General features: G+C 66.5%; 427 protein-coding genes, 3 tRNA genes and 4 pseudogenes (2 of these 434 cut by a window edge). 235 read left to right on the top strand and 199 right to left on the bottom strand.

Annotated features, from left to right (window positions below):
- Positions 1–74: the 3' portion of a phage major capsid protein gene (locus tag ACSQ24_RS17570; protein ID WP_436095920.1), read on the top strand. Its footprint begins 1,168 nt before the window's first position; 74 of the gene's 1,242 nt are visible here — the last part of the coding sequence; the start codon falls outside the window, past its left edge; its stop codon occupies positions 72–74.
- A gap of 18 nt (positions 75–92) precedes the next feature.
- On the opposite strand, the gene ACSQ24_RS17565 is transcribed toward ACSQ24_RS17570, so the two are convergent.
- Positions 93–968: a S1 family peptidase gene (locus tag ACSQ24_RS17565; RefSeq protein WP_436095919.1), complete on the bottom strand. Its 876-nt coding sequence runs from the start codon at positions 966–968 to the stop codon at positions 93–95.
- 57 nt (positions 969–1,025) lie between these two features.
- Entirely contained in the window at positions 1,026–1,799 is a 774-nt protein-coding gene (locus ACSQ24_RS17560) for a S1 family peptidase (protein ID WP_436095918.1), read from the bottom strand.
- Positions 1,800–1,873: 74 nt separating this feature from the next.
- Here ACSQ24_RS17560 and ACSQ24_RS17555 point away from each other — a divergent pair, with 74 nt between their 5' ends.
- The 18 genes from ACSQ24_RS17555 to ACSQ24_RS17470 all read left to right on the top strand — a co-directional run bounded on the left by ACSQ24_RS17555 (position 1,874) and on the right by ACSQ24_RS17470 (position 17,796).
- Positions 1,874–2,443, top strand: coding sequence for a head-tail connector protein (locus ACSQ24_RS17555; protein WP_436095917.1), 570 nt, complete (start codon positions 1,874–1,876; stop codon positions 2,441–2,443).
- Positions 2,443–2,790 (top strand): phage head closure protein, encoded by a 348-nt coding sequence (locus ACSQ24_RS17550; RefSeq protein ID WP_436095916.1) that lies wholly within the window; start codon positions 2,443–2,445, stop codon positions 2,788–2,790. The genes ACSQ24_RS17555 and ACSQ24_RS17550 overlap by 1 nt, the downstream gene beginning before the upstream one ends.
- On the top strand, positions 2,787–3,197 hold the full coding sequence (locus tag ACSQ24_RS17545) for a DUF3168 domain-containing protein (protein ID WP_436095915.1): 411 nt from the start codon (positions 2,787–2,789) through the stop codon (positions 3,195–3,197). The genes ACSQ24_RS17550 and ACSQ24_RS17545 overlap by 4 nt, the downstream gene beginning before the upstream one ends.
- Before the next feature lie 20 nt (positions 3,198–3,217).
- Entirely contained in the window at positions 3,218–3,628 is a 411-nt protein-coding gene (locus ACSQ24_RS17540; protein WP_436095914.1) for a phage major tail protein, TP901-1 family, read from the top strand.
- A 10-nt stretch (positions 3,629–3,638) separates the two neighbouring features.
- Positions 3,639–3,992: a gene transfer agent family protein gene (locus ACSQ24_RS17535; protein ID WP_436095913.1), complete on the top strand. Its 354-nt coding sequence runs from the start codon at positions 3,639–3,641 to the stop codon at positions 3,990–3,992.
- A gap of 14 nt (positions 3,993–4,006) precedes the next feature.
- Entirely contained in the window at positions 4,007–4,237 is a 231-nt protein-coding gene (locus tag ACSQ24_RS17530) for a phage tail assembly chaperone (RefSeq protein ID WP_436097915.1), read from the top strand.
- On the top strand, positions 4,230–4,820 hold the full coding sequence (locus ACSQ24_RS17525) for a phage tail tape measure protein (protein ID WP_436095912.1): 591 nt from the start codon (positions 4,230–4,232) through the stop codon (positions 4,818–4,820). Before ACSQ24_RS17530 ends, ACSQ24_RS17525 begins: the two co-directional genes overlap by 8 nt.
- Before the next feature lie 40 nt (positions 4,821–4,860).
- On the top strand, positions 4,861–5,502 hold the full coding sequence (locus tag ACSQ24_RS17520; protein ID WP_436095911.1) for a phage distal tail protein, Rcc01695 family: 642 nt from the start codon (positions 4,861–4,863) through the stop codon (positions 5,500–5,502).
- 8 nt (positions 5,503–5,510) lie between these two features.
- On the top strand, positions 5,511–6,401 hold the full coding sequence (locus tag ACSQ24_RS17515) for a DUF2163 domain-containing protein (RefSeq protein ID WP_436095910.1): 891 nt from the start codon (positions 5,511–5,513) through the stop codon (positions 6,399–6,401).
- On the top strand, positions 6,398–6,844 hold the full coding sequence (locus ACSQ24_RS17510; protein ID WP_436095909.1) for an NlpC/P60 family protein: 447 nt from the start codon (positions 6,398–6,400) through the stop codon (positions 6,842–6,844). The genes ACSQ24_RS17515 and ACSQ24_RS17510 overlap by 4 nt, the downstream gene beginning before the upstream one ends.
- Positions 6,844–10,776 carry a baseplate multidomain protein megatron gene (locus ACSQ24_RS17505; protein ID WP_436095908.1) on the top strand — a complete coding sequence of 1,311 codons (3,933 nt, stop codon included), beginning with the start codon at positions 6,844–6,846 and terminating at the stop codon, positions 10,774–10,776. The genes ACSQ24_RS17510 and ACSQ24_RS17505 overlap by 1 nt, the downstream gene beginning before the upstream one ends.
- Before the next feature lie 320 nt (positions 10,777–11,096).
- Complete coding sequence (locus tag ACSQ24_RS17500) at positions 11,097–11,423, top strand: PepSY domain-containing protein (RefSeq protein WP_436095907.1); 327 nt, start codon at positions 11,097–11,099, stop codon at positions 11,421–11,423.
- A gap of 46 nt (positions 11,424–11,469) precedes the next feature.
- A complete protein-coding gene (locus ACSQ24_RS17495) occupies positions 11,470–12,135 on the top strand; it encodes a response regulator transcription factor (RefSeq protein WP_284168982.1) in 666 nt (221 codons plus the stop codon).
- A gap of 129 nt (positions 12,136–12,264) precedes the next feature.
- The gene (locus tag ACSQ24_RS17490; RefSeq protein WP_436095906.1) at positions 12,265–13,641 is read left to right on the top strand and encodes a sensor histidine kinase; all 1,377 of its coding nucleotides are present in this window, start codon (positions 12,265–12,267) and stop codon (positions 13,639–13,641) included.
- Between the two features lie 76 nt (positions 13,642–13,717).
- Positions 13,718–14,821 carry a c-type cytochrome biogenesis protein CcmI gene (gene ccmI / locus ACSQ24_RS17485; protein ID WP_436095905.1) on the top strand — a complete coding sequence of 368 codons (1,104 nt, stop codon included), beginning with the start codon at positions 13,718–13,720 and terminating at the stop codon, positions 14,819–14,821.
- Positions 14,822–14,862: 41 nt separating this feature from the next.
- Entirely contained in the window at positions 14,863–15,336 is a 474-nt protein-coding gene (ccmE, locus tag ACSQ24_RS17480; protein WP_436097914.1) for a cytochrome c maturation protein CcmE, read from the top strand.
- Between the two features lie 10 nt (positions 15,337–15,346).
- A complete protein-coding gene (locus tag ACSQ24_RS17475; RefSeq protein ID WP_436095904.1) occupies positions 15,347–17,329 on the top strand; it encodes a heme lyase CcmF/NrfE family subunit in 1,983 nt (660 codons plus the stop codon).
- A 5-nt stretch (positions 17,330–17,334) separates the two neighbouring features.
- Complete coding sequence (locus ACSQ24_RS17470; RefSeq protein WP_436095903.1) at positions 17,335–17,796, top strand: cytochrome c-type biogenesis protein; 462 nt, start codon at positions 17,335–17,337, stop codon at positions 17,794–17,796.
- Between the two features lie 6 nt (positions 17,797–17,802).
- On the opposite strand, the gene ACSQ24_RS17465 is transcribed toward ACSQ24_RS17470, so the two are convergent.
- Complete coding sequence (locus ACSQ24_RS17465) at positions 17,803–18,309, bottom strand: hypothetical protein (protein ID WP_436095902.1); 507 nt, start codon at positions 18,307–18,309, stop codon at positions 17,803–17,805.
- 194 nt (positions 18,310–18,503) lie between these two features.
- On the opposite strand from ACSQ24_RS17465, the gene ACSQ24_RS17460 reads away from it, so the two are divergent.
- The 4 genes from ACSQ24_RS17460 to ACSQ24_RS17445 all read left to right on the top strand — a co-directional run bounded on the left by ACSQ24_RS17460 (position 18,504) and on the right by ACSQ24_RS17445 (position 25,110).
- Positions 18,504–19,736 (top strand): trypsin-like peptidase domain-containing protein, encoded by a 1,233-nt coding sequence (locus tag ACSQ24_RS17460; RefSeq protein ID WP_436095901.1) that lies wholly within the window; start codon positions 18,504–18,506, stop codon positions 19,734–19,736.
- Between the two features lie 189 nt (positions 19,737–19,925).
- Positions 19,926–20,609 (top strand): winged helix-turn-helix domain-containing protein, encoded by a 684-nt coding sequence (locus ACSQ24_RS17455; protein WP_436095900.1) that lies wholly within the window; start codon positions 19,926–19,928, stop codon positions 20,607–20,609.
- Positions 20,593–22,110 (top strand): ATP-binding protein, encoded by a 1,518-nt coding sequence (locus ACSQ24_RS17450; protein ID WP_436095899.1) that lies wholly within the window; start codon positions 20,593–20,595, stop codon positions 22,108–22,110. Before ACSQ24_RS17455 ends, ACSQ24_RS17450 begins: the two co-directional genes overlap by 17 nt.
- Positions 22,111–22,155: 45 nt before the next feature.
- Positions 22,156–25,110: a bifunctional [glutamine synthetase] adenylyltransferase/[glutamine synthetase]-adenylyl-L-tyrosine phosphorylase gene (locus tag ACSQ24_RS17445; RefSeq protein ID WP_436095898.1), complete on the top strand. Its 2,955-nt coding sequence runs from the start codon at positions 22,156–22,158 to the stop codon at positions 25,108–25,110.
- Positions 25,111–25,119: 9 nt separating this feature from the next.
- Here the strand turns inward: ACSQ24_RS17445 and ACSQ24_RS17440 are convergent, their stop codons facing one another.
- The 3 genes from ACSQ24_RS17440 to ACSQ24_RS17430 all read right to left on the bottom strand — a co-directional run bounded on the left by ACSQ24_RS17440 (position 25,120) and on the right by ACSQ24_RS17430 (position 31,823).
- Positions 25,120–27,420, bottom strand: coding sequence for a PAS domain-containing sensor histidine kinase (locus ACSQ24_RS17440; protein WP_436095897.1), 2,301 nt, complete (start codon positions 27,418–27,420; stop codon positions 25,120–25,122).
- 229 nt (positions 27,421–27,649) lie between these two features.
- Positions 27,650–30,286, bottom strand: coding sequence for an aminopeptidase N (pepN, locus tag ACSQ24_RS17435; RefSeq protein ID WP_436095896.1), 2,637 nt, complete (start codon positions 30,284–30,286; stop codon positions 27,650–27,652).
- Positions 30,287–30,350: 64 nt separating this feature from the next.
- The gene (locus ACSQ24_RS17430; RefSeq protein ID WP_436095895.1) at positions 30,351–31,823 is read right to left on the bottom strand and encodes a cation diffusion facilitator family transporter; all 1,473 of its coding nucleotides are present in this window, start codon (positions 31,821–31,823) and stop codon (positions 30,351–30,353) included.
- A 78-nt stretch (positions 31,824–31,901) separates the two neighbouring features.
- Here ACSQ24_RS17430 and ACSQ24_RS17425 point away from each other — a divergent pair, with 78 nt between their 5' ends.
- The 16 genes from ACSQ24_RS17425 to ACSQ24_RS17350 all read left to right on the top strand — a co-directional run bounded on the left by ACSQ24_RS17425 (position 31,902) and on the right by ACSQ24_RS17350 (position 44,009).
- Positions 31,902–32,351, top strand: coding sequence for a VOC family protein (locus ACSQ24_RS17425; RefSeq protein ID WP_436095894.1), 450 nt, complete (start codon positions 31,902–31,904; stop codon positions 32,349–32,351).
- A 60-nt stretch (positions 32,352–32,411) separates the two neighbouring features.
- Positions 32,412–32,657 carry a type II toxin-antitoxin system VapB family antitoxin gene (locus tag ACSQ24_RS17420; RefSeq protein ID WP_436095893.1) on the top strand — a complete coding sequence of 82 codons (246 nt, stop codon included), beginning with the start codon at positions 32,412–32,414 and terminating at the stop codon, positions 32,655–32,657.
- Positions 32,657–33,067: a type II toxin-antitoxin system VapC family toxin gene (locus ACSQ24_RS17415; protein WP_436095892.1), complete on the top strand. Its 411-nt coding sequence runs from the start codon at positions 32,657–32,659 to the stop codon at positions 33,065–33,067. Before ACSQ24_RS17420 ends, ACSQ24_RS17415 begins: the two co-directional genes overlap by 1 nt.
- Before the next feature lie 23 nt (positions 33,068–33,090).
- Positions 33,091–34,137 (top strand): aldose epimerase family protein, encoded by a 1,047-nt coding sequence (locus ACSQ24_RS17410; protein ID WP_436095891.1) that lies wholly within the window; start codon positions 33,091–33,093, stop codon positions 34,135–34,137.
- A 5-nt stretch (positions 34,138–34,142) separates the two neighbouring features.
- On the top strand, positions 34,143–35,036 hold the full coding sequence (locus ACSQ24_RS17405; protein WP_436095890.1) for a PfkB family carbohydrate kinase: 894 nt from the start codon (positions 34,143–34,145) through the stop codon (positions 35,034–35,036).
- Between the two features lie 236 nt (positions 35,037–35,272).
- Positions 35,273–36,130: an urease accessory protein UreD gene (locus ACSQ24_RS17400; protein ID WP_436095889.1), complete on the top strand. Its 858-nt coding sequence runs from the start codon at positions 35,273–35,275 to the stop codon at positions 36,128–36,130.
- A 10-nt stretch (positions 36,131–36,140) separates the two neighbouring features.
- Positions 36,141–36,485: a hypothetical protein gene (locus ACSQ24_RS17395; RefSeq protein WP_436095888.1), complete on the top strand. Its 345-nt coding sequence runs from the start codon at positions 36,141–36,143 to the stop codon at positions 36,483–36,485.
- On the top strand, positions 36,482–37,102 hold the full coding sequence (locus ACSQ24_RS17390; protein WP_436095887.1) for an urease subunit gamma: 621 nt from the start codon (positions 36,482–36,484) through the stop codon (positions 37,100–37,102). The genes ACSQ24_RS17395 and ACSQ24_RS17390 overlap by 4 nt, the downstream gene beginning before the upstream one ends.
- Before the next feature lie 135 nt (positions 37,103–37,237).
- A complete protein-coding gene (locus ACSQ24_RS17385; protein WP_436095886.1) occupies positions 37,238–38,065 on the top strand; it encodes a DUF1003 domain-containing protein in 828 nt (275 codons plus the stop codon).
- A 104-nt stretch (positions 38,066–38,169) separates the two neighbouring features.
- Entirely contained in the window at positions 38,170–38,751 is a 582-nt protein-coding gene (locus tag ACSQ24_RS17380) for an HD domain-containing protein (protein WP_436095885.1), read from the top strand.
- A 64-nt stretch (positions 38,752–38,815) separates the two neighbouring features.
- Complete coding sequence (locus ACSQ24_RS17375) at positions 38,816–39,097, top strand: AbrB/MazE/SpoVT family DNA-binding domain-containing protein (RefSeq protein ID WP_436095884.1); 282 nt, start codon at positions 38,816–38,818, stop codon at positions 39,095–39,097.
- The gene (locus tag ACSQ24_RS17370) at positions 39,097–39,495 is read left to right on the top strand and encodes a PIN domain-containing protein (protein WP_436095883.1); all 399 of its coding nucleotides are present in this window, start codon (positions 39,097–39,099) and stop codon (positions 39,493–39,495) included. Before ACSQ24_RS17375 ends, ACSQ24_RS17370 begins: the two co-directional genes overlap by 1 nt.
- A 9-nt stretch (positions 39,496–39,504) precedes the next feature.
- Positions 39,505–41,241, top strand: a complete 1,737-nt coding sequence (ureC, locus tag ACSQ24_RS17365; protein ID WP_436095882.1) for an urease subunit alpha — start codon at positions 39,505–39,507, stop codon at positions 41,239–41,241.
- 86 nt (positions 41,242–41,327) lie between these two features.
- Complete coding sequence (locus ACSQ24_RS17360; protein ID WP_436095881.1) at positions 41,328–41,801, top strand: VOC family protein; 474 nt, start codon at positions 41,328–41,330, stop codon at positions 41,799–41,801.
- A 151-nt stretch (positions 41,802–41,952) separates the two neighbouring features.
- The gene (locus ACSQ24_RS17355) at positions 41,953–42,981 is read left to right on the top strand and encodes an ABC transporter substrate-binding protein (protein ID WP_436095880.1); all 1,029 of its coding nucleotides are present in this window, start codon (positions 41,953–41,955) and stop codon (positions 42,979–42,981) included.
- Positions 42,982–43,031: 50 nt separating this feature from the next.
- Complete coding sequence (locus ACSQ24_RS17350; protein ID WP_436095879.1) at positions 43,032–44,009, top strand: GSU2403 family nucleotidyltransferase fold protein; 978 nt, start codon at positions 43,032–43,034, stop codon at positions 44,007–44,009.
- Position 44,010: 1 nt separating this feature from the next.
- On the opposite strand, the gene ACSQ24_RS17345 is transcribed toward ACSQ24_RS17350, so the two are convergent.
- Positions 44,011–45,054: an amino acid ABC transporter substrate-binding protein gene (locus tag ACSQ24_RS17345; protein WP_436095878.1), complete on the bottom strand. Its 1,044-nt coding sequence runs from the start codon at positions 45,052–45,054 to the stop codon at positions 44,011–44,013.
- Positions 45,055–45,205: 151 nt separating this feature from the next.
- Here ACSQ24_RS17345 and ACSQ24_RS17340 point away from each other — a divergent pair, with 151 nt between their 5' ends.
- The 10 genes from ACSQ24_RS17340 (at position 45,206) to ACSQ24_RS17295 (ending at position 51,435) form a co-directional block, all read left to right on the top strand.
- Positions 45,206–45,514 carry a putative quinol monooxygenase gene (locus ACSQ24_RS17340; protein ID WP_436095877.1) on the top strand — a complete coding sequence of 103 codons (309 nt, stop codon included), beginning with the start codon at positions 45,206–45,208 and terminating at the stop codon, positions 45,512–45,514.
- Positions 45,515–45,537: 23 nt separating this feature from the next.
- On the top strand, positions 45,538–46,218 hold the full coding sequence (locus ACSQ24_RS17335) for an urease accessory protein UreE (protein WP_436095876.1): 681 nt from the start codon (positions 45,538–45,540) through the stop codon (positions 46,216–46,218).
- Positions 46,219–46,221: 3 nt separating this feature from the next.
- Positions 46,222–46,899 carry an urease accessory protein UreF gene (locus tag ACSQ24_RS17330; RefSeq protein ID WP_436095875.1) on the top strand — a complete coding sequence of 226 codons (678 nt, stop codon included), beginning with the start codon at positions 46,222–46,224 and terminating at the stop codon, positions 46,897–46,899.
- Positions 46,896–47,333 (top strand): DUF3995 domain-containing protein, encoded by a 438-nt coding sequence (locus ACSQ24_RS17325; protein ID WP_436095874.1) that lies wholly within the window; start codon positions 46,896–46,898, stop codon positions 47,331–47,333. The genes ACSQ24_RS17330 and ACSQ24_RS17325 overlap by 4 nt, the downstream gene beginning before the upstream one ends.
- Positions 47,334–47,336: 3 nt before the next feature.
- Positions 47,337–47,969, top strand: a complete 633-nt coding sequence (ureG, locus tag ACSQ24_RS17320) for an urease accessory protein UreG (protein ID WP_436095873.1) — start codon at positions 47,337–47,339, stop codon at positions 47,967–47,969.
- A gap of 40 nt (positions 47,970–48,009) precedes the next feature.
- Positions 48,010–48,558, top strand: coding sequence for a HupE/UreJ family protein (locus tag ACSQ24_RS17315; RefSeq protein WP_436095872.1), 549 nt, complete (start codon positions 48,010–48,012; stop codon positions 48,556–48,558).
- A 68-nt stretch (positions 48,559–48,626) separates the two neighbouring features.
- On the top strand, positions 48,627–49,769 hold the full coding sequence (locus ACSQ24_RS17310) for an alpha-D-ribose 1-methylphosphonate 5-triphosphate diphosphatase (protein ID WP_436095871.1): 1,143 nt from the start codon (positions 48,627–48,629) through the stop codon (positions 49,767–49,769).
- 71 nt (positions 49,770–49,840) lie between these two features.
- Positions 49,841–50,233, top strand: coding sequence for a hypothetical protein (locus ACSQ24_RS17305; RefSeq protein WP_436095870.1), 393 nt, complete (start codon positions 49,841–49,843; stop codon positions 50,231–50,233).
- Between the two features lie 180 nt (positions 50,234–50,413).
- Positions 50,414–51,019: a hypothetical protein gene (locus ACSQ24_RS17300; RefSeq protein ID WP_436095869.1), complete on the top strand. Its 606-nt coding sequence runs from the start codon at positions 50,414–50,416 to the stop codon at positions 51,017–51,019.
- A 2-nt stretch (positions 51,020–51,021) separates the two neighbouring features.
- Positions 51,022–51,435: a hypothetical protein gene (locus ACSQ24_RS17295; protein WP_236846737.1), complete on the top strand. Its 414-nt coding sequence runs from the start codon at positions 51,022–51,024 to the stop codon at positions 51,433–51,435.
- A 16-nt stretch (positions 51,436–51,451) separates the two neighbouring features.
- Here the strand turns inward: ACSQ24_RS17295 and uxuA are convergent, their stop codons facing one another.
- Positions 51,452–52,648, bottom strand: a complete 1,197-nt coding sequence (uxuA, locus tag ACSQ24_RS17290; protein ID WP_436095868.1) for a mannonate dehydratase — start codon at positions 52,646–52,648, stop codon at positions 51,452–51,454.
- A 43-nt stretch (positions 52,649–52,691) separates the two neighbouring features.
- Positions 52,692–53,387, bottom strand: coding sequence for a GntR family transcriptional regulator (locus tag ACSQ24_RS17285; protein ID WP_436095867.1), 696 nt, complete (start codon positions 53,385–53,387; stop codon positions 52,692–52,694).
- A gap of 163 nt (positions 53,388–53,550) precedes the next feature.
- Here ACSQ24_RS17285 and ACSQ24_RS17280 point away from each other — a divergent pair, with 163 nt between their 5' ends.
- From ACSQ24_RS17280 to ACSQ24_RS17245, 8 genes are all read left to right on the top strand, one after another.
- Positions 53,551–54,741 (top strand): extracellular solute-binding protein, encoded by a 1,191-nt coding sequence (locus ACSQ24_RS17280; RefSeq protein ID WP_436095866.1) that lies wholly within the window; start codon positions 53,551–53,553, stop codon positions 54,739–54,741.
- An 89-nt stretch (positions 54,742–54,830) separates the two neighbouring features.
- The gene (locus tag ACSQ24_RS17275) at positions 54,831–55,904 is read left to right on the top strand and encodes an ABC transporter ATP-binding protein (RefSeq protein WP_436095865.1); all 1,074 of its coding nucleotides are present in this window, start codon (positions 54,831–54,833) and stop codon (positions 55,902–55,904) included.
- On the top strand, positions 55,901–56,809 hold the full coding sequence (locus ACSQ24_RS17270) for an ABC transporter permease (RefSeq protein ID WP_436095864.1): 909 nt from the start codon (positions 55,901–55,903) through the stop codon (positions 56,807–56,809). The genes ACSQ24_RS17275 and ACSQ24_RS17270 overlap by 4 nt, the downstream gene beginning before the upstream one ends.
- Positions 56,810–56,813: 4 nt before the next feature.
- Entirely contained in the window at positions 56,814–57,644 is an 831-nt protein-coding gene (locus ACSQ24_RS17265) for an ABC transporter permease (protein ID WP_436095863.1), read from the top strand.
- Between the two features lie 61 nt (positions 57,645–57,705).
- On the top strand, positions 57,706–58,728 hold the full coding sequence (locus ACSQ24_RS17260; RefSeq protein WP_436095862.1) for a DNA topoisomerase IB: 1,023 nt from the start codon (positions 57,706–57,708) through the stop codon (positions 58,726–58,728).
- Positions 58,729–58,830: 102 nt separating this feature from the next.
- Positions 58,831–59,976 carry an amidohydrolase gene (locus ACSQ24_RS17255; protein ID WP_436095861.1) on the top strand — a complete coding sequence of 382 codons (1,146 nt, stop codon included), beginning with the start codon at positions 58,831–58,833 and terminating at the stop codon, positions 59,974–59,976.
- A 276-nt stretch (positions 59,977–60,252) separates the two neighbouring features.
- Positions 60,253–61,014 (top strand): precorrin-6A synthase (deacetylating), encoded by a 762-nt coding sequence (gene cobF, locus ACSQ24_RS17250; RefSeq protein WP_436095860.1) that lies wholly within the window; start codon positions 60,253–60,255, stop codon positions 61,012–61,014.
- A 68-nt stretch (positions 61,015–61,082) separates the two neighbouring features.
- Positions 61,083–61,799 (top strand): GntR family transcriptional regulator, encoded by a 717-nt coding sequence (locus tag ACSQ24_RS17245; RefSeq protein ID WP_436095859.1) that lies wholly within the window; start codon positions 61,083–61,085, stop codon positions 61,797–61,799.
- Between the two features lie 234 nt (positions 61,800–62,033).
- Here ACSQ24_RS17245 and ACSQ24_RS17240 read toward each other — a convergent pair whose 3' ends face one another.
- Positions 62,034–63,374: a PLP-dependent aminotransferase family protein gene (locus tag ACSQ24_RS17240; protein ID WP_436095858.1), complete on the bottom strand. Its 1,341-nt coding sequence runs from the start codon at positions 63,372–63,374 to the stop codon at positions 62,034–62,036.
- A 111-nt stretch (positions 63,375–63,485) separates the two neighbouring features.
- Here ACSQ24_RS17240 and ACSQ24_RS17235 point away from each other — a divergent pair, with 111 nt between their 5' ends.
- From ACSQ24_RS17235 to ACSQ24_RS17215, 5 genes are all read left to right on the top strand, one after another.
- Positions 63,486–64,448 (top strand): nitrate ABC transporter substrate-binding protein, encoded by a 963-nt coding sequence (locus ACSQ24_RS17235; RefSeq protein ID WP_436097913.1) that lies wholly within the window; start codon positions 63,486–63,488, stop codon positions 64,446–64,448.
- Positions 64,448–65,239, top strand: coding sequence for a deaminated glutathione amidase (locus ACSQ24_RS17230; RefSeq protein WP_436095857.1), 792 nt, complete (start codon positions 64,448–64,450; stop codon positions 65,237–65,239). The genes ACSQ24_RS17235 and ACSQ24_RS17230 overlap by 1 nt, the downstream gene beginning before the upstream one ends.
- Positions 65,240–65,290: 51 nt before the next feature.
- Positions 65,291–66,181, top strand: a complete 891-nt coding sequence (locus ACSQ24_RS17225) for an ABC transporter substrate-binding protein (RefSeq protein WP_436097912.1) — start codon at positions 65,291–65,293, stop codon at positions 66,179–66,181.
- A gap of 207 nt (positions 66,182–66,388) precedes the next feature.
- Positions 66,389–67,300 (top strand): amino acid ABC transporter permease, encoded by a 912-nt coding sequence (locus tag ACSQ24_RS17220; RefSeq protein ID WP_436095856.1) that lies wholly within the window; start codon positions 66,389–66,391, stop codon positions 67,298–67,300.
- Complete coding sequence (locus tag ACSQ24_RS17215; RefSeq protein ID WP_436095855.1) at positions 67,297–68,091, top strand: amino acid ABC transporter ATP-binding protein; 795 nt, start codon at positions 67,297–67,299, stop codon at positions 68,089–68,091. The genes ACSQ24_RS17220 and ACSQ24_RS17215 overlap by 4 nt, the downstream gene beginning before the upstream one ends.
- 152 nt (positions 68,092–68,243) lie before the next feature.
- Here the strand turns inward: ACSQ24_RS17215 and ACSQ24_RS17210 are convergent, their stop codons facing one another.
- From ACSQ24_RS17210 to ACSQ24_RS17200, 3 genes are all read right to left on the bottom strand, one after another.
- Positions 68,244–68,375 (bottom strand): hypothetical protein, encoded by a 132-nt coding sequence (locus tag ACSQ24_RS17210; protein WP_436095854.1) that lies wholly within the window; start codon positions 68,373–68,375, stop codon positions 68,244–68,246.
- Positions 68,376–68,535: 160 nt separating this feature from the next.
- A complete protein-coding gene (locus ACSQ24_RS17205) occupies positions 68,536–68,745 on the bottom strand; it encodes a hypothetical protein (RefSeq protein WP_436095853.1) in 210 nt (69 codons plus the stop codon).
- 223 nt (positions 68,746–68,968) lie between these two features.
- Entirely contained in the window at positions 68,969–70,177 is a 1,209-nt protein-coding gene (locus ACSQ24_RS17200; protein WP_436095852.1) for a flavin-dependent oxidoreductase, read from the bottom strand.
- Between the two features lie 629 nt (positions 70,178–70,806).
- On the opposite strand from ACSQ24_RS17200, the gene sucC (ACSQ24_RS17195) reads away from it, so the two are divergent.
- Both sucC (ACSQ24_RS17195) and sucD (ACSQ24_RS17190) read left to right on the top strand, forming a co-directional pair.
- A complete protein-coding gene (gene sucC, locus ACSQ24_RS17195) occupies positions 70,807–71,976 on the top strand; it encodes an ADP-forming succinate--CoA ligase subunit beta (protein ID WP_436095851.1) in 1,170 nt (389 codons plus the stop codon).
- A gap of 3 nt (positions 71,977–71,979) precedes the next feature.
- A complete protein-coding gene (sucD, locus tag ACSQ24_RS17190) occupies positions 71,980–72,861 on the top strand; it encodes a succinate--CoA ligase subunit alpha (protein ID WP_436095850.1) in 882 nt (293 codons plus the stop codon).
- A gap of 37 nt (positions 72,862–72,898) precedes the next feature.
- Here the strand turns inward: sucD (ACSQ24_RS17190) and bhcR are convergent, their stop codons facing one another.
- Positions 72,899–73,729 (bottom strand): HTH-type transcriptional regulator BhcR, encoded by an 831-nt coding sequence (bhcR, locus tag ACSQ24_RS17185; protein ID WP_436095849.1) that lies wholly within the window; start codon positions 73,727–73,729, stop codon positions 72,899–72,901.
- 245 nt (positions 73,730–73,974) lie between these two features.
- Between bhcR and gcl the strand changes: the two genes are divergently transcribed.
- From gcl to ACSQ24_RS17160, 5 genes are all read left to right on the top strand, one after another.
- Positions 73,975–75,753: a glyoxylate carboligase gene (gene gcl / locus ACSQ24_RS17180; RefSeq protein ID WP_436095848.1), complete on the top strand. Its 1,779-nt coding sequence runs from the start codon at positions 73,975–73,977 to the stop codon at positions 75,751–75,753.
- Between the two features lie 73 nt (positions 75,754–75,826).
- Positions 75,827–76,612: a hydroxypyruvate isomerase gene (gene hyi / locus ACSQ24_RS17175; RefSeq protein WP_436095847.1), complete on the top strand. Its 786-nt coding sequence runs from the start codon at positions 75,827–75,829 to the stop codon at positions 76,610–76,612.
- Between the two features lie 44 nt (positions 76,613–76,656).
- Positions 76,657–77,547, top strand: coding sequence for a 2-hydroxy-3-oxopropionate reductase (locus tag ACSQ24_RS17170; RefSeq protein ID WP_436095846.1), 891 nt, complete (start codon positions 76,657–76,659; stop codon positions 77,545–77,547).
- A 20-nt stretch (positions 77,548–77,567) separates the two neighbouring features.
- Positions 77,568–78,626 (top strand): 2-dehydropantoate 2-reductase, encoded by a 1,059-nt coding sequence (locus ACSQ24_RS17165; RefSeq protein ID WP_436095845.1) that lies wholly within the window; start codon positions 77,568–77,570, stop codon positions 78,624–78,626.
- 16 nt (positions 78,627–78,642) lie between these two features.
- On the top strand, positions 78,643–79,473 hold the full coding sequence (locus tag ACSQ24_RS17160) for a fumarylacetoacetate hydrolase family protein (RefSeq protein WP_436095844.1): 831 nt from the start codon (positions 78,643–78,645) through the stop codon (positions 79,471–79,473).
- 65 nt (positions 79,474–79,538) lie between these two features.
- Here ACSQ24_RS17160 and ACSQ24_RS17155 read toward each other — a convergent pair whose 3' ends face one another.
- From ACSQ24_RS17155 to ACSQ24_RS17135, 5 genes are all read right to left on the bottom strand, one after another.
- A complete protein-coding gene (locus ACSQ24_RS17155) occupies positions 79,539–80,099 on the bottom strand; it encodes a GNAT family N-acetyltransferase (RefSeq protein ID WP_436095843.1) in 561 nt (186 codons plus the stop codon).
- 42 nt (positions 80,100–80,141) lie between these two features.
- Positions 80,142–80,885 carry a GntR family transcriptional regulator gene (locus ACSQ24_RS17150; RefSeq protein ID WP_436095842.1) on the bottom strand — a complete coding sequence of 248 codons (744 nt, stop codon included), beginning with the start codon at positions 80,883–80,885 and terminating at the stop codon, positions 80,142–80,144.
- 132 nt (positions 80,886–81,017) lie between these two features.
- The gene (gene sucD, locus ACSQ24_RS17145; RefSeq protein WP_436095841.1) at positions 81,018–81,947 is read right to left on the bottom strand and encodes a succinate--CoA ligase subunit alpha; all 930 of its coding nucleotides are present in this window, start codon (positions 81,945–81,947) and stop codon (positions 81,018–81,020) included.
- 12 nt (positions 81,948–81,959) lie between these two features.
- Positions 81,960–83,156, bottom strand: a complete 1,197-nt coding sequence (sucC, locus tag ACSQ24_RS17140; protein WP_436095840.1) for an ADP-forming succinate--CoA ligase subunit beta — start codon at positions 83,154–83,156, stop codon at positions 81,960–81,962.
- 322 nt (positions 83,157–83,478) lie between these two features.
- Complete coding sequence (locus tag ACSQ24_RS17135) at positions 83,479–85,653, bottom strand: acetate--CoA ligase family protein (RefSeq protein ID WP_436095839.1); 2,175 nt, start codon at positions 85,651–85,653, stop codon at positions 83,479–83,481.
- Positions 85,654–85,976: 323 nt separating this feature from the next.
- On the opposite strand from ACSQ24_RS17135, the gene ACSQ24_RS17130 reads away from it, so the two are divergent.
- Complete coding sequence (locus ACSQ24_RS17130; protein ID WP_436095838.1) at positions 85,977–87,698, top strand: NAD(P)H-dependent oxidoreductase subunit E; 1,722 nt, start codon at positions 85,977–85,979, stop codon at positions 87,696–87,698.
- Positions 87,695–90,469, top strand: coding sequence for a formate dehydrogenase subunit alpha (fdhF, locus tag ACSQ24_RS17125; protein ID WP_436095837.1), 2,775 nt, complete (start codon positions 87,695–87,697; stop codon positions 90,467–90,469). Before ACSQ24_RS17130 ends, fdhF begins: the two co-directional genes overlap by 4 nt.
- A gap of 240 nt (positions 90,470–90,709) precedes the next feature.
- Here fdhF and ACSQ24_RS17120 read toward each other — a convergent pair whose 3' ends face one another.
- From ACSQ24_RS17120 to ACSQ24_RS17110, 3 genes are all read right to left on the bottom strand, one after another.
- The gene (locus tag ACSQ24_RS17120) at positions 90,710–91,222 is read right to left on the bottom strand and encodes a tripartite tricarboxylate transporter TctB family protein (protein ID WP_436095836.1); all 513 of its coding nucleotides are present in this window, start codon (positions 91,220–91,222) and stop codon (positions 90,710–90,712) included.
- A 100-nt stretch (positions 91,223–91,322) separates the two neighbouring features.
- A complete protein-coding gene (locus tag ACSQ24_RS17115; RefSeq protein ID WP_436095835.1) occupies positions 91,323–92,309 on the bottom strand; it encodes a Bug family tripartite tricarboxylate transporter substrate binding protein in 987 nt (328 codons plus the stop codon).
- A 120-nt stretch (positions 92,310–92,429) separates the two neighbouring features.
- The gene (locus tag ACSQ24_RS17110; protein ID WP_436095834.1) at positions 92,430–93,944 is read right to left on the bottom strand and encodes a tripartite tricarboxylate transporter permease; all 1,515 of its coding nucleotides are present in this window, start codon (positions 93,942–93,944) and stop codon (positions 92,430–92,432) included.
- A gap of 268 nt (positions 93,945–94,212) precedes the next feature.
- Here ACSQ24_RS17110 and ACSQ24_RS17105 point away from each other — a divergent pair, with 268 nt between their 5' ends.
- The 3 genes from ACSQ24_RS17105 (at position 94,213) to frc (ending at position 97,985) form a co-directional block, all read left to right on the top strand.
- Positions 94,213–94,899, top strand: a complete 687-nt coding sequence (locus ACSQ24_RS17105; protein WP_436095833.1) for a GntR family transcriptional regulator — start codon at positions 94,213–94,215, stop codon at positions 94,897–94,899.
- A gap of 61 nt (positions 94,900–94,960) precedes the next feature.
- A complete protein-coding gene (oxc, locus tag ACSQ24_RS17100; RefSeq protein ID WP_436095832.1) occupies positions 94,961–96,697 on the top strand; it encodes an oxalyl-CoA decarboxylase in 1,737 nt (578 codons plus the stop codon).
- Between the two features lie 13 nt (positions 96,698–96,710).
- Positions 96,711–97,985: a formyl-CoA transferase gene (gene frc / locus ACSQ24_RS17095; RefSeq protein WP_436095831.1), complete on the top strand. Its 1,275-nt coding sequence runs from the start codon at positions 96,711–96,713 to the stop codon at positions 97,983–97,985.
- Between the two features lie 156 nt (positions 97,986–98,141).
- Here frc and ACSQ24_RS17090 read toward each other — a convergent pair whose 3' ends face one another.
- Positions 98,142–98,615: a MarR family winged helix-turn-helix transcriptional regulator gene (locus tag ACSQ24_RS17090; protein ID WP_436097911.1), complete on the bottom strand. Its 474-nt coding sequence runs from the start codon at positions 98,613–98,615 to the stop codon at positions 98,142–98,144.
- A 288-nt stretch (positions 98,616–98,903) separates the two neighbouring features.
- Between ACSQ24_RS17090 and chvE the strand changes: the two genes are divergently transcribed.
- The 5 genes from chvE (at position 98,904) to ACSQ24_RS17065 (ending at position 104,478) form a co-directional block, all read left to right on the top strand.
- Complete coding sequence (chvE, locus tag ACSQ24_RS17085) at positions 98,904–99,965, top strand: multiple monosaccharide ABC transporter substrate-binding protein (protein ID WP_436095830.1); 1,062 nt, start codon at positions 98,904–98,906, stop codon at positions 99,963–99,965.
- A 92-nt stretch (positions 99,966–100,057) separates the two neighbouring features.
- Positions 100,058–101,587 carry a multiple monosaccharide ABC transporter ATP-binding protein gene (gene mmsA / locus ACSQ24_RS17080; protein ID WP_436095829.1) on the top strand — a complete coding sequence of 510 codons (1,530 nt, stop codon included), beginning with the start codon at positions 100,058–100,060 and terminating at the stop codon, positions 101,585–101,587.
- Between the two features lie 11 nt (positions 101,588–101,598).
- Positions 101,599–102,783 carry a multiple monosaccharide ABC transporter permease gene (mmsB, locus tag ACSQ24_RS17075; RefSeq protein ID WP_436097910.1) on the top strand — a complete coding sequence of 395 codons (1,185 nt, stop codon included), beginning with the start codon at positions 101,599–101,601 and terminating at the stop codon, positions 102,781–102,783.
- Positions 102,784–102,885: 102 nt separating this feature from the next.
- The gene (locus tag ACSQ24_RS17070; RefSeq protein ID WP_436095828.1) at positions 102,886–103,626 is read left to right on the top strand and encodes a FadR/GntR family transcriptional regulator; all 741 of its coding nucleotides are present in this window, start codon (positions 102,886–102,888) and stop codon (positions 103,624–103,626) included.
- Positions 103,627–103,719: 93 nt separating this feature from the next.
- Positions 103,720–104,478 carry an SDR family NAD(P)-dependent oxidoreductase gene (locus tag ACSQ24_RS17065; protein WP_436095827.1) on the top strand — a complete coding sequence of 253 codons (759 nt, stop codon included), beginning with the start codon at positions 103,720–103,722 and terminating at the stop codon, positions 104,476–104,478.
- A gap of 15 nt (positions 104,479–104,493) precedes the next feature.
- On the opposite strand, the gene ACSQ24_RS17060 is transcribed toward ACSQ24_RS17065, so the two are convergent.
- The 13 genes from ACSQ24_RS17060 to ACSQ24_RS17000 all read right to left on the bottom strand — a co-directional run bounded on the left by ACSQ24_RS17060 (position 104,494) and on the right by ACSQ24_RS17000 (position 119,435).
- On the bottom strand, positions 104,494–106,764 hold the full coding sequence (locus ACSQ24_RS17060) for a xanthine dehydrogenase family protein molybdopterin-binding subunit (RefSeq protein ID WP_436095826.1): 2,271 nt from the start codon (positions 106,762–106,764) through the stop codon (positions 104,494–104,496).
- A gap of 11 nt (positions 106,765–106,775) precedes the next feature.
- Positions 106,776–107,762 carry an FAD binding domain-containing protein gene (locus ACSQ24_RS17055; protein ID WP_436095825.1) on the bottom strand — a complete coding sequence of 329 codons (987 nt, stop codon included), beginning with the start codon at positions 107,760–107,762 and terminating at the stop codon, positions 106,776–106,778.
- Positions 107,763–107,766: 4 nt separating this feature from the next.
- Positions 107,767–108,417 carry a 2Fe-2S iron-sulfur cluster-binding protein gene (locus ACSQ24_RS17050; RefSeq protein WP_436095824.1) on the bottom strand — a complete coding sequence of 217 codons (651 nt, stop codon included), beginning with the start codon at positions 108,415–108,417 and terminating at the stop codon, positions 107,767–107,769.
- 117 nt (positions 108,418–108,534) lie between these two features.
- A complete protein-coding gene (locus ACSQ24_RS17045; RefSeq protein WP_436095823.1) occupies positions 108,535–109,437 on the bottom strand; it encodes a helix-turn-helix transcriptional regulator in 903 nt (300 codons plus the stop codon).
- A 153-nt stretch (positions 109,438–109,590) separates the two neighbouring features.
- Positions 109,591–111,075: a mannitol dehydrogenase family protein gene (locus tag ACSQ24_RS17040; protein WP_436095822.1), complete on the bottom strand. Its 1,485-nt coding sequence runs from the start codon at positions 111,073–111,075 to the stop codon at positions 109,591–109,593.
- 5 nt (positions 111,076–111,080) lie between these two features.
- Positions 111,081–111,821, bottom strand: a complete 741-nt coding sequence (locus tag ACSQ24_RS17035) for a glycerophosphodiester phosphodiesterase family protein (protein WP_436095821.1) — start codon at positions 111,819–111,821, stop codon at positions 111,081–111,083.
- A 27-nt stretch (positions 111,822–111,848) separates the two neighbouring features.
- Positions 111,849–112,739, bottom strand: coding sequence for an ABC transporter permease subunit (locus ACSQ24_RS17030; protein WP_436095820.1), 891 nt, complete (start codon positions 112,737–112,739; stop codon positions 111,849–111,851).
- Positions 112,740–112,746: 7 nt separating this feature from the next.
- On the bottom strand, positions 112,747–113,748 hold the full coding sequence (locus ACSQ24_RS17025; protein ID WP_436095819.1) for an ABC transporter permease subunit: 1,002 nt from the start codon (positions 113,746–113,748) through the stop codon (positions 112,747–112,749).
- Positions 113,732–115,045, bottom strand: a complete 1,314-nt coding sequence (locus ACSQ24_RS17020) for an extracellular solute-binding protein (protein WP_436095818.1) — start codon at positions 115,043–115,045, stop codon at positions 113,732–113,734. Before ACSQ24_RS17020 ends, ACSQ24_RS17025 begins: the two co-directional genes overlap by 17 nt.
- Before the next feature lie 161 nt (positions 115,046–115,206).
- Positions 115,207–116,154: a sugar-binding transcriptional regulator gene (locus ACSQ24_RS17015; RefSeq protein WP_126112953.1), complete on the bottom strand. Its 948-nt coding sequence runs from the start codon at positions 116,152–116,154 to the stop codon at positions 115,207–115,209.
- A gap of 7 nt (positions 116,155–116,161) precedes the next feature.
- Entirely contained in the window at positions 116,162–116,839 is a 678-nt protein-coding gene (locus tag ACSQ24_RS17010; protein ID WP_436095817.1) for an HAD family hydrolase, read from the bottom strand.
- 73 nt (positions 116,840–116,912) lie between these two features.
- Complete coding sequence (xylB, locus tag ACSQ24_RS17005) at positions 116,913–118,373, bottom strand: xylulokinase (RefSeq protein WP_436095816.1); 1,461 nt, start codon at positions 118,371–118,373, stop codon at positions 116,913–116,915.
- A gap of 30 nt (positions 118,374–118,403) precedes the next feature.
- The gene (locus ACSQ24_RS17000) at positions 118,404–119,435 is read right to left on the bottom strand and encodes a zinc-dependent alcohol dehydrogenase (RefSeq protein WP_436095815.1); all 1,032 of its coding nucleotides are present in this window, start codon (positions 119,433–119,435) and stop codon (positions 118,404–118,406) included.
- A 134-nt stretch (positions 119,436–119,569) separates the two neighbouring features.
- On the opposite strand from ACSQ24_RS17000, the gene ACSQ24_RS16995 reads away from it, so the two are divergent.
- The gene (locus ACSQ24_RS16995; protein ID WP_436095814.1) at positions 119,570–120,517 is read left to right on the top strand and encodes a sugar-binding transcriptional regulator; all 948 of its coding nucleotides are present in this window, start codon (positions 119,570–119,572) and stop codon (positions 120,515–120,517) included.
- Here ACSQ24_RS16995 and ACSQ24_RS16990 read toward each other — a convergent pair.
- The 14 genes from ACSQ24_RS16990 to ACSQ24_RS16925 form a co-directional block, all read right to left on the bottom strand.
- Positions 120,514–121,242, bottom strand: a complete 729-nt coding sequence (locus ACSQ24_RS16990; RefSeq protein ID WP_436095813.1) for an SDR family oxidoreductase — start codon at positions 121,240–121,242, stop codon at positions 120,514–120,516. The two genes, ACSQ24_RS16995 and ACSQ24_RS16990, sit on opposite strands and share 4 nt — an antisense overlap.
- Positions 121,239–122,894: an FGGY-family carbohydrate kinase gene (locus ACSQ24_RS16985; RefSeq protein WP_436095812.1), complete on the bottom strand. Its 1,656-nt coding sequence runs from the start codon at positions 122,892–122,894 to the stop codon at positions 121,239–121,241. The genes ACSQ24_RS16990 and ACSQ24_RS16985 overlap by 4 nt, the downstream gene beginning before the upstream one ends.
- Position 122,895: 1 nt before the next feature.
- Complete coding sequence (locus tag ACSQ24_RS16980) at positions 122,896–124,335, bottom strand: FAD-dependent oxidoreductase (protein ID WP_436095811.1); 1,440 nt, start codon at positions 124,333–124,335, stop codon at positions 122,896–122,898.
- Between the two features lie 74 nt (positions 124,336–124,409).
- Entirely contained in the window at positions 124,410–125,705 is a 1,296-nt protein-coding gene (locus tag ACSQ24_RS16975; RefSeq protein ID WP_436095810.1) for an ABC transporter substrate-binding protein, read from the bottom strand.
- A gap of 24 nt (positions 125,706–125,729) precedes the next feature.
- Positions 125,730–126,563, bottom strand: coding sequence for a carbohydrate ABC transporter permease (locus ACSQ24_RS16970; protein WP_436095809.1), 834 nt, complete (start codon positions 126,561–126,563; stop codon positions 125,730–125,732).
- Positions 126,553–127,428: a carbohydrate ABC transporter permease gene (locus ACSQ24_RS16965; protein ID WP_436095808.1), complete on the bottom strand. Its 876-nt coding sequence runs from the start codon at positions 127,426–127,428 to the stop codon at positions 126,553–126,555. Before ACSQ24_RS16965 ends, ACSQ24_RS16970 begins: the two co-directional genes overlap by 11 nt.
- Before the next feature lie 79 nt (positions 127,429–127,507).
- Entirely contained in the window at positions 127,508–128,602 is a 1,095-nt protein-coding gene (locus ACSQ24_RS16960; RefSeq protein ID WP_436095807.1) for a LacI family DNA-binding transcriptional regulator, read from the bottom strand.
- A gap of 328 nt (positions 128,603–128,930) precedes the next feature.
- Positions 128,931–130,595: a Na/Pi cotransporter family protein gene (locus tag ACSQ24_RS16955; protein ID WP_436095806.1), complete on the bottom strand. Its 1,665-nt coding sequence runs from the start codon at positions 130,593–130,595 to the stop codon at positions 128,931–128,933.
- A 22-nt stretch (positions 130,596–130,617) separates the two neighbouring features.
- The gene (locus ACSQ24_RS16950) at positions 130,618–132,333 is read right to left on the bottom strand and encodes a putative 2-aminoethylphosphonate ABC transporter permease subunit (protein ID WP_436095805.1); all 1,716 of its coding nucleotides are present in this window, start codon (positions 132,331–132,333) and stop codon (positions 130,618–130,620) included.
- Positions 132,330–133,421: a putative 2-aminoethylphosphonate ABC transporter ATP-binding protein gene (locus tag ACSQ24_RS16945; protein ID WP_436095804.1), complete on the bottom strand. Its 1,092-nt coding sequence runs from the start codon at positions 133,419–133,421 to the stop codon at positions 132,330–132,332. Before ACSQ24_RS16945 ends, ACSQ24_RS16950 begins: the two co-directional genes overlap by 4 nt.
- A 125-nt stretch (positions 133,422–133,546) precedes the next feature.
- Positions 133,547–134,566, bottom strand: coding sequence for a putative 2-aminoethylphosphonate ABC transporter substrate-binding protein (locus ACSQ24_RS16940; protein WP_436095803.1), 1,020 nt, complete (start codon positions 134,564–134,566; stop codon positions 133,547–133,549).
- A gap of 107 nt (positions 134,567–134,673) precedes the next feature.
- Entirely contained in the window at positions 134,674–136,125 is a 1,452-nt protein-coding gene (phnY, locus tag ACSQ24_RS16935) for a phosphonoacetaldehyde dehydrogenase (RefSeq protein WP_436094717.1), read from the bottom strand.
- Position 136,126: 1 nt separating this feature from the next.
- Complete coding sequence (gene phnA / locus ACSQ24_RS16930) at positions 136,127–137,380, bottom strand: phosphonoacetate hydrolase (RefSeq protein ID WP_436095802.1); 1,254 nt, start codon at positions 137,378–137,380, stop codon at positions 136,127–136,129.
- Between the two features lie 10 nt (positions 137,381–137,390).
- Positions 137,391–138,536, bottom strand: coding sequence for a 2-aminoethylphosphonate--pyruvate transaminase (locus ACSQ24_RS16925; RefSeq protein ID WP_436095801.1), 1,146 nt, complete (start codon positions 138,534–138,536; stop codon positions 137,391–137,393).
- Between the two features lie 105 nt (positions 138,537–138,641).
- On the opposite strand from ACSQ24_RS16925, the gene ACSQ24_RS16920 reads away from it, so the two are divergent.
- Positions 138,642–139,535, top strand: a complete 894-nt coding sequence (locus ACSQ24_RS16920; RefSeq protein ID WP_436095800.1) for a LysR substrate-binding domain-containing protein — start codon at positions 138,642–138,644, stop codon at positions 139,533–139,535.
- Between the two features lie 2 nt (positions 139,536–139,537).
- Here ACSQ24_RS16920 and ACSQ24_RS16915 read toward each other — a convergent pair whose 3' ends face one another.
- The 6 genes from ACSQ24_RS16915 to ACSQ24_RS16890 all read right to left on the bottom strand — a co-directional run bounded on the left by ACSQ24_RS16915 (position 139,538) and on the right by ACSQ24_RS16890 (position 146,807).
- Positions 139,538–140,383 carry an EamA family transporter gene (locus tag ACSQ24_RS16915; protein ID WP_436095799.1) on the bottom strand — a complete coding sequence of 282 codons (846 nt, stop codon included), beginning with the start codon at positions 140,381–140,383 and terminating at the stop codon, positions 139,538–139,540.
- 356 nt (positions 140,384–140,739) lie between these two features.
- Positions 140,740–141,648 (bottom strand): PHP domain-containing protein, encoded by a 909-nt coding sequence (locus ACSQ24_RS16910; RefSeq protein ID WP_436095798.1) that lies wholly within the window; start codon positions 141,646–141,648, stop codon positions 140,740–140,742.
- Positions 141,638–143,308, bottom strand: a complete 1,671-nt coding sequence (locus ACSQ24_RS16905; RefSeq protein ID WP_436095797.1) for a dipeptide ABC transporter ATP-binding protein — start codon at positions 143,306–143,308, stop codon at positions 141,638–141,640. The genes ACSQ24_RS16910 and ACSQ24_RS16905 overlap by 11 nt, the downstream gene beginning before the upstream one ends.
- A 1-nt stretch (position 143,309) precedes the next feature.
- On the bottom strand, positions 143,310–144,185 hold the full coding sequence (locus ACSQ24_RS16900) for an ABC transporter permease (protein ID WP_436095796.1): 876 nt from the start codon (positions 144,183–144,185) through the stop codon (positions 143,310–143,312).
- A complete protein-coding gene (locus ACSQ24_RS16895) occupies positions 144,178–145,233 on the bottom strand; it encodes an ABC transporter permease (RefSeq protein WP_436095795.1) in 1,056 nt (351 codons plus the stop codon). The genes ACSQ24_RS16900 and ACSQ24_RS16895 overlap by 8 nt, the downstream gene beginning before the upstream one ends.
- Positions 145,218–146,807, bottom strand: a complete 1,590-nt coding sequence (locus tag ACSQ24_RS16890; protein ID WP_436095794.1) for an ABC transporter substrate-binding protein — start codon at positions 146,805–146,807, stop codon at positions 145,218–145,220. The genes ACSQ24_RS16895 and ACSQ24_RS16890 overlap by 16 nt, the downstream gene beginning before the upstream one ends.
- A 385-nt stretch (positions 146,808–147,192) precedes the next feature.
- Here ACSQ24_RS16890 and ACSQ24_RS16885 point away from each other — a divergent pair.
- Both ACSQ24_RS16885 and ACSQ24_RS16880 read left to right on the top strand, forming a co-directional pair.
- Positions 147,193–147,252 (top strand): annotated as a pseudogene (locus tag ACSQ24_RS16885) (hypothetical protein); the annotation flags it as partial.
- Positions 147,253–147,292: 40 nt separating this feature from the next.
- Positions 147,293–147,614, top strand: a pseudogene (locus tag ACSQ24_RS16880) (DDE-type integrase/transposase/recombinase); the annotation flags it as partial.
- 154 nt (positions 147,615–147,768) lie between these two features.
- Here ACSQ24_RS16880 and ACSQ24_RS16875 read toward each other — a convergent pair.
- The 8 genes from ACSQ24_RS16875 to dapA (ACSQ24_RS16840) form a co-directional block, all read right to left on the bottom strand.
- Complete coding sequence (locus tag ACSQ24_RS16875) at positions 147,769–148,929, bottom strand: alpha-hydroxy acid oxidase (RefSeq protein ID WP_436095793.1); 1,161 nt, start codon at positions 148,927–148,929, stop codon at positions 147,769–147,771.
- Positions 148,926–149,894 (bottom strand): ornithine cyclodeaminase family protein, encoded by a 969-nt coding sequence (locus ACSQ24_RS16870; protein WP_436095792.1) that lies wholly within the window; start codon positions 149,892–149,894, stop codon positions 148,926–148,928. Before ACSQ24_RS16870 ends, ACSQ24_RS16875 begins: the two co-directional genes overlap by 4 nt.
- Positions 149,891–151,168: an NAD(P)/FAD-dependent oxidoreductase gene (locus tag ACSQ24_RS16865; protein ID WP_436095791.1), complete on the bottom strand. Its 1,278-nt coding sequence runs from the start codon at positions 151,166–151,168 to the stop codon at positions 149,891–149,893. The genes ACSQ24_RS16870 and ACSQ24_RS16865 overlap by 4 nt, the downstream gene beginning before the upstream one ends.
- 9 nt (positions 151,169–151,177) lie before the next feature.
- Positions 151,178–151,945: an amino acid ABC transporter ATP-binding protein gene (locus ACSQ24_RS16860; RefSeq protein ID WP_436095790.1), complete on the bottom strand. Its 768-nt coding sequence runs from the start codon at positions 151,943–151,945 to the stop codon at positions 151,178–151,180.
- Positions 151,946–151,949: 4 nt separating this feature from the next.
- On the bottom strand, positions 151,950–152,615 hold the full coding sequence (locus ACSQ24_RS16855) for an amino acid ABC transporter permease (protein ID WP_436095789.1): 666 nt from the start codon (positions 152,613–152,615) through the stop codon (positions 151,950–151,952).
- A gap of 103 nt (positions 152,616–152,718) precedes the next feature.
- Positions 152,719–153,567 (bottom strand): transporter substrate-binding domain-containing protein, encoded by an 849-nt coding sequence (locus ACSQ24_RS16850; protein ID WP_436095788.1) that lies wholly within the window; start codon positions 153,565–153,567, stop codon positions 152,719–152,721.
- A 121-nt stretch (positions 153,568–153,688) separates the two neighbouring features.
- A complete protein-coding gene (locus tag ACSQ24_RS16845) occupies positions 153,689–155,116 on the bottom strand; it encodes an FAD-binding oxidoreductase (RefSeq protein ID WP_436095787.1) in 1,428 nt (475 codons plus the stop codon).
- 13 nt (positions 155,117–155,129) lie between these two features.
- On the bottom strand, positions 155,130–156,029 hold the full coding sequence (gene dapA / locus ACSQ24_RS16840) for a 4-hydroxy-tetrahydrodipicolinate synthase (protein WP_436095786.1): 900 nt from the start codon (positions 156,027–156,029) through the stop codon (positions 155,130–155,132).
- Positions 156,030–156,272: 243 nt separating this feature from the next.
- On the opposite strand from dapA (ACSQ24_RS16840), the gene ACSQ24_RS16835 reads away from it, so the two are divergent.
- Positions 156,273–156,914, top strand: coding sequence for a helix-turn-helix domain-containing protein (locus ACSQ24_RS16835; protein ID WP_436095785.1), 642 nt, complete (start codon positions 156,273–156,275; stop codon positions 156,912–156,914).
- 200 nt (positions 156,915–157,114) lie between these two features.
- Here the strand turns inward: ACSQ24_RS16835 and ACSQ24_RS16830 are convergent, their stop codons facing one another.
- Genes ACSQ24_RS16830 through ACSQ24_RS16820 form a run of 3 tightly spaced genes read right to left on the bottom strand, consistent with a single transcriptional unit; the run spans position 157,115 to position 160,045 of the window.
- Positions 157,115–158,266, bottom strand: coding sequence for a serine hydrolase domain-containing protein (locus ACSQ24_RS16830; RefSeq protein ID WP_436095784.1), 1,152 nt, complete (start codon positions 158,264–158,266; stop codon positions 157,115–157,117).
- Positions 158,267–158,304: 38 nt separating this feature from the next.
- Positions 158,305–159,645, bottom strand: coding sequence for an NAD(P)/FAD-dependent oxidoreductase (locus ACSQ24_RS16825; RefSeq protein WP_436095783.1), 1,341 nt, complete (start codon positions 159,643–159,645; stop codon positions 158,305–158,307).
- On the bottom strand, positions 159,632–160,045 hold the full coding sequence (locus ACSQ24_RS16820) for a Rid family hydrolase (protein ID WP_436095782.1): 414 nt from the start codon (positions 160,043–160,045) through the stop codon (positions 159,632–159,634). The genes ACSQ24_RS16825 and ACSQ24_RS16820 overlap by 14 nt, the downstream gene beginning before the upstream one ends.
- Positions 160,046–160,275: 230 nt before the next feature.
- Between ACSQ24_RS16820 and ACSQ24_RS16815 the strand changes: the two genes are divergently transcribed.
- The 6 genes and pseudogenes from ACSQ24_RS16815 to ACSQ24_RS16790 all read left to right on the top strand — a co-directional run bounded on the left by ACSQ24_RS16815 (position 160,276) and on the right by ACSQ24_RS16790 (position 165,926).
- A complete protein-coding gene (locus ACSQ24_RS16815) occupies positions 160,276–161,412 on the top strand; it encodes an NAD(P)/FAD-dependent oxidoreductase (protein WP_436095781.1) in 1,137 nt (378 codons plus the stop codon).
- A gap of 65 nt (positions 161,413–161,477) precedes the next feature.
- A complete protein-coding gene (locus ACSQ24_RS16810) occupies positions 161,478–163,124 on the top strand; it encodes a peptide ABC transporter substrate-binding protein (protein ID WP_436095780.1) in 1,647 nt (548 codons plus the stop codon).
- A gap of 10 nt (positions 163,125–163,134) precedes the next feature.
- Positions 163,135–164,085: an ABC transporter permease gene (locus ACSQ24_RS16805; RefSeq protein ID WP_436095779.1), complete on the top strand. Its 951-nt coding sequence runs from the start codon at positions 163,135–163,137 to the stop codon at positions 164,083–164,085.
- 2 nt (positions 164,086–164,087) lie between these two features.
- Positions 164,088–164,972, top strand: coding sequence for an ABC transporter permease (locus ACSQ24_RS16800; RefSeq protein ID WP_436095778.1), 885 nt, complete (start codon positions 164,088–164,090; stop codon positions 164,970–164,972).
- Positions 164,973–165,062: 90 nt separating this feature from the next.
- Positions 165,063–165,215, top strand: a pseudogene (locus ACSQ24_RS16795) (helix-turn-helix domain-containing protein); the annotation flags it as partial.
- A 90-nt stretch (positions 165,216–165,305) separates the two neighbouring features.
- Positions 165,306–165,926: a LysR substrate-binding domain-containing protein gene (locus ACSQ24_RS16790; protein ID WP_436095777.1), complete on the top strand. Its 621-nt coding sequence runs from the start codon at positions 165,306–165,308 to the stop codon at positions 165,924–165,926.
- A gap of 34 nt (positions 165,927–165,960) precedes the next feature.
- On the opposite strand, the gene ACSQ24_RS16785 is transcribed toward ACSQ24_RS16790, so the two are convergent.
- Positions 165,961–166,239: a hypothetical protein gene (locus ACSQ24_RS16785; RefSeq protein WP_436095776.1), complete on the bottom strand. Its 279-nt coding sequence runs from the start codon at positions 166,237–166,239 to the stop codon at positions 165,961–165,963.
- Between ACSQ24_RS16785 and ACSQ24_RS16780 the strand changes: the two genes are divergently transcribed.
- From ACSQ24_RS16780 to ACSQ24_RS16735, 10 genes are all read left to right on the top strand, one after another.
- Complete coding sequence (locus tag ACSQ24_RS16780) at positions 166,238–168,430, top strand: TonB-dependent receptor (RefSeq protein WP_436095775.1); 2,193 nt, start codon at positions 166,238–166,240, stop codon at positions 168,428–168,430. The two genes, ACSQ24_RS16785 and ACSQ24_RS16780, sit on opposite strands and share 2 nt — an antisense overlap.
- A gap of 2 nt (positions 168,431–168,432) precedes the next feature.
- The gene (locus tag ACSQ24_RS16775; RefSeq protein WP_436095774.1) at positions 168,433–169,587 is read left to right on the top strand and encodes an ABC transporter substrate-binding protein; all 1,155 of its coding nucleotides are present in this window, start codon (positions 168,433–168,435) and stop codon (positions 169,585–169,587) included.
- A gap of 576 nt (positions 169,588–170,163) precedes the next feature.
- Entirely contained in the window at positions 170,164–171,159 is a 996-nt protein-coding gene (gene dusA / locus ACSQ24_RS16770; RefSeq protein WP_436095773.1) for a tRNA dihydrouridine(20/20a) synthase DusA, read from the top strand.
- 4 nt (positions 171,160–171,163) lie between these two features.
- A complete protein-coding gene (locus ACSQ24_RS16765; protein WP_436095772.1) occupies positions 171,164–171,619 on the top strand; it encodes a PaaI family thioesterase in 456 nt (151 codons plus the stop codon).
- Between the two features lie 236 nt (positions 171,620–171,855).
- The gene (locus ACSQ24_RS16760) at positions 171,856–173,793 is read left to right on the top strand and encodes a hypothetical protein (RefSeq protein WP_436095771.1); all 1,938 of its coding nucleotides are present in this window, start codon (positions 171,856–171,858) and stop codon (positions 173,791–173,793) included.
- 32 nt (positions 173,794–173,825) lie between these two features.
- Positions 173,826–174,860 (top strand): TAXI family TRAP transporter solute-binding subunit, encoded by a 1,035-nt coding sequence (locus tag ACSQ24_RS16755; RefSeq protein ID WP_436097909.1) that lies wholly within the window; start codon positions 173,826–173,828, stop codon positions 174,858–174,860.
- 8 nt (positions 174,861–174,868) lie between these two features.
- Positions 174,869–175,486 carry a hypothetical protein gene (locus tag ACSQ24_RS16750; protein WP_436095770.1) on the top strand — a complete coding sequence of 206 codons (618 nt, stop codon included), beginning with the start codon at positions 174,869–174,871 and terminating at the stop codon, positions 175,484–175,486.
- A gap of 24 nt (positions 175,487–175,510) precedes the next feature.
- Positions 175,511–176,017, top strand: a complete 507-nt coding sequence (locus tag ACSQ24_RS16745; RefSeq protein WP_436095769.1) for a DsrE family protein — start codon at positions 175,511–175,513, stop codon at positions 176,015–176,017.
- Positions 176,018–176,148: 131 nt separating this feature from the next.
- The gene (locus tag ACSQ24_RS16740; RefSeq protein ID WP_436095768.1) at positions 176,149–176,982 is read left to right on the top strand and encodes a sulfite exporter TauE/SafE family protein; all 834 of its coding nucleotides are present in this window, start codon (positions 176,149–176,151) and stop codon (positions 176,980–176,982) included.
- Between the two features lie 11 nt (positions 176,983–176,993).
- A complete protein-coding gene (locus tag ACSQ24_RS16735) occupies positions 176,994–177,461 on the top strand; it encodes an N-acetyltransferase family protein (protein ID WP_436095767.1) in 468 nt (155 codons plus the stop codon).
- 83 nt (positions 177,462–177,544) lie between these two features.
- Here the strand turns inward: ACSQ24_RS16735 and ACSQ24_RS16730 are convergent, their stop codons facing one another.
- Entirely contained in the window at positions 177,545–177,745 is a 201-nt protein-coding gene (locus tag ACSQ24_RS16730) for a DUF1289 domain-containing protein (protein WP_436095766.1), read from the bottom strand.
- The gene (locus ACSQ24_RS16725) at positions 177,742–178,590 is read right to left on the bottom strand and encodes an adenosylcobinamide-GDP ribazoletransferase (RefSeq protein ID WP_436095765.1); all 849 of its coding nucleotides are present in this window, start codon (positions 178,588–178,590) and stop codon (positions 177,742–177,744) included. Before ACSQ24_RS16725 ends, ACSQ24_RS16730 begins: the two co-directional genes overlap by 4 nt.
- Positions 178,591–178,695: 105 nt before the next feature.
- On the opposite strand from ACSQ24_RS16725, the gene cobT reads away from it, so the two are divergent.
- Positions 178,696–179,727 carry a nicotinate-nucleotide--dimethylbenzimidazole phosphoribosyltransferase gene (gene cobT, locus ACSQ24_RS16720; RefSeq protein WP_436095764.1) on the top strand — a complete coding sequence of 344 codons (1,032 nt, stop codon included), beginning with the start codon at positions 178,696–178,698 and terminating at the stop codon, positions 179,725–179,727.
- A gap of 138 nt (positions 179,728–179,865) precedes the next feature.
- Here cobT and ACSQ24_RS16715 read toward each other — a convergent pair whose 3' ends face one another.
- From ACSQ24_RS16715 to ACSQ24_RS16705, 3 genes are all read right to left on the bottom strand, one after another.
- On the bottom strand, positions 179,866–180,270 hold the full coding sequence (locus tag ACSQ24_RS16715) for a PIN domain-containing protein (protein WP_436095763.1): 405 nt from the start codon (positions 180,268–180,270) through the stop codon (positions 179,866–179,868).
- Positions 180,267–180,503 carry an AbrB/MazE/SpoVT family DNA-binding domain-containing protein gene (locus ACSQ24_RS16710; protein ID WP_436095762.1) on the bottom strand — a complete coding sequence of 79 codons (237 nt, stop codon included), beginning with the start codon at positions 180,501–180,503 and terminating at the stop codon, positions 180,267–180,269. Before ACSQ24_RS16710 ends, ACSQ24_RS16715 begins: the two co-directional genes overlap by 4 nt.
- A 110-nt stretch (positions 180,504–180,613) precedes the next feature.
- Positions 180,614–181,318, bottom strand: coding sequence for a glutathione S-transferase family protein (locus tag ACSQ24_RS16705; RefSeq protein WP_436095761.1), 705 nt, complete (start codon positions 181,316–181,318; stop codon positions 180,614–180,616).
- A gap of 107 nt (positions 181,319–181,425) precedes the next feature.
- Here ACSQ24_RS16705 and ACSQ24_RS16700 point away from each other — a divergent pair, with 107 nt between their 5' ends.
- On the top strand, positions 181,426–181,767 hold the full coding sequence (locus ACSQ24_RS16700; RefSeq protein ID WP_436095760.1) for a winged helix-turn-helix transcriptional regulator: 342 nt from the start codon (positions 181,426–181,428) through the stop codon (positions 181,765–181,767).
- A gap of 21 nt (positions 181,768–181,788) precedes the next feature.
- Here the strand turns inward: ACSQ24_RS16700 and ACSQ24_RS16695 are convergent, their stop codons facing one another.
- Complete coding sequence (locus tag ACSQ24_RS16695) at positions 181,789–183,309, bottom strand: sensor histidine kinase (RefSeq protein ID WP_436095759.1); 1,521 nt, start codon at positions 183,307–183,309, stop codon at positions 181,789–181,791.
- An 86-nt stretch (positions 183,310–183,395) separates the two neighbouring features.
- Here ACSQ24_RS16695 and ACSQ24_RS16690 point away from each other — a divergent pair, with 86 nt between their 5' ends.
- Positions 183,396–183,947, top strand: a complete 552-nt coding sequence (locus tag ACSQ24_RS16690) for a thermonuclease family protein (protein WP_436095758.1) — start codon at positions 183,396–183,398, stop codon at positions 183,945–183,947.
- Positions 183,948–184,104: 157 nt separating this feature from the next.
- Positions 184,105–185,025 (top strand): AEC family transporter, encoded by a 921-nt coding sequence (locus tag ACSQ24_RS16685; protein WP_436095757.1) that lies wholly within the window; start codon positions 184,105–184,107, stop codon positions 185,023–185,025.
- 4 nt (positions 185,026–185,029) lie between these two features.
- Here the strand turns inward: ACSQ24_RS16685 and ACSQ24_RS16680 are convergent, their stop codons facing one another.
- Positions 185,030–185,197, bottom strand: a complete 168-nt coding sequence (locus ACSQ24_RS16680) for a hypothetical protein (RefSeq protein ID WP_436095756.1) — start codon at positions 185,195–185,197, stop codon at positions 185,030–185,032.
- A gap of 164 nt (positions 185,198–185,361) precedes the next feature.
- Here ACSQ24_RS16680 and ACSQ24_RS16675 point away from each other — a divergent pair, with 164 nt between their 5' ends.
- The 5 genes from ACSQ24_RS16675 to ACSQ24_RS16655 are packed head-to-tail and all read left to right on the top strand — an operon-like array spanning position 185,362 to position 188,004.
- Entirely contained in the window at positions 185,362–185,973 is a 612-nt protein-coding gene (locus ACSQ24_RS16675) for a glutathione S-transferase family protein (protein ID WP_436095755.1), read from the top strand.
- 3 nt (positions 185,974–185,976) lie between these two features.
- Entirely contained in the window at positions 185,977–186,438 is a 462-nt protein-coding gene (locus ACSQ24_RS16670; RefSeq protein ID WP_436095754.1) for a hypothetical protein, read from the top strand.
- A complete protein-coding gene (locus ACSQ24_RS16665) occupies positions 186,435–186,908 on the top strand; it encodes a hypothetical protein (protein WP_436095753.1) in 474 nt (157 codons plus the stop codon). The genes ACSQ24_RS16670 and ACSQ24_RS16665 overlap by 4 nt, the downstream gene beginning before the upstream one ends.
- Positions 186,905–187,366 (top strand): hypothetical protein, encoded by a 462-nt coding sequence (locus tag ACSQ24_RS16660; RefSeq protein WP_436095752.1) that lies wholly within the window; start codon positions 186,905–186,907, stop codon positions 187,364–187,366. The genes ACSQ24_RS16665 and ACSQ24_RS16660 overlap by 4 nt, the downstream gene beginning before the upstream one ends.
- Positions 187,363–188,004, top strand: a complete 642-nt coding sequence (locus tag ACSQ24_RS16655) for a uracil-DNA glycosylase family protein (protein ID WP_436095751.1) — start codon at positions 187,363–187,365, stop codon at positions 188,002–188,004. The genes ACSQ24_RS16660 and ACSQ24_RS16655 overlap by 4 nt, the downstream gene beginning before the upstream one ends.
- 107 nt (positions 188,005–188,111) lie before the next feature.
- Here ACSQ24_RS16655 and ACSQ24_RS16650 read toward each other — a convergent pair whose 3' ends face one another.
- Positions 188,112–188,978, bottom strand: coding sequence for an NAD(P)-dependent oxidoreductase (locus ACSQ24_RS16650; RefSeq protein WP_436095750.1), 867 nt, complete (start codon positions 188,976–188,978; stop codon positions 188,112–188,114).
- 172 nt (positions 188,979–189,150) lie between these two features.
- On the opposite strand from ACSQ24_RS16650, the gene map reads away from it, so the two are divergent.
- Positions 189,151–189,903: a type I methionyl aminopeptidase gene (gene map, locus ACSQ24_RS16645; protein WP_436095749.1), complete on the top strand. Its 753-nt coding sequence runs from the start codon at positions 189,151–189,153 to the stop codon at positions 189,901–189,903.
- A gap of 7 nt (positions 189,904–189,910) precedes the next feature.
- Here map and ACSQ24_RS16640 read toward each other — a convergent pair whose 3' ends face one another.
- The 5 genes from ACSQ24_RS16640 to ACSQ24_RS16620 form a co-directional block, all read right to left on the bottom strand.
- The gene (locus ACSQ24_RS16640; RefSeq protein WP_436095748.1) at positions 189,911–190,627 is read right to left on the bottom strand and encodes an ABC transporter permease; all 717 of its coding nucleotides are present in this window, start codon (positions 190,625–190,627) and stop codon (positions 189,911–189,913) included.
- On the bottom strand, positions 190,624–191,334 hold the full coding sequence (locus ACSQ24_RS16635) for an ABC transporter permease (RefSeq protein WP_436095747.1): 711 nt from the start codon (positions 191,332–191,334) through the stop codon (positions 190,624–190,626). Before ACSQ24_RS16635 ends, ACSQ24_RS16640 begins: the two co-directional genes overlap by 4 nt.
- A 177-nt stretch (positions 191,335–191,511) precedes the next feature.
- Positions 191,512–192,285: a transporter substrate-binding domain-containing protein gene (locus ACSQ24_RS16630; protein WP_436095746.1), complete on the bottom strand. Its 774-nt coding sequence runs from the start codon at positions 192,283–192,285 to the stop codon at positions 191,512–191,514.
- A 235-nt stretch (positions 192,286–192,520) separates the two neighbouring features.
- On the bottom strand, positions 192,521–193,720 hold the full coding sequence (rocD, locus tag ACSQ24_RS16625) for an ornithine--oxo-acid transaminase (RefSeq protein WP_436095745.1): 1,200 nt from the start codon (positions 193,718–193,720) through the stop codon (positions 192,521–192,523).
- Between the two features lie 124 nt (positions 193,721–193,844).
- Entirely contained in the window at positions 193,845–194,051 is a 207-nt protein-coding gene (locus ACSQ24_RS16620) for a hypothetical protein (protein WP_436095744.1), read from the bottom strand.
- 143 nt (positions 194,052–194,194) lie between these two features.
- On the opposite strand from ACSQ24_RS16620, the gene ACSQ24_RS16615 reads away from it, so the two are divergent.
- Positions 194,195–194,797 (top strand): TetR/AcrR family transcriptional regulator, encoded by a 603-nt coding sequence (locus tag ACSQ24_RS16615; protein WP_436095743.1) that lies wholly within the window; start codon positions 194,195–194,197, stop codon positions 194,795–194,797.
- Positions 194,798–194,947: 150 nt separating this feature from the next.
- Here ACSQ24_RS16615 and ACSQ24_RS16610 read toward each other — a convergent pair whose 3' ends face one another.
- Together ACSQ24_RS16610 and ACSQ24_RS16605 are read right to left on the bottom strand one after the other, a co-directional pair.
- The gene (locus ACSQ24_RS16610) at positions 194,948–196,171 is read right to left on the bottom strand and encodes an MFS transporter (RefSeq protein ID WP_436095742.1); all 1,224 of its coding nucleotides are present in this window, start codon (positions 196,169–196,171) and stop codon (positions 194,948–194,950) included.
- 147 nt (positions 196,172–196,318) lie between these two features.
- Positions 196,319–196,912 carry an isochorismatase family protein gene (locus ACSQ24_RS16605; protein ID WP_436095741.1) on the bottom strand — a complete coding sequence of 198 codons (594 nt, stop codon included), beginning with the start codon at positions 196,910–196,912 and terminating at the stop codon, positions 196,319–196,321.
- Positions 196,913–196,978: 66 nt separating this feature from the next.
- On the opposite strand from ACSQ24_RS16605, the gene ACSQ24_RS16600 reads away from it, so the two are divergent.
- Positions 196,979–197,608 carry a TetR/AcrR family transcriptional regulator gene (locus ACSQ24_RS16600; protein WP_436095740.1) on the top strand — a complete coding sequence of 210 codons (630 nt, stop codon included), beginning with the start codon at positions 196,979–196,981 and terminating at the stop codon, positions 197,606–197,608.
- A gap of 13 nt (positions 197,609–197,621) precedes the next feature.
- Here the strand turns inward: ACSQ24_RS16600 and ACSQ24_RS16595 are convergent, their stop codons facing one another.
- Genes ACSQ24_RS16595 through ACSQ24_RS16580 form a run of 4 tightly spaced genes read right to left on the bottom strand, consistent with a single transcriptional unit; the run spans position 197,622 to position 201,241 of the window.
- Positions 197,622–198,107, bottom strand: coding sequence for an Lrp/AsnC family transcriptional regulator (locus ACSQ24_RS16595; protein WP_436095739.1), 486 nt, complete (start codon positions 198,105–198,107; stop codon positions 197,622–197,624).
- Positions 198,104–199,156, bottom strand: coding sequence for an agmatinase (gene speB / locus ACSQ24_RS16590; RefSeq protein ID WP_436095738.1), 1,053 nt, complete (start codon positions 199,154–199,156; stop codon positions 198,104–198,106). Before speB ends, ACSQ24_RS16595 begins: the two co-directional genes overlap by 4 nt.
- On the bottom strand, positions 199,143–200,825 hold the full coding sequence (locus ACSQ24_RS16585) for a DUF4166 domain-containing protein (protein WP_436095737.1): 1,683 nt from the start codon (positions 200,823–200,825) through the stop codon (positions 199,143–199,145). Before ACSQ24_RS16585 ends, speB begins: the two co-directional genes overlap by 14 nt.
- The gene (locus ACSQ24_RS16580) at positions 200,822–201,241 is read right to left on the bottom strand and encodes a thiol-disulfide oxidoreductase DCC family protein (protein ID WP_436095736.1); all 420 of its coding nucleotides are present in this window, start codon (positions 201,239–201,241) and stop codon (positions 200,822–200,824) included. The genes ACSQ24_RS16585 and ACSQ24_RS16580 overlap by 4 nt, the downstream gene beginning before the upstream one ends.
- A gap of 312 nt (positions 201,242–201,553) precedes the next feature.
- Between ACSQ24_RS16580 and ACSQ24_RS16575 the strand changes: the two genes are divergently transcribed.
- Positions 201,554–202,642: a TRAP transporter substrate-binding protein gene (locus tag ACSQ24_RS16575; protein WP_436095735.1), complete on the top strand. Its 1,089-nt coding sequence runs from the start codon at positions 201,554–201,556 to the stop codon at positions 202,640–202,642.
- 243 nt (positions 202,643–202,885) lie between these two features.
- Positions 202,886–203,980, top strand: a complete 1,095-nt coding sequence (locus tag ACSQ24_RS16570; RefSeq protein ID WP_436095734.1) for a TRAP transporter substrate-binding protein — start codon at positions 202,886–202,888, stop codon at positions 203,978–203,980.
- A gap of 72 nt (positions 203,981–204,052) precedes the next feature.
- Here ACSQ24_RS16570 and ACSQ24_RS16565 read toward each other — a convergent pair whose 3' ends face one another.
- The gene (locus ACSQ24_RS16565) at positions 204,053–204,364 is read right to left on the bottom strand and encodes a cupin domain-containing protein (protein ID WP_436095733.1); all 312 of its coding nucleotides are present in this window, start codon (positions 204,362–204,364) and stop codon (positions 204,053–204,055) included.
- A gap of 112 nt (positions 204,365–204,476) precedes the next feature.
- Here ACSQ24_RS16565 and ACSQ24_RS16560 point away from each other — a divergent pair, with 112 nt between their 5' ends.
- Positions 204,477–204,923, top strand: coding sequence for an Lrp/AsnC family transcriptional regulator (locus tag ACSQ24_RS16560; RefSeq protein ID WP_436095732.1), 447 nt, complete (start codon positions 204,477–204,479; stop codon positions 204,921–204,923).
- A 70-nt stretch (positions 204,924–204,993) separates the two neighbouring features.
- Positions 204,994–205,383, top strand: coding sequence for a porin (locus ACSQ24_RS16555; protein ID WP_436095731.1), 390 nt, complete (start codon positions 204,994–204,996; stop codon positions 205,381–205,383).
- 174 nt (positions 205,384–205,557) lie between these two features.
- On the opposite strand, the gene ACSQ24_RS16550 is transcribed toward ACSQ24_RS16555, so the two are convergent.
- The 5 genes from ACSQ24_RS16550 to solA form a co-directional block, all read right to left on the bottom strand.
- Positions 205,558–207,222 (bottom strand): TRAP transporter large permease, encoded by a 1,665-nt coding sequence (locus ACSQ24_RS16550; RefSeq protein ID WP_436097908.1) that lies wholly within the window; start codon positions 207,220–207,222, stop codon positions 205,558–205,560.
- A 152-nt stretch (positions 207,223–207,374) separates the two neighbouring features.
- The gene (locus ACSQ24_RS16545) at positions 207,375–207,974 is read right to left on the bottom strand and encodes a TRAP transporter small permease subunit (protein ID WP_436095730.1); all 600 of its coding nucleotides are present in this window, start codon (positions 207,972–207,974) and stop codon (positions 207,375–207,377) included.
- A gap of 109 nt (positions 207,975–208,083) precedes the next feature.
- Complete coding sequence (locus ACSQ24_RS16540) at positions 208,084–209,259, bottom strand: multidrug effflux MFS transporter (RefSeq protein ID WP_436095729.1); 1,176 nt, start codon at positions 209,257–209,259, stop codon at positions 208,084–208,086.
- Entirely contained in the window at positions 209,256–210,158 is a 903-nt protein-coding gene (locus ACSQ24_RS16535) for a DMT family transporter (RefSeq protein ID WP_436095728.1), read from the bottom strand. The genes ACSQ24_RS16540 and ACSQ24_RS16535 overlap by 4 nt, the downstream gene beginning before the upstream one ends.
- Before the next feature lie 27 nt (positions 210,159–210,185).
- Entirely contained in the window at positions 210,186–211,325 is a 1,140-nt protein-coding gene (gene solA, locus ACSQ24_RS16530) for an N-methyl-L-tryptophan oxidase (protein WP_436095727.1), read from the bottom strand.
- Between the two features lie 226 nt (positions 211,326–211,551).
- On the opposite strand from solA, the gene ACSQ24_RS16525 reads away from it, so the two are divergent.
- Positions 211,552–213,315 carry a methyl-accepting chemotaxis protein gene (locus ACSQ24_RS16525; RefSeq protein ID WP_436095726.1) on the top strand — a complete coding sequence of 588 codons (1,764 nt, stop codon included), beginning with the start codon at positions 211,552–211,554 and terminating at the stop codon, positions 213,313–213,315.
- Between the two features lie 62 nt (positions 213,316–213,377).
- Here the strand turns inward: ACSQ24_RS16525 and ACSQ24_RS16520 are convergent, their stop codons facing one another.
- From ACSQ24_RS16520 to ACSQ24_RS16510, 3 genes are read right to left on the bottom strand one after another with little or no spacing between them, the layout of a single operon-like run.
- Positions 213,378–214,379, bottom strand: coding sequence for a Gfo/Idh/MocA family protein (locus ACSQ24_RS16520; RefSeq protein WP_436095725.1), 1,002 nt, complete (start codon positions 214,377–214,379; stop codon positions 213,378–213,380).
- Entirely contained in the window at positions 214,376–215,398 is a 1,023-nt protein-coding gene (locus ACSQ24_RS16515; RefSeq protein WP_436095724.1) for a Gfo/Idh/MocA family protein, read from the bottom strand. The genes ACSQ24_RS16520 and ACSQ24_RS16515 overlap by 4 nt, the downstream gene beginning before the upstream one ends.
- Position 215,399: 1 nt before the next feature.
- The gene (locus ACSQ24_RS16510; protein ID WP_436095723.1) at positions 215,400–216,584 is read right to left on the bottom strand and encodes an extracellular solute-binding protein; all 1,185 of its coding nucleotides are present in this window, start codon (positions 216,582–216,584) and stop codon (positions 215,400–215,402) included.
- Between the two features lie 232 nt (positions 216,585–216,816).
- Here ACSQ24_RS16510 and ACSQ24_RS16505 point away from each other — a divergent pair, with 232 nt between their 5' ends.
- Genes ACSQ24_RS16505 through ACSQ24_RS16490 form a run of 4 tightly spaced genes read left to right on the top strand, consistent with a single transcriptional unit; the run spans position 216,817 to position 219,434 of the window.
- The gene (locus tag ACSQ24_RS16505) at positions 216,817–217,455 is read left to right on the top strand and encodes a lysophospholipid acyltransferase family protein (protein ID WP_436095722.1); all 639 of its coding nucleotides are present in this window, start codon (positions 216,817–216,819) and stop codon (positions 217,453–217,455) included.
- Positions 217,452–218,402, top strand: coding sequence for a phosphatidate cytidylyltransferase (locus ACSQ24_RS16500; RefSeq protein WP_436095721.1), 951 nt, complete (start codon positions 217,452–217,454; stop codon positions 218,400–218,402). Before ACSQ24_RS16505 ends, ACSQ24_RS16500 begins: the two co-directional genes overlap by 4 nt.
- Positions 218,399–218,806, top strand: a complete 408-nt coding sequence (locus ACSQ24_RS16495; protein ID WP_436095720.1) for a hypothetical protein — start codon at positions 218,399–218,401, stop codon at positions 218,804–218,806. Before ACSQ24_RS16500 ends, ACSQ24_RS16495 begins: the two co-directional genes overlap by 4 nt.
- A complete protein-coding gene (locus tag ACSQ24_RS16490) occupies positions 218,793–219,434 on the top strand; it encodes a CDP-alcohol phosphatidyltransferase family protein (RefSeq protein ID WP_436095719.1) in 642 nt (213 codons plus the stop codon). Before ACSQ24_RS16495 ends, ACSQ24_RS16490 begins: the two co-directional genes overlap by 14 nt.
- 48 nt (positions 219,435–219,482) lie before the next feature.
- On the opposite strand, the gene moaA is transcribed toward ACSQ24_RS16490, so the two are convergent.
- A complete protein-coding gene (gene moaA, locus ACSQ24_RS16485) occupies positions 219,483–220,484 on the bottom strand; it encodes a GTP 3',8-cyclase MoaA (RefSeq protein WP_436095718.1) in 1,002 nt (333 codons plus the stop codon).
- Positions 220,485–220,653: 169 nt separating this feature from the next.
- Here moaA and ACSQ24_RS16480 point away from each other — a divergent pair, with 169 nt between their 5' ends.
- Complete coding sequence (locus ACSQ24_RS16480) at positions 220,654–221,022, top strand: gamma-butyrobetaine hydroxylase-like domain-containing protein (protein ID WP_436095717.1); 369 nt, start codon at positions 220,654–220,656, stop codon at positions 221,020–221,022.
- Between the two features lie 153 nt (positions 221,023–221,175).
- On the opposite strand, the gene ACSQ24_RS16475 is transcribed toward ACSQ24_RS16480, so the two are convergent.
- The 3 genes from ACSQ24_RS16475 to ACSQ24_RS16465 all read right to left on the bottom strand — a co-directional run bounded on the left by ACSQ24_RS16475 (position 221,176) and on the right by ACSQ24_RS16465 (position 224,592).
- Positions 221,176–221,943 carry a hypothetical protein gene (locus ACSQ24_RS16475; protein WP_436095716.1) on the bottom strand — a complete coding sequence of 256 codons (768 nt, stop codon included), beginning with the start codon at positions 221,941–221,943 and terminating at the stop codon, positions 221,176–221,178.
- Between the two features lie 120 nt (positions 221,944–222,063).
- A complete protein-coding gene (locus ACSQ24_RS16470; protein ID WP_436095715.1) occupies positions 222,064–223,911 on the bottom strand; it encodes an ABC transporter ATP-binding protein in 1,848 nt (615 codons plus the stop codon).
- A gap of 102 nt (positions 223,912–224,013) precedes the next feature.
- Positions 224,014–224,592: a L,D-transpeptidase gene (locus ACSQ24_RS16465; RefSeq protein WP_284169105.1), complete on the bottom strand. Its 579-nt coding sequence runs from the start codon at positions 224,590–224,592 to the stop codon at positions 224,014–224,016.
- Between the two features lie 533 nt (positions 224,593–225,125).
- On the opposite strand from ACSQ24_RS16465, the gene ACSQ24_RS16460 reads away from it, so the two are divergent.
- From ACSQ24_RS16460 to ACSQ24_RS16450, 3 genes are all read left to right on the top strand, one after another.
- The gene (locus tag ACSQ24_RS16460; protein ID WP_436095714.1) at positions 225,126–225,404 is read left to right on the top strand and encodes a hypothetical protein; all 279 of its coding nucleotides are present in this window, start codon (positions 225,126–225,128) and stop codon (positions 225,402–225,404) included.
- 167 nt (positions 225,405–225,571) lie between these two features.
- The gene (locus ACSQ24_RS16455) at positions 225,572–226,213 is read left to right on the top strand and encodes an outer membrane protein (RefSeq protein ID WP_436095713.1); all 642 of its coding nucleotides are present in this window, start codon (positions 225,572–225,574) and stop codon (positions 226,211–226,213) included.
- Positions 226,214–226,358: 145 nt separating this feature from the next.
- Positions 226,359–227,042: a response regulator transcription factor gene (locus tag ACSQ24_RS16450; RefSeq protein ID WP_436095712.1), complete on the top strand. Its 684-nt coding sequence runs from the start codon at positions 226,359–226,361 to the stop codon at positions 227,040–227,042.
- A 183-nt stretch (positions 227,043–227,225) separates the two neighbouring features.
- Here ACSQ24_RS16450 and ACSQ24_RS16445 read toward each other — a convergent pair whose 3' ends face one another.
- Complete coding sequence (locus ACSQ24_RS16445) at positions 227,226–228,566, bottom strand: sensor histidine kinase (RefSeq protein ID WP_436095711.1); 1,341 nt, start codon at positions 228,564–228,566, stop codon at positions 227,226–227,228.
- A 213-nt stretch (positions 228,567–228,779) separates the two neighbouring features.
- On the opposite strand from ACSQ24_RS16445, the gene ACSQ24_RS16440 reads away from it, so the two are divergent.
- Positions 228,780–229,448: an EipA family protein gene (locus ACSQ24_RS16440; RefSeq protein WP_436095710.1), complete on the top strand. Its 669-nt coding sequence runs from the start codon at positions 228,780–228,782 to the stop codon at positions 229,446–229,448.
- A 153-nt stretch (positions 229,449–229,601) separates the two neighbouring features.
- Here ACSQ24_RS16440 and ACSQ24_RS16435 read toward each other — a convergent pair whose 3' ends face one another.
- On the bottom strand, positions 229,602–230,285 hold the full coding sequence (locus tag ACSQ24_RS16435) for a lysophospholipid acyltransferase family protein (RefSeq protein ID WP_436095709.1): 684 nt from the start codon (positions 230,283–230,285) through the stop codon (positions 229,602–229,604).
- Between the two features lie 280 nt (positions 230,286–230,565).
- Here ACSQ24_RS16435 and ACSQ24_RS16430 point away from each other — a divergent pair, with 280 nt between their 5' ends.
- Positions 230,566–231,999: an aldehyde dehydrogenase family protein gene (locus ACSQ24_RS16430; RefSeq protein ID WP_436095708.1), complete on the top strand. Its 1,434-nt coding sequence runs from the start codon at positions 230,566–230,568 to the stop codon at positions 231,997–231,999.
- Positions 232,000–232,210: 211 nt separating this feature from the next.
- Here ACSQ24_RS16430 and ACSQ24_RS16425 read toward each other — a convergent pair.
- Together ACSQ24_RS16425 and ACSQ24_RS16420 are read right to left on the bottom strand one after the other, a co-directional pair.
- Positions 232,211–232,285 (bottom strand) — tRNA-Val (locus tag ACSQ24_RS16425).
- A gap of 36 nt (positions 232,286–232,321) precedes the next feature.
- Positions 232,322–233,020, bottom strand: a complete 699-nt coding sequence (locus tag ACSQ24_RS16420) for an HAD family hydrolase (RefSeq protein WP_436095707.1) — start codon at positions 233,018–233,020, stop codon at positions 232,322–232,324.
- Between the two features lie 164 nt (positions 233,021–233,184).
- Here ACSQ24_RS16420 and ACSQ24_RS16415 point away from each other — a divergent pair, with 164 nt between their 5' ends.
- From ACSQ24_RS16415 to ACSQ24_RS16400, 4 genes are all read left to right on the top strand, one after another.
- Positions 233,185–233,586: a hypothetical protein gene (locus ACSQ24_RS16415; RefSeq protein ID WP_436095706.1), complete on the top strand. Its 402-nt coding sequence runs from the start codon at positions 233,185–233,187 to the stop codon at positions 233,584–233,586.
- 133 nt (positions 233,587–233,719) lie between these two features.
- Positions 233,720–235,171, top strand: coding sequence for an NAD-dependent succinate-semialdehyde dehydrogenase (locus ACSQ24_RS16410; RefSeq protein ID WP_436095705.1), 1,452 nt, complete (start codon positions 233,720–233,722; stop codon positions 235,169–235,171).
- The gene (rpiA, locus tag ACSQ24_RS16405; RefSeq protein WP_436095704.1) at positions 235,168–235,878 is read left to right on the top strand and encodes a ribose-5-phosphate isomerase RpiA; all 711 of its coding nucleotides are present in this window, start codon (positions 235,168–235,170) and stop codon (positions 235,876–235,878) included. The genes ACSQ24_RS16410 and rpiA overlap by 4 nt, the downstream gene beginning before the upstream one ends.
- Before the next feature lie 143 nt (positions 235,879–236,021).
- The gene (locus ACSQ24_RS16400; RefSeq protein WP_436095703.1) at positions 236,022–236,516 is read left to right on the top strand and encodes a DUF2059 domain-containing protein; all 495 of its coding nucleotides are present in this window, start codon (positions 236,022–236,024) and stop codon (positions 236,514–236,516) included.
- A gap of 190 nt (positions 236,517–236,706) precedes the next feature.
- Here the strand turns inward: ACSQ24_RS16400 and ACSQ24_RS16395 are convergent, their stop codons facing one another.
- Positions 236,707–238,134 (bottom strand): APC family permease, encoded by a 1,428-nt coding sequence (locus ACSQ24_RS16395; RefSeq protein WP_436095702.1) that lies wholly within the window; start codon positions 238,132–238,134, stop codon positions 236,707–236,709.
- Between the two features lie 316 nt (positions 238,135–238,450).
- Here ACSQ24_RS16395 and ACSQ24_RS16390 point away from each other — a divergent pair, with 316 nt between their 5' ends.
- On the top strand, positions 238,451–238,951 hold the full coding sequence (locus ACSQ24_RS16390; RefSeq protein WP_436095701.1) for an N-acetyltransferase family protein: 501 nt from the start codon (positions 238,451–238,453) through the stop codon (positions 238,949–238,951).
- Positions 238,952–239,074: 123 nt separating this feature from the next.
- Here the strand turns inward: ACSQ24_RS16390 and ACSQ24_RS16385 are convergent, their stop codons facing one another.
- The 3 genes from ACSQ24_RS16385 to ACSQ24_RS16375 form a co-directional block, all read right to left on the bottom strand.
- Positions 239,075–240,574 (bottom strand): tripartite tricarboxylate transporter permease, encoded by a 1,500-nt coding sequence (locus ACSQ24_RS16385; protein WP_436095700.1) that lies wholly within the window; start codon positions 240,572–240,574, stop codon positions 239,075–239,077.
- Between the two features lie 13 nt (positions 240,575–240,587).
- The gene (locus tag ACSQ24_RS16380; protein ID WP_436095699.1) at positions 240,588–241,052 is read right to left on the bottom strand and encodes a tripartite tricarboxylate transporter TctB family protein; all 465 of its coding nucleotides are present in this window, start codon (positions 241,050–241,052) and stop codon (positions 240,588–240,590) included.
- A gap of 87 nt (positions 241,053–241,139) precedes the next feature.
- Entirely contained in the window at positions 241,140–242,102 is a 963-nt protein-coding gene (locus ACSQ24_RS16375) for a Bug family tripartite tricarboxylate transporter substrate binding protein (protein WP_436095698.1), read from the bottom strand.
- A gap of 419 nt (positions 242,103–242,521) precedes the next feature.
- Here ACSQ24_RS16375 and ACSQ24_RS16370 point away from each other — a divergent pair, with 419 nt between their 5' ends.
- Positions 242,522–243,691, top strand: a complete 1,170-nt coding sequence (locus tag ACSQ24_RS16370) for an O-antigen ligase family protein (protein WP_436097907.1) — start codon at positions 242,522–242,524, stop codon at positions 243,689–243,691.
- Positions 243,684–245,057: a glutathione-disulfide reductase gene (gor, locus tag ACSQ24_RS16365; protein ID WP_436095697.1), complete on the top strand. Its 1,374-nt coding sequence runs from the start codon at positions 243,684–243,686 to the stop codon at positions 245,055–245,057. The genes ACSQ24_RS16370 and gor overlap by 8 nt, the downstream gene beginning before the upstream one ends.
- Before the next feature lie 13 nt (positions 245,058–245,070).
- Here gor and ACSQ24_RS16360 read toward each other — a convergent pair whose 3' ends face one another.
- From ACSQ24_RS16360 to ACSQ24_RS16350, 3 genes are all read right to left on the bottom strand, one after another.
- Positions 245,071–246,564, bottom strand: coding sequence for a S1 family peptidase (locus ACSQ24_RS16360; protein ID WP_436095696.1), 1,494 nt, complete (start codon positions 246,562–246,564; stop codon positions 245,071–245,073).
- A 65-nt stretch (positions 246,565–246,629) separates the two neighbouring features.
- Positions 246,630–247,253: a hypothetical protein gene (locus ACSQ24_RS16355; protein WP_436095695.1), complete on the bottom strand. Its 624-nt coding sequence runs from the start codon at positions 247,251–247,253 to the stop codon at positions 246,630–246,632.
- Positions 247,254–247,435: 182 nt separating this feature from the next.
- On the bottom strand, positions 247,436–247,651 hold the full coding sequence (locus ACSQ24_RS16350) for a hypothetical protein (RefSeq protein ID WP_436095694.1): 216 nt from the start codon (positions 247,649–247,651) through the stop codon (positions 247,436–247,438).
- A gap of 96 nt (positions 247,652–247,747) precedes the next feature.
- Here ACSQ24_RS16350 and ACSQ24_RS16345 point away from each other — a divergent pair, with 96 nt between their 5' ends.
- The gene (locus ACSQ24_RS16345) at positions 247,748–248,719 is read left to right on the top strand and encodes a LysR family transcriptional regulator (protein WP_436095693.1); all 972 of its coding nucleotides are present in this window, start codon (positions 247,748–247,750) and stop codon (positions 248,717–248,719) included.
- On the opposite strand, the gene ACSQ24_RS16340 is transcribed toward ACSQ24_RS16345, so the two are convergent.
- Positions 248,643–249,680, bottom strand: a complete 1,038-nt coding sequence (locus ACSQ24_RS16340; RefSeq protein ID WP_436095692.1) for an esterase — start codon at positions 249,678–249,680, stop codon at positions 248,643–248,645. The two genes, ACSQ24_RS16345 and ACSQ24_RS16340, sit on opposite strands and share 77 nt — an antisense overlap.
- 239 nt (positions 249,681–249,919) lie before the next feature.
- Between ACSQ24_RS16340 and ACSQ24_RS16335 the strand changes: the two genes are divergently transcribed.
- The 4 genes from ACSQ24_RS16335 (at position 249,920) to ACSQ24_RS16320 (ending at position 253,144) form a co-directional block, all read left to right on the top strand.
- Complete coding sequence (locus ACSQ24_RS16335; RefSeq protein WP_436095691.1) at positions 249,920–250,162, top strand: type II toxin-antitoxin system VapB family antitoxin; 243 nt, start codon at positions 249,920–249,922, stop codon at positions 250,160–250,162.
- Positions 250,159–250,563 (top strand): type II toxin-antitoxin system VapC family toxin, encoded by a 405-nt coding sequence (locus tag ACSQ24_RS16330; RefSeq protein WP_436095690.1) that lies wholly within the window; start codon positions 250,159–250,161, stop codon positions 250,561–250,563. Before ACSQ24_RS16335 ends, ACSQ24_RS16330 begins: the two co-directional genes overlap by 4 nt.
- A gap of 262 nt (positions 250,564–250,825) precedes the next feature.
- A complete protein-coding gene (locus tag ACSQ24_RS16325; RefSeq protein WP_436095689.1) occupies positions 250,826–252,211 on the top strand; it encodes a class II 3-deoxy-7-phosphoheptulonate synthase in 1,386 nt (461 codons plus the stop codon).
- A 96-nt stretch (positions 252,212–252,307) separates the two neighbouring features.
- The gene (locus ACSQ24_RS16320; protein ID WP_436095688.1) at positions 252,308–253,144 is read left to right on the top strand and encodes a cycloisomerase; all 837 of its coding nucleotides are present in this window, start codon (positions 252,308–252,310) and stop codon (positions 253,142–253,144) included.
- Positions 253,145–253,157: 13 nt separating this feature from the next.
- On the opposite strand, the gene ACSQ24_RS16315 is transcribed toward ACSQ24_RS16320, so the two are convergent.
- On the bottom strand, positions 253,158–254,042 hold the full coding sequence (locus ACSQ24_RS16315; protein ID WP_436095687.1) for an outer membrane beta-barrel protein: 885 nt from the start codon (positions 254,040–254,042) through the stop codon (positions 253,158–253,160).
- A 167-nt stretch (positions 254,043–254,209) separates the two neighbouring features.
- Here ACSQ24_RS16315 and ACSQ24_RS16310 point away from each other — a divergent pair, with 167 nt between their 5' ends.
- Both ACSQ24_RS16310 and ACSQ24_RS16305 read left to right on the top strand, forming a co-directional pair.
- Positions 254,210–254,503 carry a Dabb family protein gene (locus ACSQ24_RS16310; RefSeq protein ID WP_436095686.1) on the top strand — a complete coding sequence of 98 codons (294 nt, stop codon included), beginning with the start codon at positions 254,210–254,212 and terminating at the stop codon, positions 254,501–254,503.
- 247 nt (positions 254,504–254,750) lie between these two features.
- Positions 254,751–256,490, top strand: coding sequence for an NAD+ synthase (locus tag ACSQ24_RS16305; protein WP_436095685.1), 1,740 nt, complete (start codon positions 254,751–254,753; stop codon positions 256,488–256,490).
- Between the two features lie 241 nt (positions 256,491–256,731).
- On the opposite strand, the gene ACSQ24_RS16300 is transcribed toward ACSQ24_RS16305, so the two are convergent.
- Positions 256,732–257,511, bottom strand: coding sequence for a hypothetical protein (locus ACSQ24_RS16300; protein ID WP_436095684.1), 780 nt, complete (start codon positions 257,509–257,511; stop codon positions 256,732–256,734).
- A 138-nt stretch (positions 257,512–257,649) separates the two neighbouring features.
- Between ACSQ24_RS16300 and gltX the strand changes: the two genes are divergently transcribed.
- Positions 257,650–258,990, top strand: a complete 1,341-nt coding sequence (gene gltX, locus ACSQ24_RS16295; RefSeq protein WP_436095683.1) for a glutamate--tRNA ligase — start codon at positions 257,650–257,652, stop codon at positions 258,988–258,990.
- A gap of 129 nt (positions 258,991–259,119) precedes the next feature.
- Here the strand turns inward: gltX and ACSQ24_RS16290 are convergent, their stop codons facing one another.
- The 3 genes from ACSQ24_RS16290 to ACSQ24_RS16280 all read right to left on the bottom strand — a co-directional run bounded on the left by ACSQ24_RS16290 (position 259,120) and on the right by ACSQ24_RS16280 (position 262,785).
- Entirely contained in the window at positions 259,120–260,448 is a 1,329-nt protein-coding gene (locus ACSQ24_RS16290) for an MFS transporter (RefSeq protein WP_436095682.1), read from the bottom strand.
- 436 nt (positions 260,449–260,884) lie between these two features.
- Positions 260,885–262,084, bottom strand: coding sequence for a DUF2865 domain-containing protein (locus ACSQ24_RS16285; RefSeq protein ID WP_436095681.1), 1,200 nt, complete (start codon positions 262,082–262,084; stop codon positions 260,885–260,887).
- A 206-nt stretch (positions 262,085–262,290) separates the two neighbouring features.
- A complete protein-coding gene (locus ACSQ24_RS16280) occupies positions 262,291–262,785 on the bottom strand; it encodes a MarR family winged helix-turn-helix transcriptional regulator (protein ID WP_436095680.1) in 495 nt (164 codons plus the stop codon).
- 169 nt (positions 262,786–262,954) lie between these two features.
- On the opposite strand from ACSQ24_RS16280, the gene hmgA reads away from it, so the two are divergent.
- The gene (gene hmgA, locus ACSQ24_RS16275) at positions 262,955–264,313 is read left to right on the top strand and encodes a homogentisate 1,2-dioxygenase (protein ID WP_436095679.1); all 1,359 of its coding nucleotides are present in this window, start codon (positions 262,955–262,957) and stop codon (positions 264,311–264,313) included.
- Positions 264,314–264,501: 188 nt separating this feature from the next.
- Here the strand turns inward: hmgA and ACSQ24_RS16270 are convergent, their stop codons facing one another.
- Entirely contained in the window at positions 264,502–265,587 is a 1,086-nt protein-coding gene (locus ACSQ24_RS16270) for a TRAP transporter substrate-binding protein (protein WP_436095678.1), read from the bottom strand.
- Between the two features lie 62 nt (positions 265,588–265,649).
- Between ACSQ24_RS16270 and ACSQ24_RS16265 the strand changes: the two genes are divergently transcribed.
- Positions 265,650–266,663 carry a fumarylacetoacetate hydrolase family protein gene (locus ACSQ24_RS16265; RefSeq protein ID WP_436095677.1) on the top strand — a complete coding sequence of 338 codons (1,014 nt, stop codon included), beginning with the start codon at positions 265,650–265,652 and terminating at the stop codon, positions 266,661–266,663.
- A 229-nt stretch (positions 266,664–266,892) separates the two neighbouring features.
- Complete coding sequence (locus ACSQ24_RS16260; protein WP_436095676.1) at positions 266,893–267,849, top strand: MBL fold metallo-hydrolase; 957 nt, start codon at positions 266,893–266,895, stop codon at positions 267,847–267,849.
- A 6-nt stretch (positions 267,850–267,855) separates the two neighbouring features.
- Here the strand turns inward: ACSQ24_RS16260 and ACSQ24_RS16255 are convergent, their stop codons facing one another.
- Positions 267,856–268,137 (bottom strand): HigA family addiction module antitoxin, encoded by a 282-nt coding sequence (locus ACSQ24_RS16255; protein WP_436095675.1) that lies wholly within the window; start codon positions 268,135–268,137, stop codon positions 267,856–267,858.
- A 12-nt stretch (positions 268,138–268,149) separates the two neighbouring features.
- Positions 268,150–268,431: a type II toxin-antitoxin system RelE/ParE family toxin gene (locus tag ACSQ24_RS16250; protein ID WP_436095674.1), complete on the bottom strand. Its 282-nt coding sequence runs from the start codon at positions 268,429–268,431 to the stop codon at positions 268,150–268,152.
- Positions 268,432–268,478: 47 nt separating this feature from the next.
- On the opposite strand from ACSQ24_RS16250, the gene ACSQ24_RS16245 reads away from it, so the two are divergent.
- The 4 genes from ACSQ24_RS16245 to ACSQ24_RS16230 are packed head-to-tail and all read left to right on the top strand — an operon-like array spanning position 268,479 to position 271,228.
- Positions 268,479–270,047, top strand: coding sequence for an FAD-dependent oxidoreductase (locus ACSQ24_RS16245; RefSeq protein ID WP_436095673.1), 1,569 nt, complete (start codon positions 268,479–268,481; stop codon positions 270,045–270,047).
- Positions 270,044–270,265 (top strand): DUF2783 domain-containing protein, encoded by a 222-nt coding sequence (locus tag ACSQ24_RS16240; protein WP_436095672.1) that lies wholly within the window; start codon positions 270,044–270,046, stop codon positions 270,263–270,265. Before ACSQ24_RS16245 ends, ACSQ24_RS16240 begins: the two co-directional genes overlap by 4 nt.
- Before the next feature lie 34 nt (positions 270,266–270,299).
- Complete coding sequence (locus tag ACSQ24_RS16235) at positions 270,300–270,833, top strand: hypothetical protein (RefSeq protein ID WP_436095671.1); 534 nt, start codon at positions 270,300–270,302, stop codon at positions 270,831–270,833.
- Between the two features lie 2 nt (positions 270,834–270,835).
- Positions 270,836–271,228 (top strand): lysozyme inhibitor LprI family protein, encoded by a 393-nt coding sequence (locus ACSQ24_RS16230; protein ID WP_436095670.1) that lies wholly within the window; start codon positions 270,836–270,838, stop codon positions 271,226–271,228.
- A 171-nt stretch (positions 271,229–271,399) separates the two neighbouring features.
- On the opposite strand, the gene ACSQ24_RS16225 is transcribed toward ACSQ24_RS16230, so the two are convergent.
- Positions 271,400–271,933: a GNAT family N-acetyltransferase gene (locus ACSQ24_RS16225; RefSeq protein ID WP_436095669.1), complete on the bottom strand. Its 534-nt coding sequence runs from the start codon at positions 271,931–271,933 to the stop codon at positions 271,400–271,402.
- A gap of 113 nt (positions 271,934–272,046) precedes the next feature.
- Here ACSQ24_RS16225 and ACSQ24_RS16220 point away from each other — a divergent pair, with 113 nt between their 5' ends.
- From ACSQ24_RS16220 to ACSQ24_RS16210, 3 genes are all read left to right on the top strand, one after another.
- Positions 272,047–272,562, top strand: a complete 516-nt coding sequence (locus ACSQ24_RS16220) for a CreA family protein (protein ID WP_436095668.1) — start codon at positions 272,047–272,049, stop codon at positions 272,560–272,562.
- 74 nt (positions 272,563–272,636) lie between these two features.
- The gene (locus ACSQ24_RS16215; protein WP_436095667.1) at positions 272,637–272,912 is read left to right on the top strand and encodes a BrnT family toxin; all 276 of its coding nucleotides are present in this window, start codon (positions 272,637–272,639) and stop codon (positions 272,910–272,912) included.
- Positions 272,875–273,165, top strand: coding sequence for a BrnA antitoxin family protein (locus ACSQ24_RS16210; RefSeq protein WP_436095666.1), 291 nt, complete (start codon positions 272,875–272,877; stop codon positions 273,163–273,165). The genes ACSQ24_RS16215 and ACSQ24_RS16210 overlap by 38 nt, the downstream gene beginning before the upstream one ends.
- An 11-nt stretch (positions 273,166–273,176) precedes the next feature.
- Here ACSQ24_RS16210 and ACSQ24_RS16205 read toward each other — a convergent pair whose 3' ends face one another.
- A complete protein-coding gene (locus ACSQ24_RS16205) occupies positions 273,177–273,506 on the bottom strand; it encodes a hypothetical protein (RefSeq protein WP_436095665.1) in 330 nt (109 codons plus the stop codon).
- Positions 273,507–273,887: 381 nt separating this feature from the next.
- On the opposite strand from ACSQ24_RS16205, the gene cysS reads away from it, so the two are divergent.
- The 4 genes from cysS (at position 273,888) to cimA (ending at position 278,014) form a co-directional block, all read left to right on the top strand.
- Complete coding sequence (cysS, locus tag ACSQ24_RS16200; protein WP_436095664.1) at positions 273,888–275,387, top strand: cysteine--tRNA ligase; 1,500 nt, start codon at positions 273,888–273,890, stop codon at positions 275,385–275,387.
- Positions 275,384–275,767: a nucleotidyltransferase domain-containing protein gene (locus ACSQ24_RS16195; protein WP_436095663.1), complete on the top strand. Its 384-nt coding sequence runs from the start codon at positions 275,384–275,386 to the stop codon at positions 275,765–275,767. Before cysS ends, ACSQ24_RS16195 begins: the two co-directional genes overlap by 4 nt.
- On the top strand, positions 275,764–276,156 hold the full coding sequence (locus ACSQ24_RS16190) for a HEPN domain-containing protein (RefSeq protein ID WP_436095662.1): 393 nt from the start codon (positions 275,764–275,766) through the stop codon (positions 276,154–276,156). The genes ACSQ24_RS16195 and ACSQ24_RS16190 overlap by 4 nt, the downstream gene beginning before the upstream one ends.
- A 274-nt stretch (positions 276,157–276,430) precedes the next feature.
- Positions 276,431–278,014 carry a citramalate synthase gene (gene cimA / locus ACSQ24_RS16185; RefSeq protein ID WP_436097906.1) on the top strand — a complete coding sequence of 528 codons (1,584 nt, stop codon included), beginning with the start codon at positions 276,431–276,433 and terminating at the stop codon, positions 278,012–278,014.
- 136 nt (positions 278,015–278,150) lie between these two features.
- Here cimA and ACSQ24_RS16180 read toward each other — a convergent pair whose 3' ends face one another.
- On the bottom strand, positions 278,151–278,483 hold the full coding sequence (locus ACSQ24_RS16180; protein WP_436095661.1) for a hypothetical protein: 333 nt from the start codon (positions 278,481–278,483) through the stop codon (positions 278,151–278,153).
- Positions 278,484–278,652: 169 nt separating this feature from the next.
- Here ACSQ24_RS16180 and ACSQ24_RS16175 point away from each other — a divergent pair, with 169 nt between their 5' ends.
- From ACSQ24_RS16175 to ACSQ24_RS16155, 5 genes are all read left to right on the top strand, one after another.
- A complete protein-coding gene (locus ACSQ24_RS16175; RefSeq protein ID WP_436097905.1) occupies positions 278,653–279,282 on the top strand; it encodes a nucleoside triphosphate hydrolase in 630 nt (209 codons plus the stop codon).
- Between the two features lie 265 nt (positions 279,283–279,547).
- The gene (locus ACSQ24_RS16170) at positions 279,548–281,458 is read left to right on the top strand and encodes an ABCB family ABC transporter ATP-binding protein/permease (protein WP_436095660.1); all 1,911 of its coding nucleotides are present in this window, start codon (positions 279,548–279,550) and stop codon (positions 281,456–281,458) included.
- 93 nt (positions 281,459–281,551) lie between these two features.
- On the top strand, positions 281,552–282,406 hold the full coding sequence (locus tag ACSQ24_RS16165; protein WP_436095659.1) for an AraC family transcriptional regulator: 855 nt from the start codon (positions 281,552–281,554) through the stop codon (positions 282,404–282,406).
- On the top strand, positions 282,403–283,062 hold the full coding sequence (locus tag ACSQ24_RS16160; RefSeq protein ID WP_436095658.1) for a class I SAM-dependent methyltransferase: 660 nt from the start codon (positions 282,403–282,405) through the stop codon (positions 283,060–283,062). The genes ACSQ24_RS16165 and ACSQ24_RS16160 overlap by 4 nt, the downstream gene beginning before the upstream one ends.
- A gap of 116 nt (positions 283,063–283,178) precedes the next feature.
- Complete coding sequence (locus ACSQ24_RS16155) at positions 283,179–283,682, top strand: hypothetical protein (RefSeq protein WP_436095657.1); 504 nt, start codon at positions 283,179–283,181, stop codon at positions 283,680–283,682.
- Positions 283,683–283,738: 56 nt separating this feature from the next.
- On the opposite strand, the gene ACSQ24_RS16150 is transcribed toward ACSQ24_RS16155, so the two are convergent.
- Positions 283,739–284,116 (bottom strand): hypothetical protein, encoded by a 378-nt coding sequence (locus tag ACSQ24_RS16150; protein WP_436095656.1) that lies wholly within the window; start codon positions 284,114–284,116, stop codon positions 283,739–283,741.
- Positions 284,117–284,397: 281 nt separating this feature from the next.
- Positions 284,398–285,399 carry an SDR family oxidoreductase gene (locus ACSQ24_RS16145; protein WP_436095655.1) on the bottom strand — a complete coding sequence of 334 codons (1,002 nt, stop codon included), beginning with the start codon at positions 285,397–285,399 and terminating at the stop codon, positions 284,398–284,400.
- A 349-nt stretch (positions 285,400–285,748) separates the two neighbouring features.
- On the opposite strand from ACSQ24_RS16145, the gene ACSQ24_RS16140 reads away from it, so the two are divergent.
- The 5 genes from ACSQ24_RS16140 (at position 285,749) to ACSQ24_RS16120 (ending at position 290,454) form a co-directional block, all read left to right on the top strand.
- On the top strand, positions 285,749–287,404 hold the full coding sequence (locus tag ACSQ24_RS16140) for an FAD-binding dehydrogenase (protein ID WP_436095654.1): 1,656 nt from the start codon (positions 285,749–285,751) through the stop codon (positions 287,402–287,404).
- A 609-nt stretch (positions 287,405–288,013) separates the two neighbouring features.
- The gene (locus tag ACSQ24_RS16135; protein WP_436097904.1) at positions 288,014–288,760 is read left to right on the top strand and encodes a phosphatidylserine decarboxylase; all 747 of its coding nucleotides are present in this window, start codon (positions 288,014–288,016) and stop codon (positions 288,758–288,760) included.
- Between the two features lie 216 nt (positions 288,761–288,976).
- On the top strand, positions 288,977–289,837 hold the full coding sequence (locus tag ACSQ24_RS16130) for a CDP-alcohol phosphatidyltransferase family protein (protein ID WP_436095653.1): 861 nt from the start codon (positions 288,977–288,979) through the stop codon (positions 289,835–289,837).
- A gap of 69 nt (positions 289,838–289,906) precedes the next feature.
- On the top strand, positions 289,907–290,164 hold the full coding sequence (locus ACSQ24_RS16125; RefSeq protein ID WP_436095652.1) for a type II toxin-antitoxin system ParD family antitoxin: 258 nt from the start codon (positions 289,907–289,909) through the stop codon (positions 290,162–290,164).
- A complete protein-coding gene (locus ACSQ24_RS16120; protein WP_436095651.1) occupies positions 290,161–290,454 on the top strand; it encodes a type II toxin-antitoxin system RelE/ParE family toxin in 294 nt (97 codons plus the stop codon). The genes ACSQ24_RS16125 and ACSQ24_RS16120 overlap by 4 nt, the downstream gene beginning before the upstream one ends.
- Positions 290,455–290,470: 16 nt before the next feature.
- Here ACSQ24_RS16120 and ACSQ24_RS16115 read toward each other — a convergent pair whose 3' ends face one another.
- Positions 290,471–290,851, bottom strand: coding sequence for a hypothetical protein (locus ACSQ24_RS16115; RefSeq protein WP_436095650.1), 381 nt, complete (start codon positions 290,849–290,851; stop codon positions 290,471–290,473).
- A gap of 282 nt (positions 290,852–291,133) precedes the next feature.
- On the opposite strand from ACSQ24_RS16115, the gene ACSQ24_RS16110 reads away from it, so the two are divergent.
- The 5 genes from ACSQ24_RS16110 to ACSQ24_RS16090 all read left to right on the top strand — a co-directional run bounded on the left by ACSQ24_RS16110 (position 291,134) and on the right by ACSQ24_RS16090 (position 294,875).
- A complete protein-coding gene (locus tag ACSQ24_RS16110; protein WP_436095649.1) occupies positions 291,134–291,784 on the top strand; it encodes a Maf-like protein in 651 nt (216 codons plus the stop codon).
- 22 nt (positions 291,785–291,806) lie between these two features.
- The gene (locus ACSQ24_RS16105; RefSeq protein WP_436095648.1) at positions 291,807–293,234 is read left to right on the top strand and encodes a hypothetical protein; all 1,428 of its coding nucleotides are present in this window, start codon (positions 291,807–291,809) and stop codon (positions 293,232–293,234) included.
- A gap of 128 nt (positions 293,235–293,362) precedes the next feature.
- A complete protein-coding gene (locus ACSQ24_RS16100) occupies positions 293,363–294,187 on the top strand; it encodes an SDR family NAD(P)-dependent oxidoreductase (protein WP_436095647.1) in 825 nt (274 codons plus the stop codon).
- Positions 294,177–294,386 (top strand): DNA gyrase inhibitor YacG, encoded by a 210-nt coding sequence (yacG, locus tag ACSQ24_RS16095; protein WP_436095646.1) that lies wholly within the window; start codon positions 294,177–294,179, stop codon positions 294,384–294,386. Before ACSQ24_RS16100 ends, yacG begins: the two co-directional genes overlap by 11 nt.
- A gap of 413 nt (positions 294,387–294,799) precedes the next feature.
- Positions 294,800–294,875 (top strand) — tRNA-Phe (locus ACSQ24_RS16090).
- Between the two features lie 550 nt (positions 294,876–295,425).
- Here the strand turns inward: ACSQ24_RS16090 and ACSQ24_RS16085 are convergent.
- The 4 genes from ACSQ24_RS16085 to ACSQ24_RS16070 form a co-directional block, all read right to left on the bottom strand.
- The gene (locus tag ACSQ24_RS16085; protein ID WP_436095645.1) at positions 295,426–295,827 is read right to left on the bottom strand and encodes a hypothetical protein; all 402 of its coding nucleotides are present in this window, start codon (positions 295,825–295,827) and stop codon (positions 295,426–295,428) included.
- A complete protein-coding gene (locus ACSQ24_RS16080) occupies positions 295,808–296,125 on the bottom strand; it encodes a hypothetical protein (protein ID WP_436095644.1) in 318 nt (105 codons plus the stop codon). Before ACSQ24_RS16080 ends, ACSQ24_RS16085 begins: the two co-directional genes overlap by 20 nt.
- Before the next feature lie 93 nt (positions 296,126–296,218).
- The gene (locus ACSQ24_RS16075; protein WP_436095643.1) at positions 296,219–296,830 is read right to left on the bottom strand and encodes a hypothetical protein; all 612 of its coding nucleotides are present in this window, start codon (positions 296,828–296,830) and stop codon (positions 296,219–296,221) included.
- A 237-nt stretch (positions 296,831–297,067) separates the two neighbouring features.
- Complete coding sequence (locus ACSQ24_RS16070; protein ID WP_436095642.1) at positions 297,068–297,352, bottom strand: hypothetical protein; 285 nt, start codon at positions 297,350–297,352, stop codon at positions 297,068–297,070.
- Between the two features lie 107 nt (positions 297,353–297,459).
- Between ACSQ24_RS16070 and ACSQ24_RS16065 the strand changes: the two genes are divergently transcribed.
- The 4 genes from ACSQ24_RS16065 to ACSQ24_RS16050 all read left to right on the top strand — a co-directional run bounded on the left by ACSQ24_RS16065 (position 297,460) and on the right by ACSQ24_RS16050 (position 301,755).
- Positions 297,460–297,945: an MgtC/SapB family protein gene (locus ACSQ24_RS16065; RefSeq protein WP_436095641.1), complete on the top strand. Its 486-nt coding sequence runs from the start codon at positions 297,460–297,462 to the stop codon at positions 297,943–297,945.
- Positions 297,946–298,263: 318 nt separating this feature from the next.
- Complete coding sequence (locus tag ACSQ24_RS16060; protein WP_436095640.1) at positions 298,264–298,887, top strand: transglutaminase-like cysteine peptidase; 624 nt, start codon at positions 298,264–298,266, stop codon at positions 298,885–298,887.
- Positions 298,888–299,064: 177 nt separating this feature from the next.
- Positions 299,065–301,140: a hypothetical protein gene (locus tag ACSQ24_RS16055; RefSeq protein ID WP_436095639.1), complete on the top strand. Its 2,076-nt coding sequence runs from the start codon at positions 299,065–299,067 to the stop codon at positions 301,138–301,140.
- Positions 301,141–301,329: 189 nt separating this feature from the next.
- Positions 301,330–301,755: a hypothetical protein gene (locus ACSQ24_RS16050; RefSeq protein WP_436095638.1), complete on the top strand. Its 426-nt coding sequence runs from the start codon at positions 301,330–301,332 to the stop codon at positions 301,753–301,755.
- 19 nt (positions 301,756–301,774) lie between these two features.
- On the opposite strand, the gene ACSQ24_RS16045 is transcribed toward ACSQ24_RS16050, so the two are convergent.
- Entirely contained in the window at positions 301,775–302,401 is a 627-nt protein-coding gene (locus ACSQ24_RS16045) for a Vgb family protein (protein WP_436095637.1), read from the bottom strand.
- Between the two features lie 38 nt (positions 302,402–302,439).
- On the bottom strand, positions 302,440–303,660 hold the full coding sequence (locus tag ACSQ24_RS16040) for a helix-turn-helix domain-containing protein (RefSeq protein WP_436095636.1): 1,221 nt from the start codon (positions 303,658–303,660) through the stop codon (positions 302,440–302,442).
- Positions 303,661–303,778: 118 nt separating this feature from the next.
- Between ACSQ24_RS16040 and ACSQ24_RS16035 the strand changes: the two genes are divergently transcribed.
- The 4 genes from ACSQ24_RS16035 (at position 303,779) to ACSQ24_RS16020 (ending at position 306,200) form a co-directional block, all read left to right on the top strand.
- Positions 303,779–304,222, top strand: coding sequence for an SRPBCC family protein (locus ACSQ24_RS16035; RefSeq protein WP_436095635.1), 444 nt, complete (start codon positions 303,779–303,781; stop codon positions 304,220–304,222).
- Positions 304,223–304,468: 246 nt separating this feature from the next.
- On the top strand, positions 304,469–305,581 hold the full coding sequence (locus tag ACSQ24_RS16030) for a branched-chain amino acid ABC transporter substrate-binding protein (protein ID WP_436095634.1): 1,113 nt from the start codon (positions 304,469–304,471) through the stop codon (positions 305,579–305,581).
- A gap of 238 nt (positions 305,582–305,819) precedes the next feature.
- Positions 305,820–306,014 (top strand): hypothetical protein, encoded by a 195-nt coding sequence (locus ACSQ24_RS16025; protein ID WP_436095633.1) that lies wholly within the window; start codon positions 305,820–305,822, stop codon positions 306,012–306,014.
- 95 nt (positions 306,015–306,109) lie between these two features.
- A tRNA-Ser gene (locus ACSQ24_RS16020) sits at positions 306,110–306,200 on the top strand.
- Positions 306,201–306,354: 154 nt separating this feature from the next.
- Here the strand turns inward: ACSQ24_RS16020 and ACSQ24_RS16015 are convergent.
- Entirely contained in the window at positions 306,355–306,981 is a 627-nt protein-coding gene (locus ACSQ24_RS16015) for a DNA polymerase III subunit epsilon (protein WP_436095632.1), read from the bottom strand.
- A 225-nt stretch (positions 306,982–307,206) separates the two neighbouring features.
- Here ACSQ24_RS16015 and hemE point away from each other — a divergent pair, with 225 nt between their 5' ends.
- Positions 307,207–308,268: a uroporphyrinogen decarboxylase gene (hemE, locus tag ACSQ24_RS16010; RefSeq protein ID WP_436095631.1), complete on the top strand. Its 1,062-nt coding sequence runs from the start codon at positions 307,207–307,209 to the stop codon at positions 308,266–308,268.
- 142 nt (positions 308,269–308,410) lie between these two features.
- Here the strand turns inward: hemE and ACSQ24_RS16005 are convergent, their stop codons facing one another.
- Positions 308,411–314,113 carry an autotransporter domain-containing protein gene (locus tag ACSQ24_RS16005; protein ID WP_436095630.1) on the bottom strand — a complete coding sequence of 1,901 codons (5,703 nt, stop codon included), beginning with the start codon at positions 314,111–314,113 and terminating at the stop codon, positions 308,411–308,413.
- A 282-nt stretch (positions 314,114–314,395) separates the two neighbouring features.
- Between ACSQ24_RS16005 and ACSQ24_RS16000 the strand changes: the two genes are divergently transcribed.
- The gene (locus ACSQ24_RS16000; protein ID WP_436097903.1) at positions 314,396–316,087 is read left to right on the top strand and encodes a winged helix-turn-helix domain-containing protein; all 1,692 of its coding nucleotides are present in this window, start codon (positions 314,396–314,398) and stop codon (positions 316,085–316,087) included.
- A 416-nt stretch (positions 316,088–316,503) separates the two neighbouring features.
- Here ACSQ24_RS16000 and ACSQ24_RS15995 read toward each other — a convergent pair whose 3' ends face one another.
- The 6 genes from ACSQ24_RS15995 to ACSQ24_RS15970 all read right to left on the bottom strand — a co-directional run bounded on the left by ACSQ24_RS15995 (position 316,504) and on the right by ACSQ24_RS15970 (position 322,962).
- Positions 316,504–317,787: an MGH1-like glycoside hydrolase domain-containing protein gene (locus ACSQ24_RS15995; protein ID WP_436095629.1), complete on the bottom strand. Its 1,284-nt coding sequence runs from the start codon at positions 317,785–317,787 to the stop codon at positions 316,504–316,506.
- Positions 317,788–317,802: 15 nt separating this feature from the next.
- A complete protein-coding gene (locus ACSQ24_RS15990; RefSeq protein ID WP_436095628.1) occupies positions 317,803–318,852 on the bottom strand; it encodes an ABC transporter ATP-binding protein in 1,050 nt (349 codons plus the stop codon).
- A gap of 10 nt (positions 318,853–318,862) precedes the next feature.
- Positions 318,863–319,669: a carbohydrate ABC transporter permease gene (locus ACSQ24_RS15985; protein WP_436095627.1), complete on the bottom strand. Its 807-nt coding sequence runs from the start codon at positions 319,667–319,669 to the stop codon at positions 318,863–318,865.
- Complete coding sequence (locus ACSQ24_RS15980; protein WP_436095626.1) at positions 319,666–320,520, bottom strand: carbohydrate ABC transporter permease; 855 nt, start codon at positions 320,518–320,520, stop codon at positions 319,666–319,668. The genes ACSQ24_RS15985 and ACSQ24_RS15980 overlap by 4 nt, the downstream gene beginning before the upstream one ends.
- Before the next feature lie 82 nt (positions 320,521–320,602).
- Positions 320,603–321,880: an extracellular solute-binding protein gene (locus ACSQ24_RS15975; protein WP_436095625.1), complete on the bottom strand. Its 1,278-nt coding sequence runs from the start codon at positions 321,878–321,880 to the stop codon at positions 320,603–320,605.
- Between the two features lie 68 nt (positions 321,881–321,948).
- Positions 321,949–322,962, bottom strand: a complete 1,014-nt coding sequence (locus ACSQ24_RS15970; RefSeq protein WP_436095624.1) for a substrate-binding domain-containing protein — start codon at positions 322,960–322,962, stop codon at positions 321,949–321,951.
- Between the two features lie 170 nt (positions 322,963–323,132).
- Between ACSQ24_RS15970 and ACSQ24_RS15965 the strand changes: the two genes are divergently transcribed.
- Positions 323,133–324,062: a lipid kinase gene (locus tag ACSQ24_RS15965; RefSeq protein WP_436095623.1), complete on the top strand. Its 930-nt coding sequence runs from the start codon at positions 323,133–323,135 to the stop codon at positions 324,060–324,062.
- Between the two features lie 335 nt (positions 324,063–324,397).
- Positions 324,398–325,087, top strand: coding sequence for a DUF2161 domain-containing phosphodiesterase (locus tag ACSQ24_RS15960; RefSeq protein WP_436095622.1), 690 nt, complete (start codon positions 324,398–324,400; stop codon positions 325,085–325,087).
- On the opposite strand, the gene ACSQ24_RS15955 is transcribed toward ACSQ24_RS15960, so the two are convergent.
- The 9 genes from ACSQ24_RS15955 to ACSQ24_RS15915 form a co-directional block, all read right to left on the bottom strand.
- Positions 325,073–326,131 carry an NAD(P)H-dependent flavin oxidoreductase gene (locus ACSQ24_RS15955; RefSeq protein ID WP_436095621.1) on the bottom strand — a complete coding sequence of 353 codons (1,059 nt, stop codon included), beginning with the start codon at positions 326,129–326,131 and terminating at the stop codon, positions 325,073–325,075. The two genes, ACSQ24_RS15960 and ACSQ24_RS15955, sit on opposite strands and share 15 nt — an antisense overlap.
- A gap of 126 nt (positions 326,132–326,257) precedes the next feature.
- On the bottom strand, positions 326,258–327,976 hold the full coding sequence (locus ACSQ24_RS15950; RefSeq protein ID WP_436095620.1) for a Na/Pi cotransporter family protein: 1,719 nt from the start codon (positions 327,974–327,976) through the stop codon (positions 326,258–326,260).
- Positions 327,977–328,232: 256 nt separating this feature from the next.
- Complete coding sequence (locus tag ACSQ24_RS15945) at positions 328,233–328,916, bottom strand: transglutaminase-like domain-containing protein (RefSeq protein ID WP_436095619.1); 684 nt, start codon at positions 328,914–328,916, stop codon at positions 328,233–328,235.
- Between the two features lie 259 nt (positions 328,917–329,175).
- Positions 329,176–329,790: a 2-hydroxychromene-2-carboxylate isomerase gene (locus ACSQ24_RS15940; protein WP_436095618.1), complete on the bottom strand. Its 615-nt coding sequence runs from the start codon at positions 329,788–329,790 to the stop codon at positions 329,176–329,178.
- Entirely contained in the window at positions 329,790–331,397 is a 1,608-nt protein-coding gene (locus ACSQ24_RS15935) for an acyl-CoA carboxylase subunit beta (protein WP_436095617.1), read from the bottom strand. The genes ACSQ24_RS15940 and ACSQ24_RS15935 overlap by 1 nt, the downstream gene beginning before the upstream one ends.
- A 4-nt stretch (positions 331,398–331,401) precedes the next feature.
- Complete coding sequence (locus ACSQ24_RS15930; RefSeq protein ID WP_436095616.1) at positions 331,402–331,899, bottom strand: biotin/lipoyl-containing protein; 498 nt, start codon at positions 331,897–331,899, stop codon at positions 331,402–331,404.
- A 2-nt stretch (positions 331,900–331,901) separates the two neighbouring features.
- The gene (locus ACSQ24_RS15925) at positions 331,902–333,398 is read right to left on the bottom strand and encodes an acetyl-CoA carboxylase biotin carboxylase subunit (RefSeq protein WP_436095615.1); all 1,497 of its coding nucleotides are present in this window, start codon (positions 333,396–333,398) and stop codon (positions 331,902–331,904) included.
- Entirely contained in the window at positions 333,398–335,671 is a 2,274-nt protein-coding gene (locus tag ACSQ24_RS15920; protein WP_436095614.1) for an acyclic terpene utilization AtuA family protein, read from the bottom strand. The genes ACSQ24_RS15925 and ACSQ24_RS15920 overlap by 1 nt, the downstream gene beginning before the upstream one ends.
- Positions 335,668–336,450 (bottom strand): enoyl-CoA hydratase-related protein, encoded by a 783-nt coding sequence (locus tag ACSQ24_RS15915; protein ID WP_436095613.1) that lies wholly within the window; start codon positions 336,448–336,450, stop codon positions 335,668–335,670. The genes ACSQ24_RS15920 and ACSQ24_RS15915 overlap by 4 nt, the downstream gene beginning before the upstream one ends.
- Before the next feature lie 247 nt (positions 336,451–336,697).
- Here ACSQ24_RS15915 and ACSQ24_RS15910 point away from each other — a divergent pair, with 247 nt between their 5' ends.
- Together ACSQ24_RS15910 and ACSQ24_RS15905 are read left to right on the top strand one after the other, a co-directional pair.
- Positions 336,698–337,909 carry an acyl-CoA dehydrogenase family protein gene (locus ACSQ24_RS15910; protein WP_436095612.1) on the top strand — a complete coding sequence of 404 codons (1,212 nt, stop codon included), beginning with the start codon at positions 336,698–336,700 and terminating at the stop codon, positions 337,907–337,909.
- On the top strand, positions 337,902–338,786 hold the full coding sequence (locus ACSQ24_RS15905; protein WP_436095611.1) for an SDR family oxidoreductase: 885 nt from the start codon (positions 337,902–337,904) through the stop codon (positions 338,784–338,786). The genes ACSQ24_RS15910 and ACSQ24_RS15905 overlap by 8 nt, the downstream gene beginning before the upstream one ends.
- 147 nt (positions 338,787–338,933) lie before the next feature.
- Here ACSQ24_RS15905 and ACSQ24_RS15900 read toward each other — a convergent pair whose 3' ends face one another.
- Entirely contained in the window at positions 338,934–339,662 is a 729-nt protein-coding gene (locus ACSQ24_RS15900) for a TetR/AcrR family transcriptional regulator (protein WP_436095610.1), read from the bottom strand.
- Between the two features lie 192 nt (positions 339,663–339,854).
- Between ACSQ24_RS15900 and ACSQ24_RS15895 the strand changes: the two genes are divergently transcribed.
- The 9 genes from ACSQ24_RS15895 (at position 339,855) to ACSQ24_RS15855 (ending at position 350,304) form a co-directional block, all read left to right on the top strand.
- A complete protein-coding gene (locus ACSQ24_RS15895) occupies positions 339,855–340,817 on the top strand; it encodes an NAD(P)H-dependent flavin oxidoreductase (protein WP_436095609.1) in 963 nt (320 codons plus the stop codon).
- A gap of 330 nt (positions 340,818–341,147) precedes the next feature.
- Positions 341,148–341,954 carry an ABC transporter ATP-binding protein gene (locus tag ACSQ24_RS15890; RefSeq protein WP_436095608.1) on the top strand — a complete coding sequence of 269 codons (807 nt, stop codon included), beginning with the start codon at positions 341,148–341,150 and terminating at the stop codon, positions 341,952–341,954.
- The gene (locus tag ACSQ24_RS15885) at positions 341,951–343,903 is read left to right on the top strand and encodes an AMP-dependent synthetase/ligase (protein ID WP_436095607.1); all 1,953 of its coding nucleotides are present in this window, start codon (positions 341,951–341,953) and stop codon (positions 343,901–343,903) included. The genes ACSQ24_RS15890 and ACSQ24_RS15885 overlap by 4 nt, the downstream gene beginning before the upstream one ends.
- 226 nt (positions 343,904–344,129) lie before the next feature.
- Positions 344,130–345,017 carry a branched-chain amino acid ABC transporter permease gene (locus tag ACSQ24_RS15880; protein WP_436095606.1) on the top strand — a complete coding sequence of 296 codons (888 nt, stop codon included), beginning with the start codon at positions 344,130–344,132 and terminating at the stop codon, positions 345,015–345,017.
- Positions 345,018–345,021: 4 nt separating this feature from the next.
- On the top strand, positions 345,022–346,095 hold the full coding sequence (locus ACSQ24_RS15875; RefSeq protein WP_436095605.1) for a branched-chain amino acid ABC transporter permease: 1,074 nt from the start codon (positions 345,022–345,024) through the stop codon (positions 346,093–346,095).
- A gap of 37 nt (positions 346,096–346,132) precedes the next feature.
- A complete protein-coding gene (locus ACSQ24_RS15870; RefSeq protein WP_436095604.1) occupies positions 346,133–347,395 on the top strand; it encodes an ABC transporter substrate-binding protein in 1,263 nt (420 codons plus the stop codon).
- A gap of 53 nt (positions 347,396–347,448) precedes the next feature.
- A complete protein-coding gene (locus ACSQ24_RS15865; protein WP_436095603.1) occupies positions 347,449–348,240 on the top strand; it encodes an ABC transporter ATP-binding protein in 792 nt (263 codons plus the stop codon).
- A gap of 9 nt (positions 348,241–348,249) precedes the next feature.
- Positions 348,250–349,482, top strand: coding sequence for a phenylacetate--CoA ligase family protein (locus ACSQ24_RS15860; protein WP_436095602.1), 1,233 nt, complete (start codon positions 348,250–348,252; stop codon positions 349,480–349,482).
- A gap of 33 nt (positions 349,483–349,515) precedes the next feature.
- Positions 349,516–350,304, top strand: a complete 789-nt coding sequence (locus ACSQ24_RS15855; protein WP_436095601.1) for an enoyl-CoA hydratase/isomerase family protein — start codon at positions 349,516–349,518, stop codon at positions 350,302–350,304.
- A 6-nt stretch (positions 350,305–350,310) separates the two neighbouring features.
- Here ACSQ24_RS15855 and ACSQ24_RS15850 read toward each other — a convergent pair whose 3' ends face one another.
- The gene (locus ACSQ24_RS15850; protein WP_436095600.1) at positions 350,311–350,673 is read right to left on the bottom strand and encodes a hypothetical protein; all 363 of its coding nucleotides are present in this window, start codon (positions 350,671–350,673) and stop codon (positions 350,311–350,313) included.
- Positions 350,674–350,775: 102 nt separating this feature from the next.
- Between ACSQ24_RS15850 and ACSQ24_RS15845 the strand changes: the two genes are divergently transcribed.
- Positions 350,776–351,213: a MarR family winged helix-turn-helix transcriptional regulator gene (locus ACSQ24_RS15845; RefSeq protein ID WP_436095599.1), complete on the top strand. Its 438-nt coding sequence runs from the start codon at positions 350,776–350,778 to the stop codon at positions 351,211–351,213.
- A gap of 73 nt (positions 351,214–351,286) precedes the next feature.
- The gene (locus tag ACSQ24_RS15840; protein WP_436095598.1) at positions 351,287–351,661 is read left to right on the top strand and encodes a hypothetical protein; all 375 of its coding nucleotides are present in this window, start codon (positions 351,287–351,289) and stop codon (positions 351,659–351,661) included.
- 29 nt (positions 351,662–351,690) lie between these two features.
- On the opposite strand, the gene ACSQ24_RS15835 is transcribed toward ACSQ24_RS15840, so the two are convergent.
- Positions 351,691–352,401, bottom strand: a complete 711-nt coding sequence (locus ACSQ24_RS15835; RefSeq protein ID WP_129157979.1) for an orotate phosphoribosyltransferase — start codon at positions 352,399–352,401, stop codon at positions 351,691–351,693.
- A 238-nt stretch (positions 352,402–352,639) separates the two neighbouring features.
- Between ACSQ24_RS15835 and pyrC the strand changes: the two genes are divergently transcribed.
- Positions 352,640–353,734: a dihydroorotase gene (pyrC, locus tag ACSQ24_RS15830; RefSeq protein WP_436095597.1), complete on the top strand. Its 1,095-nt coding sequence runs from the start codon at positions 352,640–352,642 to the stop codon at positions 353,732–353,734.
- 218 nt (positions 353,735–353,952) lie between these two features.
- On the opposite strand, the gene purU is transcribed toward pyrC, so the two are convergent.
- The 3 genes from purU to ACSQ24_RS15815 all read right to left on the bottom strand — a co-directional run bounded on the left by purU (position 353,953) and on the right by ACSQ24_RS15815 (position 357,618).
- A complete protein-coding gene (gene purU, locus ACSQ24_RS15825; protein ID WP_436095596.1) occupies positions 353,953–354,816 on the bottom strand; it encodes a formyltetrahydrofolate deformylase in 864 nt (287 codons plus the stop codon).
- 360 nt (positions 354,817–355,176) lie between these two features.
- Positions 355,177–356,466 (bottom strand): amidase, encoded by a 1,290-nt coding sequence (locus ACSQ24_RS15820; protein ID WP_436095595.1) that lies wholly within the window; start codon positions 356,464–356,466, stop codon positions 355,177–355,179.
- Between the two features lie 204 nt (positions 356,467–356,670).
- The gene (locus tag ACSQ24_RS15815; protein WP_436095594.1) at positions 356,671–357,618 is read right to left on the bottom strand and encodes a LysR substrate-binding domain-containing protein; all 948 of its coding nucleotides are present in this window, start codon (positions 357,616–357,618) and stop codon (positions 356,671–356,673) included.
- 127 nt (positions 357,619–357,745) lie between these two features.
- Between ACSQ24_RS15815 and ACSQ24_RS15810 the strand changes: the two genes are divergently transcribed.
- The 3 genes from ACSQ24_RS15810 to ACSQ24_RS15800 all read left to right on the top strand — a co-directional run bounded on the left by ACSQ24_RS15810 (position 357,746) and on the right by ACSQ24_RS15800 (position 363,117).
- On the top strand, positions 357,746–358,582 hold the full coding sequence (locus ACSQ24_RS15810) for an alpha/beta hydrolase fold domain-containing protein (RefSeq protein WP_436095593.1): 837 nt from the start codon (positions 357,746–357,748) through the stop codon (positions 358,580–358,582).
- A gap of 53 nt (positions 358,583–358,635) precedes the next feature.
- Positions 358,636–359,853, top strand: coding sequence for an efflux RND transporter periplasmic adaptor subunit (locus tag ACSQ24_RS15805; RefSeq protein ID WP_436095592.1), 1,218 nt, complete (start codon positions 358,636–358,638; stop codon positions 359,851–359,853).
- A gap of 81 nt (positions 359,854–359,934) precedes the next feature.
- Complete coding sequence (locus tag ACSQ24_RS15800) at positions 359,935–363,117, top strand: efflux RND transporter permease subunit (RefSeq protein ID WP_436095591.1); 3,183 nt, start codon at positions 359,935–359,937, stop codon at positions 363,115–363,117.
- A gap of 94 nt (positions 363,118–363,211) precedes the next feature.
- Here ACSQ24_RS15800 and ACSQ24_RS15795 read toward each other — a convergent pair whose 3' ends face one another.
- Positions 363,212–364,762 (bottom strand): DNA polymerase, encoded by a 1,551-nt coding sequence (locus ACSQ24_RS15795; RefSeq protein WP_436095590.1) that lies wholly within the window; start codon positions 364,760–364,762, stop codon positions 363,212–363,214.
- Complete coding sequence (locus tag ACSQ24_RS15790) at positions 364,755–366,458, bottom strand: RNA-directed DNA polymerase (protein ID WP_436095589.1); 1,704 nt, start codon at positions 366,456–366,458, stop codon at positions 364,755–364,757. The genes ACSQ24_RS15795 and ACSQ24_RS15790 overlap by 8 nt, the downstream gene beginning before the upstream one ends.
- Positions 366,459–367,063: 605 nt before the next feature.
- Between ACSQ24_RS15790 and ACSQ24_RS15785 the strand changes: the two genes are divergently transcribed.
- Positions 367,064–367,882, top strand: coding sequence for a DUF3108 domain-containing protein (locus ACSQ24_RS15785; protein WP_436095588.1), 819 nt, complete (start codon positions 367,064–367,066; stop codon positions 367,880–367,882).
- Positions 367,883–367,950: 68 nt separating this feature from the next.
- On the opposite strand, the gene ACSQ24_RS15780 is transcribed toward ACSQ24_RS15785, so the two are convergent.
- Positions 367,951–369,051 carry an AraC family transcriptional regulator ligand-binding domain-containing protein gene (locus ACSQ24_RS15780; protein ID WP_436095587.1) on the bottom strand — a complete coding sequence of 367 codons (1,101 nt, stop codon included), beginning with the start codon at positions 369,049–369,051 and terminating at the stop codon, positions 367,951–367,953.
- Positions 369,052–369,281: 230 nt separating this feature from the next.
- Between ACSQ24_RS15780 and ACSQ24_RS15775 the strand changes: the two genes are divergently transcribed.
- From ACSQ24_RS15775 to ACSQ24_RS15760, 4 genes are all read left to right on the top strand, one after another.
- On the top strand, positions 369,282–370,736 hold the full coding sequence (locus ACSQ24_RS15775; RefSeq protein ID WP_436095586.1) for a DUF1254 domain-containing protein: 1,455 nt from the start codon (positions 369,282–369,284) through the stop codon (positions 370,734–370,736).
- A gap of 191 nt (positions 370,737–370,927) precedes the next feature.
- Positions 370,928–371,284: an HdeA/HdeB family chaperone gene (locus ACSQ24_RS15770; protein ID WP_436095585.1), complete on the top strand. Its 357-nt coding sequence runs from the start codon at positions 370,928–370,930 to the stop codon at positions 371,282–371,284.
- A 56-nt stretch (positions 371,285–371,340) separates the two neighbouring features.
- Positions 371,341–372,066: an outer membrane protein gene (locus ACSQ24_RS15765; RefSeq protein WP_436095584.1), complete on the top strand. Its 726-nt coding sequence runs from the start codon at positions 371,341–371,343 to the stop codon at positions 372,064–372,066.
- 71 nt (positions 372,067–372,137) lie between these two features.
- Positions 372,138–372,359: a hypothetical protein gene (locus ACSQ24_RS15760; protein ID WP_436095583.1), complete on the top strand. Its 222-nt coding sequence runs from the start codon at positions 372,138–372,140 to the stop codon at positions 372,357–372,359.
- Between the two features lie 30 nt (positions 372,360–372,389).
- Here the strand turns inward: ACSQ24_RS15760 and ACSQ24_RS15755 are convergent, their stop codons facing one another.
- The 6 genes from ACSQ24_RS15755 to ACSQ24_RS15730 all read right to left on the bottom strand — a co-directional run bounded on the left by ACSQ24_RS15755 (position 372,390) and on the right by ACSQ24_RS15730 (position 377,748).
- Complete coding sequence (locus ACSQ24_RS15755; protein WP_436097902.1) at positions 372,390–373,661, bottom strand: acyl-CoA dehydrogenase family protein; 1,272 nt, start codon at positions 373,659–373,661, stop codon at positions 372,390–372,392.
- Positions 373,662–373,971: 310 nt separating this feature from the next.
- Positions 373,972–375,012 (bottom strand): phosphotransferase family protein, encoded by a 1,041-nt coding sequence (locus ACSQ24_RS15750; RefSeq protein WP_436095582.1) that lies wholly within the window; start codon positions 375,010–375,012, stop codon positions 373,972–373,974.
- 242 nt (positions 375,013–375,254) lie between these two features.
- Positions 375,255–375,482, bottom strand: coding sequence for a type II toxin-antitoxin system ParD family antitoxin (locus ACSQ24_RS15745; RefSeq protein ID WP_436095581.1), 228 nt, complete (start codon positions 375,480–375,482; stop codon positions 375,255–375,257).
- A complete protein-coding gene (locus ACSQ24_RS15740) occupies positions 375,479–375,736 on the bottom strand; it encodes a universal stress protein (protein WP_436095580.1) in 258 nt (85 codons plus the stop codon). Before ACSQ24_RS15740 ends, ACSQ24_RS15745 begins: the two co-directional genes overlap by 4 nt.
- On the bottom strand, positions 375,727–376,881 hold the full coding sequence (locus ACSQ24_RS15735; RefSeq protein ID WP_436095579.1) for a serine/threonine-protein kinase: 1,155 nt from the start codon (positions 376,879–376,881) through the stop codon (positions 375,727–375,729). The genes ACSQ24_RS15740 and ACSQ24_RS15735 overlap by 10 nt, the downstream gene beginning before the upstream one ends.
- Positions 376,882–377,007: 126 nt before the next feature.
- The gene (locus ACSQ24_RS15730; protein WP_436095578.1) at positions 377,008–377,748 is read right to left on the bottom strand and encodes a metallophosphoesterase family protein; all 741 of its coding nucleotides are present in this window, start codon (positions 377,746–377,748) and stop codon (positions 377,008–377,010) included.
- 144 nt (positions 377,749–377,892) lie between these two features.
- On the opposite strand from ACSQ24_RS15730, the pseudogene ACSQ24_RS15725 reads away from it, so the two are divergent.
- Together ACSQ24_RS15725 and ACSQ24_RS15720 are read left to right on the top strand one after the other, a co-directional pair.
- Positions 377,893–378,036: pseudogene (locus ACSQ24_RS15725) on the top strand (phytanoyl-CoA dioxygenase); the annotation flags it as partial.
- 115 nt (positions 378,037–378,151) lie between these two features.
- Entirely contained in the window at positions 378,152–379,741 is a 1,590-nt protein-coding gene (locus ACSQ24_RS15720; protein WP_436095577.1) for a CHAD domain-containing protein, read from the top strand.
- Between the two features lie 179 nt (positions 379,742–379,920).
- Here ACSQ24_RS15720 and ACSQ24_RS15715 read toward each other — a convergent pair whose 3' ends face one another.
- The 4 genes from ACSQ24_RS15715 to ACSQ24_RS15700 form a co-directional block, all read right to left on the bottom strand.
- On the bottom strand, positions 379,921–380,295 hold the full coding sequence (locus ACSQ24_RS15715; protein ID WP_436095576.1) for a hypothetical protein: 375 nt from the start codon (positions 380,293–380,295) through the stop codon (positions 379,921–379,923).
- 138 nt (positions 380,296–380,433) lie between these two features.
- Positions 380,434–381,672 (bottom strand): aspartate kinase, encoded by a 1,239-nt coding sequence (locus ACSQ24_RS15710; protein ID WP_436095575.1) that lies wholly within the window; start codon positions 381,670–381,672, stop codon positions 380,434–380,436.
- A gap of 120 nt (positions 381,673–381,792) precedes the next feature.
- Positions 381,793–382,101, bottom strand: coding sequence for a BrnA antitoxin family protein (locus ACSQ24_RS15705; RefSeq protein ID WP_436095574.1), 309 nt, complete (start codon positions 382,099–382,101; stop codon positions 381,793–381,795).
- Positions 382,094–382,348 (bottom strand): BrnT family toxin, encoded by a 255-nt coding sequence (locus ACSQ24_RS15700; RefSeq protein ID WP_436095573.1) that lies wholly within the window; start codon positions 382,346–382,348, stop codon positions 382,094–382,096. Before ACSQ24_RS15700 ends, ACSQ24_RS15705 begins: the two co-directional genes overlap by 8 nt.
- A gap of 132 nt (positions 382,349–382,480) precedes the next feature.
- On the opposite strand from ACSQ24_RS15700, the gene ubiG reads away from it, so the two are divergent.
- Positions 382,481–383,230: a bifunctional 2-polyprenyl-6-hydroxyphenol methylase/3-demethylubiquinol 3-O-methyltransferase UbiG gene (gene ubiG, locus ACSQ24_RS15695; protein WP_436095572.1), complete on the top strand. Its 750-nt coding sequence runs from the start codon at positions 382,481–382,483 to the stop codon at positions 383,228–383,230.
- A 6-nt stretch (positions 383,231–383,236) separates the two neighbouring features.
- Here the strand turns inward: ubiG and ACSQ24_RS15690 are convergent, their stop codons facing one another.
- Positions 383,237–383,599, bottom strand: a complete 363-nt coding sequence (locus ACSQ24_RS15690) for a DUF4180 domain-containing protein (RefSeq protein WP_436095571.1) — start codon at positions 383,597–383,599, stop codon at positions 383,237–383,239.
- 177 nt (positions 383,600–383,776) lie between these two features.
- Here ACSQ24_RS15690 and ccrA point away from each other — a divergent pair, with 177 nt between their 5' ends.
- Positions 383,777–385,051 carry a crotonyl-CoA carboxylase/reductase gene (gene ccrA / locus ACSQ24_RS15685; protein WP_436095570.1) on the top strand — a complete coding sequence of 425 codons (1,275 nt, stop codon included), beginning with the start codon at positions 383,777–383,779 and terminating at the stop codon, positions 385,049–385,051.
- Between the two features lie 10 nt (positions 385,052–385,061).
- On the opposite strand, the gene ACSQ24_RS15680 is transcribed toward ccrA, so the two are convergent.
- The 3 genes from ACSQ24_RS15680 to ACSQ24_RS15670 all read right to left on the bottom strand — a co-directional run bounded on the left by ACSQ24_RS15680 (position 385,062) and on the right by ACSQ24_RS15670 (position 387,419).
- Positions 385,062–385,982 carry a DMT family transporter gene (locus ACSQ24_RS15680; RefSeq protein ID WP_436095569.1) on the bottom strand — a complete coding sequence of 307 codons (921 nt, stop codon included), beginning with the start codon at positions 385,980–385,982 and terminating at the stop codon, positions 385,062–385,064.
- A gap of 159 nt (positions 385,983–386,141) precedes the next feature.
- Positions 386,142–386,408 (bottom strand): hypothetical protein, encoded by a 267-nt coding sequence (locus ACSQ24_RS15675; RefSeq protein WP_436095568.1) that lies wholly within the window; start codon positions 386,406–386,408, stop codon positions 386,142–386,144.
- Positions 386,409–386,561: 153 nt separating this feature from the next.
- Positions 386,562–387,419: a YihY/virulence factor BrkB family protein gene (locus ACSQ24_RS15670; protein ID WP_436095567.1), complete on the bottom strand. Its 858-nt coding sequence runs from the start codon at positions 387,417–387,419 to the stop codon at positions 386,562–386,564.
- Between the two features lie 413 nt (positions 387,420–387,832).
- On the opposite strand from ACSQ24_RS15670, the gene ACSQ24_RS15665 reads away from it, so the two are divergent.
- The 7 genes from ACSQ24_RS15665 to ACSQ24_RS15635 all read left to right on the top strand — a co-directional run bounded on the left by ACSQ24_RS15665 (position 387,833) and on the right by ACSQ24_RS15635 (position 401,434).
- Complete coding sequence (locus tag ACSQ24_RS15665) at positions 387,833–388,717, top strand: DMT family transporter (RefSeq protein ID WP_436095566.1); 885 nt, start codon at positions 387,833–387,835, stop codon at positions 388,715–388,717.
- A gap of 333 nt (positions 388,718–389,050) precedes the next feature.
- On the top strand, positions 389,051–389,818 hold the full coding sequence (locus ACSQ24_RS15660; protein ID WP_436095565.1) for a fumarylacetoacetate hydrolase family protein: 768 nt from the start codon (positions 389,051–389,053) through the stop codon (positions 389,816–389,818).
- A 174-nt stretch (positions 389,819–389,992) separates the two neighbouring features.
- The gene (locus ACSQ24_RS15655; RefSeq protein ID WP_436095564.1) at positions 389,993–392,008 is read left to right on the top strand and encodes an autotransporter assembly complex protein TamA; all 2,016 of its coding nucleotides are present in this window, start codon (positions 389,993–389,995) and stop codon (positions 392,006–392,008) included.
- Between the two features lie 308 nt (positions 392,009–392,316).
- Positions 392,317–396,525 (top strand): translocation/assembly module TamB domain-containing protein, encoded by a 4,209-nt coding sequence (locus ACSQ24_RS15650; RefSeq protein ID WP_436095563.1) that lies wholly within the window; start codon positions 392,317–392,319, stop codon positions 396,523–396,525.
- A 387-nt stretch (positions 396,526–396,912) separates the two neighbouring features.
- Positions 396,913–398,292: a porin gene (locus tag ACSQ24_RS15645; protein ID WP_436095562.1), complete on the top strand. Its 1,380-nt coding sequence runs from the start codon at positions 396,913–396,915 to the stop codon at positions 398,290–398,292.
- Between the two features lie 201 nt (positions 398,293–398,493).
- Positions 398,494–400,437 carry an OmpA family protein gene (locus ACSQ24_RS15640; RefSeq protein WP_436095561.1) on the top strand — a complete coding sequence of 648 codons (1,944 nt, stop codon included), beginning with the start codon at positions 398,494–398,496 and terminating at the stop codon, positions 400,435–400,437.
- 10 nt (positions 400,438–400,447) lie between these two features.
- Complete coding sequence (locus ACSQ24_RS15635) at positions 400,448–401,434, top strand: hypothetical protein (RefSeq protein ID WP_436095560.1); 987 nt, start codon at positions 400,448–400,450, stop codon at positions 401,432–401,434.
- 141 nt (positions 401,435–401,575) lie between these two features.
- Here ACSQ24_RS15635 and ACSQ24_RS15630 read toward each other — a convergent pair whose 3' ends face one another.
- From ACSQ24_RS15630 to ACSQ24_RS15620, 3 genes are all read right to left on the bottom strand, one after another.
- Positions 401,576–402,709 carry an iron-containing alcohol dehydrogenase gene (locus ACSQ24_RS15630; protein ID WP_436095559.1) on the bottom strand — a complete coding sequence of 378 codons (1,134 nt, stop codon included), beginning with the start codon at positions 402,707–402,709 and terminating at the stop codon, positions 401,576–401,578.
- A 118-nt stretch (positions 402,710–402,827) separates the two neighbouring features.
- The gene (locus ACSQ24_RS15625; protein ID WP_436095558.1) at positions 402,828–403,379 is read right to left on the bottom strand and encodes a hypothetical protein; all 552 of its coding nucleotides are present in this window, start codon (positions 403,377–403,379) and stop codon (positions 402,828–402,830) included.
- A 118-nt stretch (positions 403,380–403,497) separates the two neighbouring features.
- Positions 403,498–404,406, bottom strand: a complete 909-nt coding sequence (locus tag ACSQ24_RS15620) for a DMT family transporter (RefSeq protein ID WP_436095557.1) — start codon at positions 404,404–404,406, stop codon at positions 403,498–403,500.
- 144 nt (positions 404,407–404,550) lie between these two features.
- On the opposite strand from ACSQ24_RS15620, the gene ACSQ24_RS15615 reads away from it, so the two are divergent.
- From ACSQ24_RS15615 to ACSQ24_RS15600, 4 genes are all read left to right on the top strand, one after another.
- Positions 404,551–404,859, top strand: a complete 309-nt coding sequence (locus ACSQ24_RS15615) for an ArsR/SmtB family transcription factor (protein WP_436095556.1) — start codon at positions 404,551–404,553, stop codon at positions 404,857–404,859.
- A gap of 11 nt (positions 404,860–404,870) precedes the next feature.
- On the top strand, positions 404,871–405,413 hold the full coding sequence (locus ACSQ24_RS15610; RefSeq protein WP_436095555.1) for an SRPBCC family protein: 543 nt from the start codon (positions 404,871–404,873) through the stop codon (positions 405,411–405,413).
- Positions 405,414–405,530: 117 nt separating this feature from the next.
- Positions 405,531–406,487 (top strand): protein-methionine-sulfoxide reductase catalytic subunit MsrP, encoded by a 957-nt coding sequence (gene msrP, locus ACSQ24_RS15605; protein WP_436095554.1) that lies wholly within the window; start codon positions 405,531–405,533, stop codon positions 406,485–406,487.
- Positions 406,488–406,545: 58 nt separating this feature from the next.
- Positions 406,546–407,109 (top strand): methylated-DNA--[protein]-cysteine S-methyltransferase, encoded by a 564-nt coding sequence (locus ACSQ24_RS15600; RefSeq protein ID WP_436095553.1) that lies wholly within the window; start codon positions 406,546–406,548, stop codon positions 407,107–407,109.
- A gap of 178 nt (positions 407,110–407,287) precedes the next feature.
- On the opposite strand, the gene ACSQ24_RS15595 is transcribed toward ACSQ24_RS15600, so the two are convergent.
- Positions 407,288–408,175 (bottom strand): alpha/beta fold hydrolase, encoded by an 888-nt coding sequence (locus tag ACSQ24_RS15595; protein ID WP_436095552.1) that lies wholly within the window; start codon positions 408,173–408,175, stop codon positions 407,288–407,290.
- Positions 408,176–408,294: 119 nt separating this feature from the next.
- Entirely contained in the window at positions 408,295–410,334 is a 2,040-nt protein-coding gene (locus ACSQ24_RS15590; protein WP_436095551.1) for a transglycosylase SLT domain-containing protein, read from the bottom strand.
- A 545-nt stretch (positions 410,335–410,879) separates the two neighbouring features.
- Here ACSQ24_RS15590 and dapA (ACSQ24_RS15585) point away from each other — a divergent pair.
- Positions 410,880–411,773 (top strand): 4-hydroxy-tetrahydrodipicolinate synthase, encoded by an 894-nt coding sequence (gene dapA / locus ACSQ24_RS15585; RefSeq protein ID WP_436095550.1) that lies wholly within the window; start codon positions 410,880–410,882, stop codon positions 411,771–411,773.
- Between the two features lie 38 nt (positions 411,774–411,811).
- Entirely contained in the window at positions 411,812–412,285 is a 474-nt protein-coding gene (smpB, locus tag ACSQ24_RS15580) for an SsrA-binding protein SmpB (RefSeq protein WP_110492638.1), read from the top strand.
- 5 nt (positions 412,286–412,290) lie between these two features.
- On the opposite strand, the gene ACSQ24_RS15575 is transcribed toward smpB, so the two are convergent.
- From ACSQ24_RS15575 to ACSQ24_RS15545, 7 genes are all read right to left on the bottom strand, one after another.
- Positions 412,291–412,677, bottom strand: coding sequence for a nuclear transport factor 2 family protein (locus tag ACSQ24_RS15575; RefSeq protein WP_436095549.1), 387 nt, complete (start codon positions 412,675–412,677; stop codon positions 412,291–412,293).
- 59 nt (positions 412,678–412,736) lie between these two features.
- Positions 412,737–413,462, bottom strand: coding sequence for a superoxide dismutase (locus ACSQ24_RS15570; protein ID WP_436095548.1), 726 nt, complete (start codon positions 413,460–413,462; stop codon positions 412,737–412,739).
- A 120-nt stretch (positions 413,463–413,582) separates the two neighbouring features.
- Positions 413,583–414,197 carry an NYN domain-containing protein gene (locus tag ACSQ24_RS15565; protein WP_436095547.1) on the bottom strand — a complete coding sequence of 205 codons (615 nt, stop codon included), beginning with the start codon at positions 414,195–414,197 and terminating at the stop codon, positions 413,583–413,585.
- Between the two features lie 192 nt (positions 414,198–414,389).
- The gene (gene era, locus ACSQ24_RS15560; protein ID WP_436095546.1) at positions 414,390–415,301 is read right to left on the bottom strand and encodes a GTPase Era; all 912 of its coding nucleotides are present in this window, start codon (positions 415,299–415,301) and stop codon (positions 414,390–414,392) included.
- Complete coding sequence (gene rnc / locus ACSQ24_RS15555) at positions 415,294–416,025, bottom strand: ribonuclease III (protein ID WP_436095545.1); 732 nt, start codon at positions 416,023–416,025, stop codon at positions 415,294–415,296. The genes era and rnc overlap by 8 nt, the downstream gene beginning before the upstream one ends.
- Positions 416,022–416,786, bottom strand: a complete 765-nt coding sequence (gene lepB, locus ACSQ24_RS15550) for a signal peptidase I (RefSeq protein WP_436095544.1) — start codon at positions 416,784–416,786, stop codon at positions 416,022–416,024. Before lepB ends, rnc begins: the two co-directional genes overlap by 4 nt.
- Before the next feature lie 126 nt (positions 416,787–416,912).
- Entirely contained in the window at positions 416,913–418,025 is a 1,113-nt protein-coding gene (locus ACSQ24_RS15545) for a mechanosensitive ion channel family protein (protein ID WP_436095543.1), read from the bottom strand.
- 187 nt (positions 418,026–418,212) lie between these two features.
- Here ACSQ24_RS15545 and aqpZ point away from each other — a divergent pair, with 187 nt between their 5' ends.
- On the top strand, positions 418,213–418,944 hold the full coding sequence (gene aqpZ / locus ACSQ24_RS15540) for an aquaporin Z (RefSeq protein WP_436095542.1): 732 nt from the start codon (positions 418,213–418,215) through the stop codon (positions 418,942–418,944).
- Positions 418,945–418,960: 16 nt separating this feature from the next.
- Here the strand turns inward: aqpZ and acpS are convergent, their stop codons facing one another.
- Complete coding sequence (gene acpS / locus ACSQ24_RS15535; RefSeq protein ID WP_436095541.1) at positions 418,961–419,365, bottom strand: holo-ACP synthase; 405 nt, start codon at positions 419,363–419,365, stop codon at positions 418,961–418,963.
- Positions 419,366–419,418: 53 nt separating this feature from the next.
- Between acpS and ACSQ24_RS15530 the strand changes: the two genes are divergently transcribed.
- Positions 419,419–419,874, top strand: coding sequence for a GFA family protein (locus ACSQ24_RS15530; protein ID WP_436095540.1), 456 nt, complete (start codon positions 419,419–419,421; stop codon positions 419,872–419,874).
- A 25-nt stretch (positions 419,875–419,899) separates the two neighbouring features.
- Here ACSQ24_RS15530 and ACSQ24_RS15525 read toward each other — a convergent pair whose 3' ends face one another.
- Positions 419,900–420,652, bottom strand: coding sequence for a pyridoxine 5'-phosphate synthase (locus tag ACSQ24_RS15525; RefSeq protein ID WP_436095539.1), 753 nt, complete (start codon positions 420,650–420,652; stop codon positions 419,900–419,902).
- 203 nt (positions 420,653–420,855) lie between these two features.
- Here ACSQ24_RS15525 and ACSQ24_RS15520 point away from each other — a divergent pair, with 203 nt between their 5' ends.
- The gene (locus ACSQ24_RS15520; protein ID WP_436095538.1) at positions 420,856–422,559 is read left to right on the top strand and encodes an ATP-binding protein; all 1,704 of its coding nucleotides are present in this window, start codon (positions 420,856–420,858) and stop codon (positions 422,557–422,559) included.
- On the opposite strand, the gene ACSQ24_RS15515 is transcribed toward ACSQ24_RS15520, so the two are convergent.
- On the bottom strand, positions 422,534–422,776 hold the full coding sequence (locus ACSQ24_RS15515) for a hypothetical protein (RefSeq protein ID WP_436095537.1): 243 nt from the start codon (positions 422,774–422,776) through the stop codon (positions 422,534–422,536). The genes ACSQ24_RS15520 and ACSQ24_RS15515 overlap by 26 nt on opposite strands.
- A 78-nt stretch (positions 422,777–422,854) precedes the next feature.
- Positions 422,855–423,118: a DUF1488 domain-containing protein gene (locus ACSQ24_RS15510; protein ID WP_436095536.1), complete on the bottom strand. Its 264-nt coding sequence runs from the start codon at positions 423,116–423,118 to the stop codon at positions 422,855–422,857.
- 426 nt (positions 423,119–423,544) lie between these two features.
- Between ACSQ24_RS15510 and ACSQ24_RS15505 the strand changes: the two genes are divergently transcribed.
- Positions 423,545–423,670, top strand: a complete 126-nt coding sequence (locus ACSQ24_RS15505) for a hypothetical protein (RefSeq protein ID WP_436095535.1) — start codon at positions 423,545–423,547, stop codon at positions 423,668–423,670.
- 54 nt (positions 423,671–423,724) lie between these two features.
- Here ACSQ24_RS15505 and ACSQ24_RS15500 read toward each other — a convergent pair whose 3' ends face one another.
- On the bottom strand, positions 423,725–424,435 hold the full coding sequence (locus tag ACSQ24_RS15500; protein WP_436095534.1) for an FMN-dependent NADH-azoreductase: 711 nt from the start codon (positions 424,433–424,435) through the stop codon (positions 423,725–423,727).
- Positions 424,436–424,462: 27 nt separating this feature from the next.
- Between ACSQ24_RS15500 and ACSQ24_RS15495 the strand changes: the two genes are divergently transcribed.
- The 3 genes from ACSQ24_RS15495 (at position 424,463) to ACSQ24_RS15485 (ending at position 428,380) form a co-directional block, all read left to right on the top strand.
- On the top strand, positions 424,463–425,440 hold the full coding sequence (locus tag ACSQ24_RS15495; protein WP_436095533.1) for a LysR substrate-binding domain-containing protein: 978 nt from the start codon (positions 424,463–424,465) through the stop codon (positions 425,438–425,440).
- Positions 425,441–425,562: 122 nt separating this feature from the next.
- Positions 425,563–425,952: a DNA-directed RNA polymerase subunit omega gene (gene rpoZ, locus ACSQ24_RS15490; RefSeq protein WP_057192190.1), complete on the top strand. Its 390-nt coding sequence runs from the start codon at positions 425,563–425,565 to the stop codon at positions 425,950–425,952.
- Positions 425,953–426,172: 220 nt separating this feature from the next.
- Positions 426,173–428,380, top strand: a complete 2,208-nt coding sequence (locus ACSQ24_RS15485) for a RelA/SpoT family protein (RefSeq protein ID WP_436097901.1) — start codon at positions 426,173–426,175, stop codon at positions 428,378–428,380.
- Positions 428,381–428,652: 272 nt separating this feature from the next.
- Here ACSQ24_RS15485 and ACSQ24_RS15480 read toward each other — a convergent pair whose 3' ends face one another.
- Positions 428,653–429,495 carry a LysR family transcriptional regulator gene (locus ACSQ24_RS15480; RefSeq protein ID WP_436095532.1) on the bottom strand — a complete coding sequence of 281 codons (843 nt, stop codon included), beginning with the start codon at positions 429,493–429,495 and terminating at the stop codon, positions 428,653–428,655.
- 117 nt (positions 429,496–429,612) lie between these two features.
- On the opposite strand from ACSQ24_RS15480, the gene ACSQ24_RS15475 reads away from it, so the two are divergent.
- From ACSQ24_RS15475 to parC, 3 genes are all read left to right on the top strand, one after another.
- Positions 429,613–429,996: a tautomerase family protein gene (locus tag ACSQ24_RS15475; protein ID WP_436095531.1), complete on the top strand. Its 384-nt coding sequence runs from the start codon at positions 429,613–429,615 to the stop codon at positions 429,994–429,996.
- 240 nt (positions 429,997–430,236) lie between these two features.
- Entirely contained in the window at positions 430,237–430,965 is a 729-nt protein-coding gene (recO, locus tag ACSQ24_RS15470) for a DNA repair protein RecO (protein WP_436097900.1), read from the top strand.
- Positions 430,966–431,121: 156 nt separating this feature from the next.
- Positions 431,122–433,368 carry a DNA topoisomerase IV subunit A gene (gene parC / locus ACSQ24_RS15465; protein WP_436095530.1) on the top strand — a complete coding sequence of 749 codons (2,247 nt, stop codon included), beginning with the start codon at positions 431,122–431,124 and terminating at the stop codon, positions 433,366–433,368.
- Between the two features lie 194 nt (positions 433,369–433,562).
- On the opposite strand, the gene ACSQ24_RS15460 is transcribed toward parC, so the two are convergent.
- Positions 433,563–433,970, bottom strand: a complete 408-nt coding sequence (locus ACSQ24_RS15460) for a DoxX family protein (protein WP_436095529.1) — start codon at positions 433,968–433,970, stop codon at positions 433,563–433,565.
- A 221-nt stretch (positions 433,971–434,191) separates the two neighbouring features.
- Between ACSQ24_RS15460 and ACSQ24_RS15455 the strand changes: the two genes are divergently transcribed.
- Complete coding sequence (locus ACSQ24_RS15455) at positions 434,192–434,482, top strand: winged helix-turn-helix transcriptional regulator (protein ID WP_436095528.1); 291 nt, start codon at positions 434,192–434,194, stop codon at positions 434,480–434,482.
- Positions 434,483–434,591: 109 nt separating this feature from the next.
- Here the strand turns inward: ACSQ24_RS15455 and ACSQ24_RS15450 are convergent, their stop codons facing one another.
- Both ACSQ24_RS15450 and ACSQ24_RS15445 read right to left on the bottom strand, forming a co-directional pair.
- On the bottom strand, positions 434,592–435,197 hold the full coding sequence (locus ACSQ24_RS15450) for an outer membrane protein (RefSeq protein ID WP_436095527.1): 606 nt from the start codon (positions 435,195–435,197) through the stop codon (positions 434,592–434,594).
- An 89-nt stretch (positions 435,198–435,286) separates the two neighbouring features.
- On the bottom strand, positions 435,287–436,273 hold the full coding sequence (locus ACSQ24_RS15445) for a DUF2336 domain-containing protein (protein WP_436095526.1): 987 nt from the start codon (positions 436,271–436,273) through the stop codon (positions 435,287–435,289).
- Positions 436,274–436,561: 288 nt separating this feature from the next.
- Here ACSQ24_RS15445 and ACSQ24_RS15440 point away from each other — a divergent pair, with 288 nt between their 5' ends.
- The gene (locus ACSQ24_RS15440) at positions 436,562–438,208 is read left to right on the top strand and encodes a glucan biosynthesis protein (RefSeq protein ID WP_436095525.1); all 1,647 of its coding nucleotides are present in this window, start codon (positions 436,562–436,564) and stop codon (positions 438,206–438,208) included.
- Positions 438,209–438,376: 168 nt separating this feature from the next.
- On the opposite strand, the gene ACSQ24_RS15435 is transcribed toward ACSQ24_RS15440, so the two are convergent.
- The 6 genes from ACSQ24_RS15435 to ACSQ24_RS15410 all read right to left on the bottom strand — a co-directional run bounded on the left by ACSQ24_RS15435 (position 438,377) and on the right by ACSQ24_RS15410 (position 443,324).
- Complete coding sequence (locus ACSQ24_RS15435) at positions 438,377–439,303, bottom strand: hypothetical protein (RefSeq protein ID WP_436095524.1); 927 nt, start codon at positions 439,301–439,303, stop codon at positions 438,377–438,379.
- A 64-nt stretch (positions 439,304–439,367) separates the two neighbouring features.
- Positions 439,368–439,730 (bottom strand): peptidoglycan-binding domain-containing protein, encoded by a 363-nt coding sequence (locus tag ACSQ24_RS15430; protein ID WP_436095523.1) that lies wholly within the window; start codon positions 439,728–439,730, stop codon positions 439,368–439,370.
- 206 nt (positions 439,731–439,936) lie between these two features.
- Complete coding sequence (locus tag ACSQ24_RS15425) at positions 439,937–441,136, bottom strand: UxaA family hydrolase (RefSeq protein ID WP_436095522.1); 1,200 nt, start codon at positions 441,134–441,136, stop codon at positions 439,937–439,939.
- A 235-nt stretch (positions 441,137–441,371) separates the two neighbouring features.
- Complete coding sequence (locus tag ACSQ24_RS15420; protein WP_436095521.1) at positions 441,372–441,689, bottom strand: UxaA family hydrolase; 318 nt, start codon at positions 441,687–441,689, stop codon at positions 441,372–441,374.
- A complete protein-coding gene (locus ACSQ24_RS15415; protein WP_436095520.1) occupies positions 441,689–442,336 on the bottom strand; it encodes an RraA family protein in 648 nt (215 codons plus the stop codon). The genes ACSQ24_RS15420 and ACSQ24_RS15415 overlap by 1 nt, the downstream gene beginning before the upstream one ends.
- A gap of 241 nt (positions 442,337–442,577) precedes the next feature.
- A complete protein-coding gene (locus tag ACSQ24_RS15410) occupies positions 442,578–443,324 on the bottom strand; it encodes an arginyltransferase (RefSeq protein ID WP_436095519.1) in 747 nt (248 codons plus the stop codon).
- Between the two features lie 165 nt (positions 443,325–443,489).
- On the opposite strand from ACSQ24_RS15410, the gene ACSQ24_RS15405 reads away from it, so the two are divergent.
- Positions 443,490–444,172 carry the 5' portion of a class I SAM-dependent methyltransferase gene (locus ACSQ24_RS15405; RefSeq protein WP_436095518.1) on the top strand. Its footprint extends 148 nt past the window's final position, so 683 of the gene's 831 nt are visible here — the first part of the coding sequence; it begins with the start codon at positions 443,490–443,492; the stop codon falls past the right edge of the window.

Below are 444,172 nucleotides of genomic sequence, written 5' to 3'. Positions count from 1 at the left end.
TCTACACGACCAAGCGCGTCGGCGGCGGCGTCCAGGACTTCGCCGCGATCAAGGGGCTGAAGTTCTCGGCTTGATCGCTCGCTTCGGCTGCGTCAGCGACCAAACCACCAGCTGTAGCTCGCGTTCGGGCGCGCATCCTCGCGCGCCTGGCGCGGCTCGTCGCCATAGTTGAGCAGACGCTCGCTCGCTTCGGCGATCCAGGCGCGGTGGTCGCTGACCGGGGTGATCGCGGTGAAACCGCCGCAGATCAGCTTAACACGCGAGCTCAAGGGTCCGCTCGACCAGGAGACGATGCCGACGAGATCACGTGAACCGGACGGGCCACGCAACACGGGCCCGCCTGAATCGCCGCGACAGGCGCCGGCGCCGAGAACCTCCCCACGGTTCTCGGTGTCGACCGCGACCTTGACCGTGTTGGCGGTGGTGTAGTTGCCGGCATTGACCAGCGTGACCTCGCGAAGGGTGCGCGCGGTCTTCTTGTTGTTTTCGGAGGCGAGGCCGAAGCCCGCCATGGTCACGGTCTCGCCCTGCCACAACCCGCTACCGAGCGTCAGAGGCTGGATATCGGCAGGTAGCGGCGTGGCGAGGCGCAGCAGCGCCAGATCGGCGCCAGGCTGCGTACGTGGCGTCGTGCCGGGCACGAATGTCGGGTGCGGCAGGACCGCTGCGACCATATGCGTCCGGTTGCGGAAGCGCTTGTCGAGGCTGATCACGCGCACCGAACCGCCGGTCATCAGGCAATGGGCCGCCGTCAGTACCAGTTCGGAGGAGATTGCGGCGCCGGAGCAGAGCTCGCCGCGGCTGGTCTCGACCCGCAAGGTCGAGGCGCGTGCGCCATCGACCGTGCGCGAGGTCACGCCGCCGATCACAGCCTGTGCCGGCGCGGTCATCTGCAGACCGCTGCAAAAAGCTATCGCGACGATCGCGGCGCGCTTCGAATAGGTCACGGTCGAGGTCATCGCTGCCATGGCTTCAGTCTATGGTTTGCTGCGGCGCAGTCCAGTGCTGTTCGCGCCGGGCAGCCGTCACGGTGCGGTGGTCCAGTCGGCGCTCTCGCCCCAACCCGACAATGTGCGGTCGATCCAGCCGCGTTGGGGCGCGACCAGCACGCCTTGGCTGAGCAGGCCGCATTGCCTGCCGGATGGGCCGGTCGACCAGTTGGAAACGGCGACGACGCTGCCCGAGCCCGTGACGATCGGTCCGCCGGAATCGCCCTGGCATGCGCCGGCGCCCGGCCGCTTGCCGCCGGTCGCCGGATCGGCAGCCCAGATCAGGATACGGCCGGGACCGTAAGGCTCGACGGCGGTCAGTGCGGCTGAACGGTAAGTACCGGTCGTCTTCGCCTCGCCTTCGCGCGCGACACCGTAGCCTGCGAGCGTAACCGCTGACCCGGCTCTCGGCAGAGCGCCGTCGACCAGGGTCGCGGTCGCGAAACGCGCCGGCAGCGGCGCCGCCAGTCTGATCAGCGCGAGATCAATCGAGCGCCGCCGGTTCGCGACGGACTTGGCGTTGAATTCCGGATGCAGAGCGATCGCGTTCGGTTCGACCAACACCGGCTGGCCGCCGTCCTGCCAGTGAATGCGCAGGTCGACGCGGGCATCGGCGCAATGAGCGGCGGTGAGGATGGCGTGGCGCGACAGCACGATGCCGGTGCAGACGCCGCCGCGCGCGTTGAGGACCATCAGGGTCGAGCCGGCGATGGGGCCGCCCTCGCGCCCGCCGACCACAGCCGAGGCGGACCAGGGCGCAGCGAGAGCCGCTGCCAGGGCCGCAAGTCCAATCGCCGTTCTGCCGTGCATCGAGCTGTCTCCGCTGTCGGGCCGGGCTCGATAGCGCATCGCCGGCGCCATTCAAACCCGGAAGAGGAGAGACCATGACGCCGCTCGCCCTGACGCCGCCGGCCATCGAGCCGGTCTCGCTGTCGGAAGCCAAGGATTTCCTGCGGATTCTCGCCGATGACGAGGACGAATTGCTCGGGACCTTGCTTACCGCGGCCCGCCTGATGATCGAGGCCGCTTCCGGTCGCCTGCTGATCGAGCAGAGCTGGCGAGTCGTGCTCGACGCTTGGCCGCAAGGCGGCGAAATTCGCCTGCCGCTTTCGCCGGTGCGCAGCCTCACGGCTGCACGCGTCCATCCTCCCGCCGGCGCCGCTGAACTGGTTGCGCCGTCGTCGCTGACACTGGTCGAGGGCCCCGACCCGCCGCTGATCGGCGTTTCAGGTCCGGTCCCGGCGCCCGGCCGTGCCCGCTCCGCGATCGAGATCGACCTCGTCGCCGGCTTCGGCGCGACGCGCGACACGGTGCCAGCCCCGCTGCGGCAGGCCGTGCTTCGGCTCGCCTGCCGCTGGTTCGAGCATCGCGGCGACGTGGTCAGCCGCGATGCGATGCGGCTGCCGGCCGAGATCGCCGCGCTCGTCGCCCCGTTTCGCCGTGTGAGGCTGTAATGCTTCGCGAAACATCGAAAAGCCGCCGTCCTGTCGGCGCGCTGCGGCGACGCTTGCTGCTGGAGGCGCTCGTTGAAACGCCGGATAGCGCCGGCGGCCAGCTTCGCAATTTCGAGATCGTTGCTGCGGTCTGGGCCCAGGTCGAATGGCTCTCGGGCGACGAACGCTGGCGCGGCGAGCGGCCCGAGCAGGCGGCGAGCCACCGGATCACCATGCGCTGGCGTGGCGGCGTCGATGCAGGCCAGCGCCTGCGCGACGGCGATCAGATCTTCGACATTCGCGCGGTTGGCGATCCCGATGGCGGCCGCCGGCGCCTCATCTGCCTGGTCGAGGAGGTGAGCCGATGAGCGATGCCATCCTGCCGCTCCGGCGTGCCATCCACGCGCACCTGTTTGCCGATGCCGGCCTGACAGCGCTGATCGGAACGGGCCGCATCCATGACGAGCCGCCGCGCGCCCTGAACGGGCTTTATGTGGTCCATGGCGAGGTCACGGCCGAGGATTGGTCGACCGGCAACGACCGCGGTTGCGAACAGAGGATCTCGCTCGTCGTCTGGGCGGGTGAGAGCGCCTCCTCGCGCAAGGCGCTCGAGGCGGCTGCCCGGGTCGTTGCGAGCCTGGAAAGCGCCGCGCTCGCGCCGGAAGGCCACCGACTGGTCAATCTCGCCTGGCTCTCCTCGAAACTCGCTCGCGATCCAAAGACCCATCTGCCAACCGTGACGTTGACCTTCAGGGTCGTCACCGAGGCGCTCTGACCCACACGAAAGGACCGCCCATGCCTGCCCAGAAAGGCAAGGACCTGCTGCTGAAGGCCACCGATGCCGGCGGCAGCTTCGTCACCGTGGCCGGCCTGCGCGCCCGCCAGATCGCCTTCAACGCCGAGGCAGTCGACATCACCCATGCCGAGTCGGCCGGGCGCTGGCGCGAGCTGTTGGCTGGGGCTGGCATGCGCCGCGCCAGCATCAGCGGTGCCGGCATCTTCAAGGACGAGGCGTCCGACGCATTGGTCCGCCAGATCTTCTTCGATGGCGCGATCCGCGACTGGCAGGTGATCGTGCCTGATTTCTGCACGATCACCGGGCCCTTCCAGCTCTCGACGCTCGAATATCGCGGCGACCATACCGCCGAGGTCACCTTCGAGCTCTCGCTGGAATCAGCCGGCCAGCTCGCCTTCACGCTCGCTTGAGGGAAGCCACATGGTCAATCGCTACAGGGGCGAGGTCGCCCTGATGGTCGAGGGGCGGGCGTTGCCGATGCGGCTCACTCTCGGCGCGCTCGCCGAGCTCGAGGATGCTTTCTCGGTCGAAAACCTGCCGGCGCTGGGCGAACGCTTCGCCGCCGGGCGGCTTTCGGCCCGCGACATCACACGCATCCTGGCGGCGGGGCTGCGCGGGGCCGGCAGCGCGCTGGCCGCGGACGAGGTTGCCGCGCTGCCTTTCGACGGCGGGCTCAACGGCGCCATCGCAGCCGCGATCGCCTTGCTCGACGCGACTTTCGCTCCGGTCGGGGAGGTGGCGGAAGCCCGCCCTCCAATGCCGCCGGCAGCCTAGGCGCGCCGGCGGCGATCCCCTTTCCCTGGCGCGAGGTGATGGCCTTCGGGCTCGGGCGATTGTGCTGGCCGCCGGATGTTTTCTGGGCCGCGAGCCCGCGCGAAATCTTCGCCGCGATCGAGGCCCACTGGCCGCCTCAAGCGGTCGAAGCGCCCTCGCGTTCGACGTTGGGCACGCTGATGCAGGCCCATCCGGATCTCGTTTCTTGTGACCATGACGATTGGAAAGGCCGCATCGATGGCTGACGAAAACTCTTCCCCTTCCTTCGATTTCGGCGGTCTTCGCACGCTGAACACGCTGACCCAGAGCCTGACCAAGGCATCTCAAGCCTTCGGCAAGTCGATCACCACGGCCTTCGCCAACGGTATCGTCGAGGGCAAGCGTTTCGAGGACGTGCTGCGCGGCATCGGCACCTCGCTGAGCCAGAGCCTGCTGAAATCGGCGCTGAAGCCGCTGCAAAGCATGATCTCGAGCTGGCTCGGCTCCGGCATCAACAGCCTGGCCGGCCTCTTCACCGGCGGCAAGAGCGGCGGCGGTGGTCTGCCAATCTCGCCCTTCGCCGATGGTGGGATCGTTGCAGCGCCTTCGTATTTCGCCATGGGGCGCGGTCTCGGGCTGATGGGCGAGCGCGGAGCCGAAGCGATCATGCCCCTGTCGCGTGGTCCCGACGGCAAGCTCGGCGTGCGGGCCGCTGGCGGTGGCGAGCGGCGCCCGTTCAGCGTCACCGTCCAGGTCTCGACGCCCGACGCCGACAGTTTCCGCCGCTCCGAGGCTCAGGTCTCGGCCGCGGTTGCCCGCGCCGTGGCGCGCGGTAGCCGGGCGCTCTGACGAGAGGCCGCAGCACCATGAGATCGAAGGGAGTGCCGGCATGAGCGGCTTCCATGAGGTACGCTTCCCGACCGGGATCGCACGCGGTGCCCGTGGCGGGCCGGAACGGCTGACGCAAGTGGTGACGTTGGCCTCGGGCCGGGAGGTGCGCAACAGCCGCTGGGCGCATTCGCGCCGGCGCTACGACGCCGGTTTCGGGATCCGCACCCTTGATGGGCTCGCGGAGGTCGTCACCTTTTTCGAGGAGCGGCGCGGCCGGCTCTACGGCTTCCGCTGGCGCGATCAGCTCGACTGGAAGAGCTGTGCCTCATCGGCGGCGCCTGCAGCGAGTGACCAGCAGATCGGTGTCGGCGATGGCGCCACGCGGGTCTTCCAGCTCTGCAAACTCTACGGCGGCCTGCACGCTCCTTACGTCCGCCGCATCACCAAGCCGGTGGCAGGGACAGTGCTGATCGCGGTCGATGGTGTCGTGCGGGCTCAGCCGCCAGCCGTCTCCTGCGATCATGCCACCGGCGTGGTCACCTTCGCCGTCGGCCAGGCCCCGCCGGCTGGAGCCGTCATCAGCGCAGGGTTCGCCTTCGACGTTCCCGTCCGCTTCGACACCGACGCGATCGAGGTCGACCTGTCGGCCTTCGAGGCCGGTGACATCCCCAAGATCCCGATCGTCGAGGTCGCCGACTGAGGCTCGCCATGCGGATATTATCGCCAGAACTTGCCGCGCATGTCACCGGTGAGGCGACCACGCTTTGCCGCTGCTGGAGCCTGACACGCCGCGACGGCGCGGTGCTCGGCTTTACCGACCATGACCGCGATCTTGCGTTCGACGGTATTCTGTTCCGCGCGAATGCGGGCCTCGAAGCCGCCGAGACCAGCGCCGAGCTCGGCTTCGCGACCGGCGGCGGCGAGGTGCTCGGAGCCTTGGCGGCGAACGGGCTCAACGAGCCGGATTTGTCGCGCGGCCTCTACGATGATGCCCGTGTCGCGCTCTGGCTGGTCAACTGGGCCGATTCCAGCCAGCGCACCTTGCTGGAGACGGGCTTCGTCGGCGAGGTGAAGCGCAGCGACACCAATTTCACGGCCGAGGTCCGCGGCCTCGGCAAGGCCTTCGACGAGGAACGCGGCCGGCTTTACATGGCGAGCTGTTCCGCCGATCTCGGTGACGCCCGTTGTGGTGTCTCGCCGAGTTCGGCCGCTGCGACAGTCACGGCAACCGACGGTCGGTTCTCGATCACCGCGCCTGCGCTCTCAGGTTATGGCGACGGTTACCTCAGCGGCGGCCGGCTGGTCTTTACCGCTGGGGGCAACACCGGCTTCGCCACCGAGATCCGCAGCCATCGCGAGGACGGCGGCGCGGTCGTCTTGCAACTCTGGCAGGTTGCGCCGCAGCCGATCGTGGTCGGCGACGTCTTCACGGCCCAGGCCGGCTGCGACAAGCTTTTCACCACCTGCCGCAACAAGTTTGGCAACGGCGTCAACTTCCGCGGCTTTCCGCATTTGCCCGGCAAAGACTTCATCATTGGCAGCGCCGGAGCGGGCGATCCCGGCGCGGGTCCGTTCGACGGTGGGAGCCTGTTCCGATGACGGGCGCCGATACGACGCGCGAACGCATCGTCGCGGCGGCACGCGGCTGGCTTGGCACGCCCTATCACCATCAGGCGTCGCTGCTCGGTGTCGGCTGCGACTGCCTTGGTCTGGTACGCGGGATTTGGCGCGACCTTTATCGCGACGAACCCGAGCCGACGCCGCCCTATTCGCCCTACTGGGCCCAGCAAGGTGTGGGCGAGACACTGGCGCTGGCGGCGGAGCGTCACTTGCGGCCTCTTGATCTCGAAGCTGCGCAGCCAGGTGACGTCCTGCTCTTCCGCTGGCGTCAGCATCTGCCGGCAGCGCATTGCGCCATCCTGACCGAGCGGGACCGAATCCTCCACGCCCATGACGGCGCAGCGGTCAGTGAGGTCGCCTTCACCGGCTGGTGGCGCCGCCATCTCAGTCACGTCTTCGCCTTTCCGGAGCTCGACCCCTGATGGCCACACTCGTCCTGCAAGTTGCCGGTTCGGTGCTCAGAGCGGCCGTTGGTGGACCGATCAGTGCCATGATTGGCCGCTCGCTCGGCGCCATCGCCGGTGCGAGCCTCGACCAGGGCCTGTTCGGCGGCGGCGGTGGCACACGCATCGTCGAGGGGCCGCGTCTGAAGGAAATCGACGGCCTCGCCTCGACCGAGGGCACGCCGATCCCACGGGTCTACGGACGGGCCAGGCTCGGCGGCCAACTGATATGGGCGACGCGTTTCGAGGAGGAGGTGACGACCACGGTCACCCGTAGCAAGAGCGGCGGCAAGGGCGGCCAGAAGGCGCAGAAGACCTATGAGGCCACCTACAGCTACTACGCCAATCTCGCGATCGCGATCTGCGAGGGGCCGATCGCCTTCGTGCGCCGGATTTGGGCCGACGGGCGCGAAGTCGACTTCACCACAATGTCGCTGCGTATTCATCGCGGCTTCGAGAACCAGGAGCCCGACCCGCTGATCGCCGCCAAGGAGGTGGGCGCCACGCCGGCCTATCGTGGTACGGCCTATGTCGTGTTCGAGCGGTTTCCGCTTGCCAATTATGGCAATCGGGTGCCGCAATTCTCCTTCGAGGTGGTGCGCGAGGTGCCCGGCCTCGGCGAGATGATCCGCGCCGTGACGCTGGTTCCCGGCGCGAGCGAGTTCATCTACCAGCCGACGCTGGTCAATCAGGAGCCGGAGGCTGGTATCACCATTGCCGAGAACCGGCATCAACTGCACAGCGCCACCGATATCGACGGCGCGCTCATGCACTTGCTGGCTCTCTGCCCGAACCTACGGCGCATTTCCCTGGTGGTCAGCTGGTTCGGCGACGATCTGCGGGCGGATGCCTGCACCATCGCGCCGCGTGTCGAGATCATCGACAAGAACACGCCCGGCGCACCGTGGTCGGTAGCGGGCCTTGATCGGCTGACGGCCCGCGTCGTCAGCCAGTCGAACGGCAGGCCCGCCTATGGTGGCACGCCTTCGGACGAGAGCGTGATCGCGTTGATCCGGCGGCTGCGCCATGTGTTCGGGCTCGAAGTGGTGCTTTATCCGTTCGTGATGATGGACGTGCCGGCAGGCAACGTGCTGCCCGATCCACATACCGGCAACGCCTATCAGCCGCCTTATCCCTGGCGCGGTCGCATCACCTGCTCGCCGGCTCCGGCCCAGCCCGGGTCGCCCGACGGAACGTCGGCAGCGACGAGCCAGATCGCGAACTTCCTCGGTTCTGCGACGGCGGCCGATTTCTCGCTCGACGGTAACACGGTCGTCTGTGCTGTGGCCGGCGAATGGAGCTTCCGGCGTGCAGTGCTGCATGCTGCGATGCTCGCCAAGGCGGCCGGCGGCGTCGAAGGGTTCATCATCGGTTCCGAGCTGGTCGGCTTGACGCGAGTGCGCGGAGCTCCGGGCTATTATCCGATGGTCGACGGGCTGGTCTCTCTCGCGGCCGAGGTTCGCGCCATCCTGCCACCATCGACCAAGCTGACTTACGCCGCCGACTGGACCGAATACGGTGCCCATGCTCGCGATGGTGGGCAGGAGGTTCGCTTTCCGCTCGATCCGCTCTGGTCGAGCCCGCATGTCGACGCGATCGGGATCGATTATTATGCGCCGCTGTCGGACTGGCGCGATACGCCTGGTCATGCCGACCTTGCCGTTGCGCGCGGCCCCGCCGATGTCGACCACCTGCGCAATCGTCTGACCTCCGGCGAGGGCTACGACTGGTATTACGCCGACCTCTCTGGTCGCTATGCCCAGATGCGTCTGCCGATCGCGGATGGTGCCTTAGGCAAACCCTGGGTCTTCCGACAGAAGGACCTGCCGAATTGGTGGCTGAATCCACATGTCGAACGTTTCGCCGGTGCGGAGATCGGCGCCACTGGCTGGCTGCCTGGCGCAAAGCCAATCTGGCTGACCGAGATCGGCCTGCCTGCCGTCGACAAGGGCGGCAACTCGCCCAACGTCTTTCCCGATCCGAAATCGATCGATGGCGGCTATCCGCATTTCTCGACAAAAGCGCGCGACGACCTCGTCCAGGCGCGTGGGCTGGAGGCGATCCTTTCGGGTTTCGATCCCGCGCTCCCGGGATTCGAGCCGCAGCGCAACCCGATCGCACCTTCGCTCGGCCTGCGCATGGTCGATCCGGCCAATGTCTTCGTCTGGACTTGGGACGCAAGGCCGTTCCCTGCCTTTCCCGACTTGGCTTCGGTCTGGGCGGACGGGGCGAACTACGACACCGGCCACTGGATCAATGGCCGCCTCGAAGGTGTGACGCTCGACCGGCTGGTCCGCGCGATCCTGGCTGATTATGGTCTGCCGGTGCCGGACGAACTCGCCATCGACGGCTTCGTCGACGGCTATGTCCTCGACCGTCCAATCTCCGCGCGGCAGGCTCTCGAGCCACTCGCTCAGGCCTTTGGCTTCGATGCCAGCATGTCCTCCGGCAAGCTCGCCTTCCGCGGCCGCGCCGCGACCATCGCCCGCGCCTTGTCGGCGGATGACCTCGTGCTCGATCGCGATGGCCAGCCCTTTGAGCTGCGCCGGGCGCAGGAGAGCGAGCTGCCGCGCGAATTGCGTCTGGCCCATATCGACGGCAACGACGACTATCGTCAGGCGACGGCCCGCTCGCGGCGTCTTGCCGGCGCGGCGCGCCGGGAGAACGCTGTCGAACTTCCGGTGATTACGCGCCGTGCCGAAGGGCAGCGTCTCGCCGACCAGCGGTTGCAGGAGATCTGGGCGGGCCGCGAGACGCTCGAACTGGAGCTTTCGCCGCGCTGCGTCGATCTCGAGGCGGGCGATGTGGTCTCACTCGATGTTACCGGCCAAGCGCGCCTGTTCCGGTTGACGCGGATCAGTGATGGCCCGACCCGGCGCGCCAGTGCGCGCGCGGTCGAGCCTGCCATCTATCGCGGTGCGGCGGCAGGCGCGGTGGAGGGCGTGCGGCCTCCGAAGGTCAGGCCGCGGATCGCAGGGCGGCCGGACGCCCTGATCCTCGACCTCCCGATCGTGCGGGAAACGCCGCCTCCGCTACAATCGCTGGCGGCCTTCGCCGACCCTTGGCCCGGAGGGCTGGCGATCTGGCGCGCCGCCGAGGGCATGCCGTTCGCGCTAGCCGGCGTCGTCGAGGCACCGTCAATCATGGGTGAGACCTTGACCGAGCTCGTGCCCGGGCCGCTCTGGCGGACCGATCGGCTGGCCTCGGTCGATGTTCGTTTGCGCGGTGGCAGCCTTGCCTCGGTCGCGCCGGAAGCTGCGCTCGCCGGAGGCAATGCGCTCGCCTTCATCGATGCCGCGGGGGAGGTCGAGATCGTCACAGCGGCGCGGGTCGAACTAATCGGGGCGCGGACATTCCGGCTGTCGCAGATGGTGCGTGGGCTCGGTGGTTCGGAGTCAGCTGCGTCACGAATGTTGGCGCCCGGTGCACGCGTGGTCGTGCTGGATGGCGCGGCGGTCCCGTTGACGACGAGCCTCGACGATATCGGCCGGCATGTCCGCTACCGGATCGGCCCGCCCAATGCCGATGTCGCCGCCGCTTCGATGCGCGAGCTCTCCGCGACTGTCGGAACCGCTCCGTTGCGGCCGTTGGCGCCCGTGCGTGTCAGCGCTCGGCGCTTGTCAACGGGCATCGCCTTGAACTGGATCCGGCGCAGTCGCTTCGGTGGCGACTCCTGGGAGACGGCCGAAGTGCCGCTCGGGGAGGACACCGAGCGCTATCGGGTGACAATTCGAGCGGGTGGCGCGCCCGTCAGGATCGTCGAGGTCGATGTGCCGGCCATGCTTTATGAAGAGGTGCAGGAATTCGCTGACTTCGGTAGCCCTCAGGCCGCACTCGACGTCGAGCTGGCGCAGCTCAGCGTCGTCGCGGGATCGGGCGCTCCCTGGCGTGGACTCGTCGCGGTCCGCTGAGCGAGAGGCTGTTGGTGGCCTTGGATAGGGCTTGGGTGAGGTCAAACCGTCCGAATGCCAGGAGCGTTGCGCAGCCGATACCGCTGGTATCGGCAAGCGATGCGACGCCGCAGGCGGCCGGTTTCACCTCACCGCGTAGCGGCGTGGCGCTTTTGCCCCGATCGCGGCGTCGCTCGTCACGGCCAAGCCGAAAGGCTTGGCCGCACCAAGCTCCTGGCACTCGGACAAAATCGCCGACGCCCAAGTCCTATCCAAGGTCATCAACAGCCTCTAGCCTCACGCTGATGTTCATGGCGCATTCACGCATACCGCGCTAGCCCATGGCGATGATGCTGCTCGACCCCAACGTCGCGATTCTCGCGTTCGTCATCGCCACCGCTTCGCCGGTGGAGACGGTCGATTCGCCGCCGCCCATCTCCTGTCTGTCGGCTCAGGAAACGCGCGAGGCGGTGTCAGATGGCAAGGTTATGCAGCCTGCCACGGCATCCCGCCATGCCCGCGAGGCTGCCCCCGGCGAGGTCCTGCGGATCAGGCTCTGCCGCCAGGGCGACGAGTTCGTCTATGTGGTGACGACGATGAAGCGCGACGGCCGCGTCGCCCGGGTCACGCTCGACGGCGCTTCGGGCAAGGTGGCGGATATCCGCTAGTTCCGCTATGCCGCGTTCCTGATCCGCCAATCGGAGAAAAGCCGCCGTGCGACTGCTCGTCGTCGAGGACGACAAGGACCTCAACCGCCAGATCGTCAATGCGCTGGAGAACGCCGGCTATGCCGTCGACAAGGCTTTTGACGGCGAAGAAGGACTCTATCTCGGCGAGACCGAGCCCTATGACGCGGTGATCCTCGATCTCGGCCTGCCCAAGGTCGACGGCGTTGCCGTGCTGCAGGGCTGGCGCCGGGCTGGCAAGACCATGCCGGTGCTGATCCTGACGGCGCGCGATCGCTGGAGCGACAAGGTCTCGGGCTTCGATGCCGGCGCCGACGATTATGTCGTCAAGCCTTTTCATATCGAGGAATTGCTCGCCCGGGTTCGCGCCCTGCTGCGCCGTGCCGCCGGCCACGCGACTGCCGAGCTGATCTGCGGTCCGGTCCGTCTCGATACGCGCGCCAGCCGCGTCGTCGTCGACGGCAATCCGGTCAAGCTCACATCGCACGAGTATCGCCTGCTCGCCTATCTGATGCATCATCAGGGCCGCGTGGTCTCGCGCACCGAGCTGGTCGAACATCTCTATGATCAGGACTTCGACCGCGATTCCAATACGATCGAGGTCTTCGTCGGCCGCCTGCGCAAGAAGCTCGGCGTCGACGTCATCGAGACCGTGCGCGGCCTCGGCTACATCGCTGCCGCGAGAGCCGGATGATTTCAGTTGGAAACCGAAGATGTTTCCAACTGAAATCTGAATCCGTCTCTCATCAAAGAGTTAGAGCAGGATCCATGCGAAAAACCGGTTCCCACTTTTTCGCATCCTGCTCTAGAGCCTGAGGGCGTCATGCCGGTCACGCGGCAGCGTTTCTCGCTCGGCGCCCGGCTCTTCATCTCGGCCGCGATCTGCTGCGCTTTGGTGCTGATCCTCGCCGGCTTCGGCCTCACCACCTTCTATCGCCGCTCGGCCGAGCGCGGCTTCGACGAGCGTCTCAGTGTCTACATCAAGGAATTGGTTGCCGACCTTGCGGCGCCGCCCGAGGCCGAGCGTCAGGCGATCGGCGACCTCGGCGAGCCGCGCTTCGACCTGCCGCTCTCCGGCTGGTACTGGCAGATCATCCGGCTCGACGGCGAGCGCCCGACGATACGCACCTCGCGCTCCCTGGTCGGCGGACAATTGCCGAAACTGCTCGACCAGAACTTGCAGCCGAATACGCGCGGCCTGCGCGAGAGCTATGTCTCGGGACCGGATGAACGGCGCCTGCGGGTGCTCGAGCGCGAGATCGATGTCGGTGAGGATGGACGCTTCACCGTCGGCGTTGCGGCCCCGGCTGACGAGATCGAGGGCGACATCCGCGATTTCCGCTTCGCCCTGACGCTGACCTTCCTGTTCCTCGGCCTCGCCTTGGTCGCCTCGACCATTGTCCAGGTCCGCTTCGGCCTGCGCCCGCTCGCACGCTTGCGCGCCGCCGTCGGGACGGTACGAACCGGCGAGAGCACGCGCATCGCCGGGCGCTATCCGCCCGATCTGGCGCCGCTGGCAGGCGAGCTCAACCAGCTCATCGACGCCAACCGCGAAATCCTGGAGCGCGCCCGAACCCAGGTCGGCAATCTCGCCCATGCGCTCAAGACGCCGCTCAGCGTGATGCAGAACGAGGCAGAGGCCGGGCAGGGCGCTCTGTCCCAGACGGTTCGTCATCAGGCGGCGATCATGCGCGATCAGGTCCAATATTATCTTGACCGGGCCCGGGCCGCCGCCTTGTCCGGCGCGCTTGGTGGCGTCTCCGAGATCGCGCCTTCGCTCGACGCGCTGATCCGGACCTTCGAGAAGATCGCGCAGGGCAGGGCGATCGAGGGCAGTCACACCGTTCCTGCCGGCGCCCGCTTTCGCGGCGAAAAGCAGGATCTCGAGGAAATGCTCGGCAACCTGCTCGACAACGCTTTCAAATGGGCGCGTACGGAAGTGCAGATCAGCCTCGCGCCGGAAACGCAGGCACCCGAGGGGCGCATCGTCCTGTTGATCGACGATGACGGAGCTGGTCTTCCCGACGAGGCGATGGCCGAGGTCCTCAAGCGCGGCCGCAGACTCGACGAGACGACGCCTGGATCTGGCTTAGGCCTTTCGATCGTCGTCGACCTCGCCAAGCTTCATGGCGGCGGCCTCTCGCTGGAGCGTTCGCCGCTCGGCGGCCTTCGGGCGCGCCTCGTCCTCCCGGCGGTCTGACGCCGCATTGCCCGCGTGACCCTTTGTCGCCATCTTCGGACATGAACCGGCACCTTCGAACGGTTATGAACGGCGAATGCTGATCTGGATCATCTTCGCGGCCATGACGGGGGCAGCGGTCATGGCGGTGCTCTGGCCGCTTGGCCGCCGGGCACCGGCGCTCACCGCTGACACGGCTGGAGCGACCGCGCTCTACCGTGCTCAGCTCGCCGAGATCGATCGCGATCTTGGCCGCAAGCTGATCGGCGGTGCCGAGGCCGAGGCGGCCAAGACCGAGGCGGCGCGCCGGCTTCTGCGCGAGACGGCGACGGAAGCGATGCCGGCCGGCGAGAGCGAGCCGGCGCTGCGTCGGCGCCGCGCGGCGTCTGCGATCGCGTTGTCTTGCGTGCCTCTGCTAGCTTTGCTGATCTACGGCGCCTATGGCTCGCCAGCCGTCCCGGATCAGCCGCTGGCGGCGCGGATGAAGGCCAGCCCCGCGCAGGATTTCGAGCTGGCTCTCGCACGGATCGAGTCCCATCTCGCCGTCAACCCCACCGATGGCAAAGGCTGGAGCGTGCTCGCCCCGGTCTATCTGCGTCAGGGACGTTTCGACGATGCTGCAAAGGCTTTTGCCAACGCGATCCGCCATGACGGCGCGACGACCGAGCGATACGGCGGCCAGGCCGAGGCGCAGATCCTCGCCGCTGGCGGCGTGGTCACGGCCATGGCGCGTGCAAGCCTGGCCGAGGCGCTGAAGCTCGATCCGATCAATCCGCGTGCCCGCTTCTTCATGGCGATCGCGCAGGAGCAGGACGGGCAGGTGCCGGCCGCGATTGCGGCGCTCAAGGCCCTGCTCGGCGATGCACCGGCCGATGCGCCCTGGATCGCGACGGTCCGCGAGCGCCTCGACGGACTGGAACGCTCTTCCCCGCCGGCCGATGCGATCGCCAGCCTGCCCGAGGCCGAGCGTATGACGGCGATCCGCGGCATGGTCGATGGCCTTGCTGCACGGCTCGCCGAGAGCGGCGGCAGTCTCGCCGACTGGTCGCGACTGATCCGCTCGCAAGCGGTTCTGGGCGAGCGCGATGCGGCGCAGAAGTCGCTCTCCATCGCCCGCGAGCGCCTGGCCTCTGATCAGGCCGCAGCCTCCGCCCTTGATGGCCTGCGCACCGAGCTCGGCCTGCAGGAGGCGGCACGGTGACCGTCCAGGCCGGCATCCCCGCCACGCCGCCGCGCAGGCGCTTGACCCGCAAGCAACGCCGCCTCGTCGTGATCGCCTCGGTCGGTGTCGTGCTCGGCCTCGCAGCCGGGCTGGTCGCCTACGCACTGCGGGATTCGATCGTCTTCTTCTACGGGCCGACCGAGATCGTCGAGAAGGGCCTCACGCCCGGCACGCGCCTGCGTCTGGGTGGTTTGGTCGAGACAGGGTCGGTCGAGCGCGGCCCTAATCAGCGGGTCAACTTCTCAGTCACGGACGGGAAGACCAGGACCATGGTCAGCTACACCGGCCTGCTGCCGGATCTCTTCCGCGAAGGGCAGGGCGTGGTGACCGAAGGCGTGCTCGAAGCGCCCGGACGTTTCCGCGCCGATTCCGTCCTCGCCAAGCATGACGAGACCTATATGCCGCGCGAAGTTGCCGACGCGCTGAAGAAGCAGGGCCATTGGCAGCCCGGCGAAGCCAAGGCCGGCGCGCCCGCAGCGCCGGCGATGAAGTAGGGCCGCTCCGATGTTCGTCGAAATCGGCCATTTCGCTTTGGCGCTGGCGCTCGGTGTCGCGGTTGTCCAGACGATCGTGCCGCTTTGGGGCGTGGCCAGGAACGACCCCGCTCTGGCCTCGGTTGGGCCAGCGGCGGCGATCGCCTGCTTCCTTCTGGTCGCGCTCTCCTTCGGCTGCCTGATGATGTCCTATGCGACATCCGACTTCTCGGTCGAGAACGTCGTCGCCAATTCCCATTCGACGCAGCCGCTGATCTACAAGCTGACCGCGGTCTGGGGGAATCATGAGGGCTCGATGCTGCTCTGGGTCCTCATCCTGGTCCTGTTCGGCGCGCTGGTCGCGCTGTCGCGCCGCTCGCTGCCGGCGAAGCTGCGGGCCGGCACGCTTGCGGCGCAAGGCAGCGTCAGCGTCGCCTTCCTCGCCTTCACGCTGCTGACCTCGAACCCGTTCCGGCGCCTCGTTCCGGCCCCGGGGGAGGGGCAGGACCTCAACCCGATCCTGCAGGACCTTGGCCTCGCGATCCATCCGCCGCTGCTCTATGTCGGCTATGTCGGCTTCTCGATCACCTATGCCTTCGCCGTGGCGGCATTGATCGAAGGCAAGATCGACGCGGTCTGGGCCCGCGCCGTCCGCCCCTGGACCTTGCTGGCCTGGACCTTCCTGACGCTCGGCATCGCGATGGGCTCCTACTGGGCCTATTACGAGCTCGGCTGGGGCGGCTGGTGGTTCTGGGACCCGGTCGAGAATGCTTCGCTGATGCCTTGGCTCGCAGGCACGGCGCTGATCCACTCGACCGTGGTGATGGAGAAGCGCGACGCCCTCAAGGTCTGGACGATCCTGCTCGCGATCCTGACCTTCTCGCTCTCGCTGCTCGGCACCTTCATCGTCCGCTCCGGCGTGCTGACCTCGGTGCATTCCTTCGCCAGCGACCCGCAGCGCGGCCTCTTCATCCTCGGCATCCTCATCGCCTTCATCGGCGGCTCGCTGGCGCTGTTCGCCTGGCGTGCGCCGCTCCTGAAGCAAGGCGGCCTGTTCGCGCCGGTCTCGCGGGAGAGCGCCCTCGTCGTCAACAACCTCTTCCTGGCGACGGCCTGCGCCACTGTCTTCATCGGCACGCTCTATCCGCTCGTGCTCGAGATGGTGACCGGCGACAAGATCTCGGTCGGCCCGCCCTTCTTCAACGCCACCTTCGTGCCGCTGCTGGTGCCGCTCTTGCTGCTGCTGCCGATCGGCCAGACGCTGGCCTGGAAACGCGGTGACCTGCTCGGCGCTGCCCAGCGCGCCCAGATCGCCTTCGGCGTTGGCGTGATCACGACGCTGGCGATCTTCGCCTTCGTCCGCGGTGGCCCGGTGCTGGCGCCGCTCGGCATCGGCCTTGGCGTCTTCCTCGTCATAGGGGCGTTCTGGGAGGTCGGCGAGCGCATTATCGGTCGTGCCAGCGGTGCCTCGGCTATGCTGTCGCGAGCGAAGGGCCTGCCCCGCTCGGCCTGGGGCAGCGCGCTCGGCCATGCCGGCGTCGGCATCAGCGTGATCGGCATTGCGGCTACAGCCTGGGGCACCGAGGCGATCGGCATGCTCAAGGTCGGCGAGAGCCTGACCAGCGGCCGTTACACCGTGACGCTGGAGGCGGTCACGCCGCGTACCGGCCCGAACTATCGCGAGGACGCTGCCCGCTTCCGTATCCTCGCCGATGGCCGCGAGCTTGAGCCGGTCGAGGCGATGAAGCGCATCTATACGGCGCGCGCCATGCCGACCACCGAGGCGGGCATCCGCACTGTCGGATTGGGGCAGGCCTATATCAGCCTGGGCGAGCTCGACGACAGCGGCGCCATTGCGGTCAAGCTGCACGACAAGCCGCTGATCCTCCTGATCTGGATCGGCGCGCTGGTGATGGCGGCGGGCGGTGGGCTCTCACTCACCGACCGGCGCTTCCGATTGGCCGCGCCGCGGCGCGTGCCGGCACCGGCTGCACTTCCGCAGCCGGCCGAGTGAACACGATGCGTGCTGTCCTGCTCTTTCTGGTCGGGCTATTGGCGTTCTCGGCTCCGGCTGCTGCCGTGCAACCCGACGAGGTGCTGAAGAACCCGGCGCTGGAGCAGCGCGCGCGGGGAATCTCCTCCGGCCTGCGCTGCCTGGTCTGCCAGAACCAGTCGATCGACGATTCCGATGCGCCGCTCGCCAAGGACCTGCGCATCCTGGTGCGAGAGCGGCTCACTGCCGGTGACAGCGACGGCGCCGTGATCGATTTCGTCGTCGCCCGTTATGGCGACTTCGTCCTGCTGCGTCCGCCGATGAATGTGCGCACGATCGCGCTCTGGGCCGCGCCCTTCCTGATCGTGCTGTTCGGGGCCGCCTTCCTCTGGCGCCAGCGCAATCGCAGCTCAGCTCCGGCCAGCGTCGCGCTGACAGCCGAAGAGCAGGCGAGGCTCGACGAGTTGGTAAAGCGCAGCGACGGCTAGATCGGCCTAGCGGCTGATACCGCAGCTCCGGAAAAGCTCTGCCCGGTATGCATTGTCGCTACGCCCGGCGATTGCGTAGCCGCGAGGGCTGCCGGGAACGGGCGTTTCGTATGCGAAGAGCGCGTAGGTTCGGGCGAAGCAGGCGGCTTGCTCTCCGGAATGTCCGCGCTGGGCCGCCACCCTCAGGCCGGCACGATGTGCAGACCCGGCCCTGCCGGACGATGAGCCCGCCGCGCGCTGCCTGAGGTCGCCCAGCCGGTCGACGCCGCAGCGTCGTTGCTGCTCGGCGTTGTAGGCCGGTGTCGAGGCGGCGAACCAGCTTTTCCTCCCGTTTGGCTTTTCGACGACCACCGCGTGCTTGGCGAAGACCCGCCCATAGCATTCAGGGTTGTCGTAGCCGCGGCGCTGCGCAAGGCGCACTCCGGTTTCATAGGCAGGCATGTCCTGTGCCAGGGCTCTTTCCCCGACGACCAGCAATGCGGCGAGGGCCATATATCCAATCGCGTGTTTCATTTCGGCTTGCTCTTATCGCGCGCATCGACTGTAGGGAGCATTGTGACCGATCCGGCGTCAAGCCAACTCCTGCCCGATGCCGCGCCAACCTTACGAAACTGTCATCATCGGGCGAAATCCGGGTAAGGCGCCGCCCGCCATGGTCCACGTCACGAAGCAGGGAAGGCCCTGCCTCCCGCATCGAGGTGAGAACCATGACCACCCAAGAGAACAACGCCCCCGAGACCACTGTCCGCTCGCCAGCCACCGCCCGCTCGATCCTGAAGCGCAGCGCGATCGTCGCCGGCGCGGCGACGCTCAGCATCGGCCTGATGGCCGGTCTCGCCGACAATTTCCTGAACACTCACGGCGCCGCCAACGCACAGCCGATCCAGCTCTCCGGCCTGCAGCAGACGCAGCTGCCGTCCTTCGCGGATGTGGTCGACCGGGTTAAGCCGGCCGTCGTCTCAGTCCGCGTCAAGGCCAAAGTCGTCGCCAGCGCCGATGAGAACGGTCCTGCCGGCATCGAGGGCCTGCCCCCCGGCCACCCGCTCGAGCGCTTCCTCCGCCGCTTCGGCGAGGAGGGCATGGGCCCCCGCGGTCCGCAGCAGCCACCCCGCGCGCAGCTCTCGCAGGGGTCGGGCTTCTTCGTCAGCCAGGACGGCTATGTCGTCACCAACAACCATGTCGTCGCCAACGCGGCCGAGGTCCAGCTCGTCACCGATGGTGGCAAGACGCTGTCGGCCAAGGTGATTGGCACCGATCCGCGTACCGACCTCGCACTGCTCAAGGTCAACGAGTCCGGCAACTATCCCTTCGTCCAGCTCGCCGCGGGCAAGCCGCGCACCGGTGAATGGGTGCTGGCGGTCGGCAATCCGTTCGGCCTCGGCGGCACCGTGACTGCTGGCATCGTCTCGGCCCAGGGACGCGATATCGGCTCCGGCCCCTATGACGACTTCCTGCAGATCGACGCGGCGGTGAACCGCGGCAACTCCGGTGGTCCGACCTTCAACCAGAGGGGCGAGGTCGTCGGCGTCAACACCGCGATCTACTCGCCCTCGGGTGGCAATGTCGGCATCGCCTTCGCGATCCCGGCCGCCACCGTCCAGAGCGTCGTCGAGCAGCTCAAGGAGCATGGCTCGGTCGCCCGCGGCTTCATTGGCGTGCAGATCCAGCCGGTCACGGCCGAGGTCGCCGACGCGATCGGCCTGAAGGACGCCAAGGGCGCGCTGATCGCCGAGGCGCAGTCGAACGGCCCTGCCGCCAAGGCTGGCCTGAAGCGCGGCGACACCATCCTTGCCGTCAACGGCGAGAAGATCGCCGATGCGCGCGAGTTGTCGAAGAAGATCGCGACCTTCGCGCCGGGCACCAAGACCAGCCTGACGATCTGGCGCGACGGCAAGGAGCGCGAGGTCTCGTTCGAGGTCGGCCGCCAGCCGGCGGCCTGACCCGGGTCGATCCAAGTTGGGGCATGCTCTCGCGCGTAGCGTCAGTTGATCTGCGAGAGCATGTCCCGGGCGGATGGTGTCTCCCGGCTGTCACGTCGCCCCCTGCCGGGGATACCAGCCGTCACGGCGGCAGGTCGGATCGTCACCTCCGGCCTGCCGCTTTTCCTTTTGTTGAGTTAGGTTGCCGCCATGCGACTCCTGATCGTTGAAGACGATGCCGAGGCGGCAGCCTATCTGGTCAAGGCCTTTCGCGAGGCCGGTCATGTCGCCGACCATGCCCCCGATGGGCTCGAGGGCTACGCCATGGCCCAGGGCGGCGGCTATGACGTGCTCGTCGTCGACCGCATGCTGCCGCGCATGGACGGGCTTTCGGTGATCCGCTCATTGCGCGAGCAAGGCGAGACGGTGCCGGCGCTGATCCTGTCCGCGCTCGCCCAGGTCGACGACCGGGTGAAGGGCTTGCGCGCCGGCGGCGACGACTACTTGCCGAAGCCCTATGCCTTCTCCGAATTGCTCGCTCGGGTCGAGGTGCTCTCGCGCCGTCGCGGCTCGCCGGCCTCCGAGCCGACGAGCTATCGCACCGGTGATCTCCTGCTCGACCGACTGGCGCATCGCGTCACCCGCGCCGGTGAAGAGATCATGCTGCAGCCGCGCGAATTCCGCCTGCTCGAATATCTGATGAAGCATGCGGGCCAGGTCGTGACCCGCACCATGCTGCTGGAGAACGTCTGGGACTATCACTTCGATCCGCAGACCAACGTCATCGACGTCCATGTCTCGCGGCTGCGCTCCAAGGTCGACAAGGGCTTCGAGCATCCGATGATCCACACCATCCGCGGCGCGGGATACATGGTCCGTGACTCAACTCGCTGACCGCCGGGCCCCGGAAGCCGCAGCGTCGTCCGGCCGCCTGCGCTTCCTGCCGCAACTCGTCCGCACCACCGCATTCAAGCTGACGGCGCTGTATCTCGTCGTCTTCGCGCTCTTTGCCGTCTTCGTGCTGGGCTATGTCGCCTGGAATGCCAAGAACCTGCTCGACGACCAGATCCGCTCGACCATCGACGCCGAGATCCAAGGCCTCGCCGAGCAGCAGCGTCTCGGCGGCATCAGGCGCCTCGTGCAGATCATCGAGCGGCGCTCGCGCGGACCGGGCGCCTCGCTCTACCTCGTCACCACCCCGCTGGGCGAGCGCATCGCCGGCAATATCGAGGCGCTGCCGCCGGGCACGCTCGACCGGCAGGGCGAGAGCGAGATCGAGTATGCCCGCTCCTCCGAGGCGCTCGACCAGACCAACCACGCCATCGTCCGCGTCTTCATGCTGCCGGCGGGCTTTCGACTGCTGGTCGGCCGTGATGTCGAGGAGCGCGAGCGCCTGCGCGTCGTCATAAAACGTGCGGCCGCCTGGTCGTTCCTGCTCGTCGTCGTGCTCGGCTGCTTCGCCGGCTGGTTCGTGGCGCGTCGGGTGCTGAAGCGCATCGACGGCATGAACGACACGGCCCGCTCGATCATGGCTGGCGACCTCAAGGGCCGGCTCGCCATCGCCGGCACCGGCGATGAACTCGACCGGCTCGCCGAGAACCTCAACGCCATGCTCGACCGGATCGGCGAGCTGATGAGCGGCATGCAGCAGGTCTCGGACAACATCGCCCATGACCTCAAGACGCCGCTGACCCGCCTGCGCAACCGTGCCGAGGAAGCCTTGCGCACCGCAACGTCGCCCGAGCAATTGCGTGCGGCGCTCGACGGCGCGATCGACGAGGCCGACGGGCTGATCCGCGTCTTCAACGCGCTCCTGATGATCGCGCGGCTGGAGACCCGCCAGATCACCGACAGCATGGCGCCGCTCGACCTTGCGGAGATCGTCGACGGGCTCTCCGAGCTCTACGAGCCTCTGGCCGAGGAGGCGGGGCTCACTTTGTCCGCCTCGGTCGAGCCTGGCCTCTCGCTCACCGGCAATCGCGAGCTGATCGGCCAGGCACTGGCCAATCTGATCGACAACGCGCTGAAATACGGCAAGCCGGAAGGCGATGCGCCGGCGACTGTCGCGGTCACGGCAAGGCGTATCGGCGAAACGATCGAGCTCGGCGTGGCCGATCATGGCGCCGGCATTCCCGAAGCAGATCGCGGCCGTGTGCTGGAGCGTTTCGTCCGGCTCGACCAGAGCCGTACGAAGCCGGGCTTCGGGCTCGGGCTCGCGCTCGCTTCGGCGGTCGCGCATTTGCACGGCGGTGCGATCCGCCTGTCGGGCAATGCGCCGGGGCTCGATGTCGTGATGTTGCTGCCGGTTGCGCCGCCTTCTGTGGACAGGCCTCTCCCGGAGGCACCTGCGGGCTCGACATCGCAGCCGAACGGGGCAGGGTTCCAGTCGGCTTGACGAAGAGCTGGAAGGCTCCCTGAGCCGGTTGTCGCGGAGGTCGGTGTGGGCGAGCCGTTATGCGAACGCCTGAAGGCGGCCCCGATCCTGCCGGCGCGCGGCAAGGTCGAGGCGCTCTGGCGTGGGGATCTGATCGAGCGTCTGTTCGATGCGGATGCCGGCGAGCGGCTCGTCGCCCATCTTGTGGGCAATGAAGCGTCGGCTGCGCTGGCGGCCGGCATCCTCGCCCATTCTCCCTTCCTGACGCAGATCATGCGGCGCGATCCGGACGGTCTGCTCGCCTCGCTGACCACCGATCCGGATGAGCGCCGCGACGCGCTGCTCGCCGGCATCGCCGCCTTCGCTACATCAGAGACGGCGACCGCTGATCTGATGCGCGAACTGCGCCGCTTTCGGCAGGCAATGGCGCTGCTGCTGGCGCTCGCCGATATCGGCGGCGTCTGGCCGGTGGAGACGGTCACCGCGGCGCTCAGCGCCACCGCCGACATGGCGGTGAAGCTTGCGACCGAGCATGCGCTGCATCAGGCTGCCGGCCTCGGCCGGATCGAGCTTCCGGACCCGGCCGAACCCGGCAAGGGCTCGGGCCTCGTCGTGCTGGCGCTCGGCAAGCATGGCGCTGGCGAGCTGAACTATTCCTCCGACATCGACATCGTCGTCTTCTTCGATCCGGAGATGGCCGAGGCCGCCGGCGTCGGCGAGCCGACGAGCTTCTTCGTCAAGCTCACCCAGCAGATCGCCCGCATCATCCAGGAGCGCACGCCGGACGGCTATGTCTTTCGCGTCGACCTACGCCTGCGGCCCGATCCGGGCTCGACCCATGTCGCGGTCGCCTTGCCGACGGCCTATGCCTATTACGAGACGGTCGGCCAGAACTGGGAACGCGCCGCGATGATCAAGGCGCGGCCCGTCGCCGGCGACCTCGATCTCGGCCGCCGCTTCATCGCCGATCTCGCCCCCTTCATCTGGCGCAAATACTTCGACTTCGCCGCCATCGCCGACATCCATGCGATGAAGCGCCAGATCCAGTCGGTGAAGGGCTTCGAGACGCTCAGCCTGCCCGGCCACAACGTCAAGCTCGGCCGCGGCGGCATTCGCGAGATCGAGTTCTTCGTCCAGACTCAGCAGCTCGTCTTCGGCGGAAGGCGCCCGGCGCTGCGCGGACCGCGCACGCTCGACATGCTGGGCGAGCTCACCAGGGAAAACTGGATCAGTCCGCAGGCGCGTGACGAGCTGACGGAATCCTATTGCTGGCTGCGCACCATCGAGCACCGGCTGCAGATGCGCCATGACGAGCAGACGCAGACGCTGCCGACGGACGGCGCCGATCTCGACGCCTTCGCCCGCTTCTGCGGCTACCCCACGGCCAAGGCCTTCGGCAAGGATCTGGAAGCACACGCCAGGCGCGTCGAGGGCCACTACGCCTTGTTGTTCGAGGATGCCCCGAGCCTTGCCAGTGAGGCCGGCTCGCTCTCCTTCACCGGCACCGAGAACGATCCGGAGACCTTGGCGACGCTGAGCAAGCTCGGCTTCCGCCAGCCGGCGGCTGCGGCCGAGACGGTGCGCGGCTGGCATTTCGGCCGCCGCGCCGCCGTCACCAGCGCCCGCGCTCGCGAGGTTCTGACCGAGCTGACACCAGCGCTGCTGGTCGCGCTCGGCCGCACCACCGATCCGGACGGTGCGCTCGCCCATCTCGACAACGCCTTCGTGCGCATGCCGGCGGCGGTCGAATTGCTGACCCTGCTGCGCTCGCACGAGGCCCTGCTGCAGCTCTTCGCCGAGATCCTCGGCAGCGCACCGCGCCTCGCCAAGGTCGCCGCGCTTTACCCGCATGTGCTCGACGCGGTGATCGATCCCGCCTTCAGCGCCCCGCGGCACGATGCCGAGCGGGTGGCGCAGCGCGTGCGCGCCATGGTCGGTGCGCCGCCGCCCAGCGTCGAGGACGGGCTCGACCGCATGCGCGATGCTGCCCGGCAGGAGAATTTCCTTGTCGGTGCCCGCCTGCTCTCCGGCGTGGTCAATGCCGAGCAGGCGGCGCACGGCTATGCCGCGGTCGCCGAGGCCTGCATCCGCACCGCCTTCGACGACACCCGCGCCGCCTTTGCCGCCGACCATGGCCTTGTTGCGGGTGCCGAGGCCGTAGTTCTCGGCATGGGCCGTCTCGGCGCCGGTGAACTCACGCCCTCATCCGATCTCGACGTCATGCTGCTTTATGGGCGGCCGGACGACGCCGAGGCCAGCGCTGGCGGGCGTCCGCTCGATCCCGTGACCTGGCATGTCCGTTTCACCCAGCGGCTGATCGCGGCGCTGACGGTGCCGACCCGGCGCGGCACGCTCTATCAGGTCGACATGCGCTTGCGGCCCTCAGGCAACAAGAGCCCGGCTGCGACGCAGTTCGAAGGCTTCAGGGCCTATCATCAGGGCGAGGCCGAAATCTGGGAGGAGATGGCGCTGACCCGTGCCCGCGTCGTCGCCGGAGATGCCGGCCTGCGGGCGAAGGTCGAGGCCGCGATCCGGGACATCCTGCTGCGCAAGCGCGAGCCGGGCAGGGTCGCGGCGGCCGTCGCCGAGATGCGGGCGCTGATCGCCAAGGAGAAGGGCGAGAATGATCCCTGGGACCTCAAGCTCGCCGCCGGCGGGCTGACCGATCTCGACTTCCTCGCGCAGTTCCTGGTGCTCGCCCATGGGCATGATCATCCGCAGCTTCTCGCCCGCACCACGGCTGGCGTCTTCACTGCCGCACGCGATACCGGCGTCATCGCGGCGCAGGATGCCGAGCGGCTCGCGGGCGCGGCGCGTTTCATCGGTGACGTCCAGCTCTGGCAGCGTTTCGCGGTGGAGGAAGGCTTCGATCCCAAGTCCGTGCCGGGCCGCGTTCTGCGCCGGATCGCGACGGCCGTCGGACTGCCTGATGCCAAGATGTTGAAGGCCGAGCTCGACGAGACGCGTGCCGCGGTGCGCGGTCTGTTCAAGCAGATCCTGGGTGCCGCGCAGAAGAGATGAGCTCTTCGCTCAGGCCGCCCGCTCCAGCTCGGATCCGGCCGAGCTCTTCAGCGGCAGGTGAACCATCACGATCGTGCCCGAGCCCATGATCGAGCGGATCCGGAGCGAGCCGCCATGCAGTTCGGCGAGAGAGCGGGCGATGGCGAGGCCGAGGCCGGAGCCGCCATGGCTGCGTGCCAGCTCGCCCTCGACCTGCTCGAACGGGCGGCCGATCCGGCCGAGCTTCTCGCGCGGAATGCCGATGCCGGAATCCTCGACATAGAGGTTGAGCGCGTCGGGCGCCGGCTTGACGCGCACCGCGATCTGACCGCCCTCGGGCGTGAACTTGATGGCATTGTCGACGAGGTTGCCGACGATCTGGAAGAGGGCGTGGGAATCCGCCTCGAGGCGCAGATCGCTGCCGATATCGCTGGTGAGGGAGAGCCGCTTGTGGGCGATCGCCTCGCGATGACAGTTGATCGCTTCGCCGACCACGAGGTCGAGCGCGACGTCGGTCTTCTCAAGCTCGATCTTGCCGGACTCGATCCGCGCCATATTGAGGATGTCGTTGATCACCGCGAGCAGGTAGCTGCCGCTGCTGCGGATGTCGCGGACATATTCGACATAACGCTCGGAGCCGAGCGGGCCGAACAAGCCGTCATCCATGATCTCGGAGAAGCCGAGGATGGCGTTGAGCGGCGTGCGCAGCTCGTGGCTCATATTGGCGAGGAATTCCGATTTGGCGCGGTTGGCGGTTTCGGCCGAGGCCTTCTGCTCGAGATAGAGTTCGGCGAGCTCGGCGAGCTGCTGGGCTTGCGCTTCGAGCTTCTGGCGCGAGGCCTTGAGGTCGGTGACCGTCTTGAGCAACTCGTGCTCGGAGCGGGTCAGGCGCTCCTCCTGCTGCTTCAGCAGGGTGATGTCGGTGCCGACCGAGACCGAACCGCCATCCTTGGTGCGGCGGCCGTTGATCTGCAGCCAGCGCCCGTCCGAGAGCTTCGCCTCGTATGAATGGCTGCCCGAGCCCGGGCGCGAGCTGCGGACCGGCTCGCGGTCGATGCTCGGCTGAGCGCTATGGCTCATGATCTGCTCGTAAGCCGTGCCGGTGCGCATCAGTTCCGGCGACAGCATGTGCAGCTGCTGGTACTTGGCATTGCAGAGCACGAGCTTCTGCTCGGCATCCCAGAGCACGAAGGCCTCCGAGATCGCCTCGACCGCGTCGCGCAGCCGGGCGTCGGACGTGGCGGTGCGGGCCGCCATGCGGCGCTGCTCGGAGATGTCGACGACGATGCCGACGAGGTGTTGCGCGCCGGTGCGCCGGTCAGTGACCAGCTCGGCCCTCGCCTTGAGCCAGACCCATTCGCCCGAGGCGTTGCGGACCCGGAACTCCTGGTCGAGATGGTTGGTCTCGCCGCGGCTGACCGCATCGGCCAGGCCGTAGAGGTCGGCGTCGTCGGGATGGATGAAGGCGTTGACCTCGCCGAAGGACATGTACTCGCCGGAGCGGTCGTAGCCGAGCATCGCATACATCGAATCCGACCAGTACATCCGGCCCCTGGCCAGATCCCAGTCCCACAGGCCGCAATGGCCACGGCTGAGCGCGGTGTCGATACGATCTCGCACGCAGTCGCAATCCTCGTCGGCGGCGCGGGCGCGCCGGGACTGCAGCACGAAGGCGGCGGTGATGCCGGCGAGCACGATTGCCGCCGAGCCGAACAGGACCAGGATCGAGCGCCGGCGTTCATCCCAGGTCGACAGCGCGCGCTTGACCGGATGGAGCACCGCGACCTGGCCGAGCGGCGCGGCGAGATTGCGGACGGTGGCGAGCACCTCGATCCCACCGGGCAACGTGATCGGCATGACGCCAGCCCGGTCGGCGAAGACCGTCAGCGCCTGCCCAGGGCCAAGCAGATCGACGAGGTTGCGCTCGCTCACGCCGATCGCCGGCTCGCCGGCGACAACACGCCCGCTCGGGTCGCTGACATAGACGATGCGGCCGCGGCCAGCGATGTGCCTGGTCGTCAGTGCCGTGAGTGCGCTCTCGGGGCGCTTGTCTTCCTTCGAGGCTAGATCGAGCTCGCGCACAAGCAACGCGGCGAGTGCATCGAGATCCATTGCTGCGTCGTCGAGTGCATCATCACGCAATGCGCTGGTCTGGACGTAGGCTCCGAGCGCCAGCAGCAGGACGAAGCCGGCGACCAGTGCCGGAATGACTTTCCGGAAGGTCGGCTCCAGCTGCTCGAAGCGCTGATAAAGCGGATGGGTCAGGGATCGTGCTACACCGAGCACCGAATTTGCGCGCACGTGTGCGCAAGCCGCGTCTGCACGCGTCATGCCCGTCCCCCTTCGGAAGCGATGTACCGTCAGTAAGATCGGGAGACGTGCCGCATCCCCGAATCACCGTCAGTTGAATCCGCAGGAGTCGCTTTGTCTAGCGGAAATTTCGTTCTTTCCGTGACTTTACGCGCGATGGTTGTAGTGTTGAATCGGTTGAATCTTGCGCGCGCAAGGCTTCGTTAACCTTTAAGGCGAAGCCGCCATCGGCCCCCTGTCATTGGCCCTTTCAGGCCAGTGACCGGGTGGCGATATCGGCGATGTCGCGCGACAGGTTCGGGATCGTCTGGACCATGCGCAAAGCTGCTTCCGCCTTGGCCCGGCGCCCCGGCTCCAGCATGCGCCAGCTCTTGAACGAGCCGAGCAGGCGGGAGGCGACCTGCGGGTTGGTCCGGTCGAGCGCGATGACGATGTCGGCGATGAAGCCGTAGCCCTCGCCGTCGGCGCGGTTGAACTGCGTCAGGTTAGCGGCAAAGCCGCCGATCAGGCCGCGCACCCGGTTCGGATTGCCGAGCGAGAAGGCGGGGTGATTCATCAGTCCCTTGACCCGGGCGAGTGTGCCGTCTTCCGCGATCAGCGCCTGCGCCATCAGCCATTTGTCGAGCACCAGCGGTTCGCGGGCATAGAGTTCGCCGAAGCGCGCGATCAGATCCTCGCGTTCGGCTCCCGGAACCAGCGTCATCGCGGCCAGTGCCGCGAGCCGGTCGGTCAGGTTGTCGGCCTCGGCGAATTGCGCCAGCGTCAGACGCGCGCCCTCGGCCGGAGCCCCGAGCGCGATCAGCCCCAGAGCCTCGTTGCGGAGCGCGCGCCGCCCGGCCGGCGCCGCAGCCGGCGAATAGGGGCCGCGTTCGGTGAGGCTGTCGCGCAAGGTAGCGAGCTGGCCGGCGAGCGCGCTGCCGATCGTAGCCGAGAGCCGGCGATGGGCGCCATGCACGACATCCGGATCGACAGCGATCCCGATTTCGCGGGCGATGTCGGCGGGAGCCGGCAGGCGCAACACTTGCGCGGCGAAGGCCGGATCCAGGGCGGAGCCGGCAAGGAAACCGGAGAGCGCCTTGGCCAACGCCGCGGCGGTCGCATCCACCGTGGACATGTCGCCCTTGCCGGCTCGCACCAGCGTCCGCATCGCCACTGTCTGCAGCGCTTGCCAGCGGTTGAAGGAATCGCTGTCGGCGGTGAACAGCGTCAGGAGCTCACTGTCGCCGAGGTCGAGCTCGAGCCGCACCGGCGCCGAGAAGCCGCGCAGCAGCGACGGTGTCGGTGCTTCACCCAGATCGGTGAAGGTCAGGGACAGCGAAGGCTGGTCGAGCACGACCACGCCGCCGGCTTTCAGCGCTGGCGAGATGCTGGTGAGCGGCAGGTCGCCACCCTTGCCCACCAGGCCGAGCGCGACGGGGATGACGACTGGCTGCTTGTCCGATTGGCCTGGCGTCGCCGGTGTCGATTGGGCGAGCTGTAGCGTGTAGCTCTTCGCCTGCGCGTCATATCTGCCGGAGGCGACCAAGGTCGGCGTGCCGGCCTGCTCGTACCACCTGGCGAAATGGGCTAGATCCTGGCCCGAGGCCTCGACGAAACAGTCGAGGAACTCCTCGATCGTCGCCGCGGTGCCGTCGCAGCGCTCAAAATAGAGGTCCATGCCGCGCGAGAAGGCGTCCTCGCCGATCAGGACCTTGAGCATGCGGATCACCTCCGCGCCCTTCTCGTAGACGGTCGGCGTGTAGAAGTTGTTGATCTCCTTGTAGGCGCGCGGCCTGACCGGATGAGCGAGGGGGCCGGCATCCTCGGAGAACTGCGTCGAACGCAGGGTGCGGACATCGGCGATGCGCTTCACTGGGCGCGAGCGCTCGTCGGAGGAGAATTCCTGGTCGCGGAAGACGGTGAGGCCTTCCTTCAGGCAGAGCTGGAACCAGTCGCGGCAGGTGATGCGGTTGCCGGTCCAGTTGTGGAAGTACTCATGCGCGATGATCGCCTCGATCGAGGCGTAGTCGCCATCGCTCGCCGTCAGCGGGTCGGCCAGCACATACTTGTCATTGAAGATGTTGAGGCCCTTGTTCTCCATCGCCCCCATGTTGAAGTCGGACACGGCGACGACGTTGAACACGTCGAGATCGTAGTTGCGCCCGAAGACCCGCTCATCCCAGCGCATGCAGCGAACCAGCGAATCCAGCGCCCAGCCGGCGCGTCCGGCCTTGCCCGGCTCGACATAGACTGCAAGCTCGACCTTGCGGCCGTCCGCCGTGAGATAATCCTGCCGGATATGGTCGAGCTTGCCGCCGACCAGCGCGAAGAGATAGGCCGGCTTCGGGTGAGGATCGTGCCAGACGGCGAAATGCCGCTCGCCGCCGGGCAGTTCAGCGGCCGCGACGAGGTTGCCGTTGGAGAGCAGGACCGGCGCCTGCGTCTTCTCCGCTTCCAGCCGGACCGTGTAGATACTCATCACGTCCGGCCGGTCGAGGAAATAGGTGATGCGGCGGAAGCCGTCGGCCTCGCATTGCGTGCAGTAGACGCCGCTCGAACGGTAGAGACCCATCAGCTTGGTGTTGGCGCTGGGGTCGAGCGTCGTCTCGATCCTGAGCGAGAACGCCCGCGCCGGCGGCGCGTGGATCGTCAGCCCCTGCGGCGAGAGGGCATAGGCGGCAGGGTCGAGCGGGACCTCGTCGAGCGCGATCGAATCCGGCGTCAGCTCGTCGCCGTCGAGAACGAGCGGCGCACCGGCATGGCCGGCCGGATTCGGCCGAAGCTGCAGCAAAGCGCGCACCCTGGTCCGTGTCGGATCGAGGACGATATCGAGATCGACGGTGTCGATCAGCCAGTCGGAGGGGCGATAATCCTCGAGGCGGATCAGCGGGGCGTCTTCGGCGCGCATGGGCTTCGCTCGCTTCCTTCAGTCGCACTTGTCTTAGTGAATCTCGAGGCGGCGGCGGAAGCCGTCAGGGCAGGGCATAAGGCTTGTCGATGGACGTAGTAACCGCCGGCTCGGCATGGCTGACCAGGCGGCAGACATCGGGCCTGGCTTCGCGAACCTCGCGCTCGATCTTGTCGACGGCGTGATGCACGGCGGCGACGTCGAGCGCCGCGTCGGCGCGGCAGTGATAGTTGACCACCAGGCCGTTGCGGGTCTCGCGGACCCGGACGCTGTGGATGTCGCGGATCGGGCCGCCGGCCTCCGCCACGCGCGCCGCTTCCTGCGCGATCGCCTTGCCGATGGCCTCGACGACCTCCCAGGGCGCATTGTGGCCGGAGGGCTGGCCGGTTTCCATCGGCTCGATATGGGTATCGACCTCGGTCTCGCCGCCGAATTCAGCACGGATGGCCGCCTCCAGCCGCGTGGCGATCTCATGCGCTTCGCCGAGCGGCAGCACCGCGTCCACCTCCATGTCGAGCGAGACGGCAAGCCGCTCGCCGATCGTGTGGACGCTGACATGGTGCACCGGCACCTTCATTTTCAGCGCGATCAGCAGCACGCGTTCCAGCGCCGTCTCGTCGTCGACCTGGACCGGGTTGGCGGTGACGGTCAGCGCCGAATCCGGCTCGACGACGGCCAATGCCCGCAGCAGATCGTCCTTGATCGCGCTGACGCGATCGAGCGGCAGGGTGCGCGAGACCTGGATGCCGATCTCTCCCTGCACGACGCCGCCAGCGGGCCGCAGCCGCAGCCATTCGACATTGACGACGCCGGCCACGCCCTGCGCGGCGTCGCGCAAGCGCTCGGCGAGCCCCTTCGGCGCCGCGTCGATCAGCGTGTCGATCGTGCGCCGCCCGAGCTTGAGGGCGGTGGCGATCATGAACACGGCGAGCGCCAGTGCTGTCGCGCTGTCGGCCATCGGCACGCCCATCCGCGTCAGGATCAGGCCGAGCAGGACCAGCGCCGTGCCGACGAAGTCGGTGGCGAAGTGCAGGGCTTCGGCCGAGAGCGCCTCGCTGCGCGTCTCCTTGGCGACCATCGTCAGCGTGCGCCAGCGTGTCGCGTCGACCATCAGCGAGAACAGCAGCACGCCGATGACGAGCGGCGTCACCGCGACGTGGGGCTCCGCTCCGCTCCACAGGCGGTTGGCCGCTTCCCACAGGATCGCGCCGGAGAGACCGAACAGGATCGCGGTCTCGAGCAGCGCCGCCAGCGCCTCGAACTTGCCGTGGCCATAATGATGCTCGTCATCGGCCGGCTTGTCGGCGGCGCGCACGGCGAACCAGGTGAACATGGTCGAGCCGACGTCGATCAGCCCCTGCAGGGCGTCAGTCATCAGGGCGAGCGACCCGGAGACGAGCGCCGCGGCGAACTTGGCCAGCGTCAGCACGATGCTGGCGACGACCGAGAGCGTCGCTGCCTTCTGCTTGACCCGCGCCACCTCGGCGGGCGACACCGTGCTCGTTGGGTTCGGCGTGCGATCCTGCGTTCCGCTCATGACAGCTCCGCGCCAGCCCCTTTGATGAGGCCGGGTTTGGCCCGATCCATCAGCCAGATCAACCCCGGGAGACGAATAGTGCGTTATCTCCACACCATGGTCCGCGTCACTGACCTCGATGCGGCGCTCGATTTCTACGTGAACAAGTTCGGCCTGGTCGAAACCCGCCGGATCGAGAACGAGAAGGGCCGCTTCACACTCGTCTTCCTCGCCGCCCCGGATGATGCCGCCGCGGTGAAGGAGCAGGGCAGCCGCGGCCGCCCGACGCTGGAGCTGACCTATAACTGGGATCCGGAGGTCTATACTGGCGGGCGCAATTTCGGCCATCTCGCCTATGAGGTCGATGACATCTATGCCACCTGCGACAAGCTGATGAAGGCCGGCGTCACCATCAACCGGCCGCCGCGCGACGGCAACATGGCCTTCGTCCGCTCGCCCGACAACATCTCGATCGAAATCCTGCAGAAGGGCGAGCCGAAGGCCCCAGCCGAGCCGTGGACGAGCATGCCGAACACTGGGGCGTGGTGAGAGCGCGATTGCGGCTTTATGCTCTCCCTGATATCATCATTTGATATCAGGGAGGCTATCATGGGCATTCTGGTTCGCGACGAGAAAATCGACCGCCAGGTGCGGGAACTTGCAGTTCGGTGTGGTGAGACCCTGCAGGGCGCGATCGGCCTCGCCGTCGAGAACGAGCTGAAGCGTCTCGACGAGCGCAAGGAGCGGATAGAGCGCGCGTTTCGGGAAGCGCGCGAGCGGTTGGCCGCTTTCCCCATCGTCGATGACGGCATGACCCATAAGGAGTTCTTCGATCGCGAATACGGCGACGCCTGATGTTTTTAGATGCCTCGGTTTTGATTGCGGCTCTGGAGGACGAGCCGGAGGCCGCGGACATTCAGGCCGCTTTCATCGGCGCCCCGACGATGGCGACATCGCCCGTCGCAATGTTCGAGGCCTCCTGTCGCATCGCCAAGGTGCGTCGGATATCGATCGTTCAGGCTCAGGGCGTCGTCGAGAGCTTCATCGCGACCATAGGCGCCCATCTGGTCGCCATAGATGCTGTAGTCGGGAAAGAGGCGCATGCCTGCGCCTCCCGCTATCATCATCTGACGGGCCATGCCGCGCGCCTTAACATGGGCGATTGCTTCGCCTATGCCGCTGCGCTGACCTCCGGCCTCAAGCTCGCCTACAAGGGCAACGACTTCGGCCATACCGACATCGACGGCATCCGCTTCGGAGCCTGACACCAGCTTCGGAGCTTTGAGCCTTGACCAAAACCCTCTTCGGCCATCTCGACGACGGCACGCCGATCCACGAGGCCGTGCTGCGCTCAGCCTCTGGTGCCGAGGCGCGGGTGATGGAGTGGGGCGCGGTGCTGCGCGATCTCGTCGTGCCGCTGCCCGGTGGTGGCCAACAGCGCGTCGTGCTCGGCTTCCCCGACTTCGCCGACTATCCCCGGCATTCGCCGCATATGGGCGCGATCGCCGGCCGCTTCGCCAACCGCATCGGCGGCGGCCGCTTCGTGCTCGACGGCGTCGAATACCGCACGCCACTGAACGAGCACGGCCGGAACTCGTTGCATGGTGGCGGGCAGGGCTTCAGCAAGCGACCCTGGACGCTGGTGCACCACGACGAGGCTAGCGCGACGCTGGCGCTGGTCTCCTCCGCTGGCGATGCCGGCTATCCCGGCACGCTCGATGTCTTCTGCCGCTACAGCCTCGCCAGTGCAGCGACCCTGCGGATCGAGCTCACCGCCACCACGGACGCGCCGACGATCGTCAACCTGGCGCACCATTCCTATTTCCGTCTCGACGATGCCCCGGACATTCTCGATCACGAGTTCGAAGTCCGTGCCAACCTGGTCACGCCGGTCGATGCCGATCTGATCCCGGACGGCTCGGTCGCCTCGGTGGCTGGAACACCCTTCGATTTCCGCAAAAGCCGGCCGGTCCGCTTCACGAACCCGGACGGCTCGCGCTTCTGGTACGATCACAACTACCTGCTCCGGCGCGATCGCCGCGAGCCCACCGCTGCGACAGGCCTCGAACTCGGCCATGCCGCGACCTTGCGCTCGCGCCGCTCGGGTCTCGCCATGGAGGTCTGGACGACCGAGCCTGCCTTGCAGGTCTATGACGGCGCCAAGCTGGATACGCCGGTCTCCGGGCTTGACGGTTCGCCCTATGGCGCCTGCGCCGGCATCGCGCTCGAGCCGCAGCATGCGCCGGATTCACCCAATCTGCCGCACTTCCCATCGACGGTGCTGCGCCCCGGCGAAGTCTATCGCCAGATCAGCGAATTCAGGTTCGGAGCGTAAGCCGTATGGCCGGTGTCTTCTGTCTCGGTATCGCGACGCTCGACTATGTCTACAGTGTCGAGCGGGTGCCCAATCCCGGCGAGAAGGATCGGGCCCGCGACCTCGTCGTCACCGGCGGCGGCTGCGCCGGCAGCGGTTCGGCTGCGATCGGCCGGCTCGGCGGCAAGGCCTGGCTGGCGACGCGGCTGGGCGACGACGCCGTCGGCGACACCATCGTCGGCCAGTTGCAGCAGGACGGCGTCGACACCTCGCTCTCGCCGCGCTTTCCGGGCCTGCGCTCGCCGGTCTCCTCGATCCTGATCGACGCGCAGGGCGAGCGCATGGTCGTCTCCTATACCGACCCGAAGACGCCGCTCACGACCGATTGGCTGCCCGAGACGCTGCCGGCCGGTTGCGATGGCGTGCTGGTCGACACGCGCTGGGGCGAGGGCTCGCTCGCGGCGCTGAGGCTCGCCCGCAAGGCCGGCGTGCCCGGCGTGATCGACGGCGACCGCCAGCCGACCCATCCGGAGATGGTCACGACCGCCAGCCATGTCGCCTTCAGCGAGAAGGCGCTGAGCGAGATCTCGGGCGGACAGGAGCCGAGGGCTGCCCTCGAAGCGCTCGCGCGCGCTGCGCAGAACTGGCTGGCGGTGACGCTCGGCCCGCGCGGCGTGCTCTTCATGGAGAATGGCGCCATCGCCCATCTGCCGGCCTTCCCGATCGAGGCGATCGATACGCTCGGCGCCGGCGATGTCTGGCATGGCGCCTTCGCGCTGGCGCTGGCCGAAGGGCAAAGCGAGCGCCAAGCGGTGCGCTTCGCCTCGGCCGTGGCCGCGATCAAATGCACTCGTTTCGGCGGTCGCACCGGCACGCCGACGCGGGGCGAGGTCGAGCGTTTCCTCGCGGCGCATCCCTGAGCGAGGCTTCAACCCAAACGCGGGTCGTCCCGGACAAGCCGCGAAGCGGCGCCGATCCGGGACCCATGCCTGAGCCTCTCCGATAAAGGTTCAGGCATGGGTCCCGGGTCTCCCTTCGGTCGCCCGGGACGACCAGTGTTTCTGCCGATTATTTGGGCAACACGGACCCCGCGGCCTCTTGCCCGGCAAAGGGCATCGCGGAACACTGCAGCACCTCTCCGCCGACCGACGCCCGCATGTTCGCGCCCGTGCTGCCGCAATCACCCGAACCGCTGTTGCCGGACTATGTCCGCGCCGATGGGGGCGTGCGCCTGCGCTTCGGCAATGTCGGCGCGCGCACCATGCGGTTGGAGGTCGCCGAGAGCGGCGGCTATCGCGCCCGCTTCCCGACCGCATACGATGAACGCTGCGAGGCCGTGCTGATCAACACAGCCGGCGGCATGGCGGGCGGCGATCGCGCCGTCACGCAGATCGCCCTCGATGCCGGTGCGCAGGCGACCGTGACCACGCAGGCGGCGGAAAAGATCTACCGCAGCCAGGGCAGTGAGACGCGGGTCGAGACCCGGATCGACGTCGCTGATGGCGCCGAACTCGCCTGGCTGCCGCAGGAGACGATCCTGTTTTCCGGCTCGCGCCTGTCGCGCAGTCTGGATGTCGATCTCGCGGCCGATGCCAGCTTCATTGCGGCCGAGACGCTTTATTTCGGCCGCGCTGCCATGGGGGAAAGCTTGTCGCGTGGCCAGCTGCGTGATCGCTGGCGCATCCGCCGCGAGGGCCGGCTGGTCTTCGCCGAGGACCTCAGGCTGGACGGCGCCATCGACGCGACCTTGGGTCGCAACGCGGTCGGGCTGGGTGCGCGTGCCGCTGCGACCGTCTTTGCCACAGGCCCGGGTCAGCCTGAAAAGCTCCCCGAAATCCGCGCCTTGCTCGCCGGCGATCCGGCTTTCGCCGAGGTCGAGGCCGGCGCCGGCATCCTCGACGGCTTCCTTCTGGTCCGCCTCCTCTCCGCCGACGCGCAGGCGCTGCGTCGCGCCCTCGTCATGCTGCTCGGGCATCTGATCGGCCGTGCGCTGCCGCGCACCTGGTCAACGTGAGGAGAGTGTCATGCTGGCGATCCAGGGATTGAAATGCGTCTATGATACCGGCTCCCGCGGCTGGGCGATCGAGCTCGCGCTGAAGGGCGAGGGCGAGGAAGCCGTACGCCGCTTCGATGTCGATGGCCCCGAGGATGCCGAGATGCTGATCGAGGCCTTCGACGAGTCGACCGCGAGCAGCTTCGATCCGGCGACGGGCGAGATTGTCTTCGCCTACGAATATGCCACCCTCGAAGACGAGGATGAGGACGAGACCGACGACGAGGCGGACGAGGAAGAGGACGAGGACGCCGAAGTCGCTGAAGATGACGAAGACGAAGTCGCCGAGAACGAGGACGAGAAGGTCAAGGCATGAATCTGACGCCGCGCGAGAAGGACAAGCTCATCATCGCCATGGCTGCCATGGTGGCGAGGCGAAGGCTCGAGCGCGGCGTCAAGCTCAACCATCCCGAAGCCGTCGCGCTCATCACCGACTTCGTGGTCGAGGGTGCGCGCGACGGAAAGTCCGTCGCCGAATTGATGGAGGCTGGCGCGCATGTCTTGACCGCCGATCAGGTCATGGACGGCATCGCCGAGATGCTGCACGACGTCCAGGTCGAGGCGACCTTCCCGGATGGCACCAAGCTCGTCACCGTTCATGAGCCGATCCGCGGCTCGGCCGGCCGGCTGAGACCGGGCGAGGTCACGACCCTGCCGGGCGATCTCATCCTCAACGAAGGCCGCGAGAGCCTGACACTCACCGTCGCCAACACCGGCGACCGGCCGATCCAGGTCGGCTCGCACTACCATTTCTTCGAGGCCAATCCGGCGCTCGCCTTCGAGCGCGAGAGGGCGCGCGGCTTCAGGCTCGACATCCCGGCCGGCACCGCCGTGCGCTTCGAACCCGGCCAGACCCGCGAGGTCAGGCTAGTAGCGCTCGCCGGCAAGCGCGAGGTCTACGGCTTCCGCCAGGAGGTCATGGGCAAGCTCTGAGACGACGCCCAAGACTGCACAGTCCGAGACCGCATTTGCGACGAGATTCCGCTTCAGCGTTGTGAATGTTGCGCCGTCGGCTTCCGCCAGCCGGTGGCAGCTGCCATGCTCGAACGCTCCTCAGGCTAAGCCCTCATGCAAGAAGACGCTGAACTCCCCATGCTCGAAAGCGGCAAGGCCAAGCGTGGCGTCTGCGCCATCAGCGGCGCCGAGCTCAGCCGCAAGAACCTGATCGTGCTGGGAACGCTGCGGCCCTCGCTGGTCGAGCATATCAGGCGCGATTTCCCCGATCTCGACGATCACAGCCTGATCAGCCTCAAGGAGCTGGCGCGCTATCGCACCCGCTATGTCGAGGAGATCCTGCGCGAGGAGCATGGCGAGTACACCGATCTGGACCGCGAGGTCGCCGAGAGCATCGCCCGGCAGGAGACCATCGCCGAGAACATCGAGGACGATTTCGAGGAGCATCGCACTCTCGGCGAGCGTCTTTCGGACGGGCTCGCCAGCTTCGGCGGTTCATGGGCCTTCCTGATCAGCTTCGGTGTTGTGCTGGCGGTCTGGATGCTGGTCAACGTCGTCGCCGGGACGGGCGCTTTCGACCCTTATCCGTTCATCCTGCTCAACCTCGTGCTGTCCTGCATCGCGGCCATCCAGGCACCGATCATCATGATGAGCCAGAAGCGGCAGGAGGCGAAGGACCGCTTGCGCTCCTTCAACGACTACCAGGTCAACCTCAAGGCCGAGCTCGAGGTCCGGCACCTGCACGAGAAGGTCGACCACCTGATCACGCGGCAATGGCAGCGCCTCGCCGAGATTCAGCAGGTCCAGCTCGAACTGCTGCAGGAGGCACAATTGCCGAGACGCAAGCCGAAGCGCCGCAAGAAGCCGGTGGTGAAGAAGAAGGTGGTTGTGGTTCCGGCGGAGCGGCCAAGCGAGGACGGCGAGCCCTCTAATGGCAGCTGATGGATCTGTCCGCGCATCGAGGAGTTGGCCTCTTGTTGCCTCGCAGGCGATGCGGCTCGGCGAGGTGACGCCGTGGACGGATTGGCGACCGGGAGGGTGCCCTGATGCGCGAAGACGATAATCTGCTGCGCGACCAGATCGCGCTGGTGACGCATGCGGCTGGTTTTGCCGCCCGCGTCCACAATGGGCAGACGCGCAAGGGCGAAAGCGGCCCGCCCTTCATCCTGCACCTCGCGGAAGTCGCCGATCTCCTCGCCAAGGCGCTGGAGAAGCCCGATGCCGAGCTCGTCGCCGCGGCCTGGCTGCATGACGCCGTCGAGAAGACCAGGATCACCAGCGACGAGATCGAGAACGTCTTCGGCCCGCGAGTTGCCTCGCTCGTCGCCGAAGTGAGCGACGACAAGAGCCTGCCGGAGGCGGAGCGGCATCGCATGCAGATCGAGACGATCGGCGAGAAGACCGAGGCGGCGCGCCTGCTGCGGCTCGCCGACAAGATCAGCGGCCTGCGCGAGTTGGCCGAGGACCCGCCGGCGGACTGGGACGTGGCGCGCCGTCGCGACTGGCTGCAGTTCGCGACGGGTGTCGCCGCCAGCTGCCGCGGCCTTAATGCCGCGCTCGACCTGCTGTTTGATCAGGCTACCGCGGCGGCGGCCAGAAGCATTGACGAGTTCCAGCCATCGGCATAGAGAGGCCGGGTTGCCTTACTTTTGCTGTATCCTTACTCCATTAATATGTAAGGAGAGCGAGCATATGAGCATCAAAATCGCCAGCGTCATGACGTCCAAGGGGCAGTTCACGCTGCCGGCCGAAATCCGGCAGGCTCTGGATTTGCGGCCGGGCGACGAGCTTCGCTTCGAGCTGACTGACGACAAGCAGCTCAATGTCGTCCCGAAGCGCCGAAGGAGCATCTTCGAGTTGCGCGAGACACTGCCTCCGCTCACGCTTGGGCGGCCGCTAACGCAGGCCGATATCGATGATGCGATCACCGAAGCGATGAATGAGCAGGAAGAACGGGTCCGGCGCGGCAACTGATGCAGGCGCTCGACACCAATGTTCTTCTGCGGATCGTGGATCGCACGAATGCTGACCAGGCGCGTCAGGTCGAGCAACTCGTCAGGCATTCCGGCCAGGCGCCGTTTTTCCTCAGCGTGTTCGTCATGCTCGAGTTCGGATGGACGCTGACGCGGCGCTACAAGCTTCCGCGCACGGAGATCGTACAGTGGTTGCGCTTTGTGCTCGAGGCGCCGGAGTTCATGGTCGAGCGTGCAGCGCTCGTCGACGAAGCTGTGGCCGAGTTCGAAGCGGGTAATGCCGATTTTGGCGACTGCCTGATCGGTGTCGCGAATCTTGCATCCGGCTGTTCGACCACGCTGACATTCGATCGCGACGCCGCTGCGATCGAGCGTCTGTTCTCGCCCGTCCCGAGCTGAGGCCCTGCCATGCCCTTCGCCTTTCCGCGCAATGCCTATGCCGCCATGTTCGGCCCGACCACCGGCGATACCGTTCGCTTGGGCGACACCGAGCTCGTCATCAGGGTCGAGAAGGATTTCACCACCTATGGTGAGGAGGTGAAGTTCGGTGGCGGCAAGGTCATCCGCGACGGCATGGGCCAGAGCCAGGTCAGGAACGCCGACGGCGCGGTTGACACCGTCATCACCAACGCACTGATCCTCGACCATTGGGGCATCGTGAAGGCCGATATCGGCATCAGGGCCGGCCGCATCTGCGCCATCGGCAAGGCCGGTAACCCCGACATCCAGGCCGGATTCGGCAATTTTGCGCCTGACGAGACGATCATCGTCGGCCCCGGCACCGAGGTCATCGCCGGCGAGGGCAAGATCGTCACCGCTGGCGGCTTCGACAGCCATATCCATTTTATCTGCCCGCAGCAGATCGAGGATGCGCTGATGAGCGGGTTGACCACCATGCTCGGCGGCGGCACCGGCCCGGCCCATGGCACGCTGGCGACGACCTGCACGCCCGGCCCGTGGCATCTCGGCCAGATGATCCGCGCCGCCGACGCCTTCCCGATGAACCTCGCCTTCGCCGGCAAGGGCAATGCCGCGCTGCCCGGCGCGCTGATCGAGATGATCGAGGCCGGCGCCTGCGCGCTCAAGCTTCACGAGGACTGGGGCACGACGCCGGGCGCGATCGACAACTGCCTCTCGGTCGCCGACGAATACGACGTCCAGGTGATGATCCACTCCGACACGCTGAACGAGTCGGGTTTCGTCGAGGACACGATCAAGGCGATCAAGGGCCGCACCATCCACGCCTTCCATACCGAGGGCGCCGGCGGCGGTCACGCGCCGGATATCATGAAGGTCGCAGGGCTGCCGAACGTGCTGCCGTCCTCGACCAATCCGACCCGGCCCTTCACCGTCAACACGCTCGACGAGCATCTCGACATGCTGATGGTCTGCCATCATTTGTCGCCCTCGATCCCGGAGGACCTCGCCTTCGCCGAGAGCCGCATCCGCAAGGAGACGATCGCCGCCGAGGACATCCTGCACGATCTCGGCGCGCTCTCGATGATGTCCTCGGACAGCCAGGCCATGGGCCGCATCGGCGAGGTAATCACCCGCACCTGGCAGACCGCGCACAAGATGAAGGTCCAGCGCGGGCCTCTGCCGGAGGATGCCGGCACCGGCGCCGACAATTTCCGGGCCAAGCGCTATGTCGCCAAGTACACGATCAACCCGGCGATCTCGCATGGCATATCCAGGCATATCGGCTCGATCGAGGTCGGCAAGCTCGCCGACCTCGTCGTCTGGTCGCCGGCCTTCTTCGGCGCCAAGCCCGATCTCGTCGTCAAGGGCGGCATGATCGCCGCCGCCCCAATGGGCGATCCCAACGCCTCGATCCCGACGCCGCAGCCGGTGCATTACCGGCCGATGTTCGGCGCCTTCGGCAAGGCGGTGACATCGACCTCGCTGGTCTTCGTCTCGCAGGCGGCGATGGCGAACGGGCTGAAGGGTCGCCTCGGCACCGACAAGGAGATGGTCGCGGTCGAGAACACCCGCGGCGGCATCTCGAAGAAAAGCATGATCCACAACGACGCCACGCCGGACATCCAGATCGATCCGGAGACCTATGCGGTGGTGGCGGATGGCGAGTTACTGGTCTGCGAGCCTGCCAGGGAGTTGCCGCTGGCGCAGCGCTATTTCCTGTTCTGAGGGGGCAGGGCTATCGTCGGTGCGTTCCTCGCCGCCCGCAGATTCCAGGGGCTGGCGGTCGCCGGGGAGCTCCTCGGAGGGGCATCATGATACCGATCAAGGGCCTGTATGAGAGCCATCTCACGGTGTCGGACCTTTCGCGGTCGATCGCGTTTTACCGGGATGTCGTCGGCCTCGAACTGGCCCATACGGTTCCAGCGCGCAACGCTGCCTTCTTCTGGGTCGGCGGGCGTGACAGATCGATGCTCGGACTCTGGTCGATTCAGAGTTCTCCGCTGCGCCTGAGACTCCACATCGCCTTCCACACGGGTCTGGAGGAGGTGAAGCAATCGATCCAGGTGCTTCGCGCCAAAGGCATCGTGCCTCGCAACGGTGGCGGCGGTCCTGAAATCGACGAGCCGGTGGTTTTCCCCTGGATGCCCGCCGCGAGCGTCTACTTCGACGATCCCGACGGCCATTCACTGGAATACATCGCGATCCTGCCAGGCAGGGCTCGGCCTGATATGTCTGGGACGGTTAAACTCTCCAAGTGGCGGGCGTTGGATACGGGTGCCGAATAGGACCCGCAGGCGCTATTTCCCGTTCTGAGGCCGGCCGCATAGCATCGACCGGGGCGGCGCAAGGACGATGTGCGGGGGCAGGGAGGTTGACACCCAGCTGCATGCCTCTTCCTGTGTCGGCTAAAGAAAACAGCCGTTCAGGGAGGTTGCCGTGTTCCGTCTTTCCCATGCCGCCGTGCTCGCCGGCGCGGCTTTCGCCGCCTTCGCGACGCCTGCCGCCGCCCAGGGACAGGTCACCGTCTACTGCTCGATCCTCGAGGAGCAGTGCCGGGAAGGCGCCTCGATCTTCGAGAAGGCGACCGGCATCAAGATCCAGATGATGCGCAAGAGCACCGGCGAAGTCTATGCGCAGGTCAAGGCCGAGGCGACCAATCCTCGCGGCGACGTCTGGTGGGGCGGGCCGGGCGAGCCGCATCTGCAGGCTGCCGATGAGGGCCTGCTCGACGAGTACAAATCGCCCAAGCTGGTAGAGCTGCACGACTGGGCCAGGCGCCATGCTGAGCAGTCGAAGTTTCGTACCGCCGGCATTTATCTCGGCGTGCTCGGCATCGGCTACAATCTCGATACCCTGAAGGGCAAGAAGCTGGCCGAGCCGAAATGCTGGGCCGATCTGCTCGATCCGAAGTTCAAGGACGAGGTCCAGATCGCTGATCCCAGCTCGTCCGGGACGGCCTATGTCTTCCTCGCCACCACGGTCCAGCGCCTCGGCGAGGACAAGGGCTTCGCGTTCCTCAAGAGCCTGCACAAGAACATCAGCCAGTACACCAAGTCCGGCATCGCCCCGGTCAAGGCGACGGCGCTCGGCGAGACCGCGGTCGGCATCGCTTTCATGCACGACATGCTGACGCAGAAGCTGCAGGGCGCGCCGATCGGCATCGTCGCGCCCTGCGAGGGCACCGGCTACGAGACCGGTTCGGTTTCGGTGATCAAGGGCGGCAAGAACCCGGAAGCCGCGCGCAAATTCGTCGATTTCACGCTCTCGCCGGAGGCGCAGGACATCAACGCCAAGCTCAAGATCAACTCGATCCCCTCGAACAGGAATTCCAAGCTCTCGCCCGACGCGCCCAAGTTCGAGGAGATCAAGCTGATCGACTACGACACCCCGCGCTGGGGCAGCCCGGCCGAGCGCTCGCGCCTCCTCAAGAAGTTCGACGACGAGGTGAAGGCGCTGCCGCGCTGAGGGCGCCCGCGTTTAGTAGCACAGATATCGATTTGTGCTACTAAGTCGAGATGCAGCGCATCCCGCTCAATATCCAGACGCTCTATGCCGATCTGCAGCAGCAGGTTGCCACAGCCTCGCCGGATGAAGCGACGGTGGTGGCGACGACGGTTGCTGGCATCCGCTATTTGAGGCTCCAGCGCTGGGTTGGGACGAGCCGCACGGTCGAGCATCTTGGTCGTGCCGACGATCCCGAGGTACTCGTGCGTGCCGAGGCCGCTCGCGCCGAGATGGCGCGTCGAGAGGAGCGCCGCCGTCTGGTGGCGGCGCTGCGCCGCCTCATCCCTGGGCCTACAACGGCGCTTGGCAAGGTGGCTGATTCCGTAGCTCATGCCGGCCTCTTCCGGCGTGGAGCCGTGCTGGTCGGCACGGCGGCCTATCAGTGCTATCCGCCTTTGCTCGGTGCCATCCTGCCGGCTGCGACCGTGATGACACAGGATCTCGACCTGGCTACCGCCGACCTGGCTCTCGACGCGGAGATCCAGGGCGACAGCATGCTGGCGATCCTGCGACGCGCCGAGCCGAGCTTTTCCGCCGTGCCTGGGCTCGATCCGAAAGCGCCGTCTTCGCGCTTTCGCGACGCGCAGGGCTTCGTCGTTGACCTGTTGACGCCGCAGCGCCGCCGCAGCGATCGCGATCCGATGCCGCTCAAGGGCCTCGCCGCCGGCGCGACGCCCCTCCAGCATCTCGACTGGCTGATCGTCGATCCGGTTCCGGCCGTCGCGCTCCATGGCGCGGGCGTGCCCGTGATGTTGCCTCAGCCCGGCCGGTTCGCGGTCCACAAGCTCATCGTCGCGCAAAGGCGCGGCGCGCATGAGATCGTCAAAAGCCGCAAGGACCTTGCGCAGGCCGGGGCGATGATCGAACTGCTGCGCGCCGACGCTCCTTATGCCTGGCAGGATGCGCTGGCCGACGCCATGCGACGCGGCCGGGATGGCTGGTCGAGGCCGATCGAGCGCTCTTTGGCGATGCTCGGCCTCGAACCTTGAATCACCGCACCGGCGGCGCGTATTGCAGGCCGCCCTGCGTCCACAGCCGGTTCATGCCGCGCGGCAGGTTGAGCGGCGATTTGGCGCCGAGATGCCGGTCGAAGCTCTCGCCGTAATTGCCGACTGCCTTGACGATGCGCACGACCCAGTCGTTGGAGAGGCCGAGGCTCTCGCCGAACTTGCCCTCGCTGCCGAGCAGCCGCTTGATCTCGGGATTGGTCGACTTCACCATCTCGTCGACATTGGCCTGGGTGATGCCGAACTCCTCGGCGTTCAGCATGGCGTAGACCGTCCAGCGCACGATATCGAACCAGCCATCGTCGCCCTGGCGGACCCAGGGGCCGAGCGGCTCCTTCGAGATCATCTCGGGCAGCAGGTCGTGTTCGGCCGGGGCCTTGAGCTTCATCCGGTTTGCCGCCAGTTGCGACAGGTCGGTGGTGTAGGCGTCGCAGCGGCCGGCCTCATAGGCCTGGATCGTTTCGTCGAGGCCGGCATAGGCGATCACCTCGTATTTCATGCCGTGATTGCGGAAATAGTCGGCGAGATTGAGCTCGGTGGTCGTCCCCTGCGCCACGCAGATCGAGGCGCCGTTGAGCGCCTTGACATCCTTCACGCCGGTGGTCTTGCGGACGAGGAAGCCCTGGCCGTCGAAATAGTTGATCGCGGTGAAGTTGAGGCCGAAGCCGGCGTCGCGGCCGAGTGTCCAGGTCGTGGTGCGCGAGAGCACGTCGATCTCGCCGCTCTGCAGCACCGTCAGCCGGTCCTTCGAGGCCAGCGAGATGTATTTCGCCTTCTCCTGGTCGTTGAAAATGGCTGCCGCCAGCGCCCGGCAGAGATCGGTGTCGAAGCCGCGCCACTGACCCTGCGCATCGGGCAGCGAGAAGCCGGCGACGCCCTGGCTGGTGCCGCAGATGAGATGGCCGCGCTGCTTGATCCGCTCGAGCGCCGTCTGGGCCTGGGCCGCGAGCGGAAGCGCCGCCGCGAGGCAGAGGCCCGCCAGGGCGCTGCCGAAATTGCGGGCGCACCGTGCTGAAATTCTGAGCATGAGATTCCCCTGATTATTAGCCGGCCGATCTAACAGGCTCGCCGATGGGCGAGCCAGAGCTATTTATGCGGCTAATCGATTGGAGCGGTGCATCCAGGCGCTCTTCTCTGCCGTACCCGCGTGAGAGCGTAACAGTGGAGTCCGTCCGGGCATGTCCGATCCCGTTCTCGTCATCGCCCGCGCCAAGGTCAGCCTCGCGGAGCGCGAACGCTTCCTCGCGGCGGCGCGCGACTGCATTGCGGCAACGCGTCACGAGCAGGGTTGCCTCGACTACGACATCTATGAAAGCGCGACCGAGCCCGGCCATTTCGTCAGCTTGGAGAGCTGGGAGGCGCGCGCCGATATCGACCGGCACATGCAGCAGCCGCACCTCCAGTCATTCCTCGCCATCGTCGGGACTTGCGTCAGCGCCGCTCCGGTGATCGAAGTGGTGGAACCGCGATCGGTCGATCGCCTCTGATCCATCACGCCACGAGTTTCGTCATGCAGCGCGCCATCTCCGTCGTCCGCAAGGCCGCGGTCAAGCAGGACCGGGTCGTCGAGACCCTGACCCTCGACCATGAAGACCGCAACCGCCGCCGCGTCGCGCTGAAGGGCGATGGTGGGCGCGACATCCTGCTCGACCTCGACAAGCCGACCGCGCTTGGCGACGGCGATGCGGTCAAGCTCGAGGACGGCTCGCTCGTCCTGATCAAGGCGGCGGCGCAGAAGCTGATCGAGATCACCGCCGAGAACCCGCTGCGGCTGATGCGCGTCGCCTGGCATATCGGCAACCGCCACACCCCGGCCGAGATCACCAACGACGCGATCTATATCGAGCACGATCATGTGCTGGCCGAGATGGTCCGCGGCCAGGGCTGCACGATGAGCGAGATCGAGCGGCCGTTCCAGCCTGAGCGCGGCGCCTACGACCATGATCACGCCGATTGCGGCCATGACCACGGTCACGCCCATCATGATCACGGCCATGAACATGGCCACGACCAAGGGCATTCCCATGCCGGCCATGACCACGGCCATGAGCACCATCACACACATGAACACGCCCATGGCGCCTCCTGCGGCTGCGGTCATGACCATCACCATGACGACCACGGCCACAAGCATGACCATGGCCATCACGGCCATGAGCATGGCCACAAGGGCCACAAGCACGACCACTGAGCCATGCAGGGCGCGCTTCTGCCCCTGATGATCTGGCTCTCGCCGGCCTTCCCGGTCGGCGGCTTCGCCTATTCGCACGGGCTGGAATGGGCCTTCGAGGTCGGCGACGTCACCGATGCCGAGGGCCTCGCGGACTGGCTCGATGCCCTGGTCGAGCACGGCGCGCTCCGCAATGATCTCATCCTCTTCGCCGCGTCCTGGCGGGCGAGCGGCGAGGGTGACGCCAAGGCGTTGCGGGAGGTTGCGGAACTGACGCTCGCTCTGGCGAACTCGGCCGAGCGCCGGCTCGAGACGGTGACCCAGGGCAACGCCTTCGTCTCCGCGATTGCGGCCTCCTGGCCCTGCGCGTCGATCGACGCGCTGCGCGCCGCCTGGCCGGGCGATGTCGCCTATCCGATCGCCGTCGCGGTCGCCGCCAGCGGCCACGGCCTGCCCCTGGCGTCTTCGCTCGAGGCCTTTGCGCTCGCCTTCGTCGCCAACCTCGTCTCGGCCGCCGTCCGGCTCGGCATCGTCGGGCAGACTGATGGCCAGAAAGTCATTGCCCGGCTGACGCCGGCCCTGCGCGAGGCGGCGGTCCGCGCCGAGACCATGGCGCTCGACGATCTCGGCGGCTGCGTCTTCCGCTCCGACCTCGCCAGCTTGCGGCACGAGACCCAGTATTCGCGGCTGTTCCGCTCATGACTTTCGCCATCGCCATCGCGTTGGCGCTGCTCCTGGCGATCATCGCCGGCTTGCACGCCTATTGGGGTCGAGGTGGCCTCTGGCCGGCAGCGAGCGAGGACGAGCTGATCGCCACCGTTATTGGCAATGCGCAGGCTAGGCGCATGCCGTCGCCCGGCTTGTGCCTGCTGGTCGCGCTGGCGATCGTCGTGACGGCGATCTGGCCGCTGCTTCTGATCGGGACGTCCGGCACGGCCGCCTTGCGACCGCTACTCCTGCTTGGTGGCTTCGCGATCATGGCGGTGTTCTTGCTTCGCGGCGTCGCTGGCTTCCTGCCGGCCTGGCGGCGGCTGCACCCGCTCGAGCCTTTCGCCAGCTATGATCGCCGCTATTACTCGCCGCTCTGCCTGCTGATCGCCGCGGGCTATGCGGTACTGCTCCTGCAAGGACCCTGATCGATGACCCGCTCTCCCCACGGCCCCTTGCGCGTCGGCATCGGCGGCCCGGTCGGCTCCGGCAAGACCGCGCTGATGGAGGCGCTGTGCAAGCGCATGCGCGACCGCTACGAGATCTGCGCCATCACCAACGACATCTACACCAAGGAGGATGCCCGCATCCTGACCGTCTCCGGGGCCCTGCCGGAGGAGCGGATCATGGGTGTCGAGACCGGTGGCTGCCCGCATACTGCGATCCGCGAGGACTGCTCGATCAACCTCGCGGCGGTCGCGGAGATGCGTGGCAAATTCCCGTCGCTCGACCTGATCCTGATCGAGTCCGGCGGCGACAATCTCGCCGCGACCTTCTCGCCAGAACTCGCCGACCTGACGATCTACGTGATCGACGTCGCCGCCGGCGAGAAGATCCCGCGCAAGGGCGGGCCCGGCATCACCCGCTCCGACCTGCTCGTCATCAACAAGACCGACCTCGCCCCGCATGTCGGCGCGGATCTTGCTGTGATGGACCGGGACTCGAAGACCATGCGCGGCAAGCGCCCCTATGCCTTCACCAACACGCGGGCGGGGGAGGGCGTCGACCTGGTCGTCGATTTCATCGAGACTGCCGGCGGGTTGAAGGCGCCGGCCCTGAGCTGAGGATAGGACACCGACGATGCGCGCGACCGGATCTCTTGCCATGCTGCTGACCCTCGTTTCGGCCCCGGCCTTCGCCCATACCGGCGCCGGGCCCGTCGACGGCTTCGTCCATGGCCTGATGCATCCGCTGACCGGGCTCGACCATGTGCTGGCGATGGTGGCGGTCGGTCTCTGGGCTGGGCTCGTCGGCGGCAAGGCGCGCATCGCCTATCCCGCGGCCTTCGTCGGCACGATGGCGCTGGCCGGCGCGTGGGGCATGTCAGGCGGTGCGTTGCCGGGCGTCGAGACGGGCATCGCCTTCTCGGTGATCATCCTTGGGGCCGCGGTTGCGCTGAAAGCCTCGCCGCCACTCGCCGCTGGCACGCTCGCCTGCGGCATCCTCGCGATCTTCCACGGCTTCGCCCACGGCGCCGAGCAGCCGGAGAACGCCAGCGGGCTTGCCTATGCCGCCGGCTTCGTCATCGCCACGGCCGCGCTTCACCTCGTCGGCATCCTGCTGGCCGGCGCTCTTGCCGCCCGCGCGCCGCTTCTCGCCCGCGTTGCTGGTGGCGGACTCGTCCTGGCCGGCGTCGCCCTCCTCGCCGGCTAAGGCGAGCGTCATCGCTATGTCATGAAAGGCGGCCAAGCGCGCCGTCCTTTCAATGACGGAGGCGGGGCGTGAATCTGCATATCACCGGCGGCGAGGTGCTGACCGAAGCGCTCGTCCGTGCAGACCTGGTCACGGATGGGGAACGCATCGCCACGCTGGACGGCGCCCCTCCGGCCAAGGCGCTGCAAATCGACGCCACCGGCCTCTATGTCCTGCCCGGCATCGTCGATTGCCATGGCGACGCCTTCGAGCGCCACATCATGCCGCGGCCGGGCGTCTCCTTCGACATCGACCTCGCTTTGCGCGACGCCGACCGCGCCATCCTGGCGAGCGGCATCACCACCGCGTTCCACGGCGTCACCTGGTCCTGGGAACCCGGCCTGCGCGGCGCCGACAACGCTCGCCTGCTGGTCGAGCGGATCGCGGCGTTGAAGCCCGAGCTCGGCGCCGACACGCGCTTCCATCTGCGCCACGAGACCTTCAATCTCGCCGCCGAGGCCGAGATCATGGACTGGCTCGGCACCGGTCGCGTCGGCGTGCTCGCCTTCAACGACCATACCGGCGGCATCCTGAAATCGAGCAGCCGGCCGGACAAGATCGCCAAGATGGTCGAGCGCACCGGCTTGTCGCACGAGGATTTCATGACGCTGGCCGAGAACGTCTGGAATCGCAGGGACGAGGTGCCGGGCTTGATCGAGCGGCTCGCGGCGGCGGCGCGCTCCGCCGGCGTCCCGGCAATGTCCCATGACGACATGACCCCTGAGATGCGGCGCTGGTATCGCGGCCTCGGCGTCACCATCGCCGAATTCCCGGTCAACGAGGCGACGACGCGCGAGGCCGCCGCCCATGGCGAGGCGATCGTCTTCGGCGCGCCGAACGTCGTGCGCGGCGGCTCGCATATCGATTGCCCGTCGGCGGAGGCGATGGTGCGGGCAGGGCTCTGCACCATCCTGGCCTCGGACTATTATTACCCCGCCTTGCCGCTCGCGCCCTTCATCCTGACGCGCAAGGGCGCCGCGGATTTCGCCACGGCCTGGCGACTGGTCTCGCAGGGGCCGGCAGCGGCGCTCGGGCTCTCCGATCGCGGCGTCATCGCGCCGGGCAAGCGCGCCGATCTCGTGCTGATCGCGCCGGAGCCGCAGCCGCGCGTGGTAGCGACCATCGCCGGCGGGCGGCTGGTGCATCTGGCGGATCAGCGGATTCTCGCCTGATCTACCTCGCCGGTTGCCGGCCACGTTGCTGCAACCTAGAATTTCAGCCTGCGGGCAAGGGGGAGAGGTCGATGGCGCGCTGGTCCGACGCGATGAAGCTGTCCGACTATAAGGAATATGAGACTTATCTGCTGGTCCCGGGCGTCTACGAGATCGGCTATATCCAGCGCGAGACCTTCTATCCCAAATATATCGGCAAGGCGCCGGTGACGCTCTACCAGCGGATCCGCACCTATGGTCGCGATCTCGGACGCAGCTCCCACAACCGCTTCATCCGCGAGCTCGTCGAGATCAATTATCACCGCCTCTGGTTTCACGTCATCCGCGTCAGCCGCCCCGGTGGAGCGGCGCTGCGCGAGGCCTTGCTGATGAACCGGTTGAGCATCGGTGAGGGCGGTCTCTACGAATGGAACTGCCGCTACGAATATGCGCCGCTGAGCGAGGCGGGGTATGTGCTGAGGTAAGCCTACGCCGTTGGGACTTTCGTTGACGAACGGCAGCTCGACGCTCATCATTTACTGACCTGGTCGGAATCGGCCAACCTGAAAGCATTTCCATTGAACCAACTCGTCGGCATAGGCCTATATACGCCTGCGGAGGCGGCTCGCCTTGTCGCAGTGCCTGCCGCGAAGATATCGCGGTGGTTGACCGGGCATTACATGAAAGGTCGGTTCTACGAGCCGCTCTGGCGCCCTCAGATCGATTTGCAGGATGACAAAGTCTATCTCGGTTTTCGCGATTTGATGGAGGTCCGCGTCGCAAACGCGCTCATGGGGGTTGGTGTCAGCGCAATCCGTGTCCGAGCTGCAATTGAAATGGCGCGCGAGGTCTACGGAGTAGAGCGGCCGCTCTCAACCGAGAGTTTCCGCCACAATGGCCGCGATATTTTCATGAAGGTAATTGACCGCGACGCCAACGGTGCGGAGCGGGAGCAGCTCCTTAATACGTTTCGGCGGCAGTATGAATTCACAGCGGTCGTCGAGCCGTCTCTGAAGCACATCGAATTCGATAATGCCGGGACACCGCGGCTGTGGTGGCCTAAAGGCAAGGGTACCCAGATCGTCGTCGACCCGGCTCGCGCTTTCGGCCAACCCATAGACGCTTCATCAAGCGTGCCAACGTCTGTTCTTGCCGCGGCAGGGCGATATCAAGGTGTGGAAATGGCGGCGAAAGCCTATGACGTCACGGCGGCGGCGGTCCGCCGATCCATGAAGTTCGAGGATGAAATCGCGGTGAGGCTTGCCGCTTGAAGGTGCTGCTCGACAACTGCCTAGCACCGGTATTTGCGAGCACCCTCGATGGGTTCGTCAGTCATTTCGGACACCGCGCATTTCACATAAAGGATATGAATGAGCTGCCACGTGGCCGCGATACTGCGGACCTCGAATGGATAGAATTCCTGCGCGCATCGAATGACCTATGGATCTTCATATCGGGCGACGGCCGCATTCTAAAGAACAAGGCTGAGCGCGCAGCGCTCCGCTCAGCCGGCCTCCATGGCTTCGTGCTAGCGCCAGCGTACCAGAAAGCTCCATTGCCTCAGGTTGCAGCCACTCTCGTGTGGCGTTGGCCGGATATTATCAAAGTAACGGAACTTCTGGCGCCGCCCGCGATGCACGAGATACCTATCGGCAAGGCAACGAAGTTGCGCCAGTTGCCGATATAAGCGGTTCGATTTCCCCTCAGCTGGCATACCCCTTGACGCTCGAAAGCGCCGTCATCACTCCGCGCAGCTCCGCCAGCCCGCGCAGGCGACCGACCGCCGGATAGCCCGGGAACGAGCCCTTCTTGGCGTCGTCGAGCAATTCATGGCCGTGGTCGGGGCGCATCGGGATGCGCCAGTGCCTCCAGCTGGCGGCCTTGCGCCGTGTCTGCTCGGCCATCAGTGCATCGACCAGCGCGACCATGTCGGTGTCGCCGCCGAGATGCTCGGCCTCCATGAACGAGCCGTCCGGGTCCTTGGCGACGTTGCGCAGATGCGCGAACCAGATCTTGTCGGCGAAGCGGCGCGCGATGGCAGGCACGTCGTTCTTCGGATTGGCGCCGAGCGAGCCGGAGCAGAGGGTGAGCCCGTTGGAGGGGCTGTCGACCGCGCCGAGGATGAAGGCGACGTCGTCCTCGTTCGAGCAGATGCGCGGCAGGCCGAAGAGCGACCGCGGCGGGTCGTCCGGATGGATGCACATGCGGATGCCGACCTCTTCTGCGGTCGGGATCACCGCTTCGAGGAAGCGCTTGAGGTTGGCGCGCAGGCCGTCGTGGCTCATATCGGCATAGCGCGCGAGGATGCGCTTCAGGCCCGCCACGTCGTAGCGGTCATAGGCGCCGGGTAGGCCGGCCATGATATTGGCCATCAGCCTGGCGCGATCGGCCTCCGAGGAGCGCTCGAACCAGGCCTTGGCCTTGTCCATCACCTCGGCCGGATGGCCCTCGTCGGCGCCAGGCCGCTGCAGCATGAAATGGTCGACGACGACGTACTCATGCAGGTTGAAGCGCAGCGCCGTGCCGCCGCCTGGCAAAGGCTGGGCTAGGTCGGTCCGGGTCCAGTCCAGCACCGGCATGAAGTTGTAGCAGACCACCTCGATGCCGCAGGCGGAGAGGTTGCGCAGCGACTGGCGATAATTGGCGAAGATGCTCTCGAGGTCGCCTTCGCCGATCTTGACGTCCTCGTGGATGGGCAGGCTCTCGACCACCGACCAGCGCAGCCCAAGGCTCTTGTCGTGCTCGATGATCGCCTTGCGCTTCTCGATCTCCTCGACGCTCCAGACCACGCCATAGGGGATCTGGTGGAGCGCGTTGACAATGCCGCGCGCGCCGGCCTGCCGGGCCTCGGCGAGCGTCACCACATCGTCCGGGCCGAACCAGCGCCAGGTCTGTTCCATCGTTGTTGATCCTCTTGGGACAGGGGCCTGTCGCGGGCCTTTGTCAGGTTGGTTTGCGGAGCCCGCCGCTTGCGGCGAAGGCTTCGATATGATCGCGCGCAATGGTCTCGATGGCGTCGAAGACGGTGCGCAGATGCGCGCGCATGGTCCGCTCGGCCTTCGCCTCGTCGCCGGAGATGACCGCGGCGGCGATTTCGCGATGCTCCCGCAGAATCATGTCGGACCAGCCGCTCGTCTCCAGCGACAGGCAGCGGACACGGTCGAGCTGCGCCTTGACGCCCTCGATCAGGCTCCAGACCGAAGGATGGCCCGAGAGACGGGAGAGTTCGGCATGGAAGGCTTCGTCGCTGCGGAAGAAGCCGGCGCGATCCCCGGCGGCGAGCAATTGCTCCTGCTGGCGGATCAGCAGATCGAGATTGGCCTTGCCTTCGGCATCGATCTTCTTCGCCGCCAGCATGACCGTGCGGCACTCCAGCGTCTCGCGCACGAACTGGCTGTCATAGACTGCAGCGAGGTCGATCGGGGCGATGAAGGTGCCGACCTGCGGCACGACGACGAGGAAGCCGTCCTCGACCAGCCGCTTGAACGATTCCCTGACCGGCGTGCGGCTGACGCCGAATTGCAGCGCCATGCGCGCTTCCGAGATCGCCTCGCCCGGACGCAGGACCGCATTCAGCACGTCGCCGCGCAGTGCCCGGTAGATCTGGTCGGTGCTCTGTCTCGCCGCGGCGATGCCCATTGCCAAGCTCTTGTTCACTAGTATACTAGGATACCGGCCTGAACGGGGGCGTCAACTCCGAAAGCCGCGATTTCAATAGAAGCCGGTGCTAAAAACGCCGCAAGAGCGCGTCTTTCAAGGGCTGGGGAAACAGCAGGCGGCAAAGCCGCCGGGAGGGGAGATCATGGTTCAGGACAGCATCGATCGGCGCATGTTCCTTGGCGGTGTCGCCGGAATCGCCGGGCTGGCGCAGGTGCCGGCCGCGTTCGCGCAGCAGCTCAAGCTTCCGGCCTCGCCGGTCGCGCTCAGCATCATCGACGTCGGCGGAGCGCTCGCTCTGGTGCAGGCGCCGCTGGAGAACTACACCAAGGCGAATCCCAAGCTCGTCTCGCGGATGACCTTCACCAAGGCGCCCGCCCCCGAGCTGCCGGGCAAGCTGAAAGCGCAGCAGGATGCCGGCCGCGTCGACATCGATTTCGTCATCGGCGGCCTGGACGTGCTCTCGGCCGGCATCGACCAGAAGCTCTGGGTCGAGTTGCTGCCGCGCTTCGCCTCAGATTTGCCCAAGCCCGACGAGGTGTTCCTCAAGCCTGCGCTCGCCATGCACAATCTCGGGCGCGGCCAGGGGATGGCGATGGTCTATTATCCGTCCGGCCCGCTGCTCGAATACATGCCCGACAAGGTCAAGACCCCGCCGACCACGGCGCAGGAGCTGCTCGACTGGAGCAAGCAGAACAAGAACCGCTTCCTCTATGCCCGCCCGGCCAATTCCGGCCCGGGCCGGACCTTCATCATGGGCCTGCCCTACATTCTCGGCGACAGCGATCCCAAGGATCCGGCCAAGGGCTGGGACAAGACCTGGGCCTATCTCAAGGCCCTGGGTGAGAACATCGAATATTATCCAGGCGGCACCGGCGCGACGATGAAGGAGCTCGGCGACGGCACGCGCGACATCATCGTTTCGACGACGGGCTGGGACATCAATCCGCGCGTGCTGGGTGTTGTGCCGAAGGAGGCCAAGATCCAGACGCTGAAGGGCTTCCACTGGGTCACCGACGCCCAGTACATGATGATCCCCAAGGGCGTCTCCGACGAGAAGCTCGCAGTGCTGCTCGATCTGATCCGCCACATGCTGACGCCGGCGCAGCAGGCCTACACCTATGATGAGGGCTATTTCTACCCGGGTCCGGCGGTGAAGGACGTGCCGCTTTCAATGGCGCCCGCGGCCAGCCGCAAGGCGATCGAGGAATACGGCCGTCCGGAATATGACAAGCTGATCGCCGAGAACCCGATGGAGACGCCGCTCGACCCCGACAAGATGGTCGTCGCCTTCCGCATCTGGGATGAGCAGGTCGGCGGCGCCAAGCGCAAATAATCGAGGCGAATGGCGAGTGCGAATGTCGCTCGCCAAGCTCACCCGCCACTCGCCACTCGCCATTCGCCTTCGGAACTTGATGGTCCTTCATGTCGATACATGCCGCGAATTTCCGCGAACTCAGGCTCGACCGGCTCTGCCGCGACTTCGGAACGCATAACGCCGTCAAGGACGTCTCGCTGACGATCAAGCAGGGCGAGTTCATCGCGCTGCTCGGCCCGTCCGGCTGCGGCAAGTCGACGACACTGAACCTGATCGCCGGCCTCCTGCCTGCGACCGGCGGCGGCATCTGGCTCGACGAGAAGCGCATTGATCCGCTCCGCCCGGAGGAGCGTGGCTTCGGCATGGTTTTCCAGAGCTACGCGCTCTTCCCGCATATGACCGTGAAGAAGAATATCGGCTTCGGCCTCAAGATGCGCGGCATGGCCAAGGCGGAGAGCGAACGCCGCGTCGCCGAGGCCGTCGCGCTGGTCCGCCTGCAGGGCCAGGAAACGAAGCTGCCCGGCCAGCTCTCCGGCGGCCAGCAGCAGCGCGTCGCCATCGCCCGCGCCATCGCGGTGCAGCCGCCTCTGGTGCTGATGGACGAGCCGCTCTCCAATCTCGACGCCAAGCTGCGTCTCGAGATGCGCGCCGAGATCAGGCGCATCCACAATACGCTCGGCGCCACCACGATCTACGTCACCCACGACCAGGAGGAGGCGCTCTCGCTCGCCGACCGGATCGTGGTGATGCGCGATGGTGAAATCCGCCAGGTCGGCGGGCCCGAGGACCTGTTCTCGCGGCCAGACCATCTCGACGTCGCCGAGTTCATGGGCTTCCGCAACAAGGTCGCCGGCCGCGTCGCCTCGGCGACGGCCGAACTCGCCACGGTGACGGTCGGCGAGGTTGGTGTCGTCGGGCGCGTGAGGTCGCAGGTCGCGGCCGGGCAGGGGGCCCATATCTCGATCCGCCCCGAGGATCTGCACCCGGTGGCGGATGGCGCGCCGGGGCTGGCCGCCAAGGTCGTCTCGACCGAGTTCCATGGCCGCGAATTCGTCGGCTTCGCCCGCATGGCGGACGACACGCCGCTGACCTTCCTAGCCGATAGTCGCATCGCGCCCGGCACCGAGATCCGCCTCGCTGCCGCTCCGGATCGCGTCCTCGTCTTCGGAGAGGGCGCATGAGCACCGTGTCTGGCGCGGCGCCCGGCATCGCCGAGATTCCGCTCAAGCAGCGCCTCGCCGCGCGCGGGCTCGACGGGCTGACCCTGCTTGTCCTGCCGGCGGTGATCTTCCTGCTGGCGCTGTTCATCTACCCGTTCTTCTACGGGCTCTTCCTGTCCTTCAATCCGAAGGCCGGCGGGGCGCTGGCGAACTACCAGCGCTTCTTCTCGGATTCCTTCCTCTACGGCACGATCGCGACCACGCTCTGGCTCGCCATGCCGGTGACGATCGTGACGCTGCTGCTGGCGATCCCGATCGCCTTTCGCGTTCGGCTGATGAAGAACCAGCGCCTGCTCACCACTATCCTGGTGATCCCGATCACGCTCGGCACCGTGCTCGTCGCCGAGGGGCTGCTGAACTATCTAGGCCCGCAGGGCTGGTTCAACCGTACGCTGATGACGCTGGGCCTGATCTCGACGCCGGTGAAGCTCCTGCACAATTACTGGGGCGTGATGCTCTCGCTGGTGATCACCGGCTTCCCCTTCACCTTCCTGCTGACGCTATCCTATCTCACCGGCGTCGATCCGGCGCTGGAGCAGGCTGGCGCGACGCTCGGCGCGGGGCCCTGGGATCGCTTCAAGCATATCCTCTTCCCGCTGTTGCTGCCCGGCCTCGCCATCACGTTCTGCCTCAGCTTCGTCCAGGCTTTCTCGGTCTTCCCCTCGGCAGTGCTGCTCGGCGCGCCGGCAGGACCGACGCGCGTGATCTCGATCGCCGCCTACCAGGCCGCCTTCGAGGAATACGACTACTCGATGGCCTCGGCGGTCGCGATGATCATGGGCATGGTCCAGCTCGCCATCGTCGTCGCGGTGCTCGGCCTGCGCGGGATGCTCTATCGCGGCCCGGCCGGCGGCGGGAAGGGCTGATCCGATGGTCAAGGACACCCGCCTTTCCACCAAGCTCTGGGCCGCGGCCAACTGGACGCTGATCGGCTTCTTCATCGTCAACCTGTTCGGCATGATCGCCGCGGTGGTGACGAGCTCGTTCTCGACTCGCTGGCTGCGCTCCTGGCTGCCGGATGGCTGGACGACGCGCTGGTATGGCGCCGCCTGGAGCGAGTTCCAGCTTGGCGACGTGCTGACAGTCACCTTCCAGATCGTCTTCCTCGTCGTCTTCCTTTCGGGCCTGATCGGCGTGCCGGCGGCCTATGCGCTGGCGCGGCGCGACTTTCCCGGCAAGAAGCTGGTGATGCTGCTCTTCCTGCTGCCTTTGCTGGTGCCACCGATCACCTTCGGTATCCCGCTGGCGACGGTGCTCTATCGCACCGGCCTCGCCGGTTCGATGTCTGGCGTGGTGCTGGCCAATCTCGTCCCGACCGTGCCCTTCGTCATCCTGGTGATGATCCCGTTCATCGAGCAGATCGACACCAAGATCGAGGCGGCGGCGCGCGTCTTCGGCGCCAACACCTTCAAGCTCTTCGTCTACATCCTGCTGCCGCTGCTGATGCCTGGCATCCTCGCCGCGCTGCTGCTCGTGCTGGTCAGGACGATCGCGATGTTCGAGCTGACCTTCCTTACCGCCGGCCCGACCAGCCAGACCCTGGTTGTCGCGCTCTACTACGCGGTCTTCGCCGCCGGCGTGCGCGCCGTGCAGTCGATCGACGCCATGGCGGTGATCTACATGGTGACGACGCTGATCTGGCTCATCATCGCGCTGCGCTTCGTCAACCCGACGCAGATCGTGGCGCGGGCGAAGAGGTAGGCCGGAACAACCCGCGGCCTCCCGCATTCCTCCGCAGCCGGTCGAGCTGCGGAGGGGTTGGATGGTCACGAAGGGCAGGAGAGGCGCTGCGGCGAAGAATAGCCGCCTGCGCCGCGTGAGCATCGACGACCTCACCATCCGCCGCGTCCGCGTCGGCCGCAATTTCGGCTATCGCGACGCCGAGGGCGGCAGGATCACCGATGAGGAGACGAGGGCGCGCATCCGCTCGCTGGCGATCCCCCCGGCCTATGAGGATGTGCTGATCGCCGCCGACCCGCGCGCCCATCTCCAGGCGATCGGCCGCGACGAGGCCGGGCGCATCCAGCACCGCTACCATCCCGATTGGGAGCGCGTGCGCGAGCGTCGCAAGCTGAAGCGCCTGGCCAGGATGATCGATGCCTTGCCGAAGCTGCGCAAGCGCATCGCCACCGACCTGAAGGACCGCACGCTCTCGCGTACCAAGGCGCTCGCCTGCGCCGCCGCAGTGATCGATCGCTGCCATATCCGCGTCGGCAACGAGGTCTATGCCCAGACCAATGGCAGCCATGGCGCCTCGACGCTGCTCAAGCGCCATGTCGACGTGACCGGTAGCCACGTCACGCTCGCCTTTCGCGGCAAGGGCGGCAAGGAGATCACCTGCGGCCGCGATGACGCGCCGCTCGCCCGCGCGCTGACGCGGCTGAAGACCCTGCCCGGCAGGCGCCTGTTCCAGTATCGCGCCGAGGACGGCTCGGTCACGACGATCAACGCCGCCGACATCAACGCCTATCTGAAGGAGGCGGCCGGCCTGCCGATATCGAGCAAGGATCTGCGCATGCTCGCCGCCAATGCCGCCGCCGCCGAGCTCCTGCTCTCGACCGACATCGCCGCCAGCGAGCGCGGCCGCAAGCGCCAGCTCGCCGACATCATGCGCGCCATCGCCGAGCGGCTGGTCAACACGCCGGCCGTGGTGCGCAAGAGCTATGTCCACGCCATCGTCGTCGACGCCTATGCCAGCGGTCGCCTCAGCCGCGCCTATCGCAAGGCGCGCGGCCGCGGCGGCTGCTCGCGCATCGAGCGGGCGCTGGGGCTGCTGGCGGCGTGAACAGGATGCATGGCCGCCAGCCGGCGCCGGGCGGCGACGGGGGTTGAACCCGGCAGGCGCGCTGGCCAAGCTCGGACCAAATCATCCGAGGAAGCGCTAGGCATGTTTCTCACCAATTCCGACATGGTCGAGCTGATCGAGCTGCGTCATGCTCTCCACCGTGCGCCGGAGATTTCCGGCGAGGAGCGCGAGACGGCAAAAGCGATCGTCGGCTTCCTCGCGCCGAGCGCGCCCGACCGCATCGTCACCGATCTCGGCGGCCATGGCGTCGCGGCGATCTATGAAGGCGCCGAGCCCGGCCCGACCGTCTTGATCCGCTCCGAGCTCGACGCCCTGCCGATCGAGGACCTTTCCGGCGTGCCGCATTCCTCGCAGATCGCGGGCAAGGGCCATCTCTGCGGCCATGACGGCCATATGACCACGGTCGCGGCGCTGTCGCGCGGGCTCGGCCGGCAGCGGCCGCAGCGTGGGCGCGCCATCCTGCTGTTCCAGCCGGCCGAGGAGACCGGCGCCGGCGCCGCCGCAGTGATCGCCGATCCCAAGTTCAAGGAGATCGCGCCCGACTTCTCCTTCTCGCTGCACAACAAGCCCGGCCTGCCATTGGGTGCTGTCCGACTCTCGGAAGGCCCGGCCAATTGCGCCTCGCGCGGGCTGAAGATCGTGCTGACGGGCCACACCTCGCACGCCGCGACGCCGGAGCATGCAGTCTCGCCGATGAAGGCGGTCGCCCGTCTGATGCCGGAACTGACAGCGCTCGGCCAGGGCGGCGCCCTTGAGGGCAACTACCGTCTCGTCACCGTCACCCACGCCAGCATGGGCGAGCGAGCCTTCGGCATCACGCCTGGCCGCGCCGAGATCTGGGCGACCTTGCGCACGCTCAGCGACAATCTGATGAGCGCGCTCTGCGCCGAGGCGGAGGCGCTTGCGCGCGAGGCGGCTTCTGTCGGCGGGCTCTCCGTGACGATGGATTACCATGACGTCTTCCATCACTGCGAGAACGATCCCGAGGCAGTGGCGCATCTGCGCCGCGCCTGCGAGGAGGAGGGCATCGGCCATGGTGAGACGCCGCCGCAGCGCGGCTCCGAGGATTTTGGCCTGTTCGGCCGCTCCTCGAAATCGGCGATGTTCCTGCTCGGCTCCGGCGAAGACACGCCGCCGCTGCACAATCCCGACTACGATTTCCCCGATGCGCTAATCGCGCCCGGCGCCCGCGTCTTCATGCGCACGATCAGGAACCTGCTGGGGTAGTCGGAGGCCGTCATTCTCGCCCGCTACTTGTCCCCTCTCCCCCTGCGGGAGAGGGCTAGGGTGAGGGGTCTCGCGACGCTGGTCGCCGGCCCGGCACCGTGTTTCCCGGAGCTCTCGAAGACCTGCGCGACCTCTCATCCGGCGCTTCGCGCCACCTTCTCCCGCAGGGGGAGAAGGGAAGCGTGGGCAGCCGGACTGCCTCTAAATCCTCGCCCGAGCATGACGCGCCCTGACCGGATCGTGCTATGCGGCGCCTCTAACGGAACAGGGGCCCCCATGCGCAGGATCAGGATCATCGGCATTGGCGCTGGCAATCCCGAGCACATGACGATCCAGGCGATCAAGGCGCTCAACACCGCCGATGTCGTCTTCGTGCCGGACAAGGGTGCCGAGAAATCGGCCCTGCGCGAACTGCGCGAGGAGATCTGCCGGCGCTATATCGAGCGTGACGACTGGCGCACGGTGCCGCTCACCGTGCCGAAGCGCGCTGCGGCGGGCGACGATTATCGCGGCAGCGTCGACGACTGGCATGCGGCGCTCGCCGAAAGCTATGAGCGGCTGTTCCGCGACGAGCTTCGGGAAGACCAGATCGGTGCACTCCTCGTCTGGGGTGACCCTTCACTCTACGACAGCACGCTGCGCATCATCGAGGCCGTGCGCGCCCGCGGACTGGAATTCGACTACGACGTCATCCCCGGCATCACCAGCGTCCAGGCCCTGGCAGCGGCGCATCGGCTGGTGCTGAACCGGATCGGCGAGCCCGTCACCATCACCACCGGCCGCAAGCTCGCCGAAGGCGGCTTCCGCGACGAGGCCGGCAGCACCATCGTCATGCTCGATGGCGAGCAGGCCTTCGCGAAGATCGACCCGGCCGGGCTCGAGATCTGGTGGGGCGCCTATCTCGGCGCGCCGCAGGAGATTCTGGCTTCCGGCCCGCTTGCCGAAATCTCGGACGAGATCGTCCGCAGGCGCGAGGCGGCACGCGCCGAGAATGGCTGGATCATGGACACCTACCTGCTGAGGCGGCGCGAGGGCTGACTGGCGGCGTTTGCCGTTAGGCCACCATACCGGTATAATCTGTGCCGGCTGGCCGAGGAGTTTGACTCATGGACATCTCGCTCCGGCTGCGTGATCCGATCGCACCGCAGCTTGTCGCGGCGCTGCGCCAGGCGATCATCGCCAGCGAACTTCGCCCTGGAGAAGCGCTCTCGGAGAAGGAGATCGCCGGCCGCTTCGGCGTCAGCCGGCAGCCGGTGCGCGAGGCCTTCATCAAGCTCTCCGAGGCCGGGCTGGTGCAGATCCTGCCGAGCCGCGGCACCTATGTCATGAAGATATCGATGCGCGAGGTCGCCAATGCCCGCTTCGTGCGCGAAGCCGTCGAATGCGCCCTGGCGCGGACGGCGAGCCGGCTGATCGATCCGGATGGGGTCGCTCGCCTGCGTCGTCTCATCGCCGAGCAGGCCGCAGCCGCCGGCCGCGGCGATTATTCCGGCTTCACCGTGCTGGACGAGGCCTTCCACCAGGCCATCGCCGAGATCGTCGATTGCGACTATGCCGGCAAGGTGGTCGAGAGCGCCCGCGCCCAGACCGACCGGGTACGTTTTCTCTCGCTGCCGGGCACTTCGCCGATCCCGCTGCTGATCACCCAGCACAACGCCATTGTCGACGCGATCGAGACCGGCGATGCCGACACCGCCGCAACCGCGATGCGCATCCATCTGCGCGAAATCCTGAACGCGCTGCCGCGCATCGCCGCCGAGCATCCGGACCTGTTCGAGGACGAGGAGCTGCCGGCCCATACCAGGGTGCCGCGTCAGCGCTGACAGGCTCGGAACCACCCCGTCTTTCCGGGGCGGCGCGAAGCGGCGAGCCCGGAATCTATGAACACTGCCCTTTCCGTCATGGTCGGGCTTGTCCCGACCATCCACGTCTTCGTATGGGCAGATCAGTGTTCAAGACGTGGATGCTCGCCACAAGGGCGAGCATGACGAACTGGAGCGGCGTCGTGGTCATGGATTCCGGGCTCATGCCTGCGGCATGCCCCGGAAAGACGGGCGCTATAGTCGGGCATCGCCCCGCTGCGCCGCCTTTATCAGTGCGTCGGCGACACGCTCATGACCTTCCGCCAGGATCGCCGTGGCGACACGGACATGCTCGGTCGGCCTGACCGCGCATTTGCTGCCGGGCAGCACCGCGATGCCGTGCGCGGCCAGCGTCACCAGCGCGAACTGCTCGGTCTCGACCGGCACCCAGATGCACAGTCCGTCGCTCTCCGGCATTGCGAGCCCTCGTTCACCCAGGCAGGAGACCAGCGCCCCCCTGCGCTCGGCATAGACGGCGCGCGCCTCCGCGACCCGCCGGCCGGTCTCGGCATCGGTCAGCAGCCAGGCGGTCGCGGCCTGCAGCAGTCGGCTGGTCCAGCCCGAGGAAAAACTGCGATAGGACTGGATCTGCCGGATCACCATGGCCGGTGCCGACAGCACGGCGATCCGAAGGTCGGGACCAAGCGATTTCGAGAAGGAGCGGATATGCACGACCCGCTCCGGCATCGTCACGCCCAGGCTGATCGGCGGATGGATCGAGACATCGCCGACGCCGTCATCCTCGATCACCAGCGTCTCGCTGCCGGCGAGCACCCGGCCGAGCTTGGTGAGCCGTGCGGCGCTGACGTGCTGGCCGGTGACCGAATGGGTGCGCGGCTGGAAGATGAAGGCCGATGGCCGCCGCTTCAGCGCAGCCGCAAGCTCGCCGGGCAGGGGACCTTCGGCATCGCGGGTGACCGGCAGGATCTCGGCGCCGAGATCCTCGATGATGTCAAGGAGCCGCATCGCGGTGGGATCCTCGATCGCGATGCAGGAGCCGGGCAGCACGGTCGCGTGCAGCACCGAATAGACGGCGTTGTAGCCGCCATTGGTGGCGAGGAAAGCATCCGGTCTGTAGGGCCAATGCGGCGCCACCGCCTCGCGCAGCGCCGGCAGGATCGGCGTGCGCTCATAGCTGTTGAGGTTTTCCGCGCTCGCGGCCTGCGCCAGCGCCTCGCGCAGCGGCGGCAGTAGCGCCGCATCCGGGACCGCCAGCGAGAGGTCGAGCGCATCAGGCCCGAAATCGGCGACGCTCGCCATCCGCGTCGGCCGCGGCGTCGCGTTGTCGCCGCTGACCCAGGCGCCGCCGCGTCCGCGCCCCGAGACGATCTTCTGCCGCTTCAGCTCGCTCCAGGCTTCAGAGACCGTGCCGGGGCTGACCCCGAGCCGGAAGGCGAGCTCGCGCACCGTCGGCAGCCGCATGCCGACCGGCAGCAGACCGGAGCGGATCAGCTGGCTCAGATCGAGCGCGATGCCGCGCGCGGTGCGCTGCGTCAGGCGGCTTGCCAGCCAGGTGGCGTCTGGTTCGTCGGTCATCGAATCAAAAATGAATGTTCAGGAACGTAATATCGATTGATCAGGTCAAATGAACATTTAATCTCACCGCTGTCCAAGGTTTATCTGCAGCGAGGCGATGGCTTGAAACCTGTGATCCGGCTGGCCCTGCGCGACTGGGACTTCATCACGCCGCTACTGCTCGGCGATCTCGCTTCCGACCGCTTCGAGCTGCAGATCGAGCGCCTCGCCGCGCTACCCGATGATTTCGCCAGCGATCCTCGCTTCGACGCCAGCGAGGTCTCGTTCAGCCGTTACACCACTGGCCGCGCTCGCGGCGAGGCCGGCGTCGTCGGCATACCGCACTTCATCATGCGCGGCTTTCGCCATCGCTGCGTCGTCACGGCCGCCGAGAGCAAGCTGACCTCCTTCGAGGAACTGCGCGGCAAGCGCATCGGCATCGCCGGCTGGCAGGATTCCGGCAATACCTGGACCCGCGCCGCCATGGCCGAGGCCGGCCTTGCCATCGACGACGCCTTCTGGGCCGTCAGCCGCCTCGCCGCCGATCATCCGATCATCGACCGCGTCGGGCGCTATGCGCAGCCCGGTCGGATCGAGGCGCTGCCCGGCCAGCCGCCACTCCTCGATCTGCTTGCCACCGGCGAGATCGCAGCGGTGCTGATGCCGTTCATGCCGCAGGGCTTCTTCGCAAAGGGCTCGCGCTTCCGCGCCTTACTGCCAGATGTCCGCGGCGCAGAACGCGATTATTTCGGCAAGGTCGGCTTCGTGCCCGGCATGCACATCATCGGCATCAAGCCCGAGCTTGCCGCCCGCGAGCCCTGGCTGCCGCAGGCGCTCAGCGATCTCCTCGACGAAAGCCAGCGCGTCTGGCTGGAGAAGCGCCGCCGCTATGCCGACACAACGCCCTGGCTGATCGACGAGCTGGTGCGCAGCGGGCATGATCTGCCCGAAAGCTGGAACGAGAGCGGGCTTGCCGCGAACCGGACCATGATCGCCGCGTTCATCGAGCAACTGCGGATCCAGAATCTCGTCGACACCGATCTGACGCCGGAGACCCTGTTCCCGGCCGCCCCTGCGCTGGAAGGAGCAAACTGATGAAAGCCGCGCTCGGACAATTCGCCGTCAGCCGCGAATGGCAGGAGAATCTTGCCACCACCACCCGCCTGATGGGCGAGGCGGCTGCCGCTGGCGCCGACCTCCTGCTGCTGCCGGAGGGCATCCTTGCCCGCGATATCACCGATCCGGACATCGTACTAAAGACGGCGCAGCCGCTCGACGGCTCGTTCATGCAGGGCGTGCTCGCGGCGAGCAAGGGCTCGGCGCTGACGACGCTGTTCTGCATCCATGTCCCGAACGGCAAGGGCCGCGTCTTCAACATCCATGTCGCGGTCCGCGACGGCGCCATCGTCGCCGCCTATCGCAAGCTCCATCTCTATGACGCCTTTTCCGCGCTGGAATCGACCAATGTCGAGCCCGGCACCGAAGTGCCGCCGTTGATCGAGATCGCCGGACTGAAATGCGGGCTGATGACCTGCTACGATGTCCGCTTCCCCGAGCTGGCGCGCCGCCTCGCTCTCGACGGTGCCGATGTGCTGCTGCTTCCGGCCGCCTGGGTGCGCGGCCTCGGCAAGGAGGCTCATTGGGAGGTGATGGTCACCGCCCGCGCGCTCGAGAACACCTGCTACGTCGTCGCCACCGGCGAATGCGGCCCGCGCAATATCGGCGCCAGCATGGTGGTCGACCCGCTCGGCGTCGCCGTCGCCCGCGCCGGCGAGGCCCCGGCGCTGATCTATGCCGAGATCGACCCGGCCCGCATCGCCACGGCGCGCGCGGCACTGCCGGTCCTCGCCAATCGCCGCTTCGCCGGCCCGGAGCTCGCCGCCTAGCAGCCCGCAAGCTGGTTTACCGACAACGATAAAGGGGACGTCGCCATGAACATGATCGTGAAATTTGCTGGAGCCGCCGCACTGGCTGCGGCGCTTCTTCAGAGCCCGGCCTTCGCCCAGGACGCCAGCATCAAGATTCCCGAGCAGAAGGTCGACGAGGCCCTGCGCGCCAGATTGCCGGAGGCGATCCGCACGGCCGGCAAGATGATCTCGGTCAATAACGGCTCCTTCCCGCCCTATGAGATCGTCACCGACGCCAAGACCATGACTGGCGCCGCTGCCGAGCTCTCCGACGCGATCGGCCAGCTGCTCGGCGTCAAGATCGAGCACGCGACCGTGAGCGGGCTTGCCGCGGCGCTGAGCGGCATCGCTTCCGGCCGCTACCAGTTCGCCATGGGCCCGATCGGCGACTTCAAGTCGCGCCAGGAGTCGAACGACTTCGTCGACTATGTCCGCGAATACGTGATCTTCGCGGTGCAGAAGGGCAATCCGAAGGCGATCGGCAGCCTCGACGACACCTGCGGCAAGAAGATCGCGGTGATGTCGGCGGGTTCGGCCGAGAAGGTGATCAAGGCGCAGGCCGAGAAATGCACGGCCGAGGGCAAGCCGGCGCTGGAGGTGATGTCGTTCACCGACCAGCCGACCTCGATTCTCTCGGTCCGCTCGCGGCGCTCCGACGGCTTCTTCTCCTCGCAGGCGCCGCTGACCTATTTCGTCCAGCAGGCCAAGGGCGATCTCGAGCTCGCCGCTGTGGGCAAGGCCAACGGCTTCCAGGACCTGTTCCAGGGCGCGGTGGTGCCGAAGGGCTCAGCCCTGGGTGAGGTGCTGCTCGCCAGCATCAAGGCGCTCAAGGCGAACGGCACCTATGAGGCGATCTTCAAGAAATGGGGGCTCGACAACAACATGATCGGCGAGCCCGGCATCAACCTCTCGAAGAACTGAGCGGGCACGCCATGAGCAGCGCACTCCCGTCATTCCGGGGCGCTGCGGAGCAGCGAGCCCGGAACCCATGAACACGACGCTCGGCAGAAGAAGTCGAGCCAGGCGAAACCGCTGGACTCGTCATATGGGGTGTTCATGGGTTCCAGGCTCGGGCCTGCGGCCCGCCCCGGAATGACGGCGGAGCATTGACCCGAATTCGGAGCCCTGATGAGCAGCGCAGCACAATCGACACATGACCGGCAGGCGACGCTGCGCGACGTCGCCAATGCCCACCGCCCGGTCGAATGGGGCCGCTGGCTGCTCTGGGCCTTCGTGCTCGCGGTCGCCGCCAACTTCGCCTGGATCGTCGCCTGGAACCCGAATTTCGGCTGGCCCGTCGTGGCGCAGTGGTTCACGGCGGAATCGATCCTGCGCGGGCTCTATGTCACGCTTGGCCTCACCGTCGTCGCGATGGTGATCGGCGTCGTCATCGGCCTGCTGCTGGCGATCGCCCGGCTCTCGGACGACCGGCTGTTCAGCGGCTTCGCCGGTCTGTTCATCTGGTTCTTCCGCGGCACGCCGCTGCTGGTCCAGCTGATCTTCTGGTACAACCTCTCGACCCTCTTCCCCGAGATCTCGATTGCGATCCCGTTTGGGCCGACGCTGATCAGCTGGCACACCAACGACCTGATCACACCGATGACGGCGGCGATCGCCGGCCTCTCGCTCAACGAGGCCGCCTACATGGCCGAGATCATCCGTGGCGGCCTGCTCTCGGTCGACAAGGGCCAGTCCGAGGCGAGCGACGCCTTCGGCATGACCCGGGCCCGGGCATTGTGGCGGGTCATCATCCCGCAGGCGATGCGCTCGATCGTGCCGCCGACCGGCAATCAGCTGATCAGCATGATCAAGGCGACTTCGCTGGTCAGCGTCATCGCCATGGCCGATCTGCTCTATTCGGTGCAGGCGGTCTACAACCGCACCTTCGAGGTCGTCCCGATGCTGATGGTCGCGGTGATCTGGTATCTCGTCATCACCACCGTCCTGAACATCGGCCAAGGCTTCATCGAGCGCTACTACGCCCGCGGCGAACGCGGCGCGAGCGAACCCATGCCCGTCATTGCGGAGCCGACGCCATGAACGCGATCGCGACAGACGCTGCGCCGCTGGTCAGCGCCCGCAACGTCCACAAATCCTTCGGCAGCAACGAGGTGCTGAAGGGCATCGACCTCGATGTCATGCCGGGCGAGGTCGTCGTCGTGCTCGGGCCGTCCGGCTCCGGCAAGTCGACCTTCCTGCGCTGCATCAACCATCTCGAGGCGATCAATCGCGGCTCGATCATGGTCGCCGGCGAGCAGATCGGCTACCGGCTGAGCGGCGAGCGGTTGATCAAGCTCTCGGCCCGCGCCATCGCGGCGCAGCGCCGGCAGATCGGCATGGTCTTCCAGCAGTTCAACCTCTTCCCGCATATGACGGCGCTGGAGAACATCATCGAGGCGCCGGTCGGCGTCCATGGCCGCTCTCGCAAGGAAGCGACCGATTACGCCATGGAACTGCTCGCCCGCATCGGCCTGACCGAGAAGGCCAACGCCTATCCGCGCCAGCTCTCCGGCGGCCAGCAGCAGCGCGTCGCCATCGCCCGCGCGCTCGCGATCCGGCCGAAGCTGATGCTGTTCGACGAGCCGACCTCGGCGCTCGATCCCGAACTTGTCGGCGAGGTGCTTTCGACGATGCGCGATCTCGCCGGCCAGGGCCTGACCATGATCGTCGTCACCCATGAGATCGGCTTCGCCCGCGAGGCGGCCGACCGCGTCGTCTTCATGGATGGGGGGCTTGTGGTCGAGCAGGGGCGGCCGGAGGACGTGCTGGCCAACCCGAGCCATCCGCGCACCCGGCTCTTCCTCAGCCGCTTCATCCGCGAAGCGGCCTGAGTATCAGCAGCGTGTCGCTGCCCGGGTTCAGGTCGGGATATCGGCGCTGATCCTGTCGAAGCGCGCCTGCGCCAAAATGCCAGAAGCGCCTTGTTCAGCGGGGGACCGCGGTCGGCGGAGGGCATCAATGCCCTCCGCACTCGTGTCAGCGGTTAGCTCCAGAAGCCCGCTTGATGGTCGCGCGGCGAGAACGCTTCAGTCGCGTCCTGCTGCTGCGCTTCGAGGTTCTCCTCGTGGTCGTGCTCGGTCTCGAGTGCGGACTCACAATCGTGCCGTTCCAGCATGGATCGCTCCTTTCGATTGGTTGGGAGGTTGCTTCAGGCACGGGTTAGATATGAACAATTGCTGCACTGCACAAGCTTCGCGAGCGGGCACCCTCCGATATCGCTGTCTTGTGATGGTGGCGCCGCCCGGTGGGGAGTGGGCTTCGATGCCGGAAAGGTATCAGCCGCTATCGCCGTCCTTCGTCCCGCCGACCGTCGCCGATTGGCGGGCTGCGGCCTGATCGAGGCATTCTGCCATTTGCGAGGTGCCCCAGGAAAACTTGGAGCACTGCGCGGTTCCCACGGTCAGGTTCCTGGCGACTCCGGTGGGCTGGTCGGAGCCGCTGCAGCCGGAAAGTGCCAGAGCAATGATGGCGAGCGTCAAGCGCATGTCGTTCCTCCTGTGGATGGCGCAATCGAGCAGCCATTTTTGGCGGTAATTCGATCGGCGGGAATCTTCGCCTGCTCGCGAGCGATCCCGGCCGCATGACCGACTGTGCCGTCATCGCGCTGGCCCCATCCCGCCCCGAGCTTGTCGTGCAAGCTGAGGGAGGTGACTATCGGAGGGATCCCTGGACAGTGCGGTCACTGGCTCCGTGGAATGTGCGCATGCGCTAGACCGCCTTCTTCAGGAAGCCGGCGACCTGACGGTAACTGGCCGCGACCTCCTCCAGCTCGGCTGGGGAGATCAGGTCCTCGATCCGGTCGCCGGGCCCCTTGATGCGCGCGGCCGCGATGTCGAGGACGCGCTCAGGACCCGATTTGCGGTTGTTGAGCACGACATTGGTGGTGACGGGCCGGCGCAGGGCTTCATAGGCGTGCAGGCCTTCCGGTCCCGGCTGCGCGGCCAGCGAGTCCGCAAGAGCCCTCGCGTCTATGATCGCCTGCGAGGCCCCGTTCGCTCCCATCGGGTACATCGGATGGGCGGCGTCGCCGAGAAGGGTGACCCGCCCTTGCGTCCACCACGGCAGCGGGTCGCGATCGATCATCGGATACTGGGTGATCTTCCGGGTGCTCTTCAGCAGGGCTGGGATGTCGATGTCCGGCATCCGGAAGCCCAGGAACTCCGAGATGAAATCGCGGTCGCCCTCGCGGCTCCAGTCGGCCTCATCGGCCGCACGCGGCTGATCGTGGCGCACTTCGGCAACCCAGTTGATCAGAGCCTTGCCGTCGCGCGCGGCGCGGCTGCTGATCGGGTAGCAGACGAATTTCACGTCGTGATCGCCGGCGATGAACATGGTGCGGCCATCACCGAAGGGCGCCTGCAGATTGGTGCCGCGCCACATCATCGTGCCTTCGTAATGCGCGGGCCCTTCGCCCGGATGGAGCTGCTGGCGCACCTTCGAACGGAAGCCCTCGGCGCCGATCAGCAGATCGGCGTCATAGGCTGTGCCGTCGGCGAAGCGCACATGCACGCCGCGCTCGTCCTGTGTGAAGCCGGAAATCGCCCTGCCGAGCGCAACCGCATCCGGCCCCAGCCGGGAGCGGACCGTATCGAGCAGCAGGAACTGCAACTCGCCCCGATGGACCGAGTACTGCGGATAGTTGAAGCCGGCCTCGACCGAGCGCGGGTCAGACTGGATCAGGTGGCCGAAACGCGTGCGGTATTCGATCGCGCGGGTGCGGATCGCCATCTCGTCGAGGGGGTCGCCAAGCCCGAGCCCATGCAGCACACCCGAGGCATGCGGCATAACGTTGATCCCTACGCCGAGCGGCTGCAGCGTCTCCGCCGCTTCGAAGATCCGGACTTCGAAGCCCTTCTCATTGAGGCACAAGGCTGCGGTCAGGCCGCCGATGCCAGCGCCCGCGATGGCGATCTTCATGGTCTATTCTCCTGGGATGATCCCGGTGAGCCTTGCTTGGTTCTTTTGCGATCGGCATGGCGACGGCTTCGTCGAGCGCAGGCTGTTGCCAAGGCCGCGATCGGGGCTCCGGTCCGGTCCCGCAGGCAGAAGCGCGTGTTCTGCGGCGCAAGCGGGAGGAAGCGTGTCCCGGCAGGTTGAAACCGGGTGAGCTGCTCGCCCGCATGCAGCTGCACGAAGCCGTCCCTTCTGGAGGGATGTTCCAAGGCGCTTCCCCTGCATAGTTCCCTTAATTGGTAATGCTACCTGATAAATTTAGTCAAGTTACCTGACAATTATTCGGGCACGGAGCTCCGCCGCCCTCATAAGCGAACGCCCGCAGGGAGCCTGCGGGCGGGCAGAACCCATGCGTTATTCTCGGGTGGAGCGAAGCGAAGACCCGGGAATCTCCTGATGAGAAGACGCCGACTGGGAGCCTCTCCGGCCTGAGATGCTCGGGGTCAAGCCCGAGCATGACGCGCGCCCATGCCCCAAAAAACTCTCCGATCGACTGGACGATAACCGGTTGTCGAAGCGGTCACGCTCTGGCATAATGTATGCCAGATTATAACAAGCGCCGCTTACGGCGTGCTGATCGGAGGGACCGGGTCGTGAGAATCCATGAGTTCCAAGCGAAGCATCTGCTGGCACGCTACGGGCTGACTGCGCCGGAGGGCAGTGTCGCGATCACCGCCCGGGAGGCCGGCGAGATTGCGCAGCGCCTTGGTGGCCCGGTGGTGGTCAAGGCACAGATCCATGCCGGCGGCCGCGCGCGCGCCGGTGGAATCTTGCGGGCGGAAACCCCCGCCGCCGCTGAGGCTGCGGCCGCGGAACTACTCAGCAAGGCGCTTGTGACCGCCCAGACGGGGCCGGCGGGCCAGATCGTCAGGCGCGTCCTCGTCGAGCGCGCGCTGCCGGCGCGGCGCGAACTGCACCTTGCCCTGCTGGTCGATTCGACCTCGGGCGAGGTGATGCTGATCGGCAGCGAGCGGGGCGGCGCGGATATCGAGGAGCAGGCGGCGCGCGGCGAATTGCGCATCCGTGAGCTCAGGCTCGGCGCCGGCGGCGAGGCGCGTGCGCAGGAGGTGGCGGACTTCGTCGCGGCGCTCGGCCTGGAAGGAGCGCTGCACAAGCAGGGCTGCGCGCTCGTGGACGGTCTGCGGCGGGCCTTCGTCGAACTCGACGCCAGCCTGATCGAGATCAACCCGCTCGCGATCACCGAAGACGGCAGGCTGGCGGCGCTCGACGCCAAGATGACGCTCGACGACAATGCCCTGTTCCGGCATCCCGAACTCGCAGCGCTGCGCGACGAGGACGACACCAGCGCAGCCGAATTGCAGGCCCAGCGCCATCAGCTCAACTATGTCCAGCTCGACGGCGATATCGGCATGGTGGCGAATGGTGCAGGCCTCGGTCTCGCCACGCTCGACATGGTCGTCGCCGCCAATGGCCGACCGGCCAACTTCATGGACATCCGGACCACGGCCAAGAGCCTCGACATCGCTCATGGCTTCGGGCTGCTGCTCGACAATCCGGCGACGCGCGCGATCCTCATCAACGTGCATGGCGGCGGCATGCAGGCCTGCGACACCATCGCCGAGGGGCTCGGCATCGCCTTGCGCCGCACGGGGCGCTCACTGCCGCTGGTCGTGCGCCTCGCCGGCAACAACGCCGATTTCGGGCGCTCGCGCCTGCAGAACTTCGGCTGCGCGGTGATCGATTGCCCGGACATGTGGACTGCGGCCACGAAGGCGGTCGCGCTGGCGCAGAGGGGAGCCTGAACCATGGCCGTCTTTCTGAATCGCGAGACCCGCGTTCTCTGCCAGGGCATGACCGGCTGGGCCGGCACCCATCATGTCGCGCGGATGATGGAGTACGGCACGCAGGTCGTCGGCGGCGTGACGCCGGGCAAGGGCGGCCGCTCGCATCTGAATTTGCCCGTCTATGAGCGCGTTGCAGAAGCGAGGCGCGAGACCGGCGCCAATGCCAGCATCGTCTTCGTGCCGCCGGCTAATGCCGCGGCTGCCATGATCGAGGCGATCGAAGCCGAGATGCCGCTGGTGGTCGCGGTTACCGAGCGCATACCGACACTGGACATGGTGCGGGTGCGTGCCGCGCTGAAGGGCGGGCGCACCACCCTGGTCGGCGCCAACTCGCAGGGCATCCTCGTGCCAGGCGTCGGCAAGCTCGGCGTCATGGCGACCGGCAGCGAGCGTCCCGGCGGCGTCGGCATCATCTCGCGCTCGGCCTCGTTGACGAGCGAGGTCGTGGCGCAGGTCACCGCGGCGGGGCTCGGCCAGTCGGCGACGATCGGCGTCGGCGGCGACCCGATCCATGGCATCGGCATGCGCGAATGCCTCGAGCTCCTGCTGGACGATGCCGATACCGAAGGCGTGGTGCTGATCGGCGAGATCGGCGGCACGGAGGAGGAGGAGGTCGCAGAATACCTCGCCGGCACTCCGGCGTCGAAGCCCGTCGTCGCGCTGATCGTCGGCCGCGAGGCGCCGCTCGAACGCCGCATGGGCCATGCCGGCGCGCTCACCCTGCGCGGCAAGGGCGACGCGGCAGGCAAGATCAGGGCGCTGGAGGCCGCCGGCGTTCGGATCGCCCCGAGCGCCCATCTCGTCGGCGAGACCATCAGGCAGGCGCTCGCCGAGCGTGGGTAGCGCGCTTCTTCCCTTGTGGGAGAAGGCAGGGAGCGCCTCACTCCCGCTTCGGCAGCCGGCCGCCGATCGAGCGGGTGATTTCGTCGGCGGCGCGGCGTACCATCGGGCCGTAATCGTCGAGCTTGCGCGGGGTCACGCGCACGGTCGGCCCCGACACCGAGACGCCCGCGATCGCTTCGGCGTGCTCGTTGAAGATCGGCGCGGCGACGCAGCGCATGCCGAGGGAGCGTTCCTCGTCGTCGAGCGCCCAGCCGTTCCGGCGCCCCCGCGCAAGCTCGCGCAGGAGCTCGGCGAGATCGGTGATCGTATGCTCGGTGAAGCGCTCGAGGCGCCGGAGCGCGCAGATCTGGCGCACGCGGTGCTCGGGGAGCTCGGCCAGCAGCGCCTTGCCGACGCCCGAGGCATGCATCGCACCGCGGCTGCCCGCCCGGAAGAAGGCGCGCAGCGTGTCGTGGCTCTCGACCTGCGAGATGAACACTACCTCGCTATTGTCCTCGATCCCGAGATTGACGGTCTCGCCGCTGGCCTCCATCAGCGCATGCATGGTGGCGCGTCCCATGCTCGCGACGCGGCGGTTGCGCAGGAAGGCCGATCCAGTCTTGAAGGCGCCGACACCGACCAGCCAGATGCCGCGCTCCATGTCGTGCTGGACGTAAGTGCGGCTCTCCAGCGTCAGCAGGATGCGGTGCGCCGTCGAGGCCGAGACGCCCGAGCGCCGGCCGAGCTCGCTGAGCGTCAGGCCGTCCTCTTCGGCCAGTATCTCGAGCAGCGTCAGCCCGCGATCGAGCGCCTGCACCGCTCCGCCGGCGATCGGCGGCTTCAGCGAGCGCGGCCGCCCGCGCCCCTTGCGTTGCTCGATCTGGCTCATGCGCATCTCCGTGACCACCGCCGGGAAAGGTAGCAGAACATGGATGGCCGGGCGCGGCCAATCCAAAGCGAAATAATTTTGCATAATCAACTTATCCGCTCCAATGAAATTATTGTAATATCTTGATTTTAAAAACGAAATTATTTTCCATTTGGATATGAAAAAATATTCTGAAATAAATTGACCGAGGCCCCTATCTGGAATTTGGTATGCCAGTACACGGTTTTCTCACGGGAGAACGGGCCATGCCGAAAATGAGAGCCGTCGAGGCCGCGATCAGGGTTCTGGAGCGGGAAGGCGTGACGCAGGCCTTCGGCGTGCCGGGTGCGGCGATCAACCCGCTCTATGCGGCGCTGAGGAGCCGGCAGAGCATCCACCATATCCTGGCGCGCCATGTCGAAGGCGCCTCGCATATGGCGGAGGGCTATACCCGCGCCAAGGCAGGCAATATCGGCGTCTGCATCGGCACCTCCGGTCCGGCTGGCACCGACATGATCACCGGGCTCTATTCGGCCATCGCCGATTCCATCCCGATCCTGTGCATCACCGGCCAGGCGCCGCGCGCCCGCCTCTACAAGGAGGATTTCCAGGCCGTCGACATCGAGGCCATCGCCAAGCCGGTGACCAAATGGGCGGTGACGGTGCGCGAGCCGGCGCTGGTGCCGCGCGTCTTCCAGCAGGCCTTCCACATCATGCGCTCGGGCCGTCCGGGCCCCGTGCTGATCGACCTGCCGGTCGACGTCCAGATGGCCGAGATCGAATTCGACGACGAGACCTACGAGCCGTTGCCGGTTTACAAGCCAGCCGCCTCGCGCCGCCAGATCGAGAAGGCGATGGCGATGCTGGACGCGGCCGAGCGGCCGCTGATCGTCGCCGGCGGCGGCATCATCAATGCCGATGCCGCGGAACTGCTGGTCGAGTTAGCCGAGCTCACTGGCGTCCCGGTGGTGCCGACGCTGATGGGTTGGGGTGCGATCCCCGACGACCATCCGCTGATGGTGGGCATGGTCGGGCTGCAGACCAGCCATCGCTACGGCAATGCGACGATGCTCGCTTCCGACTTCGTGCTCGGTATCGGCAATCGCTGGGCCAACCGGCATACCGGCTCGATCGAGACCTACACCAGGGGCCGCAAGTTCGTTCACGTCGATATCGAGCCGACCCAGATCGGCCGCGTTTTCGATCCGGATTTCGGCATCGTCTCCGATGCCAAGGCGGCGCTGGAGCTTTTTGTCGACGTGGCGCGCGAGCGGGAAGGGAAGGGGCTGCTGAAGAACCGGACAGGCTGGGCCCAGCAGTGCCGCGACCGGCGCGCGACCATGCTGCGCAAGAGCCATTTCGACAACGTGCCGCTGAAGCCGCAGCGGGTCTACGAGGAGATGAACGAGGCCTTCGGACGCGACGTCTGCTACGTCTCGACCATCGGCCTGTCGCAGATCGCCGGCGCCCAGTTCCTGCACGTCCACAATCCGCGCCACTGGATCAATTGCGGCCAGGCCGGGCCGCTCGGCTGGACCTTGCCGGCGGCACTCGGCGTGCGGGCCGCCGATCCGGAGCGTGAGATCGTGGCGCTCTCGGGCGATTACGACTTCCAGTTCCTGATCGAGGAGCTGGCGGTCGGGGCGCAGTTCAAGCTGCCCTACATCCACATCGTCGTGAACAACTCCTATCTCGGCCTGATCCGCCAGGCCCAGCGCGGCTTCGACATGGATTTCCAGGTCGGGCTCGCCTTCGAGAACATCAACGCGCCCGATCTCGACGGCTATGGCGTCGACCATGTCGCGGTCGCCGAAGGGCTCGGCTGCAAGGCGATCCGGGTGAAGAGCCCGAATGAGTTCAAGGCCGCCTTCGCCCAGGCCAAGGCCTGGCTCGCGGAATACCGCGTTCCGGTGGTGATGGAGTTCATCCTGGAGCGCGTCACCAACATCGCCATGGGCACCGAGATCGACAACGTGGTCGAGTTCGAGGAGGTGCTCGATCTGCCGCTGCCTGCGCCGGAAGCGGTACTGCAGCCGGCGCAGTGACTTCGCCCTCAGGCGCCGTCGCGCCTGACCATCGCCCTTACCGATTAGCCTTTCGCAACCACGGGACAAGGCCATGCCGCGCTTCGCCGCAAACCTGACCATGCTGTTCAACGAGCTGGAATTTCTCGACCGCTTCCGGGCCGCTGCCGAAGCGGGCTTCTCGGGCGTCGAATTCCTGTTCCCTTATGCCTTCGACAAGTACGTGCTTGCCGCCGCGCTGAAGCGCTGGAAGCTGACGCAGGTGCTGCATAACCTGCCGGCCGGAAACTGGGCCGCGGGCGAACGCGGCATCGCGATCCTGCCCGACCGGATCAGCGAGTTCCAGCGCGGCGTGTTCGACGCGATCGACTACGCCACCAAGCTGGGCTGCCGGCAGGTCAACTGCCTCGTTGGCATTGCGCCACAAGGCGTCGAGCATGCCAGGCTGCATGAGACGCTGGTCAACAATCTGCGCTTTGCCGCGCATGAGCTGGCGCAGGAGGGGATCGCGCTCCTGGTCGAGCCGATCAACACGCGCGACATGCCCGGCTTCTTCCTGAGCAGCACGGCGCAGGCGCTGAGCCTGCTCGACGACGTCGATTCAACCAACGTCTTCATCCAGTACGACGTCTATCACATGCAGGTCATGGAGGGGGATCTCGCCCGCACGATCGAGGCCAATCTCGACCGCATCGCCCATATCCAGATCGCCGACAATCCGGGCCGCAACGAGCCCGGCACGGGCGAGATCAACTTCCCGTTTCTGTACCGGCATCTCGACGCCATCGGCTACGCTGGCTGGGTCGGCTGCGAATACAAGCCCGCCCGCAGCACCCGCGACGGCCTGACCTGGTTGCCGGGGCATCCGCAGGCGGCGTGACGGGAGACGGTCGACGAGCCAGTCGAACGAAGGATACGAAAATCATGGCGAATATCGGCTTCATCGGCCTCGGCATCATGGGCCGCCCCATGGCGGAACACCTGATCGCGGGCGGCCATAGGCTGCACGTATCGAGCCATTACAAGGCGCCGGACGCCGAGCTGCAAGCCAAGGCGGTCACGGTCCACCCGACGCCGAAGGCGGTCGCGGAGGCGAGCGAGATCGTCATCCTGATGTTGCCGGACACGCCGCAGGTCGAGGATGTCCTGTTCGGCACCAACGGCATCGCGCTCGGCCTGAACAAGGGCAGCATCGTCGTCGACATGAGCTCGATCTCGCCGATGGCGACCAAGGAGTTCGCGAAGAGGATCGAGGCGGCCGGCTCGTCCTATCTCGATGCGCCGGTCTCTGGTGGCGAGGTCGGCGCCAAGGCGGCGACGCTCACCATCATGGTCGGCGGGCCGCAAGGCGCGTTCGACACGGTCAAGCCGCTCTTCGAGCTGATGGGCAAGAACATCACTTTGGTCGGCGGTAATGGCGACGGCCAGACCACCAAGGTCGCCAACCAGATCATCGTGGCGCTGACCATCGAGGCGGTCGGCGAGGCCTTGCTCTTCGCCTCCAAGGCGGGAGCGGACCCCGCCAAGGTGCGCCAGGCGCTGATGGGCGGCTTCGCCTCCTCGAAGATCCTCGAGATCCATGGCGAGCGCATGGTCAAGCGCAGCTTCAATCCGGGCTTCCGCATCGGGCTGCACCAGAAGGACCTCAACCTCGCCCTGTCGACGGCGCGCTCGCTCGGCGTCTGCCTGCCGAACACGGCGACGGCGCAGGAGCTGTTCAACGCCTGCGTCGCCCATGGCGGCAAGGACTGGGATCACTCGGCGATGGTGCGCGCGCTGGAGATCATGGCGAACCACCAGGTCGCGAGTTCATAAGAGCAAGAAAGGGACGGCCCATGAAGATCTGCATCTACGGCGCCGGCGCGATCGGCGGCTATATGGGCGTGATGCTCAAGCGCGGCGGGCTCGATGTCTCGCTGGTGGCCCGCGGCGCTCATCTGGAGGCGATCAAAGCCAGGGGCCTGACCCTCGTCACCAAGACCGAGACGATCACCGAGCGCATGCCGGCGAGCCGGGACCCGCGCGATCTTAGTCGCCAGGACGTGGTGATCATCGCGCTCAAGGCGCATCAGGCCTGGGAGGCGGCTGAGGATCTGGCGCCGTTGCTCGGGCCGGAGACAGCCGTCGTCACCGCCCAGAACGGTGTGCCCTGGTGGTATTTCCACGGGCTGGACGGTCCCTATGCCGATTTGCGCCTGCGCAGCGTCGATCCCGGCAACCGGCAGTGGAACGCGATCGGCCCGGAGCGCGTCATCGGCTGCACGGTCTACCCGGCGACCGAGGTCATCGAGCCCGGCGTCGTCAAGCACGTCTATGGCGACCAGTTCGGCCTTGGCGAGCCCAATCGCAGGGAAAGCGAGCGGCTGACGCGGTTCGCCGATGCGCTGACCGCCGGCGGCCTGAAGCCGAGGCTGTTCACCGATATCCGCGATGACATCTGGCTCAAGCTCTGGGGCAATCTCTGCTTCAACCCGATCTCGGCGCTGACCCACGCGACGCTCGACGTCGTCGCCACCGCACCTGGCACGCGGGCGCTCGCGCGCAGCATGATGCTGGAGGCCCAGGAGATCGGCGAAAGGCTTGGCGTCCACTTCCGCGTCAATGTCGAGCGCCGGATCAATGGCGCGGCCGGTGTCGGCGCCCATCGCACCTCGATGCTGCAGGATCTGGAGAAGGGTCGCCCGCTCGAGATCGACGCCCTGCTCGGCGCCGTGCAGGAGATGGGGCGGCTGACCGAGACGCGCACGCCCTATATCGATGCCGTGCTCGGACTCGTCCAGCAGATGGCCAGCGTGAAGGGGCTCTACCCGACCTTCCCGCCGGACGTGTTCGCCGAGGAGGGAAGGGCGGCCGAACTCGCCCAGGAGTCGCCGCTCCAGCGGGCGGCCTCGTGACGGAGGAGATGGTGCCATGTTGAACGCGACAATCGAGCCGATGGTGCGGATGGAGACTAGCCGGGCGAGTGCGGGTTGGGTGCGCTTTGCGCTTGCGGGCCGCGAACGCTTCGGCACGCTGATTGGGGAGACGATCGCGATCCACAGCGGTGACATGTTCGCCGGCGCGCGACCGACGGGCGAGAGGGTGCCGCTCGCCGAGGTCACGCTGCTGGCGCCGAGCACGCCGTCCAAGATCATCGCGCTCTGGAACAATTTCCACGCGCTCGCCGGCAAGCTGGCGATGCCGGTGCCGGCGGAGCCGCTCTATCTGATGAAGGCGCCGTCCAGTGCCGCGCCGCCCGGCTTCACGGTGGTTCGCCCGCCATCCTATGGCGGCAAGGTGGTCTATGAGGGCGAGCTCGGCATCGTCGTCGGCCGCAATTGCAGCCGCGTGAGTCCTGAGGCCGCCGGCGAGTTCATCTTCGGCTATACCTGCGTCAACGACATCACGGCGCTCGACCTGATCGCGGCCGACCCGACCTTCGCGCAATGGGTGCGCGCCAAGAGCTTCGATGGCTTCGGGCCGTTCGGGCCGGTGGTGGCCACCGGGCTCGACCCGCGCGGCCTGACGGTTCGGACGCTGCTGAACGGCCAAGAGCGCCAGAACTATCCGATCGCGGACATGATCTTCCAGCCGCATGAGCTGGTCAGCCGCCTCTCCCACGACATGACGCTGCTGCCGGGGGACCTGATCTGCTGCGGCACCTCGCTGGGCGTCGGCACGATCAAGGAACCGGTCAGTAAGATCGAGGTGACGATCGAGGGCATCGGCACGTTGGCGAACACCTTCGTGCAGGGCGGCTGATCAGGGAATCCAGGCTGCGAATCCATGAACCGGGAAACGGCTGAGATGCACACGCGATCGGACGTTTAGTCCTCGCGACCTTCCCAATCACTGCGCAGCAACGTCGTGACATGTTCGATCGTTTGCCGTCCGTCAGCCATGCAAAGACCAGGAACCTCTCCGATGCGCCGAAACCCCAGTTTGCGCTGCATCGCCCAGGAATTTTCATTGCCGTCGAAGTAACCGTTGACCAACTTCGTCAACCTGATCTCGCGAAAAGCGAACCGGATCTTCGCTTCAAACGCCTCGCGCCCATAGCCGTGCCCCTTATAGCGGTCGGCTATCCAAATTCCTCCACCGCCTGTCCCGGCGTTCCAGTCGATCTTGTTGAGACTGACTCCTCCGATGACTCGTCCTTCAGCTCCGAGTTCAACCGCAAATTCGTAAGCAGCAGGCTTGGTGCTCGTGTCGGAAATCTCCTGACATCTCCTGACCCAATCTTTGGCGTGCGACGTCGAATAGGGGTGGGGGACGAAAGCGAGCCATTTTGCGAGCTTGAGATCGTTCAAGCCCAGCGTGAGTTGTTCGATGTCTTCCTCACGCCAAGGTCGAAGAACAAGGCGCGAAGTTTCGATTCTGACGTCCACGATCCTGCGGGCTCCCTTGTTCCGCGCTCATAGGTCGACGATTTAGTCGAAGATGTCGGCGTGCCGGTCGACATAGGCCGCGAGACCGAGCGTGTGGTCGCGCGACAATTGCTCGGCCAGCGTGATATCGCGCCGCTCCAGGGCCTCGATGATCTGCAAGTGGTCGACGATGGAGCGGCTGGCGCGATCATGGCGCCCGATCGTCATCTGGCGGATGCCGCGCACATGCAGCAGCAGGTTGTCGGTCATTTCGACGAGAAGCTGCGATTTGCTCAGCCCGATCAGCGTCTGATGGAAGACGAGATTGGCCGACGAGTATTCGCCGACATGATCGGACGGCTTGTGGGCCTCGTCGAAATCCTTGAACAGCGTGCGCAGTTTGCCGATCTCGGCATCGGTGGCGCGCTGGACGACGAGGCGTGCGGCCATGCTTTCCAGCGCCGCCCAGGCCTGGATCATCTCGACGATCTCGTTCTTGGTCTTCTTCAGCACCATGATGCCGCGGCGCGGCAGCGACTTCACCAGCCCCTCCTGCTCGAGCATCGCGACGGCTTCGCGCACGGGCGTGCGGCTGACGCCGAGCTGCTCGGAAAGCTGGCGCTCGTCGATCCAGGTCGGCTCCGGCGAGCCATAGATGTCCATGGTGATGATCGCCTGCTTCAGCGAGGCATAGACCTTGGTCTTGAAGGTCTCCTCGGGCGTAAAGCGTTCGAGGACGAGCTTCTGCGTCGCACCGGCGGGCGTGGTTGTTTTCAAGGTCGCTGCTCCTGCATCCTTGCAGCGCATAGCGCCCGGCTCACGTTACGTCCATGCAGGAGGTGGCACATGGCCCATGAGGTCGCCGGAAAAGCGGCCCCGTGACCAGGTTGTCGCGAGGCCGTCAGGTGAGCAAGGCGGCTTCGCCGATCGTCGCGAGAGTCAGAAGGACCACTCGATCTCGGCGCAGCGCTTCTGGATGCCGACTTCGCCGTTGAGCAGTTCCATCAGCGTCTTTCCGAGGCGAGCCGGGGACGGCGAGACCCGGATGCCGGCTGCTTCCATCGCCGCGATCTTATCCTCGGCGCCGCCCTTGCCGCCCGAGATGATCGCGCCGGCATGGCCCATGCGCCGGCCCGGAGGTGCGGTGCGGCCGGCGATGAAGCCGACCATCGGCTTGCAGCGGCCGCGTTTAGCTTCGTCCCGGATGAACTGCGCCGCGTCTTCCTCGGCCGAGCCGCCGATCTCGCCGATCATCACGATCGACTCGGTTGCGGGGTCGGCGAGGAACAGCTCCAGCATGTCGACGAACTCGGTGCCCTTGACCGGGTCGCCACCGATGCCGACGGCCGTCGTTTGGCCCAGCCCCTCGCAACTGGTCTGGAACACCGCCTCATAGGTCAGCGTTCCGGAACGCGAGACGATGCCGACCGAGCCCCGTTTGAAGATGTTGGCCGGCATGATGCCGATCTTGGATTGGCCGGCAGTCACCACGCCCGGGCAGTTCGGCCCGATCAGCCGTGACTTCGAGCCGGAGAGCGCACGCTTGACCCTGACCATGTCGAGCACCGGGATGCCCTCGGTGATGCAGATGATCAGCGGGACCTCGGCGTCGATCGCCTCGCAGATCGCGTCGGCGGCGCCAGCCGGCGGAACGTAGACGACGGACGCCGTGGCGCCGGTCTTGTCCTTCGCCTCGGCGACCGTGTTGAAGACGGGCAGGCCGAGATGGCTCTGGCCGCCCTTGCCGGGGGCGACGCCGCCGACCATGCGGGTGCCGTAGGCGATCGCCTGCTCGGAATGAAAGGTGCCGTTCTTGCCGGTGAAGCCCTGGCAGATGACCTTGGTGGTCTTGTCGATCAGGATGGACATGCTCGCTCCCCCTCAGTTCTTGCGCACGGCGGCAACGATCTTCTGGGCGGCGTCGTCGAGATCGTCAGCCGGAATGACGTTGAGGCCGGAGGAGCGGATGATCGCCTTGCCCTCCTCGACATTGGTGCCTTCGAGCCGGACGACGAGCGGCACTTCGAGCCCGACGGTCTTCACCGCCGCGATCACGCCGCGGGCGATGACGTCGCATTTCATGATGCCGCCGAAGATGTTGACCAGGATGCCCTTCACCTGCGGGTCGGCGGTGATGATCTTGAAGGCTGCGGTGACCTTCTCCTCGGAGGCGCCGCCGCCGACATCGAGGAAGTTGGCCGGGCTTTCGCCGTAGAGCTGGATGATGTCGAGCGTCGCCATGGCGAGGCCGGCGCCGTTGACCATGCAGCCGATCGTGCCGTCGAGCGCGATATAGGCGAGATCGTGCTTCGAGGCCTCGATCTCCTTGCTGTCCTCCTCGCTCTCGTCGCGCAGCCTGTAGACGTCCGGATGTCGGTAGAGCGCGTTGTCGTCGAAGGAGATCTTGGCGTCGAGACAGCGCAACCTGCCGTCCTTGGTGACGATCAGCGGGTTGATCTCGAGCATCGCCATGTCCTTGGCGATGAAGGCGGCATAGAGCTTCGCCGTCAGATCCTCGGCCTGCTTGGCGAGATCCCCGGCGAGATGCAGCGCTTCGGCGACGGTGCGGCCATGCAGCGGCATGATCCCGGTCGCCGGATCGACCGAGAAGGTCTTGATCTTCTCGGGTGTATCATGGGCGACAGCCTCGATATCCATGCCGCCTTCTGTCGAGACGACGAAGGATATCCGCGACGTCTCGCGGTCGACGAGCATGGACAGGTAGAATTCACGGTCGATCAGCGAGCCGTCCTCGATATAGAGGCGGTTGACCTGCTTGCCGGCCGGGCCGGTCTGGACGGTGACCAGGGTGCGGCCGAGCATCTGCTGGACGAAAGCCTTCGCCTCATCCACCGATTTTGCCAGGCGCACGCCGCCCTTCTCGCCGGCCTCGGGCTCCTTGAAGGTGCCCTTGCCGCGGCCGCCGGCATGGATCTGCGATTTGACCACCCAGACCGGGCCGCGCAGCTGCTTCGCCGCGGCTTCGGCATCCTCTGCCGTCAATACGGGGACCCCGTCCGGGACGGGTATCCCGAATTCCCTGAGCAGCCCCTTCGCCTGATATTCATGGATGTTCATCGCGATCTCTCTCGGATTTCGGGGAGAGCGACCGGGCCTTTCCGCGGCGCCGGCCATTCGGAACAGATGCCTTGAATGCTGAGCAGGATGCTAAGGTCGGGTGTCCTGCCCGAGCATTCGCGGGGAAGCTGGGTCAACCGCATCGGCTGGAGAGCAAGGCTCCTCCCTTCCCCCTTGTGGGGAAGGGTTGGGGATGGGGGTGGTGCCGCTTGGCGATCGCTCACCCGGTCGTTCGACCCCCACCCCAACCCCTCCCCACAAGGGGGAGGGGCTTCCCGCGCCTATGTTGCAGCCGCGCCGCAGCGTCCACTCGGAGGCGCTATCAGCCCTTGATCAGACCTGCGGCGCGCGCCCATTTGTACTTGGCGCCGAGCACCTCGACGGGCGTCTCCGTGGTGTACGGATAGGCCACGATGCCGTGGTCGTAGAGCTTCTCGCAGGCCTTCTCGACCTCGACGTCGCCGACCAGCGACGCGACGATCGGCTTGTCGATGCCCTTGGCGCGGGCCTCGGTGACGACCTCGATCATCTTGTCGGCGAAGACCAGCGGCGGGGTCACGATCGTGTGCCAGTAGCCGAGGATGAGCGCGTGGATCCGCTCGTCGTTGAGGCCGAGGCGGACCGTGTTCTGGTAGGTCAGCGGCGGCTCGCCGCCGGTGATGTCGACCGGATTGCCGGCTGCGCCGAAGGGCGGGATGAACTTGCGGAAGGCCGCGTCGAGATCATCCGGCATCTTCATCAGCGTCAGGCCGTTGTCGAAGCAGGCGTCCGAGAGCAACACGCCGGAGCCGCCGGCACCGGTGATGATCAGGACATTCTCGCCCTTCGGCGCCGGCAGGACCTGCACGCCGCGGGCGTATTCCAGCATGCCGCGCAGCGACGGCGCGCGGATGACGCCCGAGGCCTTGAGGATGTCGTCATAGATCTTGTCGTTGCCGGCGAGCGCGCCGGTATGCGAGGCGGCCGCCTTGGCGCCGTAGGCCGTGCGCCCGGCCTTCAGCACGATCACCGGCTTCTTCTTCGAGACACGTTCGGCGACCTCGGAGAAGGCGCGGCCGTCCTTCAGGTCCTCGCAGTGCATCGCGATCACCGAGGTGTTCGGATCCTGCTCGAAGAAGGTCAGCAGATCGTCCTCGTCGAGGTCCGACTTGTTGCCGAGGCCGACGATCGCCGAGACGCCCATCTTGGTCGAGCGGGCAAAGCCGATGATCGACATGCCGACGCCGCCGGACTGCGAGGACAGAGCCGCCTTGCCCTTGACGTCGAAGGCCGTGCAGAAGGTCGCGCAGAGGTTCTCCGGCGTATAGTAGAAGCCGTAGATGTTCGGCCCCATGATCCGGACATTGTACTTGCGGGCGGTCGCCAGCAGCTCTTCCTGCAGTTCGGGCTCGCCCGACTCGGCAAAGCCCGAGGGGATCATCACCGTGCCGGGCACGCCCTTGCGGCCGACCTCGTCCATGGCGCCGTTGCAGAGCTTGGCCGGCACGGCGAAGACCGCGACATCGACCTCGCCGTCATAGTCGAGGATCGACTTGTAGGCCTTGATGCCCTCGATCGTGTCGGCCTTCGGATGCACGGGCACGATCGTGCCCTTGTAGCCGCCATTGATCAGGTTCCTCATCACCGAATTGCCGATCTTGCCGGCCTCGTTCGAGGCGCCGATCACCGCCACGGCCTTGGGATGGAAGATGCGGTTCATCGCCTTGACGATGCTGTCCTGATCCGGGCGGAAGCGCTCATTGCGCGCCTCGAAATTGCAGACGATGCGGGCATCGACCGCGGTCGCGCCGGATTTCGTCGCGAAGACGGGGTTGAGGTCGAGCTCCTCGATCTCCGGGAAATCGTCGAGCAGCGCCGAGACCTGGACGAGGATCGAGGCGAGCGCGCTGCGGTCGACGGCTTCGCTGCCGCGCACGCCGTCGAGCATCTCCTGGGCCTTGATCGAGCCGATCATCTCGAGTGCCTGCGTCTCGTTGACCGGCGCGAGGCGGAAGGTCAGGTCCTTCAGCACCTCGACGAGGATGCCGCCGAGACCGAATGCCACGAGCTTGCCGAAGGAGGGATCGGTGATCGCGCCGACCAGCGTCTCGGTCGCGCCCGTAGGCAGCATCTGCTGGACCTGGATGCCCTCGATCTTGGCATCGGCCTTGTATTTGCGGGCGTTGGCCAGGATCGTGTCATGAGCGGCGCGGGCCTCGGCGTCGCTCTTGACGCCGACGATCACGCCCCCGGCATCGGTCTTGTGCAGGATGTCGGCGGACACGATCTTCATGACGACGGGATAGCCCATGCCGCCGGCGAGCCTGGCGGCCTCGTCGGCCGATTTGGCGAGGCCTTCCTTGGGCAGCGGAATGTCGTAGGCGTCGCAGACCAGCTTGGCCTCCGGGGCCGTCAGGCTGGTGCGGCCATCGGCCTTGACGCCATCCAGGACCTTGCGGACCGTCGCCTGATCGACGGCTGTTTCGCGCGGCTTAGTCTTGAGGGCTGCCTGGGTCATGATGCACTTCCTCCCATGGAATTTTCTTTTGCTGAGCCATCGTCGGACTGTCCGCGTGCTTCGGCGCGTCGGCCCGATCGGGTTCTTGTTGGTATTTGGCATGCCAATCCACGTCTCTGTCAAGAGGGGAATGACGGCGCGAATCCGCGGAGCTGAGGACGCACATGCGGCTCACTGAAAGGCGGCTGTTACAATCTGGCATTATGCATGCCAGAGGTTGGCACCTTGGAATCTTTCGGATAACGTCGCGTTTCGCCGCAAGTGCCGAATAACGGCACGGGGCAGACGGGATCCGGTTCCGGTGAGGGAGGACATTTCGGCCGATGAGTGGGCAGCACGACCAGCGCAACCACAATGTCCACGCCTTCGAGCATCCGGGCCTTGGCCGGAAGCGCGCCAGATCGACACCAAAGGGGCGGCAGGTCGAACCGCGTGCGCTGCAGGAAATCGCAGAGCTGCTCGGCGAGCGCCCGCGCCGGCGCGACCTCCTGATCGAGCATCTTCATCTGATCCAGGATCGCTACCACCAGATCTCGGCAGCCCATCTGGCGGCGCTGGCCGAAGAGATGCGGCTATCCTTCGCGGAAGTTTTCGAGACCGCGACCTTCTACGCTCATTTCGATATCGTGAAGGAAGGCGAGCCCGCGCTCCCGCCGCTGACCGTGCGCGTCTGCGACAGCCTCACCTGCGCGATGCATGGCTCGGAAGCGCTGCTCGAAAGCCTGACCAATGCTGCCGGGCCGTCGGTCCGGGTCGTCCGGGCGCCTTGCGTCGGCCTGTGCGACCAGGCGCCCGTGGCGGAAGTCGGCCATCATTTCATCCATGCCGCGACCACGCAAAGCGTCCTCGCCGCGGTCGAGGCGGGCGACACACACCCGCATATGACCGATTACGTCGACTACGACGCCTATCGCGCCGGTGGTGGCTATGCGCTGCTCGACAGCCTGCGCTCCGGCGAGCGCAGCGTCGGTTCGATCCTGTCGATCCTCGACGATTCCGGGCTGCGTGGGCTCGGCGGTGCGGGGTTCCCGACGGGCCGCAAATGGCGCGCCGTGCTCGGCGAGCCGGGTCCGCGCCTGATGGCGGTCAACGGCGACGAGGGCGAGCCCGGCACGTTCAAGGACCGGCACTATCTCAACACCGATCCGCACCGCTTCCTCGAAGGCACGCTGATCGGCGCCCATGTGGTGGAGGCGGACGAGGTCTACATCTATATCCGCGACGAATACCCGGTGGCGCGCGCGATCCTGGAACGCGAGATCGCCAGGCTGCCGGCTGGCGGGCCGGCGATTCATCTACGCCGCGGGGCAGGGGCCTATATCTGCGGCGAGGAGTCCTCGCTGCTCGAAAGCCTCGAGGGCAAGCGCGGCCTGCCGCGCCACAAGCCGCCCTATCCGTTCCAGGTCGGCCTCTTCGGCCAGCCGACCCTCATCAACAATGTCGAGACGCTCTACTGGGTCCGCGACATCGTCGAGAAGGGTAACGACTGGTGGAACTCGCATGGCCGGAATGGCCGCACCGGCCTGCGCAGCTATTCGGTCTCCGGCCGGGTCAAGGAGCCCGGTGTCAAGCTGGCGCCGGCCGGTGTGACGATCCGCGAGCTGATTGAGGAGTTCTGCGGCGGCATGCAGGACGGTCACCGCTTCCACGCCTATCTGCCGGGCGGCGCCTCGGGCGGCATCCTGCCGGCTGCGATGGACGACATCCCGCTCGATTTCGGCACGCTGGAGAAGCATGGCTGCTTCATCGGCTCGGCCGCCGTCGTGGTGCTCTCCGACCGTGACGACATCCGCGGTGCGGCGCTGAACCTGATGCGCTTCTTCGAGGATGAGAGCTGCGGCCAGTGCACGCCCTGCCGGGTCGGCACGCAGAAGGCCGTGATGCTGATGCAGCGGCCGATCTGGAACCAGGAACTGCTTGGCGAGCTCTCGCAGGCGATGCGCGACGCCTCGATCTGTGGCCTCGGCCAGGCGGCGTCGAACCCATTGACCTGCGTGATGCGTTACTTCCCGGAGGAATTCATGACCAGGGATGCTGCGGAATGACCCAGGGCATCAGCTTCGAACTGAATGGCGAGCGCGTCGAAGCCGCCTATGGCGAGACGATCTGGCAGGTGGCGCAGCGTCTCGGCACCGCGATTCCGCATCTGTGCTACTCGCCGGAACCCGACTACCGGGCCGATGGCAATTGCCGCGTTTGCATGGTCGAGATCGAGGGCGAGCGCGTGCTCGCCGCCTCCTGCATGCGCAAGCCGACCGTCGGCATGAAGGTCCATACCGGGACCGAGCGGGCCGAGAAGGCCCGCAAGATGGTGATGGAGCTGCTCGTGGCCGACCAGCCGGCGCGCGAGACTTCCCACGATCCGACCTCGAAATTCTGGAACTGGGCGGACAGGACCGGCGTCACCGAAAGCCGTTTCCCGGCGGTCGAGCGCTGGAGCTCGGATGTCAGCCATACCGCGATGAGCGTCAATCTCGACGCCTGCATCCAGTGCGGCCTGTGCGTGCGCGCCTGCCGCGAGGTCCAGGTCAACGACGTGATCGGCATGGCCTATCGCAGCGCCGGCACCAAGATCGTCTTCGACTTCGACGACCCGATGGGCCAGTCGACCTGCGTTGCCTGCGGTGAGTGCGTGCAGGCCTGCCCGACCGGGGCGCTGATGCCCTCGGCCTATCTCGACGAGAACCAGACCCGCACCGTCTGGGCCGATCGGAAGGTCGATTCGCTCTGTCCCTATTGCGGTGTCGGCTGTCAGGTCACCTACAACGTCAAGGACGAGGCGATCGTCTATGCGGAAGGGCGCGACGGGCCGGCCAACCGCAACCGGCTCTGCGTCAAGGGCCGCTTCGGCTTCGACTACATCCATCACCCGCACCGGCTGACCAAGCCGCTGGTGCGGCTGCCGAACATGCCGAAGGATGCCCGCGACCAGGTCGACCCGGCCAATCCCTGGACGCATTTCCGCGAAGCCTCCTGGGAGGAGGCGCTCGATCTCGCGGCAAACGGGCTCAACCGGGTCCGCGACGAGAAGGGGTGCAAGGCGCTCGCCGGCTTCGGCTCGGCCAAGGGCTCGAACGAGGAGGCCTATCTCTTCCAGAAGCTGGTGCGCACCGGCTTCGGTTCGAACAATGTCGACCATTGCACCAGGCTCTGCCACGCCTCTTCGGTGGCGGCGCTGATGGAGGGCGTCAATTCCGGCGCCGTCACCGCGCCGTTCTCGGCCGCGCTCGACGCCGAAGTGATCATCGTCATCGGCGCCAACCCGACCGTGAACCATCCGGTCGCGGCGACCTTCCTCAAGAACGCCGCCAAGAAGGGCGCCCAGCTCGTCATCATGGACCCGCGGCGGCAGTCCCTGTCGCGCCACGCCTGGAAGCACCTCGCCTTCAAGCCCGGCAGCGACGTCGCCATGCTGAACGCGCTGCTGCACACCATCATCACCGAGGGGCTGACCGACGAGCAGTACATCGCCGGCTACACTGAGGGCTACGAGCGGCTGAAGGAGAGCATCCAGGCCTTCCCGCCGGAAAAGATGGCGGCGGTCTGCGGCGTCCCGGCCGAGGAGTTGAAGGAGGTTGCGCGCGCCTATGCCCGCTCACGCGCCTCGATCATCTTCTGGGGCATGGGCATCAGCCAGCATATCCACGGCACCGACAATGCCCGCTGCCTGATCGCGCTTGCGATGGTCACCGGCCAGATCGGCCGGTCCGGCACTGGCCTCCACCCGTTGCGCGGCCAGAACAACGTTCAGGGCGCCTCCGATGCCGGCCTGATCCCGATGGTCTATCCGGATTACCAGTCGGTCGAGAAGGCGGAAGTCCGCAAGATCTTCGAGGATCTCTGGGGCCAGTCGCTCGATCCGCAGAAGGGCCTCACCGTCGTCGAGATCATGAACGCGATCCATGCCGGCGAGATCATCGGCATGTATATCGAGGGCGAGAACCCGGCGATGTCGGACCCCGACCTCAACCATGCCCGCGGTGCGCTGGCCAAGCTCGAGCATCTCGTCGTGCAGGACCTGTTCCTGACCGAGACCGCGTTCCATGCCGATGTGGTGCTGCCGGCCTCCGCCTTCGCCGAGAAGGTCGGCACCTTCACCAATACCGACAGGCGCGTCCAGATGGCGCGCCAGGTCGTGCGCCCGCCGGGCGATGCCAGACAGGACTGGTGGATCATCCAGGAGGTCGCCCGGCGGATGGGTTGCGACTGGCGCTATGGCGGCCCGGCCGATGTCTTCGCCGAGATGGCGAAGGTCATGCCGTCTTTCCGCAACATCACCTGGGAGCGGCTGGAGCGGGAAGGGGCGGTGACCTATCCGGTCGACGGGCCGGACCAGCCCGGCAACGAGATCATCTTCGCGCAGGGCTTCCCGACCGAGAGCGGCCGCGCCAAAATCGTGCCGGCCAATATCGTGCCGCCGGACGAGCTGCCGGACGAGGAGTACCCGATGGTGCTGTCGACCGGGCGCGTGCTGGAGCATTGGCATACCGGCTCGATGACGCGGCGCGCCGGCGTCCTCGACGATCTCGAGCCGGAAGCCGTGGCGCTGATGTCTCCGCGCGATCTGGGGCGCCTCGGCATCGCGCCCGGGGGCTTCGTCAGGCTGGAGACCCGCCGCGGCGCGATCGCCGTCAAGGTGCGCTCCGACCGCGACGTGCCGCAGAACATGGTGTTCCTGCCGTTCTGCTATGCCGAGGCCGCGGCCAATCTCCTGACCAATCCGGCGCTCGACCCGTTCGGCAAGATCCCGGAGTTCAAGTTCTGCGCCGTCAGGGCACGGCCAGCCGAGGAAGCGCTGATCACCGCGGCGGAGTGACGTCCGGCGAGCGGCGCATTACGCGAGATGTCATAGGGCAGGGCGGTTCGCAGAGTACCACCGCCGGCATGGCGGATGCGCGCTCTGGTCTGAAATCAACACTATCCGGGTACGGACCACCGGGCTGACTGGCCGGCCCGACGGGCCGAAGCATCTCGCCCACCTGAGACAAAAAGATGAGGCGGGCCGGGCGTTGCAGCGCCCGGCCCGCCTCATGCGGCTACGAGGATCAGTAGAGGATCAGTAACCGAGGGCGGCTTCCAGCGGCCCCTTGGGCAGCGGCACCAGGAACCAGACCTCGAACATCATGAAATTGACGATCGCGATGCCGAGCGAGACGGCCAGGGCCTTCCACACTGGAAACTTGCCGAAGAATACCATGAAGGTCCCGATATAGATCGCGGCTGAGACGTAGATGCCGATGTAGTTCGTCGCCAGCACGAAGAGGACGGCGGGAACGAAGATCGCCGCCATGCGCTTGATGCCAGGAAGGGTCGTCGCAATCCTCTCGCCCTCCGGCGTGCGCGGCAGCGCCTGAGCCAGATTGACGACGGAGGCAATGCCCATCGCCATGACGATGTAGAACGGGAACAGGCCGGGTTGCGGCCCCTCGTTAGGCTTCCAGGCGATGCCGAGGCGCAGGCTGTCGGTCATCACGATCGCCGCGACGATCAGGAAGAAGATCGCGACCGCGATGTCCAACGTGCGGTAGCTGACGAGTGGACGGCCTTCGGCTTCTTCGTTGCTGCTCATTGTCTTGCTCCTGGCTGGGGCCTGCTGCCGGCGCGCCAGCTCCGCGATGGTTGGCTGATCGGAGCGCGATCGCTTGCGCCGCGCTCCGGTGCTGTCAGACTCACTGCGTCGCGAGGAAGCCGGCCTTCTTCATCAGGTCGGAATGCAGCGTCTCGGCATTCACCAGCCACTTCTCGTAGTCGGCGCCGGTCATCACGGTCTGGTTGAAGGCGCCCTTCTCCATGAACTCCTTCCAGTCCGGCGTCGCCATCACCTTCTTGAGCAGGTCGACATAGAAGGCGACCTGCTCGGGCTTGGCGTTCTTGGTGGTGAAGATGCCGCGCAGCATCTGGTATTCGACCGGCAGGCCCGATTCCTTGCAGGTCGGGATGTCACTCCAGGCTTCCTTGTCGGTGACCTTGGTGGTGTAGGTCGAGCGCTGCGCATCGAAGATGCAGAGCGGCCTGAGCTGCCCGGCCCGCCATTGCCCGACGGCCTCGATCGGGTTGTTCACGGTCGAGTCGACATGGTTGCCGACGAGCTGCACCGCCACCTGTCCGCCGCCCGCATAGGGCACGTAAGTGAACTTCTTGCCGTCGGTCAGCTGCTCGACCGCCGCCGTGACGATCTGGTCTTCCTGTTTCGAGCCGGTGCCGCCCATCTTGAACTGGCGGTCCGTGCCGGCCTTGACCGCGTCGACATAGTCCTTCGCGGTCTTGTAGGGCTTCTCGCTGTTCACCCACAGGACGAACTGGTCGAGCGCCAGCATCGCGACCGGCTTCATGTCCTTCCAGTTGAAGGGCGAGCCGGTGCCGAGCGGCGTTGTGAACAGGTTCGACAGCGTGATTGTGATCTTATGCGGGTCGCTGGCGCTGGCCTTCATCTCCAGGAAGCCTTCGGCGCCTGCACCGCCGGCCTTGTTGATCACGATGAGCGGCTGCTTCATCAGGCTGTGCTTCTGGACGACGCCCTGGATGAAGCGCGCCATCTGGTCGGCGCCGCCGCCGGTGCCCGCCGGGATGACCAGCGTCACGGGCTTGGTCGGTTCCCAGCTCTGCGCCCAGGCGGGTGATGTCAGGCAGGCGCTTGCCGCCAGCGCTGCCGCCATTGTCCTAGCCTTCGACACTTCCCTTCGGGTCATCACGCTTCCTCCCATTATAGGCGGCTTTGTTGCCGCGTTGGTAAAGTCATGAAGGCGAATATGTTGCGGGAAACAGACCGGGCGGCGTCAGGCCGCCCGGGCGACGGCGCCATTGCCCGAGAGCTTGACGCGCAGCGCCTGAAGCGCCGGCCAGAACGCCATCACCAGGCCGAGTGTCATGATGCCGCCGCACAGCCAGTTCGACCAGAACACGCCGACATTGCCCTGCGAGACCAGCATGGCCTGACGGAAGGAGCTTTCCGCCTGGTCGCCGAGCACCAGGGCCAGCACGAGCGGCGGCAGCGGATAACGCAGCTTGTTGAACAGGTAGCCGAGGACACCGAAGGCCAGCATCAGCCAGACGTCGAACATCGCGTTGTTCACGGTAAAGGCGCCGATCGCGCAGACGAAGACGATCGCCGGCGCGATGATCGAGAAGGGCACGCGCAGGATCGCGGCGAAGAAGGGCACGCAGGTCAGCACCATGATCAGGCCGACGACGTTGCCGAGATACATCGAGGCGATCAGGCCCCAGACGAAGTCCGGCTGTTCGACGAAGAGCAGCGGTCCGGGCTGCAGGCCCCAGATCAGCAGACCGCCGAGCAGCACTGCCGCGGTCGGCGAGCCGGGAATGCCGAGGGTCAGCATCGGCAACAGCGCGGCCGTGCCGGCGGCGTGGGCGGCGGTCTCCGGCGCCACCACGCCTTCGAGCTCGCCCTTGCCGAAATTGTCGCCGCGCTTCGAGAGGCGCTTGGCGATGCCATAGCCCATGAAGGAGGCCGGCGTCGCGCCGCCCGGCGTGATGCCCATCCAGCAGCCGACGATGCAGCTGCGCAGGAAGGTCAGCCACATCCCGGGCAGCTGCTTCCAGGTGCGGATGACCGCATCCATGCGCAGCTTGGCGGTGGCGCCGTTGAACTTGAGCCCGTCTTCCATCGAGCAAAGGATTTCGCCGATGCCGAAGAGGCCGATGACTGCGACGAGGAACTTGAAGCCGTTCAGCAGCTCATCCTGTCCGAATGTCATCCGGAGCGTGCCTGTCACACCGTCCAGGCCGACGGAGGCCAGCGCGAAGCCGAGGCACATCGAGGCGACTGTCTTGAACGCCGAGCCCCGGCCCATGCCGATGAAGCTGGCGAAGGTGAGGAACTGCACCGCGAAGAACTCGGCGGGACCGAATTTCAAGGCGAATTTCGCGACCACCGGCGCAAGGAAGGTGATCAGGCATACGGCGAAGATGGCGCCGACGAAGGAGGCCGTGAAGGCGCCGACAAGCGCTTCGTCGGCCTTGCCGTTCTGCGCCATCGGATGCCCGTCGAAGGTCGTCGCCACTGACCAGGGCTCGCCGGGAATGTTGAAGAGGATCGAGGTGATCGCGCCGCCGAACAGCGCGCCCCAATAGATGCTGGTCAACAGGATGATCGCCGAGGTCGGCGGCATGCTGAAGGTCAGAGGCAGAAGAATAGCGACACCGTTCGCGCCACCAAGCCCCGGCAGGACGCCGATGACGACACCGAGCGTGATGCCGATCACCATGAGCATGATGTGGTAGGCGCTGAGGGCAACGGCGAATCCGCCGAACAGGGCGTTCAGTTCATCCATAGCGCTTCGTCCCCATAGACTGGCCTTGTTCAGGGACCGCGCAAATGACCAACGCAGAACCGACTGGCCTTGTTTGAGTTAGCCTAGGATGAAACTGCGTGGCATGCAATATGCCATATTTGGATGCGCTGCAGCATAATAATTGCTGGATTATGGCCGTTGCGCGGCTATTTCTTTCATTATATGGTATGCCAGAAACCACCGCTTGCGGAACGCATGATGCGCGCCGGTGGCGTCTGGCTAAGGCAACACGGAAATCGACTTCGCAATGGTCAAGGCACAGCTTGAAATTCAGCCCATCGAGGAGGTGCAGAGCCTCAAGAGTCGCACTTACGAGGCGCTGAAGGCCGCGATCGGAACGATGAAGATCTATGACGCGGGCGCCGAGCTGCGGCTCGACGAGCGCGCGCTTTCGCTTCAGTTCGGCGTCAGCCGGACGCCGTTGCGCGAGGCGCTCGCCCAGCTCGAGCAGGAAGGCCTGGTCCGGATTGCGCCGCGCCGCGGCATCTTCATCGTGCGCAAGACCAAGGCCGAGGTTCTCGAGATGATCACGGTCTGGGCCGCGCTCGAAAGCATGGCCGCCCGGCTCGCCACCGAAGTCGCCTCCGATGCCGATATCGCCGGGCTGCACACCCTCGTCGACACCTTCGACAGCGACGCGATCGAAGAGCATATGGGCGAGTATTCCGACGCCAATATCCGCTTCCACGCGGCGATCATCGCGCTCTCTGGCTGCAAGCTCATCGCCGAGATCACCACCGGCCTGTTCACCCACGTGCGCGCCATCCGCCAGCGCACGATCTTCGAGCGGGACCGGGCCCGCCGCTCCATCGTCGATCACAAGGAGATCATCGAGGCGCTGGAAACGCGCAACGGCGAACGCGCCGAGCGGCTCGTCCGCGAGCATACGCTCAAGCTGAGACAGCATGTCGAGCAGTTCGTCCAGCTCGACTGAGCCGGACCAAAGAAAACAAGAATATATCCAAGAAAAATCAATCGACTAGGGAGAAAGCGGGATGTCCGCAGTCGTACAAAGCATCTCTTCTGTCGCGCCCGAAGCAGAGCGCGAGCTGACCGACGGCTTCAACCTCATCATCGATGCGTTGAAGCTCAACGGCCTCGACACGATCTACGGCGTGCCGGGCATCCCGATCACCGACTTCGGCCGGATGGCGCAGGCGGCGGGCATCCGCGTGCTCTCGTTCCGCCACGAGCAGAACGCCGGCTACGCCGCCTCGATCGCCGGCTTCCTCACCAAGAAGCCCGGTGTCTGCCTCACCGTTTCGGCGCCCGGCTTCCTCAACGGACTGACTGCGCTAGCGCACGCGACCACGAACTGCTTCCCGATGATCCTGATCTCGGGCTCGTCGGAGCGCGAGATCGTCGATCTGCAGCAGGGCGACTACGAGGAGATGGACCAGCTCGCCGTCGCCAAGCCGCTCTGCAAGGCTGCGTTCCGCATCCTGCACGCCCAGGACATCGGCATCGGCCTGGCGCGCGCGATCCGCGCCGCGGTCTCCGGCCGGCCGGGCGGCGTCTACCTCGATCTGCCGGCCAAGCTGTTCGGCCAGGTGATGGACGCTGAGGCTGGGGCGAAGTCGCTGGTCAAGGTGATCGATGCCGCGCCGGCGCAGCTTCCGGCGCCGGACTCGATCCAGCGCGCGCTCGACGTGCTGAAGGGCGCCAAGCGCCCGCTGATCATTCTCGGCAAGGGCGCAGCCTACGCTCAGGCCGACGACGCGATCCGCCAGTTCGTCGAAAAGAGCGGCGTGCCCTTCCTGCCGATGAGCATGGCCAAGGGGCTGCTGCCCGACCTACATCCGCAATGCGCCGGCGCGGCGCGCTCGACGGTGTTGAAGGATTCCGACGTCGTCATGCTGATCGGCGCGCGCCTCAACTGGCTGCTCTCGCACGGCAAGGGCAAGAGCTGGGGCGACGCACCAAAGCAGTTCATCCAGATCGACATCGAGCCGAAGGAGATGGACTCCAACGTCGAGATCGTCGCGCCCGTGGTCGGCGACATCGGCTCCTGCGTCTCCGCGCTGCTCGCCGGCATGGGCGGCACATGGCCAGCACCGCCAACGGACTGGACGGCATCGGTCGCCAAGAAGCGCGACGAGAACGTCGCCAAGATGGCGCCGCGCCTGATGAACAACAACGTGCCGATGGACTATCACGGCGCGCTCGGCGTGCTGCGCACGATCATCAAGGAGCGGCCGGATGCCATCCTGATCAATGAAGGCGCCAACACGCTCGATCTCGCGCGCGGCGTCATCGACATGCATCAGCCGCGCAAGCGCCTCGACGTCGGCACCTGGGGCGTGATGGGCATCGGCATGGGCTACGCCATCGCCGCCGCCGTCGAGACCGGCAAGCCGGTGCTCGCCGTCGAAGGCGATTCGGCCTTTGGCTTCTCCGGAATGGAGGTCGAGACGATCTGCCGGTACAACCTGCCGATCTGCATCGTCATCTTCAACAACAACGGCATCTATCGCGGTACCGACGTCAATGACGCCGGCGCCGATCCCGCCACGACCGTGTTCGTCAAGGACGCGCGCTACGACCGCATGATGGAGGCGTTCGGCGGCGTCGGCGTCAACGCGACGTCGCCCGACGAGCTGAAGCGCGCCGTCAACGCGGCGATGGACAGCGGCAAACCCACTTTGATCAACGCAGTGATCGATCCGACCGCCGGCAGCGAAAGCGGCCGCATCGGCAATCTGAATCCGCAAAGCGCACTCAAGAAGAAGTAAGGGAGGAGACAAAATGAAAGCGCTAGAAGGCGTCAAGATTCTCGACTTCACTCATGTCCAGTCGGGGCCGACCTGTACGCAGCTCCTCGCCTGGTTCGGCGCCGACGTGATCAAGGTCGAGCGTCCGGGCACCGGCGACATCACGCGCGGCCAGCTCTGCGACGTGCCGGATGCCGACAGCCTCTATTTCACGATGCTGAACCACAACAAGCGCTCGATCACGCTCGACACCAAGAACCCGAAGGGCATGGAAGTGCTCTGGGAGATGGTGAAGATCTGCGATGTGATGGTCGAGAACTTCGCCCCGGGCGTGCTTGATCGCATGGGCCTGACCTGGGCGAAGGTCCACGAGGTCAATCCGCGTATGATCGTCGCCTCGGTCAAGGGCTTCGGTCCGGGCCCTTACGAGGATTGCAAGGTCTACGAGAACGTTGCGCAGTGCGCCGGCGGCGCGGCCTCGACGACGGGCTTCCGCGACGGCCTGCCATTGGTCACGGGCGCCCAGATCGGCGATTCCGGCACCGGCCTGCACCTCGCGCTCGGCATCGTCACGGCGCTCTATCATCGGACCCATTCCGGCCTCGGCCAGAAGGTCGATTGTGCGATGCAGGATGGCGTGCTCAATCTCTGCCGCGTCAAGCTGCGCGACCAGCAACGCCTCGACCACGGCCCCTTGAAGGAATACAGCCAGTTCGGCGAGGGCTTGCCCTTCGGCGATGCCGTGCCGCGCGCCGGTAACGATTCCGGCGGCGGCCAACCCGGCCGCATCCTGAAATGCAAGGGCTGGGAGACCGATCCGAACGCCTACCTCTACTTCATCACCCAGGCCCCGGTCTGGGAGAAGATCTGCGATGTCATCGGCGAGCCGACCTGGAAGACCGATCCGAACTACGCCAAGCCACCGGCGCGCCTGCCCAGGCTGAACGAGATCTTCGGGCGGATCGAGCAATGGACCATGACCAAGACCAAGTTCGAGGCCATGGACATCCTCAACGAATACGACATCCCCTGCGGGCCGATCCTGTCGATGAAGGAGATCGCCGAGGAGAAGTCGCTGCGTGACACCGGCACCGTGGTCGAGGTCGACCACCCCAAGCGCGGCAAGTACCTCTCGGTCGGTAACCCGATCAAGCTCTCCAACAGCCCGTCCGAGGTCAAGCGTTCGCCGCTGCTCGGCGAGCATACCGAGGAAGTGCTGCGCGACGTGCTGAAGCTCGATGAGGGCCGCATCGCGGCGATCATCGAATCGGGCGCCACCGGCGCGTTGACGCGGGAGGCGGCGGAGTAATTTTTCAAAGCTCCCATTGACCTCTCAGGGTGGCGCCTCGGCAACGAGGCGCCACCCTTTTTTTTGCGTCAGGGCGAGAGCGCCTGTTCGGGACGCGATGGCGAGGCGTCTTTGCCGGCGCATGATCGGTGCGGCCTCGAGCGGCGGGGGCAAAGCTCAATCGGGAGCAAGCGTGTCGAACGCGACGGCATAGGTCGCAAGGCCCCTCACGATCGCGTCCATGTCCTGCTCGCCCAATTGCGAACGCATCTCGCGCTCGGCGATGTCGACGGCGTCACGAAAGGCCGCGAGCCAGATCAATCCGGCCGGGGTGAAGGTCACGATTCGTGCACGCCGGTCGCTCGGATCGACGGCACGCGTGACCAGTCCGAGCGCGGCGCATTGATCGACCAACTCGCCCATCGCCTGCTTGCTCATGGAGGCGCGTCGGGCCAGTTCGGTAAGCCGCGTCCCACCGACATCGAGATTGCGGGTCAAGCTCACATGCGCGATGCGCGTTTCTGCATGACCGCCACTGCTCATGAGGTCGAGGACACGCGCCTCGAAGCGGCGCACTGCATTGTTGAGAAGACGGCCGATATTGGCGTGTCGCCAAGCTGTCCCTGCGCTTTCGAGCTTGGCTTGTTCCATCTGTCCTGCTGTTCCTCGGGCGAATTCCGAAGATTTTCTTGGGCTAATGAGCGCCCTTGTCATGCGTTAAAGCGCAAAAGCCAGAGAGTATCCATCTCTCGCGGGGTCGCCGATGCAGCTGGCTTCGTGTCGCGCAAACGGCCGCCCGAGCTGCGTCGCGGGAGAAGGCTTGACGATTGACAGGCGCTGCAGGCTCTGCCCAGATGGCCGCGTCCGATGGCATATTATATGACTAATTGGATTGATCGGCCAAAGAGTCGAGCCACAGAGCAATCTGGGAGAAGACGCATGAAGGCAGTCCGATGGATTATGGCGCTTGCGCTTGGCGCTTTCGCTTTTGTACCGCTGGCCCAGGCCCAGCAGAAGGGCACGATCGGCGTCTCGATGCCGACCAAATCCTCGGCGCGCTGGATCGCCGACGGGGACAACATGGTGAAGTCGCTCAAAGAGAAGGGCTACGGCGTCGATCTGCAATATGCGGACGACGACATCCCGAACCAGCTCGCCCAGATCGAGAACATGATCACCAAGGGCGTCAAGGTCCTGGTCATCGCCGCGATCGACGGCACCACCCTGTCGGACGCGCTGCAGCAAGCGGCGAGCAAGGGTGTCAAGGTGATCGCCTATGACCGCCTGATCCGCAATTCCAAGAACGTCGACTACTACGCCACCTTCGACAATTTCCAGGTCGGCGTGCTGCAGGCCGGCTATATCGAGAAGGCGCTCGGTCTCAAGGAAGGCAAGGGGCCCTTCAACATCGAGCTCTTCGGCGGCTCGCCGGACGACAACAACGCCTATTTCTTCTACAATGGCGCGATGTCGGTGCTGGAGCCCTACATCAAGAGCGGCAAGCTCGTGGTGCGCAGCGGCCAGCTCGGCATGGACAAGGTCTCGACGCTGCGCTGGGACGGCGCGGTCGCCCAGGCCCGCATGGACAACCTGCTCAGCGCCTATTACGCCGACAAGCGCGTCGACGCCGTGCTCTCGCCGTATGACGGGCTGAGCATCGGCATCATCTCCTCGCTGAAGGGCGTCGGCTACGGCAGCGGCAAGCAGGCCATGCCGGTGATCACCGGGCAGGATGCCGAGGTGCAGTCGGTCAAGTCGATCCTCAACAAGGAGCAGACCTCGACCGTGTTCAAGGACACGCGCGAGCTCGCCAAGATCGCGGCCAACATGGTCGACGCCTCGCTCTCGGGCAAGGAGGTCGAGGTGAACGACACCAAGACCTATGAGAACGGCGTCAAGACGGTGCCGTCCTATCTATTGAAGCCTGTCAGCGTCGATGCCTCGAACTGGCGGGAGACGCTGATCGCTAGCGGCTACTACACCGAGAACCAGGTGAAGTGAGCACGATCCGGCGCGCTCGCCGCGCCGGATCCATTCGCCATCTCCCCGCGGGCGCCTGTTCGCCCGTGCCCCCTTCGCTGCGGGATGGATCGATGCAAGCAATTCTCGACATGCGCGGGATCACCAAGACGTTTCCCGGCGTGCACGCGCTCGACAATGTCAACCTGACCGTCAGGGCAGGCGAGATCCACGCCCTGGTCGGCGAGAACGGTGCCGGCAAGTCGACCTTGATGAAGGTGTTGAGCGGCGTCTATCCGCACGGCTCCTATTCCGGCGCGATCCATTTCGACGGGCAGGAGCGTCAGTTCCGTGGCATCGCCGACAGCGAGAGCCTTGGCATCATCATCATCCACCAGGAGCTCGCTCTGGTGCCGCTGCTCTCGATCGCCGAGAACATCTTCCTCGGCAACGAGCAGGCGAGCCATGGCGTCATCGACTGGTCGGCGGTTTCGGCCCGCGCCAAGGAGTTGCTCGCCAAGGTCGGGCTGAAGGAGGCGCCGGAGACGCTTGTCACCACGCTCGGCGTCGGCAAGCAGCAGCTGGTCGAGATCGCCAAGGCCCTGTCTAAGCGGGTCAGGCTGCTCATCCTCGACGAGCCGACCGCGAGCCTGAACGAGCGTGACAGCGATGCCCTGCTCGAACTGCTGCTCGAATTCAAGCGGCAGGGCATCTCCTCGATCCTGATCTCGCACAAGCTCAACGAGATCGCTAAGGTCGCAGACGCGATCACCGTGCTGCGCGACGGCGCCACGGTCGAGACGCTCGACTGCCGCGCGCAGGCGGTCAGCGAGGACCGCATCATCAAGGGCATGGTCGGGCGCGAGATGGCCGATCGCTACCCCAGGCGGGAGAGCCGTCCCGGCGAAGTCCTGTTCGAGGTCGAGAACTGGACGGCGCACCATCCGGTCCACGCCGAGCGGCAGGTGGTGAAGAACGTCAACCTCAGCATCCGCCGCGGCGAGGTCGTCGGCATCGCCGGGCTGATGGGGGCGGGACGCACCGAATTCGCCATGAGCCTGTTCGGCCGCTCCTATGGCCAGAAGATCAGCGGCACGGCCAAGCTCGCCGGCAGGCAGATCGATGTCGGCACGGTCGGGCGCGCCATCGCCAGCGGCCTTGCCTATGCGACGGAGGATCGCAAATCCCTCGGCCTCGTCCTCGAAGAGGACATCCGCAAGAACATCACCCTCGCCAATCTGGCGGGTGTCGCCGAGCGCGGCGTGATCGACGACATGCGCGAGCTTGCCGTCGCCAACGACTATCGGGCCAAGCTCAGGATCCGCAGTCCCAGCGTCTACCAGCAGGCCGTCAACCTGTCCGGCGGCAACCAGCAGAAGGTCGTGCTGAGCAAATGGCTCTTCGCCGATCCGCAGGTGCTGATCCTTGACGAGCCGACACGCGGCATCGACGTCGGCGCCAAATACGAGATCTATACGATCATCAACCAGCTGGCCGAGGCCGGCAAGGCGGTGCTGATGATCTCCTCCGAGATGCCGGAGCTGCTCGGCATGTGCGACCGCATCTATGTGATGAACGAAGGGGCGTTCGTCGCCGAACTCGACGCCACGGAGGCGTCCCAGGAAAAGATCATGCAAGCCATCATGAGATCGGGGAGACGCTGATGGATACGAGCCTGACCGACGATCTGCGCGGCTCGAAGGGCGCGTCCTCGCTGAGCTTCATCAAGTCGCATTTCCGCGATTACGGCATGCTGCTCTCGCTTCTGGCGATCATGCTGTTCTTTCAGTTCATGACCAACGGCACGCTGCTGAAGCCGCTCAACCTGACCAATCTGATCCTGCAGAACAGCTATATCGTCATTATGGCGCTCGGCATGCTGCTGGTCATCGTCGCCGGGCATATCGACCTCTCTGTCGGCTCGGTGGTCGGTTTTGTCGGCGGTCTCGCCGCGGTGCTGATGGTGCGCTACGGCTTCCACTTCGTGCCGACCATCATCATCTGCCTGATCGTTGGCGGGCTGATCGGCGCGGCGCAGGGCTATTGGGTGGCCTATTTCAACGTGCCATCCTTCATCGTTACACTCGCCGGCATGCTGGTCTTCAAGGGGCTGACGCTCGCTCTGCTGGGCGGCATGTCGGTCGGTCCGTTCCCGCCGACCTTCCAGAAGCTCTCCTCCGGCTTCATCCCCGACCTGTTCGGCATGGACGGCTTCAACCTGACCGCGCTCTTCCTTGGCACCGCCTGCGTCGTCGCCATGGTCTATTTCAGCCTGCGCAGCCGCAGCAACCAGCTTCGCCACGGTGTCGAGACCTCGCCTTTCACGCTTTTTGCCGCCAAGAACGCGTTGCTGGCTTTGCTGGTCGCCGCCTTTTGCTATCAGCTCGCCACCTATCGCGGCCTGCCGAACGTGCTGGTGATCATGATCCTGCTGATCGCCCTCTACGCCTTTGTCACCAACCGCACCGTGATCGGCCGGCGCATCTACGCGCTCGGCGGCAACGAGAAGGCGGCGCGGCTCTCCGGCATCAAGACCGAGCGCTTGACCTTCCTGACCTTCGTCAACATGGGCGTGCTCGCCGGGCTCGCCGGGCTGATCTTCGCCGCACGCCTCAACACCGCGACGCCGAAGGCGGGCTTGGGCTTCGAGCTCGACGTCATTGCCGCCTGCTTCATCGGCGGTGCCTCGGCGTCGGGCGGGGTCGGCAAGGTCACCGGCGCAGTGATCGGCGCCATGGTCATGGGCGTGATGAACAACGGCATGTCGATCCTCGGCATCGGCATCGACTATCAGCAGGTCATCAAGGGCCTGGTCCTGCTCGCGGCGGTTTCGATCGATGTCTACAACAAGAAGAAATGACCCTGCGGTGCTCTCGACGGGCGGTCGGGCGCTGCCCGGCATGCCCGGGCGAAGAGTCCCGCCCGCATCATGAACTCGCCGCAGCCCGCCTCGGCCCTGTCAATGCCCTCCCGTTCCGCGCACGAGCTCGTCGTGCACGGCATCGGGCGCCGGATCGTCGCCGGGCAATATCCGATCGGCAGCACTTTGCCGGGCGATGCCGACCTGACGGAGCGCTTCTCCGTCTCGCGCTCGGTCTTGCGCGAAGCGCTCAAGACGCTCGCTGCCAAGGGGTTGATCGAGCCAAAAACCAGGGTCGGCACGCGCATTCTCGACGAGAAGCGCTGGAACATGTTCGACGCCGATATCCTGAGTTGGCGCTTGCAGCGCGGGGCCGATGCACCCTTCTTCGAGAACCTTTTCGACATCAGGCAGGCGCTCGAGCCGCTGGCGGCCGCTTCGGCGGCGCTACGCCGCAGCGACGAGGACATCTGCCGGATCGAAGCGGCCTGGCGACGCATGGGCCCGCCGGACCAGACGCGCGATGGCTTCACCACGGCCGATCTCGCCTTCCACCGTGCCATCCTCGACGCGTCCGGCAACCCCTTCCTGCATTCGATCGGTTCGGTGATCGAGACGGCGCTCGCAGCGGCTTTCGCGCTGAGCGCGCCGGTCGATGATCCCGAGCGCTTTGCCCTCGCGTTGGGGCAGCATCGCGCCATTCTCGATGCGATCATCGCGCGCGATGCCGATGCGGCGAGCGCTGCGATGACGATCGTCATCACCGAAGGCACGCGCTGGACCAGCATGGAATTGCAGGCGGCGCCGAGCATCGAGATCGTGCTCAGGCTGTTCGGTCGTTGACCCGGTTGCCTCGCCGTGCCCGGCATGGTCGCAACCTCGCCTGCGCCCGGCGCCGCGCGCCGCAATTGCCCTGAATTGACCAAGGAGTGGACCATGGCTGCCCTGTATTCGGACCTTGCGAAGAAGGTCGTGCTCGTCACCGGAGGCGCCCTGGGCATCGGCGCCGCGATCACGCGCCGCTTCGCCGAGCAGGGCTCGACCGTGATCCTGTTCGATATCCAGCGCGCCGCTGGCGAGGCGCTCGCGGCGGAGCTGACGGCAGCCGGTTTGTCTGCGCATTTCCATGAGGTTGATCTGACCGATATTCCTGCGCTTCAGGCAGGGGTCGAACAGGCTCGCGCAGCACACGGCCCGATCCAGATTCTCGTCAACAACGCCGCGCATGACGAGCGGCATCCGACCGAGAGCGTGACGCCGGAATATTGGGACGGGCGGATCGCGGTCAATCTGAAGCATCAGTTCTTCGCCGCGCAGGCGGTGCTGCCAGATATGAAGGCGGCCAATGCAGGCGCGATCATCAATTTCGGCTCGACCTCCTGGATGGCAGGGCAGGGCGGCATGGCCGCCTATACCGCAAGCAAATCCGGCGTGATCGGGCTGACGCGCTCGCTGGCGCGCGACTACGGCCCCTACAACATCCGCGTCAACGCGATCGCGCCAGGCTGGATCATGACCGAACGGCAGATCGAGAAATGGCTGACGCCGGAGAGCGAGGCCGAACTCATGCGCCGTCAGTGTCTGAAGCGCCGGCTCGTTCCCGACGAGGTCGCGCGCGTCACCGTCTTCCTGGCGTCGGACGAGGCCTCGGCCTGCACTGCGCAGCACTATGTCGTGGACGGCGGATGGGTTTGACCGATCTGCGATGCGTCACGCGATCGGCAATCCCGGCAGCAGCTTGTCGAGCGTGATCGGCAAGCTGCGGACGCGTACGCCTGTCGCGTTGTAGATCGCGTTGGCGATGGCTGCGTTGGCTCCGCAGTTGCCGAGTTCGCCGACGCCTTTGGCCCCCAGCGGATTGGCCTTGTCGTCATGCTCATCGAGGAAGACCGCGTCGACATCGGGCGTGTCGGCATGGGCGGGCAGGTGGTAGTCGCCGAGGTCGTGATTGACGAAATGGCCGTGCCGCGGGTCGAGCACGGTCTCCTCGGTCAGGGCGGCGCCGACGCCCCAGATCATGCCGCCGATCATCTGCGAGCGTGCCGTCTTCGGGTTGAGGATGCGGCCGGCGGCGAAGACGCCGAGCATGCGCCGCAAGCGCGGCTCGCCCGTGTCGAGATCGACGCTGACCTCGGCGAAATGCGCACCATGCGAATGCTGCGAGAAGCTCTGATAGGTCTCGCCGCGTGCAGCATTACCTTCGGCGCTGATGCCTTCGGGCGCGACCGCGGCGATGATCTCGCGGAGCGGGTGGCTTTGCGAGCCGATGCTCAGGGCAGCGCGAGCGAAGCGTGCCTCGGCAATGTTGGCACCATGCAGCGGCGAGCGCTCATGCTCCCTCGCCGCCGCCAGGATCTTCTCGCGCAGTGCGAGGCAGGCGTGGTGTGTCGCTGTGCAGGTGCTGGTCGCGCCCCAGGAACCGCCGGAGCCGGCGCTGCGCGGCAAGGTGCTGTCGCCAAGTTCGACGCGGACTGACGCGAGCGATACGCCCAGCCGCTCCGCCGCGACCTGGGCGAGGATCGTGTAGGTCCCGGTTCCGATATCGGTCATGTCGGTCTGGACGATAATCTGACCCTGCGCGTCGATCGTGACGCGTACGGTCGTCGGCCCGAGATAGTTGGCTCGCGTCGCAGCCGCCATGCCGTAGCCGATGAGCTTGCGGCCCTCGCGCCGGCTGCCGGGCTGGCGCGGCCGCTCGTCCCAGCCGAAGCGCCCGGCGCCCTCCCGCATGCAGGCGATGAGGTTGCGCGTGGAGAACGGTACGTTCCGCTCCGGATCGCGCTCCGGCTCGTTGCGGATGCGTAATTCGATCGGATCGAGCCCCAACGCTTCGGCGAGTTCGTCCATGGCGCATTCGATCGCGAAGAGACCAGGAGCCTCGCCCGGCGCCCGCATCCACTCGCCGCGATTGGTGTCGAGCCGCACGAGACGATGCGTCGTCCGGCGGTTGGGCGCGGCATAGAGCGAGCGGCCGGTCGCCGCCGTCTGCTCGGCGAACTCCTCGCAGCGCGCCGTCGTCTCGATCACGTCGTGGGAGAATGCGGTGAGCCGTCCGTCACGCGTCGCGGCGAGCCGCATGCGATGCTGGATCGCCGGGCGATGGCCAGCATTGGCAAACATCTGCTGCCGCGTCAGTGCGACCTTGACGGGGCGCCCGAGCTTCCGCGCGGCGAGCGCGGCCAGCACCGTCTCGGCATGGACGATCAGCTTCGAGCCGAAGCCGCCACCGATGAAAGGGCTGACGATCCGGACCTTGTCGAGCGGCAGCCGCAGCGTCGCAGCCAGGCCAGCGCGGATGTTCGCCAGCGTCTGCGTCGCCGTGTGGACCGTCAGCGTGTCGCCGTCCCAAGCGGCCATCGCTGCATGCGGCTCCAGCGGATTGTGGCTGGCGAAGGCGGTCTCGTATGTCTGGTCCAGCGTGACAGGCGCCGCGTTCATCGCAGCGTCGACATCGCCGATGATCGAATCCGTTGCCAGGCCGGCATTCGCACGCGCCGGACGATAGGCATCGGCCAGGCCGGCTTCAAAATCGAAGGTTCCCTTTGCCTGCTCGTAGCGACAAGTGATGAGATTCGCCGCATAGCGCGCCTCCTCGAAGGTCTCGGCGACCACCAGCGCCACGGGCTCGTCATGGAAGCGGATGGCGTCGCTCGCCAGGACCGGCCGTGCCCGAGTGAAGACCTGAGGCACCTCCGGCGTGGTCGGTTCGCCGAACACGGCTTGTTCGGGTGCGTTGCGGTGGGTCAGGACCAGCAGCACGCCGGGTGTGCGCTCGGCGGCGAGGGTGTCGATATCGGCCAGCCGGCCGCGGCCGATCGTGGCGCCAAGGATGAAGCCATAGGCCGGTCGGGAGGCGGCGCGATGCTCGTAGCCATAAGTCGCGAGACCCCTGACCTTCAGCACGCCATCGATGCGGTCGAGCGGCCGGCCGATGATATCGCCGTCAATGGAAGCGGAGCTTTGAACGATGTGCCTGTTCATCGGAAGTCCCTTCAGGCGGTGCGCGTGGTTTCGATGAGGGTCCAGCGCAGGCTGCGGCGCAGGAGCTCGTGCTTGAAGTCGACCTGTGCGGAGCGCCGTGCGCCGGAGAGCGCGGCCTCCGCCGCGGCGCGGTAGCATTCCTCGGCGGCCGGCCGGTTTGCGAGCGCTGCTTCGGCGGAGAGCGAGCGCCATGGTCTGGGCGCGACGCCGCCAAAGGCGAGGCGCGTCGAGCGGATACGCCCTCGATCGGCGTCGACCACCGCCGCGACCGAGACCAGCGCAAAGGCATAGGAGGCCCGGTCGCGTACCTTGCGGTAGAGCTGGCGTCCCGGCGGAGGCGGCGGAAGCACCACCGCCGTGATCATCTCGCCGGTGGCGAGGTTCGTTTCCCGCTCCGGCGTGGTGCCGGGCAGCCTGTGCAATTCGCCAAGCGGGATGACTCGCATGACGCCTGCGCCGTCGATCGTCTCGACGCGTGCATCGAGCGCAGCCATCGCGACCGCCATATCGGAGGGATGCACGGCGGCGCAGGCCTCGCTCGTACCGAGAATGCCGAGACTGCGCTCGAAACCGCCGAGCGCCGAACAGCCGGAGCCAGGCGCGCGCTTGTTGCAGGCCATGCCGGGATTGTAGAAATACGGGCAGCGCGTGCGCTGGAGCAGGTTGCCGGCGGTCGTCGCCTTGTTGCGCAATTGCCCCGAAGCACCGGCGAGCAGCGCCTGCGCGAGCAGCGGGTAGCGCAGCCGGACGCGCCGGTCGGCGGCGAGGTCGCTGTTGGGAAGCTGGGCTCCGATGCGCAGCCCGCCTTCAGCGGTCTCTTCGAGGCCGCGCAAGGGCAACCTGCTGATGTCGACGAGATGAGCCGGACGCTCGATGCCGAGCTTCATCAGGTCGATCAGATTGGTGCCGCCAGCGATGAACTTCGCGTCGGGACGGGCGGCGACGGCGGCTGCGGCTTCGCGGAGGCCGGTGGCGCGTTCATAGGTGAAAGGTCGCATCGGCTTACCCCCGTTCAGCGACGTCGCGGATGGCCGCGACGATGTTGGGATAGGCCGCGCAACGACAGAGATTGCCGCTCATCCGCTCGCGGATTTCCGCATCGTTCAAGCTGAAGCTGGCCGCCGCGACATCGGAGCTGGCATGGCTCGGCCAGCCAGCCCTGGTCTCCTCAAGCATGGCGACGGCCGAGCAGATCTGGCCCGGCGTGCAATAGCCGCATTGGAAGCCGTCATGGGCAACGAAAGCCGCCTGCATCGGGTGCAATGCGTCGCCCTGGGCAAGGCCTTCGATCGTGGTGATCTCGTCGCCCTGATGCATGATCGCCAGTGCGAGGCAGGCATTGATGCGCCGGCCGTTGACCAGCACGGTGCAGGCTCCGCACTGCCCGTGGTCGCAACCCTTTTTCGAGCCGGTGAGGCCGATCTCGTTGCGTAAAGCGTCGAGCAATGTCGTGCGTGGATCGAGCGAGACGGAGACGGCGCGCGAGTTGATCCGCAGCGCCATCGGCACGCGCACGCTCGCATCGGCTGCAGCCGGCGCCGAAGCCGCCGGATTGCGGGCTTCGGCAGGCGCGCCGGCGAGCAACGCGAGCGTGAGAGCCGAACTGCCTTCGAGGACCTGACGGCGCGTGGCGTCCGGTAAGCGGGTGATCATGCGGCAAGCCTCCTCGCGTCCTGCCCTGCCGCCCGGTCGGAAGGGCAGGGCCTCGCCGCCTGATCTGGCGATGGGGGCTTCTCCCGTCTTTCGCAAACCGGGAGCGATTGTCGCGATTCAGGAAAAAGCTGCGCGGTAAGCCTGTGGCGTCGTTCCGCGCCGACGCCGGAAGGCCGCTGCGAAATGGCTCTGGCTGGCGAAGCCAAGCCGCGCGGCGAGGTTCGCGATCGGCAGGTTGGAGCGGGCCAGTTCCGCCTCGGCGCGCTGCATGCGGCGCTCGAGCACGAAGGCATAGGGCGCGAGGCCGGTCGTCGCCTTGAAGCGCCGTGCGAAACTATCCGCACCCATTCCGGCGACGGTGGCGAGCGTACCGAGCGTGATCTCGCCACCCAGATGCGCGTCGATGTGCTCTTCCACACGGCGAAGCGTCATCGGGCTCAGCTTCGCATGCGCAGTCGGCGTTGGCGCGGCTTCGAGGAGGCTGGCGCGACTGAGGCAGAGCGCCGCCAGATGCTCAACATAGAGAGCATCGTGAGAGAAGCCGGCTGCGAGGTCGGCTCGCAGGCTCGCAAGCACTGCCGGCAGAAGCGGATCTTGGGCATTGGTGCGGGCGCCCCCCTGCAGGAGCGACCCGCTGCCGGGGAAAGCGAACTCCGGATCGATCCAGAGTGCGGCATAGACCAGGTCGGCTCCTTCATAGATCCCATGGCGCGGCGTGCCCGCCGGCACGATCGACACCATACCTGGTCGGTCCGCGCCCTCGTGCGGCTGGGCGCCTCCGGCTGTGACCTTGGTCCTGCGCGTGCCGCCATGGCAGGTCGCGACGATCAGATGAGCCGGGGCGACCCAATTCAGCTCGGCCTCGCTGCAACGCCAGCGCCGCTGGTCGAAGATGATCCGGCCATCGAGCCAGGACGCCGATACCGCGTCTGTCGCCGGCGTTGCTCCTCTCTCCACAAGGCGGCCCTGGCCGAGCATGGGCAGCGATACCGGCGAGGGTGAAGCTTGTGCAATCTCCATCGCCTCTAATCTGGCTCACGGACGGCCACTCCGCACCGGAGGCAGAATTCACAAAGCCTCGATCGGGATCGCAAGAGGGGGGTACTTTATGCCAGACGGGCGAGGTCGAGAAACGGACCGGAAGCCGGTCCGCCGCGGTATTTGACGAGCCTGTCACGAGCTGCGCGAGGCGAGGTAGCCGTCGATGCTCGAGCGGGTTCCGGACTGCCAGATTCTCTGCAACGCCAGACTGAACGCCTCCCGGAAGCGCCGGTCCTCCCCCAGGTCGCCATAGATGTCCTGCATGGCGAGCCAGACCTCCGGCGTGTGCCTGGCCTGCTGCGCCTGCATCGTCAGGCGCGGCCAGTTCGGATCGTTCGGCGCTATCGGCTGCCCGCTTTCGGTTTCGCCATGGCAGTAGCGGCACCACAGGGCGCTGACGAGTGCGAGGCCGTCGATCGGCCCGCCGGCTCGCAGCGCATCGCGCAATGTCGGCAGGATGAACTTCGGCTGGCGGTTCGAGCCGTCCAGGCACAGCCGGCGGATCGTGTCGCCGATCTTTGGATTGGCGAGGCGCCGCTCGATCATGCGCTTGTAAGCGGCCAGATCGGTATCCGGAACCGGTGGGACCCTGGGGATGATTTCCTCATCGAGCAGAACTGAGAGGAAGCGCGCGATCTGCGCGTCTTCCATCGCCTCGTGGACGAAGTGGATGTCGAGCAGGCCGGCGGGATAGGCTATCGCCGCGTGACCGCCATTGAGCATGCGGATCTTCATCAGCTCGAAGGGCGCGACATCGGCGACGAACTGAACGCCGACCTGCTCCAGCCGAGGGCGCCCGGCGGGAAAGTGGTCCTCCAGCACCCATTGCCGGAAATCCTCGCAGAAGACCGGCCGCCTGTCCTCGATGCCGAAATCATCGCGCAGGGCCTGGCGTTCGCGCTCCGACGTCGCCGGCGTGATGCGGTCGACCATGCCGTTCGGAAAGGCGACATTCTCGCGAATCCAGTCCGCCTCCGAGCGATCGATCAGATCGACGAGGCCGGTTACGGCGTTTGCCGTGACATGGCCGTTACCCAGCAGATTGTCGCAGGACATCACCGTGAAGGGCGGCAGGCCGGCCGCGCGCCGCTTCAGCAGCCCGGCGGCGATCAAGCCAAAGGCTGTCTTCGGGCGAGCGAGACGATCTTCGGCATCGGCGACGATGTCGGGATGGCTCACATCGAAAGCCTGTGTCGCCGGGTCGACATAGTAGCCGCCCTCGGTGACGGTCAGCGAAACGATCCGCGTCCAGGGATCGAACAGGCGCTGCAGGATCGCCCCGTGGTCACCCGGCGGAATGAAATCGATCATAGCGCCAGTGACCCGCGCCTGTGAGCGGTCGGCCTCCTGCGTCACCACGGTGGTCAGGAAGTCCTGCGCGGTAAGATCGCGCCCCATCTGCGCGTCGCTCTCACGCACGCCGGTGCCGATGATCGCCCAGTCATGGTCGAGGCCGCGCTCGAACAATTCATCGAGATAGGCCGCCTGGTGGGCGCGATGGAAATTGCCGACTCCGATATGGACAATGCCCGGGCTCAATTGCTCCGAACGGTAGCTCGGGGTCGCAACCGCTCCCCCGATCTCGGCAAGCGTCGCGCGTGACAGAGACACGGCCATCTTCGTCACTTCGCCCTTGCGCTCAGGAGCTGCAGCGCGAGGTCCGGGCGGTCGCTGGTGATCTGCGAGACCGGCTGGCCGAGCCAGTGGTCGAGATCACCAACCGTATTGGGCACCCAGACGCCGAGCTTGTCGCGCCCAACGATCGCGATGGCGCGGTCGAGCGCAAGGCGTAGCAGCGACTGCTCGACGGCGATGATACAGCCGAGGTCGACGAAGCGCTTCAAGGTCCTGTCGACGCCGCCGAAAGCCTCGCAGGAGCGGCGGTCGACCGAGGCAAGCCGGCGCATCTCGGGCGCCTTGGCCCTGATCTCCTCGATGACCTCCGGGACGAAGCAGGTCAGCACGACGCGCGCGGCGAGCCCACGCTCCCTGACCAGCGCGATCACCTTGTCGAGCAGGCCGGGATAGGGATTACCGAAGGCATCCATCTTCATCTCGATCTCGAGCTCGATGTTCGTCGGCGCGAAGACGTCGAGGACGGCGGGCAGCGTCGGGATCGTCTCGCTGAGCGTATCGTGGAGCTTGACCTTGCGCAGGGCCTCGCGGCTCAAGCGCGCGACCGGCCCCTTATGGTCCGTCGTGCGCTCGAGCAGCGGGTCGTGGATCACCATGATCTCGCCGTCGCTCGACAGATGCACGTCGAGCTCGACGGCGTCGACGCCAAGGCCACAGACATTGCGGAAGCCGCTGAGGCTGTTCTCCGCCCAGATATTGCGCGCGCCGCGATGGCCGATGATCCGCATGATGAGTTCCGTTGTCCGGGTTATCCGCTACTTGCCGCTGTCCACCAGCCCCTTCACGAACCAGCGCTGGAGGATGAGGATGACGAGGGTCGGCGGCAGCATCGTCAGGAAGGCCGCATTCATCAGCAGGTGCCAGGTCGGCAACGAGTCGCTCTGCGGCATCAGCTTCTTCAAGCCGATCACCGCATTGGCCATCGCCGGGTCGGTGGTGAGCAGCAGCGGCCAGAGATACTGGTTCCAGCCCATCAGGAAGAGGATGATCGCCAGCGCCACGATGTTCGAGCGCGACAGGGGCAGCAGGATCAGCCGGAAGAACTGCCACGGGCTGGCGCCATCGATGCGCGCCGCCTCGCAAAGCTCGTCGGGGACGGTGAGGAAGAACTGACGGAAGAGGAAGGTCGCCGTAGCGGAGGCGATCAGCGGCAGGATCAGGCCCGAATAGGTGTTGACCAGATTCCAGTCGAGATCGACCAGCGCCTGGATGCCAAGCCAGGAGCCCAGAATGTTGAGCGGCAGCGCGACATTTGCCGCCGACTCGTAGGTCGGCACGATGCGCACCTCGATCGGCAGCATCAGCGACATGAAGATCAGCCAGAACGCCGTCATCCGGAAGGGGAAGCGGAAATAGGTGACGGCGAAGGCCGCGATCACCGAAACGGCCAGCTTCCCGACGGTGATGCCGGTGGCGATGATGAAGGAGTTGAGCAGCAGCCGGCCAAAATTCGCGTTGCTCAGGACGGTCTGCATGTTCGCGAAGAACTCGGTGCCCGGCAGCCAGGACATCGGCACCCGCATGATCTCCTGCTGCGAGAGCGAGCCGGTGACGAGGACGAAGTAGATCGGCAGGCAGACGAGCGCGGCGCCCACCAGCAGGATGAGATGGCAGACGGCGTCGATGATCGGCGTACGTTCGTTCATCGCGATCCTAGACGCTGTAGTTCACGCGGCGCTCGACGAAGCGGAATTGCGCGAAGGTCAGGAACAGGGCGAGCGCCATCAGCACGACGGATTGCGCGGCGGAGGAGCCGAGGTCGAGCGTGACGAAGCCGTCCTGATAGACCTTGTAGACGAGGATGGAGGTTGCACCGGCCGGGCCGCCCCGGGTCGTGGCGTCGACGATCGCGAAGGTCTCGAACAGCCCGTAGACGAAATTGATCACGATCAGGAAGAACAGCGTCGGCGTGATCATCGGCAGCGAGATGCGCAGGAAGCGCTGGATCGGTCCCGCGCCATCGAGATAGGCGGATTCGAGGATCGACTGGGGTACCGAGAGCAGCGCCGCGACGAGGAAGATGTAGTTGTAGCAGATGTGCTTCCACGAGGCGGCCATGACGATCAGGCTGAGCGCGTGCCAGGAATTGCGGTTCGGGTCCCAGTCGAAGCCGAGCCCCTGCAGCATGTGCGCGACAGGGCCGACCCGGGGATTGAACAGGAAAGCGAGCATGATGCCGGCGATCGCCGGGGCGATGGCATAAGGCAGCAGGAGCACGGTCCGGTAGACGCCGCGTCCGCGCAGGATGTGGTTCGAGGCGAAGGCGAGCAGCAGCGCGAGCGACAGCGTCAGCACGTTCTGCGCGATGGTGAAGATCAGCGTCACCTGCGCCGATGACCAGTAGACGCCGCTGCGGAACAGCCGCTCGAAATTCTGGAAGCCGACCCATTGGGTGGTGGCGCCGAACGGATCGGTCAGCTGGAAGGCCTGGATCAGCGCCCTGATCGAGGGAATGAAGAAGAACAGCAGCAGAATGAAGAGCTGCGGCGCGAGCAGCCAGAACGGCAGGCGCCAATCCCGGAAATGCGCGCGCTTCAGCCCGCTTTCGGCCTGGCCATCGTCCTTGAGGAGCAGGCGCCGGAACGGCCAGCGGAGGCGCAAAGCGCCGCCGCCGGCCGCCACGGGAAGGGCCGCCGTACTATTTCTTGCCGGCATTGAGCTGCTCGTAGCGGCGCAGCACCTCGTTGCCGCGGCCCACTGCATCGTCGAGCGCCTGTTGCACCGGCTTCTTGCCGAGGAAGGCGGCCGAAACCTCCTCCATGATCGCGACGTTGATCTGGTTGCTGTTGCCGATGCGGAAGCCGAGCGAGTTGTCGCTGGGCGTGCCGCGCATCAGCTGCACCACGGCGATCTCGCGCGTCGGATTCTTCTGATAGTAGCCCTGCGCCTTGGCCGCGTCGTAGGCGGCGGTCGTGACCGGGACATAGCCCGTCGCCTGATGCCACCAGACCTGCGTGTCGGTCTTCGCGAGGAAATCATAGAAGGCGGCGATCGCCTTGTACTTCTCCGGCGTATGCCCCTTCAGGGTCCAGAGCGCGGCGCCGCCGATGACGCTGTTCTTCGGGGTCACGCCCTGCTCGTAGGGAAGCTCCGATGCGCTCCAGTCGAACTTCGCGGCGGCGACGACCGCGGCATGCGATGCGGTGGAGGCGATGATCGTCGAGCACTCGCCCGAGGTGAAGAGCTGGATCGGGATGATGCCCTGGCCGGCGAGTTGCATCACGCCGGAGCTCACCAGCCGCTTCATGCGCTCGACCTGGCCGACGAGCTTGCCCTTGTTGAAGACGAAGCTGGTGTCGAGGCCGTCCATGCCGTTGCGCTTCGTCGCATACGGGATGTCGTTCACCGCGCTGTAGTTCTCGAGAAAGCTCCACTCATAGTCGCCGGGGAGCACCATCGCGCATTTCGACACGCCTTTGGCCTTGATCGCGTCGAGCTGCGGCTCGAGCTCCTGCCAGGTCGCGCCGGGCTTGTCGAAACCGGCCGCTTTGAAGTGGTCGCGGTTGTAGAACAGGATCGGCGTCGAGGAATTGAACGGCATCGCCTGGAGCTTGCCGTCGATCGCATAGTAGCTGACGACCGGCGCGATGAATTTCGAGACGTCGATCGGGCGGCCCTGCTGCGCCATCAGCTCGCTCGTCGAAACGATGGCGCCGGAATTGACCATGGTGAGGAAGGAGCGCTCGTTCGACTGCACGATCTCGGGCTGGCGCTTGGCGCGGTAGGCCGCGATCGTACCGTTCAGCACCTCGTCATAGGTGCCCTTGGCGATCGCCTTGACGACGTAGTCCTTCTGGGAGTCGTTGAACTTCTTGACCACCTCGTCGACACGCTCGCCGAGCGCGCCGCTCATCGCGTGCCAGAACTCGATTTCCGTCGCGGCCTGGACGGAGGACAGTCCCGCCAGCAGCAGAGCGCCTGCACCCGCCAACGCACCATAAAAAGGTCGCATGTAAAGCCTCCCTCACGAGTTATATGAGCATATGCTCTTGGTTTAAGCATATGCTCGCACACTGGCTCTCTATGTCAACCGTTGGTGACGGGCATATGACAGCCGTCCGCTACCGCAGTCTGCGTGCGCCCGGGGGCAGGTGAGGGAGATGATTGGCGGGGTCAGTCCGCGAGGAGGGCGCGCGCGGTGTCTTCGTCCGTGACGAGGCCGTTCACGATCTTGCCGGCGAGCGCGGCACGCAGCGGCGCGACCTTCGCCGGGCCCTGGCCGATGCAGATGCGCAGTCGGGCACTGCCGGGCTCCGGCGGCACGCTGGTCACGCGCAGATTGGTGCCACGGTCGAGAAGGCGGCCTTCCGCGTCGAAGACCCAGCCGGTCACCTCGCCGACGGCGCCGTGGCGAACCATCTCGAGCAGCTCGCTGCGCGTCATGAAGCCGTCGCGGTACAGCACGGCGTCATCGCCGATCTGACTGATGCCCATCACCCAGAGATCGGCCTCGCCGGCGATGGCGCGGATGCGCCTGACCGACTCGATTTCGATGAGCTGGGCGCGCTCCTCGGGGCTCGACACGTAGAGCGGCAGCGGCATCGGGAAATGCTGCGCCTTGGTGATCTCGGCAAGCTTGACCAGCGTATCGAAAGGGCTGGCCGAACCGTCGGGGGAGATGGTCCCGACCAGTGAAACGAGCCGGTGCAACGGGCAGGACATCGCCGGAACGCGCTCGATGCTGGCCCGCATCGAGCGGCCGGTGCCGAGCGCCATGACCAGTGATTTGCGCGAGCGCAGCCAGCGCTCGATCAGTACGCCGCCGAGCGCCGCGACGCCGGCCGCGCCCGTCTCTGCCGAACCGTCCGAAGGGGCGACGTCGCAATGCAGCAGCTCGAAACGATCGCGCAGCCTTGCGGCGAGATCCATGCAGGTGCTGATCGGGTGATTCATGCGGAAGCTGATCAGCCCCTCGCTGCGGCAGAGCGAAACGAGGCGCTGCGCGGCCGGGCGCGAGATGTTCAGGATCTGCGCGATGTCGTCCTGCGTGCGGCCGGCGATGTAGTAGAGCCAGCCGGCGCGGGCTGCATCGTCGAGGCGGGCGCTATCGTTGTCGGCCATCGAATCCTCAGCCGGCCACTGGCGCAAGCGCCAGCTCTTGCCAGGATTCGAAGAGGCGGTCGGCTCCGGCCGCCAGAAGCGCCCGGCGCTGGTCAAGAACCGCGAAATGGCTGCCGGCGGCCAGGCCGTAGGCCGTCATTCGCGCAGCCTTCGCCGCAGTGACGCCGCTGACGCTGTCCTCGATCACCAGGCAGCGTTCGGGCGCCACGCCGCGCTCATCGGCCGCCAGCAGGAACAGGTCCGGCGCGGGCTTGCCGCGCCGCACGCGGGTCGTGCTGAAGATCCGCCCCGCGAAGAGATCCCAGAGATCCACCTTCCGCAGGCAGAGCTCGATACGCTCTTCGTCGCTGGACGAGGCGACGCAGTAGTCGCTCCCGAAGGCCTCGACGGCGCTGCGGACGCCTTCGACCGGCTGGAGTTCGCTCCTGAACGCGGCGAAGAGCTGTGCCCGCCAGTCCCGAGTGAAGTCGGCCGAGGCCGGGCGGCCGGTCATTCGCTCGTAATCCTCGATGATTGCGCCGGATGGCCGCCCGAGATAGCGGCGCATGACCATCGCCAGATCATAGCTGGGATCGAAGGGCGAGAGAATATCGACGAGGGTGCGGCAGCTGATGACTTCGCTGTCGACGAGCACGCCGTCGCAATCGAGGATGACGAGGTCGAAAGGCGAGTGCGGAGAGGGCATCGGGCAACAGTTAATTTGAACAGATGCTCACATGAAGAGCATCCGCCCGGTTCTCTGTCAAATCCACACCCGGTCAGTAAAGGCTGCGGCTGACCTCCGCTGCACGTCGCCAGAACTCGTAATGCTCCAAATAGGCTGCAGCCCTCGCGGCGTTCGGGCTGAAGACATCGACATCGCCTGATGGCGGCGTGCAGATCACATCCGGATCCTCGTCGGTGCAGGCCAGGCGGGCGAGGCGGGCGGCCCCGAATGCGGCGCCGGCCTCAGCCTGGCGATAGCGCGCTAATGGTATAGCCAGCACATCAGCGAGGATGGACAACCACAGATCCGAGCGCGAACCGCCGCCGATGACCATGGCCTCCCCGATTGGCGAAGCACCGGTCTCCAGCGCAGTCTTGCCGTCCCGGAAGGCGAAGGCGACGCCCTCCAGAACGGCCTGGGTCATGGCCCGGCGGTTGGTCTCGTGGCCGAGGCGGGCGAAACCGCCACGCATCTGCGGGTCGTTGTGAGGCGTGCGCTCGCCCGACAGATAGGGCGTGAAGAGCACGGGGGAAGGGCGCTCCGCCAGCTGGCCGAGCTCGTCCAGCAGCGCGATTTCGGGTTGCCCGGACACCGACGCCCACCAGCTCAGGCTGGCGGCGGCCGAGAGATGAACCGACATCTGATGCCAGCGGTCCGGCAGGGCATGGCAGAAGGCATGAACGGCGCTGCCGGAGCGCGGCTCGAAGTGTTCGGTCGTGCGCCAGAGCACTCCGGAGGTCCCCAGTGACAGGAAGCTGGTGCCGGGCGCGACGGCCCCCAGGCCGACAGCTCCGGCGGCGTTGTCACCGGCACCGCCGGCGAAGAGGGGCGGTGCGTCGAAGCCAAGCTCCCGGCTGAGCTCGGTTCGCATGCGGCCCGCCGGCTGCGATCCTTCGACCAGCGTGGGCATGAAGCTGCGATCGAGCCCGGTCGCGGCCAGCATCCGGTCAGACCAGTCGCGGCCGCCGACATCGAGCCAGAGCGTTCCGGAGGCATCGGACATGTCTTCGATCGCTTCGCCCGTCAGCGCGAGCCGCAGATAGGCCTTCGGCAAGAGAATCCGGCGGGTCCGCCGGAAGATGTCGGGCTCGTGCCGGCGCACCCAGAGGAGCTTGGGGGCGGTGAAGCCGGGCATGGCGATATTGCCGGTGATCCGCCGGGAGTCCGGCTCGGCCGCCTCGATTTCGGCGCACTCGGCAGCCGCACGGCCATCGTTCCAGAGCATGCAGGGACGCAGCGGCCGATCGTGCTCGTCGAGCAGGACCGCACCGTGCATCTGCCCGGACAGCCCGATGCCGGTGCAGCGGCGGAAGGCCTCGGGGCTGGCGTCCCTCAGGCCATCAAGGACAGCCAGCGCGGCGCTGATCCAATCCGCGGGATTCTGCTCCGACCAGAGCGGCGCGGGGCGATCGACGGCGAGGTCTCGCGCCGCAGTGGCGAGCACGTGCTGATGGCCGTCGACCAGTACGGCCTTGATCGATGAAGTCCCGAGATCGATGCCGATATAGGTCACATCAGAGCCTGCGGAGCGTGGTCAATGGAGTTAGCCGGGCAAGCCGCTCGGGTAGATCATGCTCTTCACCATGCCGGCCTCGTTGGCGGCGTGGCGCCGGAAGGCGGCCGGTCCGTCGGCAAGGGTGAAGCGGTGGCTGACCACGGCTTCGACATCGACCCTGCCCAGCGCCACCAGCTCGATCGCGCGTGGATAGACATGCCCCATCCTGCGCGAGAACTTGATGTTCAGGCCGCGCCTGCGGGCTTCGGCCGCCGGAATCACATAGCTGTCGCCGTCCGGTATGCCGACCAGCACGACGCGGCCGCCGATGCGGGCCGCACGGATGGCGTCGCGAAAGCCCTCGGGAGCGTTGGTCGCCTCGATCACCAGTGGCAAGCCCTCGCCCTTCGTCCATTCGGCGATCTCGGCGACGCTCGCGCCGGCCTTGCTTGCCCCCAGCCTGAGGGCGAGCTCGCGGCGATGCGGCTGCGGATCGCAGGCGAGGACCTCTCCGACGCCCGCCGACCGCAGCACCTGCAGGATCAGCAGGCCGATCGGCCCGCACCCGATCAGCGCCACTTTCTCGAGCAGGCGCGGCTTGGCGAGATCCACGGCATGGATCGCAACGCCCAACGGCTCCAGCATGACGGCCTCGCTCGGCGAGAAGGCTTCGGGCACCGTGACGATCTGCGATTTCGGCACCCAGATCCGCTCGGTCATCGCCCCATCATGCGGCGGGGCTCCGATGAAGACGACGTCGGGACAGAGATTGGGATGCCCGTTCTGGCAATGCTCGCACTGCCCGCAGGCCTGGTTGGGATCGACGGCAACCAGCGCGCCCCGCGCCAGGCCGAGCTCCGGCAGGTCCTCGGTCAGCCAACCGCTGAATTCATGGCCCGGGACGAAGGGCGCCGAGATCACCGCGGAGCCGATGCCGCCGTCCTTGTAGTAGTGCAGATCGCTGCCACAGAGCCCGACGGCGGCGACATCGAGCAGGGTCTCACCGGCAGCTCCTTCGCGCAGGTTGAACGGCGCGATGCGTGCATCGCCTGCGGCATGGAGGAAGACGGCATGGGACATGGGAGGTCAGCGCTCGCTAGGGAACAGTCCTTCAACAAATGTATTTTGTAATTTACACTAGTTAGGTCAAGCGCAAAACTGCTGGCGGCCATCCCTTTCCGCCGGCGGCCAGCCGTTCTCATCAGGATGCCGCGATGCCGGAGGAAGCGCAGACGCAAGTTCGGGCCGCCTGGCTCTACTATGTCGAGGGCCTGACCCAGGCCGAGATCGCCGAACGGCTCAAGATGACCCGCCTTCGCGTCAACCGGCTTCTGGCCGAGGCCCGCAGCAGCGGGCTGGTGAACATCACGATCAACTCCCGCCTGGAGAGCTGCGTCCGGCTCGAACGCGCGCTCGTCACCGAATTTGGCCTCAAGGACGCGGTCGTTGTCCCGAGTCCGGCCGATCCGAACCAGGTCGCCGCGCAGATCGGCAAGGCCGCCGGCGACTTCGTCTCACGGATCATCGAGGAGCGGCCGTCCGGCATTTTCGGCGTCGGTTGGGGCGGCACCTTGCGGGAGACCATCCGCCACGTCCGTGCCGGGCAGTATCGCGGCCTCACGGTGACGTCGATGATGGGCGGGCTGACCTACGGCATCGAGATCAACACCTTCGAGATCGCCAGCCGGTTCGCCCGTCTCTGGCAGGCGGAGTGCCATTACCTCGCTGCGCCGATCTACGCCGGCACGCCGCAATCGCGCGACACCATCCTGGCGCAGGACGTGTTCGAAGCGGCCTTCGCCCGCATCCGGGCAACCGATGTCGCCATCCTGAGCGCGGGCGACCTGAGCGAGCGTTCCCTGCTGGTGCGCTACGGACTTCCGGGCGACATCCGGGTGGAGGAACTGGCCCGGGCAGGAGCGGTCGGCGACATCCTCGGCCAGTTCATCGACCGCAGCGGCCAGGCCATCGGACACCCGATCAACAGCCGTGCCATCGCCCTGCCGCTGGACCAACTGCGCAGGATACCGACAGTCATCCTCGCCTCTGGCGGGACCAACAAGGCCGACATCATCGCGGCAAGCCTTCGCGGCAAGCTGGCATCGGTGCTGATCACGGATGAAGATGCGGCAGCGGCCATTATGGCCAGACCTGCCCACTAAAGATCCGTGCTCTGCGGCAGGATGACGAGATCGCGGATGGTGACGTTGCGCGGGCGGGTCAGCATGAAATGCACGGCTTCCGCCACTTCCTCCGCCTCGATCAGGCCGCCGCGGGCGCGCTCCGCCTCGAGCTTCTCCGGCGGCCAGTCGGCGATCAGGGCCGTCACCACCGGGCCGGGCAACACCGCTCCGACGCGCAGGCCGTGCGGGATGACCTGACGGCGCACCGTGTGAACGAAGGCCTGCACCGCATGCTTCGAGGCGGTGTAGATCGGCTCCCAGACCACCGGAACGACGCCGGCCACCGAGCTGGTGACGAGGATGTCTCCGGTCTTGCGCGCGATCATGTGCGGCAGCACGGCATGGATGCTGCGGAAAACCGCGTTGACGTTGAGGTTCAGCATACGGTCCCAGGCGTCGGGATCGCCCTCGCTGACAGGCCCGCCGACATAGGCGCCGGCATTGGCATGGAAGATGTCGAGCGGGCCCGCCTTTTCGAGGATTTGCGGCATCATGCCGGCGACGGAGGCGGGATCGGTCAGATCGACGACGAGTGGAATGGCATCGGCGCCGAGAGGCTTGCAGACCTGCGCCAGGGCTTCGCCGTCGCGGTCGACGAGGACGACCCGCACGCCGGCGGCGATCAATCGTTTCGCGCAAGCAAGGCCGATCCCCGAGGCTGCGCCGGTAATCGCAGCGACTTTTCCGGTCAGGTCCTGACTCACGTGAGGGTCTCCGATACCGCTTGGATTTGCGCTGGCCGCATGAGTTCCCGCGCCTGGCGTGCGGCGACCTGCAGCGCTTCGAAGGCGGCCAGACGCCGGGTGTGCAATTGGGCGATCTCGCCGCCGGCCGGGGTAAAGACCGTGGCGCCCGGCGCCATACCGGCCATGGCCGCGCCGAGATCGGGGAAGGCTTTTGCCGCGGCTGCAGCGAGCATGGCCGAGCCGAGCAGGACGGGATCGACCTCGTCCGGCACCAGTACCGGCAGACCCGAGCAGTCCGCCAGCAGCTGCCGGATCAGGGGATGGCGCCCGGCGCCGCCGCTGAGCACGATCGCCTCGACGATGGCGCCCTGCGCCCGGCTGACCTCGATGATCTGGCGCAGGCCGTAGCCGATCCCCGTGAGCCCCGCCACATAGAGCGCGACGAGATTGTCGACACCCTGCTCCATGCCGAGCCCAGCGATGACCGCCCGCGCCTGCGGATCGGCATGAGGCGAGCGATTGCCGAGGAAGTCCGGTACGACGATCAGCTCGCCGGCGAGATGAGCCGCCTCCGATGGTCCATCGACATGCTGCAAAGCCTGCGCGGCGAGCCAGTCAGGCAGCGAGGGCCCCTCCGCCTCGGCCCGGCACTGTGCCTCGGGCGCGGCAGGATGGAAGCCGATCAGTTGCTCGATCGCAGCGCCGGCGCCAGACTGTCCGCCCTCGCTGAGCCAGACGCCGGGTACCATCGCGGCAAAATACGGCCCCCAGACGCCGGGGATGAAGAGCGGTTCCCGGCTGCTCGCCATGGTGCAGGCCGAGGTGCCGAAGACATAAGCCATGCGGGTCAGGGCGCTGCCGTGCGGCGAACGTACGCCGATCGAACCGAGGCCGCCGGCATGAGCGTCGATCAGCCCCGCGGCCACGGTGGTGCCCGGCTTCAAACCGAGCTCGGTGGCAGCCCTCTCTGTCAGCCCCTGTCCGAGCGCGGTACCGCCCGGCAGGATCTCCGTCCCGATCCGGGTGAATCCTTCGTCGGCCAGATCGCCGAGCCCGACCTCATGGAAGTAGCCGGCATCCCAGCGTCCCTCATGCGCGAGATAGGTCCATTTACAGGTCACGGTGCAGGTCGAGCGTGCCAGCGAGCCGCTCGCGCGCCAGGTCAGGAAATCGGGCAGATCGAAGAACTGCCAGGCTGCATTGTAGCTGGCCGGCAGGTTTTCCTTGAGCCAGAGCAGCTTCGGCGTCTCCATCTCGGGTGAGATCGTGCCGCCGACATAGGCGAGGACCGGATGGCGGGTCGCGTTGATGCGCTCGGCCTGCTCGATGGCGCGGTGATCCATCCAGACGATGATGTCGCGGCTGGCGTCGCCATGCGGACCGACGGGTAACGGCGTCCCATCCTGCCCCACCGCGACCAGCGAGCAGGTCGCGTCGAAGCCGATGCCGGCAATAGCCTCCGGTGCAAGCCCGGCATGCGCCATCGCCTCGCGCACGCTGGCGCAGACGGCCTGCCAGATATCCGCGCTCGACTGCTCGGCGATGCCGGGGCCGTCCCGGTAAAGCGCGATATCGCGCTTGGCCATCGCGATCATGCGCCCGCTCGGATCGAAGATGCCGGCCCGGGCGCTGCCGGTGCCGACATCGATGCCGATGAAATGCCCGGCCATGTCAGGCCGCAGCGCGGTTCGGCGATCCGGCGCGGGTCCCGTCGGGGTTGCGCAGATAGACCCCGTGCTCGAGCTGCTGGCGGCGCAGCTCGTCGATGTCGATCTCGGCCGGCGGGCGATTGCCGCGCACCGATATCTTGGCGGCACGACCGGCTGCCTCGCCCATCGCCATGCAGGTCGCCATCACGCGGATCGCGCCCATCGCTTCGTGCGTCGCCGAGATGCTGCGGCCCGCGACCAGCAGATTGCCGATCTTCTGCGGAACGAGCGAGCGGTAGGGAATGTCGTAGCAGTCGCCGCACCAGATCAGGGTGCAGCCATCATCGGCGGGCCGGTGGATGTCGATCGGATAGCTCGCGACCGCGATCGCATCGTCGAAATGCGTGCAGGCGAGCACGTCCTCCTGGGTCATCACGTATTGGCCGATGATACGGCGCGTCTCGCGGATGCCGAGGAAAGGCGCGGTCTTGGTGAAGTAAGCCTGCTCGAAGCCGGGCACATAGCCGACGAGATAGGCGACGATGTCGTCGATCTGGGCGCGGCCCTCGATCTCGCCCTTGGTCAGGCTGCGGGCGTCGGTGCCATCCGTGCCCTTGACGCGGGTCATGTTGATCCAGACCTCGCCCTTCTTCAGACCGGTGATGATGATCGTGCGCTCGTTGGGGATTTTCAGCCCGCGCTCGGCCTTGGCCTTGGCCATGAGCTCCCGCATGCCGACGACGATGAACTGGTGGTTCTGGCCGAAATACTCGGCCGGGATGAAGTCGGTGAGATAGGTCCGCGCCGCCGGCGGCGCATTGGCGATCGAAAGCCTGAGCGCATCGGTGTCGACGCCGGCGAGGCAGAACATCAGGGTCGGCGGCTGCATGCCGCCCTCGGCATTGCCCTTCTCGGTCGGAACGCCCGCGCTATAGGCGACATCGGCATCGCCGCTGCAGTCGATCACGACCTTGGCGAGGATCGCGGTGCGGCCGCTCTTGCTTTCGGTGATGACGCCGCGGATCGTGTCATTCTCGACCAGCGCGCCGGCGAAGAAGGTGTAGAACAGCACGTCGACACCGGCTTCCGTCAGCATTTCGAGCGCCACCGTCTTCACCGCCTCTGGCTCGACCAGGGTGATGCCCATATGCAGCGGGCAGGGGCGATGCTCGCTCGCCCCCTGGCGCTCCCGGCGCAGCCGCTCGATGAATTTTTGCGGCAGGCCGTCGATGATCTGGTTGCCCTTCTGGCCGAGGAAGCCGAGCACGGGCAGGCCGATCGTCATATTGCCGCCGACGAAGCTGCGGCTCTCGATCAGGCCGACGCGCAGGCCGTCCTCAGCCGCGGCCAGCGCCGCCGTCAGGCCCGAGGGGCCGCCGCCGACGACGAGCACGTCGTATTCGGCCGAGACGGGAATGGAGCGCGCCGGCTCCTCGATGAAACGGGTCGCTGCGGTCGACATGACGAAGATCCTTCAGAGTATGATGAATTCGGTGACGGCTGCGGGGCAGCGCGCCCCGCGGCCTGGGTCCGCTATCAGGCGGGCATCATCGGCTTGACGCGCTCGATGATGGCGGAGACGGCGTCCTTGACCGGCTTGCGGCCGAGCACGGCGAGCTGGACTTCCTCGAGGAAGGTCGCCTGGGCGCGGGCGGCTTCCGGGAAGGGCGGAAAGGCGCCGCGCGCCGTCGCCAGCACCTTGGCCTCCACCGCGGCGAGCGGGTTCTTCGCCTTCAGCCCTGCATCGCCATAGCTCGAGACGCGCACCGGACCGTTGCCGTTGATCGCCATCCCGAGCGTCACGCGCTTGCTGGAAACCTCCCTGATGAAGCTCCAGGCCAGCGCCTTGTCCTTGGCGTTCTTCGGGATCGACATCGCCCAGGCCTCGACGACGGAGGCCATTGGCACCTTGCCCTTGATCGCCGCCGAGCCGGGGAATTCGACCGCCTTGATCCTGCCCGGGAATTTGCTCTGCTCGGCATTGTTGAGCTGCGCCCCGCGGGCGAAGGGCAGTACGGTGAAGGCGGCGCGGCCCTGCTGTAGCCAGGTGACCTGGTCATCGTTCTTGGTGGTGGCGTAGCTGCGCGGCAGGCTGCCGCTCTCGAACATGCCGCGCAATGCGGCAAGCCCGCTCTCCAGCGCCTCGCGGTTCGGCACCAGCTTGAGATCGGGGCTGACGAAATCGCCGCCATAGGCACGGGCGAACATCACGGGGAAGACGGCGAGGTCGCTGGCCAGCACCATGCCGGTGACGGGCGTGCCGGCCTTGGAGGTGAAGGTCGTCTTCTTCGCCTGCTCGATCAGCTCTTCCAGCGTCGTCGGCGGGGCGGAGATGCCGGCCTCCTCCAGCAGAGCCTCGTTGTAGAACAGCCCCTGTGTCGCATGGCGGACCGGGATGCCGATCAGCTTGCCGTCGACGGTCATGCCCTGGACGAGGCCGGCGGCGATGTCGGCGAAATCCTCGATCGCGTCCTTTTCCTGATATGGGCCGAGCGGCTCGAACAGCGCGGCGATCTGCGAGGTCGGCCGGTTGTCGATCAGGTAGCCGACGCCGTACTCGGTCTCCTTCAGGCTGGCCTCGCGGAAGAGCCGGTCCTGCAACGGGTTCGAGTCGAAGGTCGTGAAGGCGATCTCGGCATCGTTGGCCTTGCGCCAATCCTTGAGCAGGTCGCCGTCGCCGCTGCCGAGCACGGTCTGGTGGACCTTGTGGCTGAGGACGTTCAGCGTCTTGCCGGCGGCACGGCCGGGACCTGCGGCCAGCAAGGCACCGGTGCCGGCTGCCCCGGCGATGAATCCGCGGCGCGTCAATTCGGTGGCGGGCTTTTTAGACATGGCTTCCTCCCTCTTTCTGGTTGGCTACCCCTTCGTCGAACCGGCGGTGAGGCCGGCCACGAGGTAGCGGTTCATGAAGACGACGAAGACGAGGACGGGCACGAGCTGCACCGTCGCGGCGGCGAACAGGATTCCCCAGTCGACCCCGTCGATGGAGCCGATCATCTCGGAGATCACGAGCGGGGCGGTCTTGGCCTTCGTCGCGGTGAAGATGAAGGCAAAGAGGAACTCGTTCCAGGAGAAGACGATCACGAAGACCGCGACGGCGAGCACGCCGGGCATCGCCAGCGGCATGATGACCTTGCGCAGGATGGTCATCCGGCTCGCCCCGTCGATCGAGGCGGCCTCGTCGAGCTCGCGCGGGATCTGGTCCATGAAGGTGCGCATCAGCACTGTGCCGAGCGAGACGAAGAAGGTCGCGTAGAGCAGGATCAGCACGAGATGCGTGTCGCTGAGGCCGAGCGCATTGACGATTGGAAACAGCGGCAGCGTCACCACGATCGGCGGGATCAGTCTGATGATGATGAGCCCGAGCAGGCTCGCCCCGAGCCAGCGCCCGGAATTGCGCGAATAGACATAACCGGCGCAGGCGCTGGCGACGATGGCGAGCAGCGTCGCCCCGACGGTGATCAGCAGGCTGTTGAGCAGACCTTCGAAGAAGACGCCCCAGGAGCGCCAGAGCTCGGCGTAGTGCTTGAATGTCGGCGCTAACAGCCATTTCGGCGGTACGGCGAAGATGTCCTGGCCCGGCTTCAGCGACGACATCGCGATGAACAGGATCGGGAACAGCGACCAGGACAGGATAGCGATGACGGCGAGCGCCTTGCCCGCCCCGATGAGAAGACGCTCAGTGCGCATGGGCCAGCCCTCCGCGCCTGAGCAGGAGGACGTAGGCGCCGGCGAGCAGGAGCGACGCCAGCACCATGATCCAGGCGGTCGCGGCGGCCGGGCCGAAGGCGTTGAAGCTGAAGGCTTCCTGGTAGAGGTAGATCGCCACCACCTCGGTCGAGCGGGCGGGCCCGCCCTTCGTCAGCAGCCAGGCCTCCGAGAACAGCCGGAAGGCGAAGATGTAGCGGAACAGCAGCGCGATCAGCATCGCCGGGCCGAGCAGCGGCAGCGTCACGCGCCGGAAGGCCTGCCAGCGCGTCGCGCCGTCGATCCGCGCCGCCTCATAGAGCTCGGCCGGGATGGCGAGGCGCGCCGCATAGACGATGATGAAGGTGAAGGGCAGGTGCAGCCAGATCGTCAAAAGGCCGATCAGGCCCATCGCGTGCGACGGCTCGAACGACCAGTCGAGCGTCGGCAGGCCGAACGCCCGCAGCGCCAGCGTGATCGGGCCGGCGTCGGGATCGAACAGGAAGCGCCACATCACCACGGCGGTGACTTCGCTGACGGCATAGGGCGCGAGCACCGCGACCAGCAGGAAGCGCCGGAACGGCAGGCCGCTGGCGAAGAGCAGGGCCATGCCGAGGCCGACAGCGAGCTCCAGATGCACGGCGACGACGACGAGAACGACCGTGTTCCACAGCGCGCTGTGGAAGGCCGGGTCGGTGAGGACGCGCCAATAGTTCTGCAGGCCGACGAAGCTCGGCGCCTGGCCGAAGCTCGACGTGTTCAGGCTCAGCCAGACGACATAGAGCGACGGCAGCACGATCACGCTCAGGATGAGCAGATGCACCGGCGCAAGCAGCGGCAGTATCCGTGCCGTTCTTTGAAGCTGCACGCTTTCCTCCAGAACTTCTTTCGCTCCGGGCTCTGTCGGCCCGGTGGCTCGGACGCTGGGCGTCCGCAGTCGGTATTCGTCAGTGCACCGCCTTGAGCGGCGCGGCCGGTCTCTCCGGGTTCGCAAGCAGATCGGGGGCGCGGGTATTCCCCCGATCCGTCGCGGCGGTGAGATCGCGCACGGAGTCGCGTACCTGCAGGCTCGTCTGCAGCACGATGGTTTGCGCCGGCGCATCGTCGCCCGCCATGCGCGCACGCAGGCGCTGCCAGGTCGCTGCGGCGAGTTCGACGATCGGCTGCCGGATCGCCGTCAGACCCGTCTTGCGGGCGCTCATCCATGGATAATCGTCGAAGCCGACCACGGAGACGGGCTCGGGGATATCGATCTTCAGGCGCGCCAGTGCGGACAGCGTGCTCAGCGTCGTGACGTTGGTCAGTGCGATCACCGCGCTCGGCTGAGCATGCCGCTCGAGCCAGTTCCGGAAAAGCTCGGCACCGCGCTCGGCGACGGATTCGAGTTCGACCACGGTCACCGCGCAACCGGCCGTCTCCCGGATCAGGTCGCTGGCCCCGCGGACGCGCTCGCGGATCGGCGAGATGGCGAGGCTGGAGGCGGCGATGACAAAGTCGCGATGCCCCAGCGCCAGGAGGTGGCGCGCAGCGATCTCTCCGGCTTCGCGGTTGTCGATCGCGACCGTGTCGACGATCGACCCTTCCGGGTGGACACGGTCGGCGAAGATGATCGGCAGCCGTCCGATTTCGGCGGCAAGGCCTTGCGGTACCTCATCGGAGCAGGGCACCACGATGAGGCCGGATGGGCGCCAGGCGAGCAGGGTGCGCAGGCGCGACTGTTCGAGGCCGATATCGTCGCGGGAGCTCGCAACGACGATGTCGTAGCCGTCGGCCTCCGCCAGCACCTCCAGCCGCGAGACCAGCGAGGTGAAAAAGACGTCGTCGAGATCAGGAACCAGGACACCGACGACGCGGGCTTGCCCGGAGCGCAGCTGCGACGCCGCCCGATCCACCTGGTACGCCAGGTCCTTGGCCGCCTGCAGAACGCGTTCACGCAGATCGTCGTTCACCGGCTTGTTGCCGCTGAAGACATTCGAGACCGTCGCGATGGACACCCCCGCGCGGCCTGCGACATCCCGGATCGTTACGCGGCGGCCATTCATCTTTCAGCCTGTTAAACGTTTAACTGTAAAACGTTTAACAGGAACTGAGCCGGTTCACAAGCGCCTTTGTGAGGTCGGCGTGCCGCGCCGACGTTCATCGCGCCTGCAGCGGCCGTCAGCGTCAATGGATGCAGGCTTGGCGCATGAAATCGCGAGCGGGTCGGAAACGGCACCGGCTAACTCGCCGGGATCGATCCGCACAATCGCACTGGTTGGTCTAATCCTCTGCAGACGCGCTGCGTTGGCGACTTCGAGCAGGCTGGCTCCGTCCACATTCAAGACGGAGCTCGTCTCCCGCCAACGTGACAGTTCCAGAGTGCTAGAGTCGCTACTCTGCAGCATGCAGGAGGCGGCTGTCCTGCAGCAGGCCGCGTCGCTCGAGAAGGCCGTGGACAGTGGCGGCGATATGGGCATCGATCCGCTTTAGATCGCGCGTGATGTCGAGCTGAAGCGCGCTGACGATGATGGTTTCGCGATTGCCGGTGCGCATCTCGGCGAGATGGGACTCGATTGCCTCGCGCTCCAGCTCGCGGAAGGTCTCCTTCTCGTGCACGATACGGCGCGCCGTCGTCTCGTCCTCGGAGATGAAGACCGTGATCGCGAGGCGTAAGTGGTCCCGCAGCCGCTGATGCATGTCGGCGATGCGCGTGAGCGCCTCGGTGGGAAGCCGGCGCTGGTCCCGGATGCGCTTGCCGGCCATCTGCATCAGGTTCTTCTCGACGATATCACCGATATGCTCGAGGTTGATCGCCAGGACGAGCACGGCCGAGAGTCGGCGTTCGTCGGTCTTAGACAAGGCAGCCTGCGCGATCGCACCGACATAGAGCTGGATCTGGTTGTAGAGGCTGTCGAGCACATCATCGGCGCGGCTCACCGCGGCGACCCGGCCGGGGTCGTCTCTTTCAAAAGCGGCGAGCGAGGTCTTGAGCATATCGTCGACGACATCGACCATGCGCAGCACCTCGCGTGTCGCGTTGGAGAGGGCGATGGTGGGCGTGGCCAGTGCGGCCTTGTCGAGGTAGCGCGAGCGCGACGGGTCGGCTTCCGGGGCCGGCTCGGGCAGGAGGCGCGCGAGCATTCGCGCGAGTAGCGGCAGTGGAACGAGGAAGAGCGCTGCCATCGCGAGATTGAAGGCGAGGTGAAACAGCGCCGCTGCTTGCGCCGGGGCGACGGCGAGCTGCTCGATGAGCCGTGTCAGCAGGGGCAGCAGCGCCAGCCCGAGCAAGCAACCCAAGGCACGGTTCGCGATATTGCCGAGCGGCACCCGGCGGGCCGCAGCGTTGCCCTTCATCGCCTGGACCAGCGGGTTGAGCGCAGTGCCGAGATTGCAGCCCAGCACCATGGCCAGCATGGTCGGCACGCCGATCACACCGGTTGCGGCAAGGCTCATCACGACCAGAATGGCTGCGAGCGAGGAATGGGCGGCGAAGCTGAGGATCGCCGCGAGGAGTAAGGCGATGAGCGGATCGTCGGAGAGCGAACCGAGCACCGTGCGCAGCACCTGGGAGTGCTCGATCGGTCCCATCGTGCCTTGCATCAGCCGGAGCGACAGCAGCATCAAGCCGAGGCCGAAGAGCGCCTTCGCCGTTTCCCTCGCGGGGAGCCGCGCGAAGCGCCGCATGCCGGCATAGCCCGCCAGAATCAGCAGCGGTATGAGCATGCCGGTGTCGAAACTAACGAACTGGACGATCAGCGTCGTGCCGACATTGGCGCCGAGCATCATCGCCAGCGCCGGCGCGAGCGCGATCAGTCCTGCCCCCGAGAAGGAGGCGATCATCATCGCGGTCGCGGTGCTGGATTGCAGGCCGGCGGTCACCAGCACGCCGGCCCCGAAGGCGCGCCAGCGGCTGTCGAGGCCGGTCGCCAGCACGGCGCGCAAGCGGCTGCCGAAGGCGGCGGAGATGCCCGCCGTCACCATCTGCACGCTCCAGAGCAGTAGTGCGACCTCGCCGGCGAGCGCGAGCAGGATCTGGGTCGGCGTCTGTCCGGTCATGGCGCGGCGCTCCCTTGCAGGGCTAGCGCTGGCGCCAGCGCTGCAGGCGGCCGAACACCAGCCGGTCCAGCCCGACATGGGTGAGCTTCACGCCGATGGCAGTGAGCATGATCACGCTTGCCATGCCCGCGGCCGAGGCGATGGCGCCGGCTTCGTCCATGTGGACGATGGCGATCGAGGCGAGTTTGGTGTCGGCGCCGTAGAGGAAGATCACGGCCGAGACCGTGGTCAGCGCGTTGACAAAGACGTAGACCGCGATGTCGAGGATCGCCGGCAGGCAGATCGGCGCGGTGACGCGGCGAAAAGTCGACCAGAACGGCACCTTGAGCGAGGCGGAGACCGATTCGAACTCGCTGTCGATCTGCTTCAGGCTGGTCAGGGCGGTGATGTGCCCGACGGTGTAGAAATGGGCGATGGTGTTGATCACCAGGATCGTCAGCGTCCCGTAGAGGAAACCGAGCGGGTTCCAGCCGGCGTTGAAGAAGAAGACGTAGCCGAGACCGAGCACGAGCCCCGGCACCGCCATCGGCAGCATCGCCAGGAATTGCGCGAAGGCGCGCAGGCGCGGGAACAGCTTCAGCTTCTCGATCAGATAGGCCCCGATGAAGATCAGTGCCGTGCCGATCACCGCCGTCAGCGAGGCCAGCAGCAGCGAATTGCCATAGGTCGACCAACCCTCGGGATCGACTGCGGCGAAGTCGTAATTGTTCAGCGTCAGCGACAGGTTGTAGGGCCAGTATTTGACGAAGGAGCCCCAGATCGCGATGCCGTAGGGGCCGACGATGGCGAGCGCCGTCACGCTGACGAAGGCGAGGAGCGCAAGGTCCCGGCGCCTGTCGGGCCGCGGCGAATAAGGCACCGCGCGGGCCGAGAGCATGGCGCTCTGGCGGCGCTGGACGACACGATCGACGAAGAAGGCGAGCACTGCCGGCACCAAGAGGATGATGCCGACGACGGCGCCCATCGGGAAGTTCTGCTGGCCGACGACCTGGCGATAGGCGTCGGTCGCAAGCACACTGAACTGCCCGCCGATCACCTTGGGGATGCCGAAATCGGTGATCACCAGGGTGAAGACCACGAAAGCCGCACTGATCACGCCGTAACGCGCGCCCGGCAGCGTGATGGTGTGGAAGATGCGCCAGCGCGTGGTGCCCATCGCCTCGGCCGCCTCGCGTAGCCGGCCATCCGACAGGCTGAGGGCCGTGACGAGGATCAGGACGGCGTGGGGAAAGCTGTAGAGCGCTTCGGCGGCGATGATACCGACTGGCCCATAGAGCGAGGCGCCCATCATCCAGGATTTGAGCAGGCCCTGATTGCCGAAGATGTAGATCAGCGCGAGGCCGGAGAGCAGAGATGGCGCAAAGACCGGCACCATTGCCGCGGCATAGAACAGGCCCCGGCCCGGAATGCAGCTGCGTCGCAGCGCATAGGCGTAGAGAAAGGCGAGCGGCAATACGATCGCCGTGGTCACGCTGGCGACGAGCACGCTGTTGGTCAGGGATGAGAGCAGCGTCGGTGTCGTGGCATAGCTGACGAAGTTCGCCAGCCCGACGAAGCGTCCTTCGACATCCTCGAGACTCTTGGAGAGCAGTGCCCATAGCGGCAGGGCGATGATCAGGACGAGGATGGCGCACAGCGCCAGGATCAGCACGCCGGCGACATGGCGCTCGCTGAGCCGCGGCGGCGACATCTTCACGGCCGCATCCGTCATCACCAGCGGTGTTGCGGCGTGGCTCATCGTCCGCCCCCGGCGAAGACGTGCAGCGCCTCCGGCGGAAAGGCGACTGCGCGCACCTGTCCCGGCAGGATGCCGAGGTCGCGCATCGCATTGGTCGAGAAATCGGCGGCGATCCTTGTCGAGCGCGAATGCGTCGGCTCCAGATGCGCCCGGCAATATGAGCCGAGGAAAGACAAGTCGCCGATCGTCGCCTCGAAGCGGTTGGGCGTCTCGGCCGTGATCGAGCGCGTACGGACCTCCTCAGGGCGCATTGCGAGCCGCACCGTTGTGCCCACGGCGAAGGGCGCGGCATTGGCGACGAGCAGGTCGAGCTCGCCCACACGTACCTGGCCCGGCCCGGTGACGACGGCGTCGAGAAAGGTCATATGGCCGACAAAATCGGCAACGAACGGGGTGCCCGGGCGACGGTAGATCTCTTCGGGCGTGCCGACCTGCTCGACGGCCCCGTCGCTCATCACGACGATGCGGTCAGCCATGGCGAGCGCCTCTTCCTGGTCGTGCGTCACCATGATCGTGGTCACGCCGAGGCGCTGCTGCAGCGAGCGCATCTCGTCGCGCAGCCTGAGCCTGACCTTGGCGTCGAGCGCCGAAAGCGGCTCGTCGAGCAGCAGCAATTCCGGCGCGGTCGCGAGCGCGCGGGCTAGCGCCACGCGTTGCTGTTGTCCGCCCGAAAGCTGGATCGGATATTTCTTGCCCTGCTCGGGCAGACCAACGAGCGCAAGGAGCTCGTCGACGCGCCGCTTGATCTCGCCGGCCGGGCGACGCCGGTTGACGAGGCCGTAGCCGACATTGTCGATGACCGTCAGATTCGGAAACAGCGCATAGGATTGAAAGACGATCCCGAAATCGCGTTCCGCCGGGCTCGCCCGAGAGACGTCGCGCCCGCCCATCTGGATGCTGCCGCTGTCCTGCAGGTCGAGACCGGCGATCGCACGCAGCAAGGTCGTCTTACCGCAGCCGGACGGGCCGAGGAAGCAGACGAACTCACCGCGGCGGATGTCGAGATCGATGCTGCGCAGAGCCTGGAAGCTGCCAAAGCTCTTGGCGAGTTTGCGGATCGAGATAAACGGAGTCGTGTTCGTGGTCATCTTACCGACTTTCATCTGAGCGCGCGACGATTCGACCTCGGAATACCGGCAAGCCTGGTCCGCGGCGTATCGCATAAGCCGTGCCACCCGATCCGCCTGAGCGGACCGGGCGCGATCGGTAGCCGTCAGTTCTTGGGCGCCGCCTTCGACTCGTAGCGCTTGGACCATTCGGCGAGCACGCGCTCGCGATTATCCGCCATCCAGGAGAGATCGTTCCTGATCATCCCCGCCTCGGCATCGGCAGGATAGTTGGCCGGTTTGTTTTCGATGCCGCGCGCGGCAACGATGGCGTAGGTCTTGGAATAGATCACGTTAGCGTCTTGGCTCGCCGACCAGTCGGCGATCTTCTTTGCGACTGCGAGGTTCTTGCTGCCCTTCACGATGGCGCTGGCCTCCATCTCCCAGCCGACCCCCTCCTTCGGGATCACGACCTCGATCGGCGCGCCCTTCGACTTTTCCGCGGCGCCGCGCATGTCGAGTGCCAGGCCCACGGTGCGCTCGCCGCGCGCCGCCTGGACGCATGGGGCGGAGCCGGAATGCAGATAGGCCGCCATGTTCTCATGGAGGCCGTCCATGAACTTCCAGCCTTCGGCCTCGCCCATGCTTTGCAGCCAGCCGGCGACCATCAGATAGCCGGTGCCGGACGAAGCCGGGTGCGGCATCACGATCTTGCCCTTGAGCGCCGGGTTGAGCAGGTCCTTCCAGGAGGTCGGCACCGCCACGCCCTTGGCCTCGACGGTGTTGAAGCAGACGACGCCGAGATAGGCGTCCATGCCGGTCCAGGTGTAGGGCTCGTTGCCGTCGCGGAAGACCGGCTTCAAGGCATCGGCGCCGGCGGGCTTATAGGTTTCGAGCAGGCCAGCCTTCTCGAACATCAGCAAGCTCGATGCGGCCAGGCCCATCACCATGTCGGCCCGCGGATTGTCCTTCTCCGCCAGGAAACGGGCGGTGATGACGCCGGTCGAGTCGCGGACCCACACCACATCGGCTTCCGGCACGGCCTTCTCGATCGACGCCTTGAATGGTCCGAGCTGGTCGTTCTCCAGGGCGGTGTAGACCGTCACTTTGGTTTTTTGAGCCTGGGCGGCGCCAGGAAGCGCGAGCGCGAAGGCGCCAATGACGCAGGAAGCAAGCCAGTTCTTCATGTTCTCATCCCCTCGTTGTTATCCGGTTTGGCGCTCTTTCGGCGTTTGATCCCCATCGTTGAAAACGCAGGCGGGTCGAGCCGCCTGCGCCTGGCATTCTCAGCTGCTCACGCCGTCCATGGGGTTGACCATGTCTTGACGTTTGTGAAGGACTTCATGGCTTCGACGACGCCTTCCTTGTAGCCGAGGCCGGAATCCTTGATGCCGCCGAAGGGGGACATCTCGATGCGGTAGCCGGGGACCTCCCAGAGGTTGACGGTGCCGACCTCGAGCTCGGCGACAAAGCGCTGGATGTAGTCGAAGCGGTTGGTGCAGATGCCGGAGGAGAGGCCGTAGGCGGTCGAATTCGAGATGCGGATGACCTCGGCGATGTCATCGGGCACGCGGATGATCGGGATGACCGGGCCGAAGGTCTCCTCATGCACGAGCTCGCAGGTGTAGGGGATGTGGTCGACCACGGTCGGATGGAAGAGGGCGCCCTCGGCGCGCTTGCCGTGGAGCACCTTTGCGCCCTTGCTGACGGCATCGTCGACCCTGGCCTGGAAGAGCGCGGCCGAGCGGGCGTTGATGACGCAGCCGACATCGGTGGCCGGGTCCATCGGATCGCCGCATGTGAGCGTCTTCGCCTTCTCGACCACGAGCCTGGAAAAGGCGTCGGCGACGCTCTCGACCACCAGGATGCGCTTGACCGCGGTGCAGCGCTGGCCGGAGTTCTTGGTGGCGCCGGTGACGGCAAGCTCGGCCGCCTTGTCGAGATCGGCGTCCTCCATGACGATCAGCGGGTCGTTGCCGCCGAGCTCGAGCACGATGCGCTTGTAGCCCGCCGTCGCGGCGATGTGCTTGCCGACCCGGACCGAGCCGGTGAAGGTCACCAGGTCGGCGTCGGGATCGGTGATCATCGCATCGCCCATGGTCGAGGGATTGCCGGTGACGACCGAGAGCATCTCCGGCGGCAGGCCGGCCTCGTAGAGCACGTCGGCCAGCGCCAGCGCGGTCAGCGGGGTGAGCTCGGTCGGCTTCAGCACGAGGCGGTTATTGGTCGCGATCGCCGGGGCCAGCTTGTGGCTGACCATGTTGAGCGGGTGGTTGAACGGGGTGATCGCCGAGATCACCCCGAGCAGCGGCTGGCGCGTGGTGAAGATCTTGCGGGCCTTGCCGTTCGGCGAGATGTCACAGGAGAACATCTCGCCATCGTCCTTGATGGTGAGCTGGGCCGCGAAGGACCAGACATCGTAGGCGCGGCTGGCCTCGTAGAGCGAATCCTTCCAGCACAGGCCGGCCTCGGCGGTGATCAGCCGGGCGAAGTCTTCCTTGCGTGCGAACAGGAGTTCGGCCGTCTTCTGCAGGATGCGCTGGCGCTCATAGCGGGTCAGCGTCGGCTTGAAGGCTTTCGCCTTGGCGAAGGCCTCGCGGACATGCTCGGGCCGGGCCGCCGGCACCAGGCCGACGACGCTGTCGTCATAGGGGTTCCTGACCTCGACCATGTCGTCGGTCGAGACGAGCTTGCCGGCGATGCGCATCGTCTCGCGCCGCACCGGCGGCTTCACGGTCGCGTTCATCTCAGTTCACCAGGTTGAGGGCGACGTCGAAGACGTCGAAATTGCGCAGGGTCCGGCCTTCCGGGACGGCGATCGGCCGGTTGGCGATCATCGGCACGCGCTGCTCGGTGAGGCCGCCATGCGAGCGCAGCGGCTCGGTCAGGCCGGAGAGGTCGTGCCGGTCGGGCGAGGTGCCGATCACCTTCTGCCGCGTCGAGATCACCACGACATCGCCGATCCGGTCGGCCGGCAGCTCGAAGCGCTCGCAGGCCTCGGCAGCCGTCACCGCGAGCGCAATGCCGTCGAGGCCGGAGATGCGGGCGGCGACCTCTTCCTGGCTGGCGCCGTCGGGCAGGTAGACCGTGGCGAAGGAGCCGAGCGCGCCATGGTGGACGACGTAAGGGTCGGTGATCGGCAGGATCACCCGCATCACGCTCTTGCCGTACCACTCGTCCATCAGGCTCTGCAGATAGACGACATCGGGCTCGCCGTTCGGCAGATGCTTGTCGTTCATGCCGTGGTCGGCGGTGATCACCAGCGTGCAGCCGAGAGCGTCGAGCTCGCCGACGTAACCGTCGAACATGGCGTAGAAGGCATCAGCCATCTCCGAGCCCGGCGCCGCCTTGTGCTGCACATAGTCGGTGGTCGAGAGGTACATCAGGTCGGGCTTGAAGGTCTCCAGCAGCTTGACCCCGGCGGCGAAGACGAACTGCGAGAGAGCGGCTGAATAGACCGAGGGCACCGGCAGGCCGACGAAGCCGAGCACATCCTCGATGCCGTTCTCGACCATATTGGCCTTGTCGGCCTTCTCGGAGGAGAAGGCGATCGCGGTGCCCGCACCGAAGTCGAGGCCCTTGCCGAGCAGGGTCCTGAGCTTGTCCTTGGCGGTGACCATCGCGACCTTGAGGCCGGCCTGCTGGAACGCGGCGAGGATGGTCGGGGCGCGCAGGAAGCGGGCATCGTTCATCATCACCTCCTCCTTGGCCTCGCGGTCGTAGAAGAAGTTGCCGGCGATGCCGTGCCAGGCCGGCGGGCGGCCGGTGATGATCGAGAGGTTGTTCGGGTTGGTGAAGCTCGGGATCACCGAATAGGCGTAGGTGCTGGCCCCCGTCCGCATGATCCGGTCGAGATGCGGCGTCAGCCCCTTGGCGCTCGCCGCCGCGATATAGGCCGGCTCCGAGCCGTCCATGCAGATCACAACTGTAGGGCGTTGCGGCCGGCCATAGCTGCGGCCGTTGACGACCACGTCAGACCCGACCTTCGAATACATGTTCATCACGAACTCCTCAGGTGGCCGATTTCAGGCCGACGCCCATTTCGGCGAGAACATCGGAGACGGTGGCGACGAAGGCTCGCATGTCCTGCGAGCTGAGCGCGCCGATGCAGCCGATGCGGAAGCTATCGGCGACCGTCAGCTTACCGGGATAGATGACGTAGCCGGCATCCTTCAGCGCATCGTAGAAGCGCTGGAAGACGAACTTTTTGTCTTCCGGCATATGGAAGGTGACGATGATCGGCGCTTGTCGAATCGCGGGCAGCAGCGTCCGGAAGCCGAGCCCTTCCATGCCTTCGATCAGGATGCGGGCATTGTCGGCATAGCGTTCGCCGCGCCCCGCGACGCCGCCTTCCGCCCAGAACTCCTGCAGCGCCGCATGGAAAGCAACGATGACGTGGATCGGCGGGGTGAAGCGGTACTGACCGGTGCGCTCGAAGCCCGCGTGCTGATCGTAGAGATCGAGCACCAGCGTCGTGGCATTGCCCTTGGTCTCGGCGAGCGCGCTCTTGCGGGTGATGACGAAGCCGAGGCCTGGCACGCCCTGGATGCACTTGTTGGACGAGGCCGCGACCGCGTCGAAATAGACCTCGCGGCTATTGAGCGGCAGGGCGCCGAAGGCGCTCATCGAGTCGATCAGCAGCCGGCGGCCATGGCGCTTGGCTAAGGCCGCGATCGCCTCGACCGGGTTGCGGATACCGCTGGTCGTCTCGCAATGGACCGTGAAGACGTGGGTGATGCCGGCGTCGGCGATCAGCATGCGGTCGATCTCTGCAAGGTCCGGAGGCGTGTCCTCGGCGGTTTCGTGCACAACGACGGCGCGACCGGCGATCTCCAGGATGCGCTTGGCGCGCTGGCCATAGGCGCCGTTGATCAGCACCAGGATCTTGCCGTCACGCGGCACGAAAGTCGTCAGCATGGCTTCGACGGCGAAGGTGCCGGAACCCTGCATCGGCACGGTGACGAAGTCCTCGCCGCCATGGATGATCTTGGGAAGCTCCTCGAGAACCGCCTTGTTGATGCCCACGAAGGTCGCATCGCGCGAGCCCCAGTCATGCACCATGGCTTCTTTCACGGCCCTGCTCGTGGTCAGCGGGCCAGGCGTCAGCAGGAGAGGATCACCAGTCTCGGACGAGGCGGGGCGACGGGCTTGGGCCATGAGGGTCTCGCGGTGTCGTTGCAGCGGGTGAACCCAACGCTATGACTGCGGTTGACATAGTTCCAATACATCGTTTCCATATCTTCTATAGATAGGATCTATGATATGGCGGTCAGCTATTCCGGGCTTGCAGCCTTCCATGCGGTGGCGGAGGCGGAAAGCTTCACTGGCGCGGCCAAGGCACGCCATGTCAGCCAGCCGACATTGTCGGCGCAGGTACGCGCACTCGAGGACTCTTATGGCGTGCGGCTGTTCGACCGGGTTGGCCGGCAGATCAGGCTCACCCCACTTGGCCAGAGCCTCTTCGTCATAACGGCCCGCTTATTTGCGGCGCAGGACGAGGCTCAGTCTTTGCTCGCCGGCACCCGAACGCTGCAGCGCGGCCATCTGCGCATCGCGGCCGACAGCGCAACGCATGTCATGGCCGCGCTAGCGCGTATGCGTGACAGGTACCCTGGGCTGACTTTCTCCCTGACGATCGGAAACTCGTCCGAAGTCATCGATCAGATCATGGACTTCTCTGCCGACGTGGCGATTACCGCTCGGCAAAGCTCGGATCCGCGCCTTCATACGGTGAAATTGCGCTCGGATCGTCTGGTCGCCTTCGTCTCGAGCAGTCACTCATTGGCGGAACGCGACAGCATTCCGATCGAAGCTTTCGTCGGCCAGGATCTTGTCCTGCGCGAGCGCGGCTCGATCACGCGCGAGACGTTCGAAGCCCGCCTCTCCGAGGCTGGGATCAAGCCGGCCAATCTGCTCGAGGTGCAGTCGCGCGAGGCGGTTCGCGAGGCCGTCGCCGCCGGCTTCGGCGTTGGCGTGACCTTCGATGCCGAGTTCAGGCCCGATCCGCTTCTGAAGCGGCTCATCGTCAGCGGGGTCGATCTGGCGGTCGGCGAATATGCGGTTTGCCGCGCTGAGCGGCGACGCATACCGCTGGTGCGCGGCTTCTTCGAGACCGTTCAGGAGTTCGTCACCGCCGAAGCGGAACGGGCGCGGTGAATTCAGGCGATCCGCATAAGCGCGAGCGCGGCGACGATGAAGCCACAGGCGACAAGCCGTGAAGCCTGCAGCGGTTCCTTGAGCCAGAGAAAGGCGATCAAGGCGGCGAACAGCACCGAACTTTCGCGCACGGCCGCGACGAGCGGGATCGGCGCCACCGTCATCGCCCAGATTGCGATCCAATAGGCGCCGAGGGCCAAGGCGCCGCCGGCCGTGCCCTGCAGCCAGAATGGGCGCATCGCCGTCAGACCTTCCTTCCCGCGCCGCAGGGCGACGTAGGCGAACAGCGGAATGGCGTCGATGACGAACAGCGCTGCCGAGTACGCATGAGGATCCCCCGCGGCGCGGGCGCCGAGCCCGTCGACGAGGGTATAGCCGCTGATCATGACCGCGGCGAGAGCGGCAAAGCCGAGTGCGACGGGGTCGAAAGCGCTGCCGCGCCGGCGCCCCAGGATCGATATCAGCATGATGCCGATCCCGAGCAGGCCAATGGCCCCCAGTTGCAACGGTGCAAGACGCTCGCCGAAGAAGGCCACACCGACCGCTGTCGTGAGGAGCGGCGCCCCACCCCGCGCCAGCGGATAGATCTGACTCATCTCGGCGCGGCGATAGGCTTCAGCCAGGCCGATATAGTAGCCGAGATGGAAGATCAGCGATGCGACCAGCCAGGGCCACGCCTCGATCCTGGGCAAGCCCGTCATCAGCAACGCCGGGAAAGCGAAAAGCCCCGCAGTGAGGGAGATCAGTGTCATCGCCAGGATCGGCTCGAGCCTGAGCTTGACGAAGGCGTTCCAGCCCGCATGCATCGCTGCCGCCACGAGGACGATCAGAAAAATCGTCAGACTCATGTCTGCGTCCCGCCCTTCGACAGCGCATCTCCCCGGTGCTCGCGGCCATTTCGCCGGCCATAGCGATCTTGAAATGCAGTCGCCAAGTCTGACGGTCCTTTCGACGCAAAGACATCTGAGCGGTCCAAGGTCGCTTCCCACGTAGGCGTGACGGCCTCCCGAGGGCCCGTTCGACAGCGCGGCTTGTCAAGCTGGGCGCTTTACAGCATCCGAAATGCTTTGCCAGCGCAATGTTGGCGCTGGCCGACTGGCTCGCGCAAGGCGGCCGCCGAAGCGGACGGCCTCAGTTTCACGTCGATGATTGTCGAGAAATGAGCCGATGGCTGGCGCTATCGATCACCATCGACTGGCCGACGTCATGGGTAGAATGGATTCGACCAGGCGATCTTCCCGGTCTCGTCGATCACGACGATCCTGCACCAGTCGCCCTCGAACTTGCGCCAGGGCAAGCGCGCCGATGTCATCCTAAGGCCCGATAGCTTCTCGTTCTTCGAGCCGCGTCCGACCAGCGAAACCTGGAAGGCCGGTGAGCACGCGATCGCGACGACATCGCCATCGACGACGACATTCTCGATGCTTGGTCCCTGGCTGGAATAGTAGTGACCTTTCTTCAGCGCCTCGACCAGCGTTCCTGGCTCGTTGGTCTCGGCCTTGACCATGACCCAGCCGCCGAAGGCATCTCTGTTGCTGTCGGCTTCGACGACCCAGTGAGCATCGTCGCAGGCGAGCGCATTGATGCGCCGGCCGGTGTTGAGGATGTCGTCGAGATAATAGGAGCCGCCGCCGCGTCCGTTCAGGACCTGGCTCGTATGGTTGTAGACTTCGACGGCATGCGCGCCCGGTATCGAGGCGGCATCGGCCGCGGTCAGCCCATACCATTCGGGGTGGGGGATTGCGACAAAGGCGCCGGTATCGAGGCAGCGCTGCGCGATCTGCGGGCCTGTTTCGCCATCCAGGTTCCTCGGAAAATCGAGAGGGAGGCCCACGGCGAGAATATGCCATTTCTCGCCCCGCTCGGTCGCAGGAGCGTGACATTCCGCACCGAGGATCGTGGTGAAGCCATCGGTCCGATAAGCGGTCGTGTCGACGATCGGATAATCGTAATGCTCCAGGAAGTGATCGGAGAGGCAGATGAAGTCGTATCCGCGCTCCCGATAGCGCTTGCACACTTCTTCTGGCGCGAGCTTCCCGTCGGAGCGCGTCGAGTGCGTATGGAGATTGCCCCGGTAAAAGCGTCCCGGCGCGGCGAAAGCCTCAACTTGCATGCTTCAATGTCCTGTGTGCGAGTTGCTGCGAGGCGGTTGCAAAGGCCGCCAGCAAATTTCTCGTGTAGTCGGAGGATGGAGCGCTCAGCACGGCGGCCGTTTCGCCGTAGTCGCGGATGCGCCCCTTCTCGAGCACGAGGATCTGGTCCGACATCTCGGCGACCACCGGCAGGTCGTGCGAGATGAAGAGATAGGTCGTTCCGTACTCTCGCTGCAGGCGCTTCATCACATTGAGGACGGAGGCCTGCACCGTCACGTCGAGCGCTGAGGTGACTTCGTCGCAGAGCACGAGATCCGGCTTGCCGGCGAAGGCGCGGGCAATGGCGACGCGCTGCTGCTGGCCGCCTGAGAGCTGGCGCGGCGAACGGCTGAGGAACGTTGAGCCGAGGCCGAGCTCCGCCAGCAACTCGACCGTGCGGTCGCGCGCCGCTGCGCGGGTGATGCCGAAGAAGATCTGCAGCGGCCGGGCGATGATCTGCTCCACTGTATGCTGGGGATTGAGCGAGGAGGCCGGGTCCTGGAAGATCATCTGGACGCGCCGGCGCAGCTCGCGGTCGCGCTGCGGGGCGAGCCCGGACAAGGGCCTCCCATCGAACCGGATCTCGCCGCTATTGCCGGCGACGAGACCGGCCACGAGCGCGGCCAGCGTCGACTTGCCGCTTCCGGATTCCCCGACTACCCCGAGCGTGGTGCCGGATGGTACCGACAGCGAGATGTCCGCAAGCGTCGGCGGCAGGGCCGGGGCCGGAAACAGGCGCCGCAGCGGGTTCCAGCCGGGCGGGCGCGCATAGGAAAAGTCGAGATTCTCGATCGACAGTGCGGCGCTTTGACCGTGAAGCGAAGTGACGTTGGAGGGCTTGCTGGTTTGAAGTTTCGGAATGGCCGCGATCAGTGTTCGCGCATAGTCTGTCTTGGGATGCGTGAACACCTCGCTGGTCGGCCCGTCTTCCAGGACCTTGCCGTCCTTCATAACGAGGACACGCTCGCACATGCGGGCGATCACGTTGAGGTCGTGGCTGACATAGATCAATGTCGTGCCGGTACGCTTCTGCAACCGGCTGACGAGGTCGAGCACCTGCGACTCGACCGTCTTGTCCAGCGCGGTGGTCGGCTCGTCGAGGATGATGAGCTCCGGTTCCGCCACCAGCGCGGCCGCGATGACGACACGTTGCCGCTGCCCGCCGGAGAGCTGGTGCGGATAGCGGTCGTAGATGTTGGCCGGATCGGGCAGCTCCATTGCCGCCAGCAGCTCGAGCGCCTTCTCCTTCGACGTCCGGCCACCGGCCGCTTTGTGCAGCCGGATGAGCTCGACGAGATGCTGGCCGATGGTCAGGTGCGGGGTCAGTGAAGACAGCGGATTCTGCGACACCATTGCCGCCTGCCGCCCGCGATAATCGAGAAGCTGGTCCGGTCGGAGCTTCAGCACGTCGAGCCCAGCGACGCGGAGACTGCCTCCGGCGATCCGCGCCCCCGGCCGCGTGTAGGCGAGAAAGACGCGGGCCAAAGAGGATTTGCCACAACCGCTCTCGCCGACGATGCCGAGCGTATCGCCCTTGCCGATGGAGAAACTCACCGTGTCGACGGCGGCCGTCTCCGTCTTCGGACCGGTCTTGTAGACGAGCTTGAGGTCTCGCACCTCGATATGCGGGGGTGCGGGCATGTCAAAGCTCCGTGGAGGCGATGCCGAAGGAGCGCGCAAAACCGTCGACCATGAAATTCACCCCGATGATCAAGGTGGAGAGCATGATGGCGGGCAGGAGCAGGAACCAGGGGTCGGTGAAGACGACCCCCATGGCCTCCTGCACCATGAGGCCCCAATCCGGTGTCGGCTGGCTGATGCCGAGGCCGAGGAAGGACAGCGCGCTGATGCGCAGCACGGCCGAGGACACGCGCACGGCAAGTTCGACGCCCAGGAGCCCGGTCAGGTTCGGCAGGATCTCGCGCAGCATGATGGCGAAGCGGGTTTCCCCGCGCAATTCGGCGGCGCGCACGAAGTCGAGCGTCGAGATGCTGATCGTCTTGGCGCGCATCACGCGCACGACGCCCCAAGTGTAGACTACCGCCACCACGGGAATGAGGGCCCCGATGTCCTTACCGAGCGCCAGTGTCAGGATGGCGATCAGGATGATTTCCGGGATCGACATCATCGCGTCCACGAAACGCATGATGAACTCGTCGAAATACCCGCCGACATACCCCGCCAGCACGCCGAGGAAGGTCCCGACCGCAAGGGCGATGGCGACGCCGCAGAATGAGACCAGGAGCGCAACCCGGCCCCCTTCGATGATCCGGCTGAAATAATCTCGCCCAATCTGGTCGGTCCCCATTAGGAATTCCCAGGACGGTCTCTGGAGCGGCCCGGCAACCAAAGCACTGGAATCGTTGGGAGCGATCAGCGGGCTGAACAGGGCCAGGAACAGATGCGCGGCGACGAGGATCGTGCCGAGCACGGTCGCGGGCTCCGACAGGGCACGCCTGAGCGGTGATGGGCGTCGCGCCGACGGCGTTTCGGAGGCGGGAGCGAGGGTGTCAGCCATGACGGGCGCTCGTGCGGACCCGCGGATCGAGCGCCAGAACGGCGAGGTCCGCGATGAGGTTGGCCGCGATCACCGCCAGGGCAGCCAGGAAGGCGATCGCCTGGATGATCGGGATTTCCCGCTGGGCCAAGGCGCGCAGCAATTCGCTCCCCACGCCCGGAAACTTGAAGACGGCTTCGACGACCACGGAATTGGACAAGAGCGCGGCGACGAAGACTGCTGTGCCGTTGAGCATCGGGATCATCGCGGACGGGAGAGCGTGCTGAATGCCAATCCGCCAAGCGGGAACGCCCGCCAATTGCGCACGCTCGGCATAGTCGCTGTTCAGCGCCTCGATCATGCCGGTGCGTAGCAGCCGGAACTGATAGGCCGCGCCGTGAACGCAGAGCGCGATCACCGGAAGGATCGCGGCGGCCAGGATGGCGAGCTTGGGCGCGTCGGTCGGCGCGAAGATCACTGCCGGCGACAGACCCAGCCAAACGGCGAAGACGATCACGAAGATGTTGCTGACCACGAAATCCGGCATGGAATAGGTGAACAGCGTCGTGCCGCTGATGGCGTTGTCGAGGCGCCTGCCCGGCTTGAGGCTCGCGAGCACGCCGAGCACGATAACGGCGCCGAGCATGACTGCCAGCGCCACCCCGGCGAGGATGGCGGAATTGATCATCGGATGGAGAATGCGGTCGAAGACCGGCTCACGCTTGACGATGGTCGAGCCGAAATCCAGCGTGAACAGTCGCTGCCACACTTCGAGGAAGCGAACATAGACCGGTCGATCCAGTCCGTACTCCCGGCGCATGTCGGCGATCTGCTCGGACGAATAGAAGGCAAGTTCTTCCGCAGGAACAGTGGCTGTAAGCGCATCGCCCGGCAGCACTTCGGTGCCGAGAAACACGATCAAAGCTGTCAGGCTCAGAATGAAGAAGGAAAGCGCAAGCCTTCTTCCCATCATCGTGATAATCCGCGCCATATTCGTCGCCCCTAGCGTGTGCGGGAACGGCAGAGCCGGCAGAATGCACCTCCGCTGTGCGCTCAGGCCGTGATCCACACATCGTCGAAGCGGCTGCTCCAGTTCTGCGAGTGCGATCTGAGGTTTTGTACTTTGGGTGAATGCGCGAGCATGTTGCGGCGGCCGCCAAGCATGATGGCAGGCGTATCCGACTGGACGATGCGCTGGAGCTCCTTGTACATGTCCAAGCGTTTCACATCGTTCGGCTCGGAAATCGTCCGCTCGTAGAGCGCGACGAAGGCGTCGTATTTCGCTCCGGCCCAGCCCGCCGCCTCGGTCGGGTTCGTGATGAAGCGCCCGAGGTTGATCGCCGGATTGCGGGGTCCCACCAGCGATCTGGCAGGGCGGCCAACCGGCGCATTCACCTGCTTCACATATGCGTCGAAGCCGTCCGCGGGTATTTCGCGAAGCTCGACATTGATCCCGGCCTGCTTCAGCGATTGCGTGACGATCGCCATGATCCGCGGTTCTTCCGGGAACGATGCACAGAAGACGATGGCGGGCAGAGTCAGGCCGTTTGGATGCCCGGCCTCCGCCATGAGCTTTTTCGCCCGCTGGACGTCGTGGGGCTTCTCGCGAGCGGAGAACTCCGGATTGATGCCCGACATATGAGTATCGTTGCCGACCCATGTTCCAGGATCGTTGTAGATGATCTTGTTGATGGCATCGCGATCAATGGAAAGACTGATTGCTTCGCGGATACGGGGATCATTCCAGATCAGATTAAGATTCTTGGGGAGGCTCAGGAGGAACTGATCGCCACCTTTTGACTTGTGAATTTTCCCTCCCGCGCTCTCATACTGCCCGGCCGTCGTCGGATCGATGTTGAAGACCGCGTTGAACTGGCCTGATCGGAACCCGTTGATCGCCGTTTGCGAATTGACGATGTAACCTTCGATCTCGTCGACGAAGGGACGGCCCTTCAGCCAGTAGTTCTCATTGCGGATGGCCTGGAAGCCGCGGCGATTGTCGACCTGGACGAGCTTGAAGGGGCCGGTACCGACACCATCCGCCAAGATGAGATCGGGCGCGGCGGCCGGAACGATCACGATCCGGTATTCGGCGAGCGCGTAGGGCCATTCGGCGTAGCTCGCATTCAGGACAAAACGCAGGCCATATTTTCCACGCGCTTCGACCCTGTCGAACCACTTGTTGATGAAGGAGCTGCCTTTCTGGGCAATGTGAGCGTTGATCGACGCGACCGCGTCTTCCGACGTCATCTCCTTGCCGTTGTGGAACATCACGCCTTCGCGCAGCTTGAAGTCCCAGATCTTCAGCGCTTCATCGACGGGCGCCCAGCTTTCCGCCAGCTCGCCCCTGAGATTGAAATCGTGGTCGATCCAGATCAGGCAGTTCCAGATCGAGCGGGTCAGCAGATCAATCCAGAAATAAGGATGCTTGCCGTTGTTCGACGTCCCGACCGCCCAATTGGGGTAGGTCTGGCCATAGACGAGCTTGCCGCCGCTTTTCGGGCTGGCGCCCTGCGGAAGCCTGGCCCAATCCGGAATAGAATCTGCAGCAAGAGCCTCTATATCAAGTATTGACTGGGTTCCGACTGCCGCGGCACTGAAACCGATAAGTTGTAAGAATCCCCGTTTCGATACGATGTTCATTTAGTCCCCCCGCAAAACCGCATCGACGAGTCGATTTCCGACAACAGATTCTCTTTGGCCGCCGGGGGCGTCCCGATGGCATTATTTTTATGTTGTATCTGAGCGTTTCCTCATGAAATTCTACGCGCGCCATGGAAGAGCTCAAATACGAAGTTCCTATGCAATTCATAGGATTCTTCTATGTTTTTTATGCTGTCCATCGGATGTGACAACAGGATGAAAAGCCGAGGCGGAGGCTTGCGAGGCGTCCGGATCGCGGAGCCGCTGGTTCGCAGCGCCGGCAGATAATGAGCTCGGCCTTGCACCCGAAAGATGCTTCCACCATTGGAGAGTGCGGTGAATCCCGGGCACGGATAAGTTGGGTCCTTCGATCAGGAGAAGGACCATGCGGCGCAGCCGTTTCAGCGAAGAGCAGATCATTTCGGTGCTGAAGGAGCACGAGGCGGGGATGAAGACCGCTGACCTGTGTCGCAACCGCGGGACCTCGGACGCTCGACACAAGGGCACCGACAGCCGTCCCGCAGGGGGCGAACCAGCGCTGGAGCCTCGACTTCGCGTCGGATGCTCTGAACGATGGTCGGCGCTTCCGGGTGCTGAATATCGCCGACGACTTCACCCGTGAGTGCCTGGCGGCGGTGGTCAACACCTCGCTCCCCGGCGCCCGTGGTGCGCGAGCTCAATGAGGTCATCGCTCGCCGCGGCCGCCCCTGCATGATCGTGTCGGACAACGGCACCGAGCTGGTCAGCCGGGCGATCCTGCGCTTCTGCGACGAAGCCGCCATCGAATGGCACTACATCGCGCCGGGACTACAACACCGTCAGACCCCATACGAGCCTCGGCCGCCTCTCGCCGTCGATGTTCGCCAGCCGGTCCCCCGCGGACCAAAACCCAGCCGGACCTAACTTATGACCGGTAGGAAAATGGGGAGCACGTCGGATACGATCGCCGTTAGTGAGAGCTCTAAGCGAGGCGAGCCCGAGCAGCACTGGCGATGTCGGGCGCGCCCAGGAACGCCATCGTCCTCCTCAGCTCCACGGAGAGCATGTCGAGGATGTGGCTCGCACCATCGGCCCCGCCGATCGCGAGGCCAAATAGCGGCGCGCGGCCGACAAGGACACCTCGTGCTCCCAGGGCGAGGAAGCGCGCAATGTCCGCGCCGCGGCGCACACCGCCATCCGCCAGGATCTCGATGCGATCACCGACTTCGTCGGCTATCGCCGGCAAAACCTCCGTCGGGCCGATTGCGCAATCGAGATTGCGGGCGCCGTGGTTCGACACGACGATGGCGTCGCAGCCATGCGAGGCCGCCGCGAGCGCATCGTCGACACGCAGAATGCCCTTGAGCACGAGCTTGCCGCGCCAATGCCGCCGCAGCAGCTTCACATCCTCCCAGGTGACATCCGCTGCCAGGGCGACCTCGTCGGACAACGTGACCCGGCCGAGCTTCGTGCGGAACTCCTCGGGATAGTGCGCATAGGTCGGCACGCCGCCCGTCGCCAGCGCCCGTAGCATCACGCCAATGGCCCAACGCGGATGCAGTGCGACATCGATCCCGGCGCGCCAGGACGCCTTGAGCGGAATCCCGAAGCCGTTGCGGGTATTGTACTCCCGGTTGGGGCCGACGGCCGTGTCGACGGTGAGCACGAGCGTCTCAGCGCCCGCCGCCCGGGCGCGATCGAGCAGCCCCAGCATGCGCTGCCGGTTCTGCCAGACATAAAGCTGGAACCAGAGCCGGGCGCCGGACTCCGCCGCGATGCGTTCGATTGCGGTGATCGATTGGGTCGAGACGCAAAATGGGATGCCGGCTTGCGCTGCCGCTTTCGCGAGCGCGATCTCGCCATCATGCCAGACGAGGCCGGCCACCGCCGTGGGCGCGACGACCAGTGGGAGCGACAAGCGTTGGCCGAGGATTTCGACCGCCGTGGACGGCCGCGACACGTCGACCAGCACCTTGGGCGCGAGTCGGATCGCGTCAAGCTGCCTGCGGTTCGCGGCGATCGCGACCTCGTCCTCGCTACCGCGGTCGATATATTCGAACAGCCCGCGCGGCAGGCGGCGGGCGGCGGCGCGACGGGCATCGGCGACGTTGAGGATATGGCCGAAGGCAGGCTTGGCGGTCATCGCGGCAGCATGGTTCCAATGCCGCGTTCGCGGGCGCGGCTGACGACGAGGTGGGCGAGGGCGAGATCGGCCAGCGCGAAGCCGCGGAAGCAGAAGAAGGAGCGCGCGCCGCGCGCCGTCGGATGGGCGGTGCCGGCGAGTTCGACGAGGTCATGGCCGAAGGTGACGGTCGTCACGGGATTGCCGTCGACGTCATAGGGCGCCTGCGACTGTGCGAGGCTGTCGGTCGCCAGCACGTCGAAGGCAGGGAGACCATCCGGAATCCAGCTGCGCCCGATGTCGACGGCCGCAGCGAAGGCGTTCGGCCGCATCAGGCGGGCGTCGAGGAAGGGTTTCAGGCCGGGTGCGCCCGGCACCATCGAGATGATGATGTCGCTGCGGCCGAGCAGAGTGCCTGCATCCGTCACGATCTCGCTGGTGAGGCCGCGGGCGGAGGCAGCTTGCGCGAAGCGTTCTGCCGACGACCGGCTGCGGCTCAACGCCAGGACCGCGGTAAGGCCCGGATAGAGATCGAGGAAGGCGGCGAGATGGGCATAAGCCTGCAGTCCGCAACCGACGAACCCGATGGTAGCGGGCGCGCTTGGCGCCATGCGGGAGGCGGCCGCCGCCGAAAGCGCAGCGGTGCGCACGAGCGTGATCTCGTCGCCGTCGAGTACGGCAAGGGGCGCGCCGGTTTCATAGTCGCTGACGCAGATCAGGGCATTGATGCCCGGAACCGGGCTATCCGAGGCCACCGGGGCCATCGAGACCCATTTCAGGGTCGCGACTCCGTCCGCCTGCGAGGCTGCGGTCATCGCCTGAAAACCGTGGCCAGGACCAAGCATGAGCCCATTCTTGGGCAGGCTCTGGTTTGTGCCTGCGGCATGGTCGCGAAAGGCCTGGAGCACGGCCTCGCGCGCTTGGCCGGGATCGATCGCGAGCGCCTTCACATCGCTGCGCGAGAGATAGAGCAGGTGCTCGCTCATCGGGCGAACCTCCGTGCGGAATAGGGAGCGGGATCGAAGGGTGGTTCCTGGCCATCGATCAGCGCCGCCACAAGTCTCGCCGTTGCGGGAGCCTGAGTCAGCCCGGTATGGGCGTGGCCGAAGGCATGCACGATGTCGCTCGAAGCCGAGGCAAGGCCGATGCAGGGCAGACCATCGGGCGTCGAGGGGCGGTTGCCCATCCAGCGGTCTACCCGAGCGGCATCGAAGCGTTCCACCAGTTCGGGAAACATCTTGCGGGCATAACCCAACAGGATGTCGGCTCGGCGCCAGTCGGGAGGAGCGGTGGGATCGGCGAGCTCGACCTGTCCAGCAATCCTCAAGCCTTGCGGCGTCGAGACCACGCCCATCTGGCCGTCCGACGGCATCAACCCGGCGCCGAGTTCCACGCCAGGCTCGGGAATGATGACATGATAGCCGCGCTCGGCGATCAGCGGCACGCGATCTCCGGCGAGCCGGGCCAAGGCGTCCGAGCCGATTCCGGCTGCGATGACGGCGCAGTCGCAAGCGAGGGCACCTCGGTCGGTCGCGACGGCGTTCAGCCTGCTGCCTTCGATGACGAAGCCGATGGCGCGGGTCGCGAAACGTTCGGCGCCGCGCGCCTCGAGAAGCCGGGCGAGGGCGGCGCAATAGGCGCCGGGATCGGCGATCTGGCCGGCATCGTCCAGCCGGGCGCCGAAGCTGTATGCGGGCGACAGCGCTGGTTGCAGGCGGCGGAGCTCGGACTCCTCGATCTCGCTAAAGCGGATTCCGAATTCCCGACGCATCGACCAGATGCGACTTTCGGCTGTAAAGGCGCTCCGGTCCGGATAGACATAAATCAGCCCTTCCTGCCGGATGAGGTGGCTGGCGCCGGCTTCGGCTGCATAGGTCCTGTGGGAGCTCACCGTGTCCCGGCACAGCGGGTAGCGCTGGCGCGCGCAGAGCGCGATGCGCTCCCAATCGCGGCCGGCCGCGACGAATTGCGCGAGCCAGCCGGCAAGCTGCGGCAGATCGCGCCAGCGTACCGTGAAAGGCCCGGTTCGATCGAAGAGGAAGCCCGGCACCTTGCGCCAGAGACCGGGCAGCGAGATCGGCATGATCGCGCCCGGGTTGATCCAGGTCGCGTTGCCGTAGGACGCCGCTTGCCGGCCGCCGGGCTCGCCCGGCTCGATGAGCAGGACATGATGGCCGGCGCGTTGGATCTCCAGCGCGGCACACAGCCCGACGATGCCGGTGCCGATGACCGCAACAGTCAGAGGTCCTTGCTCCGGCATGCGCTTGTTTCAGTCGCGATTGTGGAAATGGCTGAGGAACGCCCTGGTCGCTTCCTGTTTCGGCTCGCCGATCACCTCGCGTGCCGGCCCTTCTTCGACGATGACACCGTCGCGCATGAAGACGACGCGGTCAGCGACCTCGCGGGCGAAGCCGATCTCATGGGTGACGATGATCATGGTCATGCCTTCGCCGGCAAGATCGCGCATGACGCCGAGCACCTCGCCGACGAGTTCCGGGTCGAGCGCCGAGGTCGCCTCGTCGAAGAGCATGACCTCCGGCTCCATGGCGAGCGCACGCGCAATAGCGACGCGCTGTTTCTGACCGCCCGAGAGTTTGTTGGGAAAGGCGTCGACCTTGTCGCTGAGCCCCACCTTGTCGAGCAGCTTGCGCGCGAGTTCCCCGGCCTGCCGCTTTGGCATCGCCTTTACCGAGATGGGCCCCTCCATGACGTTTTCGACGACCGTCATGTGCGGGAAAAGGTTGAAGTGCTGGAAGACCATCCCTGTGTTGGAGCGGAAGCGCGCCTGCTCGCGGATCGCCGGCAGCTTCGAGCCGTCGCCGAAAGTGAAGCTGTCCTTGCCGATCCGGATATTCCCGCCCTCGGGCATGACGAGCAGGTTGAGGCAGCGCAGCAGAGTCGACTTGCCGGAGCCGGAAGGGCCGATCAGCGCCACGACCTGACCGGATTCGACCTTGAGGTTGATATTGCGCAGGACCGTCAGCGAGCCGAAGCTCTTGCGCAGGCCGGAGACCTCGATCTTGTAGCTCATCGCCATCGCCTCAATTGCTTTGGGCGAGCCGCTTTTCGGCTCGTTTGACGATTGCCGTCAGCGGCAGCAGCACGATGACGTAGATCGCGGCGATCACCGTGTAGACCTCGAGTGCGCGGTAAGTGTCCATGGCCGCCACCTGTCCCTGATAGAGCAGATCCGGCACGGCGAGCACCGAGACGAGCGAGGTGTTCTTGAACTGGATGATCGACTGGTTCATCAGCGGCGGAATCATCCGCTTGATCGCCTGGGGCAACACGATGCGGCGCATCACGCGCGCCGGTGTCATGCCCAGCGCCAGGCCGGCCTCCGACTGGCCGGAATCGATCGAGACGATGCCGCCTCGGATGATCTCGGCATAGAAGGATCCGCCGTAGAGGGTCAGGGTGACGATCGAGGCGGTCAGCGCGTCGAGCTTGATGCCAGTGACGATCGGCAGCGCATAGTAGAACCAGAGCAGCAGCACGAGCAGCGGGGTGAGCCGGAACATCTCGATATACGCCCAGGACAGCCAGCGCAGTACCGGCGAGCGCGCAAGCTGGGCCATGCCGGCGACGAGTCCGGCGATCAGCCCGAGCACCACCACCGCGATCGTGATGCCAATCGTCACGCCGGTCCCGGTCAGGAAGATCCAGCGGTAGCTCCAGACGATGTCGAAGTTCCAAGTGTATTCCATGCCCACCCCGTTGGCATTCGGCTCGCGGCCCCGTGTGCGAGGCCGTCTGCGGGAATGCGGGTCAATCGGCGTTCCGCGCGGGGCGCGGAACGCCGAGCGAAGCTTAGAGTGTGATGCCGGCTGGAAGATCCTCCGGGGTCACTCCGACCTGCTCCAGGCTGCCGACGACGGCCTCGCGGACGAGGCCGAGGCCGCGTGCATAGACGATCCAGGTGTTGACGAAATCGCGCCAGGTCTTGTCCGTCTCGCGGCGGAAGGCGGCATTCGAAGTCGAGCCGAAGAAGGGCTGCGGCACGATCACCTTGCCAAGCGCCGGATCGGCCTTCACCGCGCGCACGCCGCCCATCCAGAAGATGCACTGCGCGTCGACGCGGCCACTGCGCAGCGCCAGCATGGCTTCGTTGATGGTCTTGAACCGTGAGATCTGCGCCTTGGAGCAGAGCTTGCTGGCGATCTGGTCGTGCGCCGAGCCGACGTCCACCGAGATTTTCACCTCGGGCTTGTTCATGTCGGCCCAGCTCTTCGGTTCGAAGCCGGGCTTGGCGATCACCACCAGCGCGCTGTCGTAGACGGTGGTGGAGAAATCAACCGCCATGGCGCGTTTCGGCGTTGGGTTGAGGCCGAACATGATGTCGATCTTGTCGGCCTGGAGATCGAGCACCGCATTGCCCCAGGTCGTCTCGACGAGCTCGAGCTCGACCTCCATATCGGCGGCGAGGGCCGCGCCGATGGTGTAGAAGTGGCCACCCCATTTGCCGCTCGCCGGGTCTTTCATGAACCAGGGTGCCGAGGAGGTGACGGCGCCGAGGCGCAACTTCTTGTTGGCGACGACGCGGTCGAACGTGTTCTTGGCGGCAGCCTGTGCGTCTGCCCGGTTGGCGGTCAATGTGAGAGCGGTGGCGGCAACTGCGCCGGCGCCGATGAGCCCTGCCAGATCCCTGCGCGTCGTCATGGTCTTTCTCCCGTTGTGATGAGGTGCAACCTCGTATTGTCGGTGAGCAGGCCCCGCTTCCCCGGCGGGCTTTCGTGAGCTGCAGCCCCTCACCGAGGGCTGCAGCGCAATCTCGTCGTCCTCAGGCGGCCTTCGGCGCCAGCAGGACGCCCGGATTCATCAGGTTCTGCGGATCGAACAGCGCCTTGACCTTGTTCATCAGCTCGTAGCGCAGCGGATCGGCGAGGCGCTCGAGCTCCTCAGTCAGCTTGCGGCCGACGCCGTGCTCCGCACTGAAGGTGCCGCCGAAACGGGCGGCGACGTCATGGATCGCGCGTTCGACGTCGAGGGCAAAGGCCTCATCGTCCGGCAGCGAGGCCCAGAAATCGCGCTGGAACATCAGGATCACGTGCACATTGCCATCGCCGAGATGGCAGACGACCTGCGTTACCGCCTGCGGATAGCGCTCGGCCGCGACCCCATCGGCCGCAGCGATGAAGGGCGCGACATCCGATGAGCGCACGGCGACGTCCAGGACGATGCCGATGCCTTCCTTCTTGTTGGCCTCGGACACCGAATGCCGGATGTGCCAGAACTCCGACGCCTGCTGCTCGGAGGTCGCGACGACGGCATCGAGAGTGCCGCCGCTCTCCAGCGAGGCGCCGACGACCTCCTCGAGAATGGCGGGGAGTGCCGTGGTCGCATCCTCGCTGCCGAGTTCGATCAGAACCGACCAGGCCGGGATATCCGCGAACGGGAAGCGTGCCCGTTCGGCATGCCGGCGCACCAGCTCGAATTGCGAGGCCGAGACCAGTTCGAAGGCCTGGATGTAGGAGCCGGCCCGATCCTGCAGGGCTGCCAGCAAGGCGACCGCTGCGGCGGGATCGACGACGCTGACCCAGGCATGGGCCGTGTTCGGCGTCTGCGGATGCAGCTTCAGCGCTGCGCCGGTGATGATGCCGAGGGTTCCTTCCGCGCCGATGAAGAGGTGGCGCAGCATGTAGCCGGTGTTGTCCTTGCGCAGCGCCGCAAGGTCCGCGAGCACCCGCCCGTCGGGCAGCACCACCTCGAGCCCGGCGACCAGATCGCGCATCGGGCCGTAGCGGACGACGCCGGTACCACCGGCATTGGTCGAGATCAGCCCGCCGATCTGGGCGCTGCCCTCGCTGCCGAGATGCAGCGGGAACTGTCGCCCCGCTTCGATCGCAGCATTGTGGAGATCGCCGAGCACGACACCGGCATCTACCATTGCAATACCCGTCGCGCGGTCGATGGCGCGGATGCGGTTCAGGCGGCGGAGGGACAGCACAATGCCGGGCTTGTCCTGCCGGTCGCTTTCGGGGACGGCGCCGAAACACAGTCCGGTATTGCCGCCCAGTGGAAAGATCGGCTGGCGTTCAGCAGCGCAGAGCGCGACGATGGCGGAGACCTCCTGCGTCGAGGCCGGCTGGACAATGGCGAGCGCTCGGCCGCGACGGCGTTGGCGCCAATCGGTGATCCACGGCTCCATCTCCGCCGGATCGGTGATCAGCCCCTTGTCGCCGACGATGCTGCGAAGCTCTGCGAGCACGACCCTGGTCTCCTCAGGAGAGGCTGATGGCTTTCGCCTGCGCCGCGGCGATCCTGAGCTTTGCCATCGTCTCGGCGCTCGGTCCCAGCAGCGGCAACCGCACGCCGCCGACGGGCATGCCGGCGAGTGCCATGTACTCCTTCAGCGGTCCGGGGTTGGTCTCGACATAGATCGAGTCGACGACAGGATCGATCTTGTCCTGCAGCGTCAGCGCCTCCTTGAGCTTGCCCTGGCGGGCGAGCTCGAAGATCTCGATCCAGATCTTCGGGTAGATCGTGGCCGAGGCGAGCACGCCGCCGCGGGCGCCTAGCGCGATATGAGTGGCGAAGAGCGGCTCTTCGCCCGATAGGATCGCGATCTTGTCGCCGGCGTATTTCACGGTGCGGATGAAGTCCGGCATGTCGTAGGACGAATACTTCATGCCGATGATCGAGCCATCCTCGGCCATCGCCTGAACAGTATCGGCGAAGGCCGAGACCGTCGTGCGGCGCGGAATCTGGTAGAGCATCACCGGCAGGTCGAGCGCATCGCGATAGCGCCGGAAATAGGCGCGCATGCCATCCTGTGTGCCGGGGGCGTAATAGGGCGTGACCGTCATGACCGCGGCCGCGCCGGCCGCGGCGAAGTCGCGCCCGGCCTCGAGCGCATCCTCGAAACCGGTCGAGAGCACGCCGGGAATGACCGGTTTGCCGTCGGCGGCCTCGACGCAGGCGGCGACGATCGTGCGGCGCTCGTCGCGGGAGAAGGCCGGGTACTCGCCGGTGCCGCCGATCGGCACGATGCCGGAGGCGCCGGCCCTGAGCTGGAAGCGAACGAGCTCCTGCAGGCCCTTGATGTCGACGGCGCCGTCCGCGGTCAGCGGCGTGACGATCGCGGTGTAGAGGCCGCTCAGCTTGTCCTGGGTCAGTGTCATCGAAGCATCCCTGCCGCGATGCGCCGTCTCGCGCATCGTCTCCCGTCAATCACGCTCGGTCCATGGCCGGCGCATCCTTGAGAGGAAGCGTGTTTCACGAATCCATCATTGTCAACACAAAGGTACAAAAAATGTCGGATAGGAAATTTTGCGTAGGAAGATGTTGACTCTCCCTTTTCATCCCTGCCGCGCATGACTATGACAGAGCGGGGGCGCTCCAAGTCCTTGGCGGAGAGAAGTCGCATGCCGGAAATCTCATTGGCGGAGCGGGGCGATACGCCTGAGCCGCCGGAGGCCTCGCGCAACGGCGACGAGGCTCGCGGGGTCGATATCGGCGCGCGCCTGCTCAAGCTGCGCAAGAGCCGCCGCCTGACGCTTCAGGACGTCAGCACCATGACGGGCGTGTCGGCCTCGGCCTTCTCCAAGATCGAGCGCAACGAGCTGTCGCCGACGATCTCGACGATCCAGCGCATTGCGCACGGGCTGGAGGTCGAACTGGTCACGCTGCTGTCGGCCGAGGATGACGTCAATCCAGTAAGTTTTGCCGGGCGCCGCAGCATCAGCCGAGCCGGCAGCGGCAGCAAGCACACCACCGGGACCTGCAACAACGTCCTCCTTTGCGCCGATCTCAAGAACAAGCGCGCGACCCCGATCCTGACGACGGTGACGGCGCGCTCGCCCGACGAATACGCGGCCTGGGCGAAATCGGAGGCGGAGATCTTCGTGACGGTGCTGGAAGGAACGCTCGTCGTACACAGCCGGCTTTATGAGCCGCTCGAGCTGAACAAGGGCGACTCTGTCTACTACGACGCCACCACCGAGCACACCTGGACGTCGAAAGGCCCGACCAACGCCGTGGTTCTCTGGGTTCTCGTCGACCTTTGAGGCTCCGGCACGGCGAACGCCAGCAGCGTTCGCCATCGTGGCGGTGTGAACCCAAGCGTTACGCGGTCTTCAAGATACCTCGCCGATTATTGAGCGCGGCGCGGACCTGACCGGCATTCACTAGGGCGCGGAGGTATGGCGCCTGTCGAGCACTCTCCCACTCGCCGCCATGACGACCGAAATGACGATCGCCGCTATCGCTAAAGACTGTTCGCCAACGCCACGAAGAAGGCGTCGTCGTTGATTTCCAGGCGCCTCCGATAGCCTGGCTTCGAGCGGGCGCTCAGCACCACGACGACGAGGCGCTTGCGTGGGTTGATGTGGATGAATTGCCCGTAGATGCCTTCGGCCTGGAAGGTGCCCTTCAAGGCGGGATCGTCGAGGACCGGAACCCACCACATGTAGCCATAGGGGATGCGCATCTCGCCGATCCGGTAGGGTGCGCCGGCCTCGTCGCGCCAACCGTCCGGCAACAGCTCCTGCGAGTCGATCCGCCCGTCGTCGAGCACGAACTGGCCGAAGCGGGCATAGTCCCGGAGCGTCGCATGCAGACCGCTGCCGGCGATGCCCATGCCGTCCGGGCTCTCGCACCACCAGGAGGCGTCTGCCTCCATGCCGATCCGCGACCAGAGCTTGGTGGAGAGATAGTCGGCGAGGCTGGTCCCGGTCGCGTGCTCCAGCACCAGGCCAGCGAGATAGGAATCGCCGGTGTTGTATTTCCACGAGCCGCCCCGCGGTGTCTCGGCTGGCAGGCTCTCCATGTGCCTGACGATCCCTCCCGGCTCCCAGTTCATCTGGGTGTCCATCAGCAGGCGCCGGTCGGATGTCGGGTCGGTGTAATCCTCGTTCCAGCGCACGCCGGTCGCCATGCGCAGCAACTGGCGGACCGAGACGCCGGTATAGAGCCCGCCCAAGTTCACGTATCGCGTCACCGGGTCGTCGAGGCTTGCGATCGCGCCTTCGCGCAGCGCGATGCCGTAGAGCGTCGCGGTGACCGATTTCGCCAGTGAGCAGGATTTCCACTGCGTCTGCGGCCCGATGCCGAGCGAGTAGCTCTCCTCGACCACCGCGCCATCCTGCAGCACCATCAGCCCGGCGACGCGATTGACCGACAGATAATCGTAGAGATCGAACGTCCGGCCGTGATCGTGGATCTCGAGCGGCGGCAGCCTGTGGCCGGCATCGGGAAGCGGCGAGATCGTCTCGCCTCGTCGTACGCGCCGGGAGGGAAACCAGCCGACCTCCTGCGACATCGCCGCGACCATCTCGTCCGGCCGCAGCGTGCCGTCATAATAGCGGCGGATGTGCTCGCGCGCGGCGGCATCCATGCCGCTCTTGTGGGTCGTCGTCATGCGATCCTCTCGAAGCCCATGCGGAGTGACCGTAACGGTCAGAGCGGAGCGTGTGGTGCCGAATAGGTGCCGCGCGCGAAACGGTCCAGCTTGAGCGGCGCCAGGATCGCGGCCGGAGCCTCGCCTGTGGCCAGCCGAGCGACATGACGGCCGACCGCGGGCGCAAGCCCGAAGCCATGCCCGGAGAAGCCGGTGGCGACGACGAGGCCACCGATCTCGACGGGAGCGTCGAGCACTGGAAGAGCATCCGGCAGGACGTCGATCCGACCGGCCCAGGATTTGACGATCTCGATGCTGGCCGCTCCGGCGAACAGATCACGGACAGCCGCTCCCGTCCGCGCAGCCAGCTTGCGGTTCGCCGGGATGCGCGGTCGTCTTGCAATGGCGCGCTCACGATCCGGCACGGCCAGGCGCTGGTGGAGATCGTCGACGAAGGGGCGTCCCAGCCGCAGCGAGAAGCCGCTGCCATGGCGCAGCAGCCCCGGCAGGAAGAAGCGGGCGGCCCGGAAGGAATCGAACGACAGATCGATATCGGAGCTTGAATCGGCGGCGATGATGCAGGAGCCGTCGGCGCGTTGCCGCAAGCCGATGCCGAAGCCGCAGAAGCAGGCCTCGCTCAGCGGCGGCAGCGGCGCGGTCAGCGATACCGTGCTGCGCACGCTCTGCTGCGGCAGCGACAACCCGAGCGGCGCCAGCAAGCGGTAGCTCTGGGCTCCGGCCGCGCAGACCACGGTGTTGCATCGGATCAGGCCGTGCTCGGTCTGGACGCCGCTGACCGCGCCGGCCGTAGTTTCGATGGCGAGCGCGCCGCAATCCTCGATGATGTGTGCACCGCGGCGCGCCGCGGCCCGGCCGAAGGCGAGGGTCGCCAGAGCCGGCTCGGCCTGTCCGTCGGTCGCGGTATAGAGTGCGCCCTCGGTCTTGCCGCGCAGCGACGGCAGGAGATCGGTGACCTCGCGTGCCGACAGCAGCCGGGCGTCGCAGGCGATGCTGCGCGTCTTTTCGTGCCAGCCGGCGAAGGCGGCCATTTCCTTCTGCGTTGCCGCGACGAAGACGCAACCCGTCGGCCGCCAGCCGACAGGGGCTTCGAGCTCCCGTTCGAGCTCTGGCCATAGCGAAAGCGCCTCGACGGCGAGGGGCAGTTCCAGCGGATCGCGGTACTGCGTCCTGACGAAGCCCCAGTTCCGGCCGGATTGCTGCGAGGAGATCTTGTCGGCTTCGAGCAGCACCGTCCGCAGCCCGGCGCCGGCGAGATGAAAAGCGGCGGCGGCACCGATGATGCCGCCGCCGATGACGACGACATCGGCCTGACCAGGGAGGGAGTCGGCCGCCGCGATGACGTCGTCGGGAATATGCGAGCGCAGGCTAAGCATCGACATCGACAACGGCGTCCATGTCCATCTCGACCAGGATGTCCGGATCGAAGAGCCCGGCCTCGACCGTGGTGCAAGCGGGCTTCACCTCCCTGAAGGCCTCGGCGAACACCGCCATCACGGCCTCGTAGTCGGCGGCGCGAGCGATGAACATCCGCACGCGGACGACATCCGACAGGTCCGCTCCGGCCTGAGTGAAGGCGGCCGCGGCGTTGCGGAAGAGCTGGCGGGTCTGCTCCGCCGCGCCCGCGGCCAGCGTGCTCGTCGCATAGTCGTAGCCGGTGGTGCCCGACAGCATGACATGCGCACCGACGACGACGGCGCGGCTATAGCTGTACTGCGCTTCGAAGGCACTGCCGGACGAGATGTTGCGCCGGCGCGGCGCTTGCAAATCGGTCTCGCTCATGGGCTTTGCTCCGCTCATCTGTTCGGGCCTAGGCAAGCCCCGACGATGCGGCGCTGTCGATTTCAATAATTGGGGGCGGGGCCCAGGGAATTCGGGCTGCCCAGCGACCCAGCTTTTGAGGTGCCGCCCCCCAATTATTGAAATCGACTGTGTGGCGGCGCGGTGCTGTCGTTGAACATGTCGGCGGATGACTGCCGCTGGCCGATGACCGGGGAGCTGGTGCGAGGACGATGCGGGTCGATGTGATCATTGTGGGAGGCGGGATCGCGGGGGCCTCTGCCGCCTATGTCCTGTCCCGCCACGGTTCGGTCGCGCTGGTCGAGCGTGAAGAGCATGCCGGCTATCACAGTTCCGGACGTTCGGCCGCGCAGTTCACGGTCGGCATCACCGCGCCGACGATGCGGCGGATGGCGCAGGCCAGCCGCGCCTTCCTTGAGACGCCGCCCTCCGGCTTCTGCGCCCACCCGATCATGACGCCGCGCGGCTGCCTCACGGTCGCGGCCGCCGGGCAGGAGGCGGCGCTGGACCGGCTGGAGGAGCGCATCCTCTCGGTCGGCGCCAGGGCAGAGCGGCTGGATGGCCCCGCGGCCCTCGGTCTTTTCCCGGCACTACGGGCTGAGAAGGTCCATGGCGGCATCTACGAGCCCGATGCCATGGACATCGATGTCGATGTGCTGCTGCAGGGCTATCTGCGTGGCGCCAAAGCGAACGGAGCGACGATCGTTCTGAAGGCCGGTGTCGATGCCATCCGCCGCGACGCGGCCGGCTGGACCGTGGCATGGCCGGGCGGTGAGGTCCAGGCGCCGCTGCTGGTCAACGCCGCTGGCGCCTGGGCCGACGAGATCGCCCGTTTGGCCGGCATCGCTCCGCTCGGCATCGTGCCCAAGCGCCGGACCGCCTTCACCTTCGCGCTCCAGCCGGACCATGACAGCCGGGCCTGGCCGCATGTCAGCAATGTCGATTATCGCTGGTACGTGAAGCCCGAACCCGGCTGCCTGATGGGCAGCCTCGCCGATGCGGCCCCGGTCGAGCCGGGCGACGTCTATGCCGATGACTTCGATATCGCGCAGGCGATCGACAATATCGAGCAGGATACCAGCTTCCGGATCGGCCGCCCGCTCAGCCAATGGGCAGGCCTGCGGAGCTTCGTCGCCGATGCGAACCCCGTCGCCGGCATGCGGCCGGAGGAGCCCGGCTTCTTCTGGCTGGCAGGGCAGGGCGGCTGCGGCATCCTGACCTCGCCGGCCATGGCGGAGGCGACGGCGGCGCTGATCACGGGACGCGAACTACCGGCCAATCTGACGGAACTCGGCGTCACGGCCGCGGATCTCTCGCCCGCCAGGGCTGGGTTGCAGGCGTCCGGCTGAGACGGTTCGGACGTTCGCATGACCGAGGCTGAACACAGCCCGGAAAACAATGAGGGGATAGGACGATGTCGGAACGCAGCGATCGGAAGAACCTCCATAGCCGGCGGGACGTGCTGGCCCTCAGCGCCGCCGCTCTGGCTGCCCGCCCGGCATGGGCGCAGCAGCGCCCACCGGCGCAGCCGAAGGGCCAAGTCGTCGCCGGCCTCTCGCAGGAGCCGACGGTCTTCAACCCGCTGATGCCCGGCAGCGAGGTCGACCAGGGCGTCTGGTGGCAGCTCTTCAGCCCGCTCTGGGCGATCGATCCGGACGGCAAGCTCGTCCCCGACCTCGCCGCGGAGGTGCCGAGTGTCGGCAATGGGGGCCTCTCAACCGACGGGTTGAGCTGGAAGGTCAAGCTGCGGCCGGGCATCAAATGGCATGACGGCACGCCGTTCACCGCCGAGGACGTCAAATATACGCTCGACCTGATCAACACGCCCAGCTTCCGCGTGCGTAACCGGGTCGGCCACAATCTGGTGCGTGACATCAAGGTCGTCGCGCCCGACGAGATTCACTGGCGCATGGAGAGCGCCTATTCGCCTTATCTCTCTATCCTGGCGCTGACCTTCATCGTGCCGAGGCACATCCTCGAGAAGGCGACGGACCCGAACACGGCGCCGTTCAACGCGGCGCCTGTCGGCACCGGCCCGTTCCGCTGGGGCGAGCGCGCCGCCGGCGACCATCTGCTGCTGCAGGCGAACACCGCCTATCACGGCGACGGCCCGCATCTGGAGCGTGTCGTCTTCAAGTACATCCCGGATTTGACGGTGCTCTACACCCAGTTCCGCACCGGGCAGGTCGATTATCTCGGCATCGGCGGTATCGCGGCGCATTTCGTCAAGGAGGCGCAAGGTCTGCGCGGGCGGCGCATCTCGCGCTCGCCGACGCCGTTCATCGAGCATATCGCCTTCAACCTCGGTTTTGGGCCCTTCGCCGAGAAGGCGGTGCGCAAGGCGCTCTATCTCGCCATGAACAAGACGGCGCGGATCGACGCGCTCTATTACGGCCTGCCGGTGCCGACGGAATCGTTCCTGCCGCGCGAATCCTGGGCCTATGACGACGGGCTGCCGGCGCATCGGCACGATCCGACCAGGGCCAACGCCATCCTCGACGCCGCCGGCTGGGCGCGCGGCGCCGACGGCATCCGCCAGAAGAACGGGGTGCGCCTCGAATTCTCCAACTCGACCACGGTCGGCAATCCCGGCCGCGAGCAATCGCAGCAATTGCTGATGCAGGACTGGCGCGCGATCGGCGTGGCACTGCGCATCAACAACATGCCGGGCGCGGTGATCTGGGGCGAGTTCTGGCAGAAGTCGAAATTCGAATCGGTGATGGTCGGCTCGAACTTCATGATCGGCAACGATCCTGACGTAACGCCGCGCTTCGCTTCGACGGCGATTCCCGCCAAAGCCGGGACCGGTCTCAACACCTATCAGTACCAGAACCCTGAGATGGACCGGCTGCTCGCCGATGGCGCCAGCCAGTTCAACCCGCAGGAGCGCCGGAAGATCTATGGCCGGGTCCAGCGCATCATTCGCGAGGAGCTGGTCCTGCTGCCGATCTACCAGACGGTGATGGCCGAGGGCATCAAGGAGGGGCTGCAAGGCTTCGCGCCCAACATCAACTGCTCGTCGAGCTGCTGGAACATGCGGCGCTGGTACTGGGCGGCGTGACGGTCTGACGATGGGCCCATACCTCGCCAGGCGGCTGCTGCAATCGCTGCTGCTCCTGCTGATCGTCTCGGCGATCGGTTTCGCCATCCTCCATCTCGCGCCCGGCGGGCCGATGTCGCAATTCGCCCAGTCGGCCCAGATGTCGCAGGAGGATATCGACCGGATCAGCCGGGAGCTCGGCCTCGATCGGCCGCTGCCGGTGCAATATGTCGACTGGGCCCGGCGCATGCTGGCCGGCGACTGGGGCCGCTCCTATCGCGACAACGCTCCGGTCTGGAGCGTCATCGCCTCGCATCTGCGCGCGACCTTCGAGCTGATGGCGATCTCGACCGCGATTGCCATCCTGCTCGGCTGCGCCATCGGCATCCTCGGCGCGATCCGCCGCTATTCCATCTTCGACATGGCCGCGACGGTCGGCGCGATGATCGCCCTCTCGATCCCGACCTTCTGGTTCGGGCTGATCGCGATCTATTTCTTCTCGGTCGAGCTCGGCTGGTTGCCGGCCGGCAACCGCCAGACGATCGGCGACGGCTCGCTGCCCGACGTGCTCCATCACATGATCGCGCCGGTCCTGGTGCTGGCCCCGGTCGAGACGGCGATCTGGGCGCGCTTCACCCGCTCGGCGATGCTCGACGTGATCGGCCAGGACTATATCCGTACTGCCCGCGCCAAGGGCGTGCCCGAGCGCATCGTGCTGGGGCGGCACGCCATGCGCAACGCTTTGCTGCCGCTGATCACGCTCGCCGGCCTGCAGTTCCCGACCCTGCTCGGCGGAGCGCTCGTCACCGAAACCGTCTTCACCTGGCCGGGCATGGGCCGGCTCTTCCTCGATTCGATCGAGTACCGCGACTATCCGGTGGTGATGGGCATCCTGATGCTGTCGGCCCTGATGGTGCTGATCGGCTCGCTGCTCGCCGACATGCTCTACGCCGTCGCCGATCCACGCATCAGGCTGGGCTGACGATGAGCGCCGATACGTTCCAGCTGCCGCTCGATATCGAGATCCCGGCCCGCAAGGGCGCCTGGGCCCGCTTCCGGCAGCACAGGCTCGCCATGGCCGGTGCCGCCGTCATCCTCGCTTTGGCGCTGATCTGCTTTTTCGGCCCATTGCTGCTGCCTTTCGACGAGACCCATATCGACGTGATGCAGCGTTTCGCGCCGCCTTTGGCCAGCGCGCATCTGCTCGGCACCGACGAGCTCGGGCGCGACATGCTGGCTCGCCTGATGATGGGCGGACGCATCTCGCTCGGTATCGGCTTCGCCGCCATGGCGATCGCCATCGCCATCGGCACCGGCGTCGGCATGGTCGCCGGCTATCATGGCGGCGTCATCGGCTCGCTGCTGATGCGCCTCGTCGATGCGATCCTGTGCTTCCCGACCATCTTCCTGCTGCTGGCGCTGGCGGCACTGGTCAAGCCGGGCCTGCTGTCAATGGTGCTGCTGATCGCGGCGACCTCCTGGATGAACGTGGCCCGGATCGTCGAGGCCCAGATCCGGGGGCTGCGCGACCAGGACTATGCAGTGGCTGCGCGCTCTTTTGGCGCCTCGCATCTGCGGGTGATGTTCCGCGAGCTCCTGCCGAATGCAATGGCGCCGATCCTGGTGGCGGCGACGCTCAACGTCGCCCGCGCCATCCTGCTCGAATCCTATGTCAGCTTCCTCGGCTACGGCATCCAGCCGCCGACCGCGAGCTGGGGCAACATGCTCAACAACGCCCAGATCTATCTGACGAGCGCACCCTGGCTTGCGATCCTGCCAGGAGTTGCCATTACACTGGCGGTGACGAGCTTCAACTTTGTAGGAGACGGGCTGAGGGATGCGCTCGACCCGCGCATGGAGATCAGGTGAGGCGCGCGGCCGCAAGGACAGCGCGGGCGAGCCTGTGCTCTCCGAGCCTGCGGCGATGACGCGCCGGCTGCCCTCGCTCAACGCCCTGCGCTGCTTCGAGATCGTCGCAGCCCAGTCAGCATCAAGAAGGCGGCGGTAGCGCTCAATGTCAGCGAGAGCGCCGTCAGCCGGCAGGTCAAGATCCTCGAGGACCAGCTCGGCACGCCGCTGTTCCTGCGCAATCACAGCGGGCTCGAGATCACCGATGCCGGCCAGCGCCTCGCGCTCAGCGTCAAGGAAGCGTTCGACCATATCGCCGATGCGATCACGCCCTTCCGCGCCGAGCAGGAGGCGGTGACGATCAAGTGCCTGCCGACCTTCGCGCTGCGCTGGCTGCTGCCGCGCCTGAAGGCCTTCCAGGAACGGCATCCGCTGGTGAAGGTGAATGTCCAGACCCGGCTGAACGACATGGTGCTGAACGATGCCGACGCCGATCTCGGCATCCGCTACGGCATGGGGAACTGGCCGCTCGACTGCGTCACTGAGCTCTATCCGGAATGGATCCTGCCGGTCTGTGCCCCGTCCTATGGCGATGGCCGGTTTTCCGGCGAGGATCTCGCCGAAGCGACATTGCTCCACCCGCTGCCCGACCGGCGCGACTGGCAGACCTGGTCCGAGAAGTCCGGGATGCATATCGAGACGCGCCACGGGCTCGATTTCGATGCGCTCGACATGGCGCTCAGCGCCGCCGAAGGCGAGCTCGGCGTCGCCATGACCGATGTCGTCCTCGCCCATGAGGCGATCCAGGCCGGACGCCTTGTCGTGCCGTTGCGCAAGGCGGTGCCGACCGGCATTTCCTATTATCTCGTCCGGCCGCCCGGCATGCGCCGGCGCCGCGAGGTCAGGCTGGTCGACGAGTGGATCTGCGACGAGATCTCGGCCGCGCGCGAGCTGGTGCGGGGCTACACCGGCTGAACCGCCGGCCCCTCTGATTATTAGAGGTCCCCTTCTAAAAAACGCGGTCGACGTCCGCCATGGCGGCGCGATACCGCATTGCAGGCAACGAAGTGATGTCGCGCGGGCGCTTGGGCGGCAGCTTGAATGCGTCCTGAAAAGTTCGCTGATTGAAGTCATTATAAAGTATTCGTTGCGAATATGATACAACGATGCGCAGTTTATTCCTGACGATATATTGCAACGCCTGCGTGTTTTTCTTTTCGTGGCGAAGCGAACAGGGTCCCCGCTGATTGGATACGCCTCTGGCGGCCGGTTTGAAGGGTCTCTCCATGTCTAAAGCTCGTTCCGCAATCGCGCAGCGTTGTTCTGTTCCAGCCCGGGCCGCGGTCAGTGGCAGGTTCCTGCTTTGCCTGCTGGCGAGCACCGGCCTCGCTGTCGCAGCTGGTTCGGTGGGAGCGCAGGAGCGTGGCGGCGGCCAGGTCCAGCTTGAGGAGATCGTTGTCGACGGCCCGGCGCGCGCCTCCGGCGTACCGGCTCCCTTCGCCGGCGGACAGGTTGCCCAGGGCAGCCGGCTCGGCCTGCTGGGCAATACCGAGACGCTGAAATCGCCGTTCAGCACGACGAGCTACACCGGTGATCTCGTCCGCAACCTCCAGGCCGCGACCGTCGCCGACGCGCTCATCCTCGATCCGTCGGTGCGCAGCTCGCACCCGTCGGGTGGCATCGTCGACTCCTTCAACATCCGCGGCTTCCCCATCGGCGAGGGCAATAGCGGCGAGATCGCCTTCGACGGCGTCTACGGTGTGGCGCCGAACTATCGCGTCTTCACCGACTATGCCGAGCGCATCGAGGTGCTGAAGGGACCGGCCGCGGCCCTGACCGGCATCGCTCCCAATGGCGGCGTCGGCGGCGTGATCAACGTCGTGCCCAAGCGCGCCGAGGCCGATCTCGCCCGCGTCGGCGCCGAGTTCTCCTCCAAGGCGCATGGCGGCGCCACCTTCGACGTCGCCCGGCGTTTCGGCGCCGGCCGCGAATTCGGCGTGCGCGTCAATGGCTCCCTGCGTGGTGGCGACACGGCCGTGGACAGGCAGTTCGAGAAGACGGGCATCGGCTCGCTGGCGCTCGATTATCAGGGCGGGCGCTTCCGCAGCTGGCTCTACGCCTTGGCGCAGCGGGACGAGTTCGATGCGCCCAACCGTCCCTTCCTGATGACACGCGGCCTGCGTGTCCCGTCCGCTCCAAGCGGGCGCGAGAATGTCATCCAATCCTGGGAATGGTCGCGCATCGAGGACCGCTCGGTGCTCTGGAAGAACGAGTTCGACCTCACGGACCAGATCACGGTCTTCGGCAATATCGGCGGTTCGCAGACCCGCGTCGAACGCTTCTTCGGCCTGCCGACCATCCTCAATGCCCGCGGCGACACCAGCCACACTCCGCAATATTTCGACCTCGGCGTCGGCCGCCAGACCTATGAGGCGGGAATCCGCGCTCGTTTCGAGACCAGCTTCATCAAGCATTCGCTGACGCTGCAGGCCTCCTACTACCGGGAGACGATCGAACGGGCGCTGACCAACGGCACGCCTGTTCTCTCGAACATCTACGCGCCGGCCTGGAGCGCGCCGCAGGTTGCGACCCGCGGGGCCCGCACGCGGCTGTCCGACAGCGATCTCAGCAGCATCGCGCTGGCCGATACGATGTCGGCCTTCGACGACCGCGTCATGCTGACACTCGGCGTGCGCCGGCAATCGGTCGCCACGAACAATTACGCGCCGGGTAGCGGCATCCTGACTTCGGCCTATGACGAAAGCGCCACCACGCCCGTCGTCGGCCTCGTGCTGCGGCCGCTGGACTACCTCTCGGTCTATGCGAACTATGTCGAGGGCTTGAGCCGGGGCGATGTCGCCCCGACAACGGCGAGCAATGCCGGCGAGACCTTCGCGCCCTACCGGACGAAGCAGTACGAGGCCGGCGTCAAGCTGCAGCTCGGCGGGTTCGGTGCGTCGCTGGCGGGCTTCCAGCTGACCAAGCCGAGCGGCGAGCTGAATGCCGGCGTGTTTTCCGTCACCGGCGAGCAGCGCGTGCGCGGTCTCGAACTCAGCGTCTACGGTGAGGTCACGCCGCAATTGCGGCTGCTCGGCGGGGCCTCGCTGCTCGACGGAACGCTGACCAAGACCGCGGTCGCCGCCAATACCGGCAACCGGCCGATCGGTGTCGCGCCGCTCCAGCTCAATCTCGGCGCAGAATGGGATGTGCCCTGGCTCAAGGGGCTCACGCTTAACGGCGCGCTCGTCTATACGGCCAAGCAGTATATCGATGCGGCCAATACGCAGTCGCTGCCGGACTGGACGCGGATCGACTTCGGCGCGCGCTACGCGACCGAGATCGCCGGGCGCAAGACGGTGTTCCGCGCCACGGTCCAGAACGTCGCCGACAGCAAGTACTGGTCGAGCGTCGCTTCCTTCGGCACCTTCTATGTCGGCGCGCCGCGCACCTTCCGGCTGTCGATGTCGATGGATCTCTGAGCATGGGATTGCAGCCGGCCCGCCGCATCAGGGCCCCAGCCTGGCTGGCGGTTGCGCTGCTGGGCTGGCTCGCGCTCATGCCGGAGCGTGCTGCGGCAGAGACGATCACGGTGACCGATGTGGCCGGACGGCAGGTTGCCGTCTCCGCCCCGGTCCGCCGCGTCATTCTCGGCGAAGGCCGGCAGATCCACGTCACCGCGGCGCTCGACCGCGAGGACCCGTTCGGGCGCATCGTCGGCTGGGGCGAGGATTTCGAGAAATCCGATCCCGATACGCATGCTGCCTATCTCGCGCGCTTCCCGCAGGCCGCGTCACTGCCGCGCTTCGGCTCGCCGGGCCGCGGTGCCTTCGACATCGAGAAGGCGATCTCGCTGCAGCCCGACCTCGTCGTGCTGGGCGCCGAGACGCAGCGCCCGGCCGAGGAGATACGCCTGGTCGAGCGGCTGGCGGCGGTGGGCATCCCGGTCGTCTATGTCGACTTTCGGCATGCTCCGTCGCGGAATACGGAACCGTCCCTGCGCCTGCTCGGGCAGGCCTTCGGGCGAACGGAGGTCGCCGAGGCGCTGATCGCCTTTCGTACCAGCGAGACCGCGCGCGTGACGACGAGGCTCGTCGCAGCCGGCCAGCTGGCCAGGCCGCTCGTCATGCTCGACCGGATTCCCGGCTACTCCGACGAATGCTGCCTGAGCTTCGGAAACGAGAACTTCGGCGCCATGGTCGCCGCCGCGGGCGGCATCAATCTCGGCAGCGAGCTGCTTTCTGGCACCTTCGGAACGATCAATCCCGAGACGATCATCGTTCGCGATCCCGATGTGGTGATCGTGACCGGGGGCAATTGGGAAGCGTTGGCACCGAACGGCGCCTGGGTCGGCCTCGGCCCCGGCGCCGATCTCGGCAAGGCGCAGGCGAAGCTCGCCGCGCTGGCGATGCGGCCCGCCTTCCGGTCGACGAAGGCGGTCAGGAGCGGCCGCGTCCATGCGATCTGGCACCAGTTCTATACGAGCCCCTACCAGTTCGTGGCGCTCCAGCGCATCGCGCGCTGGCTGCACCCCGATCTGTTCGCAGATCTCGATCCCGAGGAGACGCTGCGCCGGCTGCACGAACGCTTCCTGCCGATCGCCTATCGGCCAGGCTACTGGATCGATCTTCGGCGCTAGGGCAAGGGCGTTTTGCGCCAGAACCGGAAGTTGGCACACGGTCGCCGCATGGGCCAGAATGAGCTTGATCATTCCGACATCGATGCCGACCGTGATGGGGCCTGCACTCTGCGCCGCCCGGTCCCGGCTGAAGCGAATGAGGCGCTCGCGGTCGAGAGACCCCATATTGCATTTGCCAAGTTGCCGCTCCAGCATCTCGAGGATTGCGGCCTTGGAGCGCAAAGGAGCCTTGCCGACGTCGCACATGTCGTCGATATGAAGGTCGATGAGGTCCCCGAATGTTTTCAGGCGCGCGATGCGCGACTCGTTCGGAGCCTCGCCACGATCAACCTGGCGCTCGGCCTCTGTGGCCCAGATTCGCGCATCATCCCGGCGCAGAAAGGTCTCGCTCACGTAGCGTCCCTTGCGTCGGACCTGGGCGCGCCAGGACCCGGAGGAGAGCTTCGTGAAGGTGGCCATTTTTCGTGTGCGCTCCGTGTGCACCCAGCCGTCGAAACGTGGCGAAAAACGTCGCATCATGGCGTGCTTTCGTGTGCACTCGGCGCGACTTAACGATTTGATGTCACAGAAAAAACCATGAGATATCAAGAGCATAGATTCACCGTGGCGCCTATGATGGACTGGACCGATCGGCATTGCCGGATCGTCCATCGCCTGATGTCGCGCCGCGCCCGGCTCTATACCGAGATGGTGACGGCGCAGGCTGTGATCCGCGGTGACCGGGAGCGGCTGATCGGTTTCGACGATATCGAGCATCCGATCGCGCTCCAGCTCGGCGGCAACGATCCGGCGCTGTTGGCAGAGGCGGCGAAGATCGGCGCCGATTTCGGCTATGACGAGATCAACCTGAATTGCGGCTGCCCGTCCGATCGCGTCCAGGGCGGGGCCTTCGGGGCCTGCCTGATGCGCGAGCCGGCGCTCGTCGGCGATTGCGTTGCGGCGATGAAGGCGGCGGTTTCCACCCCCGTCACGGTGAAGTGCCGGATCGGTGTCGACGATCAGGATCCGGAAGCGGCGCTCGATGCGTTGACCGCGACCGTACGCGCGGCCGGCGTCGACGCGCTCGTCGTCCATGCCCGCAAGGCCTGGCTGCAGGGGCTCTCGCCCAAGGAGAACCGCGAGATCCCGCCGCTCGACTATGAGCGCGCTTATCGCCTCAAGAGCGCCAATCCCGATCTGATCATCTCGCTGAACGGCGGTATCCGGCAGCCGGAGGAATGGCTGCCGCACCTTGAGCATCTCGACGGCGTCATGCTGGGGCGCGAGGCTTACCAGAACCCGGAGGTGCTGCTTTCGGTCGATCCGCTGCTCTTCGGCGAGGACGCGCCGGTCGCCGACGCCTTCGAGATGCTGGAAGCGCTCGAACCGTTCATTGCGGCCCATCTTGAACGGGGAGGGCGTCTGCACGCCTTCACTCGCCATCTCGTCGGCCTCTTCCCCGGCCGGCGCGGCTCGCGGCTGTTCCGCCGCCACCTCTCCGAGCATTGCGTCGCAGTCGGTGCCGGCCTCGCCGATCTGCGCGCTGCGATCGCTCATGTCGAGCGCGAGGCGCCGGCGATCGCGGCGGAGTGAGACGATGCAGGCTGGCGCTATGATCGATCCCGCCCTCGTCGCCCGCATCGAGGCGAGCTTCGGCAAGCAGGCCTTCATGACGACGCTCGGCGCCCGGCTCGTCCGTGTCGCGCCAGGCGAGATCGAGATCACCATGCCGGTCTCGGCGCATCTCTGCCAGCAGCACGGCTTCGTCCATGCCGGCGCGGTCTCGACCATCGCCGACAGCGCCGCCGGCTATGCCGCGCTGACCACCATGCCGGCCGGCAACGGCGTCCTCACCGCCGAGTTCAAGATCAACCTGCTGGCGCCGGCGACGGGCGACGAGCTCGTCGCCAAGGGCAGGGTGGTCAAGGCTGGCCGCACCCTGACGCTCGCCATGGCCGAGGTTTTCGCCGTGACGGCGGGCAAGGCGAAGCTCTGCGCCATGCTGACGGCGACCTGCATGACCATCGCCGCGCGCGAGGGCGTCAGCGACTAGCTTGCGCCACGCGAAACGGCTGCTTGGGCGGAGTACCCCACCAGGGCAATCTCCTGCCCCTATGCTCGTCTTCTGATCGTTTCGGATCTGAGGTCAGCTCGACCCGACGAGGGCGAGGTCGACGCTCTCTCAGACGTCTCGAGACAGACGGCTCCGTTGGCGTCGGCTGAACGAATTTTTCAAGTGACCTGGTTCGCGGGGGCGCGCCAAGCCGCTGGCCAAGAGGCGTCAGCCACATGCGCGACGTGATCGAAAGCGCATCGGGAGATGGGAAGGGCGCCATCGTCAGGAACGACGCCGGCTTGCCCATCGATACTGCTCACTGGACGGGGCCGTGGGTGGCAGAAAAACCGTCCGCCCAGCACGACCGCGCTGAAGCATCCGGCACCCGGCCGACACTTCCGGCAAAACGCGATGGACTGCGGGGGCCCTCTCGGGCGGGCCGGCGGCCGCGGCGGCTCATCCCCTTGGCGTGCGGCTTCGCGGCAGCGCTCCTGCTTCTCCTGATCCCCCGAAACGCAGCTCGACCGGGGCCCGGACAGGTCGGTGAGCTTTCGCTGTCGCCTGGCGAAGCCTCCACTGTCACCGCCGCGATGCTGCCGCGGAGCAATCCGGAACCGCAGGCTCAGCGATTGTCGGGACAGGAGCAGGCCGGAGCCGTGGCGCAAGAGCTGGCCGAGGCACGGAGCGCCATCGCGATCCTGAATGCGCAATTGCGGGCCGATGTCGCCAAGAGCGAACACGCGTTGCGACAGGAGCAGGACAAGACCACCGCCCAGACGCAGGAGGCCGCAGCCGCGCGGCAGGAACTTGCTGCGAGCACGGCGCTGCATCGTCGAGCGCTCGATGAGGAGCGCGCACAGCGTGCCGCTCTGGCGGTCGAGCTGATGGCGGCGAAGCGCGATTTCGAGGCTCAGGCGGGGCTGCTGCGCAAGGCCAGCGACGAAATAGCTCAGCTCAAGCAGGCGGAGACCACGCGGACTGGACAGCCATCAGAAGAGGAGCGGCAGAAAACCGCTGTCCTCATGCAGGAGGCCGCAGCCGCGCGACAGGAGCTGGCTGCGATCGCCGCGCAGCATCGCCAGGCGCTCGATCAGGAACGCGCGCAGCGCGCGGCGCTGGCGGCCGAGCTCTCGACCGCACAGCGCGAGGCTGCGGCTCAAGGCGCGCAATTGCGCAAGGTCAGTGACGAGGCTGGTCAGCTCAGGCAGGCCGAGGTCGTCAGGACGGCGCAATCACTGGAACAGGAACGGCAGAAGACGGCTGCCCTCGCACAGGCTGCGGCGGCGCGACAGGCGCTGAGCTTGAACGTGGCGCAATATCGCCAGGCTCTCGACGACGAGCGCGTGCAGCGTACCGCGCTCGCAGCCGAGCTGGCGGCGGCGCGGCGTGACGTCGAGGCGCAGGCTGCGCAACTGCGCAAGGCCGGCGACGAGGCCGGCCAGCTCAGGCAGGCAGAGACCGCAAAGGCCGAGCAGGCCCTGGAGCGGGAGCGGCAGAAGACAGCCGCTCTCGCGCAGCAGGTCACGGCCGCGCGACAGGCCTTGACCGCGAGCATGGCGGAGAACCGTCGAGCCCTCGACGACGAGCGTGCGCAGCGTGCCGCGCTGGCCGCCGAGCTGTCGGTGGCCCAGCGCGAGATTACGGCCCAGTCGGCGCAGTTGCACAAGGCGAACGGCGAAACAGATCGGTTCAGGCAGGCGACCGAGACCATGATCGCGGAAGCGCGTCAGGCTCTGCAGCAGGAGCGTGACCGGTCAGCCGCCATCGCCGAGGAACTCGCTTCGGTGCGGGCCGCGAGTACAAGGCCCGCTCCGGCCGAACAGAAGCCGGCCCAAGCGCCGACGATCGTCACCACGCCACATTTGGTGGGCGCGAAGGCCCAGAGCAGCCCGGAAGCAGCGCGGCTGATCGCCCGGGCCAGCGCGCTGCTCGGTCAAGGCGACATCGGTTCCGCCCGGATCGTGCTCGAACGCGCAGCGGAAACGGGCAGCGCCCGGGCGAGCTTCATGCTCGCGGAGACCTACGATCCCCGCATCCTGTCCGCCTGGGGGACCTATGGCACACGCGGCGAAGTGACGAGGGCGCGCGAGCTTTATGCGAGGGCGCAGTCCGGGGGCATCCCGGAGGCGAAGGATCGCGTCGAGGCACTGGCGCAGGCGCCGGATGGATGAGGTTACGGCCGAAAGGAAATCAGAAGATGACCATGGCTAGGGGACGACACCTGCTCCTGCTGATCGCGCTGGCCGGGCTTGCTCCAGCGCTCGAGCCGGCCGACCTGTACGCACAGACACCCCAGATGAGCGCCGCGAGCGCGGCCCCACCGCGGCGCGCCCGCCCGGCCGCGACGGAACAGGACAAGATCAACGCCTGGACGGTCGGCCTTGCCGCGGGGCTGCTCGAGGGAGCGCCGTTGCGCCTTGGGGCGGAGATGGCCCGCGTCGTCGACGATGGGCCGAACCTGCATGTCCTGCCGATCGTCACCCGCGGCGCCACCGAGAACCTGAATTCGCTGCTCTATCTGCGCGGCATCGACACGGCGATCATCAACTCCGATGCGCTGGACGAGTACAAGAACCAGATGCCGCAGATCCGGCGCAAGATCACCTATGTGCTCAATCTCTTCCCCTCGGAACTGCATGTTTTCGTCCGGCCCGAGATCCAGAGCCTGCAGGACCTCGCCGGCAAGAAGGTGAACTTCAACACACTCGGCACGGCGGCGGCTTATTCGGGTCCGCTGATCTTCAGCCGTCTCGGCGTCAACGCCGAAAACACCTTCATTCCCCATCAGGTCGCGCTTGAGCAGATGCGCAAGGGCGAGATGGCGGCCGTCGTCTTCATCACCTCGAAACCGGTCGACGCATTCGTGCGCGGACGCTTCGAGCCCGGCTTCAAGTTCCTTTCGGTGCCCTACGACAGCAAGTTCGAGGACTACTACCTGCCGGCGGTGCTGGAGGCCGGCGAGTATCCCGGCCTGATCAAGGCGGGTGAGCGGGTGTCGACGATCGCGGTGCCGACTGCCTTGGTCGCGTTCAACTGGGCGCCCCAGACCAACCGCTATGAGCGTGTCGCCCGCTTCGTCGACACCCTGTTCAGCCGCGTCGAGAAGCTGCAGGCCCCTGGCTTCGACGCGAAATGGAAGTCGATCAATCTCGCTGCGACCGTCCCCGGCCTCGACCGGTTCCCGGCGGCGCAGGAATGGCTGGATCGCAAGGGGCAGACGCAACGTGCGAGCCGATGAAACTGATCATGCTCTCCGTCGCCTTCGAGATTGCGAGCAGGATCGCCTTCGCGCAGGGCGCGTCCGATCCGATGGCGCAGCTTCGCGCCTGCTCGCTGCTCGATCCGGCGGATCGCCAGGCCTGTTTGAACAAGCTGCCGCAGCCAGTGAAGGTACCTGATCGACCGGTGGGCAGCGGCGAAGCCTGGGTGATCAGCGAGACCACCTCGCCGGTCGATTACACGCCGATCGTCACCGCCACCGCGTTTTCCCACGGCAGTGCCGACAGTTCCCTGAAGCAGCTCTCGATTCACTGCCGTGGTGGCCGGACCGAGATGGTGGTCGGTGGACCAGCCCTCTCCGATGGCGGCGCCGACTACGCCTTGTCGTACCGCCTCGATGACAGCCCGCCCGTGCAGGCCGCAGCGGGCCGACCTTCGTTCGGAAACGGGGTCGCATTCAGGGGCGATGTCGTGGGCCTGCTGCTCTCGCTCCCTGCAGAGGGCGGCATCGGCATCCGTCTCTCGACCCGCGCCGGCGCCGTCCATGACGGGCATTTTTCCCTCGCTGGCGTGAAGGCAGCGCGGGACAGGGTTGCCGCAGCCTGCAAATGGCCACGCGCCTTGGCCAAGCCACGTAGCGAATAGACCTCGAACTCATGGGTGGATGCGATGACGATCAGGCTCAAAGACTTCATCTGCGCCGCCTTGGCGACTGGCGTCGCGCTATCCATCGCTGTTTCGCCTTCGGTGGCACAGGGCACGAAACAGAGCTCGGTGCAGGCGCCAAAGCCGCCCGTGCCTGAAAGGAAGCCGCACCGGCTCATCCTGCAGGTGAATACGAACGAGGCTGCGATGATGAACCTCGCGCTCAACAACGCGGCGAACGTGGCGCAGTACTATCAGGATCTCGGCGAGAAGGTGGAAATCGAGGTCGTCACCTTCGGCCCCGGCCTGCACATGCTGCGCGACGATACCTCGCCGGTGAAGGCGCGGATCAAGGCGATGACGACGAGCACGCCTGCCATCACCTTCAAGGCCTGCGGCAACACACAGGGCAATATGAGCAAGGCCGAGAACAAGGATATCACCTTGATCCCCGAGGCTGCGGTGGTGAAGTCCGGCGTCGTCCGGGTCATGGAGCTGCAGGAGAAGGGTTGGACCTATGTCAGGCCGTGATCGGCCGCTGTCATCGGACGGGGGCGCCTCGTCCTGAAGCGTCTCCCGCGCATGCCCACCTTGCCGGCTGAACCTTGCCCTTTCCGGTGGGGGGGCTAAGAGCACTCCGTCCTCCCCAGATCGAGTGCATGATGATCGCCGGCATTGCCCTGAACGATTTGATTTTCCTTGCGTTGTCGCTTGTCGCCGCCGGCGCTGTCACCGGCTTGCTAGCCGGCGTGTTCGGCGTCGGCGGCGGCGCGATGATCGTGCCGGTGCTCTACGAGGTCTTCCGGGTGATCGGCGTGCCGGAGGAGGTGCGCATGCCGCTCGTGGTCGGCACCTCGCTGGCGGTGATCATCCCGACCTCGATCCGCTCGTACCGGGCCCATCTCGCCAAGGGCATGGTCGACACCTCGATCATCCGAGTCTGGGCCGTGCCGGTGGTGCTCGGCGTCATCGGCGGCAGCCTGATCGCGCGCTATGCGCCGCCGGATCTGTTCAAGGCGGTCTTCGTCGCGGTCGCCTTCGTCAGCGCCATGCGCCTGCTCTTCGCCTCCGACCGCTGGAAGCTCGGCGACAAAATGCCTGGGCCGTTCCTGATGCGGATCTATGGCCTCGTCATCGGCGTGCTCTCGTCGCTGATGGGCATCGGCGGCGGCCAGCTCTCCAGCCTGTTCATGACCTTCTATGGTCGGCCGATCCATCAGGCGGTCGCGACCTCGTCCGGTCTCGGCATCCTGATCTCGATCCCCGGCGCGCTCGGCTACATCTATGCCGGCTGGCCGAAGATGGACATCCTGCCGCCGCTCTCGCTCGGCTATGTCTCCTTCATCGGTTTCCTGCTCTTCATCCCGACCTCGATCTGGACAGCGCCGATCGGCGCGCGCCTGGCGCACCGGCTGTCGAAGCGCCGGCTTGAGGTCGCCTTCGGCATCTTCCTGCTGGTCGTCTGCGCCCGCTTCTTCTGGTCTCTGGTCGTCTGAGGGCGCGAGCTATGGTTTTCGTGCGCGCCTGCGAGGAGGCCGATCATCCCGCGCTCGCCGGTTTGATGGCGCAGATGCAGGCGCATTACCGCGTGCCCTGTCCGCCGGACGCGGAGATCCGGGCCAGGCTGGCGAACCGGCCGGCGGGAACCGAATTGCTCGTCGCCGAGCATGACGGCGCGCTCGTCGGCTTTGCCGCCTTCTCGGCGATCTATCCGGGGCCCGGCCTGAAGACAGGCTGCTTCCTCAAGGAAATCTATGTCGCCGAAGCGGCCCGCGGGCTCGGCACCGGCCGGGCGCTGCTCGCGGAGCTGGCGAGGCTAGCGCTGGACCGCGGCCTCGGCCGGATCGACTGGACGGCGGCGCGCGACAATGAGCGCCTGCTGCGCTTCTATGAGAGCCTCGGCGCGACGCCGCAGCCGGAAAAGGTCTTCTTCAGGCTGACCGGCGAGGGGCTTGCCCGCCTCGCGGAAGGCTGAATGCTCCTGCCGTCATTGCGAGGAGCGTTAGCGACGAAGCAATCCAGGCAGTCGTAGAGCTCGGCCGCCCCTGGATTGCTTCGCTACGCTCGCAATGACGTTTGAGGCAGCTCGGACGTCGTTTTGAGCCGCCCTTCCAGCGTCGCCATGATGGTAAGGCGCTCCGCCTCGCTCAGCCGCGACCATTGCGCTATCTCCTGCAGGGTCCGGCCGCAGCCCTGGCAGAGCTTGCTCACCGGATCGATCACGCAGATCTTGATGCAGGGGCTGGAGATCGCGCTCATCGCCCGCCCCAGCCGATGACGAAGGCGAGGCCGAGATAGATCGCGATCTCGCCGAGCTGCTGCGCCGCGCCGAGGATGTCGCCGGTCTGGCCGCCGATCAGGCGGATGGCGGTGCGCGAGAGCCAAGAGGTCGCCAGTACCGAGAGGGCGAGGCCGAGCAGGACACCGGCGAGGGGTAGGGTACCGGCGGCGACCAGGAGCAGGGCTAGGGCGCCCGACAGTCCGTAGGCGACCGGCAGCACCGACCACTCGGGGCGCCCGACAGAGGCAGCGGCGCCATCGGGTCTCGTCGGATCGACGGTGGCGAGGATGCGAATGCCCTCGACGCGCGACCAGGGCGCGGCGACGAGCACAGCGGCCGCTAACGCCCATGCTCCGGCCCCTTGCAGGATCGCGGCGAGCGCCGTCACCCGCAGCAGCAGCGACAGTCCGAGCGCCAGCGCTCCGAAGGTGCCGACGCGGCTGTCCTTCATGATCTCCAGCCGACGCTCCGGCGTGTGCCCGCCGAACAGCCCATCGGCGCTGTCGGCGAGCCCGTCCTCATGGAACGCGCCGGTCGTCAGCACGAGTGCGGTGACGGCGAGCGCCGACGTCAGCAGGACATTGACGCCCGCAAGGCCTGCGAGCAGCGCGACCAGCGCCGCAGGTAGTGCGATCACCAGTGCAGCGAAGGGCAGGGCACGCGGCACCAGCCGGAAATCCGGCAGGGCATGCGCGCTCTCGCCCCGCAGTGCTGGCACCGGCAAGCGCGAATAGAAGCGGATGCAGGTCGCGGTCGCGATCAGCCAGCCCGGCCAGGCGGGCGGCGTCGCCTGCGTCGCATCATCGCTGTCGGTTTGCGCCACGCTGCCCTCGGATTGTCTTCGTCCGCTCCAGCCTATAGCAGCAGCGGCTGCGCGGCGGCGATCTCGCGCTGCCCGATTCCTCAGGTTTTCAAGATCGGCCCTCAGATGTCTGCGATGCCCGCCTCCGGCCTGCCCTTCGACGATATCCGCAACCTCATCGCCAACATGCCGGGCCCCGACATGGCGGCGGCGAACGCCGTGCGTGCCCGCGACAAGGAGCTGACCAAGCCGGCCGGCAGCCTCGGCCGGCTGGAGGAGATCGCTGAGTGGCTCGCCGCCTGGCAGGGCAAGGCGCCGCCGCGGGTCGACCGGCCGCTGGTCTGCGTCTTCGCCGGCAATCATGGCGTCGTCGCCCAGGGCGTCTCGGCTTTCCCGCAGGCCGTGACGCGGCAGATGCTGGAGAATTTTGCCGCCGGCGGGGCCGCGATCAATCAGATCTGCGCGGCCTATGATCTCGGCTTCAAGGTCTTCGACCTCGCTCTCGATCTGCCGACCGGCGATTTCACCCAAGAAGACGCACTCGACGAGCGCGCTTGCGTTGCGACCATGGCCTTCGGCATGGAGGCGCTTGCCGGCGGCGCCGATCTGCTGGCGCTCGGCGAGATGGGCATCGGTAACACCACCTCGGCGGCCGCGATCTTCGCCGCTCTCTATGGCGGCGGCGCCGCCAAATGGTGCGGCCGTGGTACCGGCGTCGACGATGACGGTCTGAAGCGCAAGATCGCCGCGGTCGAGGCCGGGCTCAAGTTCCACGCCAATCATCTGAGCGATCCGCTCGAAGTCCTGCGCCGCTTCGGTGGCCGCGAGATGGCGGCGATCTGCGGCGCCATCCTCGCCGCCCGCCTGCAGCGCATCCCGGTGATCCTCGACGGCTATGTCGTCACCGCCGCCGCCGCGATCCTGCATGCGCTCGATTCCTCCGCGCTCGACCATTGCCTTGCCGGCCATCTCTCGGCCGAGGGCGCCCATGCGGACGCGCTGGTTCGGCTCGGCAAGCAGCCCTTGCTGGCGCTGGACATGCGGCTCGGGGAGGGGACGGGCGCGGCCCTCGCCGCCGGGCTCGTCAAGGCGGCGGCCGGCGTCCATTCCGGCATGGCGACCTTCGCGCAGGCGCAGGTTTCGGGGAAGGCCGACTAGAGCCGGATGATTTCAGATGGAATCGCTTTGCGGTTCCATCTGAAATCTGAATCCGCCTCTCATCAAAAAGTTGGAGCAGGATTTATGCGAAAAACCGGTTCCCACTTTTTCGCATCCTGCTCTCCCGACGGCGATCGCCTACTCAGCCTGGAACGGATTCTCGATCTTCAGTCGCTCGTCGACGATCAGGCCGTGCTGCATGTCTTCGCTGTAGAGCACGGCACAATCCGCGCGCAGCGCGCTCGCCACGATCAGCGCGTCGTAGAAGCCGAATCCGTAACGCTCGGCCAGCCGGACGGCCTCCTGGTGCGTGGCGAGATCGAGCGGATGAACGGTGCGGCTCAGCACCGTGATCGCCTCGACCGCGTCAGTGATTTCCGCCCAGGAGAAGCCGAGCTTGCGGCGTGCGACATTGGCAAATTCGTTCAGGACCTGGGCGCTGATCTCGCAGCCGCGGTTGAGCAGTTCTTCCGTCACGGCATTCCGCGGATCCTCGCTGAACGCATAGACGACCACATTGCTGTCGAGGAAAGCGCGCGTCACGGCCCGCGCTCATTCACCTCGTCGCGATCGAAACGCCAGCCTGGCGGGAGCGGCCTGCGCAGGCTTCGGATGCGGGCGAGCGCGCGCGGTTTGCGCTCGTCGCGCGCGATCAGGAAGGTCCGGTCGTCCGCGACGCGGATTTCCACGTCGTCGCCTTCCTTGAGCGAGAGCGCCTCGCTGACGGCCGCAGGAATTCTGATGGCGAGGCTGTTGCCCCAGCGTGCGACCTGCATCGACCAACCCCTGTTTGATATACACGGAACATGTATATCCAAAGGGCGGTCATCAAGCCACAATGTCTTGGAAGACGCGCCGGGCATTCGACCCGGCGCGTCTTCTCGTTTCATGCGCCGAAGCGCTCGATGACCTCGGCCAGCGGCAGATGGCCCTTGCAGGCGCCGCTACCGGCCGACATGTCGCCATTTTCGAGAGCAGTCGCGTAGACCACAGCCGGGTCGGCATCGACCCGTTGGCGCAGGGCCTGGAGCTTGGGCCAGCGCGCGAGGTCGGCGACCTCGTGATATTCGAGCCAGCGCGCCACGCCGGCGAGCAGCCCGTCGGCGAGCGTGTGCTTGTCGCCGGCCAGCCAGCGGCTGCCGTCGAGCATCTCCTCCAGCTTGTCATGGCGCTCGGTCACCCGTTCCCGCCCGAAGCGGCGCAGTGCCGCCTCGAAGTCGGGATCGGGCTCGGACAGCTCCAGCGCGGCCCAGAGCGGATAGAAGGCGCTGGTGAAGCCGGTGTTGAGGAAGCCCATGAGCTGGTGCATCCGGTCGGCTTCGGGCGAGAGCGGGTCGAAGCTGATCCGCCGCTCGATGTCGCGCGCTTCGAGCCAGGCGGCGATCGCCATGGTCTCGGTGAGCGGGCGGCCCTGATCGGTGATCAGAACCGGTGTCTCGACGCGCGCATTGATCCGCTTGTAAGGCGGCTCACGCATTTCGCCGAGCATGTCGATGCGGCAGAGCTCGTAGGGTTGGCCCAGCCATTCGAGAGCCGCGACCAGGCCCATCGAAGTGCCGGACGGGTAGCCATAAACGATGATCGGTTCCATGTTGCGTTTTCCATTTGGGTCGGGAAACGCTGCGCAGCGGGCTGGAACCTAGTCATCCGCGCTCCCAAGTAAATTACGCACTTTTCTGTAACCAGGCGGAACGGAACATGAAGGACGTCGTGTCCGACTGCTCGATCGAAAGCGTCATGCGGGTGCTGAGCGGCCGCTGGCCGACCTTGCTGCTCTACTATCTGAAGGACGGTACCAAGCGCTTCAGCGAGCTCCAGCGCGACAATCCGACGGTCTCGCACCGCATGCTGGCGCTCGAACTGCGCAAGCTCGAAGCGGCCGGCATCGTCGGCCGGATCGACCATGACGGCTATCCGCGCCGGGTCGACTACGCGCTGACGGCCGCGGGCCTTCGCCTCGTGCCGTTGATCGATGCGCTCGGCGACTGGTGGGAGGAGGTCGAGCGGAAGGACACAGCAGGCGTGCCCGAGGCCGCCTAGAGGCTTTCCGCCAGCAGGGACCTAAGCCGCGGAGCGCTCGCCGGGGTGCGGCAGCGCCGGCAGCGTGTCCATGACCCGCTCGGCGGGAAGCGTGATCGTCACTTCGGTGCCGGCGCGCGGCGCCGATTTGATGCGGAAGCCGCCGCCGTGCAGGTCGACCAGCCCCTTGACGATCGGCAGCCCCAGGCCCGAGCCCTGCTCCGCCGTTTTGATCGCCAGCGAGCCACGCCCGAAGGTCTGCATCACCACCGGAATCTCGTCCTCGGGGATGCCGGGGCCTGTATCGGTGATGCTGACATATTGCCCACCCGTGGCGGTCCAGCCGACCTTGATCGAGATCTCGCCGCCCTGCGGGGTGAACTTGATCGCATTCGCCAGGATGTTCAGCACGGCCTGGCGGATGGCGCGCTCATCGGCCCAGATCCGCGGCAGCTCGGGCTCTGTCGCCTGGCGAATGGCCTGGCCCTTGGCCTTGGCGCGCAGGTTGAGCATGTGAGCGGCATCGTCGGCGATGCCCGCGAGACTGATCGCCTCCTCGCTGAGCTCATATTTGCCGGATTCGATGCGCGACAGGTCGAGGATCTCGTTGATCAGTGTGAGCAGGTGCTGGCCCGAGGAGTGGATATCGCCGGAGTATTCCTTGTAGGAGGTGTTGGCGTGCGGCCCGAAAACCTCGGTCTTCATCACCTCGGAAAAGCCGAGGATGGCGTTGAGCGGCGTGCGTAGCTCATGGCTCATCGTTGCCAGGAAGCGCGACTTGGCGAGGTTGGCTTCCTCCGCCTTGCGCCGGGCTTCGTCGGAATTGGCCTTGGCGGTTTCGAGTTCGGCGATCAGCGCGTCCTTCTCGGCCCGGAACTCGATCGTCTCGACCGAGGTCGAGTAGAGCCGGTTGGTCAGGAAGATGAAGAAGAGCTGGGCGCTGGCTGCCATCAGCAGCATGGTGACGCTGTCGATGTCGCTGCGGCCGCTGAAGGACAAAACGATCGCGCCGACGATCGGCACGAGGGCGGAGTAGACGGCGATCGGGATCGCCGCTGCCAATGTGACGGTGAGCGCGCTTACCATCAGCAGCGCTGTCATCAGGAAGAAGCGGGCGCCGGGCGCCTCGATGCCCACGAAGAGGCCCGCCAGCAGCGCCCAGGACAGGCCGTGCAGCAGTTCTGCGGCCGGCAGGAGCTTGCGCCAGAAGGCGACGCGCGCGGCGGCCGGAGGTTCTGCCAGAAAACGCCGGCACAGCACGGCGGTGAAGCCGGCGGTCAGCACGACCAGGCAGAGCCAGCCCGAGACCTGGTAGAACGGCACCCAGACGCAAGCTGCGGCGGCGACCAGGAACGCGAGCAGCAAGGTCCCTGTCGTGCCGTGCAGCCGGTACTGCGCGAAGACGCGGACGAGTTCGTAGTCGAAGGCGCGCTGGAGCCCAGTCGAGGAAGTCAGCTTCTCACGCGCCGACCGGACCTCGCGGTTGATCAGCTTGCGGCGCGCCAGCGCGGACGGATCGGGTCCGCGGCCGCGCTGCACCTGTTCGGCTGTCAGTTCCGCCATGATCTGAAGGCAAAGGCTCCCGACCGGTGGCGCCCCGTCGCGCCCCGGCTCGCCATGATGTGTTGGAAATCGTTAAGCTTGTCCTGATGGCGCGCTTCGGATTCAGGACAAGCAACTATGGTCCGTTCGGCTGGCGGCGGGTCGGCCGATCGGTCGATTTCGTCGTAGCCCTTGGATTCCTTGTGCTTTTGGCGATCGGGGGTGCTGTCCTGCAGTATCGCCTCGGCGACGGCCGCAGCCTCGCGGGGGCGGCTGAGGCGATCGATGGCGATTCGCTCAGGCTCCTTGGCGAGGAGCTTCGCCTGGAGGGGATCGATGCGCCGGAATACCGCCAGACCTGCCGGAACCGGAGCGGCAGCGAAGTCGCCTGCGGCCGGCAGGCTCGGCGCGCGCTCGCCGCCATGCTGGCGCTCGGCAACGTCACCTGCACGGTCTCGCGGGCTGACCGCTATGGTCGTGGGTTGGCACGCTGCCGGCAGGGCGATGCCGAGATCAACGCGGCGCTGGTGCGCCAGGGCCAGGCCCTCGCCTATGGCGGCTATCAGGCCGAGGAGGAGGAGGCGAAAGCCGCCGGTCGCGGCATCTGGGCGCTGAGCTTCGAACGGCCTGAGGCGTGGCGTCGGAGCCACCCGCGCTGAACGCGTCGGCCAGCCATGCGGATTCGTCAACGCCGCTGGCAGCTTTGGCATTTTCGTCTTCGACGACCGCCATCTAAAGAAGGATCGTCTCCTTCCTGTCCTCCCGCCGGATTCGCTGCCGCATGACGCCGTCCGCCCGCCGATCGGAATTGCCGGTATGATCGGCGCCATCCTGCTCGCTTTGGCGCCGATCGCGCTCTTGATCGCACTCGGTCACGCCATGCGCCGCTTGCGCTTCCTGCCGGATGCGTTCTGGCCGCAGGCCGAACGGCTGAGCTACTACGTCCTGCTGCCGGCGCTCTTCATGCACGCCTTGGCGATGGCCGATCTCAAGGGACTTCCCGTCGCCGCGCTGGCTCTGACGCTGATGGCGGCCATCATTACCGTCGCGGCGGCGCTGGTGCTGGCCAAGCGCTGGCTCGGCTACAGTGACGCCGCCTTCACCTCGGTCTTCCAGGGCGGCATCCGCTTCAACAACTATGTCGGCCTGAGCGCGGCCGGCAGCATGCTCGGGGCCTCGGCGCTGCCGCTCGCGGCCGTGGCCAACGCGGCGATCGTGCCGACCGTGAACGTGCTCTGCGTCCTGGTCTTCGCCCGCTGGGGCTCGGCACAGCCGACCTTGCGCGGCATTCTCCGGGGCCTTGCCCTCAATCCGCTGCTGATGTCCTGCGTGCTCGGCATCGCGATCCAGCTCAGCGGCCTCGGCCTGCCGCCCGGCGTCGAAGGCTGTCTCAAGGCCCTCGGCCAGGCCTCGCTGCCGATCGGCCTGCTCTGCGTCGGCGCGGCGCTCGACTGGGGTGCGCTCGGCCGCGGCCTGAAGCCGGCGCTGGTCGCCTCCTTCGTCAAGTTCGTGCTGATGCCGCTCGCGACCTATGCTGCGCTGAAGGGTTTTGGCCTTGGCGGCCAGGCGGCGACGCTCGCCATCCTGTTCCAAGCGCTGCCGACCGCCTCCTCATCCTATGTGATGGCACGCCAGCTCGGCGGCGATGCGCCGCTGATGGCCGGCATCTGCGCGTTGCAGACCGTTCTCGCGGCGGTTGCGGTCCCACTCGCCCTGATCCTGCTCGCACCGGGCTGAGCGATCACAGGGGCTCGCGCGGATCGTCCTTGCGTGGCCCGTCGAGGCGTGCCGCGCCGGGTTCGCGCGAACGTGACCAGAAGGTCGCGAGCATCAGCCCCACGGGGATGGCAAGGATGGCGATCCAGACGACAAAGCCCCAGTCCTGGGGAAAGCTCCAATCTTGCGGCATGACGGTTGCCCCATTGTACGATGATCAATCGCGGTGGGAGCGACTTGTTCCTCTCCGGCCGGCCAGCGCGTCGTCATGCCGCCGTCTTTGCAGGCTGAACTCTTGACAGGGCGGCAGCCGCGCCGTGAAACCGCATGGTCCCAGCATGGCGAAAGGCTAAGGGCATGAAGCTCTATGATGGCGGGCGTGCGCCCAATCCGCGGCGGGTCCGCATCTTCTTCGCCGAGAAGGGCGTGACCCTGCCCGAGCTCGTGCCGATCGACATCGGCAAGAAGGAGCACCGGACGCTGGAATTCACTCGTATCAATCCGTCGCAGCGTCTCCCGGTCTTGTTGCTCGAGGATGGCACGGCGCTGGCCGAGACGATCGCGATCTGCCGCTACATCGAGAGCCTGCATCCGGCGCCGCCGCTGTTCGGCGCCGCGCCCAAGGAGGCAGCGCTGATCGAGATGTGGAATCGGCGCATCGAGCTTGGGCTGTTCACGGCGGTCTCCGCTGTGTTCCGCCACAGCCACCCCGCCATGGCCGAGCTCGAAGACCAGGTGCCGGAATGGGCCGAAGCCAATCGTGAGCTGATCGACGATCATCTGGTGCTGCTCGACCTCCAACTTGGTGCCAACCGCTTCATTTGCGGCGACGAACTGACGGTGGCCGACATCACCGCCGGCATCGCCATCGACTTCATGAAGCCATCTCGCATTCCGCTGCCGGAGGATTTTACCAACGTCCGCCGCTGGCATGGCGAACTCTCCGCCCGGCCGAGCTGGAAGGCTTGAACGATGCGCCTGCTGGCCGTCCTGTTTGCGCTCATGCTGCCGCTTGCCGCCATGGCGGCGGACAGGCTGACGGGCGAGCAGATCAACCAGGCCTTCACCGGCAATACGGTCAGCGGCCGCTATACCGGCGGCGGCTTCTTCACCGAATATCACGACCCCGACGGACGGGCGCTCGGCAATAATGGCTGGCAGGAGAATCGCGACGCCTGCTGGATCACCAAGGGCGATGCCGTCTGCTACTATTATGGCCCGCCGGAGGACCGGACGACGCATTGCTTCACGGTCGAATTGACCGAGCGGCTCTATATCTTGCGCAATGTCGGCGATCGCCGGATCAATGCGGTGGCGACGATCGAGCTCGCCAATCCGCGCAATCATACCGATGGTGGCAAGCCCTGGTATTGCGACGGGCTGATCTCGCGTGGCCCGCAGCTTCCGATGTCACGCCGGGTGGCGGCACGATGACATGGCTTCGCACGATAGCGGTGCTCCTGGGGCTATGTATCTGCGCGACCAGCGCGGTCGCGGTCGAGCGGCTGACCGGCCAGGAAATCCGCAAGCTCTTCGAGGGCAATACCGTCGCCGGCCGCTATAATAATGGGCTGCCGTTCAGCGAGTATCATCACCAGGATGGCCGTGCGACCGGGCACAACCGGCACGTGACCAACACCGATGCCTGCTGGACGACGACGGACGATGCCGTCTGCTACTATTACGGTCCCCACGAGACCCGCCGGACCTATTGCTTCGCCGTCGAGCGCAGCGGCACGCTCTATGTGCTGAAGACCTATCGGACCGGCCGGATCAACGGCATCGCCACCATCCAGTCGGGCGATCCGGAGAAGCATACCGACAGGGCGCCGTCCTGGCATTGCGACGGGCTGATCTCGAACGCGCCGTCGCCAGCGATGTCGCCGCGGGTCGCCTCGCGATGAGGTCGCTGGCGCTCGTTCTCGGCCTCTCGGTCTGGGGGAGCGGAGCGCTCGCGGTCGAGCGACTGACCGGCGAGCAGATGCGCCAGCTCGTCGAAGGCAACACCGTGACCGGGCGCTACAGCACTGGCGGGACGTTTAGCGAGTATCATCACGAGGATGGGCGCGTGAGCGGGTATAATCGCAATCGGGAAACGCCGAACCGCGACGCCTGCTGGACCACGACGCAGGACGCGATCTGCTACTATTACGGCCCGATCGAGACGCGCCAGACCCATTGCTTCACCGTCGAGCGCAGCGGCACGCTTTACGTCCCGCGCAGCGTCGTCAGCGGCGGCATCGTCGGGGCCTTCGCCATCCAGCCCGGCGATCCGGAGAAGCATGCCGACAAGATGCCGGCCTGGCATTGCGACGGGCTGATCTCGCAGCGCCCGGGCCAGGAGCGCTTGGCCGGACGATGAGCGGGCAAGGAGACGGCTCGCTGGAAGCGCTCGACGATGTCCTCGCCGAATTGCGCGCGTGCCGGATCTGTCGGGATGAGCCGGTCTATCTTCCGCGCCTGCCGCATGAGCCGCGTCCCGTGATCCAGGCGGAGGCAGGCGCCCGCCTGTTGATCGCGAGCCAGGCGCCGGGCACACGGGTCCATGCCAGCGGCAGGCCCTTCACCGACCGCTCCGGCGACCGCCTGCGCGACTGGCTCGGCCTGGATCATGCCCGCTTCTACGACGCCTCGCGCGTTGCGATCGTGCCGATGGGGCATTGCTTCCCCGGGGTCGACGCCAAGGGCGGCGACCTGCCGCCGCGCCGCGAATGCGCACCGGCGTGGCGTGAGCGCGTGCTGGCGGCGCTGCCACATATCGAACTCGTGCTGGTGATCGGCCGCTATGCTCAAGGATGGCATCTCGGGCCGAAGGCGGCGGCCAATCTGACGGCGACCGTCGCGGACTGGCGCGCCATCTTCGCGCAGGAACGCAAGCCGCGCATCCTGCCGCTGCCGCACCCGTCCTGGCGCAACAATGGCTGGCTCAGGAAGCACCCCTGGTTCGAAGCGGAGCTGGTACCGGTGCTGCGGGCCGAGGTGGCGCGGCTGGTGAGGTGAGCTCACCCGTCATTGCGAGGAGCGCAGCGACGAAGCAATCCAGGGAGGCATAGAGCACTGCCGCTCTGGATTGCTTCGCTGCGCTCGCAATGACGAGTCGCGGCCCCTTACGGCTCCAGCCGCTTCAACAAGCTCGACGTATCCCAGCGCCCGCCGCCGAGCTTCTGCACATCGGCATAGAACTGGTCGACCAGCGCGGTCACCGGCAGGCGGGCACCGTTGTTGCGGGCTTCGTCGAGCACGATGCCGAGGTCCTTGCGCATCCAGTCGACGGCGAAGCCGAAATCGAACTTGTCAGCATTCATCGTCTTGCCGCGGTTCTCCATCTGCCAGGAGCCGGCGGCGCCCTTCGAGATCACCTCCAGCATCGCCTCGACATCGAGTCCGGCACGCTTGGCGAAATGGACGCCCTCGGAGAGGCCCTGGACGAGGCCGGCGATGCAGATCTGGTTGACCATCTTGGTGAGCTGGCCGGAGCCGGCGGGGCCCATCAGCCGGCACATGCGGGCAAAGCTTGCGATCACCGGCTCGACCTTGGCGTAAGTCGCCGGATCGCCACCGCACATCACGGTCAGCACGCCGTTCTCGGCGCCGGCCTGGCCGCCGGAGACCGGCGCGTCGATGAAGCCGAAGCTGGCCGCCTTCGCTGCGGCATCAAGCTCGCGCGCGACATCGGCCGAGGCGGTGGTGTGGTCGACGAAGACCGTGCCCTTGCCCATCGCGGCGAAGGCACCGTTCTCGCCGGTCGTCACCGAGCGCAAATCGTCGTCATTGCCGACGCAGCAGAACACGATTTCCTGGCCCTCGGCGGCCTGGGCCGGCGTCGGTGCGTAGACGCCGGCGTGCTGCGCTACCCATTTCTGCGCCTTCTCCGGCGAGCGGTTGTAGACGGTGACGTCGTGGCCCTTGGCCTTGAGGTGGCCGGCCATGGGATAGCCCATCACGCCGAGACCGAGGAAAGCGACTTTGGTCATGAGGTGCTCCGCTGCATTGTCTGAAAGCTCAGTGCGGCTTTAGCGCGCCGGAGAAGGCGAGGGAAGCGATGCGGGCGCGATAGCAGCGATCGCGATTATGCAGAAATCATGCATGGGCAGTCTGCCGCGCCCTGGCTTGTCGCTCTCGCCGAAATCGGTCAGGAACCGCCTCATGACCATCACCAATGACGATGAGCTTCAGAGCCTGCGCGAGATCGGCCGCATCGTCGCCGATACGTTGGCGGCCATGGGGCGGGTGCTCGAGCCGGGTATGACCACGGCGGAACTCGATGCGATCGGCCGCGACATGCTCGAAAGGCACGGCGCACGGTCCGCCCCCGAGACTGTCTACGGCTTCCCGGGCGCCACCTGCATCAGCATCAACGAGGAGGTCGCGCACGGCATTCCGGGCGACCGCCGTATCGCTGCGGGCGATCTGGTGAACATCGACGTCTCCGCCGAGAAGGCCGGCTACTATTCAGATACCGGAGCGTCGTTCACGGTGCCGCCGGTCGATCGCCGGATCGAACGGCTGTGCCGCGACGGCAAGCGTGCGCTCTGGGCCGGGCTCGGCCAGGTCGGGGCCGGCAAGCCGATCGCCGGGATCGGCGAGGCGGTCGGCCGCTTCGCGCAGAAGAACGGCTATACCTTGGTCCGTAACCTTGCCAGCCATGGCATCGGCCGCTCGCTGCATGAGGAGCCCAAGGAGATCGCGACCTGGCCCGAGCGCTCCGAGCGCCGCATCATGCAGAAGGGGCTCGTCTTCACCGTCGAGCCGTTCCTGTCGCTGGGGGCGGACTGGGCGGAGCACGAAGGCGACGACCGCTGGACGCTCTATGCCGAGCCGCGCGCGCCGACGGTCCAGTACGAGCACACCGTGGTCGCAACCGCCAACGGTCCGCTGATCCTGACCTTGCCGGGCTGAGCGCCGCTCACCTCAACGCCATATGCCGCGTCAGCCTGAGCTCGATCCGGTCCCAGACACGGCGGATGATCTCGGTGAGCACGAGGTAGATCAGCGCCGCATAGAGATAGATCGAGAGGTCGAAGGAGCGGGCGAAGGCGAGGCGGGTCGCGCCCATCAGGTCGAACAGCGTCACCAGCGAGGCGATGGCGCTCGCCTTGATCATCACGATCAATTCGTTGCCGAGCGGGCGCAGCGCCAGGATCATCGCCTGCGGCAGTATCACCCGGCGCAGCGTCGCCCAGCGATGCAGGCCCAGCGCGAGCGCGCCTTCGAACTGGCCGCGCGGGATCGACTGGATGGCGCCGCGCAGGATCTCGGCCTGGTAGGCGGCGGTGTTGATGGTGAAGGTGAAGAGCGCGCAGTAGAACGGCTCGCGGAAGAACCACCACAGGCCGACATCCTGCCAGAACAGGCGGAACTGGCCGAAACCGTAATAGACTAGGAAGAGCTGGCAGAGCAGCGGCGTGCCACGGAAGAAGGTGGTGTAGCCGTTGATCGCGATCTGCGCCCAGCGCGGGCCGTAGAGCCGGGCTATGGCGAGGCCGATCGCGAGCACGAAGCCGAATGCGACCGAGAGAACCACCAGCTGGAAGGTGAGCAACAGGCCGCTCGCCATGCGGCAGCCATAGTTCTGCAGGACCTCGCTGCCGATCATGTAGCCGGGATATTCGCACCAGTTCATCGCGTCGCTCCGCCGAAGGCGGCGTAGCCGCGATTGGTGCGTTGCTCGAGCTTGCCGATGCCCCAGGCGGAAACCAGCGAGAAGAAGAAGTAGAGCATCATCGCCGTGCCGAAGAACAGGAACGGCTCCTTGGTCACGACATTGGCGCGCGTCGCGATAAACATGATGTCCTGCAGCGTGATCACCGAGATCAGCGAGGTCTCCTTCAGCAGCACCATCCAGTTGTTGCCGAGGCCCGGCAGCGCGACGCGGATCAATTGCGGAAAGACGACGAGCCGGAAGGCCTGCGCCTTCGACAGGCCGAGCGCCGAGGCGGCCTCGCGCTGGCCCTTCTGGATCGAGTTCAGCGCGCCGACCCAGACCTCGCTGGAGAAGGCGGCGAGCACCATGCCGAGCGCGACCATGCCGGCGACGAAGGGCGGGATCGAGAAGCCGCCCCAGACCTTCTGCACCAGCACCTGGATGCCGAAATAGATGATGTAGAGCGTCAGCAGTTCGGGAACGCCGCGGAAGACGGTGGTGTAGATCGTCGCCAGCGAGCGCAGCAGGACGCTGTCGGAGCGCTTCCACAGCGCGACGATGAGGCCGAGCGCCAGGCCGAAGGGCAGGGTCGCGACCGCGACCGAGATGGTGTTGGCCGCGCCTTGCAGCAGGGCCCAGCCCCAGCCGCCGGGGCCGAAGCCGAGCAGAGCGAGTTTATCGAACATGGCAGGGCCGGCGCGCGAGGAACTGGAGCGTTTTCAGGCGAAGTGGGTACCGGTTCGCCGTCCGGAAACGCGACAATACAGAAACCTGGAGCAAGTCCGCGCTTCGAAGAAGAGTGGACTTGCTTCAGAATCCGCCGGCCTGAAGCGGCCGACGGGTGGGCGTCAGCAGGCTTCAGATCACTCGTACTTGAACCACTTGGCCTCGAGCTTCTTCAGCGAGCCGTCGGCGACGGTCTCGGCGATCGCCTTGTTGACCAGATCCTTCAGCGCAGTGTCCGCCTTGCGGATGGCGCCGGCGACGCCGGCACCATGGATCGCATCGTCACGCGTCACCTCGGCGATCCGCTTGCAGCAATCCTTGCCCTGTCCCTTGAGGAAGTCGGCGAGGGCCAGCGCATCGGCGACGATGTAGTCGAGGCGGCCGTTGAGCAGGTCGAGATTGGCCTCTTCCTGGGTCGGATAGAGGCGCGCCGTCGAGTCCTTGTAGAATTTCTCGACGTAGTTGGCGTGGATCGTCGAGCCCTGCGCGCCGATCGACTTGCCCTTCAAGGTCGCGGGCGAGATGTCGCTGGAGGCGGTGCTCTTGGGGCCGATCATCCAGATCGGCGTCTTGCTGTAGACCGAGGTGAATTCGACCTGCTTCTTGCGCTCGTCGGTCGCGTTCATGCCGGCGAGGATGATGTCGTATTTGTTGGCCTGCAGCGCCGGGATGATGCCGTCCCAATCCTGCACCACCCAGCTGCACTTCACCTTCATCTTCTCGCAGAGAAGGTTGCCGTAATCGATCTCGAAGCCTTCGAGCTCCTTCTTGGCGTTGAGGTTGTTATAGGGCGGATAGGCCCCCTCCGTGCCGATCCGGACTTCCTTCCACTCCTTGGCCTGGGCGAGCGCCCCGGTGGCGCCGGCAACAGTGAGCGCTGCGGCGGCGAAGAACTTTGCGAAACCTTTCATGGGACCTCCCCTTGGATCTGGCCGATCGGGCGTTTCGAGTTCCCGCATCGGCTTGTGCGCGACAGCTTGTGCGATCCTTGGTGCGGGCCGCAAGTAGGCTCTTGCAGCTTTTCTGAGCGTGTCCGCACAAAGATGGCGCAAGGCAAGCCGCTGTTTTATTTGTTGAAATCGCACGGCGGAGAGGATTTTTCTCGCACCGCGCCAGGCCGGCCGCACACGGATTTTGTCACTGCGCTCAGCGCGCCCGGGCCGCAAAGACGCTTTCGCAGCGCTCCAGCCCCCAATCCAGCTCCTGCCGGCTGATCGTCAGCGGCGGCGCGAAGCGGATGGTGTGCTCATGCGTCTCCTTGGTCAGCACGCCGGCATCGGCGAGGCGGGCGACGATCTCCTTGGCGTTTCCGGCGCCAGGCGCGATCTCGACGCCGATCCACAGGCCGCGTCCGCGCACCTCGCTGGCGAGGCCTGCCGTCATCGCCACGAGGCGCTGCTTCATGTAGGCGCCGAGCTCGGCCGAGCGCTCGACCAGATGCTCCTCCTCGATCACGGCGAGCGCCTCAAGGCCGATCGCGGCAGCGAGCGCATTGCCGCCGAAGGTCGAGCCATGCGAGCCCGGTCCGAACAACTGCATCACAGCGCGCGAGGCCAGGAAGGCCGAAACCGGATAGACCCCGCCGCCCAGCGCCTTGCCGACGATCAGCCCGTCCGGCTTCACGCCCTCGTGCTGATGCGCGAACCAGTGGCCGGTGCGGCCGAGGCCGGACTGGATCTCGTCGAGGATCAGGAGGACGTTGTGCCGATCGCAGAGCTCGCGCAGCGCCGCGAGATAGCCGTCCGGCGGCAGCACGATACCGGCCTCGCCCTGGATCGGCTCGATCAGGATCGCGGCGGTGTTCGGCGTGATCGCTGCTGCCATGGCGGCCGCATCGCCAAAGGGCACGCTGACGAAGCCCGGCGCGAACGGGCCGAAGCCGTCGCGATAGCTCTCGTCGGAGGAGAAGCCGACGATGGTGGTGGTGCGGCCATGGAAATTATTGTCGGCGACGATGATCTCGGCCTTGCCGTCGGCGATGCCCTTGACCTTGTGGCCCCAGCGCCTGGCTGCCTTGATCGCGGTCTCGACCGCCTCGGCGCCAGTGTTCATCGGCAGCGCCATCTCCTGGCCGGCGACGGCGCAAAGCCTGGCCAGGAAGGGGCCGAGCGGCTCGGTATGGAAGGCGCGGCTGGTCACGGCGAGGCGCTTGGCCTGCTCGTTGAGCACCTTGAGGATGCGCGGATGACCATGGCCGAGGCTGACGGCGGAGTAGCCGCTCATCATGTCGAGGCGCCGCACGCCGGCGATATCTGTGAGCCAGACCCCTTCACCATGGGAGAGCATGATCGGCAGGGGCGCGTAGTTCGGTGCGCAGACTTCCCGTTCGAGCACGATCGCGTTCATGGCGGTTCTCCTCGTTTCTTCGAGGGTAGGCCCGCGAAAGCAGCCGAGGCAGGCCGCCATGTCGCCGCATCGCAGCCGATTCTGTCGCCGCCGCGACAGAATCGGACAAATGCGGGCCGCGTTCTCAGCGGCGGGCGATCGGGATGACGAGATAGACCATGCCGAGCACCATCGGCGGCACGGCGAGGGCCGTGACCGACCAGGTCGACCAGCCGGTCGTCACAGGGGCCAGTGCGACCAAGATCAGGTTGATCAGCAGGTAGGCGCCGAGCATCAGCGTTCCCAGGAAACGCAGGCGGGCGAGGATAGGATTGCGGGCTGCAGTGGGCATTGTCACCTCAATAACGGAACGGTCCGTTTCGTTATGATTGATAGATACGATCCGTTTCGATATCAACTCGCTTTGTTGCAAGATCGCGCTTGCAAGGACCGTGTCCGGAGCGCCGGGCCGGGCGGAAGGAGAGGGAACCGATCATGAAGGCTAGGAAAGCCACGCCGCCGGCTCGCCGCGCCTCGATCGGGGCGAAGCGCAATCCGGCCTCCCAGGCGGCGATCCTCGCCGCAGCCCGCGCCGTGCTGGCGGAGGAGGGCTATGCCGGCTTCTCGATCGACGCGGTCTCGCGCCGCGCCGGGGCGGGCAAGCCGACGATCTATCGCTGGTGGAAGAACCGGGCCGACCTGCTGATGGAGGTCTATGCCGCCGAGAAGGCGATCATCACGGCAGTGCCGACGGACGATCTCGCGCGGGACCTCGTCGATCACACCTTGGCGCTGTGGGGCTTCTGGTGTGGCACCCCGTCGGGGCGCACCTTCCGGGCGCTGCTGGCCGAGGCGCAAAGCAATCCCGAGGCGCTCGCCGTGCTGCGCGAGAAATTCCTGCCCGAACGGCTGCGGGACGTTCGCGGCCTCTTCAATGCCGCCGCGGCGCGCGGCGACATCCCGGCCGGGGAGGTCGAGGCCAGGCTCGCGCTCTATCTCGGCTTCAACTGGTTCTATGTGCTGACCGACCAGTTAGAGGCTGGCCAAGCCTCGATTCCGGCCGCGATGCGCCTGATCGCGGCGCCGCCGCGCTCTTAAAAAACGCTAGTCGTCCCGGGCGGAGCGAAGCGCAGACCCGGGACCCATTCCGGAACCTCTATCGGAAAGGCTCCGGAATGGATCCCGGATCAGCGCGGCTGCGCCGCTTGTCCGGGATGACTCAGCCTTTTGGTCGACGGTAACAGGATATCAGGCCAACGCTGCCCGTTGCCGGCCCTTCGCATCCCATAGAGTCACCAGCCAGATTGCAAGGCCCGCAAGCGCGAGGCCGGCTCCGACCCAGCCGGTCGAGGTCCAGCCATAGCCGGCTGCGATCGCCATGCCGCCGAACCAGGGGCCGAGCGCATTGGCGGTGTTGAAGGCGCTGTGGTTCAGCGCCGCGGCGAGCGTCTGTGCGTCCTGCGCGACATCCATGAGCCTGGTCTGCAGGGGGGTGCCGAGCCCGCCGCCGCAGCCGATCATGAAGGCGACGACAGAGATCGCCCAGATATTGCCGGCGGCGAAGGGAAAGAGCGCCAGCGAGCCGGCGGTCCAGATCAGGATGATCGCGATCGAGGCCATCGGCATCCGGTCGGCCAACCAGGCGGCGGCGAGCGTGCCGACGGTCAGGCCGAGCCCGAAGATCGCCAGCACGATCGGCACCATCGAGGGCGCGACCTGCGTCACCTCGATCAGCGTCGAGGCGAGATAGGTGTACACCGCAAACAGCCCGCCGAAGCCGACGGCGCCGATCGCCAGTGTCAGCCAGACCTGGCGGTGGCGCAGCGCGCCGAGTTCGCGCAGGGCGCTGGCGCCGGGTTGCGGCCGGTCCTTCGGGGCGAACAAGGCGATCAGGATCACGGTGGTCAGCGCCAGCGCCGTGACGACGCCGAAGCCCCAGCGCCAGCCAAGCACCTGGCCAAGCCAGTTCGCCAGCGGCACGCCGAGGATCGTCGCGACCGTCAGCCCGAGCATCACCCGCGCCACGGCCAGCGCCCGCCGGTTCGCCGGCACCAGCGAGGCCGCGACCAGCGCCGCGACGCCGAAATAAGCGCCGTGCGGCAAGCCGCTGAGGAAGCGGAACAGCAGCATCCAGCCATAGGTGGGCGCGAGCGCGGAGAGGCCGTTGCCGAGTGCGAACGCCGCCATCAGCGCGATCAGCAGCGTGCGACGCGAGAGCTTCGTCGCCAGCACCGCGATGATCGGGGCACCGACGACCACGCCGGCCGCATAGGCGCTGATCACGTGCCCGGCCGCCGGCTCGTCGACGCCGAGCCCGGCCGAGAAATAGGGCAGCAGGCTCATCACCGCGAACTCGGCCGTGCCGATGGCGAAGCCGCCCGTCGCCAAAGCGAGCAGGACAAGGCCGATACGCGGCGTGGTGGCGGAGCGGGCAAGGCGCGCGAACGCGTCTCCCGTGCTCGAGAGGCTCATGACGATTCCGATGACGGATTGTTGTGTTGCGGCACGGAGATCATGCCGCGCTGCAACATAGTGCTATCGTCATGCGCTACGCGCAAGAGAATTACAGTTCAATCGCGCGGGAACAGAGGTGGCATGACCTCAGTTCATAGCCGGGCCTCAGGCTGCGGCGGCCGGCGCCAGAGCCGCTATGATCTGCGAGATGCTGCGGACCCGCGAGACGCGCGGCAGCGTCGAGGCGATGGCGAAGGCGTGCAGTTCCGCGCCGACCGAGGTCGAGGCGTCCTCGGCGACGATCACCTCATAGCCGTGCTGCCAAGCGTCGCGTGCCGTCGATTCGACGCCGAAATTCGTGGCGATGCCGCCGATCACCACGGTCTCGATTCGCCGCCGCCGCAATTGCAGGTCGAGTTCTGTGCCGTAGAAGGCGCTCCAGTGCCGCTTGGTGACGGAGACGGCCGCCGGTAGAGCGGCGATCTCTGGAGTGAGTTCGGACCAGTCGGGCGGAAAGCCACCCGGCGGTAGCATCATCGGTTGATCGATGGCTTGCGGCGGCAGATCGGAACGGTCCGGCGCGAACGCGACCCTGACCGTCACGATCAGGCCTCCGGCCGCAGCGAAGGTCTGCCCGAGCGCGGCCGTATTGGCGATGAGGGTTGTCCGGTCATAGGGTGCGAGCGGGAAGGCGAGCGTTCCCTTCTGCATGTCGATGAGGACGAGGGCGGTTTTGCGAGGGTCGAGCTGGAGCGTCATCAGGGTCTCCGTCAGGGAGCGCGGCCGAGATGGCCTTTATGAGGGTATCCTCATGTTTTTAGATTTATGAGTATCTCTTCACAAAACGCAAGCCCTCCGGCGGAGAAGAACGCCAAGGCGCCGAGTCGCAGTCGCGGCCTGAAGCGGGTCTCGGCGCTGCTCGATGGCGCCAGCGCGGTCTTCGCGGAGGCCGGCTACGAAGCGGCGACGATGACGCAGATCGCCGCGCGCGCCGGCGCTTCGATCGGCTCACTCTATCAGTTCTTCCCGACCAAGGAGCATGTCGCAGCAGCGCTCCACGCCCGTCATCTCGATGCGCTGGCCGGCATGCTCGACCAGCTCGCGGTGGAGGTGCGCGGCCGGCCGGTCGAGGCGGCGGTGGATGCGCTCTTTGCCCGCTTCGTCGCCTATCTCGAAGAGAACCCGGCCTTCCTCGCCGTCGGCGAACGGCGCAGTCTCGACCCGGCGGTCAAGAAGGAGGCGCGCGCCCGTTTGCGCGGCCGCATCGCGGCGCTGCTCGGCGCCGTCGAGCCGCCGACCGCCGAAGAGCGGGTCGCTTCGCTCGCTGCGGTGACCTTGCACCTGATCCGGGTCGCGGCGCTGCTGCGTGCCGATGACGATGAGAGCGTGCGTGCGCCGGCCATTGCCGAGCTGCGCGCCATGCTGAAGAGCCACCTCGCCGGGCAGGACGGTTGAGGGCAAGGCGCCGCTACTCCTCCAGCAGCGGATAGCCCTCGAAATCCTTCAGCGCCTTGAGGGCGAAGGTGGTCGCGATCCGGGCGATGCCGAGCTGGTTGTCGGCGAGCCAGGCTCCGGTCAGTTCCTCATAGGCGGCCAGCGAGCTCGCGACGATGCGCGCGAGATAGTCGGCATCGCCGCTGATCACCAGGAGCTCGACCACGTCCGGACAGGCGCGCAGCACCTTCTCGACCCGCTCGCGCCGGCCGACCGAATGGTCGCGCAGCGAGATCTGCGCGAAGGCGATGATGGCGTGGCCGGCGAGCTCAGGCGAGAGCCGTGCGCCATAGCTGGCGATCAGCCCGGAGGCTTCGAGCCGGCGCATCCGCTCCAGGCAGGGCCGGGCCGAGAGCCCGACCCGTTCCGACAGCGCCTGGTTGGTGATCCGGCCCTCCGTCCGCAGGATCGCGATGATCTGGCGGTCGATCGCGTCGAGCTGGAGCGCCTTTCGCTTCACGGCCTGCCCTTGCCGGCGGCTCTCGCCTCGGCGATCAGGCAGAGCTCGAGGAACAGCACCTGCGCGGCGCATTGCGCCGTGTTGCTGGTCGCGTCGTATTGCGGCGCGACCTCGACCACGTCTGCGGCGACGATGTTGCGCCCCTTGAGCCCGCGCAGGATGGCGAGCGCCTCGCGCGGGGTCAGGCCGCCGATCTCGGGCGTGCCGGTGCCGGGCGCGAAGGCCGGATCGAGCGAATCGACGTCGAAGGAGACGTAGGTCGGCCCATCGCCGATCACGGCGAGCGCCTTGGCGATGACGGCGTCGAGCCCCATCCGGTCGACCTCGTCGGCATGAATCACCGTCATGCCGGACTCGTAGGAGAACTCCCAGAGATATTCGGCGCCGCCGCGGATGCCGATCTGGATGACGCGCTCCGGGTCGAGCACGCCGTCGAGCACCGCCTGCCGGAACGGCCCACCATGGTGGAACTTCGAGCCCTCATAGGGGCCGGAGGTATCGCAATGCGCGTCGATGTGGACCATGCCGACCGGGCGCTTTTCGCCGACGGCCTTCAGGATCGGATAGGTGATCGAGTGGTCACCGCCGACGCCGAGCGTCGAGACGCCGGCCTGCACGATCTGCTTGAAGGTCGCCTCGATGTCCTCGTGGCAGCTCTCCAGCGAATAGCGCGAGCGGAACGGCACGTCGCCGATATCGGCCGCCTTGACCATGTTGAAGGGCGCGGTGCCGTGGACATGGTCCATCGGCCCCATGCGCTCGACGGCGCGTACCGCGCGCGGGCCGAGCCGCGTGCCGGCCCGGTTGGTGACCCCGAGATCCATGGGCAGGCCAATGATCGCGACGTCGAGCCCGCCGAGATCGGGCTTGCCCAGCGCATCCGGCCGATAGGGCGCGCTGATGAAGGTCGCGACGTCGGAGAACGGCCATTTGCGCCGGTCGCCCTGGAACTGCCCGGCCGCGACCTTGGCGAAGCGCGGATCATGGATGTCGGCGCCGCTCGCCCCGGCATAGCGCGCCCTGAGTTTCGCGAGTTTATCCTGGTCCATCGCTTGGTCCCCGAGGTTTGAGCCAGCCGCGATAATGCGTCAGCAGGCCGAAGAAGGGCAAAGAGAGCCGCACGTCGAAGCGGAAGCGGCCGTCCGCGTCAACAGTCTCGCGCGCCTCGGCACGCGGCATCAGGAAGCGCGGCAGCGGCAGGCCGAAGACGCGCCAGGCGGCGATCGGCAGCGCAAGTCCTTCCGAGCTCGCCTGCGCGGCGATCGTGAAGGAGAACGGGCCGAAGGCCTCGCGCAGTTCACCAGCCCGATCCACGCTCAGGTACGAGCTGAAGCGCTGGCCGGCGAAGTTGCGGGTCCAGGTTTCCGAGCCGTCGTCGAACGAATCACCGCGTGCGACGCTGACCGTCACCGGCAGGTCGGCGCCGACGGCGGGCAGGCCGAAGAACCGGCAGAGCAGGCGAATCGCCTTCCCCTCGCCACGCATGACCTCGGCTCGACCGCACCAGACCGGCTCGGTATCGGCGGCGTGGAAGGCGCGGATCGCTCCCGGCATGGCGGCGAAGGCCTGCGCCCCGAACATGGTCTCGAATAGGGCAGGGCCGGCGCCACGCTCGTCCTGGCTGGTACCGATCGCGTAGGGCACCATCTCGGCCTCGATCATGGCGAGGTCGAGCGCTTCGGCGGCTGAGCGCGCACCGGGGGCGATGCCATCCACGAGCAGAGCACGCACCGCAGCTGCCGCAGCCAGCACCGGCACCTGCGGACCATCGTCGTTCTCGGCCAGCAGCGACCAATAGGCCCGGCGCGGCCGGCCCTTCGCGTCGATGCCGGCGATTGCGACATGCATGCCGCCGCGATCCGAGGTCCAAAGCCGGGTGATCCGGCGCGCCTTGACGAGGAAGGGCACGAGCGGCGCAAGCTCGGTGAGCCTGCCACGCCGCCGCAGCCAGCCGAGCAGCGCCAGCCCCCATTGCTCGATGCCGGCTTCGAGCCCGGCCGAAAAACTCACGCGCGACTGCACGCCGAGGCCCGGGCCGAGCGTCTCGGCGTCGACCGTCTCCACCGGCGCGACCCGCCGCGGGCCGAGACCGGGCATGTCGATGACCGTCCCGACACCCCAGCCGGGCGTCGTCTGCAATTCGCCTTCGCGCCAGATCGGCACCGGCTTGCCGGCATAGCTCAGGACAGCAGCGATGACCGCCGGCCCGACCTCGCTGCGCCCACCCGGCGTGATCGCGATGTCGACCGTATCGAGCCGCTGCCAGCCTTCGCTCAGTTCCCGCGCTGCCGCGGCCGAGAGGGCTGGGGTCGAACTCGCACCGGCCAGCGCGACGAGGCCGCGCTGCCTGGCGATTTCGTTCAGCTGCGGTCCGTAACCGGTCAGATAGTCGCGCGCATCGGCGAGGTCGACGACATGGGCGCCGAGCAGGAGCGCCGCCGTCGGCACTTCGTAGCCCTGGTGCTGGAACGGCCCTGAGGCATCGATCACCAGCCAGGGCTGCAATGCGGCGAGCGAAGCGACGAGGTCCTTGTCACGATCGAGCGCGACGCCGCTGACCGGCACGCTCGCCTTTGCCGCCAATGCGCTCGCCAGGGCTTCGGCCTTGTCGGTGCTGCGCGAGGTCAGCACCAGGTCGATTCCGTCCATGCGCGAGAGATGGCGCGCCAGCCGCCGGCCGAAGACGCCGGTCGCTCCGATCAGCACGACGCGCTTCATGGGCTGTCCGGCAAAGTGAAGCGGTGCCGCGTCGCCGGGTCTGGGATCTCGCAGCTGTCCTTCTTGCCGAAGAGCCGGTAGCGGTTGCGCGCGACGCGGTCATAGAGCCAGTCCCGCCAGCGCTTCGGCAGTGCTCCGCCGACGAGCAACTGGCGCGCTGGTCCGTTCAGATGACTGACAAGCGCGAGCACCCCGTCGGATTTGGCGAGCGCCTTGCCGTTCTCGATGAACAGGAAGCTGTCCGGCTCGTCGGGATCGATGCCATGGCTCCGGGCCAGCTCGCGCCCCTCATGCGACTGGATCGCGACGAAGCGGATGGCGTGGTCGCGCTCATGCCGCAAGGTGTAGCGCACGCCACTGGAGCAGAGCACGCAGACGCCGTCATAGAGCCAGATCGGGGCGGAAGCGCTGGTCATCGGGCCTCTTTAGGGGAGAGGTTGACCGGGCGGGGAAAAAGTTTCATGCGCTTCCTGCGCAGGCGTGCCATGCCCTGCGTGCAATTGTCGAGTGACCTGAGACAGTTGACGATCTTGCAACGATTGGGGGGAGTGCTGCGCAAATCTTGTGCAAGTATAGATTCGAGGTGAACCGATTAACCGTGGGTCAACCCGGGCCGCCGCTTCCGATCACCGCTGCATCACACCAAGGTCGTCCTACAAACGTCGCCCCTACCAGTGCTATTGCTGCACGGGCGCGGCGATAAACGTCGAAACGAGGAGATGTCCCATATGAAGCGTCGTCAGTTCCTGCAGGTCGCTGGTACCGGTGCAGCAGTGTCCGCTGTCGCCATGCCGGCGGTCGCGCAGTCGAATCCCGAGGTGAAGTGGCGCCTGGCGTCGAGCTTCCCGAAATCGCTCGACACCATCTATGGCGGCGCCGAAGTCATGGCGAAGATGGTCTCCGACCTGACCGACGGCAAGTTCCAGATCCAGGTCTTCGCCGCCGGCGAGATCGTGCCGGCCCTGCAGGCCGCCGACGCGGTCAGCAACAACACGGTCGAGATGGCGCACACCGTCTCGTATTACTATGTCGGCAAGGATCCGACCTTCGCCGTCGCCGCCTCGGTGCCCTTCGGCCTCAATGCCCGCCAGCAGAACGCCTGGCTGTTCCAGGGCGGCGGCAATGAGCTCTTCAACGAGTTCTACAAGAAGTTCAACATCTACGGCCTGCCCTGCGGCAACACCGGCGCCCAGATGGGCGGCTGGTTCCGCAAGGAAATCAAGAGCGTCGCCGACATCAACGGCCTGAAGATGCGCATCGGCGGCATCGCCGGCTCCGTCCTGCAGAAGCTCGGCCTCGTGCCGCAGCAGATCGGCGGCGGCGACATCTATCCGGCGCTCGAGAAGGGCACGATCGACGGCGCCGAGTGGGTCGGTCCCTATGACGACGAGAAGCTCGGCTTCGCCAAGGTCGCGCCGTACTACTACTATCCGGGCTTCTGGGAGGGGGGCCCCTGCGTCCACGCCTTCGTCAACCTGGAGAAGTGGAACGCGCTGCCCAAGGCGTACCAGGCTGCGCTGACCGCCGCTTGCACCTACGCCAACACCCAGATGGCGGCGAAATACGACGTGCAGAACCCTGCGGCGCTGAAGCGCCTGGTCGGTGCCGGCACGCAGCTGCGCCCCTTCCCGCAGGACGTGATGGAAGCCTCGCTCAAGGCTTCCAACGAGCTCTATGCCGAGATCTCGGCCAAGAACCCGGACTTCAAGAAGGCGATCGAGGCGATGGCGGCCTTCCGCGGCGACCAGTATCTCTGGTGGCAGGTGGCAGAGCTGACCTTCGACATCTTCCAGGTCCGCAACCGCGCCACGAAGTAAATCACCGCCAAATACGGCGACAGCAACGAAGCCCGGCCGGTAGGCCGGGCTTTTTTGTTTGGCCGGGAAAGTCTGGCCGGTGCGCCAATGCCAAGATGGATTAGACCAAATACCTATGCAACAAATGCATGGGGGTCATGTGAAGAGCTTGCGCTCGCCTCGCAGATAGCCTTTGCTGGCACTCTTGCGCGCGAACCGGAGAATACCGGCGCGCCTCAGAAAGCTCTGGGAGGAGCACACCGTATGAAGCGTCGTCAGTTTCTGAAAGTCGCCAGCGCCGGCGGCGCCGCCAGCGTCATCGCCGCACCGGCCATCGCTCAGTCGATGCCGGAGGTGAAATGGCGCGTCACCTCCTCGTTTCCGAAATCGCTCGACACGATCTTCGGCGCTTCGGAAGTGCTGGCGAAGGCCGTCTCGGAAGCGACCGACGGCAAGTTCCAGATCCAGGTCTTCGCCGCGGGTGAGATCGTGCCGGCCCTGCAGGCGGCCGATGCCGTGACCAACGGCACGGTCGAGATGGCGCACACCGCGTCATACTACTATGTCGGCAAGGATCCGACCTTCGCTTTCGGCACCGCCGTGCCCTTTGGCCTCAATGCCCGCCAGCAGAACGCCTGGTTCTACCATGGCGGCGGCATGGACCTGCTCAATGAGTTCTACAAGAAGCACAACATCTACGCGTTGCCGGGCGGCAATACCGGTTGCCAGATGGGCGGCTGGTTTCGCAAGGAGATCAAGACCGTCGCGGACCTGCAGGGCTTGAAGATGCGCATCGGCGGCTTTGCCGGCCAGGTCATGAGCAAGCTCGGCGTCGTGCCGCAGCAGATCGGCGGCGGCGACATCTACCCGGCGCTGGAGAAGGGCACGATCGACGCGGCCGAATGGGTGGGGCCGGCCGATGACGAGAAACTCGGCTTCAACAAGGTCGCGCCCTATTACTATTATCCCGGCTGGTGGGAGGGCGGCGCCGCGCTGCATTTCTTCCTGAACACCGCGAAATGGGACGCCCTGCCGAAGACCTACAAATCGATCCTGACCACGGCGGCAGGGCTCGCCAATCTGGACATGCAGGCCAAGTACGATGCCCGCAATCCGGCCGCGCTGAAGCGTCTCGTTGGCGGCGGCGCGCAGCTGCGGCCATTCTCGCAGGAGATCCTCGAGGCCTGCCTCAAGGCGTCGAAGGAGGTCTATGCCGAGACCAGTGCCAAGAATCCCGATTTCAAGAAGATTTATGATGCGATGTCGGCGTTCCGCGGCGACGAATATCTCTGGTTCCAGATCGCCGAATACACCTACGACAACTTCCTGATCCGCGCCCGCGCCGCGAACATGCTCTGAGAAGAGGGCGATTGCCGGTCCTCCGGCCAACTTGGCGTATATCCCCGGCCGTAAGGCCGGGGATTTTTCATTTCAGGCGCTGCCGGCGCGCTCGATCACCAGAACCCGCGCGGGACCGACGGGACGGGCGACATGGGCGTCGCCGTCCTGCGCATGGAAGATGTCGCCGGGCCCGAGCCGCTGCACGCTTTCCGCGCCGCCGGTCCGGGTGTGCATGTCGACCTCCCCGTCGAGGACGACGAAGACCTCTGGCCCGTCATTGACGTGCCATTTGTAGGGCTGGTCGGTCCAATGCAGCCGGATCGTGGCGTCGTCGATGCGTTCGATGTCGAGCGCCTCCCAGGCGCGGCTTCCGGTGAAATCCCGCGGCTTGATCGTCCTCATCCTGATGTCTCCGGTTCGTGGAAGAGGCCGTGAATCTTCACTGGTGCTGGCGCCCGTGCCATAGGCAAGACGCCGGCAGTGGTTGCGATCGGCGGTTTGCGGGAGGTCTCGCTTGCGAAACGACGGTGAGCTCGACGCCATCGACCGGAGACTGCTCGCGCTGCTCCAGGTCGACGCCCGCGCCTCCTTCACGGCGCTGGCGCGCGACGCCGGTCTCTCGCGCACCGCGATCCAGGAGCGGATGGCGCGGCTCGAGCGCAGCGGTGTGATCCTCGGCTACACGGTGCGGCTCGCTGACTTGCCGAAGGCGCCGGCCACGCGCGCGATGCTTTCCCTGCGCATCCGCACGCGCCCTTGCGCGGCCGTCCTCGATCGCTTCAGGCACTGGCCGGAGATCGTCGCCTGCTATTCACTGGCTGGCCCCGTCGATGCGATGCTGATCGTCGAGACGGAGGATGCACCGGCACTCTCCCTGCTGGTCGACAAACTAAGCGCTGTGCCCGGCGTCGGCGAGATCGAGACGGCGCCGATTCTGGCCGAGAGCGTCAGGAATGGCTGAGCCGCAAGTGCCCTAGCCCGGCCTTGTTTGTAGGGTTAGGCTGCAACCATCCTCACGGACCGAGCACGCCATGAAGCTGCCTGCCGCCATCCTTATCGCCGCATTCGGCCTGCCGACTCTGGCAAGTGCCCAATCGATCGGTGAGCCACTTCCTGGCCGCGCTCCCGCCAAGACCAAGCCGGCCGCAGCGCGTCCCGTGCCAACGCAAGCCATGCGCCCTTGTCCGGAGTACGGGCCGGGCTTCGTCCGCGTCGAAGGCTCTTCGGCCTGCGTTCGCGTCGGCGGGGGTGTCCGCGTCGAATTCGGCAAGAGCTCCAGCAATCGCAGCTACGGCTCCAACGCCGAGGCGATGGTCTACGGCGAAGCGCGCAGCCCGACCTCCTTCGGCGAGATGCGGGCCGTGGTCAGCGGTCGCGTCCAGCGCGACAACAACCTGAACCCGGACTGGCAGCGCTGGTAGCTGGCGTCATTCTCGGGCGGAGCGAAGCGCAGACCCGAGAATCTCGTGACGAGAAGGCGCGGTTGGGAGTCTCCTCCGGCCTGAGATGCTCGGGACAAGCCCGAGCATGACGGATGAACAGAACAAAAGCCCCGGATCGCTCGATCCGGGGCTTCGTCGTTCAGGCTTGCCGTCCTACTGGAGGTTCAGCGTCGGCGGGGCGTTGAGATCGAGCCCCGGCAGTCCGCCGGAGCCGCCGAGCCCAGGAATGCTGATGCTGTCGAGCTGCTTGTTGATCTGCTGCTGGTCGAGCTGAATGCCCGAGCTCTTGTAGTGCGTCACCATCTTCGGGAAGGCGATGACGAGCGCGACCATGATGCACTGGATCACCACGAATGGCACGGCGCCCCAGTAGATCTGCCCGGTCGTCACCGGCTCCATCATCTTGCCGGTGATCTTGTCGCGATAGGGGTTCTTCGGCGCGACCGAGCGCAGGAAGAACAGGGCGAAGCCGAAGGGCGGGTGCATGAACGAGGTCTGCATGTTCACGCCGAGGATGACGCCGAACCAGATCAGGTCGATGCCGAGTTTCTCCGCCGCCGGTCCGAGCAGCGGCACGATGATGAAGGCGAGCTCGAAGAAGTCGAGGAAGAAGGCGAGCAGGAACACCATCACGTTGACGACGATCAGGAAGCCCGTCGCACCGCCCGGCAGGCCGACGAGCAGGTGCTCGACCCAGATATGGCCGTTGACGCCGTAAAAGGTCAGCGAGAACACGCGCGCGCCGACCAGGATGAAGAGCACGAAGGCCGAGAGCTTGGCGGTCGATTCCGTCGCCTGCCTGAGCAGGTCGAAGGTCAGCCGCTTCTTGCCCAAAGCCAGCAGGATCGCGCCGGCCGCGCCCATCGCGCCGCCCTCGGTCGGCGTCGCGACGCCGATGAAGATCGTGCCCAGCACCAGGAAGATCAGCGCCAGCGGCGGCACCATCACGAAGATGACCTGCTCGGTCATGCGCGACAGCAGGTTGAGCTTCAGGAACCTGTTGATCAGCGCGATCACGAAGGAAACCGCGACCGCGATCGACATCGTCAGGATGACGAAATCCGCGCCGCCACCGACCTTGGTGAAGTACTTCATGTAGGCGATGGCGATGGCGAAGGCGAGGATCGTCACCACCAGCAGCGAGCGGCGGCGGGTGACGCCGTCGGCATCGCGCAGCGTCTGCGCTTCGGGTGGCAGTCCGGGCGCGCGCGTCGGGTTGATGATCGTGGTCAGGAAGACATAGCCGGCATAGAGCGCTGAGAGCACGAGGCCCGGGATGAAGGCGCCCTCGTACATGTCGCCGACCGAGCGGCCGAGCTGGTCGGCGAGCACGATCAGCACCAGCGAGGGCGGGATGATCTGCGCCAACGTGCCCGAAGCGGCGATGACGCCTGTCGCCAGCCGCCGGTCATAGCCGTAGCGCAGCATGATCGGCAGCGAGATCAGGCCCATCGAGATGACGGACGCCGCGACGACACCGGTGGTGGCGGCGAGCAGTGCGCCGACGAAGATGACGGCATAGGCGAGGCCGCCGCGGATCGGCCCGAAGAGCTGGCCGATCGTGTCGAGCAGGTCCTCGGCCATGCCGGAGCGTTCCAGCACCAGTCCCATGAAGGTGAAGAACGGGATCGCCAGCAGCACGTCGTTGTTCATCGTGCCGTAGATGCGTTCCGGCAGCGCCTGCAGGAAGTTCTCCTGGAACATGCCGAGCTCGATGCCGATCAGGGCGAAGAACAGGCCGTTGGCGGCGAGCGCGAAGGCGACGGGATAGCCGAGCAGCAGGAAGAGCACGAGCGCGACGAACATCACCGGCGCCATGTTGACGCGCAGGAAGTCGCCGATGCCGGCGGCGTGCGCGTCGCCGGTATGCAGGCTGAGGAAGGCGGTGAAGGTGAGCGCGAGCAGCAGCGCGGCGGCGCGGACGGAACGGGCGAGGATCATGGAACGGGTCCGGGAAACGGCAGCTTGGCTCACGGGGCGAGGCCCTCGGCCTTGGCCTGCTCGATCAGGCGCTGGGCTTCGGCTTCGGCGGCGGCGGCATGGCCGCGCAGCGTCTCGTCGTCGTCGAGTTTCCCGCGCATGATCGCGATCTGCTTGATCACCTCGGAGATGCCCTGCAGCAGCAGCAGCGAGAAGCCGACGATCACCAGCCCCTTGGCCGGCCATTGCGGCAGGCCACCGGCCGAGAGCGACTGCTCGTTGACCTGGTAGGAGCGCATGAAGAACGGGCCGGAGTGATAGACGATCAGCGCGCAGAACGGCAGCAGGAACAGCAGGTGGCCGATGAGGTCGATCCATCGCTGCACGCGTTTGGGCAGCAGGTTGTTCACGATGTCGATGCGGATGTGCTCCTTCACCTGCAGTGTCCACGAGGCGCAGATCAGGAAGACCGCGCCGAACAGCACCCATTGCAGCTCGAGCCAGGAGTTGGACGAGACGTTGAACAGCTTGCGGACAATGGCATTGACGGCCGAAACGATGACGGCGACGAGGATCAGCCAGGCGACCCATTGACCGATCTTACGGTTGAGAGTGTCGATCGCGCGGCTGAAAGCGAGTGGTGCTTCCACCTCAGTCCTCCCTGACTTCGTGGATTGTGGGCCCATCATGCGGCTAGCGAAGGGCGGATATACCAATGCTACATGCCGTACAAGATTGCGTGGCGCAAGGCACTGTGGATCAGTCGTTGCGCTGCCGGGGCTCGCTGCGCAATGCAAGCAGGGCGACGACGAGCATCAGCCACATCATCGCCATCAGCGCCGGCGGCCAATATGCCACCAGCGAGCTGATCAGCACGGTTGCGAGCGCCCCCGAGCCAAGCTGGATCGCACCCGCAAGTCCGGCCGCCGAGCCGGCGAGTTCGGGCCTCGCAGAGAGCGCCGCGGCGGTCGCTCCGGGCAGTGTCAGTCCGTTGCCGATCGCATTGATGGCGAGCGGCAGGAACAGGGTCAGCGGTGTCCACCAGGGCGTCAGCGCGATCGCGAAGGCGGCCGTCGTCGCCACGAACGAGATGATGAGGCCGATCCAGGCCATCCGCGCCGTGCCGTGCCGCAGCACCAATCGGGACATCGCGAAATTGCCCGCCATGTAGCCGAGGGCGTTGAGGATGAAGTAGGCGCCGTAGGTATCGGAGCCCCGCCCCATCGTCTCGACCACGATGAACGGCGCTGCCGCGATGAAGGCGAAGAAGGCGGCCGAGGTCATCGCCAGCGCCATCACATTGCGGATGAAGCTGCGGTCGCGCGCCAGGTCCGGGAACGCTCGGAAAATGCCGATGAGCGAGGTCCGCAGGCCGACATTCGGCGCCGTCTCGGGCAGGCGCATGCCGACCAGCACCAGCACGATCGCGGCAGCAGCCGCCATCGACCAGAAGATCATGCGCCAGCCGAGATTGGTCTCGATGTGGCCGCCGAGATAGGGCGTGATCATCGGCGCCACGACCATCACCATAGTCACGGTCGCGATCTGGCGGGCGGCCTGGTCGCGGCTGGCCGTGTCGCGGATGATGGCGCGCGCCAAAGCGAAGGTGGTTCCAGCGCCGGCGCCCTCGAGCACGCGCGCGAACAACAGGGTTCCGGCAGTGTCGGCGAGGGCGCCGAGTATTGAGCCGGCCATGAAGACTGCGGTGCCGGCCAGGACGCAGGGGCGGCGCCCGAAGCGGTCGGAGAGCGGGCCGACGATGAGCTGCGTCAGCGCGACCGCCACCAGGAAGAGCGTCAGCGTCAGCTGGATCGTCGCATAGCTGGTGGCGAAGTTGCGGGCGAGCGCCGGCGTCGCCGGAGCCAGCATGTTGAGCGCGATCGGCTGCAGCGTCGAGATCGCGACGAGGACGGTGAGGGACGGCTTGGGGATCATAGCGGCTTGTCGCCCTCAGGCTTCAGCTGCGAATCGGGGCGGACGCGCTGGCGGTGCAAGGTGTAGAGGCCGCTGCCGACGATCAGCGCGATGCCGGCGAAGGCGATCTTGTCCGGCGTCTCGCCCCAGACCAGCCAGCCGATCAGGACGGCGATGAGCACGACGGAGTAGCGATAGCCCGCGACGACGCCGACATCGGTGTTGCGGAAGGCGCTGATGACGCAGAAGCCGCCAGCCGTCACCAGGAGCGCGGCGACTGCGAGATAGATGAGCTCGATCCGCCAGGGCGATTGCCAGGTCTCCAGCGCTCCCATGCTCAGGCTGAGCATGCCGACGATCACGGTCGTGGTCAGCGAGATCACGGTCGAAGGCACGTCGTCGCCGACCATCCGGGTCATCAGGTCGCGGATGGCGACCAGACAGGCGCTGGCGAGGGCGATCAGCGCGGCGAGGCTGAAACCCTCGGCGCCGGGGCGCATCACGATCAGGACGCCGATGAAGCCGACCGCCAGCGCGACCGTCCGGCGCCAGCCGACCGTTTCGATCCGCAAGAGCACCGCCAACACGACGATGAGCAGCGGCGAGGCCATCGCGATCGCGGTGATGTTGGCGAGTGGCAGTACGCCAATTGCCCAGATGAAGGTCTGCGCACACAGTGCCTCGATCACCCCGCGCCCGAGCACGATCGGCTTCAGCCCGAGCGGCAACTTGCGCCAGTCGCCCATCATTGTGACCATCAGGAGGCCCACGACGATGGCGAAGCAGGTGCGCAACGCCACCGCCTGCCCGGTCGGGAAGGCTTCGCGGGCGAGCTTCATCAGCGCGTCGTTGCAGCAGAAGAGCGACATCGCCATCATCATGGCGATGATGCCGCGACGGTTTTGGACGGCGGTGGCCAAGGCGGTTCCTGTCGAGCCCTCGCAGGCTCAGGCGTCGAAGCGGGAAAGGGAGAAGGCGGAGAGGTCGAAGGCCGGGCGGACGCTTGTCGAGAGATCGGCCAGGATTTCGCCGATCGCGCTGGCGAATTTGAAGCCATGGCCCGAGCAGGCCGAGGCGAACACCGCCTGCGGCACGCCGGGCACAGTGTCGATGACGAAATCCTCGTCGGGCGAGACCGTATAGACGCAGCCCTTCGTCGTCAGCGGCTCGCCATTGGCGTCGGGAAGATAGCGCGCCAGGCATTCGCGGATCAGCCTGATCTGGTTCGGGCTCGGCGTGCGGTCCGGCTGGCGCGGATCCATCGGCTCGCGGGCGAAATGCGGTCCGCCAAGCTTGAAGCCGGGATGTTCGTAGAGCGGGAAGCCGTAGAACGTGCCTTCCTCGGCGCTGAGGATGAAGACCGGGAAGGCGCCTTCGCGGAACAGCTCCGGGCGACGCGTGGTGAACCAGCCGATCGCCTGGCGCACCGTCGTCATCCGTCGCGCCAGCTCCGGCACCGCATCGGCGATCCAGCCGCCGGAGGTGATCACCAGCCGCCCGGCCGAATAGGTCGTTCGCTCGGTCCGGACGGTGACGCCGCCATCGGCTGTCGGCTGCCAATCGAGCATCGGCTCGCCGGTGCGGATATCGGCGCCTCTCGACTGCGCCAGCCCGACATGGGCGTAGATCGCCTTCTCCGAGGCGACGAAGCCGCCGCCCGCCTGCCACAGGCCGATATGCCCCTCGGGCAGATGGAAGGCCGGGAAGCGGCGGGAAATCTCGTCGCGGTCGAGCACCTCGTGCTCAAGCCCATGATCGATGCAGGATTTCAGCGACGATTCGACCGGGCCGAGCCCTTCCGGCGCAAGGTCGAGCGAGCCGGTGACGTGCAGAAGCTTCAGCCCGGCTGCCTCGCCGGTTTCGCTCCAGAGCTGGTGTGCCCGCTTGACGATCGGCACATAGTGCGAGCCCTCGAAATAGGCGAGGCGGATGATCCGCGTCAGCCCGTGCGACGAGCCCATCGCGTGGCCGAGGTCGAAGCGTTCGAGGCCGAGCACCTTGAGGCCGCGCTTCGCCAGGTGCCAGCAGGCGGCGGAGCCCATCGCACCGACGCCGGCGACGATCACGTCGTATTGCGATGAGCTCATGGAAAGGTCCTGGACGGAGCCGACTTCATCCGTCGGTCGGATCTGCCTGCAATCTAGGCGGGCGGGCGGTTCGGGTCCATCCCGCCTGGTGGGTGAGCGCATACGCGCAGCAGGCAGGGCAGCGGCCGGGCGCAATGGAAAACCGCGCTTCGAGCGGCTGACTTCAGGCTTTTGTTAACCCTGTTGGCGGCATAGTCCGGCATCCTGTTTCGCCTCGGGAATGCCTATGCTTGCTCGCTCCGTCTGGCGCCTGTTGGGCCGCGCCGGCCCCGCTGCCGCGCCGGCTGTGCCGCAGGCCGTGGTCGAGATGCCTCAACCGCCGCTGTCCGCTCCTGCCGAGACCTCGATCAGCGAGGCGATCAACGAGCTGGAGAGCGATGTCGTCGCTGCGATGCGCCGTCTCAATGACGGGCTCGATCAGGCTGAGGATTGTTCCCAGCGCTCGGAAGTCCGCTCCCAGGAAATCCGTGGCGGTATGGCCGAATTGCGCGACGCGGCTGTGCTGGCAAGCGAGAACTCCTCGTCGCTGGCGACAGCGACCCTGCAGGTCTCGGAGGCTGCCGAGCGGGTTGGTGCCGCCATGTCCGGAGCCCGCGATATGCTCGACAACGCCGCCGAGCGCGCCGCCGAGGCGACGGCGATGATCAACGGGCTCGCAGCGGCGACCGGCGAGATCCGCTCGATCGTCGATGCCATCGCTGACATCGCCCGCCAGACCAATCTGCTCGCCCTCAACGCCACCATCGAGGCAGCCCGCGCCGGCGAGGCCGGCAGGGGTTTCGGCGTCGTCGCGCAGGAGGTGAAGTCGCTCTCGCTCGGTGTGCGCGAGGCGGCCGAGCATATCCGCAACCAGGTCGATCGGCTGAACCAGGCGGCGCAGGGGTCGGCCGCCGTCGTCACTGACGCGTTCCGCCTCGTCGGCGAGGTCAACCCGGTCATGGCGACCGTGGGCGAGGCCTCGCAGGAACAGGCGGCCGCGGCCGCGGAACTGTCGCGCAGTGCCGAAGCGACCGCCCGTTTCATCGAGACGGTGCGTGACCGCGTCACTGAGGTCGATCGCGTCGCGCTCGCCGCCGCCCAGGAGAATGTCGATGCCAGGCGCGCCCTCGCTGAAGGTGCGCGCCAGGCGGAGGGGTTGCTGGAGCGCTTCGTGCCGACCCTGCGACACACCGTCTTCGCCGACAGGCGCCAGCATGACCGCTTTCCGGCCGAGTGCCCGGTCCGACTGGAGATCGCTGGGCGAGTGGTCGCCGGTCAGACCATTGACCTCGGCTTCGGCGGCGCGTTGCTGTCGGTCGCCGATACCGAGCTGAAGGCACGGGCACGAGGCACGATCGCCGTCGAGGATCTGCCGCCGCTGCCCTGCCGGGTGATGGCGCGCAGCGATCTCGGCGTTCACATCGCCTTCGAGCGCGGCGATGACGCCGCTCATGCGGCGCTGCACCGGCGGCTCGCCGAGATCGAGGAGAGCTACCGTCCGCTGATCGAGCAGACCCAGGAATTCGCGCACCAGGTCGCGGCCCTGCTCGAAGCGGCACTGCGCACCGGCCGGCTGAGCGAGGACGACCTGTTCGATACCGACTACGTCGCGGTGCCGGAGTCCAATCCGCGCCAGTTCGCCAATCGGGCGTTGCCCGCGCTGCAGGCGATCCTGCCGCCGGTGATGGAGCAGGCCAAGGCGAGCGATCCGCGCCTCGTCTTCACCTTGCCGATCGACCGGAACGGCTATGTCCCGGTGCACCACCCCGAATACTCGCAGCCCCAGCGGCCGGGCGACCCGGATTGGGACGCCGCCTATAGTCGCGACCGCCGCATCTTCGACGACCGCGCCGGCATCACCGCCGCGCGCTCGGCGCGGCCCTTCATCATCCAGTCCTATCAGCGCGACATGGGCAGCTCGGGCATCCAGTTGATGCGCGAGGTCGATGCACCGGTGCGGGTCGCCGGCCGCCATTGGGGCGGCGTGCGCATGGCCTATCGCATGGCGTGACGCGGGACACCGCCGTCATTCCGGGGCAGGCGCTGATGCGCCGTCCCGGAATGACGGTGTGGTCAGCGCCCGGCCGCCAGGATCGCGTCGATCCAGCGCTGCGAGGTCAGGGCTTCCTCGCCGGTCACCACGGGATCGCGCTTGGCCTCGATCGCGTCGAGGAAATCGGCGATCACGGCGCGATGGGCATCATGCGGGAAGTCCATAATGTTGGCGCCGCTGCCGGTGTTGCCCTCGGCCTCGACCACCTCGGAGTGCCCGTCGAGGAAGGAGAGCTGCAGGCGCCCGCCGACCAGCGCCGCATGGCCCTTGCTGCCGATGATCTCGATGCGCTCGGGGTGGCCGGGATGGGCGGCGGTGGTGGTCACCAGCGTCGCTGGCGCGCCATCGCCCGTCTCCAGCAGGGCGCCGACATAGTCCTCGGTCTCCATTCTGTGCAGCCTGGTGGTGCGCACCTGCGCCGCGACGACCCTGGAGACACCGACCAGCGAGCGGAACAGGTCGAAGGAGTGGATTGCCTGCGTCAGCAGGACGCCGCCGCCATCGCGCGCCATCGTGCCGCGGCCGGGCTCGTCGTAATAGCTTTGCGGCCGCCACCACGGCACCTGCAGCAGTGCCGCCTCGACAGTGCCGAGCTCGCCGCTGTCCAGCGCCGCCTTTAGCCTGAGGCTCGCCGGCCGGAAGCGATGCTGCAGCACGACGCCGAAGGCCTTGCCCGAGGCCCGCGCCGCCGCGACCAGCTCCTCGCCACGCGCGACCGTGAGTTCCAGCGGCTTTTCGACCAGCACATGCTTGCCGGCGGCTAGGCAGCGCGCCCCGACATCGCGATGGCTGGATGGCGGCGTCAGCACGATGACTGCCTCGACGCCGTTATCGGCGAGGATGGCGTCGATATCGGTCGTGCTCGGGAAGGGGAACTGGCTGCGATAGGCATCGAGCCGCTCCTGCGAGCGGCTGACCACGTGCCGGACATCGACCCGGCTGCCTAAGTCGACCAGGCTGCGGGAATGGGGCAGGGCAGCCGGCCCCAGGCCGACGACGGCGATGCCGATCTTGCGTGTCACTTGGCGTCGGTTCCTCTGATCGGCAGGCGCACGGCCCGGTCCTGCGCATGCAAGGCGAGCCGGCAGACCGTGAACATGTGCTGCTGCGTCGCCGCCGTCTCGCTGCGATCGGCAATGTCGGCGATGAGGGCGCGAAAATAGGTCAGCGGTTCGCTGGAGGCGTCGATATGGCGGGTGCCGGTCTTGTCGACCAGGAAGAGATGGTCGGTGCCGGGCCGGCCGGCGATGTCGACATATTTGCGCAGCTCGATCGTGCCTTCGGTGCCGAGGATGGTGAGCCGCCCGTCGCCCCAGGTCGGCAGCCCGTCGGCGGTGAACCAGTCGACGCGGATAAAGCCGCTCGCCCGGTCGCTACGGAGCAGTATCTCGCCGAAATCCTCGAATTCCGGCAGGTCGGGCGTCCCAAAATGGCCGATGCCGGAGGTTGCGATCTCGGCGTCCTGAGAGCCGGTGAAATGCAGGAACTGGTCGATCTGGTGCGAGGCGATATCGGTCAGGATGCCGCCGAAATAGCGCTTGTCGAAGAACCAGTCCGGCCGGATCGCCCGGTTGAGGCGGTGCGGTCCGAGGCCCACCGTCTGCACCACGCGCCCGATCGCGCCGTCGGCGGTCAGCTTCCCCGCGACGATGGTGGCAGGAACGACGAAGCGCTCGGAGAAGCAGACCGAAAAGATCCGCCCGGTCTCCGCAACGGCCCGCTCGACCTCGGCGAGTTGCTCGAAGCTGGTGACGCCCGGCTTGTCGACCATCACGTCCTTGCCGGCCCGCATCGCCCGGATGGCGAGATCCGCCCGCTCCGAGGGGATGCCGGCGCAGACGATGAGGTCGATCGAGGGATCGTCGAGCAGCCGCTGCCCTTCCGCCTCCCGCAATTGCGGGAAGCGCTCGCGGAAGCCGTCGAGCACGCGAGGATCGCTGGTCTGGAGATCGAAGCCGGCGCAATCCGCGCCGGCTTCGAGGAGACCGCCGACCATATGGTAGATATGGCGGTGGTCGAGGCCGATGGCTGCGAAGCGCATGCTACTTCGGCGCGTGGCCGACGCCGATTTCCTGATCCCAGCGCCGGAAGGCGGCGACCAGGCGCTCAGGCGTCAGCGGCGGGCGGGTCGGCAGGCTGCCGATCAGCCCGTCATATTCGGGGCGGCCGTATTCCTTGATCACGTCCTGGCTGTCCTGCGGGGCCATGGCGAGGGTCACGCCCTTCACCGCCGGACCCGGATAGAAATAGCCCTTGTCGTAGGTTGCGGCCTGGGCCTCGGGCTTCAGCATGTAGGACATCAGCGCCAGGATCACCGGGACCTTCGCCGCGGCGACGCCCTTGGGGATGCACATGAACTGGGTGTCGGGGATCCAGTGCGTGTTGGCGAGGACGAAGACCTTGGCCTCCTTCGGCACGATGCCGAGCGCGCGCGGGTTGATGTCCCAGCCCAGCGTCGAGACGATGACGTCGCGCGTGCCTTCGCCAAGCTCCTTCATCGTCGGCGTGGTGCCGCCGGGATAGTAGTCGATGCCGGTGCCGAGCTCCTTGAGATAGGCCCAGCTCTTGGCCCAGCCGTTCATTGGGTCGCTCGGGTCGCTGTCGCCGAGGATGTAGGGCAGGCCCTGCAGGAAGGTCCAGCCCGGGCCGGAATTGAGCGGGCGGGCATAGGTGAAGCGGTTCTTGTTCTGCTTGACATAGGCGAGGAACTCCTCGGCCGTCTTGGGCACGGTCTTCAGCCGGTCGAGCGCATATTCGAACAGCGGGCCGGACGGCGAGTAGACGACGGCGACGCCTTCGTTCTGGCCGAAATTGCGCTGCATCATCAGCGCCTGCTCGTGATAGACCTCCTCGGCCTTCGGCAGGGCGGCGGTGTGCGACTTCCAGACGTCGATCCACAGGCCCTGCTGGATACCGTCCGACATCGCGCCCGGCCCGGTCAGCACCATGTCGATGTCGACGCGGTTGGCGTCCTGCTGGGCCTTGAGCTTGGCCGGCAGCTCCGGTGACGGCGCGCGCGAGAAGTTCAGGCGCGAGATCAGCTTCGGATTGTCCTTGGCGAACTTCTCGATCGCGGCCTGCGTCAATTGCAGGTTGCCGGCGACGTCGATGATGTTCAGCGCGACCGGGCTAGCCGGCATCGCGCCCTGGGCGAAGGCTCCGCCGGCGGAGAGCGCGGCGAGACTGGAAGCGCCGGCGATGACGCCGCGCCGTGTCAGATGGCTCATGATACCTCCCTGTGCTGGCCTGCTTTGCTGCGGCCTTGCCATGTATACTAGTACACCAGAGCCGACAGGCAAGATGCGACGAAAGCAGGGGCGGGCTGCGTGGGGCTGGAGGGTTTCGCTGGTTGGCCGGGCGTCGCGGGAGCAGCTTTCGAATGTGCCACTGACCCTTGCAATGTCGACAGCGTTCAAGATGAACGCTACGTCATCGCAAGGGCGACAATCGGGTATGGGGATGCGCGAAGCAGGGATCAGCCTGGCTGGTACGCTCATTGTGGTCTTTGCCCGCTTCATCACGGCGGTCCGCGGACGATGGGACGGTGTCGCGCCGACCGGCGAACAGCGCGTTTATTTCGCCAATCATGCCAGCCATGGCGATTTCGTCCTGATCTGGACGGTGTTGCCGCGCCGCATGCGGTTCGCGACCCGGCCGGTCGCCGGCAGCGATTACTGGCTGAAGAGCAGCCTTCGGCGTTTCATCGGTCGCGATGTCTTCAACGCCGTCCTGATCGACCGCGATCGTGAGAGCCGAACGAGTGATCCGGTCGTCCAGATGACGGAGGCGCTCGACGCCGGCTCATCTCTCATCGTGTTCCCGGAAGGGACCCGCAACACCACGGATGCTCGGCTTCTGCCGTTCAAGAGCGGGCTGTTCCATCTGGCGCAGGCGCGGCCGAACGTGGCGCTCGTGCCGGTATGGATCGACAATCTCAACCGGGTCATGCCGAAGGGCGAGTTCGTGCCGGTACCGTTGATCTGCACCGTCACCTTCGGCGCTGCTCTCTCGATCGCCAGCACCGAGACGAAGCAGGACTTCCTGGCCAGGGCCGAAGCGGCGCTGCTTGCTTTGTCGCCGAAGGCGAGCGCGCCATGACGATGCCGCATCCCGATCTCGTCGCCGTGCTGGGCTGCCTGCTCGCCGTGCTGGTCCTGGCTTCCGCTGTCGGCTACGTGCTGCAGCGCCGGCTTTCGCCCGATGGCTCGAACGCCGTGGTCGAGAACCTGAACGACCGCATCCGCGCCTGGTGGATCATGGTCGTGCTGATGGGGCTGGCCCTGATCGGCGGCAAGACCGGCGTGACGCTGCTCTTCGCCTTCTGCTCGTTCGCGGCCCTGCGTGAGTTCATCACGCTGACGAACACGCGGCGCGCCGACCATTGGGCCCTGGCGGCCGGCTTCTTCATCATGCTGCCGGTGCAGTACTACCTGATCTGGATCGAGTGGTACGGCCTCTACTCGATCTTCATTCCCGTCTACGCTTTCCTGCTCATGCCGATCATCGCGGCGGCACGCGGCGACACCGAACATTTTCTCGTGCGCATCGCCGAAGTTCAGTGGGCGCTGATGATCTGCGTCTTCTGCACCTCGCACGTACCGGCGCTGCTCAGCCTCGACATTCCCGGCTATGAAGGGCGCAACGTCCTCCTGATCGCCTTTCTCGTCATCGTCGTGCAGATGAGCGATGTCCTGCAATACGTCTGGGGCAAGCTTCTCGGCCGCACCAAGATCGCGCCGAGGCTGTCGCCGTCCAAAACGGTCGAGGGCTTCGTCGGCGGCGCGCTCAGTGCGACGGCCGTCGGTGCCGGGCTGTCCTGGATGACACCGTTCACGCCGCTGCAGGCCGCTTTCCTGGCGCTGGTCATCGTCGTGATGGGCTTCTTCGGCGGGCTCGTCATGTCGGCGATCAAGCGCGATCGCGGCATCAAGGATTGGGGCCACCTGATCGCCGGCCATGGCGGCTTCCTCGACCGGCTCGATTCGGTGGTGTTCTCCGCCCCGATCTTCTTCCACCTCGTTCGTTACGGCTGGTCGACCACGTGAGCGCGCCACTCGCGCGCCTGATGCGAAGCAGCATCGTGCATGTTGCCTTCGCCTTCATCGCCATGGGCAGCTGGGCGGCTTTCGCCAACCGCGCCCATCCGATGCCGGTACCGCTCATCGCCGGGCTGATCCAGGGCATGCTCTCGGCCGTCATCACGCTGGTCCTGAAGCGGGGCATCGAAGCGCTGGCCAGGCGCTTCTCCGGACTGACCGCGCTGCTGGCTCCGCCCCTGATTGCCGGGCTCGTCTCGGCCAGTGTGCTGACCATCATCCATACGATCGGCGGCACGCCCGAAATCGCCAGGACGATCGCCGTGCCGCTGACCGTCGCGACCAGCTATGCGGCGCTCTACAATCTCTCGCTGTGGCGGAGCAGGAAGGCGATGAACCATGGTGCGGGATGACGACCGGCGACCACTCGCGAGCCGCGATTCCGGCTGGGCTCGGGGCATTGCGCGCCGGCTGAGCGCCGTCGACATCACGCCGAACCAGATCTCGATGGCGAGCATGGTGATGGCAGGGGTGGCCGGCGCTGCCTTCTGGCTCGCGAGCACGGCGGCTTCCGGGCCGCGCGCCGCCCTGCTGCTTGCCGCGGCCCTGTTCTGTCAGCTCAGGCTGCTCTGCAATCTCTTCGACGGAATGGTGGCGATCGAGGGTGGCAAGCAGGCCGCCGATGGGCCGTTCTGGAACGAGTTTCCCGACCGGATCGCCGATATCCTCATTCTGACGGGCGCGGGCTATGGCGCCGGCGTGCCGGCCCTGGGCTGGGCGGCGGCCGGGTTTGCCGTGCTGACCGCCTATACCCGTGAGCTCGGGCGCAATTGCGGGCTGCCGGCCGACTTCTCCGGCCCGATGGCCAAGCAGCACCGCATGGCGACGATCACGGCTGCGGCGCTCCTGTCGCTGCTGGAGCCGCTGTGGCGAGGTCAGAACGAGGTGCTGGTCATCGCGCTCTGGCTCATCGCGGCAGGCGCTGCCGTGACCGCCCTCAGGCGGGCGACGAACATCGTGCGCGGATTGCGCGCCCGCTGAGCTTGGTCGAGGCCTGCTGGATGCCAACTCTTACGAGCCGCGTGGCCCTCAACCTCCGGTCACGCTCATATGCCGGCCGACCGCGGCGCGCGGCTGGCGCCGGTCGATGACGAAGTCGTGGCCCTTGGGCTTGCGCGAGATCGCTTCTTCCATCGCCCTGTAGAGCAGGGCGTCGTCGCTGGAAGCACGGATCGGGGCGCGCAGATCAGCAGCGTCCTCCTGGCCGAGGCACATATAGAGCGTGCCGGTGCAGGTCAGGCGCACGCGGTTGCAGCTCTCGCAGAAATTATGGGTCATCGGCGTGATGAAGCCGATCAGCCCGCCGGTTTCGCGCACCCGGACATAGCGCGCCGGCCCGCCGGTCCGGTACGGGTCGTCGTCGAGCGTGTAGCGGTCCATCAGCTTGGCCCGCACCATGGAAAGCGGCAGGAACTGGTCGAGTCGTGCCGGCTCGATGTCGCCGAGCGGCATCACCTCGATCAGCGTCAGGTCCATGCCGAGCCCGTGGGCCCAGTGCATCAACCCCTCGATCTCGTCCTCGTTGACGCCCTTCAGCGCCACAGCATTGATTTTGACGCGCAGGCCGGCAGCACGCGCCGCCTCGATGCCGGCGAGCACCTTGGAGAGGTCGCCCCAGCGCGTGATCTTGCGGAATTTTTCGGGATCGAGCGTGTCGAGCGAGACGTTGACGCGGCGCACGCCGCAATCGGCCAGCTCCTGCGCATAGCGGGAAAGCTGCGAGCCGTTGGTGGTCAAGGTCAGCTCGTCGAGTGCACCTGACGTCAGATGGCGCGAGAGCGAGCGGAACAGATTCATGATGTCGCGCCTGACCAGCGGTTCGCCGCCGGTGATGCGCAGCTTGCGTGTGCCGCGCGAGACGAAGGCGGTGGCGACGCGGTCGACCTCTTCGAGCGTCAAGAGATCGCGCTTCGGCAGGAAGGCCATGTCCTCGGACATGCAGTAGACGCAGCGGAAATCGCAGCGATCCGTTACCGAGATGCGCAGATAGGAGATGTCGCGGCCGAACGGGTCGGTCAACGGCGCACGCATCAAGGGTCTGACAGGGTCGTGGAGCACGACGGCTTTACATCCTTGGGCGATGGCGGTCTTCCGGCGCAGTGCGCCTGCCACCACTCTGATATAGGAAGCCAGCATCCTCGGCAGCAAGCCCGGGGTCAAGCGCGCCAAAGGCCGCAAGCGGTTCTGGAGAAACACGAAGATGTCAGATTGGCCGAGCGAGATCCGCCTGTCGAAGGACCGCCGCACCCTGCATGTCACCTTCGAGAGCGGCGAGAGCCATGCGCTTTCCGCCGAATTGCTGCGCGTCGAGAGCCCCTCAGCCGAGGTCCAGGGCCATGGCCCGACGCAGAAGCAGACCGTGCCGGGCAAGCGCGATGTCGAGATACTCAAGGTCGAGCCGGTCGGTCATTACGCCGTCCGCCTGACCTTCGACGACATGCACGATACCGGCATCTATGGCTGGGACTATCTGCGCGAGCTCGGCCGTGATGGCGAGGCGAAGCTGCAGGCCTATCTCGACGATCTCGCAGCGAAGGGGCTGTCGCGGGAGCGGGTGCGGCGAGGCTAGGGGGTGCTAGTGGCTCCGCTGGCCGGCGTTCGCATTGCCACCGCCCAAGCGAGGCCATTTTCCCGGGCCGTGAGCGGTCTCCTGGCGAGCAGATCAATCTCTCTCGTATGGTGTCAACGCGCCGGCGGTAACAAGGTGGCGGGCGGTGCTGCCTCAGCGTAGCTGGTTCACCAACTCCCCAAGTGCTGTGAGCCCCGTGCTGCGAATCGTTCGGAAGTCGTGCGTTCCATCGACAACGAAGAATTTCGCATCCTTGCCTGCCGTCTTGAGTGCATCGACATAGCGCTGAGCGATCACCGGAGCCGTATTGTCGTCGTCTCTGCCGGTGATCGCGATCACCCTGGCCGTTTCCGCCATGCCTGCGACGAGCTCAATCGGTGAGAGGCTGCGCCTCCAACCGGGCCTCCAATATCGGATATCACATGGGCAGGACGTCAGCACGGAGCCGGCCAGAAGCTCCGGGCGGCGGCCCATGACATTCGCAAGGATGGCCGAGCCACCCGAGTGCCCGAAACCCAAGACCGTCTTCGCTCGGAAGCGTTCCTTCAACTGGGCGATGGCATCCGCGACCGTCGCGACGACCTCCTCGGTATAACAGTCGCGGCGGCCGCAATCCGAGCCCTCGCTCGTTCGGCTGTCACGATCGAAATAGCCGGGCCGGATCAGAACGATAGCACGAGCACCGGGCAGGTTTTTCACGAAGCTCTGCGCCGAGCTGAGCATGTAGTCGCCGTTGCGGCCGTTCGATACGTCACCGTGGAGGAAAATGGCTATGACGTCGGTCGCCGTCCCCTCGGATGCATAGCCCTTGAAGACGAGACCGTTGACGCAATCGTCGACGCCGGCACAGGCCGATGCCGGGCCTCCAGAAACGGCTAGGAGGATGGCCAGCATCAAACCGGTCAGAATTGTCTTCGTCATGACGACCGCTCTCACATCTATCTACCTGGAAACAAAAAGGCCGACACGAGGCCGGCCTTCGCGAACTGCGAAGCGCCCGCCACTCCCGGCATCCTCCCTCATCGGCGGAGCAGGTTCTGCTCATCCTCCCGCGCGCTGAGGGCGCTGCGGCACGATAAAGCCGCCGGATTGATGCGCCCAGAGGTCGGCATAGAGCCCGCCGGCGGCGAGCAGGTCCGCATGGGTGCCCTGCTCGACGATGCGGCCGGCGTCCATCACCACGAGGCGGTCCATGAGCTGAAGCGTGGAGAGCCGATGGGCGATGGCGATGACCGTCCTGCCGCGCATCAGCTCCGCGAGGGCTTCCTGGATCGCGGCCTCGACCTGCGAGTCGAGGGATGACGTCGCCTCGTCGAGCAGGAGGATCGGGGCGTCCTTCAGGATCACCCGGGCGATGGCGATGCGCTGGCGCTGCCCGCCGGAGAGCTTGACGCCGCGCTCGCCGACGAAGGCCTCGAAGCCCTGGCGTCCCTTGCCGTCCACGAGTTTGTCGATGAAGGCATCTGCCTGCGCCTTTCGGGCGGCATCGCGCATCATGCGTTCGTCGGCCTCCTGGCGGGCATAGAGGATGTTCTCGCCGATGGAGCGATGCAAAAGCGAAGAGTCCTGGGCCACCACCGCGATCCGGGCGCGCAGCGATTCCTCGGTGACATGGGCGATGTCCTGCCCGTCGATCAGGATGCGGCCCGATTGCGGTTCATAGAAGCGCAGCAGCAGATTGATGAGCGTCGACTTGCCCGCGCCGGAGCGCCCGACGAGGCCGACCTTTTCACCGGCGCCGATGGTCAAAGACAGCCCGTCCACCACGCGGTGCGGCATGCTGTAGTGGAAATGCAGATTCTCGAACCGGATCTCGCCATTCCGGGCCTCGAGCGGGTGCGCATCGGGCTTGTCGAGCTGGCTGAGCGGCTGCGCGATGGTTTTCATGCCCTCCTGCACGACGCCGATGTTCTCGAATATCCCCGCGATCTCGAACGCCACCCAGCCCGACATGGCGATGATCTGGGTGGTGAGGAGAAGGGCAGTCGTCAGCGTCCCCGCATCGACGCGTCCCTCGGAGAAAAGCCAGACGCCGATACCGCCGGTCGTGACCAGCAGGACCGCGTTGAGGCAGATCAGGCAAAACACGTAGACGGTATTGAGCTGCTGCTGGCGGGCGAAAGCGGTCTGGAAGCGGAGGAATCCGTCGCGGATATAGGCGTCGTCATCGGCCCGACGCCCGAACAGCTTGACCGTCATCATGTTGGTGAACGTGTCGACGACCTTCCCGGAGATCGCTGAGCGCGTCTCCGAGGTTTCGCGGGATCTGACCTGCACTTTCGGCAGCGTATAGGCGAGGAGCCCACCATAGAACAGAAACCAGACCAGCATCGGCGCCGCCAGGCGAAGGTCCTGCGTGCCGAGAAGACCGATCGCGGTCGCGCCGAAGACGAGTATCTGCCAGACCGCCCGAACGAAGGCGACGATGCTTTCCCGTAGCGGCCGGGCCGTTTGCATCACCCGGCTGGCCAGCCGTCCGGCGAAGTCGTCCTGGAAGAAGGCGAGCGGCTGGCGGACGACATGCCAGTAGTTCTGCCAGTGGATCAGCGTCGTGAAGGAGACCGCAATCGAGTGGTTCACGAGCAGGCGGAACAGGATGGTGCCGAGCGGCCGGACCACGAGCACGATCGCCGCCATGATCAGAAGCAGCTGGCCGGCAGCGTCGAAAACCCGCTCGCGCGGTACCGACGACAGCACGGAGACGAGGCGGCCGATCAGATAGGGCACCACCGCCTCGATGACGGCGAGCGTGAAGCCGATCAGGAACAGGGCAGCGAACAGGCCCTTCGCCTGGCGCACGAAATGCCAATAGAACGATAGGAGACCGCCGGGGGGCTGGCCCGGAGGCGATGCGGTCGGGTCGACAATCGAATCGAAAAACCTGAACATCGCACCTTATTGCAGCGGGCGCGCCACGGCGGTCCACAACTTATGCGAATGAAAAAGGCCGGCGCGAGGCCGGCCTTTCTGAAGCTCAGACCGTATTGTCGCTCAGCGGGCGACGACGACGCGGGTGCCGACCTTGGCGCGCTCGTAGAGGTCGATCACGTCCTCGTTCAGCATGCGGATGCAGCCGGAGGAGACCGCCTGGCCGATCGTCTCCGGCTCGTTCGAGCCGTGGATGCGGTAGAGGGTCGAGCCGAGATACATGGCGCGGGCGCCGAGCGGATTCTCCGGGCCGCCGGGCATGAAGCGCGGCAGATCGGGGCGGCGCTTCAGCATCTGCGCCGGCGGGGTCCAGCCCGGCCACTCGGCCTTGCGGGTGACGGTCTGCGAGCCGGCCCAGTCGAAGCCCGGGCGGCCGACGCCAACACCGTAGCGGACGGCCTTGCCATCGGGCAGCACGAAATAGAGGCGGCGCTCGCTCGTGTTGATCACGATCGTGCCGGGGCGATAGGTGCCGCTGAAGGAGACGACCTCGCGCGGGATCGCGGTCGCCTGCGCCTTGGCAGGGTCGACATAGGTGACGAGCGGCTGACGGGTGAGCGGGTCGATCTCGGCGACAGCGGCGGTCGCCGTGGCCGCGACGGCCGTGCCGGCGATCAGGGCCAAACGGAAGAAGCGGAGCATTGCGGCCTCGGTGGGATTGCGGGGTGGCGGGCGCGGAGAAAGGTGACGGAAAAACGTCAACAATTCCCCAAATCTCTGGCAGAGCGTGGGCTGTCGTTCAATCGATCGGCGTTCACATCGGCGCGACCTTCCGAGCTTTGAAGGCGCCCGTTGCCGGTGTGCAACAGGCGTAGGCGTCTGGAGGCTGCTTGGCCCGATCTGGGCGGCTTTCGGGCGGAAGGAAGGCGAGCAATTTTGGGAACCGGGCAGCTGGCGGCGCGTTCTCATCGCGCCGTATGCACGCTCGGCGCACATCGACCCCGATGCGGCAACTTATCATTCGCCGGTCGAGTCATTGCCTGCGTGGGTTGCCTTCCGCGATTCGGCTCGTGATTTCGCCGCCCGTCATCCGCGCGAGATTGTGAGCAGCCTCTGATGGCTTCGCCGATTGCCGTTAACCGGCCGTTCGCCTAATATTCAGATAGAGGGGCAACTTCCGATTGCAAAGCCGGGCGGGCTCTGGTCCGCTTCAGGCAATCGCCGGGAAGCTCGCCATGCCTGCGTGCCAACTCAATGCCGGACCAGACGAACTCGCTGCCCTCGGAACAGCGTTTCACGAGGCGTGGCGGCATGTCGGCCCGATCGACGGGCCGTTCGAGAATCCCCATCGCGAATGGCTCGCGCGCCTGATTCTCGGCCTGCGCCGCTCCGGTCATTCCGGCGACATCACGCTGCTCGCGATCGAGCAGTTCCAGGCGACCTCGCCCTTGGCCGAATGGGCGAGCAGCACGCAAGGCGCGCAGCAGAGCCCTGAGCGCATCCGCCACGGCTGAGCGCCACCCGCGGCGACCATATCTCTCCAACTGACCTGAATTCAGGCCGGTGCCCGCATGGCGGGCAACGTTGCCGTAATCTTCGCCCGCAATCTGCTCCCTGCTGACCCGGTCCGATGAACGGACCTGCGCGTCGGCGGCGATCATGCCGCCGCAAGGAGCCTTTGATGAAGCGTCTTATCCCGATCGCCGGCCTCGGCCTGCTGGCCCTGCTCGCGGTCCCGGCCATGGCGGCCGATCGTCCCGCGCGCGTGCAGCAATACCAGCCGGCCTATTCTGCTCCGCGCGCCTATAACTGGAACGGCATCTATGCCGGTGTGCATGCTGGCGCGGCCTTCGACCGTTTCGAGGGAACCGCCAAGAAGAGCCGCAATGAAATCCTGCTCGGCGGCCAGGTCGGCTACAACCTCCAGATGGGCGGCCTCGTCACCGGCCTCGAGGCCGACATGTCGATGAACGGCTTCGGCAAGGGCGCCAAGCGCAGCGGCGGCACCAGCGCGGACATGCGCTATCTCGGCACGCTGAAGGCCCGTGCCGGCTTCGCCTTCGACCGCCTCCTGGTCTACGGCCTCGGCGGTGTCGCCTATGGCAGCCTGAAGGCAAGCGACGGCCTGGTCTCGAAGGAGAAGAGCAAGATCGGTTATGTCGTCGGCGCCGGCGCCGAATACGGCATCACCGACAACCTCTCCGCCAAGGTCGAGTACAACTATGTCTCGCTCGGCAAGCAGAACTTCCAGTTCAACAGCGGCCGCGCCCGTGTCGGCGTCAGCGAGCATGTCGTCAAGACCGGCCTGAATTATCGATTCTGATCCCGAAATCCCGGGCCGGGAGACCGGCCCGGGTCACCTTGCGGCTGCCAGCCGCGCCAAGGCATGGATGGAGCGTGATGTGTCTGGATATTTCGCCCCTATTCCGGCATCACGTTCCATCCGTGCACCCTGAAACGACCCCTTAATGCGCGCACTGATCGTCGAGGACGAGCCTCAGCTGATGGCTTTCCTGTCCTCGCTCCTCACCAATGCCGGGCTGATCGCCGATCGCACGACCACGATCGATGCGGCGCTGGCGGCCCTGCGCTCGACTCCTTTCGACATCGTCATCGTCGACCGGCGCCTGCCCGATGGCGACGGGTTGTCGATCGTCAAGGCGCTGAGCAACTCCGATACGCGGCCTGCCTTCCTGATCTTGACCGCCCGCGACGCCAAGGCCGATGTGATCGAGGGCTTGAATGGCGGGGCGGACGACTATCTCGTGAAGCCCTTCGAGCCGGAGGAACTGCTGGCGCGCCTGCGCGTCATCATGCGCCGGCGCAATCCCAAGCGCTCGCTGGTGATCACCGCCGGCAACCTCTCGCTCGATCTCGAGGGGCGCTCTGCCTCCGTCGGCTCGGAACTGCTCGATCTGCGCCGGCGCGAGGCGCTGATCTTGGAAGCGCTGGTCCAGCGTGTCGGCCGCGTCGTCACGCGCGACGTCCTGATCGAGGCCGTCTACGGCTTCGACGACCAGATCGAGTCGAACACGCTGGAGGCGCAGATCTCGCGGCTGCGGCGCAAGCTCAAGGATGCCGGCGCACAGGTCGAGATCACCTCGCTGCGCGGCATCGGCTACATGCTGAGGGTGTCTGAAGCGGTGGCCTAGGTTCGTTCACCGTCTTTCCGGGGCAGGCCGGTAGGCCTGAGCCCGGAACCCATGAACACGATATGTCGGAACAGGACAAGCGACCCAGCCGTCGCCCGTTTCGGTGGCGTCGAGTTCATGGGTTCCGGGCTCTTCGCTTCGCGAAGCCCCGGAATGACACTCAACTCGGGCAAGAGTCTACCTTCAGCCACCGCCCTCGCTCGGCGGGAAGACGAGGCGCACCAGGGTGCCGCCGCCTGGCCTGCCGAGGATGGTGAGCGTCCCGCCATGCGCGGCCATGATGTCGCGCACGATCGTCAGGCCGAGCCCGGCTCCGGTGGAGTTTGGCGACATCCGGTTGAATGGCTCGGTCACCTGCGAGCGGTCGGAGGCTTCGATGCCGACCCCGTCATCGGCGATTTCAACCACGGCACCATCGATCACCTTGACCAGGATCGTCGATTTCGCCTGGGCATGACGCAGGGCATTGTCGACCAGATTGGCGATGGCCGCTCGAACCGTGGGCTCGTTGGCCTGGATCAGCGATCGGCGCTCGCCTTCCTCCTCCAGCGCGACATCGCCGCCATTGTTCAGGATCAAGGGCGCGAGATCGGCCAGCACCGCGCGGGCGAGCCCGTTGAGCTGCAGCGGCTCGAAGGGCAGCTCCGTGCTGTGCAGGCGGGCGAGCTGCAGCATCGACGAAACGATGGTGGTCAGCCGGCTGACATCGGTGGTGAGCGCGAGCCGCATCTGATCGTTCGGCAGCGCGTCGATCCGGCCGCGCATCACGGTCAGCGGGGTGCGCAGCTCATGCGCGACATTGTTCATGAAGCGCCGCTGCACCTCCATATTCTTGGCGATCTGGTCGAGCGCCGCGTTGAGCGCCGTGGTCAGCGGCATCAGCTCGATCGGGGTTTCCTCGGTCGGCAGCAGGCCGCGCGGCGCTCTCGGGTCGATCCGGGCAGCGGCCTCTGCGGCGCTGCGCAGCCGCTCGCCGATATAGGACACCGACATGGCGATCGCGCCTGCGATCAGCAGGCCGAAGACCACCGAGATCGCCAGCGCCGAGCCCGCGATGGCCCGCAAGTAGAAGCCGAGGATAAGATCCCAGCCCGGTCGGCCGCCGCCGGTCGCGACGATGAAGCGGTTGCCATCCTTCTCGATCACGTCGAAGGCGAGCGCATTGTCGCCGCCGACCCGCATCTGCGCAGCGATGGTCGGGCCGTCGAGCCGAATGTCGATCGGCAGGCCCGGCCGCAACTCTGGCGCATACTCGACGACGGAACGTCCATCCGAGACCAGGTACCAGAGCCCGGGGCTGGCGCGCTCGATCCGGGTCAGGTGCGCGGTCTTCTCGACCTGCAAAGTGTTGCCGGGCTGCTGGCGCACGCCTTGCCGGATGATCTGGGAGGTGACGTCGTTGCGCAAGGCGCCAGGATCCTCGGTGATCAGGGCAAACGCGATGACAGCGCCGATGAAGGCGGTGAACAGGACGATGCCGAGGAGCGACAGACGGAGGGTGAGGGCACGCGACAGCGAGGTCATGGCCGCTCACCGCTATCATACCGGGCTGCGCGGCGACCTTCTCGGGAGAGCAGGCCTGCCGTTTGCGATCGGCTGGAGATTGATGCGGCGTTGCGGGTCGTCACGGAACCTCGATCGGGGTATGGCTTGCGGAGCGGGGCGCTCGCCTCTTCCTGTCTCTGCATGGACCGTATTGCCATTGCCGTTCAACTCTCTCCCGGAGCTGCCGGCCTGATGTCCGCATTACGCGTCATCCGGAGTTGGCCTGGGCTGCGCTTCATGCTGGCCACGCTGCTGGCCTTGGTGCCGAGCCTCGTGCTCGCGCAGGGAACCGTCACCAAAGGGGATGTCCGGGCCGGCCAGCTGCCGACGACCCCGCGGCAGGATATCTTCGGGATCGTCGAGAGCGTCTTCGACACCGCTTCCAAGACGGTCAGCATCCCGATCGAACGCTCGCTCGCGCTCTTCGGCGAGCCGAACGCCTATATCGTCGGCGGCGAGCTCAGCGGCTCCTTCGTGCTCGGCGGCCGCCATGGCAGCGGCGAATTGCGCTTCTCCGACGGGATTCCGATGCCGGTGAGCTGGTCGGCGCTCTCGGTCGGCATCGGCCTCGGCGCCGATTACGGCCGAGTGATCATGCTGGTCTACGGGCTCGACCGCTACGAGGATGTGTTCGGCACCTATGCCAGCCTCGGCGGCAGCGCCCATTTTCTCGCCGGCGCCAACGCCACTATCCTCGCCTCCAGGCGCGCCCGCATCGTCCTGATCTCCTCCGGCCTCGGCCTGCGCCTTTCCGGCGATCTCAGCCGCATCGTCATCGAGCCGGCGGGCGTGCAGGAACAGCTGCGCCCGCCCGGCAGGATCTGCTCGACGCCGTCCGACTGCCCCCCGCCGGGTCGCTGACACGTCTCGGATAAACAGGGCTCCGATCCAAGAGCAGGATGCGAAAAAGTGGGAACCGGTTTTTCGCATGGATCCTGCTCTAACTCTTTGATGAGAGACGGATTCAGATTTCAGATGGAACCGCAAAGCGATTCCATCTGAAATCATCCGGCTCTAGCGGCGCCGGTCGAGTAGGTGACGCGCCGCGGTGTGCAGTTCGTTGAGCTGGCTCGAAATATCGAGCGCGATCAGGCCCATCTCGCGCTCATCCGCCGTTCGGCGGACGTAGAGCGGCTCCGACCAGAGGACACAGCCACGGCCGAAGGGCAGGGCGATGCTGGCCTTGTCCCAGTTGTCGAGTTCGACGCGCGCACTGGTCACCGCGGCGAAGAGATAGATCGGCCGGCCGGTGGCGCGCGCGAGCTGGACCGCGCCCTGGCCGGCGACGCGCGCGACCTTCGGAACATCGGCGGTGAGGAGGAGGCTGGTGCCGCCGCGCAGCGCCTCACGCATCTCGAAGAAAGCTGGAATGGCGCGCTTGGCCTGGATCTTCGTGCGGCTCTGCGTGCCCGAACCGCGGATGACGCGGAAGCCGGACCGCCCGACCACCGAGGCGACCACGGATCCGTCGAAATGCAGCGAGGCCAGGATCGCGACCTGCGCTGCGCCGTCCAGCGCCGCCAGGCTGAGCATCTGCTGGCCATGCCAGGTCAGGGCGATGAAAGGCTCGCTGCTGCGCTCCCACGGCCTGGCGCCCGGGATCGCCGGCTTGAAACGGGTCGTCCGCTGGACGAAGCCGAGATAGGCGTGCAAGGCGCGGCCGGCGATTGCCACGGATTGCCCATTGCCGAATCGCATGATCCGATCTCCACGGTGGCCCCGGCGGAGTGGTCGTTGCGTCGGCTTGCTCGAACATTGCGCGGCCGTTGGGCCGGCGCTTCAGCGCATCATGGACTTGACGATGCGGTCGGCGAACCATGCCGCTCCCGCGCAGCGTATTCCACCTATTCGCTCACTGCGCGATGACAGGCGCCTCCGGGCTGCTACGTTGTATCTGACAAGACACAGCGCAGATGCAGGCCGGCTTGCATGTCCGGCCGGGCGTCGCGCAGACACCTCCCACAGGAAGGAAGCCCTCATGTCTCATGCTCTCCAGTTCTATATCGACGGTGCCTGGGTCGACCCCGCCGCCGGGTTGAAGACCCTGGACGTGATCGATCCCTCGACCGAGGAGGCCTTCGCTCAGATCGCGCTCGGCAGCCAGGCGGATGTCGACAAGGCCGTTGCGGCCGCGCGCGCCGCCTTCCCGGCCTTCGCCGCAACCTCGAAGCAGGAGCGCCTGGCGCTGATGCGGCGCCTGCTCGAAGCCTACAAGGCGCGCCATGCCGATATCGCGGACGCGCTGTCGCAGGAGATGGGTGCGCCGAAGGAACTGGCCCATCGCGCTCAGGCCGGAATGGGCACCGCCCACCTCGCCAAGATGATCGAGACGCTGGAGAATTTCGAGTTCGAGGAGCTGCGCGGCACCACCCTGATCGCCAAGGAGCCGATCGGCGTCGTCGGCATGATCACGCCCTGGAACTGGCCGCTGAACCAGATCATGTGCAAGGTCGCGCCGGCGCTCGCCGCGGGCTGCACCATGGTGCTGAAGCCCTCCGAGATCGCCCCGATGAATGCGATCATCTTCGCCGAGGTGATGCACGAGGCCGGCGTGCCCAAGGGTGTGTTCAATCTCGTCAACGGCGACGGCCCGACGGTCGGCGAGGCGATCTCGCGCCATCCCGGCGTCGACATGGTCTCCTTCACCGGCTCGACCCGCGCAGGCATCCTCGTCGCCAAGGCGGCGGCCGACACCGTCAAGCGCGTGCATCAGGAGCTCGGCGGCAAGTCGGCCAACATCCTGCTCGACGATGTCGACCTGAAGCGGGCGGTCAAGCTCGGCGTCGAGAGCGTGATGCGCAACTCCGGCCAGTCCTGCAACGCGCCGACGCGGATGTTCGTGCCGGCTCAGCTGCACGAGGACGCGCTCGCCATCGCCAAGGCCACCGCCGAGCCGCTCAAGGTCGGCGCACCGTCGACGGAGAGCGTCTTCCTCGGTCCGGTCGTCAGCGAGACGCAATACGACAAGATCCAGCGCCTCATAGAGAGCGGCATCAAGGAGGGCGCGACCCTGGTCAGCGGCGGGCCGGGCCGTCCCGAGGACCTCAACCGCGGCTATTATGTCCGGCCGACGGTGTTTGGCGGCGTGACCGACGAGATGACGATTGCGCGGGAGGAAATCTTCGGCCCCGTGCTCTCGATCCTGCCCTATGAGAGCGAAGAGGAAGTGATCGCGCGGGCCAACGACACGCCCTACGGGCTCGCCTCCTACATCCAGTCCGGTTCGCTCGAGCGGGCGCGCAAGGTCGCGGCGCAGATGCGCTCCGGCAACGTCTACATCAACTACCCCGCCTGGGACGCCGGCGCTCCGTTCGGCGGCTACAAGCAGTCCGGCAACGGCCGCGAATATGCCGATTTCGGCCTCGAGGAGTTCCTCGAGATCAAGGGCACGGTCGGCTACGCCGCAGCCTGATCGAGGCTCACGACGAATAGCCAAGGACCGCCGAGCCCTGCTCGGCGGTCTTTGTGCGTCAGGGCGACCTGGATGTGCCGAGCTGTCGGTGATGGCTGCCGGAGAGTCGGCAAAGCGCGGGGAGTGGCCTTGTCGAATCAGCGGCCCGGCATGGCGCGCATCTTCACGCCCTGCGCTGGTGCACCGGGTCTTCCGAAAATGTCGGGGAAAATGGTGGGCGGCACAGGGATCGAACCTGTGACCCCTCCCGTGTGAAGGGAGTGCTCTACCGCTGAGCTAGCCGCCCGGACCGCGCTGTTCCTAGTGGGGTGCGCTCGCGCCGTCAAGAATGCGCTGCGAGCGCCGGCTCGCCGCCGGTCAGCCGGCGCACTGCCTTCGGCAGCTCGCTGAAATGCTGGATCACCAGATCAGGCGCGAGGGCCTCCACTGGCGCGTCGGTATAGCCGAAGGGGACGCAGATCACCGGAATTCCCGCTGCGCGCGCCGTGTTCACATCGGTGCGCGAGTCGCCGATCATGACGGCGCGCGCCGGATCTGCACCGGCCTGCGCGATCGTCTGCGTCAGGTGACGCGGGTCGGGTTTGCAGAAGGGAAAGCTGTCCCGTCCGGCAATGGCGGCGAAGCGCCCGCTCAGCCCGAAATGATCGAGGAAGAGCCTGGTGTGCCGGATCGGCTTGTTGGTGCAGACGGCGAAGACGAAACCGTCGGCGGCGAGATCGTCGAGCGCCTCGACGACACCCTCATGGATGAAACTGTTGCCGGCGACGCCGTCCGCATAGATGCCGAGGAAGCTCTCGAACAACTGCTCCAGCCGGTCCGCTTCGAGCGGCCGGCCGCTGACCTTGAAGCCGCGCTCGATCAGCGCCCGTGCGCCGGCGCCGACCAGTTCGCGCGCCCGTTCGATCGGCAGCGCCGGCAGCCCTTCCTGCTCGAGGATGACGTTGAGCGTGCGCATGATGTCAGGAGCGGTCTCGGCGAGGGTGCCGTCGAGATCGAAGACGACGATCGGTGGCAGGGACATGGGCGATCCTGTGACGTGACCCCCGCATAAAAGCTGGGAGGCGCAGCTTGGCAAGGGCGCTTCGGCAACAGCGGCTTCATCTCGTCGTGACCTCGCCGCAATCGCGATGATACGGCTCGGCCGGCATGGTAGGGTGCGGACGAATCGTCGAAAGGGGTCGTAGGGTGCCGAAATTGTCGAGCTGTTTCAGAAGCTCTTCTGGCCGTTCCCTGGCCCGGGCGCTGGGCGTCGGCCTGTTCGTCCTGCCGGCTTTCGGGGCGGCGCTCGCCGCTCCGTTCGAGTTCGCACCGGCGCCGCAGACCGACCTCAACCGCGTCTATCGCATCGACAAGGCGACCGGCGAGGTCGGCGCCTGCCAGTTCCAGCTCAAGGAGGGCGGCGTCGGCGTCACCGTCTGCTTTCCGGCGGGCGAGGGCGCCGGTCCGCAGGCTCCGAGCGACTATGTGCTCGTTCCCTCGCGCCATGAGCGCGAGGGCGGCATCTTCCGCGCCAATGTCCGCACCGGAGAGCTCAGCGTCTGCTACGTCTTCGACGATAAGGTCGTCTGCACGCCGATGGCGAAATAGCCGCTGCGGCCAGGCCGGTGGCCGAACGGTAACCGCAATCTGCGCACCACGTGCATGCGGCGTTTTGCTATCGGCAAGCGCTCGCCGCGCATGCTAGAGCCCGGGCAACCCGTTCATGACGCCGGAGGCTCGCATGCTCACGCTCAAGGATCCCTCGCTGCTGCGCACGCAGTGCCATGTCGACGGCGCCTGGATCGGCGAGGGCGTCGATGTGGTCGACAACCCGGCGACGGGCGAGCTGCTGGCCAAGGTGCCGCGCTTCGGCACGGATGAGACCACCGCCGCGGTCGAGGCTGCCTCGCGCGCCTTCAAGCCCTGGGCGAAGAAGTCCGCCAAGGAGCGCTCGGTCATCCTGCGCAAATGGTTCGATCTGATCATGGCGAACCAGGAGGACCTGGCGCAGATCATGACGGCCGAGCAGGGCAAGCCGCTCAGCGAAGCCCGCGGCGAGGTCGCCTATGCCGCTTCCTTCGTCGAGTTCTACGCTGAGGAAGCCAAGCGCATCTATGGCGAGACCATTCCCTCGCCCTTCCCGAATTCGCGCATCATCGTCGCAAAGCAGCCGGTCGGCGTCTGCGCCGCGATCACGCCCTGGAACTTCCCGGCGGCGATGATCACCCGCAAATGCGCGCCCGGCCTGGCGGCGGGCTGCACCTTCGTGGTCAAGCCGGCGCCGGATACCCCGCTGACCGCGCTGGCGCTGGTCGCGCTCGCCGAGCAGGCCGGCTTCCCCAAGGGCGTGATCAACATCGTCACCGGCGACGCGGTCGCGATCGGCGGCGTGATGACCAGCCATCCGGCGGTGCGCTTCATCGGCTTCACCGGCTCGACCCCGGTCGGCAAGCTCCTGATGCAGCAGGCGGCCACGACGGTGAAGAAGGTCGGGCTCGAGCTCGGCGGCAACGCGCCGTTCATCGTCTTCGACGATGCCGATCTCGACAAGGCGGTCGAGGGCGCGATCATCGCCAAGTTCCGCAACATGGGACAGACCTGCGTCTGCACCAACCGGCTCTTCGTCCAGGACGGCATCCATGACGACTTCGTCGCCAAATTCGCCGGCGAGGTCGCGAAGATGAAGGTCGGCAACGGCGTCGAGGTCGGCGTCGTGCAAGGCCCCTTGATCAACGAGCGCGCGGTCGAGAAGGTCGAGCGCCATGTCGCCGACGCGGTCGCAGGCGGCGCCAAGGTGATGGTCGGCGGCAAGCGCCATGCGCTCGGCCGCACCTTCTACGAGCCGACCGTGATCTCCGGCGTTACCACCAAGATGCTGGTCACCCGTGAGGAGACCTTCGGACCGATCGCGCCGGTCTATCGCTTCGAGAGCGAGGACGAGGTCGTGGCGATGGCCAACGATACGCCCTTCGGTCTCGCCGCCTATTTCTACACCAGGGATCTCGGCCGCGCCTTCCGCGTCGCCGAGGAGCTGGAATACGGCATGGTCGGCGTCAACTCGGCCATCCTCGGCACCGAGGTCGCGCCCTTCGGCGGCGTCAAGGAGTCCGGCCTTGGCCGCGAGGGCTCGCTCCACGGCATCGAGGAGTTCGTCGAGATCAAGTACATGCTGATGGGTGGGCTCGGCGCGTGAGCGAAGATCTGAAGAAGGCCGCCGCGCTGGCGGCGCTGGAACTGGTGCGGCCGGGCATGCGGCTCGGTCTCGGCACCGGCTCGACCGCGAAGCTCTTCGTCGATGGCCTCGGGGCCAAGGTCGCCGCCGGCCTCGAGGTGCTGTGTGTCGCGACCTCAGAGGCAACGCAGGCGCAGGCGCTTGGTCTCGGTATCCCGATGTCGACGCTCGACGAGACGCCCGAGCTCGACCTCACCATCGACGGCGCCGACGAGCTCGACAGCGCCTTGCGCCTGATCAAGGGCGGCGGTGCCGCGCATCTGCGCGAGAAGATAGTCGCCGCCGCCTCGAAGCGCATGATCGTCATCGCCGATACCGGCAAGCAGGTCGAGACGCTCGGGCGCTTCCCGCTGCCGATCGAGGTCGTGCCCTTCGGGCTCGAGGCGACGCGCCGCGCGGTTGCTGCAGCGATTGCTTCGGCTGGTGCACATGGCGAACTCGTTCTGCGCAGGCGTGCCGATGGCGGCGTGCTGCTGACCGATGGCGGCCACTACATCCTCGATGCGCATCTTGGCCGGATCGAACTGCCCGAGGTGCTGGGCTTGGCGCTCAACCAGGTTCCCGGCGTGGTCGAGCATGGCCTGTTCCTTGATCTGGCGACGGCGGCCTTTCTTGCCGGAGCCGACGGGGTGCGTGTCCTCGGCGATCCCGCTGCCGAGCGCGGCTGACGGGCGTGGTTCGGCCGCAAAAGTGGTTTCCACTTTGGCTGGACATGTTCTAAGAGCGGCCGGCGGCTGCGTCCCGTCAGGGTCGTTGCCGCGTCAAGAGAATGAAATCGCTGCATCCGGGCGATCGACGAAGGGGTAACCGCATGATCCGTCACAGCCTGGCAGGCGCGCTTTTTTCGCTGGCGTTGTTCATGGTGCCCGCGCTCGCGCAGCAGGCACCGACGCCGGAGCACCTCAAGGCCGCCCGCGAGGTCGTGATCTCCTCCGGCTTGTCGCAATCCTTCGACTCGATCTATGCCGAATTCACCGCCGGTGTCCGGCAGAACATCGGCTCGACCCGGCCCGAGCTGAAGAAGGACATGGACGAGGTCCTGACCGCGCTCAAGGCCGAGGCGGATCAACGTCGCGACGAGATCGTCGATTCCTCGGCCCGGGTCTTTGCCAGCAAGATGACGGAGGCCGACCTCAAGGACGTCGCAGCCTTCTTCAACTCACCGGTCGGCCAGCGCTACAACTCCTATCGTCCGCAGGCGATCGACGAGATCTTCGCGCTGCTGCAGCCCTGGAGCGTAGCGACCAGCAACCGGCTTTTCGACCTCTTCCAGGCCGAGATGCGCAAGCGCGGCCACCAGCTCTGAGCTGAAGTCCCTTCTTCCCTCCCCCTTGCGGGAGAAGGTGGCCCGAAGGGCCGGATGAGGGGTCGCTCAGGTCTTGAAAGGTCCAGGAAATGAGGGGCTGAGCCAGCGGCCAGCGTTGCGCGACCCCTCACCCTAACCCTCTCCCGCAGGGGGAGAGGGGATATCGCGTACGCGCCACTATCACGGCGCCTCAGTTCACCGGCCCGCCTCTGCCAAGGTCTTCCACCGTCGGGTCGCTCGGCTGCACGCCGGTGGCGCGGTTGACCATCACGGTGACGAGCCAGAGCACGACGCCGATCCCGATCAGGATGCCGGCGATCTTGTACTGGACCGGGTCGCGCCCGGTCCAGGGACCGGCAAAGAAGGCGCAGAAGATCGCCCCGGCGATTGGCAGGATCGTCGGCGTGCGGAAATGCTCGTGCTCGACGGTGTCCTTGCGCAGCATCAGCACGGCGATGTTGACGATGGTGAAGACGCAGAGCAGCAGCAGCGCTGTCGTGCCGCCCAGTGCCGGCACCTCGCCGACGAAGGTGATCAGAGCGAAGGCGAGCAGCGTGGTGAAGCCGATCGCGACATAGGGACTGCGGCGCGTCGGATGGACCTTGCCGAGCGCCGGCGGCAGCACATGCTCGCGGCTCATGCCGTAGACCAGCCGGCTCGCCATCAGCATGTTGATCAGCGCGCTGTTGGCGACGGCGAACATGGTGATGAAGCCGAAGATCCAGATCGGGAAGTTCGGCGCGCCGGCCGCGACCACCTTGAGCAGCGGCGTCTCGCCTTCGCCGAGGGCTTCCGGCGTCACCAGTGTGATCGCCGAGACAGAGACCAGCACATAGATCGTGCCGGTGATGACGAGGCCGGCGAGCAGGATCTTCGGGAAGATCCGCGTCGGGTCCTTGGTCTCCTCGGCCATGTTGACCGAGTCCTCGAAGCCGACCATGGCGAAGAAGGCGAGGGTGGTTGCGGCGATCACCGGCCAGAACATGCCGCCATCGGCAGCCGGCTTGAACTGGGTGATGCGCGAGACGTCGCCCTGGCCGGCGGCGATCGCCCACAGGCCGATGAAGATCACGATCAGGAGGCCGGTCAGCTCGACGCAGGTCAGCACGACGTTCGCCTTCACGCTCTCGCCGACGCCGCGGAAATTGACCGCGGCGACGAGCGCCATGAAGCCGAGCCCGATCAAAGTGATGCCCATGCCGCCGGAGAGGTTCAGCCCGAAGGCGCTCGACATGTTGGCGGCGAAGGCGCGCGAGGCGGTCGAGGCCGAGGTGATGCCCGAGCACATCACCGCGAAGGCGACGATGAAGGTGATGAAATGGATGCCGAAGGCTTTGTGCGTATAGAGCGCGGCGCCGGCGGCACGCGGATACTTGGTGACCAGTTCGAGATAGCTGAACGCCGTGATCATCGCGACGACGAAGGCGACCAGGAAGGGCAGCCAGACGACCCCGCCGACCTGCTTCGCCACCTGGCCGGTGAGCGCGTAGATGCCGGTGCCGAGAATGTCGCCGACGATGAAGAGCAGCAGCAGCCATGGGCCCATCACGCGATGGAGGCTCGGCTCGGCGCTTGGGGCTTGCGTTACGGCTGCTTGGGCCAGCGTTGTCTCGCTCATGGTTCATCCTCGCTAGACGGGCCGGAAGCGGCCGGTGAAGGGGAGAACCACAGTCACGCCATATCTGTTCAAGCGCAACCGGGGCGTGCCGCCCCGGTCGCACGTCGCGTGCAAACCGGACATCGGCCAGCCTACGTCCCGGACTGAATCAGTCGAAAGCGGCCAAAAGCCGACAAACCCGATGCCCTGCTACTGGTAACGGGAGTGCTAACGTTGCGAATTTCCATGACTAGCAGGGTTGGACTGTTTCGAGCGCAGCGGCACACTCGCTATACTGGTGCCGCCGTGAATTTGAATGTGGGCTACCGGAGGACGTATGATTTCTGAGCAAACCTCGGCCGACCGTAGCGGGGCCATATTTCGTCCAGTGACCGCCGCTGATCTCGATTTGATTTGCCGTCATCGTCACGAGATGTTCAAGGCGTCAGGCCGTACTGACGCGATCGTACAGCCATCGACGGATGCTTTTAAGGAATGGTTGAAGCCGCGCCTTGATGATGGCTCGTACTTCGGCTGGTTTGCGCTAGTCGATGGGATCGAAGTGGCCGGACTAGGAATGATGGTGATCGACTGGCCTCCTCACCCATCTCACCCTCTGCAAGCCCGTCGCGGCTACATCCTAAACGTGTTTGTTGAGCCGTTCTGCCGCGGACAAGGTTTCGCACGTGCGTTAATGGAAATCGCTGTCGAGGAAGCGAAGCGGCGCAGCCTTCAGTACCTCATCCTGCATGCAACCGCGATGGCAACGCCCATGTATGAGAAACTTGGATGGAACCGGACGTCCGAGATGTCGATAACGCTACCCGTTCACCCTTGAGGATGCGCGTTGATCCTCCATGTCGCGAGGCTCAGCAGCCCAGGTCGCGTCATTTGCCGCACCCGCACTGAGGTGTCGCTATTGGAGCGAAGCCGATAGGGCCAAGATTTATGAATACGCGCCCTAGTCTTCAGCCGCTTTGAACTTGTTCAGCCCGTTCATCACGAAGGGCGCGACCAGCGCGATGAAGGCGATGCCGAGCAATGTCGCCGAGATCGGATTTTCCAGCAGGATCATCGGATCGCCGAGGCTGATCTGCAAGGCGCGGCGCAACTGCGCCTCCGCCATCGGCCCGAGAATCAGCCCGACCACCATCGGCGCGACCGGATAATCATAGCGCCGCATCAGATAGCCGAGATAGCCGAAGCCGAAGAGCATGCCGAGCTCGACCGGCGAGGGGTTGACCGCAAGCGTGCCCATGGTCGCGAACACCAGGATACCGGCATAGAGCCAAGGCTGCGGGATCGCCAGCAGCCGCACCCAGAGCCCGATCAGCGGCAGGTTCAGGATCACCAGCATGACGTTGGCGATGAACAGCGAGGCGATCAGGCCCCAGACCAGGTCCGGCTTCTCGGCAAAAAGCAGCGGGCCGGGATTGAGCCCGTATTGCTGGAAGCCGGCGAGCATGATCGCCGCCGTCGCCGAGGTCGGCAGGCCGAGCGTCAGCAGCGGCACCAGCGTGCCGGCGGCCGAGGCATTGTTGGCGGCCTCCGGCCCGGCGACGCCCTCGATCGCGCCCTTGCCGAACTCCTCCGGATATTTGCAGAGCTTCTTCTCGGTCGAGTAGCTCAGGAAGGTCGGCACCTCGGCGCCACCCGCGGGGAGTGCGCCGATCGGGAAGCCGAAGGCGGTGCCGCGCAGCCAGGGCGCCCAGGAGCGCTTCCAGTCCTGCTTGTTCATCCAGAGCGAGCCCTTGATCGGGATGATCTCCTCCGGCTCGCGCCAGCGCTTCGAGGCGACATAGAGCGCCTCGCCGACGGCGAACAGGCCGACCGCCAGTGTCGTCACCTCGACGCCGTTGAGCAGTTCGGGCACGCCGAAGGTCAGGCGCGCCTGGCCGGTCAATTTGTCGATGCCGATCAGGCCGAGCAGCATGCCGAGAAACAGGCTGGTCAGGCCGCGCAGAGGCGAATCGCCGAAGGTCGCCGACACCGTGACGAAGGCGACGATCATCAGCGCGAAATAGTCCCAGGGGCCGAACTTGACCGCCAGCTCGACCAGCCAGGGCGCCAGGAAGGCGAGGCCGATCGTCGCGATCAGGCCGGCGACGAAGGAGCCGATCGCCGCCGTCGCCAGCGCCGGGCCGCCGCGGCCGGCCTTGGCCATCTTCGAGCCTTCGAGCGCGGTCGCTAGAGAAGCACTCTCGCCTGGCGCATTGAGCAGGATCGCGGTGGTCGAGCCGCCATACATGCCGCCATAATAGATGCCGGCGAACATGATCAGCGAGCCGGCCGGATCGAGCTTGAAGGTCACCGGCAGCAGGAGCGCCACGGTGAGCGCCGGGCCGATGCCCGGCAGCACGCCGACGGCGGTGCCGAGGAAGACGCCGATCAGGCAGAACAGCAGCTTGGAGGGCTCGAGGGCGACTGAGAAGCCGTTGGCGAGCGAGAGCAGGGTTTCCATGGTGCGTGTTCCTTCAGCTCAGCAGCGCTTCGAGCGGCCCGGCCGGCAATGACAGGGTCAGGAGCTTGAGGAAGACCACATAGATGATGGCGCCGAGCACCGCCCCGATGACGATGTCGACGATGAGCGCGTCCCGCCCAAACCCGCGCGCCGTGCAGGCGAAGATGATCGCGGTGGCGATGATGAAGCCGCCGCCGAGCGCGATGCAGGCGACGAGGCCGACCAGGCCGCCGATGATCCAGAGCAGAGCCTTGCCGTCGGCCTCCTCCGGCTTCGGCAATCCGTCCTTGAAGGCGACGATGAAGTGCGCCAGCCCGAGCACGGTGAGCCCGATGCAGACGACATAGGGCATCGCGGTCGGCCCGACGCCGTAGTTCGAGGTGATCGTCTGGCGCGAGGCATCGAAGGCGACGATCGCGGCGGCCGCCAGGAGCAGGAGCCCGACCACAAGGGCAGGGCGGTCGTAGGAGCGGGACATGGGCGCGACCGTCTGTCTGGAGCGTAAGGTGACGAAGGGCGGGCGGCCTCGCGGCTGCCCGCCCTCGATTGAGGTCTCGGAGGGGCCTTACTTCACCAGGCCGACATCCTTCATGACCTTCTCGACGCGGACGGTCTCGTTCTTCAGGAACGCATCGAACTCGGCGCTGCCGAGATAGGCGTCGTCCCAGCCGCGGGCCTTGAGGATCTCGGCCCATTCCTTCGACTTGGCCAGCTTGTCGATCGCGCCGGAGAGCTCGGTCTTCTGGGCGTCGCTGAGGCCCGGAGGGGCCACGACCGAACGCCAGTTCAGCAACTCGACGTTGACGCCGCCTTCCTTCAGGGTCGGGGCGTCCGGAGCATTGGCGAGGCGCTTGCTGGCGCTGACGCCGACGACGCGCAGCTTGCCCGCCTTGATCTGGCCCTCGAACTCGCCATAGCCCGAGATGCCGGCGGTGACGCGGCCGCCGAGCATCGCCGCGAGCGCTTCGCCGCCGCCCGAGAACGGGATGTAGTTGATCTTCTTCGCATCGCCGCCGGCGGCTTCCGCAAATAGCGCCGCGAGGATGTGGTCGGCGCCGCCGGCCGAGCCGCCGGCCCAGGTCACCTTGGCCGGGTCGGCCTTGACGCGGTCGGCGAGATCCTTGGCGTTCTTGATCGGCGAGTCCGTCGGCACGACGATGACCAGCGCCTCGGCGGTCAGCCGCGCGATCGGCGTGGTCTGCGTCAGGTTCACCGGCGACTTGTTGAGCAGGATCGCGCCGACCATGACGAAGCCGTTGACCATCAGCTGGCTGCCATCGCCCTTGGCGTTGATCAGCTGGGCGAGGCCGATGGTGCCGCCGGCGCCGGTGACGTTGGTCACCTGCACGCTCTTGGCGATGCCGGCAGCGGTCAGCGCCTGCTGCATCGACCGGGCCGTGCCGTCCCAGCCGCCGCCCGGCGCGGCGGGAGCCATGATCTTCAATTCCATCTGGGCGAAGGCGGCCGTGGTGAGGCCCGCGAGAGCGACGGCGGCCACGGCCCCGCGCTTGATGAAGGACGTCAGCATAGTTACCTCCCAGTGGCACGTTTTGACGCACCGATTGTCGACGCTCGCCTGTGGCACTGCATCGGACCGCGGATCAATTGCGCCTGATTGCATAATCACAAGTCAAGATGTTTCGCCTGAGAGGCCTGCGAGCGCACGAAAATTCGACGAGTAACCGCGATAGAGGTCGCCAAAGGTCGTAAATCTCGGGCGCCCTTTTCGCACGGCTCGTTCCCAGCGTCGTCGCAAAGCGGTGACCACATCTGCGGAACATGCTCTAGGCGCGGCATGCCCCATCGCGTAAGCCCCAGCGCATGAGTCAGACCTCTCCATCAGCCCATTCAGATGCTTCGCCGTCACGTGCAGGAGAGTCGGCGGCAAGCCGAAGCCTTCGCGTCGCGGGTAGTGTTCGCGTCGCGGGTAGTGTTTGTCTCGTGTTGATGCCGCTCGCCATGTGGCTGGCGAACCGCTCCGCGCCGCTGATGCTCGGCCTCGCCGCGGCGGCCTTCCTTGGTGCAGCGCTGCTCTCGGAGCCGGTCAGTGCGAGCATCGCGCGCCTGCGTCGGCTGCTGACGGCGCCGGTGGCGCTTGCGATCGCCACCTTCCTCGCCTGGGCGCTGATCTCGATAGGCTGGAGCCACAAGCCGTCAGCGTCCCTGCTGGCCTGGGGAGAACTGGTCCTGCCGATCGTGTTCGCCTTGGTGATCGCTGCGTCCGGCCAATGGCGGCCGATGCCATTGCTGGTGCGCGCGCTCGCCTTGACGATCATCGCCGCGGCCGTGCTGGTGATGATCGAACTTGCCTCGGGGATGTCGCAGCGCGCCGCGCTCGGCACCGGCAAGATGATGAGCTTCGTCTTCAACCGCCCGGCGATTGTCCTCCTGCTGCTGGCTGTGCCGACTGTCCATGCGCTCTGGTCGCGGCCGGCAGGATGGCTCGATCGCGCTCTTTCCGCCTTGCTGGCGGCTGTCGTCATCGTCTTCGTCTTCCGCTCCGAGAGCGAGGCCGCCAAGCTCGGATCTCTGGTGTTGGTCCTCAGCTGGGCCTTCGCAGCCATCGCGCCGCGTGTCGCGCTCGCGGTGACCGCGCTCGCCTTCGTCCTGACCATGGCGATCGCCCCGCTGCTTGGTCCTACGGCCGAAAAGCTGTTGCCGTCCTTCGTGCTCAATCGCCTCGACGTCATGAGCGCGCAGGCGCGGATCGACATCTGGGACAGCTTCGGCGAGGTCGTCCGGGCGCGGCCGCTTGCCGGGGCCGGATTCGGGACCTCGGCGACCATGCACCAGCATCCGGTAGCGGCGGAGGTCTCGGCTGAGCGTAGGACGCTGCTGGGAGTCGGCCATCCCCATGACATGCCGCTGCAGGCCTGGGCCGAGACCGGCGCCATCGGCGCCGGCCTGCTGACGCTCGGCGGCCTTCTGCTGTTCGCCCGGTTGCGGCGCCTGCCGGCGGCGGAGCTGGCGCCGCGCCTTGCCCTGTTCGCGGCGGCCTTCTCGATCGCAACGGTCGGACACGGGGCCTGGCAAGGTTGGTGGATCGCCGGGCTCGGCGCCGCCATTCTCTGGTTCGTTATGGATGCCGCGCCGCGGCAGGGAGACGCTCATGGCTGAGTTCGACGTCGATCTCTTCGTCATCGGCGCGGGATCGGGCGGCACCCGCGCCGCCCGCATCGCGGCCGGCCACGGCGCCCGCGTGATGATCGCCGAGGAGGACCGCATCGGCGGCACCTGCGTCATCCGCGGCTGCGTGCCGAAGAAGCTTTTCGTTTACGCTAGCCGCTTTGCCGACGAGTTCGAGGATGCCGCCGGCTTCGGCTGGAAGGTCGGCAAGCCGGAGTTCGACTGGCCGACGCTGCGCGATGCCGTCGCCAATGAGGTGACGCGGCTCTCCGGGCTCTATCGCAAGGGGCTCGACGCCGCGATGGTCGAGATCCGCGAGGAGCGCGCCATCGTCGAAGGGCCGCATGCGATCCGGCTCCAGAAGAGCGGCGAGGTGGTCAGCGCCCGTCACATCCTGGTCGCCACCGGCGGTCATCCTGCCTTCGACCCGCCGATCCCGGGCGGCGAGCTTGGCATCTCCTCCAACGAAGTCTTCCATCTGCCGAGCCTGCCCAGGCGCATGCTGGTGGTCGGCGGCGGCTATATCGCGCTCGAATTCGCCAGCGTCTTCGCGCGGCTTGGCGTCTCGGTCACGCTGCTGCATCGCGGCGACAATGTCCTGCGCGGCTTCGACGAGGATCTGCGCTCGCGTCTTCGCGATGCACTCGGCCATGCCGGCATCACCTTGCGCCTCGGCTGCACCATCGACCGGATCGAGTTGCTGCCGGACGGCTCGCGCCGGGCCCGTTGCGCCCATGGCGCACCGATCGATGCCGATGTCGTGCTCGTCGCGACCGGGCGCCGCCCCAATACGGCCGGCCTCGGGCTCGAGGCTGCCGGTGTGAACCTCGGGCCTCGCGGCCAGGTTCTGGTCGATGCCGCCTCGCTCTCCAATGTCCCGTCGATCGCCGCGGTTGGCGACGTCACCGACCGCATCAACCTGACCCCGGTCGCGATCCGCGAGGGCCACGCCTTCGCCGACTCGACCTTCGGCAACAAGCCCTGGACAGTCGACCACACCCTCGTCGCCTCGGCTGTCTTTACGACGCCGGAGCTTGGCTCGGTCGGCCTCACCGAGCAGCAGGCGCTTGCGGCGGGCCGTCAGCTGCGCATCTTCGAGACCGGTTTCCGGCCGATGAAGGCGACGATCTCGGGCCGGGACGAGCGCATCTACATGAAGCTCGTTGTGGATGCTGAGACCGACCGGGTCATCGGCGTCCATATCCTCGGCCACGATGCCGGCGAGATCATCCAGTCGGTCGCCATCGCCGTCACCATGGGCGCGACCAAGGCCGATTTCGACCGGACCATCGCCCTGCATCCGAGCGCGGCCGAGGAACTCGTCACCATGCGAACGCCGCGCAAGAGCGCGCTGTAGCTCCGCAATCTTGTCAGTTGACCGGGAAGGTCGCGAGCTGGGTTGCAAGGACGAACTGGGCGAAGGTCGCCATGTAGCCGCGGTCGACGACACAGCCGGGCTGTCCCGGCTGTGGCGAGCATGGCGGCGGCATGTAGCGCTCGTTGATCGCCTGTACGCCGAGAAAGGCCTCGCCTTTCGCCACGATCGTCTCGAACGCATGGACGGTGTGCGGTGGCGGAGCACCAGGCAGCATGTAGCCGCGCGGCATCATCACGCCTTTGCGATAGACGACGAATGCGACGCCTCGCTGCGCGGGATCCTGCGGCGCCATCGGATTGAACGGGACCAGCATGACGCCGTTGCTGGTTTCGTTGCGCATCATGGGCCCTGTCGTCGTCAGATGCTGGTCGCCGAAGGAGCCGAACTGCGGGACGAAATAGCGCCCCGCGAATTGCTGCTCGAACTGCGTCGAGACAGTGTTCACGTCCCACGGTGTCGCGACCCGGCGTCCCTGGACGAACTGGCGGAAGATCTGGTCAGCCGAAGTGAACTCGCAATAGCCGTTCTGCTGCTGGAGCGTCACATTCTCCGGCGTGGCGAAGGTCGCGCCGCTGGCCGGATCGCGCCAGATATCGAAGGTGAACGCGTCGATCTGGGCGCGCGGGAGCGTGGAGACATTGACGATGTGGGCGATGCGCGGCTGGTCATCGGCCGAGGCCGCGACATCGGTGAAGCTGGCGCGGCGGACACGCCCGAAACTCAGCTCTCCGCAGGTGATCGACTGGCGCGGGCCCGTCGCAGGGGCCTGCAGGGCATAGAAGGCCTGTTGGTAGGAGAACTGTACCGTGACCGGCTCGGTCGACGCCAGCAGCGCCGGCAGCAGCGTGGTAGGCCAGGCCCAGCTCACTGGCGCGAGGCCTTGCCGCATGCCGCCGCCGACGACGCCGATGACCTGGCCGCTCTGGTCGATGACCGGCCCCCCCGACATGCCGGGCTGGAAATGGCTCGAAAACCGCAGGACGCGCTCGTAGATCGAAACGGTCGAGGTGGACATCGACTGCGCCGTGGCCGGATCGAGCATTTCGACGATGGTCGACGTGCCGTCGGGCGGCTTCAGGGTTCCGAGCGCCAGCGCCGAATCCCAGTCCTGCATCGAGGCCTGGTCAAGCGCATAGCCGACTGCTGCCAACGGCTTGCCCGGGCTGGGCACCTGCCCGACTTGCAACGGCGTTTGCGCAGACGTGCCCGCGATGCGCATCAGGGCGAGATCGCGCTTGGCCAGAGTCCGCTCGAGCGAGAGCGCGCGCGTCGGCTTGTTTGGTTCCTGCTCGAACCAGGCCGTGACGTTGCTGCAGTTGGCAACGACATGCAGCGCGGTGACGAGGGTGCCGGTGCTGCCGAACAGGAAGCCGGTGCCGGTCCGGTCCGGCACGCTGCCATTGTTATGCCGACAGCCCAGCGAGGTGATCTTCACCACGGCCTGTGCGGCTCCCACCCTGGCCTGCGTCGGAACTGCCTGCGCCATGGCTGCTTGCGTGGAAGCAGCCAGGATGGCGGCCAAGGATAGCGCGAGAAGCGGGCTCGGGCGGCTCATTGGGCGTCGACCCTGCACAGATAGAATGGCGCCGCTGCGAGCATGAGCATTTTGCGCTCTTCCGTCGGCAGATTCTCGATGCGCGCGGCAAATTCGGCAGCGGTGCCTACTTGTCTTTTCATTGCATCCAGCCGCGCCGGGCCGGTCACCTGCCGAAGTTGGTTGCAGTCCGAATTCGACAAGGTGGAATAGAAGCCCGGACTCATGTTTTTCACGATGGGCGAGTCCGAAGGGGTGCTGCCGGCTGGTGCAAGCCCGTAGCGCAGCAGCTTGACGGTGTCGCGCGCGCCCTGCGGCAGCTCCTCGACACTGACGGCCTCACGAATTTGATCTGCCAGGGATGGGGCGAACCATTGATGCGTCCGTGCCATGAGCCCGGTGACGGCGCCTGCGAGCATGCCGCAGGCGAACGCGCCGATCCGGAACAGGCTTGCGATCCTGAGCCGGTTCCCGGCCTGCTCGCTGAGCCCGAGGAATGTGGCGAGCAGCGCCACGAGTCCGGTCATGACACCCGCGACCAGCGGAGTCGTGCTGCTTCCGAGCAGGAGGCCCAGCAGCCCGCCAAGGGCCGATCCGGCGAATATATTGGCAGAAAGCCGCGAAACGGCATGGGACACCATGCTTCATGCTCCTTGCAGCTTCAAGTTGTAGGCGAGCTAAAATCCTTTATGACGTTAGGTCAAGGGGCGTTCATCGAAGATTCTCGACTGCAGGCGCCGACTTGGCCCAGCGCCCTCTATGGAACCCGGCGAAGAGATCAATGATGTCCTCAAAACCGGTGCCATGACAGCCGCGCCATGGCTCAGGAGCCGAACTCCGAGCGGCGGCTGTCATGGATCAGGCTTGCATCGTTGAGCCCGACATCGCGCGCCATGTGAGGAGTCAGTCCCTCCTGGTCGAGCCGGTCGTTGAGCGCGACCAGACGATTGCGCTGGAATCGACGGATGCGAGCCAGTGCCGTTTTCAGTATTGGCATAAGGCTGACATATCTATTGCTTGTGCAGATTTCGGCCGACATGATGCGGCTCCCGAGCGATTTGGTTGTGCATCAGGGATGCCGATGAGCCGGGCTGCAGACAAACTGGATTTCGCGCCTCTTATATAAGGCCAGCTGATGAGTAACCTGGCGACAGGCCTGCCACCGCTGAGCGCGGTCCGCGCCTTCGAGGCCGCGGCGCGCCATGGCAGCTTCACGCGCGCTGCCGCCGAGCTCGGCATGACGCAGGCGGCGGTCAGCTATCAGATCAAGCTGCTGGAGGAGCGGCTCGGCCTGCCGCTGTTCCAGCGCCTGTCGCGCCGTGTCGCGTTAACCGAGGCGGGCGAGCGCCTGGCATCGTCGGTGATGGATTCCTTCGACGGGCTGCGTGCAGCCTTCGCCGCGGTGACCGAGACGGCCGAGGGCGTGCTCTCGATCCAGGCGCTGCCGACCATCGCCTCGAACTGGCTGGTGCCTCGCCTTGGCCTGTTCCAGTGCGAGAACCCAGGGCTGGCAGTGCGGATGGTCACGCAGGTCGGGCTGAGCGAACCGCAGGTCGACGATTGCGATGTCGCGATCCGTCGCGGCACCGGCCAATGGCCGGGGCTGGAGGCGCACTGGCTGATGAAGAGCGAGTTCACCCCGCTCTGCGGGCCGAACCTGTTCCGCGATCTCGGCCGCCCGCCGCAGCCCTCTGATCTGCTGCGGGTGAAGCGGATCGGCAAGACCGAGGCCTGGGACCGCTGGTTCACTGCTGCCGGGGTCAATTCCGAAGCCACGACCGGCGAGCCGCCGTTCGATCTCAGCGTGCAGCAGCTCGAAGTCACGGCCGCGCTCGCCAGCAATGGCGCGGCCATGAGTTCGCCCGTCTTCTTCCGGAACGAGCTCTGCGCCGGGCTGTTGATCCAGCCCTTCGAGCTGATGCTCGCCGGCGGCTACGACTACTGGCTGACCTACCCGTCGCGGCGGCGGACCGCGCGCAAGATCAGCCTGTTCCGCGATTGGCTGCTGCAGCAGGCGAGCGAACCGGTGGCTATTTCGTCAGCCCCTTCTTCGCCAGCCAGTCCTGGATCAGTTGCGCGACAGAAAGATTATTCTTGTCCAGCATGATCATGTGCGAATTGCCCTTGATGCCGACGGCGGGCAGGTTGACGACGTCGACCGAGCCGCCGGCGGCGCTGATCTTGTCGCCGAAATCGGTCGCGGTCTTGCGGATCGTCGGCCAGCGCGCGTCCTGCTCGATATAGTCGCCGAACACCATCAGCACGGGGATGTCCTTCAGCGCCGCCGCTTTGGCCGGGTCGCCGATACCGGCTGGCTCGACCGCGATCAGCGCCTTGACCTTGTCGGGCCGTGCCTGCGCCACCTTGAAGCCGAACTGGCCGGACTGGCTGTGGAAGGCGATCACGCAGGGGCAGACCTTATCGACCTCGGCGATGTAGGCGTCGATGATCATCTGGTCGGTTGAGGTCCAGCGCGGCACGATCTGCTTGACGAAATTGTCGTAGCCCTCGGCCGGGAACTGACTGCCCGGCAGGTATTTGCGCTTCGACGGATCGCCGTCGTAACCGCCGCTTGCGCCGATGCGGAAGCGCTCGAACGGGTTCGCCGTGGTCAGGAAGACCGGCTCGCCGGGGATCACGTCGGGATACATCGCCCAGCCCGAGCGCCCGCGCTCGACCGCGTCGGAATTGTAGATCGACCAGCCCTTGCGCAGGAAGAATTCGAGCCAGCCCTGGCGCCCGTCCGGCGTCGTCTCGTAGTTGACGCCGGTCATGCCGCCGCCATGCCAGAGCAGGAGCGGGACGGAGCCGCGCTCGTTCTGGGGCAGGAAGTACTGCACATACATCTGCCCGGTCTGGTAGGTCCCGTTCGGATCGACGCGGGCAGGGGTACCGCCAGGCGTGAACACCACGTCCTTCACCGGCCGGCCCGATATCTCGACCAGCTTGCCGCCGACATGGAAGGAGCCCATCCCGCGCAGGGAGATCGGCTCCTGCGCCTGCTGGGCCTGCGCCGTACCGAGGCCGCAGGCCAGGCCGATAGCGGCCGCCAGAACGTGACGTCTCATGGTTCCTCCCGTCGCCGCGACCGGCGTTCTTGGTTGCGTGGCCATCTTCGGCCGCGCCGCGCGAGGGAGACAATGGCCTTTGCGGGCAGGTGTGAAATGCAAATGCCGGAGCGCTTGATGCAGGCGGTGCATCAATGGGCGGAGGTTCGCAAGTTGCAGGACGAGGGTTTCACTTCTATTTTCTAGAAGAGGCGGAGGCGGTTCTAGAATGGAGCGGGCGGTACGCCCCGGGGCATGAGATGGGCCTGAGCATCAAGAACGACACTGTCGAGGCGCTGGCGCGCGAGCTCGCCCGCCGGCATGGCACGGGCGTGACCGAGATCATCCACCGCGCGCTGAAGGAAAAGGCGGAGCGGGACGCTGCGGAGCCGACGCTGTGGGAGAAGCTCCGGCCACTCCACGAGAAGCTGCGGGCCTTGCCGGACAAGGGGCCGATGCCCGACAGGGATTTCTATGACGAGCTGAGCGGCGAACGGCGGTGATCGTCCTCGATGCGTCCGCGATCGTCTCCATCATGCTGGAGGAGGCCGACGCTTCGATGCTGTCGGAGCGGCTCGACGCGCATAAGACGATGCGCTTCGCCTCGGCCGTGACGATCTGGGAAGCTGCTTGCGCGGTCGCACGGAGAAAGGCGGTGGCGAGAACGAGGGGTCTGGCTCTCGTTCAGGAGTTCGTGCAGACGGCCGGCATCGAGCCTGTCGCGCCTGATATGGGGATCACCGCTCTCGCGATAGAGGCCGCCGACCGCTACGGTATCGGTCCTGGCTATCCCGGCATCCTCAACCTCGGCGACTGCTTCTCCTATGCGACGGCGAAGCATCTCGGTGCCGGCCTGCTGTTCAGGGGCGACGACTTTGGCCGAACCGACATCACGCCGGCCTGACGGCGAGCCGGCTCCCGCCTGTTTCGCATGATTCAAAATCTGAGCCGGCTGAATCCGCGCCGCAGCAGCTTGAATCGATGTGGCAAAGCCCGGAATCGATCTGGCAGCGGATCGCGCCAACCACCTGGCGGGATTCGCTCTTTCGCGCTGAGGCCGGCAGCTCTTGCCGTAGCGGTGGCCAGCGGCCACTTGCGGGTGTATAGGCCGCCCTTCGCGCCAAGATGAGGTTAACGCGCGATACGTGAAACCAGGAGCAGTACCCATGTCCGAGCGGTGGACGCCCGATAGCTGGAGGGCAAAGCCCGTCCAGCAGATGCCGGAATACCCGGATCAGGCAGCCTTGAAGGCGGTCGAGCAGCAGCTCGCCGGCTTTCCGCCGCTGGTTTTTGCGGGCGAGGCGCGCAAGCTCAAACGGGCGTTGAGCAAGGTCGCGGCCGGTGAGGCCTTCCTCCTCCAGGGCGGCGACTGCGCTGAAAGCTTCGCGGAGCACTCGGCCGACAACATCCGCGATTTCTTCCGGCTGTTCCTGCAGATGGCGGTGGTGCTGACCTTCGCCGGCGGCTCGCCGGTGGTGAAGGTCGGGCGTATCGCCGGCCAGTTCGCCAAGCCGCGCTCGACCCCGACCGAGACGATCGGTGGTGTCGAGCTGCCGAGCTACAAGGGCGACATCATCAACGACAACGAGTTCACGGCCGAGTCCCGGATTCCGGACCCGCGCCGCCAGCTCGAGGCCTACAGGCAGTCGGCGGCAACGCTGAACCTGCTCCGTGCCTTCGCGACCGGCGGCTATGCCAATCTCGACCAGGCGCATCGCTGGATGCTCGGCTTCGTCAAGGATTCGCCGGCCTCGCATCGCTACCAGGAGGTGGCCGAGCGCATCACCGAGGCGCTCGACTTCATGCGCGCCATCGGCATCGATCCCGAGACGCATCCCGAGATGCGGACCACGGATTTCTACACCAGCCATGAGGCGCTGCTGCTCGGCTACGAGCAGGCGATGACGCGCACTGATTCAACCAGCGGCGAGTGGTACGACACCTCTGGCCACATGGTCTGGATCGGTGATCGCACCCGCCAGCTCGACCATGCCCATGTCGAGTTCTTCCGCGGCATCAAGAACCCGATCGGCCTGAAATGCGGCCCCTCGACCACGGTCGATGGCTTGCTCAAGCTGATTGACGCGCTCGACCCGCAGAACCAGGCTGGCCGTCTGACGCTGATCGGCCGCTTCGGCGCCGATAAGGTCTTCGACCACCTGCCGGCGCTGGTGCGCGCCACCAAGCGCGAAGGGCGCAATGTCGTCTGGTCTTGCGATCCGATGCACGGCAACACCGTCAAGGCTGCGAGCGGCTACAAGACAAGGCCGTTCGACCTGATCCTGACCGAGGTGAAGAACTTCTTCGCCGTCCATCAGGCGGAAGGGACGCATGCCGGCGGCCTGCATCTCGAAATGACCGGCAAGAACGTCACCGAATGCACCGGTGGCGCTCGCGGCATGACCGATGCGGACCTCAACGACCGCTACCACACGGTCTGTGATCCGCGCCTCAACGCCGAGCAGGCGCTGGAGCTCGCCTTCCTCGTTGCCGAGCTGGTCAAGCGCGAACGCGCCGGGCGGGCGCGGCCTGAGATCGAAGCGGCCGAGTGACATGACGAGATGACGGGTCGCTTCATCGGTCCGTCATCTTGACCGCCTAGCCCGCGCTTCTCATGGTCTAGCCATAAGAAGTCGCGGGAGGTTGGTATGAAGTTCGGGTTTGCACTCGCTCTGGCCGCCATGGTGTTTGCCGCACCGGTCGTCGCGCAGGAGGCTGCGAAGAAGCCGGCACCACCCGCCGGGCGCTTCGTCGAGATCGCCCGGTTCAAGGCGCCGACGGCGCGCCAGGCCGCCGCCGTCGATGACAAGTTCGTCTACGCCATTTCCGACCGCGCCATCGCCAAGCACGACAAGACCACCGGAGCGCTGGTCAAGGAATGGAAGGGAGCCGAGGACGGCCCGATCATCCATCTCGACAGCGGTGCGGTGATCGACGGCAAGCTCTACGCCGCCCATTCCAACTACCCGGCCTCGCCGATGACGAGCTCGGTCGAGATTTGGGACGCGCAGACGCTCGAGCATGTCGGCTCGCACAGCTTCGGCATCCTGCTGGGCTCGCTGACCTGGCTCGACCGCCATGACGGTGCCTGGTGGGGCGTCTTCGCCAATTACAGCCGCGTCTTCGGCCAGAGCCAGCAGCCCTATGGCAATTCCTACTGGACCACGCTGGTCAAGTTCGACGAGGCCTGGAAGCCGGTCCAGGGCTGGACCTTTCCCGCCGCCGTGATCAAGCGGGCCGAGCCGATGAGCATGTCGGGTGGCAGCTGGGGCAAGGACGGGCTGCTCTACGCCACCGGGCACGACCACAAGGAGGTCTACGCCCTGCGCCTGCCGAAAATGGGCTCGGTGCTGGAACTGGTCGCGACCTATCCGATCGAAGGCGAGGGCCAGGGCATCGCCTGGGATCGCAGCGGCGGCGCCGACACGCTATGGATGATCAGCCGGGCGAAGACCGAGCTGATCGGCCAGCGCTTCGAGCGCTGACCGGGGGCGCGGATCAGAATTTCAGCGCAGCGGCGACGCGGCCGGTGTTGACCGTCACCGTCGTGCCCTCGATCTCGGCAAAGCGGACGATCTGGTATTCGGCGCGCAGGAAGAGGTTATCGGTCAGGGCCCAGTCGACGCCGGCGCCGGCACTGAGGCCGAAGGCATAGGTGTTCTTCTTGGTACTGCCGACGGGTGCGACACTCGGTTCATAGCCGCTGGCATAGCCCTCTTCCGCCACTCCTGTGGTCGGGTTCGTGCGGTAGAAGTACCAGGTCGACTTGATAGTCGATGTCGTGTTGAAGCGCCCCAACGCGCCGCCGATGGTCGCATAGGGCATGATCCGGCCATAGGCCCAGCCCATGCGCAGGCGGAGCGTGGCATAATCGTTCAGCTTGGCACCTTGGTTGGTCGACATCGACCAGTCGTTGAGTGTCCCATCCGAGGTCGTGGTGCGCCGGCCGATATAGTCGCTGACGCTGTAGTTGTGCCCGGAGCGCGTATAGTCGGCCTCAAGTCCGAGGACTACGTCGTCGAACAGGTAATTATAGCCGACGATGCCGAAGAACTGGGCACCGCTGTCCCGCTTTTCCGGCAGGTCGCTGATGAAGCGCCCCATATTGTTTTCGGCGCCGAGCAGGGTGTTCCGGAAGGAATAATCCGCCAGCGCCGACAGGCCCTCGCCGGGCTTGAACTTGGTATCGCTGACGCCGGCGCCGCCGCCGAGATAGAAGCCGGACCAATCGAAGCGCCCACCACCGAACAGCGGCGGCGGCTCGACCGGCTGCTCGATCTGCGAACCCCTGAGGTAGTCGGCGCCCTGCGCCGCCTGCGGCAGTGCCAGCACGCAGCTCACCGCGATGACGGGGGCGAGGGTGGCGATAGATCCAGCACGCATCGCGTGTCTCTCCGAGCGAAAGCCAGCGCATTGGTTGAGCCGGCCCGGAGATGATTCATGCCGGGTTAACCCTAATGTCGGGTTAATGCGGTTGCGGATCGTGCCGCGCCTTGAAAGACATCGCCCACCGCTGCGGCTTGATTCTCCTTGGCGGCAGGAGAGGGCGCATGATCCGGCACATCGTGTTCTTCACGGCCAAACGTGCCGAGGATGTCGGCATGGTCCAGCGCCTGCTCGGCCGGCTCGGCGATATTCCGCACGCGCTCGCCTTCGAGGTCGCGGCCAACGCCAGGATCGATCCGATCGGCAATGAGATCGACATCGTCGTCTACGGCGAGTTTGCCGACGAGGCCGCGCTCGCGGCCTGGAAGGCGCATCCGATCTATGATCAGACGACGCAGGCGGTGCGCCCTCTGCGCGAATTGCGCTACTCGGCCGATTTCCGCTCGGCGATGCGGTGATTTGTGTTTCGATGCGCCTCCCCCGTCATTCCGGGACTTCGCGGAGCGAAGGGCCCGGAACCCATGAACACGGCGGTTGAGGAAAAGGTGCCCGGCGATCACGGCGACAGACCGGGCGCCTCGTATTCATGGGTTCCGGGCTCAGGCCTTTGGCCTGCCCCGGAATGACGAAGACGGCGCTGAAAACGCAGAGCCGCACGACCGCGCTGCCGTTGCCGCTCCAACGCCCGCAAGCTACATCCAGATCATGACTACGACCTCTCTCCGCCTGGCGCTCGCCCAGCTCAATCCGATCGTCGGCGACGTCGCCGGCAACGCCGACAAGGTGCGAGCCGCCCGCCGCGAGGCTGCTGCCGGCGGCGCCGAGCTCGTCATGTTCCCCGAGCTCTTCCTCTCGGCCTATCCGCCTGAGGACCTGGTGCTGAAACCGGCCTTCCAGGACGCCTGCCGCAAGGCCTGCGAGGAACTTGCCCGAGACACCGCCGATGGCGGCCCGGCCGTGCTCCTCGGCCTGCCCTGGCTCGAGGACGGCAAGCTCTACAACGCCTATGTCCTGCTCGACGGCGGCCTGATCCAGTCGGTGCGCTTCAAGGTCGACCTGCCGAATTACGGCGTCTTCGACGAGAAGCGGGTGTTCGAGCCCGGCCCGCTGCCCGGCCCGATCGTCTTCCGCAACCATGTCCGCCTGGGCATCCCGATCTGCGAGGACATCTGGGGCGAGGAAGTCGTCGAGTGCATCGCCGAGACCGGCGGCGAGATCCTGCTGGTGCCGAACGGCTCGCCCTTCCGCCGCGGCGTGATCGAGGAACGGCTCAACGTCGCCGTCGCCCGCGTCGTCGAGAGCGGCCTGCCGATGGTCTATCTCAACCAGCTCGGCGGTCAGGACGAGCTCGTCTTCGAGGGGGCCTCCTTCGTCCTCAACGCCGATCGCAGCTTCGCCCACCAGCTCCCGGCCTTCCGCGAGGCGGTCGCGATCACGCAATGGGAGCGCGGACCGGACGGCTGGCGCTGCCTGCCCGGCGAGGTCGCTCCGATCGAGAGCGGCGATGAGGCCGATTATGCCGCCTGCGTTCTCGGCCTGCGCGATTATGTCGAGAAGAACCGCTTCCCCGGCGTCGTGCTCGGCCTCTCCGGCGGCATCGATTCCGCCATCTGCGCTGCGATCGCGGTCGATGCGCTCGGTTCCGACCGGGTCCGCTGCGTGATGATGCCCTATCGCTTCACCTCGCAGGAGAGCCTCGACGATGCGAAGAGGTGCGCCGATGCGCTCGGCGTGCGCTACGAGATCGTGCCGATCGCCGAGCCGGTCGAGGGCTTCGAGCAGGCGCTGGCCGAACTGTTCGCCGGCACCAATCGCGGCATCACCGAGGAGAACCTGCAGAGCCGTGTGCGCGGCACGCTGCTGATGTCGATCTCGAACAAGTTCGGACCGATGGTGGTGACGACCGGCAACAAGTCGGAGATGTCCTGCGGCTACGCCACGCTCTATGGCGACATGAACGGCGGCTACAACCCGATCAAGGACCTCTACAAGACCGAGGTCTTCCGCTTGTCGGCCCTGCGCAATCGCTGGAAGCCGGCGGGCGCGCTCGGCCCGGACGGCGAGGTCATCCCCGAGAACATCATCGTCAAGCCGCCTTCAGCCGAATTGCGCGAGAACCAGAAGGACCAGGACTCGCTGCCGCCCTATGAGGTGCTCGACGACATCCTCGCCTGCCTGATCGAGCACGAGATGCGCCTCGCCGATATCGTCGCCCGCGGCCACGAGCTCGAGACGGTGCAGAAGGTCGAGCGGCTGCTCTATCTCGCCGAGTACAAGCGCCGGCAGGCGGCGCCTGGCGTCAAGGTCACCCGCAAGAACTTCGGCCGCGACCGGCGCTACCCGATCGTCAACCGCTTCCGCGATTCCGGCGAGCCGGCGCACGAGCCTGACCGGACGCTGGTCAAGGGCGTCGGCAAGGCCGGCGGCGAGAGCTTCGACTTCTGACGCGCAGAAACGCGCCGTCATTCCGGGGCGCCGCGCAGCGGCGAGCCCGGAACCCATGAACACCGCCTTTTCCGTCATGGTCGGGCTTGTCCCGGCCATCCACGTTTCCGCTGGTCGATGGCGGTGTTCAAGGCATGGATGCTCGCCACAAGGGCGAGCATGACGAACTGGAGCAGCGTCGTGTCCATGGGTTTCGGGCTCAGGCCCGAGGCCTGCCCCGGGATGACGGCGGAGCGCTCCTCTACAGCCAGAACCCGCCGATCTGGTTCGCCGCCGGATTGGCGATGCAGGCCGTCATCCGGTCGAGCCAGATGCGCTGGTACTTGGCGTTGGCGCCATGCTGAGTGTCGACGTCGTAGCGGCGCTGGATCAGCTTGACGCGGCGCTTGATGTGCAGGTCGACGAGGCTGTTGAGCTGGGTGATCAGCCCGCCGATCGTCGGGGCGCGGGCGATGGTGAGCTGATGCGCCAGCGCCCGGCAGACCACGAAGCCGACATCGTAGTGGAATTGCTCGTGCGCCAGCAGGCCGGCGTCCAAGACCACGCCGATCCTGACCTGCGCGCTCGGCCAGACTTCAATCTCGTTGGGCACGCCGAAGGCATAGTCCGCGCCGACCATGCGGGCGCCCTTGTCGAAGATCTCGTATTCGAAGGCGGTGTAGGCGTCCTGCACCGTGCCGTCAGCAGGGTCGATCACCACCGGAACCTGCAGGAAGTCGCCGGCCTTGAGCTTGACCGGCAGGCGCATCGCGCTCACCACGACGCCGGCGGGCGCCGGGTTGTTGGCCATGTGCAGGAAGGTCTTGCCGCCCGGATCGACCTTGGAATCCGGGCTCGTCATCTTCAGGAAGACCTGCTGGTAGCGCTTGATCCCGCCTCTGGTCAGCGGCCCGCAATCGCCGTCGACATCGAGCAGATCGATGCCGAGCGCCGCAGTATGCGGATTGATCATCGCCTGGACCAGGCGGGTATCTGGAACCGTGTTCTTGCCGCCGAACCCGACCGAAGCCGTGATGCTCATCCTCGCCTCCCAGCGTAGATATCGACATCCCCGTCGCCTTCTAACCTTGCGTCAGTTTGAGCCGTTGTCGAGCTTTTCCGCCGCCGCCGCATGGCCGCCCTTGCCCTCGCGCCATTCCCGCGCGACAAGCGGCCGGTCATGACCACTCCCTTCGTCCGCACCGCCCCGTCGCCGACCGGCTACCTGCATATCGGCAACGCCCGCTCGCTGATGTTCAACTGGCTCTTCGCCAGGCGCCATGGCGGGCGCTTCCTGCTGCGTTATGATGACACCGACCAGGCGCGCTCGAAGCCGGAATTCGCCGATGCGATCGCCGAGGACCTCGCCTGGCTCGGCGTCGTCCCCGACGCCAGCATCAAGCAGTCGGAGCGGATCGCTCTCTATGATGCCGCGGCGGAGAGGCTGCGCGCCGCGGGGCGCCTTTACGCCTGCTATGAGAGCGCCGACGAGCTCGACCGCAAGCGCAAGCGCCAGCTCGCCCGCGGCCTGCCGCCGGTCTACGATCGCGCCGGCCTGAAGCTGACGGCCGAGGAACGCGCCAAGCTTGAAGCCGAAGGCCGCAAGCCGCATTGGCGCTTCCTGCTCGACTGGGAGGAGATCGGCTGGGACGACCTCGTCCGCGGCCCGTCGCATGTCGACTGCGCCTCGCTCTCCGATACGGTGCTGGTCCGCGAGGACGGCACCTATCCCTACACGTTGCCCTCGGTCGTCGACGATCTCGACATGGGCATCACCCATGTCATCCGCGGCGAGGACCACGTCACCAACACCGCCGTGCAGATCCAGATCATGCAGGCGCTCGGCGGCACGCTGCCCACCTTCGGCCATCACAACCTGCTGACCACCGCGAGCGGCGAGGGGCTGTCGAAGCGCCTCGGCCATCTCTCGCTCCGGGGGCTGCGCGAATCCGGCATCGAGTCGCTGGCGGTCGCGGCGTTAGCCGTGCTGACCGGCTCCTCCGACGCAGTGCGGCCGGTCTCCAGCCTCGACGAGCTTGCCGGGCTGGTCGACCTCGCCCATGTCTCGCGCGCGCCGGCCAAATTCGACGAGCACGAGCTGGAGGCTCTCTCGGCCCGCACCCTGCATCAGCTCGATTTCGCTGCGGTCGAGGAGCGGCTGAAGCTCCTCGGCATCCCGGCGAGCGAGCCGTTCTGGCTCGCCGTGCGCGGCAATCTCGGCCGGCTCTCGGCTGCGAAGGACTGGTGGAAGGTGATCGAGGGACCGCTCGAGCCGCACGTCGCCGACAAGGCCTTCGCGGCCCAGGCGGCGGATTTGCTGCCGCCGGAGCCGTTCGATCAGACGACCTGGAAAAGCTGGACGCAAGGCGTCGCCGCCGCGACTGGCACGAAGGGCAAGGCCTTGTTCATGCCGCTGCGCCAGGCTCTGACTGGCCTCGACCATGGGCCCGAGCTGGCTCTGTTGCTGCCCTTGATCGGGCGGGAGAAGGCGTTGAAGCGGCTGCGGGGCGAGGCGGCGTAGGTTTTGCCGTCATTCTCGGGCGACGCGTAGCGGCGACCCGAGAATCTCGTGACAGGAGGCCGGCGACCGGAACCCCTCCGGCCTGAGATGCTCGGGTCAAGCCCGAGCATGACGCGCGTTGGCCCGCTCTCACTCGTGCCGGTGCATCGCCGAGTCGTGCTTGGTGTCGCGCATGGTCGAGTAGACCAGCAGCGAGATGAAGATCACCGCCGAGAGGTAGTAGTAGAACCACTGCTCGTGGCCCTGCTGCTTGAAGAACAGGGCGATCGCCGGCGCGGTGCCGCCGAAGATCGAGACGGTCAGCGCATAGGGCACGGCGACGCCGGTGGCGCGGATCGAGGTCGGGAACAGTTCGGCCTTCACCACCGCATTGATCGAGGTGTAGCCGGCGACGAAGAGCCAGGCGCCGGAGATCAAAAGGAAGGCGACCCAGGGCGACTTGGTCTGCTCCAGCGCCGACAGGATTGGCACGGTTAGCAGCGTCCCGGCGACGCCGAAGAAGATCAGCAGCGGCTTGCGGCCGATCCGGTCGGAGAGCCAGCCATAGAGCGGCTGCAGGATCGAGGCGAAGATCAGTGAGCCGGCGATGACATAGGTGGTGACGATGTCGGAGAGGCCGACCGTCTGCTTCACGAAGGTCTGCATGTAGGTGGTGAAGGTGTAGAAGGCGGCGGTGCCGCCCGCCGTCAGGCCGACCACGATCGCCACCTCTCGCGGATATTTCAGCAGGCCGCGCAGCGAGCTTTCCTTGGCCGGGCCGGCCTTCTTGGCCTCGTTGAAGGCATCGGTCTCGTGCATGTTCCGGCGCATGAACATGGCGGTGACGGCCAGCATCGCGCCGATCACGAAGGGGATGCGCCAGCCCCAGTCGACCAGCTGCTCATGCGTCAGGAAGACGTTCTGCAAGAGGAGCAGCACCAGGATCGCGGTCAGCTGCCCGCCGATCAGCGTCACGTACTGGAAGCTCGAATAGAAGCCGCGATGATCGGGATGGGCGATCTCGGTGAGATAGGTCGCGCTCGCCCCGTATTCGCCGCCCAGGCTCAGGCCCTCGATGACCCGTGCCAGCGCCAGTAATACCGGCGCCGCGAAGCCGATCGTCTCATAGGTCGGCGTCACTGCGATGATCAGCGAGCCGAAGCACATCATCAGCACCGAGACCGTCAATGACAGCCGCCGCCCATAGCGGTCGGCGATATGGCCGAACAGCCAGCCGCCGATCGGGCGCACGATGAAGCCGGCGGCGAACAGGGTCGCGGCGTTGAGCTGGACCACCACCGGATCATGCGAGGGGAAGAATTTTGGCGCGAAATAGAGCGCGAAGGCGGTGTAGGCGTAGAAATCATACCACTCGACCAGGTTGCCGACCGAGCCGATGAAGATGGCCTTCAGGCGCCGCGCCGTGTCGGCGACATCGAGGCCCTGTGGGGCAGGGGTGGCGATTGCTGGATCGGACATGGCTCGCTCCGCGCGTCGATGCGGCACGGGAGAAGCCTGCGCCGGCAGCAGAATGTTGATCTAAACCTTGCGTTTTGCGCTCGTCAGCAAGGCAAGGAACGATCGGAGTTGCTTCTGGTGCATGGCGGCGGTGATCCGCGAACCTGCTAGCCAAACTCAGCCTTCATCCTGAGGTCTGGCCGACGATGAAGACAATGATGTCAAGGGGCGCGTTCTCGCTGAAAAATGCGCGGGTCGTCCCGGGCGACCGAAGGGAGACCCGGGATCCATGCCGGAACCTCTATAGGAAAGGCTCAGGCATGGATCCCGGGTCTCCGCTTCGCTGCGTCCGGGATGACAGCGTGATGGATGTCGAAGCTCAACCTCTTGAAAACCGCGCATCATTTGCGGCCAGACCTCAGGATGAGGACTGAGGGAAGTTCAGCATGTTATCGCCTCATGGCCGCGCCGTCGCGCCGACCCCGAGATTGGGCGCGAGGTTCGGCGCGACGATCCGCACGGTGCGGCGCTCGCCGGTAACGCTTTTGCTCTCGCGCTTCAGCCCGTCGCCCTGCTGGAGCGTCTTCTCGCCGTCGATCTTCTGTGGGCCGACGCCGGCCGATTCGGTGCTGGCGGTCGGCACATTGGTGTCCGGCGTCGGCTCGTCGCCCGGAGCGGCCTGGAGCGTGGTCGGTGCCGGACCGGCCGCGGTAGCCGGCTTGGCCTCAGGCGCATTGGCCGCGCCCTTCTTGCCGCGCTGCGGCTGCTCGGGCTTCGGCCGAGACATTTCCTGCGAGCGCTGCTCGGTGACGATGATGTCGCCCTTGCGCTGCTCCAGCATCTGCTCGGCATTCTGTAGCGCCTGGGCCCAGCTCTGGCCCTGCCCCCGGCAGGTGCAGGCGGCGTCGAAGCTGCGGGTGTATTTCAGCGCGTTCGGCAGGGACGAGTAGGGCTGCCCGCTGCTGCGCGCCACCGCGTTCTGGATGTCGCCGCCGCTGCTCATGCCATAGGCCAGCGTCTCGCTGCCGGGGCAGAGCGACTGGCACATCTCGTCCTGGCTCTCGCGTCCGCCCGGGCTGTTGGCGAGCGGGAAGAAGTAGCCGTCACAGCTGCGCACGCAGACCGAATAGGGGCCGCCCTGGCGTGCCCCGCCTTCCGTCGGCTCGGTCGGTTGATCGGGGTCGAGCTCGGGCAGGGTCGAATCGATCTCGCCGCGGCGCGGCTCGATCCCGAAGATCGTCTCGAAGAAGCCGCGCGGCTGCGCCCGGCAGTTGTTGTTGATCAGCGCCGCGAGTTGGGCGCGCCGCTGCTCGACGCCGCCGCCCTGGGCCTGCTGCTGGAGCTGACCATACTGCGACTGCAACGCCCCGAGCTGGGCGCGGATGCCGCCGCATTGCGGTGGCGGCGCATCGCCGAAGAACAGGAAGCCGCCGCGATCGCAGCCCATCGACCGATACTGGCTGGAGAGCTGCGCCAGCTGGCCGGCGACACGCTGCGCCGCCTGGGCGGCGCGGGCATCGCCGCCGCGCTGGCCCTGCAGGTTGGAAAGTTCGGCGCGCCAGTTGTCGCAAGCCGGCGACTGCGCCAATGCGGCGCCCGACAGCGCGGCGAAAGCCAGCGCCGGAGCGAGCGCGCGTCGGAGCGAAGCGAAAATCATGGAAGGCAGAGTGCTATCCCTGTGGTTCGTCCCATGCCAGCAGCGATCGCTGGCACCGGCAAAGCACATGCTAGAAACGCGACGGAACTAAGGAGGCGCGTGTCGAACCGTCCGCGAAAGCCGATTCGATGCATCGCCCGGATAGCTTTGCGCATCGCATATAGCGCTTCGCGCGGCAAATAATGGGCGCGATCAAGCTTGCGCGATCACGCCTCCTCGGTTTGGTAGGCGCCGGCGAGGTGGCGTCCGCGCTCGGTCAGCACCGCCAGCACGCGCTCGAACACCCGAAGCTCCTCCGGCGAGATCCCCTCGACCCAACGCTCCTCGAAGGCGAGGGCCAGCGGCACGATCTGGGCGTAGATGCGCTGGCCAGCAGCGGTGAGGGCGACGAAGGCCTCGCGCCGGTCGGCCCGGTTCTCAGCTCGCGTCACCAGCCCGCGCTTATCGAGCTCGCCTACGGCGCGCGAGACCTTGGTCTTGTGCATCTGCGAGAGCTCGCCGATGTCGCGCGAGGTCAGCTGGCCGAACTCGCCGAGCTGCGCGATTACCCGCCATTCCGGGATGCCGATGCCGAAGCGCGTGCCGTAGACCCGGCCCAGCCCGCGACTGGCGAAGAAGCCGACCACGTTCAGGCGGTAGGGCAGGAACTGCTCAAGATGGAGGGTGCGGTCGGGTGATGGCGGCTTCGGCTTCGTTGACATTAGTTTCACATGTAACTAATTAAGGTGGGATCAAGGCCGCTCAAGGCCGCGCCCGCGATCATTGCGCAACGGCAGCGCCTGTCAAAGCGGCTAGCATCGGACCGAAAAGTGGAAGCCACTTTTCGGAGCAATCTGATGCTTGAGAAACGGATCAGGAGGAGGCCCAGTCATGAACGTGCAAACCACGCTTCAGTCGAGCTTCGGCGAGCAGGTCCGCGGCGGGCGCCGCTACATGTCCGGCTTCGGCAACTCCTTCGAGACCGAGAGCCTGCCGGGCGCGCTGCCGATCGGCCGCAACTCGCCGCAGAAGGCGGCCTACGGCCTTTACGCCGAGCAGCTCTCTGGTTCGCCCTTCACCGCGCCGCGCTCCACCAATGAGCGGTCCTGGCTCTATCGCATCCGCCCGAGCGTCAAGCACGGCGGCCGCTGGACGCTGGTCGACAAGGGGCTGATGCGGACCGCGCCCTGCCGCGACGAGACGAAGCCCTCGCTCGGCCAGTTGCGCTGGAGCCCGATTCCGCTGCCGCAGGAGAAGCTCACCTTCCTCACCGGCCTGCGCACCCTGACCACCGCCGGCGACGCCGACAGCCAGGCCGGCATGGCCGCCCACATGCTCTTCGTCACTGCCTCGATGGAGAAGGAATACGTCTTCAACGCCGACGGCGAGTATCTGGTCGTCGCGCAGGAGGGGAAGCTTCGCTTCTTCACCGAGTTCGGCATCATCGAGATCGAGCCGGGCGAGATCTGCATCATCCCGCGCGGCGTCGTCTTCCGCGTCGAATTGATGGGCGGGCCGGCGCGCGCCTATGTCTGCGAGAACTATGGCGGCGCGTTCACATTGCCTGATCGCGGGCCGATCGGCGCCAACTGCCTCGCCAATCCGCGCGATTTCCTCACCCCCGTCGCCGCCTATGAGGACATCGAGGAGCCCTCGACTCTCTATGCCAAATGGGGCGGGGAGCTGTTCTCGACCAAGGTCGACCAGTCGCCGCTCGACGTCGTCGCCTGGCACGGCAACTACGCGCCCTACAAATACGATCTCAGACATTATTCGCCGGTCGGCGCGATTTCCTTCGACCATCCCGACCCGTCGATCTTCACTGTGCTGACGGCGCCGTCCGAGACGCCCGGCACCGCCAATATCGACTTTGTCATCTTCCCGGAGCGCTGGATGGTGGCGGAGAACACCTTCCGACCGCCCTGGTACCACCGCAACATCATGTCGGAGTTCATGGGGCTGATCTACGGCGTCTACGACGCCAAGCCCGAGGGCTTCACCCCCGGCGGCTTCAGCCTGCACAACATGATGCTGCCGCACGGCCCGGACGCGCAGGCCTTCGAGCATGCCAGCACGGTCGAGCTGAAGCCGGTCAAGCTCACCGGCACCATGGCCTTCATGTTCGAGACGAGATTCGCCCAGCGCGTCACCGGCTACGCCGCCGGCCTGCCGGAGCTGCAGGACAATTACAGCGATTGCTGGAGCGAGCTGAAGAAGCGCTTCGACCCGAACAAGCCCGAGGCGTGGTGAGGTCTCGCTGCAGCGTCGCCCGCTCTCTCCCCCCTTGTGGGGGAGAGCTGGAGAGGGGGGTAGTCAGCGGTGAGGCTGATCATTGGCGAAGCCTCGACGCCGCTCGCCCGGTCACCCCTCTCCCGACCCTCCCCCACAAGGGGGGAGGGCTCCCGCGCCTTTTTCTGGCCCGTTGGCGCAAGCGGTCTTCAGCGCGAGCGCAGCCGGTTCATGAAGGCGTCGTAGGAGAGTTCCGCGACCTGCCACCAGAGCAGGTTCTCGCCGCGGAAGGCGACCATCGACTCATAGCCCTTCTTGAAGGCTTCGCTCTTGGCCGAGGTCTCGGCGTAGTACTCTTCGGCCGCCTTGAGCGAGGCTTCCATGATCGGCTGCGGGAAGGCCTTGAGCTGCGCGCCCTGGGCGATCAGCTTGCGCAGCCCGCCCGGATTGACGAAGTCGTACTTCGCCAGCATCCAGTTGTTGGCCGCCTCGCAGGCGTTCTGGACGATCGCCTGGTAGTGCTTGGGCAGCTTGTTCCACTGCTCCTGGTTGATGACGAGGTGCAGCATGGCGCCGCCCTCCCACCAACCGGGATAGTAGTAATAGGGCGCGACCTTCACGAAGCCGAGCTTCTCGTCGTCATAGGGGCCGACGAATTCGGCGGCGTCGATCGTGCCGCGCTCCAGCGCCGGGTAGACGTCGCCCGCCGCGATCTGCGTCGGCACCACGCCGAGCTTGGCCAGCACCGCTCCGCCCATGCCGCCGATGCGGAACTTCAGGCCCTTGAGGTCGTCGACGGTCTTCAATTCCTTGCGGAAGAAGCCGCCCATCTGGCAGCCGGAATTGCCGCAGGGGATCGAGTAGGCGTTGAACTTGGCGAGCGCGCCGTTGACGATCTGCTCGCCGCCGCCGAAATACCACCAGCTATGCTGCTGGCGGGCGTTGAGGCCGAAGGGAATGCCGGTGCCGAGTCCCAGCGCCGGCTCCTTGCCGACATAGAAATAGGTCGGCGTATGCGCGCATTCGACCGTGCCGGAGGTGACCGCGTCGAGCGCCTGCAGTCCGGGCACGATCTCGCCGGCCGAGAAGGTCTGGATCTGGAACCTGCCGTCGGTGGCGTCCGACATGAACTTCGCGAACTGCTGGGCGGTGCCGTAGATCGTGTCGAGCTGCTTCGGGAAGCTCGAGGTCAGGCGCCATTTCACCTCGGGCATCGATTGCGCGATCGCGGGCATCGCGATCGGCGCGGCGGCCGCGGCGAGCGCGCCCGTCTTCAAAAACGTACGGCGTTGCATGGACTTTCCTCCCCGGGATCGATTTGCTGCCATCATCACTGTTCGGCGAGGATTGAAAAGAGATGAAAGTCGCATCCCTCATGCATGGCCGGGATGGCCGCCTCGTCGTGGTCTCGAACGACCTGACCCGCGCGACCGACGCCTTTCCGGTCGTGGCGACGCTGCAGGGCGCGCTCGACGACTGGAGCCGCTGCGCGCCGCGGCTCGCCGATCTCGCCGAGAGCCTCGAGCACGGCTCGGTGCCGTCCTTCCGCTTCCACGAGAATCACTGCGCTTCGCCCTTGCCGCGCGCCTATCAATGGGTCGACGGCTCGGCCTATGTGAACCATGTCGAGCTGGTCAGGAAGGCGCGGGGGGCCGAGATGCCCGAGAGCTTTTGGACCGATCCGCTGATGTACCAGGGCGGTTCCGATTCCTTCCTGGGCCCGCGTGAGGCGGTGAAGCTGGCGAGCGAGGATTACGGCATCGATCTGGAAGCCGAGATCGCCGTCGTCACCGGCGACGTGCCGATGGGTGTCAGCCCCGAGGCGGCGCGCGGGCTGATCCGCCTCGTCATGCTCGTCAACGATGTGAGCTTGCGGAATCTGATTCCCAATGAATTGGCGAAAGGCTTTGGTTTCCTTCAATCAAAGCCGTCTTCCGCCTTCTCGCCAGCGGCGGTGACGCCGGATGAACTCGGTCCTGCCTGGAAGGATGGCAGGCTCAGCCTGCCATTGCTCGCCCAGGTCAACGGCAAGCCGTTCGGCAAGCCTGAGGCCGGCGTCGACATGACCTTCGACTTCGGCGTGCTGATCGCCCATGCCGCCAAGACCCGCCCGCTCGTCGCCGGCACCATTGTCGGCTCCGGCACGGTCTCGAACCGCGATGCCGATGGCGGCCCGGGCAGGCCGGTCGCGGAGGGCGGGCTCGGCTATGCCTGCATCGCCGAGCAGCGCATGGTCGAGACGATCCGGCACGGCGCGCCGCAGACGCCCTTCCTGCGCTTCGGCGACAGCGTCCGCATCGAGATGAAGGACGCCGCCGGCCATTCGATCTTCGGCGCGATCGAGCAGGACATCCTGCCGCATGCGGGATGAAACCCTCATGCACGCCTTTGTCGGTCAGGCGCGTAAGCCCTCCCCCCTTGTGGGGGAGGGTTGGGAGGGGGGTATCGCACCCGCAGTCCTCTCCGCGTCAAGCTCGGCACATGTCGAGGGTGGCATACCCCCCTCTCTAGCTCTCCCCCACAAGGGGGGAGAGGATGGGTTGCGGATCCGAGCAGATGCGGCCGACCGCTTCACCGTATTCAACTGACGAGGTTGCTCCATGTCCTCCCCCGCTTTCGCCTCCACTGCCGATCTCGGCGAGAAGACCGTCTCCTTCGAGGAGGTCGGCAAGGGCGTCTACGCCTATACCGCCGAGGGCGACCCCAATAGCGGCGTCGTCGTCGGCGACGAGAGCGTCCTCGTCTTCGACGCGCAAGCGACGCCGACCATGGCCGAGCGCGTCATCGCCCGGGTGCGCGAGGTCACCGACAAGCCGGTCAGCCATGTCGTGCTCTCGCATTATCATGCGGTGCGCGTGCTCGGCGCGCCGGCCTATGGCGCCCGCGAGATCGTCTGCTCGGATGCGGCGCGCGCGATGATCGTCGAGCGCGGCGAGGAGGACAAGGCGAGCGAGATCGGCCGCTTCCCGCGGCTCTTTCAAGGTGCCGACTCGATCCGCCCCGGCCTGACCTGGCCGACCACGACCTTCTCGCACAATGCCTCGATCTGGCTCGGCAGCCGCGAGGTTCGGCTGATGAAGCTCGGCCGTGGCCACACCGCCGGCGACATCGTCGCCTGGACGCCGGACACCAATGTGATCTTCGCCGGCGACCTCGTCGAATATGGCGCCACGCCCTATTGCGGCGACGCGCACTTCACCGACTGGCCGACGACGCTCGATGCGCTCGCCGCCTTCGCGCCGGCCGCCATGGTGCCGGGCCGCGGCGCGGCGCTGACCAACCGGGCGATGGTCGCCGACGGCATCAAGGGCACCCGCGCCTTCCTGTCCGATCTCTACGAGGCGGTGAAGGGCCATGTCGCCCAGGGGCGTTCGCTGCGCGAAACCTTCGAGCGCGTCCATGAGACGCTGAAGCCGTCCTATGGCGACTGGGTGATCTTCGAGCACTGCCTGCCCTTCAACGTCACCCGCGCCTATGACGAGGCCGGCGGCCTCGACCATCCGCGCATCTGGACCGACGAGCGCGACCGCCAGATGTGGGTCGAGCTGAGAGGGTAGGGCGGGTCAGGCGGCGCGGGGATGGATCGCGGAATAGTCCTGCTCGGTCTCGGCCTTGGACAAGTCGTGAGCAGTTTGCAGATTGAGCCAAAAGCGGGGGTCAGTGCCAAAAAAGCGACCGAGCCGGATCGCGGTATCGGCGGAGACATCACGCCGCTGGCGCAGGATGTCGCTGATCCGATTGCCGGGGACGTCGAGCGCCTTGGCGAGCGAGCGGGCACTCATTCCGAGTGGCTCCAGATACTCCTCGCGCAGGACCTCGCCGGGATGGGTTCTGATCCGTGCCATCGCCATGTCTCCTCAATGATAGTCGACGATCTCAACCGCCTCAGGGCCGTCGCCGTCCCAGCGGAAGCAGAGTCGCCATTGGTCGTTGATCCGGATGCTCCACTGCCCCTTGCGGCCGCCTTTCAGCGCCTCCAGCCGGTTGCCCGGCGGCGAGCGCAGATCGAAGAGCGTGACAGCGGCGTCCAGCATATCGAGCTTGCGCAACGCGACCTTCTCAACGGCCCGCCAGCGGGCAGCACAGGCCTCTCCACGAAGCAAGCGCTCGGTATCCCGGTCGGCGAAGCTCAGGATCATGATCCAGGATATGATACGTACCGTATATCGGTCAAGGAGCTGAGCTGATGCAGCCCTTTCGCCAGTTCGCCTATCAACGCAGCCCGGATCAGGACGCAGCTACGCCGGCCCGGCATCCCGTCGTCATCGTCGGCGCCGGCCCGGTCGGGTTGACGCTGGCGCTCGATCTGGCGCGCCGGCAGGTTCCGGTCGTGCTGATCGACGACGCCGACCGGATCGGCGAGGGCTCGCGCGCCATCTGCTTCGCCAAGCGCACGCTCGAGATCTTCGACCGGCTCGGGCTCGCCGAGGCGATGGTCGAGAAGGGCGTCACCTGGCAGAAGGGCAGGGTCTTTCGCGGCGACACCGAGCTCTACGAGTTCGACCTCCTGCCCGAGGGCGAGCACAAGCAGCCGGCCTTCATCAACCTCCAGCAATTCTATGTCGAGGCAGCGCTGGTCGAGGCCGTGCTCGCCGAGCCGCTGGTCGATCTGCGTTGGAGCAATCGCCTCGCCGGCCTGGAAAACCGCGAGGACGGCGCCAGGCTGACGATCGCGACACCGGAAGGGGATTACGCCCTCGAAGCCGACTGGCTCGTCGCCTGCGACGGCGCGCGCTCGCCGACGCGCGGCCTGCTCGGGCTGGAGTTCCGCGGCGAGGCCTTCGAGGACCGCTTCCTCATCGCCGATGTGAAGATGACCGCGCCGTTCCCGACCGAGCGCTGGTTCTGGTTCGATCCGCCCTTCCATTCCGGCCAGTCGGCGCTGCTGCACAAGCAGCCGGACGATATCTGGCGCATCGACCTGCAACTTGGCCCGGATGCCGATCCGGATCACGAGAAGCGGCCGGAGATCGTGCGGCCCCGGATCGAGCGCATGCTTGGCCATGCCGAGTTCGCGCTTGAATGGGTCTCGGTCTATCGCTTCCAGTGCCGCCGGCTCGACCGCTTCCTGCATGGCCGCGTGATCTTCGCCGGCGATGCCGCCCATCAGGTCTCGCCCTTCGGCGCGCGCGGCGCCAATTCCGGCATCCAGGATGCCGACAATCTCGGCTGGAAGCTGGCGCTGGTCGTACAGGGGCGGAGTCCCGCCTCGCTGCTGGACAGTTATGACAGCGAGCGCGCCGCCGCCGCCGACGAGAACATCCTGAACTCGACGCGGGCGACCGACTTCATCGCGCCGCGCTCGCCCGGCGAGCGCCTCTTGCGCGAGGCGGCGCTGTCGCTGGCGCCGCATACCGGCTTCGCCAAGCGCTTCGTCAATTCTGGGCGGCTTTCGCTGCCCTCAGCCTATGCCGGTTCGCCGCTCTCGAGCGAGGATGACGGTGGGGAAGGTAACCTGCCGCTGGGCGCGCCCTTCCTCGATGCTCCCGTCACCGGCGCTTCTCACGCCTGGCTGAGCGAGGCTTTCGCGGCGGGGCAGGCGATCCTGCTCGGTGAAGGCACGGCAAGGATTGCGCCTGCCGGCGTGCTCGCGATCGAGCCGGCGGCTGGCGATAGAACCTTGTGCCAGCGCTATGCCCTGGAGGGCGGCGCAGCCGTGCTGCTGCGGCCGGACGGGCATGTCGCTGCCCGCTTCCCGAACCCCGAGCGCGCTGCGATCGAGGTTGCGATCGAGCGCATGGAGGGCAGGGGATGAAAGCCGCGGTTGCCATGATCCCCGCGAACGGACTCGCCCGCGAATCGCGCTTTACCGATCCCGATGCCGCCTTTCGCCTGCTGGCCCAGGCGCATCGTGACCTGGATGAGCGCGAGAGCGCTGCGCTCAATGCCCGCCTCGTCCTGATCCTCGCCAATCACATCGGCGACGAGCGGGTCCTGCGCGAGGCCGTGGCGCTGGCGCACGAGGCGAGGTAGGCTCGGCTCACGACGCCCTGGAGCCGTGAGCCTGATGGAAGACCTGCCGACCTTCTACCCTACCCTGATCCCGCTCGGCTTCTTCTTCTGGGGGCCGGCGCTGGTGGTGCTGACGCTGCTCCTGTCCTGGCTCTGGGCGCGCAGCCTGCGCGTCGACCGGGCGCTGGAGAGCGACTTCAACGGCTTCACCAAGGATGACGTCGAGAAGCTCTTCTCGCTCTATGGCCCCGAGCGCCGGGCGATCTATCGCAACAAGCTGCTGCCGGCCGATCTCGCCTTCGCGCTGGTCTATACGATCGTCGGCGCGCTGATCGTCGTCGGTCTCTCGATGCGCGGCTATCCCTGGTGGGTGGCGGCTCTGTGCGGTGGCGGCTGGCTCTTCGGCGGGCTCTGCGACATCGCCGAGAATCTCGCGATCGCGCGCCTGCTCGATCGCTACCCGAAGGTCGAGGACGGTACCGTCGCCTTCGCCAGCGGCTTCACCCGGCTGAAGCTCGTCCTGACCGGGCTTGGCTTCGTCGGCGCGATCGCAGCCTATTATCTCGCCTTCAAGCCGATCGCCGCCTGAGCATGCGCGGTTTCGTGTGCGTCTTTCTGGCGGCTGGTATCGTCGGTGCACTGGCCCTGCCGGCGGCGGCTGACGAAGCCTATAAGCGCTGCATCGACACATCGGACGGCACCAATCCCGCCTGGGCCGCCTGCGGCGGAGAGTGGGTCGCCCGCGAGGACGCCAAGCTCAATGTCGCCTGGAAGCGGCTCTATGCAGCGAGCGAGCCGGCGACGAAGAAGGATCTGCTCGAGGAGCAGCGCGCCTGGAACGCCTTCAAGGACAAGGCCTGCCAGTTCTACGCCAATGGCGACTTCGGCCGGGAAGGGCAGGTGCTGCATTTTCCGAGCTGCCGGGCGGAGCTCATCGCCCAGCGCACGGCGGTACTGGACAGCTATGGCGCCGACCGGCGCTAGTGCGGGCTGACTTTACACGGAACCACCATCGTCATCCTGGGCGCCCAAAGGGCGTCCCGGGATCCATCGTAGAGTTCGGTGCCTTACGATGGATCCCGGACCTGCGCGGCTTCGCCGCTTGTCCAGGATGACGGTGTGATTCCGTGTGAAATCCGCATGCTCCAGCAATCGTCAGGCCGCGATATATACGCGCCGGAGGCGGAAGCGGATGGCGGGCACCGGCGTTGCGCCGATCAGAATCTCAACTTCGCTCGGTGCCGATTCGAAGCCGAGCCGTGCCGCCAGCTGCAACGATGCTGCGTTCTGCGGATGCGTGACGACGAGGGCTTCCGGCAGGTCGAGCGTCTCGAAGCCGTAGCGGAGCAGCCGCTCCACCGCCTCCCGGGCGATGCCTTGTCCCCAGTGCCGGACGGCGAAGCGATAGCTGATCTGGGCCTGCTCCGGATCGTCGCCATCCGGAATGAGCCCGACATAGCCGAGCGGGTCGCGTTCGTCGGTACGGGCGAACACGGTCCAGTAGCCGAGCCCGCGTGCGACATGGAGGAAGCTGCGCGCTGCGACGCCCTCGTGGCCCATCGCCGGGTCGCCGACTGCCGCGATGAAGCGCATGACCTCTGGATCGGCATTGAGCGCGGCGATGAAGTCGAGATCGGCCTCGGTGCGCGGCTTCAGGAGGAGTCGCTCGGTTTCCAGCTGCGGCAGCATGGTCGTCGCTCTGTCGTGTCGTTGGAAGATTGCTCGTGCCTGCACTGGTGCGGGACGGCGCGCTATCCCATATCCTGCCGGCCGTTGTGCGGGAATGTCTTGGGAGAATCTGGATGAGCTTTCGTCGTTGCCTTCTCGCCGTCTCGGCTGGTCTCGCGCTCGCCGGTGTCGCCGCGCCGGCCCTCGCGCAGGAGGACCTGATCTTCAGGAAGTCGACGGTCTGGAAGATGCTGACTCCGGACGACAAGCTCGCCGTCTACGGCGTCGACGATCCGGTCGTCGAGGGCGTCGCCTGCCATTACACCGTGCCCGAGAAGGGCGGCGTCTCCGGCATGTTCGGGGTCGCCGAAGAGGTCTCCGAGGTCTCGCTCGCCTGCCGCCAGATCGGCCCGGTGAAGATCAAGGAGAAGTTCTCGCAGGGCGACGTCGTCTTCCGCGAGCGCCGCTCGCTGATCTGGAAGAAGATGCAGATCGTGCGCGGCTGCGACGCCAAGCGCAACGTCCTGATCTACATGGTCTACACCGACAAGCTGATCGACGGCTCGCCGCAGAACTCGACCTCGAGCGTGCCGATCATGCCCTGGGGCGGGATGGGCGAGGTGCCCAAATGCTCGGAATGGGTGAGATAGGGCGGCATCTGCGCCTCGACTTTCGTACACTTTAGATGTACATTTCGAAGCGCTGCGACAGATGCGGGCGCTGAATGGAATTCGAGTGGGACGAAGCCAAGCGGCGCTCGGTTCTGGCCGAGCGCGGCGTCGACCTGCTCTATGCCGCTCTGATTTTCGAGGGGCCTACGCTGACCGCAGCGGATAATCGGCGGGACTATGGCGAGGAACGCTGGGTTTCGCTGGGCCTGATCGACGGTGAGTGTTTCGTCGTCGTGCACACGGAGCGGAATGGCGTGACCCGCCTGATCACTGCATGGAAGGGCGGAACGGATGAGCACAGACGATATCAGGAGAGCGTCGCTCGCTGAGCTCCGTGCCAAGCGCGATGCCGGCGAGCTCCATCACGATCCGAATGCCCCGGAAGGCGAAGAGCTTGGTTCCGAGTTCTGGGAGAATGCGGCTCTGGTTCAGCCGAAAGGCCTGACCTCAGTCCATCTCAAGCTTGATCCTGAGGTTTTCGCCTTCTTCAAGCGCGGCGGGAAAGGTCACCTGACCCGGATGCAGAAGGTGCTGAAGGCCTACGCAGAAGCACAGATGAGCCGGGGCCGGAAGGCCGGCTGAACGCGATCAGGTCAGCCCCCGCAGGTGATCGTCAGCGGCTGCTCGGTCTGCGCGACGTTCGCCGGACGCGGCGTCGAGCCGGTGATGTCCTCGCGGGCGGCCAGGCCATAGGCGGTGGCGACGCGGTGGCCTTGCGACTCGCACCAGGCGTCGGCGACGATCTGGCCGCATTCCGACTTGCTGGCGATGCAGTCGGCGACGCCGTAGCCGTCTCCGGCCGGGATCAGATAGGTGCGCTCGGCCTTGGGGGCGGCGACGGTTCCGGTCGCGGGCAGCAGGGCCAGCGACATTCCGGCGCCAAGGATTCCGAAGAGCCCGACCAGAGCGACGGCGCGGCGCATGATACTGTCCCTGAGACCCGACCGGGGCTGAACCTTCGACATGTCAAACTGGTTCCAAATGGTTAAGACTGCGTGAAGCACGGCAATCTTGGTTGCGCGCAAACCGTCTGCTGCTTGTGGCGGCATTGCGGCGGCGAGAGCTGAAATCGCGGGAAGGCAGGGCGATGGCGCGCGAGCGTTGCGCAGCTGCCACTTGACGTAAGCGCACATGACAGGCATCACAACTGGATGACGCGAGCCCTCGCCATTATTTGCATTATTTGCCGCTAGCTTTCGCTGGCCGGCTGCTCACGTCCTCGTCCCAACGAAAAGACAGACAGCGCCCCGGCCAGCGGCCAGGATAAGCCGTTTTTGTCGCCTTCTCGCCAGGACACCGCTTCGATGCAGCCGACCCTCAGGCTCTACAACACGCTGACGCGGACGAAAGAGGTCTTCACCCCCGTCGATCCCCATAACGTGCGCATGTATGTCTGCGGCCCGACGGTCTACGACTACGCCCATATCGGCAATGCCCGGCCGGTCATCGTCTTCGACGTGCTCTACCGGCTGCTGCGGCAGCTCTATGGCGAGGGTCATGTCCGCTATGCCCGCAACCTCACCGACGTCGACGACAAGATCAACGCCCGCGCCGCGCGCGATTTTCCTGGCTTGCCGCTGAACGAGGCGATCGCCAAGGTCACGGAAGGCACGACGGCGCAGTACCATGCCGATGTCGACGCACTCGGCAACCTGCGCCCTGACGACGAGCCGCGTGCCACCGGCCATATCGAGGAGATGAAGGCGATCATCGAGCGCCTGATCGCCCGCGGCGTCGCCTATGTCGCCGAGGAGCATGTGCTCTTCCATGTCCCGGCCGTCGCCGGCCTGAAGGAGGCGCCGCGCTACGGCTCGCTCGCCCGCCGCTCGCTCGACGAGATGGTCGCGGGGGCACGAGTGGATGTCGCTCCCTATAAAAGGGACCCAATGGATTTCGTGCTGTGGAAGCCGAGCCGCGCCGGGATCGATCCGGGCTGGCCGTCGCCGGCCGGCATCGCCACGCCCGGCCGCCCCGGCTGGCACATCGAATGCTCGGCCATGTCGATGAAGACGCTGCTCGAGCCGTTCGGCGGTGGCCTCACATGCGACGATCCCGCCAGGAACGTCTTCGACATCCATGGCGGCGGCATCGATCTCGTCTTCCCGCATCACGAGAACGAGCTGGCCCAGAGCTGCTGCGCCTTCGGTGCGGCCGGCGGTGCGCCGCGCATGGCGAACTACTGGATGCACAACGGCTTCCTGCAGGTCGAAGGCGAGAAGATGTCGAAGTCGCTCGGCAACTTCGTCACCATCAACGAGCTGCTGGCGACCGACACCTTCGGCGGGCGGAAGTGGCGAGGTGATGTACTGCGCCTCGCGATGTTGCGTACCCACTATCGTCAACCGATCGATTGGACGGAGCGTAGCCTTCTTGAGGCGGAGCGAACCCTGAATAGCTGGGCTCGGGTGTGGGCTCCGGACCAATTGCCATCGCTTGAGATCGACGAAGTGGAAGAAGCACTTTGCGATGATCTCAACACCGCCGCTGCAATTGCCGCGCTTCATAAGGTCTATAATGAAGCAGAGCGCGGTGATGCTAGCGCTGGAAGGCGATTGACTCGGACGCTACTGGCGTTGGGTTTTGATGATCTCTTCTATCGCAGCGCAGGAAGTTTCGGACTGACCGACATAGAAAAGGTCGGAATTCAGAATCTCATCGCCGCACGCCTCGACGCCCGCCGCGCCAAAAACTTCGCCGAATCCGACCGTATCCGCGACGAGCTCGTCGCCATGGGCATCGTGCTCATGGACGGCAAGGACCCGGCCACCGGCGAGCTGATTACGAGCTGGGAGGTGAAGCGGTGAACGATCTCGCGGAATTGCTGGCGCCACCGAGCGAGCCTGCAGTTTCGCGGGCGCTCGCCGCCTATCGACAGAAGCTCGCCGACAGCTATGGTGATCGTTTCGTGGCGGCTTATCTCTTCGGCAGCCGCGCGCGCGGCGACCATCGCCCCGACAGCGATGCGGATGTCGCGGTCGTGCTGAAGGCGTTCGAAGGGACGCCGATGGGCGAGAAGATGCGGCTCATCGATCTCGCCTTCGACGCTCTTACGGACGCAGGGCTGATGATCCAGCCTTGGCCTTTCACGCGCATTCAATGGGAAGGCCGCGAGCCGGAAGGGCGGTTCGCCGACCTGCTCGCATCCGCGCGCCGCGACGGCAAGCCGATCGACGTGCGGCCATGAGGCCGCATCTGGAGAAGGCCGAGCAGTCCTTGCGCTCCGCCGAGCTCCTGCTCGGCGCAGGCGATCTCGATGGCGCCGTCAATCGGGCCTACTATGCCTGTTACGATGCTGCGCGCGGTGCACTGGAGGCCGTCGCCGATCTCGACACGCGGCAGGTTAAGAGCCATGCCGGGCTGATCAGGCTGTTCAACCTGCGCGTCGTGAAAGAAGGGCTGCTGCCACTCGAAACCGGTCGGTTGATCGGGCGCGAGGAGCAGCTGCGCTTGTTCGCCGACTACGGCGACGGCGTTCATGAACGGGCCGAGGCCGAGCTCGCCGTCGAGCAGGCGAGGCAGTTCGTTGCCGCCTGCATCTCACTCATCAAGCCCCAAGGCAAAGAAGAACAATGACCACCCAGACCTCGAAGATCCGCAAGCGCGGCTCGCTCTCGATCGCGATGAAGCTCGTCATGCTCGCCATGGTGATGCCGAAGGTGCTGCGCTACCGGCTGCGGGTGAGGCGATGACGGGACCGACATTCGCGACGCAACCCTCCCCCCTTGTGGGGGAGGACAGGGAGGGGGGGCAACCGACTGGGTCGACTGCTCGCCAAGCGGAGCTCCCCCCCTCTCCAACTCTCCCCCACAAGGGGGGAGAGGGCACGGCGGCGCAAGCACTCGCCCGCATCCACCTCTTCGACACGACTTTGCGCGACGGCGCCCAGACCACGGGCGTCGACTTCTCGCTCGACGACAAGCGTGCGGTCGCGGCGATGCTCGACAAGCTCGGGATCGACTATGTCGAGGGCGGCTATCCCGGCGCCAACCCGCTCGACACCGCCTTCTTTGCGGAAAAGCCGACGAAGCGGGCGAAGTTCGCCGCCTTCGGCATGACCAAGCGGGCAGGGCGCTCGGCTTCCAATGACCCCGGCATCGCCGCGCTGCTCGATGCCAAGGCCGACGCCATCGTCTTCGTCGCCAAGAGCTGGGACTATCATGTCCATGTCGCGCTCGAGATCTCGCTCGCGGACAACCTCGACGGTATCCGCGACAGCGTCGCCACCGCCAGGGCGGCCGGCCGCGAGGTGATGCTCGACTGCGAGCACTTCTTCGACGGCTACAAGGCCAATCCCGATTATGCGCTCGCCTGCGCCCGCACCGCCTATGACGCCGGGGCGCGCTGGGTCGTGCTCTGCGACACCAATGGCGGTACGCTGCCGGACGAGATCGGCCGGATCGTCGCCGAGGTGGCGAAGGTCGTGCCGGGCGACAATCTCGGCATCCACGCCCATGACGATTGCGGCTGCGCCGTCGCCAACTCGCTCGCCGCGGTCGAGGCCGGGGTCCGCCAGATCCAGGGCACGCTGAACGGCCTCGGCGAGCGCTGCGGCAACGCCAATCTCGTCACCCTGATCGGCGCACTCAAGCTGAAGGAGCGCTACAACCGCCGCTTCAGCGTCGGCGTTGGGGAGGCAGAGCTCGGCGAACTCACCCATGTCTCGCGCGCCCTCGACGAGATGCTGAACCGCGCGCCGAACCGGCACGCGCCCTTCGTCGGCGCCTCCGCCTTCGCCACCAAGGCCGGCATCCATGCCTCGGCCGTGCTGAAGGACCCGCGCACCTACGAGCATGTCGCGCCCGATCTGGTCGGCAATGTCCGCAAGGTGCTGGTCTCTGACCAGGGCGGCAAATCGAACCTCGTCGCCGAGCTGGAACGCATCGGCGTCACCATCGGCCGCGATGATCCCCGGCTCTCGCGCGTGCTGGAGGAGCTGAAGGAGAAGGAGGCGCAGGGCTACGCCTTCGAGGGGGCGGATGCCTCGTTCTACCTGCTCGCCAAGCGCATCCTCGGCGAGCTGCCGGCCTATTTCGAGATCGAGCGCTTCACCGCCAATGTCGAGCGCCGCTATAATGCTTTGGGTGAGCTCGTCACCTTCTCCGAGGCGATCGTCAAGGTGAAGGTCGGCGCGGAAACGCTGATCTCGGTTGCCGAAAGCGCGCTCGGCCCGGTCAATGCGCTCGATCTGGCCTTGCGCAAGGACCTTGGCCGCTATCAGTCGCTGATCGGCGGCCTCAAGCTGGTCGACTACAAGGTCCGCGTCTTCCAGGGCGGCACCGATGCGGTCACCCGTGTGCTGATCGAGTCCGCCGACGAGACCGGCGAGCGCTGGACCACCGTCGGCGTCAGCGCCAACATCATCGACGCCTCGTTCCAGGCGCTGGTCGACTCGATCACCTACAAGCTGATGCGCGAGGGCGCGACGGCTTAGTCAGCCTCCTTCTCCCCTCGGGGGAGAAGGTCCGGCAGGGGATGAGGGCGGCGCGACTGGGTGAGACGCGGCGCTGCCCTCATCCGTCAGCGCTACGCGCTGCCACCTTCTCCCCCGAGGGGAGAAGGAAAAAGTCTCACTCCGTCAGGCGCAGCGACCTCTCCTTGCAGAGGTCTATGCCGTCATTGTCGCTTTCGCTCTCGTCGCTGAACTTGCCGAGGACGTAGTAGCTGCAGCCGGCCGGCTTGTTCAGCTTGAGGGCGATGCTCTTGCCGGGAGCGAGCGGCTTGGCGAGCTTGGCGACGAGGCGGGCCTGCTCGCCCGTGGTCGTGATCTCCAGCGTCTCCAGCGGCACGGTGCGGCCGTTGGTGATCTTGACCTGCGCCGGTGGGCGCGATTGCGCGAGCGCTGGCACGATCGGCAGCAGCGCGAGCGCGCAGGCGGCGGGAAGAATGCGTTGAAGCGTCATGGCGTCTTCTCCGGGCAGGGTCTTTAAAGGCTTTGATCCAGTCTGACATCGCAGTTGCGACGAGAAAAAGGCGGGATCGGTATCGCTTCGTGGCGGCAATGCCGGGTTGCAGGCGCCGTGGACGTCGTCGATCCTGCGGCGGGATAGTGGAGATTTCGGACCTTTGACCATGCAGACCGCCGAGGACATCGCCGCCCGGATCGTCGAGCGGGCGCGCGGTCTGAGCCGCATCGTCGTCGCGCTCGCTGGCGCTCCGGGAGCCGGCAAGTCGACCTTGAGCGAACGCGTGCTGGCGGCACTTCCAGAAGGCGAGGCGGCGCTGGTGCCGATGGACGGCTTCCACTTCGACAATGCCGTGCTCGACGCGATGGGGCTGCGCCATCGCAAGGGCGCGCCGGAAACCTTCGACTGCGCCGGGCTTGCGGCGACCTTGCTGCGCATCCGTTCGCGTGAGGAAGCCGTCGCAGTGCCGATCTTCGATCGGGAAGCCGATCTCGCCCGCGCCGGCGCTGCGATCATCCCGGCCGATGCTCGTTTCGTGCTGGTCGAGGGCAATTACCTCCTGCTCGACCGGGCGCCCTGGGCCGAGCTCGCGCCGCTCTTCGACCTGACCATCTTCATCGACGTGCCGCTCGCCGAGCTGGAGCGCCGGCTGCTCGCCCGCTGGACCGATCTTGGTCGCAGCCCTGAGGCCGCGCGCGCTTGGGTCGAGGGCAACGACCTGCCCAATGCGCGAGTGGTGATCGAAGGCAGCCGCCCGGCGAACATCATCTGGCGGAGTGAGGCGATGGCGGGCTGAGTGGGCGCCGACCATTCCCTTCCCCCCGCTTGCGGCGGGGAAGGGTTAGGGATGGGGGGACGGAAAGCAGGCCTCGACCATTCTTCCATGTCGTGCCGAGCGGCACTGCCCCCCACCCTAGCCCTCCCCACCGCAAGCGGGGGGAGGGAGTGCCCCGCTGGCGCAATGTGGACGCTCACGGACGATCTCCGCGATTTCCTTCTCCTACCCCCTGCATTCCCAGGAGAATCCGCCTATATCGGCGGTTCCATTTGGAAGCATTTCAATGTCCTCGCCTGCCACGCCGGTCCCGGCGCCCCTTGCGCGCCCCACCGTGCTCCAGCCCGGCTCCGGCTTCGTCGCCACCTTCCAGGCGCTTTGGCCCTATCTCTGGCCGCCGGAGCGGGCCGATCTGCGCCAGCGTGTCGTCGCCGCCTTCGTGCTGCTGGTGATCGGCCGCCTCGTGCTGATGGGCGTGCCTTTCGCCTTCAAATGGGCGACGGACGCGCTCGCCAACAACCCGACGACGCTGTCGAACTGGCTGCCCTTCCTGGTCGGCGCGCCGCTGGTACTGACGGTGATCTACGGTTTTGCCCGCGTCGGCTCGGCTGCCTTCGTGCAATTGCGCGACGCGATCTTCGCGCCGGTCTTCATGCATGCGGTCAGGACGCTGGCGCTGCAGACCTTCGGCCATCTCCACCATCTCTCGCTGCGCTTCCATCTCGAGCGCAAGACCGGTGGCCTGACGCGCGTCTTGGAACGCGGCCGAAACGGCATCGAGGAGATGGTCCGCCTCGGCCTCAACCAGCTCGTGCCGGTGATCATCGAGGTCACCCTGATCATCAGCGTGCTGCTCTATCTGTTCGACTGGCGCTATGTCGTCGTGCTGGTGACGATGGTGGTCGGCTACATGGCCTACACCATCAAGGCCACCGAATGGCGCATCGCCATCAGGGCCCAGATGAACGAGTCCGACACCGACGCCAATGCCAAGGCGATCGACTCGCTGCTCAACTACGAGACGGTGAAGTATTTCGGCGCCGAGGCGCGCGAGACCGCCCGCTACGACGTCTCGATGGCGCGCTATGAGCGCAATTCGATCAAGGCCTACACCTCGCTCGCCTGGCTCAATTTCGGCCAGGCCGCGATCTTCGCTGCCGGTCTCACCATCTCGATGGTGATGTGCGTGCGGGGCTTCCAGGCCGGCACCAACACGGTCGGTGATTTCGTGCTGATCAACGCCATGCTGATCCAGCTCTACATTCCCCTGAACTTCATGGGCACCGTCTATCGCGAGATCAAGCAGGCGACACTCGACATCGAGCAGATGTTCCAGCTGATCGGCCGCGATCCCGAGATCCAGGACAAGCCGGGCGCGGCCCCGCTCGATGTCCGCGCCGGCACAGTCACCTTCGAGGACGTGCATTTCGCCTATGTGCCGGAGCGGCAGATCCTGCGTGGTATTTCCTTCGAGGTTCCGGCCGGCAGGACGATCGCGATCGTCGGCCCGTCCGGCGCCGGCAAGTCGACGATCTCGCGCCTGCTCTTCCGCTTCTACGAGCCGCAGTCCGGGCGCATCCTGATCGACGGTCAGGATATCGCCGAAATCCAGCAGGTCTCCCTGCGCTCGGCGATCGGCATGGTCCCGCAGGACACGGTGCTGTTCAACGACACCATCGAATACAATCTGCGCTATGGCCGTCCCGAGGCGACGCAAGGCGAGATCGAGGAAGCGGCGCGCCTCGCCCAGATCGACCGCTTCATCAAGTCGCTGCCGGAAGGCTACCAGACCTCCGTCGGCGAGCGCGGCCTCAAGCTCTCCGGCGGCGAGAAGCAGCGCGTCGCCATCGCCCGCACCATCCTGAAGGGGCCGCCGGTGCTGGTGCTCGACGAGGCGACCTCGGCGCTCGATTCCTTCACCGAGAAGGAGATCCAGGACGCGCTCGACCGGGTCAGCGAGGGCCGCACCACGCTGGTCATCGCCCACCGGCTCTCGACCGTGGTCAACGCCGACGAGATCATCGTCCTCGACAAGGGTGTGATCGTCGAGCGCGGCCATCACCGCGAACTGCTCGCCGCAGACGGCGTCTACGCCGCGCTCTGGAACCGCCAGCGCCAGGTCGACGAGGCCAAGGCGACGCTGCAGCGGGCGACCGCGGAGGAGGGCGAGAGCGTTCGGGTCAGCCTGACGCAGTGAGCCCGGTCGGATGGCGACGCTTGTGGACGATCGATCAAGCGGGCCATTATTCGCGATGATAATCACGGGTCTCTCGGAGGGAGAGAGCCTGCCATGTCGATCGCGGACACCGCGCTTTGGGTCATCGAGCGCAATTCGAGCCAGGAGCTGACGCTGGGATCGATCGCGGCGGCCTGCAAGGTCTCGCGCTCGCATCTGGCCAACGCCTTCGGAACCGCCAGCGGCTGGCCGGTGATGAAGTATCTCAGGGCGCGGCGGCTGAGCGAGGCGGCGAGGCGATTGGCCGGCGGCGCTCCCGACATCCTCTCGGTCGCGCTCGAATTCGGCTACGGCTCGCACGAAGCTTTCACACGCGCCTTTCGCGACCAGTTCGGCACGACGCCGGAGGAAGTCCGCAATGGCGGCAGCCTCGACAGGCTTGATCTCGTCGCGCCGCTGCGGCTGCGGGATGGCCGCGCCCGGATGCCGATCCCGGCTTTGCGGCAACTCGGCAAGCGGCGTCTCGTCGGCCTCTCCGCGCCCTGCTCCTACGAGGCGACCATCGGCATCCCCGCGCAATGGCAGGCCTTCATGTCGGAGCACTATGAGGCGATCGCCGACAAGGTGCAGATGATGCCGATCGGCATCTGCCGCGCGCCGGATGAAGACGGCGGCTTCGAGTATATGTGCGCCGCCGAGGTCAGATCGACCGCTTCGCCGCGAAAGCCGCTGGCCTATCTCGAGATCGAGCCCCGGAGCTACGCCGTCTTCGAGCATGCCGGGCATGTCTCGACGATCTTCGACACCTATACGGCGATCTGGAACGAGGCACTGCCTGCCGCCGGGCTCGACGCAGCGAACGGGCCCGTCCTCGAATTCCACAACGATGCCTTCGACCCCGATACCGGGCTCGGCGGCCTGACGATCTGGATTCTGCTGGAGAGCGACAGGAACGGGAGCACGACATGACGGAGCAGGACACGGCCAAGGACGATGGAGCGGCGGGCCGCTCGGCCTCCAATGCATCGACTCTCGCCGGCTACGAGGGCTGCGCCGACGACTATGCCCAGACGACCGCTCCCAAACCGGAGGCGGGCGATCAGCCGGCACTCGTCGAGCTGCTGAAGGCCGCCCCGCCCGGAGGCAGCCTGCTCGAAATCGGCTCCGGCCCCGGCTGGGACGCCGACTGGCTGGAAGAACGGGGGCTCACGGTCAGGCGCACCGACGGGGCGGAGTCCTTCGTGCATTTCCAGGCTTCGCGCGGCCGGCACGCCGAGCGCCTCGACGTGATCCGCGATCCGCTGGGCGGTCCTCATGACGGCGTCGTGGCGCTCTATGTGCTCCAGCATGTCGAGCGCGAAACCCTGCCTGCGGTCTTCGCCAGGATCGCGCAGGCGATCCGCGACGGCGGCGTCTTCCTGCTCGGGCTCAGGGAGGGGGAGGGGGAGGGCGAGAGCGTCGAAATCGGCGCGACAGGAAGCGAATACTACGTCGCCCTGTGGCCGCGCTCCGAGATCATCGCCGCCCTGGCCGCGCTCGGCCTCGGCTTGCTCTGGTCCCACTCGTTCGACGGCCGCGAAGGCCGCTGGCTGACAGCCTTGTTCAGGAAGGGCGCGCCGGAATGAGCCGGAAGGCCTGGCCGCGCATCCTCGCCAGTTGAGAAAGCTTCCACAAAGCCCTCGCCAGGCTGGCACCGGATTTGCCAGTATGGCGCACGGCAGCTGAAGCGGGGGGCTTGATCATGTTCGTACTCGACCCGACCACTCTGGTCGGCTTCCACACCTGGCTCAGCATCATCGCCATCGTCGCCGGTATCCCGATGACGGCGGCGCTGCTGAAGGGCCATCTCAGCCAGCGCTGGAACGGCATCTTCCTGTCCACCGCGATCGCGACCAGCGCGACCGGATATGCCTTTCCATTCAGCGGCGTGCTGCCGTCGCATATCGTCGGGGCGATCTCGCTCATGCTGCTGGTGATTGCGGCAGTAGCCCTCTACGGCAAGGGGCTGCGGGGAGCCTGGCGCCGAACCTACGCGATCACGGCGGTGCTCTCGTTCTACTTGTTGATCTTCGTGCTGATCGCGCAGCTCTTCCTCAAGGTGACGGTGCTGCACGACATGGCGCCGACGCAGAGCGAGCCGCCCTTCGCCATCGTGCAGGGCATCGTGCTCGCGATCTTCCTCGCATTGACGGTGCTGGCGGCGCGGCGCTTTGGCAACGGCGTGGCCCTGGCAAGGCCGGCATAAGAAACGGGCGGCCCGGAAGGCCGCCCAAAGTCTCGCCATGGAGTCTCTGCCAATGGTCAGTTGCGGTCGACGTCGACGACCTCGCCGCGCCAGTTGATCTCGACGCGCAGTTCGTCGCCGCGCCTGTCGGCGCCATCGATCACCCAGGCGTTGCCGCTCCAGCGGGCCTGGTCGATCTCGGAGACGCCGTTGCGACGCGCGATCCTGATCGCCTCGCGCTGCGAGATCATCTCGTAGCGCGCGCCGTCATAACCTCGGCGGACATCGTCCGGCTTGTAGGTGCCGCCGCGATAGGGCGCATTGTCGTTGCTCGTCGGGCCGCGCTCATATTTCGGAACGTTGTTCTCCGGCCGCAGATCGACGCCCTGCGCCATAGCCGCGACCGACGACAGCGCGAGCGCGCCAGCCATCAATCCAATCTTCAGCGGTTTCATCCTCATCCTCCAGGGTTGATGATGTGCCCTGTAAGAAGAACTGCCGTGGATGCCGGGCGTTCCCACGATTTTCGTGACCATTCTGTGGCAAATATTTATCCGCCTCCAGCTTAGAACCGGGCCCGTCATTGCGGGCACCCGGGTCTTGCTTTCGGCAAGCCCGAGTACAGGCTCCGCGAAGCAATCCAGTGGGACTTGCCGCCGTGCCCTGGCGCCCTGGATTGCTTCCTCGCTGCGCTCCTCGCAATGACGGATGCTTGGTTCAGCCAAGTCGAAACTCTTTAGCCATGCCCGCCGATGATCGGCAGGATTTCGCCGGTGATGTAGCTGGAGCAGTGCGACGAGGCGAGGAAGACATAGGCCGGCGCGATCTCCTCGGGCTGCGCCGGCCGCTTCATCGGCACCTGCGAGCCGAATTCCGCCACCGCGTCGGCCGGCCGATCCGACGGGTTGAGCGGGGTCCAGACCGGACCGGGCGCCACCGCATTGACCCTGATCCCGCGCGGCAGCAGGTGCGCCGCCAGCGAGCGGGTGAAGGCGTGGATGCCGCCCTTGGTCGTCGCGTAGTCGATCAGCTCCTTGCTGCCTTCCAGCCCGACGACCGAACCGGTGTTGACGATCGCGCTGCCCTTGCCGAGATGCGGCAGCGCCGCCTGCGTCAGGTGGAAATAGCCGTGCAGGTTGGTACGGATCGTCGTGTCGAAATGCTCCTCGCTCAAATCCTCGAAGCGCGGCGCATGCACCTGGAAGGCGGCATTGTTGACGAGGATGTCGAGCCCGCCGAGTGCCTTCACGGTCTTCGCCACGGCATCGCGGCAGAAGCCCGAGTCGCGCACGTCTCCGGAGATCGCAAGGCCGCGGCGACCTTCCTTTTCGATCGCGGCGAGAGTCGCGCGCGCATCCTCGTCCTCGCCGAGATGCAGGATCGCGACATCGGCGCCTTCGCGCGCGAACAGCACCGCGACCGCCCGGCCGATGCCGGAATCGCCGCCGCTGATCAGCGCGACCTTGTCCTGAAGCTTGCCCGAGCCCTTGTAGTAAGGCGCGTCGTACATCGGCGCCGGATCGAGCGCCGCTTCCGAGCCGGGCTTGGCCTGGTGCTGCGCCTTGAACGGGGGAACTGGATAGAGCCGCGCCCCGGCCTGCACCGCGCCATCCTTCTTCTTCCGCGGCCGGGCATCGGCGCGGGCGATGTCCTTCTGGATGCGCCGCTGCTGCTTGGCTGCGGCCTTCACCGATTTGGGCGCCTTGTCGTCCTTCCGCTTCAGGGCACTCTTGGCCATCATCGCCTCCTTGCGAGTGGTTTCTCCGGTTCTTCGGGCAACGTGTCGGCGCTTGGCCGGTTCCCCTCGGTCCCGTTGTTCGGGCTGTACGGGTTGCGAGCGGTAAGCCCTCCCCCCGCCTGCGGTGGGGAGGGTTGGGTGGGGGGCTGTGCCGCTTGGCGCTACCCCGGGTGAAGAGGAGAGCCCTGCTTTCCGGCCCCCCATCCCTAACCCTTCCCCACCGCAAGCGGGGGGAAGGGGATGCGCGCCGTTTTCAAGCCGTCGTCTGTTCCTCCCCCGGCTGCCCTTGCGGCCGCCGGAATTCTCGGCAAGCTCGACACAACGAGAATCTCGGCAGCTGGGAGGGCACATGGCGCTTGAGGCGGACGTCGTCATCGTCGGCGCTGGCCTTGCCGGCCTCGTCGCTGCCGCGGAGCTGGCCGATGCCGGCCGCAAGGTGATCGTCGTCGAGCAGGAGCCACGCGCCTCGCTGGGCGGCCAGGCGCACTGGTCCTTCGGCGGGCTCTTCCTGATCGACTCGCCCGAGCAGCGCCGCCTGCGGATCAGGGATTCGCGCGACCTCGCCCGGCAGGACTGGTTCGGCTCGGCCGGCTTCGACCGTGAGGAAGACCATTGGCCGAGGGCCTGGGCGGACGCTTATCTCGATTTCGCTGCAGGTGAAAAACGCAGCTGGCTGCATCAGCAGGGCATGCGCTGGTTCCCCGTCGTCGGCTGGGCCGAGCGCGGCGGCTATCTCGCCACCGGCCATGGCAACTCGGTGCCGCGCTTCCATGTCACCTGGGGCACGGGGCCGGGCGTGCTCGAACCCTTCCTGCGCCGTGTCGCGGAGGCGGAGGCGAAGGGCCTGATCGAATTGCGCTTCCGCCACCGCGTCACCGGGCTGACGCGCAGTGGCGGTGCCGTCGACGGCATTGAGGGCGAGGTTCTGGAGGACAGCGCTGTCGAGCGCGGGCAGGCGAGCTCGCGCGCCGTGACCGGCAGCTTCGCCATCAAGGCGCAGGCGGTGATCGTCGCCTCCGGCGGCATCGGTGGCGATCACGAGCTGGTGCGCCGCAACTGGCCGCAGCGCCTCGGCGAGCCGCCGAAGCGCATGCTGTCCGGCGTGCCGGCCCATGTCGACGGCGCCATGCTCGGCGTCGCCGAGGCGGCCGGCGGCCGCCTGATCAACGGCGACCGGATGTGGCACTATGTCGAGGGCATCGCCAACTGGGCGCCGATCTGGCCGGCGCATGCGATCCGCATCCTGCCCGGCCCGTCCTCGCTCTGGTTCGACGCCCGCGGCAACCGCCTGCCGGTGCCGCTCTTCCCCGGCTTCGACACGCTCGGCACGCTGGAGCATCTGCGCAAGACCGGTTTCGACCACTCCTGGTTCGTCACCAGCCGCAGCATCGTCGCCAAGGAGTTCGCGCTCTCCGGCTCGGAGCAGAATCCCGACCTCACCGGCAAGAGCTGGCGCCAGGTCATCCAGCGCGCCAGGGCCGGCATGCCGGCGTCGGTCCAGGCCTTCCTCGACAAGGGCGAGGACTTCATCGTCGAGACCGACTTCTCGCGCCTGGTCGCCCGCATGAACGCGCTCGGCGGCGCCGGGCTGATCGACGAGACGCACTTACGGGCGCAGATCGAGGCGCGCGATCGCGACGCCGACAACCCCTATGGCAAGGACCTGCAGGTCACCGCGCTGCGCGGCGCCCGCGCCTATATCGGCGACCGATTGATCCGCACGGCAAAGCCGCACCGCATTCTCGACCCGGCCCATGGCCCGCTGGTCGCGGTCAGGCTCAACATCCTGACGCGAAAATCGCTCGGCGGGCTGATGACCGATCTCTCGGCGCACGTGCTGGGGGATGGCGGCGAGCCGGTGCCGGGCCTTTATGCGGTCGGCGAAGCCGCCGGCTTCGGCGGTGGCGGCCTGCACGGCTATCGCGCGCTCGAGGGCACCTTCCTCGGTGGTTGTATCTTCTCGGGACGGGTCGCGGGCAGGGCGGCGGCGCAGGCGGTGGGGTAGGGCTTCCTTCTCCCCTCGGGGGAGAAGGTCCCGGCAGGGGGATGAGGGCGCCTCGACCGGGTGAGACGGTAGTCGTCCTGCGCTTCACGACGAGCCCTCATCCGTCAGCGCTTCGCGCTGCCACCTTCTCCCCCGAGGGGAGAAGGGAAGAACCCGCGCCAAAAGCCCCGCCGGCTCTCGCCGCGAGGGTTTTGAAGGCAAGCGCCAGCCCAAGGGGGGCGCGGGGTCCGGGTGCGGCAGCTTTCCGCCGCTGTGTCGAATGTCGATGTCGAAATGTCGAAGCGGCTTGGAGTTGCCGCTCCCGAACCCCGCGCGCGGTTCTCTTCAGGTGCCTCGCCGTGCCATCGGGTCGGGCAGACCCGGCTTCGCCCGGACGAGGCCCCTCCGCTATCATCGACCCGCAACGGTCGTTCAGAACGGACACCGCTCTCCCGCCCGGCCGCACGATGCCTCGCGACAGCCCCCTTGGTCGGACAGGACGCGGGGAGAATACGCCAGGTTTCGGGAGCGGGGATTGATTGGCGAGTTATCCCCGCGCCTCTTTCGCAAAAGCCCGCAAAAGCCTAAACAGCTTCGCCGTCATGCGGCCTCAACCCCGCCGTGAAGGCGCTGCCAGATGCGCGCGCCGCGCCAACAAGAGCAACAGGACTAACGCCCATGTCTCTCGTCGACTCCGTCCGCCGGACGATCGTGCCGATCCACAAGGAAGGCTATGTCTTCATTGCCATCGGCGTGGTGGCAACGCTCGTGCTCGGCCAGCTCTGGGCACCCTTCGGCTGGATCGGCACGCTGATCACGCTGTGGATCTGCTATTTCTTTCGCGATCCGGTGCGGATCGTGCCGCAGCGCGAGGGGCTGGTGATCTCGCCCGCCGATGGCCGCATCAGCCAGATCGCCACCGCCGTGCCGCCGCCGGAGCTGGATCTGCCGGCCGAGCCGATGACGCGCATCTCGGTGTTCATGAACGTCTTCGACTGCCATGTGAACCGCAGCCCCGTCGCCGGCCGCCTCCTCAAGATGGCCTATACGCCGGGCCTCTTCCTCAATGCGGAGCTCGACAAGGCGAGCGAGGACAATGAGCGCAACGCGCTGGCGATCGAGACGCCGGCCGGCACCATCGCGGTCGTCCAGATCGCCGGGCTGATCGCGCGCCGCATCGTGCCCTTCGTCAAGGAGGGCGATCCGCTCGGACAGGGCGAGCGCTTCGGCCTGATCCGCTTCGGCTCGCGCGTCGACGTCTACCTGCCGCAGGGCGTGACCCCGCTGGTCGGCGAGGGCCAGACCGCGATCGCCGGCGAGACCGTGCTGGCCGATTTTTCCGGCAACGACATCGCCCGGGCGTTCCGGGGAATTTGAGATTCGGAGAAGGGCGCGGGGAACCCTTCTCCCGTGTGGGAGAAGGGCAGGGATGAGGGCCTGCCCTATCCGCAGAAGGCGCTGCGGCAGCCGCTTCGCCCTAATAATCAGCGGCGGTCCCTCACCCCTACCCCTCTCCCACACGGGAGAGGGGTTCCCGCGCATGCTCGCTGCCCACGCTAGCCTCCCGCCTTAAAACCGCGTATTCCGGCGCTCATGAGCGACCTCTTTCCCCCTTTCGAGCCTGAGCGCGTCGAATCGAAGCGCGCCCGCTTCAAGGCGATCCCGTTCCGGCTGATCGCGCCCAATGTCGTGACGCTGATCGCCCTTTGCCTCGGCCTGACCGCGATGCGGCTCGCGGTCGACGGTAAATTCGAGTCGGCGACGATCTGCATCCTCGTCGCGGCCCTGCTCGATGGCATCGACGGGCGCCTCGCGCGCCTGCTCAAGGGCACCTCGCGTTTCGGTGCCGAGCTCGATTCGCTCTCGGATTTCGTCTGCTTCGGCGTCGCCACCGGTTTCGTGCTCTGGACCTTTGTCCTGCACGATCTGCGCTCCTTCGGCTGGATCATCGTGCTGACGCTGGCCTGCGCCATGGCGCTCAGGCTGGCGCGCTTCAACGTGATGATCGACGATCCGAACCGGCCGGAATGGCAGAAGAACTTCTTCGTCGGCATGCCGGCGCCGGCCGGCGCGATCACCGCGATGCTGCCGTTCTACCTGGAGTTCGTCGGCGTGCCGGTCAGGGAGTATGGCGCCCCCTTCGTCGGCCTCTACATCCTGTTCATCGCCTTCCTGACGATCTCGCGCATCCCCTGCTATGCCGGCAAGACGCTCGGCACCCGCGTTCCGCGCGATCAGGTGCTGCCGATCTTCGTCGCCGTCGTCGTCATCGCCGGCCTGCTCTTCGCCTATCCGTTCGAGATGCTGGCGCTGGTTGTCGTCGCCTATCTCGCGCTGATCCCGCTCAGCGTCGCACGCTACCGCAAGCTGGAACGCGAGTATGAGGCGGTGGCGCGGCTGCCGACTGTCGCCGAGCCGGTTACGGCAGTCGAGGACGCCAAACCTCAACTGTGAGTGGTCGTCTTATGCGTTCTTGTGAGGAATTGTGAGGCGCGCTATTCTAGCGGCATGAAATCCGACAATATGCGCCCCCTGACCATCTCGCTCTCGCCCCAGCAGCTCGCGCGCCTGAGTAAGGCCGTCGAGAGCGGCGCCTATGCCTCGAATAGCGAGGTCCTGCGCGATGCGCTGCGACTCTGGGAGCAGCGCGAGGAGTTGCGCGAACTGGAACTCGCCCGGCTGAAGCAGGCCTATGAGGAGGGGCTGGCGAGTGGCGAGCCGGTGGAGCTGAGCCTCGACGACCTTCTGTCTCGCTTTCGCACCAAGGCGGCCGGTCAATGACTGGCAAGGTTCGCTACACGCCACGCGCGGAAGCGGACCTTTTCGAAATCTGGGTTTCCGTAGCGAGGGATAGCGAGCGGGCGGCAGATGCGCTGATCAGCCGGATCGTCGACAAGATCGAGTTGGCTGCGGAATTGCCCTATATGGGCGTCGCACGGCCCGTGCTCGGATCGCGAGCCCGCATTCTGATCGAAGGCCGATATATTGTCATTTACCAGCCCGGACCGCCGGCATTATCGGTGGTTGCCGTGGTGCACGGCAGGAGCGACCCAGAAACCTGGCTGAGCTGAGCCGCCTTTGCTCCGGCTATCGCGACCGCTTCGACAGCCGGCTGGCATTGGCGCGGATGCGCCGCGAGAACGGCTCCAGCGTGCTGTGGACGGCCTTGGCCGTCGCTTCGCCGAGCCCGTTCGGGGTCAGCGGATTGAACGCCATGCTCCACCAGAACAGTGTCGCGGCATGGCCGATGGCGAAGCTGCTTTCGGCCATGGCCGCCGCCTTCTCGACTACGGCCTTGCTGGCCTCGCGCTGGCCCCTGGCGTCGCCGAGCACGCCCTTGGCCAGGATCGGCAGCCGCATCGCGATGGTGAGCCCGGCGTCGACCTGCATCGCGACCATCTGGGCGAGGACGCTTTGCGCGTCCGCCGCCAGCGCGACAGTCGAGGCAGATCCAGTTCGTGACGCCATGGCGAAAGCTCTCCGGGTGACGAGAAGGGGGCCGCGTGGGCCGAGCCTCGCGGGTCGCCGCCACGCCCGCCTGTCTGATGTGGCAAGCTAAACGGGTTAGTGCAATCCGGAACCATGCATGGCCACGCTCAAATTCTACGCATTGCACAGGAGATGCAGCCACCCCATGCGTGAGGGGCAGGGCGGCCGGGTGGCCGGCTCGCCAGGAGAGGGCTTGGGATATTCCGCAACAGGCTCTAAAGCCTTGCGGGAAACCGTCCGGGACGCGCAGCGAGCCGACACTTGAACCTCTTCAGCTCCCAGAAACCGCCGGGCTGGCGGCCGAAGCTGGTCCTGGCCTCGGCCTCGCCGCGCCGCCTCGCTCTGCTCGAACAGGCCGGCCTCAAGCCCGATGCGCTGCTGCCGTCGGATCTCGACGAGAGCCCGCTCAAGGGCGAGCGCCCGCGTGATCTCGCCCGCCGGCTCGCCCGCGCCAAGGTCGAGGCCGGGCTCGCCGGGCTGAAAGGCCGCCCCGATCTCGAAGGCGCCTATATCCTCGCCGCCGACACCGTCGTCGCGGTCGGGCGGCGCATCCTGCCCAAGGCCGAGATCGTCGACGAGGCGGCCGCGTGCCTGCGCCTGCTCTCCGGCCGGGCGCACCGGGTCTATACCGGCGTCGCGCTGGCGACGCCGTCGGGCACGATCCGCGAACGCATCGTCGAGACGCGCCTGCGCTTCAAGCGGCTCTCGAACGAAGACATCGAGAATTACCTCGCCTCGGGCGAATGGCGCGGCAAGGCCGGCGCCTATGCCATCCAGGGCATCGCCGGCTCCTTCGTCGTCAAGCTCGTCGGCTCCTATACCGGCGTCGTCGGCCTGCCGCTCTACGAGACGGTCAACCTGCTCGGCGGCGAGGGCTTCCCCATCCGCCTCGGCTGGCTGAATGTCGGCTGAGCGAACTTAAAGCCAGACGACCATGGTCCTGATCTGGCTCTCGCCGCTCATCCTTTTCCTCGGGTTGATCCTGTCCGGACGCTCGGCACTGACCGCCGGAGCGCTCGGCACCATCTGCGCCGCGCTCGTCGCCTTTTTCGCCGGCCCGGCGCATCCGGACGCGGCTGCGATCATCAGGCATTTCGCCGCCGGCGCCTGGATCGGCCTGCCGGCGGTGCTCGTCATCGTCGCCGGGCTCGCCTTCTCGCTCAGCCTCGAGCGGGCCCAGGCCGATGTCGACCCGGCTCGCCCGGAGCATGGCGCGCTCGCCGAGGCCTGCCTGTTGCGCGGGCCGTTCCTGGAAACCGCGACCGGCTTCGGCGTCGGCTACGTCGTCGCGGTATCGGGCGCCCGCCGGCTCGGGGTCGACAAGGCGCCGGCGCTGGCGCTCGCGACCTTCAGCCAGATCCTGGTGCCCTGGGGCGCGCTCGGCATCGGCACCAGGATCAGCGCCGACATCGCCGGCGTGTCGCTGATCGCGCTGATCTGGCGGATCGCGCTGGTGACGGCGCTGCTCTGCGCCGCGCTGCTGCCGCTGTTCTGGCGGCTGTCGCGGCAGGCCGGGCTAGCGCCGGCGCTCACCGACCGCGCCGAATGGGCCGGCCTCATCCTGCTGCTGATGGTTCTGCTGGTCGCAGCCAATCTCACCCTGCCGCTTGAGCTCGCCGCCATCGCGGCGCTGGCCCCGGTGATGCTGCTGCGCTTCCTGCGGGTCAGGGGCTGGTCCGGGCTCGACCGGGCGCTGCTGGCGCGGCTTGCGCCCTATATCGCGCTGGTCGTCGCACTGGCGCTGATGCGGCTGGTGCCGGCGATCCATGACCGGCTGGAGACCCCGTCCTTCAAGCCCTTCGCCGACGCCTCGGCTTTCGCGCCGCTGCTCTCGCCGGCTTTGCCGCTCATCGTCATCGCGCTCGTCGTCGCCATCAGCCGGGGCGGGGCAAGGCAGGCATCGGCGTTGCTGAATCTGACTCTGCAGCGCTCGGGGCGAGCGGCGCTGCTGACCTTCCTGCTCGTCGGCATGGCCTGGATCATGGTCGGCTCCGGCCTCGCCGGTGGCATCGGCCTCGCTGTCAGCAGTGTGCTCGGCTCCTGGTCGGCCGGGATCGTGCCGGTCGCCGGCGCGCTCGGCGGCTATCTCACCGGCTCGAACACCGGCGCCGGCGCCGTCTCGATGCCGCTCGCCACCGCGCTCGTCCCGGCCGGCGAGGCGCGGCTGGCGGTGATCGCCGCCGCGGTCGTCGCCGGCAGCCTGCTCACCGCGGTGAGCCCCGTCCGCGTCACCATGGGCCAGGTCCTGATCAAGGCGACTACGCCTGAGACCGCGCAGGCGATGCGCTCGCTCTGGCCCTGGTTCGCGCTGGTCGTGGGTTTCACGGTGGCCATCGCGCTCGCGGCCGCACAGCTCGCCTGAACGCGCCGGGCGCAGGAGCGCATGCGGGCTTGCACGCCGCGCGCTTGCCGAGGCCGCCGCGAGTGCCGATGCTGTCGCGATCACGAAGGCGCCGGCATCAGATGGCGCGCAGGGCAGGGAACGTTGGAATGGCTGGACGTCTTCAAGGCAAGGTCGCGATCGTCGCGGGCGCGGGCTCGATCGGCCCGGGCTGGGGCAATGGCAAGGCGACCGCGACCGTGTTCGCCCGCGAGGGCGCCAGGGTCGTCTGCGCCGACCGCAATCTGGAAGCCGCCGAGGAGACCGCAGGCATCATCAAGGGCGAGGGCGGCGAGGCCTTTGCGATCCGCACCGACGTCACCAGCCAGGACGATCTCAGCGCACTCGTCGAAGCGACGCTCAAGGCTTACGGCCGCATCGACGTGCTCGACAACAATGTCGGCATCGCCGAGGTCGGCAGCGTCGTCGACCTGCCGCTGGAGACCTGGGAGCGCGTCTTCAAGGTCAACCTGACCGGCTGCTTCCTGGCGATGAAGCACGTCATCCCGGTGATGCAGCGCCAGTTCGCCGAGGGCGGGCAGGGCGGTTCGATCATCAACATCTCCTCGATCGCCTCGATCCGCCACACCGGCGTGCCCTATGCCAGCTATGGCGCCAGCAAGGCGGCGATGAACCAGCTCACCCGCACCACCGCGGCGCAATACGCCCCCGAGAAGATCCGCGTGAACGCGGTGCTGCCCGGGCTGATGAAGACGCCGATGGTCGAGCATTCGGCCGGGCTCGCCCAGACCTATGGCAAGGGCGATGTCGCGGCGATGTGGGCGGCGCGCGACCGGCAGGTTCCGATGGGACATATGGGCGAGGCCTGGGACGTCGCCTGGGCAGCGCTCTTCCTCGCCAGCGACGAAGCGCGCTATGTCACCGGCATCGAGCTTCCAGTCGATGGCGGAGTGACCTTGCAATATGGCGCCTGAACAACCCGAGAATCCCGCCCCGCCCGCGCGGCCTTGCCCGATCTGCGGCAAGCCGGCCGTGCAGCGCTTCAAGCCGTTCTGCTCGTCCCGCTGCTCCGACATCGACCTCGGCCGCTGGCTCAAGGGCAATTACGTGATTCCGGGCGAGCCGGTGGAAGAGGCCGAGGAAGTGCCGATGCGGAGGGACGAGGAGGATTGAGGCCCATTGCGAGCGGCTGATCGCCTAAGCTCCGCGCGACGGGTCAGGCACTTTCCGGTGGGCTCATCGCCCTGAATTCCGCCTGCCGCGCGATCGAGCCACCGGTACATCCGCGGCTTGCTCCAGATCGGCGGTAGGCATGGCGCCGTCTCCGGCGCCGCCGCATCAACCCGGCCGCGGCGCTTTGGTTCCAGGGTTTGTTCACGCCGGCGAGGCGGCCGCGCTCGCGACCTGCCGGATCGGCGGCGCCATCCGCCTGGCGGGGCAAAACCGCCGTACAGGCCACGGTTTTGCCGCCTGTGCAGGCCCGGACGAAAATTTCACAGGGGCCGGATCGTTTGTCGGCTGGACAGCCCGTGCCCATGCATCTATATCGCCTCCCACCAACCGAAGCGCAGCGCGCTTCGCGGGACGCCCAGGTAGCTCAGTTGGTAGAGCATGCGACTGAAAATCGCAGTGTCGCTGGTTCGATTCCAGCCCTGGGCACCATTTCTGCTCTGCCAAAAAAATCAGTGCGATAGGTCAGATTTTCAGGCTTTGCGCGACAGTGCTTGTTGGGGTGTTTTGTTCACGCCTCGTTTTCGGCCTTGCGCCGCGCTAGGCGGAGCTCCGCGACCCGTCCCGTCTGAACGAGCTTTCCTCGATTATATTTCATCGTCGTGCCGAACTGCGTGTGGGTCGCGACCTTCATGATGTCGGTGTCGATACCGCGCCTGCCTCCAACGCTTCGCCGAGCGCTCCGGTGCGGTTACCCGCGTCACGTCAGGCGTGCCCAGCAGGCGTCGCACGTTCAGCTCGCTCCGGCGGAACATTCTTGGCCGCTCTGCGAGTGCGACGCGCGCGTTCTTAGGCGCGACGCCCGTCACGCAGCCGGCGAGCGCGAGCCAAGCCGCAGTGACGGCCACGATGCCGTCGCCACGACCGGCACGACCAATCTTCGCCCTACGGCTTCACGATGGCAGCCCGAGAGGATGCTCTGGTGGCCCGCGTCAACGAACTGAAAATCCTCAGCGAGGCCGAGAAGGTGTTGCTGAATGCGCTATCTAGTTCGCCGACGCGTCTCGTCGATCAGCGTCTGTAGCTTGTCGTTGGTCGCGCCAAGCCGAACGTTCGTTTCAACCGCCTGCTTGCTGAGACCTGCGATATCGGCGCGGATTTCTTTCACGTCTTTTTTCAGCTCCGTCACGTCGCCGGATACGCTGGAATAGATGATGCTGACCAGCGCTAGAACAATAGCGCACAAACCGCCGCCAACCGTCAGGGCAACGCTCGTCGGGATGCCTCGGGTGTCAGCTTGGGGCATGCTAGGAAACATGGTGGAGTTAGCGGCGCTTGCCAAGCCCGCGGGGACTTGTGGGACCGATGCCTGCCCCCGATTCGTGGCGCCAGCCATGGCATTAGAGGTCGCGCCCTTGTAAGGATCAGTCAGGCCGGCGAGCATTTTTCGCGTCCTCGCGCATCTGTCGGCGCTGAGCTTCAATCTCTTCGTGCGTGATCTTTCCTTCGGTCACTAGCAGTTCAAGACGCTGTTCAAAAAATAGAGCCGCGCCCACGAATCCCGGTAGCGGCATCACGATTTGGCAAACCGTTGCAATTTGGCTTCCGCCGTTAGCGGCGATATCAGGGTCGAGCCTTGAGAGATAGAACTTTGCATTGTTTTGGCTGTGCGACATGCTCTCGACGCCATCGGAAAAAATTACCGGCAAAAATGGTGTCGGATACTTGGGCTCTCGTTCCATTCCCCCTGCCTCCCATTTCGCAGCGTGACGCGGCTACTTCGCACGCCTTCCCTCAAAAAAGCCCCGGCTTCAGGCGCTCCGACATTTCATATCCTAGCCACTTGCCGGCTCTTGCACTGCGTCAAATACGTGAACGTCGGCGCCAACGCGAACGCGGATCTGATAGGTCTTCTGCTTCGCATCTCCCGCCGGAGGTGCAATGCCAACCGTGCCGCCGTACCACTCTCCCGGCAGCAATGTGTGATCCTTGATGTAATCATTCTCGAGGCGAGCCATGTTTGCTTGCCCTTGAGCGATCGAGGATTCAACCATCGCTGAATTCTGCACAGAGGCGTTTGCCGATGCGATCGCAGCCGCCGCCGGGCTGTAGCCGGTCGTTGTAGCGATGTAAGTCCCGCGAGGCGTATAGATCGTGCTGTTCGATCGATAGTAGCCAGCCTGTGACGCTGCAGCTGCGTTTGCACCGGCGGCGACACCGACGAGGATGGCAGAGACGACCTGCCGTGTTTTCTCTTCCTGCTGCAGCTTCTCGAAAGTCAGCACTTCGAGGGGCTGGCCTGTCGTACCTACGCCGAAAGACTGTTCGACCTGAATCTCGGAGACCGTGAAATTCTGCGGCGCTTTCCCACGGTTTTGCATGGCGACAACGAAGCCAACACGCTGACCGGCCGGGATTTCACGGCCAGTGCGGCTCAGCAAAACCACGGATTCTTTGCCTACTGACGAGACCGTTGGCTTACCCTCCCGCATCAATGCGGTCTGTCCAGGCCCAGCGTTGAATCGGACACGATCAGAAACGCAGCCGGTTGCCACCACGGCCAAAAGGACCGCGCACCCCACCCTAATCATCGCTCCCCCCCGACGGCTGCGGTTTGTTATTTTTTGGCAGCCTGCACAAGCTTAAGTTGCCGGAACAACGGGCGTCAATTCAACCTATGTCGATCACGACAGCCGTCGACCCCGAATGTCGAAGATCTGTTCAACCAGGTTTTGATACTCCGCCAGCAACTCCTGCAACGGCCCGATCTCCCGGAACGCCCGCTGGTCCTGTTCTTCCTCGCCTTGCTCGTCCCAGGCGGCGATCGCCTCGTCTGCGGCGGCGAGGTGATCGGCTGACGGGGAGGGTGGCGGCGTGGCGCCGGCTTCCTCGACAAGTCGCAGGGCGATCTGGCGGCGGAGTTCGTCTGCGCGTTGGAGCATCGGCTCGAGCGGGTCGGTGTAGGGCATCTGTCGAACCTTGCTCCGTCAAATCGGGGCGGACAAGCCGCGCGCCGCAACACCTCGCTCCTTCGCGCGTTGACGCCCGGTGATCAATCGCTGTGGGGGAGGGTGGCATGAATTTCGGAGCCATGGCTTTCGACATCTGGGCCGAGATCGATCTGTTGCTGCGCCTGCTGGCCGGGATGGCGGCCGGGGTCGTCGTCGGCTGGGAGCGCACCCACAGGCAGCATGCGGCCGGCATCCGCACCTTCGGGCTCGTCGGCCTCGGCACCGCCGCCGCAGCGACGATCTTCAGCGAGCCGCATGAGATCGACGCCGCCAGCCGCGTCGTGCAGGGGCTGGTCACCGGCATCGGCTTTCTGGGCGCCGGCGTCATCGTGCTGCGCAAGGGCCAGACCACGCCGCAGGGCCTGACCACGGCGGCGGCGATCTGGATCACCGCGGCGCTGGGCTGCGCGGCCGGGCTCGGCGAGCATGCGATCGTGCTCTCGGCGACCGTGCTCGCTTTGGGTCTGCTGATTATCGATCATTCGATCGAGCGCTGGGCCGGCCGGCCGCCGCGGCCCGAAGAGGACGGCGGCAGCGAGGAAGCCGGCTGATCCGGCCTGACATCGCCGCGCCGGCGATGTGATCCCGGCCGCGGGTGCCATTCAGTTTTGTCGAGCGAAACCGGCCCGTTAACGCGAACGGTTCATCCGGCGCGCGATGGCGCACCCTGCCATGTCCTGTTGACCGGGCGATTCCAGACTTGCCTGGGCCGGCCGGAATTGGGCAACCCAGTTACGTCGGCCGTCCGAAGTTCCCGCCAATTCGCATCACAGAATAGCCTTCTTTCTTAAGCAAAGGCCCCCATCCTTCGACCAGCCGTTCCCGCGATCTCCCACCGCAAGGCGGACCATGACGATGTGGTTTCGACCATGACGACGCCTGCCATCGCGACATGGGCCATCGGCGTCGCGCTGCTCGCGGTAAGCCTGCCGGGAGAGGCCCGGGCCGACCAGATCGCGGCCAGGACGCGCGGACCGGCTTCGCCGCCGCCGGCCTTCCTGAATTTCTGTGCGAAGAACCCGTCGGAATGCCGCCGATCGGGAGCTCTGACGCGGCAGGTTGCCCTGACCCCGGAGCGCCAGCGCGACCTGCAGGAGGTCAATGCGCGGGTGAATTCCGCCATCTCCGAGATATCCGACCCGCAGCATCACGGCCGCGAGGACGTCTGGAGCATCCCGACCGACGGGCAGGGGGATTGCGAGGATTTCGCGCTTCTGAAGCGCAAGCAGCTGATCGAGCGCGGCTGGCCGTCCTCGGCCCTGCTGATCGCGGTCGTCGGCACGCCTTCCGGCGAGGGGCACGCGGTGCTGATGGCCGCGACTTCCGAAGGGGATCTCGTTCTCGACAACAAGACCTCCCGCCTGCTGCCCTGGACCCAAACCGGGTACCTGTTCTTCACGCGCATGTCGCAGGCCAATCCGCGCGCCTGGGAAGCGATCGATGGCGGCACGATCGCCGTGACCGCTGCGACACGGCGCCCAGATCGGCCCTGACCGGCCTGATCGCTGACGATATCTGGTCCGAGAAGCCGGGACATGTGAGCTCGTGCTCGCCTTGCTGCGTGTCGGTTGCTCGCTGGGATTATTGTTCTCCCTCGAGCGCGCATGATCCGATCAGGCTGGTGTGCAGCCTGATCGGATAGATCTCCGGGCTCAACGGCTGCTGCCGCCGTGTCCGCCACCACCATTGCCGCCGCCACCCTGGCCGCCGCCACCCTGGCCGCCGCCGCCCTGGCCGCCGCCACCCTGGCCGCCGCCACCCTGGCCGCCGCCGCCCTGGCCGCCGCCGCCCTGGCCGCCGCCACCCTGGCCGCCGCCGCCCTGGCCGCCGCCGCCGTGGCCGCCGCCACCGTGGCCGCCGCCGCCGTGACCGCCGCCGCCGTGACCACCGCCGCCGTGACCGCCACCGCCGTGACCGCCGCCGCCCTGGCCGCCGCCACCCTGGCCGCCGCCGCCCTGGCCGCCGCCGCCCTGGCCGCCGCCGCCGTGACCGCCACCGCCGTGACCGCCGCCGCCCTGGCCACCACCGCCATGGCCGCCGCCGCCGTGACCACCGCCACCGTTGCCGCCGCCGCCCTGGCCACCACCACCGTTGCCGCCGCCACCGTGACCGCCGCCGCCGTGACCACCGCCACCGTGACCATCGCCGCCATGACCGCCGCCGCCGTGACCACCGCCGCCGTGACCGCCACCGCCGTGACCGCCGCCGCCCTGGCCGCCGCCGCCGTGACCGCCACCACCGTGACCGCCACCGCCGTGGCCGCCACCGCCGTGACCGCCGCCACCATGGCCACCACCGCCCTGACCACCACCGCCGTGACCACCACCGCCGTGGCCGCCGCCGCCGTGGCCGCCGCCGCCCTGGCCGCCACCGCCATGGCCACCACCATCGTGACCGCCACCGCCACCGTGACCGCCGCCACCGTGGCCGCCACCGCCGTGACCGCCGCCGCCATGGCCACCACCATGACCACCACCGCCGTGGCCGCCGCCACCATGGCCGCCACCGCCGTGGCCACCACCACCATGGCCACCACCACCATGACCACCACCGCCGTGGCCACCACCACCATGGCCACCACCACCATGACCACCACCGCCGTGGCCGCCGCCGCCGTGGCCACCGCCACCACCGCCGCCACCACCGCCGCCGCCACCGCCGCTGCCACCGCCGCCGCTGCCACCGCCGCCGCTGCCGCTGCCGCCACCGCCGCTGCCACCGCCGCCACTCTGGCCGCCACCGCCGCTGCCGCCGCCGCCACCGCCGCTGCCGCCGCCGCCACCGCCGCTGCCGCCGCCGCTGCCGCTGCCGCCGCCGCCGCTGCCACCGCCGCCACTCTGGCCGCCACCGCCGCTGCCGCCGCCGCCACCGCCGCCGCCGCCGCTGCCACCGCCGCTGCCGCCGCTGCCGCCGCCACTGCCGCCGCCACCACCGCTGCCGCCGCCACCGCTGCTGCCGCCGCTGCCACCGCCGCCACTCTGGCCGCCACCGCCGCTGCCGCCGCCGCCACCGCCGCCGCTGCCGCTGCCGCTGCCGCCGCTATTCGAGTTGCCTGCCGAACTGCTGCCCGAGGCGTTTCCTCCACCGCCGCTGGAACCTTCACCGCCGTTGCGGTCGCTTCCACTGGAGTTCGGAGCGCCACCCGAAGACAAGGCTCCCGTCGTCAATGGCGGGCACATCCAGTATTGAGTGCCGCCCTGCTGAACCAGGGTGCACGCGGCATTGGGTGCGCGCGTGCGCCTGCCATTGGCGGAAACGGCGCTGTAGTATTGGACATTGCCGGCCGCGGCACCTTGAGGCGCCGGCGCCGTGGTGCCGATCGCCGCGGTGGCCCGCGGCGGGCATGTCCACAGCAGGTCGCGGTCGTATTGCACGATGATGCAATCCCGGCCCGGCGCCCGCGTTCTGCGGCCGGTCGGGGATACGGCGTTGTAGTATCGCACCCCACCTGCATCGGCCAGGTTCGGCCCGGGCGCTGCCGGTCGGGCTGCGTTCTGCCGGAACGGGTTGTCGCGTGCCGCCGGATCGCATTCCCAGAGCCAGTTGTTTCTGATCAGCTTGCGCTCGCAGGCTCCGTGGGGCCGTGCTGTCGGGGCGCCGTTGATTGCGAGGCCCTCATGATACTCAGGCCATGGGCCAGCCCCTTGCGCGTAAGCAAAACTCGAGGTGGTGGCGAGAAGTCCCGCAATAAAGATTTTGCTCTGCAGGTATCGCATGACGTGTCCCTCCGCCCGGGAGGCCAGTAGCCGCCCAGCGCAAAAAAGATGTATTTCGGGATGGCCTGTTTTAGATTTCCAAACAGGGCCAGTCCGGCACGTTGAGCAATAACACGCGGTGTCGACTTGATTTTATTCTATTCGAGTGAAAGCTTTAGGTCGCTCGAACTAATCCGATGGGATTACTGCTCGGCGACGCGCCGGGAGAGGAGGCGAGAGATGGTGACGTATTGGAAATGGACGATGGCGGCGCTGGCCGTATTCCTGTTCGTCCATCCGGCGCTCGCCCAGATCGGCACGCCAGGCAATGCGCCGCTGGCGCCGGGCGGGCCGCGCCAGGGCCTGGGGCCGCCCTCGATCTTCGATCACCAGCCCGATCTCAGGCTGCATGCGCCGGGGGCGGGCGGCCTCCCAGGCGCTGGCCCGCCGGTCGACTATGGCGGGACACCGCGGACCGCGCCGCGTTCGCAGAACCCGATCTACATGCCGCGCTACGGCGCAGCTGACGATCCCCGCAACGCGGTCTTGGCGTACTGCAAGACCCCGCGCCGGGCCTGTGCCGCGCCGAGCCGGGCTCTCGCCGGTGCGCGCTGCTTCTGCCGCCTGCCGAACGGGGCGCGGTTGCGCGGGCGTGTGGTGCGCTAGGTCGCGGGGGCGCCCGCCTTCACCTCCGCTTCACCGCCCTGACCACGGCGCTCTTGCCGCCGCCGCCGCAATAGAAGCGGTCGCCGCCGGCCTCCATGCCGGCGATGAAAGTTCCCTCCGGCATGCGCATGCTGTCCAGCACCTTGCCGGTTTCAGGATCGACCCGCCTGATCTCGCTTTCCTCGTTCTCCCAGGTCGCGTGCCAGAGCTCGCCATCGCTCCAGGTCACGCCGGTGACGAAGCGGTTGGACTGCAGCGTGCGCAGCACCTTGCCGGTCTCCGGGTCTATCTGATGGATCTGGCGCTCGCGGTAATGCCCGACCCAGAGCGTGCCTTCCGCCCAGGTGAGGCCGGAATCGCCGCCGCCGGCCGGCGCGGGGATGGTCGAGAGCACACGTCCGCTCTCCGGGTCGATCTTCTGGATGCGCTCCTCGGCGATCTGGTAGAGGTGCTTGCCGTCGAAGGCTGTGCCGGCATGGGCGGGCACGTCGAGGCTGCGGACCGTGTCGCCGCTTTCCGGATCGAATGCGTTGAGCTTGTCGCCGGAGGCGAACCAGACGTTGTTGCCGTCATAGCTGACGCCGTGCACGGCCTCGACGCCGGGGAAAGGGCCGTATTCGCGAAGGATGGTGGCTGTCCTGGTCATGGGATGATCTCCTCTGTTCGGTTGGACCGAGGCAGGGTTTAGCCATCCGGCAGCGGGGCCGGGAGTAACAAGGCTGTCGGGAAACCGGGCACCGGCGGCGTCAGCCAGCGCCGCGCCCGCGCCTTGCCGAAGGACTGGATCTTGCCGGCCCCGGCCAGCGTCTCGAGCGCGCGCTGCATGTTGCGCTGGCTCACATTGAGCGCCAGCGCCAGCGCCGAGCTCGACCAGGCCTCGCCATCGGCGAGCAGCGCGAGCACATCGGCATGCGCCTCCTCCAGCGGCTGCGCCAGGACCGCGACCTCGCGCGCCCGGTGTGGCTTCAGGGCAAAGCCGCGCTTGGTCGCGTTGATCTCGGCGAGCCCGTGCAATTCGGCGCGCAGCCGCCCGATCTCGACCCGCAGGCGGGCGCGATGCGACTCGTCAGCCTCCTTGGCCCGGAAGGCGCGTCTCAGCAGTACCTCGCGCGAGACATCTCCCGGCCAGGCCTCGGCGAGCGTGCGGGCGAGCGAAAACAGCACCGGCCGGGTCGCGAGCGGAACGGCCGTGCCGGCCTCGCGTACGACATTGCGACAGGCATCGACGACGAAGCTGCCCGAGGCGAGCAGCGCTGCGACCTCGCCCAGCATCAGCGGGCGCTCCTGGCCGCGGGCGATCAACCGCGCCGCGGGTTCCTCCAGCACGCGCGCGGCGGCCTCGACCTCGGCCACGAGCGCCGGAATACGAGCGCGCTGCGCCGCTTCAGCCGCCCGCGCGAACGCCGCACGGGCCTCTCCCGCCTGCAGCCGCCGCAGCGCGATGCCGCCCGTGGCCAGTGCCCGCGCAGCTTCAAGCGCTGGCGGTAGTGGCTTCCCGTCGAAGCCGGCGAGCACGCGTTCGGCCTCGCCGAGCCGGCCGATCAGCAGCAGCCGGCGCACCGCGATCGTGCGGGCATGGGCGGCATTGAGGCGATCGCCATGCGCCTCCAGTACCGTGCGTGCTGCATCGAGCGCCTTCACCGGCCAGGACAGATCGCGCGACACCAGGGCGATCTCGGCTTCGGCGACCACGCAGCGGGCGCGCGCAACGGGCTCCTTGGGGCCGAACGCCTGGCCGGCGCGCTTGAGCAGTACCTTGGCGCGGGTGAGATCGCCGAGCTGCGCCATCGCGATGCCGCGCAGCGCCAGCGCCGGCGCATCCTCGCGCAGGGCGATGCGGTTGAGCGCGGCGAACGGATCGCCCGCGGCCAGCGCCCGCCCGGCGGCGGTGATCAGCGAGTCCATGCCGAGCTTTCGAATCCCGCCAAGCTTGTCACTCCCGCTCCCTGCCGTCCTGCCTCTAGTTCATCTCCTCACGACGGCCGGACGGCGCGTCGCTGGCACCTGACAAGAGGAGATCATCATGCCGGACATCCTGCACAGAGTCGGAATCAAATCGTCCCCCGAGGCAGTCTACAAGGCGCTCACCACCATCGACGGGCTTTCGCACTGGTGGACGGACGAGACGCGTGGCGACAGCAAGGTCGACGGCGTCGTTCACTTTCAGTTCGGCGAGCGCGGCTTCTTCGACATGAAGGTGATCGAGCTCGCTCCGGGCAAGCGCGTGCTCTGGCAGGTCGTCGACGGTCCCGCCGAATGGATCGGCACGAAGGTCAGCTTCGATATCCGGCAGGAGGGCGAATACACGATCATCCTCTTCAAGCACGAGGGCTGGAAGGAGCCGATCGAGTTCATGCATCATTGCAGCACGAAATGGGGCGTGTTCCTGCTCAGCATGAAGTCGCTGGTCGAAACCGGCCGGGGCGCGCCGTACCCGAACGACGTCAAGATCGACGACTGGAACTGACGCGTCTCGCGTCGGAGCAATATCAGCGTAATCGCGGTGGCCCTTGCCATCGCGATTTTTGTTGGTGCGGGAAGTTTGGCGGATCCAACGGCGGCGAGGTCGGTCGTCATGCCTGCCATGCATTTTTGCATCTGCTCAGAAACGCGCCACGCAGTGCCGCACCGCCTCGCTCTGGCTTATACAGGTCGCAGGCGATCCGTGGATTGGGTCGCACGCAAAAAGTGTACGGTTCATGAGGAGACGCACATGACGCTCAAAGCCCGATTCCTCATCGGAGCAGCCTTCGCCACGGCGGTGTTCGCAGGCACCCCGGCACGCGCTGACATCACCATCGGCCTGCTCGCGCCGCTGACCGGCGCCGTCGCCGCCTATGGCGACCAGGTCAAGAACGGCGCCCAGGCCGCCGTCGACGCCATCAACAAGAAGGGCGGCATCGCCGGCGAGAAGATCGTCCTGAAGCTCGCCGACGATGCCGGCGATCCCAAGCAGGGCGTTTCGGCCGCCAACCTCCTGGTCGGCGACAAGGTCCGCTTCGTCGTCGGTCCGGTGACCTCCGGCGTCGCCATGGCGGCGTCCGACGTCTTCGCCGAGAGCGGCGTCCTGATGGTGACGCCGACCGCGACCTCGCCGGCCCTGACCAATCGCGGCCTCGCCAACGTCTTCCGCACCTGCGGTCGCGACGACCAGCAGGCCGAGGTCGCCGCCAACTACGTCCTGAAGAACCTGAAGGCCAAGAAGGTCGCCATCGTCCACGACAAGGGCACCTATGGCAAAGGCCTCGCCGATTCCTTCAAGAAGGGCATCAATGCCGGCGGCATCACCGAAGTCGCCTATCTCACCCTGAACCCCGGCGACAAGGACCTCGCGGCGGTGATCACCCGGCTGAAATCGGGCGGCGCCGAGCTGATCTATTTCGGCGGCTACCACCCCGAGGGCGGCCTGCTCGCCCGCCAGCTGCACGATGCCGGCGTCAAGGCGACGATCATCGGCGGCGAGGGCCTCTCGAACACCGAGCTCTGGGCGATCGGCGGCGACACCGCGGCCGGCACCCTCTTCACCAACGCGACCGACGCGCTGAAGAACCCGGCTTCGGCCGAGGCGGTGGCGGTGCTGAAGGAGAAGGGCATCCCGCCGGAGGCCTTCACGCTCAACGCCTATGCCGCCGTCGAGGTGCTGAAGGCTGGCATCGAGAAGGCCGGCAAGGACGCCAAGGCCGATGCGGTCGCCAAGGCGCTGAAGGCCGGTCTCGAGGTCAAGACCGCGATCGGCACGCTGACCTATGGCAAGACCGGCGATCTGAGCTCGCCGAGCTTCTCGATGTACAAGTGGGAAGCCGGCAAGATCGTCGCGGCCGACTGACGAAGCCGCATCGGACGGACGGGAAGGGGCCTGCGGCGTGCCGCGGGCCCTTTTTCGTTGGGCCGTCATTGCGAGCGTAAGCGAAGCAATCCAGGGGGATTTGGCGCCGCGCCCTGCTGCCCTTGGATTGCTTCGTCGCTCCGCTCTCGCAATGACGGCCTTCCGCCTCCTGAACGCGCCGTTCGGGAACCGTTCAGGCGCTGGGCCGTTCAGTCGGGCGATCGAACGGGAATTGCCCATGCCGACCGCCGAACCCGCCACGCAAGTCCTCGCCAAGCCGTCCCTGATCGCGATTCGGCGCGAGGCGGACGGCTACGGCATCCGCTTCGGCCTGAACGAGGCCGAGGATGCGGCGATGCCGGGCCCGGTCTTTCCGACGCTGGGCGAAGCCATGGCCTGGATCGAGCGCATCGACCGCGCCCGCGGCCATTGAAGCGGCCTGATCGGGGCGATCTGCCCGATCCCTGTCGATCGCGCGTCCTGACGACTTGTCAAAGCGGGTCGCGATCGGGCATAGAGCCTTCCAACGGAGACGTGGCCGAGAGGCTGAAGGCACTCGTTTGCTAAATGAGCATACCCCACAAGGGTATCGAGGGTTCGAATCCCTCCGTCTCCGCCACTACCCCTATCTATTTGAGAAATAATACCTTTTCCCGGCCACGGCTCGCAGGTTTGGGGAACTATTTGGGGTGGAGAGCGTCTCTGCCAGATGTGCATAACCGCGCCGTCAAGCGAGAATCGAGGGCTCGGCGGCAACCGACTTCCGAAGAAGCTCACTTCGCGTTGCGCCGGACCCTTGCGCAACCCATGCGTTTATCCCATCTAGCTTCAGCCTGCTGGCAATAGGGTCCATGGCTCGGGCTGTAGCCGCGAGCGTCGTCGATCGCGCGATGCGTGTGCTCGACTTCGCCGAGCCAGTCAGGCGGATAGTGCTGGACATCACATTCCCACTGACCGCGCCCAGTGCTGCCCGCGACCATGGACATCAGGCAGAGAGGGGGATGCCGAAAGAGACGGTCGGAAACCCATGGCCCTTCAAGGAGCGGTCGCCCCGTGAATCGCCGCAGATAGAAGTCGAACCACGGCCCGTCGAGGCTCACCGGGTGCGCGGCGAAGATCGGCTCGCCGCCGAATGATTTCACCCAATCGACAAACCGCCCGATGACGGACGAGATAGGCTCCGGGTTGTTGGTCGCGGCCTCCCATGAGTCGGGATGCTTCTGCCAAAAGGCCATTGTGCCCGGATCGCTGGTGGCACCATCGAGAGGTTCCAGAACGGCCTCGAACTCGCCGAGAATGCTGCCCGCTGCCGATACTGCGACAGAGCCGAACGACAGCATCGAATTTGCGCCCGGCGTCGGCCCGTCGAACTCGCAGTCGGTAACGATGTAAATGTGCATTGGCCACGCGCGCGCCTTCTCGATCCGAAATTACTCCCCGATCGCGCGGCGGCTCAAGGTGATGGGGGCGCGTTCCTTCAACGCCGGGCGCATAGTATGCAATCTCGGTCAGGATGCATCGCGGCCTCAGTTCCGATACGGAGTAGGCGCTCCGGCAGAGGCTGGAGATGGCTACGATACTGATCGGTTTATTCATCGATGGATTCGGCCCAGATTGAGTGCCAAATGACGATTCCCCCGAGAAAGTTGCTCCTCCGCGCATTGGCAGGCGAACGAACCGAGCGCCCTCCGATCTGGCTGATGCGTCAGGCGGGTCGCTACTTGCCAGAGTATCATGTCACCCGCCGCTCGGCGGGCGGCATGCTCGGTTTATGTAATTCGCCGCAACATGCTGCCGAGGTCACTCTCCAACCGATTCGGCGCTTTCATCTCGATGCGGCCATCCTGTTCGCCGACCTTCCACAACTTGCCGCAGCACTGGGGCAGACCCTTGAATACCGGGACGGTGACGGGCCTGTGCTCAGCCCGCCGATCCGCTCGCTAAACGACATCCGACAGCATCTAGGGCTCGCGCGACTGCACGATGAACTGGCTCCCATCTACGAGACTGTCCGGTTACTGGCGGCTTCGCTTCCGCCCGAGGTCACTCTGATCGGTTATGCCGGCGCGCCATGGACTGTTGCCACCTATATGGTCGAGGGCAGAGGCGGAGGCAGTTCCGATCACGCCATAATTAAGGAATGGGCGCTGAGCGACCCGGACGGGTTCCAACCTCTCATCGACATGCTAACCACTGCCGCGATTCAGTTCTTGGAGCGACAAATCGAGGCGGGAGCCGAAGCGATCCAACTGTTTGAGAGTTGGGCCGGCATTTTACCGGCCCCTTTCTTCGAGCGTTGGTGTGTGCGGCCTGTTGCTGACATTGTCGAGGCACTTCGGCAGAAGCATCCGGATGTGCCTGTCGTCGCTTTTCCACGAGCCGCAGGCCTTCTCTATGACGGTTATGCTCAGGCGACCCATGCGAACTGCATCGGGCTCGATAGCGCGGTCCCAATTGGCTGGGCGTCTGAAAACATTCAGCGAAAACTAGGCCGCTGCATACAAGGCAACCTTGATCCACAAATGCTCGTCATTGGGGGCCAACCAATGGCGACCGATGTCGAGCGCATACTTTGTGAAGCGAGCCATGGGCCGTTTATTTTCAATCTCGGGCACGGCATCCTGAAGACGACGCCTCCGGACCATGTCGCAGCGTTAGTCAGACAGGTAGGGGCTTGGCGCTCTTAGGAGCATCAACAAGCCGGTAGCTGAGCGCCGTGATTGTTCGGCCCATGGGGCTCTTGCATTGCCGTCTTCATGATGCTCGCGTTTCGCACCGAACGCTTCGCGCCGGATCAGCTCTGTCTCTGTTCGTTCACGCCACTCCCCATCAGAACTTGACGTTGAAGTTGAAGTGCGCCGACTGGTCGGACATTCCCGAGCCGAACTGGGCGCCATAGGAAACGCCGAGGGTGGCATTGGGCGTGATCGCATGATCGAGGCCGGCTTCGATCACCGCGGCATCCCGTACGATGGGAATCCCGCCGATGGCGAAGGCATTGCCGCCGCCGGCAAAGCGCATGGTCGAGGTCGGCGCCATGTCACCGAAGGCATGACGCCAGCCGACCATGCCCTTCGCGGTGAGCGCGGTTCCGCCGATGTCGAAGGTCGTCGAGGCACGAAGGCCGAGCGTCGCGAAGGTCGAAGCGGTGTTGTCCGAGGCGCCGGTCAGCGCCGCTGCGCCGCCCTGCTCGGTGAAACCATCGGTGTGGAGGTTCACGTAGGCAAGGTTGGCGAAGGGCTCGAACCGGGCGCTGCCCGCGCTGAAGCCATAGGCGAGTTCGCCGAACATCTGTGCCGTTGCGGCGTTGTAGTCGCCCTTCAGGCTCCCGCCGAAACCGGGGAACGTCACGCTCCGCTTGGTCGAAACGTCATGCCAGGCGTAGGCGGCGCCCGTCCGGAAGGCGAGATCACCCCAGGCCGTGCCGCCGTAGAGTCCGACATGGTAGTTGTCGCTCGAGCCGGAGGAGCGGCGATCCTTCACGTCGAAGGAGGTTCGGCTGTAGCCAGCGACCGCGCCGAAGCGCCAGGTGTCGAACACCGGTGCATCGGCGCCGAAGAAGAAGCCGCCGGTCTTGCGGTTGAGACGGGCGGCGTTGCCGTCACCGTTCGTGTGGCCCCATGAGCCGAAGGCCTGGCCCCAGACCGCGAAACGGTCGGTGTTCGCCTTCACCGCCACAGGCTTTCCGCCGTCATAGGTCGAGACCGTGCCCGATACGCCAACGGCATCGAAGGCCGCGCGGATGCGGTCGTTGACGGCGTTGCGGATGAAGCGGCTGTCCTCGATCAGTGCGGTCCTGGCTGAGGCATGAATCTCGCCCGAGAGCTGCTCAAAGGCCTGTTGCGCCTGCGGCGCCGACAGGGTCACGACCGCATCATAGAGCGGGCTGCCCCAGCCGAGGCTCTCGACGCCGCCGCCGGTGGCGATCTGGCTCCCAGTCAGGCCGACGCCCGCGAAGCCGATATTGTTGCGGATCATCGTCAGGTAGACATTGTTGGCGTCGTAGCTGAGCGAGGGATCGAGGAAGGCCAGGTTCGAGGTCACGCCGCTGAAGGTGCCGCTCCGGCCGCCATTGGCGGTGAGGATCGTGTACCGGGTCTGCGGCGCATAGTTGCCTATGTCCGCCAGCACTTTGACCGAGCTGCCGGCGATGGTCGCCGTGCCGCCGGCGACGATCTTGTCCGACTGCCCCGCCGCGTTCACCTCGACCTCGTAGATCGAGCCTGCCGCAAAGGTGACGTTTCCGGCGATGTTCAGCGTGCCGATCGAGTTGCCTGGCGCGATCGTGCCCGAAACGCTCATATTGCTCACCGCGCCGCTGCCTTGCAGGCGGCCGCCGGCCAGCACGTCGACGGTGCCGCCGAGTGAGCCGTTGATCACCAGCGTGCCGTTCTCGATCGTGGTCGTCCCGGAGAAGGCGGAGGAATTGCCGGTCAGGGTGAGAAGGCCCGCGCCGGCCTTTGTGAAGCTGCCGGTGCCCGAAATCATACCGGCATAGGTAGCGTTGACGGCCTGGTCGAATCTCAGGGAGGCGCCCGAGGCAATCGCGACATTGCCGCCGAAGCGCTCGGCCGAGGAGACCAGCCCGCCGGCCTCAATCGTCCAGTCGAGCGATGACAGGCCAGTCAGCGTCAGCACGCCCGCGCCGCGCTTGATCATCGCACCGCTTGTGCCGTTGAGCGCCGCGATGTCGCCAGAAAAACTCGCATTGCCTGCCTGGTTGAAGACGACCGTGCCGGCATTGCCGATATTGCCTGAGATCGAGGCGGCGTTGCCGATCAGCGTACCGGCTGCGACTAGCGTGTTGCCGTAGGCATTGGCGCCGTTGTCGAGCCGCAATGTGCCGCCGCCCTGCTTGATCAGATCGCCGCTGCCCGAGACCACGCCCGTCAAGCCGAGTTCGGTGCCGGTTGCGACATCGAAGCCCCCCGCCTGCGTCAACGACACCGCGCGCGCGGTGTCGAAGCTCGCCGTGGTCGAGAGGGTGCCGCCCGCGAAGGTCAAGCCGCCCGTGACTGCGCCCAGATTGGCGTCGCGTGACACCGACAGCGTGCCGCCGGAGATCGTCGTGCCGCCGGTATAGGTGTTGGTTCCGGTCAGGATCAGCGTGCCCGCGCCGGCCTTGGTGAGCGAGGTGCCGTTCCAGCCGGTCGCGAGGTTAGCCGCCTGATCGGCCAGCACCGCCCCGACCGTGAAGCTGTCGGTGGCGTTGGTCAGCGTGAAGGTGCCACTGGCGAGATTGTTGCCGGCGCTCCAGGTCAGGCCATAGCTGGCGAGATATTGCAGGCCGTCAGCCGATTTGCGGGTGGAGACGGTGAGATAGTCCACCGTGCCGCTGAAGCCGCCGACGCTGACGCTGGCGAAGTCGCCGCCGATGCCGGACGTGGTATCGATCAGCACCATGTCGAGCTGGCTCGCATCGGTGATGCCGCTGATGTTGAAGGTGACGCCGTTGCCGATCGTGATGCTGTTGGCGGAGAGCGCGGGGCTGGTCGCGCCGGCGGCGATGGACAGCGTGGTGTTGTCGCCGAAGGTCACATTCTGCGTGACGTTCAGGGTTATCGGCGCCTGGATCGCCAGCGTGCCGCCGGTCACGTTGATACTGCCGGCCAGATTGATGCTGCCGCCCGATGCGCCATTGCCGAATTGGAGTGTGCCGCCCGCGACCGTCGTGCCGCCGGTATAGGTGTTGTTCCCGGTCAGGGTCAGCGTGCCCGTGCCGGTCTTGACCAGCGAGCCGGTGCCGGAGATGACGCCGCTCACCTCGGTCGAGAGATTGTTCGAGCCGACCGTCAGTTCATTGGCGCCGAGGATATAATTGCCGGCACCGGCGATCGACCCCGCGCTTACCCTGCCGTCACCGTTCGGGCCAGCGCTGCCCGAGAAGTAGATTGTGCCCCCTGCGTTGTTGATAAGGGCGGCATTGCCTGCCGTGCTGTTGCCCATGAAATTCAGGAGGCCGGTGTTGGAGATAGCGGCGCTGCCCGCCGTGCTGGTACCGTGGAAGACAAGGTTGTTGTTGTTGATGATGTTGGCGTTGTCCGCCGTGGCGGTTCCAGCGAACCCCAGGCTGCCGCTGTTGGTGATGGTGGCGCTGCCGGCCGTGCTGGCGTTGTTGAAGCTCAGGGTGCCGCTGTTGGTGATGGCTGCATCGCCTGCCGTGCTGCTGTCGTAGAAGCCAATGCCGACGATGTTGGTGATGTTGGCGCTGCCCGCCGTGCTGGTGTGGTAGAAATACAGACCGCCGTTGTTGGTGATCGCGGCACTGCCGGCCGTGCTGGTGTCCAGGAATTCCAGGAGATTGTTGTTGGTAATGGTGGCGCTGCCCGCCGTGCTGGTGGCGCTGAAGTTCAGGCTGCCGCTGCCGCTGTTGATGATGGTAGCGCTGCCCGCCGTGCTGGTGCCCAGGAATTGCACGAGGTTGTTGTTGGTGATGCTGGCATTGCCGGCCGTGCTGGTGTCGTAGAAGCTCAGGGTGGCGTTGTTGGTGATGGTGGCGCTTCCGGCCGTGCTGGTGTTCTGGAATTGCAGGATGCTGTCATTAGTGATGGTTGCGCTATCCGCCGTGCTGGTGCTGAGGAATCGCAGGACGCTGTTGTTGGCGATGGTGGCGCTGCCCGCCGTGCTGGCGTCGTAGAACTCCAGGAGATTGTTGTTGGTGATGGTGGCGCCGCCCGCGCTGGTGCTGTTGCGGAAATACGTGCGCCAATTATTCGAGATCGTCGTGATGCCGCTTGTGTCGGCGTTGACGATATCAAATGTGGCCGCATTGCCGACGGTGACTGCCCCCAGAATGGAGCCGGCCGTGCCGGCATTGCCAAGCTGCAATGTGCCGCCGTTGATGGTGGTGCCGCCGGTGTAGGTGTTGGCGCCGGTCAGGGTCAGCGTGCCGATGCCGGTCTTGACCAGCGAGCCGCTGCCGAAGATGGCGCCGCTCACCTCGGTCGAGAGATTGTTCGAGCCGACCGTCAGTTCATTGGCGCCGAGGACATAGCTGCCGGCCCCGGCGATCGATCCGGCGCTCAGCTTGCCGTCGCCGTTCGGGCCGGTGCTGTTCGAGAAATCGACCGTGCCGCTGGCATTGTTGATCAGCGCGGCATCGCCCGCCGTGCTGGTGTTGAAGAAACGCAGGAGGCTGTTGTTGGTGATTGTGGCGCTGGCGGCTGTGCTGGTGTTGAAGAAGTTCAGAGTTCCGCCGTTGGTAATGGTGGCGCTGCCGGCCGTGCTGGCGTCGAAGAATTGCAGGCGGCTGTTGTTGTCGATGTTGACGATATTGGCGCTGCCGGCTGTGCTGCTCGCGTAGAAGTTCAGATCGCCGCCGTTGGTGAAGGTGGCGCTGCCCGCCGTGCTGGTGCCGTTGAATTGCAGAGCGCCAGTGTTGTTGAAGGTGGCGCCACCCGCCGTGCTGGTGCCGTTGAATTGCAGGATGCCGGTGTTGGTGACGGTGGCACTGCCCGCCGTGCTGGCGTCGTAGAAATCCAGGAAGTTGTTGTTGACGATGTTGGCGCCGCCCGCCGTGCTGGTGCCCAGGAATTGCAGGAGGCCGTTGTTGGCAATGTTGGCGCTGCCCGCCATGCTGGCGTCGCTGAAGTTCAGAGTGCCGCCGTTGATGATGGTAGCGTTGCCCGCCGTGCTGGTCTCGCGGAATTGCACGAGGTTGTTGCTGGTGATGCTGGCATTGCCCGCCGTGCCGGTGCCGAAGAAGTTCAGGGTGGCGTTGTTGGTGATGGTGGCGCTGCCGGCCGTGCTGGTGTCGAAGAAGTTCAGGGTGGAGTTGTTGGTAATGGTGGCGCTGCCGGCCGCGCTGGCGTTGTAGAAGCCAAGGAAGTTGTTGTTGGTAATGGCGGCATTGCCCGCCGTGCTGGTGTCGTAGAAATACAGGATATTGTCGTTGGTTATATTGGCGTTGCCCGCGGTGCTACTACCGTAGAAACTCAGGCCGCCGTTGTTGGCGACGCTGGCATTGCCCGCCGTGCTGCTGCCGTAGAAATACATACTGCCGACGTTATTGGTGATGACGGCGCTGCCAGCCGTGCTGCCGTCAAAGAATACCAGAAGGTTGTTGTTGCTTATGGTGGAATTTCTAGCCGTGCTGGTGCTGAAGAATTGCAGGACACTGTTGTTGTTGATGGTAGCACTGCCCGCCGTGCTGGTGTTCTGGAAATACAGGTCGCCGTTATTGGTGATGGTGGCGCTGCCCGCTGTGCTGGCACCGGCGAAGCTCAGAAAGCCGTTGTTGACGATTGCGGCGCTGCCGCCATTGATAGTGAGGCCGGCTCCTGTGAAATACTGGCTCGTCCCGCCCGAGACATTGAACGTGTAGTTCGAGGCGCCTGCGTTGAACGTCCAGCCGCCGAAGCTGCCGGAGGTTCCCAGAGTCAGCGTCGTCGTGTTCGAGGCGCCGAAACTGGCCGTGCCGGTCGGCACGCTGCCAGGGTTCCAGTTGTTCGCGTCGAAGAAGTCACCCGACCCCGGATTGACCAGCCAGGTCGCGTCCTGCGCCCGCGCCGGCCCCGTGGTAGGGAGTGTCATTGCCAGAACCAAAGCCGTCGAGGCCAGCAAGGCTTTCCGCAACCGACTGCCCATGACGCTGCGCAGGGACGCGCCGCCGCGCGCCGAAGTCGAAGGCGTTCTGGTGTCCATGGTTCCCCGGCCCGCAAAGAGATGCGCGGCCGCCGGATATCGATTCACCCTTCGCCCGCGTTATTTGTCGGCCATCCCTGCCAGCGCAGGCCGGAAACGTCCTGAATCGGAGGCCGTGATGTTCTGAACGTTTCCGTTATTTTCTGAATGAGCCGCGCCTTGCCGCGCTTTATGGTAATCGGAGCCAATTTTTGCCGTCTGGGGGGTAGGCGCGGCGTGCTGCGGTTCTTGGGATTTGAACTGGATCGGCAGCGGGCCGAACTGCGTGGGCCTGATGGCGCCGTCATCAGAATCCGGCTGAGAAGCCTCGAAATGCTGAAGGTCTTCGCCGCCAATCCGGGGCGGGTCCTCAGCAAGCAGGAGCTGATGGAGGCCGTCTGGCCGGATATCCATGTCGGCGAGGACAGCCTGTTCCAGTCCATCCGCGAGCTTCGCACCGCGCTGGGCGACGAGCAGCGGCAGATCATCAGGCTGATGTCCGGCCGGGGCTATCTGTTCGCAGCCGCTGTGTCGGGCAAGGCGGATACGGACGCCCCGCGAGATGCGCACCCGGCAACAGGAACCGAAGCGGACAATGAACCGGCGCCGGGCCGGCGCGATGTCAGCATGCGCCGCCGCGCCGCGCTCGTTGCCATGGCGGGGATCGGCGTAACGGCCCTGACAGCAGCGATATGGCGCCCCGGGCTCCTTACGGGTTCGCCCGTGACCGTCGCCGTGATGCCCATGGCGGCGGCCGACGATCCGCCGGCGGCCCGGATGGCGGCGGGTGTCACCCGTGACCTGACCGATGGGCTGGCGAAAATCGAGACGATCCGCGTGATGCTTCCGTCCGGCGCGGCAAAGGGCGCCGACTATGTCGTCAGCAGTGAGCTGGAGAAGACCGGAACCGCGTGGAATTTGCGCGCGCGCATGACCGAGCCGGCAACCGGCGCGGTCAGGTGGACCACATCGCTGTCCATTGATCGGGCGGACAGCGATGCGCCACTTCAGCAGACCCGCCTGACCGCCGGCATGGGCCACCCGCTGGCGCTGCGCATCAACGCGCTGCTGAAAGCAGGCGAGCGCGGGGCCGATGGCTCGCCGACCGGCACTGCCAGGGTCGCCATCGAACAGGCGACGGCCTCGATCAACCACACCACGCTGGAACGCTTTCGCGCCGCGCTGGCGATCCTGGAGAGAACGCTCGCCGACGATCCCGACAACGTCGACCTGCAAGTTGCGCTGGCGGCATTTCAACTGCGCGGGATTCAGATGGCCTGGTTTCCCACCGCCGAGCGCGAGACGGTCGAGAACAGCGTCGGCGCGATCATGGCACGCGCGCTGCGCGCGCGGCCCGACTACATTCCCGTGCTGCAAACGCAAGGGCGGTTTCTGTCGACGACCAACCAATTCGTCGAAAGCCTGGTGGTGTGCGGCAAGGTGCTCGCCCAAAATCCATGGGACGGGATCGCGCTATACCTCATCGGACTGTCCCAGATTTTCCTGGGCCGCTTCGATGACGCGCTCGTCTCGTTCAAGCAGGCGGACCGGTTCGATACGCCTCAGGTCGCGCGCTGGACATGGGCGGTAGGTGCGGGCTGGGCGTACCTTCTCATGGGTCGCGCGGAAGAAGCTTTGCCCTGGCTGCAACGATCGATTGCGATCACGCCGGCCAGCGGACGCACGCATATGCTGCTGGCCGCAGCCTGTCAGCAACTGGGCCGAACCGACGACGCCAGGGCGGCGATGGCGGTAGCCTTGGAACTGCGGTCCGGTTCGACCGCGCACAACGCACCGCCCCCCACCAAGAACAACAGCGCGATTTTTCTGAAGGCGTCCGAACGGGTCGTAGGCCTGATGGTTGCCGCCGGGTTGCCGGAATGACCCCGTGTAGAAGCGGCGGCGGCAACAACACGGGCAAACTCTGATCGTCAGCCATCCTGCCCCTCGATGTGCATGGTGGAGCAGCGACGTGCAGGGATCGTGAAATGCGCCGTTGGCAGTGCGGGCTCTGGCGCATCCCGGCCTACGGTGGCGGCTGATCATGCCTTTCAAGGATTCCCGCGGGGCTGAACTGTGCGGTCGTCATACCGCGGGCGGTTGCTGCGGCTCGTCCTCGCTTGGCACAGGTCGCTTCGCCGTCACGCTGCGGCCTTCTGACCAAGGCCAGCACCTGCTCGACGTCCTCTACACAAGACGATACACATCAGAGGCGGTCAAGCGCTTGGTTTCGCTCTGGAATCAAGGGGTTAACTTTTCGGTTGAGGCGCGCAGTTCCCGTCTCCGCCATTCGACCTGAGCTACAAACCGTGCTGGGCTCGTGCCGATTGATCGGTCATCAGAAGGCCGATCGCCGCTGTCCAGGAGAACTGGCCTCCGCCCAGCCCCTCTCCGGAGGTCGGGTCGAAATATTCGGCGATGCCGCCGTTTCTCATCAGTGCCAGCGTCGCGGTCCGGATCCGGGTGGCGAGCGCCATGTGTTCATAGCGCGCGAACCCCTCGGCGATCATGAAATTGACGACTGCCCAGACCGGCCCGCGCCAGTATCGCTTCGGCTCGAAACGGGGATCGAGCGGCGAGGTGCTCGGCACCGGATAGGGCGCCCTGGCGAGCCAGTTCTCGAGCTCGGCGGCGAGCTCGGCGGCCTGATGGGCGTCAGGGATGCCCGCGAAGAGCGGTAGCAGGCCGGCCGAGGTCGACGCATCGACCTTCGTGCCCGTGCCGAGGTCAAGCGCCTGGTAGATCCGCCGGTCCTGGTTCCAGAGCCCGGCGAAGGCCGCGGCCCGGCGGGCCATCCGCTCCGCGATCCGGCTGCGTTCCGCGTCGCTGCCGAACTGCCCGGCCAGCACCAGCAGATCCTCTTCCGCCTTGTGCAGGATGGCATTGGTCGCGACGTCGACGAGCTTGAAGGGCGAAGCCGCCCACATCGCCGCAGGTTCCCAGCCGAGCCCGGCATAAAGGTCGACCAGCGCGATGAAGCGGTGGTAATCCTCGTCGCGCGGGCGCATCTCGGCGCCGATATGGGAGATGTCGCGGCGCCGGATCGGCGTCATCGGCTGAAGCGTCAGCCGCGCCATCGCCTCGTCCCAGGCCGGGCTGTTGTCCATGCCCGATTCCCAGGGGTGCAGGATGGCCACGAGCCCGGTTCCCTCGGGATCGCGGGCCCTGTCCCACCAGTCATGCGAGGCGAGTGCGCATCTGTAGAGCCTGGCTGCGCGCGCCTGCGCATCCGGGCCCCGGGCGCTCTCGAAGACGTGACGCAGGGCCGTGGCGAAGACCGGCGGCTGGGTGATGCCCGAGGTCGGGACGGAGTGGCGCGTTCGCCAGACATCCGGTCCCGGAAAGTAGTCGTCGCTCGGTGCATGGAAGACGATATGCGGCACCATGCCGTCATCCCATTGGCCCTCGACCAGCCGCTCCAGCTCGCGCCAGGCCCGCTCCTCGTCGAAGGTCGCCCAGCCCATCGCGACGAAGGCCGAATCCCAGTTCCACTGGAACGGATAGAGCCGGTCGGTCGGAACCGTGTAGCCGCCTCGGTCATTGGCACGCAGGATCGCGCGGGCCGCCTCGATATCGATCGTCATCGTCTCAAAGGTCCGTCATTGCGCCTGGATCGCCCGGCCCGATGCCGGATCCATCCAGACCAGTCGTTTCGGGTCGGGCTTGAGGCCGATCCTCGTGCCGGGCTTGTGTCCGCTGCCGGCCGGAGCCGCCACGCGCAGCAGCGTCTGCCCGCTGCGGCCGGTGACCAGGTCGTGCGCGCCGAGAGGCTCGACCACCGCGATGTCGAAGGGCAAGCCCTCGCCGTCGGCGACCGGCGTCAGGTCCTCGGCCCTGATGCCCATCAGCAACGCGCCGGAGGCTTGTGGCGCCGGCAAGCTCGCGCCGGGCAGCTCCAGCTTTGAATTCACGACGGTGACCGGCAGGAAGTTCATCGGCGGGCTGCCGACGAAGCCGCCGACGAAGGTGGTGGCCGGGCGCTCATAGACCGCGGTCGGCCGGTCGATCTGCTCGATGCGCCCGCCATGCATCACGGCGATCCGGTCGGCCAGCCCCATCGCCTCGGTCTGGTCGTGGGTGACGTAGATCGTCGTGGTCTTGGCCTCGCGCAGTACCGCCTTGAGCTCCGCGCGCATTTCGAGCCGCAGCAGCGCGTCGAGATTGGAGAGCGGCTCGTCCATGAGCAGAACCGGCGGCTCGACCGCGAGCGCGCGGGCGACCGCGACGCGCTGGCGCTGCCCGCCGGAGAGCTTGGCCGGATAGCGATCGAGATAAGGCGTGATGTGAAGGAGTTCCGTCGCCTTGCCGACGCGTGCCTTGATGCGTGCCTCGTCGGCGCCTTGCATGCGCAGGCCGAAGGCGACGTTCTCGTAGACGGTCATATGCGGGAAGACGGCGTAGTTCTGGAACACCATGGCGAGGCCGCGCCGACGCGTCGGCACATCGGTCAGGTCGCGCCCGCTGATGACGATGCGCCCGCTCGTCGCGCTCTCCAGCCCGGCGATGATCCGCAGCAGCGTGGTCTTGCCGCAGCCGGACGGGCCGAGCAGCGCCACGAACTCGCCGTCGGCGACGGAAAGATCGATCTGCTCCAGCGCCCGCGTCGCGCCGAAGGTTTTGGCGATGCCGTCGATGATGATCTCGGCCATGTCGTTCCCGTCAGCGGTTGGCGATGCCCCACATCGCGAACAGGTATTTCCGGACCGCGAAGATGAAGGCGAGCGAGGGCAGGATCAGCAGGAAGCCGCCGGCAAAGCGGAAATGCAGCGGCGACTCCGCCAGCACGGTGAGGAGATAGGCAGTGAGCGTGCGGTTCTTCACCGAGAGGACCGAGGCTGCGAAGACCTCGTTCCAGGAGATGACGAAGGCGAAGATCGCCGCCGCCGCGATGCCGGGCAGCGCCAGCGGCAGCACCACCTTGCGGAAGGCCTGCCAGCGGCTGCAGCCGAAGACCCAGGCCGCCTCTTCCAGTTCGCGCGGGATCGCCTGGAACAGGCTGGCCGAGACCAGCGCGGCGAAGGGCAGTGCGAGCGCCGTATGCACGAGGCCGACACCGAAGGCCGTGTCGTAGAGCCCGACCCGGATGAAGGCGACCGTCAGCGGCAGCGCCAGGATAGCGAGCGGAAAGGCGCGGGTCAGCAGGATCAGCAGCCGATAGGTGTTCTGGCCGCGGAAGGAGAAGCGCGCCAGGGCATAGCCGGCCGGTGCACCGAGCCCGATCGAGAGAGCCATGCAGGTCAGCGCCGCGATGATACTGTTCACCATCGCCGGCCAGACGCCCTCGACAGCGAGGAAGGTCTGCAGCGCGGCGAGGGAGGCGTCGCCCGGCCACAGTGATTTCGGCCAGCGGAAGACGCCGGTGCGGCCGCCGAACGCTCCGAGGCCGATCAGCCAGATCGGCACCAGCACCCAGGCGCAGAGCGCGACGACGCCGGTCCAGAAGACGGTGCGCTTCAGCCCGCTCATGGCTGCTGCTCCGCCGGCACGCGCAGCACCCGCAGATAGATCGCGGTTGCGGCGAGCGAGATCACCACGATCAGCATCGCATAGGCGGCCGCGACGCCGGTGTTCTGGTTGGCGTTCTGCCAGGTGTAGGCTTCGCCGACGAGCACCGGGAAATTCGTGCCGCCGATGGCGTAGACCACCGCGAACACTTCGAAGGCGAGTACGGTGCGCAGGATCAGCGCAGTCTGGATGCTGGGCTTGAGCAGCGGCAGGGTGATGCGCCGGAAGATCGTCCAGGGCCTCGCGCCGAAGACCTCGGCCGCCTCGCGATATTCCTTCGGGATGAGCTGGAGGCCGGCGACGAGGATCACCAGCACGATCGCGGTGGCGCGCCAGATCTCGGCGAGGACGACCCCGAGGAAGAGCGTGCCGGGCGTCTCGTAGGTCAGCCAGGCGGTCGGCCCGTCGATCAGCCAGAGCCCGTGGAGCGCGCTGTTGAGATAGCCGCGATCCTGCAGGATCGCGAGCCAGACCAGGCCGGCGGCGAGATCGGAGACGCCGAGCGGGATCGTCCAGATCCAGAGCACGAGATCGCGCCCGCGGCCGATCTTCTCGATCATCATGCTCATCCCGAGGGCGAGCGCGAGTTGGATCGGCACCACGACGAGGACGAGCAGGAAGGTGTTGCGCAGCGCCAGGCCGAAATTCAGGTCGGACACCATGCGCCGGTAATTGCCGAGCGAGGCGACCCCGCTTTCGCTGAAGGACAGCGCGACCGTCTGCACCAGCGGCAGCAGGAAGATCGCCGTCAGGAAGACCAGCGACGGCGCCAGCAGCAGATAGGGGAGGGCTCGCGATTGGGTTCGCTTCATGGCGGTCCCGGCGGCTTGGCGGACAGAGCGGAAAAGGTGGGCGGCCAGTTGGCCGCCCAGTGGGAGGAGTGGCTCAGGTCGATCAGTCGACCGGGCAGGCGGCTTCGCTCGCCTTGTCGGGCGCCCAGCATGGCGCCTTGGTCGCGTCCATCAGGCCCTTGAGCACTACGGCCTGCGCATCGAGCACCGCGCGCGGGTTCTCGCCGCGCAGCACGATGCGCTGGAAGCTGTCGGAGAAGACCTTGTTGAACTCGCCGCCCTTGTCGCCGAGCCCGATCGGCAGCAGCGCCGGCAGCGCGTCCCTGGCGCCTTGCGTCTTGGCGACGCCCTCCGCGATCAGCTTGATGCCCGGCGAGAGATCGGCCGGCAATTCAGCCTTCCCCACCGGGAAGAAGCCGACCTCGGCCGCTGTCTTCACCTGGACCTCGGGCTTGGTCAGGTGCTCGATCACCGCCACGGCCCCCGCCCGGTCGGGCGCACCCTTCGGGATGGCGAGGCCGGCGACGACCGGCATGTAGCCGCGCCCCTTCGGGCCGGCCGGGGCCGGGAAGCTCACGTATTTGTCGGGCTCCTGCACCAGCGCGTCCTTCAGGCGCGCGACATGGTCGAACGCGACCCAGACCTCGCCGGCCATCAGCGGCTCCTGCATGAAGTCATAGCTGGTCGAGTTCGGGTTGACGTATTGCCAGAGGCTTTTGAACTTGCCCCACATCGCCTCGGCGTCGGCCGAGCGGAACGGCGTCACCACGCCACCGGTGAAGGAGGGATAGAGATAGCCTTGGTAGAAGCGCGGCATCAGCCCCTTCGGCCCGGCGGGGAAACCGATCAGGCGCTTGCCGGTCTTCTCGGTCAGCGCCTTGCCCCAGGCTTCGAGCTGATCATAGGTCAGCGCATTGACGTCGGCGCCGGCCGGCAGCGAGGCGAGCGCCTCCTTGCGTGCGACCATGATGTAGGTCGCCTGCATCCAGGGGATATAGACCTGCTTGCCGGTGCCGAGCTTGCCGAGTTCCAGCAGGCCCTGCGGGATGCCGCGATCGGCCAGCTTGGCGACGAGGTCGTCGACTGTGTCGAGATCGCCCGATGTCACGAGCGGCTGGAGCTCGCCATGGAGGGCGCCGGCGAGGCTGATCGTGCGCTTGCCGGCCTTGCCCTCGGCCTTCATGCGTACGTCGAATTGCGGCGGCTCCTCGACCAGGTAGGAAACCTTGCCGGGCACGCCCTTCAGCAGGACCTGGCGGACCTTCTGCGCTTCCTCCACCGGTCTCAGCTGCGTCGACAGGAAATTGACGTCCTGCGCCGCGGCGAGGCTCGTCGTGAGCAGGGTCGCGGCAACGCCTGCGCTTGCCAGAATACTTTTCATCATCTCCTCCCTCTGCGTTTGCTTTTCAGTGCGGCCCGTGCCGGCCGCTTCAGTTCAGGCTCGGATTCTCAGGCCTCTGCGCTCGAACCCCTCGGGATCTGGCGCAGATCCAGGACAGCGGAGAGCTCGCGCGGATCGCGCCCGCCCATGCGGGCGAGGATCATCGCGGCGAGACGTGTGCCGACCTCGGCCGGCGGCAGTTCCATGGTGGTGAGGCCCGGCCGGGCATAAGAGGCCGCTGGAATGTTGTCATGGCCGGTGACCGCGATGTCGGGGCCGATGGCGAGGCCGGCCTCGACCACGGCCTGCATCGCTCCGAGCGCCATCCGGTCCGTGGCGCAGACCAGCGCGGTCGGCGGCTGCGGTCCGGCCAGCAGCGCGGCGGCGAGACGATGGCCATCCTCCTCGGCCGGTTCGCCTTCGGCAAAGAGCTGCTGCGTGTCCTCCTCAAAGCCGGCTTCGGTCATCGCCCGCCGCCAGCCGGCTGCGCGCAGCGTCGCGAAGGTGAGATAGGATGGCGCCGACAGATGCGCGATCCGGCGATGGCCCAGCCCGATCAAGCGCTTCGTCAGGTCCCGAAAGCCTCCCTCGCCATCGCCGTCGACGAAGGCGTAAGGCTGTTTCGCCTCGGTCCGGCCATGGCAGATGAAGGGCACGCCCTTCGCCTCGAGATAGGCGACGCGCTCGTCGCGCCGGCGCGTCCGGGCGAGGATGAAGGCGTCGGCCCGGCCGCTTTCGACCAGGCGTCGATAGGTCGCCATCTCCTCGATGCCGGGACGGGCTGCCAGCAGGATGAGATCATGATGCTCGGCGGCGAGGCGCTCCCCGATCGCGGCGAGCAGTTCGGCGAAGACAGGTTCGTGGAAATGCCCGGGCTGCGCGGGCATCACGAAGGCGACCGTCTCGCCGGTTCCCTTGCGCAGCCGGCGAGCGGCGTTGTGAGGGCGGTAGTTCGCCTCGCGCGCCGCATGCCGGACACGCTCGCGCGTCGCCGGAGCGACGTCCGGATAGTCGTCGAGGGCTCGCGACACGGTCGTGATCGAGAGGCCCAGACGTTGCGCGAGTGCCTTGAGGGAGCTCAAAACTGGTCTCCAAAACGTTTTGGAAGCTTATAAAGCCGCCAGCGGGAGTCAAGCAGCCGCCGGGGCCCTTGCATCGAGCTCTCCAAGGACAGCACCGCCACCCGTCCAATTGAAACCGGCCCGTTCCGTCCCCACCTGCCTTGCCCGATGACGCTTTGCTGCAGGACCTGATGAACCAACCCACCCGCAAGCGCGCTCTGCTGCTGCGCAATCCCAAGGCGCGGCGCGGCGCTGAGTCGATCGAGCCGCTCCTGCAGCGGCTCGAGGCCGGCGGTCTCGACGTCACCATCGAGACCTTCGAGGCGCTGCCGGAGATCGCCCGCGACATCGTGCGTCTGCGCGATCGCGCCGACCTCGTCATCGTCTGCGGCGGCGACGGCTCGGTCTCGTCGGCGGCACTCGCGGCGATGGAGAGCGGCCTGCCGATGGGCATCATCCCGATGGGCACCGCCAACGATCTCGCGCTGACGCTCGGCATCCCGTCCGACCTCGTCGCCGCTGCCGAGGTGATCGCCCGTGGCGAGACGCGGCCGGTCGATGTCGGCACAGTCAACGGCCACGCCTTCTTCAATGTCGCCAGCATCGGGCTGAGCAGCGACCTGGCGCAGAGCCTCGATCCGGTGCTGAAGAAGCGCTTCGGCCGGCTCGGCTATGCGCTTGCCGCGATGAAGGTCATGACCCGGGCGGCGCACTTCAAGGCGAGGATCACCGAGAAGGGCCAGACGACCGAGGTCGAGACCTATCAGGTCGCGATCGGCAACGGCCGGCACTATGGCGGCGGCAACGTCGTCGAGGAGAGCGCCGAGATCGATGACGGCCATCTCGATCTCTACAGTCTCGAGATGACCAATCTCTGGAAGCTGGCGCTGATGCTGCGCTCGTTCAGATCGGGCACGCACGGTGCATGGCGCGAGGTGCGCACGGCACGCTGCGTCGAGTTCGACATCGAGACCAAGCGGCCGATGCCGGTGAACACCGATGGCGAGATCGTCACCGCCACCCCGGCGCATTTCAAGGTCCACCCCAAGGCGATCTCGATCTTCACGCCGAGCGTCGGCGCGGGCGATACGGCGGCGCGGCCCCATCTCTATCACCGCTGAGGGGTGTCCTCTGCGAAAGGCTGTGGTCGCCTGAGCTCCTCCCTTCCCCCTTGTGGGGAAGGGTATGGGGATGGGGGGCGAACGACTGGGTGCAAGGTGACTTGTAGAATCGGATCGGACCGATTGGCCAAGGCACAGCCTCGACTTTGCGCCCCCCACCCCTGCCCCTCCCCACAAGGGGGAGGGGTTCCCCGCCCATGGTGCCTTTCGCAGAGGAATCCTAGCAGAGCAAAGAAACGGGCAGGCGCTCGGTCGACAGGCCGGTACAGCCGCGGCGTTCGGCTCTCGGAAACCTCTCGGCGTTACGCTCCTGCGCAGCTGCCAGGAGATGCCGCTTGGAAACCTTGCTCTATCCGCCGGTGAAACGCTTCCTCGAGGAGCTCGGCTATGTCGTGAAGGGCGAGATCGGCCGCTGCGATCTCGTCGGCCTCCGGGAGGGCGACGCCACCGTGGTGGTGATCGGCGAGCTCAAGCTCGCCTTCAACCTGGAGCTCATCCTGCAGGGCGTCGACAGGCTGCGTCTCGGCGACGAGATCTGGCTGGCGGCGCAGCTCTCGGTGAGGGGCAAGGGGCGGGAGAGCGATCCGCGCTATCGCGATCTCTGCCGGCGCCTCGGCTTCGGCCTGCTCGGCGTCTCCAGCACCGGCCGTGTCGAGGTTCTGGTCTCGCCGACCGCGCCGACGCCGCGCAAGAACCCGCGGGCCCGCTCGCGACTGGTCGACGAGCATCGGCGCCGCAAGGGCGATCCGGCCGCCGGCGGCAGCACGCGCCAGCCGATCATGACCGCCTATCGCCAGCAGGCGCTCGCCTGCGCCGCGGCGATGAGCGCCGAGCCAAGGCGTCCGCGCGACCTCAGGCCGTCATGCCCCGACGCGCAGAAAATCCTGCACGGCAACGTCTATGGCTGGTTCGAGCGGGCCGAGCGCGGTGTCTACGGTCTGACCGATGCCGGCCGCAGCGCTCTGGAGCGGTGGGGAACGGCCTTTCCAGCGGCCGAACCCGAGCATGAGCTATCGGCCGCCTAGCCCAGCCAGCATCCGCGTCAGTTCCGCCGACGACATCGGCTTGGCGAGCGGGTAGGCCTGACCAGCCCAGAGCAGGGTGAAGTCATCGCGGCCTGCCGCCTCGGCGGCGCTGCGCAGCGGCCCCAGCGCCGTGCCGGCAGTCGGGAATGCCGGGGCGAGCTCGGAGAGCGGCCCAAGCTCCGCCATGGCGCGGTTGACAATGCCGCGCGCCGGCCGGCCGGTGAACAGGTTGGTGATCGCGGTCGGCCGCTCGCCCATGCCGAGCGCCTTGCGATAGATCGGCGAGATGCTGGCCTCGGGCGTGAACAGATAGGCGGTGCCGACCTGGACGGCGGCGGCCCCGAGCGCGAAGGCGGCTTCGACGCCGCGCCGGTCGGTGATCCCGCCGGCGGCGATCACCGGGACGGAGACGGCGTCGACGACCTGCGGCACCAGCGCCAAGGTGCCGACCTGCTCCGAGATCCTGTCGTTCAGGAAGATGCCGCGATGGCCACCGGCCTCTGCCCCCATGGCGATGACCGCATCGACGCCGTGCTCGGCGAGCCAGCGCGCCTCGGCCACCGTGGTCGCCGAAGCGATCACCCTGGCACCGGTGCGCTTGACCCGCCCGAACAGCTCAGGCGCGGGCAGGCCGAAATGGAAGCTGACGACCTCGGGACGATACTCCTCGACGACGCCGGCAAGGGCAGCGTCGAAGGGCGTGCGCCCGCTCGGCGTCTTCGGCATGTCCGGATCGAGTCCGGCCTCGGCATAGTAGCCGGAGAGGCGCTTCAGCCAGGCCGCCTGGCGCGCCGGATCGTCGGCCGGGGGCGTATGGCAGAAGAAGTTGAGGTTGATCGGCCGGCGCGTGCCGGCCCGCACGGTGTCCAGTGCCGTCCGCAAGCCCGCCTCATTGTATTGCGCGCCGGCCAGCGAGCCGAGGCCGCCGGCTTCGCTGACCGCAATGGCCATCTCCGGCGTCGAGGCGAGGGCCATGGGCCCCTGGATGATCGGCAATTCGATGCCGAACAGGTCGAGCAGTCGCGCTTGTGCGGTGCTGGTCATGGTCGTTCCTCACGGGCCGGGCCGGTTCGACGGCTACTCTCCGGCCCAGCCCGCTGATTGCAAGGCGAAGGTCAGCCCATCCGGAGTGCAAAAACCATCCAGCGCCGAGTGCTAGCCTGTCCCTGGTCAGGCCGGCTTATGCGGCAAAGCGAGGCCGTAGCGCTCGTCGGCAGGCTGTTCCTCGGCCTTGCGCAGCCTGGTGTCCCTGAGCTCGTCGGCGGCTTCCAGGATCGGATAGGCGATCGAGGTGATATGGCCGTGGATGCGCTTCAGGTCGCGCAGCACGTCGAGATGGATCGACGAGGTCTCGAGCGACTGAGCGACCCCGCTGCGCAGGCGCTCGTAATGCTTCTCGGTCGCCATGCGCTCGGCGACGCGCATCGCGCTCTTCTCGTCGAAGAGCTGGCGGGCGAGGGTGATGTCGCGCGAGGCGAGCACGTTGAGCGAAAGCTGCAGGCTGTGGCTGACGCGGGCGTGGAAGTCGCGAATCTCCGCGAGGCCTTCCTCGGAGAAGCGGTAGCGCTTGCGAATCTTCTTCTCCGCCAGTTCCCGCAGATTCTTGTCGATGATGTCGCCGATATGCTCGAGATTGGTGGTCGCCGTGATGATCTCGAACAGGCGCCGGCTATCCTCCTCGCAGAGCGGGCGACGCGAGAGCTGGACGAGATAGAGCTTGATCGCCTCGTGGATGGTGTCGACGCCGTCATCGGCCGCGGCGATCTCGCGCGAGAGTGCGAGCTTGTCCTGCTCCAGCAGGATCAGCAGGTCCTTCAGCATGGCGCTGACGCGGTCGCCGAGATGCAGCGTCTCGCGCATCGCGCTGGCGAGGGCTTCCGGCGGGCTGTCGAGCAGGCTGGGGTCGAGATAGAGCGGCTGCGTGCGCTTTTCCGCTTCGGGCGCGGCCGGGGTCAGGCGCGTGACCAGCGCGGCGATCGGACCGGTGAAGGGCAGGAAGGCGAGGGCGCCGATGATGTTGAGCGCCAGATGGATCTCGACCGCGAGACGTGCGGGATTCTGCGACAGCTGCGAGAACCATCCCGCCAGCGGCTTGGCGAATGGGATCACGACGAGCGCGATGATGATGCGCGTCAGCAGGTTGGCGAGCGCGACACGGCGCTGCACGACCGGCGCGCCGAGCTGGTCGATCACCGGCACCAGCGCATTGCCGAGATTGGCGCCGACGATCAGGATCAGCGCCGTCGGGGCCGGGAACAATCCGCCGGCCCAGAACGAGGCAATCAGCAGGACGATGGCAAGGCTCGAATGGGTCAGCCAGGTCGCGGCGACGGTGAGCGCGATGGCGAGCAGGGGCTCGCTCGCCAGCGCCTCGAACACCGTGCGGAAGACCGGCGACTGCGCCAGTGGCGCCGAGGCGGTCTTGAGCTCGGCGAGCGAGAGCAGGATCAGCCCGATGCCGACGATCAGGCGGCCGATGTTGCGGGCGCGGTTCATCGCCTCGTTGGCGAGGTAGAGCGTCACGCCGATGGCGAGGCAGGCGCCCCAGATCCAGCCCAGGTCGAACGAGATGACGAATGCCGCCATCGCCGTGCCGACATTGGCGCCGAGCAGCACGGCGAAGGCCATCGGCAGGCCGATCAGGGCCTGGCCGGCAAATGAGGAGAGCAGCAGCGTCGTCGCCGTCGAGCTCTGCAGGATCAGCGTGACCACCGCCCCGCTCGCCATCGCCGAGACGCGATTGCCGGTGAAGCGCGCGATCGCCTGCCGCAGCGACGATCCGAACGCCCGGGTCGCGCCCGTTCGCACCAGCCGGACCGCCCAGATCAGCAGCGCTACCGCGCCGGCAAGATGGATCAGGATGGCGGTGGTGCTCTCGGCGGCGTTCATCGTGGGGAGGGCGCTCCTTCGGCGGGAATCGGAAAGATCAAACGACAGATTATGCCGTCAAATTCGTTAGCCGTCTTATAAAATCTGCGGCGAAAATGATCTACTTCTCTCGCATGCATTCTGGTCGGGGTAGGGCGGGAAGTGCTCGGCGGACGAGTGCAAGCGCGCCAGCCTGCGATGAAACGCAAGGCCGGGATTGCCGTCAGCGATCGCTGGCGAAGCGATCCTTGTATTCGGCCAGTGTGGAGGAATTAGGTCAGGCTTCTGAGGCAGGCTTCGCCCGGGATTTGCTCGCAAGGGCCGCGCGCTCGGCCGCCATCGCCGTGATCAGGCGAGGATAGGCTTCCTGCATCGCATCGCGGAAGGCCTCGAACGGCATGTCGTCATGGTCGCCGCGGTCGAGCACATAGTCCATGTGCTTGCGCCCTTCCGTGTCGAAGGGCTGGAAGATCGAATCCGTGCTGCCGTCGAAATCGAGCGGCTCGACGCCGAAGCGGGCGCAGAAGGCAAGATCGAAGGCCGGCGTCGCCTTGACCCAGCGGCCTTCCAGATAGAGCAGCGTATAGGCGTGCCAGCGGAAGACGTCGCTGCCCATCAGTTCGAGGATGCGCGGCGAAGCCAGGTGGTTGCGCACGTCCGCAAAACCCACTCTGGCCGGGATGCCGGCGGCACGACAAACCGCGGCAAGCGTCACCGCCTTGGGCACGCAGAACGAGCCCTTCGCCTCCAGGCAGCGCGAGGCAATGAAGAGGTCGCGCTCGATGCCGAAATAGCGCAGGTCGTAGGGGATGGCGTCGCGGACGGCATAATAGAGCCGCACCGCGCGGAAGCGGTCCGGGCCGCTGCCGGCATGCCGGTCGACAAAGGCGCGGACCGCCGGCGCATTGGCGTCGATGAAAGGCGTGGCCTTGAGTGCCCCGGCGAGCCTGTCGTCGCTCATCGCACACACCCCTTTATCCAGATTGCATCAATGGCAAGCACAGGAGAACACCTCCCCCTTGTGGGGAGGGGCAGGGGTGGGGGTTGCAAAGCCGGAGCGATCGGTCGAACCAGGCAGCGCTGTTGCTGCTGCCAACTCCGCTTTCTGCTGGCGGTCACCAAGCGGCACCACCCCCATCCCCATACCCTTCCCCACAAGGGGGAAGGGAGGCACCCGAGCCTGCATCCGCTCGCTTGGAATGGCCCGGACCAACATGTGTCTACGCCTCACTCGATGGATGCCGCAGTCGCCAGGCGATTTGCGGCAAGCGGTCGGCACCGAAGAAGCTCTCGCCGTCCAGCGTCACGAACGGCACGCCGGTCACGCCGGCTGCGTTGGCCTCATCCACTGCCTCGCTGAGGCGCTGGCGGCCCTCGGCCCCGTCGATCATGGCGCGGATCGTCTCGGGAGTCTCGCCTGAGAGGCAGGGCAGGGCGGTGAGCACGGCCAGGTCGGCGATATTCTCAGCCCTGGCGAAGAAGGCCTCGAAGATATCGCTCGCCAGCCGCAGCCCGTCCTGTGGCCGTGGCGCGGTCCAGGCATGGTAGAGCCGCCCGGCGAGATGGGCCGAGATCTGCAGCGGCTCGGGGATACGGAACGGTAGGCCGAAGAACGCGGCCGAGCGGCTCACGTCCTCGAGGAAATAGCGCCGCCGGGCCGGCGTCTCCAGCGGGTTGGTGACGCCCTGCTGCTTGAACACGGCCCAGAGCAGGATCGGCCTGAGCTCCAGCGTCCGGCCGTGCTCTTCAGCCAGTCGCGTCAGCGGGCCGAGCGCGAAATAGGAATAGGGCGAAGCGAAATCGAGATAGAGGCGGATCGCTCCCGGCATCGCCATCAGAACCTGAAGACGCCGTAGCTGGGCGGACCGAGGGGGGCGTTGAGCGAGGCCGAGATCGCCACGCCCAAAGCGTTGCGGGTGTCGAGCGGGTCGATGATGCCGTCGTCCCAGAGTTCCGAGGTCGAGTAATAGGCCGAGAGCTGCTCCTGATAGGCCTTGCGCGTCTCGTCCCAGAGCTTGTCGATCTCGCCTTTGTCGACCGCGCCGCCATTGCGCTTCATCTGGTTGGCCTTGACCTCGGCCAGCGTGTTCGCCGCCTGGTCGCCGCCCATCACGCCGATCTGGTGGTTCGGCCAGGAGAACAGGAAGCGCCCGTCGAAGGCGCGCCCGCACATGCCGTAATTGCCGGCGCCGAAGGAGCCGTTGCACATCACCGTGAACTTCGGCACCCGTGAGCAGCTCTGCGCCATGATCATCTTGGCGCCGTCCTTGGTGATGCCGCGGCGCTCGTATTCGCGCCCGACCATGTAGCCGGTGATGTTCTGCAGGAAGACCAGCGGCGTGTTGTTCTGGTTGCAGAGCTCGATGAAGTGCGCGCCCTTGATCGAGGAATCGTTGAAGAGCACGCCGTTGTTGGCGAGGATTCCGACCTTGAAGCCCCAGATGTTGGCGAAGCCGCAGACCAAAGTCGTGCCATAGGCCGGCTTGTATTCATGGAAACGGCTGCCATCGACGATGCGGGCGATGATCTCGCGCATGTCGAAGGCTTTCTTGATGTCGTCCGGGACGATCCCGTAGATCTCGGCGGGATCGTAGAAGGGCTCCTCCGGCGCTTCCCGCTGCGCCTCCCAGCGCGGCAGCCGGTCCCATTGCGAGACGATATCGCGGCCGATCTCGATGGCGTGCTCCTCGCTGTCGGCCGGGTAGTCGCAGGTGCCCGAGACACTGGTGTGCATCTCGGCGCCGCCGAGTTCCTCGACCGTGACGTCCTCGCCGGTCGCCGCCTTCACCAGAGGCGGGCCGCCCAAGAAGACCGCGCCGGTGCCGCGCACGATGACGCTGTAGTCGGAGAGCCCCGGGATATAGGCGCCGCCGGCCGTGCAATGGCCGAAGACCAGAGCGAGCTGCTTCACGCCCATCTTCGACAGCATCGACTGGTTGCGGAAGATCCGCCCGCCCATATAGCGATCCGGAAACAGCTCCGACTGGAGCTGCAGGAAGCCGCCGGCTGAATCGCAGAGATGCACGACCGGCAGCCGGTTCTCCATGGCGATATCGAGGGCGCGGACGATCTTCTTGACCGTCAGCGGATACCAGGCGCCGCCTTTCACCGTCGGATCGTCGGCGCGGATCATGACCTCGCGGCCGGAGACCATGCCGATGCCGACGATCGAGCTGGCCGAGGGCGATTCCCCGCCATAGGCCATGTTGCCGGCGAGCGAAGACAGCTCGAGAAAGGGCGTGCCGGGATCGAGCAGCAATTCGATGCGCTTGCGCTGCGGCATCTTCTGCTGGCGGGCGAGCCGGTCGAGGTCACGCTGCGGCCGGCTATGGCGCGCGGCCTCCTGCTTCGCCCGGAATTCGGCGACGAGGCGGCGGTTATGTGCCTCGTTGCGGCGGAAATCGGCGGAAGCCGTGTTGATCGACGATTGCAGTCTGGACATCGGGTCAGCCTTCCGCCGGCGCCGCGAGACGGGCGAGCACGGCGTCCTTGTCGAAGCCTTCGCCCTCGCGCGCCGCGATCTCGGCGATCTCGCCGTCACGTGGCGCATCGAGTTTCATCTGCAGCTTCATGCTTTCGATGGTGACGATGGTCTCGCCGCGCTGGACGCTGTCGCCGACGCGCTTGTGGACCACGATGACCGTGCCCGGCATCGGCGCGCGCACCACGTTCGCGCCGCCGCCGGCTGAGACGTCCGCCGCGGCATCGCGCCGGCGCAGCGCGAAGCTGCGTCCATCCAGCCGGACGATGACGCCGTCGACGCTGCCGGCGCGGGCAAAGGCGACCGGTGCGCCGTCCAGCATCAGCGCGCGGCTGCCGTCGCCGGCTTCGTCGAGGTTTTCCACGACATGCCGACGACCGTCGATCGAGAGCACGAGATGCGGGCGGCGCGCCAGGATGGTGGTGTGATGGACTGTGCCGTCGAGGTCGAGCTTGAGGACCATCGTCAGTTCCTCCAATGCCCGATCGAAGCGTGCGGCTCGGGCACGCCAAGGACGAGATCGCGGAAGTCGCGCAGGCCGAGCGCTGCGGCGATCAGCACCTTGTCGCGCGTCGCTTCATCCGGCTCGCTGGCGGTGAGTTCGGCCTTGTGCTGCACGACGAAGCCGGTGTGCAATTCGGCGGCGGCGAAGGCGGGGTGGCCGAGCACCCGGGCGAGATAGTCGATATTGGTCTTGACCCCGAGCAGAGAAAGATCGTGCAGCGCCGTAATGGCGCGCTCTGTCGCTATGGCGCGGTCCGGCCCATGGGCGACGAGCTTGGCCAGCATTGGGTCGAAATCGGCGGTGACGCGCTGGCCGCGGTCAAGCGCGTTCTCGAAGCGCAGATAGGGAGCCTGCGGCACGCCAAGATGCAGGATCGTGCCGGTCTCGGGCAGGAAGTCGCGCTCGGGGTCCTCGGCGCAGATCCGGCATTCGATGGCATGGCCATCGGCGGCGACGGAGCCTTGCGTGAAGGGCAGGTCGCCTCCCGCGGCGATCTCGATCTGCAGCCTGACAAGGTCGAGCCCGGTGATCATCTCGGTGACGGGATGCTCGACCTGCAGGCGCGTGTTCATCTCCAGGAAGAAGAAGCGCCCATCGGCGCCGAGGATGTATTCGACGGTGCCGGCATTGCGGTAGTTCGAGGCGGCTGCGAGCCTGACCGCCGAGGCGCAGATCTCGTCGCGCAAGCCGGCCGGCAGGTTGGCGGCCGGCGCTTCCTCGATGATCTTCTGGAAGCGGCGCTGCACCGAGCATTCGCGCTCGAAGAGGTGGATGGCGCCGCCCTTGCCGTCGCCGAAGACCTGCACCTCGATATGGCGCGGCCGCTCGACGAAGACCTCGGCATAGACGCGCCCGTCGCCGAAATAGCGCTGAGCCTCGCTCGCGGCGAGGCGGGCCGCGCCTTCAAGCTCCTCGGCCGAGCGCACGATGCTCATGCCCTTGCCGCCGCCGCCCGCCGCCGCCTTGATCAGCAGCGGAAAGCCGATCTCGACCGCCCGGCGGGTGAACTTGGCGAGGTCCTCGGTTGGCATCACCGAGGGCGCCACCGGCACGCCGTGCTCGGCCGCGAACTGGCGCGCCGAGATCTTGTCGCCCATCAGCGCGATCGTGTCGGCATCCGGCCCGATGAAGGTGAGCCCGGCCTCGCTGACGGCGCGGGCAAAGCGCGCATTCTCGGAGAGGAAGCCATAGCCAGGATGGATCGCGTCGGCGCCGACAGCGCGGGCGGCCGCGATGATCTGTCCGCCGTCGAGATGGGCGGCGACCGGCGTTTCGCCGGAGATTTCGACCGCCTCGTCGGCTTCGCGCACATGCCGGGCGCGGGCCTCGACAGGGTGATGGATCGCGACCGAGGCGATGCCCATCTCGCGCAAGGTCCGGATGATGCGGCAGGCGATCTCGCCGCGATTGGCGATCAGGACCTTGCGGAACGGCGGGGTATCGTCCGGAGCCGTCATCATGCGTCGCCCGTGGTCTTGAAGCCGTGGAAAGGCAGGGCGATCGGGAGAAGGCTTTCTCGTGCTCGCCTGCGAAGCACAAGCCCTCCCCCCGCTTGCGGTGGGGAGGGTTGGGTGGGGGGCAGTGCCGCTTGGCGCGGCTCTGAAGAATGGGCGAGCCCTGCTTTGCGGCCCCCCATCCCTAACCCTTCCCCACCGCAAGCGGGGGGAAGGGGATGCCCTCCGCCTTCACTCGATTGCGCTGCCTGGAGGGGGCCGCCCGGCGCGAGCCACGAAGCAGGCACCGGCACCGGCAGGCTCATCAGCACTTGCGCCATCGCCTTGCCTTGCGGGTCATGGCGCAGCGAGGCGATGCCGCCGCCGCCGAGTGCGCGGTGCATCACGAGATTGAAGCCGCCGAGGCCCGGCCAGTCGAAGCGTTCGACCTTGCCCGCGACATGATGAGCGAAGTACCGGCCGACCGCCTCGGGCGTCAGCGCCCGCTTGAGCCAAGGGACGAAGGCGGCGTCACGCGCGATCACGCCGATATTGGCGATGTCGCCCTTGTCGCCGCTGCGGCCAAAGGCGAGGGCGACGAGCGGGACCGCCGTCGTCTCGCTGGCGGCCTCCGCAACATCCGCGTCTGCGCTGACCCTGTCGGATTCACAAATCTGGTCCCGAGCCGGATGTGGCGCCTCTCTCTCCCGGAACGGGGGAGAGATGGAGAGGGGGCCTGCGCCATAATCCACCAGCGTCGGCTCTGCCCCCTCCCAACCCTCCCCCGTTCCGGGAGAGGGCTCCCGCGCCTGAAGCTCACCGCGGGAGAGCCTGTCGGGCTCAACTGCGAGGTCTGTGGACGTCATAGCTGCGGCAACGGACGAGGGCGCGTTCGCCGCCGCCAACGGGATATGCGCCGGCACCGGCAGGCTCGCCGCACCGAGGCTGACGGTCGGCTGCAGTTCGGCTTTGTCGATCAGGAAGGAGAACAGCCTGATCACCGGCTGCGGCTCGGGCCGGCCGCCGGCGAAGCCGGTCAGGCTCTGCGCCATCGCGGTCGCGGCCGGGTAGATCTCGCGGGCGAAGATCTGCAGCGCTTCCCTGGAGGGATGGCGCACGCCGATCTTGAGCACGACCTCGCGCGTCGCCCGCGCCCGGCTCCGGGCGCCATAGCTCGCCTCGGCGCCGAGCGTCTCGACCGAAGTCTCGGCGAAATCCGGGAAGCCGGCCGCGCGGATCAATCGGCCGCAGCGGGAAAGGATCGCCCTGGCGACGGCCTCGGCCCGCTCGGCCGCGTCATCGCCGACGATCATCATCGTCGTCGCGCAGCGATAGCCGTCGGGGTAGGTGGCGCTGACCTTGTAGCTCCCGGACGGAGCCCGCCCGCGCGCGCCGGAAACCCGGACGCGGTCCGGGCCGGAGGCTTCGAGCTTCACCTGCGACCAGTCGCAAGTGACATCGGGCAGCATGTAGGCGGCGGGATCGCCGACCTCGTAGACGATCTGCTCGGCGATCGTCGCCGGGCTGATCCGGCCGCCGGTGCCCTCGGGCTTGCTGATTTCGAAGCTGCCATCGGCGCGGCAATCGGCGAAGGGGAAGCCCATATCGGCCCAGTCGCCGGCGACTTCGCGCCAGTCCGTGACGATACCGCCGGTCGCCTGCGCGCCGCATTCGAGGATGTGGCCGGCGAGGCTCCCGGCCGAGAGCCGGTCGTAATCCTCGGCCGACCAGCCGAATTCATGGATCAGCGGGCCGAGTACGACGGCCGAGTCGACGCAGCGCCCGGTCACCACGACATCGGCGCCCGCCGCGAGCGCCGCCGCGATCGGAAAGGCGCCGAGATAGGCGTTGATGCTGGCGGTCCGCTCGGGGAAAGGCGCGCCGGAGAACATCTCGGTGACGCCGGCTGTCCGAAGATGCTCAGCTTCGCCCGAGAGATCGTCGCCGGTGACGATTGCGACCTTGAGGTCGACGCCGACCTCCTTGAACGCGGCGAGCAGGGCGTCGCGGCAGGCTTGCGGATTGACGCCGCCGGCATTGGTGACGACGCGGATGCGCTTCTCGGCGATCTCGCGGGCGAGCGGCTTCATCACCAGCGAAACGAAGTCGGTCGCGTAGCCGAGCGCCGGGTTCTTCGCCTTCATCCGGGCGAGGATCGACATGGTGATCTCGGCCAGATAGTCGAGCACGAGATAGTCGATGCCGCCCCGTTGGACGAGCTGGCGCGGCCCCTCCGGGCTGTCGCCCCAGAAGCCGGCGCCGCAGCCGATGCGGATGCTCTCGCGCACGGCGCTCACCGCCCGGTCCAGGCCGGCGGACGCTTCTCGGCAAAGGCGGCGAAGCCCTCGCGCGCATCCTCGGTGCGGGCCATGTTGGCCAGCATGAACTGGGCATATTCGAGCGCCGTATCCGTCGACATCTCGCGGATCTTGGCGAGGCTCTGCTTGCCCAGGCGAATGCCGGTCGGCGACTTGTCAGTAAGGCGGCCGACCAGCCAGTCCGTCTTCGCATCGAGTTCGCCTGCCGGCACGGCGTAGTTGACGATCGCGGCAGCTTCGGGATCGCCCGCCCTGATGGTCTCGCCGGTGAGGCAGAGTTCCATCAGCCGGCGATAGGGCAGGACCCGCATCAGATAGGGCAGGATCATCATCGGGAAGAGCCCGACCTTGACCTCGGTCACCCCGAGCAGGACGTCGTCGCGCGCCACCACCAGATCGCAGGCGCAGATCAGGCCGAAGCCGCCGGCGAGCGCATGGCCGTTGACCCGCGCCACCAGCGGCAGCCGGCAGGCGTCCATCCGGCGCAGCAGCCGGGCGACGTAATGGCGGGGATCGGCGGCCTCGATGGTGAAGGGCGTTCCGTCGGCGTTCGGCTTGAGGTCGCCGCCGGCGCAGAAGGCCTTGTCGCCGGCTCCGGTCAGGGTCACGGCACGCACCGCGGGATCGGCCTCGGCCTGGTCGAGTGCGGCGACGAGTCCCTCGGCAACCGCCTCGTTCAGCGCGTTGCGGCGGCTCTCGCGGTTGATCATGACGACCAGCGTCGCGCCCTGCCGTCGGGTGATGACCTCTTCGCTCACGGTTCCATCCCTGCGCGGCTCGCTGAGGGAGCCTTTGAGCAATAAATGATTTCAATTCATTTGTTGTGTCAATAGCCGTGAGGCGGTGAGAGCGCGCCGAATGGCACGCAAATGGATTGTTCGATTTTGCCGCATAGGCTCGCGTTGACAGTCGCTGCCGCCACTGATGAAATACGCTCAATAAGGTCAATCGAGCCGAATGGCTCGCTGCCTGCACCGCTGCGTGGGGGCGAGGGAGGAGATCGACGTGAATGCCGTGAACGGTAACAACCGCGCCAATGCCTTCGGCCTCGACGAGGAGCAGACCGCCATCCTCGACGGCGCCGATCGTTATGCCCGGGCCGAGCTCTATCCCCTGTCGCAGCGCATGGACAACGAGGAATGGTGGCCGGAGGAGGGCTTCCGCCATATCGGCGAGAGCGGCTTTCTCGGCGCGACGATCCCCGAGCAATATGGCGGGGCGGGGCTCGACCTGCTTCAGGCGGGGCTCGTCCTGCAGGGCTTCAGCCGCTGGAACCACGCCATGGCGCTCTCGGTCGTCGCCCATGACAACCTCTGCGCCAACAACATCTACCGCAACGGCAATGAGGAGCAGCGGCGCCGGTATCTGCCCGATCTCTGCTCAGGGAAAAAGCTCGGCGCGCTCGGCCTGACCGAGCCGGGGGCGGGCTCGGACGCGCTCGGCTCGATGCGGACCACCGCGCGCCGCGACGGCGACCATTACATCCTCAACGGCAGCAAGATCTTCATCACCAACGGCCCGGTCGCCGACGTGCTCCTGGTCTATGCCAAGACCGACAAGGAGCGTGGCGCCCACGGCATCTCCGCCTTCATCGTCGAGAAGGACTATCCCGGCTTCAAGGTGGCGCAGAAGCTGACCAAGATGGGCTATCGCGGCAGCCCGACCGGCGAATTGCTGTTCGAGGATTGCCGCGTTCCGGCCGCCAATCTGGTCGGGGCTGAGAACCAGGGCGTCGCCATCGTGATGAGTGGGCTCGACCTCGAGCGCGCGATGATCTCGCCGCTCTGCCTCGGCATTTCCGAGCGCGCGCTCGAGCTCTCGATCGACTACGCCAAGACGCGCAAGCAGTTCGGCAAGCCGATCGGCTCCTTCCAGATGGTCCAGTCGATGCTGGCCGAGATGTATGTGCTGGTCGAGACCATGCGCAGCTTCAGCTATCGCACGCTGGCCGAGGCGGCGCCGCTCGAAGTCGGTGGCGGCGGGCGCGGCGACATCCACCGCTTGACCGCGGCCTCGGTGATGTATGCGGCGCAGGCCTGCCACGATGTGCTCGACAAGGCCGTGCAGGTCCATGGCGGCGCCGGTTATATCTGGGAATCGGAGATCAACCGGCTCTTCCGCAGCACCAAGCTGCTCGAGATCGGCGCCGGCACGACCGAAGTCCGCAAGATGATCATCGCCGGCGAGTTGCTGAAGGGGATGGAGCGCCATGGCTGACGCAGCCGCCGAGCCCCGCGAACTCGGGCTGGAGGACGCCGACCTCGCTCGGCTGCCGACGGTCTATGCGACGGATGCCTTCGTCGGGCGCAGCGTCCTGATCTCAGGCGGCGCCGGCGGCATCGGCCGCGCCACCGCCTGGCTGCTCGGCCGGCTCGGTGCGAAGGTGATCATCGCCGGGCGCGACGAGAGCAAGCTGGAGGCGGCGGCCGAGGCGATGCGCGCCGCCGGGCTGAAGGCGGCCGCCAAGACGGTGAATGTCCGCGATCCCGCGACGATCACGGCCCTGCACGACTGGATCGCGGCCGAATTTGGCGGCATCGACATTCTCGTCAACAGCGCTGGCGGGCAATTCCCGCAGGCGGCGATCGACTTCTCGACCAAGGGCTGGAACGCCGTCGTCGACACCAATCTCAACGGCACCTGGTACATGATGCAGGAGGCCGCCCGGCGCTGGCGCGACGCGAAACGGGCGGGCAGCATCGTCTCGATCGTGGTGGTGACACGGCAAGGGCTGCACGGCGTCGCCCATACGATCGCGGCGCGCGCTGGCGTGGTCGGGCTGACCCAGGCGCTGGCGGTAGAATGGGCGCCGCTCGACATCCGGGTGAATTGCATCGCGCCGGGCGCGATCGAGACGCCAGGCTGGCGGGTCTACGATCCGCAGGTGGTCAAGGCCTATCCGCGCTCCAACCCGATGATGCGCACCGCGACGACCTGGGAGGTGGCGGAAGCTTGTGCCTATCTCTGCGGACCGGCGGCGGCTTACGTCACCGGCGAGGTGCTCAACGTCGCCGGCGGGGCGCAGCTCTGGGGCGAGACCTGGACGATCCCGCGCCCGGATTTCTTCGATGGTCCGGGCAGCAGTGGCGGGTAGGCCATGACCTCAGCCCTCATCCTGAGGAGCCGCGAAGCGGCGTCTCGAAGGATGCTCCAGGAGGTTCGGAAGCCATCTGGAACATCCTTCGAGACGCGCCCCTGCGGAGCGCTCCTCAGGATGAGGGCTGAGTTGTTGAGCTATGCCTCAGCTGCGTTGAGGAGACGGCTTCGCCGGGGCGATCCCGGCCGCAGCCTCGAGCCGGGCCGTCGCCGTCTCCAGCCGAGCGACCACGCTCTCCATCGGCGAGGCCGGCTGGTCGAGCGCCACGCCGCGATAGACCAGGTTGGTGATCGCTTCCGCCGTCTCGGCCGGGTCGTAATCGCCCTCGCCGCGCAGGAAGGTCCAGGTCCGGTGCTCGATGCAGCCGAAGACCAGGTCGCGCACCAGGCTGGGCGAGGTGTCGGGCCGCAGCTCGCCCGCGGCGATGCCGGCCTTGACCACGTCGACGAGGCGATGGGTGTAGGCGCGGTTGAGCTCGAACAAATGCGATCCCCGATAGTCCGGGGCAGGGCGGATCTCCTGGAACATCAATCGCGACAGCGCCGGATCGCGGCGGATCGAGGTGAGGTGGTTGTAGACCAGGAAGCGGATCTGGTTCCAGCTGCCGCGCACGGCGGCGAACTGCTCGGCATCCTCCTGCAGCAGCTCCTCGAACCAGTGCTCGACGACCTTGACCAAAAGTTCGCGCTTGTTGGCGAAGAAGCGGTAGATGCTGCCTTCGACCACGCCGGCGCGCAGCGCGATGTCGGTGATCAGCGCGTCGTTGTAGCCCTTCTCGGCGAAGACCTTCTTGGCCGCGGCCATGATGTCGGAGATCCGGCGCTCGGGCGGGAGCCGGTTGACCTGTCGCTTCAGCGCGCTGCGGGGTGCCATCGATGATCCTTGCTGACACGAAGCGCGGGAGCGCTGCGGTCGCTTTACGGCTGCCGGCGCGTCCGGGCGGGACGGCGGCGCTAATAAATATCATTCATCATCACCGCATTCCAGGCAAGAGCGTGGCCGCAAGCCGCGCTTTGCAGGGCGGTCGCCCGCGCGGAGTCGCGCGGGTTCCATAGGGGAGGGATCATGCCGTTGCCTGCCGCTTTTGCCGGACGCCTGCGCGTTCCCGTCATCGCCGCGCCGATGTTCCTGATCTCGGGACCGGATCTCGTCGTTTCCTGCTGCCGCAATGGCGCCGTCGGCAGCTTTCCGGCGCTCAACCAGCGCACCACGGCAGGCTTCGCCGACTGGCTCGACGAGATCACGGGGCGGCTCGACGGCGGGGGTGACGCAGCGCCGTTCGGCGTCAATCTCGTGGTCCATCGCAGCAACCCGCGGCTGGATGCCGATCTTGCTGTCGTCATCGAGCGCAAGGTGCCGCTGGTCATCACCTCGCTCGGCCTCAATCGCGATCTGATCAAGGCGGTGCAGGGCTATGGCGGTCTCGTCTTTCATGATGTTACGACGCTCGCTTTCGCGGCCAAGGCGGCCGAGGCCGGCGTCGACGGGCTGATCGCCGTCTCGGCCGGCGCTGGCGGCCATGCCGGGCCGCTCAACCCCTTCGCGGCGCTGGCCGATATCCGCCGCATCTTCGATGGCACGCTCGTGCTCGGCGGCGCGCTCAGCAATGGCGCGCAGGTCGCGGCAGCGATGATGGCGGGCGCCGACATGGCCTATCTTGGTACCCGTTTCATGGCGACGCAGGAGAGTCTGGCGCCGGAGGCGCTGCGGGGCATGCTGCTCGGCGCCTCCGCCGCCGACATCGTCTACACACCGGCGATCAGCGGCGTGCACGGCAATTTCCTGCGCCCGAGCATCGTGGCGGCCGGGCGCGATCCCGACGATCTCAGCAAGCCCACGAGCTATGATTTCGGCACGGCCGAAGCCAAGGCCTGGCGCGATATCTGGGCGGCAGGGCAGGGCGTTGGCGCGATCCGCGATCTGCCCGATGCAGGCGAGCTCTGCCGGCGGCTGGCCGATGAATACGAGGCGGCCCTGGCCGGCGCGTCGCGCCTGTCATGCCGGGCTGCTGTCGGAGCGGTTGGCTGAGCCCGGTTCATTGGCCGCTCATCCGGGCGGACGATGGCGGGTTGCCGGGTCGGGCGGTGCGAAAAAACCCAGCTGCCGATGGCGCTGAAGCCGGTCCCGGGAGAGTTGACAGTACAAGATGAATTGTATTCATTAGCTGCATCGAGTTGACGCTTATACAGATAACAACCAGCGCAGCCGGGGAGGACATCGTGGGAGAAGATGCCGTTCATCCGGCGGTGCCGCGCGTGCGCCGGATACCCATCAATGCTGTGGCAGCGATCACCGGCTGCAGCGTCCGGATGGCGGGCGCTTCTTATGAATGACGCTCAATATCGTTCTCCGGCGAGCGTGGCCGACGCTCCCATCGCGCTCTCCTGTACCGGGATCGAGCGCAGCTTCGGCGGCCTGCGTGCGCTGAAGGGCGTCTCTCTCGACGTCCGCAAGGGCGAAATTCTCGGCCTTGTCGGCCCAAACGGCTCCGGCAAGACCACGATGGTCAACGTGATCACCGGCTTCTATCCGCCCAATGCCGGGCAGGTGACCCTGTTCGGCGAGGACATCACCGCGCTGAAGCCGCATCGCATCGCCGCCCGCGGCGTCGCCCGCACCTTCCAGAATCTTGCTCTGTTCAAGGGCATGAGCGTTCTCGACAACATCCTGATCGGCCGCCACACCCACATGAAGCCGAGCGCGCTCGGGGCCTTGTTCTACTGGTGGTGGGCGGAACGCGAGGAGCTGGCCCATCGCCGGGTCGTCGAAGAAGTCATCGAGTTCATGCAGCTCCAGGACATTCGCGACGAGCCGGTCGAGGTCATCCCGCTCGGCCTGCAGAAGCGCGTCGAGCTGGCGCGTGCCCTCGTCGCCGAGCCGCGCCTCCTGATCCTGGACGAGCCGATGGCCGGCATGAACCAGGAAGAGAAGGAATATATCGCCCGCTTCATCCTCGATGCGCAGGAGGCGCGCGGCGTCACCATCCTGATCATCGAGCATCACATGGACGTGGTCACCTCGATCTGCGACCGCGTCGTCGTGCTGAGCTATGGCGAGGTGATCTCGGAGGGCGAACCGCAGGCGGCGATCTCGCATCCGAGCGTGGTCAGCGCCTATCTCGGCGAGCGCGCCGCCAAGCGCCACCAGGCTGGGAGCGCGGCATGATGGCGGCGCTCGGCATCAACCGTGAGAGCGGGCGCTGGCCGGTCGCGGCGGACGGCACGCCCGCGACGCTGATCGCCGCGCTCGCCCGCAACGCCGCCGAGTTCGGCGACCGCGTCGCCTTCCGCGAGCGGCGCTACGGCATCTGGCAGGAGCAGAACTGGCGCGAGGTCTTCGAGGAGATCGCCGCCATGGCGGCCGGGCTGGAAGAGGCCGGGCTGGTGGCCGGCGCCGCGATGACGGTGATCGGCGACAACCGCCCGCGGCTGTATTATGCCATGCTCGCCGCCAACATGCTGCGGGCCTTCCCGTCGCCGGTCTTTCCGGATGTGCCGCTGGAAGAGCTGATCGCCGCCACCCTGCATGGGGCGCCTCCTGTCGGCATCGCCGAGGATCAGGAACAGGTCGACAAGCTGCTCGAGCTCAGGGCGGCGACCGGGCGCGTCGCGACCATCCTCTATGACGACGAGCGTGGCCTCGACGGCTACGATCTGCCCGGGCTGATGTCGCTCGATGCGCTGGTGGCGAAGGGGCGGGAACGGCTGGAGCGCGAGCCGGAGCTCCTCGCTCGCTTCGTCCAGGCGCCGCAGGCCGACGACATCTCGGTGCTGCTGCACTCCTCCGGCACCACCGGCCTGCCCAAGGGCATCCCGCTGCGCCATCGCAACGTCACCGGCGGGCTGCTCAATGCCGGCCGCAGCGGCTATTTCCACCAGCACGAGGAACTCTACGCCTATCTGCCGACGGCCTGGGTCGGCGATTTCGTCTTTACGCTGGGCGCCGGCATGATGATGGCGGCGACGATCAACATCCCGGAGCGCCAGGAGACGGTGATGCGCGACCTGCGCGAGGTCTCGCCGACCTTCTATCTCGCCGCGCCGCGCGCCTGGGACCAGATGCTGACCCGCGTCCAGGTCGGCATGAAGAACTCGACACCGTTCAAGCGCTGGCTGTTCGAAACGACGATGGAGCGCGCCGTCGCCTTTGAGCGCAAGCGCCTCGCCGGCGGCACGCTGACGCTGAAGGAGAAGCTGCTCGACGCGGTCGGCAACGTCCTGGTCTATGCGCCGCTGCGCGACCATCTCGGATTGGGCCGGGCCGAGCGCGCCTTCACCGGCGGCGAAGCGCTCGGCGAGGACACCTTCCTGTTCTTCCGGGCGCTGGGCATCAAGCTGAAGCAGTTCTACGGCCAGACCGAGACCTGCGCGCTGACCGCGGCGCAGACGGAAGGCCAGGTCAAGCTGTACACGGTCGGCCGTCCGATGGAGGGCAGCGAGATCCGCATCGACGAGAGCGGCGAGATCCTCGTGCGCTCCTCCTCGGTGGTCGACGGCTACTATGATGATCCCGAGAGCAGCGCCAAGGCGCTGGTCGATGGCTGGCTGCACACCGGCGATGCCGGGCGCATCGACGAAGACGGCCAGCTCGTCGTGCTCGGCCGCGTCAGCGAAGTCGTGCGCACCGCCTCCGGCGAGCGTTACATCCCGAATTTCATCGAGAACCGGCTGAAGTTCAGCCCCTATATCCGCAATGTCGCGGTGATCGGCGCCGGGCGCGATATTCTTACCGCGATCATCTGCATCGATTTCGATGCCGTCGGCCATTGGGCCGAGGAGCGCGGCATCTCCTACACCTCCTATGCCGAGCTCTCGCAGCGGCCCGAGGTGCAGGCGCTGATCGGCAAGGTGGTCGGGCATGTCAACGGCACCCAGCCCGATGGGTTGCGCGTCAGACGCTTCGCCAACCTGCACAAGGATTTTGACGCCGACGACGGCGAGATCACCCGCACCCGCAAGCTGCGCCGCAACACGATCGAGACCACCTACGCCTCGCTGATCGCGGCGCTCTATGGCGGGCTCGACGAGACCATGTTCGAGGCCGTCATCACCTATGAAAACGGGGAGCGCGGCGTGATCCGGCGGACGCTCAGGATCAGTGAGGTCGTCGCCTGATGGGCCCTCTGCGCAACGCTGATCGTCCGAGCTCCTCCCCTTCCCCTTGTGGGGAAGGGTCGGGGATGGGGGTGGTGCCGCCTGGTGATCTCTCAGCAGAAAAGGCTGGCAGCGGGGACAACGCTAGCTGGTTCACCCGATCGCTTCGGCTTTGCGACCCCCACCCCTGCCCCTCCCCACAAGGGGGAGGGGTGCCGCCCGCGCGCCTTTCGCGGAGGAATTCCTGATGGACTGGATCCTGCTCGCGGAACTCTCGACCAACGGCGTCTTCGTCGGCCTGATGTATGCGCTGGTCTCGCTCGGCATCGTGCTGATCTACAAGACCTCCGGCACCGCCAATCTCGCCCAGGGCGCGATCGCCATGACCGGCGGCTACGTCACCTGGGCGCTCGCCACCCTGGTCGGCCTGCCGATCTGGCTGGCGATCCCCGTTGCGCTCGTCACCATGTTCGGCTTCGGGCTGCTGATGGAGCGCATCGCGCTGCGCCGGATGATCGGCCAGCCGGTGATCATGACGATCATGCTGACGCTCGGCGTCGAGATCATGCTGCGCGGTATCCTTCCCGGTGTCTTCGGCGCGGCGGTGAAGCGCCTCGACATCGGCATGCCGCAGCAGCCGCTCTTCGTCGGCGAACTCCTGCTCAACCGCTCGACGATGATCGGCGGCTCGATCTCGCTGCTGCTGATTCTGCTCTCGCTGTTTTTCTTCAATTCGCGCTTCGGCGTGGTGATGCGCGCCGTCGCCGATGACCAGACCGCCTCCTGGTCGGTCGGCATCAGGGTCGAGCGCGCGATCGCCGTCGCCTGGGGGCTGGCTGCCGTCTCCGCCACGGCCGCCGGCGTGCTCTGGGGCAGCACGCAGGGCATCGACTGGTCGCTCTCGCTCCTGCTGATCAAGGCGCTCGCCATCGCGATCCTAGGCGGACTCGACTCGATCCCGGGCGTGCTGATCGCCGGCGTCATCGTCGGTGTCGCCGAGAGCCTCGCCACCGGCGTGCTCGATCCGCTGGTCGGCGGCGGCTCGCGCGACGTCGTCGCGGCCGTGATCATCCTGGTGACGCTCCTGCTCAAGCCGCACGGCCTGTTCGGCCGCCACCATATCGAGAGGGTCTGACGCCGTGTTCTATCGTCGCGCCGGGATCCGCCACACGCGCTATCAGGACGAGCGCCAGCTGTTTCCGCTCGGCTTCGACCGCGGCCTGATCATCGCGGTCCTCGCCATCCTGCTGGCGGCGCCCTTCCTGTTCGACCGGCTCTACGTCTCCGGCTACCTGCTGCCCTGGCTGATCTGGACCTCGGCGGCGCTCGGCCTCAACCTGCTGATGGGCTGGTCCGGCCAGATCCATCTCGGCTACGGCGCGGTGATGGGCATCGGCGCCTATGGCTCGGTCCATCTGGTGCGTCTCGGTGTGCCGCTCGAGATCGCGATGATCGCCGGCGGCCTGCTCAGCGCGACCATCGGCACGATGTTCGGCGGCGCGGCCCTGCGCATGAAGGGCATCTATCTCGCGATGGCGACGCTCGCCATGCAGTACGTCGTCGACTTCGTCATCTCGCACTCGTCGGTGATCAGCGGCGGCTCGCTCGCGACGCTGCAGGTGCCGCCCGTCAGCTTCCTCGGCATACCCCTGCAGGGCGAGGTGCCGACCTATTATCTCGCGCTCGGCGTCTGCTTCGTCATCACGCTGTTCATGCTGAACGTCAGGCGGACCAGCTTCGGCCGGGCGCTGGCGGCGCTGCGCGAGAAGGACTACGCCGCGCAGGTCCTCGGCATCTCGACCTTCCGCTACAAGCTGCTCGCCTTCTGGGTCTCGTCCTTCATCGGCGGCGTCGTCGGCTCGGTGCTGGCCGTGACCTATCTGCGCGCGATCTCGCCCGACCAGTTCCACATCGAGCTCTCGATCCAGATCCTGGCGATGATCATCGTCGGTGGGCTCGGCAGCGTGCTCGGCCCGTTCTTCGGCACGGCGCTGATCCTGTTCGCGCCGATCCTGCTCAACAACCTGCTCGGGTTCACCGCCGGCACGTTCGGCCTGTCGCTGCCGATCGACCTGCGCGCCCATCTGCCGCTGATGGCCTATGGCGCGCTGGTGATCGGCTTCCTGCTCTACGAGCCGCTCGGCCTCGCCAAGATCTACGCCAATTTCCGCAACTACTTGCTCGTCTGGCCGTTCCGCCATGCCCAGCGGTGACGGTGCCTCAATCAACGACAGGGCTGGAGGAAACAGGATGTCGCTCGATCGCCGTTCTTTCATCGCCGGCTCGGCCGCGCTGGCCGCGCCGCTCGCCCTGCCGGTCCAGGTCTTCGCCCAGGAGAAGATCGTCCGCTTCACGCTGCCGCAGGACTTCACCCGGATCTACACCTTCGTCACCTCGGAATATAATCAGGGCCAGCGCGACTACTTCACGCTGGTCAACGATCGCGGCGGCGTCGGCGGCTACAAGATCGTCGCTGACATCACCGACCACGCCAACGATTTGCCGCGCGCCATCGAGGCCTATGAGCGTGGCAAGCGCGAGGGCGCCGTGCTGATCGACCCGCTCTCGACCCCGGTGGCGCGGGCTCTGGTGCCGCGCGCGCTCGAAGACAAGATCAACATGATCACCGCCTATTCCGGCCGCAGCGACGCCGCCGACGGCAGCGCCTTTCCCTATGTGCTGCCGCTCTCGATCAACTACTGGACGCAAGCCGGCCTGATCATCGAGCAGTTCAAGAAGACCGAGAAGGGCAGCCTCAAGGGCAAGAAGATCGTCTTCGTCCATATCGACACGCCCTTCGGCAAGGAGCCGCTGCCGATCCTCAACGTGCTCGCCAAGAAGGAGGGCTATGAGCTCGCCGCCTTCCCCTATACGCCGCCGGGCAACGACCAGTCGGCGATCTGGCCGCAGGTGCGCCGCGCCAGGCCCGATTTCGTGATCTTCTGGGGCGCCGGCGTCGGCCAGACCGTGGCGCTGACCGAGGCGATCCGCAACGGCCTGCCGATGGACCGGGTCTCGGGCAGCGTCTGGCTGTCGGAATCCGACATGGACGTGGTCGGCCGAGAGGCGGCCAAGGGCGTGATGAAGGTCGAGCCCTGCGTCGGCGGCCGCGAGCCCAAGGTGATCAAGGACATCCTCGCCGACGTCGTCGGCAAGGGCAAAGGCGCTGGCCCCGAGAACAAGGTCGGAACGGGCTACTACAACTACGGCGTCCAGATGGCGACGCTGATGGTCGAGGGCGTCCGCAAGGCGGCCGAGAAGGCGCCGAACGGCCCGGTCACCGGCCCCTGGCTCAACGAGGGCCTGCGTTCGATCACGAACTTCACCGCCGAGGGCATGCTGCCCCCGACCACGATCACCAAGGACGACCACCAGGGCGGCGGCATGGGCCGGATCGCGCGCTGGGACGGCGCCAGGTTCGTGCCGATCACCGACTGGTACACCGCCAACCAGGACGTGGTCTGGGAAGAGATCCGCAAGAACTCGGAAGAGTTCAAGAAGTCCGGGAAATGACGGGGGGCAGGGCGGCGCGGGTCTTCCGCGCTGCCCCTTTTCGGATCGAGCCGATGACGCTGCTGGCGCTGAACAATATCGAGATCGTCTACGATCAGGTCTTCCTCGCGGTGCGCGGCGTCTCGATCGAGGTGCCCGAAAAGGGGCTCGTCGCCGTGCTCGGCGCCAACGGCGCCGGCAAGAGCACGGTGCTGAAGGCGATCTCGGGCCTGCTCAAGCCCGAGCGCGGCGCGGTCACCCGCGGCGAGATCAGCTTCGACGGCCGCTCGATCCTCCCGATCGACCCGCCCGATCGCGTACGCCTCGGCATTGTCCATGTGCTGGAAGGGCGCCGCGTCTTCGGCCATCTGACGCCGAAGGAGAACCTGATCGCGGCCGCGACCATGCATCGCGAGCGCGGTCATGTCTCAGCGTTGATCGACCGGATGTTCGAGACCTTCCCGCGCCTCGCCCAGCGCGCCAAGGCCGAGGCCGGCTATCTCTCCGGCGGCGAGCAGCAGATGCTGGCGATCGCGCGTGCCTTGATGACCGAACCGCGGCTGCTGATGCTCGACGAGCCGAGCCTCGGCCTCGCGCCTTTCCTCGTCGACGAGATCTTCGACATCATCCGGGGCGTCAATGAGCGCGATGGCGTCGCCGTGCTTCTGGTCGAGCAGAACGCGACGGCGGCGCTGGAGATCGCCCAATACGGCTACCTGATCGAGAACGGCCGCATCCTGATGAGCGGCGAGGCTGCAGTGCTGAGCGCCAATCCCGACGTCGCCGACGCCTATCTCGGCGGCCACCAGAAGGTCGACTACCACGCGGTCAAACACTACCGGCGCCGCAAGCGCTGGCTCGCCTGAGAGACCGAGATGGGCAAGCACTACGACCGGCTGGAGACCCGCGCGCCCGCACGCCGCGAGGCCGATCTGTTCGGACGGCTGCCACAGGTGATCGCGGCAGCGAAGCGGCTGCCAGCCTGGCGTCGGCATCTACACGGCATCGATCCCGCTTCTGTCACCGACCGGGCGGCGCTCACCCGCCTGCCGGTGCTGCGCAAATCCGACCTGCCGGCGAGCCAGCGCGCAAAGCCACCCTTCGGCGGTTTGCTGCCGGGCCGGCCGAGTGATTATCGCCGGCTGATGATGTCGCCGGGGCCGATCTTCGAACCCGAGGGCCATGACGATGATCCCTGGCGGGTCGCCCGCGCGCTTGCGGCGGCGGGTGCCGGGCGCCGCGATGTCGTGCTCAACACCTTCTCCTATCATTTGACGCCCGGCGCCTGGTGCTTCGATGCCGGCGCGCGCGTGCTCGGCTGCGCCGTGATCCCGGCCGGGCCGGGCAACAGCGATGCCCAGCTCGACCTGATCGAGGCCTACCGGCCGACGCTCTATGCCGGCGTGCCGGATTTCCTGAAGATCCTGCTCGACCTCGGCGCGGCGCGCGGGCGCGATCTCACCTCGCTGAAACGGGCGGTGGTTTCCGGCGCGGCCTTCCCGCCCTCGCTGCAAGCCGAGTTCCGCGAGCGCGGCATCGACGCCTATCAGTGCTACGCCACCGCCGAATGCGGCATCATCGCCTATGAGACGCCGGCCCGCGACGGCCTCGTCCTCAACGAGGACATCATCGTCGAGATCCTGCGCCCCGGCACCGGCCAGCCAGTGGCGGAAGGCGATGTCGGCGAGATCGCCGTCACTATCCTTGACCCCAAAAAGCCGCTGATCCGCTTCGCCGTCGGCGATCTCACCGCGACGCTGCCGGGATGCTCGCCCTGCGGGCGCACCAATCAGCGGATTCGCGGCTGGCTCGGCCGGGCCGACCAGTCGGCCAAGGTCAAGGGCATGTTCGTCCGGCCCGAGCAGGTCGCAGCGGTCGCCGCGCGACATCCAGAGCTCGGCCGCTGCCGCCTGGTGGTGACGCGCGCCGGCGAGACCGATGCGATGTGCTTCAGGGCCGAAGCTGCCGCGCCGGGGCCGGGCTTGGCCGAGGCGGTGAAGGCTTCCGTGCGCGAGGTCTTCAAGCTGAGCGGCGCCGTCGAGCTGGTGGCGCCGGGGACGTTGCCGAATGATGGCAAGGCGATCGACGATACACGATCGCCGGGCTGAGGCTCGCGGCGTAGATGAGATGAGGACGGGACGATGAGCGATCCGGCAGGCGAGGTGGTGATCACGGAGCGGCAGGGGGCGGTGCTGACCGTGACCATGAACCGTCCCAAGGTTCTCAACGTGCTCGACGAGGCGATGGCCGATGCGCTTGTGGCGGCCTTCTCTGGGCTGGGCGCGGATCAGACGATCCGTGCCGTCATCCTGGCGGGGGCAGGGCGCTCCTTCATGGCCGGCGGAGACCTTGCCCGCTTCCAGGCCGATCTGCCTGGCGCGCCGCAGATCGCGACGCTGCTGATCGACCGCTTCCACACGCTGATGCGCCTGATCAAGGCGATGCCGCAGCCGGTGATCGCCGTGGTGCAGGGGCCGGTCGCGGGTGGCGGCGTCGGGCTCGCCTTCGCCTGTGATCTGGTCGTGGCTGCCGAGGGCGCGAGCTTCCTCTCCGCCTATACCAAGCTCGGCACCAGTCCCGATGGCGGCACCACCTGGACGCTGACGCAGCTGCTCGGCCCGCGCCGCGCGCTGGAGTTCGTCCTGCTCAACGAGGCGGTGAATGCCGACACGGCCCTCCGGCTCGGCCTCGTCAATCGCATCGTGCCACCTAGCGAGCTGATGGAGGCCACGCGCACCATGGCGGAGAAGCTCGCTCGCGGCAGCTTCGGCGCGCAGAAGGCGAGCAAGGCGCTGGTCCAGGCCGCCACGCAGGGCTCCTTCGACGAGCAGCTCGAGCTGGAGAAACGGGCCTTCGTCGCCAATGCCGGCACCGCGGATTTCCGCGAGGGCATCAACGCCTTCTTCGAGCGGCGGCCGCCGAAGTTCTGACGCCCGTCAGCCGCGCCGCGCTCGCCAGGCCGCAACCAGGCCGGCCACGAGCAGCACCAGCAGGATGCCATGGAAGACCTTGTCCGCCGGAGCCTGCGGCCCGACGCCGACTGCGATAGTGAAGGCGCCGACCAGCGTGCCGAGCAGCGCGAAACCCTGAGCCGCGAGGGCGACGGTCCGCGCCGCGGCTGGCCGCAGCAGGCAGATGGCGAGGCCGAGCGCCAGCACCACTGCGATCACGCCTTCGGCCGTCCTGGCCTGGGCATGCTCGTGGCCACTGAACGGAATGCCGGCATGGATCAGCGAGGCCCCGGCGAACAGCAGGATCTCGATGGCGAGAAAGGCGAGGAGCGTGCTCCGGCTGGTCATCGGTCGTCTCCTGGGGTGCAATGGATAGCCAATATAATTGGAGTGGTCAAAATATCAGATAGGTCAAATAATATTGACAAGCCGAATCCTGCGGGCAGGGATATGACGCAACCACCCGATAGCGAGACCGACCGAGCCGCCGAGGCCTGGCGGCTGATGTTCGCTTTCCTGATGCGCTCTGCACCCGAGCGGTTGCGCGCCCAGCAGGAGCGCGGGCTGACGCCGAACGATTCCCGGGCGCTGTTTTCGCTCGTCGAGGACGACAAGCCGATGGGGGCGCTGGCGAAGGAATGGACCTGCGACCCCTCGACCGCGACGTGGCTGGTCGATCGGCTCGAACGTGCGGGACTGGTCGAGCGAATTGCCTCCGCCGCCGACCGACGCGTGAAGCTGGTTCGAGCGACGCCGAAGGGCAAGGCGACGATGCAGGAGCTGATGGCGGCCTATCAACGGCCGCCGGCCGAACTCGCTCAGCTGACCCAGCGTGATCTGGACGAGCTCGCCCGCATTCTCAGAATGCTCCAGCTGGGGGATGCCTGATCGCCACGGAGGGCGCATGCGAGCGAGCGGAAATGTGGGGTTCCGAGCCGGACTGGACGGGGGCTTTTCGGGATTGGTCGCGTCCACGCTGGGCGCTGTCCTGGTCGCAGCGCCGGCTGCGGCCGAAGTACCGCGCGAATTTCTCGGCAAATGGACGAGCCGGCCGGGTCATTGCGAGCAGCGCAATGGCGAGGTCGATGTGCTCGAGGTCACTCCGAGTGGGCTTGCGGTTTACGAGGTCGGTTGTGACCTCGGGCGCTCCGAGCCGATCTCCGGGGGCGTGCGGTTCGTTGCGCAATGCTACAAGGGCGGGGGGCCCGTCAGTGCCGGGGCAGTGACGCTGCGACGGTTGGGGCAGGGTGGGATCGAGTTCGCGCTCCTCGACTTTTCCTGGGCCTCCGATGAGGCCCAGCGTTTCAGTCGTTGCCGAACCGGCCGCGCCCGCTGAGCGGGCGCCTGCCGGACGGGCAGTGGTCCTCAGCCGGTCTTGGCCTGGTTGAAGTCCGAGATGCCGCCATGGGCGGCCGACCATTTGGCCGGCTCGTTGAGGAAGCTCTCGACCTCGTCCAGCACCTTCGGCTCGAAATGGCCGCTCGCCTTGGCGACCTTGAGTACGTCCCACCAGGTGGTGAGATAGTGCAGGCCGACGCCGATCTCCTGCATCATCGCGCGGCCTTGCGGGAAGATGTCGTAGTAGAACAGCACGAAACAGTGATCGACCTTGGCGCCGGCGTCGCGCAGGGCCTTGCAGAAATTGACCTTGCTGCCGCCATCGGTGGCGAGGTCCTCGACCAGCAGCGTGCGCGCGCCCTCGACCACTTCGCCCTCGATCTGGGCATTGCGGCCGAAGCCCTTGGGCTTCTTGCGGACATACTGCATCGGCAGCGAGAGCCGGTCGGAGATCCAGGCAGCGAACGGAATGCCGGCCGTCTCGCCACCGGCGACGATGTCGATCGATTCATAGCCGATGTCGCGCACGATGGTGGTCGCCGCGAAATCGATCAGCGAGGAGCGCAGCCGCGGGAAGGAGATGATCTTACGGCAGTCGATATAGACCGGGCTCGCCCAGCCCGAGGTGAAGATGAAGGGCTTGTCGCTGTAGAAGTGGACCGCCTTGATCTCGAGTAGCATCTTGGCCGCTTCGAGCGCGATGGTCTCCCGGTCGACCGGCATATAGAGATTGGGCATGGTCTGGTTCTCCAGGGCCAGCGCGCGCCATCCTTCGCCGTTTGCAGGCGTTGGCGCGGCTCTGATCAAATTCGCAAACGGCCCCTTCTCGACAGGTTGCCGGTGAAGGTCAATCCCCGCTGCGCACTGTCCCCGAGATGATTGCACAGGGGTGCTCGCACAGCCCGGGCAGGGCGGTTATGGAAGAGCCGGCTCGCCTTCGGATTCGCAAGGCGGGCGGGAAGCACAGGGGCAAGGCATGAGCGTCACGGAACTCTTCGGCAGCACTGAAGCCAAGGCAGCCGGCACCTTCGAGACGCTGACGATCCGCCGTCCGGACGATTGGCACGTGCATCTGCGCGACGGCGCCATGCTGAAGGCGGTGCTGCCCTTCACCGCCGCCCAGTTCAAGCGCGGCATCATCATGCCGAACCTGGTGCCGCCGGTGACAAGCATCGAGGCGGCCTCCGCCTATCGCGAGCGCATCCTGGCGGCCCGGCCGGAGGGCAGCGACTTCATTCCGCTGATGACCTGCTATCTCACCGATACGACGGATCCGGGCGAGATCGAGCGCGGCTTCAGGGACGGCGTCTGGGCTGCCGCCAAGCTCTACCCGGCCGGCGCCACCACCAACGCCCATCACGGCGTCACCAGCATTCCGAAGCTCGCGCCGGTGCTGGAGCGAATGGAGAAGATCGGCATGCCGGTCCTCGTCCATGGCGAGGCGACCGATCCAGCCGTCGACATCTTCGACCGCGAGGCGGTGTTCATGGAGCAGGAGATGCTGCCGCTCCTGAAGCGGCATCAGGGACTGAAAGTGGTGGTCGAGCACGTCACCACCGCCGAGACGGTTGATCTCGTGCGCGCCCATGCCGGCCGGGCGGCGGGCACGATCACGCCGCACCACCTGATCATCAACCGGACCTCGATCTTCCAGGGCGGCCTCAGGCCGCATCTTTATTGCCTGCCGGTCGCCAAGCGCGAGCGCCATCGCCTTGCCCTGCGCAAGGCCGCGACCTCAGGCGACGGCAATTTCTTCATCGGCACCGACACGGCGCCGCATCTGCGCGGCGCCAAGCAGGCCGAATGCTGCTCGGCCGGCGTCTTCGGCGGCGCCACCGCGCTGCAGACCTATGTCCAGGTCTTCGACGAGGAGGGCGCGCTCCCCCGTTTCGAGGCCTTCGCCGCGGAGAACGGTGCGCGCTTCTACGGCCTGCCGTTGAACGAGGGCACGGTCACGCTGGAGAAGCGGCCCTGCCGGGTCTCGCCCGCCATCGCTGTCGGCGAGGAGGACGTCGTCGTCTTCCGCGGCGGCGAGGAATTGCCCTGGTCGCTCGGCGAGGTGAGGGCGTAACGGGCCGCAAGGCCTCTTCTCGTCATTCCGGGGCGACGCAAAGCGTCGAGCCCGGAACCCATGAACACGACGCTCATCATCATTGCGGCGACGATACCGGCAACCGAGGTGCGCTGCAGCCTGGATTGTTCGCTGCAATGACAGCGTTCCATGGAGTTCGGTCGTGTCCATGGGTTCCGGGCTCAGGCCTGCGGCCTGCCCCGGAATGACGACTTGCCTCAATCGGTGAACACCACCGTCTTCTTGCCGTTGAGCACGATGCGGTCTTCGAGATGGTGCGAGACGGCCCGCGCCAGCACGCGCCGCTCGATGTCGCGGCCTTTCCGGACGAGGTCGTCAGGCGTATCGCGGTGGCTGATGCGCTCGACGTCCTGCTCGATGATCGGGCCCTCGTCGAGGTCCGGCGTGACGTAGTGCGCGGTCGCGCCGATCAGCTTCACGCCGCGCTGATGCGCCTGGTGATAGGGCTTGGCGCCCTTGAAGCCGGGCAGGAACGAGTGGTGGATGTTGATGCAGCGCCCGGTGAGCTTGGCGGACAGGCCGTCCGACAGGACCTGCATGTAGCGGGCGAGCACGACGAGGTCGGCCTTGCTCTCCTGCACGATCCGCCAGACCTCCGCTTCCTGCTCCATCTTGGTCTGGCGCGTCACCGGCAGATGGTGGAAGGGCAGGTCGCTGATATCGGTCGAGGCGATGGCGGCGCGCTCATGGTTCGAGACGATTGCCGCGATCTCCATCGGCAGTTCGCCGATGCGCCAGCGATAGATCAGGTCGACCAGGCAATGGTCGAACTTCGAGACCAGCAGCAGCACGCGCTTCTTCTTCGCTCGCTCGCTGAGGTTGATGGTCATGGCGAAGCGCTGGGCGAGCGCCTCGATGCCGGAAGCGATGGCCTCCTGCGGCTGCGCGCCGTCGAGGCGGACGAAGACGACGCGCATGAAGAAGCGGCCGGTTTCGATGTCGTCATATTGCTGGGCGTCGAGGATGTTGCAGCCGGCCTCGAACAGCAGGGTCGAGACGGCGGCGACGATCCCCGGACGGTCGGGGCAGGACAGGGTGAGCACGCTGGTACGGTCGAGCATGGCATGACGCCGCCGGCGAGGGCGGCCCTTCGATCAGGAATGAGTTCTGGGGCGGAGAGGGAGGCGCGCGACGCGCTGCCGTCAACCTCGCCCGGTCAGGCGCGCGCAGCCGCCCGCGGCCGCAAGGGCGGCGGGGAGCGATCCGTGAAGGCTGCGTGCGATCATGGTCCGTGAAGGGCCTCTAGCGGCGGGGATTGTCAAGGTTGTTTGGTCGGGCGCGAGTTCCCTTCCCCCCGCTTGCGGTGGGGAAGGGCTAGGGATGGGGGCGGGAAAGCAGGGCGCGAGATATCTTCCAGCTCTCACCGAGCGGCACTGCCCCCAACCAACCCTCCCCACCGCAAGTGGGGGGAGGGCTTGCCGTCAGTGCCCCGCCGCGGCCGGCTCGATCAGCTTGGCGAGGTTGAGCAATTGCCGGTCGCGCCCGGCGACAGCGCTCAGCATCAGCCCGCCGGAGAGCCTCTCGCCGAGCGGCATCGGCAGCGAGATCGAGCACAGGTCGAACAGGTTGCCGAAGGCGGGATTGCGCAGGATCAGGCGGTTGGCCGTGTGGAAGGCCTCGTCATCGGCTTCCATCGCGGCGATCGTCGGCGCCTCGATCGGCACGGTCGGCGCGAGGAACCCGTCGAGCCCGTCGAGCTGGGCCGCGAGCCTTGCGATCAGCGCCCGGCGCCTTTCCATCGCGATGATGTAGTCGGCCGCCTTGCAGGGCACGCCGATGGCGATGCGGGCCGCAACGCGCCGGTCATAGGCGTCGCCCTTGCTGGACATCAGCTCGCGATGCACCGCGGACGCCTCGACCGTGACGAGCGGCACCGGGCCGATCGCGAACATCTCCTTGTAGAGCCCGTCGAAATCGACGGGCTCGACCGCGATGCCAAGCCGCGTCACGCGCGCGATCGCCGCCTCATAGGCCCTGGCGACGGACGGGTCGGCCTCGGCCAGGAAACCGCCGCGCGCCACGCCGAGCCGGATGCGGCCGGCGGACATGCCGTCCTCGAGCGCGAAGGGCCGGTCGGCCAGCACCGACAGCAGACGGGCGCAGCCGGCGACATCCTTCGCCAGCGGGCCGATCGAATCGAGGCTCGGCGCCAGCGGGAAGCAGCCCTCGTCGGGAACCGTCTTGTGCGTCGGCTTCATCCCGATGATGCCGTTGAAGGCGGCGGGGATGCGGCAGGAGCCGCCCGTATCGGTGCCGACCGTCAGCTCCGACGTGCCTTCCGCCACCGACACCGCCGCGCCGGAGGAGGAGCCGCCGGGGATGCGCGTCTTGTCGGGCGCGCTGCCCGGCGTGCCGAAGGTGGCGTTGAGGCCGATGCCGGAGAAGGCGAATTCGGTCATGTTGGTCTTGCCGATGATCACCGCGCCGGCCCGGCGCAGCCGCGCCACCGACGGCGCGTCCTGAACAGCGGGAGCTGCGCCCTTCAGCGCGCTGGAGCCGGCCCAGGTCGTCACACCCTTCACGTCGAGCAGGTCCTTGACCGAGACGATGCTGCCGTCGATCGGGCTGAGCTCGAGGCCGGCCTCACGCCTGCGGTCGGCGGCGTCTGCCTCGGCGCGCGCCGTGTCGAGCAGGAGCCTGGTGAACACCGGGGCGCCGTCGCCGATGCGGGCGAGATTGGCTTCGAGCTTGTCGCGGACGCTGCGGGACATCGGACGGACCTGGCTGGTGGACGGGCACGCGGCGAAAGCCGGCGCATTTGAGTAAGGCAGATATTCCCGCGATGGAACCACTACGCCGTCATTCCGGACCAGCCGCGTCAGCGGCGCAGCGCCGGAATCCATCGTAGAGTGCAGCGCCCTATGATGGATCCCGGCGCTCCGCTTCGCTTCGGCCGGGATGACGGCGCGTATTCTTCAGGCCGCCACGTTCTCCATGGAGGGCAGGTCCGGCTTGCGCTGGAGCAGGTCGTTCGCGGCGAAGATCTCGGCCAGCCAGTCGACGAAGACCCGCACCTTGTTCGAGAGGTGCCGGTTCGGTGGGTAGATGATGTGCAGCGGCTTCGGCGCGGTGCACCAGTCGGTCAGGACCGGCACGAGCCGCCCGGAGGCGATGTGCGCCTGCGCCATGAAGGTCGCCACCTGCATGACGCCCATCCCCGCGAGCCCGGCGGCGAGATAGCCGGTGCCCTCGTTCAGCGAGATCACATAGTTGCCGTGGATCTCGACGGTCTCGTTGGTGCCGGCGAAGGTGAAGGGCAGGATGCGGCTGGTGCCGGCCCGGCGATAGCCGACGGCGAGGTGGCCGTTCTCCAGGTCGCGCGGATGCCGCGGCGTGCCGTGCCTGGCCAGATAGTCCGGCGTCGCGCAGGTGATCAGCATCATCTGGCCGATGCGGCGGGCGATCAGGCTCTGGTCGTCGATCGCGCCGGCGCGCACGGCGAGGTCGAGATTCTCGCCAACCAGGTCGGCAGGCCGGTCGGACAGGCCCATATCGACCTGGATCTCGGGGTAGCGCGCCAGGAATTGCGGCAGCGCCGGCATGATGATGTCGGTCGCGAGCGAGGCGCTGACATCGATGCGCAGCCGCCCGCTCGGCCGCGCCTGCGACGAGGTCATGCTCTGGTCGAGCTCGTCGATCTCGCCGAGGACGCGCAGTGCCCGCTCGTAATAGGCGGCGCCGTCCATGGTCACGGTGACGCGCCGCGTCGTGCGGTTGAGCAGTTGCGCCCGCAAATGCCCTTCGAGCTGCTGAATCAGCTTGGTCACGGTCGGCTTGGGCAGGTCGAGCAGCTGCGCCGCGCGGGTGAAGGTACCGACTTCGACGACGCGCACGAAGGCGCGCATGGCAGTGAGCTGGTCCATCGCAATCCTCATACGATGCAGCGATTGTTTCTGTACGGAAACAATGTAGGAGCGGATCGGTGGTTTATTAAGGCAGGAGCATCACCTAAATCATGATGCACCGCAACATTCGTCAATCGCCACTGTCATGCTCGCTCCCTCCATCCCCGAAAGCCGCTATCGCCGCGCCGTCTTCTGGCGCGAGCAGAGCGTGCAGGCCGGGCGCGAGAAGCTCGCCGGCCGGCTCTATGCTCCGGCGGCGGTGCCGGACGAGGCCGGCCTCGTCGTTCATCTGCATGGCGGCACTTTCGACACCGGCACTCTTGCTTCTGGCGAAGCTGTCGCGACCACCCTGGCCGAAGCCGGCGCGATCGTGATCTCGCTGCCTTATCCGCTCGCCCCAGCCAATCCGTTTCCGCAGGCGCTCGAAGCGAGCTATGCGGCGCTGGAGAAGATCGCCCGTGACAAGGCACGCTGGGTCGGCAAGCACGCGCCGCTCTATGTGGCGGGCGAAGAGGCCGGCGGCAACCTCGCCGCGGCGCTCGCCATGATGGCGCGCGACCGGCACGGACCGGCGCTCGCCGGCCAGATTCTGTTCTCGCCGATGCTCGATGCCTGCCTCGGCACCTATTCCTTCCGCAACGCCGAGGCCGGGCCGGTCGGCTGCCGCTGGGCCGATGGCTGGCACGCCTATCTCGGCTCGCCGGAGAAGGCGGCGCATCCTTACGCCACGCCGGTCAATGCCGCGCGGCTGACGGGGCTCGCCCCGGCCCTGATCGTCACGGCCGAGGACGACCTGCTGCGCGACGAGAGCATCAACTATGCCGGCCGGCTGAAGGCGGCCGGCGTCGACACCACCATCCGCGTCGTCGGCGCGCCGAGCCGCTGGCCGGACGCCTTCGCCGAAGGCCCGTGCGACGGCTCCTGCCTCTGCGCGGCCTGTCATCACATCAGCGAGTTCTTCACCGCGACTGCGCCGCCCTAGCGGCCCGCTCGCTCCGCCTTTCGACTTTTCTCTTCTGAGCAAGGAATGAACCCATGATTCAGGGAACGATCCGTCACGTCCTGTTGGGCGTCACTCTCGCCGCCGGCGTCTCGCTCGCGGCCCTCGCCGTCGCCGTCAACGGCTCGGGCAAGGCCCAGGGCGACACTACCCCCGCTGCACCGCCGGCCACTCCGGTGTCCGTCGCGTTGGTCGAGCAGCGCGCGCTGGTCAGCTGGGCCGAGTTCTCTGGCCGGCTCGAGGCGATCGAGCGCGTCGAGATCCGCTCGCGCGTCTCCGGCGTGGTCGAGCAGGTGCACTTCTCGCAGGGCGCGCTGGTCAAGCAGGGCGACCTGCTGGTCAGCATCGATCAGGCGCCCTACCAAGCCGAGTTCGAGCGCGCCCAGGCGCAGTTGCTTGCCGCCGAGGCGCGCGTTGCGCTCGCTCGGAACGAGCATGAGCGCGGCCAGAAGCTGATGTCGACGCAGAACGTCTCGCAGCGCGACCTCGACACCAGGCTGAACGCGCTTCGTGAAGCGCAGGCAAACGAGAGCGCCGCTCGCGCCGCGCTGCAATCGGCGAGGCTCAACCTCGACTATACCCAGATCCGCGCCCCGATCGGCGGCCGCATCGGGCGGCTCGAGGTGACCGTCGGCAACCTCGTCGCTGCCGGCGCCAATGCGCCGCTGCTGACCACGCTGGTCTCGGTCGACCCGGTCTATGCCGGCTTCAACGCCGATGAGGGCTCGCTGCTCAAGGCGCTTGCGACCCTGCCGGCGGAACCCGGCAAGCCGCGCGACCTGAAGCGCATCCCGGTGCATATGACCACCGCTGCGAACGAGGCGGCTCCGGTCTCCGGCCATCTCAACTTCGTCGACAACGGCATCGACGCCGCGACCGGCACCGTCCGCGTCCGGGCGATCTTCGACAACAAGGACGGCGCGCTGATGCCCGGGCAGTTCGTGCGCCTGCGCATGGGCCAGGCCAAGTCCGAGCCGGCGCTCGTCATCAACGAGCGCGCCGTCGGGACCGACCAGAACAAGAAGTTCGTCCTCGTCGTCGGCAAGGACCACAAGGCGGTCTGGCGCGAGGTCACGCTCGGTACAGCCGCGGAGGGCCTGCGCATCGTCACCAGCGGGCTCGAGGCCGGCGAGCAGATCGTTGTCAACGGCCTGCAGCGCATCCGCCCGGGCGCCACCGTCGCCCCCGAGCAGGTGCCGATGGCCGAGCGTTCCGAGCTGAAGAAGTCCACGACCGAGCTCGCGCAGCGCTGAGCGCGCGAGCCTTTCCCAGTTCTATCGCTCCGCCGGCCGCTTCGGGACCGGCGGGGCCGCCGCCTAAGAAGGGGCACCGCCATGAACCTCTCGAAGTTCTTCATCGACCGGCCGATCTTTGCCGGCGTCCTCTCCGTCCTGATCTTCCTCGCCGGCCTGCTGGCACTGCGGGCCCTGCCGATCTCGGAATATCCCGAGGTCGTGCCGCCGACCGTGGTGGTGCGCGCGCAATATCCCGGCGCCAATCCGCGCGTCATCGCCGAGACCGTGGCGACGCCGATCGAGGAGCAGATCAACGGCGTCGAGGGCATGCTCTACATGTCGAGCCAGGCGACGACCGACGGCGTGATGACGCTGAACGTCACCTTCAAGCTCGGCACCGACCCGGACAAGGCCCAGCAACTGGTCCAGAACCGGGTCAGCCAGGCCGAGCCGCGCCTGCCCGAGGAGGTGCGCCGCCTCGGCGTCACCACCATCAAGAGCTCGCCCGACCTGACGATGGTGGTGCACATCACCTCGCCGAACGGCCGCTACGACATGACCTATCTGCGCAACTACGCCGTCCTCAACGTCAAGGACCGGCTGGCGCGCATCGACGGCGTCGGCCAGGTCCAGCTCTTCGGCTCGGGCGACTATTCGATGCGCGTCTGGCTCGACCCGCAGAAGGTCGCCGAGCACGCTCTCTCGCCCTCCGACATCGTCCGCGAGATCCGCGCCCAGAACGTCCAGGCCGCGGCCGGCGTCATCGGCGCCTCGCCGAGCGGGCCGGGGCTCGACCTGCAGCTCTCGGTCAATGCGCAGGGTCGCCTCGCCAGCGAGGAGGAGTTCGGCGAGATCATCGTCAAGACCGCCGCGAGCGGCGCCGTCGTCCGCCTCAAGGATGTCTCCCGCATCGAGCTCGGCGCCGCCGACTACGCGCTGCGCTCGCTGCTCAACGGCAAGTCGGCGGTTGCCGTGCCGATCTTCCAGGCGCCGAACTCCAACGCCATCGCCATCGCCGACCGCGTCCAGGAGACGATGCGCGAGATCAAGCAGAACATGCCGGAGGGCGTCGACTACTCGATCGTCTACGACACCACCCAGTTCGTCCGCGCCTCGATCAAGGCGGTGATCACCACGCTGCTCGAGGCGATCGCGCTGGTCGTGCTCGTCGTCATCGTCTTCCTGCAGACCTGGCGCGCCTCGATCATCCCGCTCGTCGCCGTGCCGATCTCGGTCGTCGGCACCTTCGCGGTGATGTACCTGCTCGGCTTCTCGATCAATGCGCTCTCGCTGTTCGGCCTCGTGCTGGCGATCGGCATCGTCGTCGACGACGCCATCGTCGTGGTCGAGAATGTCGAGCGCAACATCGAAAACGGCCTCAGCCCACGCGAAGCCACCTACAAGGCGATGCGCGAGGTCTCCGGCCCGATCATCGCGATCGCGCTCGTCCTCGTCGCAGTTTTCGTCCCGCTCGCCTTCATCAGCGGCCTGACCGGCCAGTTCTACCGCCAGTTCGCGCTCACCATCGCGATCTCGACGGTGATCTCGGCGATCAACTCGCTGACGCTCTCGCCGGCGCTCGCCGCATTGCTGCTGCGCGGGCATGACGCCCCCAAGGATGCGCTGACCCGCGGCATGGACGTCCTGTTCGGCTGGTTCTTCCGTGGCTTCAACCGCTTCTTCAACCGCTCCTCGGAGGCCTATGGCGGCGGCGTCACCCGCATCCTCGGCCGTAAGAGCGTGATGCTCGTGGTCTATGCCGGCCTCGTCGGCCTGACCGTCGTGCTCTTCCAGAAGGTGCCGTCAGGCTTCGTACCGGGCCAGGACAAGCAATACCTCGTCGGCTTCGCGCAGCTGCCCGACGCGGCGACGCTCGACCGCACCGAGGACGTCATCCGCAAGATGGACGCGATCGCCCTGAAGCATCCCGGCGTCGAGAACGCGATCTCGTTCCCGGGCCTGTCGATCAACGGCTTCACCAACTCGTCCAATGCCGGCATCGTCTTCGTCGGCCTGAAGCCCTTCGATCAGCGCAAGACGCCCGAGCTCTCGGGCAACGCCATCGCCATGCAGCTCAACAAGGAGTTCGCCGGCGTCAAGGAGGCCTTCATCGCGATGTTCCCGCCGCCGCCCGTCCAGGGCCTCGGCACCATCGGCGGCTTCAAGCTGCAGATCGAGGACCGCGCCGGCCTCGGCTACAAGGCGCTCGACGAGGCGACCAAGGCCTTCATGGCCAAGGCCGCCGTGGCGCCCGAGCTCGCCGGCATGTTCTCGAGCTTCCAGGTCAACGTGCCGCAGCTCTATGCCGACATCGACCGCACCAAGGCGCGCCAGCTCGGCGTTCCCGTCACCGATGTCTTCGAGACGCTGCAGATCTATCTCGGCTCGTCCTATGTGAACGACTTCAACAAGTTCGGCCGCACCTACACCGTGCGCGTCCAGGCCGATGCGCCCTACCGCGCCTATCAGGAGGATATCGGCAAGCTCAAGGTCCGCTCGAACTCGGGCGAGATGGTGCCGCTCTCGGCCGTGCTCAACGTGCGCACCGATTCCGGCCCCGAACGGGCGATGCGCTATAACGGCTTCCTCAGCGCCGACATCAATGCCGGCCCGGCCCCGGGCTTCTCCTCGGGCCAGGCGCAGGACGCGGTGACACGCATCGCGGCCGAGACCCTGCCCAAGGGCTTCGCCTTCGAATGGACCGAGCTGACCTATCAGGAGATCCTCGCCGGCAACTCCGCCATGCTCGTCTTCCCGGTCGCGATCCTGCTCGTCTTCCTGGTGCTGGCGGCGCAGTATGAGAGCCTGACCCTGCCGGTCGCGATCCTCCTGATCATCCCGATGGGCCTGATGGCGGCGATGGCCGGCGTCTGGTGGAGTGGCGGCGACAACAACGTCTTCACCCAGATCGGCCTCGTCGTCCTGGTCGGACTATCGGCCAAGAACGCCATCCTGATCGTCGAATTTGCGCGCGAGCTCGAATTCGAGGGCCGGACGCCGGTCGAGGCCGCGATCGAGGCCAGCCGCCTGCGCCTCAGGCCGATCCTGATGACCTCGCTCGCCTTCGTCATGGGCGTGGTGCCGCTGGTGCTCTCGACCGGGGCGGGCGCCGAGATGCGCCAGGCCATGGGCATCGCGGTCTTCGCCGGCATGATCGGCGTCACCGCCTTCGGCATCTTCCTGACGCCGGTCTTCTACGTGCTGATGCGGAGGCTTTCGGGGAACAAGCCCCTGCGCCAGCATGGGGAGGAGGGGAAGGTGGAGCTTGCCGAGGCGGCTTAGTGGGGGCCGGCAGGGTTGTGGGTGGCCACGATCCTGCCGGCGTATACCTTGGTTCACAGCCCCGCAACGCCTGAATGCGCCGTGGGGCAACTGCTCAGGACGGAGCAAACTGGCCGATTGAGGCCTTCCCTTTGACGAGTCCCTGCAGTTGCGCGGTCATCGCGTTTTCGAATGCACTTACCACTTTGGCGGGAGTGCCCGCCAAGCGATGTTCGAATAGGAGGGCGTCGTGCATCGGCAAAACGATCGTTACATCATCAAGATCGTTGACCTTTAAAAGCGCCTTCTTGAAGATTAAGGAAGCAGTTCCTTGGACTACTTGGCTGATAGCAGAGCGTTGTTCTTTGGCTGATAACGGACCAGTTTCTATTCTCTTATAGTGATTGCCTTGGGTCGTGGCGACGCGACCCTCTTTTTTGAAACGTGACCAGACCGTCTTCTTCCATTCTTCGTATTTGGAGAAGAGCCTGAACGCTGACTTTGCCTGTTCGCGGTTGGCGCCAAGTGACACCGCCGCGTCTATCAAGGATTTTCGGCTCATCCCATAAGCGTACGATAGAAAGAGCTGTTTTGCGGCCTTGCGATTTCCTGCAAGCCCCAGGTGTGTTGTCGCGAACAGATCGTACATGTCGCCGGCGCCATAAAGAGTTGCCAACTCCGGATCCTCAGAGAGCGCCGCCATGATGCCCACTTCGTATTGGTCGAAGTCGACGTAGCAGAGACTCGCGCCATCGCGCGCTGACACGATAGTCCGATATTTCTTGGGCATATTTTGTAACAGGGGACTGCGTAAATGAATACGTGACGTCCGCGATCCAAAGATATCGATGATTGGGCGTGCAAGGCGACTTGACAGTGTCAGCGACGAAAGTACTCGCTTGGCCGTATCGAAATCCCAAAGGGTTAGCGTGTCATTGCCGAAATCGCCTTGATGAGGCAGAAATTCCAGCACATATTCGGTCGATACGCCATTTAGATCGAAACCTGCCTCATCGAGCCTTTCTTGAATGGCTGCCCGAGTGGGGGTCTCCAATGGCATATCGTGTTTGTCGGAGTAATTTTTCAAGCTAAAGAAATAATCGTATTCTGCCTCTCGCCTCTTTTCCGAGAGGCCTTCGGAGTTAATGGTAATTCCAGCCGACATAGCTTTTTGAAGTATCCCATAGACGGGCACCTCTACATCCATAAAACGTTCCAATTCTCCTTTTTCGGACGCTTCCGTGCAAAGAGTTGAGTACATTTGTGCCATCGCCTTCGCGGCTTCGCACGCGATAGCGGTGTCAAACTCGATACCTCTGTTGAACATCCTTTTGTAGGCAGAGCATATATCCGAGCCGACTCCAAACCGCTCCAATTCGGCTGTAATATCTAATTTTTCCCGAGAAAGCCTATCTTCAGGGTTTCCACTGATAGCGATTCGAAATTCGTCCAAGTCGATAATAGTTTTTGGTAGGTTCTGCGTCTTATCGAAGATGATATCGCGGATGATCCAAAAATCGTGGCACACAATTGCGCCTGGAAATCCCACGACCTCCTCAGCGCTTGTCTCGTTGAGTTGGTCGCCCTCAAGCCAGAAGAAACGGTCCGCGCCGCGGCCAGTAAAGTCCTTAATGAATATCAGTAGCTTCGATGCATTTTCAATCATACTCGCTGACCTCATCCACGAGGTTCAAGAGGTCGGGGCGTTCACGGACGGCGAACGGTAAGCCGTCTCCGTTGTTGTGACGGGCTGCGCGCATTCCCGTTCCCTTTAATATTGTCGGCACCAACCCATGCAATGGCTGCAGATTAGCTGCCGGGAGCATGGAGGCCGAGATCAACAGGTAACGCGCATTCTGGTAGGGGAGCGGCCCCGCGAAATTTCGTACAGACCGCTCGATCAAAGTCGTTTCCTCTACGCAGCGGAGCCAGATCAGGATGGCAGCGGCTTCTCCTGATCTCATGTCTTCCTCTAGTTTACGATCCGCTAGAGCAACGAGGGCGTCAGATCGATATTTTCGTACGGCAAGCACAAGCCAGATGTTGTAGTTCTGCCAGTCATGGATGGCTCCTTCTTCTGCCAGAAGGAACGACTCCAATGCCGGCAAGCAGCGTCCATCTTTGTCCAGAATTGCAATCAGCCGACAATATTGATCGGTTGACACTGCATGCTCAGATAAAGTTCGTGACAATGTGTCCAACAAAGTTGCTGACAAGGCATCTCCGACATCAAAGAGGCCGGATTCTACAATCTGCGCGATGCGGTTCACAGCAAACCGAAATTGGCGTGATTGGGTCTCGCCCGATGCGATGCAATCGGTGAGAATCTTAAAAATATAGCTTACCGAGCGCGTCACTAGTCGGCGGCTGCGTGATTGCCACATATAATTGATAGCGTTTGTCTCGCTGTCTTTAGATGGAAAAAATTCCGCCAGCTTGTCTTTCGATGTATCTGGTGAAAGTATTTCTGTTTTGCTTGCGTTAATATTTAGACCTACTGTCCGCAATTGCCGAATTAAATCTTGAAGTGCGCGCCGAGCATGCAGCTCGGAATCAGCAATAATACGAATATCATCAACGTAGCGATAATAATCATGCCCTAACTCGGCCATCTTCCGGTCTACAGAAGAGAGGAGAATATTGGACAGGAAAGAGGATGCGTCCCGATTTTGTGGCAACCCGTGACTGCCATTGAATGTCCATTGTCCTAGGAGCGCATCTAGTGTCGCAATTGCATTGCGGATTTGTAGTTTTTCTGGCCCGGTTGCCTGAATATCGGAGATGGCACGTTCTAATTCGGCAATCAGCTGCGCGCGTGAGATATTTTCAAAGAAATTGCTAAGGTCGGTGACAAGCAGATATTTTCCAGAACCGGCGAACGTCAGTGTAACCCCTTCAAAAGTAAACCATCGGCTTATCTTGGCTTTAAAAAGATATTTCGGATTCTGAGGGTTGGGATCGTAGCGGTAACTGAGAACCCGGTGGCTCAGTAATTTGTCAAAAAATGGAATAAGAAAGCTGCAGATTGCTTGATAGAGAAATCGATCAAAGAAATCGGTTTCGAGTCCGTAGCGCTCGCCAAATCCTTTCTTTGGGATATTTCTGACAACGCTCCGTGTCCCGCGATAGGTACCATTCCACTCCTGCAAAAGTGATATAATAATCCTCTTCGCTTCGTTTGGGTCGCTGAAAAGATCCTCATATTGTAGGCAATCGAAGTACCAATCGTCCCGCATATCCTGCCGCAAATGCCGCAAGACGGCGTTGAACCGAACTGGAAATCCAAGCGCTTGTCCCTTCTCCCAAAAGGGATTGCTAAGGGAGTAATCCTCGTCAGCTTTCGATCGATTTTCTGTTTTCACATAAAAAGCGCCTTATCCGGCGTCCTATCTTGCAAGGATTCGTCAAATAGCATGTGTTTTACGCTTTTGGCGATTAGCTTCCAGATCGGCTCAGATCAGATAGCGCAAAACGTAGTTCGAGCTTGGTTGTGTTTGCTATGGTGGCGCCATGACCTAGATAGAAGCGGAGGTCGCAAGCGTCAGCAACGCGCCGGAGTACCCACGTCCTACCAACTTTCACTCAAGGCCGCACCCTTGCTCAGTGAACGCACTCCGCCCGCTCTCCTTGCGCTTCTTGATTTCGCCGCGGGCGATGGTGCGCAGGTGCCCGGCCGTTGGAGCGCCCGTCGGCACCGAGCCCCTGCATCACCCGATCCGCGACCGCAACGCGTCGCGCCTTCGTGCATGGCGGGGCTCTCGTCGTCCGCGCTACAATGGCACTTCGCCTCGGCCATGGCCCTGTAACACCGGGCGGTCACGCGGAGGGAAGGGGACCAGCCGGTCCCGTGCGGGATGATGCGGATGCTCGGGCGCGAATTCGACAAAGGCGACGCCGAGGGGCTGCGAGGCTACGCAGCCTCGCCGGCGACGGCGATGATGCCTGAGCGCGGCGGGAGGGCAGGTCCTTGATCGGCATCGCATCGAGACAGGCCCGCCCGAGGGCCATCGCGGCAGGCGCCCTGATCGCCGGCGCGCTTGGCTGCGCCGTGCCCTCGGCCGCCTCGGCGCGCGAGATGCGCCTTCGCTACGACGTCACGGTGCTGGGCGGGGTCTCGCTGGGCGAGATCGAGGTGACGACGATGCTGGACCGCGCCGGCTATCGCATCGAGATCCGCACGCGCCCCTACCGGGCAGCGCAGCTTGTCGGGGCTGCCGAGCAATCCGGCCGGGTCGAAGGCCGCTGGGGCCGCACTGGCCCCGAGCCGCGGCTCTATGCTGCGAACGGCTCATGGCGCGGCCGGGCCTATGTCAGCGAGCTGCACTATCAGCGCGGCTTGCCGATCGTCCGGCGGCAGGAGCCGTCGAACGAGGACCGCGAGGCCGTGCCGCCCGAACTGATCCGGGGCACGGTCGACTCGCTCTCCGGCGTCGCCGGGATGCTCAAGAAGGTGGCCGAGACTGAAGGCTGCGACGGCTCGACGGCGATCTATGACGGCCGCCGCCGCTCGCTCGCCGTCATGACCTCATCGGCGAAGCTGCAGGTCAGCGACCAGGGGCCCTTGAACGGCCGCGCGCTGCGCTGCGGCTTCACCGTCCGGACGATCGCCGGCTTCAGGCATGACGATGATCGCGAGGCGGCGATGCGGCCCTTGAAAGGCTCGGTCCTGATCGCGCTGCGCGAGGGCGGCGAGTTTCCGCTGCCCTTGCGGTTCGAGGTCGAGACGCGCTGGTTCGGCACGGTCGCGGTCCAGCTCGCCGCGCCTCCTGTCGAAGCCCAGCGTTGACGAGCGGCTGAGGCCAGCGGCGTGTCGTTGGAGCGTCCGCCGGCGCGGGGAATGGCCCAGCGGGGATGCTACATGCTCGAGCGAAACTCGCTAGGCGTGCGGCCGGTCGCCTTTTGGAAGGCGCGCGCGAAATTGGCGGGAGAGGAATAGCCCATCTCCGCCGAAACGCGGGTGATCGAGCCATCCGTGTGTCGGAGCAGCTCGGTCGCTCTTTGAATCCTTGCCGCGTTCGTCAGGCTGCGGAAATCGGTGCCAACCCGATCCAGCTCGCGTTGCAGCGTTCGGACGCTGGTACCCAATGGTCGCGCAGCGCGGTCGATCGACACGCTGCCGGTGAGGACCTGGGCCCGAATCTGCTCCATGACGACGTCGAGCAGGCTCCGTGGAGCGCCGCCGGGCCGGTCTCGCGCCACATCCTCGATGGTGACGATCGGCCATGAGGCGCAGCGCGGCGCAGCAGACAAATGATGGCGTTCCACGACAATGGTCACCGCAGGCGCGTTGAAGGTCACCGGGCACTGGAAGAGATCTTCGAACAGGCCGGTCTGGCGTGGCCTGTCGATATTGAGTTCGACGCGCAGCGGGCGCCAGTCGACAGGGAGGTAGGCCCGGATGACACTCAGCAGAACGCCGGCAGCCGCGCCGGCGATCATGTCGTAGCCAGCATGGCCAGCCAGGGCAAAGACATAGCTGTAGCGTGCCTTGTCGCCGACGACCGCGACCGACATCCTGTCATCCGTGCTGTGGTAGCACAGGGCCGTTATGCTCCGCTGGATGGATTGGCCGAGGGTGTCGGCTCCTAGGATGTAGCGGCCGAAACTGCCATAATTGGCGGCATTCATCATCGGGGCGATCAGGAGCCCGAGATCGGGCGCGCCCGCCGCCCTTGCGGCGGCATTGACGAAACCGATCACCGCGGCATGCGGGATGAAGCAATTGCGGCCCTCGGTCAGTTCGAGATCGAAGCCGGCCGCGCGGTTCGCCCGCTGAAGCGCCCTTTCCCCGACTTCCTGACGCATGAATGCCGGCAGGCCGTGCAGGATATGGCTGGAGATGACCGGGATCTCAGCCACGCGCCGGGCGCTCCGGGATGCCGCAAGGTTGGCGCAAAATGAGTGGTCCCGGCGTCCGATTGCTGCTTTGTCGCACAGTATAAGCGCTTCGGCCAAACGGGAAACCCGGTTTTGGCCGTCGAATCAGCTTTAAAATAATTGACGCAAACTCGAGCATTGATCGTATGAAATGCGACAAAATTGATTAAGATGCTCTCTGTATTCGTAACTATGGGCGCATCTCGTACGTCATATGTCGCAGCGTTCGTCGCTGGAAGCGTAAATAGTCTTAGACCGTTCGTTGAACGCACTTGAATAACGCCGAGAACCACGAGGAAGCCGTCCAGATGCTTACGAAACGCGACCTGCTTGCCTCCGCAGCGATGGCTGCACTCGCCGCCACGACGGCGAAGGCCAATCCGGTCTCCACCCCGGTCATCGAGCAGGCCAATGCCGGATGGCCCAGCCTGTTGGACGCCAAGGACATCGCCGAAGAAGGCTTCATCTACGGCCTGCCGCTCGTGATGAATTATGCGGTCATGCATGAGTATGCCGTCGACAGGAACTCGGGGCAGTTCAAGGCGCCGTTCAACGAAATCTACAACATGCGCCACGTCGCCACCCCGGCGGATACGGCAATCATCACGCCGAACAGCGACACGCCTTACTCGATACTCTGGCTGGATTTGCGGGCTGAACCGATGGTCATCTCGGTGCCGACGGTCACCAAGGACCGCTACTACTCGGTCCAGCTCATCGACGGCAACACCTACAATTTCGGCTATATCGGCACGCGCGCCACAGGGACCGAGCCTGGCGACTATCTGGTGGTCGGCCCCGACTGGAAAGGCGGAACGCCGGCCGGGATCAAGCAGGTCTTCCGCTCAACGACGCCGTTCACCTTCGCGGCTTTCCGCACCCAGCTCTTCAATGCCGGCGACATGCCGAACGTCGAGAAGATCCAGGCCGGCTACAAGGCGCAGCCGCTTTCCGCCTTCCTCAAGCAGCCCGCTGCGCCCGCCGCGCCGAAGATCGCGTTCGTTCCTGCCAGCACCGCCGGGATCAGGCACAACTTCTTCGAATATCTCGACGCGGCCCTGCAATACGTCCCCGAGACGCCAAGGGACAAGGCGATCCGTGCGAAACTCGCGAAGATCGGCGTCGGTCCCGGCAAGACCTTCGCGTTCAAGGACCTGTCGTTCGAGCACAAGGCCGAAATCCTGGTGGCCATGAAGCAGGGCAATGCCAAGGTCGACAAATGGCTGGCCAACGGAAACAAGGTCATCAACGGCTGGAATGTCGGCTCGTTCTTCGGCGACGAGGCCTTCTACAACGGCGATTGGGTGATGCGGGCAGGAGCCTCCAAGGGCGGTCTCTATGGCAACAATGCCGTCGAAGCCATGTACCCCTATACCCGAACCGACGCGGCCGGTGAGCCGCTCGACGGCAGCAAGCACAAATACACCATCACCTTCGCACCCGGCCAGCTGCCGCCGGTGAACGCGTTCTGGTCCGTGACGATGTACGACGGCAAGAGCCAGTTCCTGGTCAAGAACCCGATCAATCGCTACCTGATCAACGCTCCGATGTTGCCGGCGATGAAGAAGGACGCCGACGGCTCGCTGACGCTATACATCCAGAAGGACAGCCCCGGGGCCGACAAGGAGGCAAACTGGCTTCCGGCCCCGGATGACAAGATCTACCTCGTGATGCGCCTCTATTGGCCGAAGCCCACCGCGCCGTCGATCCTGCCGGCGGGTGCAGGGACATGGCAGCCACCCGGTGTGAAACGGGTCTCATAGCAGGCTTCGTGCGCCTTCCTGTCGCAAGGTCGTTGCGATGGCGTCGCCGGTTTTTTGTGCCGGCCGCAAATAGCCCTGACATGGTTCTGCAAGGGATCTTGCCAGGGCGGCTCGGAACCGCTCGCCGGCAAGATCAGCTTACCAGTTCAGCTCAATCGCTGCGTTCCCATACATCGATACAGGAGATCATCATGTCCAGAATTCTTGCCGCCATGGCGGTGTCGATCGTCTGCGCCGCCTCGTCTCCGGCGACGGCCCAGGTTCCGCTCACGAGCTATGTCGATGCCAACGGCTTCATCGATGTCCAGGCCCTGACCTGCGCCCAGCTGGCCGGGACCTTCCAGGAAGACGCCGATCTCCTCTCCGCCTGGTATAGCGGCTGGTATAACGGCCTCGCCAAGAAGCATTTCCTCGATCTGAAGAAGGGCAAGGTCGTCGAGCACGAGGTCATCGTCTACTGCAAGGCCAATCCCGGGAAGAAGGTCATCGAGGCGCTTGCGGTGGTGTTCAAGGACGAGCGCGCCAAGCTGGGAATCCACCTGAAATAAGTGCCTGCCGGCCGGTGCGTTTAACCGTTCTGCCGTTCACAAAGGGCGAGTCAAAGATGTCTATCTCAACTACAAAGCTTGGTGCCGGGCTTGCTCTCGCAATATTCTCGCTCGCCGCGCAGGCTGCCGATCTGCCGTCGCGGCGGATCGAACCTGCCGCTCCCTTGCCGCCTGCGTTCACATGGACCGGTTTCTATGTCGGTGCCCAGGCCGGCTGGGCGCAGACCAGGACCGAGTTGACGGCTGGCGCCGCGATCGCCGGTCGGGCCGCCGTTGCCTCACTGCCCAGCCTGGACAAGAACGGCGTCGCGGTCGGCCTGATGGTGGGCTACAACCACCAGATCGGCCAGCTTGTCCTCGGTGGCGAGATCGACGGCTCAGCCCTCATCACCGGAAAACAGCGGCATACTGCACTGACCGGCGACTTCATCACCGCCCATACCAATTGGGTCGGCTCGGCCAGGCTGCGTGTCGGTTATGCTTTCGATCGGTTCATGATCTACGCGACCGGCGGCCTCGCATTGGCCGCGCCCAAGTCGACGGTAACGGGTACGGGTTACTCCTACGGCGCAAGCGACAGTACCCGCTTTGGCTGGACACTCGGTGCCGGCGCCGAATACGCTATCACCAACAACTGGATCGCTGGTCTGGAATATCGGTACTCCCAGTTCCAGGAGGATACCTACACCTACCCGGTTGGCGTCGGCGGGCTCGGCATTGTCGGTTTCAAGCAGCAGTTGAGCACCAATCAGGTTACCGGGCGGCTGCTCTACAAGTTCTGATCCTCTCGGGCGGCTTGCGTGCAGGTCGTCGGAGATTCAGATCATCCTTCAGTTCGGACAGGGGCGACGACATGAAATATGCAATCTTCGGCTTCGGAGCCTTGGCCTTGGCGGCTGCCCTCGCGCCAACGGAGGCGAGCGCCGTCGTCTGCGCGCGCGGGGTCGTGCGGGCCGGTTGTGCGGGGCCTAGCGGTGCGGTGGTGGTGCGTCGCCCGGTGGCTCCGCGTGCCGTGGTAGTCGCGCCCGTGCGGCGCGGCTGCGCTGTCGTCAACGGCCGGCGCGTGTGTCGCTAAGGTCGCGCCGGTCCATTTCAGGACCAATTCCTATCCCGCCCCCTTCACCCAAGGCCGCACCACGCCTTGCTCAGCGAACGCGCTGCGGTTGCTCTCCTTGCGCTTCTTGATCTCGGCGCGGGCTATGGTGCGCAGGTGGACCTCGTCCGGCCCGTCGATGAAGCGCAGGGCCCGGCCCCATGAGTAGATGAAGGCCAACGGCGTGTCGTTGGAGAGCCCGCCGGCGCCGAACACCTGCATCGCCCGGTCGGCGATCCTGGTCTGCAATCGCGTCGCCGCGACCTTGATCGCCGAGACCTCGGTGCGCGCGGCCTTGTTGCCGTGCTTGTCCATCATCCAGGCGGCGCGCAGGCAGAGCAGGCGGGCCTGGTCGATCTCCATGCGCCCTTCGGCGATCCAGTCCTGGACATTGGCGTAGTCGGAAAGATTGCGGCCGAAGGCCTTTCGCTCCAGCGCGCGCTCGACCATCAGTTCGAGCGCAACCTCGCATTGGCCGATCGAGCGCATGCAATGATGGATGCGCCCCGGCCCGAGCCGCGCTTGCGCCAGCGCAAAGCCCGCGCCTTCCTCGCCGAGCAGGTTTGCCGCCGGCACCCTGACCTCGGTGAAGTCGGTCTCGGTGTGGCCCTCGATCGAATAATGGTTCAGCAGCGGCAGGTTGCGCATCACGCTGAGGCCGGGCGCATCCATCGGCACGATGATCATGCTGTGGCGCTTGTGCGGATCGGCCTCGGGGCGCGGGTCGGACAGCCCCATGACGATGCAGAACTTTGCCTTCGGGTGCAGCGCCCCGGTCGTCCACCATTTGCGGCCGTTGATGACGTAATGGTCGCCGTCGCGGATGATCGTGGTCTGCAGGTTGGTCGGGTCGGAGGAGGCGACGCCGGGCTCGGTGATCCCGACGCAGGAGCGGATCTCGCCGTCGAGCAGCGGGTTCAGCCAGCGTTCGCGCTGCTCTTGCGTCGCGAACATGTGCAGGATTTCCATGTTGCCGGTGTCGGGGGCGTTGCAGTTGAACACCTCCGAGGACCAGTAGATCCGGCCCATGATCTCGGCGAGCGGGGCATATTCGAGATTGGTGAGGCGCGTGCCGGGCTCATCCGGCTTCAGTGCGGGCAGGAAGAGGTTCCACAGGCCCTCCGCTTTCGCTTTCGCCTTGAGGCCATCGATCAGCGCGCTCGGATAGCGCCCGGCCTCGACCTCGTGCTTCCAGGCGGCGTCGGCCGGCTGGACATGGGTGTCCATGAAGGCCTGCAGCCTGCCGCGCAGCTCCTCGACCCTGGCCGAATAGGCGAAATCCATGGTGCTCTCCTTGAGGTCCAGGGCGTCATGCTCGGGCAACCTCTCTCTCCCTGCGGATACCTATGCGAAAGGCTGATCGTCTGGATTCCTCCCTTCCCCCTTGTGGGGAAGGGTATGGGGATGGGGGTGGTGCCACTTGGTGATCGTCGGCAGAAACAGGGGTTTGGCAGCAGCGACAGCGCTATGAGGTTCTGCCGATCGCTCCGGCTTTGCGACCCCCACCCCTTCCCCTCCCCACAAGGGGGAGGGGTTTTCCACCCGCGCGCCCTTCGCAGAAGAAACCACACGGGAGAAGGGTTCCCCGCACCCTTCATCGTGACGCCTCGACCAACGCTTCCGCGCGCTGCGCAAAACTCTCCGCCATCGCGCCGACGGCGACGGCGTTCTCGGCGGCGGCATTGCCGGTCTTCGCCCTTGCTGCGATGCCGTCGAGGATGACGGCGAAGCGGAACAGCGAGAAGGCGATATGGAAGCGCCCCGGCCCCTCAGCCCGCCCGGCAGCGGCGCAATAGCGGGCGATGTATTCGTCCTGCGTCGGGATGCCGAGGCCCTCGCGATCGAGCCCGACGATGCCGGCATACATGGATGGCGTCGAATGCCAGGGCAGGCAGGAGAAGGCGACGTCGGAGAGCGGGTGGCCGAGCGTCGAGAGCTCCCAGTCGAGCACCGCGACGATGCGCGGCTCTGATGGAGCGAACATCAGGTTGCCCAGGCGGAAATCGCCATGGACGATGGTCGTGTCCGGCGTCTCGTCGAGGTTTGAACCGAGCCAGTCGATCAGCCGGTCGATCGCCGGGATCTCGCGTGTCCTGGTCTCACGCCATTGCCGGCCCCAGCGCGTGAGCTGGCGGGCATAGTAGTTGCCGGGCTTGCCGAAATCGGCGAGGCCGGCGCCCTGCCAGTCGAAGCCGTGCAGCGCGGCGAGCGTCTCGGCCATGGCGAAATACATGGCGCGCCGCTCGTCAGGCGTGACGCCGGGCAGGGCGGTGTCGTGGAAGACGCGGCCCTCCAGCCGCTCCATCAGGTAGAACGGCGTGCCGACGACGTCGTCGGCCTCATGCAGCAGCAGGACGGGCGGCACCGGCACGGCCGAGCCGGCGAGCGCCCTGAGGATGCGGTATTCGCGCTCGACCGCATGGGCCGAAGGCAACAACGGCCCCGGCGGTTTCTTGCGCAGGACGAGCCGCGTGCCGGCATCGGGATAGGAGACGAAGAAGGTCGGGTTCGACTGGCCGCCACCGATCCGTTCGATCGCCATGTTCCCGGCGGCACGGCCCGGCAGGGCGGAACGCAGGAAGGCCTCCAGCCGGGCGGGATCGAATTCGGGCGGGATGGAGGGGGCGGCCGGCATGGCCGGCATATTCGGAAGGAGAGACGGGGAGGTCAACGCGGCTGGGACATGGCGGGCAATCGTTTGAAGATCGGGCTCATTCCCTTCCCCCCGCTTGCGGTGGGGAAGGGTTAGGGATGGGGGGCCGCAAAGCAGCATTCGACGATTCTTCGATGTCGCACCGAGCGGCGCTGCCCCCCACCCAACCCTCCCCACCGCAAGCGGGGGGAGGGCGGGCGCGCCTCACGAGCGGCGGTCGCTGTTCATCCGCCGCTTCTCTTTCCGCTGCCGATATGCGCTGCAATCCTCGCCCAAGCTTCGTTTGCCGATACGGCGTTGCTACGTCGCGCCGCGATTGCGTCGTAGATCGGGAGGACTTCTTTACGCATCCATCTGTCGATGACCCCATTACGCACGGCGGTACGCCGCCCGTTCTGGATGACCTCGTTCTCGCTCGCAGGCTCGCCCGATACGGATTTGGCTTTCTTCATCTGTCCTCCTCCGCCCCGCCCTTCACCCGGACCACCGAGACCGAGCACAGCGCCTCCGCTACGACCTTGGTCGAGACGCTGCCGAGATGACGGCGCAGCGGCGAGGAGGCGCGGGCGCCGAGCACGATATGGTCGATGTCGTTGTGCTCAGCATAGCGCAGGATCGCGTCGGCGGGGCTGACCGCCTCGATGACATGGTAGCTGACCCGGTCCTCAGGCAAATGCAGCGGCCGCGCCCAGTCCTTCAGCGCCACCAGCCGGCCGATATAAAGCGAGCTTCCGCATCGACGGTCCTGGTCTCGCCGATGATCTCGGTCCTGAGCACCGTCAGGCAGGCGAGGGAGGAGTCCGGCCGTGTCGCCAGCAGCCGGCTGGTCTCGGCCAGGATCGCAGCCGCGAGCGCGTCCGGCCCGTCCGACAGATCGACGGCGGTCAGCACGATCGAGGGGCCGGCCCTGCGCCGCGCCACCGTCGGCGCGCCGGTGATATCGGCCTCGTCGCGCTTCTGGAACAGGTCGACCAGCCGCTTGCCGAGGCCGCGCTCCTCGGCGGTTCGTCGCCTGCGCGAGACCGTGACCTGCTCGGGATGGCGCAGGTCGAAAGCGAGTTTGCCGGCATCGGCATAGCGCCGGCCACGATCGACCTCGAGGCAGCGGGAGACGATCTCCTCGAGCCAGGCCGGCGCCTGCTCGTTGACGGCGCGCAACGGTTTGGGCGCGTGATAGAGCCGCCGCTTCATGCCGGGCACGGTTCTGGGCCGCCCGAACGGCTCCTCGCCCGAAGCCATCTGGTAGAGCAGGCAGCCGAGCGCGAAGAGGTCGCTCGCCGGGTCGGAGCGCTCGCCCAGCACCTGCTCGGGCGCGATATAGGCTGATGTCCCCATCGGCTCGCGGCTTTCCTCGCCGAGCAGGTCGGGCAGCTCGGCATGGCGGGCGAGGCCGAAATCGAGCAGCACCGCGCCCTTGTCGGTCAGGATCACGTTCTCGGGCTTGAGGTCGAGATGGACCACGTTCTGCCGGTGCAGATCGGCGAGCGCGACCGCGATCGCGATGCCGATACGCTGGACCTCGGCGAAGGGCAGGGGCGCCTGCCTGATCCGCTCCGCCAGACTCTCGCCGGTGACGAAACCCATGGCGATATAGGGGAGACGGGCGAGATCGCCCGACGCGATGAAGCGCGGCAGATGCGGGCCGACCAGGCGCTTGTGGATCAGCACCTCGGTCTCATAGCCGACGATGGCCGAAACGTCGGCGCCGGGGTCGAGAACCGGGATCTTCAGGACGAGCGGGCCGGGATGATCGGGGTGGGTAGCGCGCCAGAGCGTCGCCATGCCCCCGGCTTTCAATCGCTCGGTGAGCGTGAAGCCGTCGATGACCGTGCCGATCCCGGGCCGTTCCATCCCGTTCCCCTAGATCACGTTTATGATTTTGGATCGAAGCGATCCAAAATCATAAACGTGATCGATTCTAAGAGTGTAGAGCAGGATTCATGCGAAAAACCGGTTCCCACTTTTTCGCATCCTGCTCTATCTGCCGATCTGCAGGCGCAGGCCGAGCCAGTCCGGCAGGCCGGCTGCCTTGATCTTCCGCGCGGTTTCCTGCGTGTCATAGGGCACGCGCGCAATGGTGACCTCGCGCGCCTGCGTATCGAGCAGGGCAAAGCAGGCGGCCGGATCGCCGTCGCGCGGCTGGCCGACGGCGCCGACCACGACGACATGCCGGTGCACGCCCGAGAGCGGCGCAGCCACGTTGCGTAAGGGGATGAAGGCCACCGGTTCGCGACCGGTCCTGGCGTAGAAGATCGCCGGCAGATGGGTGTGGCCGCAGACCACCGTCTGCGCCTCCGTCGCTGCGAGGCAGGCATCGGCGCTTCTGAGGTCGCGGACATAGTGCCAGGCGGCGGGATCGCGGGCGCTGGCATGGACGAAGAGCACGCCGTCGAGCTGCGCGGCCAGCGGCAGGCCGCCCAGGAAGGCGCTCTGCTCAGCGCTGAGCCGCGCCCTGGTCCACAGCGCCGCCTCATGCGCATTCGGCGTCATGCCGGTGGGGCCGTGCACGGCCGCTTCGTCATGATTGCCGCGGATGCAGAGGGCTCCGGCAGCGACGAGTTCGCGCGCCGCATCGACGCAGAAACCGGGCTCGGGGCCGTAGCCGACGATGTCGCCGAGCAGCACCAGCCGGTCCGGGGCGAGCCGGCGCACGGCCGCCAGCACCGCCTCGAACGCCTCGCGGTTGGCATGGATGTCGGAGAGGATGGCGATCCGCATTCAGTGTCCAGCCCCGAATCCGGGAAGGCTGCATCGTGACAGCGCCGCCGCCGGCTTGGCCAGCGCGCCTTTTGGCTCAGGCGGGGATCCGCGGGGCTATTCCCTTCCCCCCGCTTGCGGTGGGGAAGGGTTAGGGATGGCGGTCTGGTGCACGCGGCGCAGCTGCATCGCGGCACGACGCCGCGCTTCATGGCGCAGCCGCCCTTGCTGCCGCGCGAGCCGCTCAGCCTCGACCGGCCGGACGGCGCCTACTCGCCGGTTGAAGCCGCGATCCGACAGGCGTTCTGACGCCCGCGCCACTTCGCCCGGCGCATCGTCCCCGGGCGAAGTGGTGACAAGCTGCTGCCGGCGACGCTACTGTCTCGGCTCACGCACCGCCCAGTGGAGAGAAGCCTTGGACGCCGTGCCGAGAGATGAAGTCGCCCAGTCTGACGACGCCGCGCCTTCCGCGCCGCAGAAGCAGCCGCCGCGCGAGATCGAGCTGAAGCTGGCCGCGTCACCCGCCGCGCTGGAGACCTTGCGCGGCGCTGAGCTGATCGCGCGCCATGCCCGTAACCAGGGCGTCACCCGCCGGCTCGATGCGGTCTATTACGACACGCCCGACCGTCTGCTCGACCGCAACGGCCTGTCGCTGCGTGTGCGCCGCAGCGGCAAGCGCCATGTCCAGACGCTGAAGCGGTCGGGCTCTGGCAGTCCCCTGGCGCGCGACGAATGGGAGGTCGCGCTGCCGGACGGCACGCTCGACCTCACTCTGCTCCCGCTCGCCGAGATCGGCGAACCGCTTGCCAGCCTGTCGGCCGGCCAGCTCGCTCCGGTCTTCGCCACCCGCATCAGGCGGCGCGTGCGCAGGCTCGACTATGCCGGCGCGCTGATCGAGATCGCCTTCGACGACGGCACGATCGAGGCCGGCGAGAACAGCCTGCCGGTCAGCGAGGTCGAACTCGAACTGAAAGAGGGCGAAGCGGCGGTGCTCTACGAGTTCGGGCTCGCCTTGCTCGAAGTCGCACCGCTGCGGCTCGAGACGCAGAGCAAGTCGGCGCGCGGTTATGGTCTCGCCTTCTCGCGCCTGCCGCGGGCGGTCAAGGCGAAGCCGGTCGAGATCACAGAGCAGGACAATGCCGATGCGGCGATCGCCGCGATCCTCGGCAACACCTACAAGCAACTGCTCGGCAATCTCGCACCCGTCGCTGCGCGCTCGGGGCCTGAGGCCGTGCATCAGCTACGCGTGTCGCTGCGTCGCCTGCGCTCGGCGCTCGCGATCTTCAAGCGCGAGGTCGCATCGCCCGCCCTTGTGCCGATCGGGCAGGAGGCGAAGCGCCTCGGCCATGTCCTTGGGCCGGCGCGCAACTGGGACGTCTTCATCACCCAGACCGTGCCGGATATCGAGGCCGGGGGCCTCGACGATGCGGGGCTCTCGGTGCTTCGGACGGCAGCCGAGCCGCACCAGGCCAAAAGCTATGCCGCCGTCGAGGAGCGGCTGGCGGATGCGCGCACGAGCCGCTTCCTTCTGTCCTTCGGTGCCCTGATCGAGCGCCGCGGCTGGCGGAGCGGCCTCGCCAGCGAGACCATGGCGGTGCTGGCCGAGCCGGCCACCGATTTCTCAGGACGCGTATTGGCGCGAACCCATCGCAAGGCACTGAAGCGCGGTCGTGGCTTCGGCAGCCTCCATCCCGAGGCGCGCCACGAGCTGCGGCTGGCATTGAAGAAGCTGCGCTACACCACCGAGTTCTTCCTGCCGCTTCATGACGGCGGGCAGGCGCGCAAATATCTCGCTCGGCTGTCGCGGCTGCAGGACGCGCTCGGCCTCGCCAACGACGCGGCGACAACGCAGCATCTGCTCGCGGATTTGCGCGGCGGCAAGGCGATCGGGTCGGAGCTCCAGTTCGCCGCCGGCGCCGTGCATGGCTGGCAGTGCCGCCAGACCATCGAGGCCGGCCGCGGGCTCAAGAAGCGCTGGCGCAGGTTCGAGGCGACGACGCCGTTCTGGACCTAGAGCGTGCGGACTTTACACGGAACCACCATCGTCATCCTGGGCGCCCAAAGGGCGTCCCGGGATTCATCGTAGAGTTCGGTGCCTTACGATGGATCCCGGACCTGCGCGGCTTCGCCGCTTGTCCAGGATAACGGTGTGTGATTCCGCGTGAAATCCACATGCTTGAGAGCCGAATCCGATCAGCCGGCCTTCCTTGTCACGATCGTCAATTCGCCCTCGTTGTTCACCTGGGCGAGCACGACGTCACGCGACGAGAAGCCCTTCGCCTCGATGGCGGATTTCACGGCTGGCGCCTTCTCGATGGCCTGACGCAGCTTCTCGAGTTCGTCCGCGGTGCGGGTCGCGACCAGCTGGTTCACCTGCGCCTTGCTGGCCTCGGGGAGCTCGTCGAGCTCGACCACCTTGACCGACGTGATCGTCGGCGCGGTCGCCGGGGCTTCCTGCGACGAGGCGGGCGGTTTGGTCGAGGGGCGTTCCGTCGAGGGGGCCTGGGCATTGGCCGCGCCGGCCAGAATGGCGGCGGCGCCTGCAGCGGCGATCGTGATCATGCGCATGGGAGCTTCCTTCCATCGGTTGCGGATGAGGAAGCTATCTGACCCCAGAAATGGGATCAGAGGCTGAAGGCGATCAGGTCATTTCGTGACCATATGGCGGCGCTGACGAGGCGATGACCACGCGCCCCGCCACAAAACTCAGGCCGCGTCCAGCCCGTAGAGCGAGTGCAGGGTGCGGACCGCGAGCTCGGTATAGGCGGCATCGATCAGCACCGAGAACTTGATCTCGGAGGTGGTGATGGCGCGGATGTTGATGCCCTTCTCGGCCAGCGCCCGGAAGGCGCGCGCCGCGACGCCGGCATGGCTCCTCATGCCGACGCCGATCGCGGAGATCTTCACCACGTCGGTCGCGCCCTGGATGTCCTGGTAGGCGATGCTGTCGTGCTTCGATTCGAGCAGGCCCTTGGCGCGCTCGTAATCGGCGGTCGGCACGGTGAAGGTGATGTCGGTGGTCGCCTGATCGTCGGAAACGACCTGGATGATCATGTCGACATTGATGTTGGCGTCGGCGAGCGGCCCGAAGATCGCCGCAGCGACGCCGGGCTTGTCGGCGACACGCCGGAGCGTGATCTGGGCTTCATCGCGCGAGAACGCGATGCCGGTGACGATCTGCTGTTCCACGATGTCGTCCTCGTCGCAGATGAGGGTGCCTGGATTGGGATTGTCGGGGTCGTCGAAGGAGGAGCGCACATAGGTCGGCACGCGCTGGACCATGGCGATCTCGACCGAGCGCACCTGCAGCACCTTCGAGCCGAGAGAGGCCATCTCCAGCATCTCTTCGAACGAGACCTTGTCCATGCGCCGGGCCTTCGGCACGACGCGCGGGTCGGTCGTATAGACGCCGTCGACATCGGTGTAGATGTCGCAGCGATCGGCCTTGAGGCCGGCGGCGAGCGCGACTGCGCTGGTGTCCGAGCCGCCGCGGCCGAGCGTGACGATGCGGTGGCTGCGCGGGTTGATGCCCTGGAAGCCGGAGCAGACCGCGATCTCGCGGTTGCGGTCGAAGCCGGCGAGGATGCCGGCGCCGTCGACGCCCTCGATGCGGGCCGAGCCATGCGCGTCCGAGCCGTAGAGCGGGACCTGCCAGCCCTGCCAGGAGCGGGCGGGGAGGCCCATCTCCTGCAGCACGATCGCCATCAACCCGGAGGTGACCTGCTCGCCCGAGGCGACGACGACGTCGTACTCCGCCGGATCGTGCAGCGCCGAAGCTTCCTTGGCCCAGGCGACGAGCTCGTTGGTCTTGCCCGACATCGCCGAGACCACGACCGCGACCTGGTTGCCGGCGTCGAATTCGCGTTTGACGTGGCGGGCCGCGTTCTTGATGCGCTCGACAGTGGCGACCGAAGTGCCGCCGAATTTCATCACCAGACGGGCCATGACGTCCAAGAGCTCTCAGCAACGGGCCCGGCGCGGCGCCGGGACAAATAGCGCCCTCGCGCCAAGCGAAGGGCGCGTGTCCATGCCGGGCGCAGGCGGTGCTGTCAATGCGGCGCGCCTTTATGCGGCGTTCTTCTTGAGCCACTCGCGCAGTGCGTCATTGACCCGCGACTGCCAGCCGGGTCCGGTCGCTCGGAGCTTCTCGACGAGATCCATATCGAGCCGAATCGAGATCGCTTCCTTGGTTCGGATTGGACCGCGTTTACGAACCTCTTCCCTGAAGGTGGCGGCTAGGTCAGGAAAGACGTCGGAAAAAGGACGAGCTCTGCGGAAATCCTCCTTGGTCCATTCCGGATTGTCGGAGACCGCATCCCAATCCTCTTTGCTGTAGCCTTGGCCCGGGACAAATTCCTTTTGGAGTTTAGGCATTCAGATGCCTCCTTTCCTTGGGATTGGCGGGGCGCATACTGATCACCGAGATGGCTTCCGAGCCGAGAGGTACAAAGATGACAGCTGTCACAAGCGCGCCCTCATAGACGCCAATGGCTCGCATCCGCCCGGAATGTCCCGGCAAAACCACCGCCCGCAAGAAATAGTCGAGGTCGAGCGCGGCAAAATCGAGCTGGTGCTTGGCGATGTTCGCGAGCCGCTTCGGCTCATCCCAGACGATCTTCATCAAACTCGTATATACGATATGGGCAGCGCGATGACAAGGGCGTGCGCGTCACGCTCGCCTGTCTTTTGTTGCGGGTGTAGAGGTCCAGACAGATTGCCGGCACATCAGCCGGTCCCGCAGGAAGGATCACGCATGGCTGCCGCCGCGAGCGCCTCCACCATCGACCCCGCCGAGGTCGCGCGCTTCGACGCGCTGGCCAGGAGCTGGTGGGACCCGAAGGGGCCGATGGCGGTGCTGCACAAGTTCAATCCGGTGCGGCTCGCCTTCATCCGCGACCTCGTCTGCGAACGGCAGGGGCGCGATCCGAAATCGCTGCAGGCGCTGAAGGATCTGAGCATCGTCGATATCGGCTGCGGCGGCGGCGTGCTCTCCGAGCCGCTGGCGCGCCTGGGCGCGCGGGTGACGGGGCTCGACCCCGCAACGACCAATATCGCCGTGGCACGGGCGCATGCGCAGAAGGCCGGCGTTGCGGTCGATTATCGCGAGGAGACGATCGAGTCGGTCGTCGCCTCGGGTGCACGGTTCGACATCGTGCTCGCCATGGAGGTGGTCGAGCACGTCGCCGATGTCGAGGCCTTCGTCGCCTCCTGCTGCGCCGCGGTGAAGCCGGGCGGTCTGCTCGTCATGGCGACGCTCAACCGCACGCTGAAATCCTATGCACTCGCCATTGTCGGCGCCGAATACATCCTGCGCTGGCTGCCTCGTGGCACGCATGATTGGGAGAAGTTCGTCACGCCGGACGAGCTGGAAGCGGCGATCGAGACCGGCGGGCTCTCGGTCTTCGCCCGCGAGGGTGTCGCCTACAATCCGCTGGCCGACCGCTGGTCGCGCTCGCGCGATCTCGACGTCAACTACATGCTGGCGGCCGCCCGCCCGGCCTGATCGCCCTCAGGCCGCGAGGCGAGCCTCCAGCGCCGCGAGGTCGTTGACGAACCAGAGTGCCTGCCCCTGGTTGCTCTCGTAGACGAAGTTGCGCAGGGCCTTGCTTTGCGCGCAATGGGCGGAGATGTCGCCAATGATCGTCAGGCGCATCCGGTAATTGACGAATTTCTGCGCGACCTCGCCGGCGAGCCGCGTCGCGAGCTGGAAGAAGGCGGGATCGAGCCGCGCGACCGGGATCGCCACCATCGTCGCCTCAGCCGCCCAGGCCGCGCCGAGGAAGTCGTTGATGTCGCGCTCGGCTGCGAGCGGCGGGCCGTCCTCGGCGCATATCAGCACGATCGTGCCGTGAAGCTCTCGAATCATGTCCATGGCGGCGATATCGCTATAGTGTCGGCGCGAGGCAAGCGTGGAGAGTACCGGCTGCCTTTTTCTCTTGTTTTTTGCGCTGCGGCATAATTCGATAGGCGTATGGCGCAGTGCAGCAATGGTCTGCATGATGCCGGCAACGCCGCCGGAATGAGGCGTGGCGACAAAGGGAGAGAGCGAATGTCGAAGCTGCAACCAGTCGCGAAGCCGGCCCTGAAGGATCTCTACGAGCTCGGCGAATTGCCGCCGCTCGGCCATGTCCCGGCCAACATGTACGCCTGGACGATCCGCCGCGAGCGCCATGGCCCGCCGCAGGACAGCTTCAAGGTCGAGGTGGTGCCGACCTGGTCGATCGGTGAGGAGGAGGTGCTGCTCCTCGTGATGGCCGGCGGCGTCAACTACAACGGCATCTGGGCCGGCCTCGGCCAGCCGATCTCGCCCTTCGACGTCCACAAGGGCCAGCTCCACATCGCCGGCTCCGATGCCTCCGGCATCGTCTGGGCGGTCGGCTCCAAGGTGAAGCGCTGGAAGGTCGGCGACGAGGTCATCGTCCATTGCAATCAGGACGACGGCGACGACGAGGAGTGCAATGGCGGCGACCCGATGTTCTCCTCCTCGCAGCGCATCTGGGGCTATGAGACGCCGGACGGCTCTTTCGCCCAGTTCTGCCGGGTGCAGTCACGCCAGTTGATGCTGAAGCCGAAGCATCTCTCCTGGGAGGAATCGGCCTGCTATACGCTGACCCTGGCGACCGCTTACCGCATGCTTTTCGGCCACGCCCCGCACACGATCAAGCCGGGCGACAACGTGCTGATCTGGGGCGCCTCGGGCGGCCTCGGCGTCTTCGGCGTGCAGCTCTGCGCGGCCTCGGGCGCCCATGCGATCGGCGTGATCTCGGACGAGAGCAAGCGCGATTACGTGCTCGGCCTCGGCGCCAAGGGCGTGATCAACCGCAAGGACTTCAACTGCTGGGGCCAGATGCCCACGGTCAATTCGCCCGAATACAACGACTGGACCAAGGAGGCCCGCAAGTTCGGCAAGGCGATCTGGGACATCACCGGCAAGAAGGATGTCGACATCGTCTTCGAGCATCCGGGCGAGGCGACCTTCCCGGTCTCCTGCCTCGTCGCCAAGCGCGGCGGCATGATCGTGTTCTGCGCCGGCACCTCCGGCTTCAACATCACCTTCGACGCCCGCTATGTCTGGATGCGGCAGAAGCGGGTGCAGGGCTCGCATTTCGCCCATCTCAAGCAGGCCTCGGCCGCCAACCAGTTCGTGCTCGACCGCCGCGTCGACCCGTGCATGTCCGAGGTCTTCCCCTGGGACAAGATCCCGCTCGCCCATCACAAGATGTGGAAGAACGAGCATGCGCCCGGCAACATGGCTGTGCTGGTCTACGCTCCGCGCACCGGCCTGCGCACCTATGAGGACGTGGCCGAGGCGCTGGAGGGCTGAGCGGCCCGCCTCAGCCTCGCTTGCGCGTCAGCGAGACGATGACGAGGCCGGCCAGCACCACGAGGCCGCCTGCGATCTCGCGCAGGCCGACACTTTCGCCGAGCAGCGTGACGCCCATCAGGATCGTCCAGAACGGCACGAGATAGCCGTTCATCGAGCCGAGCACCGGCCCGGCGCTGCGCAGGATCATCATGTAGAGCAGGATCGGCAGCGCGGTGGCGAAGATCCCTAGCGCCAGCAGTGGCAGGGCAAGACCGGGTGCGGCGGCGAAGGCGGCCGGACCGGAGAGGCCGAGCACAAGGACGAGCGTCGGCAATCCCGAAAAGACCTGCTGGCCGAGCGCGAGCCGACCCGGCTGAACCTTCGGGATGCCGCGAACATAGAGGTTGCCGAGCGCATAGCTCAGCGCTGTCACGGCCATGGCAAGCGTGCCCATCGCGCTTGGCGTGCCCGAGGCGAAGGCGGCGGGACCGAGCAGGATCGCCATGCCGGAGAAGCCGATCAGCACGCCGATGGCGCGCTTGGCCGAGAGGCGCTCGTCGGCGAATAGCAGATGTGCCAGCATGGCGACGATCAGCGGCGTGCAGGCCTGGATCAGCGAGGTCAGCGAGGCCGTGATCTGGGTCAGTGCATAGGCGGTCAGTGTGTTCGGGATCGCGCCCTGCAGCAGGCCGAGCACCGCCCAGTCGCGCCATTCACGGCCTTGTGGCAGCACGTTCTCGCCGCGCGAGGCGAGCCAGAGCCCGAGCAGGGCCGCGCCCATCAAACCGCGCAAGGCGGTCAGCGCCAGCGGTGAGATCTCCGCGCCGATCAGCTTCATCAGCAGGAAGGACGAGCCCCACAGGCAGGAGCAGAGCAGCATCTGCCCGAGCAGCAGCGCCGTGCCGCCGGGCAGGGAAGGTGAGGGTTGGCCGGGCAGCACCTGCGACATCTGGACACTCGATTGCTGCCTCTGCGGGAGGCTGATCGTGCAACAAGCGCCGCTATCATTGAAAGTCCGATTTCGGAAACGGCGACGACATGCTTTCGGCACGCCGCCTAAACGAAGCGGCCAGCCCAATGGACCGGCCGCCTCGGCGTCCAGGCCTGCTCAGTTCCAGCCGGATTGCTGCTCGCAGGCCTTGCGGGCGTTCGGGTTGGCTTTCTCCCACTGCGTGATCGAGCGGGTCTCGTTGTCGCTCATCTTGCCGTTCATGCAGGTGCAATAGGTGTTGACGACGCTGGCCGCGACCTTCGCGTCCTTGTTGTCGCTCAGGCACTGGTTGACCCATTTCTTGTCGTCGGCGCTCTGCGCGAAGGCGGCCGCGCTCGCCAGCACGCTGCCAGCCAGGAGCAGCGCCGAAAGCTTGAATGTCATGGTGAAACCTCATCGGTGACCGCCTCGTCCGGCGGCGCCGCGATAGGTTGCGCGCGGGCTGGACCAGTCAACCGGCCGGCTTGAACGGCAGTTCACAACAGAGCCTCTCGCGCCGCTTCCGGCCGCTTGGCACCCCCTGCGGTGGACGATGGTTCACAACTCGGCCAGCACATCCCCCGGCGACTTCTCCGGCGCCCGGCTCAGCGCGATCGCGGCGTTGAGCTCGGCGCCATAGAGGAAGATCGCCGCCAACCAATACAGGAAGACGAGCGCGATCATCGCAGTGGCGAGGCCGGCATAGGTGGTGACATAGGCTCCGGCGAAGGAATCGAGGTACCAGCCGAAGGCGATGCCGCCGATCAGCCAGACCACCAGCGTCATCAGGATGCCCGGCCACATCGCGCCGATATGCGGGGCCCGGGCTGGCAGCAGCTTGTGCGCGACGCTGAGCGCCAGCACGATCAGCACGGTCGCGCCCGCGATCCGCAGGAAGGCGAGCAGGAAGCCGAGCGGCGCCAGCGCCGGCGCGAAGCCGACGATGCCGCGCCAGAGCAGCGGGCCGAGCACGACCAATAACGAGAAGGCGAGCATGAAGACCGCGCCCCCGATCACATAGGCGATCGATTCCAGTCGCGTGCGCCACCAGCTGCGCCATTCATAGGCCTCGTAGGCGCGGTTGAGCCCGATCCTGACAGCCTCGACCCCCGACGATGAGAAGTAGAGCGCCAGGATCGCACCGAGCGTCAGCGCGTCCTTGCGCACTGCGGTCAGCACCGAGCGGACCTCGCGGGCGATCGGCTCGGCGACTTCGCGCGGCCAGGCCTCGAGCAGCAATTGCGCGGCTTCGTCGGCCGCGGCCTGCGAGCCAAAGAAGCCGCCGAGCGCGGTGACGATAATCAGGAACGGGAACAGCGACATCAGCACCGATAGGGCGATGTGGCTGGCGATCGCCCAGCCGTCATGGGCGATGAAGCGCTCGAAGGCGAGGGCGGGGGCGGAAGGGAGCGACATGCGGGTCTCGGAGGACAGGGCGCTGATTGTCGCTGCTTCGAAGCGGCTGGCAAGGGCAGCGCCCGCTTCTCTCTTCGCAGGCACCTCCGCGAAAGCAGACCAAGACACGCGAACCCCTCCCCCTTGTGGGGAGGGGCAGGGGTGGGGGTCGAAAAGCCGGAGCGATCGACAAACTCTGATGGCGCTGTCGCTGCTGCCAGCCCCATTTTCTGCCGACGATCGCCAAGCGGCACCACCCCCATCCCCAACCCTTCCCCACAAGGGGGAAGGGAGGAGTTCAGGCGACCGGCCCTTTCGCAGAGGAATCCTTGCGGGAGAAGGGAGAGGGGCGCATCCCGAACATGCCGTCACGGCGTCCATGGCGACGACAACGGCCCCCTTCCGGCCTATCAGGCGCCTAGAAGGTTGCCGCAATGTTCGATTCCCCACTCTTCCTGCGCCTGTCGCCGGCGCTCTTCGTCTTCCTCTGGTCGAGCGGCTGGATCGTCGCCGGCTATTCGGCGCGCTATTCCGACGCGCTGACCTTCCTTTCGGTGCGCTTCGCCTGTGCCGGTCTTGCGCTCGCCGCGCTCGCCTTCGCGCTCGGGGCGCCCTGGCCGAAGAGCCGGCGCGCCATCATCGATTGCGCCATTGCCGGCATCCTGCTGCACGCGATCTATCTCGGCGGCGTCTGGTGGGCGGTGCGCCACGGGCTGCCGGCCGGCGTCTCCGGGCTGATCGCCGGTTTGCAACCGGTGCTCACCGCGTTGTTCGCGCCCTTGATCGTGCGCGAGCACATCTCGCCGATCCGCTGGCTCGGCGTCGTCTTCGGCTTCATCGGCGTCGCGCTGGTGCTGGAGCCGAAGCTGGTCGGCGTCTCGCCCGAGGCGCTGTCCGCCATCGCCTTGCCGATCATCGTCAACGTCGTCGGCATGTTCGCCGTCACCTTCGGCTCGTTCTGGCAGAAGGCGCGCATCGTCGAGGGCGACCTGCGCACGGTGACGGCGGTGCAGTACATCGCCGCCTTCCTGTTCACGCTGCCCTTCGCCTGGCTGCTCGAGCCGATGCGGATCGAGTGGAACCTGACCATGGGCCTGGTCCTGGCCTGGTCGGTGCTGGCGCTCTCGCTCGGTGGAATCGGCCTCTATCTCGTGCTGATCCGCCGGGGGCAGGTCTCGCGCATCGCGACCTTCCTCTATCTCGTGCCGCCGGCAGTCGCGGTCGAAGCCTGGCTGCTCTTCGGCGAGACGCTGACTCCGATCCAGCTCGTCGGCATGGCGGTCGCCGTATTCGGCGTCGTGCTCGCCAGCCGCAAATAGCACTGCTTCCGCAAGCTCGAGGCGGTCGCTTGAAGGTTGGACACATCCCGTCCCCCCGCTTGCGGTGGGGAAGGGTTAGGGATGGGGGGCCGGAAAGCAGGGTTCGACCATCTGTCTAGTTCAGTGCCGAGCGGCACTGCCCCCCACCCAACCCTCCCCACCGCAAGCGGGGGGAGGGCTTGTGCCCTTTGGCAACCGTGGGCTTCTCGATCGATTGTTCCGTCCGCGTCATCGCCGGTGCGATCTCCGGGTTCCCGGAAGCCGGTCGATGCTGTAGCCAGAGAGCATGAGGCGGCGCGGTTCCGCCACGACGGCGACAGGGACGAGACGACCATGGCTGTGACGACCGACACTCTTGCTGGCGCCTTCATCGGCGCTCGCCGTGGCCACAAGCTGGTCGACATCGCAACCTTGCCGGTTCCCGCCGATGTCGATGCCGGCTTCGCCGCGCAGGCCGAGGTCAACCGCGGCATGGGCTACCCGCTCGCCGGCTGGAAGGTCTCGCTCGGCGAGGGCGGCCGGCCGATGGCCGGCCTGATGCCGGGGCCCTATCTCAAATCGGGCGACACCTATCGCGGCGTGCACGGGGCCGAGCTGCGCGTCGAGATCGAACTTGCCATCCGGCTCGGGCGCGACATGCCGCTCCGGCCCGGCCAGCCCTATACCCGCGAGGAGCTGATCGAGCATTGCGACGCGGCCCTCGTCGGCATCGAGATCGTCGAGAGCCGCATCGCCGACTGGACCAATGTGCCGTTCCCGCTCTGGCTCGCCGATGCCATGGGCCATGGCGGCTACCTCATCGGCCCCGAGGTTCCCTTCAGCATCTTCGACGACGTTCCGGCCCTGACCTGCACCGTCGAGCTCGACGGCGACGTGCTCTATGAGCGCCAGGCGCTGCATGCCAATGGCGATCCGCTGGTCACCGCGCTCGCCTGGGCCAATCGTCCGGTCGAGGGGCCGCTCGGCCCGCTCAAGGCCGGCCAGATCATCACCACCGGCAGCCTCTGCGGCGGCGTGCTCGCGCCGACGGTCGGCCCGGTGATCGCCCGGCTCGACCCGGTCACGGCGATCTCATTCGCGCTGGCTGAGCAGGGCGACTGAGACCAGGCCGCGGTCCGATCGTTGGCCGTTCGGTAAAGTCCGGATGGCCAACGATTCGTTCAGATTTTCGGTTGAACGTGCGCTAATTCCGAGCGTCGAATTGTGATCAATTGGAGGCGCGATCACAAAATCAACGCATTCGCTGCGTTCTAGTTCGGTTGCGTTGGAGGTTTGATGCGGTCATGGCGAAGGCGGGGGATCGGACTAGCTGGCGGGGGCGTCTGCGCTTTCGCGGCGATTCTTGCCGGTGATGCCTCGCCTGCGCGGGCATTCGACCTGTCATCGCTCGACGTCTTCAATCTCTTCGGCACGAAGGACAAGCCGCCTCCGGTCAGCGAGGCGACGGTACCCTATGAACTGCGCTTCGAGCTCGGCGATGTGCCCGATGCCAGCTCGCTGAAACGCAGTCTGCAGGACGCCTCTCTGCTCTATCGCCTGCGCGAGGATGCGCCGCCGGATGGCGAGACCCTGGCGCGCCGCGCCGCCGCCGACATCAACCCGCTGATCGATGCGCTCTGGGCCCAGGGCTATTTCAACGCGCAGGTCGCAATCGCGGTCGATGGCGTCGCGGTGACGCAGGCCGGCGAGCCGCCGCCTGGTCTCGCCCCCACCGCCGAGCGCTACCGCAACCGCTCCCCGGCGCCGATCGTGGTCACGGTCGATCCCGGGCCGCAATTCGCGCTGCGCAATGTCGACATCGTGCCGGGCGCGCGCCGCGATCCCACAGCGGTGATTCCCGACCCTGGCAAGGTCTCGGGTCTCGTGCCCGGCGCGCCCGCGACCTCGTCCTCGATCCGCGCCGCCCAGGCCGCGCTCGTCGACTATTGGCGCGGCAAGTCCCGCCCGCTCGCCCGCGTCGTCGAAGTCCGCCCCGTCGTCGACCATGCCGCAAAGACGATGGACGTCGCGCTCGTCGTCGATCCCGGTCCCGTCGCGGGCTTCGGCGACGTCTCGGTCACCGAGACCGGCGACATTCCGGCCGAGGTGATCCGCTCCTTCATCTATCTCGAGCCGGGCGAGCCCTATTCACCGAAGGCGCTGACGGATACGCGCAAGTCGATCGCGACGATTCCCGCCGTCGGCTCGGTGCGCATCCGCGAGGGCACGACGCTCGATCAGGGCGGCAATCTGCCGATCTTCGTCGAGGTCAACGAACGGCCCAAGCGCCTGCTCGGCTTCTCGGCCCGCTATTCGACCATCGATGGCCCGGCGGTGAAGACCTATTGGGAGCACCGCAACCTCTTCGGCGGCGCCGAGCGCTTGCGGCTGGAGGCCTCCGTCTTCCTCGCGCCGCGCATCGACGGCACCAAGATCCAGCGCTTTGGCGATTTCGAGCCGACCGATCTCGGCGCCCGTTTCTCCGCGAGCTTCCTGAAGCCGGCGCTCGGCGGCAGCCGCAACGACCTGCTGATCGATGCGAGCGGCGTGCGCGAGCGCGTCGGCACCAACCGCTATGGCGGCTACACCGCGCGCTACGCCAACATCACCACCGCCATCCGCCATCGCTTCAGCGACGTCTTCTCGATCCAGGCCGGCATCGAGGCCGAACGCGGCCAGACCAGCGATGTGCTCGGCCAGGTCGACTACATGCTGCTCGGCGTGCCGCTGTCGCTGCGCTACGACTCGACCGACAGCCAGCTCGACCCGACCCGCGGCATCAGAGTTGCCGCCTCGGTCACGCCCTATGCCGCCTTCGGCGACAGCGATGCGCCCTTCGTCCAGAGCAAGGCCTCGGTCTCCGGCTACTACGCCCTCGACGAGGACGCCCGCTATGTGCTCGCCGGCCGGATCGGGCTGGGCTCGATCGGTGGTGCTGCGCTCGACGAGGTGCCGGCGACGCGGCGCTTCTATGCCGGCGGCGGCGGCTCGGTGCGCGGCTACGCCTATCGCACGCTCTCGCCGCTCGGCCCGCTCAATCACCTGACCGGTGGGCGCAGCCTGTTCGAGGCCTCGGTCGAGGCGCGCATCAAGATCACCAACACGATCGGCATCGTGCCCTTCTTCGACGCCGGCATGGCGTTCGAGTCGCAATTCCCGAACTTCAAGGAGAAGATGCAGTACGCTGCCGGCCTCGGCCTGCGCTACTACACGCCGATCGGGCCGATCCGTGTCGATGTCGCAGCCCCGCTCAACCCGCGCAAGGGCGACAAGCCGGTCGCACTCTATATCAGCATCGGGCAGGCCTTCTGATGGGTGCGCTCCGTTTCTTCGTCAGAGCGCTGGCAAGCTGGAAATCGGCACGCGGATCCGCGACCCGTCCTCTCCCCCCTTGTGGGGGAGAGTTAGAGAGGGGGGTAGTCAGCCGTGAGGCCGATCGCGGGCGATTCAGCGCTCACCCAGTCACCCCCCTCCCAACCCTCCCCCACAAGGGGGGAGGGCTAGCGCCTCTCCGTCGTCTGCCGGGCCTGCTCGCCGGCCTCGCGGCGCTCGTCATCGCTGCGGCGCTGGTCCTGGTCACCGGCCTCGGCGGTTTCGCCCAGAACGCCGGCGAGCGCGGCGTGCTGGCCGACCTGATCTCCAAGGCGCTTTCGACCGATGGCAGCCAGGTCGCGATCGGTGCCGTCGATGGCGCGCTCTCGTCCGACGCGACCATCCGCGACATCGTCATCTCCGATCGCGACGGCCCCTGGCTCCGGCTCGACCGGGCCCGGCTGATCTGGACCCGTTCGGCGCTGCTGCTGCGCCGGCTCGAGGTCAACCGGCTCGAGATCGGCAAGCTCGAGATCCTGCGCAAGCCGCTGCCGGATCCCGCCGCTGCGGCGGCGCAGGCCAATGCTGGGCCGATCCTGCCCGAATTGCCGCTCAAGGTGATCATCGAGGCCTTCCAGCTCGGCGAGCTCGCGCTGGGGCCTACCGTGATCGGCGCGCCGGCCAGGCTGTCGGCGACGGGTGCGGCCCGTCTCGGCCCGCCGAACGAGGGGCTCGATTTCCGGCTTGCCGGCCGGCGTCTCGACATGGGCGGCACCCTGGACGTCAATCTGCGCTTCGTGCCGCAATCGACGCAGCTCCAGCTCGCGCTCAAGCTCGACGAGCCGGCGGGCGGCCTGATCTCGACTATCGCAGACCTGCCGGACCGGCCGCCGGTCAAGCTCGACCTCACCGGCGACGGTCCGCTCGACCGCTTCCGCGCGACGCTCGCCTTCACCGCCGGCCCGACCATCGGCGCCAACGGCACCGCCGATCTCAGCCGCCAGGGCACGGCGCGCCGTCTGCTGCTCGCGCTCGATTCGCGCATCGCCGGTCTGATGCCGCCGCCGGTCGCGCCGGTGTTCGAGGGCTCGACCCGGCTCGACGGCACGGTGGCCTTCGCCGACACCGGTGCCATTTCGGTCGACCAGATGGCGCTGGTCTCTGCGCTGGCGCGGCTCGACATCAACGGGCTCTACGGCGCTGACAAGACGCTCGACTTCAAGGTAACGGCTGCCGCACGTCCCAATGCCGAGGGCCGCACCGTCGCCTCCGGCGCCGAGATCGCCAAGCTCGCCTTCGATGCGACGATCCGGGGTCCGGCCGCTGGCCCGCGCGTCAACGCCAGCCTGCAGGCGGAGGGCGCCAGTGTTCCGGCCGGCAAGCTCGGCAAGCTTGATTTCACCTTCACCGCGACCCCGACCGGCGCCCTCAATGATCCGGCGACGCGCACCGTGCTGGTCTCCGATGGGGAAGCCTCCGGCGTCGCGCTCGCCGATCCCGGTTTGGCCCGCTTCGTCGGCGACCGTCTGCGCTTCACCTTGCGCGGTACTGCGTCGGAAGGCGGAGGCGGCGTATTCGAGACGCTGAAGCTTTCCTTCGGCGGGGCCGAGCTCGGCTATGTCGGCCGCCTTGACCCGGCCCGCATCCTCGGCAAGGTCGAGGCGCGCTTGCCCGATCTCTCGCGGCTCAGCACGCTGGCCGGCCGCCCGCTCAAGGGCGCCGCCACTGTCGCCGCCGATGTCGATGCCGAGCCGAAGCGCAGGCTCTATGCCGTCAAGCTCGATGGCGGCGCCGAAGCGCTGGCGCTCGGCCAGGAGGCGCTCGACCGCCTGCTCGCCGGCAAGCTCACACTCGGCGGCGAGATCAGGGTGCCCGGCAGCAGTGGCCTCGTCGTGAACGGCCTGCGCATCGCTGGAACCCATGTCGCGGCGACGGCCGACGGCGCGCTTGGCGCCCAAGGATCGAGCCTGCGCGCCAACATCGCGATTCCCGATCTGCGCCGTGCCGACCCGAAGCTGTCGGGGCAGGGCGCTTTCGATGCGACGCTGACCGGCCCGCTCGACAAACTCGACGCCACGCTTCGGGCCGGGATCAGCAATGCGACCGCGCTCGGTCGGCCGGTGCCGCGCCTGACGCTCGATGCGATCCTGCGCGACCTGCAGGGCGCGCTGTCCGGCGACGCCAAGCTCTCCGGCGAGGTCGATGGCCGGCCGGCGACGGGCGTCTTGCGCTTTGCCAAGCGCGACCCAGGTGGCTGGGCGCTGCCGCAGCTCGACATCGCGATCGGCTCGGTCGTGCTGAATGGCGCCCTCGATCTCGACGCCAGCAATCTGGCCGAGGGCAACCTCAAGCTCGTTGCGCGCAATCTCGACGATCTCTCGGCGCTGGCGCTTGCCAAGCTTGGCGGCCGGATCGAGGCCGATGTGAAGCTGGCGCGTCCGACCGGCGGCCAGAATCTGGATCTGAAGGCCAGCGCGCAGAAGCTTGTCGCGCCTAGTCTTTCGCTCGATCGGCTCGATGCCGATGTCGCCATCGTCGATGCGCTGCGCAAGCCGCTGATCAATGGCACTGTCCAGGTCGATCGTGCCGTGATCGCCGGCGAGCCGGTGAGCGCGATCCGCCTCGTCTCGAAGGGCGCCGCCGACGCCAGCGACATCAGCCTCGACGCCACCGCTCGCGGCTTCTCGCTCGCCTCCAAGGGCCGGCTTTCGGTCGCCGAGCCACTGCGCTTCGACCTCGCCAGCTTCACCGCGACCCGCGATGGCCGCCGTATCGCGCTGGCGAAGCCGGCGAGCTTCATCGCCACCGATGGCGGCGTCGCGATCCGCGACCTCGCCATCGCGCTGGATGGTGGCCGGATCGCACTCGACGGCGAGGCCGGCAAGACCCTTGATTTGCGCTTCGCCGCGCAGAACGTGCCGCTCTCGGCCGCGCGCCTTGCTTCGCCGACGCTCGATCTCTCCGGCACGCTCGATGCCGAGGCGACGATCAAGGGCACGCCCGAAGCTCCTACCGGCCCGTGGCGGGTACGCATTGCCCGCCTCGTCGCGCCGCAGACGCGCTCTGCCGGCCTGCCGCCGATCGAGATCGCCGGGCAGGGCGTGCTCGACGGCCGCCAGACCAGCCTCGACGCCAGCCTGAACGCCGGCCGCTTCGTCAGCCTGACCGCGAAGGGCACGGCACCGCTCGGCGGCGACGGCGCGCTCGACCTCGCCATTCAGGGCCGCGCCGATGCGGCGCTCGCCAACACCCAGCTCGCCGCCGACGGCAGGCGCTTGACCGGCCAGCTCGCGCTTGACTTGCGCGCCGGTGGCACACTCGCCGCGCCACGCCTCTCCGGTGGCGCGACGCTCTCCGGCGGCAGCTTCAGCGATGCGCTGCAGGGCGTGAAGCTGACCGGGCTCGAAGCGCGCCTCGCGGCCAATGGGCCCGAGCTGGTGATCGAGCGCTTCGCGGCGCAGACGCCGGGAGGCGGCACGCTTTCCGCCCGCGGCAACGTCAAGCTCGATCCCGAGGCCGGTTTCCCCGGCACGATTCGCATCGAAGGCAGGCGCGCCCAGCTCGTCGACAGCGGTCTGGTCCGGGCGGTCACCGATCTCAACCTCGATCTCACCGGCCCGCTGGCACAGCGGCCGCGCATCGCCGGGCGTCTCGACGTCGCGACCATCGAGGTCGCGGTGCCCGACCGCCTGCCGTCGAGTTCGAGGCCGATCGACGGCATCCGCCACGTCAATGCCAAGGGCCAGGCCGCAGCCCGGCTCGCGGCTGAGCGCAAGGCGCGCGCGGCCGCGAGTCGAAAGGGTGCTCGCGCGCCGGCCTTCGACGCCGTGCTCGACATTACCGTCTCGGCGCCCGGGCGCGTCTTTATCCGTGGCCGCGGCATCGACGCCGAGCTTGGCGGTGACTTGCGTGTGGCGGGAACCTCCGGCGCGCCGGCGCTGACCGGCGGCTTCGAGCTTCGGCGCGGGCGGCTCAGCATCGCCAGCCAGCGTCTCGATTTCAGCCGTGGGCGTCTGACCTTCTCCGGCGACGTCATGCCGACGCTCGACTTCGTCGCCGAGACCCGCGCCGCAGACGTCACTGCCCGGATCATCATCTCGGGTGAGGCGTCGGCGCCGGAATTCACCTTCTCCTCCACACCCGAGCTGCCGCCGGACGAGGTGCTCTCGCGCCTGCTCTTCGCCCGGGCTTCCGGCTCGCTCTCGCCGTTCCAGGCCCTGCAGCTCGCCCAGACCGCGGCGCAGTTCTCCGGCGCCGGCGGCGACGACGTCTTCGAGCGCATCCGTCGCTCGCTCGGCGTCGACAACCTCGATGTCCAAATGGGACCGGGTGGGCCGACGGTCGGCGTCTCGCGCGCGATCTCTGACAATGTCACGCTTGGCGTGAAGGCCGGCGCCAAGCCCGAGGACAGCGGCGTCTCGGTCGGCATCGATGTGACGCGCCGCCTGAAACTCCAGGCCGAGACCAATGCGGACGGCAGTGCGGCCGTCGGCGTCGGGGCCGAGTGGGAATACTGACGTCCCGACTCAATCGCTGAGATGACGCCGCAGATTCGCAGCCGGAATGGCGGATAGGCGGCTCTGGAAAGCCCGCAAACGAGCCTATGCGGTTAACGCTCTCTTAAGTTCGGCGGTCAAAGCGTGGCCGAGGTGCAACACCGGAGGGCAAAGCGGGTTCGCGGTGGGGACTGTGGCGTGATCGTGGTTGATCGTGGGCCGGGCATTCGTAATGGTGAGCGTGCGGCGGGACGTTCCCGGTCGCTGTTTTTCGTCTTCGCCTCCGAACGGTTCGGGGACGCGGGCGAAAGACCGGGATAAGCGGGTTCGCTGGTTTGGTCTCCTGGGGCCGCCGGCAAGGAACGCGCCGACGCCCGAGGGTCTCGAAACTCTTTTGGAGGTTATCAAATGAAGCTCGTAAAGAGCCTCCTCCTCGGTTCCGCCGCCGGCATCGCCGCGGTTGCCGGGGCTCAGGCCGCCGACCTTCCTTCGCGGAAGGCCGCACCGGTCGAATACGTTCGCGTTTGCTCCGCCTACGGCGCAGGCTTCTTCTACATCCCGGGCACCGACACCTGCCTTCGCGTTGGTGGCCGTGTTCGCGCTGAGTACACCATCGGTTCGCGCTACGGCGACACCGGCGACGGCTACGGCACCCGCTCGCGCGGTCGTCTGAACGTTGACGCCCGCACCGCGACTGCCTATGGCACGCTGCGCACCTTCTTCCGCTACGAGCTGACCGTCAGCTCCGGCTTCTACAACAGCACGGCCGCCGGCGGTAACCAGGGCATCGTCTCCCCGGGCAACCCGCGTCCGACCGCCACTCCGGGCGCTGGCAGCCTGTTCGCGAACGCGACTCAGTCGAACCTCGATCTGGCCTTCGTCCAGTTCGGCCCGATCACCGCTGGTCGCGCTCAGTCGTTCTTCGACTTCTACGCCAACGACCTGACCTACACGACGGTCCGCACGGCTGACTCGCGTCTGAACCTGTTGGCCTACACCGCCACGTTCGGCTCGGGCTTCTCGGCGACGATCTCGCTCGAAGACCGCGTCACCGGCACCGGTGGTCGTGAGAACGGCGTTGTTGGCCCGGCCGGCGTCAGCCTGCTCGGCACGAACTTCCCCGATGTCGTCGCCTCGCTGCGCGTCGATCAGGGTTGGGGTTCGGCTCAGCTGTCGGGTGCTCTCACCCAGCGCAGCATCAACAATGCGGCTCTCGGCGTCCGGAACGAGGACGAGTGGGGCTTTGCTGTTCAGGGTGGCGTGAAGATCAACCTGCCGATGCTTGCGGCTGGCGATCACCTGTTCCTGCAGGCTGCCTATGCTGACGGCGCTCTCGGCTATCTCGGCTGGGGTGGCGCTTTCGGCTCGGGTCGCATCCTGGCGCAGAACGCCCAGCTCGGCATCGGCGACGTCAGCGTCGACGGTCTCGGCCGCGTCAACACCGCCACCGGCTGGTCGGTTGTCGCTGCTCTGCGTCACTTCTGGACCCCGACCCTGCGGTCGGAGCTGGCCGCGTCGTACTCCGAGCTGAAGCTCGGCTACGTCCTGGCCAACCAGGCGGTCCCGGGCGTGGTTGCCCGTCCGCTTGATCCGAAGGAGCTGATCGTTGCTGGTAACCTGATCTGGTCGCCGGTTTCTGGTCTCGATATCGGTGTTGAGGTTCTCTACACCCGCACCGAGCTGAAGCAGGCCGTTCTGGCCGGCACCGACGCCGGGTTCCGTGGTCCGAACACCATCAAGTCCGACGATGCTTGGGCCGGTCGCCTCCGCATCCAGCGCGACTTCTGATCGATCTTCCGATCGTTCAAGGAAAGCCCCGGGGAAACCCGGGGCTTTTTTCGTTTCCGGAGCGCGGAAACCCTGTCTGTCCCTCACAAGAGCCAGGCGGCCTCTTGCTTGACTTGAGGCTGCGATGGGGCGTGATTGCAGGGGGCCGCGGACGTCCGGATTCGGCGCGAGCGACCCTTCGGACGAGGCGGGGATTTCGGCATGGCGCGAAACGCCGGTTGGCTCTGGGGACTTGTTCCACTGGCCTTGCTCTGGGCGTCAGCCAACGTCCTGAAGACCGAGCCTGTGCGTCGTGACATCGAAGCCAGGGCGCTTGCGGCAAACGCGGTGGCGGGAGCCGCTTCCGGCGCGCGCGGCGTGTCCGTCCGAGTCAGCGGCCGGGATGTCTATCTCGACGGTGAAGCCGTCACGGCCGATGGCGCCAGCAAGGCGCTGGCACAGCTGCAATCGGAATTCGGCGTCCGCCGTGTGCTCGGCGGATTGACGCAGGTCATCGCGCAGAAGCCTTACAGCTGGTCGGCGACACGGCAGGCCAATCTCGTGACATTGTCCGGCTTCGTGCCCGACGAGGCGACTGCCACGGCGAGCGTGTCTGCGGCGCGGGCGCTTGGCCCGGAGCTGCGGGTCGACGACCAGCAGAAGGTCGCTTTCGGTGCGCCGCCCGGCTTCGCCGAACTCGCCGGCAGCCTGATGCGCGATCTCGGACAGCTCTCCGCAGGCAAGGTCGCACTGGACGATACGCGCTATTGCGTCGAGGGCACTGCCGCGACACCACAGAATTTCCTGGCGCTGCGCGAGAGCGCTTCCACCGCTGCTCCGAAGGGCTTCACGCGCGTCGACTGCGCGCTCAGCCCACCGATTGTGGCGCCTTATCGCTGGAGCGCCGAGAAGAGCGCGTCCGGCTCCATTACGATCACGGGCTTCTATCCGTCCGATTCGGCGCGCCGGGAGATCGCAGCGCTGCTTGCTCGCGCCTTCCCGGCCCCCGGCGCGGTGACCGATCGCATGCTGCCGGCCGCCGGAGAGCCGGCGGCTTTCGCCGCCAAGGTGACGCGCGCCGTCGCTGATCTCGTCCGCCTGCGCAGCGGCAAGGTCGAGATCGAAGGCGCCGCCTACCGCATCTCGGGGCAGGGCCCGGAGAATTACGAGGCCTGCGAGGCGTTGAAGCTGAATATCGCGCAGGGCGACGGTCCCGATTCGGTCGCGCTCGCCAGCATTGTCTGCCCGCCGCCTCCGCCACCGGCGCCGAAGAACGAGCCGACTCCCGCCCCGGTGCCGCCCGCCGGCTCGGGCGCTTCGCGGCAACCGACACCGACCGATCCCGCTGCACCGAGCTCGGCCGCCGTGACCGAGCCGCCGGCCTTGCCGCAGCCTGCGCCGCCCGTTGCGGCGGGCTACGGTTTCACCGCCTCGATCGACAGATCCGGCGGCTATCTCACCGGCTATCTGCCCGATGCCGCGGCCAAGGAAGCGATCGCGGCGCTGATCGAAGCCTCGCCGCTGCGTGGGCGCGTCAATGACGAGACCGAGATCCAGCCGGCGGCGCCGACCGGCTTCGGTGTCGCGGCGCGCGCGGTAGTGCTGAACCTGTTGCGGCTCGATCTCGGTTCGGCCAGCGTCGTCGGCCGGGAGATCACTATCCGCGGGCTGACCTGCCGTGCGCTGATCCGCGACGAGGTCGAGACCGATCTCGCGAGCGGCCCGCCGCAGGGCTTTTCCGGCAAGGCCGAGATCGGCATGCGCCAGACCGGTTGCGTCATCGACCCGGCAAGCACCTGCCAGAACGAGCTCGATGCGCTGACGCAGCGCTACTACGTCATCTTTGCCCTGGGAACCGGGGTCACGACTCTCGATCCCGTAACCGAACGGGCAATGACCGAGGCCGCCGCCATCCTGAAGCAGTGCCCCAACACGCGCGTGACCATCGAAGGGCACACCAATTTCGATGGCGAGCGCAGCGGCTTCAACAATCTCGAGCTGTCGAACCGGCGGGCGCAGCGCGTCCGCGAAGAGCTGGTCCGCCGCGGTGTCGCCGCGACGCAGCTCGAGGTCAAGGGCTACGGCACCGACCGGCCGCTGGTTGTCCCGACCGATCCCGAGGCGCGAATCAAGAACCGCCGCGTCCAGTTCACCGTGGCGAAATAGGAGGGCGGCGATGCTCTATCTCGCGACCCAGTTCGCCTGGTTCCTCTTCGCTGCCTTCGCGGTCGGCCTCGTCTTCGGCTGGCTCAGCGGAAGCGGCGGCCCGCGCGGCCCGGTCGCCGGACTTGCGATCCTCTGGGCCGCGCTGGCGGCGTTGGTCTGGTTCCGGCTGGTCAACGACCAGGCGGCATTCTGGATCGAGACGGCGTTGCTCTATCTGCTCGCCTATGGCGCCGGCTGCCTGATCGGCGGCCTGTTCCCCAGCGAAGGCGAGGCGCTGCCGGCGCTCGCCGCGCCCGGGCCGCGTCTTGCTCTGCCCCTGCCAGCCCCGGCACTTCCGGCGCCGGCCAAACAGGCGGTTGCTGCCAGCGTGCATGAGGCCGAGCCCGCTCGCATGCCCAGGGTCGAGGGTGAGGATGCACTCGCCGGCAAGCGCCCGGCCGGCTTGCCTACGGCCCGCAGCGCTGCCGATAACCTCAAGCTGATCAAAGGCATAGGCCCGCAGAACGAGGGGCGCCTGCAGGCGCTCGGCATCTGGCACTTCAGCCAGATTGCTGCCTGGACGCCAGAGAATGTCGAATGGGTTGGCGCCTATCTCGCTTTCCCTGGACGCATCGAGCGCGAGGAATGGGTGAAGCAGGCCGCCGCCTTGGCGGGGCCGGCGGCTGACGCGCCAGCTCCGGTCTCGGTTGCGGCGCTCGAAGGCAAACGGCCGGGCAATCTCCTGCCGGCGGCCCGTGGCGGCAAGCCGGATGATCTCGGCCTGATCGAAGGCGTCGGGTCTGACATCGCCGAGAAACTGAACGGCCTCGGCATCTGGCATTTCGACCAGATCGCGGCGCTCGGGCCAGAGGAACTGCGCTTCCTGGCCCACCATGCCGACGCCCTGGAGCGTGAGGTCGCGGAACGATGGCAGGCCGAGGCGAAGATCCTTGCTGCCGGCGGCCAGACCGAGCATTCGCGCGCCGCAAAGAGCAAGCGCGGCAAGCGCAAGCGCTGAACCGCCGCGCTGCCGCCGTCATTGCGAGCGCAGCGAAGCAATCCAGGGGGACTTGCCACGGTGCTCTGCCGCCCCTGGATTGCGTCGTCGCTCCGCTCCTCGCAATGACGGATATGGACCTCAGTCAGGTCAATATTCGACCTATCCGAACGAGGCTTCCAGCATCGCGAGGTAATCGGCCGCGCTCGCAGACCGCGCATTGGTCGCGCTCGAATGATCCTGCGTCGCCGCCTCCGCGATCGCCGGCAGGACCTCGCGCGGTGCACCCATCTGCGACAGCGTTCCCGGCAGGCCGAGGCGCTGCGTCAATCCGGCGACCCAGCCGGCGAGGTCGGCATCGTTGGGCAGGCCGAGCACCCGGCGGATCTCGGCGTACTTCGCGGCGGCCGCCGATTCGTTGAAGCGCAGCACGGCCGGCAGCAGCACGGCGTTTAGCGTGCCGTGATGCAGCGAGACCTGCTTGAGACCGCCAAGAGGGTGCGAGAGCGCATGGACGGCACCGAGGCCCTTCTGGAAGGTCAGGCCGCCTTGCAGGGCCGCCATCAGCATCTCCTTGCGGGCCTCGCGGTCGCAGCCGTCGCTTGTGGCGCGCTCGATATGGCCGGCGGCGCGCTTGAGCCCGTCGAGCGCAATCGCCTCGGCCGGCGGGTTCTCGCGTGGGCTGAGATAGGTCTCGATGCAGTGGGTGAGCGCGTCCATGCCGGTCGCGGCGGTCAGCCCTGCCGGCAGGCCGAGCGTCAGCTCAGGATCGCAGATGGCGAGCTTCGGGATCAGGTAGGGCGAGATGAAGCCGAGCTTGCGGCCGTCCTTCAGCGTGATCAGTGCGGCACGTCCGACCTCGCTGCCGGTGCCGGCGGTGGTCGGGACGGCGATCACCGGCGCGACCTTGCTCGTGATCTTCGGGATGCCGCCGAGGATCGCGGCATAGGTCTCGAGCGGGCCGTCATGGCTGGCGAGCAGGGCGACGCCCTTGGCGAGGTCGATCGGCGAGCCGCCGCCGATGGCGACGAGTCCGTCGCAGCCATGCTCGTGATAGAGCGCGACCGCGGCCTCGACGGCCTCCTCGGTCGGATTGGTGGGGGTATCCACGAAGAGCGGGGCGTTACCGAGCACAGGTGAGGCGGCGCGTAGTCGCTCGATCAGGTCGGTCGCCGCCAGGCCGCGATCGGCGACGATCAACGGTCGCGCGATCTTCAGATCGGTCAGGCTCGGTGCGATGGCCTTGAGCTCGCCGAAGCCGAACTGGACGGTGGTCAGATAGGTGATCGTCGCCATGAAGTCCTCCCGCCCGCTCAGCTGTTCGGGCGGGCTTGAGATTTGTGGCGTGCTTGGCGCAACGGCGCCAGCCCCAGCGTCCCGCCGCCGACGCAGGACAGCTCTCCGAAAAGCGCGGTCAGGGTGCTGGCGCGTCGGCGCCTTGCCGTTCGCGCCAGTAGCGCGAGGCCAGCGGCCAGAGGTGCCAGACGGCGCCGGCAAGCAATGCGAAGCCGAACAGCAGCGAGCGATGGGCGGCGCTGGTTCGCGTTTCGGCGGTGGCGTCATAGGATAGGAAGGTCCTGCCGCGCGAGGTCGCCTCATAGACCAGCCGATGGTGTGGATCGACGAGGAAGCGGACCTGCTGGCCGGATTCGAGCCGGTCGATGCCATCGACCCAGAGGCCACGAGCTGGCCGATAGAGCCGCTGGTAGTTGATCTGCTGGTTGCCGCCGATCGCGACGAGCCACAGGTCCTGGGTCCGGTAGGTGGTCGAACCGCTTCGCCCCGAGCTGACACGCATCAGCGGCGTGCTGTAGCTGATCGGGCCGACATGGTCGGCGACCAGGAGATCGCCGCGCGCCAGCGGCAGCGTGCGCAAACCGGCGATGAGCAGCCAGAGGCCGAGGACGAGGGAGATCGCGGCGCCCAGCCAGGCCCAGAAATCCGGCGGTTTCGCAGCCTCGGCCATCGCGCCTCCGCCGCGCGCTTTCCGTTCAGCCCGAAGCGGCTGAACGAAAAGAATTCGCGCAGACCAAGTTGAGCATGTTCTCATCGCAAAAGTGGTCCCCACTTTTGCGGAACATGCTTTAGTTCTGCTCGACGGTAACACGCTCCTTGGCGTTCTCAGAGGCGGAGTTGCCCGCCCGCCGTTCGAGCACGAGCAAAGCGAGGCCGGCGGCGATGATCAGGGCTGAGCCGAACAGCATGGCGGGCTTGGGCCAATCGCCGAAGACGAACCAGCCGAAGACCAGCGCCCAGACGATCAGCGTGTACTGATAAGGCACAACGACCGAGGCTTCGGCCAGCTTGAGCGAGCGCGTCACGCACAGATGCGCGACCATGGCGACGATGCCGAGCAGGCCGAGCAGCCCGATATCGGTCAGGCTCGGCGTCACCCAGCCGAACGGCAGCAGCACCAAGCCCATCACCAGCGCGCCGAATGTCTGCCAGAAGACCAGGGTCACGTCGGGCGTTCCGCGCAATTGCCGGCCGATGATCATCATCGCGGCGAAGGAGAAGCTGCCGATCAGCGCGATGATCGCCGGCAGGGACAGGCTCTGCTCCGACGGGTTGAGCGCGATCGCGACCCCGACGAAGCCGGCGACCACGGCAAGCCAGCGTTTGGCGTCGACGCGCTCGCCGAGCAGCAGCGCCGCCAGCACCACCGCCCAGACCGGCGCCGCCAGCCAGAGCGTCATCGTGTCGGCGAGCGGCAGATAGGACACCGCCCAGTAGAACAAGGCGACCTCGCAGGAGCCGAGCATGACGCGCAGCAGCTGCAGACCCGGTCGCTCCGGCCGCAGCGTACGACGGAGACCCTGCTTCACCACGAAGGGGGTGATCGCCAGCAAGGCGGCGCCAGAGCGCAGCAGCAGGATCTGGCCGACCGTATAGGTCGCGACCAGCCATTTTCCCATCACGTCATTGAGCGAGAATAGGAGGATGCCGAGCAGCATCATCAGGATGCCGGCGAGGGTGGCGTTTCGGGAGGGCATGACCGGACGAACGAGGCGGGAAGGGCAATCCTCATGACCCCTCGTGCGCGCAAGGGCAAGCCCGGCACACGCAAGGGGAGGGCGCGCAATCGCAGTCCTTAATTTCCGTATTGACTTAATTAAGTGAATTACTAAATAAAGACCATGGATCGCTTCACCGCCCTTGCCGACCCGACCCGCCGCCGCATCGTCGAGATGCTGGGCCAGCGCGCCATGGCGGCGGGCGAGATCACGGCCCATTTCGGCATGAGCGCGCCGGCGATCTCGCAGCATCTCAAGGTGCTGAAGGAGGCGGGGCTGGTGAGCGTCGAGGTCAGTGGCCAGCGGCGTATCTACCGGCTCGACCCGGAAGGCCTCGATGCCTTCGAGGCCTGGGTCCGCCAAGTCCGCGGCTTCTGGAATGCCGGGCTCGACCGCCTGGAACGAGAGCTCGCAAAACCCGAAGACGACTGAGGAGAGACGTGATGAACGAGTATGGTGTGGTTCTGGAGAGTGGCGCTGTCCGCTTCGAGCGCCTTTTGCCCGGCCCGGTCGAACGGGTCTGGTCATATCTCACGGAGTCCGACAAGCGCGGCACCTGGCTGGCCTCCGGCCAGATCGAGCCGCGCGTCGGCGGTGCGGCCGATCTCCTGTTCAAACACTCCGAGATCACCAGCGAACGGCCGCCGGAGCGCTATCGCGAGATGAACGACAATGGCTGGCCCTCCAAGGGAACCGTGACGCGCTACGAACCGATGACGGCGCTGGCGATGACCTGGCCGGGCGAGGGCGACGCCAGCTCGGAGGTGACCTTCGAGCTCACGCCACAGGGCGACAAGGTCAGGCTGGTGCTGACGCATCGCAAGCTCGCTGACAAGGCGGAGATGACCAGCGTCTCCGGCGGCTGGCACGTCCATCTCGGCATCCTGGAAGACAAGCTCGCCGGGAATCCGCCGCGCGGCTTCTGGTCTAGGCTCGAAGGGCTCGAAGCGGACTATGCCAAGCGCTTCGCCGATCAGCAGGCTTGAGGACAGTCAGCCTGCTGTGTTCTCCAGGCGAGCGGGAGAGCTGCTCTCCCGCTCGTGACTTGGTGAACCGGCGCCGGATCGACTAAACTTGCTCCGTTGCAACGGAGTATGTCCGTCATGCTGATCAAGCGCCGCGCCGGCTGGGAAATTCCCGAGAGCCAGGCGACATCCGAGGCCGTCTTCCTGAACAGGCGGCAATGGCTCGCCGGCGGTGCCGGTGTGATCGCCGGCGCTGCCCTGCCGCAAGCGGCCACGGCGCAAGGGGCCGATCCGACGCTCGACCTCTACCCGGCCAAGCGCAACGCGGCCTACACGCTCGACCGGCCGGTGACCGACGAGGAACTGGCGGCGAACTACAACAATTTCTACGAGTTCGGCACCTCGAAGGAGGTGGCCGCCGCGTCCAAGCGTCTGGTCACGCGGCCCTGGACGATCACGATCGACGGTCTGGTCGAGAAGCCGTTCGAGATCGGCATCGACGACCTGATCCGCAAGGTCACGCTGGAGGAGCGGCTCTATCGCTTCCGCTGCGTCGAGGCCTGGTCGATGGCGGTGCCGTGGACGGGGTTCACGCTGAAGAGCCTGGTCGCTCTGGCCAAGCCCCTGTCGGGGGCGAAATACATCCAGATGCAGACCTTCATGAATCCGAAGATGGCGCCGGGTCAGTCGCAGCGCTGGTATCCCTGGCCCTATACCGAGGGGCTGACCATCGCCGAAGCGACCAACGACATGACACTCATGGTCACCGGCATCTACGGCAAGCCGATCCCGACCCAGCACGGCGCGCCGCTCCGGCTGATCACGCCCTGGAAATACGGCTTCAAGTCGGTCAAATCGATCAGCAAGATCAGCTTCGTCGCCGAGCGACCCAAGACCTTCTGGGAGGGTTTGCAGGCCTCCGAATACGGCTTCTGGGCCAATGTGAACCCGGAGGTCTCGCATCCGCGCTGGAGCCAGGCGAGCGAGCAGGTGCTGGGCTCGCGCGACCGCAAGCCGACTCTGCTGTTCAACGGCTATGCCGAGCAGGTGGCGGATCTCTACACGGGGCTGGAAAAGGAACGGCTCTGGGCCTGATCGGCCCGCTGGCAGAAAGCGGGTGCCGCAGAGGCGGCATCTGCGTTAGCTTCGACCCATGCAGAACATCTGTCTCTTCACCACGGCGATCGGCTCCTGCGCTCTGGTCTGGCAGGGCGATCGCATCATTGCGGCGCAATTGCCGGAACGCGACGAGGACGCGGCGCGGCGGCGGCTGGCGAAGCGTTTTCCCGAAGCGGCTGAGGCCGAGCCGCCAGCTTTCGTGCGGCAAGCGATAGACGACGTCGTCGCCTTGCTTGCCGGCGAACGGCGCGATCTCGCGCATCTGCCGATCGATCTCTCGGCTACGCCTGAGTTCAACCGGCGCGTCTACGCCGTCGCTTTGGCGATCCCGCCCGGCGAGACATTGACCTATGGCGAGGTCGCGGCGCGGATCGGCGAGCCTGGCGCGGCGCGGGCAGTGGGCGTGGCGCTCGGCCAGAACCCGATCCCGATCATCGTGCCCTGCCATCGCGTGCTCGCCGCCGGCGGCAAGACCGGCGGCTTCTCGGCCGATGGCGGCGTCGAGACGAAGCTGAAGATCCTGACCATCGAGAAGGCGCGCACCAGCGCCGAGCCGTCTCTGTTCGATGCCCTGCCGCTGCAGGCAAGGCAGCGATAGAGCCTACGGATTTTACTCGGAACCACTTGGTCATCCTGGACAAGCGGCGAAGCCGCGCAGCTCCGGGATCCATCGTAAGGCTCCGGAGCTCTCCGATGGATCCCGGGCCGAGCTGCGCTCGCCCAGGATGACGATGGTGGTTCCGTGTGAACTCAGCACGCTCTCGGAGACAAGATCCTCAGGCCGCCTGCTTCTCAGCCTTCGCGATCAGCCGGCCGATACGGCGGACCATGTCCTTGCTGCCGAGCAGGGGGGCATGGCCCTGGCCCGGCGCGGTGAAGGTCTCGCAGCGCGGATGGCGCGTGCCCATCTCGGCTAATGTCTTCTCGGCCAGGAGGTCGGAATTCTCGCCGCGGATCGCCAGCACCGGGACATGGTTCAGCGCCGCGAAATAGGGCCAGAGCTCGGGCAGGGGCGCCTCGAGGTCGAGTTCCTCCAGCGTCTTCAGCAGGCGGGGGTCGTAGTCCGGGACCAGCGCGCCATTGCGCTCGGTCCATGTCCGGCGCGCCATCATCTCCCATTCGGCCGCGCCGAAGAGCGGGAATTGCTGGTCCGACAGCCGCTTCAGGATCTCGGCGCCCTCGGCGAAGCTGCGCGGCGTCGGCAGCTTGCCGACATAGCCGCGGATACGCAGCAGCCCGCGCGCATCGATCACCGGCCCGACATCGTTGAAGACGACGCCGCGGATCGCGGCGGGCCGCGCCGCCCCCAGTGCCATGGTCAGGAGCCCGCCCCGCGAGGTGCCGACGAAGACGGCTTCCTCGACGCCGGTGGCAGCCAGCATCTGCATGAGATCGTCGAGCTCGATGCGGATGTCGTAGTCGTGCCAGTCCTTGGCGTAGTCGGAGCGGCCGCGGCCACGATAGTCGAGCGCCAGCACACGCCGTGGCCCGTCCTCCGAGAGTGCCAGGGCGAGCTCATGGAAGTCGGCGGAGGTGCGCGCCAGGCCGGCCAGGCAGACGATCGGCATGAGGGAAGCGGCTTGCAGCCCGTATTCACGTACATGCAGCTTCAGCCCGTCGCGGGCGCTGATGAACAGGGAGCGGAAGCCGGTATCGGAATTCATGCGGGGACTCGAGGGGCGAAGGCGGGCACAGCGCACCTAACCATGGCCGTGCGGTGGGGCGAAAGCCCGGTCGGGCTGTCTGGCCTTTGATGGAGCTGATCGCGAATGCGGGCCGGCGCTCAGTCGCGCTTGCCGCCGCGCTTCAGGTCGTAGTCGATCATGTAGGCGGTGCGCTGGTTGAGGCGCTGCCGGTAGACCTGCAGGTTCTCCATCACCCGCTGCACGTAATTGCGTGTCTCGGTGAAGGAGATGCGCTCGACCCAGTCGACCGCGTCGACCTCGGGCGAGCGCGGGTCGCCATAGGCGGCGATCCATTTCTTCACATTGCCCGAGCCGGCATTGTAGGCGGCGAAGGTCAGGATATAGGAGCCGCGCCAGTCGCCGAGCAGGTCGTTGAGATGGGCGGCGCCCATCTTCGCCGAATAGAGCGGGTCCTTGGTCAGCCGGTCGAGCTCGAAGGGAAACTGCGCCCGCCGCGCTGTCTCGCGCGCCGTCGCCGGCATCATCTGCATCAGCCCGAGCGCGCCGGCATGCGAGACCGCCGCCGGGTCGAAGGCGCTTTCCTGCCGGGCGATGGCATGGACGATGGCCCGCTCCATCGGATCGCCCACCGACGGGAAGTCCGGCACGCCGAAGGTCGGGAAGGCGGCTTCGTCCAGCGGGAAACCGCGCTGCAGCGCGATCTTGCCGATGGTGAGCAGGGTCTTGGCGTCGCCGCGCTGGCGGGCGATGTCGGCGATGGCTTCCAGCGCGGCGGTATCATGCAGGCGCTGCGACAGGTCGATCAGCAACTGGCCGGCGAGATCGGGCGCCTCGATCGCATAGAGCAGCTTGGCCGCCTTGAAGCCGGGCAGGTGGGCCAGCGGCGCCGCGATGGTGCGCCGGACCGGCAGTTCGGTGAGGCCGAGCCGGGCGCGGGCGAGCTGGCCGTAATAGGCGATCGGGTGCTCGGCAGCGCGGGCGTAAAACGTCTTTGCCTCGTCGGGCTTGCCGAGCGCGTCGGCGGCGCGGCCCTGCCAATAGGTGGCACGCGCCACCGAGATCGGCGTCTCCGCGACCTTGGCCGCCTCGGCGAAGTGCTTTGCCGCCCGCTCGGCGTCCTTCTCGAAGCGAAGCGCGATCCAGCCGGCATGCCATTCGGCGTCGATGCGCTCGGCCGTGTCCTCGGCGCCGTGGCCGGACGCGACCGCATAGGCGCCCTTGGCGTCGCCCTCGTCGAGCAGCTTGCGGGCGATCAGCCGGCGCTCTTCCCACCAGCCATCCCCGTCGCCGAGCAGGGCAGGATCACGAGGCACCTCGGCGATCGCCTTGGCGGCATCGGCCGGCTTGCCGGAGCGGCGCGCCTGCTGCGCCTGCAGGAAGGCGAAGGAAATGTCCTTCTTCAGGGCCGCCGGCACGGCGTCGATCTGCTTCTGCGCGATCGGCCCCTTGGCCTTGGCGCTGGCGAGCCGGACCTTGGCCAGCGCGACATAGTCCTGCGAGACGCGGGCGGCATTGCGCAGCGCCTCCTCGCTCTTCCCGGCGAAGAGATAGCGCTCGGTGCGCAGGCGATGGTCGGCGGTGGTCAGCTTGTCGCCGAAATTGTCGAGCACGATCTTCTCGAGCCCGGCGCCGAGATGATCCTTGAGCCAGGTCCGGCGGGCGAGCGCCAGCGCCTCGTCCTGGCGGCCCTCGGCGGCGAGGGCGCGGGCGAGCGCGATGCGTCCGGCCGGGCTGATCGGCTCGCGGCCATGGAAGAAGGCGCGCACGGTCTCGGGGCTGCGCCGGTCGGTGACCAGCGCCGCTTCGGCGCGCCGGCGGAACGGCGTCGTGCCGGGATAGTTCGGGAAGGCGTCGAGGAATTCGGCGATGCGCTCGAAGCTCACGACATTGGACAGGCTGCGCAGCGCGACCCATTCCAGCATGCCGCGCACCGCCTTGTCGTCGATGCCGCGGGCGATGGCGTCGCCCTCTTCGAGCTTGCCGGCACGATAGGCTGCGACCACCTTCTTGAGCGGTTCGAGATCGATCTTCTCTTCCGGCCGGGCGATCTCGGCCGGCGGCACGGGCGGGGCAGGGGGCTCGGTCTGTGGGGCGAGCGAAGCGGTCACGCCGACATCGACGCTCGCATTTCTGGCATCGACGTTCGTGTTGACGCTCGCCAGACGCTCTTCCTGCAATGGATGCGAGCCGTCAGGGCCCGCTGAGCAGGGTCCGATAGCCACCAGAATGAGCGTCAGGCCAGTTCCGAAGAACCGTCGGCCCGGCGATAGCGCCATCAAGGGGTCCCCCCAAGCAAGCCGGATCGTAGCAGTAGGCCATGCTCCAGGATGGAGCTTTATGAAGTCCTAACCATGCCGCCACGATTTTTGATGGGTTGCCGGCTTTGCGGACTGCAGCTGAAAGGCTAGAGACTGTTAGTGACCTTGGACAGGGCTTGGGCGTCGGCGATTTTGTCCGAGTGCCAGGAGCTTGGTGCGGCCAAGCCTTCCGGCTTGGCCGTGACGAGCGACACAGCAATCGGGCAAAAGCGCCACGCCGCTACGCGGTGAGGTGAAACCGGCCGACTGCGGCGTCGCATCGCTTGCCGATACTGCAGTATCGGCTGCGCAATGCTCCTGGCATTCGGACGGTTTGACCTCACCCAAACCCTGTCCAAGGTCACTAACAGTCTCTATGTCTGTCGCCCCTTTCAAGCTGAACTTTGTCGTTTTCAGGACCGTCCATGACCAAGCATGCGCCCCTCACCGGTTCGATGCCCGCGCTGGTGACGCCATTCAAGGGCGGCAGGATCGACGAAGCGACGCTTCGCGCCCTGGTCGACTGGCAGATCGAGAGCGGTTCTTCTGCGCTGGTTCCGGTCGGCACCACCGGCGAGAGCCCGACGCTTTCCCATGAGGAGCACGGCCACGTCACCGAGATCGTGCTCGACCAGGCGAAGGGCCGGGTACCGGTCATCGCCGGCGCCGGCTCGAACAACACCATCGAGGCGATTTCTCTCGCAAAGCACGCCGAAAAGGCGGGCGCGCAGGCCGTGCTCGTGGTGACGCCCTATTACAACAAGCCGACCCAGGAGGGCATGTATCAGCACTTCAAGGCGGTGAATGATGCGATCGGCATCCCGATCATCATCTACAACATCCCGCCGCGCTCGGTGGTCGACATGTCTGTCGAGACCATGGCGCGGCTCTATGAGCTGAAGAACATCGCCGGGGTGAAGGACGCCACCGCCAATCTCGCCCGTGTCTCGCAGCAGCGCCATGTGCTCGGCCCGGACTTCATCCAGCTCTCGGGCGAGGACATGACGGCGCTGGCCTATATGGCGGCTGGCGGCCATGGCTGCATCTCGGTCGTCGCCAATGTCGCGCCCAAGCTCTGCGCCGAGCTGATGGCCTGCGCGCTGAAGGGCGACTATGCCGGAGCCCTGAAGATTCAGGACCGGCTGGTGCCGCTGCACGACGCTATCTTCAAGGAGCCTGGCCTAGCCGGTGCCAAGCACGGGCTGAAGCGCCTCGGCCGGATCGAGGAAGAGCTCCGCCTGCCGCTGATGCCGGTTACGGCGGCGACCGGTGACGTCATTCGCAGCGCCATGGTTCACGCCGGCCTGCTGAATGCTTAAGTGAGGTAGCCGGCAATGCCGGTTACCGGAGTGTTTCGATGAGCAAACCAGATCCAGAGCGCTACAAGCTTGCGGCCGATAACCGCAAGGCGCGCTACAACTATGCCATCACCGAGACGCTCGAAGCCGGCATCGCGCTGCAGGGCACCGAGATCAAGTCGCTGCGCGGCGGCAGGGCGACGATCGGCGAGAGCTATGCCGGGCCGATGGGCACCGAGCTCTTCCTGTTCAACGCCCATATCCCGGAATATCTCGAAGCCAACCGCTTCAACCACGATGTCCGCCGGCCGCGGAAGCTGCTGCTGCACCGCCGCCAGATCGACAAGCTGATGGGCGCGATCCAGCGCGAGGGCTACACCGTCATCCCGCTCAAGGTCTATTTCAACGACAAGGGCCGGGCGAAGGTCGAACTCGGCCTCGGCAAGGGCAAGAAGCTGCACGACAAGCGCGAGACCGAGAAAGCCCGCGACTGGAACCGCGACAAGGCGCGGATCCTGAAGACCGGCGGATAACGCGCCTATTCGACAAGCTCGTTGGGCTCGACGAAGCTTCCGTCCGGCGCCGGATGCGGCAGCGACCAGCCGAAGTAAACCTCAGCCTCGACGATCTTGCCGCCCCGGATCGTCAGGATCTCGGTATTGCGGAATCCCTTGCCGCCAAGGCCTTCGCCTTCATAGGTGACGAAGACCGTCTCGCCGATCGGTATGAGGTGCTTGAGCGTGCAGGCACGGATGCGGTCGCTGTTCGGCCAACAGCGTTCGAAATAGGTCTCGCGATCGAGCCGGTTGTCGAGCGGACTGCTGAAATGGAAATCCTCGGCGATGAGGGCTTCGAGCGCAGCCCGATCCTTGTCGACATAGGCCTGGTAGCAGGCACGGGCTATATCGCTCGCATCATCGGACATGGGCTGCCTCGTTTCCCCGTCACGACCGTAACGGGGAAAGCCGAGACAGGTTCCGTCGGTCAGCCCGTCGCCTTCTTGAAGTTCTCGTTCGCCTTGTCCCAGTTCACCGTCTTCCACCAGGCGGCGAGGTATTCCGGCCGGCGGTTCTGGTACTTCAGGTAATAGGCGTGCTCCCAGACATCGATGCCGAGCACTGCCTTGGCGCCGAGTTCGAGCGGCGTGTCCTGGTTGGCCGTCGAGACGATCGCGAGCTTCTTGTCCTTGTCGACGACGAGCCAAGCCCAGCCCGAGCCGAAGCGCGTCGCGCCGGCCTGGTTGACCTTCTGGACCAGCTCGAGCATCGAGCCGAAGGCGCCGTCGATCGCGCTCTTCAGCTCGGCGCCTGGCTGCTGCGCCCCGCCCGGCGTCATCAGCTCCCAGAAAAAGCTGTGATTCCAGTGGCCGCCGACATTGTTGCGGACGGCGGTGCGGACATTGTCCGGGGCCGCGCTGAGATCGGCGAGCACCGTCTCGATCGGCGTGGTGCGCAAGGCCTCCCATTGACCGGCCGCGGCATTGGCGCCGTTCACATAGGCCTGGTGGTGCAGCGAATGGTGGATGCGCATGGTCTGCGCGTCGATGGTCGGCTCCAGCGCCTCATAGGCGTAAGCCAGCTTCGGCAGCGTGAAGACCGGCGGCGGGGCGGCGGCTGGCGCCGGCGCGGTCTGTGCCAGCACCAGCGCGGGGCGGGCGATGACGAGGGCGGAGCCGGCGACGAGGCCGGTGAGAAAGCTGCGGCGTTCCAAGGCATGCCCTCCAGGGTGTCGTTGCGGAAACAGAGCTTGCGCGAGCTGCGGTCGCGGTCAAGTGCTGTCCGCGTCGCGCCGCTCGTTCACTCATCGACAACGCAGGAGGGTGGGGCAGGTTCAGCCCTCCGGCGGCTCGTCGCCCTGGCGGATGCCATAGCGGCGCTCCAGCCCCGGATTGCCGGCGGCCGGCGCCCGCGCAGCCCGCTCGGCCGGATCGCGTCCGACCTTCGGCATCAGGGTCGCGAGCTCGACGAACTCGTCGCATTGCCGGCGCAGATCGTCGGCGACCATGGGCGGATTGGTGTTGATGGTCGAGACCACGGAGACCTTGACGCCCTTGCGCTGCACGGCCTCGACCAGCGGGCGGAAGTCGCCATCGCCCGAGAACAGGTAGATGTGGTCGAGATGGGGGGCGAGCTCGAGCATCTCGATCGCGAGCTCGATATCCATATTGCCCTTGACGCGTCGGCGGCCGGTCGCGTCGGTGAACTCCTTGGCCGCCTTGGTGATCACCCGGTAGCCGTTATAGTCGAGCCAGTCGACCAGCGGCCTGATCGAGGTATATTCCTCGCTTTCGATCAGCGTCGTGAAGTAGAAGGCGCGGATCAGGTTGCCGCGGCCCTGGAATTCCTTGAGCAAACGACGGTAATCCATGTCGAAGCCGAGCTGCTTCGACGTCGCATAGAGGTTAGCTCCGTCGATGAAGAGCGCGATGCGCGGTTCACCTGCCATGTAATGGCTCCTGGCTTAAATCGGGTCGATCAATAAGAATCGGCGCGGATCAAGGTTGAATAATGTCGGGTTGGCGCTCCAAATCGAGCGGCCCTTCGGCGTTTATGTGGTGAATGCGGCGTACCGCGCAAGATTGCGAACAAATTTTGCCAGCTAGGCGTGCGATAGCTGCAGCTGTTCAGCTTTAAGTGTTCAGCCTTTGGGAAACTCCAATCCCATTTCGCGATAGCGCTCCGGGTCGTCGCTCCAGTTCTCGCGGACTTTGACGAACAGGAAGAGATGCACCTTCGCCTCGGCCGCTTCGGCGATCTCGGCGCGGGCCTTCTGGCCGATCGCCTTGATCGTCTGGCCGCCTTCGCCGAGCACGATCTTCCGCTGGCCCTCGCGCTCGACATAGATCGTCTGCTCGATCCGGACCGAGCCGTCCGGGCGCTGCTGCCAGCTCTCTGTCTCGACGGTCGAGCGATAAGGCAATTCGTCGTGCAGCCGCTCGAAGATCTTCTCGCGGGTGATTTCGGCGGCGAGGAAGCGCAGCGGCGCATCCGAGATCTGGTCCTCCGGATAGAGCCAGGGGCCGGGCTTCATCCGCGTCTCGAGCCAGGTGAGGATGTCCTTGACGCCATAGCCGGTCAACGCCGCGACCATGAAGGTCGTCTCGAAGGTGCTGCGCTCGTTCACCGCGGCGGTGATGGCGAGGAGCTTGTCCTTCGGGATCGTGTCGATCTTGTTGAGGATCAGGAATTTCGGCTGCTTGAGCTGGGCGAGCCTCTCCAGCAGCGCGGTATTCTCCTCGTGGTCGAAGCGCCCGACATCGATCAATACGCCGATCAGGTCCGCGTCGGTCGCTCCACCCCAGGCGCTCGTCACCATGGCGCGGTCGAGCCGGCGCTTGGGTGCGAAGATGCCGGGCGTATCGACGAAGATGATCTGCGTCGGCCCCGTCAGCGCGATGCCGCGCACCTGGGTGCGCGTCGTCTGCACCTTGCGCGAGACGATCGAGACCTTGGCACCGACGAGCTGGTTGAGCAGCGTCGACTTGCCGGCATTGGGCGCGCCGATCAGCGCGACGAAGCCGCAGCGGGTCGCCTTATCAGGCTCAGCCATGCTCGCCCTCCATCGTCTCGTTCCACAGGCCCTGCCGGCGCAGGAAGGCTTCGGCCGCGGCCTGCTCGGCCAGCCGCTTCGAGCGGCCTTCGGCTTCCGCCTCGGCCAATGCGCCGATCCGCACGATGATGCGGAAGATCGGCGCGTGATCCGGGCCGGAGCGGCCGCGCTCGGCATAGGTCGGGGTCGGATGCCCCTGGCCCTGCGCCCATTCCTGCAGCGCGGTCTTGGCGTCGCGCAGCGGCGTCACCGGCTTGAGCAGCCGCTCGCCGAAACCGGCCTCGACCAGCTTGCGGGCGGCATCATAGCCGCCGTCGATGAAGACCGCACCGATGATCGCCTCGCAGGCATCGGCCAGGATCGCCTTGTTCTTGCGCGCGCCCGAAAGAATCTCGCCCTCGCCGAGCCGCAGATGCGGGCCGACGTCCCAGGCGGTCGCAACCTCGGCGCAGGTCTCCTTGCGCACCAGGTCGGCGAGGCGGCGCGACATGTCGCCTTCCTCGGCCTGCGGATAGGTGGTGAAGAGCATGTCGGCGACCGAAAGGCCGAGCACCCGGTCGCCAAGGAATTCGAGCCGCTGATAGCTTGCGATCCGGCGCGTGTCGGCGCTCATATGGGTGAGCGCCGTCTCCAGCAGGCTTCGGTCGCGGAAGCGGTGGCCGAGCCTGTCCTCGAGCCGCGAGAGCTCGGGCAGCTTACGGCCGCTGTCGGTCGGCTTGCTCACTTGATCGTCGAGAACATGCGGTTCCAGCGCACCGTCCAGGGCCATTCCCAGAGGCGCCAGGCCGACGCGCCCTCGTCGATCGAGAAGAAGATGATCTCGGCACGGCCGACGAAGTTCTCGAACGGCACGAAGCCGACGCTGCGGTCGCGCGAGTCGAGCGAATTGTCGCGGTTGTCGCCCATCATGAAGAAATGGCCGTCGGGCACGCGGAACACCGGGGTGTTGTCGAAGGTGCCGGTGTCGCCCTCGCGCTCGATGATCTGGTGGCTGACGCCGTTCGGCAGCGTCTCGCGATACTGGATCGCGTTGGCGGCGCGGCCCCAGGCATCGGTGGTGACGAAATCGGCGATGCGCTCGCGTTTCACCGGCTGGTTGTTGATGTGCAGGACGCCGTCGATCATCTGGATGCGGTCACCGGGCAAGCCGATGACGCGCTTGATGTAGTCGGTCGAATTGTCGCTCGGCAGCTTGAACACGGCGATGTCGCCGCGCTTCGGCTCGGCTGCCCAGACCCGGCCCTGGAACAGCGGCGGGCTGAACGGCATCGAGTGCTTCGAGTAGCCATAGGTGTATTTCGAGACGAACAGATAGTCGCCGATCAGCAGCGTCGGGATCAGCGAGCCCGAGGGAATGTTGAAAGGCTGGAACAGCAGGGTCCGGATCACCAGGGCGATCAGCAGCGCCTGTACGACGACCTTGATGGTCTCGAGGATGCCGCCTTCGTCCTTGGTCTTGCTCTTGATCTCGGCGTCGTTGGCCACACGGGCCTCCTGCTGGCTACGTTTCGAGAGCGCGGTCTAGAGCATGTCAGGCCAAAGTGGAAACCACTTTTGCGAGGTTGCCCCGCACTGCCGCGACGGCAGGGCGACAATATGTGGCTCTTCGGATCATTGTACTGCCGTCACGGCCGCAGTCCCGCCACGCGCCGGGTGCAACTGTTCCGCCCTGATCCGGGGCAGGGCGTGCGGGTATTCACGCTGCAGGAAGGCGACGATCTGCTCGCGCATCTCGCAGCGCAGGTCGAAGACGCGCGGCGAGGTGCCGGCGCTGATGAGGATGCGCACCTCCATGGTCGCCTGCTTGAAGTCGGTGACCTGGACGTTGACGACGCGCCGGTCCCACAGCCGCGATGCTGAGGCGATCTCCTCGACCTTGCGGCGCACGGCCTCGATCGGCGTCGCGTAGTCGAGATAGATCATCACCGTGCCGATCAGCGCGGCATCGTCGCGGGTCCAGTTCTGGAACGGCTTTTCCATGAAGTAGGACAGCGGCAGGATCAGCCGGCGCCAGTCCCAGAGCCGGATCACGACATAGGTCGAGGTGATCTCCTCGACATTGCCCCATTCGCCCTCGATCAGCACGGCGTCGTCGATCCGGATCGGCTGGGTCACGGCGAGCTGGATGCCGGCGAAGACGTTCTTCAGCACCGGCTGCAGCGCGAGGCCGACGACGAGGCCTGCTGCGCCCGCCGAGGCGAGCAGGCTGACGCCGTATTGCCTCACCCCGTCGAAGGTCATCAGCATCGCCGCGACTGCGACGACGACGACGATGATCTCGGCGATCCGCCGCAGAATCCGCGTCTGCGTGACGTGCTTGCGCGCCAGCAGATTGTCATCGGCGTCGAGCTTGAAGCGGCGCAGATAGACCGTCGTCCAGATGTGCAGCGCCGTCTTGGCGAGCCAGGCGACGAGCGCGACGAAGCAGATCAGCAGCACATGCCGGATCAACGTTGCCTGCGTTTGCGAGAGCGGCGCGATCGAGGCGGCGAAGGACAGCGCCAGCGTGATCACAGCGAAGCGCGCCGGGCCGAAGGTGCGCGAGACCAGCGAGCGCCAGAACAGGTCCCAGCTCGCGACGATCCGGGTCATGATCTCATAGGCGATGCGGTGGATCGTCAGCGCCAGGACGAAGGCAATTGCGAACAGGGTGAGGCTGATGCTCCAGGCCGGCAGCCAGGAGAACCTGGCTTCCATGCCCTGCACGATCTCATCGAATGTCATCTGATCTCCCGCATGACCGGTTGCGGCCGCTCATGCTGCAACGCGGCAAGGCCGCAAAGGATGCAGCGCACGCTGAGCGCGCAACCGTCAGGCGGAATTTGCAGCCGTCGGCCGCGATTTCTGGCGATTGACGCTAGGTTGCCCGAGGATCACAGTTTCGCGACCCGCAACCTTGGGGCGAATCGCCATGAGCACGAAAAAATACGCAGCAGAAGCCATCGGCACCTTCTGGCTGACCTTCGCCGGCTGCGGCAGCGCCGTCATCGCTGCCGGTTTTCCGCAGGTCGGCATCGGCCTGCTCGGCGTCTCGCTCGCCTTCGGCCTGACCGTCGTCACCATGGCCTATGCGATCGGCCACATCTCCGGCTGCCATCTCAACCCGGCAGTCACCGTCGGCCTCGCAGCAGGCGGGCGGTTCCCGGCTAGTCAGGTCGTTCCGTATGTCGTCGCGCAGGTGGTCGGCGCGATCCTTGGCGCCACCGTGCTCTATTTCATCGCGGTCGGTGCGCCGGGCTTCGATGTGGCCAAGGGCTTCGCCTCGAACGGCTTCGGTGAGCACTCGCCCGGCAAGTACGGGTTGGCCTCGGCCTTCCTGACCGAAGTCGTGATGACCATGATGTTCCTGTTCATCATCATGGGCGCGACCCATGGCAAGGCGCCGGCCGGCTTCGCGCCGCTCGCCATCGGCCTCGGGCTCTGCCTGATCCACCTCGTCAGCATCCCGGTCACCAACACCTCGGTCAATCCGGCGCGTTCGACCGGGCCGGCCCTGTTCGTCGGCGGCTGGGCGCTTCAGCAGCTCTGGCTGTTCTGGCTGGCTCCGATCATCGGCGGCGCGCTCGGCGGCGTGATCTATCGCTGGCTGAGCGAGGAACCGCGCGGCGAGGTCACCGGCGTCACGCCCGCTCCGGCCGAGTAAGGCTTGCCAACCGAGGTCAGGCCCGCACGGGCCTGGCCTCGATCACGACGAAGGCCTGCGCCAGCGGCGGATCGTCGGTCAGCGAGACATGCACGATCGCCTCATGGCCGGGCGGGGTCATCTCGGCCAGGCGCGCCGCAGCGCCGCCGGTGAGCCGCATGGTCGGCCGCCCGCTCGGCAGATTGATCACCTCCATGTCGCGCCAGAACACGCCTGACCTGATGCCGGTGCCGAGCGCCTTCGAGCAGGCTTCCTTGGCAGCGAAGCGGCGGGCGTAGGATGCAGCGCGCGTGGCGCGACGATCGGATTTCGCCTGCTCGCCTGCCGTGAAGATGCGCTGCGTGAAGCGCTCGCCGAAGCGGGTGAGCGAATTCTCGATGCGGCGGATGTCGCAGAGATCGGAGCCGATGCCGAGGATCATGCCAGCGATTTAGCTGGCGGCGCGGCCTTCGTCTATCGATCTGAACTCTCGCCGTGACGCCGACGACACGTTCGGTCGCAGCGAAGGGAGGAAAAACGATGACGGCACGGGGACGATGCAATTGCGGCGCGGTCGCATTCGAGATCGATGCGCCGCTGTCGGACGTTATTCTGTGTCACTGTTCGATCTGCCGGCGATTCACCGGCGGCAATGGCATCGCAGTTGTGGTCGTCGACAACCAGGCGTTTCGATGGCTGCGTGGCCAGGATCAAATCAACATCTGGAAAAAGCCTGGCGCCGATTGGCAAGCTTGCTTCTGTAAAACCTGTGGTTCTCCGGTGCCGGGCCCCAACGATGACCGTCGGACGTTCATTCCAGCCGGCCTGATCGACGAGGGTGGCAGTGCTTTGAGAGTCGCCGAGCACATATGGGTAGGCTCGAAGGCGGCCTGGGATGAGATCGGTGACCCGGGAAGGCAGCATCGGGAGGCCTATTCGCCCGACTCGTGACCACGATGCGCTGTCGCCGCTTCTTTCAGCCAGCAGCGCGGCCTTCGTCCATCGCCCGCCGCATCACGGCGATCGCGGTTTCGAAGCCGACGAAGATCGCCTCGCCGACCAGGAAATGGCCGATGTTGAACTCGACGAAGTCGGGAACGCCGGCAAGCTTGCGCGCGGTGTCGTAGTCGAGCCCGTGCCCGGCATGGACTTCCAGCCCGAGCGAGGCGGCGAAGGCGGCACCGTTGGCGAGCCGCTCGAACTCGGCCTGTGCCTTGTCGGCATGGCCATCGGCCACGGCATGGCACCAGGTGCCGGTATGGAGCTCGACCACCGGCGCGCCGAGCCTGGCCGCCATCGCGATCGGCGCCTCGTCGGCCTCGATGAACAGCGAGACGCGGCAGCCGGCGGCTTTGAGCTGGGCGATCGGCGCAGCCAAGGCGTTCGCCTGGCCGACCACGTCGAGCCCGCCCTCGGTGGTACGCTCCTCGCGCTTCTCGGGCACGAGGCAGGCTGCGTGCGGCTTGAACCTCTCGGCGAGGCCGATCATCTCCGCCGTCGCGGCCATCTCGAAATTCAGCGGCTTGCTGAGCTCGCTCGCAAGCCTTTGCATGTCGGCGTCGCGGATATGGCGCCGGTCCTCGCGCAGATGGGCCGTGATGCCGTCGGCGCCGGCGGAAACCGCGAGAAGGGCGGCGCGCACCGGGTCGGGCAGGGCGCCACCGCGTGCATTCCGCACGGTCGCGACATGGTCGATGTTCACGCCCAGGCGCAAGCGGTTCTTGGTCATCGTCGCCCCCTCGTCCTTTGCCGTCTACGCCGCGTCAGGCGCTGGTTCAAGGCAAGGGATGTGATCGACGCCGTCAGTATTAGTGATCAATTAATACACGCAATGCGTGTATATCCAGAATTTACACGTAATCTACGGCGTGACTGTTGTTAAGCCCTGGAAATTAGCGTCCGGCATGGTCCCACGGCGTTTCCAGACTCGTCATGCAACTTCCCGCCGACCATCGGCAATTCGAGACGAAGGTCACGCCCGATCGGCGTGACCCGAACCAGCCCGCTGACCGCGCGCTCGGTCGCGTCGTCGCGTGCTCGGGCGCGCGCGCCACCATCGCTGGGGCTGCGTCCGGGCCTGCGCTCGGCAGCCATGACGGCTGCGCCATCGGCCGCCTGATCTCGATCAGCCTCGGGACGAGCCGCATCGTTGGACTTGTCTACGAGATGCGCGCCCTGCAATCGGTCTGGGACGAGGCAGGTTCCAATGCGGTCGCGATCGAGGTCGAGCTACTGGGCGAGGTCGTCGACGGCGAAAACGGCGCGGCGCGCTTCAACAGTGGCATCGCCACCTATCCTCCGATCGGGGCGCCGGCGCATCGTATCCGCTCGCGCGACCTGGCGCTCATCCATGACCTCGGCGAGCGCCGCGGTGTTTCGCTCGGTACCCTGACCCAGGATGCAAGGGTTTCGGCGAGCGTCGACATCGAGCGCCTGCTCTCGCGCCATTTCGCCGTGCTCGGCACGACCGGCGTCGGCAAGTCGAGCGCCGTCGCGCTGATGCTGCGCAAGGCCGTGGTGGCGAAGCCGAATCTGCGGGTCCTGATCCTCGACCCGCACAACGAACACGCCCATGCCTTCCAGGACACCTCCGTACGGATCGACGCGAGCACGCTCGACCTGCCGTTCTGGCTGTTCCGCTTCGAGGAGTTCGCCGACATCATCTTCCGTGGCCGTCCGCCGCTGGAGGACGAGGCCGAGATCCTGCGCGAGGTCATTGCTGTGGCGCGCAGCCGCTACCGCGTCGTTTCCGCCCACGACATGGCGCGCGACCTCGGCAGCAGCGTGCTGAAGCGGCCCCTCGATCCCGGCGCGCGCCGGGCTGACGCCGGTGGAGCGGCCGAGCTGGCGGCTCCCTACCGCATCACCGATCTTTTCACCGCGATCGACGAGCTGATCGGCCTGCACGAGGTACGCTATCCGCGCTCCACCCTGCGCGCGCTCAGGGTCAGGCTCGAAACGCTGTACGGCGACCCGCGCTACGGCTTCCTCTTCGCCCATGCCAACAGCATGGAGACGATCGCACCGGTGGTCAGCCAGATCTTCCGCGTGCCGCACCGGGGCCGGCCGATCACCGTGTTCCAGCTTGCCGGACTGCCCTCAGAGGTCGTCAACGCGGTGGCGTCCAGCCTGGCGAGACTCGCCTTCGACCTCGCCATGGCGAGCCGCGGCAGCTATGAGATCCTGCTGCTCTGCGAGGAGGCGCATCGCTATGTGCCGCAGGATCAGTCACTCGGCTTCGCACCGACCCGTCAGGCCATCGCCCGCATCGCCAAGGAAGGGCGCAAATACGGCGCCTATCTCGGCATCGTGACGCAGCGCCCGGGCGAGCTCGACCCGACAATCCTGTCGCAATGCTCGACCGTGTTCGCCATGCGCCTCGGCAATGAGCGCGACCAGCAGATCATCCGCGCCGCCATCGCCGACGCCTCGGCCAGCACCATCGCCTTCCTCTCCTCGATCGGGAACCGCGAGGCGATCGCCTTCGGCGAAGCGGTGGCGACGACGATGCGCATGCGCTTTTCAGATATGCCACCGCAGGAACTGCCGGCGATGGAGCGCGCGCAGGGTCCGGGCGACTATCAGCGCGAGCCCGGGCTCGATGAATTGGTCAGCCGGATGAGCCGCCAGGGGTGACCTGCGACGGTGCCGCGCTCGCGGCGCTGCTCTCGACGATTTCATGCTGGTCGATCGCGCGCTCGCGCCCATCCGGGCCGCGCACGCGATATTGAGCTTCGGCATTGTCGCGCTGCGGCATGATCCGCAATACTTCGAACGGGCCGAGCCTGGGTTGATTGGCGAAGTCATGGGTCAGGCTGATGAGGTCGCCGGGCTTGTAGGCAGTGTGGGTCATGGCTCTCACTGGATGTGTAGGGGCGCGCACCGGATGATGCGCGCCGTCTCGATTGCGTTGCCCCGCCGGCGGGCGGCGTCAGAAATGGGCCGCCGTCAGCCTCTGGTAGCTGTTGCGGTGCTTCGCGTAAGCCGATGCCGCTGCGGCCAGGATGGTATCGCGGTTCTGGTCGAACGTCGCCAGAATCTCGGCCTCGCCGCTGCCCATGCCGGAATCAAGCTTGCGCAGGGCCTCGAACTCGATCTGGAAGATGATTTCCAGTGACGCATCCGAGCCCCAGAAACTGACGCAGCTACGCCCGGCATCGAAGCGGCGCACCGGATTGGGAAAGTTCAGCGCCATCGGTCGATCTTCTCCTCGGCTAGCTTATGACACGAAATTTCATGACGCGAGCGCGGTGGCGACGAGTTCGGCCGGTGCGCGCCGCGGCTGCGGAGTCAGGGCCCGCAGCTTGGCGGCTATCGGCAATGGCGGCCGGATCCGCTTGAGGTCGGCATCTGCGCCGCACCGTCGCGTGCGATCGACGCCCGTGAGGCTCAAACAAGCGCGTAATTTTCTCAAGGACGGCCACGCCAGAACAGATCGCCGCTAGTGCGGCTTGCTCTCGACGTCCGTAGTGCAGACATGGGGAGCGCGCTGAATTTTTGTAAGGTCAAGAAATAATAATATTTATGCGCCATGATCTCGGAAGTTCAAAATAATCCGACGCGTATTCGATGTACATGTTAGTGGATTATTTCGCTATCGCTTCAGAATTGGAAGTTCCGCGTGAATCTCGTCAATGCCAATCGAGCGGCCATTCCGGCGCTCGGCTTCGGAATCTTCCGAATGTCTTCGCCCGAAGGCGGCCGCCAGCTCGATCCCGAGGGGCTCTCGCCGCGCTGGGATTCCTGATCGCCGCTGGCTGCATTCACCGATCGGATAGTGGCTGGCACCGCTTCGATTGTGTCAGACTGGTTCCAGCGCTCGATCCGCGGTTTCGGCGACGTCGCGCGCGAGTTTCCCGACCAGTTCGTCGACGGTGGCCTCGGCCGTCGAAATCGACGCCCGCAAGCGCTCATCGGCGAACTCGTCGTATTCGATCGCGACCGAGTGCGTTTCGGTCAGGCCGAGATAGGCCAGCGGCACACTCAGGCCGCGCTCGACGAGATTGGTCGCCTCGAGGCGCCCGCCGGCGCCATAGCCGTAATCGCCACGCGAGGATAGGATGACCAGCCGCTTGCCGGGTGGCAGCATCGGCCAATAGGGCTCGCCTTGCCGGCTGCGGTCGAAACCGAAGGTGACGCCGACGCGCACGACATTATCCAGCCATGCCTTGAGCTGGGCTGGAAGGCCGAAATTATACATCGGCGCTCCGATCACGATCAGGTCGGCACGCAGAAGCTCGTCCACCAGGACGTCGCTTTCGGCGAGCTGTGCCCGTGCTACCTCTTCCCGCTGCTCGGGCCGCGTGAAGGCCGCCGCGATCCAGTCGCCGCTGACGGGCGAGGGCGGCTGCTGCCCGACATCGCGATAGGTCAGGGTGTCCTGCGGCCGCGCAGCCTGCCAGCGCTCGACGAAGCGGCTGGTCAGGCGGCGCGTATGCGATCCGCGCGGGTCGACCCCGGACCGCCCGGGACGGGCGCTGGCATCGATCTGCAAGATGTGAAAGGGCGGCATGGCGATCTCCATGATGTCAAATTCCTCATGCGACGTTCTCGCTATTCGTCAGGTATGTTGTTATTCAGCGGGCAACAAAATCGAATTGCTCAGCTGATAGATGAGTTGGTTTCATTCATGTCGGAGCCTCGGAAGCTTCCACCGCTCGCTGCGCTACGTGCGTTCGAGGCCGCGGCCCGGCATCTGAGCTTTCAGAAAGCGGCCCGGGAACTGGCCGTGACGCCGACGGCGATCAGCCACCAACTGCGGCTGCTGGAAGCGACGCTCGGCCTGCCGCTGTTTGAGCGGCATGTCCGGCGCGTCTCGCTGACGCAGGCCGGCGCGCAGCTCTATCCCGTGCTCAGGGACGGCCTGGACAGTTTCGCACGCGCCATCGCCGAACTCACTCCTCGGCCGCAGCGCAGCGCGGTGACGGTCAGCGCGACCGCGCTCTTCACCGCGCGCCGCCTCATTTCGGCGCTGGGACTCTTCCAGGCGCAGTGGCCGCAATTCGCGTTGCGGCTGCATGCATCGGACGACGCCGTCGATCTGGCGAGCGGCGCTGCCGACCTCGCGGTGCGTTATGGTGCCGGCCCGTTTCCGGGGCTGGTATCCGAACCGCTGTGCCAGGAGCGTTTCGGTGTGGTCTGCAGTCCCTCGCTCGGCCTCCGCGATCCCATCGATCTGACTGCAGCGAGGCTGATCCACTCGGAGTGGCTGCGTCGGGATCTGCAGCCGGATTGGCGACGCTGGCAGGCCCTGGCCCAGGTCGCGGGATTGAACGTCGAAGCTGGTCTGCGCTTCACCGACGAAAGCCACGCTATCCAGGCGGCCGTGGCAGGGCAGGGCGTCGTGATCACGAGCCTGTTCCTGGTCGAGGACGAGCTCTCGCGCGGCGTGCTCGTGCACCCGTTCGGCCCGGTCATCGAAGGGCATCACTATCACCTGGTCGCGACCGAGGAGAACATGGCGAGCGCCGATGTTCAGGCTGTCCGGCAATGGCTCAAGGCGGTCGCGTCGCCATGACGGCCGCGCCCGCATAGCGGTGCATGGAGGAGACAGGTCAAACCTTGCATCCGCGGCGCGCAGCCTGTATGAGCGCCGTTCAACCTTTCCATCGTATCGCGCAAGATCAGAAGGAGCCGCGAATGGCTCGCGTCACCGTTGAGGATTGCATCGACAAGGTCGAGAACCGCTTCGAGCTGGTTCTGCTTGCGAGCCATCGCGCCCGCATGATCGCCTCGGGCTCCTCGATTCTCGTCCAGCGCGACAACGACAAGAACCCGGTCGTCGCCCTGCGCGAGATCGCCGACGAGAAGCTCACCCCCGAGGATCTCAAGGAAGACCTGATCCACTCGCTGCAGAAGCATGTCGAGGTCGACGAGCCGGAGGCCGACACCGTGCCGCTGCTGACCTCGCAGTCGCATGTCGCCACCCCCGATTCGGAGGTTCAGTTCGATCGGATGAGCGAGGACGACCTGCTGCGCGGCCTCGACGGCCTCGTGCCGCCGACCGAGAGCGCCGACGACGAAGACTGAGCTGTCGGAAAGCGTTCATGACGTTTGCTAAAGCCCGGCCCCGCCGGGCTTTTTTCATGCCCGCCCCGGGTGGATTGGCCTTGCCGCGCCGTGCCGCGATCGTTGATATCTCTATCGTTAAGTGGGAGACGGATTCACCGATCAGATTGTTCCAACCTGATCGGATCCGGCTCCGGACGAATCCAAACGAGTTGAGCGGTGGAGTTACGCCCGCATGGGCATGATGCGGCAATATGAGCTTGTCGACCGGGTCAAGCGCTATAATCCGAATACCGACGAGGAGCTGCTCAACCGCGCCTATGTCTACGCCATGCGTGCGCATGGCACGCAGAAGCGCGCCTCCGGCGACCCGTTCTTCGCCCACCCGCTCGAAGTCGCGGCGATCCTGACCGAGCTCAAGCTCGACGACGCCACCATCGTCGCCGCCGTCCTGCACGACACCGTCGAGGACACCGAGGCGACGCTGGAGGAGATCGAGACCCTGTTCGGGCCCGATATCCGCCGCCTCGTTGACGGGCTGACCAAGATCAAGAAGCTCGACCTCGTCTCTAAGAAGGCGGCGCAGGGCGAGAACTTCCGCAAGCTCCTGCTCGCCATCGTCGACGATATCCGCGTGCTCCTGGTCAAGCTCGCCGACCGGCTGCACAACATGCGCACCCTGCACTATGTGCCGCCGGAAAAGCGCCTGCGCGTCGCCGAGGAGACGATCGAGATCTATGCGCCGCTCGCCGGCCGCATGGGCATGCAGGAACTGCGCGAGGAGCTGGAGGAGCTCGCCTTCCGCCATATCAAGCCGGAAGCGCACGCGACTATCACCAAGCGGCTGGAGGAGGTGACCCAGCGCGAGGGCAAGGTCATCGGCGAGATCGAGAGCGATCTCAAGACCAAGCTCGCCGAGCGCGGCATCGAGGCGCAGGTCTTTGGGCGGCGCAAGCGGCCCTATTCGATCTGGAAGAAGATGGAGCGCAAATCCGTCTCCTTCGAGCAGCTCTCCGACATTTTCGGCTTCCGCGTCATCGTCGACAAGCCGGAGGATTGCTACCGCGTCCTCGGCATCGTCCACATGACCTGGCCGATGGTGCCCGGACGCTACAAGGACTACATCTCGACGCCGAAGCAGAACGACTACCGCTCATTGCACACCACCGTGGTCGGGCCCGGCCGCCAGCGCGTCGAATTGCAGATCCGCACCGACGGGATGGACCGCGTCGCCGAATTCGGCATCGCCGCCCATGCCCGCTACAAGGACGGCCGGACCGCCGGTGTCGTCGCCGCCGCCGATGAGAGCCGCGCCTATCAATGGCTGCGCCGCACCGTCGATCTCCTGGCCGAAGGCGACAATCCCGAGGAATTCCTCGAGCACACCAAGCTCGAGCTTTTCCACGACCAGGTCTTCTGCTTCACGCCCAAGGGACGCCTGATCGCCTTGCCGCGCGGGGCGACGCCGATCGATTTCGCCTATGCGGTCCACACCGATGTCGGAAACACCGCGGTCGGCGCCAAGATCAATGGCCGGATCGCGCCGCTGCTGACCGAGCTGCAGAACGGCGACGAGGTCGAGATCACCCGCGCCGAGGGGCAGGCGCCGCCGGCGGCCTGGGAATCGCTGGTGGTCACCGGCAAGGCCAGGGCCGCCATCCGCCGCGCCACCCGCGTCGCCGTGCGCCGGCAATATGCCGGGCTCGGCCGCCAGATCTTGGAACGCGCTTTCATGCGGGCCGAGCGGCCCTTCACCGACGAGAAGCTCAAGGCGGCGCTGAAGCGGCTCGCCCGCACCGCCGTCGACGACGTGCTCGCCGCCGTCGGCCGTGGCGAGATGTTCTCCGGCGATGTGGTGAGGGCGGTCTATCCCGACCTTGAACCTGAGAAGCGTGCGACCGGCGATGCCAAGGCGCCGCCGCCCGGCAAGGGCTGGTTCGAATTGCGCCAGGGCGAGAACCTGAAATTCAAGCTGCCGAACGAGACGCCTGGCGAAGATGCGATCCCGATCCGTGGCCTCGGCGGCGACCTGCCGGTGCGCTTTGCACCGGGCGGCGGCGCCGTGCCTGGCGACCGCATCGTCGGCATCCTGACACCGGGCGAGGCGGTGACGATCTATCCGATCCAGTCGCCCTCGCTCGCCGCCTTCGACAACGAGCCCGAGCGCTGGCTCGACGTGCGCTGGGACCTCGACGACAAGCGCCCGCAGCGTTTCCCGGCCCGCATCCAGCTCAACTCGATCAACGAGCCGGGATCGCTTGCCCAGATCACCACGACCATCGCCGAGCATGACGGCAATATCGACGCCGTCTCGATGATCCGGCCGACGCCGGACTTCACCGACGTCACCATCGACCTCACGGTCTGGGACCTGAAGCACCTCAGCGCGATCATCAGCGAACTGCGCGAGAAACGGGTGATCAGCCGGGTCGAGCGCGTGGTGGCGTAAGGGGGGCGTCATGGCCGGCCTTGAGCCATGGCTGCCAGATTGAGCGGCCCGAGCGGTAACCGAGAAAGCTACGCAAGCGTCAGATGAAGGGTGCGGGGAACCCTTCTCCCGTGTGGGAGAAGGGCAGGGATGAGGGCCTGCCCTATCAGCAGGGGACGCAACGGCGCCGTATCGCTTCAACAATCAACGGCGGTCCCTCACCCCTACCCCTCTCCCATCCGGGAGAGGGGGGCCCGCGCCTGCTCCGCCTGTCGGAGCGCATCGGAAAGCAGTCACCCCGCCCGGAAGGCCGCTGCAAGCTCCCTGACGAAGGCGTTGGCGCGCGGCGTCGCGACATTGCTGCGCAGCACGACCTCGAAGCTGTCGAGCGCCGGCAAGCCCCAGTCCGGTCCGTGGTCGATCGCCCCGCGCGGCGCGATCCGCGCTGCCAGCGGCGAGACGCCGAGCCCGCCTTCGACCGCCGCCAGCACCGCCGCCATGCCGCCGCCGATGAAGGCCTCGCGCCAGGGCAGGCCGGCGCTGTCGAGCGCATCCATAGCGTGACGACGCAGGCGGCATTCCGGCATTAGGCTGACCAGCGGCACCGGCCCGTTCGGTTTCGCCAGGGAGGATGCGCCGAACCAGCCGAACGCGTCGCGCCGCAGCACCTCGCCGGTACGCCCCGGCCCGAGCCGGCGGATCACCGCGACATCGAGTTCGCCGCGCTCGAAAGCCGTGTCGAGCGCCGCGGACGGCTCGATGCGCAGCCCGATCACCAGCGAGGGGTCGTGCTTGGCGAGCCGCGCCAGCAGGGCAGGGGCATCGGCTCCGACCGCCTGCTCGCTGATACCGATGCTGATGCGCTCCTGGATCTGCTGGAAGGAGGTGAGCGCTCGCTCATGCGCCGCCATGAGCTCGCGCGCCGCCGGCAGGAAGCGCTCGCCCTCGGCGGTCAGCCGGACCAGTCGCGGATGTCGCTGCAGCAGCAACTGGCCGAGCGCCTCCTCCAGCTTCTTGACCCGCGTGCTGATCAGAGATTGCGCCGTGCCGAGCGCCTCGGCAGCGCGGGTGAAGCTGGAAAGCTCGGCCGCATGCAGGAAGGCGCTGACGCCATCGAGGTCGAGGGTGCTGGTCATTTGAAATCGCAATTTCATATCATTGATATCACCAAAGATACAGTTTTAAGATTATCATTTCAAGCCTAGTTTCAGGGCGTCGGCGGCAGTGTCCGCCCTCTGTCTACGGAGCTTGTCATGCCCCTGATCCGGATTTCGATGCGCCGCGGCCGCCCGGCCTCGCATCCCGCCGCCATCGTCGATGGCGTCTACCGTGCCCTGTGCGCCACTTTCGAGGTGCCGGAGAACGATCTCTTCGCCGTGGTGCACCAGCACGAGGCCGAGGAGTTCATCTTCGACAACAATTATTTCGGCTTCAACCGCAGCGACGCCCTGGTGATCATCCAGCTCGTCGTCGCCAACACCCGCGGCGTCACCCAGAAGAAGGCGCTCTATGCCGCCATCGCCGAGAACCTGCAGAAGGAGCCGGGCCTGAAGCCCGACGACATCTTCATCAACCTCGTCGAGGTCAAGCGCGAGGACTGGTCGTTCGGCGGCGGGATCGCGCAGTACGTGGCGTGATCTAACGTTGCAGGCGAAGCGCGGGGAACCCTCTCCTGGAAGGAGAGGGCAGGGTGAGGTGTAGGCCATTGGACCAGTTCCGCGAGCGCTCACCGCGCGGTCGGGTTCAAGCCGACGTTTCCACTCCGAACACCTCACCCCTACCCCTCTCCTTCCAGGAGAGGGAATCCCGCGCTTCTGCTGACATCCGTCAGCACATGGGCACTGGAAACTCACCCCTCATTGCCCCTAACTCTGGCCATGGAATGGAGCGACGAGGGCACCATCATCGGCGTCAGGCGTCATGGCGAGAGCGCCGTGATCCTGGAGGCGATGACGCGCGATCATGGCCGCCATCTCGGCCTCGTCCGCGGCGGCCGCTCGAGCAAGCAGCAGCCGGTACTGCAACCCGGCAATCTTGTCTCGCTGACCTGGCGGGCACGGCTCGACGAGCATCTCGGCGAGTACAAGGTCGAGCTCCTGACCTCGCATGCGGCGCGGCTGATGGCCCAGCCGGTCGCGCTCTATGGGCTCGCCAATGTCTCCGGCCTGCTGCGGCTGCTGCCGGAGCGCGATCCGCATCCCGGCCTCTATGAAGGCCTGGCGGTGCTGGTCGCGCATCTCGACGAGATCGCGATCGCGCCGGCGCTGATGGTGCGCTTCGAGCTCGCCATGCTGTCCGAGCTTGGCTACGGGCTCTCGCTCGAGCGCTGCGCCGTCACCGGCCTGCGCGAGGAACTCAGCCATGTCTCGCCGAAATCCGGCAAGGCGGTCAGCCGCAAGGCCGCCGAGCCTTATCTCGACCGGCTCCTTGCCTTGCCGGCCTTCCTGAGCGAGGGGCAGGGCGCGCGCCGGCCGGCTCCGGCCGAGATCGCTGCCGGCTTCGCGCTGACCGGGTTCTTCCTGCGCCGCGACCTCTACGAGCCGCGCGGTCTGCTGGAGCCGCCGGAGCGGATGCGGTTGCTGGAACTGGCGGCGAGAATCCCCTGATTTCTGCGGTTTTTTCGCCGGTCTCGCTTTGCGTCGCTTGCTTCCGGGCTGCATCGTTGCATCAAGTGATTCGGGCCTTTATTCCCTCGTCCCGCGAGGTATGGACCGGTGTCGGCCCCTCAGCTGGGTCGCGTATCGAACTAGGTTGGTAGAAGCATGGGCAAACCCGTCGAGCCGCCTCCGGAGGAGGAAGCCGAACGCGTCGATCTGAAGAGCGCTCTCGAAGAGCGCTATCTGACCTATGCGCTCTCGACGATCCTGCACCGCGCCTTGCCGGATGCGCGCGACGGGCTGAAGCCCGTCCATCGCCGCATCCTGCACGCCATGCGCCTGCTCCGGCTCGATCCCGGCCAGGTCCACAAGAAATGCGCCCGCATCGTCGGCGACGTCATCGGTAAGTTCCATCCGCATGGCGACCAATCGGTCTATGACGCGCTGGTCCGCCTCGCGCAGGACTTCGCCCAGCGCTACCCGCTCGTCGACGGACAGGGCAACTTCGGCAATATCGACGGCGATAACGCCGCCGCCTACCGCTACACCGAAGCGCGCATGACCGAGGTCGCGCGCCTCCTGCTCGACGGCATCGACGAGGACGCGGTCGATTTCCGCGAGACCTATAATGGTGAGGACGAGGAGCCGATGGTGCTCCCGGCCGCCTTCCCGAACCTGCTCGCCAATGGCTCGCAAGGCATCGCGGTCGGCATGGCGACCTCGATCCCGCCGCACAACGCCGCCGAGCTCTGCGACGCCGCGCTTTATCTGATCCAGCATCCGGAGACGACCTCCGAGCAGCTGATGACCTTCGTGCCCGGGCCCGATTTTCCGACCGGCGGCATCATCGTCGAGTCGCGCTCGTCGATGGTCGAGACCTATCGCACCGGCCGCGGCGCCTTCCGCACGCGGGCGCGCTGGCATGTCGAGGATCAGGGCCGCGGCACCTGGTTCGTCGTCGTCACCGAGATTCCCTATGGGGTCCAGAAGGGCCGGCTGATCGAGAAGATCGCCGAGCTTCTGAACGACCGGAAGCTGCCGCTGGTCGCCGACCTGCGCGACGAGTCGGCCGAGGACATCCGCGTCGTCATCGAGCCGCGCGCCCGCAATGTCGATGCCAACCTGATGATGGAATCGCTGTTCCGGCTCTCGGAGCTGGAATCGCGCATTCCGATGAACATGAATGTTCTGACCGGCGGGCTGGTGCCGCGCGTGCTCAGTCTGGCCGAGGCCCTGCGCGCCTGGCTCGACCATCGCCGCGACGTGCTGGTCCGGCGCTCGCGCTTCCGTCTCGGCCAGATCGAGAAGCGCCTAGAAATCCTCGCCGGCCTGCTGATCGTCTATCTCGACCTCGACCGGGTGATCAAAATCATCCGCGAGGAGGACGAGCCAAAGATCGAGCTGATGAAGGTCTTCGCGCTCAACGAGGTCCAGGCCAACGCCATCCTCGACACCCGCCTGCGCGCCTTGCGCAAGCTCGAGGAGATGCAGCTCAAGACCGAGTTCGACGAGCTGACCCAGGAGAAGGGCCAGATCGAGGGCCTGATCGCCTCCGAGGCACAGCAGTGGAAAACCATCTCCTGGGACATCCGCGAGGTGAAGAAGCTGTTCGGCCCGGAAACGGCGATCGGCAAGCGCCGCACCACCTTCGCCGATATGCCCGATACGACCGATATCGACCTGACCCAGGCCATGGTCGAGCGCGAGCCGGTGACGGTGGTGATCTCGAAGAAGGGCTGGATCCGGGCGCTGAAGGGCCATGTCCAGGACCTGTCGAGCCTCACCTTCAAGGGCGACGACACGCTCCGCACCGCCTTCTTCAGCGAAACGACGTCCAAGATCCTGGTGATGGCGACCAACGGCAAGGTCTTCACGCTGGAGGCCTCGAAGCTGCCGGGCGGGCGCGGCTTCGGCGATCCGATCCGGCTGATGATCGAGCTGGAGGAGAGTGCCGAGATCGTCGCCGCCTTCCCCTACAGGGCGGGCTTGAAGCTTCTGGTCGCCAGCACGGAGGGCCGTGGCTTCGTCGTGCCGACCGACGATGTCGTCGCCAACACCCGCAAGGGCAAGCAGGTGCTCAATGTCGACCAGCCGGCCGAGGCGATGCTCGTCGTGCCGGCCGAGGGCGACCATGTCGCGATCATCGGCCAGAACCGCAAGCTGCTCTGCTTCCCGCTCTCCGAGGTCGCGGAGATGGGCCGCGGCAAGGGCGTCAGGCTGCAGCGCTACAAGGATGGCGGCCTGTCGGACGCCAAGGTCTTCAAGCTCGAGGACGGGTTGACCTGGCTCGACACCTCCGGCCGAACCTGGACGGTGGCGCAGGCCGAGCTGATCGAATGGCTCGGCCATCGCGCCGAGGCCGGCCGCCTGCCGCCCAAGGGCTTCCCGAAGAACAACAAGTTCGGGGGATGAGCGGAGTGAGAGGCGGCTGACGCCGTACCGTTATCTGACGGTGCGTTGCGGCGCTGGCCAGCCGACCGAGCGGCCAAGATCGGTGGTATGGCAGGCCGACAGGGCGAGCGCCAGCAAAGCGGCGGTGATCAGGCGCGACATGAATTGCTCCGTATGGGTCGTGCAGGGCGGGTGATCGTGCGAGCCGAGCTCGCTCAATCTCGTCTGAGAAGCGCCGATCTGGCTGCCGCCTCGAGCGTGCTCCGATGAGCGCCGGCGACCAGCAGGCAGAGCCCAAGCAGGATCATGGCCGGCAGCGGGGAGCCGGGCAGGACCGTGAGGTGCGCTAGGGTGGCGCCAAGCATGGTGGCAGCCAGCAGCACGGCGGCAAAACCGGAGAGCGCCGGCAGGAGCAGCGCGGCAGCGCCGGCGAGCTCGATCGCCCCGGTCAGATAGCGGAACCATTGCCCGAAGCCGATCATGGCGAACGCATCGACCATCGGCTGCGCCCCGACAAGTTTGGCGCCACCGGCGGCTGCGAACACGGCGGCGAGCAGCGCCTTGACGGCCCATAGGCCAAGCCGGCGCCAGCGCGGCGCCTCCGAAACGTCAGTGACCGACATGGAGATCTCCGAAGAATGCCCGAGGGCTGCGGCGGGCCGTTCCCGCCGCTTTCGCCATGAGGAATTCGGGAGTAGCATCGAAAAGACAAGTAGGACGGAATTTGTGGTATAGTATGAAAAATCAGACTATTGAGATTCAACGCCCGGGCGAGGATGGAGAATCATCCGCAGAATCAGATGCTTGCCCAAGCGCAGCTGCGGTCGAGCAATTTCATGCCGCCATGCGCATGCTGACCGGCAAGTGGAAGGGCGAGATCCTGTGGCGGCTCGGGCAGGGCACTCTGCGCTTCGGCGAGCTGCGCCGTTCGATCCCCGGGATCACCCAGCATATGCTGACGACGCAGCTGCGCGATCTGGAGGCGCATGGTCTCGTCAAGCGCACGATCTATCCGGAGGTGCCCCCGCGCGTCGAATATGAGCTGACGCCGTCTGCGCGCGATCTTGGCGCGGTCTTTCATGAGATCAGGGCCTGGTCCGACAGGCACGCGGCCTCGCTCAATCTGACGGCTTGAACGGGCTGGCCGCGGCCCCATCCTGTTGCCTGATCAGAGGCTTGCGCGAATCCGTGGAATCGACCCGCCAGCGATTTGAATCAAGACCACAGCGTCTTGACTCACTACCTCAGCGGATCGCCGATCCGACGACGCCGACTTCCAGCCCGAGCGTGACATTGTTGGTCACTGCCCATTGGATGCCGGCGCGCGCTTCCGGCCTGAGCGCGATATCGGAGCGCGAGAAGGGTGGGGAGAACAGCGTCGCGCCGTAGCGGAAGGTCTCGTTGCCCGCGGCCAGGCCGACACTCGTATAGAGCAGCACGTCGGGCGTCGCGAACACGCCGGCCTTGAGCTGGAAGGCGCCCGTGATGTCGCGGGTATAGCTTGCCTGGTTGAAGCCGGGATTGGCGTAGCCGCCGAAGGAAGGGGAGAATTCGAGCGCCCCGGCGATGCCGTAGACGAAGTCGCCATCGCGCCACATCTTGCCGGCCTCGAGCCCGATCACCGGCCCGGCGGAGGTGCCGAAGCGTTTCGAGCTGCTGACCTGGAAGCCGCTGGAGATGCGGGCGTAGGAGCCGTCCCATTTGACGCCGCCGGGCGACAAGGTCGGCTCAGACCAGGCGAAGGAGGGCAGGATTCCGAAGCCCGAGAGCGGCAGGAAGGCCTGTGCTTGCGCCGGGGCGCTGGTCGCCATCAGCGCCGCTACGGCGGCGGCGGCCGAGAAAAGCTTCATGCGTGCGCTGCCCGCAGTCAGGATCATGCTCATGGCTTAGCAGGTGAGGGCGCGATTGTCGCGGTTTTGTGGCGTAGTGTCCCGGCGGCTCAGCTCAGCTTGGTCTTGAGGCGCAGGAAGCGCATCGTTCGCTCGGCGGTGGCCATGTCGAGCTGCTCATAGGCTTTGAGGTCGTCCTCGATATCCTTGGCCTTGAAGTAGAGGCGCCGCCCACGCAGCTGCAGGACAGCGTCGAAGGTGTCCTTGCCGAGCCCGAGCGTCCGCGCCAGCACGGCGATGCCGCTGACGTCGCGCTGCATCAGCACGCGCAGGCCCTGCTCGGTGGTGACCTCGGCACTGATCGCGATCACCTGCGCGAGGTGGAAGGCGCGATCCTCCTCAGCCAGCATCGTGACGACCTCGTCGAGGCTGCGTGCGCCCGCCTGCAGGTCGGCGATCAGCAGCCGGACCTCGCGGCGCTGCTGGCGCGCCTGACGCGCCATCATCGCGGTCTGGTGTGAAGTCGCCTCGCTGTTCGGATCCGACATCTGCTCGACGATGCGCAGCACGCGCTCAGCCCGCTGCGGCGACAGGTCCGAGCGGCGCGCCAGCGCGTCGCCCACCACGGCATCGTCGCCGCCGCGCTGCAGCAGCCGGTCGAAGCCGTGATCGGAGAACTGGGCGCCCTCATTGCCGGAAACGCTGCGAAGCACTGTTGAATCGCCGCGCTCGACCAGGATATCGGTCACGCCTTCCGGCAGGCGGGCGCGCTCGGCGATGGCCGCGAGATGCGCCTGCGTCTGGCTGATGGCGATGGCTGCCAGATCGGTGTCGGTCAGGACCGGCGAGAGCCGGAGCACGAGGCGTGCGACCTCGCTGTCGGTATCGTTCGCCAGCGACACCGCGACCGGGCGCGGCAGCGTCGCCGTCGCGGCGACGGAATCGGCATATTCGCGTCGGCCTTCGGCGTCGAGATGCGGCAGCGAGCGCAGCGCGATATCGCCGTAGTGCTCCTGCGATTCCTCGCTCGGATCGGCGTCGAGCAGGAACAGGTCTGTCACGGCGTTGAGAAGCTTGCGCCGGGACTCCGACGACATCTCCGCTGGCATGCGGGACAAAGACTGGAGCATCGGAGCGGTTTCCGCAGGAGTATCACGTTTGGACAATGCCGGACGCTACCCTGCGCGCTTTGATTTAGTCTTAAGCCGTTCATGGAATTCCCAGTACTTTCAGTATCATCGTCGCTTCTTATGGTTGCATTTTAATAGCACAACAACCTGAAGGAGCTGTTTCGGCCCGTGCTGACGGAACTTCGCCGGTCAGATCACGTTGGCAGGTCGCCGCCCTGCGCGGCGATCGAGGCCACCAGCAATGCGGAGCGTGATGTGAGCACGAGCCAGCCCCAAGCAGGAAGCTACCCCCTTGGCGATCAGACAGGGCGAGCCGCGGCCGAGCCGTCGCGTCGCGCGATGCTGGCGGCTTTGGCTGCGATCGGGCTCGTCTCGCCCGCCCGCGCCCAAGACACCCGTCCGCCGCCGGTCACACCGAACAATGCGCCCGCCGAGCAGCGGCGTGGCAATTTCGGTTATGAGGATGTCGTTCGCCAGGCTCGCGAGCTCGCAGCCCGGCCCTTCGACACGAGCGCGCCCGCCATTCCGGAGGCGCTGAAATCGCTGACCTATGACAGTTATCGCGAAATCCGGTTCCGCAGGGACAAGGCGCTCTGGCAGGACAGCGGCTCGGACTACCGCCTGCACCTGTTCCATCTCGGCTTCCTGCACGACAAGCCGGTGCCGGTTCATGTGATCAGCGACGGAACCGCGATCCCGCTGCCATTCAACATGGCGCTGTTCGAATACGGCAAGGCGCAGGTCCCGCAGAAGCTGCCGATCTCGCTCGGTTTCGCCGGCTTCGCCGTCACGACGACGCTCAACGACCTGAAGGTTCAGGACGAGGTGATCTCCTTCCTCGGCGCCAGCTATTTCCGGTTCCTCGGTCGCGGCCACCGCTATGGGCTTTCGGCGCGCTCGCTGGCACTCGATGTCGGCGGCGAGCAGGCCGAGGAGTTCCCGTTCTTTCGCGCGCTCTGGCTGGAGAAGCCGAAGCCTGACAGCCTCGACCTCGTCATCTACGGGCTGCTCGATTCGCCCTCGGTCAGCGGCGCCTTCCGCTATGTCGTGACGCCGGGCCAGCAGACCAGCGTCGCCGTCACGGCGACGATCGTGCCGCGCCGGACGATCGAGCGCATCGGCATCGCGCCGCTGACCTCGATGTTCCTCGCCGGCGAGGGCGACCGCGAGCAGCGCACCGATTTTCGACCCGAGGTCCACGATTCCGACGGGCTGATGCTGAAGACCGGCGCCGGCGAATGGCTCTGGCGGCCGATCCGGAACCCGCGGGCGCTGACGATCTCGTCCTTCCATGACCGCAATCCGCGCGGTTTCGGGCTGATCCAGCGCGACCGAGAATTCGGTCATTACCAGGATCTGGAGGCGCATTACCACGCCCGCCCCGGCTACTGGGTCGAGCCATCAGGCGATTGGGGCGAGGGCCGCGTCGACCTGATCGAAATCCCGACCCAGGGCGAGGAATTCGACAACATCGTCTGCTGCTGGACACCGAAGACGCCCTTGCCCAGTGGCCAGCCAACCGAATTGAGCTATCGCATCACCTCCGTATCGACGACCGAGACGCTGCATGCGATGGCGCAGGTCCAGAGCAGCATCGCCGCCCGCGAGGAGGTCGACGCGGCGGCAGGGCTGGCGAAGCGCCGCTTCATCGTCGACTTCAACGCCGGTGACCTCGAATACTATCTCTCCGATCCCAAGCGCGTCTCGGTGGTCGCGACGGTCTCGGCCGGCACGGTAGCCCGAGCGACGCTCGATCCGAACTTCGCCGCGAAGGGCTTCCGGGCGATCGTCGATGTCACGCTCAGGCCGGCCGAAAGCACTGATCTGCGCGTCTTCCTGCGCACGGCCAGGCAGACGCTCAGCGAGACCTGGACGATGTCGTGGACCGCGTCAGCCACCTAGATCATCGCGCGCCCAATCGGGCGCGATCACGATGAACTATCACATTGTTATCGCATCGGATTATTCCGAAAAGTGGATTCCACTTTTCGGTCCGATGCTAGAGACGGCCGTGTCTCCCGGCCGCCGAACCGACGGTGCAGCCAGGGCAGTTTCGGGGTGAGATCTGACTCACGGCGTCGGGAAGAAGCTGCTCGGCAGGTTGCCGGGCCGTGTGGTCGACTCCGCCCGCACCGACGCGCTCGCGGTCGGGCCGTAGCCCCTGTCGAAGGCGGTGCCGTCCTGCTCGTTGCAGGTCGGACGCTGCGGATTCTTGGCGATGGCGGCCGAGCGCGGAAAGGCGGTGTTGTCGACCGCGTCGGTGGTCGGCTGGCCGATATCGATACGCGAGGTCACCATGCTGGCCGTCGGCTTGGTGGTCGGCGAGGTCCAGCCAAGCGTGCCGTGCCAGATCACGTGCCAACCGATCCGTGCCAGGTGATGAACCGTCCTGCCGCCTTCCCTGGCGACGAAATAGGCGATGAAGCCTTCGTCGCGCCGGGCCGTGTGCAGGAAGTTCGGCGAATGCGCCACGGCATTGGTCTGACGCAGGGGAAATGGATTATTGGGATGGTCGCCGAACTTGTAGGTCACCAGGAAGCCCTTGGTCCCGGTGGTCTGGTCGGTGATGATCTGGTTGCTCGGATCGAAGATCATCTCGTCGACGGTCGGCAGATCACCGTCGCCGTCCAGCGAGGGGTTGGTGCCGAAGGCCGATTTGAGATTGACGACGATGCTGCCCTCATTGGCCATCCGCCCGGCATAATGCGCCTCGTAGACCAAGAGGTCGGAGACCAGGATCATCCCGAACTCCCAATTGGTCATCAGCTCGATCTTGTCCTGCCGGCTGGCCGGATCGCCCGACATCAGCACGCTGCCGGTGCAGGTGATCATCGGGCCGGTATCACCGGGATGCCCCGCCGCCTCGTCGGCTGCGGCGCGGCGCACCTTGGTCGTGCAATGAAGCAAGGCGTGCTCGGTGCCGACATGGATGTCGGTGCGCGAGCCGCCCTTGCTGGCGGTGATCGTGGCGCTGCCGGGAGCGATCGCGATAACCATGGCTACTCCTGCTGATAGCGGATGGCCCGGTTTCACCCAGGTCTTCGAGGCGGGGAGCGTCGATCTAGCGAACGGCTGCGCTGTGCGTGCGTGCCTTGGCGGCGTCGGCGCGGCGGTTGATGGCGCTCTGCGCGATGATGGCGCGCTCCAGCGCCGCCATGGTCAGCGGCCCGACGATGGCGTCGGCGACGAGCCCGTTGGCGGTCTGGAAGCTGCGCACGCGGCTCGCGGTTTCCGGGCCGAAGATCCCATCGGGCAGAGTGCGACCCTGATTGCTCGAGTTCGGCATCGCCAGGCCGAGATCGATCAGCGCCAGCTGGATGATGGCGACGGCCTGGCCGCGCTCGCCCTGCTTCAACGGCGGCGCGTTCTCTGCAGCCTTCCTCAGGCGGTCATTGGCGGAAAAACGAGGCGAGGTGAGCGCCATGGTCTTGGTCCTGCCCGTCCCCGATGACCCAAGGTTAGGTCCAAGGCAGGGGGAGGGTCAAGGACGGTTGTGCTTTCCCTTCCCCCCGCTTGCGGTGGGGAAGGGTTAGGGATGGGGGGCCGGAAAGCAGGAGCTCGACTTCTTCCAGCCCGGTGCCGAGCGGTACTGCCCCCCACCCAACCCTCCCACCGCAAGCGGGGGGAGGGCTAAGCCGCCGGCAGACAGGCCGGGCCGAGCGGTTCGAAGCTCTTATAGGTCAGGATGAACTCCTGATGGCCGAGCTCTTCCGACTTCGTCCGCCCGCCCTGCGCCAGCGAGACGACGAGATTGCGGATCTCGGTGCCGACCTCGTCGAGGCTTGCCCTGCCTTCGAGGATGCGGCCGGCATCGACGTCCATGTCGTCGCTCATCCGGCGATAGGTCTCAGGATTGGCGCAGATCTTCACCACCGGCGAAATCGCCGAGCCGACGACCGAGCCGCGCCCGGTGACGAACAGCACACAATGCGCGCCGCAGGCGATCAGTTCCGCGATCTCGGCATTGTCGTTGATGTTCGGGAAGCCGAAGCGCACCTCGCCGTCCGGCACCACGTCGAGCAGATAGAGCCCGCCGCGCGGTGGCACGTCGCCGGGTTTCAACAGGCCGGAGATCGGCGAGGCGCCGGATTTGGCGTAGGCGCCCATTGACTTCTCCTCGATGGTCGAGAGCCCGCCCGCGGCATTGCCGGCGGCGAAGGAACCGTAGCCGAGCGTCGCATAGTAGCGCGCCGCCTTGGCGACCGATCTCTCCAGTTCGACGCCGAGCTCGGGCGTGATCGCGCGCGCCGCCATGATGTGCTCGCAGCCGATCAGCTCGCCGGTCTCCTCGAAGATGCAGGATGCGCCCTCGGCGATGAGCTGGTCGAAGGCGCGGCCGGCAGCGGGGTTGCCAGTGATGCCGGAGGTGCCGTCCGAGCCGCCGCAGACGGTGCCGATCACCAGCTCGCCGACCTGCATCGGCACGGTTTCGGCGCTGTCGAGCGCGATGCGCTGCTCCTCGACCCAGGCGCGGCCTTCCTTGATCGAGGCGCGGGTGCCGCCCGTGCCCTGGATCACGATCGTCTTCACCGGCCGTCCGCTGGCACGCACCACCCGTTCCAATGCATATTTGTTGAAGCTCTCGCAGCCGAGCGAGACCAGCAGCACCGCCCCGACATTGGGATGGGTGCAGAGCTGCTCCATCATCCGCTCGGCATAAGGGTTCGGGTAGCAGCCCGGGAAGCCGATGGCGTGGACCTCGTGCTCGCGCCAGGGCAGGGCGATCTCGCGCGCGACATGATGGGCGCATTCGACCAGATAGGCGACGGCGACGACGTTGCGGATGCCCTTGCGGCCATCGCTGCGGAGATAGCCTTGGAGGTTTGTCATGGAGTTCGACCTTCTCCCTTCCCCCCTGTGGGGAAGGGTTGGGGATGGGGGTGGTTCCGCTTGGCGATCGCCGGATTGAAAAGGGCATTGGCATCGGCGACAGGGCCAGTGCGTTCGATCGATCGCTCCGGCTTTCCGACCCCCACCCCTTCCCCTCCCCACAAGGTGGAGGGGTTTCGTGCGGTGGTTCCAGCGACCGATCCGAAACGCCTTTCAGCACTTCGCTTGAGCCCGCTCATTGCGCCGCTCCAGCCTTGCGCTCGTCCTCGAGATGATAGGTCGGCGTGTAGTCGCTCTTCATGTTCTGGACATGGACGTGATGGCCGGCGGCGACGGCCTCGGTCGCCACGCCGATCGGCGCGCCGTATTTCAGGATCTTCTCGCCGGGCGCGATGGCGCGCCGGGCGATCTTGTGTGCGAGCGCGATCTCGCGGTCGATCACCGCCTGACCGGTCCCGGTCTCGATACGCTCGCCCGCCGGCAGGCGGGTGCGCGCGACGAAGACATTGTCGCGCGGATCGAGCAGGATCAGGCGGGAATCGTGTTCGGACATCAGAACTTGCCGAACTGCAGATAGGCCTGCTGCGGGTCGGTGCCGGCCAGGATCGCCGTGCGCACCTTGTTTTCCGCCGAGATCGCCGTTTCGGATTTCTCCAGGACTTCCTCGATGATCTCGATCGGGATGCGCACGACGCCGTCGCGGTCGGCGAGGATGTAGTCGCCCGGCCGGATCCAGACATCGCCGATCTTGATCGGCTCGTCGACGGCCTTGGGCAGCCAGAAACCGACGATGTCGCGCGGCGTATAGGCCTTGAAATAGGCCTGGAAGCCCATCTCGACCATGAATTCGGTGTCGCGCGACAGGCCGTCGATGACGCAGCCGCGCACGCCCTTGTTCTTCAGCGTCTCGGCCGAGAGCTCGCCCATCAGTGCGACCTCCTCGGTGTTCGGCTGGCAGACCCAGACATGGCCGGGCTTGGCGGCCGAGAGCAGGCCGGTCCAGCCGAGCAGGGTCTCGTGCGCATCGAACTCGCCGGTCTTGCCCTCGACGGTGAAGGCCGGGCCGGCGAGCTTCACGCCGGGCAGCAGCGGGCGCAGCGCCGGCGGCAGGGTGAAGTCCTTCAGGCCCATGGCGCGCATCGTGTCGTGGATGATGCCGGTGTAGCAGCGTTCGAGGCGCTCGGTCAGCGTATCGGTCATGTTTCCTCCGGGGGCGACCGCTCCGGCGGTCTTGCCGGCACCTTGCACAGAGGGTGGCTGAGCGGGCAAGTGCGGTTTTTGCAGCGCCGACGTGCGTATTAAACGATTTAAACGACGGTTTTCGTCATGCTCGGGCTTGACCCGAGCATCTCCGGCCGGAAGAGGCTCAAGTCGATAACTTCTCGTCATGAGATTCTCGGGTCTGCGCTTCGCTTCGCCCGAGAATGACGTGCCGACAACGTCAGCCGACGCGTTCCCAGCCTTGCGGCATCAGGCGCTCCTGCGGCAGGAAGCGGGCCTTGTAGGCCATCTTCGGCGAGCCCTCGACCCAGTAGCCCAGATAGACATAAGGCAGGCCGAGCTTGCGGGCGCGCTCGACATGCTCGAGCACCATGAAGGTGCCGAGCGAGCGGGCCTCGAGAGCGGGATCGTAGACCGAATAGACCATGGAGAGCCCGTCGCTCAGCCGGTCGGTCAGGGCGAAGGCGTAGAGGTCGCCTTGGCCGCGGCCGGTGAAGCCGCTGTCGGGCCCGCGCCGGCGGTATTCGATCAGGCTGGTCTCGACATGGGTGTCCTCGACCATCATGGCGAAGTCGAGCGCCGACATCGTCGCCATGCCGCCTTCGGGGTGGCGGTCATCGAGATAGCCGCGGAACAGCGAATAATGCTCCGAGCGCGGCTGCGGCGGCAGTGCCTCGCCGATCAGGTCGCTGTTGCGCGAGGCGATCTTGCGGAAGCCGCGCGAGGGCCGGAAATCGGCGACGACGATCCTCACCGAGACGCAGGCCCGGCAGGTCTCGCAGGCCGGGCGATAGGCGATGCTCTGCGAACGCCGGAAGCCGCCATGCGAGAGCACGTCGTTGAGGTCGCGTGCCCGCGCCCCGACGAGATGGGTGAACACCTTGCGTTCCTCGCGGCCCGGCAGATAGGGGCAGGGCGTCGGCGAGGTCAGGTAGAATTGCGGGGCATCCCGCAAGGGACGTGTCACGTCAGGCAGGCTCCGGAACCGCCGAGGTAGGGGTGAGTTTAGCAGTCGGCGCGGCGGCAACAAGCACGAAGCCTGCGGTCGCGGCACCGCATGGGATAACCCTCGCACCAATGTTAGCCTGCCCGCGAGGGGATGCCGGGAAGCCTCCCGGAGCAGGGGGATCGAATGCAGACCGAAACGGTCGCGTTGGCCCGCGAGAAGGAAACCCTGCTGATCACGCTCTGGGCCAAGGCCGGCGAGAGCCTGCTACCCGATTCCCTGCTCAAAGACCATTTCGCGGCGGAGGCGGCGAGCCGGATCGACTATGATTTCGCCCGGCTCAAGGTCGATCGCGACCTGATGGTCGGCCTCGCCATGCGGGCCCATACCTTGGATGGCTGGACGCGCGATTTCCTCGCTGATCATGACGATGCGATCGTCCTGCATCTCGGCTGCGGGCTCGACAGCCGCATCTCCCGCATCGATCCGCCTGCCGGCGTCGACTGGTACGAGGTCGATTATCCGGACGTCATCGCGCTCAGGCGCAAGCTCTATCCGACGCGCGAGAACTGCCACCTGATCGGCTCGTCCGTGACGGAGCCGGGCTGGCTCGACGACCTGCCGCAGGATCGCCCGACGATGATCGTCGCCGAGGGCCTTCTGCCTTACCTGCCGGAAGAGGAGGTGCCGCTGCTGCTGGAACGGCTGGTGTGGCACTGTCGGACCGGCGAGATCGTCTTCGACGCCTATAGTGATTTCGGCCTGCGCATGATCGCGCTGCAGCCTTCGATCAAGGCGACCGGTGCGACATTGCACTGGGCGCTCGACGACCCCGCCGATCTGGAGCGGCAGGTGCCGGGCCTCACGCT

This window comes from Allobosea sp. LjRoot237 (genome assembly GCF_964253285.1).
Lineage (GTDB): Bacteria > Pseudomonadota > Alphaproteobacteria > Rhizobiales > Beijerinckiaceae > Allobosea.
This window is presented reverse-complemented; position numbering and strand designations above follow the sequence as displayed.

Bases quoted from the DNA above. Each gene is read 5' to 3' on its own strand.
- ACSQ24_RS17565 (WP_436095919.1), bottom strand. From the start codon at position 968: ATGGCAGCGATGACCTCGACCGTGACCTATTCGAAGCGCGCCGCGATC.
- ACSQ24_RS17560 (WP_436095918.1), bottom strand. From the start codon at position 1,799: ATGCACGGCAGAACGGCGATTGGACTTGCGGCCCTGGCAGCGGCTCTC.
- ACSQ24_RS17555 (WP_436095917.1), top strand. From the start codon at position 1,874: ATGACGCCGCTCGCCCTGACGCCGCCGGCCATCGAGCCGGTCTCGCTG.
- ACSQ24_RS17550 (WP_436095916.1), top strand. From the start codon at position 2,443: ATGCTTCGCGAAACATCGAAAAGCCGCCGTCCTGTCGGCGCGCTGCGG.
- ACSQ24_RS17545 (WP_436095915.1), top strand. From the start codon at position 2,787: ATGAGCGATGCCATCCTGCCGCTCCGGCGTGCCATCCACGCGCACCTG.
- ACSQ24_RS17540 (WP_436095914.1), top strand. From the start codon at position 3,218: ATGCCTGCCCAGAAAGGCAAGGACCTGCTGCTGAAGGCCACCGATGCC.
- ACSQ24_RS17535 (WP_436095913.1), top strand. From the start codon at position 3,639: ATGGTCAATCGCTACAGGGGCGAGGTCGCCCTGATGGTCGAGGGGCGG.
- ACSQ24_RS17525 (WP_436095912.1), top strand. From the start codon at position 4,230: ATGGCTGACGAAAACTCTTCCCCTTCCTTCGATTTCGGCGGTCTTCGC.
- ACSQ24_RS17520 (WP_436095911.1), top strand. From the start codon at position 4,861: ATGAGCGGCTTCCATGAGGTACGCTTCCCGACCGGGATCGCACGCGGT.
- ACSQ24_RS17515 (WP_436095910.1), top strand. From the start codon at position 5,511: ATGCGGATATTATCGCCAGAACTTGCCGCGCATGTCACCGGTGAGGCG.
- ACSQ24_RS17510 (WP_436095909.1), top strand. From the start codon at position 6,398: ATGACGGGCGCCGATACGACGCGCGAACGCATCGTCGCGGCGGCACGC.
- ACSQ24_RS17505 (WP_436095908.1), top strand. From the start codon at position 6,844: ATGGCCACACTCGTCCTGCAAGTTGCCGGTTCGGTGCTCAGAGCGGCC.
- ACSQ24_RS17500 (WP_436095907.1), top strand. From the start codon at position 11,097: ATGGCGATGATGCTGCTCGACCCCAACGTCGCGATTCTCGCGTTCGTC.
- ACSQ24_RS17490 (WP_436095906.1), top strand. From the start codon at position 12,265: ATGCCGGTCACGCGGCAGCGTTTCTCGCTCGGCGCCCGGCTCTTCATC.
- ccmI (WP_436095905.1), top strand. From the start codon at position 13,718: ATGCTGATCTGGATCATCTTCGCGGCCATGACGGGGGCAGCGGTCATG.
- ACSQ24_RS17475 (WP_436095904.1), top strand. From the start codon at position 15,347: ATGTTCGTCGAAATCGGCCATTTCGCTTTGGCGCTGGCGCTCGGTGTC.
- ACSQ24_RS17470 (WP_436095903.1), top strand. From the start codon at position 17,335: ATGCGTGCTGTCCTGCTCTTTCTGGTCGGGCTATTGGCGTTCTCGGCT.
- ACSQ24_RS17465 (WP_436095902.1), bottom strand. From the start codon at position 18,309: ATGAAACACGCGATTGGATATATGGCCCTCGCCGCATTGCTGGTCGTC.
- ACSQ24_RS17460 (WP_436095901.1), top strand. From the start codon at position 18,504: ATGACCACCCAAGAGAACAACGCCCCCGAGACCACTGTCCGCTCGCCA.
- ACSQ24_RS17455 (WP_436095900.1), top strand. From the start codon at position 19,926: ATGCGACTCCTGATCGTTGAAGACGATGCCGAGGCGGCAGCCTATCTG.
- ACSQ24_RS17440 (WP_436095897.1), bottom strand. From the start codon at position 27,420: ATGACGCGTGCAGACGCGGCTTGCGCACACGTGCGCGCAAATTCGGTG.
- pepN (WP_436095896.1), bottom strand. From the start codon at position 30,286: ATGCGCGCCGAAGACGCCCCGCTGATCCGCCTCGAGGATTATCGCCCC.
- ACSQ24_RS17430 (WP_436095895.1), bottom strand. From the start codon at position 31,823: ATGAGCGGAACGCAGGATCGCACGCCGAACCCAACGAGCACGGTGTCG.
- ACSQ24_RS17420 (WP_436095893.1), top strand. From the start codon at position 32,412: ATGGGCATTCTGGTTCGCGACGAGAAAATCGACCGCCAGGTGCGGGAA.
- ACSQ24_RS17415 (WP_436095892.1), top strand. From the start codon at position 32,657: ATGTTTTTAGATGCCTCGGTTTTGATTGCGGCTCTGGAGGACGAGCCG.
- ACSQ24_RS17405 (WP_436095890.1), top strand. From the start codon at position 34,143: ATGGCCGGTGTCTTCTGTCTCGGTATCGCGACGCTCGACTATGTCTAC.
- ACSQ24_RS17400 (WP_436095889.1), top strand. From the start codon at position 35,273: ATGTTCGCGCCCGTGCTGCCGCAATCACCCGAACCGCTGTTGCCGGAC.
- ACSQ24_RS17395 (WP_436095888.1), top strand. From the start codon at position 36,141: ATGCTGGCGATCCAGGGATTGAAATGCGTCTATGATACCGGCTCCCGC.
- ACSQ24_RS17390 (WP_436095887.1), top strand. From the start codon at position 36,482: ATGAATCTGACGCCGCGCGAGAAGGACAAGCTCATCATCGCCATGGCT.
- ACSQ24_RS17385 (WP_436095886.1), top strand. From the start codon at position 37,238: ATGCAAGAAGACGCTGAACTCCCCATGCTCGAAAGCGGCAAGGCCAAG.
- ACSQ24_RS17380 (WP_436095885.1), top strand. From the start codon at position 38,170: ATGCGCGAAGACGATAATCTGCTGCGCGACCAGATCGCGCTGGTGACG.
- ACSQ24_RS17375 (WP_436095884.1), top strand. From the start codon at position 38,816: ATGAGCATCAAAATCGCCAGCGTCATGACGTCCAAGGGGCAGTTCACG.
- ACSQ24_RS17370 (WP_436095883.1), top strand. From the start codon at position 39,097: ATGCAGGCGCTCGACACCAATGTTCTTCTGCGGATCGTGGATCGCACG.
- ureC (WP_436095882.1), top strand. From the start codon at position 39,505: ATGCCCTTCGCCTTTCCGCGCAATGCCTATGCCGCCATGTTCGGCCCG.
- ACSQ24_RS17360 (WP_436095881.1), top strand. From the start codon at position 41,328: ATGATACCGATCAAGGGCCTGTATGAGAGCCATCTCACGGTGTCGGAC.
- ACSQ24_RS17350 (WP_436095879.1), top strand. From the start codon at position 43,032: ATGCAGCGCATCCCGCTCAATATCCAGACGCTCTATGCCGATCTGCAG.
- ACSQ24_RS17345 (WP_436095878.1), bottom strand. From the start codon at position 45,054: ATGCTCAGAATTTCAGCACGGTGCGCCCGCAATTTCGGCAGCGCCCTG.
- ACSQ24_RS17340 (WP_436095877.1), top strand. From the start codon at position 45,206: ATGTCCGATCCCGTTCTCGTCATCGCCCGCGCCAAGGTCAGCCTCGCG.
- ACSQ24_RS17335 (WP_436095876.1), top strand. From the start codon at position 45,538: ATGCAGCGCGCCATCTCCGTCGTCCGCAAGGCCGCGGTCAAGCAGGAC.
- ACSQ24_RS17330 (WP_436095875.1), top strand. From the start codon at position 46,222: ATGCAGGGCGCGCTTCTGCCCCTGATGATCTGGCTCTCGCCGGCCTTC.
- ACSQ24_RS17325 (WP_436095874.1), top strand. From the start codon at position 46,896: ATGACTTTCGCCATCGCCATCGCGTTGGCGCTGCTCCTGGCGATCATC.
- ureG (WP_436095873.1), top strand. From the start codon at position 47,337: ATGACCCGCTCTCCCCACGGCCCCTTGCGCGTCGGCATCGGCGGCCCG.
- ACSQ24_RS17315 (WP_436095872.1), top strand. From the start codon at position 48,010: ATGCTGCTGACCCTCGTTTCGGCCCCGGCCTTCGCCCATACCGGCGCC.
- ACSQ24_RS17305 (WP_436095870.1), top strand. From the start codon at position 49,841: ATGGCGCGCTGGTCCGACGCGATGAAGCTGTCCGACTATAAGGAATAT.
- uxuA (WP_436095868.1), bottom strand. From the start codon at position 52,648: ATGGAACAGACCTGGCGCTGGTTCGGCCCGGACGATGTGGTGACGCTC.
- ACSQ24_RS17285 (WP_436095867.1), bottom strand. From the start codon at position 53,387: ATGGGCATCGCCGCGGCGAGACAGAGCACCGACCAGATCTACCGGGCA.
- ACSQ24_RS17280 (WP_436095866.1), top strand. From the start codon at position 53,551: ATGGTTCAGGACAGCATCGATCGGCGCATGTTCCTTGGCGGTGTCGCC.
- ACSQ24_RS17275 (WP_436095865.1), top strand. From the start codon at position 54,831: ATGTCGATACATGCCGCGAATTTCCGCGAACTCAGGCTCGACCGGCTC.
- ACSQ24_RS17270 (WP_436095864.1), top strand. From the start codon at position 55,901: ATGAGCACCGTGTCTGGCGCGGCGCCCGGCATCGCCGAGATTCCGCTC.
- ACSQ24_RS17265 (WP_436095863.1), top strand. From the start codon at position 56,814: ATGGTCAAGGACACCCGCCTTTCCACCAAGCTCTGGGCCGCGGCCAAC.
- ACSQ24_RS17260 (WP_436095862.1), top strand. From the start codon at position 57,706: ATGGTCACGAAGGGCAGGAGAGGCGCTGCGGCGAAGAATAGCCGCCTG.
- ACSQ24_RS17255 (WP_436095861.1), top strand. From the start codon at position 58,831: ATGTTTCTCACCAATTCCGACATGGTCGAGCTGATCGAGCTGCGTCAT.
- cobF (WP_436095860.1), top strand. From the start codon at position 60,253: ATGCGCAGGATCAGGATCATCGGCATTGGCGCTGGCAATCCCGAGCAC.
- ACSQ24_RS17245 (WP_436095859.1), top strand. From the start codon at position 61,083: ATGGACATCTCGCTCCGGCTGCGTGATCCGATCGCACCGCAGCTTGTC.
- ACSQ24_RS17240 (WP_436095858.1), bottom strand. From the start codon at position 63,374: ATGACCGACGAACCAGACGCCACCTGGCTGGCAAGCCGCCTGACGCAG.
- ACSQ24_RS17230 (WP_436095857.1), top strand. From the start codon at position 64,448: ATGAAAGCCGCGCTCGGACAATTCGCCGTCAGCCGCGAATGGCAGGAG.
- ACSQ24_RS17225 (WP_436097912.1), top strand. From the start codon at position 65,291: ATGATCGTGAAATTTGCTGGAGCCGCCGCACTGGCTGCGGCGCTTCTT.
- ACSQ24_RS17220 (WP_436095856.1), top strand. From the start codon at position 66,389: ATGAGCAGCGCAGCACAATCGACACATGACCGGCAGGCGACGCTGCGC.
- ACSQ24_RS17215 (WP_436095855.1), top strand. From the start codon at position 67,297: ATGAACGCGATCGCGACAGACGCTGCGCCGCTGGTCAGCGCCCGCAAC.
- ACSQ24_RS17210 (WP_436095854.1), bottom strand. From the start codon at position 68,375: ATGCTGGAACGGCACGATTGTGAGTCCGCACTCGAGACCGAGCACGAC.
- ACSQ24_RS17205 (WP_436095853.1), bottom strand. From the start codon at position 68,745: ATGCGCTTGACGCTCGCCATCATTGCTCTGGCACTTTCCGGCTGCAGC.
- ACSQ24_RS17200 (WP_436095852.1), bottom strand. From the start codon at position 70,177: ATGAAGATCGCCATCGCGGGCGCTGGCATCGGCGGCCTGACCGCAGCC.
- sucD (WP_436095850.1), top strand. From the start codon at position 71,980: ATGGCCGTCTTTCTGAATCGCGAGACCCGCGTTCTCTGCCAGGGCATG.
- bhcR (WP_436095849.1), bottom strand. From the start codon at position 73,729: ATGAGCCAGATCGAGCAACGCAAGGGGCGCGGGCGGCCGCGCTCGCTG.
- gcl (WP_436095848.1), top strand. From the start codon at position 73,975: ATGCCGAAAATGAGAGCCGTCGAGGCCGCGATCAGGGTTCTGGAGCGG.
- hyi (WP_436095847.1), top strand. From the start codon at position 75,827: ATGCCGCGCTTCGCCGCAAACCTGACCATGCTGTTCAACGAGCTGGAA.
- ACSQ24_RS17170 (WP_436095846.1), top strand. From the start codon at position 76,657: ATGGCGAATATCGGCTTCATCGGCCTCGGCATCATGGGCCGCCCCATG.
- ACSQ24_RS17165 (WP_436095845.1), top strand. From the start codon at position 77,568: ATGAAGATCTGCATCTACGGCGCCGGCGCGATCGGCGGCTATATGGGC.
- ACSQ24_RS17160 (WP_436095844.1), top strand. From the start codon at position 78,643: ATGTTGAACGCGACAATCGAGCCGATGGTGCGGATGGAGACTAGCCGG.
- ACSQ24_RS17150 (WP_436095842.1), bottom strand. From the start codon at position 80,885: ATGCGCTGCAAGGATGCAGGAGCAGCGACCTTGAAAACAACCACGCCC.
- sucD (WP_436095841.1), bottom strand. From the start codon at position 81,947: ATGTCCATCCTGATCGACAAGACCACCAAGGTCATCTGCCAGGGCTTC.
- sucC (WP_436095840.1), bottom strand. From the start codon at position 83,156: ATGAACATCCATGAATATCAGGCGAAGGGGCTGCTCAGGGAATTCGGG.
- ACSQ24_RS17135 (WP_436095839.1), bottom strand. From the start codon at position 85,653: ATGACCCAGGCAGCCCTCAAGACTAAGCCGCGCGAAACAGCCGTCGAT.
- ACSQ24_RS17130 (WP_436095838.1), top strand. From the start codon at position 85,977: ATGAGTGGGCAGCACGACCAGCGCAACCACAATGTCCACGCCTTCGAG.
- fdhF (WP_436095837.1), top strand. From the start codon at position 87,695: ATGACCCAGGGCATCAGCTTCGAACTGAATGGCGAGCGCGTCGAAGCC.
- ACSQ24_RS17120 (WP_436095836.1), bottom strand. From the start codon at position 91,222: ATGAGCAGCAACGAAGAAGCCGAAGGCCGTCCACTCGTCAGCTACCGC.
- ACSQ24_RS17115 (WP_436095835.1), bottom strand. From the start codon at position 92,309: ATGGCGGCAGCGCTGGCGGCAAGCGCCTGCCTGACATCACCCGCCTGG.
- ACSQ24_RS17110 (WP_436095834.1), bottom strand. From the start codon at position 93,944: ATGGATGAACTGAACGCCCTGTTCGGCGGATTCGCCGTTGCCCTCAGC.
- ACSQ24_RS17105 (WP_436095833.1), top strand. From the start codon at position 94,213: ATGGTCAAGGCACAGCTTGAAATTCAGCCCATCGAGGAGGTGCAGAGC.
- oxc (WP_436095832.1), top strand. From the start codon at position 94,961: ATGTCCGCAGTCGTACAAAGCATCTCTTCTGTCGCGCCCGAAGCAGAG.
- frc (WP_436095831.1), top strand. From the start codon at position 96,711: ATGAAAGCGCTAGAAGGCGTCAAGATTCTCGACTTCACTCATGTCCAG.
- ACSQ24_RS17090 (WP_436097911.1), bottom strand. From the start codon at position 98,615: ATGGAACAAGCCAAGCTCGAAAGCGCAGGGACAGCTTGGCGACACGCC.
- chvE (WP_436095830.1), top strand. From the start codon at position 98,904: ATGAAGGCAGTCCGATGGATTATGGCGCTTGCGCTTGGCGCTTTCGCT.
- mmsA (WP_436095829.1), top strand. From the start codon at position 100,058: ATGCAAGCAATTCTCGACATGCGCGGGATCACCAAGACGTTTCCCGGC.
- ACSQ24_RS17070 (WP_436095828.1), top strand. From the start codon at position 102,886: ATGCCCTCCCGTTCCGCGCACGAGCTCGTCGTGCACGGCATCGGGCGC.
- ACSQ24_RS17065 (WP_436095827.1), top strand. From the start codon at position 103,720: ATGGCTGCCCTGTATTCGGACCTTGCGAAGAAGGTCGTGCTCGTCACC.
- ACSQ24_RS17060 (WP_436095826.1), bottom strand. From the start codon at position 106,764: ATGAACAGGCACATCGTTCAAAGCTCCGCTTCCATTGACGGCGATATC.
- ACSQ24_RS17055 (WP_436095825.1), bottom strand. From the start codon at position 107,762: ATGCGACCTTTCACCTATGAACGCGCCACCGGCCTCCGCGAAGCCGCA.
- ACSQ24_RS17050 (WP_436095824.1), bottom strand. From the start codon at position 108,417: ATGATCACCCGCTTACCGGACGCCACGCGCCGTCAGGTCCTCGAAGGC.
- ACSQ24_RS17045 (WP_436095823.1), bottom strand. From the start codon at position 109,437: ATGGAGATTGCACAAGCTTCACCCTCGCCGGTATCGCTGCCCATGCTC.
- ACSQ24_RS17040 (WP_436095822.1), bottom strand. From the start codon at position 111,075: ATGGCCGTGTCTCTGTCACGCGCGACGCTTGCCGAGATCGGGGGAGCG.
- ACSQ24_RS17035 (WP_436095821.1), bottom strand. From the start codon at position 111,821: ATGCGGATCATCGGCCATCGCGGCGCGCGCAATATCTGGGCGGAGAAC.
- ACSQ24_RS17030 (WP_436095820.1), bottom strand. From the start codon at position 112,739: ATGAACGAACGTACGCCGATCATCGACGCCGTCTGCCATCTCATCCTG.
- ACSQ24_RS17025 (WP_436095819.1), bottom strand. From the start codon at position 113,748: ATGCCGGCAAGAAATAGTACGGCGGCCCTTCCCGTGGCGGCCGGCGGC.
- ACSQ24_RS17020 (WP_436095818.1), bottom strand. From the start codon at position 115,045: ATGCGACCTTTTTATGGTGCGTTGGCGGGTGCAGGCGCTCTGCTGCTG.
- ACSQ24_RS17015 (WP_126112953.1), bottom strand. From the start codon at position 116,154: ATGGCCGACAACGATAGCGCCCGCCTCGACGATGCAGCCCGCGCCGGC.
- ACSQ24_RS17010 (WP_436095817.1), bottom strand. From the start codon at position 116,839: ATGCCCTCTCCGCACTCGCCTTTCGACCTCGTCATCCTCGATTGCGAC.
- ACSQ24_RS17000 (WP_436095815.1), bottom strand. From the start codon at position 119,435: ATGTCCCATGCCGTCTTCCTCCATGCCGCAGGCGATGCACGCATCGCG.
- ACSQ24_RS16995 (WP_436095814.1), top strand. From the start codon at position 119,570: ATGCCGGAGGAAGCGCAGACGCAAGTTCGGGCCGCCTGGCTCTACTAT.
- ACSQ24_RS16985 (WP_436095812.1), bottom strand. From the start codon at position 122,894: ATGGCCGGGCATTTCATCGGCATCGATGTCGGCACCGGCAGCGCCCGG.
- ACSQ24_RS16980 (WP_436095811.1), bottom strand. From the start codon at position 124,335: ATGTCGACCGCAGCGACCCGTTTCATCGAGGAGCCGGCGCGCTCCATT.
- ACSQ24_RS16975 (WP_436095810.1), bottom strand. From the start codon at position 125,705: ATGTCTAAAAAGCCCGCCACCGAATTGACGCGCCGCGGATTCATCGCC.
- ACSQ24_RS16970 (WP_436095809.1), bottom strand. From the start codon at position 126,563: ATGCGCACTGAGCGTCTTCTCATCGGGGCGGGCAAGGCGCTCGCCGTC.
- ACSQ24_RS16960 (WP_436095807.1), bottom strand. From the start codon at position 128,602: ATGAATGGCCGCCGCGTAACGATCCGGGATGTCGCAGGCCGCGCGGGG.
- ACSQ24_RS16955 (WP_436095806.1), bottom strand. From the start codon at position 130,595: ATGACCGGACAGACGCCGACCCAGATCCTGCTCGCGCTCGCCGGCGAG.
- ACSQ24_RS16950 (WP_436095805.1), bottom strand. From the start codon at position 132,333: ATGAGCCACGCCGCAACACCGCTGGTGATGACGGATGCGGCCGTGAAG.
- ACSQ24_RS16945 (WP_436095804.1), bottom strand. From the start codon at position 133,421: ATGACCACGAACACGACTCCGTTTATCTCGATCCGCAAACTCGCCAAG.
- ACSQ24_RS16940 (WP_436095803.1), bottom strand. From the start codon at position 134,566: ATGAAGAACTGGCTTGCTTCCTGCGTCATTGGCGCCTTCGCGCTCGCG.
- phnY (WP_436094717.1), bottom strand. From the start codon at position 136,125: ATGAACGCGACCGTGAAGCCGCCGGTGCGGCGCGAGACGATGCGCATC.
- phnA (WP_436095802.1), bottom strand. From the start codon at position 137,380: ATGAACATGTATTCGAAGGTCGGGTCTGACGTGGTCGTCAACGGCCGC.
- ACSQ24_RS16925 (WP_436095801.1), bottom strand. From the start codon at position 138,536: ATGGCCCAAGCCCGTCGCCCCGCCTCGTCCGAGACTGGTGATCCTCTC.
- ACSQ24_RS16920 (WP_436095800.1), top strand. From the start codon at position 138,642: ATGGCGGTCAGCTATTCCGGGCTTGCAGCCTTCCATGCGGTGGCGGAG.
- ACSQ24_RS16915 (WP_436095799.1), bottom strand. From the start codon at position 140,383: ATGAGTCTGACGATTTTTCTGATCGTCCTCGTGGCGGCAGCGATGCAT.
- ACSQ24_RS16910 (WP_436095798.1), bottom strand. From the start codon at position 141,648: ATGCAAGTTGAGGCTTTCGCCGCGCCGGGACGCTTTTACCGGGGCAAT.
- ACSQ24_RS16905 (WP_436095797.1), bottom strand. From the start codon at position 143,308: ATGCCCGCACCCCCGCATATCGAGGTGCGAGACCTCAAGCTCGTCTAC.
- ACSQ24_RS16900 (WP_436095796.1), bottom strand. From the start codon at position 144,185: ATGGCTGACACCCTCGCTCCCGCCTCCGAAACGCCGTCGGCGCGACGC.
- ACSQ24_RS16890 (WP_436095794.1), bottom strand. From the start codon at position 146,807: ATGAACATCGTATCGAAACGGGGATTCTTACAACTTATCGGTTTCAGT.
- ACSQ24_RS16875 (WP_436095793.1), bottom strand. From the start codon at position 148,929: ATGACCGCCAAGCCTGCCTTCGGCCATATCCTCAACGTCGCCGATGCC.
- ACSQ24_RS16870 (WP_436095792.1), bottom strand. From the start codon at position 149,894: ATGAGCGAGCACCTGCTCTATCTCTCGCGCAGCGATGTGAAGGCGCTC.
- ACSQ24_RS16865 (WP_436095791.1), bottom strand. From the start codon at position 151,168: ATGCCGGAGCAAGGACCTCTGACTGTTGCGGTCATCGGCACCGGCATC.
- ACSQ24_RS16860 (WP_436095790.1), bottom strand. From the start codon at position 151,945: ATGGCGATGAGCTACAAGATCGAGGTCTCCGGCCTGCGCAAGAGCTTC.
- ACSQ24_RS16855 (WP_436095789.1), bottom strand. From the start codon at position 152,615: ATGGAATACACTTGGAACTTCGACATCGTCTGGAGCTACCGCTGGATC.
- ACSQ24_RS16850 (WP_436095788.1), bottom strand. From the start codon at position 153,567: ATGACGACGCGCAGGGATCTGGCAGGGCTCATCGGCGCCGGCGCAGTT.
- dapA (WP_436095786.1), bottom strand. From the start codon at position 156,029: ATGACACTGACCCAGGACAAGCTGAGCGGCCTCTACACCGCGATCGTC.
- ACSQ24_RS16835 (WP_436095785.1), top strand. From the start codon at position 156,273: ATGCCGGAAATCTCATTGGCGGAGCGGGGCGATACGCCTGAGCCGCCG.
- ACSQ24_RS16830 (WP_436095784.1), bottom strand. From the start codon at position 158,266: ATGACGACGACCCACAAGAGCGGCATGGATGCCGCCGCGCGCGAGCAC.
- ACSQ24_RS16825 (WP_436095783.1), bottom strand. From the start codon at position 159,645: ATGTCGATGCTTAGCCTGCGCTCGCATATTCCCGACGACGTCATCGCG.
- ACSQ24_RS16820 (WP_436095782.1), bottom strand. From the start codon at position 160,045: ATGAGCGAGACCGATTTGCAAGCGCCGCGCCGGCGCAACATCTCGTCC.
- ACSQ24_RS16815 (WP_436095781.1), top strand. From the start codon at position 160,276: ATGCGGGTCGATGTGATCATTGTGGGAGGCGGGATCGCGGGGGCCTCT.
- ACSQ24_RS16810 (WP_436095780.1), top strand. From the start codon at position 161,478: ATGTCGGAACGCAGCGATCGGAAGAACCTCCATAGCCGGCGGGACGTG.
- ACSQ24_RS16805 (WP_436095779.1), top strand. From the start codon at position 163,135: ATGGGCCCATACCTCGCCAGGCGGCTGCTGCAATCGCTGCTGCTCCTG.
- ACSQ24_RS16800 (WP_436095778.1), top strand. From the start codon at position 164,088: ATGAGCGCCGATACGTTCCAGCTGCCGCTCGATATCGAGATCCCGGCC.
- ACSQ24_RS16780 (WP_436095775.1), top strand. From the start codon at position 166,238: ATGTCTAAAGCTCGTTCCGCAATCGCGCAGCGTTGTTCTGTTCCAGCC.
- ACSQ24_RS16785 (WP_436095776.1), bottom strand. From the start codon at position 166,239: ATGGAGAGACCCTTCAAACCGGCCGCCAGAGGCGTATCCAATCAGCGG.
- ACSQ24_RS16775 (WP_436095774.1), top strand. From the start codon at position 168,433: ATGGGATTGCAGCCGGCCCGCCGCATCAGGGCCCCAGCCTGGCTGGCG.
- dusA (WP_436095773.1), top strand. From the start codon at position 170,164: ATGAGATATCAAGAGCATAGATTCACCGTGGCGCCTATGATGGACTGG.
- ACSQ24_RS16765 (WP_436095772.1), top strand. From the start codon at position 171,164: ATGCAGGCTGGCGCTATGATCGATCCCGCCCTCGTCGCCCGCATCGAG.
- ACSQ24_RS16760 (WP_436095771.1), top strand. From the start codon at position 171,856: ATGCGCGACGTGATCGAAAGCGCATCGGGAGATGGGAAGGGCGCCATC.
- ACSQ24_RS16755 (WP_436097909.1), top strand. From the start codon at position 173,826: ATGGCTAGGGGACGACACCTGCTCCTGCTGATCGCGCTGGCCGGGCTT.
- ACSQ24_RS16750 (WP_436095770.1), top strand. From the start codon at position 174,869: ATGCTCTCCGTCGCCTTCGAGATTGCGAGCAGGATCGCCTTCGCGCAG.
- ACSQ24_RS16745 (WP_436095769.1), top strand. From the start codon at position 175,511: ATGACGATCAGGCTCAAAGACTTCATCTGCGCCGCCTTGGCGACTGGC.
- ACSQ24_RS16740 (WP_436095768.1), top strand. From the start codon at position 176,149: ATGATCGCCGGCATTGCCCTGAACGATTTGATTTTCCTTGCGTTGTCG.
- ACSQ24_RS16735 (WP_436095767.1), top strand. From the start codon at position 176,994: ATGGTTTTCGTGCGCGCCTGCGAGGAGGCCGATCATCCCGCGCTCGCC.
- ACSQ24_RS16730 (WP_436095766.1), bottom strand. From the start codon at position 177,745: ATGAGCGCGATCTCCAGCCCCTGCATCAAGATCTGCGTGATCGATCCG.
- cobT (WP_436095764.1), top strand. From the start codon at position 178,696: ATGTCTGCGATGCCCGCCTCCGGCCTGCCCTTCGACGATATCCGCAAC.
- ACSQ24_RS16710 (WP_436095762.1), bottom strand. From the start codon at position 180,503: ATGCAGGTCGCACGCTGGGGCAACAGCCTCGCCATCAGAATTCCTGCG.
- ACSQ24_RS16705 (WP_436095761.1), bottom strand. From the start codon at position 181,318: ATGGAACCGATCATCGTTTATGGCTACCCGTCCGGCACTTCGATGGGC.
- ACSQ24_RS16700 (WP_436095760.1), top strand. From the start codon at position 181,426: ATGAAGGACGTCGTGTCCGACTGCTCGATCGAAAGCGTCATGCGGGTG.
- ACSQ24_RS16695 (WP_436095759.1), bottom strand. From the start codon at position 183,309: ATGGCGGAACTGACAGCCGAACAGGTGCAGCGCGGCCGCGGACCCGAT.
- ACSQ24_RS16690 (WP_436095758.1), top strand. From the start codon at position 183,396: ATGGCGCGCTTCGGATTCAGGACAAGCAACTATGGTCCGTTCGGCTGG.
- ACSQ24_RS16685 (WP_436095757.1), top strand. From the start codon at position 184,105: ATGATCGGCGCCATCCTGCTCGCTTTGGCGCCGATCGCGCTCTTGATC.
- ACSQ24_RS16680 (WP_436095756.1), bottom strand. From the start codon at position 185,197: ATGCCGCAAGATTGGAGCTTTCCCCAGGACTGGGGCTTTGTCGTCTGG.
- ACSQ24_RS16675 (WP_436095755.1), top strand. From the start codon at position 185,362: ATGAAGCTCTATGATGGCGGGCGTGCGCCCAATCCGCGGCGGGTCCGC.
- ACSQ24_RS16670 (WP_436095754.1), top strand. From the start codon at position 185,977: ATGCGCCTGCTGGCCGTCCTGTTTGCGCTCATGCTGCCGCTTGCCGCC.
- ACSQ24_RS16665 (WP_436095753.1), top strand. From the start codon at position 186,435: ATGACATGGCTTCGCACGATAGCGGTGCTCCTGGGGCTATGTATCTGC.
- ACSQ24_RS16660 (WP_436095752.1), top strand. From the start codon at position 186,905: ATGAGGTCGCTGGCGCTCGTTCTCGGCCTCTCGGTCTGGGGGAGCGGA.
- ACSQ24_RS16655 (WP_436095751.1), top strand. From the start codon at position 187,363: ATGAGCGGGCAAGGAGACGGCTCGCTGGAAGCGCTCGACGATGTCCTC.
- ACSQ24_RS16650 (WP_436095750.1), bottom strand. From the start codon at position 188,978: ATGACCAAAGTCGCTTTCCTCGGTCTCGGCGTGATGGGCTATCCCATG.
- map (WP_436095749.1), top strand. From the start codon at position 189,151: ATGACCATCACCAATGACGATGAGCTTCAGAGCCTGCGCGAGATCGGC.
- ACSQ24_RS16640 (WP_436095748.1), bottom strand. From the start codon at position 190,627: ATGAACTGGTGCGAATATCCCGGCTACATGATCGGCAGCGAGGTCCTG.
- ACSQ24_RS16635 (WP_436095747.1), bottom strand. From the start codon at position 191,334: ATGTTCGATAAACTCGCTCTGCTCGGCTTCGGCCCCGGCGGCTGGGGC.
- ACSQ24_RS16630 (WP_436095746.1), bottom strand. From the start codon at position 192,285: ATGAAAGGTTTCGCAAAGTTCTTCGCCGCCGCAGCGCTCACTGTTGCC.
- rocD (WP_436095745.1), bottom strand. From the start codon at position 193,720: ATGAACGCGATCGTGCTCGAACGGGAAGTCTGCGCACCGAACTACGCG.
- ACSQ24_RS16620 (WP_436095744.1), bottom strand. From the start codon at position 194,051: ATGCCCACTGCAGCCCGCAATCCTATCCTCGCCCGCCTGCGTTTCCTG.
- ACSQ24_RS16615 (WP_436095743.1), top strand. From the start codon at position 194,195: ATGAAGGCTAGGAAAGCCACGCCGCCGGCTCGCCGCGCCTCGATCGGG.
- ACSQ24_RS16610 (WP_436095742.1), bottom strand. From the start codon at position 196,171: ATGAGCCTCTCGAGCACGGGAGACGCGTTCGCGCGCCTTGCCCGCTCC.
- ACSQ24_RS16605 (WP_436095741.1), bottom strand. From the start codon at position 196,912: ATGACGCTCCAGCTCGACCCTCGCAAAACCGCCCTCGTCCTCATCGAC.
- ACSQ24_RS16600 (WP_436095740.1), top strand. From the start codon at position 196,979: ATGAGTATCTCTTCACAAAACGCAAGCCCTCCGGCGGAGAAGAACGCC.
- speB (WP_436095738.1), bottom strand. From the start codon at position 199,156: ATGGACCAGGATAAACTCGCGAAACTCAGGGCGCGCTATGCCGGGGCG.
- ACSQ24_RS16585 (WP_436095737.1), bottom strand. From the start codon at position 200,825: ATGAAGCGCGTCGTGCTGATCGGAGCGACCGGCGTCTTCGGCCGGCGG.
- ACSQ24_RS16580 (WP_436095736.1), bottom strand. From the start codon at position 201,241: ATGACCAGCGCTTCCGCCCCGATCTGGCTCTATGACGGCGTCTGCGTG.
- ACSQ24_RS16575 (WP_436095735.1), top strand. From the start codon at position 201,554: ATGAAGCGTCGTCAGTTCCTGCAGGTCGCTGGTACCGGTGCAGCAGTG.
- ACSQ24_RS16570 (WP_436095734.1), top strand. From the start codon at position 202,886: ATGAAGCGTCGTCAGTTTCTGAAAGTCGCCAGCGCCGGCGGCGCCGCC.
- ACSQ24_RS16565 (WP_436095733.1), bottom strand. From the start codon at position 204,364: ATGAGGACGATCAAGCCGCGGGATTTCACCGGAAGCCGCGCCTGGGAG.
- ACSQ24_RS16555 (WP_436095731.1), top strand. From the start codon at position 204,994: ATGAAGCTGCCTGCCGCCATCCTTATCGCCGCATTCGGCCTGCCGACT.
- ACSQ24_RS16550 (WP_436097908.1), bottom strand. From the start codon at position 207,222: ATGGCGCCGGTGATGTTCGTCGCGCTCGTGCTCTTCCTGCTGCTCGGC.
- ACSQ24_RS16540 (WP_436095729.1), bottom strand. From the start codon at position 209,259: ATGATCCCCAAGCCGTCCCTCACCGTCCTCGTCGCGATCTCGACGCTG.
- solA (WP_436095727.1), bottom strand. From the start codon at position 211,325: ATGAGCTCATCGCAATACGACGTGATCGTCGCCGGCGTCGGTGCGATG.
- ACSQ24_RS16525 (WP_436095726.1), top strand. From the start codon at position 211,552: ATGCTTGCTCGCTCCGTCTGGCGCCTGTTGGGCCGCGCCGGCCCCGCT.
- ACSQ24_RS16515 (WP_436095724.1), bottom strand. From the start codon at position 215,398: ATGCGCTTCGCAGCCATCGGCCTCGACCACCGCCATATCTACCATATG.
- ACSQ24_RS16510 (WP_436095723.1), bottom strand. From the start codon at position 216,584: ATGAGCCATCTGACACGGCGCGGCGTCATCGCCGGCGCTTCCAGTCTC.
- ACSQ24_RS16505 (WP_436095722.1), top strand. From the start codon at position 216,817: ATGCGCGAAGCAGGGATCAGCCTGGCTGGTACGCTCATTGTGGTCTTT.
- ACSQ24_RS16500 (WP_436095721.1), top strand. From the start codon at position 217,452: ATGACGATGCCGCATCCCGATCTCGTCGCCGTGCTGGGCTGCCTGCTC.
- ACSQ24_RS16490 (WP_436095719.1), top strand. From the start codon at position 218,793: ATGGTGCGGGATGACGACCGGCGACCACTCGCGAGCCGCGATTCCGGC.
- moaA (WP_436095718.1), bottom strand. From the start codon at position 220,484: ATGCGTGCGCCGTTGACCGACCCGTTCGGCCGCGACATCTCCTATCTG.
- ACSQ24_RS16480 (WP_436095717.1), top strand. From the start codon at position 220,654: ATGTCAGATTGGCCGAGCGAGATCCGCCTGTCGAAGGACCGCCGCACC.
- ACSQ24_RS16475 (WP_436095716.1), bottom strand. From the start codon at position 221,943: ATGACGAAGACAATTCTGACCGGTTTGATGCTGGCCATCCTCCTAGCC.
- ACSQ24_RS16470 (WP_436095715.1), bottom strand. From the start codon at position 223,911: ATGTTCAGGTTTTTCGATTCGATTGTCGACCCGACCGCATCGCCTCCG.
- ACSQ24_RS16465 (WP_284169105.1), bottom strand. From the start codon at position 224,592: ATGCTCCGCTTCTTCCGTTTGGCCCTGATCGCCGGCACGGCCGTCGCG.
- ACSQ24_RS16460 (WP_436095714.1), top strand. From the start codon at position 225,126: ATGCCTGCGTGCCAACTCAATGCCGGACCAGACGAACTCGCTGCCCTC.
- ACSQ24_RS16455 (WP_436095713.1), top strand. From the start codon at position 225,572: ATGAAGCGTCTTATCCCGATCGCCGGCCTCGGCCTGCTGGCCCTGCTC.
- ACSQ24_RS16450 (WP_436095712.1), top strand. From the start codon at position 226,359: ATGCGCGCACTGATCGTCGAGGACGAGCCTCAGCTGATGGCTTTCCTG.
- ACSQ24_RS16445 (WP_436095711.1), bottom strand. From the start codon at position 228,566: ATGACCTCGCTGTCGCGTGCCCTCACCCTCCGTCTGTCGCTCCTCGGC.
- ACSQ24_RS16440 (WP_436095710.1), top strand. From the start codon at position 228,780: ATGTCCGCATTACGCGTCATCCGGAGTTGGCCTGGGCTGCGCTTCATG.
- ACSQ24_RS16435 (WP_436095709.1), bottom strand. From the start codon at position 230,285: ATGCGATTCGGCAATGGGCAATCCGTGGCAATCGCCGGCCGCGCCTTG.
- ACSQ24_RS16430 (WP_436095708.1), top strand. From the start codon at position 230,566: ATGTCTCATGCTCTCCAGTTCTATATCGACGGTGCCTGGGTCGACCCC.
- ACSQ24_RS16420 (WP_436095707.1), bottom strand. From the start codon at position 233,020: ATGTCCCTGCCACCGATCGTCGTCTTCGATCTCGACGGCACCCTCGCC.
- ACSQ24_RS16410 (WP_436095705.1), top strand. From the start codon at position 233,720: ATGCTCACGCTCAAGGATCCCTCGCTGCTGCGCACGCAGTGCCATGTC.
- ACSQ24_RS16400 (WP_436095703.1), top strand. From the start codon at position 236,022: ATGATCCGTCACAGCCTGGCAGGCGCGCTTTTTTCGCTGGCGTTGTTC.
- ACSQ24_RS16395 (WP_436095702.1), bottom strand. From the start codon at position 238,134: ATGAGCGAGACAACGCTGGCCCAAGCAGCCGTAACGCAAGCCCCAAGC.
- ACSQ24_RS16390 (WP_436095701.1), top strand. From the start codon at position 238,451: ATGATTTCTGAGCAAACCTCGGCCGACCGTAGCGGGGCCATATTTCGT.
- ACSQ24_RS16385 (WP_436095700.1), bottom strand. From the start codon at position 240,574: ATGGAAACCCTGCTCTCGCTCGCCAACGGCTTCTCAGTCGCCCTCGAG.
- ACSQ24_RS16380 (WP_436095699.1), bottom strand. From the start codon at position 241,052: ATGTCCCGCTCCTACGACCGCCCTGCCCTTGTGGTCGGGCTCCTGCTC.
- ACSQ24_RS16375 (WP_436095698.1), bottom strand. From the start codon at position 242,102: ATGCTGACGTCCTTCATCAAGCGCGGGGCCGTGGCCGCCGTCGCTCTC.
- ACSQ24_RS16370 (WP_436097907.1), top strand. From the start codon at position 242,522: ATGCCGCTCGCCATGTGGCTGGCGAACCGCTCCGCGCCGCTGATGCTC.
- gor (WP_436095697.1), top strand. From the start codon at position 243,684: ATGGCTGAGTTCGACGTCGATCTCTTCGTCATCGGCGCGGGATCGGGC.
- ACSQ24_RS16360 (WP_436095696.1), bottom strand. From the start codon at position 246,564: ATGGCGCAGGCAGTTCCGACGCAGGCCAGGGTGGGAGCCGCACAGGCC.
- ACSQ24_RS16355 (WP_436095695.1), bottom strand. From the start codon at position 247,253: ATGGTGTCCCATGCCGTTTCGCGGCTTTCTGCCAATATATTCGCCGGA.
- ACSQ24_RS16350 (WP_436095694.1), bottom strand. From the start codon at position 247,651: ATGTCGGCCGAAATCTGCACAAGCAATAGATATGTCAGCCTTATGCCA.
- ACSQ24_RS16345 (WP_436095693.1), top strand. From the start codon at position 247,748: ATGAGTAACCTGGCGACAGGCCTGCCACCGCTGAGCGCGGTCCGCGCC.
- ACSQ24_RS16340 (WP_436095692.1), bottom strand. From the start codon at position 249,680: ATGAGACGTCACGTTCTGGCGGCCGCTATCGGCCTGGCCTGCGGCCTC.
- ACSQ24_RS16335 (WP_436095691.1), top strand. From the start codon at position 249,920: ATGGGCCTGAGCATCAAGAACGACACTGTCGAGGCGCTGGCGCGCGAG.
- ACSQ24_RS16325 (WP_436095689.1), top strand. From the start codon at position 250,826: ATGTCCGAGCGGTGGACGCCCGATAGCTGGAGGGCAAAGCCCGTCCAG.
- ACSQ24_RS16320 (WP_436095688.1), top strand. From the start codon at position 252,308: ATGAAGTTCGGGTTTGCACTCGCTCTGGCCGCCATGGTGTTTGCCGCA.
- ACSQ24_RS16315 (WP_436095687.1), bottom strand. From the start codon at position 254,042: ATGCGTGCTGGATCTATCGCCACCCTCGCCCCCGTCATCGCGGTGAGC.
- ACSQ24_RS16310 (WP_436095686.1), top strand. From the start codon at position 254,210: ATGATCCGGCACATCGTGTTCTTCACGGCCAAACGTGCCGAGGATGTC.
- ACSQ24_RS16305 (WP_436095685.1), top strand. From the start codon at position 254,751: ATGACTACGACCTCTCTCCGCCTGGCGCTCGCCCAGCTCAATCCGATC.
- ACSQ24_RS16300 (WP_436095684.1), bottom strand. From the start codon at position 257,511: ATGAGCATCACGGCTTCGGTCGGGTTCGGCGGCAAGAACACGGTTCCA.
- gltX (WP_436095683.1), top strand. From the start codon at position 257,650: ATGACCACTCCCTTCGTCCGCACCGCCCCGTCGCCGACCGGCTACCTG.
- ACSQ24_RS16290 (WP_436095682.1), bottom strand. From the start codon at position 260,448: ATGTCCGATCCAGCAATCGCCACCCCTGCCCCACAGGGCCTCGATGTC.
- ACSQ24_RS16285 (WP_436095681.1), bottom strand. From the start codon at position 262,084: ATGATTTTCGCTTCGCTCCGACGCGCGCTCGCTCCGGCGCTGGCTTTC.
- ACSQ24_RS16280 (WP_436095680.1), bottom strand. From the start codon at position 262,785: ATGTCAACGAAGCCGAAGCCGCCATCACCCGACCGCACCCTCCATCTT.
- hmgA (WP_436095679.1), top strand. From the start codon at position 262,955: ATGAACGTGCAAACCACGCTTCAGTCGAGCTTCGGCGAGCAGGTCCGC.
- ACSQ24_RS16270 (WP_436095678.1), bottom strand. From the start codon at position 265,587: ATGCAACGCCGTACGTTTTTGAAGACGGGCGCGCTCGCCGCGGCCGCC.
- ACSQ24_RS16265 (WP_436095677.1), top strand. From the start codon at position 265,650: ATGAAAGTCGCATCCCTCATGCATGGCCGGGATGGCCGCCTCGTCGTG.
- ACSQ24_RS16260 (WP_436095676.1), top strand. From the start codon at position 266,893: ATGTCCTCCCCCGCTTTCGCCTCCACTGCCGATCTCGGCGAGAAGACC.
- ACSQ24_RS16255 (WP_436095675.1), bottom strand. From the start codon at position 268,137: ATGGCACGGATCAGAACCCATCCCGGCGAGGTCCTGCGCGAGGAGTAT.
- ACSQ24_RS16250 (WP_436095674.1), bottom strand. From the start codon at position 268,431: ATGATCCTGAGCTTCGCCGACCGGGATACCGAGCGCTTGCTTCGTGGA.
- ACSQ24_RS16245 (WP_436095673.1), top strand. From the start codon at position 268,479: ATGCAGCCCTTTCGCCAGTTCGCCTATCAACGCAGCCCGGATCAGGAC.
- ACSQ24_RS16240 (WP_436095672.1), top strand. From the start codon at position 270,044: ATGAAAGCCGCGGTTGCCATGATCCCCGCGAACGGACTCGCCCGCGAA.
- ACSQ24_RS16235 (WP_436095671.1), top strand. From the start codon at position 270,300: ATGGAAGACCTGCCGACCTTCTACCCTACCCTGATCCCGCTCGGCTTC.
- ACSQ24_RS16230 (WP_436095670.1), top strand. From the start codon at position 270,836: ATGCGCGGTTTCGTGTGCGTCTTTCTGGCGGCTGGTATCGTCGGTGCA.
- ACSQ24_RS16225 (WP_436095669.1), bottom strand. From the start codon at position 271,933: ATGCTGCCGCAGCTGGAAACCGAGCGACTCCTCCTGAAGCCGCGCACC.
- ACSQ24_RS16220 (WP_436095668.1), top strand. From the start codon at position 272,047: ATGAGCTTTCGTCGTTGCCTTCTCGCCGTCTCGGCTGGTCTCGCGCTC.
- ACSQ24_RS16215 (WP_436095667.1), top strand. From the start codon at position 272,637: ATGGAATTCGAGTGGGACGAAGCCAAGCGGCGCTCGGTTCTGGCCGAG.
- ACSQ24_RS16210 (WP_436095666.1), top strand. From the start codon at position 272,875: ATGAGCACAGACGATATCAGGAGAGCGTCGCTCGCTGAGCTCCGTGCC.
- ACSQ24_RS16205 (WP_436095665.1), bottom strand. From the start codon at position 273,506: ATGCGCCGCGCCGTCGCTCTGGTCGGGCTCTTCGGAATCCTTGGCGCC.
- cysS (WP_436095664.1), top strand. From the start codon at position 273,888: ATGCAGCCGACCCTCAGGCTCTACAACACGCTGACGCGGACGAAAGAG.
- ACSQ24_RS16190 (WP_436095662.1), top strand. From the start codon at position 275,764: ATGAGGCCGCATCTGGAGAAGGCCGAGCAGTCCTTGCGCTCCGCCGAG.
- ACSQ24_RS16180 (WP_436095661.1), bottom strand. From the start codon at position 278,483: ATGACGCTTCAACGCATTCTTCCCGCCGCCTGCGCGCTCGCGCTGCTG.
- ACSQ24_RS16175 (WP_436097905.1), top strand. From the start codon at position 278,653: ATGCAGACCGCCGAGGACATCGCCGCCCGGATCGTCGAGCGGGCGCGC.
- ACSQ24_RS16170 (WP_436095660.1), top strand. From the start codon at position 279,548: ATGTCCTCGCCTGCCACGCCGGTCCCGGCGCCCCTTGCGCGCCCCACC.
- ACSQ24_RS16165 (WP_436095659.1), top strand. From the start codon at position 281,552: ATGTCGATCGCGGACACCGCGCTTTGGGTCATCGAGCGCAATTCGAGC.
- ACSQ24_RS16160 (WP_436095658.1), top strand. From the start codon at position 282,403: ATGACGGAGCAGGACACGGCCAAGGACGATGGAGCGGCGGGCCGCTCG.
- ACSQ24_RS16155 (WP_436095657.1), top strand. From the start codon at position 283,179: ATGTTCGTACTCGACCCGACCACTCTGGTCGGCTTCCACACCTGGCTC.
- ACSQ24_RS16150 (WP_436095656.1), bottom strand. From the start codon at position 284,116: ATGAAACCGCTGAAGATTGGATTGATGGCTGGCGCGCTCGCGCTGTCG.
- ACSQ24_RS16145 (WP_436095655.1), bottom strand. From the start codon at position 285,399: ATGGCCAAGAGTGCCCTGAAGCGGAAGGACGACAAGGCGCCCAAATCG.
- ACSQ24_RS16140 (WP_436095654.1), top strand. From the start codon at position 285,749: ATGGCGCTTGAGGCGGACGTCGTCATCGTCGGCGCTGGCCTTGCCGGC.
- ACSQ24_RS16130 (WP_436095653.1), top strand. From the start codon at position 288,977: ATGAGCGACCTCTTTCCCCCTTTCGAGCCTGAGCGCGTCGAATCGAAG.
- ACSQ24_RS16125 (WP_436095652.1), top strand. From the start codon at position 289,907: ATGCGCCCCCTGACCATCTCGCTCTCGCCCCAGCAGCTCGCGCGCCTG.
- ACSQ24_RS16120 (WP_436095651.1), top strand. From the start codon at position 290,161: ATGACTGGCAAGGTTCGCTACACGCCACGCGCGGAAGCGGACCTTTTC.
- ACSQ24_RS16115 (WP_436095650.1), bottom strand. From the start codon at position 290,851: ATGGCGTCACGAACTGGATCTGCCTCGACTGTCGCGCTGGCGGCGGAC.
- ACSQ24_RS16105 (WP_436095648.1), top strand. From the start codon at position 291,807: ATGGTCCTGATCTGGCTCTCGCCGCTCATCCTTTTCCTCGGGTTGATC.
- ACSQ24_RS16100 (WP_436095647.1), top strand. From the start codon at position 293,363: ATGGCTGGACGTCTTCAAGGCAAGGTCGCGATCGTCGCGGGCGCGGGC.
- yacG (WP_436095646.1), top strand. From the start codon at position 294,177: ATGGCGCCTGAACAACCCGAGAATCCCGCCCCGCCCGCGCGGCCTTGC.
- ACSQ24_RS16085 (WP_436095645.1), bottom strand. From the start codon at position 295,827: ATGCTCGCCGGCCTGACTGATCCTTACAAGGGCGCGACCTCTAATGCC.
- ACSQ24_RS16080 (WP_436095644.1), bottom strand. From the start codon at position 296,125: ATGGAACGAGAGCCCAAGTATCCGACACCATTTTTGCCGGTAATTTTT.
- ACSQ24_RS16070 (WP_436095642.1), bottom strand. From the start codon at position 297,352: ATGCCCTACACCGACCCGCTCGAGCCGATGCTCCAACGCGCAGACGAA.
- ACSQ24_RS16065 (WP_436095641.1), top strand. From the start codon at position 297,460: ATGAATTTCGGAGCCATGGCTTTCGACATCTGGGCCGAGATCGATCTG.
- ACSQ24_RS16060 (WP_436095640.1), top strand. From the start codon at position 298,264: ATGACGACGCCTGCCATCGCGACATGGGCCATCGGCGTCGCGCTGCTC.
- ACSQ24_RS16050 (WP_436095638.1), top strand. From the start codon at position 301,330: ATGGTGACGTATTGGAAATGGACGATGGCGGCGCTGGCCGTATTCCTG.
- ACSQ24_RS16045 (WP_436095637.1), bottom strand. From the start codon at position 302,401: ATGACCAGGACAGCCACCATCCTTCGCGAATACGGCCCTTTCCCCGGC.
- ACSQ24_RS16040 (WP_436095636.1), bottom strand. From the start codon at position 303,660: ATGGACTCGCTGATCACCGCCGCCGGGCGGGCGCTGGCCGCGGGCGAT.
- ACSQ24_RS16035 (WP_436095635.1), top strand. From the start codon at position 303,779: ATGCCGGACATCCTGCACAGAGTCGGAATCAAATCGTCCCCCGAGGCA.
- ACSQ24_RS16030 (WP_436095634.1), top strand. From the start codon at position 304,469: ATGACGCTCAAAGCCCGATTCCTCATCGGAGCAGCCTTCGCCACGGCG.
- ACSQ24_RS16025 (WP_436095633.1), top strand. From the start codon at position 305,820: ATGCCGACCGCCGAACCCGCCACGCAAGTCCTCGCCAAGCCGTCCCTG.
- ACSQ24_RS16015 (WP_436095632.1), bottom strand. From the start codon at position 306,981: ATGCACATTTACATCGTTACCGACTGCGAGTTCGACGGGCCGACGCCG.
- hemE (WP_436095631.1), top strand. From the start codon at position 307,207: ATGACGATTCCCCCGAGAAAGTTGCTCCTCCGCGCATTGGCAGGCGAA.
- ACSQ24_RS16005 (WP_436095630.1), bottom strand. From the start codon at position 314,113: ATGACACTCCCTACCACGGGGCCGGCGCGGGCGCAGGACGCGACCTGG.
- ACSQ24_RS16000 (WP_436097903.1), top strand. From the start codon at position 314,396: ATGGTAATCGGAGCCAATTTTTGCCGTCTGGGGGGTAGGCGCGGCGTG.
- ACSQ24_RS15995 (WP_436095629.1), bottom strand. From the start codon at position 317,787: ATGACGATCGATATCGAGGCGGCCCGCGCGATCCTGCGTGCCAATGAC.
- ACSQ24_RS15990 (WP_436095628.1), bottom strand. From the start codon at position 318,852: ATGGCCGAGATCATCATCGACGGCATCGCCAAAACCTTCGGCGCGACG.
- ACSQ24_RS15985 (WP_436095627.1), bottom strand. From the start codon at position 319,669: ATGAGCGGGCTGAAGCGCACCGTCTTCTGGACCGGCGTCGTCGCGCTC.
- ACSQ24_RS15980 (WP_436095626.1), bottom strand. From the start codon at position 320,520: ATGAAGCGAACCCAATCGCGAGCCCTCCCCTATCTGCTGCTGGCGCCG.
- ACSQ24_RS15975 (WP_436095625.1), bottom strand. From the start codon at position 321,880: ATGAAAAGTATTCTGGCAAGCGCAGGCGTTGCCGCGACCCTGCTCACG.
- ACSQ24_RS15965 (WP_436095623.1), top strand. From the start codon at position 323,133: ATGAACCAACCCACCCGCAAGCGCGCTCTGCTGCTGCGCAATCCCAAG.
- ACSQ24_RS15955 (WP_436095621.1), bottom strand. From the start codon at position 326,131: ATGACCAGCACCGCACAAGCGCGACTGCTCGACCTGTTCGGCATCGAA.
- ACSQ24_RS15950 (WP_436095620.1), bottom strand. From the start codon at position 327,976: ATGAACGCCGCCGAGAGCACCACCGCCATCCTGATCCATCTTGCCGGC.
- ACSQ24_RS15945 (WP_436095619.1), bottom strand. From the start codon at position 328,916: ATGAGCGACGACAGGCTCGCCGGGGCACTCAAGGCCACGCCTTTCATC.
- ACSQ24_RS15940 (WP_436095618.1), bottom strand. From the start codon at position 329,790: ATGGCGATGCCGGGAGCGATCCGCCTCTATCTCGATTTCGCTTCGCCC.
- ACSQ24_RS15935 (WP_436095617.1), bottom strand. From the start codon at position 331,397: ATGTCCAGACTGCAATCGTCGATCAACACGGCTTCCGCCGATTTCCGC.
- ACSQ24_RS15930 (WP_436095616.1), bottom strand. From the start codon at position 331,899: ATGGTCCTCAAGCTCGACCTCGACGGCACAGTCCATCACACCACCATC.
- ACSQ24_RS15925 (WP_436095615.1), bottom strand. From the start codon at position 333,398: ATGACGGCTCCGGACGATACCCCGCCGTTCCGCAAGGTCCTGATCGCC.
- ACSQ24_RS15905 (WP_436095611.1), top strand. From the start codon at position 337,902: ATGGCTGACGCAGCCGCCGAGCCCCGCGAACTCGGGCTGGAGGACGCC.
- ACSQ24_RS15900 (WP_436095610.1), bottom strand. From the start codon at position 339,662: ATGGCACCCCGCAGCGCGCTGAAGCGACAGGTCAACCGGCTCCCGCCC.
- ACSQ24_RS15895 (WP_436095609.1), top strand. From the start codon at position 339,855: ATGCCGTTGCCTGCCGCTTTTGCCGGACGCCTGCGCGTTCCCGTCATC.
- ACSQ24_RS15885 (WP_436095607.1), top strand. From the start codon at position 341,951: ATGATGGCGGCGCTCGGCATCAACCGTGAGAGCGGGCGCTGGCCGGTC.
- ACSQ24_RS15880 (WP_436095606.1), top strand. From the start codon at position 344,130: ATGGACTGGATCCTGCTCGCGGAACTCTCGACCAACGGCGTCTTCGTC.
- ACSQ24_RS15870 (WP_436095604.1), top strand. From the start codon at position 346,133: ATGTCGCTCGATCGCCGTTCTTTCATCGCCGGCTCGGCCGCGCTGGCC.
- ACSQ24_RS15865 (WP_436095603.1), top strand. From the start codon at position 347,449: ATGACGCTGCTGGCGCTGAACAATATCGAGATCGTCTACGATCAGGTC.
- ACSQ24_RS15860 (WP_436095602.1), top strand. From the start codon at position 348,250: ATGGGCAAGCACTACGACCGGCTGGAGACCCGCGCGCCCGCACGCCGC.
- ACSQ24_RS15855 (WP_436095601.1), top strand. From the start codon at position 349,516: ATGAGCGATCCGGCAGGCGAGGTGGTGATCACGGAGCGGCAGGGGGCG.
- ACSQ24_RS15850 (WP_436095600.1), bottom strand. From the start codon at position 350,673: ATGACCAGCCGGAGCACGCTCCTCGCCTTTCTCGCCATCGAGATCCTG.
- ACSQ24_RS15845 (WP_436095599.1), top strand. From the start codon at position 350,776: ATGACGCAACCACCCGATAGCGAGACCGACCGAGCCGCCGAGGCCTGG.
- ACSQ24_RS15835 (WP_129157979.1), bottom strand. From the start codon at position 352,401: ATGCCCAATCTCTATATGCCGGTCGACCGGGAGACCATCGCGCTCGAA.
- pyrC (WP_436095597.1), top strand. From the start codon at position 352,640: ATGAGCGTCACGGAACTCTTCGGCAGCACTGAAGCCAAGGCAGCCGGC.
- purU (WP_436095596.1), bottom strand. From the start codon at position 354,816: ATGCTCGACCGTACCAGCGTGCTCACCCTGTCCTGCCCCGACCGTCCG.
- ACSQ24_RS15820 (WP_436095595.1), bottom strand. From the start codon at position 356,466: ATGTCCCGCAGCGTCCGCGACAAGCTCGAAGCCAATCTCGCCCGCATC.
- ACSQ24_RS15815 (WP_436095594.1), bottom strand. From the start codon at position 357,618: ATGGACCAGCTCACTGCCATGCGCGCCTTCGTGCGCGTCGTCGAAGTC.
- ACSQ24_RS15810 (WP_436095593.1), top strand. From the start codon at position 357,746: ATGCTCGCTCCCTCCATCCCCGAAAGCCGCTATCGCCGCGCCGTCTTC.
- ACSQ24_RS15805 (WP_436095592.1), top strand. From the start codon at position 358,636: ATGATTCAGGGAACGATCCGTCACGTCCTGTTGGGCGTCACTCTCGCC.
- ACSQ24_RS15800 (WP_436095591.1), top strand. From the start codon at position 359,935: ATGAACCTCTCGAAGTTCTTCATCGACCGGCCGATCTTTGCCGGCGTC.
- ACSQ24_RS15795 (WP_436095590.1), bottom strand. From the start codon at position 364,762: ATGATTGAAAATGCATCGAAGCTACTGATATTCATTAAGGACTTTACT.
- ACSQ24_RS15775 (WP_436095586.1), top strand. From the start codon at position 369,282: ATGCTTACGAAACGCGACCTGCTTGCCTCCGCAGCGATGGCTGCACTC.
- ACSQ24_RS15770 (WP_436095585.1), top strand. From the start codon at position 370,928: ATGTCCAGAATTCTTGCCGCCATGGCGGTGTCGATCGTCTGCGCCGCC.
- ACSQ24_RS15765 (WP_436095584.1), top strand. From the start codon at position 371,341: ATGTCTATCTCAACTACAAAGCTTGGTGCCGGGCTTGCTCTCGCAATA.
- ACSQ24_RS15760 (WP_436095583.1), top strand. From the start codon at position 372,138: ATGAAATATGCAATCTTCGGCTTCGGAGCCTTGGCCTTGGCGGCTGCC.
- ACSQ24_RS15755 (WP_436097902.1), bottom strand. From the start codon at position 373,661: ATGGATTTCGCCTATTCGGCCAGGGTCGAGGAGCTGCGCGGCAGGCTG.
- ACSQ24_RS15750 (WP_436095582.1), bottom strand. From the start codon at position 375,012: ATGCCGGCCGCCCCCTCCATCCCGCCCGAATTCGATCCCGCCCGGCTG.
- ACSQ24_RS15745 (WP_436095581.1), bottom strand. From the start codon at position 375,482: ATGAAGAAAGCCAAATCCGTATCGGGCGAGCCTGCGAGCGAGAACGAG.
- ACSQ24_RS15735 (WP_436095579.1), bottom strand. From the start codon at position 376,881: ATGGAACGGCCCGGGATCGGCACGGTCATCGACGGCTTCACGCTCACC.
- ACSQ24_RS15730 (WP_436095578.1), bottom strand. From the start codon at position 377,748: ATGCGGATCGCCATCCTCTCCGACATCCATGCCAACCGCGAGGCGTTC.
- ACSQ24_RS15715 (WP_436095576.1), bottom strand. From the start codon at position 380,295: ATGCGCATGATCACGATCGCCGCTGCAGGCGCCGCCGCCATTCTGGCC.
- ACSQ24_RS15710 (WP_436095575.1), bottom strand. From the start codon at position 381,672: ATGGCCCGTCTGGTGATGAAATTCGGCGGCACTTCGGTCGCCACTGTC.
- ACSQ24_RS15705 (WP_436095574.1), bottom strand. From the start codon at position 382,101: ATGCCTAAACTCCAAAAGGAATTTGTCCCGGGCCAAGGCTACAGCAAA.
- ACSQ24_RS15700 (WP_436095573.1), bottom strand. From the start codon at position 382,348: ATGAAGATCGTCTGGGATGAGCCGAAGCGGCTCGCGAACATCGCCAAG.
- ubiG (WP_436095572.1), top strand. From the start codon at position 382,481: ATGGCTGCCGCCGCGAGCGCCTCCACCATCGACCCCGCCGAGGTCGCG.
- ACSQ24_RS15690 (WP_436095571.1), bottom strand. From the start codon at position 383,599: ATGGACATGATTCGAGAGCTTCACGGCACGATCGTGCTGATATGCGCC.
- ccrA (WP_436095570.1), top strand. From the start codon at position 383,777: ATGTCGAAGCTGCAACCAGTCGCGAAGCCGGCCCTGAAGGATCTCTAC.
- ACSQ24_RS15680 (WP_436095569.1), bottom strand. From the start codon at position 385,982: ATGTCGCAGGTGCTGCCCGGCCAACCCTCACCTTCCCTGCCCGGCGGC.
- ACSQ24_RS15675 (WP_436095568.1), bottom strand. From the start codon at position 386,408: ATGACATTCAAGCTTTCGGCGCTGCTCCTGGCTGGCAGCGTGCTGGCG.
- ACSQ24_RS15670 (WP_436095567.1), bottom strand. From the start codon at position 387,419: ATGTCGCTCCCTTCCGCCCCCGCCCTCGCCTTCGAGCGCTTCATCGCC.
- ACSQ24_RS15665 (WP_436095566.1), top strand. From the start codon at position 387,833: ATGTTCGATTCCCCACTCTTCCTGCGCCTGTCGCCGGCGCTCTTCGTC.
- ACSQ24_RS15660 (WP_436095565.1), top strand. From the start codon at position 389,051: ATGGCTGTGACGACCGACACTCTTGCTGGCGCCTTCATCGGCGCTCGC.
- ACSQ24_RS15655 (WP_436095564.1), top strand. From the start codon at position 389,993: ATGCGGTCATGGCGAAGGCGGGGGATCGGACTAGCTGGCGGGGGCGTC.
- ACSQ24_RS15645 (WP_436095562.1), top strand. From the start codon at position 396,913: ATGAAGCTCGTAAAGAGCCTCCTCCTCGGTTCCGCCGCCGGCATCGCC.
- ACSQ24_RS15640 (WP_436095561.1), top strand. From the start codon at position 398,494: ATGGCGCGAAACGCCGGTTGGCTCTGGGGACTTGTTCCACTGGCCTTG.
- ACSQ24_RS15635 (WP_436095560.1), top strand. From the start codon at position 400,448: ATGCTCTATCTCGCGACCCAGTTCGCCTGGTTCCTCTTCGCTGCCTTC.
- ACSQ24_RS15630 (WP_436095559.1), bottom strand. From the start codon at position 402,709: ATGGCGACGATCACCTATCTGACCACCGTCCAGTTCGGCTTCGGCGAG.
- ACSQ24_RS15625 (WP_436095558.1), bottom strand. From the start codon at position 403,379: ATGGCCGAGGCTGCGAAACCGCCGGATTTCTGGGCCTGGCTGGGCGCC.
- ACSQ24_RS15620 (WP_436095557.1), bottom strand. From the start codon at position 404,406: ATGCCCTCCCGAAACGCCACCCTCGCCGGCATCCTGATGATGCTGCTC.
- ACSQ24_RS15615 (WP_436095556.1), top strand. From the start codon at position 404,551: ATGGATCGCTTCACCGCCCTTGCCGACCCGACCCGCCGCCGCATCGTC.
- ACSQ24_RS15610 (WP_436095555.1), top strand. From the start codon at position 404,871: ATGAACGAGTATGGTGTGGTTCTGGAGAGTGGCGCTGTCCGCTTCGAG.
- msrP (WP_436095554.1), top strand. From the start codon at position 405,531: ATGCTGATCAAGCGCCGCGCCGGCTGGGAAATTCCCGAGAGCCAGGCG.
- ACSQ24_RS15600 (WP_436095553.1), top strand. From the start codon at position 406,546: ATGCAGAACATCTGTCTCTTCACCACGGCGATCGGCTCCTGCGCTCTG.
- ACSQ24_RS15595 (WP_436095552.1), bottom strand. From the start codon at position 408,175: ATGAATTCCGATACCGGCTTCCGCTCCCTGTTCATCAGCGCCCGCGAC.
- dapA (WP_436095550.1), top strand. From the start codon at position 410,880: ATGACCAAGCATGCGCCCCTCACCGGTTCGATGCCCGCGCTGGTGACG.
- smpB (WP_110492638.1), top strand. From the start codon at position 411,812: ATGAGCAAACCAGATCCAGAGCGCTACAAGCTTGCGGCCGATAACCGC.
- ACSQ24_RS15575 (WP_436095549.1), bottom strand. From the start codon at position 412,677: ATGTCCGATGATGCGAGCGATATAGCCCGTGCCTGCTACCAGGCCTAT.
- ACSQ24_RS15565 (WP_436095547.1), bottom strand. From the start codon at position 414,197: ATGGCAGGTGAACCGCGCATCGCGCTCTTCATCGACGGAGCTAACCTC.
- era (WP_436095546.1), bottom strand. From the start codon at position 415,301: ATGGCTGAGCCTGATAAGGCGACCCGCTGCGGCTTCGTCGCGCTGATC.
- ACSQ24_RS15545 (WP_436095543.1), bottom strand. From the start codon at position 418,025: ATGACATTCGATGAGATCGTGCAGGGCATGGAAGCCAGGTTCTCCTGG.
- aqpZ (WP_436095542.1), top strand. From the start codon at position 418,213: ATGAGCACGAAAAAATACGCAGCAGAAGCCATCGGCACCTTCTGGCTG.
- acpS (WP_436095541.1), bottom strand. From the start codon at position 419,365: ATGATCCTCGGCATCGGCTCCGATCTCTGCGACATCCGCCGCATCGAG.
- ACSQ24_RS15525 (WP_436095539.1), bottom strand. From the start codon at position 420,652: ATGACCAAGAACCGCTTGCGCCTGGGCGTGAACATCGACCATGTCGCG.
- ACSQ24_RS15520 (WP_436095538.1), top strand. From the start codon at position 420,856: ATGCAACTTCCCGCCGACCATCGGCAATTCGAGACGAAGGTCACGCCC.
- ACSQ24_RS15515 (WP_436095537.1), bottom strand. From the start codon at position 422,776: ATGACCCACACTGCCTACAAGCCCGGCGACCTCATCAGCCTGACCCAT.
- ACSQ24_RS15510 (WP_436095536.1), bottom strand. From the start codon at position 423,118: ATGGCGCTGAACTTTCCCAATCCGGTGCGCCGCTTCGATGCCGGGCGT.
- ACSQ24_RS15500 (WP_436095534.1), bottom strand. From the start codon at position 424,435: ATGCCGCCCTTTCACATCTTGCAGATCGATGCCAGCGCCCGTCCCGGG.
- ACSQ24_RS15495 (WP_436095533.1), top strand. From the start codon at position 424,463: ATGCGACGTTCTCGCTATTCGTCAGGTATGTTGTTATTCAGCGGGCAA.
- rpoZ (WP_057192190.1), top strand. From the start codon at position 425,563: ATGGCTCGCGTCACCGTTGAGGATTGCATCGACAAGGTCGAGAACCGC.
- ACSQ24_RS15485 (WP_436097901.1), top strand. From the start codon at position 426,173: ATGATGCGGCAATATGAGCTTGTCGACCGGGTCAAGCGCTATAATCCG.
- ACSQ24_RS15480 (WP_436095532.1), bottom strand. From the start codon at position 429,495: ATGACCAGCACCCTCGACCTCGATGGCGTCAGCGCCTTCCTGCATGCG.
- ACSQ24_RS15475 (WP_436095531.1), top strand. From the start codon at position 429,613: ATGCCCCTGATCCGGATTTCGATGCGCCGCGGCCGCCCGGCCTCGCAT.
- recO (WP_436097900.1), top strand. From the start codon at position 430,237: ATGGAATGGAGCGACGAGGGCACCATCATCGGCGTCAGGCGTCATGGC.
- parC (WP_436095530.1), top strand. From the start codon at position 431,122: ATGGGCAAACCCGTCGAGCCGCCTCCGGAGGAGGAAGCCGAACGCGTC.
- ACSQ24_RS15460 (WP_436095529.1), bottom strand. From the start codon at position 433,970: ATGTCGGTCACTGACGTTTCGGAGGCGCCGCGCTGGCGCCGGCTTGGC.
- ACSQ24_RS15455 (WP_436095528.1), top strand. From the start codon at position 434,192: ATGCGCATGCTGACCGGCAAGTGGAAGGGCGAGATCCTGTGGCGGCTC.
- ACSQ24_RS15450 (WP_436095527.1), bottom strand. From the start codon at position 435,197: ATGAAGCTTTTCTCGGCCGCCGCCGCCGTAGCGGCGCTGATGGCGACC.
- ACSQ24_RS15445 (WP_436095526.1), bottom strand. From the start codon at position 436,273: ATGTCGTCGGAGTCCCGGCGCAAGCTTCTCAACGCCGTGACAGACCTG.
- ACSQ24_RS15435 (WP_436095524.1), bottom strand. From the start codon at position 439,303: ATGGTTATCGCGATCGCTCCCGGCAGCGCCACGATCACCGCCAGCAAG.
- ACSQ24_RS15430 (WP_436095523.1), bottom strand. From the start codon at position 439,730: ATGGCGCTCACCTCGCCTCGTTTTTCCGCCAATGACCGCCTGAGGAAG.
- ACSQ24_RS15425 (WP_436095522.1), bottom strand. From the start codon at position 441,136: ATGACAAACCTCCAAGGCTATCTCCGCAGCGATGGCCGCAAGGGCATC.
- ACSQ24_RS15420 (WP_436095521.1), bottom strand. From the start codon at position 441,689: ATGTCCGAACACGATTCCCGCCTGATCCTGCTCGATCCGCGCGACAAT.
- ACSQ24_RS15415 (WP_436095520.1), bottom strand. From the start codon at position 442,336: ATGACCGATACGCTGACCGAGCGCCTCGAACGCTGCTACACCGGCATC.